Origin of the sequence: Alteromonas pelagimontana (assembly GCF_002499975.2) — a bacterium.
In the GTDB taxonomy this organism is placed as follows: Bacteria; Pseudomonadota; Gammaproteobacteria; order Enterobacterales; family Alteromonadaceae; genus Alteromonas; species Alteromonas pelagimontana.
The window spans coordinates 230,686-692,058 of sequence record NZ_CP052766.1 but is presented as its reverse complement, the minus strand read 5'-3'; the positions used below and the strand labels follow the sequence as shown (position 1 = coordinate 692,058).

Annotated in this window: 425 protein-coding genes, 16 tRNA genes and 3 pseudogenes (2 of these 444 cut by a window edge); 230 read left to right on the top strand and 214 right to left on the bottom strand. The window is 45.5% G+C overall.

Features of this window, described 5'->3' with window-relative positions; genetic code table 11:
• The 7 genes in view from CA267_RS03260 to CA267_RS03230 are tightly spaced (at most 50 nt apart) and all read right to left on the bottom strand, a layout consistent with a single transcriptional unit that may run on beyond the window.
• Positions 1-183: the beginning of a DUF885 domain-containing protein gene (locus CA267_RS03260; RefSeq protein ID WP_075608812.1), read on the bottom strand. 1,680 nt of this gene lie to the left of the window's left edge; the window shows 183 of its 1,863 coding nt (coding positions 1-183); it begins with the start codon at positions 181-183; its stop codon lies beyond the left edge, outside the window.
• A 50-nt stretch (positions 184-233) separates the two neighbouring features.
• Positions 234-1,961 (bottom strand): BatD family protein, encoded by a 1,728-nt coding sequence (locus tag CA267_RS03255; protein ID WP_232367593.1) that lies wholly within the window; start codon positions 1,959-1,961, stop codon positions 234-236.
• Positions 1,961-3,883 carry a vWA domain-containing protein gene (locus tag CA267_RS03250; protein ID WP_075608814.1) on the bottom strand — a complete coding sequence of 641 codons (1,923 nt, stop codon included), beginning with the start codon at positions 3,881-3,883 and terminating at the stop codon, positions 1,961-1,963. The genes CA267_RS03255 and CA267_RS03250 overlap by 1 nt, the downstream gene beginning before the upstream one ends.
• Entirely contained in the window at positions 3,880-4,902 is a 1,023-nt protein-coding gene (locus CA267_RS03245) for a vWA domain-containing protein (protein ID WP_075608815.1), read from the bottom strand. Before CA267_RS03245 ends, CA267_RS03250 begins: the two co-directional genes overlap by 4 nt.
• Positions 4,895-5,443 (bottom strand): DUF4381 domain-containing protein, encoded by a 549-nt coding sequence (locus CA267_RS03240; protein ID WP_083638365.1) that lies wholly within the window; start codon positions 5,441-5,443, stop codon positions 4,895-4,897. Before CA267_RS03240 ends, CA267_RS03245 begins: the two co-directional genes overlap by 8 nt.
• Positions 5,440-6,399 (bottom strand): DUF58 domain-containing protein, encoded by a 960-nt coding sequence (locus CA267_RS03235; RefSeq protein ID WP_075608816.1) that lies wholly within the window; start codon positions 6,397-6,399, stop codon positions 5,440-5,442. The genes CA267_RS03240 and CA267_RS03235 overlap by 4 nt, the downstream gene beginning before the upstream one ends.
• Positions 6,400-7,356: an AAA family ATPase gene (locus CA267_RS03230; protein ID WP_075608817.1), complete on the bottom strand. Its 957-nt coding sequence runs from the start codon at positions 7,354-7,356 to the stop codon at positions 6,400-6,402.
• Between the two features lie 431 nt (positions 7,357-7,787).
• On the opposite strand from CA267_RS03230, the gene fadI reads away from it, so the two are divergent.
• Both fadI and fadJ read left to right on the top strand, forming a co-directional pair.
• Positions 7,788-9,098 carry an acetyl-CoA C-acyltransferase FadI gene (gene fadI, locus CA267_RS03225; protein ID WP_075608818.1) on the top strand — a complete coding sequence of 437 codons (1,311 nt, stop codon included), beginning with the start codon at positions 7,788-7,790 and terminating at the stop codon, positions 9,096-9,098.
• Between the two features lies 1 nt (position 9,099).
• Positions 9,100-11,265, top strand: coding sequence for a fatty acid oxidation complex subunit alpha FadJ (fadJ, locus tag CA267_RS03220; RefSeq protein ID WP_075608819.1), 2,166 nt, complete (start codon positions 9,100-9,102; stop codon positions 11,263-11,265).
• A gap of 783 nt (positions 11,266-12,048) precedes the next feature.
• On the opposite strand, the gene CA267_RS03215 is transcribed toward fadJ, so the two are convergent.
• The 3 genes from CA267_RS03215 to CA267_RS03205 all read right to left on the bottom strand — a co-directional run bounded on the left by CA267_RS03215 (position 12,049) and on the right by CA267_RS03205 (position 19,806).
• Positions 12,049-12,222, bottom strand: a complete 174-nt coding sequence (locus CA267_RS03215; RefSeq protein WP_170669012.1) for a hypothetical protein — start codon at positions 12,220-12,222, stop codon at positions 12,049-12,051.
• A 150-nt stretch (positions 12,223-12,372) separates the two neighbouring features.
• The gene (locus CA267_RS03210; protein WP_075608820.1) at positions 12,373-16,869 is read right to left on the bottom strand and encodes an EAL domain-containing protein; all 4,497 of its coding nucleotides are present in this window, start codon (positions 16,867-16,869) and stop codon (positions 12,373-12,375) included.
• A gap of 183 nt (positions 16,870-17,052) precedes the next feature.
• The gene (locus tag CA267_RS03205; protein WP_097349164.1) at positions 17,053-19,806 is read right to left on the bottom strand and encodes an insulinase family protein; all 2,754 of its coding nucleotides are present in this window, start codon (positions 19,804-19,806) and stop codon (positions 17,053-17,055) included.
• 172 nt (positions 19,807-19,978) lie between these two features.
• On the opposite strand from CA267_RS03205, the gene sixA reads away from it, so the two are divergent.
• Positions 19,979-20,494 (top strand): phosphohistidine phosphatase SixA, encoded by a 516-nt coding sequence (sixA, locus tag CA267_RS03200; RefSeq protein ID WP_075608822.1) that lies wholly within the window; start codon positions 19,979-19,981, stop codon positions 20,492-20,494.
• A gap of 154 nt (positions 20,495-20,648) precedes the next feature.
• Positions 20,649-20,828 carry a hypothetical protein gene (locus CA267_RS03195; RefSeq protein ID WP_075608823.1) on the top strand — a complete coding sequence of 60 codons (180 nt, stop codon included), beginning with the start codon at positions 20,649-20,651 and terminating at the stop codon, positions 20,826-20,828.
• 67 nt (positions 20,829-20,895) lie between these two features.
• Here the strand turns inward: CA267_RS03195 and CA267_RS03190 are convergent, their stop codons facing one another.
• A complete protein-coding gene (locus CA267_RS03190) occupies positions 20,896-22,188 on the bottom strand; it encodes an HlyC/CorC family transporter (protein WP_075610017.1) in 1,293 nt (430 codons plus the stop codon).
• 118 nt (positions 22,189-22,306) lie between these two features.
• Positions 22,307-23,098 (bottom strand): cytochrome C assembly family protein, encoded by a 792-nt coding sequence (locus CA267_RS03185; protein ID WP_075608824.1) that lies wholly within the window; start codon positions 23,096-23,098, stop codon positions 22,307-22,309.
• 298 nt (positions 23,099-23,396) lie between these two features.
• Between CA267_RS03185 and ffh the strand changes: the two genes are divergently transcribed.
• The 9 genes from ffh to CA267_RS03140 all read left to right on the top strand — a co-directional run bounded on the left by ffh (position 23,397) and on the right by CA267_RS03140 (position 36,109).
• The gene (gene ffh, locus CA267_RS03180; RefSeq protein WP_075608825.1) at positions 23,397-24,782 is read left to right on the top strand and encodes a signal recognition particle protein; all 1,386 of its coding nucleotides are present in this window, start codon (positions 23,397-23,399) and stop codon (positions 24,780-24,782) included.
• Between the two features lie 99 nt (positions 24,783-24,881).
• Entirely contained in the window at positions 24,882-25,706 is an 825-nt protein-coding gene (locus CA267_RS03175) for a hypothetical protein (RefSeq protein ID WP_075608826.1), read from the top strand.
• 479 nt (positions 25,707-26,185) lie between these two features.
• On the top strand, positions 26,186-29,866 hold the full coding sequence (locus CA267_RS03170; RefSeq protein WP_075608827.1) for an ATP-binding protein: 3,681 nt from the start codon (positions 26,186-26,188) through the stop codon (positions 29,864-29,866).
• Positions 29,863-30,498 (top strand): condensin complex protein MksE, encoded by a 636-nt coding sequence (locus CA267_RS03165; RefSeq protein ID WP_075608828.1) that lies wholly within the window; start codon positions 29,863-29,865, stop codon positions 30,496-30,498. Before CA267_RS03170 ends, CA267_RS03165 begins: the two co-directional genes overlap by 4 nt.
• Entirely contained in the window at positions 30,498-31,718 is a 1,221-nt protein-coding gene (locus CA267_RS03160) for a phosphoenolpyruvate carboxylase (RefSeq protein WP_075608829.1), read from the top strand. Before CA267_RS03165 ends, CA267_RS03160 begins: the two co-directional genes overlap by 1 nt.
• Complete coding sequence (locus tag CA267_RS03155) at positions 31,718-32,584, top strand: DUF7281 domain-containing protein (protein ID WP_075608830.1); 867 nt, start codon at positions 31,718-31,720, stop codon at positions 32,582-32,584. Before CA267_RS03160 ends, CA267_RS03155 begins: the two co-directional genes overlap by 1 nt.
• A 206-nt stretch (positions 32,585-32,790) precedes the next feature.
• Positions 32,791-33,201 (top strand): TerB family tellurite resistance protein, encoded by a 411-nt coding sequence (locus CA267_RS03150; protein WP_075608831.1) that lies wholly within the window; start codon positions 32,791-32,793, stop codon positions 33,199-33,201.
• A 44-nt stretch (positions 33,202-33,245) separates the two neighbouring features.
• Positions 33,246-34,412 carry an alpha/beta hydrolase gene (locus tag CA267_RS03145; RefSeq protein ID WP_075608832.1) on the top strand — a complete coding sequence of 389 codons (1,167 nt, stop codon included), beginning with the start codon at positions 33,246-33,248 and terminating at the stop codon, positions 34,410-34,412.
• A 365-nt stretch (positions 34,413-34,777) separates the two neighbouring features.
• Positions 34,778-36,109: an IS4 family transposase gene (locus tag CA267_RS03140; protein ID WP_170669011.1), complete on the top strand. Its 1,332-nt coding sequence runs from the start codon at positions 34,778-34,780 to the stop codon at positions 36,107-36,109.
• A gap of 51 nt (positions 36,110-36,160) precedes the next feature.
• Here the strand turns inward: CA267_RS03140 and CA267_RS03135 are convergent, their stop codons facing one another.
• The 3 genes from CA267_RS03135 to CA267_RS03125 form a co-directional block, all read right to left on the bottom strand.
• Positions 36,161-39,277, bottom strand: a complete 3,117-nt coding sequence (locus tag CA267_RS03135; RefSeq protein ID WP_075608834.1) for an efflux RND transporter permease subunit — start codon at positions 39,275-39,277, stop codon at positions 36,161-36,163.
• Positions 39,270-40,325 carry an efflux RND transporter periplasmic adaptor subunit gene (locus tag CA267_RS03130; RefSeq protein WP_075608835.1) on the bottom strand — a complete coding sequence of 352 codons (1,056 nt, stop codon included), beginning with the start codon at positions 40,323-40,325 and terminating at the stop codon, positions 39,270-39,272. Before CA267_RS03130 ends, CA267_RS03135 begins: the two co-directional genes overlap by 8 nt.
• Positions 40,326-40,467: 142 nt before the next feature.
• Positions 40,468-42,210, bottom strand: coding sequence for an ABC transporter transmembrane domain-containing protein (locus CA267_RS03125; protein WP_075608836.1), 1,743 nt, complete (start codon positions 42,208-42,210; stop codon positions 40,468-40,470).
• A gap of 319 nt (positions 42,211-42,529) precedes the next feature.
• On the opposite strand from CA267_RS03125, the gene rpsP reads away from it, so the two are divergent.
• The 10 genes from rpsP (at position 42,530) to CA267_RS03075 (ending at position 52,677) form a co-directional block, all read left to right on the top strand.
• Positions 42,530-42,781 (top strand): 30S ribosomal protein S16, encoded by a 252-nt coding sequence (gene rpsP, locus CA267_RS03120; protein WP_075608837.1) that lies wholly within the window; start codon positions 42,530-42,532, stop codon positions 42,779-42,781.
• A 24-nt stretch (positions 42,782-42,805) separates the two neighbouring features.
• Positions 42,806-43,327 carry a ribosome maturation factor RimM gene (gene rimM / locus CA267_RS03115; RefSeq protein ID WP_075608838.1) on the top strand — a complete coding sequence of 174 codons (522 nt, stop codon included), beginning with the start codon at positions 42,806-42,808 and terminating at the stop codon, positions 43,325-43,327.
• On the top strand, positions 43,328-44,089 hold the full coding sequence (trmD, locus tag CA267_RS03110; RefSeq protein WP_075608839.1) for a tRNA (guanosine(37)-N1)-methyltransferase TrmD: 762 nt from the start codon (positions 43,328-43,330) through the stop codon (positions 44,087-44,089).
• A gap of 18 nt (positions 44,090-44,107) precedes the next feature.
• Positions 44,108-44,467 carry a 50S ribosomal protein L19 gene (gene rplS, locus CA267_RS03105; protein ID WP_075608840.1) on the top strand — a complete coding sequence of 120 codons (360 nt, stop codon included), beginning with the start codon at positions 44,108-44,110 and terminating at the stop codon, positions 44,465-44,467.
• A 106-nt stretch (positions 44,468-44,573) separates the two neighbouring features.
• Complete coding sequence (locus tag CA267_RS03100; RefSeq protein ID WP_083638367.1) at positions 44,574-45,101, top strand: maltose acetyltransferase domain-containing protein; 528 nt, start codon at positions 44,574-44,576, stop codon at positions 45,099-45,101.
• A 252-nt stretch (positions 45,102-45,353) separates the two neighbouring features.
• The gene (locus CA267_RS03095; protein ID WP_075608842.1) at positions 45,354-46,445 is read left to right on the top strand and encodes a 3-deoxy-7-phosphoheptulonate synthase; all 1,092 of its coding nucleotides are present in this window, start codon (positions 45,354-45,356) and stop codon (positions 46,443-46,445) included.
• Positions 46,446-46,473: 28 nt separating this feature from the next.
• On the top strand, positions 46,474-47,616 hold the full coding sequence (tyrA, locus tag CA267_RS03090; RefSeq protein ID WP_075608843.1) for a bifunctional chorismate mutase/prephenate dehydrogenase: 1,143 nt from the start codon (positions 46,474-46,476) through the stop codon (positions 47,614-47,616).
• Between the two features lie 265 nt (positions 47,617-47,881).
• Positions 47,882-51,124 carry an nSTAND1 domain-containing NTPase gene (locus CA267_RS03085; RefSeq protein ID WP_075608844.1) on the top strand — a complete coding sequence of 1,081 codons (3,243 nt, stop codon included), beginning with the start codon at positions 47,882-47,884 and terminating at the stop codon, positions 51,122-51,124.
• 26 nt (positions 51,125-51,150) lie between these two features.
• Positions 51,151-51,525 carry a DP-EP family protein gene (locus CA267_RS03080; RefSeq protein ID WP_075608845.1) on the top strand — a complete coding sequence of 125 codons (375 nt, stop codon included), beginning with the start codon at positions 51,151-51,153 and terminating at the stop codon, positions 51,523-51,525.
• A gap of 192 nt (positions 51,526-51,717) precedes the next feature.
• Positions 51,718-52,677 (top strand): sensor domain-containing diguanylate cyclase, encoded by a 960-nt coding sequence (locus CA267_RS03075; protein ID WP_075608846.1) that lies wholly within the window; start codon positions 51,718-51,720, stop codon positions 52,675-52,677.
• Between the two features lie 481 nt (positions 52,678-53,158).
• Here the strand turns inward: CA267_RS03075 and pheA are convergent, their stop codons facing one another.
• The 3 genes from pheA to yciH form a co-directional block, all read right to left on the bottom strand.
• Entirely contained in the window at positions 53,159-54,340 is a 1,182-nt protein-coding gene (gene pheA, locus CA267_RS03070) for a prephenate dehydratase (RefSeq protein WP_075608847.1), read from the bottom strand.
• Between the two features lie 258 nt (positions 54,341-54,598).
• Entirely contained in the window at positions 54,599-55,399 is an 801-nt protein-coding gene (locus tag CA267_RS03065; RefSeq protein ID WP_075610018.1) for a response regulator, read from the bottom strand.
• 59 nt (positions 55,400-55,458) lie between these two features.
• A complete protein-coding gene (gene yciH, locus CA267_RS03060; protein WP_075608848.1) occupies positions 55,459-55,782 on the bottom strand; it encodes a stress response translation initiation inhibitor YciH in 324 nt (107 codons plus the stop codon).
• A gap of 288 nt (positions 55,783-56,070) precedes the next feature.
• Here yciH and CA267_RS03055 point away from each other — a divergent pair, with 288 nt between their 5' ends.
• The 6 genes from CA267_RS03055 (at position 56,071) to CA267_RS03030 (ending at position 62,857) form a co-directional block, all read left to right on the top strand.
• Complete coding sequence (locus CA267_RS03055; RefSeq protein WP_075608849.1) at positions 56,071-56,511, top strand: tellurite resistance TerB family protein; 441 nt, start codon at positions 56,071-56,073, stop codon at positions 56,509-56,511.
• A 63-nt stretch (positions 56,512-56,574) separates the two neighbouring features.
• Complete coding sequence (locus CA267_RS03050; protein WP_083638369.1) at positions 56,575-58,656, top strand: putative bifunctional diguanylate cyclase/phosphodiesterase; 2,082 nt, start codon at positions 56,575-56,577, stop codon at positions 58,654-58,656.
• A 514-nt stretch (positions 58,657-59,170) separates the two neighbouring features.
• Entirely contained in the window at positions 59,171-59,434 is a 264-nt protein-coding gene (locus CA267_RS03045) for a CREC-EF hand family protein (protein WP_075608851.1), read from the top strand.
• 102 nt (positions 59,435-59,536) lie between these two features.
• Positions 59,537-60,940, top strand: a complete 1,404-nt coding sequence (locus tag CA267_RS03040) for a sensor histidine kinase (protein ID WP_075608852.1) — start codon at positions 59,537-59,539, stop codon at positions 60,938-60,940.
• Positions 60,933-61,520 carry a hypothetical protein gene (locus CA267_RS03035; RefSeq protein ID WP_075608853.1) on the top strand — a complete coding sequence of 196 codons (588 nt, stop codon included), beginning with the start codon at positions 60,933-60,935 and terminating at the stop codon, positions 61,518-61,520. Before CA267_RS03040 ends, CA267_RS03035 begins: the two co-directional genes overlap by 8 nt.
• Positions 61,517-62,857: a sigma 54-interacting transcriptional regulator gene (locus CA267_RS03030; protein WP_075608854.1), complete on the top strand. Its 1,341-nt coding sequence runs from the start codon at positions 61,517-61,519 to the stop codon at positions 62,855-62,857. The genes CA267_RS03035 and CA267_RS03030 overlap by 4 nt, the downstream gene beginning before the upstream one ends.
• Positions 62,858-62,863: 6 nt before the next feature.
• Here the strand turns inward: CA267_RS03030 and CA267_RS03025 are convergent, their stop codons facing one another.
• Positions 62,864-63,760 carry a DUF72 domain-containing protein gene (locus tag CA267_RS03025; RefSeq protein WP_075608855.1) on the bottom strand — a complete coding sequence of 299 codons (897 nt, stop codon included), beginning with the start codon at positions 63,758-63,760 and terminating at the stop codon, positions 62,864-62,866.
• Between the two features lie 190 nt (positions 63,761-63,950).
• Here CA267_RS03025 and aspS point away from each other — a divergent pair, with 190 nt between their 5' ends.
• The 12 genes from aspS to ybgF all read left to right on the top strand — a co-directional run bounded on the left by aspS (position 63,951) and on the right by ybgF (position 73,893).
• The gene (gene aspS, locus CA267_RS03020) at positions 63,951-65,714 is read left to right on the top strand and encodes an aspartate--tRNA ligase (RefSeq protein WP_075608856.1); all 1,764 of its coding nucleotides are present in this window, start codon (positions 63,951-63,953) and stop codon (positions 65,712-65,714) included.
• Positions 65,715-66,155: a dihydroneopterin triphosphate diphosphatase gene (gene nudB / locus CA267_RS03015; RefSeq protein ID WP_075608857.1), complete on the top strand. Its 441-nt coding sequence runs from the start codon at positions 65,715-65,717 to the stop codon at positions 66,153-66,155.
• Positions 66,155-66,673, top strand: a complete 519-nt coding sequence (ruvC, locus tag CA267_RS03010; protein WP_075608858.1) for a crossover junction endodeoxyribonuclease RuvC — start codon at positions 66,155-66,157, stop codon at positions 66,671-66,673. The genes nudB and ruvC overlap by 1 nt, the downstream gene beginning before the upstream one ends.
• Before the next feature lie 17 nt (positions 66,674-66,690).
• Positions 66,691-67,308: a Holliday junction branch migration protein RuvA gene (gene ruvA / locus CA267_RS03005; protein ID WP_075608859.1), complete on the top strand. Its 618-nt coding sequence runs from the start codon at positions 66,691-66,693 to the stop codon at positions 67,306-67,308.
• A 13-nt stretch (positions 67,309-67,321) separates the two neighbouring features.
• Positions 67,322-68,323, top strand: a complete 1,002-nt coding sequence (gene ruvB / locus CA267_RS03000; RefSeq protein ID WP_075608860.1) for a Holliday junction branch migration DNA helicase RuvB — start codon at positions 67,322-67,324, stop codon at positions 68,321-68,323.
• Positions 68,324-68,734: 411 nt separating this feature from the next.
• Complete coding sequence (ybgC, locus tag CA267_RS02995; protein ID WP_075610019.1) at positions 68,735-69,133, top strand: tol-pal system-associated acyl-CoA thioesterase; 399 nt, start codon at positions 68,735-68,737, stop codon at positions 69,131-69,133.
• Complete coding sequence (gene tolQ, locus CA267_RS02990) at positions 69,123-69,803, top strand: protein TolQ (RefSeq protein WP_075608861.1); 681 nt, start codon at positions 69,123-69,125, stop codon at positions 69,801-69,803. The genes ybgC and tolQ overlap by 11 nt, the downstream gene beginning before the upstream one ends.
• Before the next feature lie 39 nt (positions 69,804-69,842).
• Positions 69,843-70,268 carry a protein TolR gene (gene tolR, locus CA267_RS02985; protein WP_075608862.1) on the top strand — a complete coding sequence of 142 codons (426 nt, stop codon included), beginning with the start codon at positions 69,843-69,845 and terminating at the stop codon, positions 70,266-70,268.
• Positions 70,269-70,314: 46 nt separating this feature from the next.
• The gene (gene tolA / locus CA267_RS02980; RefSeq protein WP_075608863.1) at positions 70,315-71,106 is read left to right on the top strand and encodes a cell envelope integrity protein TolA; all 792 of its coding nucleotides are present in this window, start codon (positions 70,315-70,317) and stop codon (positions 71,104-71,106) included.
• A 5-nt stretch (positions 71,107-71,111) separates the two neighbouring features.
• A complete protein-coding gene (gene tolB, locus CA267_RS02975; RefSeq protein WP_075608864.1) occupies positions 71,112-72,467 on the top strand; it encodes a Tol-Pal system beta propeller repeat protein TolB in 1,356 nt (451 codons plus the stop codon).
• Between the two features lie 38 nt (positions 72,468-72,505).
• Positions 72,506-73,072, top strand: a complete 567-nt coding sequence (gene pal / locus CA267_RS02970) for a peptidoglycan-associated lipoprotein Pal (RefSeq protein WP_075608865.1) — start codon at positions 72,506-72,508, stop codon at positions 73,070-73,072.
• The gene (ybgF, locus tag CA267_RS02965) at positions 73,072-73,893 is read left to right on the top strand and encodes a tol-pal system protein YbgF (RefSeq protein ID WP_075608866.1); all 822 of its coding nucleotides are present in this window, start codon (positions 73,072-73,074) and stop codon (positions 73,891-73,893) included. The genes pal and ybgF overlap by 1 nt, the downstream gene beginning before the upstream one ends.
• A 12-nt stretch (positions 73,894-73,905) precedes the next feature.
• Here the strand turns inward: ybgF and CA267_RS02960 are convergent, their stop codons facing one another.
• Positions 73,906-74,280, bottom strand: coding sequence for a hypothetical protein (locus tag CA267_RS02960; RefSeq protein WP_075608867.1), 375 nt, complete (start codon positions 74,278-74,280; stop codon positions 73,906-73,908).
• 761 nt (positions 74,281-75,041) lie between these two features.
• On the opposite strand from CA267_RS02960, the gene CA267_RS02955 reads away from it, so the two are divergent.
• The 4 genes from CA267_RS02955 (at position 75,042) to CA267_RS02940 (ending at position 76,688) form a co-directional block, all read left to right on the top strand.
• Positions 75,042-75,117, top strand: a tRNA-Lys gene (locus CA267_RS02955).
• Positions 75,118-75,163: 46 nt separating this feature from the next.
• Positions 75,164-75,239, top strand: a tRNA-Lys gene (locus tag CA267_RS02950).
• 150 nt (positions 75,240-75,389) lie between these two features.
• Positions 75,390-76,454 carry a quinolinate synthase NadA gene (gene nadA, locus CA267_RS02945; protein WP_075608868.1) on the top strand — a complete coding sequence of 355 codons (1,065 nt, stop codon included), beginning with the start codon at positions 75,390-75,392 and terminating at the stop codon, positions 76,452-76,454.
• Positions 76,455-76,598: 144 nt separating this feature from the next.
• A tRNA-Ser gene (locus tag CA267_RS02940) sits at positions 76,599-76,688 on the top strand.
• 267 nt (positions 76,689-76,955) lie between these two features.
• Here CA267_RS02940 and tpx read toward each other — a convergent pair.
• The gene (gene tpx / locus CA267_RS02935) at positions 76,956-77,453 is read right to left on the bottom strand and encodes a thiol peroxidase (protein WP_075608869.1); all 498 of its coding nucleotides are present in this window, start codon (positions 77,451-77,453) and stop codon (positions 76,956-76,958) included.
• 227 nt (positions 77,454-77,680) lie between these two features.
• Here tpx and CA267_RS02930 point away from each other — a divergent pair, with 227 nt between their 5' ends.
• Positions 77,681-78,106 (top strand): CBS domain-containing protein, encoded by a 426-nt coding sequence (locus CA267_RS02930; protein ID WP_075610020.1) that lies wholly within the window; start codon positions 77,681-77,683, stop codon positions 78,104-78,106.
• Positions 78,107-78,204: 98 nt separating this feature from the next.
• Positions 78,205-78,816: a TetR/AcrR family transcriptional regulator gene (locus CA267_RS02925; RefSeq protein ID WP_075608870.1), complete on the top strand. Its 612-nt coding sequence runs from the start codon at positions 78,205-78,207 to the stop codon at positions 78,814-78,816.
• A gap of 68 nt (positions 78,817-78,884) precedes the next feature.
• Here the strand turns inward: CA267_RS02925 and CA267_RS02920 are convergent, their stop codons facing one another.
• The 8 genes from CA267_RS02920 to asnS form a co-directional block, all read right to left on the bottom strand.
• Positions 78,885-79,370, bottom strand: a complete 486-nt coding sequence (locus CA267_RS02920; RefSeq protein WP_075608871.1) for a GNAT family N-acetyltransferase — start codon at positions 79,368-79,370, stop codon at positions 78,885-78,887.
• A 118-nt stretch (positions 79,371-79,488) separates the two neighbouring features.
• Positions 79,489-82,644 carry an efflux RND transporter permease subunit gene (locus CA267_RS02915; protein WP_075608872.1) on the bottom strand — a complete coding sequence of 1,052 codons (3,156 nt, stop codon included), beginning with the start codon at positions 82,642-82,644 and terminating at the stop codon, positions 79,489-79,491.
• Between the two features lie 14 nt (positions 82,645-82,658).
• A complete protein-coding gene (locus CA267_RS02910; RefSeq protein ID WP_083638371.1) occupies positions 82,659-83,813 on the bottom strand; it encodes an efflux RND transporter periplasmic adaptor subunit in 1,155 nt (384 codons plus the stop codon).
• Between the two features lie 118 nt (positions 83,814-83,931).
• Entirely contained in the window at positions 83,932-85,032 is a 1,101-nt protein-coding gene (locus tag CA267_RS02905) for a GGDEF domain-containing protein (protein WP_075608873.1), read from the bottom strand.
• A 15-nt stretch (positions 85,033-85,047) separates the two neighbouring features.
• Complete coding sequence (locus CA267_RS02900) at positions 85,048-85,623, bottom strand: PqiC family protein (protein ID WP_075608874.1); 576 nt, start codon at positions 85,621-85,623, stop codon at positions 85,048-85,050.
• A complete protein-coding gene (pqiB, locus tag CA267_RS02895) occupies positions 85,610-87,265 on the bottom strand; it encodes an intermembrane transport protein PqiB (protein ID WP_075608875.1) in 1,656 nt (551 codons plus the stop codon). Before pqiB ends, CA267_RS02900 begins: the two co-directional genes overlap by 14 nt.
• Positions 87,258-88,349, bottom strand: a complete 1,092-nt coding sequence (locus tag CA267_RS02890; RefSeq protein ID WP_075608876.1) for a paraquat-inducible protein A — start codon at positions 88,347-88,349, stop codon at positions 87,258-87,260. Before CA267_RS02890 ends, pqiB begins: the two co-directional genes overlap by 8 nt.
• A 192-nt stretch (positions 88,350-88,541) precedes the next feature.
• Positions 88,542-89,939: an asparagine--tRNA ligase gene (asnS, locus tag CA267_RS02885; protein ID WP_075608877.1), complete on the bottom strand. Its 1,398-nt coding sequence runs from the start codon at positions 89,937-89,939 to the stop codon at positions 88,542-88,544.
• Between the two features lie 305 nt (positions 89,940-90,244).
• Here asnS and CA267_RS02880 point away from each other — a divergent pair, with 305 nt between their 5' ends.
• Positions 90,245-90,532 carry a hypothetical protein gene (locus CA267_RS02880; RefSeq protein WP_083638376.1) on the top strand — a complete coding sequence of 96 codons (288 nt, stop codon included), beginning with the start codon at positions 90,245-90,247 and terminating at the stop codon, positions 90,530-90,532.
• 95 nt (positions 90,533-90,627) lie between these two features.
• Here CA267_RS02880 and CA267_RS02875 read toward each other — a convergent pair whose 3' ends face one another.
• Positions 90,628-91,599, bottom strand: a complete 972-nt coding sequence (locus tag CA267_RS02875; RefSeq protein ID WP_075608878.1) for a calcium/sodium antiporter — start codon at positions 91,597-91,599, stop codon at positions 90,628-90,630.
• A 231-nt stretch (positions 91,600-91,830) separates the two neighbouring features.
• Between CA267_RS02875 and CA267_RS02870 the strand changes: the two genes are divergently transcribed.
• Together CA267_RS02870 and CA267_RS02865 are read left to right on the top strand one after the other, a co-directional pair.
• Positions 91,831-93,324: a RimK family protein gene (locus CA267_RS02870; protein ID WP_075608880.1), complete on the top strand. Its 1,494-nt coding sequence runs from the start codon at positions 91,831-91,833 to the stop codon at positions 93,322-93,324.
• The gene (locus CA267_RS02865; RefSeq protein ID WP_075608881.1) at positions 93,321-94,463 is read left to right on the top strand and encodes a GNAT family N-acetyltransferase/peptidase C39 family protein; all 1,143 of its coding nucleotides are present in this window, start codon (positions 93,321-93,323) and stop codon (positions 94,461-94,463) included. Before CA267_RS02870 ends, CA267_RS02865 begins: the two co-directional genes overlap by 4 nt.
• A gap of 27 nt (positions 94,464-94,490) precedes the next feature.
• Here the strand turns inward: CA267_RS02865 and CA267_RS02860 are convergent, their stop codons facing one another.
• From CA267_RS02860 to bioA, 3 genes are all read right to left on the bottom strand, one after another.
• On the bottom strand, positions 94,491-94,772 hold the full coding sequence (locus tag CA267_RS02860; RefSeq protein ID WP_075608882.1) for a hypothetical protein: 282 nt from the start codon (positions 94,770-94,772) through the stop codon (positions 94,491-94,493).
• A 310-nt stretch (positions 94,773-95,082) separates the two neighbouring features.
• Positions 95,083-95,604, bottom strand: a complete 522-nt coding sequence (locus tag CA267_RS02855; protein ID WP_083638378.1) for a DUF2937 family protein — start codon at positions 95,602-95,604, stop codon at positions 95,083-95,085.
• Between the two features lie 53 nt (positions 95,605-95,657).
• Positions 95,658-96,926 carry an adenosylmethionine--8-amino-7-oxononanoate transaminase gene (gene bioA / locus CA267_RS02850; protein ID WP_075608883.1) on the bottom strand — a complete coding sequence of 423 codons (1,269 nt, stop codon included), beginning with the start codon at positions 96,924-96,926 and terminating at the stop codon, positions 95,658-95,660.
• A 98-nt stretch (positions 96,927-97,024) separates the two neighbouring features.
• Between bioA and bioB the strand changes: the two genes are divergently transcribed.
• The 4 genes from bioB to bioD are packed head-to-tail and all read left to right on the top strand — an operon-like array spanning position 97,025 to position 100,791.
• Positions 97,025-98,131, top strand: a complete 1,107-nt coding sequence (bioB, locus tag CA267_RS02845) for a biotin synthase BioB (RefSeq protein ID WP_075608884.1) — start codon at positions 97,025-97,027, stop codon at positions 98,129-98,131.
• The gene (locus CA267_RS02840; RefSeq protein ID WP_075608885.1) at positions 98,131-99,315 is read left to right on the top strand and encodes an aminotransferase class I/II-fold pyridoxal phosphate-dependent enzyme; all 1,185 of its coding nucleotides are present in this window, start codon (positions 98,131-98,133) and stop codon (positions 99,313-99,315) included. The genes bioB and CA267_RS02840 overlap by 1 nt, the downstream gene beginning before the upstream one ends.
• Complete coding sequence (locus CA267_RS02835; RefSeq protein ID WP_083638381.1) at positions 99,306-100,118, top strand: methyltransferase domain-containing protein; 813 nt, start codon at positions 99,306-99,308, stop codon at positions 100,116-100,118. Before CA267_RS02840 ends, CA267_RS02835 begins: the two co-directional genes overlap by 10 nt.
• 1 nt (position 100,119) lies before the next feature.
• Positions 100,120-100,791, top strand: a complete 672-nt coding sequence (gene bioD, locus CA267_RS02830) for a dethiobiotin synthase (RefSeq protein ID WP_075608887.1) — start codon at positions 100,120-100,122, stop codon at positions 100,789-100,791.
• On the opposite strand, the gene pepE is transcribed toward bioD, so the two are convergent.
• Positions 100,771-101,484 carry a dipeptidase PepE gene (gene pepE, locus CA267_RS02825; protein ID WP_075608888.1) on the bottom strand — a complete coding sequence of 238 codons (714 nt, stop codon included), beginning with the start codon at positions 101,482-101,484 and terminating at the stop codon, positions 100,771-100,773. The genes bioD and pepE overlap by 21 nt on opposite strands.
• Before the next feature lie 113 nt (positions 101,485-101,597).
• Here pepE and CA267_RS02820 point away from each other — a divergent pair, with 113 nt between their 5' ends.
• The 4 genes from CA267_RS02820 to CA267_RS02805 all read left to right on the top strand — a co-directional run bounded on the left by CA267_RS02820 (position 101,598) and on the right by CA267_RS02805 (position 105,463).
• The gene (locus tag CA267_RS02820) at positions 101,598-102,059 is read left to right on the top strand and encodes a low molecular weight protein-tyrosine-phosphatase (RefSeq protein WP_075608889.1); all 462 of its coding nucleotides are present in this window, start codon (positions 101,598-101,600) and stop codon (positions 102,057-102,059) included.
• On the top strand, positions 102,056-103,024 hold the full coding sequence (locus CA267_RS02815) for a FecCD family ABC transporter permease (RefSeq protein ID WP_075608890.1): 969 nt from the start codon (positions 102,056-102,058) through the stop codon (positions 103,022-103,024). Before CA267_RS02820 ends, CA267_RS02815 begins: the two co-directional genes overlap by 4 nt.
• Positions 103,021-103,791, top strand: a complete 771-nt coding sequence (locus CA267_RS02810) for an ATP-binding cassette domain-containing protein (protein WP_075608891.1) — start codon at positions 103,021-103,023, stop codon at positions 103,789-103,791. Before CA267_RS02815 ends, CA267_RS02810 begins: the two co-directional genes overlap by 4 nt.
• A gap of 328 nt (positions 103,792-104,119) precedes the next feature.
• Positions 104,120-105,463, top strand: a complete 1,344-nt coding sequence (locus CA267_RS02805; RefSeq protein ID WP_075608893.1) for a class II 3-deoxy-7-phosphoheptulonate synthase — start codon at positions 104,120-104,122, stop codon at positions 105,461-105,463.
• Here CA267_RS02805 and CA267_RS02800 read toward each other — a convergent pair.
• Positions 105,460-105,804, bottom strand: coding sequence for a hypothetical protein (locus tag CA267_RS02800; RefSeq protein WP_075608894.1), 345 nt, complete (start codon positions 105,802-105,804; stop codon positions 105,460-105,462). The two genes, CA267_RS02805 and CA267_RS02800, sit on opposite strands and share 4 nt — an antisense overlap.
• A gap of 71 nt (positions 105,805-105,875) precedes the next feature.
• Between CA267_RS02800 and CA267_RS02795 the strand changes: the two genes are divergently transcribed.
• Positions 105,876-106,289, top strand: coding sequence for a DUF3224 domain-containing protein (locus tag CA267_RS02795; RefSeq protein ID WP_075608895.1), 414 nt, complete (start codon positions 105,876-105,878; stop codon positions 106,287-106,289).
• Here CA267_RS02795 and CA267_RS02790 read toward each other — a convergent pair whose 3' ends face one another.
• Both CA267_RS02790 and CA267_RS02785 read right to left on the bottom strand, forming a co-directional pair.
• Entirely contained in the window at positions 106,290-106,502 is a 213-nt protein-coding gene (locus CA267_RS02790; protein ID WP_075608896.1) for a DUF3820 family protein, read from the bottom strand. It abuts the gene before it with no gap.
• The gene (locus CA267_RS02785) at positions 106,492-108,324 is read right to left on the bottom strand and encodes an ABCB family ABC transporter ATP-binding protein/permease (protein ID WP_075608897.1); all 1,833 of its coding nucleotides are present in this window, start codon (positions 108,322-108,324) and stop codon (positions 106,492-106,494) included. The genes CA267_RS02790 and CA267_RS02785 overlap by 11 nt, the downstream gene beginning before the upstream one ends.
• 680 nt (positions 108,325-109,004) lie before the next feature.
• On the opposite strand from CA267_RS02785, the gene moaA reads away from it, so the two are divergent.
• Both moaA and CA267_RS02775 read left to right on the top strand, forming a co-directional pair.
• The gene (moaA, locus tag CA267_RS02780; RefSeq protein ID WP_075610023.1) at positions 109,005-109,973 is read left to right on the top strand and encodes a GTP 3',8-cyclase MoaA; all 969 of its coding nucleotides are present in this window, start codon (positions 109,005-109,007) and stop codon (positions 109,971-109,973) included.
• An 86-nt stretch (positions 109,974-110,059) separates the two neighbouring features.
• On the top strand, positions 110,060-110,599 hold the full coding sequence (locus tag CA267_RS02775) for a GNAT family N-acetyltransferase (RefSeq protein WP_075608898.1): 540 nt from the start codon (positions 110,060-110,062) through the stop codon (positions 110,597-110,599).
• A gap of 52 nt (positions 110,600-110,651) precedes the next feature.
• On the opposite strand, the gene CA267_RS02770 is transcribed toward CA267_RS02775, so the two are convergent.
• The 4 genes from CA267_RS02770 to CA267_RS02755 all read right to left on the bottom strand — a co-directional run bounded on the left by CA267_RS02770 (position 110,652) and on the right by CA267_RS02755 (position 113,463).
• On the bottom strand, positions 110,652-112,283 hold the full coding sequence (locus CA267_RS02770) for a response regulator (RefSeq protein ID WP_075608899.1): 1,632 nt from the start codon (positions 112,281-112,283) through the stop codon (positions 110,652-110,654).
• A 684-nt stretch (positions 112,284-112,967) separates the two neighbouring features.
• Positions 112,968-113,043: transfer RNA gene (locus CA267_RS02765), tRNA-Val, on the bottom strand.
• Positions 113,044-113,171: 128 nt separating this feature from the next.
• Positions 113,172-113,247, bottom strand: a tRNA-Val gene (locus CA267_RS02760).
• Between the two features lie 140 nt (positions 113,248-113,387).
• Positions 113,388-113,463 (bottom strand) — tRNA-Val (locus CA267_RS02755).
• Between the two features lie 242 nt (positions 113,464-113,705).
• On the opposite strand from CA267_RS02755, the gene gltX reads away from it, so the two are divergent.
• From gltX to CA267_RS02730, 5 genes are all read left to right on the top strand, one after another.
• Positions 113,706-115,115, top strand: a complete 1,410-nt coding sequence (gene gltX, locus CA267_RS02750; RefSeq protein WP_075608900.1) for a glutamate--tRNA ligase — start codon at positions 113,706-113,708, stop codon at positions 115,113-115,115.
• 88 nt (positions 115,116-115,203) lie between these two features.
• A tRNA-Ala gene (locus CA267_RS02745) sits at positions 115,204-115,279 on the top strand.
• A 268-nt stretch (positions 115,280-115,547) separates the two neighbouring features.
• Positions 115,548-115,623: transfer RNA gene (locus tag CA267_RS02740), tRNA-Glu, on the top strand.
• Between the two features lie 397 nt (positions 115,624-116,020).
• Positions 116,021-116,096: transfer RNA gene (locus tag CA267_RS02735), tRNA-Glu, on the top strand.
• Between the two features lie 311 nt (positions 116,097-116,407).
• Positions 116,408-116,483, top strand: a tRNA-Glu gene (locus CA267_RS02730).
• A 90-nt stretch (positions 116,484-116,573) separates the two neighbouring features.
• Here CA267_RS02730 and CA267_RS02725 read toward each other — a convergent pair.
• Positions 116,574-117,329 (bottom strand): polysaccharide deacetylase family protein, encoded by a 756-nt coding sequence (locus tag CA267_RS02725; protein WP_075608901.1) that lies wholly within the window; start codon positions 117,327-117,329, stop codon positions 116,574-116,576.
• A 160-nt stretch (positions 117,330-117,489) separates the two neighbouring features.
• Between CA267_RS02725 and CA267_RS02720 the strand changes: the two genes are divergently transcribed.
• The 6 genes from CA267_RS02720 (at position 117,490) to CA267_RS02695 (ending at position 122,754) form a co-directional block, all read left to right on the top strand.
• Positions 117,490-118,404: a M14 family metallopeptidase gene (locus CA267_RS02720; RefSeq protein WP_075608902.1), complete on the top strand. Its 915-nt coding sequence runs from the start codon at positions 117,490-117,492 to the stop codon at positions 118,402-118,404.
• 91 nt (positions 118,405-118,495) lie between these two features.
• A complete protein-coding gene (locus CA267_RS02715) occupies positions 118,496-118,651 on the top strand; it encodes a hypothetical protein (RefSeq protein WP_170669010.1) in 156 nt (51 codons plus the stop codon).
• 20 nt (positions 118,652-118,671) lie between these two features.
• The gene (locus CA267_RS02710; RefSeq protein WP_075608903.1) at positions 118,672-118,863 is read left to right on the top strand and encodes a DUF1289 domain-containing protein; all 192 of its coding nucleotides are present in this window, start codon (positions 118,672-118,674) and stop codon (positions 118,861-118,863) included.
• Positions 118,864-118,936: 73 nt separating this feature from the next.
• Positions 118,937-119,902 (top strand): tRNA dihydrouridine(16) synthase DusC, encoded by a 966-nt coding sequence (dusC, locus tag CA267_RS02705; protein ID WP_075608904.1) that lies wholly within the window; start codon positions 118,937-118,939, stop codon positions 119,900-119,902.
• 159 nt (positions 119,903-120,061) lie between these two features.
• Positions 120,062-121,480 carry an amidohydrolase gene (locus tag CA267_RS02700; protein WP_075608905.1) on the top strand — a complete coding sequence of 473 codons (1,419 nt, stop codon included), beginning with the start codon at positions 120,062-120,064 and terminating at the stop codon, positions 121,478-121,480.
• Complete coding sequence (locus CA267_RS02695; protein WP_075608906.1) at positions 121,477-122,754, top strand: amidohydrolase family protein; 1,278 nt, start codon at positions 121,477-121,479, stop codon at positions 122,752-122,754. The genes CA267_RS02700 and CA267_RS02695 overlap by 4 nt, the downstream gene beginning before the upstream one ends.
• A 579-nt stretch (positions 122,755-123,333) precedes the next feature.
• On the opposite strand, the gene CA267_RS02690 is transcribed toward CA267_RS02695, so the two are convergent.
• The 3 genes from CA267_RS02690 to CA267_RS02680 all read right to left on the bottom strand — a co-directional run bounded on the left by CA267_RS02690 (position 123,334) and on the right by CA267_RS02680 (position 127,717).
• Complete coding sequence (locus tag CA267_RS02690; protein ID WP_232367592.1) at positions 123,334-124,482, bottom strand: sensor histidine kinase; 1,149 nt, start codon at positions 124,480-124,482, stop codon at positions 123,334-123,336.
• Between the two features lie 104 nt (positions 124,483-124,586).
• A complete protein-coding gene (locus tag CA267_RS02685) occupies positions 124,587-125,300 on the bottom strand; it encodes a response regulator transcription factor (protein ID WP_456298157.1) in 714 nt (237 codons plus the stop codon).
• A 62-nt stretch (positions 125,301-125,362) separates the two neighbouring features.
• Complete coding sequence (locus CA267_RS02680) at positions 125,363-127,717, bottom strand: TonB-dependent receptor (RefSeq protein ID WP_232367591.1); 2,355 nt, start codon at positions 127,715-127,717, stop codon at positions 125,363-125,365.
• 1,080 nt (positions 127,718-128,797) lie between these two features.
• Between CA267_RS02680 and CA267_RS02675 the strand changes: the two genes are divergently transcribed.
• The 4 genes from CA267_RS02675 to CA267_RS02660 are packed head-to-tail and all read left to right on the top strand — an operon-like array spanning position 128,798 to position 136,337.
• Positions 128,798-131,266 carry a two-component system response regulator gene (locus tag CA267_RS02675; protein ID WP_075608908.1) on the top strand — a complete coding sequence of 823 codons (2,469 nt, stop codon included), beginning with the start codon at positions 128,798-128,800 and terminating at the stop codon, positions 131,264-131,266.
• Between the two features lie 58 nt (positions 131,267-131,324).
• Positions 131,325-134,831: a PAS domain-containing hybrid sensor histidine kinase/response regulator gene (locus CA267_RS02670; protein ID WP_170669009.1), complete on the top strand. Its 3,507-nt coding sequence runs from the start codon at positions 131,325-131,327 to the stop codon at positions 134,829-134,831.
• 59 nt (positions 134,832-134,890) lie between these two features.
• Positions 134,891-135,415, top strand: coding sequence for an Hpt domain-containing protein (locus CA267_RS02665; RefSeq protein WP_075608910.1), 525 nt, complete (start codon positions 134,891-134,893; stop codon positions 135,413-135,415).
• A complete protein-coding gene (locus CA267_RS02660) occupies positions 135,402-136,337 on the top strand; it encodes a GGDEF domain-containing response regulator (protein WP_075608911.1) in 936 nt (311 codons plus the stop codon). The genes CA267_RS02665 and CA267_RS02660 overlap by 14 nt, the downstream gene beginning before the upstream one ends.
• Before the next feature lie 252 nt (positions 136,338-136,589).
• Here CA267_RS02660 and CA267_RS02655 read toward each other — a convergent pair whose 3' ends face one another.
• Positions 136,590-137,258: an arylesterase gene (locus CA267_RS02655; RefSeq protein WP_097349212.1), complete on the bottom strand. Its 669-nt coding sequence runs from the start codon at positions 137,256-137,258 to the stop codon at positions 136,590-136,592.
• Between the two features lie 18 nt (positions 137,259-137,276).
• Here CA267_RS02655 and CA267_RS02650 point away from each other — a divergent pair, with 18 nt between their 5' ends.
• Both CA267_RS02650 and CA267_RS02645 read left to right on the top strand, forming a co-directional pair.
• Positions 137,277-137,975, top strand: coding sequence for an ABC transporter ATP-binding protein (locus CA267_RS02650; protein WP_075608913.1), 699 nt, complete (start codon positions 137,277-137,279; stop codon positions 137,973-137,975).
• Complete coding sequence (locus CA267_RS02645; protein WP_075608914.1) at positions 137,975-140,500, top strand: ABC transporter permease; 2,526 nt, start codon at positions 137,975-137,977, stop codon at positions 140,498-140,500. Before CA267_RS02650 ends, CA267_RS02645 begins: the two co-directional genes overlap by 1 nt.
• 434 nt (positions 140,501-140,934) lie before the next feature.
• On the opposite strand, the gene folX is transcribed toward CA267_RS02645, so the two are convergent.
• Positions 140,935-141,297 carry a dihydroneopterin triphosphate 2'-epimerase gene (gene folX, locus CA267_RS02640; RefSeq protein ID WP_075608916.1) on the bottom strand — a complete coding sequence of 121 codons (363 nt, stop codon included), beginning with the start codon at positions 141,295-141,297 and terminating at the stop codon, positions 140,935-140,937.
• A gap of 138 nt (positions 141,298-141,435) precedes the next feature.
• Between folX and CA267_RS02635 the strand changes: the two genes are divergently transcribed.
• Complete coding sequence (locus CA267_RS02635) at positions 141,436-142,476, top strand: AI-2E family transporter (protein ID WP_075608917.1); 1,041 nt, start codon at positions 141,436-141,438, stop codon at positions 142,474-142,476.
• 37 nt (positions 142,477-142,513) lie between these two features.
• Here the strand turns inward: CA267_RS02635 and CA267_RS02630 are convergent, their stop codons facing one another.
• The 4 genes from CA267_RS02630 to CA267_RS02615 form a co-directional block, all read right to left on the bottom strand.
• Positions 142,514-143,848: an ATP-binding protein gene (locus tag CA267_RS02630; protein ID WP_075608918.1), complete on the bottom strand. Its 1,335-nt coding sequence runs from the start codon at positions 143,846-143,848 to the stop codon at positions 142,514-142,516.
• Positions 143,845-144,519 carry a response regulator transcription factor gene (locus tag CA267_RS02625; protein ID WP_075608919.1) on the bottom strand — a complete coding sequence of 225 codons (675 nt, stop codon included), beginning with the start codon at positions 144,517-144,519 and terminating at the stop codon, positions 143,845-143,847. Before CA267_RS02625 ends, CA267_RS02630 begins: the two co-directional genes overlap by 4 nt.
• On the bottom strand, positions 144,519-144,806 hold the full coding sequence (locus CA267_RS02620; RefSeq protein WP_075608920.1) for a PepSY domain-containing protein: 288 nt from the start codon (positions 144,804-144,806) through the stop codon (positions 144,519-144,521). The genes CA267_RS02625 and CA267_RS02620 overlap by 1 nt, the downstream gene beginning before the upstream one ends.
• Positions 144,807-145,030: 224 nt before the next feature.
• Positions 145,031-145,774, bottom strand: a complete 744-nt coding sequence (locus tag CA267_RS02615) for an L-type lectin family protein (RefSeq protein WP_075608921.1) — start codon at positions 145,772-145,774, stop codon at positions 145,031-145,033.
• Positions 145,775-146,252: 478 nt separating this feature from the next.
• On the opposite strand from CA267_RS02615, the gene CA267_RS02610 reads away from it, so the two are divergent.
• Complete coding sequence (locus CA267_RS02610) at positions 146,253-146,717, top strand: pyridoxamine 5'-phosphate oxidase family protein (protein WP_075608922.1); 465 nt, start codon at positions 146,253-146,255, stop codon at positions 146,715-146,717.
• A gap of 55 nt (positions 146,718-146,772) precedes the next feature.
• Here the strand turns inward: CA267_RS02610 and CA267_RS02605 are convergent, their stop codons facing one another.
• The 7 genes from CA267_RS02605 to CA267_RS02575 are packed head-to-tail and all read right to left on the bottom strand — an operon-like array spanning position 146,773 to position 153,711.
• The gene (locus CA267_RS02605) at positions 146,773-147,072 is read right to left on the bottom strand and encodes a YciI family protein (protein WP_075608923.1); all 300 of its coding nucleotides are present in this window, start codon (positions 147,070-147,072) and stop codon (positions 146,773-146,775) included.
• 4 nt (positions 147,073-147,076) lie between these two features.
• A complete protein-coding gene (trpA, locus tag CA267_RS02600; RefSeq protein WP_075608924.1) occupies positions 147,077-147,886 on the bottom strand; it encodes a tryptophan synthase subunit alpha in 810 nt (269 codons plus the stop codon).
• Positions 147,879-149,066 carry a tryptophan synthase subunit beta gene (gene trpB / locus CA267_RS02595; protein ID WP_075608925.1) on the bottom strand — a complete coding sequence of 396 codons (1,188 nt, stop codon included), beginning with the start codon at positions 149,064-149,066 and terminating at the stop codon, positions 147,879-147,881. The genes trpA and trpB overlap by 8 nt, the downstream gene beginning before the upstream one ends.
• Before the next feature lie 23 nt (positions 149,067-149,089).
• Positions 149,090-150,487, bottom strand: a complete 1,398-nt coding sequence (trpCF, locus tag CA267_RS02590; protein WP_075608926.1) for a bifunctional indole-3-glycerol-phosphate synthase TrpC/phosphoribosylanthranilate isomerase TrpF — start codon at positions 150,485-150,487, stop codon at positions 149,090-149,092.
• Positions 150,480-151,511 (bottom strand): anthranilate phosphoribosyltransferase, encoded by a 1,032-nt coding sequence (trpD, locus tag CA267_RS02585; RefSeq protein WP_075608927.1) that lies wholly within the window; start codon positions 151,509-151,511, stop codon positions 150,480-150,482. The genes trpCF and trpD overlap by 8 nt, the downstream gene beginning before the upstream one ends.
• A complete protein-coding gene (locus CA267_RS02580) occupies positions 151,508-152,116 on the bottom strand; it encodes an aminodeoxychorismate/anthranilate synthase component II (protein ID WP_075608928.1) in 609 nt (202 codons plus the stop codon). The genes trpD and CA267_RS02580 overlap by 4 nt, the downstream gene beginning before the upstream one ends.
• Positions 152,116-153,711, bottom strand: a complete 1,596-nt coding sequence (locus CA267_RS02575; RefSeq protein ID WP_075608929.1) for an anthranilate synthase component 1 — start codon at positions 153,709-153,711, stop codon at positions 152,116-152,118. The genes CA267_RS02580 and CA267_RS02575 overlap by 1 nt, the downstream gene beginning before the upstream one ends.
• Positions 153,712-153,988: 277 nt before the next feature.
• Here CA267_RS02575 and CA267_RS02570 point away from each other — a divergent pair, with 277 nt between their 5' ends.
• The 5 genes from CA267_RS02570 to rluB are packed head-to-tail and all read left to right on the top strand — an operon-like array spanning position 153,989 to position 157,845.
• Positions 153,989-154,837 (top strand): PHP domain-containing protein, encoded by an 849-nt coding sequence (locus CA267_RS02570; protein WP_075610025.1) that lies wholly within the window; start codon positions 153,989-153,991, stop codon positions 154,835-154,837.
• A 14-nt stretch (positions 154,838-154,851) separates the two neighbouring features.
• Entirely contained in the window at positions 154,852-155,472 is a 621-nt protein-coding gene (locus CA267_RS02565; RefSeq protein WP_075608930.1) for an L-threonylcarbamoyladenylate synthase, read from the top strand.
• 19 nt (positions 155,473-155,491) lie between these two features.
• Positions 155,492-156,358, top strand: a complete 867-nt coding sequence (locus tag CA267_RS02560) for a segregation and condensation protein A (protein WP_075608931.1) — start codon at positions 155,492-155,494, stop codon at positions 156,356-156,358.
• Positions 156,330-156,977: an SMC-Scp complex subunit ScpB gene (scpB, locus tag CA267_RS02555; protein WP_075608932.1), complete on the top strand. Its 648-nt coding sequence runs from the start codon at positions 156,330-156,332 to the stop codon at positions 156,975-156,977. Before CA267_RS02560 ends, scpB begins: the two co-directional genes overlap by 29 nt.
• Complete coding sequence (rluB, locus tag CA267_RS02550) at positions 156,970-157,845, top strand: 23S rRNA pseudouridine(2605) synthase RluB (protein ID WP_075608933.1); 876 nt, start codon at positions 156,970-156,972, stop codon at positions 157,843-157,845. The genes scpB and rluB overlap by 8 nt, the downstream gene beginning before the upstream one ends.
• Here the strand turns inward: rluB and CA267_RS02545 are convergent.
• On the bottom strand, positions 157,842-158,609 hold the full coding sequence (locus tag CA267_RS02545) for a hypothetical protein (protein WP_075608934.1): 768 nt from the start codon (positions 158,607-158,609) through the stop codon (positions 157,842-157,844). The genes rluB and CA267_RS02545 overlap by 4 nt on opposite strands.
• Before the next feature lie 215 nt (positions 158,610-158,824).
• On the opposite strand from CA267_RS02545, the gene dkgB reads away from it, so the two are divergent.
• Positions 158,825-159,628, top strand: a complete 804-nt coding sequence (gene dkgB, locus CA267_RS02540; protein WP_075608935.1) for a 2,5-didehydrogluconate reductase DkgB — start codon at positions 158,825-158,827, stop codon at positions 159,626-159,628.
• 224 nt (positions 159,629-159,852) lie between these two features.
• Entirely contained in the window at positions 159,853-161,139 is a 1,287-nt protein-coding gene (locus CA267_RS02535; RefSeq protein WP_075608936.1) for a DUF445 domain-containing protein, read from the top strand.
• A 19-nt stretch (positions 161,140-161,158) separates the two neighbouring features.
• Here CA267_RS02535 and CA267_RS02530 read toward each other — a convergent pair whose 3' ends face one another.
• Together CA267_RS02530 and CA267_RS02525 are read right to left on the bottom strand one after the other, a co-directional pair.
• Positions 161,159-161,551, bottom strand: coding sequence for a cupin domain-containing protein (locus CA267_RS02530; protein ID WP_075608937.1), 393 nt, complete (start codon positions 161,549-161,551; stop codon positions 161,159-161,161).
• A 115-nt stretch (positions 161,552-161,666) separates the two neighbouring features.
• Entirely contained in the window at positions 161,667-162,986 is a 1,320-nt protein-coding gene (locus tag CA267_RS02525) for a glycoside hydrolase family 2 TIM barrel-domain containing protein (protein ID WP_083638383.1), read from the bottom strand.
• A gap of 228 nt (positions 162,987-163,214) precedes the next feature.
• Between CA267_RS02525 and CA267_RS02520 the strand changes: the two genes are divergently transcribed.
• Positions 163,215-163,676, top strand: coding sequence for a DUF3859 domain-containing protein (locus CA267_RS02520; protein WP_075608939.1), 462 nt, complete (start codon positions 163,215-163,217; stop codon positions 163,674-163,676).
• A gap of 271 nt (positions 163,677-163,947) precedes the next feature.
• Here CA267_RS02520 and CA267_RS02515 read toward each other — a convergent pair whose 3' ends face one another.
• The 9 genes from CA267_RS02515 to CA267_RS02475 form a co-directional block, all read right to left on the bottom strand.
• Entirely contained in the window at positions 163,948-164,229 is a 282-nt protein-coding gene (locus tag CA267_RS02515; RefSeq protein ID WP_075608940.1) for a hypothetical protein, read from the bottom strand.
• 77 nt (positions 164,230-164,306) lie between these two features.
• Positions 164,307-164,738, bottom strand: coding sequence for an energy transducer TonB (locus CA267_RS02510; RefSeq protein WP_170669008.1), 432 nt, complete (start codon positions 164,736-164,738; stop codon positions 164,307-164,309).
• A gap of 334 nt (positions 164,739-165,072) precedes the next feature.
• Entirely contained in the window at positions 165,073-165,549 is a 477-nt protein-coding gene (locus CA267_RS02505; RefSeq protein WP_075608942.1) for a hypothetical protein, read from the bottom strand.
• 183 nt (positions 165,550-165,732) lie between these two features.
• Positions 165,733-166,137, bottom strand: a complete 405-nt coding sequence (locus CA267_RS02500; protein WP_075608943.1) for a lysozyme inhibitor LprI family protein — start codon at positions 166,135-166,137, stop codon at positions 165,733-165,735.
• A gap of 87 nt (positions 166,138-166,224) precedes the next feature.
• Complete coding sequence (locus CA267_RS02495; protein ID WP_075608944.1) at positions 166,225-166,434, bottom strand: hypothetical protein; 210 nt, start codon at positions 166,432-166,434, stop codon at positions 166,225-166,227.
• 34 nt (positions 166,435-166,468) lie between these two features.
• Entirely contained in the window at positions 166,469-167,968 is a 1,500-nt protein-coding gene (gene tnpC / locus CA267_RS02490) for an IS66 family transposase (RefSeq protein WP_097349187.1), read from the bottom strand.
• 86 nt (positions 167,969-168,054) lie between these two features.
• Positions 168,055-168,405 carry an IS66 family insertion sequence element accessory protein TnpB gene (gene tnpB / locus CA267_RS02485; RefSeq protein WP_075608945.1) on the bottom strand — a complete coding sequence of 117 codons (351 nt, stop codon included), beginning with the start codon at positions 168,403-168,405 and terminating at the stop codon, positions 168,055-168,057.
• Entirely contained in the window at positions 168,402-168,719 is a 318-nt protein-coding gene (tnpA, locus tag CA267_RS02480) for an IS66 family insertion sequence element accessory protein TnpA (protein ID WP_075608946.1), read from the bottom strand. Before tnpA ends, tnpB (CA267_RS02485) begins: the two co-directional genes overlap by 4 nt.
• A 42-nt stretch (positions 168,720-168,761) precedes the next feature.
• Entirely contained in the window at positions 168,762-169,193 is a 432-nt protein-coding gene (locus tag CA267_RS02475) for an FMN-binding negative transcriptional regulator (RefSeq protein WP_075608947.1), read from the bottom strand.
• Positions 169,194-169,716: 523 nt separating this feature from the next.
• Here CA267_RS02475 and CA267_RS02470 point away from each other — a divergent pair.
• The 5 genes and pseudogenes from CA267_RS02470 to CA267_RS02450 all read left to right on the top strand — a co-directional run bounded on the left by CA267_RS02470 (position 169,717) and on the right by CA267_RS02450 (position 174,418).
• Positions 169,717-170,766 (top strand): annotated as a pseudogene (locus tag CA267_RS02470) (IS110 family RNA-guided transposase).
• Between the two features lie 819 nt (positions 170,767-171,585).
• Positions 171,586-171,951 (top strand): hypothetical protein, encoded by a 366-nt coding sequence (locus CA267_RS02465; RefSeq protein ID WP_083638386.1) that lies wholly within the window; start codon positions 171,586-171,588, stop codon positions 171,949-171,951.
• Positions 171,948-172,295: an IS66 family insertion sequence element accessory protein TnpB gene (gene tnpB, locus CA267_RS02460; protein ID WP_075608950.1), complete on the top strand. Its 348-nt coding sequence runs from the start codon at positions 171,948-171,950 to the stop codon at positions 172,293-172,295. The genes CA267_RS02465 and tnpB (CA267_RS02460) overlap by 4 nt, the downstream gene beginning before the upstream one ends.
• A gap of 61 nt (positions 172,296-172,356) precedes the next feature.
• A pseudogene (tnpC, locus tag CA267_RS02455) lies at positions 172,357-173,748 on the top strand (IS66 family transposase).
• Between the two features lie 217 nt (positions 173,749-173,965).
• Positions 173,966-174,418: a DUF3010 family protein gene (locus CA267_RS02450; protein WP_075608951.1), complete on the top strand. Its 453-nt coding sequence runs from the start codon at positions 173,966-173,968 to the stop codon at positions 174,416-174,418.
• On the opposite strand, the pseudogene CA267_RS02445 reads toward CA267_RS02450, so the two are convergent.
• From CA267_RS02445 to CA267_RS02415, 7 genes and pseudogenes are all read right to left on the bottom strand, one after another.
• Positions 174,415-175,655: pseudogene (locus CA267_RS02445) on the bottom strand (IS256 family transposase). The gene CA267_RS02450 and the pseudogene CA267_RS02445 overlap by 4 nt on opposite strands.
• A gap of 147 nt (positions 175,656-175,802) precedes the next feature.
• The gene (locus CA267_RS02440; RefSeq protein ID WP_075608952.1) at positions 175,803-176,465 is read right to left on the bottom strand and encodes a polymer-forming cytoskeletal protein; all 663 of its coding nucleotides are present in this window, start codon (positions 176,463-176,465) and stop codon (positions 175,803-175,805) included.
• A gap of 341 nt (positions 176,466-176,806) precedes the next feature.
• Positions 176,807-177,163, bottom strand: coding sequence for an outer membrane protein assembly factor BamE (locus tag CA267_RS02435; protein WP_075608953.1), 357 nt, complete (start codon positions 177,161-177,163; stop codon positions 176,807-176,809).
• 139 nt (positions 177,164-177,302) lie between these two features.
• Positions 177,303-178,988, bottom strand: a complete 1,686-nt coding sequence (gene recN, locus CA267_RS02430) for a DNA repair protein RecN (RefSeq protein ID WP_075608954.1) — start codon at positions 178,986-178,988, stop codon at positions 177,303-177,305.
• An 89-nt stretch (positions 178,989-179,077) separates the two neighbouring features.
• The gene (gene nadK, locus CA267_RS02425; RefSeq protein ID WP_075608955.1) at positions 179,078-179,953 is read right to left on the bottom strand and encodes an NAD(+) kinase; all 876 of its coding nucleotides are present in this window, start codon (positions 179,951-179,953) and stop codon (positions 179,078-179,080) included.
• A 69-nt stretch (positions 179,954-180,022) separates the two neighbouring features.
• Complete coding sequence (locus CA267_RS02420) at positions 180,023-180,790, bottom strand: 3-hydroxybutyrate dehydrogenase (RefSeq protein ID WP_075608956.1); 768 nt, start codon at positions 180,788-180,790, stop codon at positions 180,023-180,025.
• 8 nt (positions 180,791-180,798) lie between these two features.
• A complete protein-coding gene (locus tag CA267_RS02415) occupies positions 180,799-181,782 on the bottom strand; it encodes an extracellular catalytic domain type 2 short-chain-length polyhydroxyalkanoate depolymerase (protein WP_075608957.1) in 984 nt (327 codons plus the stop codon).
• 407 nt (positions 181,783-182,189) lie between these two features.
• Between CA267_RS02415 and grpE the strand changes: the two genes are divergently transcribed.
• The 4 genes from grpE to CA267_RS02395 all read left to right on the top strand — a co-directional run bounded on the left by grpE (position 182,190) and on the right by CA267_RS02395 (position 186,846).
• Positions 182,190-182,822, top strand: coding sequence for a nucleotide exchange factor GrpE (gene grpE, locus CA267_RS02410; RefSeq protein WP_075608958.1), 633 nt, complete (start codon positions 182,190-182,192; stop codon positions 182,820-182,822).
• 90 nt (positions 182,823-182,912) lie between these two features.
• The gene (gene dnaK, locus CA267_RS02405) at positions 182,913-184,835 is read left to right on the top strand and encodes a molecular chaperone DnaK (protein WP_075608959.1); all 1,923 of its coding nucleotides are present in this window, start codon (positions 182,913-182,915) and stop codon (positions 184,833-184,835) included.
• 176 nt (positions 184,836-185,011) lie between these two features.
• On the top strand, positions 185,012-186,145 hold the full coding sequence (gene dnaJ, locus CA267_RS02400) for a molecular chaperone DnaJ (RefSeq protein WP_075608960.1): 1,134 nt from the start codon (positions 185,012-185,014) through the stop codon (positions 186,143-186,145).
• 224 nt (positions 186,146-186,369) lie between these two features.
• The gene (locus CA267_RS02395; RefSeq protein WP_075608961.1) at positions 186,370-186,846 is read left to right on the top strand and encodes a c-type cytochrome; all 477 of its coding nucleotides are present in this window, start codon (positions 186,370-186,372) and stop codon (positions 186,844-186,846) included.
• A 318-nt stretch (positions 186,847-187,164) separates the two neighbouring features.
• Here CA267_RS02395 and CA267_RS02390 read toward each other — a convergent pair whose 3' ends face one another.
• Together CA267_RS02390 and CA267_RS02385 are read right to left on the bottom strand one after the other, a co-directional pair.
• Positions 187,165-187,644 (bottom strand): cupin domain-containing protein, encoded by a 480-nt coding sequence (locus CA267_RS02390; RefSeq protein ID WP_075608962.1) that lies wholly within the window; start codon positions 187,642-187,644, stop codon positions 187,165-187,167.
• 12 nt (positions 187,645-187,656) lie between these two features.
• Positions 187,657-188,382 (bottom strand): cytochrome b/b6 domain-containing protein, encoded by a 726-nt coding sequence (locus tag CA267_RS02385; protein ID WP_232367590.1) that lies wholly within the window; start codon positions 188,380-188,382, stop codon positions 187,657-187,659.
• A gap of 120 nt (positions 188,383-188,502) precedes the next feature.
• Here CA267_RS02385 and dapB point away from each other — a divergent pair, with 120 nt between their 5' ends.
• The 7 genes from dapB to CA267_RS02350 all read left to right on the top strand — a co-directional run bounded on the left by dapB (position 188,503) and on the right by CA267_RS02350 (position 196,811).
• Entirely contained in the window at positions 188,503-189,312 is an 810-nt protein-coding gene (dapB, locus tag CA267_RS02380; protein ID WP_083638536.1) for a 4-hydroxy-tetrahydrodipicolinate reductase, read from the top strand.
• 273 nt (positions 189,313-189,585) lie between these two features.
• On the top strand, positions 189,586-190,722 hold the full coding sequence (gene carA / locus CA267_RS02375; RefSeq protein ID WP_075610028.1) for a glutamine-hydrolyzing carbamoyl-phosphate synthase small subunit: 1,137 nt from the start codon (positions 189,586-189,588) through the stop codon (positions 190,720-190,722).
• A gap of 13 nt (positions 190,723-190,735) precedes the next feature.
• Positions 190,736-193,957, top strand: a complete 3,222-nt coding sequence (gene carB, locus CA267_RS02370; RefSeq protein ID WP_075608963.1) for a carbamoyl-phosphate synthase large subunit — start codon at positions 190,736-190,738, stop codon at positions 193,955-193,957.
• Positions 193,958-194,076: 119 nt separating this feature from the next.
• Positions 194,077-194,553: a transcription elongation factor GreA gene (greA, locus tag CA267_RS02365; RefSeq protein WP_075608964.1), complete on the top strand. Its 477-nt coding sequence runs from the start codon at positions 194,077-194,079 to the stop codon at positions 194,551-194,553.
• An 86-nt stretch (positions 194,554-194,639) separates the two neighbouring features.
• Positions 194,640-195,680 (top strand): alpha/beta hydrolase, encoded by a 1,041-nt coding sequence (locus CA267_RS02360; protein WP_075608965.1) that lies wholly within the window; start codon positions 194,640-194,642, stop codon positions 195,678-195,680.
• Between the two features lies 1 nt (position 195,681).
• Entirely contained in the window at positions 195,682-196,239 is a 558-nt protein-coding gene (locus CA267_RS02355) for an NUDIX domain-containing protein (protein ID WP_075608966.1), read from the top strand.
• A 101-nt stretch (positions 196,240-196,340) separates the two neighbouring features.
• Entirely contained in the window at positions 196,341-196,811 is a 471-nt protein-coding gene (locus CA267_RS02350) for an RDD family protein (RefSeq protein ID WP_075608967.1), read from the top strand.
• Positions 196,812-197,006: 195 nt separating this feature from the next.
• Here CA267_RS02350 and CA267_RS02345 read toward each other — a convergent pair whose 3' ends face one another.
• The 7 genes from CA267_RS02345 to miaB form a co-directional block, all read right to left on the bottom strand.
• A complete protein-coding gene (locus tag CA267_RS02345; protein ID WP_075608968.1) occupies positions 197,007-197,456 on the bottom strand; it encodes an Hsp20 family protein in 450 nt (149 codons plus the stop codon).
• Between the two features lie 144 nt (positions 197,457-197,600).
• Positions 197,601-198,872, bottom strand: a complete 1,272-nt coding sequence (locus CA267_RS02340; RefSeq protein WP_097349247.1) for a Xaa-Pro dipeptidase — start codon at positions 198,870-198,872, stop codon at positions 197,601-197,603.
• A 134-nt stretch (positions 198,873-199,006) separates the two neighbouring features.
• Entirely contained in the window at positions 199,007-200,500 is a 1,494-nt protein-coding gene (gene lnt, locus CA267_RS02335; protein ID WP_097349246.1) for an apolipoprotein N-acyltransferase, read from the bottom strand.
• 15 nt (positions 200,501-200,515) lie between these two features.
• Positions 200,516-201,373: a CNNM family magnesium/cobalt transport protein CorC gene (gene corC, locus CA267_RS02330; RefSeq protein WP_075608970.1), complete on the bottom strand. Its 858-nt coding sequence runs from the start codon at positions 201,371-201,373 to the stop codon at positions 200,516-200,518.
• Between the two features lie 33 nt (positions 201,374-201,406).
• Positions 201,407-201,880 carry an rRNA maturation RNase YbeY gene (ybeY, locus tag CA267_RS02325; RefSeq protein ID WP_075608971.1) on the bottom strand — a complete coding sequence of 158 codons (474 nt, stop codon included), beginning with the start codon at positions 201,878-201,880 and terminating at the stop codon, positions 201,407-201,409.
• Positions 201,877-202,953 carry a PhoH family protein gene (locus tag CA267_RS02320; protein ID WP_075608972.1) on the bottom strand — a complete coding sequence of 359 codons (1,077 nt, stop codon included), beginning with the start codon at positions 202,951-202,953 and terminating at the stop codon, positions 201,877-201,879. The genes ybeY and CA267_RS02320 overlap by 4 nt, the downstream gene beginning before the upstream one ends.
• Positions 202,954-202,977: 24 nt before the next feature.
• Complete coding sequence (gene miaB / locus CA267_RS02315) at positions 202,978-204,414, bottom strand: tRNA (N6-isopentenyl adenosine(37)-C2)-methylthiotransferase MiaB (RefSeq protein ID WP_075608973.1); 1,437 nt, start codon at positions 204,412-204,414, stop codon at positions 202,978-202,980.
• A 273-nt stretch (positions 204,415-204,687) separates the two neighbouring features.
• Here miaB and CA267_RS02310 point away from each other — a divergent pair, with 273 nt between their 5' ends.
• The gene (locus CA267_RS02310) at positions 204,688-205,923 is read left to right on the top strand and encodes an FAD-dependent monooxygenase (protein ID WP_232367589.1); all 1,236 of its coding nucleotides are present in this window, start codon (positions 204,688-204,690) and stop codon (positions 205,921-205,923) included.
• 261 nt (positions 205,924-206,184) lie between these two features.
• Here CA267_RS02310 and CA267_RS02305 read toward each other — a convergent pair whose 3' ends face one another.
• The 12 genes from CA267_RS02305 to ppnP form a co-directional block, all read right to left on the bottom strand.
• Complete coding sequence (locus CA267_RS02305) at positions 206,185-207,588, bottom strand: alanine/glycine:cation symporter family protein (RefSeq protein ID WP_075608975.1); 1,404 nt, start codon at positions 207,586-207,588, stop codon at positions 206,185-206,187.
• 119 nt (positions 207,589-207,707) lie between these two features.
• Positions 207,708-207,783 (bottom strand) — tRNA-Gln (locus CA267_RS02300).
• Positions 207,784-207,820: 37 nt separating this feature from the next.
• Positions 207,821-207,896, bottom strand: a tRNA-Gln gene (locus CA267_RS02295).
• Between the two features lie 4 nt (positions 207,897-207,900).
• A tRNA-Leu gene (locus CA267_RS02290) sits at positions 207,901-207,985 on the bottom strand.
• Positions 207,986-208,027: 42 nt separating this feature from the next.
• Positions 208,028-208,104, bottom strand: a tRNA-Met gene (locus CA267_RS02285).
• A 177-nt stretch (positions 208,105-208,281) separates the two neighbouring features.
• The gene (locus CA267_RS02280) at positions 208,282-209,169 is read right to left on the bottom strand and encodes a peptidylprolyl isomerase (RefSeq protein ID WP_075608976.1); all 888 of its coding nucleotides are present in this window, start codon (positions 209,167-209,169) and stop codon (positions 208,282-208,284) included.
• Between the two features lie 155 nt (positions 209,170-209,324).
• Positions 209,325-210,416, bottom strand: a complete 1,092-nt coding sequence (gene ychF / locus CA267_RS02275) for a redox-regulated ATPase YchF (protein ID WP_075608977.1) — start codon at positions 210,414-210,416, stop codon at positions 209,325-209,327.
• Between the two features lie 21 nt (positions 210,417-210,437).
• On the bottom strand, positions 210,438-211,031 hold the full coding sequence (gene pth, locus CA267_RS02270; protein ID WP_075608978.1) for an aminoacyl-tRNA hydrolase: 594 nt from the start codon (positions 211,029-211,031) through the stop codon (positions 210,438-210,440).
• 5 nt (positions 211,032-211,036) lie between these two features.
• Positions 211,037-211,672 (bottom strand): 50S ribosomal protein L25/general stress protein Ctc, encoded by a 636-nt coding sequence (locus CA267_RS02265; RefSeq protein WP_075608979.1) that lies wholly within the window; start codon positions 211,670-211,672, stop codon positions 211,037-211,039.
• Between the two features lie 483 nt (positions 211,673-212,155).
• On the bottom strand, positions 212,156-212,365 hold the full coding sequence (locus CA267_RS02260; protein ID WP_075608980.1) for a hypothetical protein: 210 nt from the start codon (positions 212,363-212,365) through the stop codon (positions 212,156-212,158).
• Between the two features lie 11 nt (positions 212,366-212,376).
• Positions 212,377-212,616 carry a hypothetical protein gene (locus tag CA267_RS02255; RefSeq protein ID WP_075608981.1) on the bottom strand — a complete coding sequence of 80 codons (240 nt, stop codon included), beginning with the start codon at positions 212,614-212,616 and terminating at the stop codon, positions 212,377-212,379.
• Positions 212,617-212,787: 171 nt separating this feature from the next.
• Entirely contained in the window at positions 212,788-213,072 is a 285-nt protein-coding gene (gene ppnP, locus CA267_RS02250; RefSeq protein WP_075608982.1) for a pyrimidine/purine nucleoside phosphorylase, read from the bottom strand.
• A gap of 68 nt (positions 213,073-213,140) precedes the next feature.
• Between ppnP and CA267_RS02245 the strand changes: the two genes are divergently transcribed.
• The gene (locus tag CA267_RS02245) at positions 213,141-213,278 is read left to right on the top strand and encodes a hypothetical protein (RefSeq protein ID WP_170669007.1); all 138 of its coding nucleotides are present in this window, start codon (positions 213,141-213,143) and stop codon (positions 213,276-213,278) included.
• Positions 213,279-213,348: 70 nt separating this feature from the next.
• Complete coding sequence (locus CA267_RS19105) at positions 213,349-213,471, top strand: hypothetical protein (RefSeq protein WP_269748477.1); 123 nt, start codon at positions 213,349-213,351, stop codon at positions 213,469-213,471.
• Between the two features lie 88 nt (positions 213,472-213,559).
• Here the strand turns inward: CA267_RS19105 and CA267_RS02240 are convergent, their stop codons facing one another.
• The gene (locus CA267_RS02240; RefSeq protein WP_075608983.1) at positions 213,560-213,784 is read right to left on the bottom strand and encodes a DUF2798 domain-containing protein; all 225 of its coding nucleotides are present in this window, start codon (positions 213,782-213,784) and stop codon (positions 213,560-213,562) included.
• A gap of 99 nt (positions 213,785-213,883) precedes the next feature.
• Here CA267_RS02240 and CA267_RS02235 point away from each other — a divergent pair, with 99 nt between their 5' ends.
• The 3 genes from CA267_RS02235 (at position 213,884) to CA267_RS02225 (ending at position 216,031) form a co-directional block, all read left to right on the top strand.
• Positions 213,884-214,315, top strand: a complete 432-nt coding sequence (locus tag CA267_RS02235; protein WP_075608984.1) for a LysR family transcriptional regulator — start codon at positions 213,884-213,886, stop codon at positions 214,313-214,315.
• A gap of 106 nt (positions 214,316-214,421) precedes the next feature.
• Positions 214,422-215,516: an ISAs1 family transposase gene (locus CA267_RS02230; protein WP_075607780.1), complete on the top strand. Its 1,095-nt coding sequence runs from the start codon at positions 214,422-214,424 to the stop codon at positions 215,514-215,516.
• A gap of 5 nt (positions 215,517-215,521) precedes the next feature.
• Positions 215,522-216,031 carry a LysR substrate-binding domain-containing protein gene (locus CA267_RS02225; RefSeq protein WP_170669006.1) on the top strand — a complete coding sequence of 170 codons (510 nt, stop codon included), beginning with the start codon at positions 215,522-215,524 and terminating at the stop codon, positions 216,029-216,031.
• A 386-nt stretch (positions 216,032-216,417) separates the two neighbouring features.
• On the opposite strand, the gene CA267_RS02220 is transcribed toward CA267_RS02225, so the two are convergent.
• The 5 genes from CA267_RS02220 to lolB form a co-directional block, all read right to left on the bottom strand.
• The gene (locus tag CA267_RS02220; protein WP_083638388.1) at positions 216,418-216,816 is read right to left on the bottom strand and encodes a hypothetical protein; all 399 of its coding nucleotides are present in this window, start codon (positions 216,814-216,816) and stop codon (positions 216,418-216,420) included.
• Positions 216,817-216,941: 125 nt separating this feature from the next.
• Positions 216,942-217,889: a ribose-phosphate pyrophosphokinase gene (locus CA267_RS02215; RefSeq protein WP_075608986.1), complete on the bottom strand. Its 948-nt coding sequence runs from the start codon at positions 217,887-217,889 to the stop codon at positions 216,942-216,944.
• A 31-nt stretch (positions 217,890-217,920) separates the two neighbouring features.
• Positions 217,921-217,996 (bottom strand) — tRNA-Gln (locus CA267_RS02210).
• A 5-nt stretch (positions 217,997-218,001) separates the two neighbouring features.
• A complete protein-coding gene (gene ispE, locus CA267_RS02205) occupies positions 218,002-218,889 on the bottom strand; it encodes a 4-(cytidine 5'-diphospho)-2-C-methyl-D-erythritol kinase (protein WP_075608987.1) in 888 nt (295 codons plus the stop codon).
• Positions 218,874-219,479, bottom strand: coding sequence for a lipoprotein insertase outer membrane protein LolB (lolB, locus tag CA267_RS02200; protein ID WP_075608988.1), 606 nt, complete (start codon positions 219,477-219,479; stop codon positions 218,874-218,876). The genes ispE and lolB overlap by 16 nt, the downstream gene beginning before the upstream one ends.
• 119 nt (positions 219,480-219,598) lie before the next feature.
• On the opposite strand from lolB, the gene hemA reads away from it, so the two are divergent.
• Genes hemA through kdsA form a run of 6 tightly spaced genes read left to right on the top strand, consistent with a single transcriptional unit; the run spans position 219,599 to position 225,688 of the window.
• Positions 219,599-220,870, top strand: coding sequence for a glutamyl-tRNA reductase (gene hemA / locus CA267_RS02195; protein ID WP_075608989.1), 1,272 nt, complete (start codon positions 219,599-219,601; stop codon positions 220,868-220,870).
• A gap of 15 nt (positions 220,871-220,885) precedes the next feature.
• Complete coding sequence (gene prfA, locus CA267_RS02190) at positions 220,886-221,971, top strand: peptide chain release factor 1 (protein WP_075608990.1); 1,086 nt, start codon at positions 220,886-220,888, stop codon at positions 221,969-221,971.
• The gene (prmC, locus tag CA267_RS02185; protein ID WP_075608991.1) at positions 221,964-222,806 is read left to right on the top strand and encodes a peptide chain release factor N(5)-glutamine methyltransferase; all 843 of its coding nucleotides are present in this window, start codon (positions 221,964-221,966) and stop codon (positions 222,804-222,806) included. The genes prfA and prmC overlap by 8 nt, the downstream gene beginning before the upstream one ends.
• Before the next feature lie 53 nt (positions 222,807-222,859).
• Positions 222,860-224,431 (top strand): DUF3369 domain-containing protein, encoded by a 1,572-nt coding sequence (locus tag CA267_RS02180; RefSeq protein WP_075608992.1) that lies wholly within the window; start codon positions 222,860-222,862, stop codon positions 224,429-224,431.
• A gap of 15 nt (positions 224,432-224,446) precedes the next feature.
• Positions 224,447-224,815, top strand: a complete 369-nt coding sequence (locus CA267_RS02175; RefSeq protein ID WP_408609404.1) for a SirB2 family protein — start codon at positions 224,447-224,449, stop codon at positions 224,813-224,815.
• 18 nt (positions 224,816-224,833) lie between these two features.
• Entirely contained in the window at positions 224,834-225,688 is an 855-nt protein-coding gene (kdsA, locus tag CA267_RS02170) for a 3-deoxy-8-phosphooctulonate synthase (RefSeq protein ID WP_075608994.1), read from the top strand.
• Positions 225,689-225,752: 64 nt separating this feature from the next.
• Here the strand turns inward: kdsA and CA267_RS02165 are convergent, their stop codons facing one another.
• Positions 225,753-226,040 (bottom strand): hypothetical protein, encoded by a 288-nt coding sequence (locus tag CA267_RS02165; protein WP_075608995.1) that lies wholly within the window; start codon positions 226,038-226,040, stop codon positions 225,753-225,755.
• Positions 226,041-226,256: 216 nt separating this feature from the next.
• Between CA267_RS02165 and CA267_RS02160 the strand changes: the two genes are divergently transcribed.
• The 5 genes from CA267_RS02160 to fusA all read left to right on the top strand — a co-directional run bounded on the left by CA267_RS02160 (position 226,257) and on the right by fusA (position 231,479).
• Positions 226,257-227,156, top strand: coding sequence for a transcriptional regulator GcvA (locus tag CA267_RS02160; protein WP_075608996.1), 900 nt, complete (start codon positions 226,257-226,259; stop codon positions 227,154-227,156).
• Entirely contained in the window at positions 227,149-227,784 is a 636-nt protein-coding gene (locus CA267_RS02155) for an alpha/beta fold hydrolase (protein WP_075608997.1), read from the top strand. The genes CA267_RS02160 and CA267_RS02155 overlap by 8 nt, the downstream gene beginning before the upstream one ends.
• On the top strand, positions 227,781-228,158 hold the full coding sequence (locus CA267_RS02150; RefSeq protein WP_075610032.1) for a DUF423 domain-containing protein: 378 nt from the start codon (positions 227,781-227,783) through the stop codon (positions 228,156-228,158). Before CA267_RS02155 ends, CA267_RS02150 begins: the two co-directional genes overlap by 4 nt.
• On the top strand, positions 228,151-229,227 hold the full coding sequence (gene rlmM / locus CA267_RS02145) for a 23S rRNA (cytidine(2498)-2'-O)-methyltransferase RlmM (RefSeq protein WP_075608998.1): 1,077 nt from the start codon (positions 228,151-228,153) through the stop codon (positions 229,225-229,227). The genes CA267_RS02150 and rlmM overlap by 8 nt, the downstream gene beginning before the upstream one ends.
• A gap of 164 nt (positions 229,228-229,391) precedes the next feature.
• Complete coding sequence (fusA, locus tag CA267_RS02140) at positions 229,392-231,479, top strand: elongation factor G (RefSeq protein WP_075608999.1); 2,088 nt, start codon at positions 229,392-229,394, stop codon at positions 231,477-231,479.
• A gap of 239 nt (positions 231,480-231,718) precedes the next feature.
• Here fusA and CA267_RS02135 read toward each other — a convergent pair whose 3' ends face one another.
• The 4 genes from CA267_RS02135 to CA267_RS02120 all read right to left on the bottom strand — a co-directional run bounded on the left by CA267_RS02135 (position 231,719) and on the right by CA267_RS02120 (position 236,032).
• Positions 231,719-231,871, bottom strand: coding sequence for a hypothetical protein (locus CA267_RS02135; RefSeq protein ID WP_170669005.1), 153 nt, complete (start codon positions 231,869-231,871; stop codon positions 231,719-231,721).
• A 232-nt stretch (positions 231,872-232,103) separates the two neighbouring features.
• Positions 232,104-234,134, bottom strand: a complete 2,031-nt coding sequence (locus tag CA267_RS02130; protein WP_075609000.1) for a transglutaminase family protein — start codon at positions 234,132-234,134, stop codon at positions 232,104-232,106.
• On the bottom strand, positions 234,131-235,102 hold the full coding sequence (locus CA267_RS02125) for a DUF58 domain-containing protein (protein ID WP_075609001.1): 972 nt from the start codon (positions 235,100-235,102) through the stop codon (positions 234,131-234,133). Before CA267_RS02125 ends, CA267_RS02130 begins: the two co-directional genes overlap by 4 nt.
• A 12-nt stretch (positions 235,103-235,114) precedes the next feature.
• Positions 235,115-236,032, bottom strand: a complete 918-nt coding sequence (locus CA267_RS02120) for an AAA family ATPase (protein WP_075609002.1) — start codon at positions 236,030-236,032, stop codon at positions 235,115-235,117.
• 207 nt (positions 236,033-236,239) lie between these two features.
• Here CA267_RS02120 and seqA point away from each other — a divergent pair, with 207 nt between their 5' ends.
• The 7 genes from seqA (at position 236,240) to CA267_RS02085 (ending at position 244,899) form a co-directional block, all read left to right on the top strand.
• Positions 236,240-236,839 (top strand): replication initiation negative regulator SeqA, encoded by a 600-nt coding sequence (gene seqA / locus CA267_RS02115; RefSeq protein WP_075609003.1) that lies wholly within the window; start codon positions 236,240-236,242, stop codon positions 236,837-236,839.
• A gap of 70 nt (positions 236,840-236,909) precedes the next feature.
• Entirely contained in the window at positions 236,910-238,562 is a 1,653-nt protein-coding gene (gene pgm / locus CA267_RS02110) for a phosphoglucomutase (alpha-D-glucose-1,6-bisphosphate-dependent) (RefSeq protein WP_075609004.1), read from the top strand.
• A gap of 243 nt (positions 238,563-238,805) precedes the next feature.
• Positions 238,806-241,289, top strand: coding sequence for a glycogen/starch/alpha-glucan phosphorylase (locus CA267_RS02105; protein ID WP_075609005.1), 2,484 nt, complete (start codon positions 238,806-238,808; stop codon positions 241,287-241,289).
• A gap of 420 nt (positions 241,290-241,709) precedes the next feature.
• Complete coding sequence (locus tag CA267_RS02100) at positions 241,710-243,020, top strand: putative bifunctional diguanylate cyclase/phosphodiesterase (RefSeq protein WP_075609006.1); 1,311 nt, start codon at positions 241,710-241,712, stop codon at positions 243,018-243,020.
• Between the two features lie 103 nt (positions 243,021-243,123).
• Entirely contained in the window at positions 243,124-244,164 is a 1,041-nt protein-coding gene (gene astE, locus CA267_RS02095; RefSeq protein WP_232367588.1) for a succinylglutamate desuccinylase, read from the top strand.
• Positions 244,157-244,573 carry an HIT domain-containing protein gene (locus CA267_RS02090; protein WP_075609007.1) on the top strand — a complete coding sequence of 139 codons (417 nt, stop codon included), beginning with the start codon at positions 244,157-244,159 and terminating at the stop codon, positions 244,571-244,573. Before astE ends, CA267_RS02090 begins: the two co-directional genes overlap by 8 nt.
• Complete coding sequence (locus tag CA267_RS02085) at positions 244,570-244,899, top strand: heavy metal-binding domain-containing protein (protein ID WP_075609008.1); 330 nt, start codon at positions 244,570-244,572, stop codon at positions 244,897-244,899. The genes CA267_RS02090 and CA267_RS02085 overlap by 4 nt, the downstream gene beginning before the upstream one ends.
• Positions 244,900-245,020: 121 nt before the next feature.
• Here CA267_RS02085 and CA267_RS02080 read toward each other — a convergent pair whose 3' ends face one another.
• Genes CA267_RS02080 through CA267_RS02065 form a run of 4 tightly spaced genes read right to left on the bottom strand, consistent with a single transcriptional unit; the run spans position 245,021 to position 247,345 of the window.
• Positions 245,021-245,200, bottom strand: coding sequence for a DUF2897 family protein (locus CA267_RS02080; RefSeq protein WP_075609009.1), 180 nt, complete (start codon positions 245,198-245,200; stop codon positions 245,021-245,023).
• Complete coding sequence (locus tag CA267_RS02075; RefSeq protein WP_075609010.1) at positions 245,197-245,874, bottom strand: M15 family metallopeptidase; 678 nt, start codon at positions 245,872-245,874, stop codon at positions 245,197-245,199. The genes CA267_RS02080 and CA267_RS02075 overlap by 4 nt, the downstream gene beginning before the upstream one ends.
• A complete protein-coding gene (dapE, locus tag CA267_RS02070) occupies positions 245,871-246,998 on the bottom strand; it encodes a succinyl-diaminopimelate desuccinylase (protein ID WP_075609011.1) in 1,128 nt (375 codons plus the stop codon). The genes CA267_RS02075 and dapE overlap by 4 nt, the downstream gene beginning before the upstream one ends.
• Entirely contained in the window at positions 246,995-247,345 is a 351-nt protein-coding gene (locus tag CA267_RS02065; RefSeq protein ID WP_075609012.1) for an ArsC family reductase, read from the bottom strand. The genes dapE and CA267_RS02065 overlap by 4 nt, the downstream gene beginning before the upstream one ends.
• A 449-nt stretch (positions 247,346-247,794) precedes the next feature.
• Here CA267_RS02065 and CA267_RS02060 point away from each other — a divergent pair, with 449 nt between their 5' ends.
• Positions 247,795-248,226: an OsmC family protein gene (locus CA267_RS02060; RefSeq protein ID WP_075609013.1), complete on the top strand. Its 432-nt coding sequence runs from the start codon at positions 247,795-247,797 to the stop codon at positions 248,224-248,226.
• Between the two features lie 37 nt (positions 248,227-248,263).
• Here the strand turns inward: CA267_RS02060 and CA267_RS02055 are convergent, their stop codons facing one another.
• Both CA267_RS02055 and CA267_RS02050 read right to left on the bottom strand, forming a co-directional pair.
• The gene (locus CA267_RS02055) at positions 248,264-248,773 is read right to left on the bottom strand and encodes a PTS sugar transporter subunit IIA (protein WP_075609014.1); all 510 of its coding nucleotides are present in this window, start codon (positions 248,771-248,773) and stop codon (positions 248,264-248,266) included.
• A 12-nt stretch (positions 248,774-248,785) separates the two neighbouring features.
• Positions 248,786-249,172: an ACT domain-containing protein gene (locus CA267_RS02050; RefSeq protein ID WP_075610034.1), complete on the bottom strand. Its 387-nt coding sequence runs from the start codon at positions 249,170-249,172 to the stop codon at positions 248,786-248,788.
• Positions 249,173-249,653: 481 nt separating this feature from the next.
• Here CA267_RS02050 and CA267_RS02045 point away from each other — a divergent pair, with 481 nt between their 5' ends.
• Both CA267_RS02045 and CA267_RS02040 read left to right on the top strand, forming a co-directional pair.
• Entirely contained in the window at positions 249,654-250,730 is a 1,077-nt protein-coding gene (locus CA267_RS02045; RefSeq protein WP_075609015.1) for a hypothetical protein, read from the top strand.
• A 151-nt stretch (positions 250,731-250,881) separates the two neighbouring features.
• A tRNA-Val gene (locus tag CA267_RS02040) sits at positions 250,882-250,958 on the top strand.
• Positions 250,959-251,047: 89 nt separating this feature from the next.
• Here CA267_RS02040 and CA267_RS02035 read toward each other — a convergent pair.
• The 21 genes from CA267_RS02035 to CA267_RS01935 all read right to left on the bottom strand — a co-directional run bounded on the left by CA267_RS02035 (position 251,048) and on the right by CA267_RS01935 (position 262,397).
• Complete coding sequence (locus CA267_RS02035; RefSeq protein WP_139316229.1) at positions 251,048-251,389, bottom strand: hypothetical protein; 342 nt, start codon at positions 251,387-251,389, stop codon at positions 251,048-251,050.
• Positions 251,390-251,394: 5 nt separating this feature from the next.
• Positions 251,395-252,354 (bottom strand): site-specific integrase, encoded by a 960-nt coding sequence (locus tag CA267_RS02030; RefSeq protein WP_232367587.1) that lies wholly within the window; start codon positions 252,352-252,354, stop codon positions 251,395-251,397.
• Positions 252,355-252,548: 194 nt separating this feature from the next.
• Positions 252,549-252,764, bottom strand: coding sequence for a hypothetical protein (locus tag CA267_RS02025; RefSeq protein WP_075609018.1), 216 nt, complete (start codon positions 252,762-252,764; stop codon positions 252,549-252,551).
• On the bottom strand, positions 252,764-253,507 hold the full coding sequence (locus CA267_RS02020; RefSeq protein ID WP_139316230.1) for a GIY-YIG nuclease family protein: 744 nt from the start codon (positions 253,505-253,507) through the stop codon (positions 252,764-252,766). The genes CA267_RS02025 and CA267_RS02020 overlap by 1 nt, the downstream gene beginning before the upstream one ends.
• On the bottom strand, positions 253,507-253,893 hold the full coding sequence (locus CA267_RS02015) for a YopX family protein (RefSeq protein WP_075609020.1): 387 nt from the start codon (positions 253,891-253,893) through the stop codon (positions 253,507-253,509). Before CA267_RS02015 ends, CA267_RS02020 begins: the two co-directional genes overlap by 1 nt.
• Entirely contained in the window at positions 253,890-254,261 is a 372-nt protein-coding gene (locus CA267_RS02010; protein ID WP_075609021.1) for a hypothetical protein, read from the bottom strand. The genes CA267_RS02015 and CA267_RS02010 overlap by 4 nt, the downstream gene beginning before the upstream one ends.
• Complete coding sequence (locus CA267_RS02005) at positions 254,251-254,703, bottom strand: hypothetical protein (protein WP_075609022.1); 453 nt, start codon at positions 254,701-254,703, stop codon at positions 254,251-254,253. The genes CA267_RS02010 and CA267_RS02005 overlap by 11 nt, the downstream gene beginning before the upstream one ends.
• Positions 254,696-254,968 (bottom strand): hypothetical protein, encoded by a 273-nt coding sequence (locus tag CA267_RS02000; protein ID WP_075609023.1) that lies wholly within the window; start codon positions 254,966-254,968, stop codon positions 254,696-254,698. The genes CA267_RS02005 and CA267_RS02000 overlap by 8 nt, the downstream gene beginning before the upstream one ends.
• On the bottom strand, positions 254,961-255,206 hold the full coding sequence (locus CA267_RS01995) for a hypothetical protein (protein WP_075609024.1): 246 nt from the start codon (positions 255,204-255,206) through the stop codon (positions 254,961-254,963). The genes CA267_RS02000 and CA267_RS01995 overlap by 8 nt, the downstream gene beginning before the upstream one ends.
• A gap of 196 nt (positions 255,207-255,402) precedes the next feature.
• Positions 255,403-256,059: a hypothetical protein gene (locus tag CA267_RS01990; protein ID WP_075609026.1), complete on the bottom strand. Its 657-nt coding sequence runs from the start codon at positions 256,057-256,059 to the stop codon at positions 255,403-255,405.
• A 9-nt stretch (positions 256,060-256,068) separates the two neighbouring features.
• Positions 256,069-256,860 carry an HNH endonuclease signature motif containing protein gene (locus CA267_RS01985; RefSeq protein WP_217358050.1) on the bottom strand — a complete coding sequence of 264 codons (792 nt, stop codon included), beginning with the start codon at positions 256,858-256,860 and terminating at the stop codon, positions 256,069-256,071.
• Positions 256,857-257,099: a hypothetical protein gene (locus CA267_RS01980; RefSeq protein ID WP_075609027.1), complete on the bottom strand. Its 243-nt coding sequence runs from the start codon at positions 257,097-257,099 to the stop codon at positions 256,857-256,859. Before CA267_RS01980 ends, CA267_RS01985 begins: the two co-directional genes overlap by 4 nt.
• Before the next feature lie 9 nt (positions 257,100-257,108).
• On the bottom strand, positions 257,109-257,384 hold the full coding sequence (locus tag CA267_RS01975) for a helix-turn-helix transcriptional regulator (RefSeq protein ID WP_075609028.1): 276 nt from the start codon (positions 257,382-257,384) through the stop codon (positions 257,109-257,111).
• On the bottom strand, positions 257,384-259,075 hold the full coding sequence (locus CA267_RS01970) for a YqaJ viral recombinase family protein (RefSeq protein WP_075609029.1): 1,692 nt from the start codon (positions 259,073-259,075) through the stop codon (positions 257,384-257,386). The genes CA267_RS01975 and CA267_RS01970 overlap by 1 nt, the downstream gene beginning before the upstream one ends.
• Positions 259,072-259,830: a recombinase RecT gene (locus CA267_RS01965; protein ID WP_075609030.1), complete on the bottom strand. Its 759-nt coding sequence runs from the start codon at positions 259,828-259,830 to the stop codon at positions 259,072-259,074. The genes CA267_RS01970 and CA267_RS01965 overlap by 4 nt, the downstream gene beginning before the upstream one ends.
• Positions 259,823-260,110, bottom strand: coding sequence for a hypothetical protein (locus tag CA267_RS01960; protein WP_075609031.1), 288 nt, complete (start codon positions 260,108-260,110; stop codon positions 259,823-259,825). The genes CA267_RS01965 and CA267_RS01960 overlap by 8 nt, the downstream gene beginning before the upstream one ends.
• 82 nt (positions 260,111-260,192) lie before the next feature.
• The gene (locus tag CA267_RS01955) at positions 260,193-260,375 is read right to left on the bottom strand and encodes a hypothetical protein (RefSeq protein ID WP_139316231.1); all 183 of its coding nucleotides are present in this window, start codon (positions 260,373-260,375) and stop codon (positions 260,193-260,195) included.
• Positions 260,376-260,381: 6 nt separating this feature from the next.
• The gene (locus tag CA267_RS01950; RefSeq protein WP_075609033.1) at positions 260,382-260,594 is read right to left on the bottom strand and encodes a hypothetical protein; all 213 of its coding nucleotides are present in this window, start codon (positions 260,592-260,594) and stop codon (positions 260,382-260,384) included.
• Positions 260,591-261,019 carry a hypothetical protein gene (locus CA267_RS01945; protein WP_083638393.1) on the bottom strand — a complete coding sequence of 143 codons (429 nt, stop codon included), beginning with the start codon at positions 261,017-261,019 and terminating at the stop codon, positions 260,591-260,593. The genes CA267_RS01950 and CA267_RS01945 overlap by 4 nt, the downstream gene beginning before the upstream one ends.
• A complete protein-coding gene (locus CA267_RS01940) occupies positions 261,016-262,017 on the bottom strand; it encodes a DUF7666 domain-containing protein (protein WP_170669004.1) in 1,002 nt (333 codons plus the stop codon). Before CA267_RS01940 ends, CA267_RS01945 begins: the two co-directional genes overlap by 4 nt.
• Entirely contained in the window at positions 262,017-262,397 is a 381-nt protein-coding gene (locus CA267_RS01935; protein WP_075609034.1) for a hypothetical protein, read from the bottom strand. Before CA267_RS01935 ends, CA267_RS01940 begins: the two co-directional genes overlap by 1 nt.
• A gap of 477 nt (positions 262,398-262,874) precedes the next feature.
• Here CA267_RS01935 and CA267_RS01930 point away from each other — a divergent pair, with 477 nt between their 5' ends.
• Both CA267_RS01930 and CA267_RS01925 read left to right on the top strand, forming a co-directional pair.
• Complete coding sequence (locus CA267_RS01930) at positions 262,875-263,408, top strand: hypothetical protein (protein ID WP_075609036.1); 534 nt, start codon at positions 262,875-262,877, stop codon at positions 263,406-263,408.
• Between the two features lie 6 nt (positions 263,409-263,414).
• Positions 263,415-263,711 (top strand): hypothetical protein, encoded by a 297-nt coding sequence (locus CA267_RS01925; RefSeq protein ID WP_075609037.1) that lies wholly within the window; start codon positions 263,415-263,417, stop codon positions 263,709-263,711.
• Positions 263,712-263,771: 60 nt separating this feature from the next.
• Here CA267_RS01925 and CA267_RS01920 read toward each other — a convergent pair whose 3' ends face one another.
• Both CA267_RS01920 and CA267_RS01915 read right to left on the bottom strand, forming a co-directional pair.
• Positions 263,772-264,242 (bottom strand): type II toxin-antitoxin system YhaV family toxin, encoded by a 471-nt coding sequence (locus CA267_RS01920; RefSeq protein WP_075609038.1) that lies wholly within the window; start codon positions 264,240-264,242, stop codon positions 263,772-263,774.
• 5 nt (positions 264,243-264,247) lie between these two features.
• Positions 264,248-264,439 (bottom strand): hypothetical protein, encoded by a 192-nt coding sequence (locus tag CA267_RS01915; RefSeq protein ID WP_075609039.1) that lies wholly within the window; start codon positions 264,437-264,439, stop codon positions 264,248-264,250.
• Between the two features lie 168 nt (positions 264,440-264,607).
• Between CA267_RS01915 and CA267_RS01910 the strand changes: the two genes are divergently transcribed.
• The gene (locus tag CA267_RS01910) at positions 264,608-264,817 is read left to right on the top strand and encodes a hypothetical protein (protein ID WP_097349216.1); all 210 of its coding nucleotides are present in this window, start codon (positions 264,608-264,610) and stop codon (positions 264,815-264,817) included.
• 28 nt (positions 264,818-264,845) lie between these two features.
• On the opposite strand, the gene CA267_RS01905 is transcribed toward CA267_RS01910, so the two are convergent.
• The gene (locus CA267_RS01905) at positions 264,846-265,292 is read right to left on the bottom strand and encodes a helix-turn-helix domain-containing protein (protein ID WP_075609040.1); all 447 of its coding nucleotides are present in this window, start codon (positions 265,290-265,292) and stop codon (positions 264,846-264,848) included.
• Positions 265,293-265,403: 111 nt separating this feature from the next.
• Here CA267_RS01905 and CA267_RS01900 point away from each other — a divergent pair, with 111 nt between their 5' ends.
• On the top strand, positions 265,404-265,691 hold the full coding sequence (locus tag CA267_RS01900) for a YdaS family helix-turn-helix protein (protein ID WP_075609041.1): 288 nt from the start codon (positions 265,404-265,406) through the stop codon (positions 265,689-265,691).
• 194 nt (positions 265,692-265,885) lie between these two features.
• On the opposite strand, the gene CA267_RS19275 is transcribed toward CA267_RS01900, so the two are convergent.
• A complete protein-coding gene (locus CA267_RS19275; RefSeq protein ID WP_456298156.1) occupies positions 265,886-266,089 on the bottom strand; it encodes an ECs_2282 family putative zinc-binding protein in 204 nt (67 codons plus the stop codon).
• Positions 266,090-266,142: 53 nt separating this feature from the next.
• Between CA267_RS19275 and CA267_RS01890 the strand changes: the two genes are divergently transcribed.
• The 40 genes from CA267_RS01890 (at position 266,143) to CA267_RS01695 (ending at position 295,643) form a co-directional block, all read left to right on the top strand.
• Entirely contained in the window at positions 266,143-266,490 is a 348-nt protein-coding gene (locus CA267_RS01890) for a hypothetical protein (protein ID WP_075609042.1), read from the top strand.
• 87 nt (positions 266,491-266,577) lie between these two features.
• Positions 266,578-267,015, top strand: coding sequence for a hypothetical protein (locus tag CA267_RS01885; RefSeq protein WP_075609043.1), 438 nt, complete (start codon positions 266,578-266,580; stop codon positions 267,013-267,015).
• A gap of 623 nt (positions 267,016-267,638) precedes the next feature.
• A complete protein-coding gene (locus CA267_RS01880; RefSeq protein ID WP_075609044.1) occupies positions 267,639-267,827 on the top strand; it encodes a hypothetical protein in 189 nt (62 codons plus the stop codon).
• A gap of 133 nt (positions 267,828-267,960) precedes the next feature.
• Positions 267,961-268,701: a hypothetical protein gene (locus tag CA267_RS01875; protein ID WP_139316232.1), complete on the top strand. Its 741-nt coding sequence runs from the start codon at positions 267,961-267,963 to the stop codon at positions 268,699-268,701.
• Positions 268,698-270,137 (top strand): replicative DNA helicase, encoded by a 1,440-nt coding sequence (gene dnaB, locus CA267_RS01870; protein WP_075609046.1) that lies wholly within the window; start codon positions 268,698-268,700, stop codon positions 270,135-270,137. Before CA267_RS01875 ends, dnaB begins: the two co-directional genes overlap by 4 nt.
• Positions 270,134-270,418: a hypothetical protein gene (locus tag CA267_RS01865; protein WP_075609047.1), complete on the top strand. Its 285-nt coding sequence runs from the start codon at positions 270,134-270,136 to the stop codon at positions 270,416-270,418. The genes dnaB and CA267_RS01865 overlap by 4 nt, the downstream gene beginning before the upstream one ends.
• Positions 270,415-270,978: an MT-A70 family methyltransferase gene (locus CA267_RS01860; RefSeq protein WP_217358049.1), complete on the top strand. Its 564-nt coding sequence runs from the start codon at positions 270,415-270,417 to the stop codon at positions 270,976-270,978. Before CA267_RS01865 ends, CA267_RS01860 begins: the two co-directional genes overlap by 4 nt.
• Positions 270,975-271,151: a hypothetical protein gene (locus tag CA267_RS01855; RefSeq protein ID WP_170669002.1), complete on the top strand. Its 177-nt coding sequence runs from the start codon at positions 270,975-270,977 to the stop codon at positions 271,149-271,151. Before CA267_RS01860 ends, CA267_RS01855 begins: the two co-directional genes overlap by 4 nt.
• Positions 271,148-271,825 (top strand): hypothetical protein, encoded by a 678-nt coding sequence (locus CA267_RS01850; protein ID WP_139316233.1) that lies wholly within the window; start codon positions 271,148-271,150, stop codon positions 271,823-271,825. Before CA267_RS01855 ends, CA267_RS01850 begins: the two co-directional genes overlap by 4 nt.
• A complete protein-coding gene (locus tag CA267_RS01845) occupies positions 271,798-272,253 on the top strand; it encodes a hypothetical protein (protein WP_139316234.1) in 456 nt (151 codons plus the stop codon). The genes CA267_RS01850 and CA267_RS01845 overlap by 28 nt, the downstream gene beginning before the upstream one ends.
• Positions 272,246-272,464 carry a hypothetical protein gene (locus CA267_RS01840; RefSeq protein WP_075609051.1) on the top strand — a complete coding sequence of 73 codons (219 nt, stop codon included), beginning with the start codon at positions 272,246-272,248 and terminating at the stop codon, positions 272,462-272,464. Before CA267_RS01845 ends, CA267_RS01840 begins: the two co-directional genes overlap by 8 nt.
• Positions 272,465-273,034 (top strand): recombination protein NinG, encoded by a 570-nt coding sequence (locus CA267_RS01835; RefSeq protein ID WP_075609052.1) that lies wholly within the window; start codon positions 272,465-272,467, stop codon positions 273,032-273,034.
• 15 nt (positions 273,035-273,049) lie between these two features.
• Positions 273,050-273,337 (top strand): helix-turn-helix domain-containing protein, encoded by a 288-nt coding sequence (locus CA267_RS19205; RefSeq protein WP_075609053.1) that lies wholly within the window; start codon positions 273,050-273,052, stop codon positions 273,335-273,337.
• On the top strand, positions 273,276-273,713 hold the full coding sequence (locus tag CA267_RS01825) for a hypothetical protein (RefSeq protein ID WP_139316235.1): 438 nt from the start codon (positions 273,276-273,278) through the stop codon (positions 273,711-273,713). The genes CA267_RS19205 and CA267_RS01825 overlap by 62 nt, the downstream gene beginning before the upstream one ends.
• A 19-nt stretch (positions 273,714-273,732) precedes the next feature.
• On the top strand, positions 273,733-274,374 hold the full coding sequence (locus tag CA267_RS01820; RefSeq protein ID WP_075609055.1) for a hypothetical protein: 642 nt from the start codon (positions 273,733-273,735) through the stop codon (positions 274,372-274,374).
• A gap of 441 nt (positions 274,375-274,815) precedes the next feature.
• Positions 274,816-274,992 carry a M15 family metallopeptidase domain-containing protein gene (locus CA267_RS18965; RefSeq protein WP_232367585.1) on the top strand — a complete coding sequence of 59 codons (177 nt, stop codon included), beginning with the start codon at positions 274,816-274,818 and terminating at the stop codon, positions 274,990-274,992.
• Entirely contained in the window at positions 274,989-275,225 is a 237-nt protein-coding gene (locus CA267_RS01810; protein ID WP_075609057.1) for a hypothetical protein, read from the top strand. The genes CA267_RS18965 and CA267_RS01810 overlap by 4 nt, the downstream gene beginning before the upstream one ends.
• A complete protein-coding gene (locus tag CA267_RS01805; protein ID WP_075609058.1) occupies positions 275,222-275,743 on the top strand; it encodes a hypothetical protein in 522 nt (173 codons plus the stop codon). Before CA267_RS01810 ends, CA267_RS01805 begins: the two co-directional genes overlap by 4 nt.
• 31 nt (positions 275,744-275,774) lie before the next feature.
• Positions 275,775-276,119 carry a hypothetical protein gene (locus CA267_RS01800; protein ID WP_075609059.1) on the top strand — a complete coding sequence of 115 codons (345 nt, stop codon included), beginning with the start codon at positions 275,775-275,777 and terminating at the stop codon, positions 276,117-276,119.
• Positions 276,120-276,131: 12 nt separating this feature from the next.
• The gene (locus CA267_RS01795) at positions 276,132-276,743 is read left to right on the top strand and encodes a phage tail protein (RefSeq protein ID WP_075609060.1); all 612 of its coding nucleotides are present in this window, start codon (positions 276,132-276,134) and stop codon (positions 276,741-276,743) included.
• A gap of 190 nt (positions 276,744-276,933) precedes the next feature.
• On the top strand, positions 276,934-277,449 hold the full coding sequence (locus CA267_RS01790) for a terminase small subunit (RefSeq protein WP_075609061.1): 516 nt from the start codon (positions 276,934-276,936) through the stop codon (positions 277,447-277,449).
• On the top strand, positions 277,415-279,364 hold the full coding sequence (locus CA267_RS01785) for a phage terminase large subunit family protein (RefSeq protein ID WP_083638397.1): 1,950 nt from the start codon (positions 277,415-277,417) through the stop codon (positions 279,362-279,364). The genes CA267_RS01790 and CA267_RS01785 overlap by 35 nt, the downstream gene beginning before the upstream one ends.
• On the top strand, positions 279,351-279,566 hold the full coding sequence (gene gpW, locus CA267_RS01780) for a gpW family head-tail joining protein (protein WP_075609062.1): 216 nt from the start codon (positions 279,351-279,353) through the stop codon (positions 279,564-279,566). Before CA267_RS01785 ends, gpW begins: the two co-directional genes overlap by 14 nt.
• On the top strand, positions 279,563-281,176 hold the full coding sequence (locus CA267_RS01775) for a phage portal protein (RefSeq protein ID WP_232367584.1): 1,614 nt from the start codon (positions 279,563-279,565) through the stop codon (positions 281,174-281,176). Before gpW ends, CA267_RS01775 begins: the two co-directional genes overlap by 4 nt.
• Before the next feature lie 17 nt (positions 281,177-281,193).
• Positions 281,194-282,465 carry a S49 family peptidase gene (locus CA267_RS01770; protein ID WP_075609063.1) on the top strand — a complete coding sequence of 424 codons (1,272 nt, stop codon included), beginning with the start codon at positions 281,194-281,196 and terminating at the stop codon, positions 282,463-282,465.
• On the top strand, positions 282,465-282,824 hold the full coding sequence (locus CA267_RS01765; protein ID WP_075609064.1) for a head decoration protein: 360 nt from the start codon (positions 282,465-282,467) through the stop codon (positions 282,822-282,824). The genes CA267_RS01770 and CA267_RS01765 overlap by 1 nt, the downstream gene beginning before the upstream one ends.
• An 11-nt stretch (positions 282,825-282,835) precedes the next feature.
• Positions 282,836-283,867 carry a major capsid protein gene (locus CA267_RS01760; RefSeq protein WP_075609065.1) on the top strand — a complete coding sequence of 344 codons (1,032 nt, stop codon included), beginning with the start codon at positions 282,836-282,838 and terminating at the stop codon, positions 283,865-283,867.
• A gap of 40 nt (positions 283,868-283,907) precedes the next feature.
• Positions 283,908-284,072 (top strand): hypothetical protein, encoded by a 165-nt coding sequence (locus CA267_RS01755; protein ID WP_170669001.1) that lies wholly within the window; start codon positions 283,908-283,910, stop codon positions 284,070-284,072.
• A 2-nt stretch (positions 284,073-284,074) separates the two neighbouring features.
• Positions 284,075-284,362 (top strand): head-tail joining protein, encoded by a 288-nt coding sequence (locus tag CA267_RS01750; RefSeq protein ID WP_075609066.1) that lies wholly within the window; start codon positions 284,075-284,077, stop codon positions 284,360-284,362.
• The gene (locus tag CA267_RS01745; protein WP_075609067.1) at positions 284,355-284,789 is read left to right on the top strand and encodes a hypothetical protein; all 435 of its coding nucleotides are present in this window, start codon (positions 284,355-284,357) and stop codon (positions 284,787-284,789) included. The genes CA267_RS01750 and CA267_RS01745 overlap by 8 nt, the downstream gene beginning before the upstream one ends.
• Positions 284,790-284,931: 142 nt before the next feature.
• Entirely contained in the window at positions 284,932-285,852 is a 921-nt protein-coding gene (locus CA267_RS01740; protein WP_075609068.1) for a phage tail tube protein, read from the top strand.
• 8 nt (positions 285,853-285,860) lie between these two features.
• Positions 285,861-286,157, top strand: coding sequence for a hypothetical protein (locus CA267_RS01735; protein ID WP_075609069.1), 297 nt, complete (start codon positions 285,861-285,863; stop codon positions 286,155-286,157).
• A gap of 146 nt (positions 286,158-286,303) precedes the next feature.
• Positions 286,304-286,450 carry a hypothetical protein gene (locus CA267_RS01730; protein WP_170669000.1) on the top strand — a complete coding sequence of 49 codons (147 nt, stop codon included), beginning with the start codon at positions 286,304-286,306 and terminating at the stop codon, positions 286,448-286,450.
• Positions 286,443-288,929 carry a phage tail tape measure protein gene (locus tag CA267_RS01725; RefSeq protein WP_075609070.1) on the top strand — a complete coding sequence of 829 codons (2,487 nt, stop codon included), beginning with the start codon at positions 286,443-286,445 and terminating at the stop codon, positions 288,927-288,929. Before CA267_RS01730 ends, CA267_RS01725 begins: the two co-directional genes overlap by 8 nt.
• Complete coding sequence (locus tag CA267_RS01720) at positions 288,926-289,516, top strand: hypothetical protein (RefSeq protein ID WP_075609071.1); 591 nt, start codon at positions 288,926-288,928, stop codon at positions 289,514-289,516. The genes CA267_RS01725 and CA267_RS01720 overlap by 4 nt, the downstream gene beginning before the upstream one ends.
• Complete coding sequence (locus CA267_RS01715; RefSeq protein ID WP_075609072.1) at positions 289,513-290,145, top strand: hypothetical protein; 633 nt, start codon at positions 289,513-289,515, stop codon at positions 290,143-290,145. The genes CA267_RS01720 and CA267_RS01715 overlap by 4 nt, the downstream gene beginning before the upstream one ends.
• Before the next feature lie 3 nt (positions 290,146-290,148).
• Complete coding sequence (locus CA267_RS01710) at positions 290,149-294,297, top strand: phage tail protein (RefSeq protein ID WP_075609073.1); 4,149 nt, start codon at positions 290,149-290,151, stop codon at positions 294,295-294,297.
• Between the two features lie 76 nt (positions 294,298-294,373).
• Entirely contained in the window at positions 294,374-294,682 is a 309-nt protein-coding gene (locus tag CA267_RS01705) for a hypothetical protein (protein WP_170668999.1), read from the top strand.
• Between the two features lie 194 nt (positions 294,683-294,876).
• Positions 294,877-295,152: a hypothetical protein gene (locus tag CA267_RS01700; protein WP_075609075.1), complete on the top strand. Its 276-nt coding sequence runs from the start codon at positions 294,877-294,879 to the stop codon at positions 295,150-295,152.
• A gap of 26 nt (positions 295,153-295,178) precedes the next feature.
• Positions 295,179-295,643 (top strand): type II toxin-antitoxin system death-on-curing family toxin, encoded by a 465-nt coding sequence (locus CA267_RS01695; protein WP_075609076.1) that lies wholly within the window; start codon positions 295,179-295,181, stop codon positions 295,641-295,643.
• Positions 295,644-295,728: 85 nt separating this feature from the next.
• Here CA267_RS01695 and CA267_RS01690 read toward each other — a convergent pair whose 3' ends face one another.
• Positions 295,729-296,304 carry a PEP-CTERM sorting domain-containing protein gene (locus CA267_RS01690; protein WP_075609077.1) on the bottom strand — a complete coding sequence of 192 codons (576 nt, stop codon included), beginning with the start codon at positions 296,302-296,304 and terminating at the stop codon, positions 295,729-295,731.
• 94 nt (positions 296,305-296,398) lie between these two features.
• On the opposite strand from CA267_RS01690, the gene CA267_RS01685 reads away from it, so the two are divergent.
• The 3 genes from CA267_RS01685 to CA267_RS01675 are packed head-to-tail and all read left to right on the top strand — an operon-like array spanning position 296,399 to position 299,984.
• Positions 296,399-297,310 carry a hypothetical protein gene (locus tag CA267_RS01685; RefSeq protein WP_075609078.1) on the top strand — a complete coding sequence of 304 codons (912 nt, stop codon included), beginning with the start codon at positions 296,399-296,401 and terminating at the stop codon, positions 297,308-297,310.
• A gap of 3 nt (positions 297,311-297,313) precedes the next feature.
• Positions 297,314-298,954: an immunoglobulin-like domain-containing protein gene (locus CA267_RS01680; protein WP_075609079.1), complete on the top strand. Its 1,641-nt coding sequence runs from the start codon at positions 297,314-297,316 to the stop codon at positions 298,952-298,954.
• Complete coding sequence (locus tag CA267_RS01675) at positions 298,947-299,984, top strand: immunoglobulin-like domain-containing protein (RefSeq protein WP_075609080.1); 1,038 nt, start codon at positions 298,947-298,949, stop codon at positions 299,982-299,984. Before CA267_RS01680 ends, CA267_RS01675 begins: the two co-directional genes overlap by 8 nt.
• A 45-nt stretch (positions 299,985-300,029) precedes the next feature.
• Here the strand turns inward: CA267_RS01675 and CA267_RS01670 are convergent, their stop codons facing one another.
• The 4 genes from CA267_RS01670 to CA267_RS01655 all read right to left on the bottom strand — a co-directional run bounded on the left by CA267_RS01670 (position 300,030) and on the right by CA267_RS01655 (position 303,208).
• A complete protein-coding gene (locus CA267_RS01670) occupies positions 300,030-300,647 on the bottom strand; it encodes a PEP-CTERM sorting domain-containing protein (protein ID WP_075609081.1) in 618 nt (205 codons plus the stop codon).
• 131 nt (positions 300,648-300,778) lie between these two features.
• A complete protein-coding gene (locus tag CA267_RS01665; RefSeq protein ID WP_075609082.1) occupies positions 300,779-300,973 on the bottom strand; it encodes a hypothetical protein in 195 nt (64 codons plus the stop codon).
• 615 nt (positions 300,974-301,588) lie between these two features.
• Positions 301,589-302,413 (bottom strand): hypothetical protein, encoded by an 825-nt coding sequence (locus tag CA267_RS01660; RefSeq protein WP_075609083.1) that lies wholly within the window; start codon positions 302,411-302,413, stop codon positions 301,589-301,591.
• Between the two features lie 216 nt (positions 302,414-302,629).
• On the bottom strand, positions 302,630-303,208 hold the full coding sequence (locus CA267_RS01655; RefSeq protein ID WP_075609084.1) for a pYEATS domain-containing protein: 579 nt from the start codon (positions 303,206-303,208) through the stop codon (positions 302,630-302,632).
• Positions 303,209-303,838: 630 nt separating this feature from the next.
• Here CA267_RS01655 and CA267_RS01650 point away from each other — a divergent pair.
• Positions 303,839-305,038 carry a Rossmann-fold NAD(P)-binding domain-containing protein gene (locus tag CA267_RS01650; RefSeq protein ID WP_075609085.1) on the top strand — a complete coding sequence of 400 codons (1,200 nt, stop codon included), beginning with the start codon at positions 303,839-303,841 and terminating at the stop codon, positions 305,036-305,038.
• 75 nt (positions 305,039-305,113) lie between these two features.
• Here the strand turns inward: CA267_RS01650 and CA267_RS01645 are convergent, their stop codons facing one another.
• Positions 305,114-305,335 carry a helix-turn-helix domain-containing protein gene (locus tag CA267_RS01645; RefSeq protein WP_083638399.1) on the bottom strand — a complete coding sequence of 74 codons (222 nt, stop codon included), beginning with the start codon at positions 305,333-305,335 and terminating at the stop codon, positions 305,114-305,116.
• A gap of 99 nt (positions 305,336-305,434) precedes the next feature.
• Here CA267_RS01645 and CA267_RS01640 point away from each other — a divergent pair, with 99 nt between their 5' ends.
• The 5 genes from CA267_RS01640 (at position 305,435) to CA267_RS01620 (ending at position 309,462) form a co-directional block, all read left to right on the top strand.
• Positions 305,435-305,671 (top strand): hypothetical protein, encoded by a 237-nt coding sequence (locus tag CA267_RS01640; protein WP_061485455.1) that lies wholly within the window; start codon positions 305,435-305,437, stop codon positions 305,669-305,671.
• Positions 305,664-306,884, top strand: coding sequence for a site-specific integrase (locus CA267_RS01635; RefSeq protein ID WP_075609087.1), 1,221 nt, complete (start codon positions 305,664-305,666; stop codon positions 306,882-306,884). Before CA267_RS01640 ends, CA267_RS01635 begins: the two co-directional genes overlap by 8 nt.
• Before the next feature lie 73 nt (positions 306,885-306,957).
• Positions 306,958-307,809 (top strand): HD domain-containing protein, encoded by an 852-nt coding sequence (locus CA267_RS01630; RefSeq protein WP_075609088.1) that lies wholly within the window; start codon positions 306,958-306,960, stop codon positions 307,807-307,809.
• A 75-nt stretch (positions 307,810-307,884) separates the two neighbouring features.
• Positions 307,885-308,052: a hypothetical protein gene (locus CA267_RS01625; RefSeq protein WP_170668998.1), complete on the top strand. Its 168-nt coding sequence runs from the start codon at positions 307,885-307,887 to the stop codon at positions 308,050-308,052.
• Positions 308,053-308,376: 324 nt separating this feature from the next.
• Entirely contained in the window at positions 308,377-309,462 is a 1,086-nt protein-coding gene (locus tag CA267_RS01620) for a cell division protein FtsZ (protein ID WP_075609089.1), read from the top strand.
• On the opposite strand, the gene CA267_RS01615 is transcribed toward CA267_RS01620, so the two are convergent.
• The 5 genes from CA267_RS01615 to CA267_RS01595 form a co-directional block, all read right to left on the bottom strand.
• Positions 309,459-310,499: a helix-turn-helix transcriptional regulator gene (locus CA267_RS01615; RefSeq protein ID WP_075609090.1), complete on the bottom strand. Its 1,041-nt coding sequence runs from the start codon at positions 310,497-310,499 to the stop codon at positions 309,459-309,461. The genes CA267_RS01620 and CA267_RS01615 overlap by 4 nt on opposite strands.
• Before the next feature lie 148 nt (positions 310,500-310,647).
• Positions 310,648-311,151 carry a hypothetical protein gene (locus tag CA267_RS01610; protein WP_075609091.1) on the bottom strand — a complete coding sequence of 168 codons (504 nt, stop codon included), beginning with the start codon at positions 311,149-311,151 and terminating at the stop codon, positions 310,648-310,650.
• An 88-nt stretch (positions 311,152-311,239) separates the two neighbouring features.
• Entirely contained in the window at positions 311,240-311,941 is a 702-nt protein-coding gene (locus tag CA267_RS01605) for a hypothetical protein (RefSeq protein ID WP_075609092.1), read from the bottom strand.
• A gap of 17 nt (positions 311,942-311,958) precedes the next feature.
• Complete coding sequence (locus tag CA267_RS01600) at positions 311,959-312,609, bottom strand: hypothetical protein (RefSeq protein WP_075609093.1); 651 nt, start codon at positions 312,607-312,609, stop codon at positions 311,959-311,961.
• Between the two features lie 238 nt (positions 312,610-312,847).
• Positions 312,848-313,453 (bottom strand): hypothetical protein, encoded by a 606-nt coding sequence (locus CA267_RS01595; RefSeq protein WP_075609094.1) that lies wholly within the window; start codon positions 313,451-313,453, stop codon positions 312,848-312,850.
• Between the two features lie 262 nt (positions 313,454-313,715).
• Here CA267_RS01595 and CA267_RS01590 point away from each other — a divergent pair, with 262 nt between their 5' ends.
• The 5 genes from CA267_RS01590 to CA267_RS01570 are packed head-to-tail and all read left to right on the top strand — an operon-like array spanning position 313,716 to position 323,096.
• Positions 313,716-316,940: a helicase-related protein gene (locus CA267_RS01590; RefSeq protein WP_217358048.1), complete on the top strand. Its 3,225-nt coding sequence runs from the start codon at positions 313,716-313,718 to the stop codon at positions 316,938-316,940.
• Positions 316,937-318,781: a DUF1998 domain-containing protein gene (gene drmB, locus CA267_RS01585; protein ID WP_075609096.1), complete on the top strand. Its 1,845-nt coding sequence runs from the start codon at positions 316,937-316,939 to the stop codon at positions 318,779-318,781. The genes CA267_RS01590 and drmB overlap by 4 nt, the downstream gene beginning before the upstream one ends.
• The gene (locus CA267_RS01580; RefSeq protein ID WP_075609097.1) at positions 318,781-319,986 is read left to right on the top strand and encodes a DEAD/DEAH box helicase; all 1,206 of its coding nucleotides are present in this window, start codon (positions 318,781-318,783) and stop codon (positions 319,984-319,986) included. The genes drmB and CA267_RS01580 overlap by 1 nt, the downstream gene beginning before the upstream one ends.
• On the top strand, positions 319,983-321,521 hold the full coding sequence (locus CA267_RS01575) for a hypothetical protein (RefSeq protein ID WP_075609098.1): 1,539 nt from the start codon (positions 319,983-319,985) through the stop codon (positions 321,519-321,521). Before CA267_RS01580 ends, CA267_RS01575 begins: the two co-directional genes overlap by 4 nt.
• Positions 321,522-321,524: 3 nt before the next feature.
• The gene (locus CA267_RS01570; RefSeq protein WP_075609099.1) at positions 321,525-323,096 is read left to right on the top strand and encodes a nuclease-related domain-containing DEAD/DEAH box helicase; all 1,572 of its coding nucleotides are present in this window, start codon (positions 321,525-321,527) and stop codon (positions 323,094-323,096) included.
• 97 nt (positions 323,097-323,193) lie between these two features.
• Here the strand turns inward: CA267_RS01570 and brxL are convergent, their stop codons facing one another.
• The 7 genes from brxL to CA267_RS01540 are packed head-to-tail and all read right to left on the bottom strand — an operon-like array spanning position 323,194 to position 335,845.
• Positions 323,194-325,212 (bottom strand): BREX system Lon protease-like protein BrxL, encoded by a 2,019-nt coding sequence (gene brxL / locus CA267_RS01565; RefSeq protein ID WP_217358047.1) that lies wholly within the window; start codon positions 325,210-325,212, stop codon positions 323,194-323,196.
• A 9-nt stretch (positions 325,213-325,221) separates the two neighbouring features.
• Entirely contained in the window at positions 325,222-327,774 is a 2,553-nt protein-coding gene (locus tag CA267_RS01560) for a PglZ domain-containing protein (protein ID WP_083638402.1), read from the bottom strand.
• A complete protein-coding gene (locus CA267_RS01555; RefSeq protein ID WP_075609100.1) occupies positions 327,768-329,714 on the bottom strand; it encodes a BREX-1 system adenine-specific DNA-methyltransferase PglX in 1,947 nt (648 codons plus the stop codon). The genes CA267_RS01560 and CA267_RS01555 overlap by 7 nt, the downstream gene beginning before the upstream one ends.
• Positions 329,714-331,777, bottom strand: coding sequence for an Eco57I restriction-modification methylase domain-containing protein (locus tag CA267_RS01550; protein ID WP_075609101.1), 2,064 nt, complete (start codon positions 331,775-331,777; stop codon positions 329,714-329,716). The genes CA267_RS01555 and CA267_RS01550 overlap by 1 nt, the downstream gene beginning before the upstream one ends.
• Before the next feature lie 11 nt (positions 331,778-331,788).
• Positions 331,789-332,511, bottom strand: coding sequence for a hypothetical protein (locus tag CA267_RS18915; protein ID WP_217358046.1), 723 nt, complete (start codon positions 332,509-332,511; stop codon positions 331,789-331,791).
• On the bottom strand, positions 332,486-335,341 hold the full coding sequence (brxC, locus tag CA267_RS01545; RefSeq protein WP_217358045.1) for a BREX system P-loop protein BrxC: 2,856 nt from the start codon (positions 335,339-335,341) through the stop codon (positions 332,486-332,488). The genes CA267_RS18915 and brxC overlap by 26 nt, the downstream gene beginning before the upstream one ends.
• A gap of 12 nt (positions 335,342-335,353) precedes the next feature.
• Positions 335,354-335,845 carry a BREX protein BrxB domain-containing protein gene (locus CA267_RS01540; RefSeq protein WP_075609102.1) on the bottom strand — a complete coding sequence of 164 codons (492 nt, stop codon included), beginning with the start codon at positions 335,843-335,845 and terminating at the stop codon, positions 335,354-335,356.
• Between the two features lie 8 nt (positions 335,846-335,853).
• Between CA267_RS01540 and CA267_RS01535 the strand changes: the two genes are divergently transcribed.
• Complete coding sequence (locus CA267_RS01535) at positions 335,854-336,834, top strand: IS5 family transposase (protein ID WP_075607115.1); 981 nt, start codon at positions 335,854-335,856, stop codon at positions 336,832-336,834.
• Positions 336,835-336,940: 106 nt separating this feature from the next.
• Here the strand turns inward: CA267_RS01535 and CA267_RS01530 are convergent, their stop codons facing one another.
• The 3 genes from CA267_RS01530 to CA267_RS01520 are packed head-to-tail and all read right to left on the bottom strand — an operon-like array spanning position 336,941 to position 338,407.
• Positions 336,941-337,135, bottom strand: a complete 195-nt coding sequence (locus tag CA267_RS01530) for a hypothetical protein (RefSeq protein ID WP_075609103.1) — start codon at positions 337,133-337,135, stop codon at positions 336,941-336,943.
• A complete protein-coding gene (locus CA267_RS01525; RefSeq protein ID WP_075609104.1) occupies positions 337,122-337,898 on the bottom strand; it encodes a BrxA family protein in 777 nt (258 codons plus the stop codon). The genes CA267_RS01530 and CA267_RS01525 overlap by 14 nt, the downstream gene beginning before the upstream one ends.
• A gap of 2 nt (positions 337,899-337,900) precedes the next feature.
• On the bottom strand, positions 337,901-338,407 hold the full coding sequence (locus tag CA267_RS01520) for a BrxE family protein (RefSeq protein WP_097349265.1): 507 nt from the start codon (positions 338,405-338,407) through the stop codon (positions 337,901-337,903).
• Positions 338,408-338,846: 439 nt separating this feature from the next.
• Between CA267_RS01520 and CA267_RS01515 the strand changes: the two genes are divergently transcribed.
• The 8 genes from CA267_RS01515 to CA267_RS01480 all read left to right on the top strand — a co-directional run bounded on the left by CA267_RS01515 (position 338,847) and on the right by CA267_RS01480 (position 358,275).
• Positions 338,847-341,933 (top strand): helicase-related protein, encoded by a 3,087-nt coding sequence (locus tag CA267_RS01515; RefSeq protein ID WP_075609106.1) that lies wholly within the window; start codon positions 338,847-338,849, stop codon positions 341,931-341,933.
• 33 nt (positions 341,934-341,966) lie between these two features.
• Entirely contained in the window at positions 341,967-343,616 is a 1,650-nt protein-coding gene (locus CA267_RS01510; RefSeq protein ID WP_075609107.1) for a hypothetical protein, read from the top strand.
• A gap of 6 nt (positions 343,617-343,622) precedes the next feature.
• Positions 343,623-344,615, top strand: a complete 993-nt coding sequence (locus CA267_RS01505; protein WP_075609108.1) for a competence protein CoiA family protein — start codon at positions 343,623-343,625, stop codon at positions 344,613-344,615.
• 247 nt (positions 344,616-344,862) lie between these two features.
• Positions 344,863-348,207, top strand: coding sequence for a hypothetical protein (locus CA267_RS01500; protein ID WP_075609109.1), 3,345 nt, complete (start codon positions 344,863-344,865; stop codon positions 348,205-348,207).
• A complete protein-coding gene (locus CA267_RS01495; protein WP_075609110.1) occupies positions 348,200-354,109 on the top strand; it encodes a DEAD/DEAH box helicase in 5,910 nt (1,969 codons plus the stop codon). Before CA267_RS01500 ends, CA267_RS01495 begins: the two co-directional genes overlap by 8 nt.
• 144 nt (positions 354,110-354,253) lie before the next feature.
• A complete protein-coding gene (locus tag CA267_RS01490; protein WP_075609111.1) occupies positions 354,254-354,520 on the top strand; it encodes a hypothetical protein in 267 nt (88 codons plus the stop codon).
• Positions 354,521-354,674: 154 nt separating this feature from the next.
• Complete coding sequence (locus CA267_RS01485; protein WP_075609112.1) at positions 354,675-356,240, top strand: DUF262 domain-containing protein; 1,566 nt, start codon at positions 354,675-354,677, stop codon at positions 356,238-356,240.
• The gene (locus CA267_RS01480; protein ID WP_075609113.1) at positions 356,233-358,275 is read left to right on the top strand and encodes a DUF262 domain-containing protein; all 2,043 of its coding nucleotides are present in this window, start codon (positions 356,233-356,235) and stop codon (positions 358,273-358,275) included. The genes CA267_RS01485 and CA267_RS01480 overlap by 8 nt, the downstream gene beginning before the upstream one ends.
• Positions 358,276-358,916: 641 nt before the next feature.
• Here CA267_RS01480 and CA267_RS01475 read toward each other — a convergent pair.
• Both CA267_RS01475 and CA267_RS01470 read right to left on the bottom strand, forming a co-directional pair.
• A complete protein-coding gene (locus tag CA267_RS01475; protein ID WP_075609115.1) occupies positions 358,917-362,066 on the bottom strand; it encodes a tyrosine-type recombinase/integrase in 3,150 nt (1,049 codons plus the stop codon).
• A gap of 4 nt (positions 362,067-362,070) precedes the next feature.
• Positions 362,071-363,633 (bottom strand): hypothetical protein, encoded by a 1,563-nt coding sequence (locus tag CA267_RS01470; protein ID WP_097349266.1) that lies wholly within the window; start codon positions 363,631-363,633, stop codon positions 362,071-362,073.
• A 62-nt stretch (positions 363,634-363,695) separates the two neighbouring features.
• Between CA267_RS01470 and CA267_RS01465 the strand changes: the two genes are divergently transcribed.
• Positions 363,696-364,894, top strand: a protein-coding gene (locus CA267_RS01465; RefSeq protein ID WP_232367583.1) for an IS3 family transposase whose coding sequence is annotated in 2 segments (ribosomal slippage) — positions 363,696-363,966 and positions 363,966-364,894 — 1,200 coding nt in all. Because the reading frame shifts where the segments join, the coding sequence is not laid out codon by codon here.
• Positions 364,895-366,100: 1,206 nt separating this feature from the next.
• Here the strand turns inward: CA267_RS01465 and CA267_RS01460 are convergent.
• The 11 genes from CA267_RS01460 to xdhA all read right to left on the bottom strand — a co-directional run bounded on the left by CA267_RS01460 (position 366,101) and on the right by xdhA (position 377,679).
• A protein-coding gene (locus CA267_RS01460) for an IS3 family transposase (RefSeq protein WP_097349138.1) occupies positions 366,101-367,269 on the bottom strand; the annotation gives its coding sequence in 2 pieces (ribosomal slippage) (positions 366,101-367,017 and positions 367,017-367,269; 1,170 coding nt in all).
• A 20-nt stretch (positions 367,270-367,289) separates the two neighbouring features.
• Positions 367,290-367,691, bottom strand: coding sequence for a hypothetical protein (locus CA267_RS01455; RefSeq protein ID WP_174764368.1), 402 nt, complete (start codon positions 367,689-367,691; stop codon positions 367,290-367,292).
• Positions 367,692-368,294: 603 nt separating this feature from the next.
• Positions 368,295-368,513: a hypothetical protein gene (locus CA267_RS01450; RefSeq protein ID WP_075609117.1), complete on the bottom strand. Its 219-nt coding sequence runs from the start codon at positions 368,511-368,513 to the stop codon at positions 368,295-368,297.
• A 21-nt stretch (positions 368,514-368,534) separates the two neighbouring features.
• Positions 368,535-369,386: an SPFH domain-containing protein gene (locus tag CA267_RS01445; protein ID WP_075609118.1), complete on the bottom strand. Its 852-nt coding sequence runs from the start codon at positions 369,384-369,386 to the stop codon at positions 368,535-368,537.
• Between the two features lie 259 nt (positions 369,387-369,645).
• Positions 369,646-370,950: a urate hydroxylase PuuD gene (locus CA267_RS01440; protein WP_075609119.1), complete on the bottom strand. Its 1,305-nt coding sequence runs from the start codon at positions 370,948-370,950 to the stop codon at positions 369,646-369,648.
• Entirely contained in the window at positions 370,937-372,256 is a 1,320-nt protein-coding gene (gene guaD, locus CA267_RS01435; protein ID WP_075609120.1) for a guanine deaminase, read from the bottom strand. Before guaD ends, CA267_RS01440 begins: the two co-directional genes overlap by 14 nt.
• A complete protein-coding gene (uraH, locus tag CA267_RS01430; protein WP_075609121.1) occupies positions 372,256-372,579 on the bottom strand; it encodes a hydroxyisourate hydrolase in 324 nt (107 codons plus the stop codon). The genes guaD and uraH overlap by 1 nt, the downstream gene beginning before the upstream one ends.
• On the bottom strand, positions 372,576-373,097 hold the full coding sequence (gene uraD / locus CA267_RS01425; protein WP_075609122.1) for a 2-oxo-4-hydroxy-4-carboxy-5-ureidoimidazoline decarboxylase: 522 nt from the start codon (positions 373,095-373,097) through the stop codon (positions 372,576-372,578). Before uraD ends, uraH begins: the two co-directional genes overlap by 4 nt.
• Entirely contained in the window at positions 373,084-373,920 is an 837-nt protein-coding gene (xdhC, locus tag CA267_RS01420; RefSeq protein WP_075609123.1) for a xanthine dehydrogenase accessory protein XdhC, read from the bottom strand. The genes uraD and xdhC overlap by 14 nt, the downstream gene beginning before the upstream one ends.
• Complete coding sequence (gene xdhB, locus CA267_RS01415) at positions 373,917-376,247, bottom strand: xanthine dehydrogenase molybdopterin binding subunit (protein WP_075609124.1); 2,331 nt, start codon at positions 376,245-376,247, stop codon at positions 373,917-373,919. Before xdhB ends, xdhC begins: the two co-directional genes overlap by 4 nt.
• Complete coding sequence (xdhA, locus tag CA267_RS01410; RefSeq protein WP_075609125.1) at positions 376,240-377,679, bottom strand: xanthine dehydrogenase small subunit; 1,440 nt, start codon at positions 377,677-377,679, stop codon at positions 376,240-376,242. The genes xdhB and xdhA overlap by 8 nt, the downstream gene beginning before the upstream one ends.
• Positions 377,680-377,995: 316 nt before the next feature.
• Here xdhA and CA267_RS01405 point away from each other — a divergent pair, with 316 nt between their 5' ends.
• From CA267_RS01405 to CA267_RS01395, 3 genes are read left to right on the top strand one after another with little or no spacing between them, the layout of a single operon-like run.
• Complete coding sequence (locus tag CA267_RS01405; protein ID WP_075609126.1) at positions 377,996-378,652, top strand: TetR/AcrR family transcriptional regulator; 657 nt, start codon at positions 377,996-377,998, stop codon at positions 378,650-378,652.
• Positions 378,645-379,571, top strand: a complete 927-nt coding sequence (gene puuE / locus CA267_RS01400) for an allantoinase PuuE (RefSeq protein ID WP_075609127.1) — start codon at positions 378,645-378,647, stop codon at positions 379,569-379,571. The genes CA267_RS01405 and puuE overlap by 8 nt, the downstream gene beginning before the upstream one ends.
• A 46-nt stretch (positions 379,572-379,617) precedes the next feature.
• Complete coding sequence (locus CA267_RS01395; protein WP_075609128.1) at positions 379,618-379,872, top strand: DUF3862 domain-containing protein; 255 nt, start codon at positions 379,618-379,620, stop codon at positions 379,870-379,872.
• A gap of 80 nt (positions 379,873-379,952) precedes the next feature.
• Here the strand turns inward: CA267_RS01395 and CA267_RS01390 are convergent, their stop codons facing one another.
• Positions 379,953-381,284, bottom strand: a complete 1,332-nt coding sequence (locus CA267_RS01390; RefSeq protein ID WP_075609129.1) for an NCS2 family permease — start codon at positions 381,282-381,284, stop codon at positions 379,953-379,955.
• A gap of 369 nt (positions 381,285-381,653) precedes the next feature.
• Between CA267_RS01390 and CA267_RS01385 the strand changes: the two genes are divergently transcribed.
• Entirely contained in the window at positions 381,654-382,652 is a 999-nt protein-coding gene (locus CA267_RS01385; protein ID WP_075609130.1) for an adenosine deaminase, read from the top strand.
• A 62-nt stretch (positions 382,653-382,714) separates the two neighbouring features.
• Here CA267_RS01385 and CA267_RS01380 read toward each other — a convergent pair whose 3' ends face one another.
• From CA267_RS01380 to CA267_RS01330, 11 genes are all read right to left on the bottom strand, one after another.
• A complete protein-coding gene (locus CA267_RS01380; protein ID WP_083638403.1) occupies positions 382,715-383,818 on the bottom strand; it encodes a purine nucleoside permease in 1,104 nt (367 codons plus the stop codon).
• Between the two features lie 65 nt (positions 383,819-383,883).
• The gene (locus CA267_RS01375; RefSeq protein ID WP_075609131.1) at positions 383,884-386,322 is read right to left on the bottom strand and encodes a TonB-dependent siderophore receptor; all 2,439 of its coding nucleotides are present in this window, start codon (positions 386,320-386,322) and stop codon (positions 383,884-383,886) included.
• 339 nt (positions 386,323-386,661) lie between these two features.
• The gene (locus CA267_RS01370) at positions 386,662-388,095 is read right to left on the bottom strand and encodes an adenosine deaminase family protein (protein ID WP_075609132.1); all 1,434 of its coding nucleotides are present in this window, start codon (positions 388,093-388,095) and stop codon (positions 386,662-386,664) included.
• A gap of 201 nt (positions 388,096-388,296) precedes the next feature.
• Complete coding sequence (locus tag CA267_RS01365; protein WP_075609133.1) at positions 388,297-388,689, bottom strand: cupin domain-containing protein; 393 nt, start codon at positions 388,687-388,689, stop codon at positions 388,297-388,299.
• A 24-nt stretch (positions 388,690-388,713) separates the two neighbouring features.
• Entirely contained in the window at positions 388,714-389,943 is a 1,230-nt protein-coding gene (locus CA267_RS01360) for an allantoate amidohydrolase (protein WP_075609134.1), read from the bottom strand.
• Complete coding sequence (locus CA267_RS01355; RefSeq protein WP_075609135.1) at positions 389,940-391,163, bottom strand: pyridoxal-phosphate-dependent aminotransferase family protein; 1,224 nt, start codon at positions 391,161-391,163, stop codon at positions 389,940-389,942. The genes CA267_RS01360 and CA267_RS01355 overlap by 4 nt, the downstream gene beginning before the upstream one ends.
• Positions 391,164-391,172: 9 nt before the next feature.
• Positions 391,173-391,991, bottom strand: a complete 819-nt coding sequence (locus CA267_RS01350; RefSeq protein WP_075609136.1) for a sulfite exporter TauE/SafE family protein — start codon at positions 391,989-391,991, stop codon at positions 391,173-391,175.
• An 11-nt stretch (positions 391,992-392,002) separates the two neighbouring features.
• Positions 392,003-393,592 (bottom strand): gamma-glutamyltransferase family protein, encoded by a 1,590-nt coding sequence (locus CA267_RS01345; RefSeq protein ID WP_075609137.1) that lies wholly within the window; start codon positions 393,590-393,592, stop codon positions 392,003-392,005.
• Positions 393,593-393,598: 6 nt separating this feature from the next.
• Positions 393,599-394,786: an amidase gene (locus CA267_RS01340; RefSeq protein WP_075609138.1), complete on the bottom strand. Its 1,188-nt coding sequence runs from the start codon at positions 394,784-394,786 to the stop codon at positions 393,599-393,601.
• Positions 394,787-395,216: 430 nt separating this feature from the next.
• Positions 395,217-395,780, bottom strand: coding sequence for a DUF924 family protein (locus CA267_RS01335; RefSeq protein WP_075609139.1), 564 nt, complete (start codon positions 395,778-395,780; stop codon positions 395,217-395,219).
• Positions 395,781-395,959: 179 nt separating this feature from the next.
• Positions 395,960-396,760, bottom strand: a complete 801-nt coding sequence (locus CA267_RS01330) for a MurR/RpiR family transcriptional regulator (protein ID WP_075609140.1) — start codon at positions 396,758-396,760, stop codon at positions 395,960-395,962.
• Between the two features lie 180 nt (positions 396,761-396,940).
• On the opposite strand from CA267_RS01330, the gene CA267_RS01325 reads away from it, so the two are divergent.
• Positions 396,941-397,570 (top strand): CPBP family intramembrane glutamic endopeptidase, encoded by a 630-nt coding sequence (locus tag CA267_RS01325; protein WP_083638404.1) that lies wholly within the window; start codon positions 396,941-396,943, stop codon positions 397,568-397,570.
• A gap of 220 nt (positions 397,571-397,790) precedes the next feature.
• Positions 397,791-398,885: a mechanosensitive ion channel family protein gene (locus tag CA267_RS01320; RefSeq protein WP_075609141.1), complete on the top strand. Its 1,095-nt coding sequence runs from the start codon at positions 397,791-397,793 to the stop codon at positions 398,883-398,885.
• Between the two features lie 2 nt (positions 398,886-398,887).
• Here CA267_RS01320 and CA267_RS01315 read toward each other — a convergent pair whose 3' ends face one another.
• The 3 genes from CA267_RS01315 to CA267_RS01305 are packed head-to-tail and all read right to left on the bottom strand — an operon-like array spanning position 398,888 to position 401,567.
• On the bottom strand, positions 398,888-399,937 hold the full coding sequence (locus CA267_RS01315) for a DUF3080 family protein (RefSeq protein WP_075609142.1): 1,050 nt from the start codon (positions 399,935-399,937) through the stop codon (positions 398,888-398,890).
• Positions 399,924-400,673 (bottom strand): pteridine reductase, encoded by a 750-nt coding sequence (locus tag CA267_RS01310; protein ID WP_075609143.1) that lies wholly within the window; start codon positions 400,671-400,673, stop codon positions 399,924-399,926. Before CA267_RS01310 ends, CA267_RS01315 begins: the two co-directional genes overlap by 14 nt.
• A gap of 9 nt (positions 400,674-400,682) precedes the next feature.
• Entirely contained in the window at positions 400,683-401,567 is an 885-nt protein-coding gene (locus CA267_RS01305) for a fructosamine kinase family protein (protein WP_075609144.1), read from the bottom strand.
• A 357-nt stretch (positions 401,568-401,924) separates the two neighbouring features.
• On the opposite strand from CA267_RS01305, the gene thrS reads away from it, so the two are divergent.
• The 7 genes from thrS to ihfA all read left to right on the top strand — a co-directional run bounded on the left by thrS (position 401,925) and on the right by ihfA (position 409,207).
• On the top strand, positions 401,925-403,841 hold the full coding sequence (thrS, locus tag CA267_RS01300; RefSeq protein WP_075609145.1) for a threonine--tRNA ligase: 1,917 nt from the start codon (positions 401,925-401,927) through the stop codon (positions 403,839-403,841).
• Positions 403,842-403,936: 95 nt separating this feature from the next.
• Positions 403,937-404,476: a translation initiation factor IF-3 gene (gene infC, locus CA267_RS01295; RefSeq protein ID WP_075609146.1), complete on the top strand. Its 540-nt coding sequence runs from the start codon at positions 403,937-403,939 to the stop codon at positions 404,474-404,476.
• A gap of 114 nt (positions 404,477-404,590) precedes the next feature.
• Positions 404,591-404,788 (top strand): 50S ribosomal protein L35, encoded by a 198-nt coding sequence (gene rpmI, locus CA267_RS01290; protein ID WP_075609147.1) that lies wholly within the window; start codon positions 404,591-404,593, stop codon positions 404,786-404,788.
• Positions 404,789-404,805: 17 nt separating this feature from the next.
• Entirely contained in the window at positions 404,806-405,162 is a 357-nt protein-coding gene (gene rplT / locus CA267_RS01285) for a 50S ribosomal protein L20 (RefSeq protein ID WP_075609148.1), read from the top strand.
• A 364-nt stretch (positions 405,163-405,526) separates the two neighbouring features.
• Positions 405,527-406,507: a phenylalanine--tRNA ligase subunit alpha gene (gene pheS, locus CA267_RS01280; protein ID WP_075609149.1), complete on the top strand. Its 981-nt coding sequence runs from the start codon at positions 405,527-405,529 to the stop codon at positions 406,505-406,507.
• A gap of 12 nt (positions 406,508-406,519) precedes the next feature.
• The gene (gene pheT, locus CA267_RS01275; protein ID WP_075609150.1) at positions 406,520-408,904 is read left to right on the top strand and encodes a phenylalanine--tRNA ligase subunit beta; all 2,385 of its coding nucleotides are present in this window, start codon (positions 406,520-406,522) and stop codon (positions 408,902-408,904) included.
• A 3-nt stretch (positions 408,905-408,907) separates the two neighbouring features.
• Complete coding sequence (gene ihfA, locus CA267_RS01270) at positions 408,908-409,207, top strand: integration host factor subunit alpha (protein WP_075609151.1); 300 nt, start codon at positions 408,908-408,910, stop codon at positions 409,205-409,207.
• A 165-nt stretch (positions 409,208-409,372) separates the two neighbouring features.
• Here ihfA and CA267_RS01265 read toward each other — a convergent pair whose 3' ends face one another.
• Positions 409,373-410,293, bottom strand: coding sequence for a DUF2785 domain-containing protein (locus CA267_RS01265; protein WP_075609152.1), 921 nt, complete (start codon positions 410,291-410,293; stop codon positions 409,373-409,375).
• Positions 410,294-410,476: 183 nt separating this feature from the next.
• Between CA267_RS01265 and CA267_RS01260 the strand changes: the two genes are divergently transcribed.
• The gene (locus tag CA267_RS01260; RefSeq protein ID WP_075609153.1) at positions 410,477-411,034 is read left to right on the top strand and encodes a hypothetical protein; all 558 of its coding nucleotides are present in this window, start codon (positions 410,477-410,479) and stop codon (positions 411,032-411,034) included.
• Positions 411,035-411,335: 301 nt separating this feature from the next.
• Here the strand turns inward: CA267_RS01260 and CA267_RS19100 are convergent, their stop codons facing one another.
• Complete coding sequence (locus tag CA267_RS19100; protein ID WP_269748476.1) at positions 411,336-411,461, bottom strand: hypothetical protein; 126 nt, start codon at positions 411,459-411,461, stop codon at positions 411,336-411,338.
• 54 nt (positions 411,462-411,515) lie between these two features.
• On the opposite strand from CA267_RS19100, the gene CA267_RS01255 reads away from it, so the two are divergent.
• From CA267_RS01255 to CA267_RS01240, 4 genes are all read left to right on the top strand, one after another.
• On the top strand, positions 411,516-411,776 hold the full coding sequence (locus CA267_RS01255) for a zinc ribbon domain-containing protein (RefSeq protein WP_075609154.1): 261 nt from the start codon (positions 411,516-411,518) through the stop codon (positions 411,774-411,776).
• 267 nt (positions 411,777-412,043) lie between these two features.
• Positions 412,044-413,339, top strand: coding sequence for a hypothetical protein (locus CA267_RS01250; protein ID WP_139316236.1), 1,296 nt, complete (start codon positions 412,044-412,046; stop codon positions 413,337-413,339).
• Between the two features lie 275 nt (positions 413,340-413,614).
• Positions 413,615-413,779 carry a hypothetical protein gene (locus CA267_RS01245; RefSeq protein ID WP_170668997.1) on the top strand — a complete coding sequence of 55 codons (165 nt, stop codon included), beginning with the start codon at positions 413,615-413,617 and terminating at the stop codon, positions 413,777-413,779.
• 511 nt (positions 413,780-414,290) lie between these two features.
• Complete coding sequence (locus CA267_RS01240; RefSeq protein ID WP_075609156.1) at positions 414,291-414,629, top strand: thioredoxin family protein; 339 nt, start codon at positions 414,291-414,293, stop codon at positions 414,627-414,629.
• A 323-nt stretch (positions 414,630-414,952) separates the two neighbouring features.
• Here the strand turns inward: CA267_RS01240 and CA267_RS01235 are convergent, their stop codons facing one another.
• From CA267_RS01235 to CA267_RS01200, 8 genes are all read right to left on the bottom strand, one after another.
• Entirely contained in the window at positions 414,953-416,677 is a 1,725-nt protein-coding gene (locus tag CA267_RS01235; protein ID WP_083638408.1) for a methyl-accepting chemotaxis protein, read from the bottom strand.
• An 81-nt stretch (positions 416,678-416,758) separates the two neighbouring features.
• Positions 416,759-416,941: a hypothetical protein gene (locus CA267_RS01230; protein WP_083638410.1), complete on the bottom strand. Its 183-nt coding sequence runs from the start codon at positions 416,939-416,941 to the stop codon at positions 416,759-416,761.
• Positions 416,942-417,135: 194 nt separating this feature from the next.
• A complete protein-coding gene (ybaK, locus tag CA267_RS01225; RefSeq protein WP_075609157.1) occupies positions 417,136-417,612 on the bottom strand; it encodes a Cys-tRNA(Pro) deacylase in 477 nt (158 codons plus the stop codon).
• Between the two features lie 9 nt (positions 417,613-417,621).
• On the bottom strand, positions 417,622-419,904 hold the full coding sequence (locus CA267_RS01220) for a penicillin acylase family protein (protein WP_075609158.1): 2,283 nt from the start codon (positions 419,902-419,904) through the stop codon (positions 417,622-417,624).
• Positions 419,905-420,056: 152 nt separating this feature from the next.
• On the bottom strand, positions 420,057-420,569 hold the full coding sequence (locus CA267_RS01215; protein ID WP_075609159.1) for a cob(I)yrinic acid a,c-diamide adenosyltransferase: 513 nt from the start codon (positions 420,567-420,569) through the stop codon (positions 420,057-420,059).
• A gap of 4 nt (positions 420,570-420,573) precedes the next feature.
• Complete coding sequence (locus CA267_RS01210; protein ID WP_075609160.1) at positions 420,574-421,989, bottom strand: CsiV family protein; 1,416 nt, start codon at positions 421,987-421,989, stop codon at positions 420,574-420,576.
• Complete coding sequence (gene mfd, locus CA267_RS01205; protein ID WP_075609161.1) at positions 421,986-425,483, bottom strand: transcription-repair coupling factor; 3,498 nt, start codon at positions 425,481-425,483, stop codon at positions 421,986-421,988. Before mfd ends, CA267_RS01210 begins: the two co-directional genes overlap by 4 nt.
• A gap of 66 nt (positions 425,484-425,549) precedes the next feature.
• Positions 425,550-426,143: a PilZ domain-containing protein gene (locus CA267_RS01200; RefSeq protein WP_075609162.1), complete on the bottom strand. Its 594-nt coding sequence runs from the start codon at positions 426,141-426,143 to the stop codon at positions 425,550-425,552.
• Positions 426,144-426,285: 142 nt separating this feature from the next.
• Here CA267_RS01200 and CA267_RS01195 point away from each other — a divergent pair, with 142 nt between their 5' ends.
• Entirely contained in the window at positions 426,286-427,485 is a 1,200-nt protein-coding gene (locus tag CA267_RS01195; RefSeq protein ID WP_075609163.1) for a lipoprotein-releasing ABC transporter permease subunit, read from the top strand.
• A 117-nt stretch (positions 427,486-427,602) separates the two neighbouring features.
• Complete coding sequence (locus tag CA267_RS01190) at positions 427,603-428,163, top strand: phosphoribosyltransferase (protein ID WP_075609164.1); 561 nt, start codon at positions 427,603-427,605, stop codon at positions 428,161-428,163.
• Positions 428,164-429,295: 1,132 nt separating this feature from the next.
• Here the strand turns inward: CA267_RS01190 and CA267_RS01185 are convergent.
• From CA267_RS01185 to CA267_RS01175, 3 genes are all read right to left on the bottom strand, one after another.
• Entirely contained in the window at positions 429,296-429,940 is a 645-nt protein-coding gene (locus CA267_RS01185) for an energy-coupling factor ABC transporter permease (RefSeq protein WP_075609167.1), read from the bottom strand.
• Positions 429,941-429,958: 18 nt separating this feature from the next.
• On the bottom strand, positions 429,959-430,768 hold the full coding sequence (gene xthA, locus CA267_RS01180) for an exodeoxyribonuclease III (RefSeq protein WP_075609168.1): 810 nt from the start codon (positions 430,766-430,768) through the stop codon (positions 429,959-429,961).
• Between the two features lie 78 nt (positions 430,769-430,846).
• Positions 430,847-431,443 carry a biliverdin-producing heme oxygenase gene (locus tag CA267_RS01175; RefSeq protein WP_075609169.1) on the bottom strand — a complete coding sequence of 199 codons (597 nt, stop codon included), beginning with the start codon at positions 431,441-431,443 and terminating at the stop codon, positions 430,847-430,849.
• Between the two features lie 82 nt (positions 431,444-431,525).
• Between CA267_RS01175 and CA267_RS01170 the strand changes: the two genes are divergently transcribed.
• Both CA267_RS01170 and CA267_RS01165 read left to right on the top strand, forming a co-directional pair.
• Positions 431,526-434,096, top strand: a complete 2,571-nt coding sequence (locus tag CA267_RS01170) for an HWE histidine kinase domain-containing protein (RefSeq protein WP_075609170.1) — start codon at positions 431,526-431,528, stop codon at positions 434,094-434,096.
• Positions 434,097-434,112: 16 nt separating this feature from the next.
• Positions 434,113-436,494 (top strand): two-component system response regulator, encoded by a 2,382-nt coding sequence (locus CA267_RS01165; RefSeq protein ID WP_075609171.1) that lies wholly within the window; start codon positions 434,113-434,115, stop codon positions 436,492-436,494.
• A 233-nt stretch (positions 436,495-436,727) separates the two neighbouring features.
• Here the strand turns inward: CA267_RS01165 and CA267_RS01160 are convergent, their stop codons facing one another.
• Both CA267_RS01160 and CA267_RS01155 read right to left on the bottom strand, forming a co-directional pair.
• A complete protein-coding gene (locus CA267_RS01160; RefSeq protein ID WP_075609172.1) occupies positions 436,728-437,183 on the bottom strand; it encodes a hypothetical protein in 456 nt (151 codons plus the stop codon).
• Positions 437,184-437,201: 18 nt separating this feature from the next.
• The gene (locus tag CA267_RS01155; protein ID WP_075609173.1) at positions 437,202-438,053 is read right to left on the bottom strand and encodes a hypothetical protein; all 852 of its coding nucleotides are present in this window, start codon (positions 438,051-438,053) and stop codon (positions 437,202-437,204) included.
• A 192-nt stretch (positions 438,054-438,245) separates the two neighbouring features.
• Here CA267_RS01155 and CA267_RS01150 point away from each other — a divergent pair, with 192 nt between their 5' ends.
• Positions 438,246-438,653 (top strand): DUF2750 domain-containing protein, encoded by a 408-nt coding sequence (locus tag CA267_RS01150; RefSeq protein ID WP_075609174.1) that lies wholly within the window; start codon positions 438,246-438,248, stop codon positions 438,651-438,653.
• Between the two features lie 3 nt (positions 438,654-438,656).
• Positions 438,657-439,085: a SufE family protein gene (locus tag CA267_RS01145; protein ID WP_232367582.1), complete on the top strand. Its 429-nt coding sequence runs from the start codon at positions 438,657-438,659 to the stop codon at positions 439,083-439,085.
• 87 nt (positions 439,086-439,172) lie between these two features.
• Here the strand turns inward: CA267_RS01145 and CA267_RS01140 are convergent, their stop codons facing one another.
• Positions 439,173-440,405 carry a glycosyltransferase gene (locus CA267_RS01140; RefSeq protein WP_075609176.1) on the bottom strand — a complete coding sequence of 411 codons (1,233 nt, stop codon included), beginning with the start codon at positions 440,403-440,405 and terminating at the stop codon, positions 439,173-439,175.
• A 443-nt stretch (positions 440,406-440,848) separates the two neighbouring features.
• On the opposite strand from CA267_RS01140, the gene CA267_RS01135 reads away from it, so the two are divergent.
• Positions 440,849-441,694, top strand: coding sequence for an HDOD domain-containing protein (locus CA267_RS01135; RefSeq protein ID WP_075609177.1), 846 nt, complete (start codon positions 440,849-440,851; stop codon positions 441,692-441,694).
• Between the two features lie 19 nt (positions 441,695-441,713).
• Here CA267_RS01135 and CA267_RS01130 read toward each other — a convergent pair whose 3' ends face one another.
• Entirely contained in the window at positions 441,714-442,529 is an 816-nt protein-coding gene (locus CA267_RS01130) for an acyl-CoA thioesterase (protein WP_075609178.1), read from the bottom strand.
• A gap of 261 nt (positions 442,530-442,790) precedes the next feature.
• Here CA267_RS01130 and CA267_RS01125 point away from each other — a divergent pair, with 261 nt between their 5' ends.
• Entirely contained in the window at positions 442,791-443,615 is an 825-nt protein-coding gene (locus tag CA267_RS01125) for an alpha/beta fold hydrolase (protein ID WP_075609179.1), read from the top strand.
• On the opposite strand, the gene glgC is transcribed toward CA267_RS01125, so the two are convergent.
• Positions 443,612-444,889 carry a glucose-1-phosphate adenylyltransferase gene (gene glgC / locus CA267_RS01120; protein WP_075609180.1) on the bottom strand — a complete coding sequence of 426 codons (1,278 nt, stop codon included), beginning with the start codon at positions 444,887-444,889 and terminating at the stop codon, positions 443,612-443,614. The genes CA267_RS01125 and glgC overlap by 4 nt on opposite strands.
• A gap of 772 nt (positions 444,890-445,661) precedes the next feature.
• Between glgC and CA267_RS01115 the strand changes: the two genes are divergently transcribed.
• Positions 445,662-446,195: an SRPBCC family protein gene (locus tag CA267_RS01115; protein ID WP_075609181.1), complete on the top strand. Its 534-nt coding sequence runs from the start codon at positions 445,662-445,664 to the stop codon at positions 446,193-446,195.
• Between the two features lie 62 nt (positions 446,196-446,257).
• Here CA267_RS01115 and CA267_RS01110 read toward each other — a convergent pair whose 3' ends face one another.
• From CA267_RS01110 to CA267_RS01085, 6 genes are all read right to left on the bottom strand, one after another.
• Positions 446,258-447,163 carry a hydroxymethylglutaryl-CoA lyase gene (locus CA267_RS01110; protein ID WP_075609182.1) on the bottom strand — a complete coding sequence of 302 codons (906 nt, stop codon included), beginning with the start codon at positions 447,161-447,163 and terminating at the stop codon, positions 446,258-446,260.
• Positions 447,156-449,168 carry an acetyl/propionyl/methylcrotonyl-CoA carboxylase subunit alpha gene (locus CA267_RS01105; protein ID WP_075609183.1) on the bottom strand — a complete coding sequence of 671 codons (2,013 nt, stop codon included), beginning with the start codon at positions 449,166-449,168 and terminating at the stop codon, positions 447,156-447,158. Before CA267_RS01105 ends, CA267_RS01110 begins: the two co-directional genes overlap by 8 nt.
• Entirely contained in the window at positions 449,165-449,965 is an 801-nt protein-coding gene (locus CA267_RS01100; RefSeq protein WP_075609184.1) for an enoyl-CoA hydratase/isomerase family protein, read from the bottom strand. Before CA267_RS01100 ends, CA267_RS01105 begins: the two co-directional genes overlap by 4 nt.
• 15 nt (positions 449,966-449,980) lie before the next feature.
• Positions 449,981-451,588 carry a carboxyl transferase domain-containing protein gene (locus CA267_RS01095; RefSeq protein ID WP_075609185.1) on the bottom strand — a complete coding sequence of 536 codons (1,608 nt, stop codon included), beginning with the start codon at positions 451,586-451,588 and terminating at the stop codon, positions 449,981-449,983.
• A gap of 66 nt (positions 451,589-451,654) precedes the next feature.
• Positions 451,655-452,824: an isovaleryl-CoA dehydrogenase gene (locus CA267_RS01090; protein ID WP_075609186.1), complete on the bottom strand. Its 1,170-nt coding sequence runs from the start codon at positions 452,822-452,824 to the stop codon at positions 451,655-451,657.
• Positions 452,821-453,228 carry a MerR family transcriptional regulator gene (locus CA267_RS01085; protein WP_075609187.1) on the bottom strand — a complete coding sequence of 136 codons (408 nt, stop codon included), beginning with the start codon at positions 453,226-453,228 and terminating at the stop codon, positions 452,821-452,823. The genes CA267_RS01090 and CA267_RS01085 overlap by 4 nt, the downstream gene beginning before the upstream one ends.
• A gap of 264 nt (positions 453,229-453,492) precedes the next feature.
• Here CA267_RS01085 and CA267_RS01080 point away from each other — a divergent pair, with 264 nt between their 5' ends.
• The 4 genes from CA267_RS01080 to CA267_RS01065 all read left to right on the top strand — a co-directional run bounded on the left by CA267_RS01080 (position 453,493) and on the right by CA267_RS01065 (position 460,515).
• Positions 453,493-454,668 carry a thiolase family protein gene (locus CA267_RS01080; RefSeq protein WP_075609188.1) on the top strand — a complete coding sequence of 392 codons (1,176 nt, stop codon included), beginning with the start codon at positions 453,493-453,495 and terminating at the stop codon, positions 454,666-454,668.
• Between the two features lie 420 nt (positions 454,669-455,088).
• Entirely contained in the window at positions 455,089-458,241 is a 3,153-nt protein-coding gene (locus tag CA267_RS01075) for a S8 family serine peptidase (RefSeq protein WP_075609189.1), read from the top strand.
• A gap of 57 nt (positions 458,242-458,298) precedes the next feature.
• Positions 458,299-458,817 (top strand): PEP-CTERM sorting domain-containing protein, encoded by a 519-nt coding sequence (locus CA267_RS01070; protein WP_075609190.1) that lies wholly within the window; start codon positions 458,299-458,301, stop codon positions 458,815-458,817.
• A gap of 285 nt (positions 458,818-459,102) precedes the next feature.
• Positions 459,103-460,515, top strand: coding sequence for a diguanylate cyclase (locus tag CA267_RS01065; RefSeq protein ID WP_232367581.1), 1,413 nt, complete (start codon positions 459,103-459,105; stop codon positions 460,513-460,515).
• A gap of 24 nt (positions 460,516-460,539) precedes the next feature.
• Here CA267_RS01065 and CA267_RS01060 read toward each other — a convergent pair whose 3' ends face one another.
• Positions 460,540-461,373: the 3' portion of a DUF342 domain-containing protein gene (locus tag CA267_RS01060; protein ID WP_075609191.1), read on the bottom strand. It continues 822 nt past the right edge of the window; only the last 834 of its 1,656 coding nucleotides appear in the window; its start codon lies off the right edge, out of view; its stop codon occupies positions 460,540-460,542.

Genomic DNA, 461,373 nt, shown 5'->3' with positions numbered 1-461,373 from the left:
TTCTTCAAAAGTTCGTTCAAAAAAAGCGGATAAACGTTCAGATTCGGTCAGGTTTGCTACTTTCGTATCAACTTTAGGGGGAATTTCAGTTGGATGTTGAGTCGATTCAGGCGCCGGCGAGCAAGCCATTAACGCTGTCACTACGACCGTTATTGGCGCTAAGCGAAAAGTAGTTGTTCTCATAGTGTTTCCCTCTTAGTTTGTAAACGTTCCTGACGCTCAAGATCGCATTTTTATTTTTTGCTGTCAGGATATAAACCCGCTAATGCTTTACCCCCGGCGCTGTGTTTTTTCAAATATGCCTGGCGGGTAGCCTGCAGCGCGTTTAATAGCGCTTGATTGTTCCAATCCCGTTGCCCACTACCGTAGCGGCTGGAGAGCAGATCATCAATGAACGGCTGTAGTGGCGCCGACATAGCCCAGGAATCTGGCCGTCTGACTGTCCGGCCCTCAGGATGCATTACGGTTAACCATTGTGCAAGGGTATGCTGTATAAGACCAGGATTTTCCTGGCGTACGGCATCTTCTAACTGACGATATAGCTGAGCTTCATCGGCATTGACGTTGGCTTTATTAAAACGGCTGGAATTCTTGTTTGAAACACTTGCCGGGCCAGCCTGGCGCATACGGTAATGGTAAACGGTGGCGCTCCAGCCGATTATCGTCAGCAGCCACAGGACGATCAAAATCCATGTGGTATATGAGGGGTTAGCCTGGGTGGGTTCAACCGGTGATGACTCTTTTGTCGCTACAGTATCAACAGCCGGTGACGACAACACGGCATTGTCGGCAGGCGTGGGTTGTTGAGCGCTTCCACTGGCCGCTTTCACTTCAATGCTTCGGGCGGGGAGCGTAGCGTATTCGGTTTTGCCGGTAAGCACATTAAACCAGGGTACAGTTATGTCCGGCAACACGAAGTTTCCTGCTTGGGTAGGAATTATGGCAATAGATTCGACTCTCTGTGCAATCAGTAAATTATCTTTATCAACAGTGGCAGTATTAGCCTGATCCGGATAGAGCTTGAAGTTTGGCGGATAATGTTGCGGCAGCTCCGGTAACTGCTCTTCTACGACTCCCATAGCCGTTAATGTAACGGTTCGCGTTACTGGCTCACCGACGATAAAACCTTTATCTTTTTGCCACTCCTCTTCGAGGCTGACAAACTCACTGGGTAGCCAGTGATAAACCAGACCTTGAGGTTGAGGCTTCACGGTGATGCTGATATCTGGTCCGACACGATTTATCGACTGCGTTCGGTTAAAGAAACCGAAACGCTGATTGGTGTTAGGTGCTAATACTTCGCCACTAAAAACGGGGCCTTTAACAATTAATTCGCCCGACTGCTCGGGTACAATAGCAAAATTCCTTTCGATAATTTGATAGCGTTTGCCGTTTACGATGTCAGTATATTGTTTATCTTCGCCTAACTGCCGAATTTGCGCGCTTTTTAGCTCCGGAGCCTGCAGACTGCCTCGTTCAATGTTACTGGCCAGAAACAGTTTTACCGTATAGCGAATTTGTTGTTGTAAATACACTGTACTGGTGTCTACGTCAGTGGTGACATAGTAGTCGCGTACTGGCTGGTCTCCGCTGCCAGATACAGGAATAACATTGACTTCAATAGGAGCGGTTTTCTTACCTTCTATGGTGAATGCCGGAATAGTAAATTTACCTTCAGCACGAGGAAACAGCGTCGTCGTCCAGCTTGTGGTTTGGGTGGTGTCAAAGTTCACAATGGATGTTTGGGAGCTCACCGACGTTCGGCCGACGACAAAGTCTTTGAGCAACGGAGAACTATCGAAAGCGTCCCGATCTGCATCGCCTTCTGCGCGTACAGTAAGACGAATTGCTTCATCAACCATGACAGGATTTTTATCAATTGTGGCTTCAACACGGCTGACATCTGCATAGGCTGCAGCCATAAAAAATAAGCCTGCCAGTAAGATGATAAACTGCTTCATTACCATTCACTCCGATTGGTGGGGGGACGACTGCGACGGCGTTGTTGGGCTTCCAGTTGCATTTTTCGTTTTAACAGAAAAGCGGGATCGTCAGGAATTTTACGCATTAGATTTTCCAACCGCTGTTGTTTTTCTCTTTCTTCATCAGACATTTCGGCCGGCTGCGCTGTCATGCTCTGCGCATCTTTTTCTCCCTGCTTATCTTCTTCGGTTTGGCCAGTAGTCGGTTGTTGTTCTGCGTTACCGTCTTCTTCCTTTGAATTGGACGAATCGTCTTGCTTTTGGCCCTGCTGCTCCGCATCACTATCAGAGGGTTGCTGTTCACCCTGTGACTGTTGCTGGTTATCACTGCCGCTGGACTCGCGCTGATTTTGCTGACTGTTTCCTGAGGAATCCTCTTGCTGGTTCTGCTGCTGATCACCATCGCCGTTTTGAGGCTGAGCGTTATCTTCCGATTGCTGTTCCTGCTGTTGATTTTGCTGCTGTTTTTCCTGTTGCTCTTTTAGCTTTTCTAACAGCGCTTTGTTGGCTTTGGCGTCTGCATGTTCTGGGTTAGCAGCAAGAACGTCGTTATATTTTTCAATAGCCTCGTCCAGTTCTCCTAACTGAGCCAGCGCATTACCCTGGTTATATAGTGCATCTTCAGTATTAAGCTGGGAATAAGCTTGCAGCGCTTCCTCATAATTTCCCGCCTTATAAGCCGCCGCGCCTTTCCACGCGGGATCTTCAAATTCGTCTGCTGCGTCACTATAAGCCTGTTGGTTAAAAGCGGCGAGACCTTGTTGATCTGCGTTTAGAAATGGTCGTTGCCACCACCGCGTCGGATTGACCTGCTCTTGCGGTGGCGTTGCGTCTGCTGCATCCTGCGCCATGACGGGTGGCGTCATGGGTGGGAACAATAGCGTAGCTGCTAAAACTATAACAATGCCTCGCCGAAACGCATACGCAGCAAAAGGCAGTAGCAGCAACAAGAGGTAAGGCCCAAGTTCAGCCCACTGATCACCTGTTTCATTTGCCTGTTCATCTGACTGTTCAGACTGATCGCTCAGTAGCGATCGTTGCGTCAGATATTGAACGTCTCGTTCATTAGCACTCATGGTGATAAACTTACCGTTGCCAGCTCTGCTCAAACCTTTCAAACGATCTTCGTTCATTTTGGGAATGACAATGGCACCGGTGGAATCTTTCAGCAACTCTCCGTTTATCTGCTTAATAGGAGCGCCCTCACTGGTTCCCACTCCCAGGATATTTACTGTAAACGGTATATCAGAAATATATTGTCGTAGTTCGGGCACCTGACTCATATCCACGCCGTCTGTGATCCAGTAAATTTCTCCTCGCTGGTAGCCTGTATTACTCAGTAAGTCTGCAGCCGTTTGCAGGCCAAGTAATGGATCGCTGCCTGGTGAGGGCATAATTTCCGGACTTAAAGAGGGAAGTAAAGTGGTGAGCGTGGCCGCATCTGTCGTCAGCGGACTGATAGCAAAAGCGTCGCCTGCATACGCTATCAAGCCAATTTCACCTTCATCCACGGCATTGATGAGATCAATGGCTTTATACTTGGCGCGGGCAAGTCTGTCTGGTGCGACATCTGTGGCACGCATGGAAAGAGACATGTCTATTACTATCACATGTCCGGTTTTTAGCTGGAAAACCGGTTGTGGTAAGCGCTCCCATGTTGGACCTGCTAAAGCGGTCACTGCTGTCGTCCAGCCTAGCGCTAATAGCCAATAGGGTGGCTTGGAGTTTTTGCTGACTTTGCCGGCAACCAGATGGGAATATAAGTGACTCGCTATCACGCTCTGCCAACCTGACTGACGTTGCGACCAGTAACGCAACAGCAAAAAAACCACAACAAGAGGGATTAAAGCAACAAACCACTCTGGCCGCAGAAAATGAAAATCGTGCCAGAGAGCCATCATGATTTTACTCCTGCACGCAGACGAGTCGTAAAGAAACGGCGGCCGACTATATTTAGAAGAAACCATATGGAGGGTAGGGTACTGAAAATTAACGCTCCTGCCAGTGGAATATGAAATAGTGCGGTGAGTGGACGCATTTTCCGGCTTTCTCCTTCAATAGGTTCAAGCTTGTCGAGAGTTTCGTAGATAGTTTCTAACTCACTTGCGTCTCTGGCGCGAAAGTATTTTCCACCGGTCGCATCGGCAATTCCTTTTAGCATCTCCTCGTCCAGCTCCTGAGAAGGATTGACCTGGCGGCTACCAAAAAAGCTCTGAATAAGCATCTTATCTGCGCCCACACCAATGGTGTAAACGGTAGCGCCGCTATTTACTGCTAATTCTTTGGCTTGCTCCGGCGTAATATTACCAGCAGTATTCTGACCGTCGGTAAGAAGAACAACGACTTCATTAGTTTTCTCTTTCTTCGAGAAACGTTTTACCGCCAGTCCCAAAGCATCGCCGATTGCCGTTTGTTCGCCTACTAATCCAATTACCGCTTCGTCCAGCAGTGTGGAAATTGCCTGTCTGTCATAAGTGAGGGGAGCCTGTAAATAAGCGGTGTCAGCAAACAGGATCAGGCCCAGACGGTCGCCAACCCGCCGTTCAATAAAATCATGCAGCACCGATTTTATCATCGTCAAACGGTTAACCTGATGACCGTTGATGTGCATATCATCAATTTTCATACTGCCAGACAAATCCACAGCCAGCATCATTTCTCTACCTTCATTTGGCACACTGATTGGTTCACCCAGCCATTGGGGACGAGCAGCAGCGATTATCAATGAAATCCATGCGAGCCAGGCGATGATAGAAACCCAGCTTCTCCGTCCAACCTTGGTTTGTGAGGAAGTTTGTGAAGGTAGTAACGCAGGCACTTTAAGGGCAACGTCCTGATGTTGCTTAACTGCGGGTAAAAATCTGACAACAACAGGAAGTGGTAACGCAAACAACACCCACCACCAAGCAAACTCAAACATGATTTACCTCTGAGTTAGACATCACATTGCCCGCTCGCTTTTGTTGCAGATTGGCCTTTTTCAACCATTGCAGCACCGCTTTCTGGCAGACCGGAAATTTTTCTGCCGAAGCAGGGGTAGGCTGATACAACATGGATTGCAGCGTATCCAATCCTTTCTCAATGTTGTGTTTAGCTGGTTTTTCAGAAATGCGATTTAATAAAAACTTCTGCCAACGCTGGCCATACAAGCCGCTTACGCTGTCGTTAGAAAAGTAGCTTTGTGCGGTACGTTTCAGTATACCATTCAATTTCGCTGGCCAGTCTTCTTGACGGCTATCAATATGCCGCGCTTCTTCCATCGCATAACGGCGTGCGCGATTGAGCTGGCGACGTTTTTTCCACCATACGACTACATAAACTAATAACGCTAGTATCAAAACCGCAAGCAACCACCATCCCCAGGCCAATGGCCACCAATAAACGTCCTCCGGGACATGCACATCTTTTAACTGCGCCAGCGGATTTTGCGCGGACTCTGGAGGTAACTGAGATTGCATCATCGTTTACGCCCCATCCTTGTGCCAAGTTGTTCGTCCAAAGGCATGCCTGCCGAGATAAATTGATGTTTCACTTTCGCTTGCCTAAAAATTTGTTCGACAGATTCGGTATGTTTCACCCGCCATTGTTGATATGCATGTTGTTGCGCCTGATCCCCAAGCAACCACGTTTGCCGTTGCTGCCCGTCAGTAACATCGACAGGTTGAACCAGCGGTACGTCCGGTAAAGCTTGTTCGAGGGGATCATTAACTACCATAGCCTGAACTTCACAGTGGCGGGAAAGATGATTGATATGCTGCGTGGCTGCGTAACTAACGTGATTAAAATCAGAAATCAAATAGACCAGACTTCCCGGCCGGGCCACACGACGTACTCGGGCACATGCATCGGCAAATCCCTCTATATTAGGTGTAATCCCAACGTTAGACGCTTTTTGAACGGCCAACAGTTCATGACATATTGCCAGCACAGCGGGTTTGCGAGATAACGGTTTACATTCACGGTGTAACTGATCGTTAAACACCAGTGCCCCTACCTTATCGCCGCGTTTTGCAGCAGACCAACTTATGAGTGAAGTTAAGTGCGCTGCCTGTACCGCTTTTAACAGAAGCTGCGTACCGAATTGCATAGAAGCGGTCAGATCGCAAAGTATGAATACTGGCCGTTCCCTTTCTTCACGATAAATTTTTGTGTGGGTTTTACCGGTACGCGCGGTTACCCGCCAGTCAATTGCACGAATGTCGTCGCCAGCTTGATAGTGGCGGGCCTCATCAAACTCCATCCCGCGGCCTTTCTGCTTGGCTAGATAGGCGCCGGACAATTGTGCCTGTGGGGCCGATTTTGGCGCAAGATTTACCAAAGAGGTTAATTGCTGATAGCGCAGCAGCTCCTGTACACTAAGTTCAACGCCATTGGTGTGAAGTTCGTTCAGCCACTGTGATGTAGTATTCTTTGTCACTTACGGTACCGCTACCTTACTTACGATATTATCCAGCACTTTATTAACATCTGTGCCTTCAGCTTCTGCCTGATAAGACAAGATGATCCGATGACGAAGCACATTGTGTACAACCGCCTGAATGTCATCCGGCCCGACAAAATCTCTTCCGGCGAGCCAGGCGTGGGCGCGGGCACAGCGGTCCAGGGAAATGGTGGCTCTTGGGCTGGCTCCAAAATCAATCCAGCTTGCCATTGCTGAGTCGAAGCGCTCCGGCGCGCGTGTAGCCATCACAAGTTGCACCAGATACTCTTCCAACTCCGGCGCCATATGTAAAGCAAGTGCTTCCTGTCTGGCTGCAAAGATATCTTTCTGAGATAAAGTAGGAGGAGTGTGGGGTGCCACTTTACGTTCTTCATTTCTGGTCAAACGCAAAATGTTGAGTTCGGTTTCCGCTTCTGGATAACCAATTTCAACGTGCATAAGAAAACGATCAAGCTGAGCCTCGGGCAGCGGATAAGTCCCTTCTTGCTCCAGCGGATTCTGTGTTGCCATTACCAGAAAAAGTGGTGGTAACGGATACGTTTTATTTCCTACCGTTATCTGACGTTCAGCCATAGCTTCCAGTAGCGCCGACTGCACCTTGGCTGGCGCACGATTAATTTCATCAGCTAACACTAAATTATGAAAAAGCGGCCCTTGCTGAAAAACAAATTCTCCAGTTTCGGGGCGATAGATGTCGGTGCCAGTAAGATCGGCGGGCAATAAATCCGGGGTGAACTGAACGCGGTGGAAATCACCGGCTATCCCATTCGCCAACGCATTAATCGCGCGGGTTTTTGCTAAACCAGGAGGCCCTTCCACTAACAAATGACCATCTGCCAGAAGTGCTATTAACAAACTTTTCGTCAGTTGAGATTGACCAATGATTTGGGAATCCAGATACGCGTGTAGTTGCCGAAACTGCTCTGCTGCCATAGCGATGTTTATCCAATTATTGTTCGTAAGGCGAAGTCGCCGCCATCAGTGATTGCGTAAGACTACTATTTTTTTGAAAGGTTCCCAGTAGCGCGTAGTGAAACAATAGGCACTTGTCTTATTGAACTCTCTGGTCGCTGGGGAGTAAAAACCTTAGCTCTCTGTTTTACCAAAATGTTGCTGCAGAGCGAAAGATTGGGTGTGTAAATAAATGTTTCAACCATTAGCAGAAAAGAATTATCAGTTTGATAGGAGTTTCTGTTAACAGAACGCGCAGGTTCGGCTGGTTTTTCTATACTCTTTTTGTAAATAAGACGCTTTTCCCCCGTTAGCTGCCAGCAGGGGTTTGCTATTTCGTTCAATGTTTGTAAAAATCTACACTAATTACAGGTCAGACCACTAATTTTTTGTGGCAATTAATCAGGTGCAAAATGGTCAAAAAACAATCCGTATCTACACGTTCTGGTGATCGCATTGCCATTGTCGCAGGGCTGCGAACTCCCTTTGCAAAAATGGCGACACATTTTCATGGCGTGCCTGCTGTAGATTTAGGCAAGATGGTAGTAAACGAACTGATGATTCGTCACGGCGTTTCGCCCGAATGGGTTGAGCAGGTTGTGTATGGTCAGGTTGTGCAAATGCCTGAGGCGCCAAATATTGCTCGAGAAGTCGTATTAGGTACCGGTATGAGTGTGCACACTGATGCGTATAGCGTCTCGCGAGCATGTGCTACCAGTTTCCAGTCTACTGTTAATATTGCCGAGAGTATGATGGCAGGGAATATTGAAGTAGGTATAGCCGGTGGTGCTGATTCTGCTTCGGTATCGCCAATTGGCGTATCAAAAAAGCTGGCAAGAGCGTTAGTTGATTTACAGAAGACAAAAACGCTCAGTCAAAAGTGGCAAGTGCTTAAGAAACTTAAACCCAAAGATTTATTGCCTGTGCCGCCCGCGGTTGCCGAATATTCCACGGGGATTTCGATGGGGCAGACCGCTGAGCAGATGGCAAAAACCCATAATATTTCTCGCCAGGATCAGGATAAGCTCGCGCACCGTTCTCATACGCTGGCTGCGCAAAGTTGGGAATCGGGAAAGCTTGACAATGAAGTCATGACTGCCTATCCCGAACCTTACACCCACTCAATGCATCGTGATAACAACGTGCGTTTTGATTCAAAACTGGAAAGCTACGCGAAGTTGCGCCCAGTGTTTGATAAAAAGTACGGCTCGGTTACCGCTGCCAATGCGACTCCATTGACTGACGGCGCTTCCGCCGTATTAATGATGACAGAAAGCCGTGCTAAAGCTCTGGGTTATACTCCGCTGGGCTATATAAGAAGCTATGCGTTTTCCGCTATTGATGTGTGGGAAGATATGTTGATGGGGCCTTCTTACGCCACACCTATGGCATTAGATAGAGCGGGAATGGCATTGCAGGATTTAACCTTAATTGAAATGCACGAAGCCTTTGCAGCGCAAACACTGGCGAACATCAAAATGTTTGCCAGTGAGAAATTTGCCCGTGAGAAACTAGGGCGGGATAAAGCAACGGGTGAAATTGATATGGACAAATTCAACGTAATGGGAAGCTCTATCGCTTACGGCCATCCTTTTGCGGCAACGGGAACACGAATGATTACCCAGATGCTGAACGAACTACAGCGCCGTGGTGGAGGAACCGGATTAGTAACCGCTTGCGCGGCTGGAGGTTTAGGTGCAGCAATGATTGTGGAGAGTGAATAACATGACGCAGGATCACAATACTCAAGTAAATAGCGCTAACGCGACTCCGCAAAATGGCGCCTTTACTCTGACAAAGCAGGATAGTGGCATTGCTGTTCTGACTATGGATGTACCCGGCGAATCGATGAATACGCTAAAGGCTGCATTTAAAGAAGAAATTACGGCAATGCTGGATGACATTGAGGCTGATTCTTCAATTAAAGGCGTTATTCTTACCAGCGGTAAGCCATCTTCGTTTGTTGCGGGCGCCGATATATCCATGCTTTCCAACTGCCAGACTGAGGAAGATGCACGAGCGTTGGCTGCGGGGGGCCAAGCGGTATTTGACCGAATCGAAAAAATGCGTGCTACGTTTGTGGCTGCTATTCATGGAGCGGCTCTTGGTGGCGGATTAGAGTTGGCGTTAGCCTGTCATTATCGCGTATGTACCGATTCTTCGAAAACGCAATTAGGATTGCCGGAAGTCCAACTTGGTCTGTTGCCAGGCAGTGGAGGAACTCAGCGTTTGCCTCGGCTCATTGGGATTCAGCAGGCAATGAAAATGATGCTTACCGGTGCTCCTGCTCGCCCGAAACAGGCAAAAAAGTACGGTATAGTCGATGATGTCGTGCCGCAAAGCGTATTAATGGATGTGGCTGCGCAATATGCGCTTAAAGACAAGCCTTCTCGTCAGAACCCGCAGAAAGGGATGCTTAATAAGGCATTGGAGCAAACCAGCTTTGGCCGCAATTTTCTGTTTAAAAAAGCGCGAGAACAAACTTTTTCTAAGACCAGGGGGAATTATCCAGCGCCTCCACAAATCATTAATGTTATTGAAACAGGAATGAATGAAGGTATGCGAGCGGGTCTTGCTGCTGAAGCGGATGCCTTTGGTAAACTTGTCATGACTGCTGAATCATTTCAGCTACGCCAAATCTTCTTTGCTACCACAGAAATGAAAAAAGAAGAGGGTGTTGCAGGTGTGAGTCCTGCCAAAGTGAAAAAGGTGGGAGTGCTTGGTGGTGGTTTAATGGGTGGTGGTATTGCCTATGTCACAGCGACGAAAGCGGGCGCGCCTGTGCGTATAAAAGATGTGCGACCCGAAGGAATAGCCAATGCAATGAAATACAGCTACGACCTGTTGAATAAAAAGGTCAAGCGTCGTTTTATTTCCAAAAATGAAATGCAAAAAGATATGTCTATGCTTACCGGCACTCTTGATTATCGCGGTATGGAAGACACCGAGATGGTAATTGAAGCGGTTTTCGAAGATGTCGAGCTGAAGCAACAAATGGTGGCGGATGTTGAGAGTCACTGTAAAGAAACCACGATTTTTGCTTCTAATACTTCATCCATTCCTATCACACAGATAGCGGCTAAGGCGATACGACCAGGTAATGTTATTGGTCTGCATTATTTTTCTCCTGTAGATAAAATGCCTTTGGCAGAAGTGATTGCTCACGACGCAACGTCTGATGACACAATTTCTACAACTGTGGAATTTGCTCGCAGGCAGGGAAAGACTCCAATTGTGGTAAAAGATGGCGCGGGCTTCTATGTAAATCGCATTCTTGCACCTTATATGAATGAAGCTGCTTCACTCGTATTGGCTGGTGAGCCAATTGATCATATCGATAAATCGTTAGTGAAATTTGGCTTTCCCATCGGACCAATAAAACTTTTGGATGAAGTGGGAATCGACGTAGGTACCAAAATTATTCCGATTCTTGTTGCTGAGTTTGGCGAGCGTTTTACAGCCCCTGGCGCATTTGAAAAAGTATTAGCCGACGATCGTAAGGGGAAGAAGAATAAAAAAGGCTTTTATTCTTACGAGGGGAAAAAGCCAGGTAAAGAGGTCGACGAATCAATTTATTCTTTATTAGGCGTTTCTCCCATTGCGAGTAAAAGTGAAAAAACAATTGCGGAGCGGTGCGTGCTGTTGATGCTTAATGAAGCGGCACGTTGTCTTGACGAAGGTGTTATCCGTAATGCCCGCGATGGTGATATAGGTGCAATTTTTGGAATCGGCTTTCCACCATTTTTAGGAGGTCCCTTCAGGTACATGGATACTTTAGGAATTAAAAACGTTGTAGAGCGTTTATTGCACTATGAGCAGAACGGCAGCAGGAATTTTTCGCCAGCAGAAGTTTTGGTCACTATGGCCGAAAACGAGCAAACGTTTTATTAGCTGTCGATCTTAACTAAGAAGACGCCATTCATTGCCTCAGTGCCAGTCAGTTAATTGACTGGCATTTTTCTTTATGGGGCATTGATTTGACTTTTCCTTCAAAAGAGGAGAGTGGCCTTCATTAATCATTCAATCCAGCCAGCTCGATATTCCCAGTAAAAACCCTAACGCTTTCGAAGAACATTAATTCTACGGAGTGGTAATTAAGTTCCATGCTGACGTCAAAATATTGACTCTGCACGAGAAAATAAAAGAAGCTGGCCAGTTGCAGCGATTTTTATTTCACTGAGTTTAGCCAGTAGGTAATAAAAGTGACGCAGTCGCTGGTTGATGATTAGGTCGCCGCTATTCTTATACAGGCTGTTTTCTGGCAAACAGCGTAACCACAAGACTCAAGAGAAACGTCCTAAGGGTCGCTGAAAGCCTCTTATTTAGCCTGGTCTACATGAAAATGAGCCCCACGACGCCTTGAGCTTTGCGCTTACTAAAGACCCTTGTTCTCGCGTATCAACTGGCTTTGAAAGCAGCTTGAATAATCATGATAGTGGAGGCAAGGCTAGACTGGTTAACAACGGCAGTTTTTCGCGGCTGTATTCACTTATAAATGAATGTTATGGAGAGGGATTAAAATATTGCATTGAACTGCAGCGAGGAAACAGGAACGAACGGCTGAAAGCGGATTTAATGGTGAAGGTGATATTATTATCTTTAACACACATAAACTATTATATATATTGATAAAAAAGAGAGGCGAACCTCTCTTTTTTCTAGAATTTTTTCATCTTAAAGATGAATACCGCACTTGCAACCACCGTAAATACCGCCGCTTGGCTTAATTGCTTGTGGCTGAGTCGCTGCTTCTTTTTGTGTTGCTGGTGCTTTAACACCATCTTGAGTATCAGCAACAACTGGAGTGGCTGTAGATAGAACTAGTGCAACTGCGTATGCTTTCAACATCGTTTCTTCCTCTGAGATTAAATTGAACAAACAGCCGGCTATTATTTTTTGTTGCCGGTACAGAGGAATTAGCGATTAGTGTGCCATAATTTATTTATTCATAAATTTCAGTAAGTTATAGTTGGTTTTCTATAAAGCGTCAAAAATCCGTTATAGGGAATGTTGGCCAATTAAATGATGTAACTTCTGATTTTCCCGCAGTAATTTTTCGAACCGTTCGGCATTTAAGGGTTTACTGTACAGGTACCCCTGCAGCATTTCACATTCATAACGCCTAAGGATGGTAAGCTGCTTTTCATGCTCTACACCCTCAGCGACTACCTTGAGCCCCAGGTTGTGAGCAATATTAATGATAGCGGCAGTCATATGACGGTCTACGCTGCTTTCTGCAATATCGTCAATGAAAGCTTTATCAATCTTCAATGTGTTTAAAGGGAAGCGCTTTAAGTAAGCAAGGGAGGAATAGCCGGTACCAAAATCGTCAAGCGCTAAATGAATACCGCGCTCCCGCAAGCGCTCCATCATTCGTAACCCTTGCTCAGGGTTTTCCATAAGAGTGCCTTCCGTAATTTCACACTCCAGGTGTAACGGCGATAAACCCACTTCGTTCAGTACCTTGTCAATGCGATCGTCTAAATCCGGTAGCTCAAATTGTTTTACAGAGATATTTACCGCCACTCGGCCACTGAATATACCTTCGTTTACCCATCGCTTAGTATCTGCACAGGCTTTTCGCAACACCTGTTCGCCAATTTCAATAATTTGGCCGGTTTGTTCTGCCAAAGGTATGAACTGCCCTGGGCTGACAATCCCTTTATGAGGGTGCTCAAAGCGTACCAACGCTTCCATGCTGACTAATTTGCCCGAGGCTATGTCTACCTTAGGTTGATAGTAAACCGTAAATAAATCGTCTTTAATACCTTGTCGGATCAGGTTTTCAATTTGCAACTGGCGCACTGCGTTTTGATTCATTTCACCACTAAAAAATTTATAGCTATTGCCGCCGTTATTTTTGGCAAAATACATAGCAGTGTCAGCATTTTTCAGCATTTCCTGAGGCGTTGTACCATCATCAGGATAAAACGCTATACCAATGCTGGCTCCAAGAACGAATTCCTGTTTATTAATAATAAATGGCCTTGAAAGGGTATCTAATACGTTTTGCGCGTAGTGCGTAATGGTGTGAATATCGGAATGATCTTCCATCAACACGCTGAACTCATCACCGCCTAAGCGGTAACAGGTAGCATCATTGCCTGTAATGCGCTGCAATCGCTTAGCAATTTGTTTAATTAGTACATCGCCTGTCTGATGTCCAAGAGAATCGTTAATCTTCTTAAAATTATCCATGTCTAGGCAGAGCAGGGCGTGAGGCTCAGATTTACGTACCAGATTCTGATGACTAGCCTGGAAAAAAGACCGATTGGGCAGGTCCGTTAGCGGATCGGTATTAGCGAGCTTCAATAGCTCTTTTTCGGTGCCTTTACGAGCAGTGATATCAGAAAATACTCCTACAAAATGGCTGATGCGTCCGTCCTCATCATGCACTGCATCAATATTCAGTTCCATTTCGTATCGTTCACCATTTACCCGTACCGATTCAACCTCGCCAAACCAGTTGCCTCTGGTGCGGAGCGTCTTTTTAATTTCTTCGGTAAACGCATCAGGATACTGATGGAAGTACATGTAGGTTGCTAAAGCTTGATCTCGAGTTTCGCCGGTATAGTTACAGTAGGCGTTATTAACAGAGATAAACTTGAAGTTGGTATTCGTTATAAATACCCCTTCGGAAATTGTTTCGATAGAGCGTTTGAACAGGTTGAGCTGTTCCTCTGCTTCTTTTAAGTGATGAATATCTTTTAGCGTTCCTGTCATTCGAACGGGTTGGTTATTATGATCCCGTGTGACCACTTTTCCCCGATCTAAAATCCAAATCCATTTATTATTGAAGGTTTTGGCGCGGTAGGCGAGTTCATAGTATTCCGTACGCTCTTCCAGGTGTGCTTTTAGCGCTTCCTGGACACGAAGAATATCATTCGGATGGATATTAGCATCATAGGCACTGGTGGTGCGGATGTTGTCTTGGGGAAAGTCGAGAGTTCCCCAGGTATTCGAACGGTAAACCTGACTGCGATACACATCCCAGTCCCAAAGCTCATCGCCACTACTCCACAAGGTCAGCTTCAGACGCTCTTCCGATTCTCTGATTGCAGTCTGATTGTATTTTCGTATCTGATACTGGCGTACAAGAAGAAGAAGTACTCCCGCCAAAATAAGAGTGTAAAATATCAACGCACTGCTATGTAGCCAAGGAGGACGGCCAATTTCAATGGGTATTTGTTTACTGTTGGACCACTCTTTACCGTCTTCCTTTGCCTGGACTTCAAAAGTGTACTTTCCGAAGGGGAGGTTATTATATTGTGCGGTATTCACATTTTGGGCACTAAACCACTCTTTATCATAGCCTTGCATTCTGTAACGATAATCTACAGCGCTAGGAATTAAAGGATTGATTAAGCTATAGGAAATGCTGAAGCGGGACTGGTCGTGATTAAGCGAAATCTTATCATTAAATGCGATGGCGAAGCTTTGGGGTATATTTTCATCATCACTGTTCGCTGTTACGCCAAATATTTTAAAGTCTATTAATTCCGGAGCGCGGGTTTTTTGTGTTTCAACTCTTTGCTCTATTGCATCTTTAGTGAGTATGTTAAAGCCTTCATTACCGCCGAAAACTAAGGCTCCGGTAGAGGTTTTTACGACAGCGCTTTCATTAAGTACATTGAAATTCAGCTGAGGGGATGTTAAAGATTCTGTTACTGCTAAACTTGCGAGATCTACTCTGTGAAGCCCAAGGTGGTTGGCGTACCAGATAGAATCATCCAAGCCAATAGAGGAAAAAATCATTCCTCCTTCTACAGCACTGGCCTGGCTTCGACGAAGTTCTAATGTTTTTGCATCGATTTGTAGCACGCCGTTAGAACGCGTAGTTACCCAGTAAAAATTACTCCATTCGTAAACCTGCAACGGGCGAGACCGAACGCCATCCTCAACATCAATTACCTTTACAATTTTTTCTTTTGCATAGCTGTAAATAAAAATGCCGTCTTCGCCAGATAACCATAGTCTTTTTTCCGAGTCCCAATACATAGGCACCAGATCATTTGTTTCAATTTTTAGGTCAATATTTTCTATTAGTTGGTCAGGCGATGTTCCCTGAAGGTAAAGCGTTAGTAAGGCAGTGTCTACCGCAACTAACTTTTGGTGAGCTAGGTTAAGCCAGATACGCCCCTCATTATAAAAAAAGGTATCAATGAAGGTACCTTCAAATAAGGTAGCCAATTTGACCATTTTTCCCTCTTCGAAAGAATATACCTCTAAACCGTTTGAGGTTGCTACCCAAAAGTGAGAAAACTCATCAATAGCCAAATCCCAGAATGTTTCTGACGATTCGGATAAAAAATAATTAATTTTTCCTGTTTCTAAATCGAATTTCCCAATCCCTTCATTTTGCGTCACAAACCATAAAAAGCCGTTATTGTCTTCAGCAAGCCCCCAGACGGTATTACCATCTTGCTTCTTCTGAAACTCCCTTTTGTTTCGAAATAGTTTTATAGTATTTACTTCAGGATGATAACGGAAAAGGCCGCCGTACGTACCAACCCATACTCCTTCAGTGGAATCTTCAAATATTTGTAAAATATTTTTCTCTGTCAAACCTGTAAGAACGCTACTCTCGGGGCCAAGAGTAACAAACCGGCCAGACTGCAAATCAAATATTGATAAACCTTTTTGGGTGCCTAACCAAACGGCGTTATCAACTTCTGTTATAGAAAATATTTGGTCAGAGGACAATTCGGGATAAATTTTCTGGTTAATTAGACCAGAAATTTCACCTGAATTAGTTAAGCGGAATATTCCTTTTTCTGTCGATACCCAGTATTCCCCTTCAATAATTTGTAAGTCAAAGATATTGGTAGAAGGAATACTCATTCCCCAAGGGTTCACTTTTTGAGTGGTGTAAAGGCGCTTGTCGCTTTTGTTAAATATATACATTCCATTTTGGTATGTTCCTATCCAAATCCGAGAAGGTTCATCACGTAAAACGGTAATATCAGAAGAAAAAGTTAGCTTTGAGCTTAAAATGCTGACGGTATCTTTTTCCAGATCAAGAAAGTGTAAAGACTGCCCGTTACCAATGAGAAGATTACCGTCGGAACTTTCGCCGATAAAGGAGATATTGTTAGACTGAAGACCAGAGTTACTCTTGTTAAAGACTATAAAGTTATCATTTTCAGGAACGTACTTGGCTAGACCATTAAAGGTGCCTATCCACAGCGTGCCATGACTATCGACAAAAAGCTTGCGAATAAAGCCAGACGGGATAGAATGCGGGTCCACATCAGAGGGATGATACTGTTTGAATTCGGAACCGGAATAGCGGTTTAGCCCATTTAGCGTCGCAACCCAAATATAGCCGCGGTTACCTTCAGCAATATCCAGAACTGTACTGTCAGATAAACCGTCTCTTTGATTTAGTTCAGAAAAATGTATATCCGTAATGGAAACGGCAACACTGTCTGAACAGAATAATATTCCGCACAGAATTAACGTACATAATACTGAACGAGCTATGGATGAGCGCACCAATACACCTTCGGCTTTTTAGCCTTATCATTATAATTACGTGGTTCATCGGTTGCTTCCATTCAAACCGAAACGCCAATATGCCGAATTCATTCCGGGTCTACAAGGACTTTTTCTGTCTCCCCGGACGAATGGTATAAATGTTAAACAAATGCTTATAAAATCATAAAAATAAATAAGCTTTTAGGCGGTAAAATAGGCGGTGTTGCGTTTAAATTCAGCAATGTCATTGAGCGTTGTAGATGGGTCAGTTTCCATGGGAGAAAACTTACCTGATGCAAATAATACCAGCTCACCAAAAAGTTCCCGGTTAGCCAGTTTGGTGGCATAGGCTTGTATATCTTCAAACGTGAGTTTACTTACACATTCTGCCAGCAGTGTATTGCGGTTAAACTGAAGATCGTTCATGCCCAGACTAACCCACAATCGCTGAGACTTCATAGACATGGATAGGTCTCTCTCTTCAAGCTGCTTAAGCAGATTCTGTTGGATTGTTGACCAGTAAAATCGGTAAAACTCTATTTCTTGAAGTTGTTCAAATAAGAACGTTGTCATCTCATGGAGTAGTTCTTTTGGGCCGTGGCTGGGGCTTTGAATGTAAAACGAGATACCCGGATGTTGATTATGCGGTACGTATCCGGTCCCGACGACATATCCCAGTTGTTTTTCGGTACGCAGCACATTGAAAAAGGGCGCGGCCAACATTTGCTCCAGGATCATACACATTGCTGTATCCAGCAGGTTAGTGGAAGGGGCCTGCAAATAGAGAACCACGGCGGCATCATCATGTTCGCAGCGGACTTCGTGAAATCTGCTTTCGCCTACCGGAAGCTGGGTAACGGCGCGAGACAGCGGCGCGCCGTTGGCATGAGGACAGGATTGATCAAGATGTTGACCGAAATGAATTGCTTCCTCGGAAGACCAGTTACCGTGCATAAATGATTCTAAATAGTAGCTTTTAAAGGCCTCTGTCCGGTAGCTTAGCAACTGCTCGTAAGTACAATCCTGTACGGCTTTAAGAAGATTTACTGGCGCTTGAGTATTACGCTGTATCAGTACACTTAGCCGGGAAAATAACCGGTTAGTAGGCTTGTTTAATAACGAATTCTGCAAGTTCTGAATTTGCCGGCTCTTAAGTTGTTCGAAGCTTTCCGGTTTAGGAATAAATTCATGAATTGCTGATAACAGCTGTGAAGCGAGTAACGTCTGTTGATTCGTAAAGCCGCGGGTATGCAAACTAAAACCTGCCTGATGGCCGTAAATTCTGTAATGGAGCCCTGCGATTTCAGCGCGATAATATTTCGATTGTAAATGATCGTTCAAAGCTGCAAGCCAAATCCGCTTAGCTGCCATTGCAGTAAGGCTTTCACAAAAGGGTGCCGAATCAAAAGAAATATAAATGTCGCCTTTTGGAATGTGAAACTGATGATCCTGGGCGAACCAGCAGCGCTTCCCCTCGCTGCAAAAAATTTGTTGGGGGGTATCGTAGCCATCTTCTGGTAACGTCAGATGATATTCTTCTCCAAGATAAGGATTCGGCGGCGGCAAGAAAATGTTTTTTATGTCGGGTGGCGACTGCAGTGCGTTAAGCATTTCTTCCGGCAAAGTCGACATTTGGTAGTGGGCATCATAATGAGCACAGACTTTGTCAGTGTCCATTTCCGGAGCAATTGTTTTTATGCGCATACGTCCCGGAACCATATATGATAACGAGTTTTCTATACATTCGCGATCAAAGCAGTCGATGGTGGAGCGCAACTGGGGAATCTCGTCAAACGAATAGCAAAAAAGGTATTGGGAATAGTCGCACACGACATTGAGGAGCTTAGGATTATCTTCATATTGATAGGCAAGCGCTGCTAATTGCGCTTTTTCCTCATAACGCCATGGATCATCAAGAGAGGCATAAAGAAGACGGATATAGGAAAACAGCGCTAAGAGAATTTCTGCACGATGTTCCAATCCAAGCTGTGTAAGCTGAAAGTTGACATTAAAATCTTTAAAGTCTTCGCCTTCAATTCCGCTGCCAGCGATAAGATTCGTCACCCAATTTCTTGCCTTTAAAAAGGCTAAAAGGCTCCCTTCGCCTTCATCCCCTAATAAATGACTGATGTAATTTAACGACTTGGTGCGGTAGTCGTGATGTAAACCAGGCATGGCAAAGGTGACAATCATCCGGCGCGCTGCTTGCAACGGAACAATGTTAATTTGGACGCCAAGTTGTTCTGCCTGATAGAGTTCTGGCCAATCGCTCGGGGCTTCGCTGCCGGCTTTCATGCTGCTAAATGACTGGCCGATAATTGCTTTAACCTCATCTTTTGGCAGTGAGGAAAATATACAAAGACACATATTGCTGGCGACATAATATTGCTGATGGAACTGTTGCAGCATACTGTGTAAGGTTGCCAGCGGAACACTTTTGAATATTTCGGCATTTCCCACTGAGAATTTACTAAAAGGGTGGGCGGGATTGCAGGTTTCTTTATGAATCTGATAGAGGCGCCGTAAATCGTCTTTGCGCTTAAACTGGAACTCGGCATCAATGGCTTGGATCTCTTTATCCAGCGCGTCGGGATCCATCAACGGCAAACGAAGCATGTCGGCAAATGCCGGCAATGTTTCCTTTAATGAATGGCTATAACAGTTAAAGTGGTAATTGGCGTACTCTGTGCCTGTCCATGCGTTAATCGAGCCACCACAACTTTCAATTAAGTCATTGACGCTGTTTGCTTTTGGTAGGTGCCTGCTACCGAGGAACATGACGTGTTCGAGAAGATGGGACAGGCCCTGGCAGGAGCCCGGATCATAGAAATGACCGCTTTTGACGGACATAGATACATAGCTGGTATCTATGTCGTCGATATGACATAGCATAACGCGCAGCCCATTGGCTAACGTAAAGAAAGACGAATTTTCCAGCTTCAGTGATGTTGTCAAAATGCCCTCAGTATAAGTTTAATTTCGCCGCATTTTTCGGGATTTTCCTCACAACATTCATCCCTGAATCCAAATGATTCTAAGTTGACCAAGTTAACGCTTTTTATTTCTATGCTATAGATGTGTGGTCTGCTATCGTTAGGTGGTAGTAGTTCATCATATTAGTAATATTATGTCAGGTCAAAGTAGCAACGACGACATTTTACTTTTCGTCATGCGGCACGGAGAGGCAGCTTCGCTGTGTCTGGATGACAGAAGTCGCGAGTTAACTGAAAATGGTCGCAAACAGTCTATTGCCACAGCAAGGTGGCTGGCAAAGGAATATTGCCAAGATAACGTCATCGATCTGGCACTGGTGAGCCCGTATCGTCGAACGCAGCAGACATTAGATATGATGACACTGGATTTGCGGGTAAATAGAAAAGTAATTTGTGAAGATATCATCCCTGAAGGTAATTCTCAGCTTGCTCATGATTATCTGGATGCGCTGCTTGCTAGCGGTGGCAAAGAAAAGGGTGCGTTAAAACGGGTCTTGTTGGTGAGCCACATGCCGCTGGTTAGCTATTTAGTCGATGAACTCTGTGGGTTAGAAGCGACAAGTCTGTTTTCAACAGCGTCTGTCGCAGTTATCAGCTACTCGCTGCGGCACCAGAGCGGCAAATTGTTACTGCACTACCAGGGATTGTAATACTAGCTTTACCAAGCAGAAATCCGGTATACATCAGTAGCTTCGTTATTGCGGAATCTATTTTTAAAGAACGGCCTTTAGAAATTTTGTTAGCGTCCGATAAATTCAGTAATGAGAGTAATCCGTGTATCTGTATTTCAAGGGCAGCATTTTAATGGCTTCTAAGTCGATACCCGAACTGTTACGTCATTCACTGGAATCCCATATGAAAGAGGCTGACCTGCGGGATGATGACGAGTTACGGGAAATTATAAGTAAATTATCTGATCTTTCTGCCAAAGTGGCGGCAGCTAAGGCGCAGGTACTCGCTCGTCGCACGTTAGGCAAGAAGTAGATCCTGGTTTGACCCGACGTTTACCATGAGCGCTGCCACTGCACCCAGAGTAGTCACACAGCTGTTGTCAATCCCCTGAAGACGAAGTGTTAGACACGTAATACTCCGGTAGAATTCTCACCGTCTTAATCATATTCTCGCTAATATCGACAATTTCCACCGGATAACCCGCCAATCGAACACTTACCTTATTGTCCGGAATCTCTTCAAGATACTCCAAAATCAAACCATTGAGCGTTTTTGGTCCTTCAGTAGGTAAGCGCCAGTCCATCTCTTTATTGAGATCCCGGATATTTGCACTGCCGTCCACCAGTACACTTCCGTCCTGTTGAATGTTTACTTCCTTACTATGGTCCGGCACCATACTGGTGGTGAAGTCGCCTATAATTTCTTCTAAAATATCTTCTAGCGTCACCAGGCCCATAATGTCGCCATATTCATCAACAACCAGAGCAATACGTTCTTTTTCCGCCTGAAATTTGTACATCAACGTATGAAGTGGTGTAGATTCCGGCGTAAAGTAAATTTCCCTGACGGCCCGAAGTAGGCTTGATTTAGTAAACTGATCTTTAGATAGCAGCCGCAGTGCATCTCGCACATGCACAAAGCCGACAGCGTCGTCTACACTGTCACGATACAACAGCACCCGGGTGTGTTGTGATCCGGTAAGCTGTTTCTGAATTTTCTTCCAGTCATCATTAATATCAATAGCGAAAATTTCAGCTCGGGGTACCATAATATCTTCGGCGGTTACACTTTCCAGATCCAGAATACTAATCAGCATATCCTGGTGCTTTTTCGGGATCATCGTGCCCGCTTCATATACCACCGTTCTTAGTTCTTCCCGGCTTAAAGAGTCATCGCCGCCGCTGGTGGGGTTAATGCGTAAAAGAATCAGAATGCCGTTGGTAAAGCTATTGATTAAAGCCACAAACGGGTAAAGCAAGAACAATAAAGGCAGCAGGATCAATGAGCTTGGGAAAGCGATTTTTTCCGGATACAGCGCTGCCAGAGTTTTTGGGGTAACTTCTGCAAATATGAGTAGTATTAATGTGAGACCAAATGTGGTCGCAAAAAAGCCCCAGTAATCACCAAATAAGCGAGTACAAATAATGGTAGCAATGGATGAGGCGGCAATATTTACCAGATTATTGCCGATGAGAATGAGACCAATCAGCCGGTCAGGTCTGTCGAGAAGTTTCTGCACCCGGATGGCGGCTTTATTGCCCTCTTTTTGCAGATGTTTCAGGCGATAACGGTTTATCGACATCATGCCAGTTTCAGAGCTGGAAAAATATGCCGAAAGAAAAATAAGCACACCTAAAACAATAAAAAGTGTACTGGTTGAGATGTCGTCCAACTGATTGGTTCCTATATCCTCCAGACGGACCACTGTAATAACCTACAGTGGGCGTTTCAAGGAGAAATTGAGCTTTGATACCTAACTTATCATCATTCGCATAAATCTTCAGAAAGTATTACAGCAATACTTCCCGGACCAAACGACTGCCGAAGTAGGCGAGAGTTAACAATATAACGCCGGTGACGGTCAGTGCGATAACCTGCTTGCCTCGCCAACCCCAGATTTGTTGCCCTGCCAGCAGGATTAAATACACCACAAGCGCGGCAATGGAAAGTACGGTTTTGTGAGCGTACATTTTGCTGAACATGTCATCAAGAAAGATGAATCCACTAATCAGGGACACCACCAATAAGACCGTTCCCACCAACAATAACTTAAACAGTACACCTTCCACCAACATTAACGGCGGCAGGGAAGAGTGAAGTAACGACGCGCCCTTTTGCTTAAGGCGGTGGGTGATAAATGACATCTGTAGTGCGTACAAAAATGCGATTACCAGCGTGCCATACGCAAATAAAGACAATGTGACGTGAACTACCAGCCCTGGCTGCAATTCGATATGCATGATGTGTGAAGCCGGGACCCACAACGATGCGAGAATAGTCATGGCGGAAAAACCAAACACTACCGGCAGTAAAATAATATTCGGCAGCAGGCTGGCGCTGATCAACATCGAGATAGTGATTAGACATGCCACCAATGATAACACATTGGTAATACTCATATTCTGGCCAGGCGAGAGCATGATGGCATTTGTAAGAAAAATCATGTGTGCGGCGGCGCCTAAGCAAGCCAGAGTTAGAGCCAACGTTTTATTTGGCCCTTGTTTATGCACAAATCTGCCCATCAAAACAACAGCTGCCAGTATATAAAAGCATACTCCTGTAATGGCAAAAAGCGTGGTCATTCAATTTCCTGTGAGTTTGTTTTTCAGCAACGCGAACGTGGTGAGTGGAAGGGTAACAGCCTCGTACCACCACGTTTAAAAGCAGTACCAACGGCGCAGCTCATTTTCGACGCTTTGCTATGCTTCGCAAATACGTGACGGTATTGTTACTGTAAGTGAGTGATAAATTCAACCTCCACTATTGTTTTTACTCATTTTAAGGGCATATAAATCGTAACAAAGGGTTTTGGTGGTACGTTAATGCGCCCTTTTTCTATATAATGACCTTAAACGAGCAAAAGAAAGAAGATTGCAGCGTATGTTTGAAAATTTATCTGAACGTCTTGGCCAGACACTGAGAAACGTCAGTGGGCGAGGGCGCTTAACTGAAGACAACATTAAAGAAACCTTACGTGAAGTGCGCATGGCTTTACTCGAAGCTGACGTTGCTCTTCCGGTAGTGAAAGATTTCGTCGCGCAGGTTAAGGCCAGAGCGGTAGGAACTGAGGTCACCAAAAGTTTAAAGCCAGGCCAGGTTTTCATTAAGATCGTCCAGTCCGAACTTGAAGCGGTGATGGGGGAAGCGAATGAGAAGCTTAATCTTGCTACTCAACCTCCCGCAGTTGTGCTGATGGCCGGTTTACAAGGGGCGGGTAAAACTACCAGTGTGGGGAAGCTCGCCAAATACCTGACTGAACGTGAAAAGAAAAAGGTCATGGTGGTAAGTGCTGATATATATCGTCCTGCCGCTATTAAGCAGCTGGAAACCCTGGCGACGGAAGTCAATGTTGGTTTCCATCCTTCTACTATTTTGCAGAAGCCGGTCGATATCGTACAAGGTGCAATCGAACAGGCGAGACGTCAGTTTTATGATGTGCTGCTGGTGGATACCGCCGGACGCCTGCATGTTGACAGCGACATGATGGATGAAATCAAGGCGCTTCACGCTGCGGTAAAACCTATCGAAACGCTTTTCGTCGTCGATGCTATGACCGGTCAGGATGCGGCAAATACAGCCAAAGCGTTCAATGATGCCTTGCCTCTCACCGGTGTGATTCTTACCAAAGCTGATGGTGATGCTCGCGGTGGAGCTGCATTGTCGGTTCGCCAGATTACGGGTAAGCCCATTAAGTTTATTGGTATGGGTGAAAAAATTGATGCCTTAGAACCTTTCCATCCCGAGCGTATTGCTTCGCGAATCCTTGGCATGGGTGATGTTCTTAGCTTAATTGAAGAAGTTGAGCGTAAAGTCGATAAGGACAAAGCGCAAAAGCTGGCGAAAAAAGTGCAGAAGGGCAAGGGCTTTGATCTGCAGGATTTTAAAGAACAGCTTGAACAAATGAAGAATATGGGCGGCATGATGGGTTTGCTCGACAAAATGCCTGGAATGGGCGGTATGTCGGAAAAAATTAAAGATCAGGCCAACGATAAGCAGTTTAACCAGATGGAAGCCATCATTAATTCCATGACACCGGCTGAACGTACTCGTCCTGAAATTATAAAAGGTTCGCGCAAACGCCGTATCGCAGCAGGTTCTGGCACCCAGATTCAAGATGTTAATCGCTTGCTTAAACAGTTTACGCAGATGCAAAAGATGATGAAGAAAATGTCTGGAGGCGGTATGAAAAAGATGATGCGCCAAATGAAAGGCATGATGCCGCCTGGCGGAATGGGTGGTGGCGGCGGAATGTTTCCACCAAGATAGCCGGCGAGTTTGCTAATACACGGATCGCATATACAATTGAAAGTAGGGCATAACGCAAGTTTACGAGTATTACTTTTGCTAATGAAGGTCCGTGTTAACATGATCAAACTTTCAGTTGTTGCTGTTGTGGGTTGGGTGCTGTGTTTCAGTAATGCCCAAGCGCAGCAGCAAAATAAGGATTCGTTTACCATTCATTGGACAATTAATCCTTCTCCGCCTTTTCACATTCTTAAGGGGGAATATAAAAATCTGGGCATATGCGATATCTTAATTGATAAGATTTCCAAAACGCTACCGAATATCAATCATGAAGTCAGGGTGATGCCGCAGACCCGCATCAAATACAATGCAATGCAGAACCAGAATCTCTGTTTTCCTTGTATGATAAAACGAGAACACAGCCCCTATTTCTATTATTCAGATGTAACTGTTACTCATCCTCCGCTGGGAATCATTCTGCGCGCAACGCTTGCCCAGCGATTGGCTGAAGAAAACGCCACCTATCTTTCTTTTACTGAACTGGCTTCTAACAATAAATTACGTTTTGGAAGACCCGTGGCTCGCCGATTTCCGCCAGAACTTCAGGAAGTAATTGATGAATACCAACAGACACCGCGCTTTTTTGAAATTGCTGGTGAAGATGCTACTACCCGGGTTATGAAACAAGTGAGCCGCGGAAGGCTGGACTATGCACTCGAGTATCCGACTATCCTTCGTTACTACAGTCTTTCTCACCCCGTCAATGATTTAACCTTTCTGCCTACAGAAGAACTGGGATACAAAAATGTTCCTGGCGCAGTAGGATGCACGAAAAACGAATGGGGTACAAAAGCCATTACGGAGATAAACCACGCGCTGAAAATGGTACTGCAGGATGAAGAATACCAAGCACAGCAGGCGTTCTGGCAAGATATTAGTTATTGAACTCGCGTATTAGCAACCTATCATCCCTATTTTTTAAAAGACTTTAGATGGCAGCTTGAGAGCCTTGCAGCCTGTTCGAAGGGAACGGTAAATCTGTTTAGCTCGTTGTTGCTCTGTGCCTGTTTAGCTGGCTAGGCTTAATAGTTCGCGCTGCGATCGACACAGGTTAATGTAGAACAACGGTAGAACGACAAAGGCCAGCCAGCCTTGAACCTTTCGTTTTTTTGCTCAGAAATTCCGCAATTGCACAACGATCTTCTGTCACATGCCTTGATAGACTGTCCAAAGAAAAGGTTTCGTAATAAACTGGCAGATCTATAAATCTTCAGGTGAGGCAAACGTCGGGTAACTTTCTTAAATGAAAGCCGCTACATAAGGTAGCACGTTGCTGCCGTAGCTTTTCACTTGATCCTCAGGTTTAGGCGATGGCTTGCCTCGCCACTTTCATACTCCATTGTAGTAAACAGAACAGGAAATTTATGGCTGGCTTAAAACGCATTATTCTTATTGATACCCATCTGCCAGGCGTCGTTGAGCTAAAACTTGATGGACATACCAATATATGTGGTACTAATGCTTCCGGTAAAACTACCTTGCAACGTTTGATTCCGGTTTTCTATGGTGAATACCCCAGCCGCGTAGTTCCTGCAACCCGAGACAGCTTCGAAAAATGGTACCTGCCTCGGGAATCCAGCTTTATTATTTATGAGTATATTCGCAGCCAAGGCGATTTGTGCCAGGCTGTGATGGCTTCCTCCGGCGGCGGCGTCAATTACCGCTTTATTGCCAAACCCTTTGAACTGACGGATTATCTTTACCAGAATAAGTCTAAAGAGCACGCCAGTATCAGCATGAACGAGTTAGCAAGAAACCTCAAACGCAACCATACGCTCGTCACGAACCTGCTAAATACCCGCGACTATCGCGCAATTCTCCAGAACGATCGTGCCACTTTAGGTAGTGTAGCCAATAGCCGAGAGTTGCTGGGTTATGCATCAATCTTCAGTATGACCGAATCCGGCATTCACCTTCGTCACATCGAAAAGCTGGCAAAAGCCGTTCATTCCAAAGAAGGCAAAATGGAAACCATCAAGGCCATGATTGCTGCGATTCTTGAGGAAGACGGCGTAAAACCGCCAAGTTCCAGTTTAAGTCGTAATCGGGTTGAAGACTGGATCAAGGAATGTCACCTCATTAAAGAGTTCGATTCCATTCGACCGGAATTTGCGAAACTGGAACAAGCCGATCATCAGCTTCAACAGAATGAACAACGTCTCGGCTTGCTCAAGCACCAGTTTGCAGTGGACGAATCCACGTTGAGCGCGATGCTGGTAGAAAAACAGCAACAACTGGATGATACGCTGCATACACTCAAAACAGATGAGCAGCAGTGGAGTAACACGCAGGACACCCTTAATCAGCAGCTATCAGAGGCACGGGCCGATGCTAATAAGCTTGAAAAAGAGTTGGATAATGTAGAGCGGGAATTTGAAAACTGGCAAAGTCAAGACATCGACACCCTTAAAGACAGTGTACAGAAACTGGGACAGTGGCAGAGCGAAATCAGTACCTTATCTACCCGCTATAACCTGCTTACCGAAAAACATCAGGATATTGAATCGGCGTTTAATAAACGCATGCGTGCGTTAAGTGAAAAGCACCTTATGGAGCTTGAAGCGTTCGATGAAGAGAAACAAAATGGCTACAGCAAGCTGGCGCAGCAAAAATCCGAGCAACAAGAGAGCCTGCAAGCTATTCGCGATGAATATCGTCTGCAGCTAAATGAGGTTGAGAAGGAATATAGCGCGCGGCTGAACGAATTAAAAATCCAACATGCGGAAATTGCAGCGGCGCTGAACAATATGGGCTTCACGGAATTTGAGCAAAGCCAGCTGGATTTGCTGGATGCCGAAATAAAAGAAGCCGGCATGGTTGAAGATGCAAGCAGGGATAATCATCGGCGTGCCCACCTCGAATACGAGAGCGCAGTGAAAGCAAGAGCTCAGGCGAACAGTGCGCTTGAAAAAACGTCTATTGCTTATCAGGCACAGCAGGCACAGGTAGATAAGGTAGAGGCGTTATTGTATCCAGGTAATAACAGTCTGCTTGAATATCTTCGTCGAGAAAAGGCCGGTTGGGAGTCTACGCTTGGTAAAGTCATTCATCCAGATCTGTTAGCGCGAGACGATTTGAAACCTCAGGTGGGTGACGAGCATGATAGCTTGTTTGGGCTAATGCTTGATCTTGCACCGGTTGATACACCGCCATACGCCGACTCTGAGCAGGCGCTGCAAAACAGGCTGGCACAGGCGCAGAATAAGCTGGCAGAGAAACTTTCCCAGCAGAACGATGCCGAGGCAGAGCTCGCGAAAGCCAGCGAATCAGTGCGTAATGCTGAGTTGATGCAAGCTAGATATGAAAGTGAAAACCGCAGTGCTGAAGCCAATCGTAAACGCGTTCAGCTAAATAAAGATCAGGTTCAAAAGGAATATTTACAGGCTGTAGGCGAGCGCAGAAAAGGTAATCAGGCGCGTGTAACGGCAAATGCTGCCGAGCAGGAAAAGTGCCAAGCGCAGCACAAAGAGGCGATGCAGGAAGTACGGGACCAGCAGCGTGAAGCCGAAACCGAACATCAGTTCCATTGGCAGCAGTTGATCACCGATAGCGAAGACAAGTTGCGCCAGATTGAGCGGCATATTCTAAAAGCCAAAGACAGTGCCAAAGAGGATAAACAAAAGACTGAACAATGGTTGGCAGACGAACTGGCAAATCGCGGTGTGGATATTGATGAAATCGGCAGCTTGCAAAAGGCGATTAACCAGCTTCAGCAGGATATTAATCACACAGAACGCCATCGGCATAAAGTAAGCGATTACGACCATTGGTATAAGAATGTATTTATGGGTCACAAAGTTACCTGGCAACAAGGATTGGCCAAGGCGCGTAAAGAAAGCGCAAAGGCGGAGCGGGAGCTGGAACGCCAGGGCAGCGAGTATAAAAATAAGCGTCAGCAGCTTAAGGAATTGCAGGCTCAGATTGAGCAGCATCTTAATCAGGCCAGAGAGCAGGAAAATGATGTACAACAAATAATTCGTCAGCTTGGCAAAATAAACCTGCCTGTCTCTACCGAGATGAACGAACAGAGCAAAAGCGCAGTAAGCATCGGTCAACGTATTTCTGAAGGGCTAACCCTACTTCAGGAACGCCAGCGTCTGCTGGACGATATTAAAGCCCATGTTGAGCATTTTGATCAGCTTATTGCAGCTCAGGCAGGTACTGGTTTATCTGATACCTGGGAGCGGTCACGGGAAGAATGTGCGGTAATCACGACGCAAGGGCACAAAAGTGTCGACCATCGACGCCTGGTAAGTCATCTGGCGCAGCTACTTAATGTTATTGTTCCGCAGAAGCTGCAGGGATTACGAGAGCAGGGCAGAATATTTGGTGCTGATCTGACTTCTTATTATCGGGTACTCGAAGATATCGACAAGCGAATTGTCAATCAAAGTAAGCGAATTAGCAAAGAAGTTGACGAAGAACTCTTTCTTGACGGTGTTTCTCATTCCGCAGTAAAAATTCGCTCGCGCATCAGCGAACTCGAATTCTGGCCAGAGCTTACCCAGTTTAATCTGCTTTATGAAGAGTGGCTGGCAAGCGGTAAGGTGGAATTACCGGATGATGATTATGCGTTAAGTATGCGCCGGGTGCTGGATATTCTTGGAAGGGCCGCGCTTACCGGCGGCATAAGTAAGTTGCTCGACATCGAACTTCATTTAAAAGAAGGCAATTCGGAATTGGTGATCCGCACCGACCGTCAACTGAACGAGTCATCCAGCCATGGTATGGCATATTTAATTTTATGCAAATTCCTGCTGGCTTTTACCCGGTTGTTACGAGGTAAGGCAAACACCACAATCCACTGGCCGATTGATGAATTGGGCACACTTCACCAAAATAACGTTAAGAAAATTTTCGATGCCTGCCAAAACAACAACATTTCTGTGGTAGGTGCGTTTCCCAATCCTGAATCGGAGGTGCTGTCATTGTTCGACAACCGGTATCTTATCGATAAAGCCACCCGTAAATTGCAGGTAGTGCAGCCGCGTGTCAGCGCCATTAGTGAATTGATTAAACAACGTCAGCAGGAGGCTTCTGCATGATTACCGAACACGGCCGAATTCTGGAACATTTGTTGTCGGGCGAATTTATTTGTCAAATTACTAATGAAGAAGCATGGCGCTACCTTAAAGTCAGCGGCAACAGCGATAAAATCGAGAGCCAATTAAATGTTCTAAATCGCACGCTGGCCACGGCAGCAGAAGGAGAGGTCTTCTTCGCCGCTTATCAGACTCTTGGCGAAAGTGAGCGTAAAGTGCTCGGTCAACAGCTTCAGGAAACCGCCAGCAGCTTATTGCCTCTTGTAGAATGGCTGCTGTTGGTTCAGCAGGCGAGCGGCAACGATGTTCCCATTACCCAAGGCAGCGCCATACGGCTAAATGAGCTGCAAAGCACCATCGAAGATACGCCTGCATTTAATGAGCAACTGGAAAAGATTTCTCGCTATCGGATGTTCGGCTCCACCAGTACGGCGTTGGAAGGACAGCTTAAACAGGTGTTCAAGCGACTGACTGATCTGGGCTATCTTATGAAGCCTAATCAGGAAAAGCAGATTTACCTTGCCACCGGAAAGATAGAATACCTCTACGACGTGATTAAGTTTATTGATGAAACTGAGGCGTTAAGTTTGACAGAGCAGGCGGAGCAGGCCGTGCAACAAGGGAGCTTACTGTAATGAATCCAAACCTGCATCAGGCTGGGGTAAAACTCCTTAACGCCTTGAGCAGACATGCTGATCTCATCATGGAAGTATATCTTTCAGGTACGTTGGATGAAACACAGCATAGCCCCAAAGTTATTGAAAATTTACTTCAGCTTGGGGTATTGTGGCGACCTGATGAAGAAGTTGGGATCCGCCTGAAAAATGCGGTGCGCCACCTTCTTGAAAGTGGCTTGCACGACGAACGCAATCGTCAGTTGGATGCGAATATCGGCTCTTCTTTGGCCAGTCTCAAAACCCTGGCGCAGCATTATAAAGAAGCACTTGCTCATAGCCGGTTTGCAGAAAGTGAAGTGCATCTGGCGGACGTAACCGAGCATGTCTACACGCTGACCGAATCACTTGCCAATAGCGTACGTACGCTGTTTGGCCGGATCAACAATGAATTTGGTTATGTTGCCTCTATCGACGCCAAAATACGCGAAAACGAGCTGGCGCAAAGTCAGGTATCTGAGTTGCTTAAGCAACTGGAAATGTTTCGGTTTGAAGAATTGAGCGAGTTGGCCGGTAACAATCGTGAACTACGAAACCTGTTGATTGTTACCTTACAGCATAGCTTCTCACGGGTAACTCAGGAACTATCAATAGTGCAGGCACGCCTGCTGGCGCTGCTAGGGCGTTTTCGCGAATTCAGAGGTCGTACCCGCCTGCTGAAGGGCTTTGTTTTACATATGGAGCAAAAGCCGGATTTCCAGCCGGGCAATTATTACAATTTAAGCCAGGTGCCGAAACTGTTTAATCAGGCGCAAAGACTCATAGCGCCAGCAGCTGTCGATGTAAATCGGATGGAACATGAAGCCGATTTACAGCAACTGGTGGGAATGATTAAAGCAATAAATCGTTCTCGACAAGAATTACAACCCGAACGCGCTGCACAGCAGATAGTGGTAGAACAACAAACCGCCGTTGAGTTTAAAGAAGACAAACTTAAACAGGCGGTTGAAAGGTATTTTTGTGAAGTCATTGAAAGTGGCAAGCGCATTACCGCGCTGGAGTATCTGCATGCTCGGGATCTGGATTTTGATGCTGAAGCCTGGCTTTATCAGGTGATTGGCGGATATCACGGCCTGACGCTGGAAGAGCAAACCTATTTTGCTATCGACACCACCGGGCAGCCACACCCGCAGTACACCGGTAATTTTATTATTGAAGATGTAGAGCTAGGGCTGCGTTAGTGGTGCTTAATCGACGCCAACAAAATGCGCTGCGGGATTTTTTACTTAAACCGGGGAAGCTAGTTTATACACCGTCAGACGGGTTGGCGCGGTATCTTAGCGATAACTACGGCGACTTGCTCAAATGGCGGGGCAAGCAGCTGATATTCTCAGAGCAGTCAAAACAAAAATTAAAACAGGAATTACATTTACATCAGCCAGATCTGTTTTTTATCTCGACTGCTACGCAAAACCGGGTTGCCTTCGCTGGCGTTTCTGGTGCGGAAAAGCAGGCCAGGCTTGCACCCGAAGACACTCACGTATTAGTCAATCATCATCAAGGCAATTATGCTTGCATTGGGTTAAACGCGCCTTTGCCCAAAGGAACCTCTTTGCGGGTGCCGCTCGCGCAACTTCAGCAGACCAGCATTAATAAGATAGTCGTAATAGAAAATCTGGATATCTTTGATCACTGGTATGAAGCGATGTGGGCAGGTAGAGATGAAAATACTTTGGCTGTCTATCGCGGGCATGACAAATCTCAAAGCGGAGGCGTTTCCTCGCTGTTGGAGTGTTACGCGACAAAGGCAAGAATCATTGCCTTTTGTGATTATGACCCTAAAGGCGCAGAGATTGCGTTAACGACTACACATATCCAGAGTTTGCTATTACCTGATCTAACCACTATTAATCCACAGGCTTTTTATAAAATTAATCAACCACACCTTTATCAAAAGCAAGCGCGTTCGGTAGGATTTCTGCGCAGCAATGTTTTTAGTTCAACTCATGCCAAACTGCAGGCGCTGTGTAATGAAGCAAACATGGTGGCTGTATTGCAACAACACATGCTGGCTTATGCCATTCCATTGCAAGAAATTTATCTTTAATTAAGTGCGAAAATGGCCTTGCGATTCTTTTTTAAGTCCCAATTATTTACATTTAGTTAACAAGCTGAACTTTATGTAGTAAAGGGTCGTAATACGCTTGTCACTCAAATTATGCATACTGATGCTATGGTGAAATCGCTGGTTCTGCAAGGTCGCAGAGCAGTGTTGTCGTGGTGCAGTGTATCGCACATCTATGGAGATGTTTTATGCAGTTATCCCCTCAACAGGCCTTTAATCAGGCGTTAATCCGGTTGTCGGTTTTACTTTATCAGGTAGACAAAAAAGTCACACTTTCTGAACAGGAATATCTTGAAAGCGTTTTAGAAAAATTGGATTGGCAGAGCCCCATATGTCGAGAAGCATTTTTTAATGATGCCATTTATCAGACCCGTCAGGCTTTGGATGCAGGCCAGGAAATCGATTACCTGCGTGCACTAAAAGGCGATCTGCTTTTTGATGCAGATAAGGCAATGGAAGTCGCTATAGCAATAACTGGTGTGGATGGAGAGCGCAGTGACGAAGAAACCGAACTTCTTTCGTTACTTACTCATAAATTGCTTGCTAAAGCGTTAGTAAATGGCACCCGCCCGCTAGTGGAGCCAGCGGAAACTAATTAACCGCTGCTTGATCATTGTAAGCCATAGCAGAGTATATAACGCATATGGCTAAGTTCCTCTTTACAACAACCTGTTTAGTGGCTTTTTGTCTGCTAGCCTCCCTTGTTGGATGTCAGCAGACGAAAAGCGCCCGTTTACATCCCTCTGAAAGCATACTTCCCTGGAAAATCGCGGATTTCCAGGCTTATCGCAGCGCCACACGGGAATGGCTGACCAGCAACCGAATTCCGGTAACGGACAATCTGCAACAGGAAATTGAGATGAACCTGCCGTTCGAATGCAAGCCGCAGGGCAAAGCAGTCGCTGGTGTTCTCTTTGTGCACGGGCTTGGGGATTCTCCTTATTTTTTCAATGATGTCGGTGAATACTTATGTGACAAAGGTTACTGGGTGAGGGCAATCCTGCTGCCAGGGCATGGTTCCAAACCGGGAGATATGCTCAAGGTCTCTTACAATAGCTGGCAGCAAATTGTCGATTATCAAGTAGCAGGATTTGCAAAGAAGGTGGATAGGTTGTTGCTCGCTGGCTTTTCGACGGGCGCTAATCTTGCCACTATCACAGCGTTTGAAAGAGAAGATATTGAGGCTTTATTACTGTTTTCTCCGGCCTTTGAGTCAAGCTTTGCCTATACCTGGCTCGCTCCCTATATTACTTCTGTTTATCCTTGGCCCAACGTGGAGCCTGAAGACAACCCCACTCGATATAATTCGATGGCAATGCAGGGCTTCGCCGCTTATCAGCAAAGCGTTGATGTCTTAGCAGACAAATTTGATGAAAGAGCGCTAGAAGTGCCCGCATTCATGGTAGTAGCCCAGGAAGATAGCGTCGTGGATGTAGACAGAGTCGCTGAATATTTCGAAAGGAGTATGACTTCACCGCATAAACGCCTTTATTGGCTGGGAAGTGATGCTCCGGACATTAACGGCATGGAAAAATGGCCAATGCCAATAGCAGCACAGAGAATAGGTGCAGCATCCCATATGAGCGTGATGTTTAAACCAGATAATCCATTGTACGGAGCCGACGGCAGTATTCGCATTTGCGATAACGGCCAATCAGAGGAAAAAACGCAGCAATGTGAGGATGAAGAAAAAGTATGGTACGGGCCGTGGGGTTTCACGGAAGAGGAAAAAGTATATGCCAGACTGACTTATAATCCCTATTACGATAAGATGCTGCGACGCTTAGGAAGCTTTCTTTCTACGCTGTAATCGCAGTTTACTTTGGCAAAATCCCTCTATGCCTTGCCACAGTCTAACTGCGACAAGGTAGCGCATTAATCGCAGGCCTTTTTACTTGGCCCGTCTATAAAGCCTTTGTTTCCTGACGTGAATCCGTAGAGAGCGCCAATTCGCTGTCCCCGAGCACCTTCCAATCTTGCTGATTATGTACTTCGCTATATGAAGCGAAGTCATCGGCGGAGTGACTTAATCTATTCAGGTGAAGCGTACTTTGCCATAAAAAAAACCGAGCGGGGTGCTTAATGCCGATCAGTTAAGAAATATTTTAGCGATCGGTTGACCGATCTTTTCAGGGGTTCACAATCCGATATCAGGAAACTGGTATCGGATTTTTTATGTCTCTTCTTCAAGCATTAGTTGATACATCGCAATTTTTAGATGATGTTAATTCCCTCGATAAACTAAAAGCGATTCTTGACCCTGACATACTTGAGCAAGCTTTTAAGCGTGCAGGCGTTGCAACTGTGCGGCGCAGGAGGTTACCGCTTGAAGCCGTGATGTGGTCTGTCGTTGGAATGAGCTTGTTTCGCAATGAAACAGTTTGGGATATTGCCAGTCGACTGGATATTTCTTTGCCTGGTAAAAATAAACTTGTTGCTCCCAGCGCGCTGGTCCAGGGTAGACAACGTTTAGGTTACGAGGCTGTACAACAAACATTTCAAATATTAGCGCATAGAACGTTTACCACTCAGGCATTTGAGCAATGGTGCGGACTGAACCTTCTGGCTGTCGATGGCGTGGTATATCGGACTCACGACAACGAAATTAACCGTCATGAGTTTGGTTGTGATAGCAACAATCATGGGGAAAGTAGCTACCCACAGGTACGGATGTGCAGTTTGATGGAAGTTTCCAGCCATTTGCTATTAGACAGTGCGTTTGATGGCCGGCATGCAGGTGAAATGAGTTTAGCTCAACAACTGTTACCTTCAGTTCCTAGCCACTCGTTAACCCTGTTTGACCGCGGATATTACTCACTTGGTTTACTACACAGTTGGCAAAGTGTGGGAGAAGATACCCACTGGATGATACCTGCCAGAAAGGATTTACAATATGAAGTAAAGCATACTCTAGGCAAGAACGATGCAATTGTGACGTTATCGACCACACCTCAAGCCAGAAAGAAGTTTAGCGAACTGCCAGAAAACCTAACGGCTCGACTAACCAGCTACCAGGTAAAAGGAAAAACCTACCGCGTCCTTAGCTCTCTAATCGATCCACTGCGTTTCCCCTATGACGAGGTTACAGAAGTGTATACCCAACGCTGGGAAATCGAATTAGGTTTTAGGGAAATGAAACAAGGAATGCATCAATCGAAACATACACTACGGAGTAAAAAACCTGACATGGTTCGCCAGGAGCTATGGGGATTGTTGCTGGCTTACAACCTAATAAGGATCGCTATGATAGATGCGACAAAAGACTATGATGAACTATCTCCGACAAGATTGAGCTTCAATCTCTGTATGAGGCAGGTTATTGCGTTCTTCATGTTCACTTCAGTTCAAAGCGCAAGTAAGCTTCCTGCTCACTATGAAGAGCTGCTTAATACTCTGAGACTGTTTACATTGCCCGATAAAATCCCAGACAGGCATTATCCACGAGTGATTAGACGAAAGCCCAAGAAGTATCCATACAAAAGAAAATGCCAGTCAGCTCTTAACTGACTGGCATTAGAGCGGGGTGCTCGGCTTTTTATCAGGTTAAGCGAATTTCAGCTAAATCGCCGTTTGTTGCTCATCGGCAGATGCCAATTCTCGCTCCAAACGCTGACTTTCATCGGCTCTGGGTTTGCTAAATCTCGCCAGACCCAGATATAAAACCGGAGTGAGGTAGAGAGTGAAAATTACAGCAATACCCAATCCGCCAAATACCACCCATCCGATAGCATTGCGTGATTCTGCTCCCGCTCCGGTAGATAATATCAGGGGAAGACCGCCTAGTATGGTAGAAACCAATGTCATCATAATTGGGCGCAGACGTACCTTACCTGCTTCTACGATGGCGTCGTAAACGCTATAGCCTTGGTCACGCAGCTGATCAGCAAACTCAATGAGAAGAATTGCATTTTTTGCCAGTAGTCCAATTAACATTACTAAGCCAATCTGCGAGTACACGTTGATTGTCGTGTTCGTCAGAAAGAGGGCATAAATGGCTGCGGCAATGCCGAAAGGCACGGTCAACATGACCACAACAGCGCTGTTCAAACTTTCAAACTGAGCGGCAAGAACCAGTAACACGATGATAAATGCTAACACATAGGTCAGAGCTATCTGCTTCGACGTCTCCTCGAAAGTTTGTGCTTCTCCTAAAAAGATAAGACCAATACCATCAGGAAGGTTTCCTTGTAACGCTCGAATGCGCTCTACGGCCTCATTTATCGCAATGTCGTCCGGTAGTTCCATTTCCAGTTTAATAGCGCGACGTTGGGCCTGACGCTCCAATTCGGCGGCTACACCTTCTTCGCTTATATACGCTACGCTGGAAAGCGGAACCAAATTGCCGGTATTTGATTTTACGTACAGGTTAGTTAGATCTGAAGGATCACTGGTGGTCCTGTCACTGGACTGCAACATAATAGGAATGGCTTGATCGCCAACATTCAAATCGGTAATGTCATCACCATTAACGGCTGCACGTAACGTACTGGCTATGTCATTAAGAGGAATCCCCAGTTCTTCCGCGCGGCGGCGATCTATATTTATTCGAAGTTGCGGCTGCGTGGGCTCGTAGCTGATACGCGGAGCCCCAAGCTCAGGAATATTGTCTTCTATCTGAACAGCAAAATCCTGGGCAGCACGATATATATTGTCATAGCTATCTCCTGTTAGCGCTAATTCCATGCCTCCGCCCTGGCCTCGTAAATTAAGGCTGTTATCGCCAAAAGCATTGCCTGGAGCACCAGGAATATTCTGTAAAGGAGGACCAATTTCATCCACTATCTCCTGAAGCGACTTGTCACGATCATCCCAATGTTTAAGCGGCGCCGTAATAAAAACTATATTTGGATCCCAATTACCCACTACGGTATAAATTGAATCGATGGTGCCGTTTTCGACGTAAGGCATCAACAGCTCTTCCATCTTAAACGCCTGGCGATCCATGAAATTTATACCCGCGCCATCTGGCCCGCGAGCAAAAATACGAATGGTGCCGCGGTCTTCGCTCGGAAGTAGTTCATTATCAATGTGTTGCGCCGTAAACCATGCGCCGACCCCCGCCAGGATGCTAAGACCAACGATTAACCAGGCGTATTTAAGCGACCATAAAAGTGAACGCTGATAAAGATGCAAACAGAAATTGCCAAACCGGCCGAAGGTTTTCGAGAAAAAGCTTTCTTTGCCGTTGTCGACTTTTATAGGAAGACGAGCCGTTAAGGCAGGCACTAGCGACAGAGCGACAAAAGAAGAGATAATTACCGCGCCGGCTAACACCCCGCCAAATTCTCGAAACAGCTTTCCTGCGGTAGACGGTAAAAACGCAATAGGAATAAACACAGAAGCTAATACCGCAGTGGTTGCCACTACAGCAAAGAAAACTTCTCTTGTGCCAATAACGGCAGCTGCCCGAGCGCCTAGTCCCATGCCCCGACGTCGCTGAATATTTTCTGAAACTACAATGGCATCATCGACAATCATGCCGGTTGCGAGTACCAAGGCTAAAAGAGTAAGAATATTAACAGAAAAACCCAGCGCCCAGATGATAGCCAGTGCACCCGCAAGTGATACTGGAATAGAAAGAGCGGGGACAAGCGTTGCGCGCCAGGAACCGATGAATACCAGCAAGGTAAATACTACCAGTAGGATGGTGAGACTCAATGATTCCACCACCTCGCTCACCGAATCGCGGATAAATTCTGCATCGTCTGCAGTTACTACGATATCCATGTCAGTGAAGCGCTTGTCTAAATCTTTCACCATCGCTAATACTTCGTCTGAAATTTCGATAGTATTAGAGCTGGCTTGGCGAATGATGCCAAGGCCAATAACCGCTTTGCCGTCTAGCCGGACGACGCTGGTAGAATCTGCCGGACTAAAATACACACTTGCCACATCGCCAATACGAATATTGCCGCTTAATACGATACTGGCAACATCTTCAGCGGTGACTGAGGTGGCATCGGCACGCACAATTAAAGATTGATCTTCAGACTGGATGCTGCCTGCAGGCACATCAAAAGGTGCTAACCTCAAAGCCTCTCCCACATCGGTCATAGACAATCCGTAACTGGTCAGTCGGAGAGGATCAACGGACACACGTAATACCCGTTCGCGATCGCCACTTAAAGTCACATCCGCTACACCGGGGATGCTCAAAAACAGCGGAGCAAGATCGGTATCTACACGCTGGGTGAGGGATTCCATATCCAGAATATCGCTGGAAATCGCCAGACTTACTACTGCTTGCGCATCATTATCGGCGCGAATGATAGAAACCTGCTCGACATCCTCTGGTAGTTGGCGTTGAACCCGACTCACCGACTCACGGGTTTCATTTGCTGCATCTTCTAAATTTATTCCCGGCCGAAACTCAACTCTTACCCGCGCCGATCCTTCTTCGCTTTGGGCGTAAATATCCTTCACACCACTTACCCGCGCTACCGCTCCTTCCAGCCGGCTGGTGACTTCAGCATCAACGGTTTCCGGCGATCCGCCAGGAAGTTCCGCCGTGACGGTAATGGTTGGTGTATCTACATCCGGAAGCTCACGGACTTCTAAACCTTCCAGAGCGGCAAACCCGGCAATTACAATCAGCAGGTTTAGTACCACAATTAATACCGGTCGCCGAATTGCCGTGGATGGCAAATCATTTACCTGTACATTATTTTTACTCATCAGCCGCACTCCGAGCCAGCTCGGTGGTGATATCCTGACCTTCCCGCAAACGTTGGATGCCTTCGGAAATTAGCGTATCGCCTTCTTCAAGTTCTCCAGAAACCAAAATCGTGCCACGCAGACGTTGATGGACTTTTACATCCACGCGTTTCGCTTTTCCATTTTCAGCTATCCAAACATAGGCCCCTGTGGCGCCCCATAAAAGAGCGGCTTCTGGAATGGCCGCATACTGATTACCATTAATTGACAAATTAACCCGAAAACTCATGCCCGGACGATAGCGGTCCTGACTATTATCCAACACAGCCCGCGCACGTAATGTACGGTCCACTTCGTTAATCCGAGAGTCTACTTCTGCGATTTCAGCTTTAATATCTTTGTTGCGGTTGGACCAGGGCTCCAATGTCACCATTGGAGAATTAAGCAATACCTCTAAAGACGCTTCTGGTGCTCGGAAATTAACAAACAGCTTAGAACGATCATCAAGCGTAGTAATGGCGGTTTGGTCATTAATGCGGTCACCCACTTCTATATCGGTAATTCCCACTACGCCATCGAAAGGCGCTTCAATTTGTCTGTCGTCTAAATCTGCCTGAGCTTCTTCAAGGGCGACTTTAGCCAAATCTCTGGCAGTTTGCGCTAGATCCAGCTCGCTTTCGGGAATGGCACCTTGTTTGCTGCTTTGCTGTAGGCGCTTATAAGTGCGTTCAGCATCTGTTAGTTGGAGTTTGGCTCGTTCTACCGCTACCCGCTGACGGCGATCGTCAAGCCGAACCAGCACTTTACCTGCTTCAACAAATTGTCCAGGCACAAAATTAACTTCAGTGACTTCGTCGCTTACGGGGGAATAAAGTATAATTGAACGTACCGCTTCTGCAGTGCCAACAGCTTCTACCTCCAGCGTTTCAAACTGAAACTCCAACGGTTCAGTGACCACCAGTTTGGCTTGCTTATCGCCAAAGAACTGAGCATAAGCGCTAACGCTATAAGCATTGAAAAGCAGGCACCAGCCAAACAGGCGAATACCCTTGGAAAAACTGTTTATCATTGTACGTCCACTCGATATCAAAGATAACGCAAACTGCGCGATTCATTCTTGATTCTGCACGCTTGGAATATGCCGTTTCCAGGCGCATAGTCAGGTTATTTGAGGTAGTTAATTATATTAACGTAATATCAACATAAGGAAGTTAAGTAAGCAACTGCAGCTCAGCGTACTCTCGATACAATGTATCGTTTTTCAGCAAGACTTCGTGGCTTCCGGTGGCAACAATAGTACCTTTGTCCATAACTACGATACGATCGGCGTGCTGAACCGTCGCCAGCCGATGCGCAATGACAATAGTTGTTCTGCCTTCCATCAGCGTATTTAACGCTTGCTGAACCATACGTTCGCTCATGGCGTCCAACGCGCTTGTTGCTTCATCAAGTAGCAATACGGGCCGGTCAGCGAGTATGGCTCTGGCAATAGCAATACGCTGTTTTTGGCCACCTGAAAGCCGTACGCCTCTTTCACCCAATTCCGTATGATAGCCGTTGTCGAGTCTGTCTATAAACTCATGAGCAAATGCGGCCTTCGCTGCTTTTAACACTGCATCATCCGAAGCATGAATGTTACCGTAGCGAATATTTTCCATTACAGTGGTAGCAAAAACAACAGGCTCCTGAGTCACTATAGCAATATGTGCACGCAATGCTTCTAATTTAAGAGAAGAAATGGGCTGCGTACCGATCCGAATTTGCCCTTGTTGGACATCATAAAAGCGCAGCATTAATTGAAATAATGTAGTTTTTCCAGCGCCGCTTGCACCTACTAGCGCCACTTTCTCACCAGCGCGAATTGTCAGAGATAACTGATGAAATAACGGACAGGAGCCAGGATAAGCAAAGGTAATATTATCAAAAGTAATGGCGGGAGGATGACCTTTGGTCAATACAAGAGGGACATCACCAGACTGAATGGTAGCCGGGGTAGCGAGCAGTTCCAGTAATCGCTCACTAGCTCCGACACCGCGTTGTACTTCGCCGATGACTTCGCTTATTGTCGCTATACTGCCGCCGGCCATTACCGCATAAAACAGAAATGCAGACAGTTCACCGCCTGTCATATCTCCGCTAAATACCTGACGAGCACCAATCCACGCAATAATGATAATGGCGGTAAGACTTAACAGCATAATAAAGCCGATAAGTAGTGAACGATAATGAACCCGCATTTTTGCCGTAGACATAGCATCTTCAACGCTGCGGGTAAACTGGTTCGACTCTTCTGCTTGTGCGTTAAATGCCTGAACGGTCATGATTTCATGAAGACTCTGGTCGATATGCGCGCCTAAATCGGCGATTTTATCCTGGCTGCGTCGGGCATAAATCCTAACCTGGGGCGCTAGCAGACGAATAGGCACCAGCACTGCGGGTACTGCTAATAGTACGCAAAACGTCAACATTGGGCTTGTGATCAGCATCAGCAGTAGTGCGCCGGTAAAAGTGATGGATGAGCGTAGCGCCATGGAGAGACTCATTCCAATGACGGTCTGCAATACCGCAGTATCGCTGGTAAAGCGGGAAATAACCTCGCCGGTACGGATCTTAGCAAAGAACGAAGGCGGTAGCGTCATGAGGTGACGGAAGACCTGTACACGGATATCCGCGCTGATCCGCTCGCCTAACCAGGTCATCAGGTAAAAGCGACAATAAGTGGCAAAACTTGCTACGGTGCAGATTACCAGCACCGCAATGACCGCTTGATTCAATACATCTGAATTATCTGCGACAAAACCTTTATCAATGGCGTAGCGAATACCTTGCCCTAGCACCAGCCAGGCAGACGAGGCTACAAGCAGAGCTACGACAGCGCCGGCAACGCGCCAGCGATACTGTTTAAGAAGCGATGCAAACCAGAAAAGCACATGCTTTGTTGAGACTTCAGTCATGGTTGAGAGTTTCGATGGTTGAGGGTTTAAACCAAATCAGGTGGTAATAATAGAGTGTAGATAACGAAGCCGACAGGCAATTTCGGCAGTCAGTGGAATATGCATGGCAAAGTGCAGGCGGAATATGATTTCTCGCCGCTTCATTTTTTGTAAAATCTCGTTCCTAATGCTTTTACCTTTCCATGCGCGTATCGGGCAATTAAACTTGCTTTTGCGCTGAAGATCCGTATAATTCCGCGGCCTTCTGACTGGTGGCGTACAACTGTCATCGACGAGAAGGTTAAGTTAACGGTAACGCTACAACGAGTTTGAGGCATTTATGGTTACTATTCGTTTACAGCGTGGTGGCGCGAAAAAGCGTCCATTTTATCAAGTAGTAGTGGCTGACAGCAGCCGCGCCAGAAACGGTCGTTTCATCGAAAACGTCGGTTTCTTCAATCCTACAGCACAAGGTCAGGCAGAACGTTTGCGTTTAGATCTTGACCGTGTTGAATATTGGGTTGGTGTTGGTGCAAGTTTGTCAGAGCGCGTAACTACTCTGGTTAAAGAAGCTAAAAAAACTGCAGCGTAAGCTATGCAGTACTGGTGGGTATAGATGAGTCAAGCGTCTGACAATATTGTGATTGGCAAAATCGGTGCACCTTACGGTGTGAAAGGTTGGGTCAAAATCAACAGCTATACCGATACACCAGAAGGTATTTTCGAATACTGTCCCTGGATTATCGGAGACAGCAAAGAATACCAGATTGACCAATGGCGAACGCACGGTAAAACTCTGGTTGCAAAGATAGTGGGTGTGGATAGCAGGAATGATGCAGAATGCATCAAAAATCTGGACATTCACATGCTTGCAGCCCAGTTGCCTGAATTAGGTGACGATGAATTTTACTGGCGCGAGCTGATCGGCATGCAGGTAGTAACTACGCAAGGTTACCAGCTGGGTGTTGTGAAAGATGTGTTTAATACCGGCGCGAATGACGTATTACAAGTCAAAGCAAAGGCTAATGATGCATTTGGTCAAAAAGAAAGATTACTGCCGTTTGATCTCGATTCTGTCGTGCAAACGGTGGACAAAGAAGGCAAAGCAATTACGGTAGACTGGGACCCGGGTTTTTAAGTGAACGCGGAAAAATGGTTTGGCATTGTTAGTTTGTTTCCTGACATGTTTGCCCCTTTCACTCAGCAGGGTGTAGTAGGGCGGGCAATTAAATCAGGCATTCTTAACGTCGATACATTTAATCCCAGAGAATTTACCCATGATCGTCATCGTACTGTTGATGACCGCCCTTATGGCGGCGGTCCAGGTATGTTGATGATGGTGAAGCCTTTAACTGACGCCATCTCTGCTGCCAAAACGGTGGGCGGAGAACAAAGCAAGGTGATCTACTTATCACCGCAGGGCAAACCGCTTGATCAGGCCGGTGTAAAAAAGCTGGCCCAATACGACCGCACAATTTTAATTTGCGGACGTTATGAAGGAATCGACGAGCGTGTAATCGATAATCTGGTTGACGAAGAATGGTCGATTGGAGATTACGTGTTAAGTGGTGGAGAACTACCCGCGATGGTCCTGATGGACGCAGTAGCACGGTTAGTTCCCGGCGTGTTGGGCCATCAGGCTTCAGCAGTTGAAGATTCTTTTACCGACGGGTTACTGGATTGTCCGCATTATACGCGGCCTGAAGTGCTCGACGGCGAAGCGGTGCCGCCAGTGTTGTTAAGTGGTGATCACGAAAAAATCAGGCAGTGGCGACTCATGCAATCGTTAGGTAGAACCTGGCAGCGTCGCCCTGAATTACTAAATCACCTAGCTCTGACTGAGGAGCAACAGCGTTTACTCGATACGTTTAAATTGCAGTTGCAGCAAGATGACAGTTAACTAGGACGAGAGGATATGATGAGCAAAGTCAGTCAAGATATCATCAAGAAAATCGAGCAAGCACAGCTCAAAACTGATGTCCCTGCATTTGGTCCAGGCGACACAGTTATCGTTAAAGTTCGCGTTACCGAAGGTGACAAAGAGCGTCTTCAGGCATATGAAGGTGTTGTTATTGCTAAACGTAACCGTGGCCTGCACTCAGCTTTTACAGTACGTAAAATCTCAAGCGGCGAAGGCGTTGAGCGTGTTTTCCAAACACACAGCCCGGCAATCTCTTCTATTGAAGTGAAACGTCGTGGTGCGGTTCGTCGTGCTAAGCTTTACTATCTGCGTGAGCGTTCAGGTAAATCTGCACGTATCAAAGAGAAGCTTAACTAAGATTACTAATCCTTGCGTTACTGTTAACTTCGAAAAGCCCGCTTTACAGCGGGCTTTTTTGTAGCTGTAATATCTTCATCTTCATTCTTAACTTGTTTGTGTGATCATGCCGACAGTAGACACTTCTCATCCAGAGTGGCAAAAGATGGTAAGCGGACAATGGTATCTGACCGGGGCAAAGTTGCTTAGCCAGGCAAGAGCCGCGACCAAAATCCGTTGTCAGGAAATCAATCAACTCTTACCCGATAGTGCAGAACGTCTTGCTAAGTTGCAAACTCTGCTTCCCAATGTATCGCCTTCATCATTAAGCGTCGGGAAGCAATTTTATTGTGATTATGGTGTTAACATATTCGCAGCAGAAGGGCTGAGTGTAGGGGATAATGTCGTTATGCTCGATGCGAGTAGCATCCGTTTTGACAAAAATGTCACGCTAGAAGATAGGGTAGTTATTAGTGCGCTTACTCATCATAAAGATGCAAAAAGGCGCGCGCAGGGGTGGCAACAGGCGCTACCGGTGATGGTGGGAGAAAATGTTGTTTTAGGCGCTGGAGTGACTATTTGCCCAGGTGCAATAGTTCCCGCCAACACTCACGTTCAAGCGGGAACTGTGGTAACGGCACCACGAAATTTTTAAAATTTACGTGTTCTCTTATTTAGATAAGGATTCCCAAAACCAACGCAAAAAAATAAATCTGCGTTTGAGGTTGCTTTCCATATCAATGATAGGTAAAAAGTCAATGAGGGCGAGTTATAAAGTCACTTTTTAGATGTAAATATAATTTTACAGTAGTTGTAATCGTTCTGTAGATACACGATGGTGTGGCTGCATGATAAACATTGCCTCTTTCACCCACTGGTTTTTTTGCCTTATTACCAAGAGAATTTTATGATTAAGGACACAGTTAATAACGTACATGTGAGCGCCGAAGATGTACTAGTGACGCCGGATGCGCTAGCGGCTGAATTACCCGTCTCAGATTCTGCACTTCAGGCAATCTCCGAGGCGCGTAAGACGATTTCCGATATTATCCATGGCCGGGATCATCGTTTTTTAGTGGTCTGTGGGCCTTGTTCAATTCATGATATTGATGCAGCAAAAGATTATGCGCTGCGCCTAAAAGAACTTCACGAATCCTGTAAAGATACGCTGTTTATCGTTATGCGCGTATATTTTGAAAAACCACGCACTACCACGGGCTGGAAAGGGTTAATCAACGATCCCCATATTGATGGTACTTTTGATATTGAAGCGGGCCTAAGGAAAGCGCGCGAACTTCTAATCTGGTTAGCAGAACTGCAGCTTCCTGTTGCCACCGAAGCACTGGATCCTATCAGTCCGCAATATCTCGCCGAACTTTTCAGTTGGAGTGCCATTGGAGCCAGAACCGCCGAATCACAGACGCACCGGGAAATGGCCAGCGGTTTGTCTATGCCAGTAGGCTTTAAAAATGGTACCGACGGTAGTTTAGATATTGCCATCAATGCGTTGAAGTCTGCAGCGTCTGGCCATCGCTTTATGGGAATAAATAAACAAGGGCAGGTCAGCATTATCGGTACCCGCGGGAACCCCGACGGACATATTATCTTGCGCGGTGGCAAGCAGCCTAATTATGACTCAGTCTGTGTATCTGAATGTGAGGGGGAACTCGTCAACGCAAACCTTACTGCCGGCCTGATGGTAGACTGTAGCCACGCCAATTCCAGTAAAGATTACCGTCGTCAGCCATTGGTGGCGCAAAATGTGGTGAATCAGATTTTGGAAGGTAATCAATCGATTATAGGTGTAATGCTGGAAAGTCATATCCATGCAGGGAGCCAGAAAGCAGAGGGTAAGAAGCCCGACGAACTGGAATATGGCGTGTCTATTACCGATGGCTGTATAGATTGGGCAACGACAGAAAATCTAATTTCCCAAACCAGAGATAAATTGATTACGGTGTTACCGTTACGGCAAAACAAACGCGATGCCGTGGCATAAGCGCTGAAAAGGCTAATGGCTTTACAATATGACTGATTTCTCACAGCGCCTCAATTACTTGCGAAAGGGCATTGACGAGCTGGATTCCCAGCTTGTTCAGCTTCTTGCAAAACGCGCAGAGCTCACGACTCAGGTCGGACAGGTAAAGGCAGAGACCGGTATGCCTGTCTATGTTCCTGAAAGAGAGAAGGCGTTGATCGCTAAACGACGTGCTCAAGCCGAAGAGGCTGGCGTTTCCGCTGATCTTACTGAAGATTTGTTGCGCCGGATTATGCGCGAATCCTACCACACTCAAAATAATCGATACCGGTGCGTTAATCCCGAGGCTGGCAATATTGTTATTGTGGGCGGTCGCGGGGCGCTAGGACGAGTGTTTGTCGGGTTGTTTGAAAAAAGCAGCTACAATGTGAGTGTGGTTGAAAAGGATGACTGGGAAAAACCCGCCATTGCCACCGTATTGGCCAACGCGAAACTGGTTGTTGTCGCCGTGCCTATTACGCTTACGGAGAGCGTCATCCGCAGGTTAAACAACTTACCGCGAGACTGTATTCTTGCTGATATTACCAGTGTTAAAGCAAAACCCCTTGAAGCCATGCTCGAAACTCACCAGGGGCCGGTTGTGGGTTTGCATCCAATGTTTGGGCCAGATTCACCCGGAATGATTAAACAAGTGGTAGTGGTGTGTCATGGTCGGCACGAAGCCAGCTACGAATGGCTGTTGCAACAAATGATCACCTGGGGTGCCGCCCTCCATTATAGTTCAGCGGAAGAACATGATCAGGCAATGGCTTATATTCAGGTAATGCGCCACTTCAATACCTTTGTTTACGGTGCGCATTTAAAAGGCGAAAATCCTGATTTGCGTTCGTTGACGGTATTTAGCTCGCCTATTTATCGACTGGAACTTGCCATGGTTGGCAGACTATTTGCTCAGGCACCTGAGTTGTACGCCGATATTATTTTTCACAATCCCAAGAACTTTGCGCTGTTAAGGCGGTTCCATAATCGGTTTGGCGATGCGCTTGACGTGCTGGAAAGCGGAGATAAAAAAGCGTTTATCAAACAGTTTCTTTCCATCGGTAAATGGTTTGGTGACTATGCAAAAAAATGCCTTGTGGGCAGCAAGCGCTTGTTACTAAAAGCTGACGACGACGAAATGTTGAGGAAGTAGCAGCGCAGGATCTGCGAAATTGCTTTAACTATAATACTAATCCACATTGATGCGGATTAGTATTATTTCACCACTTCCACCGGTCGCTGCAGCGGGCAGTATTTCATGTTCAGCAATGCGAAAACACGAATATTAAGATGAATTTCGTAGAATAATGCAATTTCCTTTCAGGTTTTCTGACGTTCTGCCGATGTTTCCAAGTAACTAATAGAATCATTTCCCTGCTTTGCGCTTTGTGCAAGTAGTAGTGAGCGCCTGCAAATTTATGAACCCCCAACTGATTTTTCTCGGAGAATGGAAGGTTACGCCTTCAGATAATACCCTTCGTCTAGGTAAAACCCGCCGCCATATTGAACCCAAAGTCATGGATGTGTTGGTGCTTCTTTGCGCAAAACACCCTCAGGTGGTTACTGTTGAGGAAATATTGTCATCTTGCTGGCAGAACGAAGATGTAGGTGACAATCCGGTTCATAAAGCAATTAATCAGCTACGGCGGGCATTAGGCGATAAATCTGCAAATCCTGCTTTTATCGAAACTATTCGAAAACGTGGTTATCGCGTAATCGCGCCGGTCACTTCGCCTCAGACCGCGGTAGAAACCGCCACACAAATGCAGTGGAATGAACGCTCGCCATATCCCGGTTTGACAGCGTTCAATGCCGAAGATGCTGTTGTTTTTTATGGTCGTAAAGAACAGGTATCTACGCTGCTGACGCGAATTCAGAGTCAAGTAAAGTTTGGCAGGGCCTTTTCCCTGGTCTTAGGCCCCAGCGGCACGGGCAAATCATCATTGGTTCAAGCAGGCATCTTACCAGTATTAACGTCCCCGGAAGGATATCGTGGAATAGGAGTTATATCTTCAGTCAAAATGGATTGCGCTGATGTGACAGGCGAAGCTTTATTTTTAACGCTTGCCAGCGCCATATTGGACTGGGAAATAGATAATATACCCATAATAAGGGGTGTGAGTGCACAGCATCTTGCCGCCACCCTGGAAACGGTGCCACAGGACATTGTGCGCATATGCAAAAAGGCGCTGCAGCGTCACTCCCTCTACAAGCGGCCATTCGTCTGTTTGTTCCTCGACCACCTTGAGATACTTCTTGCGGCTCCTTATTTTACACCAGCATTGCGACAGCATTTTCTTGAGTGTATTGATGTGTTCGCATTATCGGGGGTGATAATGATAATCAGCGCTTGTCGCAATGATTTTTACCCGCAAGTGGTGGCCTACCCAACGCTTATGGCAGGTAAAGCGAAGGGTGCTCATTTTGATCTGTCTGCTCCCAGCCGCGGAGAATTGATGCAAATGATCCGGTTGCCAGCTTTGGTAGCCAATGTGCAATGGGAGATTGATAACGAGAGCAAGATGCCGCTTGACGACATAATAGGTACTGATGCTGCAGAGCATCCTGACGCTCTGCCAATGTTGCAATATACCTTACAGGAACTGTACCTAAGGCGGGAGGATAAGCAAATGTCGGTGGCTGTTTATCGTGAACTTGGCGGCATCGACGGCGCTATAGGTAGAAAGGCCGAACAAGTCTTTTGTTCGCTGCCAAAGGAGCAGCAGAATGTTTTACCTGCGGTTTTTGCGTTGCTTATTACGCTGGCGGCGGACGGAAAGCGATATACCAGCCGAACGGTCTTATGGTCGCAGTTAAAGATTGAAGCTGAGATCTTGTTTGTTCAAATAATGGTGGAAAACCGCCTTTTTGTTTCGCACCTACATAATCAACAAGCGTCTTTCAGTCTCGCTCATGAAGCATTATTGCGTTGCTGGGAGCGGGCAGCATCATGGATAGAACAACATAATGAATCGTTAAAAGTGAAAGCCCATCTACGAAATTCCTCTTTACGCTGGCATCAAGAATCTCGTGCTACGGCATTTTTATTGGCAGAAGGAAAGCCATTACAGCAAGCGAGGGACTTGGTAAATAATCCACAATTTTACGTTACGCAACAAGAGCTTGCATTAATTAATGCTTCTGAAGCGAAGGTTTGCGCCAGGCGGTGGAAGAAGCGAATTGTTTTTACTGTACTTTTGGTGTTAACAATAATATCGGTTGTCATGAGTATAACTCGCTATCAAGCTCAGATTGAAGCACAGCAACGACGGCTTGACGCAGAAAACCTATTGGGTTTTATGGTGGGTGAGTTTGCCGATAAACTTCGTAGCGTTAACCGCATGGATTTACTGGATGGTATAAGCAATAAAGCGCTTGAATACTTTACCCAAGCGGGTTCAGATTCAGGAATTGTTGCAGCTTCTGAAAAAAGAAGTGAACGGGAAAAATTTCAGCTTGCGCAAACGCTGCTTGCCATGGGGGAAGTCGCCTATTCCCGGGGCAGTCAGAAGGAAGCAAAGAAGGCATTTGACGCCGCGTTTACTCTTTTTTCTGCTTTGTCGTCAGCCAATCCTGATGATCTGGAAAATCTTAAGATGGCTGGAATTTCCAGTTTTTGGCTGGGGCAGTTACGCTTTGATCTAAAAGACTATATCAGTGCCCAAGAGCACTTCGAACGCTACCGAGCCTATAGCCAACAACAGTATATTCTGGAACCGAAAAATTACGATGTTTGGAGTGAGCTATCTTACGCACATAATGCCTTGGGATCGGTATTTCTAAGACAGTACCGGTATGATGAGGCTAGTCAGGCTTTTACCACCTCTTTAACTTTAAAGAATAAGATAATTGCAGCTAATCCAGATGATAAAGTGCTGTTAGCCGATAGGGCAGATACCCTGTCCTGGCTGGCTTCTACTGAATTTAAACGGGGAAAGTTAGAGGTTGCAGTGAGCTTACAGACACAAGTGCAAAGCGAGTTGCTTGACATGCTGATGCTTCAACAAGATGATGCATATATTATCGAAAATTTAGCTCTTTCTCATTGGCAGTATGCTAGGTTATTGGACTATACCAATGCGTTAGGCGAAGCAAGGTTTCAAATAAAGCAAGCGATAGCGTTGTATGAACAGGCTCTTGATCAAGATAAATCCAATGTAAGGTGGCAAAGAGATATTGCAGAATTACGGATTTATAATGGTTTGCTGGCAGTACAAGATGGTGCCACCGTAACCGCTGATTTTGAGGAAGCTATTGAAAAGGCTGGCGCAGTAGAAGGTCTACAATGGAGCACCCAGCATAATCTGATAGCGTACTATCAGTTGCGGGGCAACTGGAAGAGCAGTGAAGCGCTTCTGCAAGCGTTAGATGTAAAAGATGAATATGTAAACTCAACCGGAGCAGCAAAAACATTTCAGCCGTTGGTTGCCAAGTTTCGATTACTTGAAGCCAAGCAGTACCAACATTATGGTCGGGTTAATGCGACTCAAGAAGCTTGTGGCGATGTAATCCAACGCCTATCTGGGGTAGTAGAAGGTTCAAAGAATGTTGAAATTTTGGTGCCTTATGTAAGAGCGCACGATTGTTCTGGGGATCTGGAAAAAGTTAAAGATAAGATTTCACTGTTACACAATATGGGCGTAACACGCCTCGAATTCTAATAAAGCAATCTTAAGGAAATGATACTATGACGGGTGATGCGCAAATGAAAGGTTTCACTGTCGCCATTAAGCAAAATGGTGACGATATAACTTTTGATATTAAAGATGAAGCGGGTAACGACGCCACCGCACCTATTCAGATTGATGCACCTGACACCACAATTGAATATTCTTTAATCAACAATAACGACGAATGGATTTTTTGCGACCCGAAAGTAGAAGGTGACGACAAACAGAATTTACAAATCACGTTGGGGAAAAATAAGCAGCAGGTGATTATTCTGGATTCTGATGCAGATAATGAGGATATTTGCTTGCGGCTTGTTGTGGCACGGCTAGCGACACCCGATGTGCAATACACCAGTCCAGATCCGCAAATTAAAAACAAACCTGAAAACTAAGATCTCTTTTCACGGGGACGATGCACTTAGGTGCATCGCGCCCTTCCTGGCAGAGAATTACCTTCATTTAAAAATACGAATTCCTTATAATTCAGCGTCTTATATCCGAAGTTTATCGGAAGGCTTTTCGGTTGAAAATTTTGTAAATTACAGGCATTGGTAGTTGCGCAAGATGCGCTCAGGAAGACGAAAATGCCTCAGCAAGACAACATCATTCATTCTGCATCAGTGCCTGATGCTCCCACCAATGAACATCTTACTGCTTTACACGCTCTTATTAACGCCACTGCTGAAGGTATATTTATTGTTAATGAAGAGGGCGTAATTGAAGTAATAAACGCTTTGGCTGCATCGTTTTTCGGTACAACCAAACACGTACTGGTTGGACAAAAATGGCTCCATTTTCTGCATGAAAATTTTCGTGACCACTATGAAAATACACAACAACAATGGAAAAACAGCAGCAGTATTCCCTTGAATATGGGGCCAAAAGAAGTCGTTATTGACTGCTTGGATGGTTCTTGTCTGGAAGCAGATTTATCATTATCACGTCTGCCGGATATGTATAGTAAATCTGGATCACTGTACATGGGCGTGTTACATGACCTTACTGAACACAAAAAAACGTATCGTGCGCTTAAAGAACAAGCTACCACTGATCATTTGACTGGTTTAGCGAACCGGCATCAGCTATCAAGGAGCTTACAGCAAATTTGGCATGATTGCCTGAGTCAGCAACAACCGGTCAGCCTTATTATGATCGATATCGATTATTTTAAGAGCTTTAATGACCACTACGGGCATATTCAGGGTGACAAGTGTTTACAGAAAATTGCCGGTGTCATCACCGATTGTTTGCCATCACGCGATAGCGTTGGCTGCCGATATGGCGGTGAAGAATTTGTGATTGTGCTGCCACGCTGTAACGCCACAAATGCGCAGGTCGTCGCCAAATGTATTCAGCGACAGGTTAAGTCGCTGATGTTTGTCGACCAAGGGTTATGTCACACCGTAAATGTGAGCGTAAGTCAAGGCATCGCGTGTGATGAAAATGGCCAGTATCGTACCTCAGAAGCGCTGTTGTGTGCTGCAGATACGGCGCTTTACCGAGCTAAGTCAGACGGCAGAGACCGTATCAATAACTCTGCGTAAAGGTCGAATGGAAAGACGGTGCTTACGGATTAAGCCTAATACCACTGCCATGCCAGAGATTCGTTATAAATTGCTAGAAACAACGCGTATTAGTAATTCTGTAGTTTCCAATCAAAATGCTGCTTTGCCTTATTTACAACCTACTACTAATCAGCAATGATGTTTGTTCACCCAGCGCGAGAATTTTCCACTTGTGACAAGTCAATTTCGTGAAGGTTTCGCGGGGCTAAATCGAACGCAGTGGGCGCAGCTCAAAGCTGAAAAAGCCGCGCCCGCCTGGCTGCGCGCTGCTGGCCGCGCCCGAATAGAGATAGAGCTCAACACTGAATGATGTTTTATGATTATACCATTTAAGGTTAGAAGCGAAGTTCTATATCATGCCCCAGAGCCGGCACCAAAGAAGACTGAGATCTTTCAATCTTCTTACAAGAACGGTGAGCCGTTGGCTACACTGAGTAATTAGCTCGAAATCTGATGCGGGTTATTCAGCTAACGCATTTGCCGCAGCCACTTTTGTGGGGCTGACTTCTTCACTTGGGTAGCATCCTAACACTTTCAGATATCGAGTCATTTTGCGTAGCCTAGCCAGCACAGTTTCCATAGGGCCATCTTGAACATTTCCTTCTACATCCAGATAGAACATTTCTTCCCAAGGGTTGCCCGTTATCGGCCGCGATTCAAGTTTGGTCATATTAATATTATTATCTTTCAGTACCATTAACGCTTCTACCAACGCACCTGGTTTTTGCACAGTAGACATAATTAAGGTAGTTTTGGCGGGCACTTGTAAAGGTACATTAACGGGATCCCTGGCAACAACAAAAAATCGACTATGATTTTCTTTTTGGTTTGCCAGGTTCGACTTAATCGCCATTAAACCATAAAGATTCCCGCCTGCCTCACTCCCAATTGCCGCTACATCATCCCGGTTCATCTGGCTTACCGTCAACATCGCGGTGGAAGTGCTGTCCATAGTTTTAACCTCTACATTTCCCAGTTCAGCAAGAAAATGACTGCATTGGGTAAATACTTGCGGGTGTGCGTAAAGCGTTTTGATATTTGCCAAAGAAGTATTTTTCGCGACTAACAGGCTGTGTCGAATTGGGTGAGTAAGCTCGCCGATAATATTCAATTGTGTATGCTGAAGCTGATCATAAACCTCATTAATGCTGCCGGAGCTGGTGTTCTCTATCGGGAGTACTGCATAGTCGGCTTCTGAATTTTCAACTTTTTGGATAATTTCGCTGAAGCTTTGGCAACCAATTTCCAACAATTCTCCTGGCCGACGGGAAAAATATTTTTGCGTAGCGAGATAGCTATAAGAACCTTTATCGCCCAAAAACGCGACCCGATTTAGCGGTAACGCGCTACCTGGATTTGCTCTTGCTGCCAGCATGGCCTGTTGATTCAATACCGAATCTTCAATAATGACATGGAAAATCTGGGTGACGTAGTGCGGATCCAGATTTACCTTTTGGCCTTCTTTGATCAAGCGAATCAACAACTGCTCTTCGCGCTTAATATCACGTACCGGAATATGATGTTTGATTTTCGTTTCAGCGACTTCATTGGTCAACTGCCTACGTTCAGACAACAAGGTAAGTAATTGGCTATCCAGATCGGTAATTCGTTTTCGTACGGCATCCAAGGCTGTTTCAGTCATAATTCCTACTCAGTGATGGCAAAAAAAAACCTCCCGCTCGGGAGGTTTTTATACACGACGCATCCTCCCTCAATTGAAGGTGGTAAATCCAAAGAAGAATGCGTAAACGTGAGATATGCTTGTGTTCATACGTTCAGACTCTATTCGTCCTCTCGAAAAGTGTCAACCGTTTTTTACATGATTGTTAGGACAGATATTGCTGCTCTCTTTAAAATGCGTACTATCTGTGATAGCAATTCTTCGATTACCTATATACTGTTACTCGCTCAACAATGCCGCCAGCATCGCACGAACTTCATTAGGTTCAAACGGCTTATCACACAGAGCATTGACACCGGTTTGTTGGATATTTGCCATATGAGCGCTATCAGCAGATTCTGAGGTCACCATAATAATGGGGATATGCGTCGTTTCTGGATTAAATCGGATAAATTCTGACAGTTCCCGACCATCCATTTCAGGCATGTTGTAATCGGTAACTACCAGATCGAATTCTTCCTCTTTAATGAATGTCAGCGCCATCGCTCCGTTTTCGGCTTCACGAATTTTCTGCAAGCCCATGCCTTCGAGAACTCGCCTGATATGATTACGGGCCAGGCGACTATCGTCTACAAGTAACACCCGAACATCCTGCACATCAAACAAATCCAGCTCTAATTCGTCATGATTAATGAGATCAAGACTGGCGTTTAGCGCGCGGGATAAATGAAGGGGCTCAAATGGCTTGGGTAAAATAGCTGCGACACCGGCTTGTTTGAACTCTTCTAGCTTACTAATCCGGTTTTCACTCGATACCAGCATAAAAGGAATGGTGCAGTAATCTTTTGATTCTTTAATAAATTTGAGTAGTTCCAGTGCAGTACCATCTTCAAAATACATGGCGCTAACGATTAAATCTGCGCCGTGGGACTTAATAGCCGCTCTAGCCTCAGCCAGGGTGCTGACGGGATCTATTTCCTTTACTTTTTCTTTTAAAAGTAAAGTAGTAATAATTTTTCTCTGCGTATCAGACGGCTCAACCAATACGATGTGCAGATCAGAGATTTGCAGCTTTTCCATAACGGGTCTCATTCGGTACTTCGTTGAATCTATGAGAATTAGTGTAGCTAAAAACAGCGTTAGCCGCCTGCAAGTTTAACGGTAAAGCCCTGGTCTTGCAGTAAGCTTTTAAGTTTTTCCCGATCATCCGTCTGTACCTCTATCGTGCCGTCTTTCACCGCGCCGCCACAGCCGCATTTCTTTTTGAGTTCTGTACACAGGACTTTTAGTGTACCGGGCTCCATGTTCAGGCCGTGAATGACAGAAACACCTTTTCCTTTTCGCCCTTTTGTTTCTCGGTGAATACGCACAATTCCGTCTTTTGATGATGACCGCGAAGGCGCAGAATGGTCAGCTTTTATCCTGCCACCGTCGGTGCTATAAACCAGATTTGAGTTCGCCACAACTTTCTCCCATTTTCAGACATACCATTCGGTAGTATAAAGAAGCGAATCATATTAAAAAAATGACCGGTCTACAAAGGCAGAGAGATTGCGAACGCTTTTTAAACAATAAGCGAAAATTTCTTAGCCCAATTTTTCGAGCAGGAAAGCTCCAGCAGAGCTATCAGGAGCAATTTTACGGCCTTACTAAGCTGGATGAGGTAATATCCCAGATAAAGCGCGTAACAAACTAAATGTAGCCGTGGTCGTAATAAATGAATAATGTCATTTTAATATAGGAAGCTGATAATGCTAAAATCCGTATTAGATTTGTTTCGTGATAAGCATGAAGAGAAAGACACCAATGGTTCTGTTGAACTTGCAACTGCGGTATTGTTAAGCGAAATTATCCGCGCTGATCGTGAATCAGATGAACGTGAGCTAAAGGCATACCGGGTAATGTTAACCAAGCAGTTCAAATTAGATGAACAGGCATTGCACACATTGATGGACGAGGGACGAGAAAGCGCCGAAGAAGCGGTTGATATGGTGCAATTTACTCAAGTGATCAATCAGCAGTGCGATAATGATCAAAAACAGGCTATTTTAAAAAGCCTCTGGGAAGTCGCTTACGCCGACAAAGATATTGCTCCTATTGAAGAACATACTATTCGGCGTATTGCAGATTTGCTGTATATCCCGCATAGTCAGTACATTAAGACCAAGCTCGCAGTCACTGACGAAAAATAAATAGAATGGGGTTGGTCGAGCAGACAATTTTTGCTTTGAAACGTTAAGGCAGGTAGTAGTATTTTGTTTAAATCGATCAGAACCCCATTAGCGGCTACGATAGTGGGCGCAGTCGTTATTACGTCTGTTATTGTTTTATGGTTAGCTATTAATGAGCATGAAAAATTGTACTATAAGTCAGTGCGGGATGATTTATCTGCACTGTCTCGCAATTTAAGTGAAGACCTTATACCGCTATTAGAAGCCACACCGGCAAACGTGGCGCAAGTCGAGAAGCTATTGGCTCGCCTTTCCTCATACCAACACATGCTTTACGCTCAGGTGTACAGTGATGATAAAAAGTTACTGGCGTCTCATACCACTAAATATGGACTGAGCCACGACGCTCCTACCGAAGAATTTCTCGCTACGGTGTTGTCCCATCCCCTCGGTATCCATCGCCTCAATCGCCAGGTTATTGCCCTGGAACGCATTGGTGATCAAGCTTTTCCCTTAGGATATCTGGTTGTTGCTGAAAATATTCAAAGTAGGGTAGAGCAAAGTCGCCAAAGTTTATTGTTGCAATCCTTCCCTTTTGTGGTGTTCGGTTTGCTTCTTACTATTGGCGTGTGTTTATTTTGGGTAAGCCGGCTGCTGAAGCCGCTGGATGCGCTTTCCCGCTTTACGCAACAGGTAGGAGAAACCAAAGATTACTCTTTGCGGTTCTTGTCACGGCGTGAGAATGAGGTATCTCGTTTAGGTGAAAACATTAATAGCCTAATGGAGATAATCGAAGTCGAGCTGACAATTAATCAGGAACAGAATCATACGCTATTTGAGCAACAGCAAACCATGACACGGTTAGCAAACTTCGACAGCTTAACCGGTTTGCCTAATCGTCAGTTTGTGATGGACAACTTACGACTGGAGCTGGCCCGCGCAAAAAGGGTAGGGGAAGACCTGGCGTTAATGTTTTTTGACTTAGATGGTTTCAAAGGCATTAACGATTCTCTTGGTCATGAAACCGGCGATTTAATTTTAATTGAAGTGGCAGACAGAGTAACCTCAATGTTGCGTGAAGGAGATCTGGTCGCTCGTCTAGGAGGAGATGAGTTCATTATCATCCCGGATCGGGATGTTAATGAAACTGCGTTAATTAACCTTGCCACCCGAGTGATCAATGCCTTCGGAGAGCCTTTCCAGTTTCGTGGACTGGCACTGACGGTAGGCGTAAGTCTTGGCATCGCTAAAGCATCAGATGCAGATTTCGAATTGAGTCAGCTAATGAGTAACGCCGATTTAGCCATGTATCGCTCGAAAGCTCGGGGAAGGGGAACATACACAATTTTTACCCCCGACATGGTGGAGTCTCATAAACGCAAGATGTCTATCGCTAACAGCATTGATCAAGCCATTATTAACGATGAAATGGTATTGTATTACCAGGCAAAGGTAGCGATAGACGGCAGAATTATGGGTTTTGAAGCCTTAATTAGGTGGCAACATCCAGAATTTGGGCTAATTATGCCGAGTGAATTTATTCCCATCGCGGAGCAAGGTGGGAAGATTTCGGCTATTACCCGCTGGGTTATTGAACGTGTGTGTATGGAGATGCCGCTCATTCAGCAACAGGTAAAATATAAATTCCGCGTCGCCATAAATTTGTCAGGTCATGATCTGCGCCACAATGGCTTGTTTGACCTCATACACGATACGTTTATTCTGCATGAGGTGAATCCTGAATGTATTGAATTTGAGGTCACCGAATCGGCCTATCTTGAAAACTTTGCGTTCGCCAACAAATTTTTTCGCCGCTTAAGTAATATGGGCTGCGCGATAGCGTTGGATGATTTCGGTACTGGCTATTCTTCATTAAGTTACCTGACGCAAATCACCATCGATACATTAAAAATTGATCGCCAGTTTATTCGAGAGCTGGAATCCTCTGAACGCAGTAGATTGGTTACCGGTACGATTATTGATTTGGCGAAGCGGTTGTCGCTGACGATTTGCGCTGAAGGTATCGAAAATTATCAGCAGTGGGAGTACCTGCTTGAACACGGCTGTGACCATCTTCAAGGATACTTGTTTAGCAAACCTATTCCCCTGTCAGAAATTGGCTCCTTACCAGAAAAATTTGAGCTTACTGAACAAGTTGCTATTTAAATAACTGTTTCTACTTCTCATATGTAGCACACTTACGAACCGCTATTGAGTGCCTGCTGAGCCTTGATATTAAGTTTGCAGCGACTACAGCTTCCTTATGTTATGTAAGACTGAGGCTGGATCTACATGATCAGTTGATATCACAGTGAAAAGAGCCTGCAAGCACTGCCTGAAGGGGTTGTTTAGAAAATTCGGCCAGCAAAGAACATCAGGCTTTAGCAGCTTAATCGTCTATCGGTTAACTACAGCAACAGGAAGTAATCGTTGTTTGTTATCCGCGACATTCATGCGCTATTGGAAAGTACCTCTTTCTACTTCCTTTTGATTATTAAGATATTTTATTTTGGCCCGATGATTGCATTTGCTTGCATTTACGCAAACGACGGTCGTAGATGATCATTCTATCTGTCAGGGCTTCGGCAGGCCATAGCTCCTGGTGACAGAAATTGTAAAACCCTACAGAAGAATACAGAGGTGTCTTCTTAATCACTTTACGGCATACATGGAGACCGTGATGAAACGTGTTGGAAAAGCTTTTTTTCTTTTATTTACCTCAGTGGCATTTGAAGGCGTAGCGATAGCGGATACGGACTCTCAATCCCGTCTGTTGAAGAAACTGGATGTTGATCAGGATGGCTCAATTTCTCTGAAAGAAGCGGTTAGCAATACCGAACTGCTGCGAAACTTTAGCAAAATTGACAAAAACAAAGATGGTTTATTGGGCGCTGACGAGTTGGCAAAAAGTGAATTTGTTAAAACCCTGGCGTCGGAATCCTGATTGCGTTTAGCGTGAAGAAGGCAAGATTCATGCTTTCTGGTCTTGCCTGGGTTTTAGGGGTGTGCCATCCTGACCGACCGTTTAATTATCAGTGATCCATTCGTGCAACTCGGTTCTTTAAGACAATTAACAGTAGGCAGTTTCGTACTGGCCTTAGTTCCTCTCATCGCATTGCTCTGGCAAAGTCAAAACGATCTGGCAAAAGTCGGTCAGATGGCAAGTGTAGAAACACGTTATGTGGTAAACGTAGTAGGATTAATGCAGCAACTTGACGGTGCGGCAATTGATTTAGAGAGAACGTTACGTCAATACGCTATTATCCAAAATGACACGGTGGCTGAGCTTACAGACAGCGCGCTTAGACAGTTTGTAGATGCAAAAGAGGATTTATGTAGTACTATCGCAGGCAGCGAGACTTGTTCTCTTTTGGATAAACAGATCGCGCAGTTAAAAAACTTTCGGAGTATTCAGGATCAGTTGCTCTTGAACGCGTATCTGGCGTCTTTAGGTTCTGGCGTTTCCGCAATGCGCGGTGATGTGGAAAAGGCGATTCAGCAGCGATTGGCGATTCAACAGGACGATCTAAACGCGATGCAGGCTAAGCAAGCCTGGTCTACTGCGATGCTGGTAAGCGTTTCATTATTGCTAATCTTACTCGGATCGCAACTAATCGTAAATCCGGTGAAAAAGCTGAAGCAAATTATTCGAATTCTTGCTCAGCAACAGGGAGAGCTTCCCCCACTTTCTACGCAAGCACCGAAAGAATTGATTGGCGTAGAACGAGACTTACACTGGCTGGCAGAGCGGTTGCAACAGCTAGAACATATTCGCACTGCGTTGTTACGTCACGCGGCGCATGAATTGAAAACACCTTTAGCCAGTATCAAAGAGGGATGTAGTTTGCTCTCGGAGAATGTAGTGGGCCACCTAAATCCGCAGCAAGCTGAGGTTTTGACCTTACTTTCTTCCAGTACCCAACGATTAAATACCCTTGTTGAAAAGCTTCTGGATTATAATCTTTTGTTACAACAGGCTCAGCCGACCTTTTCGGATGTTAATCCGCATCAGATGGTTAAAGACTGTCTTGGAGATTACGCGCTTGCCTTACAGGAACGAGAAGTCACAGTTGATATTAAGGTAGCCAGCATCTATGTGGATGAAGAATTATACCGAAGAATTTTGGATAATCTGATATCTAATGCGGTTGCCCATGGTGCCGTAGGGCGCCCAATCAATATGACTATTTATAATAAAGGAAAAAACACCATATTGGATGTAGCAAATCGAGGGAAACGCATTCCGCAGGAGAAGGTGGCAAAGTTGTTCGAACCTTTTACCCGTGGAGATGATCCCCGAAATGATAACGTCATCGGTACAGGCCTCGGCCTGTCCATTGTGTCAGACTGTGCAAGATTGATGCACGGTGATGTCGCCGTAGTCGATGTGGACTATGCGGATGTATGTTTTAGAGTAGCAATCCCGCAAAAGGAAAATTTTAATGAATAAAGTTTTGTTATTGCCCATAATTCTGTTCATGACAGGATGTGCAGCGATAGATAAAACAATCAGTTTGCCCGAGACGCCGGCCGTGTCGGACAACCCTGTGTTGGATGAAGACGATATGCCTTGTTTAGTCAGTAAAGAAACGGCTAAATTTGATCATCAATGTGAACTGAATTACTGGATTAGTTTGTGGGTGCACGCAGAAGCGACTCGCTGGCCCGAACGTAAGAAAGCAATTTCTGCGCTAGGTAGTAGCTTACCGGATATGATTAGGAAGATTGTGCTTGCCTTGCCCGTGGATACGCCTTATCAGGATAGGCTTCGGGCACAACATTGGTTAACCTCGGTAAAGGATAAGCTAACACCGCAGATGCAGCAGGTTGTGCAAACTCTGGTTATTTCACCTAACGACGAGATGCTTGAGCTTGAATCGGCAATGACGATTTTAAATCGCGTGAATTCTGATCAGACACAATCGTTGCAAGCGCTTCATGCCGAGTTGGAAGCGCAACGCAAAAAAATGCAAGAATTATTAGAAGTAGAAGCCACTTTGATGGATAAGAACAGGAGTAGTCAGCAGTGAGCGAAATTAAAGGAAATCACCCGCAACTTTTGTTGGTAGATGACGATAAAAGCTTATTGCGTTTGTTGACGATTCGCCTTGAAGGCGAAGGTTATCGTGTCACAGCAGTAGAAGATGGCCAGGCAGCGTTACGTAAAATTCGCAGTGACGACTTTGATGTGGTGCTAAGTGATTTGCGGATGCCTGGGCTTGATGGTTTGAGTCTTTTTGAAGAAATTATGGGAATCCGTAAAGATATCCCTGTAATTCTGATGACGGCTCACGGCACCATAGCGGATGCGGTAGCAGCAACGCAACGCGGGGTGTTTGGCTTTCTGCCGAAGCCGGTTGATCATGAAGAATTACGAAGTTTGTTGAAAAAGGCGTTAAGTCAATCTCAGGCTGCGCAGCCGGGTGAGTGGTGTCAGGATATCATTACCCGCTCTCCTGACATGCTGAATGTGCTGGATCAGGCCTACCGCATTGCACAGCGTGAAGTCAGTGTGTTGATAAGCGGCGCCAGCGGCACAGGTAAAGAGTTGCTGGCCAACGCCATTCATCGGGCGAGTAATCGCCACGATCAACCCTTTGTGGCTATAAACTGCGGCGCGCTGCCAGAAAATTTGCTGGAGTCAGAACTCTTTGGCCATGCTAAAGGCGCATTTACCGGTGCGGTTCAGGCGAATCAAGGGCTATTCAGAGAAGCTGACGGCGGCACGCTGTTTTTAGATGAAATTGGCGACATGCCAATGACGCTGCAGGTGAAATTACTGCGAGCGCTGCAGGAACGGCAGATTCGGCCGGTAGGAAGCAGCAAACATGTGGATATCGATGTTCGTATTATTTCTGCTACTCACAAAGATCTGCACAAAGAGATGGAAGAGGGCACATTCCGGGAAGATTTGTATTACCGACTGAATGTGGTGAATCTAAAACTGCCTTCTCTGAAAGAACGAAGCGAAGATATTCCGTTACTGGCCCGCTCATTGTTACAAATGAGTGCTCAGCGGCACGGCGTGAATGTCAGCCAGTTTTCTGATGATGCTATGCAGCTGATGGTAAAAACGGATTGGCAGGGCAATGTGCGCCAGTTGGTGAACGTGGTGGAACAATGCGTGGCACTAACGCAAACTCCGGTCATTCCGCTGCATTTGGTTGAACAAGCCCTTTCTGCCACTAAGCAAAGCTGGCCAACTTTGACCGAAGCTCGCGACGCGTTTGAACAGAAATATTTATACAAGCTGCTTAAAATGACAGACGGAAATGTGACTCGTGCTGCGGAACTCGCTGGTCGTAATCGCACCGATATGCATAAATTAATGAAAAAACACGAACTGGATGCAGGCGACTTCCGTTAGCAAACATTAAAATAGCGCCTCTTGTTGGGAAGCTGCAAAATGCAATAGGGGCAACGCCGCTTGAGGATAAGCGGCGTTATACATTTTAAGATACAGCTGGGCCAGCCAGGGTGCGTCTTTGTTGTCAGGACGATGAAAAAAGAGGTAGGGATTTCGGCCCTCCAAACGCCACTGATGGCACTTCTTCACCCATGGCTGCAAACATTGGCGATTGACGTTTTCATCATTTCCTCCCACAAATCGCAATACCGGATGCTGACCGGTAGCAATGACGTTAACGGGCACGCGAGGTTTTTTCATTCTTACGTCGGCGGTAAGAGCGCTGTCACAAGGGCCAGTAAAAAGCGCCCGGGTATCCATGATTATTCGATTGACCCCATAGCGAATAAGCAACTGATTAAACTGCCGCTCACATTCCTGTTTTGCGAAGAAGGCCGGATGACGCATTTCTACAGCGTACTGGAAAGTGTCGGGTAATATTTTTAACAGTTGCTCAAGCGCTGGTAAATCGTCCGGACCAAAGCTCGCAGGTAACTGAATGAGATAAAGCCCCAGCTTTTCTTCTAAGGGCGCAAGTAGCGTTAATTGTTGCTTTACCAGCGCTTCTACATGGCGAAGTTGATATTCGTGGGTTATGCGCTGATTAAATTTAAAAGTAAAGCGAAAAGCGGCGGGAACATCATTGCCCCACCGTTCGACAAGATCAGGGGCGGGCAGATGATAAAACGTGGTATTTCCCTCCACGCTGTTCAATTCTTTAGCATAATAATTCAGTGGGCGGTGTCGAGCGGCAATATTGCCAAACCAGTGCAGTGGCCAGGTCGTTTCCTGCCATATTGGTAGCCCGATTAAAACATCTGGCAGAACACCACTATAAAGCGTTGACGAAGTATTATTAGTCATTGGGGTTTGGAGTGCATTTGTTTATACTATGCGGCCTTAATTTACATCGCGTTGCTGATGTGACTGCTGCGCAGGCGCCGCTAGATAACTTATTCATAGTGCCGACATTGAAGCATTGCGCGCCCAAATGCGCAAGTTGCGTAAAATAGCGGATTCACATCAGCGTAGACACTACCAGAGGTCCGGGACCATGCGCACAGATTACTGTGGGAACATCGATTCATCTTTTGTTGGGCAAGAAGTTACACTTTGCGGTTGGGTAAACAAACGTCGCGACTTAGGCGGTGTCATCTTTATCGATCTTCGCGATCGTGAAGGCATTGTACAGGTCGTATTCGACCCTGATTTACCTGACGTGCTGGAAATTGCTAATACCTTGCGTAGCGAATTCTGTATCAAACTTACCGGCAAAGTGCGTCCTCGCCCTGAAGGGCAGATCAACAAACAGATGCGTACAGGTGAAATTGAAATTCTCGGCACCGGTTTGGAAATTTTTAATAAATCTGCGGTATTGCCTTTGGATTGGAATCAGGAAAACTCTGAAGAGCAACGTTTGCGTTACCGCTATTTGGATCTGCGTCGTCCGGTAATGAGTCAGCGTCTCAAGTTTCGCGCTCAAGTTACCGCTGCTGTCAGACGTTATTTGGAAAATGACGGTTTTCTGGATATTGAAACCCCTATTCTGACCAAGGCTACCCCTGAGGGCGCGCGGGATTATCTGGTGCCAAGCCGCACGCATAAAGGAGAATTCTTTGCGTTGCCGCAATCGCCGCAGTTGTTTAAGCAATTGCTGATGATGTCCGGCATGGACCGCTATTACCAAATTGTAAAATGCTTTCGCGACGAAGATTTACGGGCAGATCGTCAACCTGAATTTACTCAAATTGATATAGAAACCACGTTTTTAAATGCTGAAGGCGTAATGGAAATTACAGAAGGCATGATTCGGGATTTATTTCAGAAGATGCTGGATGTAGATCTGGGCGATTTTCCGCGTATGACATACGCTGAGGCCATGAAACGCTACGGCAGTGATAAGCCGGATTTGCGTAATCCGCTGGAATTGGTTGATGTAGCGGATCTACTGGAATCTGTTGAATTCAAAGTTTTCAGCGGCCCGGCCACCGATCCTAAAGGGCGTGTTGCTGTAGTGAAAGTACCGGGTGGGGCTAGCCTTTCCCGCAAACAAATTGATGAGTATACAAAATTTGTGGGTATCTACGGCGCGAAGGGTTTAGCCTGGATCAAAGTCAATGAACTGGCGGCGGGTCAGGAAGGGTTACAGTCGCCGGTACTCAAGTTTCTTAGCGAAGATATTACCGACGCAATTATTCAACGCACCGGCGCACAAGCCGGGGATATTCTATTATTCGGAGCTGATAACGCCACTGTGGTTACCGAAGCCATGGGCGCTTTACGGTTAAAACTAGGTGAGGATTTCGATTTACTGGAAGGAGAGTGGAAACCTCTGTGGGTAGTAGATTTCCCCATGTTCGAAGAAGTAGACGGACAACTTTATGCGCTGCATCATCCATTTACCTCGCCCCGAGAGATGTCTGCTGAAGAACTTAAAGCCAATCCGGTAGGCGCGTTATCTGATGCCTACGATATGGTTTTAAACGGCGTAGAGTTAGGCGGTGGTTCAGTGCGTATTCATGAGCAGCATATGCAATCTGCGGTATTCGCCATACTAGGTATTGATGAGGAAGAAGCCAACAACAAATTCGGCTTCTTGCTTAACGCCTTACAATTTGGTGCTCCTCCTCATGCGGGATTGGCGTTTGGGCTTGACCGTCTGGTAATGCTGATGACTGGCGCAACATCGATTCGAGACGTTATGGCATTTCCTAAAACAACCACGGCCGCTTGTCCGCTTACAAATGCCCCAAGTCCTGCTAGTCCACAACAACTAGCTGACTTAGCCATCGCGACGGTAGTGAAATCTGCGGAATAAATGCATTACAAGCGGCCTGAATCAGTATTGGTGGTGTTGTACGATCAGAACCACCGGGTACTGTTACTGCAACGTCAAGATGACCCCTTATTCTGGCAATCCGTAACGGGTTCCATGGAAGCGGGGGAACGGCCTATTGAGACCGCTTATCGAGAAGTGGCGGAAGAAACTGGCATACAGCTTTCTACAGAAGTGGCCGCCATTAAAGATTGCCAGCGAGTTAATCGTTTTGTAATTCGACCTCGTTGGCGATACCGCTATCCGCCGGATACGCTTTATAATACCGAACATGTTTTCTCTGCAAAGATCGACAGCACTACGCCTTTGCTGCTTACTGAACATTTGGCCTATGAATGGCTTCCGGCTGCTGATGCCGTAAAACGGCTGTGGTCGGCATCGAATCGGCAGGCGGTGGAAGAATTTGTGCCTGGAGCCATTTAATGATAATACTGGGTATAGATCCAGGTTCACGGATAACCGGCTACGGAGTGGTGGCACGCACGCAGGGGAAGCTGGTGTACGTGGGCAGCGGATGCATTCGGGTAAAAGGTGATGCGCTGGCAGACAAACTGGCGCAAATTTACAGCGGTGTCAGCGATATAATCCGGCAATTTCAGCCGCAGCAGTTTGCTATTGAACAGGTATTTATGGCGAAAAATGCCGATTCGGCATTAAAACTGGGGCAGGCGCGAGGGGCGGCTATTGTTGCTGCTACTCAGGCTAATTTATCGGTGGCAGAGTATTCTGCCCGACAAATTAAGCAGGCTGTAGTAGGCAAGGGAAGCGCCGAAAAAAATCAGGTACAACATATGGTGCGGCACTTGCTCAGCTTGCCCGGTACTCCCCAGGCCGATGCTGCTGATGCTCTGGCAGTTGCGCTTTGTCACGCGCATTCCGAACAAAGCCTGATAAGACTTGCCGGTCAGGCCACTAAAATTGTACGCAGACGGCTGCGATAAGAGGTAGTGTAAGCAATATGATTGGAAGAATTCAGGGTATTCTGCAGGAAAAGCAGCCCCCGGAAGTGCTAATTGATGTAGGTGGGGTGGGGTATGAAATTCATATGCCCATGACAAGTTTTTATCAATTGCCTGCAGTGGGCGAACCGGTGATGCTTTATACCCATTTCGTCGTGCGCGAAGATGCTCAATTGCTTTTTGGCTTTGTCGAAAAAATGGAGCGGGAATTATTCCGCGAGTTAATAAAGGCAAACGGCGTGGGTCCTAAATTGGGCTTAACGATATTGTCGGGAATGTCTGCCGGTCAGTTTTTGATAAATGTCCAAAACGAAGATGTATCAGCCTTGGTAAGCTTACCGGGAATAGGCAAAAAGACTGCCGAGCGGCTGGTGGTGGAATTAAAGGACCGCTTAGCTAAATTTGGTAAAAGTCAACATGTCGTACCATCAGATCAGGCTCAGCCTAAGCCTGGCAATACCATCTTTGCAGTTAATGATGCTAAAGAAGAAGCATTAAGTGCGTTGGTTGCGTTAGGTTATAAAGCTGTGCAGGCCAGCAAAATGGTTAGTGGCGTGTATGAAGATGGCATGCAGAGCGAGACGGTTATCCGCGAAGCGCTTAAAGCCGCTCTTTAATGGATAAGCAATAATGATTGAAGCCGACAGATTAATCGCTCCCAGTGCGACCGTTGATGATGAAGTTATTGATCGCGCCATTAGGCCAAAATTACTTGCCGATTACACCGGGCAAGATCACGTAAAGGAGCAGATGGAGATCTTTATCCAGGCTGCCAGAAAGCGCGATGATGCTTTGGATCACCTGTTGATATTCGGTCCGCCGGGGTTGGGAAAGACAACGCTGGCCAATATCGTTGCCAATGAAATGGATGTAAACATCAAAACAACATCTGGGCCCGTGCTCGAAAAGGCGGGTGACTTGGCGGCACTGTTGACCAATCTGGAACGCAACGATGTATTATTCATTGACGAGATTCATCGTCTGAGCCCGGTAGTAGAAGAAATCTTGTACCCGGCAATGGAAGATTACCAGCTAGACATCATGATTGGCGAAGGCCCTGCTGCCCGCTCTATCAAACTTGAATTACCGCCCTTCACGTTAATTGGCGCTACAACCCGAGCCGGCTCTTTGACGTCACCCTTGCGTGACCGGTTTGGTATTGTGCAGCGTCTGGAGTTTTATACCATGAAGGATCTCACCACCATCATTCAACGCAGCGCAAGTTATTTGAATCTGGAGATGAATCTAGAAGGTGCTCAGGAAATTGCCCGTCGTTCACGTGGCACTCCGCGTATCGCAAATCGCTTGCTTCGGCGAGTAAGAGATTATGCTGAAGTTAAGGCCGACGGGAATGTGGTGGGAAATATTGCAGCAAAAGCTTTGGACATGCTGGATATTGATAAAGAAGGTTTCGATTACATGGACCGTAAGCTGCTTACCGCAATCATTGATAAATTTGATGGTGGGCCTGTTGGGCTGGATAATCTGGCCGCTGCGATTGGTGAAGAGAAAGAAACAATTGAAGATGTTATTGAACCATTTTTAATTCAACAAGGATTTTTGCAACGAACACCCAGAGGCCGCATTGTGTCTCAACGGGCGTACTTACATTTTGGTTTCGCGCCGAAGTAGTGACGCTAAGGCGTAAAAAAATCTAAGGCTAGTCAGGTTTACAGGCAAAAAAAAGCCCGTTCAAGTGAACGGGCTAAAACAACAAGTGTTGAAGGAAATAAATCCAGGGAACTCATGTCTAACAGGAGAAAACTCTCACATGACCGTCAGCAACTTTCGTCATGACCATCATGCTCTGTACGACTTGATGATGCTAATTATAGAGATAATACCCCCTTGTACAATTGAGTTAAATTCAGATTTAAGATTAATAAAACTAATGCGTTAATCATGTGTTAATGTCTCGTCAATAAATATTTAAAAATTCCCTGTAATCATTGTCATAAAGGGGCATAACGCCTACATTAAGGGCTTGAATGACGCGAAAGAAAGGTGAGTTCTGATTATTTTAATTGCGGTGGAAGGTTAATGATGCACAAGTGGCAAGTACGTGTGTACTATGAAGACACAGATGCCGGTGGTATTGTCTACTATGCAAATTATCTTAAGTTTATGGAACGAGCGAGAACGGAATGGTTACGAGAGCTTGGCTACGAACAAGATGATTTGATGGAACAATCTATCGCCTTCGTCGTCAAACGCGTGGAGATGCATAATTTTGCGCCTGCTCGATTCAATCAGTTGTTGAGTATTGAATCGCGCATTGTAGAATTAAAGGGGGCGAGCATGACATTCAAACAATTGATAAGAAACTCGCAAGATGACCAGCTGGTCACGGCGGAAATACAAGTAGCGTGTGTGGATCCTTTAAAAATGAAAGCCAAAAGAATACCACATACATTAGCAGGGGATTTAACGGGTGGAATCTGATTTAACGTTTATTGGTCTGTTTTTACAAGCAAGTTTTGTTGTTCAATTGATTATGTTGTTACTGCTGGGCGTTTCGGTTGCTTCTTGGACGTTTATATTTCAACGCACCAAAGCGTTAAATGCGGCTCAAAAGCAGATGCGCACCTTTGAAGATAAGTTTTGGTCAGGTGCAGATCTAAATCGTCTGTATCAGGAACTGTCGGCCCGTTCGGATATCACAGGCATTGCGAATATTTTCTGTGCCGGCTTTAAGGAATTTGTGCGATTACGTAAAGGCAATACCGGCAGTACCGCTATTGTTGACGGGACTTACAGAGCGATGCGGGTAGCCATGTCACGTGAAGTAGAGGAATTGGAAAGTCGATTACCTTTTTTGGCAACAGCAGGCTCAATTAGCCCTTATATCGGCTTGTTTGGAACGGTTTGGGGCATTATGAATGCTTTCATCGCTTTAGGTGAAGTCCAACAAGCGACGCTGGCTATGGTTGCGCCGGGTATCGCAGAAGCGTTGATTGCCACAGCAATCGGTCTCTTCGCAGCTATTCCAGCAGTTATCGCCTATAACCGATTCAGTCACAAAGTGGAAAAGCTGGAGAATAGCTACGGTAACTTTATGGAAGAATTTTCCGCCATTCTTCATCGTCAAGCCCTCGCAGCCCAGCCAGCGTAACATGCTGGTTCTAGCAGTGTTTCTGTAAGGAGAGTATCGATGTATACGCGCAAACGCCGCCGGCCGGTCTCAGAAATCAATGTGGTTCCATACATTGATGTGATGCTGGTGCTGCTTATTATCTTTATGGTAACGGCACCTCTAATTTCCCAAGGGGTTAAAGTTGACTTGCCGAAAGCAAGCGCCCAACCTATTGAACAGGAAGATACCCCGCCGCTGATAGCGTCAGTTGATGTGCGCGGAGACTATTTTCTTAATGTGGGAGAAGAGCAAGAGCAATCGCTGGCCGGTGACGAACTGGCAGCCTTAGTGCAGGCGCAGCTTAAAAAGAATCCTGAGACGCCGGTCGTGGTCAAAGGTGATGGTAAAGTGGAGTACGATAAAGTGATTCAACTTATGGTGCTGTTACAAGGAGCAGGCGTACCTTCGGTAGGCTTGATGACAGATCCCGTTGAGCCCGAATAAACCAGAGTTAAAAACGTCCGCAAAGAAACCAGCGGCAGTGTCACCGATGACGGCGGCAATTTACAAGTCAGTTGGTGTGCACTTGCTAATCGCTGCGGTGTTACTCATTAGCGTCAGTTTCTCTCATGATCCTCTTCCTGCACCGGCCACCAATGCGCCTGTTATTAAGGCTACTTTTATTGATGCTCAGGCCATCGCCGATCAAAAGCGGGCAAAAGAACAGGCGGAAGCTCAAGCCAGGGCTAAGGAACAAGAGGCGGAACGACAACGTCAGGCTAAACAGGCTGCTGAGCGCCAGCGCCAAAAAGAGGCGGCTGCGAAACAAGCTGCGCAGAAACGAGCACAAGAGAAACGACAAGCTGAAGAAGCAGAAAAGCAGCGTCAGTTGGAATTAAAGGAGTTGGCGGCACAACAAGCTAAGGAAAGAAAAGAGAAAGAAGCGCAGGAAAGAGCCGCTGCAGAGAAAAGACGTAAGGAAGCACAAGAAAAAGCGGAAATGGAAAGGATTATGCAAGAGCAGCTTGCTGCAGAGCAGGCCGCTCAGCAGCAGCGTCGGGCGAAGCAGGTCATGTCTGAAGTAGAGCGCTATCAAGCATTAATACAACAGACAATAATGCGATATTTAATTGAAGATTCGAACTTTGACGGCAAGCGCTGTAGACTCAATATCAGGCTTGCGACGACGGGTTTAGTAACAAAAGTTTCTGTAGTGGATGGCGACCCTGCTTTGTGCCGTGCAGCGCAGAGCGCCGTTTTGCGGCCTGATCGGATGCCAATGTCAGAGGCACCAGACGTATATGCAGAACTAAAAAACATTAATTTGACGGTGGAACTGTAGTGACAATGAGAAAAATAGGTTTAATACTCGGCTTGACGGTGCTGATATTTAGCTCGTTAGCGCGTGCGGCACTTGAAATAGTAATCACTGAAGGTATCGATAGTGCGCGCCCCATCGGCGTGGTGCCTTTCAAGTGGAAAGGCAGTGGTCAAATGCCGGGTAATATTTCAGAAGTGGTAATGGCAGATTTAATGCGCAGTGGAAAATTTAATCCTATTGCTCCGGAAAAAATGCCGCAGCAGCCTACCACCGATAGCGAAGTTAATTATTCCGCCTGGGCATCTACAGGCGTCGACACGATATTGGTAGGAACCATTGAACAAGAGTCAGTTGACAGATACAAAGTAAAGTATGAGTTAATTGATGTGCTGCGTGCCCAGGTTACGGGCGGAAAATCACATGGTCTTCAAAATGGCGAACTGGTCACTGCTCGAGACCATGTAATAGCTTCCCGTGAGGCTGTTATTGATGGAAAAGATTTTCGCCAGTACGCGCATAGAATCAGCGATGTTGTATATGAAAAGCTAACGGGCGTGCGCGGCGCGTTTTTAACTCGTATCGCTTATGTGGTAGTGCGAGACAGGAAGGAAAACAAATTACCCTACCAGTTAGTCATTGCAGACTATGATGGCGAAAATGAAACACGCTTACTGTCTTCTCCAGAACCGCTCATGTCTCCTTCATGGTCGCCGGACGGTGAGAAGCTTACCTATGTCAGCTTTGAAAATAAGCGCCCGCAAATTTTCATCCAAGATATATATACCATGCAACGCAAGCAGATGACGGATTTCCCGGGGATTAACAGTAGCCCGGTTTTTTCTCCTGATGGCAAGCAGTTAGCGATGGTTCTATCAAAAGATGGCAATCCTGAAGTTTATATCATGGACATTGCATCAAAGAATTTGCGGCGAATTACTCACAATCGCGCAATAGATACTGAACCCGCTTGGTCTCCGGATGGTAAGACATTGATTTTTAGTTCGGAACGGGGTGGTAAACCTCAAATTTATCGCGTAAATTTAGCATCAGGAAAAGTAAGACGTCTTACTTTTGAGGGCGAGCAGAATCTTGGCGGTGCCTTTACACCTGATGGCAAGCAAGTTGTTTTGGTGAACAGGACTCGCGGGGATTATCATATTGCCAAGCAAGGTCTTGAAGACGGTGCAATTCAGGTATTGAGCCAGACCTATCTGGATGAATCTCCCAGTGTTGCACCGAACGGAAGCATGATAATTTATAGCACCTTGCATGATGGTACACAGGTATTATCCTTAGTATCACTTGACGGGCGTTTTAAAGCCAGGTTACCAGCAACCAATGGGCAGGTGAAATCACCAAGTTGGTCACCATTTTTGTTTTAATATTAGATTGTTGATAAAAAACTATAAGGATTAAGAGGATGCAACTGAATAAAATAATGAGAAGCTTCATGATCGCCTTACCCGTGGTGACCATGATGGCTTGTTCTTCAGGCCCTACTGAAGAGGAGTTGGCTGCAGAGCGCAATCGCGTAGCGCAAGAGCAGGCTGAAGCAGAACGTCAGGCTCAAGCAGCTGAAGAACAGCGTGTTCAGGCTGAATCTGCGCAACGAATGGAACGTCAACAAGAGATGGTTCAGGAGCAAATGGAAGCTCTGAAAAAAGAGCAGACCGTTTATTTTGATTTCGATCGAGCGACAATTAAGTCTGAGTTTCAAACACTGTTAGACAGACATGCCGAGTTTTTAGTACAAAATCCTGATCAGAAGGTTGTGATTGAAGGGCATACTGACCAACGTGGCACACCAGAATATAATATAGCGTTGGGCGAGCGTCGTGCGCAGGCAGTAGAAACCTATCTGCGCAATGCCGGGGTAAGTAACAGCCAGCTTTCTACTGTTTCTTACGGTGAAGAAAAACCTGCGGTTATGGGCTCTACTGAATATGCTCAGGCACAAAACCGTCGCGGCGTGGTTGTATATCAATAATGGTTTTTACCTTGCATAAACGCGTAAAACAGGGCGGGGCGACACTTCTGTCCCTGGCTATTTCTACTGCGGTGTTGGCGCAGGCTCCAGTTTACGATGTTAATAGCAGCAATAACAATGCTAGTGGCAGCGGGAATAACGGGAGCCTGGAACAGCGGATTGTTGTATTAGAGCGCATAGTCGCTAGTCGTACCGAAATGCAGCATCGACTTCAACAACAACTGGACATGATGCAAGGCGATATTGATGAACTTCGTGGAGCCGTCGAAGTTCATACTAATCAGTTGGAAAAAGTACTGGAAAGACAACGCGAATTATACCTGGAGATCGATAAGCGTGTTGAGGCACTTAAGCAGTCGGGCTTTTCCGCAGGAAGCGCAACAAGTTCTTCGACTGGTGCCTCTGACGATACGCCAGAAAATGAGCCGGAAATAACCGCGGGTAGCGCAGACGAAAGTTCGGCGTATGATGACGCTGTTAATCTTATTCTGAAGTCGCGTGAATATGATAAAGCGATACCTGCTTTTCAGTCTTTTATTAAACGTTTCCCTAATAGCCAGTACGCGCCGAATGCTCATTACTGGTTGGGGCAGTTGCTCTTCAATAAACAGCAATGGGATAAGGCTGCCGAACAATTCAACATTGTTTCAAACAAGTTTAGCAGTTCCACTAAACGTCCTGATGCTTTACTGAAACTTGGCGTTATTGAAGAACGAAAAGGTAATAACGCGAAGGCGAAGCAGTATCTGCAAGAGGTTGTTAGTAAGTATCCTAACTCTTCCGCAAGGAAGCTGGCAGAATCGAGACTCAGCGGCCTGTAGAACGTATTTAGCTTAAGAGCCTCCCTCGGTTGGGAGGCTTTTTTTTACCGTCAGATAAGCCCCAACGCGCAGCAAGCCACTTCGCTCCTTTAGGAGGGCTCGTTGCAATAGCGCATCATCAGGAAGAGAGCAAAAGTTCTCATTTATCTCAATGAAATAAACCACGCCGCTCGACAGCGCCATGTTGCGCCTACCGGTACTGTGCGTTCTAGCCATATACGAACTACTGTCTAAGAATCCCGCCTCGCCACTTTTAATAGCAGCACCAACGCGGTTGATGTCATTACAATTCATAGCGATAACGGCACACTCAGAATGCATCCATAGATTAATGAACGAGGCGACGCTATGCAGGAATGGCTGTTCCTTTTCAAATAGTGAGAACATAGAATATTAGCCGCTGGGCGTTCCCTTAGGGCAATTTCAAAAGCCCTTAGCTTAGGCGCCTGAACGAAAAGGCCGATGGTGAAAGAAATGACGCTTCGAATTCGAGCAACGCAGACTCAGGCTGCATCCGGAGTGAATCCCTGTTGCTATGGGTGAGTACGATTGGCAATCCCAACCTAGTTACTATTGATAAAGAGACAACATGGAGATTAATGATTATCAAGCGATGCCGGAAGGGTTATTTTGAGTGACTCATGCTATTGTCATTGATGGTGAGTTGTCACCCGTGCAAAGGAATTACTGAAACATTAAGAAGCAAAGCGATTTTTTACGTCAAATGCATGAAGTTTGAAAAATCTGCGGCAGAAATTCTAACGGTAGCACCCCATTATACCTGGTGGTGTTTTTATTTTTAAAGACCCACTCCTCCTGAGTTGGAGGCCATAATGCGCCCATAATCAATTATGTAGATTATTCCGCATCAGATGAAAGCATGAAATTGCGGCTGGACTTTGGGAGTGTAAGGGAAAAGGGGAAATTTTTTCCCACTAGAATTAGATGGTTTAGTGTTAATTAACGCGAACTTAACACGCATGTGAAGCGAAAAGCGCGGAAATATTGGTCGATTCGGTCTGATTTTGAACGTTTGAACGCTTTTTTCATTAAAAGTGAAAATAATTGCACATTATGGGTTGCGCCGTCGCAGAATATGGGTAATATATGCCGCCGTTGCCACCGGTACGGTAACAAAGAAAAACGATGGGTCGTTAGCTCAGTTGGTAGAGCAGTTGACTTTTAATCAATTGGTCGCTGGTTCGAATCCAGCACGACCCACCATCCTTTTATCAGCAAAATGGATAATCGTTTTTTAGCACCAGAAGATGGGTCGTTAGCTCAGTTGGTAGAGCAGTTGACTTTTAATCAATTGGTCGCTGGTTCGAATCCAGCACGACCCACCATCTTCCTCAATTTAACTACACAAGATTCTTTTTCTCGTTTGTGTAGGCCTTGATTTCTCCGTCTTCATTCATACCTTTAAATTATGTAATTTTTATGACATTCGGGTATAATTCTCGCCCTTGCTATGTCGTCAACTGAGTCAGTGAGCTATGTCAGTCGCATTTAGAGTTGAACAAATTGATTATCCGTTTCCTGCTAAACCAGAACCTTTATCTTATGAGCGTCGGGAAAGGTTAAAAGCTGAAATTAAGCAGCTTCTCAAAGATCGCAATGCAGTAATGGTGGCGCATTACTACACTGATCCGGAAATTCAGGCGCTGGCGGAAGAAACTGGCGGCTGTGTCGCTGATTCTTTGGAAATGGCGCGCTTTGGCCGGGATGCGAACGAGCAAACGCTTATTGTAGCCGGTGTACGCTTCATGGGTGAAACCGCAAAAATTCTTAGTCCCGAGAAAACAGTGCTGATGCCTACGCTAGAAGCTACGTGCTCGTTGGACTTAGGCTGCCCTGTAGATGCTTTCAGTGAATTTTGTGATCAACATCCGGATCATACCGTTGTGGTATACGCAAATACGTCTGCGGCAGTGAAAGCGCGCGCCGACTGGGTAGTTACCTCAAGTATTGCCCTTGATATCGTTGAGCATCTGGACGAGCAGGGCAAAAAGATTATTTGGGGCCCAGATCGCCATTTAGGCGCTTATATTGCCAAGCAAACAGGTGCAGATATGCTGATGTGGCAGGGCGAGTGTATTGTGCATGACGAATTTTCTGCGCAGAAGCTAAATGACATGAAAGCGTTGTATCCAGACGCTGCCATCTTAGTGCATCCTGAGTCGCCTGCCAGCGTTGTGGAAATGGCAGATGCAGTGGGCTCAACCAGCCAGCTAATAAAGGCTTCTCAAACGCTGCCTAACGATACATTTATCGTAGCAACGGATAAGGGAATATTCTATAAGATGCAACAACTGGCGCCTCACAAAACATTTATTGAGGCTCCAACAGCAGGTAATGGCGCTACGTGTAAAAGCTGTGCTCATTGTCCCTGGATGGCAATGAACGGACTACAGGCTATATATAACGCCTTGACGCAAGGCCAACAGGGTCATGAGATAACTGTTGATGAAAACCTGCGCAAAGACGCGCTGGTGCCTTTAAATCGCATGCTCAATTTTTCGGCGCAACTTAACAGCAAAGTTGCTGTAAACGCTGAATAAATCGGCAGTTACACCTTTTTTCTCGACAAGTTCTTGATTCACGGCGCAACATTACCTACTATACGCGCGCTGACAGGAAGCCCTGATATAAGCGTTTTAATTGCTGATATGAGCAAAGATAGGGCTCATATGAGATTTAAAATTGGAGAGGTGGCTGAGTGGCTGAAGGCGCACGCCTGGAAAGTGTGTTTAGGTTAATCCCTAACGAGGGTTCGAATCCCTCTCTCTCCGCCAATTAAAAAAACCCGCTACGAAGCGGGTTTTTTGTGTCTGCGCTCTTGAGAGCCAGCTGGTTTGGCGTTCAATGCCGATACCGTTGGATAAAAATCTCACCAAGCGTGTGCTTACGACTCATGGAGCTTTGGGGAAACTTGAGGGCTACATTCCCAGGAGCAGTTTAGAACAATCCGCAATAATGTGTGCTCGCTCAGCACGAGAATTTTTCTCAGCCCTGTAAATGCAAAAAAGCCCGCACAGAGGCGGGCTGAGAATAACAGAAGGTTACTGCAGTGCAGCTAAAGCGGCATCATAATCTGGCTCATCTGCGGTTTCTTTTACTTGCTCAGTGTAGACAACTTTGCCATCAGTATCTAAGACAACAACTGCACGAGATAACAAGCCCGTCAATGGGCCGGTGCTAAATTCTACCCCGTAGGCTTTACCAAAGTCAGAGCGGAACGTTGAGGCGGTTACCACATTCTCAATGCCCTCTGCACCACAAAAACGCCCAGCAGCAAAGGGAAGATCTGCAGAAACACAGACAACTTGTGTATTTTCCACAGAGCTCGCTTTTTCATTAAATTTACGTACAGACATGGCACATGTGCCCGTATCAATAGAAGGAAAAATATTTAAAATTACGCGCTTGCCTTTTAGCTCATCCAAACTGACCGTGCTTAAATCAGCTTTAACTAAAGTGAAACCTGGAGCATTGCTTCCTTTTTCCGGAAGTTCGCCTACTGTTTCCAACGGGTTACCTTTAAGTGTCACTGTTGCCATGGTTTATTCCCTTATTGTTTAAAAATGCTACTGGTATATGGGTGTTTTCTCCTGCGAATACAAGTGTAGCGAAACCTTCTTCTGCAGCTATTTCTATAAATCACGTTTTTCTTGTACGTACTTATACAACTTGATGTAGAGCAAACTGCGACTGAATCGTGCTTTTACGCTTTCTTGCCCTGAGTGAAACAGATATGCTTATAACAAGAACCGGGGAGTACGAAATCATGAGTCTTGCTGATATTATGACCACACGGGTTGTCACGGTGCACCTGGATGATAACCTTGCCACTGTTCGTGAAATTTTTCAAAGCACCGGCTTTCACCATCTACTTGTGGTTGAAAATAAGAAGCTGTTGGGAATAATTTCCGATCGTGATTTGTTAAAAGCCCTAAGCCCTTTTCTTGATGAAGTCACCGAGCGCAGCCGCGACAGAGCCACACTGGAACGCAAAGCTCACCAGATAATGAGCCGGGAGTTGATAACCTTAACAGCATCGAGTTCCATTGTAAGCGCTATAGCGCTTTTTAATCGCCATGCTATTTCCTGTATCCCAATTATCGACGATAAACATAATCCGGTAGGTATTGTCTCCTGGCGCGACATCATGCGTTATGTCGAGCAGATGGTTAAGGCAAAACGAAGTCGCTGAAAAGCGCGCATGGAAGCACGATATTTCACCGTAACTTAATTTGCTCAATAATTATTGCTGTGTAAAATGGATCGGATTGAGTTAAAGAAGTGAATACCATGGCTACGGTTACCCGAACCAGAAGCGACGTAAAACGCGAAGCTATTATTTGTGCTGCCAAGCAAGCTTTTCAAAAGTACGGTGTGGCGGGAACCAGCATGGATAGACTGGCTGAAATGGCAAATGTGTCGAAGCGTACGGTATACAACCACTTCAACGCGAAAGAAGTCATCGTCATGCATCTCATCAAAGCGCTCTGGCAAAAGAGTATGGTGAGTATTCCGGTGCAATATGACAACACTACACCACTTGAAGACCAACTTTCTGCCATTTTACTGGCTGAAATTGAACTGATTACCGGTAGTGAATATCTGGAGTTGGCGAGAGTCGCCTTTGGTCACTTTTTCTATCATCCTGATCGATTGCGAGATGAGGTGGAGCAGCTTACGGCCCAGGAAACGGTGCTGCATAAGTGGCTTAAGTCTGCGCGGGACGACGGTACCTTAACACTGCCAGACTTGGAATATAGCGTTAAGGAGCTTTCAAGTTTAATAAAAGGGCATTGTTTCTGGCCGCAGTTGATGAAAATCGAGCCACCAATCTCTTTGCAAGGCAAGAAAAAAGTGGCAACACAAACGGCTCTGCTTTTTTTAAGTCACTATCGCGCCTAAATCCCGCAGCGCCAGCATGAGAAAAAGAGGCGGAAGATCTTGAGACTACCAGACCCTGTAATTTCAGTTTACTCTGATTCTGCAAATGACGTTAAGGCTTCACCATCCAGACGATACTTTATCCACTCGCTCTGAGGCTTGGCGCCAATCGATTCATAAAACCTGATGGCGGGTTCGTTCCAGTCAAGTACGCTCCACTCGAAACGTCCGCAATCATTGGCAACCGCATGTTGGGCAAGATATTTTAGCAGTGCTTTTCCGGCTCCAGAACCGCGGTGTTGCAAAGAAACATATAAGTCTTCCAGATAAAGCCCGTTCTTTCCTTGCCAGGTGGAGTAGTTATAGAAATACACGGCAAAACCTACTGCCGCTCCACCGCGTTCACATATAACACAATGTGCGGTGGCCTCTTCACTAAAAAGTGTTCGCTTGATATCTTCCACTGAAGATTCAACTTCATGCTCGGCTTTTTCATAAATGGCTAATTCTGTAATAAATGCCAGAATTTGTTGGCTGTCGTCAGAGGTAGCAACACGAAGAGTAAAATCCGACAATTTTGTTCCCTAAATCGTTAAATAAGAACGCTATTCTAACGTGGAATAAAAACGGGAGCTATGGCAGTGACCAGTTTTCTAAAGAGCAGGGGAGACTTGGCTCCCCTGTATAGATTTATTAATGTTGTTCCGCTGAAAGGTCGCTACTCTTTCCAGACTTATTCGCTGAGTGTTTACGTAGTTTCTTTCTCACGGCTGTAAACGGAACGCCAAGATCAATGAGTATCAAATACAGGCAAGGCACCAGTACCAGCGTTACCACTGTCGCATACATAACGGCAAAACCTAGCGCCACCGCCATAGGTACAACAAAAGCAGCCTGTAGGCTACTTTCGAACATAATGGGCAGTACACCAACAAAGGTGGTAATAGAGGTGAGGGTAATGGCTCGAAACCGCGCGCTTCCCGCTTCGGCAACGGCTTCTCGCACGGAGTAACCTTGCGCCCGTCTCTGGTTAATGAAATCTGTCATTACCAGCGAATCATTGATTACAACACCGGCCGCAGCAATTAAGCCAAACGTGGACATCATGCTTAAATCCAGGTCCAACAAAAAATGGCCCCATATTGCACCCGTCAGACTAAAAGGGATGACCGACATTATGATCAGCGGCTGGCCGTAGCTTTTAAGCGGCACTGCCAGTAATACATAAACCATGAGCATAGCGGCAACAAAGAAATACACCTGCTCGCTTTGCTGTGCTTGCTGTTCTTCAATATCCCCCCCAAGTTCAGTCATTACCGAAGGAAAGGCTTCTTTAAGCTGAGGTAGTAACTTCTCATCTATTTGTTTGACGACTTCATTAGGCTCAATGGCTTCTTCATCAATATTGCCCCAAACATATACGCTTCGATAGCCTCCTTCACGGCGGATATAACTGATCCCCGGCTTTTCGATAAGATTGACCACGTCACCCAACATGACTTCTTTCCCGGAAGGCGTGGTAATGATGGTGTATTTCAATTCGGCAAAGCGTTCGCGGGTAAGTTCTGGATATCGCACCATTACTTTTACTTCTTCACCGTTACGAATAATACGTTGAGCTTCACCACCATAGAAGCTGGAGCCCACCTGATTAGCAATATTTGACAGCGTTAGCCCTAAATCATAGGCAACAGGTAGTAGCGTCATCTGTACTTCTTTGCTATCTGGATCAATTGTCGAGCTTACATCGAACAGACCCTTTTGCTGCTGCAGCATCTGTATAAATTTACGTCCGGCTGCGTTGAGCGTGCTGATATCAGAACCGTACAATAAATAGCCGAATTCACCGTCATCGCCTTCACCATTCACATCGTCATAGACAGTAAAAGATTTCATGCCGGGAATTTCGGGAATCGCTTCTCGCCAGCGTCGGGCCAGTTCAAAGGTGTCAAACGGACGCAGGTCCTCTTCTACCAACGGGGCGACGATCCTCCCTTCTGTGCGTTCTTCATTAAACGCAAGTAAGTCACGAACCATTCCCTTACCATATTCGCTTTTAATATCTTCTTCTATGTTCCTGATAGTGCTTTCGATGGTTTTCAAGGCAAAGATAGTTGCCTCATCCGACACATTTTCGTTCATTTCAATTTTCACTTGTGGAAAATCATGGGGCACTTTTGGATTGGGTACCATTCGCACAAAATTGGCGCTTATAAGGCCGACGCTCAGCATCAATAAGCCCACAAATATCATCAACACTGCCCAGCGCCATTCCAGTGCATGCTCAACCAGTCTGCGGTAGGGGCCATTAACAAAGCCACTAAAGCGGCGATTAAAACCTGCCCGCAAACTGTTTTCTTTCACAGGCGAAAAACGAGTATGGGCGATATGGGCGGGCAGGATCAGCTTGGATTCGATTAAACTGAACGCCAAACAGAGTATTACGACAACCGCAATATTATAAAAGAATGCGCCTTCGGGGCCACTGCTCAGGGTGAAAGGTGCAAATACCGCAATGGTGGTGAGTACACCGAAAGTTGCCGGCGTAGCGACCCGCTTGGCACCGCGTATTACGTTGTCTACACCGCCGCCTTTCGATTCAATTTCTGTGTAGGCACTCTCGCCGATAACAATGGCATCATCGACCACAATACCCAGCACCATGATGAACGCAAAAAGCGAGAGAATATTGATACTGAGCCCGAATAGCGGCATCAGCATCACCGCGCCTAAGAAACAGATGGGCAAGCCTAGCATTACCCAAAACGCTAAACGGAAGCGCAGAAAAATAGTTAACATTAACGCCACTAAAATCGAACCTTCCAGCAGGTTCCATAACATCATATTCAGGCGCGCATTCAGGTAGTAGGTCATGTCTACCAGAACTTCCAGTTGCACGCCTTTGGGTAGGGTTTTGTTACGTGCTTCAATATAGCTTTTTACTGTCTCGGCAACAGGAATAATGCTTTGATTCTTAGTTGCATTAACAGCAATATAAATTGCGTTTTTGCCTGAATATTTAAAATAACGCTCGCCTTCGACAAAACCATCATTGATCGTGGCTACATCAGAAAGCAATACTCTGGCACCACTTGTGCCAACTTTAACAGGAATAGAGCCAAACTCTTCGCCGCTGTAATATTGGTTTTCAACGCGGACAGAAATCACTCCCGCATTGGTTTTTAGTTGGCCTGCGGATAAATTAGCCGAATAGGCGCGGATTGCTGCACTTATGTCGTCAATCGTCAGATTATACATGCGCAACATTTCTGGTTTAATTTCTACCGAGATTTCATCATCCGGTGCTGAGACTTCAACCAGCGAAATATTGGCCAACTGGAGTAGCTCATCTTCAATTTGTTTTGCCAGGGGTTTTAGTTCTGTAAGAGGGACATCACCAACCAGCGGCATTTCAATTACGCTTTGCTGAAACTCATCCTGAGAGATATTTACCGGCTCCATTCCTGCCGGAAAGGTAGCAATACCATCTACCCGTAGTTTTATTTTATCCAGGACATCGGTAAGCTTTTCGTTTTTATCAATTTCTAAGGTAACGCGCCCCTCATTTCGAAACGCGCGGGAAATTATGCGCTTAATTTCCGTGACGTCTTTTAACGACTCCTCTATTTTCACCAGAATGCTTTCTTCAATTTCCTGCGGTGAGGCCCCGGGATATTGTGCAGAAATATTAATGTAGTTAATTTCGATGTTAGGAAACATCTGACGCTGAATGGTCATATAGCCGACAACGCCCATGATGATGACAAAAATCATCATTAAATTGGCAGCCACAGAGTTTCTTGCAAACCACGATATTATACCCGTATGCGTATCGTATTCTTCCTTCATAATGCTGGCTCCTGTTACTCTGGACGCGGACGTTGAGCGACTAAATTATCGTTTCCAGCTATCACTTTTACAGACATCCCGGTTTGTGGATATTCCGGTAAATTCATGACTACGCGGTTGCTGTCAAACTCGCCGCGAATCAAAAAGTAGCCACCATCTTCGCGGATCATATCAACAGGTTGCGAAACCAGCTTGTTCTCTTCATCAAGCGTCCACAGCTGGCCATTTGTAATAAGTTCCTGAGGCACCCGATATACGTTATCTAGCGTGCGCCCTTTGAAGGAAACCGTAGCATAAGCGCCAAATTTCAGTACTGGCTTGGTGGAATGCAAACCGTACGGATCGTCAACACGTGCAACTAAATGAGTCATTCTGGTGGTCTGATCGACGATACCGGTGTCGCGATGAATATAGGCTTCGAATTCATTGCCTCGAGGGGTATCGGCGTTCACTAATGCCTCTTTTCCCACAATATCTGCAGGTAGAAAGTTTCGATCAAACCTTGCTATGGGAAAGACAATTTCGGCGGTCTCGATGTTGTTCATTGTCGCAGCTACTGTACCCACGGCAACGAAGTCGCCTACACCGATGTTGCGAGCCACTACCAAGGCGTCGTACGGCGCTTTTACTTCACAGTTTTCCAAATCACGAGTCGCAATGCGGATCTGAGCTTCTGCATATTTTACTGCCGCCTTAGCACTTAATACCTGTGGTTTACGCAAGTACAAATCGGTAACGCGATTTGAGGGCAGGGAAGTTGCTTCGCGTGAAGCCACTTCGGCCTGCGCTTGTTCTTGAATTAATTGCGCTTGAGCCGTAGAAAGATTGGCTTCTGCTTGTAACAGCGCCGCCTCATAAGTGTCTTTTTCAATAGAAAAAAGCACATCTCCACGTTTTACCAAACCGCCAGCCACAAAACTGGGATGCCATGACACCACTTCTCCTGCGACCTGCGCCGCTAAATTGGTGCTTTCCAGCGGCGTCACTTCGCCATAAGAGGAAATTAGGACGGTATAATCCACCGGATTCAAATCTTCTATAGTGACAGTGGGACGAGTATCAACTTCTTCCTTAATCACTTCTTCAGAAGCTGAGGCTCCAATGGCTTTCATTCCTGCGTAGCCGATTAACAGAATGAGGAACGGTGCGACGACTTTCATCCATTTCATAGTTGATAACTTACTGTTGCGGATTCTTTGAGCTAATATTAACGGCATTAGATGCTACAAACTAACACCAATTGTAACGAACTATTTATGGAAATGTTTAGTGATGGTTTGAACGACGTCAGTCATCGCAGGCATTGGCGGCAACAACGCAATTTCGCCCTTCCTTTTTAGCTTGATACAATGCTTTATCCGCCTGCCGTAGCGCGCGATCTAACGTAATTTCCTTATTGATTTCGCACACACCGAAGCTGGCCGTAACTTGTATATCGTTGCCCTGAATATTAATAAAGGTTCCCTCTAAAGCGCTACGAACTTTGTCTGCTAATAGCTTTCCGTTTGTTTCAGGTGTTTCTGGTAGAACAAAAATAAACTCTTCACCGCCCCAGCGGCCCACCGAATCCTGGCGTCGAATCCATTTTCTAAAGATCTCACTAATTTTCGTCAACACCACATCTCCGTTATCGTGGCCGTAGGTATCATTGATGTTTTTAAAATGGTCTACATCAACGATAACAATACTGATTGGCCTGCCGTGGCGTGTCATCCGCGAAAGCTCTTGTTCTATCTGCTGTTGAATGCCGCGACGATTGGGTAGGTGGGTAAGAGGGTCGTGCAAAGCCTGCTGTTTAAACTGTCGGCTCAACTCTTTAGCTGTTTCATAGGTTTTCTGACGACTGTACTCATAAAACGCGGAAAGAAAGGTCACTGTCAGAAAAGAATAAATAAGACGGGTTTTAAACTCGTAGCTGTAATGCGTTAGCAGTAAATAATCATCTGGGAAAAATAACAGGATCACAATCAAAAGTGTGAAACCGGCCATTACCCCAAGGCCGCGTCGAAAGCCGCCAAAGAACATCGCTACCGGTGGAACAATATAAATCCATAATGGTCCGGTGTTGGCTCTACCACCGGTGACTACGAGAAAAGACATCAATGCCATCAAACAGCCGGTTAGTAAGTACATTGCCAATAAGCGGCCAACGCTATTACTAAAAATCGACTGAATTTTTCGTGAAACAATAAACAAAAAAGAAGCCGTAAGCAGCGAAAAGGCCAGCGGATAATTTTTGCCTACAAGTGCAACTATACCTAAAGACAGAGTAAGGCTAATTCCTACCAGCGAGAACAGGTTCACAACGAGGATTTGACGATTCGTTTCCTCATCATAGTGTTGACTGCACCCTTCCTTGAGCAGCTTATCAAGGGTCGCTGCTATCATGTGGCCTTTCCTGTATCAGTTATTTACAACATCGTCTGCAATGTCCCGGCTCAGTTTACCAATGAGCAATCGCATTTTTTCCACTGCATGTTCAAAACCATCTTCTTCTAAAGGATGGCGGAAATCAAATATACGCACTTCTGGATCTTTTTCATGTGGATATATCCAATACTGCCCTTTAAGAATGACTTCTCCCTGATAAGTGGCAATAAGATCATCAATTTGGATACTGATATTTAAAATATCATTGTCGTTGGGGTAAACATCTAATGGTACCGCTAAAACTTGAGATTCACGCCAGAGGATTTCCGTAAGTGCCTGAACCAGTCCGCTGCTTAGCGGCTCTGCCCAGATGTGCTGCGGTGAAAAAAACACATTAGTAGGGCCAGTCTGCATGGCTAGACTACGCTGCTTAAGATAGTCAGGAAGCTTTAGCTGTTGCAGGTGAATTCTTCCACGAACGCTTTTAGCTGCATGTTGCGCTTTGAAATCCGGTGAGTGTAACAGGTAATAATTCAGTGCAACGGGCTCGTTGGCGCACCCGAATAGAGTGATGGCAAACAAAAACGCAATAACATTACGGCTTCTCATCGAACACTCCTTTTGATTGCGCTTTGGGTTGTATATCTACACTACTGTTATCTGAGAAGATCAGTCCGTTAGGCTTCTGATTCAACTGCAATAACAGGGGCTGCAAATTACGTAGTGTATCCTGCATGGCGTCAACTGTTTCCTGGATTTCTGACTTGCTTAAACCGCCTTCCGAATAATTTTTAAGCAGTGAAGACATATTCGCCAGCACTTGATTAAGATTACGATTGATATCTTTAACATCAATATCTTCCATGAGTGCATCAAAATCGTTACTGGTGGTTTCTACCGAATTTGCTGCTTCCTTCAAATCAACGATAACGCTTTGAACATCGCCAATCATTGAATTCAGCGGCAGCTCGTTGAGCTTATCCAAAATGGCATCAGCCTTTTGCGTAATTTGGGTAAATTCATTGGATACCGTAGGAATTACTTCGTGCCCATTGAGGATTTGAGGCTCAATAGGCTCAACACCCGGTGCGTGTTGCAGATCAACGTATAAGCCGCCGGTGAGAACATTTCCCATGCGCAAGGTTGCCCGTAAATCTTTACCAATCCATTTGTGCATGGTGTCTTTCACAAATTGTAGGCTTTCGGGATTATCTTGCTGACGCACCTTACCAGGATAAATGTTAATAAGCACCGGAATAGGATAATTCTCATCGAGAATATTACCGTTAACTGCGCTGGTGACATTAATGGCAAGTACCTCGCCAATTTCAATGCCCCGATATTCTACTGGCGCGCCTACGGTGAGACCTCTGACGGTTTCATCAATTAACAACAAATATTCTGCAGCAAGTCGATAACGGGCATTAGAAGCCGCCGTTGCGTCTTGAAAAATACGAAAGGTGGCGTTGTCGCCGACTTGTTCGCCTGCTGGAAACCCTTCAGGGATACCAAAGGTAATTCCGTTGGTCAATAAGGTCTCAAGGCTGCCGGTTTCGATTTTCACGCCACTGGATTTCAGGTGAAGTTTTACGCCGCTGACATTCCAAAAACGGGTGTTTTCAGTAATAAGCTTGTGATAGGGCGCTTCTATAAATGCGTTGTAATACACCACACGTTCATCGATATCAAAGGAAGCATCTTCGAACTCGCCTATCTTAAAGCCTTTATAAATGATGGGGTCGCCAGGTTTATAAGCAAATCGATCATCGCTTTTTAACGCCAGGTGTAGCCCGGGCGTTCCCGGTGGCGTGACAGGCGGACGCTCAAGTGCCACAAAATGATATTGTTCACCGCCGGAATCATCGGCTGACATGGCAATATAGCTACCGGAAAGCAGCGTATTAAGACCTGAAACTTCGGAGAAACTGATACGCGGAGCTACCATCCAAAAATCGGTGTTTTCGGTTAATAAATGGCTGGCGTTCGCGTCAATGCGCGCTGTGACTATAACCCCGTTTAAGTCAGGTTTCAGCTCAATATTTTTCACCTGGCCTATATCAAGATCCCGTACTTTAATGGGCGTTTTATTTACCTCAATTCCTGCCGCCGATTTCAGTTCAATCGTAATTAATGGCCCCTGATTTTTCCATTGATAGTACACCATCCAGCCGCCCACAAGAACAGCCAGAATAGGAATTATCCAGACTTTGGAAATGCGGGTTGTCGGCTTTACTTGGGCCTGCTCATTCATTTAATTGCTTCCTGCTGTGCCAGATTAATCTTGAATCAAACGTCATTGCTGCAATCATAGTGATAAACACTACAGCACAAAACGCCAACGCGGCGGGACCTGGAAAAACGGCAATGGTACCACCTAATTGTATTAATGAGACTAATACCGCCACCACAAATACGTCAATCATCGACCAGCGCCCAATACCTTCGGTAAAACGATAATAGCGGATGCGGGTTAACTGCGAATTGTTAACTCCATACTGTACGCTATAGTTGAGCCACAGCAGAATGCCAATTTTTACTACCGGTACTATTACGCTAGCCACTAATATTACTAATGCTACAGGATAAGAGCCTGATTCCCAAAGCGAAATTATCCCTCCGATAATGGTGCTGGGTTCATCTTTACCAAATAATTGGGTATGCATGATGGGAAGCGTGTTGGCGGGAATGTAAAGCAGACAGGCGGTAAAGATCAGCGCCCAGGTACGTTGAATACTCTTTGATGCCGTTTGCTCATCAAGTGGCGGCGAAGCAGGGACATCGCCGTGATACACCCATAGCGCCATACGATGATCATCGTAATACACCAGGCAAAGCGTCATACAAAGCGTGAATGCGATAAATGCGTAGAAGGAAAGGCCAACGGTTACCTCAGCCAGTGAGGTAATTTTAATTAAACTTACCAGCGTGCCTACCAGAAATATTTCAGCCATACTCCACGGAATCAGCAGGTTAACCCAATGATGAACGTGCTTGAAGTAAGGTTTTGGGTGATTGATAAAGCGCCCCAACGACATACCTGCAATTCCGGTAAGTACCATCCCAGGCAAAATAAGCGTGGCTAAGCCGGTGATAATTGCCAACGACAGGTAGTTATTGTCGACAAGAACTGCCAATCCTTCCGGTAAATTTATGTGGTGCTGCTGTCCGCTGGTTCGAAACGTTAAAAAGTTAAAGGGCAGGGACAGTGACAGGAATATCAGCCCACTGATAGCATAGGCCAGAGTAATTTCTGCGTCATTACGGCGGTACGTGAGCAGCGTATGACCGCAACGTGGGCAAACCGCGCGTTGCCGGTGAGCTAATTGAGGTAACATAACGGCGTGCTGGCACTGCTCGCATATAATGTGGTTTTCCCCCTGTGATGTCATAAACTCCAGCCATCGATAACGTTTACACTGCTATATTCAGAATACCTTAAAATCAGGTAAGAACAAGCCGACAAAGACAAAGGGTGAAGGAACATGCATTACAGGAGCGAGAGGCGGCCTGTGGCCGCCGGCAAAAAACTAGAAACTGGCGTTACCAGGCGTACGAGGAAACGGAATAACATCTCTGACATTCTGCATGCCCGTAACATAGGCTACCAGTCTTTCAAAACCTAAACCGAACCCTGAATGAGGTACGGTGCCATAACGACGTAAATCACGATACCAGGCATAATCCTCTTTGCTCAGCCCCATTTCTTCCAGACGACGGTCAAATACGTCCAGTCGCTCTTCACGCTGCGAACCTCCAATGATTTCACCAATGCCAGGCGCTAGAATATCCATTGCGGCGACCGTTCTATTATCATCATTTATCCGCATATAAAATGCTTTGATATCTTTAGGATAATTTTGCATGATGATTGGTGCCCCGACGTGTTCTTCTGCCAGATAGCGCTCGTGCTCAGATGACAAATCTACACCCCACTCAACAGGAAACTCGAAAGTCTTGCTACTGGCTTGGAGAATACTCACGGCATCCGTGTAGTCCATGCGGACAAAATCCGAGCTGACAAGGGATTCCAACCGCTTTATAACATCTTTATTAATGCGTTCAGCGAAAAAAGCCATATCGTCAGCGCGCTCTTCCAGTACCGCTTTACATACGTATTTCAGCATATCTTCCGCTAATTGGGCAACGTCACTCAGATCCGCAAAGGCTACTTCTGGTTCAATCATCCAAAACTCTGCAAGGTGGCGTGATGTATTGCTGTTTTCTGCGCGAAAGGTCGGGCCAAAGGTATAAACTTTCGACATTGCTGTACAGTAGGTTTCTACGTTTAATTGACCAGACACCGTCAAATAGGTTTCTTTGCCAAAAAAGTCTTGACGATAATCAACGTCGCCTTGTTCAGTTTTGGGAATGTTCAACATATCAAGGGTCGAGACGCGAAACATTTCACCCGCACCTTCAGTATCGCTGGCAGTCAAAATGGGGGTGCTGATCCAGAAATAGCCGCGTTCGTGAAAGAATCGATGTATTGCCTGAGACAAACAATTACGTACTCTGGTAACGGCACCAATAACATTGGTGCGAGGGCGCAAGTGGGCGTATTCCCGCAAGTATTCAATAGAGTGACGTTTTGCAGCCATTGGATACGTATCCGGGTTTTCTACCCAACCCATTATGTCCACAGATACCGCTTCAAGTTCTACCGCCTGGCCCTGACCTTGAGACTCTTTTACTGTCCCCACAACCGCCAGTGAGCAGCCCGCGGTAAGACGCTGAACATCGTTATAATTCGGGAGAGTATTTAACGCCACTATCTGCACAGGATCGAAACAGCTGCCATCGTGCAGTGCTATGAAAGATAAGCCGGCTTTAGAATCACGGCGAGTTCTTACCCAACCTTTCACGGTTACCGTTTCGCCAACCCCGTACTTGCTACCAAGCACATCGACAACGGGCGCATGCGTCATTATATTATCTCCGTTAAAACTAATTGAAATTGCGAGTTATCTTCGCACACTCTATCGGTGGGCGCATCTCACGGGTTAAACCGCAGCGTCAATCTGCCGATAGGAGGTGAAATATGTACCTGATCGGAAAATGAGGGAAGCAGCTTTCAGTTTCTTTTTCTGTTGGGATACGCAATGATTGATGTGCCAGAACAGGCCGTTACTGCGCATTTGAAAAGCAAGTAAACGATGTGCACCTTCGCACGTATCCAGTAAGCAGCTAGTATACTCATCCAATAACCGGATACCAGAGATCATTAACTAAAATGGACAAGAAATTGGCAGTAGCAAGAAAAAATGACCGTAGAAATATCCCCCGTAGTAAGGACGGCTTTTATCGATTTGTGGTGGGTATTAATTTTTTAGGCTGGGGAGTGTTAGTTGCTGCCCTGATCATTTTTCATTTTGCGCGTCCGGATTTCGTTACTGGGTTACAAGCTTACTGGGGGATGGATGGAAGCGAACAGTGGTCGCAACGATATGTCGACGCGCTGATATTACTTCTTCAGGCGTGCCTGACGCTAAGCCTGGTGACCATGTTGCTTAGAGCCTAGCGCAATCGCCGTGAAAAAGATAATTTTGGCATTAATTTATTTATTCTTGCAGGTATTTCTATAATCAGTTTGTTTACGTTAATCGTAACCGTGGCCTAAGCTACAAACGCCGTCGAAATCAGATAACTGGTATAGCCAACATACGCTAGCAGGAACGCGCCGCCTTCCAGACGATTTAACCTGCCGGGGCCTCTTATGCCAATACAGAAAATAAATAACGCTATTGAAAAAGCTACCATTAACATGACATCGCGATAAAAGAAGCTGCTTTCAATAGTCAGGGGTTGAATAAGCCCGGCGATACCGACTACGGCTAAGGTATTGAACATATTCGAACCGATTACGTTGCCTAACGCCAAATCGTGCTCGCCTTTTCGAATCGCCATTAAGGATGAGGCAAGTTCCGGTAGCGACGTGCCGATGGCAATAATGGTCAAACCGATAATGGTGTCGCTCACGCCAAAAAAGGTAGCAACTTGTACAGCGCCCCACACCAGAATTCTGGAACTGGCAATAAGCAATACCAATCCTACTAACAGCCAAATCAAGTTTGTTTTGACTGAATTCTCTGCGCTGTTAAGTTCATTAGAATATTCCGCAGCCAGGTTATCAGCATCGCCGCGGATGCCTTGCCAGATACTCCAGCTAAGAAGCAGGATAAATAGCCCGAGGAGGGAAAAAGCGTCATCTTTTGATAAGGTAAAATCGATGAGCTGCCACGCAGCAAAGAAGGTCAAGCCCAGCATCACAGGTAGTTCCCTGCGAATAATTTCAGACCGCACCGCAATGGGGCTGATTAACGCGGTTATTCCTAGAATCAGGCCAATATTGGCGATATTTGAGCCATACGCGTTACCTAGCGCAATTCCCGAGTTGCCCTGCATTGCCGCAAATACAGAGACAATAATCTCCGGTGCCGAGGTTCCAAAACCGATGATCAACATACCGATAAGCAATGGAGATACACCAAAATGTTTGGCGATCCCGGAAGCACCACCCACAAACTTGCCAGCACTCCAAAGAAGTACCGGCAGACCTACAACAATGGCGATACTCGCTAAAACCATAAACACTCCTTGATCAGACCGCGCGCTTTAACTGCAATAGAAACATTGAAGAAAAACACATCACAAATAGTCATCGTAACGATTAAAAAAAGCCGTGCGTATTTTGCTATGCAATCTTTGCGCATGCAGTACACTTCGCATTCCTTACCTGGCGAAACATTAAACATTGCGGTTTCGTCCAAGGTTTTACTAGAATTGTAACCTACCTTTGGTTTTATAGAAGCGTTTTCAATGCACAAAACCCTTATTGTTGCTGATGATGTCAGCCATTTTAATGACACCAGCCTTACTGTTCTGACCTTTCAGGACTACCTGGCAGAATTCCCAAAATTAAACGAACCAAAAACTCGTGTAATCAACTTATGTGACACAGGCAAATATTTAAGTCAGGGCTATTACTGCTCCTTGCTGGCTCAGGCACGACGCCACCGGGTGTTACCTGCAGTTAATACTATCAACGACTTGCGGATGACCGACACCGACGAAGGCGCGGCGCGTTTGCCTTTACCTGACAAATTCAGTTGGCCAACCAAACCTTCTGAGCCAACAACGTTTTTTGTACTATTTGGTGAGACGAAAGATCAGAATTTATCACGCATTGCACAAATGGCATTTCGTCATTTTCCTTGCCCGATTTTGCAGGTTACCTTACATGTAGCCGCGCAAGATTCCGCTCAGCGTAATAGCAGGCAAAAAGACGCCAGTATCGGTTTTGTTGAGTGCGTGGCCCGGGGTTTTAATGATTTGCCGGAAACGCTGAAAGCAGATTGTATTGATCGCATTGTGTCGTTTACACAACAAGAATGGCGTAGCGACCGCAAAGGCAAAAAAATGCGCTGGGATATGGCGATTCTGGTAAATCCAGACGAACCCACTCCACCAAGTGACAGCCGCGCCATTAAGAACTTCGTGAAAGCTGCAGAGAAAATGGGCTTTAATGCTGAGGTAGTGAGCCACCTGACTCCTGAAGGAGTAGGGCATTATGATGCGTTATTTATCCGGGAGACCACAGCCATTGATCATCACACTTATCGATTGGCCAGAGCGGCTGAGCGAGAAGGTTTGGTAGTTATGGATGATACCCAGTCGATTCTGCGCTGCTGTAACAAAGTTTTCCTGCAGGATGCTTTCGCCTATCAACAAGTGCCTGCGCCCCAAAGTCAGTTTGTTTCTCAGGCAGATGATGCCACTTGCCAACAGCTAATTGAGGAATTGGGTCTGCCGCTGGTTCTGAAACTTCCGGAAAGCTCGTTTTCTCGTGGTGTTTATAAAGTCGAGAATATCGAGGCGCTGAAGCAGCGTCTGGATGAAATGTTGCAGGCATCAGCGTTGGTGTTGGTGCAGGAATATGTGTTTACTGAATTTGACTGGCGCATTGGCGTACTTGGCGGCAAACCAATTTATGCTTGCCAATATTTTATGGCCCGCAATCATTGGCAAATTTACCACCACGAAGGCGACCGCTTTAGTTCCGGCGCTTTTGCGACTATGCCTACTTTTGAAGTGCCTAAGCCAGTGCTGCAAGCGGCTATCAAATCAGCAAAAGTAGTAGGTAACGGGTTATATGGCGTGGACATCAAGCAGTCTGGCAATAAAGTTTACGTTATTGAAGTAAATGACAACCCGAGCATCGATTCGGGTGTGGAAGACAAATACCTGGGTAAGGAACTTTACCAGTTAATTATGCAGGAGTTTGCAAATCGCCTGGAGCAACGTGGTCGATGAACATAATGGCGGCAATGGCCCCAACGGTTGAAGTGACTGAAAAAATAGCAGTACGCACAGTACAAAATGAAGACATTGATGCTCTGTGTGATATTGAGCAGAAGTGCTTTGCGACTGATAAACTGAGCAAACGGCGGATGCGGTTTTACGTCACTGCCAGCCATGCCGAATTTGTAGTAGCAACAGAACAAGAACGAATCCTCGGATACGGACTATTGTTGCTGCGTCGCGGCACGCAGTTAACGCGGTTGTATTCTATTGCAGTGGTTCCAGAAGCCAGAGGTAAGGGCGTAGCCCAATCTCTGGTGGCGGAGCTGGAAAAGCGAGCCCTGCTGCGGGGAAAGCGCTTCATGCGCCTGGAAGTTTCAGAGGATAATTCAGGCGCCATAAATCTCTATCAACGTCTCGGCTTCCAGCAGTTCGGTATTTATAATGAATACTATGAAGACAAGTCTGATGCTATTCGAATGCAGAAGGTACTTAGTTTTCCCTCCGTTTCTGAGGTTGTTGATGTATATCCCTGGTATCAGCAGACAACAGAGTTTACCTGTGGCCCTGCAGCTTTGATGATGGCGCTGGCTTATCTGGATAAAAACTACCCGATGAGGCAGTTATCTGAGTTGGAGATTTGGCGCCGAGCCACCACGATTTTCATGACTTCAGGTCACGGCGGATGCCACCCAATCGGGTTAGCGCTGGCTGCGAATGATGCAGGTTTTACCGCTGAGGTGTGGGTGAATCGGGCACTTCCATTGTTTGCAGATGGTGTACGAAGCCAGCACAAAAAGGATATTATCAGCGTTGTTGAAGATGCTTTTTTACAAGAAGCTACCGGCAAAGGCGTTGCTGTTAAGCACAGCGAATGGAAAATTGAACAGGTAGAAGAGGCATTGTTACAAGGTGCGGCGGTCCTCTGTCTTATTAGTACTTATGCGTTTGATAAACAGAAAGCTCCGCACTGGGTAACAGTGACTGCTGCCGACGAAAGATGCTTCTACATTCACGATCCCGATCCTACGACATTTGAAGATCAGGCGGTGGAATATCAACATATCCCCGTGGCAAGAGAAGACTTTGGCCGTTTAGCCAGTTATGGTAAACGCAAAGTAAGGACTGTGGTCGTTATTCACCCCGTCTGATTGTCAGACGGGGGCGAGAAGTGTCAGTTAATGATGCAGCCGATTTTTATTAATTTTGAGTTCGAAATCTTTTAGCGCATTGAGCAATACTGTCAAATCACGTTGATCACCGGAGAAAACATTTGGTTTTCTGAAAGACTGACCTTTAACAGCGGAGGTGCTCAGCCTGTCTGAATCAAAACTTGCAGTCTCGGCAGCTAACCGTTCCCACTCCGTTTTCAAAGACCCAGGAATGGCATGACGTTTCGCGTGGAGTTTGTCTTTTATTTGCAACACTTGGCCAATAAGCAGGGTGTTTTCATTTAACATATATACAACCTATATTTCACGTAGTTAGATAATAAACCTTTGTAAAACAGGCTTTCTACGTTCAGTCTATCTCACCCAGCCTGTTTAAAAGGTGCACTCTTCACAATAAAGGTAGCAATTTCGATACCTAATCGGCTTCTCTTGCGTAATTTAATTGTTAAAGCACTCTAAGCCACTGGAAATAAAAGAAAAGAAGAAGGCGGAATAATGCTTGCGGGCATGTTTTGCCGATGAGCAAAACTTACAGGGAGAAGCGCCAAAATGAGGCAGCGTTTCAAACCTGTTGATATATAAATAACAGTAACAACCTCTAAGCGTAGCGCACCCGCTTTCTGCGCAGATGTCTCACTTTTCCCACGGTCCAGAAAGGTGCCCAAATTATAAGGTTCACCACGATAGCGGTAATTAAACTAAACACAATTGCAGTAGGCGAGAGTGGTACGGAAGGAGCAAAATTGTCCATTACCCGTACCAGCGTATTTTTATGTTCGGGAGAAAACATATACCATGCCTGCTGAAAATAATGGCCTTGTTGTAGGGTTTCCAGCCCATGTGAAATCTCATCAAGCTTTGCTACTGTCTGCGCTTTGTTACTTGCATCTTCCTGTATCATCCGATCGGGATTTTGGCGCAACGTGTCGATCATCGCTTCAATAGAAGGGTAATCGAACTGATCAGCCAGTGCCTGGTACTGCTGCACCTGTTCGCTGGTGGCATCATAGAAACCGGCTAAATACTGGCGATAATGATCGGCAAGAATCGGGATCTGTAGCGCACTTAAAAACAGTGCAGCAAACACAATTTTGTCAATAACTCGTACAAAAATTCCCATAGCCACTCCTCGGTTATTTTTTTACCCTACCAGCAAAGAGTGCAGAAGCTCAGTCAGGTTGCCAGTGCAGAATATATCGCGTCGGTCAGACGCAAAAGCGCATCTGGTTTTATAATATACGGTGGCATGATGTAAACAAGTTTACCGAACGGCCGGATCCACACCCCCGACTTCACAAAACTGCGCTGTAATGCGGCAACATCGACAGGATGTTTAGTTTCTACCACGCCAATTGCACCTAAAACCCGCACATCGGCCACGCATGGCAACGCTAAACATTTCGATAAGGTGTCCTTTAGTTGTCGCTCAATCTGGCGAACCTGCTCTTGCCAACGATTTTCATTAATTAAAGATAAACTGGCATTTGCTACAGCACAGGCCAGAGGATTTCCCATATAAGTGGGACCGTGCATAAAGACTCCGGGCGAGCCTTGGCAAACTCCCTGGGCAACATCTTCTGAACATAAGGTGGCTGCCAACGTCATATATCCGCCGGTCAGCGCTTTACCAACGCACATAATATCAGGGCTGATTTGCGCGTGATCACAGCCAAACAACTTTCCGGTCCGGCCGAAGCCGGTGGCAATCTCATCGCAGATTAACAATACATCATAGTTGTCGCACAACTGACGACAGCGTTTGAGATACTCAGGATGATAAATGCGCATTCCGCCAGCGCCCTGAACGACAGGTTCAATGATAAGCGCTGCCATTTCATGATGATGATGGGCGAACAGTTCTTCTAAAGGCAAAATATCATCTTCGCTGAAGGTTTGCCCGAATCGTGTTTGTGGGGCGGGAGCAAAAAGCTGCTTTGTCAGCACATTAGAAAACAGACTATGCATGCCGTTAATGGGGTCACACACTGACATGGCAGCAAAGGTATCGCCGTGATAACCATTGCGAGGAGCGACTATTTTGTGTTTGTCCGGGCGGCCCTGACAAGCCCAGTACTGCAACGCCATTTTCAGTGCCACTTCAACGGCAACGGATCCTGAATCGGCAAGAAACACTCTTTGCAAACCGTATGGAGCCATATTTAGCAGTGACTTGCAAAGTGATACCGCAGGGTCGTGGGTAAGCCCGCCGAACATCACGTGAGAAAATTTATCAATTTGTTTATGTGCAGCATCGTTTAGCAGCGGATGATTGTAACCATGAATCGCCGCCCACCAGCTTGACATGCCGTCGACGAGTGTTTCACCGGTGCTTAACGTTAAATTTACGCCTTCTGCTCCCTCTATTTCGTAACAAGGTAAGGGGTTAATAGCAGAGGTATAAGGATGCCAAATATGCTTCTTATCAAAATCAATATTGTTCAAATTTAAACCATTGGTAAAGTTTTATGAAAGGTCAGAGTTGACAACTCGGTAGCTGCGCATAGACTAAGCCAGCATTTTCATTTAGTAAAGGATAGGTCATGACCGCCGCGCCGACTTTTAGCTCCGATTCTCATGTGCGCCACAACTGGACAACCGCAGAGGTTGAAGCATTATTTACGCTCCCTTTTAACGATCTGCTTTTTAAAGCGCAAACCTTGCATCGCCAGTATTTCAACCCTAACGAAGTGCAGGTAAGTACGTTGCTTTCCATTAAAACCGGTGCCTGCCCGGAAGATTGCAAATACTGCCCACAGAGCGCCCGTTATGATACCGGACTTGAAAAAGAACGTCTGCTTGAAATCGAAAAAGTTCTGGAGCGGGCAAGAGAAGCAAAGGCCGCCGGTTCCACGCGTTTTTGTATGGGCGCCGCGTGGCGCAACCCGCGTGAAAGAGATATGCCTTATGTCACCAGCATGGTTGCAGAGGTAAAAAAGCTCGGCCTTGAAACCTGTATGACCCTTGGAATGCTCACACGGGAACAGGCGCTGGCGCTAAAGCAGGCTGGCTTAGACTATTACAATCACAATCTTGATACTTCGCCAGAATTTTACGGCGATATTATTACTACACGCACCTACGATGATCGGCTAAAAACACTGGAAAACGTTCGGGAAGCGGGAATGAACGTATGTTCTGGTGGAATAGTGGGAATGGGCGAGAGTGCTTCAGATCGTGCCAGCTTATTAGTGCAACTGGCTAATTTGCCAGAACAGCCCCAAAGCGTTCCTATTAACATGTTAGTTAAGGTAAAAGGTACGCCGTTAGAAAACGTAGAAGATCTTGATGCTTTTGAATTTATCCGTACCATCGCAGTAGCACGGATTATGATGCCAAAATCCCATGTGCGTTTATCTGCTGGCCGCGAAGCCATGAACGAGCAAATGCAGGCGCTGTGTTTTATGGCTGGGGCAAATAGTATCTTTTACGGTTGTAAGCTTCTTACCACGTCCAATCCTGATACTCATGAAGACAAAGTGCTGTTTCGCAAGCTCGGTATTAATGCTGAACGTACTCGGGATTATTCTGACGAAGCTCACGAACAGGCGCTACAAGAAGAAATTTCTCAGCAAGAAGATACCAGCAGCCTGTTTTATGATGCCACTCGTGGTAGTAATCGTTCAGCAAAAGCAGACGCTAAAGCATAATGGCTTTTGACTTCATGGCATCGGCGCTACAGCAAAAAGCACAGGCTGGTTACCTGCGCGAGCGCCAGTGTGTCGAATACGAAAAAGACGGCGTCATCAGTGTGGGCGGTCAGCACTACCTCAACTTTGCCAGTAACGATTATTTAGCAATGCGCCAGCATCAAGGCGTGCTGCAAACGTGGGTAGAGGGGCTGGCTCAATTCGGCGGGGGCAGTGGCGCATCGCCACTGGTAACAGGGTACACCCAAGCGCACCGGGCGCTGGAAGAATATCTCGCAGAAAAGCTTAATCGTGAAGCTGTGCTGTTGTTTAATTCTGGTTTTGCCGCCAATCAGGCGCTATGCCAGGCATTGTTCGCAGCCAGTTCCGGTAGTAATAGCCTTATTCTGGCCGATAAATTTATGCATGCTTCGTTTATCGACGGAGCCATGGGCAGTGCAGCAACATTAAAGCGTTTTAAACATAATGATATACCGCACTTGAAAACGCTTATCGCTGATTCGTATCATCAGGATTGTCTTGTGGCATCCGAAGGTATTTTTAGTATGGATGGCGACAGCGCGCCCGTTTCTGACCTGGTTGCGTTGTGTGAGCAGCATTCTGCGTGGTTGATGCTGGACGACGCCCATGGCTTTGGCGTGTTAGGAAAAAATGGTATGGGAACCTGTGAGCAATATGATTTGTCGGTAGATCAGGTACCTGTGTTAATGGCTACGTTTGGAAAAGCAGTTGGTACCGCCGGAGCCTTTATCGCAGGAAGCCGGGAACTGGTGGAATACCTGGTAAATTTCGCTCGTCATTATATTTTTTCCACAGCTATGCCCGCGGCTCAGGCGCTGGCAACGCTGTATTCGCTAACAGAGATTGAAAAGCCGGAACGTCGGCTAGCGTTGCAAAAAAACATTGCGATATTTAGAGATCTGGCGACAGATGCTGGGTTAAGCCTTACCGAATCAACTAGTGCTATTCAACCTGTTATTCTTGGCTGCCCCAAAGATGCGCTGGCGGTAAGCGAGGGGCTGCGTCAGCGCGGCATATGGGTTCCTGCCATCCGCCATCCTACCGTGCCGAAAAACAGCGACAGATTACGAATAACGCTCAATAGTGAACATTCCCAAAATGACATTCAAGCGCTGGTTGATGCGTTGCAATTAACAATGCGAGACGCCATCCCATGCAATTGATGTCATCGCATAACAGCAGTTCATCTACATCTGAGGGTCAAGTCAAAACTGTAGCGCGACAGTTTTCTCAGGCCGCTTCTCGCTACAACCAAATTGCGGAAATTCAACAGGTTATTGCTCAACACGCCCTTAAAAAATTGCGATTTTGCGCCAGCGGAAAACTATTGGATATAGGCTGCGGAACTGGCAGGCATACGGCTGAATTAGTCGCGAAGGGAATAAGTGCTGTCGGTGTAGATATTGCTCCTGGCATGATTGATTACGCACGCACACAATATCCTCATATTCATTTTTTCGTTGCCGATGCTTGTACGCTGCCCTTCGCAGATGGGTCTTTTTCACAGGTTTTTTCCTCAATGGCCTTACAGTGGAGCCACTCCCCAACGCAAGCATTAGCAGAAATTTATCGCGTGTTACAGCCGGCAGGCAGGGCGGTACTGGCAATAATGGTTGATGGTTCTTTCGCTGAACTGGATGATGCCAGAGCACGTTGTGGCCTGCCCATCACCACTAACCCGCAGCTCTCTCAAGGTTGCTGGATAACGGCAGCAAAAACGGCTGGCTTTACTCAGGTGCATTCGCGGCAGCAGGCATTTACTGATCATTTCGATCACATATTACCGCTACTTCGGTCTATAAAGAGCGTTGGGGCGGGTGCGTTAACCCACAAGGTAAACGGTAACAAAAGTTTGTCCCGGCAGGACCTTGCTGCGCTTAACGGCAACTACCACCGCATTTCTTTTAAAGACGAAGAGGTGTTGCCTTTGACATATCAAGTACTACAGTTGAGATTGGAAAAGTAACATGCAAAGCTATTTTATTACTGGCACAGATACGGAAGTGGGAAAAACCTTTGTCACCGAACGCCTGCTTAAGGCAGCAGCATCAACAGGGTTGTCGACGCTGGGATATAAGCCCGTATCTGCAGGATGCTTTGTGCAAGACGAACGCTTGGTTAATGAAGATGCCTTGGCTATTCAAGGAGCAAGTAGCATTGCCGTACCTATCGAGCAAATAAATCCTATTGCTTTTGCGCCGCCCATCGCGCCGCATATTGCTGCCAAAGAAGAAGGCAAAGTGATAGAGCTGCAAGAAATTGTAGACGGCTATCATCGTTTGGCAGCGTACCGACCTGACGTACTGCTGATGGAAGGTGCCGGCGGATGGCGCTTGCCGTTAGGTGAAAGCAGCTGGATGTCGCAAGTGGTCTCTACGTTAGAGCTCGATGTGATTATGGTTGTAGGCATGCGCTTAGGGTGCATCAACCATGCTATGTTAACGGCGGAGATAATTGCTAAAGACGGATTAACAGTAAAAGGGTGGGTAGCAAACCAGCTCTCTGCGTCTATGCCTTACTATTCAGAAAATCTGGAAACGCTAAAGCGAAGCTTGCCCGCTCCACTTTTAGCCGAAGTTCCTTTTAATTGCAGGGTCGATAGCGAGATCCTGATACCACTACGCCAGATATTTGCTTAAATCTTCACCCACGCGCAGGATTGTTCTGGTAGTGCCTTTAAAAACGACGCCGTCTTTGTCACCCAGCAACGTCATCTGGCCAGAAGATAATCGTAGCGCAGTGCCTTCACGAATAGCCAGTACCGGAATGTCAGGATGGAGTGTGGTAAATTCGGCCAGTCGCTGATCCCGGGACTCGCCGTTATGATTGGGCGGCTGGTAATCTGTGTAATGAGGGTTAAGTTGGCAGGGTAGAATTCCCAGCGCATTAAAACTTGGCGGCTCGATAATAGGCATATCGTTTGTGGTGCGAATGGTGGCACCACAAATGTTAGCGCCGGCGCTCCAACCAATATAAGGGGTACCGCAGTCAATCGCCTGCTGAATAGGAGATATCAGGTTGTTCTGATAAAGCGTGTTAAGCAGATGAAAAGTATTACCACCACCGACTACGATAGTTTGCCCGTTAGCATCTGCCTGAGCAACAGCGGCCGCAGGGTCGGTGAACTGATGAATACCTTTTACCTGACATTCAGGTAAAGCACTTTGCACTGCACCGACATAATCGTCCCACGAGGTAGTCACACCCGCATAGGGCATAAACAGTAACTCGCGCCGCTTGCCTAAATGTGTAAGAATATGAGGCTTGGCGTGAGCCAGATAATCCTCGGTGCCCTGACGGGAACTGCTTAACATAAGAACATGTGCTGTCATAAAGACTCCTGGTTTTTCTGGAGCTTATGATACGCGATAATAGTAACAATTTTTAGTTATCAAGATATCGCATTAAAGCGCTAACTCGGTATTACGAAGAAAAAGGTTTTATTATGCGTCAATCGCCCTCGGTTTTATTTGTTTGTCTGGGCAATATTTGCCGTTCACCTACTGCTGAGGCCGTGTTTCGACAAAAGGCCGAGAAGGCCGGACTTAAAGTCACTATCGATTCAGCCGGAACGCACGGATATCACATTGGTAGCCCGCCAGATAAACGGTCGCAAGCGACTGCCGTTGCAAGAGGCTATAACTTCAAGGGAATTTCCTGCCGCAAGGTTGATCCGTTGGACTTTGAAAAATTTGATTATATTCTCGCCATGGATCACAGTAATTTAACCCATCTGCAGTCGATGAGTGACAGTCAATATTATCCTAAAATTAAGTTATTTCTGGAGTTTGCTGAATCTCATTATGAAGAAGTGCCGGACCCCTATTACGGGGGAAAGCAGGGATTTGAATTAGTGCTCGATTTAATAGAACAGGCTTCTGACGGTCTGATCGCTAAGCTTAAATGACAATGCAACTGCCAGCGCGTTACTTGAAGTTGGCGTTGGTTATCGCAATTATAGTGGTTATCGCAGCTATTTTTTTAGAAAGCTGGCAAATTTCAGATAACACCTCAGTCCGCTGGCATATTCTGTGGCAGTTGCAACTGCCTTTGTTACTGACCGCGATAACGGTAGGGGCAGCCCTGGCAGTCAGTTCAGGTACGCTGCAGGTTGTCTTACACAATCCACTGGCTGATCCGGGAATCATCGGTATTACCAGTGGCGCAAGCCTCATTGCTGCTGTGCTCCTTTTGGCATTACCGGCCGTAGCACAAAATTATTTTCATTATATTTTGCCGGCGGCCTGTTTTGCCGGAGCGTTACTGTCTACCTGGCTTATTTACCGGATTGCTCACTACTTACAAGGGGCGGCGGTTGCAGTAATATTGGCGGGCATAGCCATCTCCACAGTGTCGGGAGCCATTATGGCCTGGCTGTTTTTATTTGCCGATGCTCAGTCTCTACGAAATTTAACGTTCTGGCTTATGGGTAGCTTATATCAGGCTGATTGGTGGGTAATCGGTATTAGTGGCCCGATAATGATAGTGAGCGTTGTTTATCAGTTGCGCCAGGCACGCCAGTTAAATTGGTTATATGCTGGCGAACTGCAGGCAGCATCTGCTGGCGTTGCACCTCAGGCACTTACCCGAAGAAGCTTAATTGCCGCCGCATTAGGAGTTGGCGCCGCCGTTTCTGTCGCTGGCTCTATTGCTTTTTTAGGATTGCTGGTGCCGCATTTTCTACGTTTATTGATTGGATTTGATAACCGTCAGGTGCTGCCAGCCAGCGCATTACTGGGAGCGCTAATTTTACTGCTGGTGGTATTATTAACCGAAACCTTTCGTCTTATCACTTTGCCAGTTTCCATGGTGACCGCCACCTTGGGAGGTCCACTGTTGCTGCTGGCCCTGTTTAAGGGGCGTTGGCAATGAGCTATGCGATGGCGTTGTCAGACATTACGTTAGCGACCAGGTTACGTGGTATTTCTCTTCACCTTCACGCTGGCGTCTGTACCCATATTTTGGGAGCAAACGGTGCCGGAAAGTCTTCACTTTTGCTTATACTGGCCGGGTTATGTAAGGCGGATTCCGGGGCTTTTCTATTAGATGGAAAAACAATTGCTGAATTCGGTTTGGCTGAACTTGCGGGGTTCCGCGGCTTTCATCAACAGCAAACCCACATCCTTTTTGAACTGACAGCAAGAGAGCTGTTCCAGTTTTATGCTAACCGCAATGCAGGCGATGACTATTTACCCGCAGAGCTTGAACAAGCATTGGAGGTCAGCCATTTACTCCCCCGACCGCTCAATCAGTTATCTGGTGGCGAGCAGCAGCGGGTAAATTTATGTCGCGCGTTTCTACAGGTGTGGTCAGCAGTGGAAAGGGGTAGAGCGGTACTTATTTTTGATGAGCCGTTACAGGGGCTGGATATACGTCATCAGCATGCGTTGCTAATACTTTGCCGCCGTTTATCCGCTGCGGGAAATACCATAGTGTTGTCTTGCCATGATCTGCAGTTGTCAGCCCAGTATGCAGATCAGGTGGTGCTGTTAAAAAAAGGAAAAGTTGTATCAGCGGGGGCGCCATTATCAGTGATGACATCTGCAATGCTGCAACAGGTATTTGACTTTCCTTTTGAAGTGAAGAAGTACCAGGGAATCATGCATATCAGCGCTGGCACGCGCAAAGAAACAACGTAATTGCACCCTATGACTTACCTTGTGCGTGCATGCTTTGCGTCGCGGCAGCACGGAGCGTTAAAAAGCTGCACACACTTTACAAATTATGTTAGGCTCAATCGCCTTGGAACCGGTCAATGGTGGGCGCAAGGGTCACTTTTACTGAAGGTGTGTGAACCAAAATTGCAGCACAACGAAAATTCGCTGCAGATTATTTTTTTGGTAGATATTTCGTATCGATTTAGCACCGCATTTTTTGTTCCGGATGCAAAGCAGACACTGACGGGTAATATTCATTATCCGCAGAAACATCACCGATATCAGGTCATCATTTTTTAAAGGAGCTTCCGTGAGTAACTGGCAACCGGATAGCTGGAGAAGCAAACCTATTCTTCAGCAGCCTGAATACGACGATAAGGCGCAAGTGGCGCACGTTGAACAAACCCTTAGCAAGTATCCGCCTCTGGTTTTTGCCGAAGAAGCCCGCGAGCTGCGTCGTCAATTAAGCGATGTTTGCAATGGTAAGGGTTTTTTACTTCAGGGCGGGGATTGCGCAGAATCTTTTGCGGAGTTTAACGCGCCGAAAATTCGGGATACCTTTAAAGTTATCCTGCAAATGGCAATTGTTCTGACATTTGCAGGTCGTTGTCCGGTAACGAAAGTGGCAAGAATGGCGGGGCAGTACGCGAAACCTCGTTCTTCTGACATGGAAACTATTGACGGCGTCACATTACCCAGTTATCGCGGCGATATCATCAACAGTTTCGAATTCACCGAAGCTGCCCGGCGGCCTGATCCCAATCGTCTGCTTGACGCTTATCATCGCAGCGCTGCGACGTTGAATTTGCTGCGCGCATTTGCCCAGGGCGGCCTGGCTGATTTGCATCAGGTGAATCGCTGGAACATGGCGTTTGTGGAAAATAATCCCTTAAAAGAACGCTATCAGGATATGGCGCGGCGTATTCAGGACACCTTAGAATTTATGAACACGATTGGCATTAACTCGTCCAATAGTTCTACATTGCATGAAACCTCTCTTTTTACCTCTCATGAAGCGCTACTGCTAAATTATGAACAGGCGCTTACTCGCATCGACACGCTTACGGGCAAGCCTTACAACTGTTCAGCGCACATGGTATGGATTGGCGAGCGTACTCGTCAGCTTGACCACGCGCACATTGAGTTTTTCCGCGGCATTCATAATCCCATAGGCGTGAAAGTGGGTCCGTCCATGAAAGAAGATGAACTTATTGAGTTAATAGATGTGCTGAGCCCGGAAAACGATCCTGGCCGTCTAACGTTAATCACCCGTATGGGCGCTGACAAACTAGAAGATAACTTGCCCCGCTTGCTGCGTCGAGTGAAAGCAGAAGGACGCAATGTGGTATGGAGTTCTGATCCTATGCATGGAAATACGTTTAGTGCATCTAGCGGCTACAAAACCCGAAGCTTCGACGCCATCTTAAGTGAAATTCGCCAGTTCTTTGCCGCTCATGAAGCGGAAGGTACCCATGCTGGTGGCATCCATCTGGAAATGACCGGCCAACATGTAACCGAATGTACTGGCGGCGCTTACCAGATTAGCGATGAAGATTTAAAAGAGGCATATAAGACACAGTGCGATCCGCGACTCAATGCTGATCAAGTGTTAGAAATGGCATTTCTGGTAGCGGATCACTTACGTTCTGCTTAACTCAATTCGCTGGCGATATATTTCTCCAGCGCATTTTCCCGCTCCTGCTCGGTTAAAATACCTGTAAGAATAGTTCGTCTGCGCAAGGCATTTGTGCGGCTGTCTGAGGCCAAAAGCAACGACAAAAAGAGTGAAGGATCTTGCTGTTGTTCAAGTATTCCATGCCACAATAAATAGCTGCCATAACTTATCGTGCCAGCTTGGTAACGGTGCTCCAGAGTGTGAAGCGCCGCGGTAAAATACCGCGGTTCCCTTAGCATTTTATCACCTATTGCCTGGTGAATACTGCGGATTTGTCTATCAATGAGCACTTGTTTTTGTTTCTTTGGGCGTGAAAACATACTATCTTAGTTGAATTAGGTCTGTATGATTATACAGGTGCCTTGGTGCTTTGGCTAATGGAAGGGTCACTATGAAAATCACTGGTATATTTAACGTCACTATGTCTCCGCTACAAGCTTATGCAGAAGGTAAAGATGAGATAAGCCTTGGCCGCATGGGGTTAGATAAAATTTATCAGGGCGAACTGGATGCTGTAGGGCAGGGCGAAATGCTAAGTGCAATGACAGCGGTGAAAGGTTCGGCAGGATATGTTGCGATTGAGCAAATTACCGGGGTGTTGTGCGGAAAGAAAGGTGCGTTTGTGGTTCAGCACTATGGGCAAATGCATCAAGGTGACCAGTCGCTGGTAATCGATATTGTGCCTGATTCCGGTTCTGGAGAATTAACCGGTATCGCAGGAACAATGTCGATTACTGTAAATGAAGGGCAACACATTTACGAATTGGAATTTAGCTTTCCACAGGCAACCAGCGGAAGCTGTTAGTCAATCCTCTACCAGCGGCAGTACTAACGGCTCAAGGCCATTGAGTTTGACTTCGTAGATCAGCGCCAATTGCTGCCCGAGCGCACCTGAGGGAAAACCCTGTTTATGAAACCAAACCAGATAAGGTTCGGGCAGGTGAATAAGTTTACGCCCGGCGTATTTACCAAAAGGCATAGTTTGATTAACAGCAATGCGTATATTTTCAGATTCCATCGATCTTGCGCTCCTCCCTATTCTCTAAAGCATTAATATTTTTTGACTGTTGTTGAGTATGCCATAAATGCGCATAACGCCCGTTATTTCTGAGTAGTTGAAAGTGAGTTCCCTGCTCAACCACTTCGCCATTTTCCATGACAATAATTTTATCTGCATCAATGACAGTGGACAATCGATGCGCAATGACAAGACTGGTATGGTTCACGGCAATCGTTTTTATTGCCTGCAGAATAGCGCGTTCAGAATGACTGTCCAGGGAAGATGTTGCCTCATCAAACACCAAAATAGGTGGATTTTTAAGCAGAGCCCGCGCTATCGCTACGCGCTGCTTTTCTCCGCCGGATAATTTTAGCCCGCGTTCACCTACCTGCGTTTTTGGCCCTTCGGGCAAGCTGTTAATAAAGTGGGCAAGATGCGCTAGCCGGATAACCTCATCCACTTCTTCGTCAGTTGCCTCTGGTCGGCCATATCGAATATTTTCCTGCAAGGTATCGTTAAATAGCACCGTATCTTGCGGCACAATGCCAATAGTTTGACGAAGCGAGGCTTGAGAAACATCACTGATATTTTGTCCATCAATGGTAATACGTCCTGCAGTCGGATTGTAAAAGCGAAATAACAATTTTACTAAAGTGGATTTGCCTGCACCGCTGGCTCCGACTACCGCAACTTTTTGGCCTGAGGCAATCTCAAACGAGATATTTTTAAGGATTTGACGGTCGGGATGGTAAGCAAAATCGACATTTTCGAAACGAATATGGCTATTTTTTACAACTAGCTCTCTGGCTTTAGGCTTATCCTCTACCGTCGGTACTTCATCGAGTAAGGTAAACAGGTTATCAATATTGGCAAGTGATCCGCGTATTTCGCGGTAGACAAAGCCGAGAAAATTTAGTGGCATAAATATTTGCATGGTAAAGGCATTAATTAAAACGAAGTCGCCAATTGTCATATCGCCTTTTGCGACACCCATTGCAGCGTTCGCCATCATTGCAGTCATGGCGAACGCGATAATAAATGCCTGTCCACCGTTAAGAGCAAACAGTGAGAGCCGGTTTTTTCGTCTAGCTGTTTCCCAGCTCGCTAAGTCTTTATCGTAACGCTTGGCTTCGTATTTTTCATTATTAAAATATTTTACGGTTTCAAAGTTTAGCAAACTATCGACGGCGCGCGAGTTGGTACTGGAGTCGGCCTGGTTAACGGCGTGTACATAGCGCGTGCGCCAATCGGTGGCCTTCATAGAAAATAGTACATAAGTAATTACCGACAGCAGAATAATCGACGCGAAGGAGATGCCGTATTGGGTGAGCAGCAGTCCAACCACAATGCCAATTTCCAGTAACGTAGGAGCGATGTTAAAAATCATAAAGCGCATCAAAAAGCTGATGCCACTTGTGCCTCTTTCAATATCCCGCGAAAGACCGCCGGTCTGGCGATTTAAATGGAAATCCAAATCCAATTGATGTAAGTGCTCAAACACTTGTAAACCTAATCTGCGCATGGCGCGTTCAGTGACGCGGCCAAACAGCGTATCCCGAATTTCTCCCAATATAACGTTGAGTAGGCGCAACACGCCGTATGCAACAATCAATGCAATAGGCGCAGCCACCGCAGCTTGTGTAACGCTTTCGCCGTTAAGGCTGTCTACCGTGTATTTGAGTACGTAGGGTAGGCCAATGCTGGCCAGCTTGGCTGCTACTAAACACAGCAGCGCGGCTGCCACACGACCGCGAAATTCAAGCAGATAAGGCCATAGCTGGTGAAAAACCCGCCAGCGCACTGGCGTATCGGGCGAAACAAATGTACGAGATTTGGGCATGGCGTGGTGGTGCCTGGGAAAGACTCTTTGGTGACCGTATCCTACCGTTAACTAATCCTATCGCAACTCTTTTACCACTAAAGGATTGTCAAATCGTTCTACGCATTCGGAGCAAAAAAAGAAATGCTTATGCGTAGCCCCCATTTCCTGATCGCGCTGGAAAGTCGAGCAGGCGCACAGTGAAAAAATGCGTCAAAATAGATAAAAAGTTAGGTCTTACGCTAATCCGTACCAATATGAGCTCACTCAGCGCAAGAATCTTTCAACTTTTGACCAGCCAATTTCGTGAAGGAATGCTTTTACTCTGTTACATTGGTTTGAAAGGCCTGGGTATTCCCTTAGGCCGACCGAGTGAGTGAGCACAAAACGATCAGCTGTGAGAATATGTAAAAGTTTCTTATCCGAAACGCAGTAAAATCATCCTTAATGGCTCTGCTGGAGCATTCATGCTCCAGAAGTTCGGCTAAGAAACTTTCACTTATTGTTTAAAAAATATTCACGATCTCGCCTTGGGTATTCCCTCTCCAATGTGCTTTGGTTAATTGGACCCTCTATCTATGAGCTGATCACACATCAATGTAAATTAGGAATAAATGAATGGGAACTAGAGATTCAGGTTTATAGTTGGGGTTATCTATGGCATGGTTAAAGACGTATTTACTCTTGTTTCAGGAATATTGTTGCTAGAAGATAATTTTGGTCGCCGCTTTCACTATTTGCGATTATCCATTACAGAAGCGTGTAATTTCAGATGTCAGTACTGCTTACCAGATGGCTACGCAGGGCCGTCTGATGCCCATTTTCTCTCGCTGAAAGAAATTGAAACACTGGTAACGGGTTTTGCCGGTTTAGGAACGTCCAAAATTCGAATTACTGGTGGAGAACCCAGTTTGCGAAGAGATTTTTCTGAGATAATACAGCTGTGTAAATCTACACCTGGTATCAGGCGCATCGCTACCACCACTCATGGTGGGCGCTTGGCTAAATATGCTGGAAAATGGAAAGATGCCGGGCTTGATCAGGTAAATGTAAGCATCGACAGTCTCGATCCTCACCAATTTGCTGCAATTACCGGTCAAGATAAGCTACAGGACGTGTTAAAAGGGCTAGATGTTGCTGTTGAGCAGGGGCTTGATGTTAAAGTTAACACTGTGTTGCTGCAGGATTTTTCACCGAATCGGTTACAGCGCTTTCTCACCTGGCTGAAAGACACGCCGGTAACGCTTCGATTTATAGAATTAATGCAAACCGGCGATCACGCCCGGTTTTTTGAGGCACAGCATCTTTCTGGCGAGCCTCTAAAGCAGCAACTTATTGAAGCGGGTTGGCAACCTCTGCTCCGGCGCAAAGATGCAGGCCCTGCGCAGGAGTTTTATCATCCTGATTATGCAGGGCGAATCGGGCTTATCATGCCGTATAGCAAAGATTTCTGCAAAAGCTGCAATCGTCTTCGAGTGGCAGCAAATGGTAGGCTCCATTTATGTCTTTTCAGTGAACAAGGTATTGATGTACGCTCATATCTACAGAAACAAGACGTGAAGGGTTTACAAGCTTTTCTCCACGAAGCGCTTGCGGGTAAACATGCAACGCATTATTTGAAAGAAGGCCAAACTGGTGCCACCAGACATTTGGCTATGCTTGGGGGATAGCAGTGCCTTGAATTTTTGCTGCCAGCGCTGCAAAAATTTTTATATCTACAATTAAAATAATTACCACTGGAGAAAGGATTGCTACTGTGGACTTTGCTAACACGCCAAGATTATCGTTTGATTATATAACCCATAATGATGCCGACTTTTTGTATTCGTTGGATCAAGATGAAGCGGTAATGCGTTATATCAATGGAGGCCGGAAAACCTCGCGCGCCGATATTGATAACGTGTTTCTGCCACGGCTGAACGCTTATGCTAACCGGCTGCTAGGGTGGGGATTATGGAAGGTGAGTCTGCTGGAATCGCCGCGCCCAGCAATAGGCTGGGTGCTGGTGCGGCCAATGGGATTTTTCACTCAAAATCCCGATAACAGCACGCTGGAGCTAGGCTGGCGATTTATGCGCACCCACTGGGGGCAAGGATATGCTACAGAAGCCGCTACTGCTATTCGCAATGAACTTCGACGTACTGGTGTAAACCGGTTTGCGGCCATTGCTCTACCAGATAATGTCGCATCCATTGCAATTATGAAAAAGCTGGGAATGACGTTCAGTCATACATTGGCTTATAAAGATGAAGTCTTTGATGATAACGTGGTTGTCTATCACCAAAAATTCGCCTAAAGCGATTGTGTCTCAGACCACAGTTGTTGCTGATTTGCTATTATCGCTATGCTCAGGTGAAATCCTTTAGCGTACTCCTTATACGCTCATAGCGCTTTTCCTGCTCCAAATTCAGTTTACCCGCTTCGACGGCCTTTACACAATGATAAATTGTGCGCTGAACGGTTACATCCTCAAGTGAGCGCTTTTTGTCCCTAAGCATTATTGCGGTGGCTTGAAGCAAATTTAAAGCAATCGCTGCATTTTTAGGCATAATGATAAAGGCATGGCGGAAGGTTTCCAACGCCTGGCTTAGATCCCCTTGATGATACTGCTCGACTGCGGTGCTATTTAATGTTTTAGGGCTAAGCAGAATTTCTGCTTTCTCGGTTTTTTCCTGCTGAATATAATGTAAGAAGAGATCATTGATTGCGGGGTCGCTGATGCAGCGCTTTTCAATTACATCTAGAATGCTTAGCGCATGTTCATGTAACCCAACTTCATGAAAGGCTTTGGCTTTGTCTAACAGCCCCTCAACGCCATCTGATTCCCACCTCTGGGAACTAAGCTGACCAAGCAACGCTTTGGCATTATCTGATTCATCTTGCAGATAAAGCAAACGAGCGTTTATTACTTTCATTTGATCGTCAACATCCGCTTTCGGGAACATTGTTTTGAGCTGACGCAAATAATCGTTCGCCTGTTTAATAAGTGCAGAGGTTTGAGCTTCATCTGCAGTCATCGCAAAATCAATGCCCGCACGAGCGACATTCAGGTAATTCTCTGGTTTATCGTGAACCGAATTCTTGGCAAATTTAACAATTCTTTTTGCTGCTTCAAACTGCGAGGCGTAATCGTGGGTGATGCGAGATAAAGTCATTGCTATACGATGGCGGCGCAGGTTACGTGGCGACATTTCGCTGGCAATTGTGACGCTTTCCAGAGCATCTTCAAATTCCTGTAGCTTTACTTGAAGTGCAGAGAGCAAATCATATGCAGTTAACATGGAGTCTGGTTGAAACGCAAGGCGCAGCACCCGCTTTTCAGCTTCATCATTTTCTCCCAGATGAATAAGGCAACGCACCAGCCCTAACTGCGCCCACGTGAAATTTTGCACATTAATAATAGCCTGATAAAACTCCTTTCCTTGATCGTAAAAATCACACGCGAGTAAAAGTTCGCCTTTTGTTTTTAAAGCTAGCGGAAAAAATTCGGCATTTTTAGGCTCTGTAAGGAAAGACTCCAGCTCGTCCAGCGCATTTTCAGGTTGGTTCTTTTCAATGAGCTGATAAACCGGCTTTAACGCATGTTTACGTAGCAGTACTCGCGACAGTCTTTTATCCAGTTCCCGTACTGTAAAGGGTTTAGCTAGAAATTCGTCAGGTTGTAATTCAACAATTGAATGAACGATATCGGCAGTAGTATCGGCAGAAACAAAGACAAAGGCGGTACTGGGCGGCAGGGCTTTATGCTCTTTTAATTGATCGTAAAGAAAATAACCTTCCTGTTCATGCTTAAGATCGTAAGCACAAATTATTAGATCGTAGTAATGATTGCTGAGAGCAGTGAGAGCCTGACTGGTTTTGTCGACATAGTGAATATCTTCAAATCCCAATTCTTCCATGGAATATTTCAGATACCCTTTGGCGAGTACGTGGTCATCAACAATCAGCACTTTTGCTTGACGCGCCAATTTTTTATTCATGGACTACCTATTCGTTGCGAGAAGCATAATAAAGAGCTATCGGCGTTTTTGCCCAATTATTTAGAAATCAGCCTGCTTCCTCCGGCTTGGGCGTCCCACTTACTGAAGCCGCATCATCTAGCCACCAAAGTGCCGTACCCCTCTTCGTCAACAAATGGGAGAGCTCACCTTGAGTGAGTACTTGTCCACAGTGAGCGGAATAACATATCACGAAAGTTTTAAATCAAAAAAGTTTTGCTAAAAATAACCGTGAAGTTAAGCAGTTAACATGAATGAACGCCAGCGTTATTCCTAACAGAAAAAGCAGCGGTACGTTACATCGCTTAATGAAAGAAGTAATGTTGAACCGAAAAATTAAAAGAGACCTGCTGCGGCTCGTTCCGAAGGAATTGAACCAGAATTTGGTGGACGTCTGCTGTGGCTCGTTCCGAAGGAATTGAACCAGAATTTGGTGGACGTCTACTGCGGCTCGCTCCGAAGGAGTTGAACCAGAATTTGGGGGACGCCTGCTGTGGCTCGTTGCGAAGGAATTGAATCAGAATTTGGTGGACGTCTGCTGTGGTTCGCTCCGAAGGAGTTGAACCAGAATTTGGTGGACGTCTGCTGTGGCTCGCTCCGAAGGAGTTGAACCAGAATTTGGTGGACGTCTGCTGTGGCTCGCTCCGAAGGAGTTGAACCAGAATTTGGTGGACGCTACTGGGCTTGAACCAGTGACCCTCGCCTTGTAAGGGCGATGCTCTCCCAACTGAGCTAAGCGTCCATTAAAACTATTTTCATTTTACGTATGACGTACGTCTACTGTGGCTCGCTTCGAAGGAGTTGAACCAGAATTTGGTGGACGTCTGCTGTGGTTCGTTCCGAAGGAATTGAACCTGTGTCACCAAAAATTGGTGGACGCTACTGGGCTTGAACCAGTGACCCCCGCCTTGTAAGGGCGATGCTCTCCCAACTGAGCTAAGCGTCCAATATAAATCTTTTACAAAAACACGATAGAAAAAGACATCAACAAAGTCTATCCCGAAGGAGTAAATCCAGTGTCACCAAGATTTGGTGGACGTCTGCTGCGGTTCGTTCCAAAGGAGTTGAACCAGTGTCACCAAAAATTGGTGGACGCTACTGGGCTTGAACCAGTGACCCCCGCCTTGTAAGGGCGATGCTCTCCCAACTGAGCTAAGCGTCCGCGTGTTTCATAACTTACCGTAATGGGCAAGTGGGGCGGTATTATAGAGTCGCAAAACAGAGTGTCAATAACTAAATAAAATAAAAAGTGCGTTTGAACGAAAACCCATCATTTTCTTGTTTTTTGTAGAAATAGCCAGCAACTACCCACGATAATCATCAAATACGTGAACAACTTTGTCCTGATGCAATAGGCTGGTAGAATGCGCACATTTTCACGTTCATTAAATACAGAGAGTTTTCATGTCGGCTGTTACCAGATTCGCTCCAAGCCCTACAGGTTATCTTCATGTCGGAGGCGCTCGTACTGCGCTTTATTCCTGGCTTTTCGCCAAAAGCCAAGGCGGGGAATTTATTCTTCGCATTGAAGATACTGATATTGAACGTTCAACGAATGAAGCTAAGCAAGCCATTTTAGACGGAATGTTGTGGTTGGGTCTGACTTGGGATAAAGGTCCAATTTATCAAACGGATCGCTTTGATCGCTATCGCGAGCTTATTCAAAAGTTAGAGGATGAAGGGCTGGCGTATAAATGCTTTATGTCATCAGAAGAGCTTGATGCTATTCGAGAGGAGCAAAAGTTAAAAGGGGAAAAGCCGCGGTATCCAGGTACGTGGAGAGATCGTAAGGATCATCCAGAAGGAAAGCCGTTTGTTATTCGCTTTAAAAATCCTCAAGAAGGGAAAGTTGTCATAAACGATCATATACGCGGGAAAATTGAGATCAATAACAGTGAACTGGATGATCTGATTATTCAACGAAGTGATGGCACGCCAACTTATAATTTTTGCGTGGTGGTAGATGACTGGGATATGGGAATAACCCATGTGGTGCGCGGTGAAGATCATATCAACAACACGCCTCGACAGATCAATATCCTACAAGCGTTAGGGGCCCCCGTCCCTGAATATGCTCACGTATCGATGATTTTAGGTGATGACGGCAAGAAGTTGTCAAAGCGTCACGGTGCAGTGAGTGTAATGCAATATCGGGACGACGGCTATTTGCCGCAAGCCTTGCTAAACTACCTGGTACGTTTGGGCTGGGCTCATGGCGATCAGGAAATTTTTTCAGTTAATGAGATGATAGAGTTGTTTAACCTGGATGCGATAGGGCAATCTGCTTCCGCATTTAACACGGAAAAGCTGGTATGGTTAAACCAACACTATATTAAAACGCTACCTGCGAGTGAAGTTGCAGCACACGCCAAATGGCATTTTGAGCAACTGCATATTGATCTGGCGAACGGCCCAGCGCTTGAATCTGTTATTGCTATTCAAGCAGATCGGGTAAAAACCTTAAAAGAGCTCGCGGAAATCAGTGCTTATTTCTATCAGGATTTTGATGAATTTGATGCTAATGCAGCGAAAAAGCATCTTCGTCCCGTTGCTAAAGAGCCTTTAGTGGCTGTTAAAGCAAAGCTACTTGCTGTAGAAATGTGGAATCCGGAAAACATTCAGGCGGCCATCAATAGTGCCGCTGAAGAACTGGAGGTTGGAATGGGAAAAGTGGGAATGCCTCTACGGGTGGCTGTTACAGGAAGTGGTAATTCTCCGTCACTGGATATCACTTTAAATTTGCTGTCAAAAGAGAAGGTTGCTGAGAGAATAGACAAAGCGCTTACTTTTATAGCAAACAGAGAAAATTCCTAAAAAAACCGTTGACAGAAAAGTTGGTGATGCCTAGAATGCGCCCCGCTGTCACGGAACAGTCACTGATTGTGATGAACCGGATGATGTTGGGGCCATAGCTCAGCTGGGAGAGCGCTTGCATGGCATGCAAGAGGTCGGCGGTTCGATCCCGCCTGGCTCCACCAAATATTTTGACAGTGTAGTTCTAGGTTTTGAGGTCGTTCATTTCGTTAAAACGAAATTCACCTTACAAACTACAGGTATTACTTGTAGTAGATTGAAATGTTTTGGTTAGGAAAAGGTCGCTCAGTTCGCTGGCTCACTTCGCCTAACTGAAAATTTCGAAAGCGTGGCTTTCGAAACACAGTTCTAGGTTTTAAGGTCGCTCATTTCGATAGAACGAAATTCGCCTTACAAAATTTTATCGACGTGTACGTCGATAGCAAAAATTTTGTCCCCTTCGTCTAGAGGCCTAGGACACCGCCCTTTCACGGCGGTAACAGGGGTTCGAATCCCCTAGGGGACGCCATTTTTACGGTGTCGCAGTCCGCAACTGCGAAACTTTAAGCTAGTTTATTTAGTTTTAAAAAGTTCTAGGTTTTAAGGTCGCTCATTTCGTTAAAAAACGAAATTCACCTTACAAACTACAGGTATTACTTGTAGTAGATTGAAATGTTTTGGTTAGGAAAAGGTCGCTCAGTTCGCTGGCTCACTTCGCCTAACTGAAAATTTCGAAAGTATTGCTTTCGAAACACAGTTCTAGGTTTTAAGGTCGTTCATTTCATTGAAATGAAATTCGCCTTACAAACTACAGGTATTACTTGTAGTAGATTGAAATGTTTTAGTTAGGAAAAGGTCGCTCAGTTCGCTGGCTCACTTCGCCTAACTGAAAATTTCGAAAGCTCAGCTTTCGAAGCCAATTTTCAGTCCCCTTCGTCTAGAGGCCTAGGACACCGCCCTTTCACGGCGGTAACAGGGGTTCGAATCCCCTAGGGGACGCCATTTTTACGGTGTCGCAGTCCGTAACTGCGAAACTTTAAGCTAGTTTATTTAGCTTTGAAAAGTTCTAGGTTTAAGGTCGCTCATTTCGTTAAAACGAAATTCGCCTTACAAACTACAGGTATTACTTGTAGTAGATTGAAATGTTTTGGTTAGGAAAAGGTCGCTCAGTTCGCTGGCTCACTTCGCCTAACTGAAAATTTCGAAAGCATTGCTTTCGAAACACAGTTCTAGGTTTTAAGGTCGTTCATTTCGTTAAAACGAAATTCACCTTACAAAATTTTATCGACGTGTACGTCGATAGCAAAAATTTTGTCCCCTTCGTCTAGAGGCCTAGGACACCGCCCTTTCACGGCGGTAACAGGGGTTCGAATCCCCTAGGGGACGCCAATTAAAAAACCAGCCATTTGGCTGGTTTTTTATTTTAGAGTCTCATAGAATTTTATTATCTTCAATTCCCATTGCTTACATAACGGCAAGCTACAGCGGCTTTTCCTGTAACTGCTGTCTAGCATCATAATAAGTTTTTACCGCATACTTTTTTCTGTTTGCATTTAAAAAAGCCAATAGCTTTTCATGAGCTTCTGTTGAAACAGTAAGATAATCTGCGCCAATGCCGTGAAAAGTGAAATTTATTAGTCTTACGTTTTCGGGTTGTTCAGTGATAAAAGCGATAAGATCATCGCCGCTGGCGTCAACCGGCGCCCACCCGACCTCTACGCTATGAGGCAGTTCCAGCCCTTTAATTGCTGAAAACAGATCTTTTATTAGCGGAATATAGTTTTTATTATTGGCAAGTACATCACCACAAGGCGGTGTAAAAGTATGTGGTTTTTGACCTGTTAAATCGGTAAGTATGGAATTCGCCTTTTTGACCTGGATAGCCATATCAGCCGCTGAAATTCTGTCAAGGTCACGTTCGGGTGGTACCCATTCTCTATCAGGTAAGCTACTGCGGCAGGGATGAGTCATGCTGTGGTTGCCAATTTCGTGTCCTGCGGTGGGTAACCTGGCCCATTCCTCTTTTCTGGCAACAAAAGCATCAGATGTCGGCACCAGGTAAAAACTGCCGGTAAGCTTATATTGAGCCAGCGCAGGAACAGCATGGTCAAGCTGGGAATCCAGTGCGTCATCATAACTCAGCGTTACTACCGGTAAGGCGGCAGAATTATTTTCTGCGAATGTCAGGTTTGCTATCACTAAACTGGATAAAACAAGCAGGGTGGGAGCTTTCATATGATCAATCCTTTTCTTTTACATTATATTAACGACATTCCATTTTAATGCCACTGCAAAAGCTAGCCTGTGGAAGGAATATGAAATTCTCTTCAGCCATTGCTGCACTAAAATTCATGTTAGCATTACTATCAAGAGAAAATAAAAAAGGAACATAACGATGCAGCAATACCCTATTGGAACCCCCGATAAGCCATGGACCGAAGAAGATAAAGCTGAGTGGAAAGCGCAACAACAGATTCAGCGAAGATATAAGGACGAAGTGTTGGCTAAGCTTCCCGATGAACTGCCGGGTTTCTCAATTGTGAAATACGGCGCACTCCCTTATGACGAAACACGTTACCCGCTATTTGCAGTGGTATCAGAAACACTAGATGAAAATAAACCTACAGTGTTGATAACCGGCGGTGTCCACGGGTACGAAACCAGTGGCGTTCAGGGGGCGCTCCAGTTTATTAATGGCACGTTATCGAGTTATCAGCAGGACTTTAATTTTGTGGTGGTGCCATGCGTAAGCCCCTGGGGATACGAAACCATTAATCGCTGGAACCCTTTGGCCATAGATCCAAACCGATCCTTTCAACCAAATTCACTGGCTCCTGAATCGGCTCAATTAATGGCATTTATAGCTTCCCTGAATGCTCCCATTGCCATGCATATCGATTTACATGAAACCACTGATACTGACAACAGTGAGTTCCGGCCAGCGCTGGCAGCCCGCAATGGAACGGTAAATGAAAACTGGAATATTCCCGATGGCTTTTATCTGGTGACGGATTCAGAGAATCCCCAGTTATCTTTTCAGGAAGCTGTTATTGCTGCGGTACGCGAAGTGACTCATATTGCTCCTGCCGATGAAAACAATAAGCTAATTGGTGCAGCTGTGTTGTCAGAAGGCGTGATTGGATACAATAAAAAAGCGCTTTACCTGTGTGGGGGCATGACGGATGCGAAGTACGTCACCACTACGGAGGTATATCCTGATAGCCCAAGCGCGACAGCGGAAGGTTGCAACAAGGCACAAATAGCTGCGATTGAGGGCGGGTTAGCGTATTTAAAGAAGCAAATTTCTTGAGAAGCAAAAATTTGCGATAAGATGTATAGACGTTTGAAAGTATAGACGTCTAAATGTATATTAGCCTTCTTTGGTGAAGGAGGCTTTTCTTGTGTTCGAATACACTGCGCTAATTTATAATGGCATTGCTCAGCGACTAATTAAGGTCGAGGCAGGTAGTGATGCTGATTTATTTAATTTTCTCTCCCAGCACTATGGCGTCTATATTTGTATTTGGTACGAGAAGTACGCCATTAGCTCCCAGTAAAGAATCTTTAGGATGCTTCGATGATTGTCTCTACTCCCTCTCCTTGTGTTCGTCGCTGCTGCCTTAACCAACAGGATGTGTGCATGGGATGTTTTCGCACATTGGAAGAGATACTTATCTGGTCATCGGCCAGCGATAGCATACGTACAGAAATACTCCAAAGGTGTGCTGTTAGAAAGCACCAAGATCACTGCCAAACGCCGGGAATATAGTTGGTGAAAATGTTGGCGTTTGCTACACTTCGCCGCCTTTTCCAACCACAAACTCAAGAGAATACGGTCAATAATGAAAGTAATGCTGGCCCCGATGGAAGGTGTTGTTGACCATCTGATGCGGGATATGCTTACCCAAGTCGGCGGGTTTGATATCTGTGTCACCGAGTTCATTCGAATCGTCGATCAGCGCTTACCCCATAAAACCTTCTATCGCTACTGCCCGGAACTACACCAAGGAAGTAAGACTCCGGCAGGCGTTCCGGTTCGCATTCAGCTGCTTGGGCAGCATCCGCAATGGCTGGCTGAAAATGCTCAGGTTGCAGTGGAACTTGGCTCCCCCGGCGTAGATCTTAACTTTGGATGCCCAGCTAAAACTGTGAATAAGAGTAAAGGCGGCGCAGTGTTACTCAAAGAAACCCAAACGCTTTATGACATTGTCAAAGCGGTAAGGGAAGCCGTTCCAGCTGATTTACCGGTTACCGCAAAAATTCGTTTGGGGTTTGAAGATAAAACCTTAGCTGTCGATAATGCTTGTGCAATTGCTGAGGCGGGAGCCACTGAGCTGGTTGTGCACGCGCGTACCAAAACAGAAGGCTACAAACCTCCGGCATATTGGGAATGGATTGCAAAAATAAAGGCGAAAACGTCTTTGCCAGTCATCGCTAACGGTGAGATATGGAACAGTCAGGATGCTAAACAATGTCAGCAGCAATCCGGATGCGAAGACCTCATGCTGGGGCGCGGCGCTCTGGCGATGCCCAATTTAGCCAATGCTATTAAAAGTGGCGCTACACCTATGCGCTGGGACGAAGTGGCAGATTTGCTGATACGGTATTCCGGATATGAAATCTATGGTGACAAAGGTCGCTATTACCCTAATCGTATTAAACAGTGGTGCGGATATTTACGCCGACAGTATCCGCAAGCAGGCGTATTATTTGAAGATATCAGACGTTTAAACCACGCCCAGGACATTGTAAAAATACTTGCCAGTCAATCCTCGCAGGATCGTGTCTGTTATACTAACCCACCTTGATATGTGCTCTTAGCTCATCACACATCAAGGCGGATTAGCATTAATCCGGATTTCACTTGTTAGACTTTAAAAATTTCGTTAGCTTAACGGAGTAAAATAATAAAAGGGAACGGCAGCACTCACTGCCATCATTCACCACTCTAACAAGATGGAAAACTAATGAAACACACGCACTCACGTTTAACGCTTGCGTTCGCGTGCTTGTTTTCTGTAATGGTGGCCGGTTGCGGCGATAATTCAGCAGATAAGCAGGCACAAGATGCCAAAGTGGAAATAGACTCCAATCCCTATCCCAGTACTTATAAACCGATTTCCGGTGAAGCAACTGTGATCACTAATGTCACCATTCTTGATGGAGTGGGTAAAAGAATTGACAACGGTATGGTTTATTTTGCCGATGGTAAAATTGCTGCCGTCGGTGAAACTGTAGAGTATCCAGAAGGTACTCAAGTGATTGATGGTCAGGGCAAATGGGTGACTCCAGGCATCATTGATAATCATAGCCATTTAGGCGTTTATCCTTCACCTTCTGTGGGGTCGACGTCAGATGGTAATGAGATGGTAAAGCCGGTGACACCTGGTGTATGGGCAGAACATTCTGTCTGGGCACAAGATTCAGGATTTGGCCGCGCTCTCGCGGGTGGCGTTACCGCATTACAAATATTACCGGGCTCAGGTAACCTGATTGGCGGCCGTTCAGTGGTACTGAAAAACGTACCTAACCGCACCATGCAAGACATGAAATTCCCAGACGCACCATACGGTATGAAAATGGCGTGCGGAGAAAATCCTAAACGCGTGTATGGAGATAAAGGCGGCCCGATGACGCGAATGGGCAATGTGCGAGGCTATCGTCAGGCGTGGGCAGATGCACAGGATTATCTGCGCCAGTGGGAACGCTATGATAAGGAGTACGCCGACGGCAAAAACCCGAAAGCACCTAAAAGAGATTTAGACCTTGAAACGCTGGCTGGAGTGTTAAAAGGCGATATTCTTGTCCATATGCATTGCTATCGTGCAGATGAAATGACAACTATGATTGATCTCATGCAAGAGTTTGACTACAAGATAGCGTCTTTTCATCACGCCGTTGAAGCTTACAAAATTGCCGATAAGTTAAAGGAAAACAATATCTGTGCAGCGTTATGGGCTGATTGGTGGGGCTTCAAGCTGGAAGCTTACGATGGCATTCGAGAAAACATTCCCCTTGTACATACGGCCGGAGCATGCGCCATTGTGCACTCTGATGATGAATTAGGTATTCAGCGCCTCAACCAGGAAGCTGCTAAAGCCTGGTCTGATGGCAAGCGGGCAGGGATGAATATTCCAATGGAAGACGCCTGGACGTGGTTATCCGCTAATCCAGCTAAATCCTTGGGGATTTTCGATAAAACGGGTTCATTGGAAACAGGAAAAAATGCCGATTTGGTATTGTGGAATGGCAATCCCTTTTCTACTTATACAAAAGCAGAAAGAGTTTACATTGACGGCGGTTTAGCTTATTCGCTGGACGATAAAATGAGCTGGCCAGTGAGCGATTTTGAATTAGGTCAAGTAGGTGAAGGAGACGCCAAATGAAAAAGCTTCTTGCAGTTATCGTTGCAGTTGCAATGAGCGCGTCAGCGTCGGCAGAGAATACCGCTATAGTAGGGGGTAAAGTTTTTACCCAGACTAACCAAGGTATACTTGAAAGCGCCACTGTACTGATCAAAGACGGAAAAATTGAGAGAATAACCGAAGGTAATACGGTACCGGATGGTTACACGAAGGTAGATGCTACAGGTAAAGTGGTGACGCCAGGTTTGGTGGGCGCGCTTACTTCATTAGGGCTGGTAGAGGTGTCTTCGTGGGCGGGATTAGTTGATGCTTCTGTCGAGACAACGCCTATTTCTTCTACTGGCGCAGCAATGGATGTCAGCTATGCGATAAATCCAGATTCGACGCTAATCGGTGTCTCTCGCCTGGAAGGCGTGACATCGGCAGCCACTACTATGGAAAGCACCGAACAGCTATTTCATGGCCTGGGGGCAGTAATAAGCCTTAACGACAACACTGATATTTTGAAGTCGAAAGCGTTTATGGTTGTCAATGTCGGTGGTGATGGTGCTGAAGAAACGGGGGGTTCCCGCGCGGCACTATGGGTGACGCTTGAGCAGGTACTAAGTGAAGTTACGTCGGTAAAAAATATTCCCGGCCCTGGGTCTGAATGGCATGGACTAACCACAAGAGCAGATTTGGCAGCGCTGAAAGGTGTTGTTGCCGGCGATATTCCGTTATTTATGCAAGCCGATCGCGCTGCTGATATTCGTCAGATAATTGCGTTTAAAAAGCGCCATCCCAGCATTAATATTGTGTTGCTTCATGGTGTTGAAGCATGGCGGGTTGCAGATGAATTGGCAGCAAATGATATTCCGGTAATCATCGACCCTCAGCTTAACTTGCCAGGTAACTTTGAACAACTGGGTGCAACCTTGGCTAACGCTGGCCGTCTGGAAGCCGCTGGGGTTACCATTGCAATTGGTATGGAAACCCACAATATTCGCCTGGCAACGCAGCACGCGGGAAATGCCGTTGCTAACGGACTTTCTCATGAAGCTGGTATTGCTAGCTTGACCTCAGGTCCTGCAAAAATTTTAGGGCTTGAAAAGCAGGTAGGAACGTTGGCACCAGGTAAACGTGCTGATGTTGTTATCTGGAGCGGCGACCCACTGGAAGTAACAGAAGTGGCGGAACAGGTTTATATCAATGGTAAAGCTATCGATATGACATCGCGACAGACAAAACTGCGGGAACGTTACCAAACTTTGCAGATGCAGGGTGGAAGTATGCCATCTCATTACATTCGAAAATAGAATGATGAAGTAGTAGATTAAAAACGCCACCAATTCGTTGTGGCGTTTTTTTTGTTTGTTCGCTAAAGATAAGATTTTGAAAACCACTTTTGTAGCCGACAGAACAATGCAGCAAAAATTTTCTATTGTAATAAACAGATTTGATCTGACAATTCTTTGATTATGGTTTGAACGGGACTGGCAGGCGCCTAGGCGCGAAGCGGTGATCCGATGAATGTCTAATGACCACTCCAATTACTGCGAATGCGGGCAGTGGAAGCGTTAATAACTTTAATTTACTAAAGTGCGTCATTTCTTCGGCTTGTTCCACAGTTATCAATGTTAATATTTTCGTTTGTGTGCGATTTCATAAACCTCATGTTTATATGTATAACCTTCATCATTTACAAGAAAAGCCTGAATAGTGCTTGAAGCGAGCCTGAGTTACGTAATTTTATTTACCCAACAATTAGCCGTAATGCTAAAAAGATAATACGACCTCTCATGTACTTTGCGATACGGGGACGAGATCACCCTTTTTCGCCTCTCCATGATTATTCATGTCTTGAACAATCATGCTGTGATGATGGTCTGCCATCGTCACCACGAAAGACGGGCCACTACACTTTTCTCATCGGCGAGCAGCGAAAATGACCAGCCATTGCGCTCACACAACCGTTGCACGATACCCAGGCCCAAACCATACCCGTGTGACGATGCTTCGTTCGGCGTGTGCTGCTCATCTGCGTCACCGTTTACCTGATTGGTGACTAAGAGCTCGTGCTCTTTAATACGAATCGTTATCGGCCCCTGCCCGTCGAGCGTGTGCTCGAACGCATTTCTCACCAGGTTATTCACCGCGATAGAAAAAGCCTGTGGGTGTCCGCTAACTTTGGGTGTTGCGAGTTCGTCGATATCAACATCAACGAGTTTACGGCTCAGCAGGTAGCGTTGCTGATCTATCGCTTTGCTCACCAGCGGCATCACTAAAAACTGCTCGTCATACAACCCGTCATCGGTTTCGCGAGCGAGGCACAAGAACATTTCAATTGTGGTTTTCATGTCGAGCGTCGCACGCCTCACCCGATCCAGCGCCTTCACATCGGTCTCTAACAACTTGCTTTGTTCCAGCAGCTCAAGTGCGCCGGTTATCACCGTGATGGGCGTGCGCAATTCATGACTGGCTGAATCGGTAAAGTATCGCTCCCTTTCAACAAATGCGCTGATGCGCTCAAGAGTCTTCTCAATAGTTTCAGCGAGTACGCCAACCTCATCATCGCCGAACCGGCCAGACTCTATGCGTTTATAATCTTCGGCCGATAGATGTTCCAGGTCAATGGCCGCGACCGCTTTGGCGAGTTGCGCCACAGGGGCGACAGCTTTGCGCATCACAACAACGCCAAGCGCGAAACCAAAAGTACCGAGAGTCCCCACGACACCGCTGATAACGAGCAGCAACCACCAATCCTCTGACGATGCAGCCTCAATCCCGGCAACATCGAACACCACAAAAGCGTGTCGCTGATCTTTACCGGCAGGTGGCTTTTCATTCTCGATAGATAGCACTGCAACATGCAACTCTTCGGATTCGAATTCGTACAATCCCTCATCAGGGTTGGTTTGCGCCCATTCCCTGAGTGATTCCGGCAAACTACTAACGTTATTGTACGCGCGAAGGTTGCTTGCCAGAAAGGGATAGCTATCGGCGGCACGCTGCAACTGCTGCGTCAGCACTCGGTCTTCGCTCAACCTGATTGCAGCGAAGAAAGCGATTCCCCAGGCCACGCTGAGTACAGCAACGCACATTGCAAAAGCAAATGCGACACGCTTGCGCAAACTGTGCCGGTACATTACTAAGCATCCTCTGAAATTCGGTACCCGATGCGATGCACCGTATGAATTAGCGGACTTTCGAACGGCCTGTCGACAGCCTGCCGTAGCTTATACATGTGCGAACGGAGCGCATCACCGTCGGGGGGCTCGTCAGCCCACAACAAGGTTTCAAGAGCATCGCGAGCCACAACAGACGGCGCCTCTTCCATCAAGCGTTGCAGTAGCTTCATACCAGTAGGGTTGAGATCGACTCGCCGCCCCGAACGATGGACTTGCAAGGTCGACTTGTTCAGCGTCAGATCACCAACAGTTAACAGGTTGTCGGTTTTCCCGTGACTGCGTTTGTAGAGCGCTTGCAGTCGCGCGTGCAGCTCTTGTAACGCGAATGGCTTGACTAAATAGTCATCGGCTCCCGCCTCGAACCCTTTGAGTTTATCGTCAAGCGTGTCTCTCGCCGTTAGCATAAGTACAGGCGTTTGTACTTTGGCGTCAACTCGCAGCTTTTGCCAAAAACTTAAGCCATCCATCCTCGGCAGCATCAGGTCCAGAACAATAACGTCAAACGGATTCGTCAATACCAGATGCATCGCGCTTATACCGTCATAGGCAAAATCAAGAATATAACTATGCTTTTCTAGATATGCGGCAATGTTCTCGCAAATGTCGCGGTTGTCTTCCACAATCAGCGCCCTTATGGGCGCTGTGCTAAGTGCGTGTAACATCTTTGCTGCCATCCCTTATCAGACCCTTGCCAAGCCCCTTACCAAGCCCCTTACCAAGCCCCTTACCAAGCCCCTTACCAAGCATAATCCAGCCGCAGACCAATCAGAGGCTCCGCTTCGCTTTCGTCTTTCACTTCAACGCCCCGGCGGTAGTCAAACTCGGTGTCGTCGCTTGAAGACGCTGCCGTTACGTTAATCACATCAAGAAAAGCTGTGACATCTATAGGGCCAAACGCACGCCGATAGTCAACGACGTTCACTATGCTGGAACTGCCTTTGCGACCAACATTACGCTCAGTGATCTCTTTCGAGTAGCGTAACGGTTCTCCCGGACCCAATACATCTGTGTGAATAATAAAGACGTCATCTGGTCTGCCGGAAAGATATTTGTAGCGCCCGGCGACTTTCCAGCGGTCACTGATCTCCCAGGTCAGGCCGAGGGTAGCCACATGCTCGCGGTTAAATTCAGCGGCTACGTCACCGCGCCCGTCTTTGCGGTCAATTTCAGCATCGTTGTATGAATAGGTTACGGTAGCGTAAAGGCCTTCGCGGATTGTACCGTTGATCACAACATCGACGCCGTATGATGAGCCGTCACCAATGTTGGCAAAGGTTCCGCTTGTCCGATCAAGGTCTACCACCAGGTCGTCGAGTTTTTGGTAATAAGCCTCCGTTAACACCGACCAGTTGTTGTTCACAAAATACTTAAACCCGACACTACCATGGGTGATTTTTTCATTCTTTAGGTCGTTTTCCTCGTTAGCGGCCAGCTCTAAAAACCGTGGTGACTGATGAAAAAGCCCTGCGGTGGCAAAATATCTGACCGTTGTACCCGGCTGCCAGTTAACGCTGAACCTCGGCGAAGCAAAGCTTTCGTCGGCAAAACCGTCCCGTTCAACCCGTAAGCCAGTGCCAATATTCCAGTCACCGAGCTCAAAAATCTGATCGACGTAGCCCGCATAGCTGGTTTCTTTCTGATTCACAGAAGAGTTGATGTTCTGAGGGGTCAGCACAATAAAACGCTGGTCCGGGTCTGGTCTGAAATCATCGTTATCAAAGACAAATCGAGTCCAGTCGCCATCTAACACGGTGTTGTAGTCCAGTTCAATTTGCGTTACCCGAACACCGGCACTGAAGATACCCCATTGATTCCCCGTTTCATAATCGCTTCGCCAGCCGATCTCGGTTTCATCTTCACCAATGGTTATAATGTCCTCCCGCACCGGGAAATCAGACGCGGGCGTGCCCTCTGGTACGAGATCTGGAAATGCTTCACCCTCTGAACTGATCTTGTCGCTTGCGCGGTAGTAAATCTTGTTGGTCCAGGTAGCTGTTTCACCGACTAACGATCGCAATGTAAGACCATACAAATCACTATCTTGTTCAGAATTCTGAAGCGCAGCATCTTCGAAATTTGGCGATTCGAAGACGTGCGATACGCCGCGGGTATAGTCTTCGTGTGTATCCATCAGGAGAATTTCGAACGTGTGGTTCTGGTTGACGGGGATGACCGATTTTACGATGACGTCTCTTAAGACTGGCTCCCCAATATCCAGTTCTTCAATAGTTTCAAACAAAGCACCGAAGTCCAGTCGCCGGGCAGAAACGAGCATGGTTGCGTCTTCGGTTATACCGACAGGGCCGTCGTAGCCAACTTCATAACCCGCAAGGTCGAGGCGCAGACTTGCTGATGGGCTGGGATTACCATCGGCGACTTCCAGTTTTAGCAGCGATGCAGCACGGCCGCCATAAGCCGGCCCCCATCCACCCGGTGAGAACTCTGCTCCGCTGATAACGTTAGGTGCAAAAATCGAGAAACGGCCACCACCACCGACATCTTCCTCTTCACCCAGCGTTGCATCAAAGTGCACAGCTTTATCAAAGGGAAAGTCATCAACAAATAACAAATTATCTCTTGGGCCACGGCCGCGTACACTAAAGCTTGCGAATTCACTGGCGGATGCCAGACCAGGTAATCCGTCCAGCGAGAGGAGCGGATCTGCGCCGCCGCCCACGGCGCTTCGCAACGCTTCTCTGTCCAGATAGATGCTGGAAGCTGATGCAAATGCATCAGTTTGCCTACCCAGAACCACCATTTTCTCAATTTCGAGCTCTTTAAGTTTGAAGGCTATCCTGATATTTTTGCGCGTAACCACGCGAATGCTAGGCTCATACAACGAGGCGAACCCGCTTTTGGCTACGTTCACCGAGTAGAGACCCGGGTCGAGCCGGTCAACAACGATGCGACCTTGTTCGTCGGTTTCTAACGTTTGCGTGGAAGAGGTTTCCCGTTCCTTTATCGTGATCTGCACGCTTGAGAGTGGCCGGTCAGTATTCTGATCTTTGACTATGACAGTCAGCGCACTAGGCGCCTCTGCTGCGTGGTAAAAAGTGGAAAGCAGATCAGGAGCGCCCACAGAGTTAACCACGATATCTGTCTTATGTGCCTGCTCATATTGCTATCCTCCGATGAACGACCATATTATTTAATGGAAACACTGGGAGGTTAGCAAAGCCAATGTGACTAAAACGTCGCTGCAATGTGAGCGCTACATCAGAGCGAGGATTTGCAGCCGCGTCAACTCACAAAAAAACCATACTATCTAACGCGGCGAAAATTTGCTTCGGTAGCAATGTATACGCCACACATTATTCTACATTTCAATCGACATCAATTACTTAGATGCCGAATGATGCGGTGTGCAGCACCTAAAGGAAAAGTAACCAAGAATCTAATGAACTCCGCCGAGCAACTTCCGTCGCAGACATATTAATAATATTTAATCCACATCTGAGATACGTCATACCTGTTTCCATTCTGTCAGTTCATCAGATTTACAGTGGGAGAGTAATAAAGCTTCATATTGAGCGTTAGAAAGTCATGTAAAAAGAGTGTAATCGAGTGGCTTGCTGAATGAAGTCGTTAGTTGCAAAGACATTATGGGCATTTCGGTTTTTACACAGAGTGCGTTGCCACTATTTCACCAGATACTTAATAGCTGCTTTTCCAAAGTGGTTCTCATACTCAACTGGTGAAAGCGGATCATCTAAACCACGCCGGCACCTTACGTTTTAAAAACTTTCCTATACCAAAGGTACCGCTGGCCTCCGATTTACTTGCAACTCATGGTAATACTCGTTCTGACAGGCTACTTAAGAGTATCATCAAAAGGCAATTGTTCTCTTATCATTGCTTAACCAGGAGTGATGCGATTACTATCTTAGATGGACATTTAGATCGATTGTAACTGAAAATCGAACACGAACTGGTTCGCTTTTTCGTCAGTCAGTATGGGCAAGACCAATCTCGACAACTAAAAAGGCGCTTTGAAATTTTCTATAGTGTTCGGCTATGGGTAATATCGCAACTTCAAGCTCAGTCGGTTTGGTTTTTGCAATTAGTCGCCTAATATTTATATAAATGGCTGAGTGCTAAGGGAATGCAGCGATGTCTCGCGGTTCGGATGGAGTATACTGTTAGCATAGCTAAACCGTAAGGATGTGTATGCATGTTTTTGGAAGATCAAGCTTTACCCAAAATATTATTGGTTGATGATCAACCTACTGTGATTCATCAATTAAATAATATTGTAAAGGATTTTGGGAAAACTTACTTTGCAACCAATGGGCGTTCTGCTCTGGAAATGGTTCACCAGCATAAACCAGATCTAGTACTACTAGATATCGAAATGCCTGATTTCAATGGTTATGATGTTTGTCGAGCTATCAAAGCAATCGATGAATTCGCAAATATCTCCATCATCTTTATCACCAGTCGTGTTGATCCAGCTTCAGAAGTTATTGCACTTGAGTTGGGGGGTATAGACTTTATTTCTAAACCCATAGTGCCGGAAGTGGTGCGTGCACGGATCAAAAATCATCTTTCGTTAGCTCGTCAGCGTCAAGAATTACAACGAGTATCCGGTGAATTGGGGTTTTTAGTATCCTCTCTTCCCGTCTTTGTTGCTTACTGGGATGCGCAGCTAAACAATTTGTTCTGTAATGATTCTAAAGGGAGCTGGTTTGGTATAGAAGCATTACAAATGCGAAATATGGCTTTGCGATCGGTAGTGGGAGGCCAGATTTATCATCAAATTATACAATCATTAGATCAATCTGTTTTACAGGATATTCCCTCGTTCGATATTAACATTGTAGCTGCAGATGGTCGCAGTGTGGTAGGGCAAGTAGCGTTGGCCGGATGGAATTTTGATCCCGGCGCGTCGGGATATCTCATGGTAATTACCGATATTAGCGAACGTAAACAAGCTGAACAATGTCTTGAGGAGGAAAAGGAGCGTATTCGTACCACCTTGAATTCTATTGGTGATGCGGTCATCGCAACAGATACCCAAGGGCGCATCACCCTGCTAAATCCTGTTGCCGAGGAACTAACAGGCTGGAGTGCGGCCCGTGCAATTGGTAAGCCTATCGAAGCGATTATGCAGCTAACTGATGGTGAAGCTGGCCCACCTGTCCAAAATCCTATCCGCTTGGCGCTGGAAGAAGAGCGACCGGTGGGTATGGCGTTAAACACTTTTTTATCTAACCGACTAACTAAGAGCATCGGCGATGACGTCACCGCTGCGCCCATTGTGGATCAAGATGGCAATATCACAGGGACAATTATTGTTTTTCATAATGTGAGTGAAGCGAGGGCCATGGCGACAAAAATGACGCATTTGGCTCACCACGACCCATTGACCAATTTACCCAATCGCACTTTGCTGTATGACCGTATACAGCAAGCGCTTAATAGCTGCCACCGAGAGGGAAGTGTCGTAGCGCTATTTCTTCTGGATATAGACCACTTTAAGGCAATAAATGATGTGCATGGCCATGTGGTGGGCGATAACCTGATAAAGCAAGTTGCGTTAGCGTTAGCGGAAAAGCTTCGCGATGGCGATACCTTATGTCGTCAAGGCGGCGATGAATTTATCATGCTCTTTCCCCGTATAGAGTCCACAACCTGTGTCACGCAGGTGGCGGAACGCTTATTAGACGTATTTGATCGAACCTGGACCGTCGACGAAAATGCGTTTCGCTTAACCGCGAGTATTGGGATAAGCCTGGTACCAGATGATGCCGAAGACGTAGAATCTCTTTACCGCCACGCTGATGCGGCCATGTATTCCGCAAAAAGTGCAGGCCGAAAGCAGTTTTTGTTTTATAGTGCGGATATCGAATCCAAATTGCAGTTACACCGAATGCTGGAAGCAAATTTAGTGGATGCTTTAGCAAACAAGGCATTCGAAGTTTTTTACCAGCCCAAAATTAATGTGCTTGATGGCAAAATAGTCGGTACTGAAGCTTTAGTTCGGTGGCGTCAGCCAGATGGCTCCTTAACCAATCCTGCATCCTTTATTCCGCTTGCCGAGGAAACGGGTTTGATTATTCCTCTCGGGAAGCTGGTTCTAGCGCAAGCATTTAAACAAGCGTCAGTCTGGCAGCAGCAAGGCTTTGATCTGCGTGTTGCGGTTAACATCTCAGTCGTGCAATTTGAAGATGACAACTTTCTGGCAATGTTGGATGAAATAGTTCGCGAGACGGGCGTTACTGCCTCTTTAATAGAAATGGAAATTACGGAAAGTCTATTGGTTAAAGATGTAGAGCGGGTAAACAGCATTTTCGCTGCATTAAATACACGAGGATTTAGAATCGCTTTGGACGATTTTGGCACTGGCTATTCCAACCTTTCTTACATTAAGAACTTTCCTTTTGATGTGCTAAAAATTGATCAGAGCTTTGTGCGTAATATGTTGGGCAGTCAAGTAGATCAAAATATAATTCAAGCAATTATCCAGCTCGCGCAAGGTATGAATTTACGTTTGATAGCTGAAGGCGTGGAAACCATTGAACATGTGCAAGCGCTTCAAGCAATGGGGTGTGAAGTAATGCAAGGTTTTTATTACAGTCCTCCCTTGCCGTTAGCCGATTTCAACCGTTTGCTCACTCGGCGTATCTCACTGCCTGAATGAATGGATAGAGATGAATGAAAAAAAGATAACAAGACTATCCATTTACCTTTGGATATTTGTGAGCGTATTAATACCGATTCTATTTGCGTCGGTCGTCACTTGGCGGGTGGTTGAAAGCAAAAAATCAAATTTGAACAGCATAGTCAGCGGACAGGCTGACCAGTTAATGGCAAAAATGGTAGAGCGCGTCACGCTTTATCAATATGGTTTACGTGGAGCGCGAGCGTTTGTACTTTCGCAGGAAACAAGCGTTGGATTGACCAGATCCGGTTTTTATAATTATTCTGTTACCCGGGATAATGCCATAGAATTTCCTGGCGCTCGCGGCTTTGGGTTCGTTCGCCGGGTTCCGTCAACGGAAGTAGCTCAATTTCTCCAGCGCGCGCAAGCAGACAATTTCCCGGATTTTGCCATCCGCCAGTTGCAGCCGTACGACGAAGAGCATTACATCATTCAATACATTGAACCTGTTGATGATAATCGAGCTGCCGTAGGATTGGACATCGCATCCGAACATCATCGTCGTACCGCAGCGCAGCGGGCGATAGAGACCGGGGAAGCACAGCTAACTGCGCCTATCACACTGGTACAGGCCACCGGAAGCCCTCAACAATCATTTTTATTATTAATGCCAGTTTATCGAAGTTGGGTTACTCCTTTGGCGCCAGCCGACCGCTGGCAAGAAGCGATAGGTTGGACTTACGCGCCCTTGTTAATGAAAGAAATTCTAGGTAGCGTAAAAGTGAACTCTGAGCACTTTCGTTTGCAATTAAGCGACACAACGGATTCTACCAATGTAGATGTATTCTATGCATTAAATGAAGGGAGTAGTTTTGTCGGGGAGCAGCGTCGCTCAGCAACCGTTTTTGGTCGCACCTGGACATTGGAGCTAAGTGGGACGCCACAGCTGAGCAAGAGCTTATATGCGCTTCACCCCGCGATGGTCTTTGCTATTAGCGTGGGCGCAGGTGCTGTTGTCTGTGTCTTGATTATTATGCTGCTAAGTTATTGGCGCGCACGCAGTGTTTTATTCCAGCAAAGATCGCGCTTGGCATCGTTTGTCGAGGGTTCTAGTGATGCAATCATAGGTATAGATTCTAACGGTAGTATTCGCTCATGGAACAGAGGCGCAAAAGAGACTTTCGGTTTTGATGTCGAGGAAGTGCTGGGAAAACAGGTAGCCGGTTTACTTGTACCCATAAGATTGGAAACAGAAGATCTACGCCTGCTCCAACAGCTGCGGGAAGGTAAGCGCGTAGTAAACTTTGTCACTCATCGCCAGCGAAAAGATGGTGATGAGTTTGATGCACTGATTAGTGTCGAGCCCGTTTGTGATGATAAACAGCAGGTCATCGGGGGCTCGTTAACAGTAAGAGATATTTCGCCGATAAAGCGCGCTGAGCAGGATTTAGCGGCGCTTAATTCTAAACTGGAAGAGCAGGTTGAATCGCGTACGCAAGAGCTATCAAGTTCCTTAGCGCAAAATCAATCCCTGCTAGAGATTCGAAATTCGATACTAACTAGCTCACCTTTAGCTATTATTGCTACAGATAATGAAGGGTTAATAACTCTCTTCAACCCAGCAGCGGAGCAAATGCTCGGTTATAGCGCTGAAGAAACGGTCGGGTTGCATACGTTAGCAATATTTCATGATGTTAACGAAGTGATTAGTCGAGCTAAAGAATTTTCAGAAGAGCTTGGCGAAAACATCGCACCCGGTTTCGATGTTTTCGTGGTCAAGTCACATTATAATTTGCCCAATGAGAATGAGTGGACTTATATTCATAAAAATCAGTCACGCATACCTGTTTTACTTTCAGTCTCGACATTGTCCGATTCGCAGGGAAAAATTAATGGGTACCTCTGCATGGCCGCTAATATTTCGCAACAACAATTAGACAAGAAAAACCTGATTGACGCGAGAAACGCTGCTGATACTGCAAATAATGCTAAGTCCCAGTTTTTAGCCAATATGAGCCATGAAATTCGCACACCGATGAATGGCGTATTGGGAATGTTGAGTTTGATCAAGCGAACCCCACTTAGCAATCAGCAGTCAGATTATCTCGCTAAGGCTGATTCTGCAGCCAGATCTTTGTTGGAGATCTTAAATGATATCTTAGATTTTTCTAAAATTTCCGCCGGGCAAATGGTTCTGGATCCTACCGAGTTCGACTTAGAAAGTCTGCTAGCCGAGCTCGGGGTTATTCTTGCTGGAAACCTGAATGAAAAGCCGGTAGAGGTGGTGTTAGATCTTGATTGGCAGTTACCCCATTTGGTGATAGCAGATCGGTTGCGCTTGTTGCAGGTACTAATTAATCTTGCAGGTAACGCATTAAAATTCACAGAAATTGGTCACGTTATTGTGCGTTTGTCACTACTACAAAAAAGCATTGACAGTATTGATATGCGCGTCGAGGTAGAAGATACCGGCATAGGTATGTCTGAACAACAGCAGGCACAATTGTTTCAGAGCTTTGCGCAAGCAGAAGCATCCACCACCCGTCGCTACGGCGGAACCGGGTTAGGTCTTGTTATCAGTAAACGGTTGCTGGAGTTGATGGGCAGTGAGCTAAAGTTAATAAGCGCCCTTAATACCGGGAGTCGATTTTGGTTTGACTTAACCTTGCCGTACCAGGCTAATTACGTTAACGCCGCTTCTGATCTTGTTGAAACTATTTCTCGCTACAAAGTGTTAGTGGTGGATGATAGTCTGCTCATGGCTGATCTTTTACATGAAGGTTTAACACAAAAAGGCTGGCGTGTGGTTAAAGTTTATTCCGTAACTGCTGCGCTTGAGGCAATAGAGAATTCATATCAGTCAGGCGAGCCATTTGATGTGGTATTGATGGACTGGAATATGCCTTTTATTAATGGTACTGAGGCTTGTAGAAGAATTCGGCTTCCAGAATTGCCCCTAATAATTATGATTACCGCACATGAAAGAGAAATGCTTAGCGAAGTGGAGCAAAAGGACCATCAACTTTTTGATGAACTAATCGTCAAGCCTGCCACTATTACTAAAGTCCATAAACAGCTTTTGACATGTTTGCTCGGCGAAGAACCCGTATCGACTTTAGACAATACACAAGCTTCTGCGGCAGTTCCCCTGCTTGAGGGGGTGAAAATTCTGGTAGTCGAGGATAACGAACTCAATCAACAGGTCGCATTGGAATTATTAACGCAGGCCGGCGCTATTGTTAGTCTGGCATCCTGTGGATTGGAAGGGGTGGAAAAAGCCATGAGCCAAAATCACTCTTTTGATCTGGTGTTAATGGATATCCAGATGCCTGACATAGACGGTCTTGAAGCAACTAGGCGTATTCGTGCTCATAGAAGCTTGGCTCAACTCCCAATCGTAGCCATTACTGCCAACGCCAGTGATAGTGACCGTGCAGCTTGTATCGAGGCCGGAATGAATGACCATATCGGCAAGCCGTTTGATATGCATAAGCTGGTGCCATTAATTAGGCATTACACTGGGTTGGAGCGTGCAGGTGAACTATCTCGTGAATCAATGTTGCATAACAACCGGAAGAAACTCGACTCACTAACGTTGAATTAACAGAGCCCGTTGCCACCATACTCTTTCGCTTTAATTATAACCGCGAGCTGGCTGCAAGAATGCGTGACCGCTTTGGTAAAGAAGTAAATGAATTGATAGGAAAAATGGAAGCATCTATTCAGGCTAAGAATCAAATAGAGTTAACGTCTGTGTTTCATTCGATAAAAGGTGTAGCTGCAACACTAGGTGCTGTTCGTTTAGCTGCTCTCGCAGCCGATTTGGAAGCCCAGGGCCGTAAGGGTGAGTGGATACCAGAAGAAACTATTTACTTATTACGCGGTGTAGTTAATCAAAGCGTATCAGCATTAGAGCAACTGGACTTCAATGCAGAAAGAGTGAAGGTCAAGGTAACGTTGACGTCAGAACAATTGCAATCTTTACTGGACCAAATTGACTCCTATTTAGCAGAGGACAATATGAGTGCCGTTACACTCGCAGAAAACTTGGTCGCAGTGCATGGAGATTGTGTCGAAGTTAATACATTTTATGAACAAGTAGAATCGTTAGATTTTCCCACCGCGCGACGCACTCTAAAAATAGTCAAAGAAACTTTACTTAATGGGAACAGTCATGAGACTAGATGAAGCCGAACAAGGTGAGGTGCTTACACCAAAGAGGGAGAAGCCAAGATTGTTGGTGGTAGATGACCAGGCGGTAAACGTTCGTTTAATTTACGATTTGTTTCAATCTGAGTTCTCCGTCTTCATGGCTACAAACGGTGAGATGGGGCTTGCCAAATCAAGAGAAATAATGCCTGACATTATTCTATTGGATGTTGTAATGGACGGATTAAACGGATACGACCTATGCCGCCAATTAAAAGCTGATGAAACTTTAAAGCATATTCCAGTCATCTTCATAACCGGCCAATTTAACGAAGAGGATGAGGTGTACGGATTTAAAATGGGGGCCGTTGATTTCATTCATAAACCAATTAATCCTGTTATCACCAGAGCTAGAGTGATGACTCACATGCAGCACAAACTACAAGCAGATATATTGCGTAATATTTCGATGCTGGATGGGTTAACTAACATCGCCAATCGACGCCATTTTAACGCAGAAATTGAGCGCATGTGGCGTAATTGTGCGCGAGAGCAGCAGACTCTTTCGCTGATTATAATCGATATCGATTATTTCAAACAGTATAACGACCATTATGGGCACTTAGCGGGGGACTCGGTTTTGCGAAAAGTAGCCGAATCTGTGACAGCGGCGATTAAACGCCCGCAAGATTTGGCTGCCAGGGTAGGGGGTGAGGAATTTGCACTTTTATTACCCAACACTCCGGAGGAAAACCTATGCGCAGTCCTTGAACGTCTTTTCACAAATATCCGCGTGTGTGATATTGCACATGACAAATCGCCTTTGGGAAAACTATCCGTTAGTGCGGGCTGTTCGAGCGTCATACCAAAAAACACAGAAGACACAAGTACACTTTATAAACGTGCTGATACTGCACTCTACCGTGCCAAACAACAGGGTAAAAATCAATACGTTTTTTAAGGAGTGGGTATACAGAACATTAAAATAGCAACGGTTATTCTGATTATCTTGATTATGTCATTTTCGCCGTAGCTAAATGTTAGCCCAAATACTGCAGCCGGCTTTATTTAACTATATGTATACGGTTACTTGTGGTTAGTAGAGACAGATTGCCTTAGCAACGGTAAATATAGCAGCATCCTGCCGAACCGCTTTGAATCTTTGCTGCACGTACGGCTCAACTCTCTACAGTGCAGCAAAGTGTATCGGTTTTTAATCAGTAATAAGCGGCGACAGTTTCATGTGCATATATTCTGCAATAAGGGTTTGCGCTTCGGCATTCGGATGAATACCGTCTTTTTGCATTAGCTTTTTATTCAGGGCAATATCTTCAAGAAAGAACGGAATGATGGCAACTTCCTCTTCTTCTGCTATCTCATCAAAACTGTCAGCAAACATGCGAGTATAGCGTTTGCCATAATTAGGCGGAATTTCCATATCCTGAAGAATGACTTCAGCACCTGCCTCTTTTGCCATAGTCACCATTTCCCGCAGGTTTTTTTTCATACCAGCAATCTGGTTTCCTCTTAACCCATCGTTACCTCCCAGTTCAATGAATACATGAGAAGGCTGGTGTTGATCGAGTAATCGGGGTAAACGGGACAGAGCACCGTCTGTCGTCTCGCCGCTTATCGCAGCATTTACTATTTCAATCTTACGCTGCTCGTCGTACCACATATTTTGTAACAAACTAACCCAACCTTCTTGTTGCTGTAACCGATAAGCTGCACTTAGGCTGTCACCTACAACTAAGAGTTTGAATTTTGAAGAAGTTTGCGTTGGTGTCTCGGCGGCGTAGAGTTGATCTGAAACTATTCCCACCTGTAAAACTAGTAAGAGTAAAATTCTTTGAATATGGCGACGACTTTGAAAAACAATCACAAGCGTGAACACTCCTTTATGATTAAAACCAAGCAACTCAGCAAAATTGTTACTACGAGTGAAGGTGAACTGCAGATCCTTCAGCCAATCTCTTTTGAAGTCAAGGCGGGTGAGTCGATTGCGATTGTGGGTGCGTCAGGTTCCGGAAAATCTACGCTGCTCGGTTTGCTGGCTGGTCTTGATGAAGTTTCCGATGGAGAAATCTGGCTCGATGGTGAACCGCTTCACACGATGAACGAAGAGGCAAGAGCGCAGCTTCGGGGGGCAAAAGTTGGATTTATTTTTCAAAGTTTTATGTTGGTGCAAAGTTTAACTGCCATCGAAAATGTAATGCTGCCCGCGGAGATTGCCGGTATGAAAGATGCGCGGCAAAAGGCAAAAACAATTTTGGAGCAGGTTGGCTTAGGGCATCGCGCTCATCATTTTCCAAACCAGCTATCAGGCGGCGAACAACAACGTGTGGCCATTGCTCGCGCTTTCATCGGGCAACCAAAAATTTTATTCGCAGATGAGCCCACAGGAAACCTGGATGCGGTCAATAGTGAGAAAATTGAGAAGCTGTTGTTTCAATTAAATCAGGATATCGGCACCACTTTAGTACTGGTAACTCATGACAGTAATCTGGCAAAGGAGTGTGAGCGTCAATTAACTATGCAAGCGGGTTCATTATCAGAAACCACAACGGCGGTGTCGTCACCTGAACAAGAGGTAGTCTGATGTCGACATCGTTTAACCTTGCCTGGCGATTGTTTCGTCACGAGGCGCGCCGCGGTGAACTGACGATTATTTTGGTGGCTATTGTGCTATCGGTAGCGGCAGTGTTGTCGCTGTCACTTTTTAGTGAACGCCTTCAGGGGGCATTAACAGAACGATCTGCCAGTTTCCTTGCTGCCGATAGCCAGTTACGTTCAAGCCAGCCGATAGATGAAAACTGGCTGACGGCGGCAAATTCGCAACGGTTGAAAACCGCGCAACAAATTGCTACCCGCTCAATGGCATTTGGCGGTCAAAATATGTCGCTCATTGATTTACGAGCAGTAAACGCCGCTTACCCCTTGAAGGGAAAAATTCAGGTTGCAGATGCCCCGTTTGGTGATGAGCAGGCGGTGACTGAGGTACCTGAGCCGGGCAGCGCATGGATTGACTCGCGTCTATTTCAGTTGCTGGATGTCAAAATTGGTGACGCCATTGAAGTGGGCGACGCCACACTTACCGTTAGTCGGGTGCTGTCTGAAATTCCGGATGCGGGATTCAGTATTTTTACTACCGATCCTATTGTGCTGATGCGAATGGAGGATATCGCTGCTACACATGTCACCGGCCCTGGAAGTCGAGTTACTTACAAGTCATATTTCACCGGCGACCCTGCTGATATAGAAGCTTTTTATGAGACGATACGCCCGCAGTTGGATGACGAAATTCATGACTGGCGATCGGTTGCAGATGATGATTCACCAGTAGGACGTTCCGTTGCTCGTGCTGAACGATATTTTTTGTTGGCAAGCTTACTGGCAATTGTTCTGGCGGCAGTATCTATTGCCGTTGCAGCGCAGAGATACAGTCAGCGGCATTACGACCCCGTCGCCATTATGAAAACCTTGGGGGCAAGCCGAACTATGATCCGCCGCATTTATACATTCCAGATTCTGCTTATCTCCACGTTAGGAATCATACTGGGAATCGTCGCGGGCTTCGCTATTCAACAGCTTGTGGTTTGGGCTCTGGCGGATCGCGTTGATGTCTCTTTTTCAGTATGGCATTGGCGCCCAGTCATCATCGCCATATTTACCGGAGCGGTGTGCGCTATATTGTTTTCTCTTTACCCGTTACTTCGTTTGTTCTCGGTCCCCCCCCTTCGGGTATTGCGCCGGAGCATGGATGCTGGACTGCGCTCGCGCACTCTGCAATTTGGTGTGGCAGGGGGCGCTGTGTTGTTGTTGATGTGGGCCTACAGCCGGGATATCGAGATAAGCTTGATACTGTTTTTATCAGGTATTGCTTTAGTTCTGGGGTTACTGGCAGTGACATTCGGCCTGATTTCGCTTGGCAGGAAACTAGGCGCAGGAAGAATGGGGGCGTGGCAACTGGCATGGGCGAGAATACAACGCCGCGCGATGGACAACAGCGTGCAGCTGATCAGTTTTTCCATCACCATCATGTTGCTGCTGGTGGTATTAGTAATGCGTAACGATATGGTTGAGCAGTGGCGCGCTCAGTTACCTGAAGGTACACCGAATTACTTTCTAATTAACATTACGGGCGCCCAAAAAGATTCGCTGGCCGATCATTTTGCGCAAAACGATGTTGCTATCAATCATTTTTACCCTGTAGTGCGGGGGCGTTTTGTTGCTGTCAATGAAGAGCGAGTAAATACAGAAGTATCCAAGGAAGAAGAAGGTGGCTCCCGGGAAGGACGAGATGGCCTTGGTCGGGAAGCCAATTTAACCTGGAGCGATTCATTGGAGCGGGGCAATAAGCTTGTCGCAGGAGAGTGGCATGGCGATGCTGCCAACAATCCTGAGGACGGAATTTATCCGGTCTCTGTGGAATCAGAAGTTGCTGATCGGCTAGATATTGAATTAGGCGATATTCTTACCTTCAATATCGGCAGCGAAATCGTCAATGCGAAAGTCACCAGCCTGAGGGAAGTCAACTGGCAAACGATGCAGCCAAACTTTTTCTTTGTACTCTCGCCCGAGGCCATGCAGGCGTTTAGCCCTACCTATATTACCAGTTTCTTTTTACCGCAGGAGCGCAAATCTGAACTTACAGGCTTACTGCAACCCTTTGCATCAGTCACGCTGTTTGATGTGGATGCACGAATCAACCAGTTGAGAGGAGTTGTCGACCAAGTGTCGCTGGCCGTGGAATTTATTCTGGTGCTGGTGCTGGCGGCGGGAAGTTTAGTACTTATTGCTCAAGTTCAGGCGAGTATGGATGAACGGCAGCAGGAACTTGCGATCCTGCGAACTTTGGGTGCCAAAGGGCGACTTATCCGTTTAAGCGTAATATATGAATTTATCATCATCGGAGTGGTAGCCGGTTTTATGGCGGCGCTGGCAAATGAGCTAACCTTGTATATGTTGCAAACTCAGGTATTCGATATGGAAGCCGCGTTACATTTACGTTATTGGGTAATTGCACCGTTAGCGGGTGCTATAGTTGTCGGCATACTTGGTGCTATTGGCTGCTGGCGTTTGTTGGCACTTAATACAACGGAACTTTTGCGCCGCATGGTCTAAAGAGATTGAAAACAGGCAAAGGACGTTAACCTTGAAGTAGCGGTAGCCGGTGAGGCTATTGCTACCGATGTTTTTCGTTAACTGCTTTCTTAAGATGGTTTATCCTCAGGATTAAAAAGAATAGCGCCGCTCAGATTATGCTTGTGTATGGGAAAAACATTATCTGCAGATGTGTCTAAATAACGGTTGCGCACTATGAGTTATGACGAGGACACCATATTTGAATACGCTGTAAACTTGTTCTTGGGGCTGCTGTGCAGCATCCATGCTGCTGCACAGCGCCTGCTGCACAGCGCCTGCTGCACAGCGCCTGCTGCACAGCGCCTGCTGCACAGCGCCTGCGGAGGGTTTTGTCTGACATCCTCGCTTTTGCCTTTTCATGTGTAACACACTTACGAAAAGCTATTTAATATAACAGCGCGTGTTTGCTCTGCTTATTTATTGCAGGATAACGTCAGTGAGACGGAATCTGAAAACCGCAATGCATGGGGTTTATCCACTTCTACTTGTGCATACGTTACCCAAGCATGTTCAGCCGCAATAGCAAGTACATCGGCGGTAAGTTTTTCCAACAACGAAAACCGGTTATCTTCAACCAGTTTAATGATGCTTTTGGTAATGACTTTGTAATTCAGCGCATCGCCCATGTCGTCTGTGCTGGTAGCCTGATGAGCGTCGTAATGGATGGTGACATTTACCACAACATCCTGTTTATTTCTGACTTCTTCTTCATTAATTCCGATATACGTGCGCAGCCTCAGATTTTTAATTTTTATTGTAGCCTGGTTCAGATTCATAGTTTTCTCTTTTCGGTCTGAAATCTTACAAATACCTTTCTTATTATAGAAGTGAAGATCCAAATATAAGTTGGAACAGGTATCTCTCTTAGCATAAATTTGATAGTTTGTTTTCTGGAATTATTTAACTAAAAGTTTATGGAATTAAAATCTCCTACTGCCAAAACGCTCATCGTTCTTGCCTGCTTAGTTGTTGTTCTGGCGGGAATTAAGGCTGCCAGCGACATCATGGTGCCATTTTTCCTTTCTGGATTTATTGCTATTGCTTGTAGCCCTATTATCAACCGTGCCACTCGACATAAAATACCACGATGGATATCTGTGACTCTAGTCATACTGCTTATTTTGGTGTTTGGCTTTTTACTTGCCGGTTTGGTAGGGCAGTCAATGGCAGAGTTTCAGGAAAACCTGCCACAGTATCGGCAAACGCTGGATTCGGAATTTTCGTGGGTAATTCAAAAGCTTGCTTTAATGAACATCCACATTAACCGGGATTTTGTCATTTCTTATTTTGATCCCGGAATGGCCATGTCTGTCGCCACCAACTTTATTAGTGGCATGGGAGGGGTGCTATCTAACCTTTTTCTAATTTTACTCACTGTAATTTTTATGCTGTTTGAAGCAGACAGCATTCCGGCACGTTTGCATATTGCGTTGTCCGATCCCGAAATGAAAATACAGCATATTGATAAATTTATGCGCTCCGTTAACAACTATCTGGCAATTAAAACTGTAGTTAGCTTAGCGACGGGGCTTTTCATCGGTGTCTGGCTGTATTTCATGCAAATTGACCACTTTCTGCTGTGGGCAGTCCTGGCTTTTATGCTCAATTACATTCCGAATATTGGTTCCATACTTGCGGCTGTTCCGGCAATACTCATAGGGTTTGTTCAGTATGGTCTTGCTTCTGCCGGGCTAGTCGCATTGGCCTTTTTGCTGGTAAATACCATAATGGGAAATATGGTAGAGCCTCGTTTGTTGGGGCGCGGAATGGGACTTTCTACGTTGGTTGTTTTTCTGTCACTGATATTCTGGGGGTGGCTGCTGGGAAGCGTGGGTATGCTGTTGTCTGTGCCTTTGACGATGGTAGTTAAAATTGCTCTGGAATCCAGAGAAGAAAGTCGTTGGTTAGCCATTTTACTTTCCAGCGCTGGAGAAAAAGAGCATAGAATACTGTAATCACAGGTTTCCTTGTCTAATAAATCAAGCGCGCCCGCTAGTGCTCTTGAAAAGGAAATTGGATGACAATTTTCGCCCCGCCAAGGGGCGAATCCTGGATAGTAAGCCGGCCTTCATAAATACTCACCAGATCACTGACCACCGCCAGACCTATGCCTTGTCCTTCAGTATAAGTGTCTAATCTTTCACCACGTTTAAGTAGCAAGGTTTTCTGATGCTGAGGAATACCGGGTCCATCGTCTTCTACAGCGAAACCGGCCCAGCGGCCCTGTCTAAAAAGTGAAACGTGAATACGTTGTCTGGCGGCTTTACTGGCATTGTCCATAACGTTACCCAGTATTTCCATCAGATCTGTTTCATCACCTTTAAATAACACCGGCACTCTTTGCTCGATGGTGATTTGCAAATGCTTATGACGATACACTTTTTGCATGGCCGACTTAAGTTTCTCGACGCTGGGAAGCACCGCAATGGGAGGCTGCCAACCGGTATTTCCCGCCGTAGCACGCTTAAGTTGTCTTTGTACAAGCTGATTAATCTGGAAAAGCGCGTCTTTGGCTTCTTCGGGAAGTGAATTGGCTCCCAGCGCTACGGCGAGCGGAGTTTTAAGGCTGTGTGCTAAATCTCCTAAGCTGTTTTTGTAGCGACTGCGTTGCTCGGCCTCAGCATGTAGCAACTGATTGATACTGGTTTTAAGGCCATTGAACTCCACCGGATAATTGTGAGTTAACTGCTTTTGTTCGCCATTAGCCGTGTGACGAATTTCCTTGATTAACACCCGAACTGGCGCAAGCACCACATTCGTGCCAATAATCAATAACGCGAGCAGGCTGACTGCCAGCAGTAGCATCCACCGCCATACCGCGCTAAGAAAAGCGTCGCGCTCCGTGTTGAACTCGGTTTTATCGTTAAATATATAAAAATGTACGGGTTCAAAATCACTTTCTGCAGCAAATTCGGCAGTAAAAGCGTAGGCGAAATAGGCGCGGGATTCATCAAATGGCGCGTGAAAAAATTCTAAAAAATAGTCGTCTCCGACGGCCGGTGGCGGGGGAGGCTTTTCAATACTATAATGCAGGGCGGAAGCAGATTGCCACACTACATTATTGCGGAAGATAATAAGCCCAACATAACCTGAATCTGGTAGGTTAAGCTGCTCTTCGTAAAGTAAATCCGGCATGGAAGGAATGGCACCGTCCAGCTCGAAGGCAGAGACCAGCGCCAGATTCATGAGCTTTAATTCGCTTAGTTTTGCTTGGGTTAAACTTGTGGTGTACGCTTTGTCCAACGTAAGAACCGTAACAGGAATAAACACAGCCAGCGCCAGGATCGCCAGCATAATACTGCGAACGCGAAGGGACAGTCCCTTCATAATTGGCGATTGATCCTGTATCCACGTCCCCGCAGCGTTTCAATGGGTTTGAGTGTGCCGTCAGGATCAATTTTTCTGCGCAGACGACCAATGAACACCTCAATCACATTGCTGTCCAAATCAAAGTCCTGGTCGTAAATATGTTCAGTAAGTTCAGTTTTCGATACAACCTTTTGCGGATTCAGCATCAGGTACTCCATTACCTTGTACTCATAGGCAGTAAGATCTAATCGTGACTCGTGCAGCAGCAGCTCTTCACTTACGGTATCTAAGGAGAGCGGTCCAAACTGAATAACAGGGTTCGCCTGGCCAGAGGCGCGGCGAATTAAGGCCTTTACCCGGGCAAGTAATTCTTCGTTATGAAAGGGTTTGGTTAAATAATCATCGGCGCCCGCGTCCAATCCTTCAACTTTTTCCTGCCATCTATCCCGGGCAGTAAGAATTAAAACCGGACATTTGACATCATGTTGCCTGGCCTGACGAATGACGTCGAAGCCATCGAGTTTAGGTAAACCAATATCAATAATCGCGAGATCATAGGAGTATTCTTTTAGTTGGAATAATGCATGTTCGCCGTTATCCGCTAAATCGACGCTATAACCATGTTGTTGCATTAATGTATCTAACTGGGTGAGGAGACGACTATCATCCTCGGCAACTAATATTCGCATTACCGATCTGAATCCTTGTCTTGAGGTGATTGTACTTGGCCGGAACGTTTATCCACATCCACTGAAACCACGCGGCCAGATTTTTTTAACACTTTCACGCGGTATTTATTGCGCGACTGATCAACCCGTAGCACGCGGCCATTTTCTTTTTGTTTCGCCCGTTCTGCAGCTTGGGCTTTGTCAACGCGAGCAGACTGAGCGTCCTGATTTTGCTGCGCCATTACAGGTAAAGCCGGTAAACTTATCAAGCTTATTAATAGAACTAGTCGCGACAATACCTTATACATACTTCCTCTTTTGCAATGCAACTGCTACGTGGTTTCTGAGAGATAACCGGTTAGCATGTAAACCAGCATAACCTACGCAAATGAACATTGCCTGAACCTAAGTAAAGTTTGTTTTCATTATTCGATGATTTTACGGCAATGCCAGGAAATGCACAGAATTTTTTCAATAAAGCAGGAGCAAAGGGGAAAGGAAAGCGGCAACATGATGCTGCCGCTAAACGATATTATTTTTTATAGTGACGGCGGGTAATTAAACCGGCAAGGCCGCAAAGCACCAATGCGAATGTGGCGGGAGCGGGTACGGTTGTGGTTTCGATATGTAGATTATCTACCACTTGTAAACTGGATGCACCACCAGTACGCGCAGCAAAATAAAAGTTTCCTGCATATGGCTGCCAGCCGCTGATGGACAAATCATTCACAATAGCCTCATCATTTAGCGACAAATTGAAAATGCCATTGTTAAAGGTCATCAAGCTGGTGTAGGTGGTGCCGTCTTGTAATTCAAAAAGGTTGTCTAAATCAACAGTGGTAATAATGTTGTCATCGAAACGTACGCTGACGTGATTGGCGGAAATCTCGCCATTATTATAAGTATCAAAACCAATTGCCAATCCGGCTGTGGCACCTTCTTCACCAAGAAATCCGTGCAAATTTAAGCTGTCGCCTTCACGCACCAGGCCGAAGGAAATGCCGTCTGCACCACCGCCTTTATTATCTGAAATGGTAAATTCAAAAGATGCTGACCACTGCGCTAGCAACTTTCCTTCGTCAATGGAGTTGAAAAGGAAACCTCCTCGAAGGTCACTGGAAGAAGGAGTTAACACACCTTTGCCGTCAATTACTGAGGCAGAGCCCAGCTCAGCCATGCCGGTATTTGACGAAAAATTGCTAGTGAGAATGCCTGCATTTGCCAAAGTTGCTGCACCAAACAGTGTAGTGGCTAAAGCGAATTTAAATAGTTTCATTACTGCGAACCTCAATGAATGCTACAGATGTAGTGTGGCAAACCAAAGCCAAAGATGTGCCAACATTTTTTTACTTATATTTCAGAAAGCTATCAGCCATAGCTGCAATAGATGTAAATAAATCCGACAGGGGTTGCTTGCTAGTTGGGGCGCATTTTAAGAGCCGCCTGCGGTGTTGTAAAACAAATTTGCTGGGAGCAGCTTACGATAATGCGAGGGAGCCTGTAAAAGATTGTCAGTGGGTATGCAGACTTTTCCCGCACTTTTTGCCACAGAGGGCCAGGATATTTAGTAAAGCCAGCGCGAACCCTTTTCACGCGAGGGCTGGCGGCGACGAGAGCAGGTTTTACATACTGGCATATCATCTGCAACTTCATAGCCAATCGCTACTGTTCGTTTTGTCAATGTTGTGGGTTTTTGGTTTCTGCACCGTAATAAAAGCGAAAGTAGTACTCACGGAATATAAGGAGCAAATCTTATGTCAACTGATATCCGAACCAAGATGTGGAAAGCCATGGCAGACAGTCCGAATGTGATGTTAAGCCTGACAGGAAGTGACGAGCCATCCGAACCTATGCACGCGCAATTGGATAAAGACGCGCACGGCGAATTCTGGTTCTATACCACCAAGAGCAATCGCGTGGCACAAGGCGGTAAGGCAATGGCACATTTTGTTAGTAAAGATCATGAAATCTTTGCATGTATTCGTGGCCGTCTCATTCACGAGACGCGGCAGGAAATCATAGATAAATACTGGTCTAAACATGTAGCTGCCTGGTACGACAAAGGTAAAGACGATCCTTCTCTGCAAATGATGCGGTTAGAGCTGGACGACGCAGAAATTTGGACAGCAGATCCCGGGATTAAAGGAATGTTTAAAATGATGACGGGCAAATCCATTGAACCGGACGAAATGGGTGAACATAAAAAAGTGACGCTATAACATCTTCTACCAGGTGTCACTAAAACGGCGAGTAAATCGCCGTTTTATTTTCCGCCTAAGGAAGCACCTTTTTATAAGGTTTCACCACAACGTCAGCATAAACTCCTGCTTGAAGATAGGGATCTGCTTCAGCCCAGGTGCGCGCTTCATCCAATGATGCAAACTCTGCCACTATTAAGGAGCCGGTAAATCCAGCCGGGCCGGGGTCAGGGCTGTCAATAGCGGGGAATGGCCCCGCCGTTAATAATCGACCTTCTGCCTTTAGTTTTTCCAGCCGCGCCAGGTGATCAGGACGCACGCGTAAGCGAGATTCCAAACTGTTTTCCTCATCTCTGGCACAAATCATATAAAACATGCTGTTAATCCTTATGCGTAGCGGCCTTCATGTTGCTAACAAAGTTGCCAAGCTCCGTGAGCATTTTCTCTTTGTCCGCAAGATTGGCGGCAATAATGTTAACAGTGGCAGAGCCACTAATTGCCCCGGCAGCGCCGGCACCGATAGCATTTTTAACCTGCGCAGGCGAAGAAATACCAAAACCCAGTAAGGGTGGCGCACAGTTGACGTCTTTTAGTTTACTAAGCAACGAAGCCGCGGGAATATCTGCTGCAGTTTCTGCCCCTGTTACACCAGCACGACCGAGTAAGTAGGTATAACCTTTTGAGTAATCGCCGATTTGCTTGAGCGTTTCTGCAGTAGCATTAGGAGGGGCTATCAGTATCTGACAAATCGCCGTTTTGTCTGCTGCGTCTAAAAAGGGTTTTGCTTCACGAAAAGGTACATCTGCAATCAGTATTGAATCTACACCCGCCGCTGCAGCGTCTGTATAAAACTGCTCTATTCCTTTTGCCATTACCAGGTTGCTGTATAACAGTAAGCCGATAGGAGTATCCGGATATTTTTCCCGCACACGGGTTAACAGGGCAAAGCATTTGCCCGTAGTGACATGGTTATCAAGTGCACGAATTGCTGCTGCCTGAATTGTCGGACCATCGGCGATAGGATCGGAGTAGGGAATACCCAATTCCAACGCGTCCGCGCCGCTGTCAATCAGCTGACAAATAATCGCTTCCGAGATTTCAATGTCGGGGTCACCAATCATAACGAAGGGTACAAAGGCACCAGCGTTATCCGCTTCCAGACGTGTAAACATGGTGTCATATCTATTCATGTAGGTCTTCTCCCAAAATCTTAGTGACGTGGGCTAAATCTTTGTCGCCGCGGCCTGACAAATTCACCACAATAATGGTTTCTGACTCTGCTTCGTCAGCCATATTTAATGCATGAGCCAAAGCATGGGACGATTCCAGGGCAGGAATGATGCCTTCTTTGCGGGCAAGTAATTTAAAGGCGTTAAGCGCTTCTTCGTCTGTGACTGCCACATATTCTGCGCGACCTATGTCTGCTAAATGAGCATGCTGAGGCCCTACGCCCGGATAATCCAAACCCGCTGAGACAGAGTAGCTTTCTTCAATCTGGCCTTCTTCATCTTGCATGATGTAAGTAAAGGCGCCATGTAATATACCTTTAGAACCTGTACAAATTGTGGCTCCGTGCGCTTTTGTGTGCAATCCTTTGCCAGCAGGTTCAACACCCACCAAGCGCACTGAAGGTTCATCGATAAAATCGGCGAACATGCCAATTGCGTTTGAGCCACCGCCTACGCAAGCGACAACGGCATCGGGTAAACGTCCTTCTTTTTCCATTATTTGCGTACGGGTTTCTTCACCAATCATACGGTGAAACTCGCGCACGATTGTCGGAAAAGGGTGAGGTCCTGCTGCCGTACCTAATAGATAATGCGCGGTATCGTAATTTGCAGACCAATCTCGTAATGCTTCGTTTACTGCATCTTTAAGCGTACCCGACCCGGCACTGACGGGAATGACTTCAGTGCCCATTAACCGCATGCGAAAAACGTTGGGAGCTTGACGTTCTACATCTTTCGCACCCATATAAACGCGGGCTTTTAAGCCAAGTAAGGCACATGCCAACGCAGTGGCGGTGCCATGTTGTCCGGCACCGGTTTCGGCAATAATTTCGGTTTTGCCCATACGTTTTGCCAGCAATACCTGACCAAGTACCTGATTGGTTTTATGGGCGCCGCCGTGTAGTAAGTCTTCACGTTTTAAGTAAAGCTTAACTTTTGGATTGCTCACCAGGTTACGCGTCAGCGTCATTGCGGTGGGACGACCGGCATAGTCCTTTAACAATGACTGAAATTCCCGGTTAAATTCTGCGTCGTCTTTGGCTTCAAGAAAAGCCTGTTCCAGCTGATCCAGCGCAGGAATTAACAGTTCAGGCACATACATGCCACCGTAATCGCCGAATTTTGCGTCGAGTTGATTCATGGTTTGTCCTGTATTTAGTAAATTTAATATTGTCGGCAGCGAGTAAACAAGTCGCTGAGCATTGCCGATGACTTTTTGCCGGGTGCCGTCTCTACACCAGAATTGACATCCACAATGGCTACACCAGTGGCTTTTGCCTGCTGAATATTTTCGGCATTGAGCCCGCCTGCCAGCACCAGTTTTTCTTTTTGATTAACGTTGTTCAAAAGAGACCAATCGAACGTTTGACCGGTACCACCTTTACTGCTACCTACCTGGCAATCCAGCACTATTTTTGCAACTGTGGAATCTTCCAGCAAAGAAAGAAACGCGGCCGGCAACGACTGCTCTACACCGAGCGCCTGCCAGATAGCGCATCCTTTCGGGAGCTGCGCTTGGAGTATTGAGCGATATCGGGCGTCTTCATCTCCGTGTAATTGAACGGCTGTCAGGTTAAGTTCTCGGGCATATTCCGCCACCTGAGCAATTGGCGCATTAACAAAAACCCCTACATATTGGCCTGGTACTGATTCCACGATGGTTTTTGCTGTGGGCATATTAATAAAACGCAGCGATTTTTCGGCAAAGATTAAACCGCCGTAAGAGGCACCTGCAGCAAAGGCAGTTTTGGCATCGTTGGCGCTGGTGAGGCCGCATATTTTTACTGCGCCATACACCAAAGATTTTACTGCTTGTGGAAGATTTGTTTCAGCCATCAGCGCGCTCCCCACCAAAAACCCATTACACAACGGCGCTAAACGTAGTACATCCTGATGGGTATAAATACCAGATTCAGAAATTACCACATAGTTATGAGTGGCATCTTTTAACATGGGCACCAGTTTTTCAGTGGCGCCTAAATCCGTAGAGAGATCACGTAAGTCGCGGTTATTAATACCAATAATACTGGCTTTAAGGTCAATTGCCCGCTGCATTTCTTGTTCGTTGCTGACTTCAGTTAAAACATCCAGAGAAAGTGAATCTGCTACATCTGCAAGCTGTCGATATTCCTCATCGCTTAATACACTTAACATCAGCAAAATAGCATCAGCACTATAGTACCTTGCCAAATGCACTTGATATTCGCTGATAAAAAAATCTTTATTCAGCACTGGTTGCGACACCCGTTCAGTTACGTAGGCTAAATAGTCATAACTGCCCTGAAAATATTTTTCGTCGGTGAGCACCGAAATTCCGGCGGCAAATGGCGTATAGGCGCTAAGAATTTCATCAAGATCGAAAACGGGACGAATGAGTCCTTTAGAGGGTGAGGCTTTCTTACATTCCAGAATGTAACCGGCATTGAATGCGCTGAGCGCATCAAACAAACTTTTTGTAGAGGGAAGAAGGTTCGCTTTCACTTTTTCATGGGGAAGCGTGGCCATCCGTGCTTTCACTTCTTCACGTTTATCCGCAACAATTTTTTCCAGTACGTTATTCATTACCGCTATCCTCCTGGCTGATTTGTGCGACCTGAGTCAATGTAGCTAAAGATTTCGCATTGAGCATCGTTTCCATTGCCAGCTCTGCACCCTCCTTAAAGGTTGTTACTGTCCCCGTTAGTTTCAACAGTGCACCGCAATTCATTGCAATTGCTGCGCGATGCGCTTCGCTACCTTCACCGGCTAATGCTGCCTCCACCATCTTGCGATTTTCTTCCGGATCCCCGCCTTCTATCGCGCTTAACGGATAAGTAGGTAAACCAAAATTTTCCGGCGTCACTGTAAGCTGGCGTATGTCACCGTGTTCCAAATCAAAGATGTGGGATTCCCCGTGCAGCGCAAGTTCATCTAAGCCATCGCCGTGCACTATCATGGCACGATGCTGGCCTAACAACATTAAGGTTTGGGCGTACGGCTCTAAGAGATCTGGAGAATATACACCGAACAAGCCATGAGTCGGTCCAGCAGGGTTTGCCAGTGGCCCCAAAATATTGAATACAGTACGCGTTTTCAGCGCTGCCCGCACAGGCGCTGCGTGTCGCATGCCCGCATGATATACCGGTGCATAAAGAAAGCAGAAGTTGGCGTCGTCCAAACACTGTCTGGCGGTCGATGGTGAAACGTCAAGTTTAATACCAAATTGACGGAACAAATCTGCTGAGCCTGAGCGGCTCGACACGCTTCTGTTGCCATGTTTAGCCACTTTAACTCCGCACGTAGCAGCGACAATAGCCGCTGCGCTGGAAATATTAATAGTATTGTGGCCATCACCGCCGGTGCCAACAATGTCAGCAAACGGATAGTCTGGCGTAGGGAAGGGAAGCGTATTAGAGACCATGGCGCTGGCTGCACCGGCAATTTCCTGCGGTGACTCGCCGTTAATTTTAAGCGCAGTCAGTAAACTGGCCACTACGGCTTCTGGTTGCTCGCCGTGCATAATGCTGTTAAATAGCCCAAAAGATTGAGCCTGACTTAAATGTTCTTTACGAAATAATGTGTCCAATAGTTGGGTAGCGTCAATCATGCTGCACTCCCCAGCGTTAAATAGTGAATACTTTGCATCAGTAATGTGCTGCCATCAGCTGTCAGAATAGATTCAGGGTGAAACTGGAAACCTAACATTTTATCTTCGGGGTGAAATACTGCCATCGTGGTGTCTCCAAAATTGGCAATAGAGCGCAGACTCGGTGGTAAGGACGTTGCCACCAGAGAATGATAACGCGCGACATGCAGGGGCTGTGGCAGGTTCTGAAACATGGCTTCTGCGCTATGGCTGATAGCCGACGATTTACCGTGCATCACCTCTACCGCCCGGCCTACTTCGCCACCGTAATGCGCGACAATCGCCTGATGACCTAAACAAATCCCCAATACAGGATATTTACCTTGCACAAGTTCAAGTAAGGCGGGCATGCACCCGGCCTCGTGAGGCGCACCGGGACCAGGTGATAACAGCAGTAACACAGGGTTAGTTACTGCTTCTGTTTCCATTCTGTTAAACAGAGTGTCGGCGCTGACGGTGTTGCGGTAGACAATAATATGTAAATCCATCGCACGCAGCTCATCTACCAGGTTATAAGTAAAAGAATCCACATTATCCAGTAAAAAAACGGTAATTCGCTTGTTCATTAGTCTTGCTCCTGCACGTGTTGAGAGGCGCGTACGGCATTAATTACTGCTTGAGCTTTGGTGCGTGTTTCCTGTGCTTCTGCTTGAGGGTCGGAATCATAAACGACTCCCGCGCCAGCTTGAATATAAGCTCGCCCGTTTTTAACAAAAGCTGATCGAATCACAATACAGGTGTCCATATCTCCCTGCCCATTGATGTAGCCCACGGCGCCGCCATAACTTCCCCGGCGTTTCTTTTCTACTTCACGAATAAGTGTTGCTGCGCTTACTTTTGGTGCACCTACCAATGTGCCCATATTCATGCAGGCCTGATACGCATGAAGCGCATCTAAATCGTTGCGCAGTTGCCCCACAACCCGCGATACCAGATGCATAACGTGGGAATAACGATCTACCTTTAATAAGTCTTTTACATGCCGGGTGCCGGGTTGGCTGACTTTTGCCACATCATTGCGCGCCAAATCCACCAGCATAATATGTTCCGCTTTTTCTTTGTTGTCTTCTCGCAGGTTTAATTCGATGCGGCTGTCCAAATCGGCATCAATTTCACCATTGGCACGCTTGCCTCTGGCTCGTGTGCCAGCGATAGGATATATCTCTACCTGATTGGTATCAGTCGCATATTTGAGCGCGGATTCCGGCGACGCACCAAAAATAGTGAAGTCAGCGTCCTGCATATAAAACATATAAGGGCTGGGATTCTGCTGCTTAAGCTTGGCATAGGCGGCGACAGGAGCGGGACAAGCAAGGGAAAATGTGCGAGAGGGCACAACCTGAAAAATATCGCCCGAAAGAATATGCGCTTTAAGATCGGTCACGTTGCGCATAAATGCTTCATCATCTTTATCCACATCTACATCGATGTCGTCTTTCACTGTTGCAGTAGCAAGGGGCGTAGCTGGAGGAATGTGAGTTAACTGACTCTGTAAGTTTTCAAGCCGCTGGGCAATTGCAAAATAGTTCTGCGCGACATTGTGGCCACTGAATACGCTACCGATAAGCTGAGTTTGTTTCGTTTTATGATCTACCGTTAACAAGGTTTCGGCGAGATAAAAAACAAAGTCCGGGCAGTCATTTTCGCCATTGGTGACCTCTGGTAACGATTCAAACGTCGCGAGTAAATCGTAGGCAAAAACCCCGCCGAGAAAAACCGCATGCGGATGCTGGCGAATGGGTTTGATTTGCTGAACAATTAATCGTAGCGCGTCGAACACGCTGGCTGCTTTTAGACGGCTGTCTTCATCTAATGATTCGTCTGCTGAACTACAGACAAGCACCGCGGTGTCTGGGGTTAACTCACAAGTCATGCCAGCAGGGCAGAAAGTCTGGAACAGCGGCAGAACGGCATGGCCGTTCGCGGTCAACGCTTTGCATGTCACAGTGTTGCCATTGCATTCCAGTCTCACCGCGGCATCTATCATCAACAGACTTTGCAGCTCATCCTTACTGTCAATTTCTGCTGATTCCAGCAGCAGGGTGTGTGGCCGCTTTGCGCAAAGATGGGCAAAGGCTGCCAGGGGATCGGTAATGTAGTGTCCTGTCTGCTCAATTGTTTCGACTTTTCCTGGATGTGTGCCCAGTTCGGCTAAACTCATTGTCGCATTTCTCCAGCTGCGATTTTTAAAAAAAAAGGCCCGTTAAACGGGCCTTTTATGTGTTTTTTGCGCACCAACGCGTACACCGCCCATTAAGTCAGGGAGTGCCACCACCAGTTTGCGCTCATCATGGCGCTGTTCAGAGGTAAATTACGCATTGGTCGATTCTCTTATTCGTTTAAAACTTCGATAGGCATCGAAGCGCTTAGTACGTATACTGTGCCCTATAGAAGAAAACAAAATTGAAGTTGTGTCAACCGAAACTTTAAATAAGCCATTGAAAATCGATCTCCATAGTCATACTCGCTACTCTGACGGCCACCTGACGCCGCAGGAATTAATACTACGTGCTCACAATATGCAAGTGGATGTACTTGCCATCACGGATCACGATACCGTAGCTGCTCTGGACGAAGCACACGCTTGTCAGGCTCAGCAAAAACGGCCAATGGTAATTATTGATGGTATCGAGATTTCCACTATGTGGCAGGGTTTTGATATCCATATTGTTGGCTTGAATGTTAACCGCACGCTACCGGCATTCTGTGAGAAGTTGGATCAGCAAGCAGCAATTCGTTTTGAGCGAGCACAAACCATTGCCGGAAAACTGGAAAGGTGTGGTTTCGATGGCGTAATGGAAAAAGCCATGGCCTTGGCAGGATTAGGGCAAGTGACCCGCGCGCATTTTGCTCGCGTATTGGTTAACAATTATGGCGTTGCATCAATGGATGCAGCGTTTAAGAAATATCTTGGGAAAGGCAAAAGAGCGCATGTGAAAGCACAGTGGCCGGATATGGCATCGGCAATTTCCTGGATCCACCTTGCAGGCGGCCAGGCCGTATTGGCCCATCCTGCTCATTACGACATGACCACAAAGTGGCTGCGTCGTTTAGTAGCAGAGTTTGCTGAAGCAAAAGGCGATGGCATCGAAACGTCATTTCCCGGTATTTCTGCTGACAAGCAGCAAATAATCAACCATTTAGCGCTTGAGCATAAGTTACTTGCTTCTGCTGGATCCGATTTTCATTTTCCATCCCGCTGGACTGAGTTAGGAAAAAATCAGTTTATTTCCGAAGATCTTACGCCTATTTGGCATAACTGGTCGATAACTCAGCTGCGTAATTAAGGATTTTGGACACCATGAGTCAATTTTTTCAGATACATCCGGAAAACCCACAACAACGTCTTATTAATCAAGCGTGCGACTTAATTCGCCAGGGGGAAGTGGTGGTATATCCTACTGACTCCGGTTATGCCATTGGCTGCCAGCTAGAAAACAAAAAGGCGCTGGACCAGCTGTGTATGGTCCGTCAGATAGATAAAGATCATAACTTTACGCTGATGTGTCGCGATATGTCAGAATTGTCACTGTACGCAAAAGTCGATAATGTGGCCTTCAGACAGATTAAAAACAATACGCCCGGCCCCTATACTTTTATTTTGAAAGCGACCCGTGAGGTTCCGCGTCGGCTACAAAATCCGAAGCGTAAAACCATTGGCATACGAGTGCCGGATAACGCGATTGCACTTAAGTTGCTGGAAACGCTAAACGAGCCATTAATGTCAGCATCTCTTATTTTGCCGGGTGCGCGAATGGCAGAATCCGATCCGGATGTCATTCGCGATAAACTGGAAAAGCGAGTGGGGCTTATCATTGACGGCGGTACGCTGGGCGAACAACCTACTACCATAGTCGATTTTTCCGAAGGCTTGCCGGTAATCTTACGTGAAGGAAGCGGTGATATTACGCCGTTCTCTTAAGCGATTGGCGAGATGGTAAATGACGAACGTTGATGAACTACAGCAGAACCCCGACGTTCAGCTTGCGCCAGATCCTGTTCAGCAGCCGTTGCCGCTGGCGTTTATTAATGGCGAAGCCCTTATAGAAAAACCTCAGGATTTATATATTCCCCCGGATGCTCTTGAAGTTATTCTGGAAACCTTTGAAGGCCCGCTGGATTTACTTTTATATTTAATTCGTAAGCAGAAATTTGATATTACCACCTTACCTGTTGCCATGATAACTGCCCAATACATGGAATATGTTGAGGTGATGAAAACGCTGAAACTGGAGCTGGCTGCAGAATATTTATTGATGGCAGCCATACTGGCAGAGATAAAATCGAGGTTGTTGTTGCCCCGGCGCGCAGAAGATGAGGATGACGAAGAGGATCCCCGAGCTGAGCTTATTCGGCGCTTGCGTGAGTACGAAGTGGTAAAGCAGGCAGCCGAAGATCTTGATCTTCAACCGCGGCTGGAAAGGGATGTCTTTCCCGTAAATGTATCACTAAGTGATCAGGTGCAACCTATTCGTATAGAGCCGGATGTGAGCTTGCAGGAACTGGTGTTAGCGTTTAGTCATGCCATGAAACGAGCAGCGGCCTTTGAACATCACACCATAGAACGAGAAGTATTGAGTACCCGCGAGCGGATGACGCTGATACTGGCCGCAGTTGGTGCCAACAGTTATACACCGATGGAAGCGCTTTTCACCGTAGAAGAAGGAAGAGCGGGGGTGGTGGTAACATTTCTGGCAATTCTGGAGCTGGTGAAAGAGCAAATGCTGATGTTGATACAAGCGGGACCTTACGCCCGAATTCATGTAAAATTAGGTGCGCATGAAGAAGATCAACAGCACCCAGCTTAAACAACTGGTAGAAGCCACGTTTTTCGTAGCAGATAAACCCGTGACGAAAAGTCAGTTGCGTGAAACTGTGCTGGCAGAATTTGCCGTTAGTGAAAAGATGTTGAATGAGACAATTCAAGCATTGATTCTGGATTATCAACCGCGTGGAATTCAACTGGTGGAAATCGCCAGCGGCTATCGCTTTCAATCGCTGGATGCGTTAAGCCCATGGTTAAGCGTATTATGGCAGGAATCTGCACCACGTTATTCTCGAGCCATGCTGGAAATACTCGCATTAATCGCCTATCGCCAACCGATCACCCGTGGAGAAATTGAGCAGGTTCGTGGTGTGGCGGTAAGCAGTAATATTATTAAAACGCTGACGGAAAGAGAGTGGATCCGCGTGGTTGGACATAAAGAAGTGCCGGGACGCCCGGCGCTGTATGCTACCACTAAAGCATTTTTGGATTATTTCTCTCTGCGTTCGCTGAGCGAGCTTCCCAGCGCCGAGGCTTTTGCTGAAATGGTGCAGGAAGATGATCACGAGCCCGGCGTCACCGTACAAAAAGAGGCACCGTCCGTAGTTATGGACCGTGCGAATGTAATTGCTGAAGACAAGAGCATATCGACTAATGAGTGAAAAGTTGCAAAAGGTGCTAGCCAATCAAGGGCTTGGTTCACGACGTGAAATGGAAAAATGGATTGAACAGGGGCGAGTCTCTGTCGATGGTAAGGTTGCTACATTGGGCGATCGGGTTGAACCAAGTGCGCAAATTCGTGTAGATGGTCATCTGCTATCGCGACAGACGGAAAAACCTGTGTGCAGAGTTCTGATGTACAACAAGCCCGAAGGGGAGTTGTGTAGCAGACAGGACCCGGAAGGCCGTCCGACAGTGTTTGATCGCTTACCGACCATTCGATTAGGGCGGTGGATAGCAGTGGGTCGTCTTGATATCAATACCAGCGGCTTGTTGTTATTCTCCAATGATGGAGAGCTGGCAAACCGGCTGATGCATCCTAAATGCGAAGTGGAGCGTGAATACGCTGTTCGGGTTTTCGGAGAGGTGTCTTCTCAAACCATCAACACGTTAAAAAAGGGTGTTGAGCTAGAGGACGGCGTAGCGAAATTTACTGACATCCATGTTCGACCTAACGATGAAGAAAGCATGAACCACTGGTTTAACGTCACTCTTTCTGAAGGACGAAACCGGGAAGTGCGTCGGTTATGGGAATCGCAAAACGTACAGGTAAGTCGGCTAATGCGCGTGCGCTACGGGCCGATTGAACTACAAAAGCGGTTGCCGCAAGGAGCGTGGGTTGAGCTTGGTTTAGAAGAGGTGAATGCGCTACGTAATTTGGTGCAGCTACCTGAAGAAACGTCAAGCATGGTGGACGTCAGACAAAGCAAACTGGACCATGTTCGCCTGACACGTATGCGTCGTTCGGTGAAAAAACATCGAGCGAGAAAAGAGGGAACACCTGCTAAAGGTCGTGCAGGTAAACGTTAGTCCGGAATAATATCGCTACATTTTCGCCCGTTATAATATCCATAAGAACGGGCAAGTTCTCTGTTTTGTTCCTTATGGGTTTTTAAATAGGTATCAAATTTTGCCAGCAGTTCAGGATGTTCAATAGTCGACATTCTATAACTTAACGTAGAGACCGGAATTTTCTTCGCCAGCGTCACCGTGTCAGGCGGTAAGTTCATCAACTCTAATTCATGGCGTATGGTGCTGATGTCGACATCCAGCCCCTGTACCATATTGTGAAGTAACATCTGTGTAAGAACCTTTAATGACGTGTCAGTAACAATGGTCAGTCGTTCTTCGGCAATGCGTGTTTTCCACCTTTCTGAGGCGGTAAAACCGTGCATCATGCCTATTATGTTAAAAAAATCCACAGGTTTATCTGCATGTTCAGCCAATACAATGGTGGCCTCACAAAGGGTAACGACAGGATCACTGTAGGTTAACGCAAGCGCCTTCGCATCATCCCAGGTTGGGTGATCCGGAATCCGAAAATCAATAGCCCGCTCTTGATACCAAGTAGCAAATCTCGTAATAGGTAAAGGAATGAACTCTACTTTAATGTGCGTTTCTTCAGCAAAAGCACTTACAATATCTTGCAATATACCTGTACCGGGCGTAGCAGAAAAATCCTGAATAGGGTAATAGGCGATATTCTCCACTCCTACATGATAAGTCGTTCCAACCTCCGAAGAGGCACAACAGCTGGAAAAACAGAGCAACATGAAATAGCTCAAAAAGCGCATATGCTCCCTCATCATCGTACAGAATAAACCCTAATGGCGAAAATAGAGGATAATGTTAAACGGGATTATTTACCAGCGTTAACATCAGCCTACCCTTAACATAATTCGATCTTATCTATCAGGTAAGCCGTAGCCATGGTGTCTCGCCAAGCACGCTTTACCCTCTCTGGAAAAAGCGAGCTGGCACGTTTGTTAAACGATTAAGGAGCCACTGAATGACTGTAATGCCACAACTCGGTGTGGGAACGTTTCGTCTTGAAGGCAATACTGCCATAAAGTCTGTTTTAGACGCACTGGAAATTGGATTTCGCCATATTGATACAGCGCAAGCTTATAATAACGAGGAACAAGTAGGAGACGCCATTAAAACCAGTGGACTGGAACGGGAATCGCTGTTCTTAACCACTAAGGTATGGATGGAAAATCTAGGAAAAGATAAATTTATTCCTTCCGTTCACGAAAGCTTGGCAAAGCTGAAGACCGACTACGTTGACTTGTTACTTATCCACTGGCCGTCGGCTGATGAAAATGTGCGTATGGAAGAATACTTACAGTGTCTTGCGCAAGCGAAGGAAGAAGGTTTAACACGGCATATCGGCGTGTCGAACTTTACCATTTCACAAATTGAAAAAGCTCAGGCTATTCTTGGTAAAGATGAAATTCTTACGAACCAGATCGAGCTTCATCCTTTCATGCAGAATCGTCAGGTAGTCAAAACCTGCAAAGAGCGTGGCATAGGCATCACGGCGTATATGCCTTTTGCGGTTGGCAAGGTGATGGATGATGACACATTAAACGAGATAGCCGGAAGATATAATGCTACGCCTGCACAAGTGGTACTTGCCTGGATGGAAGTTAATGATATTCAAACTATTCCGTCGTCAACTAACAAAGACCATTTGCAAAGTAATTATAATTACGGAAAAGTAAATTTGTCAGCAGATGATCTGGCGTTGATTGATAATCTTGATAACGGCGAGCGGATAGTAAATCCTGATTTTGCCCCTGACTGGGATTAAGTTAGTGAAAAGGCTCCTTACCGGGAGCTTTTTGCTTTAAGCCGCAAATGTGTAGAAAAAGACTCGGCGTCGGCTGTAATCGTGATTAGAACTTGCTTTTAAACAAAAGCGACAACGGCCGAAAATTTTGAGGGCTTAGACAGAATCCCAAGGATTTGCTATTGGGCACCAACAAAACATTCGACAAACCTGCGGATAGGGCAAAAGGAAGAGAGCGAGCATGAATGAATAAGGTCTTGCAGTTGCAGCGCGCTAAGCGGCAGGCGTTGTTTTGGTTATGCGGCGCGGCGGCAATATTTCTCGTAGCCATTATCTTGCAAGTGAGATTTCCTGCTCTGGGAAACCCTAAGCTGATCGAATTTATTAAAATGGCCTCTGAAGCAGCCCTGGTGGGTGGGTTAGCTGACTGGTTTGCAGTTACAGCGCTATTTAAGCCAATTCCGCCGAAGTGGCCAATTCCGCATACCAATATTGTTGCCAGTAATAAGTCAGCAATAGCTAATAATCTTTCCGAGTTTGTAAAAGATAAGTTTTTCCATCCTCAGGCGATCGAGTCACTAATTAAGCAAAGTCAGCCTGCGCAAGGGATTGGGCGCTGGTTATCTAAGGTGGAAAACGCAAGACGAGTAAGCGTTTACGCCGGCGACTTTTTGGTAGGTATTGTTAATGTCATCGATGACAATCCTGTTCACGACATGATGATTAACGGCCTGAAGCGCGGCATTCGCAAACTCGATTTGGCTCCTATAGCTGCTGGAACCCTTGCGGTTTTCACTAAAGAAAAGCGGCATCAAGAGATTCTTGATCAACTGATCGGAAAACTGGCAGAGTTAACCGCCAAGCAGGAAACTCAGGGTTTTATTGCTGAGAAACTTAGTTTGTGGTTAAAAACCGAACATCGGCGGCTGGAGAAAATTCTGCCGTCTGCCTGGCTAAGTGAGCAGGGCGCGCAAATAGCGGTACAGGCGATTGCCAGTATTATTCAGGATATTCATGAAGATCCTGCGCATCCGGTAAGAGAGGCTTTTGATCGCTACATCGAAGACTACGTTGAGCGTATTCAGCATGATGAAGCGATGACAGCAAAGCTCAATGGAATTAGAGAGAATATTCTTAACAATGATGTGCTTTTGCGCTACCTGACGCAAATATGGGGGGACGTTAAACAGTGGCTAATCACTGATATGGAAAAGGACAATGGCAAGTTTGTGAGCCATCTTTCTTCTGCTTTCTCGGAAATAGGGCAGAAGCTTACCGGCAATGGCGAACTGGCAAATGCGCTTAATCTGCACCTGGCAGAAGCAGGTCGTTACATGGCGCCGGATCTTTCGGACTTTCTGACCCGCCATATCCGCAATACCATTGAAAATTGGGACGAGCAAGATATGGCGCTTCAAATCGAGCTAAACATCGGTAAGGATTTACAGAAAGTACGGATTAATGGCACGTTAGTAGGAGGACTGATCGGCGCATTACTGTACCTAATTCAGCAGGGAATTGTGTGGCTATAACGATCAGGCGCTACGCTTTTCAAACTGGCTGATGCTGGGTACCTTCACCTGGTGTTACGAACAGCAGCGCAGCCTGGTTTGGCACTTCGGCCGTATGCCAGGTGTTGCGCGGTACAAGCACATAATCCCCGGGTTTTGATAACGTAAAGATATGTTCGGTGTTATTGATTTTTAGCCGCAGCGTTGCCTCTCCAGTAATGAGAAGCACCACTTCATCCCCTTTTGGATGAATTTCCCAATTGGCCCAGTCTTCTGTGAATATATGTGCGGATAGGAGCTGGTGGCTCTTGAACTTATCGTATCTCGCATCAATCCTGGTATATAAGTCAGCATTATTTTCTTCGGGCGTGGCGTGATTATCAGGATCCAGAACGACAAATGTATCGTGTAGATTAAAAGAACCAATGTCCATGACACGTACTACCTTAATGGGAACTATTCTACATTATAGGCTGAGGCGGTAGAAAAGCACCCCAAGCGCCTAAGAAGGAGGGGCAATATCTACAGCCCCTCAGCTATTTTCGCGTTCAGTCTACATAAAATGGGATGTTGGCATTGGCCACTTTGTCGTTGCTGTCTGTAATGTAAACAAAGAGCCGATAGGCACCGGGTTGTTGCGGCGTCTTAAACGTGATGTTGTCTCGACTATCATCACCTACAATTAAGCCCTTCTCGGGCTGGGGTCTTTTTTCAGGATCGCCTCCCGCTTTAATGTCGGTACTTTCTGGCAATATTTCCCAACGAAAATCAGGATGTTTGTCGAAATGGGATGTAAATTTTAAACTAGCCTGGTTATGTTGCCCCCTTTGTACATGAACACTCTCGTCAGCCCGTTTGCCATTAATTGTTAATTCCTTAATAGAAGGAGCGCGCGCTGACGGCCATTCCCCACGCCACAGGTAATGCAGTGAATCAACAACTTCTGTTGGTTGGCTCGCCTCGGTAAAAACACCATACCAGGTCGGCGTGGTTTCTTGCTTTTGTCCCCAAAGAAATGCGTAAGAGCCTAGAGCCCGGTCAGGTGCCCCTAAAATACCGCTTACATAGCGGCTTCGGTAAGAGGCGGCTTTTTGCGTACTGATTTGTTCAATGGGAGCGTCCCAATCCGTGCGATCCACTTGCCAATGACCGGTCGGCCCCCATTCAGTTACCACATAGGCGCCGGAATAACCAATGTCCAGCAAGTGTTGGGGCAAGTCTTCCAGGCCGCCATAAATATTGACACTAAGGTAATCAATACTGGGTACACGTTCTTTAATAAGGTTTGCTTTAGCAGCGTCAATACCTGCTGTCACTGTAGTCACTAAATGATTAGGATCCAGCTCTTGAATCATTTGAGCAATATCTTCCACGGCGTACCAGACATTGGTATTGGTGTAGAAGAGATCCACTTCGTTCCCGATACCCCATGCAAGCAGTGCAGGATGATCTTTGAATTTCATTACTTGCTGTCTTACTGCTTCTTTTTGTGCTGCTATGGCCGCCGAATCATCGTAATCGAAGCCGTGTCTTTCATGTCCAATACGCAAACCCAACATAACGGTTAAACCATTTTTCTGCGCGTTATCCAAAATTTCCTGCGCGTTGTCTGTGCTCCACGTTCGTACAGAATTAGCACCAGATGCCGCCAGCAGCTTCAAATTCCCGCTACCTCCTGCACCGCGAATGAAGTAGGGCGCGCCATTACGCATAATCTGGTATTTGCCATTCACTACGGTTAGCTCTGATTTAGTGGGGCCTGCGGTTGCGTCCTCAGCCTTTGAACCAGAGCGTGCCAGGGGTTGTGTTTGACAGGCGAAAAGCATGAAAATTGAGGCCAAAATACCTATTGTTAATAATCGGGGCATAGTAAAAGAAAATCCTATAAAAGTTATGATAGCGCTTACATTTTCATTTAACGATATTGCAACGTTTTCTTCAACTCTTTATTTCAACACGTAAAAATTATGGGTTTCTCTATGGGAACAAAATTGCCTTCGTAGATTGATTAGGCGGAATTGGCAAACCAAAATTTTATGAGAAAAGTTTCAGCAATGTTAATATTGTTCCAGTTATTACTAAAGAAAGGGGGCGACATGGCGAAGCCAAAAATTCTTATCGAAATTGAAAGCTACGGTATTTATACGCAATGGGATTCGCAGGATAAAGCGTTGCCTAAAGTGCGACAATTCACCACTACTGTCCCGGCCAAGGTTGATATCGAATTTGGTTTGATTATTAGTATAAAAAAAGCTAAGAATAAGAAAATTCGCTACTGTATTTACCATCCAGATATACCGGATAAAAACGGCGAGCCTATGCCACCTTTCGATGGCGAAGAATATATTCGTTCGAACGATTGGAATTTCTATTTGGGTGATACGTTATGGGAGCCGTTGCATGACAAGGTAGGGGACTGGCGAATGACATTGGAACTAGAAGGAGAAGTTATCGCGGAAAAAACCTTTTCTGTAGAGGAAGAATTGCCATACGAAGGCGCGGATTTCTGGTATAGAAACCGTCGCGAAGGCATTAAGGGGAAGGCTGCACCACGCTAATGGATGAACATTAGCTTCATCAGTTTTTTTAAATTAGATTAGTATTACAAGCAAGTATGGTGGGCGAGGCCTTATCCGGCATAGATGACCCTGACGCCTTACCGAGATTACACTACAGCTGTTGAGAAAATTTACCACTGATTCCGCTTTTGACTTTGAAAGAAGGCTATATAACTGGCGATGTGGGGCTGCAAACACAGTGCTACACTTTTGAAGCGGCGTTTTAACCCCTGTGGGCGTAGGGGTTCACCTATAGCGATTCGTTGTGTAACTATTCTGCCGGCTCATCGCTGAACAGTCTAAATGACAAAAGCACTGGAAGAATCCCTGAAAGAGCAGCTAACCCATTGCCGCTAAAGCCCATAGCAATTGCGGATGGTTTTAGAATAAAAAAATGAAAAATGATGCCCAGAGGAATTAGTAATAGCAGTAGCTTCCAACTCTGTTTCATTTTGATTCGCTTATTGCAATGAGGGCAACGACGTTCTTTACCAAACTTATTTAATGTTCTAGAAAAGAAACTTATATCGTCTTTGCAGTGAGGGCACTTCATTAACCTTCCTTAGCTAATTAGCTTCCCAGCAGGGAATTGGATTCTGTGAGAGCGAACAGAATATCCGCTTACTTCGCTTATGTGGTGCCTTTTACTAAGCATTCTGGAACATTCCTAATTCGGTTTATAATAAATTCTAGTTGTAAAGTGGTAACAACAGGTTGATGTGTTGAATTATTTTCTGTTGGTTCCCATCTGAATTTTTTCAAAGATTCAGTTGCAGATGGTATGAAAGCTCTATGTGGAATAGCTTTGATAACTTGAATGTTCGTTGCTCTTCCTTCGCGATCAATAATAAATCTAAAGTCAACGCAACCACTAATGTTATCTCTTGCTGCGTTGACTGGATATTTAGGATAATCCTGGTGAGACAGAACCCAAAAGTCCTCGACTGATATATTGTTTTGTGTAGTGTCAACGGCGTTCTTAATTTCTAACGTTTTCTCATCCTTAGTAGCACTACACCCATTTAAAAAAGTTAAAATTATAATGCAAATAATTATTTTCATGTTCATCCTTAACTGCTATCCCGGTGATCCGTACATTCAATTCTTAAAGTTGCTGCGTGGCAGTTTTCTCAGAGCAAAACATCACGCATCTTTTATTCGTAGGCTATTTTCTAAAAATACTTAGCCTCTGATGCCCCTGAATTGATTCAATTGTTCGTTTCTAAAATATTTTCAATTCTAATTAATTCATGCATGTTTACCTGAAAACCTAATATCAAGCAATGAGGCGCAGAGGTGTGAACTATCCTGCAAAGCGGCCCTGGCTTTTTGTTCCAGTGACCGCAGGAAACGACTACAACGAATCGTTATGGGCAACTGATGGTATTTTTAGCAACTAGACAGATCCTTGTTCGCACTGCTGTCTACGTAAATAATTATCTACCAAAAGTGGCTGTTTCAGTTGCGACTTGCTCACCTTTGATACTTGTAGCCCACTATCAACCTCTTGAATCCAGATAGATATCTGATCGCCTTCTACTGTTCGGTTAAGCATGTAACTTTTGCCTGGATCTAAATCGACTTTGAAGTTTGCGTAAGCCTCCTTCGTACTGTTGGGGATCCCGCGTTGTGAAATATTTGCTTTTACCCATAAATTTTGTGGACCACTCTGAAATTGTTTGGGTTCGGTCCAACCTGTCGGCTGTTGGTGAAAGCACATTAAATGAACTAATTCTATGGTAGGGCCTTTATCTCTTTTGAAGTTTTCAAACCTGAAATGGTCTTTTTCTATTTCACTTGAGAGAGGAAGTACACTGCAACTAAATGTTGTGAGGCTTAATATTAAAATGCCTAATAAACGGGGATTTTTCATGTGAGCTCCTTGCTACTACAATTAAATGAAAAAATTATACGCAAAACCTATTCATATACCTCGAAGTAAGTTAGCACAAACAGGTAAACATGTTTAAGCTGAACTGTAACTGAATATTGTGCGTTTTTTTATGTAGAAGATGACAGCGGAAACCAGGCCGGTGTAGCCACTTGATAAGTGATATCACGTGGGCTCCGGCAACAACGGGGAAGCAGAACCCATTTCAGCTAGAAAATCTTCCCATATCTTATGGGTGCGTTGTTTAGTTAACTGCAACATACAGCCTCCGAACATAACGCCACGTATTGTGCCACCAGACCACATTTCATAAATTGCATCGCAATGTGCCTCTCGATACAATAGCCATGCATTCTGAGACTTGTCCAAAGACTGAATGATAGCTGCTTCATCAGAATATTTCTCTTTGGCTTTAGCTAGATACTTTTCTAGTTCGGCATCTGCAGATTTTATTTCTCTGCGGGCACATATATTCATAGCGTAAGTAGTCATTGCATTCTCGCAGTCTACTTCATCAGCCAGAACAAATGTTGAGAAAGTTGCAATAAAGATTGCGATGTATTTTTTCATATTTTGATTCTTTTAACGGTTAACTTTGAGGCGACTGGATCGCAGCGTAAGCAGTCCCAGCCGCGCTAGCGGCAACAATAGCGCGTGTTAGCTGCCGATGCCTAGCCCTCGTTTTTGCATATAATCAGCAAGTTCCTTTGATTCTGAGCTGGGACTGGTATGCAAAGCGTGGAAAACACCATGCTGATCGTCTGGATTTTTATGTTGGCCAAGCTTTTCTTTTGCATGAATTTCGGACACCACAACCTTAAATCCTACGACAGCTTTTAACAGTTTATCGATATAGTCGGAGGGCATTAGCTCTTCTTTGGTATCCGTCCGGTGATCCCACCTAACGTTTAGCAAACTGCCATGGTAGCAGTAACTCGCCATCGGCTTCAGGTTGACTCAGCAACTCCAGACTGCCCATCACGTAATCGAACACATTGAGGTTGTTGGCCTTGGCGGTTTCGATGATGCTGTAGAGAATGGCACTGGCATTAGCACCGGTTGCTGTTTGACTGAACAACCAATTTTTCCGTCCGATCACGAACGGCTTTATTGCTCGCTCAGCGCGGTTATTATCGATGCTGAGCTGGCCATCCAGTGTGTAGCGTTCCAGTTTATGCCATTGGTTGAGGCAGTATTGTATCGCTTCGCCCAGCTTGGTTTTGGGTAGCACTTGTTGTGCAGATTTGGCTAGCCAGGTATGTAGTTGATTCAGAAGCGGCAGGCTCTTTTCCTGCCGGTGGGTGTATCTTTCTTCTGCCGTTTTGTCTTTTATCTGTGTTTCTATCCGATAGAGCTTCTGGATATGATTCAAGACCCAGTCAGCTTTGCCACTGCCTTTATTACCGGCACCTTTTTTCGCTTCCATAAACTTACGGCGCGCATGGGCCCAACAACCGACTAAGGTGGCTTGCGTTTGCTCATAACCCGCGTAGCCATCCACTTGCAGATAGCCGCTGTAACCTGTAAGGAAGCCCACAGCACATTGCCCGGCCCGACTATTGTGGTAGTCGTACAACACAATATTAGGTATATCACAGCCTGGTACCTTACCCTCAGGCGAGTCTGCCCCTGTGGCATACAGCCACATATAGCTGGTCGCTTTGTCGGAGTCGATGACCTTCAGTGTGGTTTCATCTGCCTGGATAACTGACTGCTGTAGCAGATGTAGATGAAGCTGGTCGTATAATGGTTTAAACAGCTCGGCGCAGCGGATTATCCAGTCAGCCATGGTCTTACGACTGAGTTCGATGTCATGTTGTTTGAACATCGCCTCTTGTCGGTACAGCGGCAAGCCGTATTGATATTTACTGGTGATTATCTGACTTAGTAAGCTGGGCGTTGCGTAACCTTTGGGGATTACGCTATGTGGCACCGGCGCTTGTTTTACTGTGTTGTTGACACTCTCTTTGTCACAGGTGCGGCACGCATATTTAGGACGCACATGCTCAATCACTTTAACCTGAGCAGGGATAAACTGTAACTTCTCTGCTTTATCCTCGCCGATGCAGTGCAGTTCACCGGCACAACAGCCACAGATTTTTTCTTCATCGCTAATGTCGTGAACGATGACTTCACGAGGCAGGTCTTTGGGTAAGGGCTTTCGCTTGGCTTTATTGCGCGTGTAACTAATCGCTTCTTGCTCTGGCGTTCCATCCCCGGCAACAAGTTCCTCGACCTCATTAAACAATTCACCCTGACTAGGGTGACCTTCGGTGCTTTTACCAAACTGCTTATGCTGGGCAATACGGAACTGCTCTTCCAGATATTGATACCGGTTATTCAGTTCCTGAAGCTGCTTCTCCAGCTCAGCGATGCGACGTTGATAATCTTCTTCGTTCATAAGATTATTATCGCCGATTAAGTCACTGATTACCCAGCATTATTCAGACGATTTCGTGATCGATAATCGCTGCTTATGATCACCGGTTATAAGCCGGAAGCGGTGTAATGCAGTGGCTGGTGACCTACCACATCGTAGCCGGATAACAACCATTGTAACTGCTGTTCATCCAACAATATGTGCTGAATCTGGTCGTCTTTAGGCCACTTGAACCGGTGTTTTTCCAGGCGCTTGTACCACAGGACAAAGCCGGTCTTATCCCAATAGAGGATTTTCAGCTTATCCCGCTTCTTATTACAGAAGACAAACAACGCATCACGGAATGGATTCAGTTGCATCTGTTGTTCAACCACCACAATCAAACCATTGATGGACTTGCGGAAGTCGACGATATCCATGTACAAATAAATATCAGCAGGCTCAACGAACATCTTCATTCGTTCAGCGCCTTCATTAAAGTGGCAACCCAATGAGGGTTGGTGTTTACTGGCACACTCAATTGCGAGCCGCCATGTTTCAGCGTAAGTGCATGAGGCACGTCTTCCATACGTGACTCTACGGTTGTCACGTCGCGCTTAACCCGGATAAAGTTGCTATGGCACTGATGCAACTGAATATCCCGTCGACGCGTATAGTAAGTCTGCAAGTTAATACATTCTTGGCGGCAAAACTCGACAGCTGTCAGGCCGCTTTGCTCTTGTTGTTTAAATATTGATCGCCATTCATCTTTGCTGCGTCGAGGCTGTCGCATAGTGTTGTCCTTCTGAAAAAGGAATACGATGCCGGAGTAACTTCAGGATTTAAATGTGGTGATCACCGGACGCTCACCTTCTTTGTCCATGAGCTCGGGCTCATACTTTCGAATAAGTGCGTAAATGGCACTAAGTGTTTCAATGCTATTTAGCTCTTGGAATATACCAAAGCACTGGACGGAGGCGTAGTTCCAGGTTGGTACGGCTGGTTTTGATACGTACCACCTAGGGGAAATATATGAGTGGGGACCGTTAAAAACGACCGACACTCTTTTGCCGCTTAGATCCCTCCATTGTGGATTGGCTCTTGCCATATGTCCAAGTATTGACGAACTTTCAGTACCAGATTCGTATAACAACGGGAGGCGCGTTGTTTCCATATCAGGAGAAATCAATAGGCCGAAGCCGTAGCCAGAAATGAGAGAAGTAATTGCATCTGAATTTGATAATTCCATATTTTTGGGAACGTACATATAATCCTTGTCCTTTTGGCAGCTAGCTTTTAAGAAAGGGCAAAAACATAGCGCCCCGCGCGCGTTTTAATTCTTTTTATGTGCGTCGTTAATGCAACTAGTTGCTATTGCCGACTAGCAATAAGCCAATAATTAACATAGCCAGGTAAAAATTACTGAATTTTGTACTGCGACAAGCTGAAAGTATTGTAATTATATTCTCCTTGAACAAGTTCGCAGGTAGCGGTAATGATGCAACTGCCAAGCAAATGAACCCGATAGTTTGTATAAAATTATTGTCTTGAGAAGAGAGTATAGGTTTCAGAGCTGAAACTGTAGCGACGAGTATCATTGCCGTACTTGGCCAATGGATTCTTGCTTTTATTGTTGGATGAGCCACTTATATTCCTTTAATTTTCTGAGCAAATAAATTCCAACGAGCGGCAGCGAGTGCCTACAGTGGCTTGATACTCATTGAGCCTCCTCCCTATCAGCATAAACAGAGTTTATCCTAATAGGCGACCAAACCGAGGGAGAAAACTCAATGAACTTTTATACTAATACACATCCTTACTATTGTGGAATCGATCTTCATACACGGTTACTGTATGTCTGCATTATCGATAATGAAAACAATATCTTAGTCCACGAGAAAATCGGTGACTCACCTGAAAAGTTACTGGCGCTGTTAACTCCCTATTTGGGCAATATCGTAGTTGGTGTGGAATGCATGCACTGCTGGTACTGGGTGTCAGATTTCTGTGAACAGCACAATATCGATTTTATTCTCGGCCACGCGCTTTAGATGAAAGCCATTCATGCCGGGAAAACCAAGAATGATAAAATTGATGCACTAAAGATTGCCAAGCTTATTCGCGGCGGCAACTTCCCCTTAGCTCACGCGTATTCAAAAGAGCACCGTTCCATTCGTGATGCGCTGCGTCGTCGAACGCATATTATGAGAATGAGTGCACAACTTAAAGCACATGTAGCCAGTACGATTAGCCAATATAACCTACCCGCACTCGAAACCCGGTTAAATCTGCAAAACTCACCCGATCGCCAGAAAATGCATCACTTTTTCCCGGATGAAGCTGTGCAGAAAAGTATGGATTTAAATCTCAATATCATCAGTACCATGGTGCATGAACTGTATAAAATTGAACACTATGTAAAAACTCAGGCGCAAACGCATAATGCTCGTGACCTGCATATTCTTAAGTCGTTTCCAGGTGTTGGTAAAATCCTTGCACTCACGATTTTATATGAGGTTGGCGATATTCAACGCTTTCCCTCTGTTCAGAAATTCGCATCCTATTCACGGTTAGTAAAATGCAAAGCGGAATCTGCGGGTAAGTCGTATGGCACACAGGGGAACAAAATCGGCAATGCTCATTTGAAATGGGCCTTCAGTGAAGCGGCAGTGTTGTACCTGAAAGGCAATGACAACGCTAAACGCTACCTGGCTAACCTGCAAAAACGCATGAGCAAAGCTAAAGCCTTATCAGCTTTAGCTCATAAAATTGGGCGATGTATCTACTTTATGCTGAAAAACCAACAGGTGTTTGATGAAGAGCGCTTTTTAAACGGGTAAGTCGCACAGTGGCATGAGCTTTAGCGTCTAACTGGTTAAACGACGAGTATCGTCTTATCGCACAACACTCTGCAATCAGCAGCTTCGATAAGTATACCAACAGCTCATAACCCGTTGCGTTTGATTAGACATGCCACTGTTGCGCATCATTTCCTTTTTCAGAATTTGCTTACACCTTCACTGAGCCCGGTACTAACTGGCGTAAAGCAGCCACTTAGTTTTGAATAGGACAGAGAAAGGTTAACCGATGAATGTCTAGTGCCGTTGCCAGTCAGATGGAATTGAAAAGTGCAACATTAAGAGCCTCTATATGTGTTTGACGTAGGCAATACGCCTAACATCGACCATGACAGACGAAGTAAACGGGTTCTATAAAGGGCTAAGTATTGATCTTGAAATAGTGGTCAAAGGGCTATCTTTTTTCATTGACAGCCCGGAGGCTCATATGTGTTAGGCGCGCAGAAATAAACCTACGCGGCTATGCCGCCACCGCCTGCTAATATAGCACACTGTTTTAAAATAATTAATCTGACTGTAAACAACCCTGTGCGAAAGCTAGATGTTGATGCTGAGCCGGAAATTGCCGCTAGTGTAGAAAACGGGAGATGCTGAGTACAGGTGTTGCCGACAGGAATAATGCGCGATGATAAAGTTGCGAAAACAGCCACAGGCGGTGGGCGTATAAACTTTCTAGTGAAAAAAAGCTGACGAAGCCGAAATGGTAAGCGTACGGGCAACACATCTTCAGTCCTGCGTTAGATCGGGCATGCTATTGAAATAGCCAATCTATAACAGGATATTAATCGTTGGATATGAAAGTTGACGCAGCCGGTCGGCGAACGTTCAGTCCCCAATGGAAGATGGATATCGTCAACCAAGCCACCATTTCCTTTTCGTTCAGTGTCGCTGATTGCCAGAGATAATAACATCAATACTAACCAGGTGTTCCGCTGGATACGAGAAGTTAAAAAGGGGCAGTCTCGCTGGGTGCGCGTTGCAATGGGTATGCAGTCGCTGATGCACAAAGAGGAACCTGCTGCGTTTTTACCGGTTATCACGTCGCCGCCTAAACAACCTGTACCCGCTCCCTCTTCGATTACCGTGGAGCTTACCACGGGTCATCGTGTGACAGTGGATCATGCCGACGAGCAACTAGTACGTATATTGTTGTCGGCGTTATTATGATTACGTTATCTCACGACCTTCGCATCTGGCTGTGTGCCGGCCATACTGATATGCGTAAAGGCTTCGATGGTTTAACGGCGTTAGTGCAACATGTGTTGAACAAAGATCCGTTTGCAGGCCAGGTGTTTGTGTTTCGGGGACGTCGTGGCGACAGGGTAAAATTACTCTGGTGGGATGGCCAGGGATTGTGCATGTACTATAAGCGATTAGAGCAAGGTAAGTTCGTTTGGCCTGCTTCCCAATCCGGTGCAGTGCACTTAACACACGCCCAATTATCCTTACTGCTTGAAGGGGTTGACTGGCGACCACCTGCACATCGCTACGTCCCGAAGAATGCAGGATAAAAGGTAATAAAATCACATTAAATCAGTGTGTTAACCTGGGCTTGATGGTATAATGCCCGGCATGAAAACGACGACAAACACCTTGCCCGACGACCCGCAAACACTCCAACAGATGGTGGTGCAAATGCAAGCGAAACTGGCTCAAAAGGAGACACTGATCCTCACCTTACAACAGGCGTTGTTGGTGTTGCGTCGTCGTCAGTTTGGTCGTTCTTCTGAACAAGTAGAAAAGCAAATTCACCAAATAGAATTACAGCTTGAAGAGTTAGAAACACAAGCAGCGCAAACCGCCGATGCGACCTTACCCGGCAGAGACAAAACTGCTATACCTAAACGCAGAATCTCATTACCAGAGCACTTGCCGCGCGAAGAACGGCGTGTGGAATCCCCTCAGAGCTGCCCTGACTGTGCCGGTGAACTAAAGCACATCGGTGATGATGTCTCTGAGGTGTTAGATGTGGTACCAGTGTCTTACCGCGTGATAAAAATCGTGCGGCCTAAATATAGTTGTGCATGCTGCCATACTCTCATCCAGGGTGAGGCACCACAACGTGTGATCCCCAAAGGCTTAGCCAGTAGCGCGTTACTGACTCAGGTGATGGTCGATAAATACCAGGACCATCAACCGCATCTACGCAGATGATACCACGGCCCCTACCTTAAAACCGGGCAAAGGCAAAACGCAAACGGGTCGTTACTGGACCTATGTACGTGATGGGCGTGACTGGAATGAAAACGCCCCACCTGCGGTATGGCTACACTACAGTGAAGACAGAAAAAGTCTCCATCCCACCTCGCACCTGAAAGGCTATGCAGGCTCTCTGCAAACGGATGCGTATGCCGGATATAACGCGTTTATCATAAAGGCGTGATCTTCACTGGCTGTTGGGCACCCGTCAGGCGCAAGTTCTACGATATAATCCAAGCCGGCCCTTCGCCGATTGCGGAACAGGCCATCACCACTATCCAACAGCTTTATGCCATCGAAAAGACCATTAAAAACACACCGCCCGATGTACGGCAACAAGTGAGACAACAACAGTCCATCCCGATACTGGATGAACTGTATACCTGGTTGCAAGCGACATTACGTACCTTATCGAAAGGCTCTGGCCTGTCGAAGGCGGTGCGCTATGCCTTGAACCAATGGGAAGGCCTGGTAGCGTATATCCAGAATGGGCGGGCATTTGTCGATAACAATACCGCAGAGCGTTCACTGCGCCCGATAGCATCAGGCCGCAAGAATTACTTGTTTGCAGGCTCCGTTGCTGGCGGTCAGCGTGCCGCTGCGCTATATAGCTTGCTCAGCACAGCCAAGCTCAATGGTCTCAATCCAAGTCAGTACCTCACTGCTGTACTGAAGCGTATTGGCCAACATCCTATCAACCGGATCGATGAACTGTTGCCGTGGAACATCGACCTGACTCACACGCAAGCGACTGACGCACTCTAAAAATAGGTGTCCACTTAAAAATGAGTGGACACTTAAAATAAGATCAAGATGTTATGGCCGAACGGTTACTGATGAAGTATGGTAGAAAGCAACATTATATGTACGTAAATACAGCACTATGGAGTACGGAATTAACGGGACGGCTGTGGTCTCTATAGAGCAGTAACTTTGTAGCGAAACACGTTATAATGGCAGGCAAATGTAAATAGGAACTAATATGAAAGTTTGTGGTGTAGATTTAAAAGGTAACGAAGCAACGGTATGTCTGTTGTCACTGATAGATGGTTTGTTTCATGTTCCCGACTGCCGTACACGACGGTTAACGTTAGCCGATACTAGTGCCAAAGGGCTAAAAAGCTTTCAAAGTACTTTCGCTAAACTCGTCGCCGACTACAAAATTGATGCTGTGATAATCCGCCAGCGCCAAAGTAAGGGTAAATTTGCAGGCAGTGCCATTGGCTTTAAACTAGAAGCGGCTATTGAATTAATCGAAGGGTTAGAGGTTGTTGTATTTAACCCAACTGATATTAAAGAATCCTTACGCAGAAACCCAATCACAGTACCTTTTTCAGACACTGGTTTAAAACAGTTTCAAGAGACTGCCTTTACTACCGCTTATGCATGGTTAATAAAACGTGACAGCCTATCGCAAACACCAACTAACCTCTAGCAAATATGGTCTGTTAATAATGAGGCAGAGCATAGTGATACGCGGTCACTATACATAATCATAAACTGGCTCATGGCCGCTTTCCAATCTCTTATTGGCATTGTCCACTTCTTCGATATCTGGTGTAGCGCCAGATAAAGTATCTTCAATACTGAGTCATCGGTCGGGAATGACCGTCTGGTTTTAGTGATTTTCCGCAGGCTGGCATTCAGAGATTCAATCGCATTGGTGGTATAGATTACCTTGCGGATTTCTGGTGGATAATCGAAGAATACGCTCAAGCGGGCCCAGTTGTTGCGCCATGACATACTGATTGTCGGATGCTGTTCATCCCATTTCTCAGCGAACTCAGTCAGCGCCATTTCAGCCTCTGCCAATGTAGCAGCGCCGTAGATACGTTTCAGGTCAGCGGCAATTACCTTGCGCTGCTTCCAGTTCACGTAGCGAAGAGAGTGGCGAATTTGATGCACGATACACAGTTGCACTTGTGTTTTCGGATAAACCGCTTCAATGGCTTCCGGAAAGCCTTTCAGACCATCGCAACAGGCGATAAAGATATCCTGAACCCCACGGTTTTTCAGTTCGTTCATCACTGACAGCCAAAACTTAGCGCCTTCGGTCTGAGCCATCCACAGGCCCAGCAGTTCCTTTTCACCTTCCGTGTTGATGCCAAGCGCCAGGTATACGGATTTATTTTGTACTGCACCGGAATCACGGCTGCGTACCACCAGGCAATCCAGATACACCACAGGATACACCGCATCTAACGGACGCTGTTGCCATTGTTTAACCTCATCCAGCACCTCATTGGTGACCTGAGAGATAAGGGTGGCTGAGACCTCTACACCATAAGATTCTTCAAAGTGGGCCTGAATGTCGCGAGTCGTCATACCTCTGGCATAGAGTGAAACGATTCGATCATCGAATCCATGAAGCTGCTTGTCGCCCTTTTTAACCAGCTTTGGCTCAAAGCTGCCGTTGCGATCACGCGGCACGTCCAGGTCAATCTCACCATGAACGGAACGGATCTTTTTACTGGATTTTCCGTTACGGGAATTGCCCGAGTTCTTACCCTCGGGAGCATGTTTGGCATAACCAAGATGTTGTTCCCAGCGCTCAAGGCCCGCTCAGCCACCTTCTTGGTCAACTGCTTAAGCAGCCCGGCTTCGCCGAGGATATCGTCTGGGGAGTTGCAGCCATCTAGTAGCTGATCGATAAGTTTGTCTGATATTGGCATTCTGTATTCCTTTCAACAAATTAAGAATGCCACTTACACAGATCTTTTTACAGTCTCGGAAATTTGCTTTTTTTGTTTAACAACACAGGTTCTGAAAATAATATTATTTTGACCCTAATTACCTGATGTTGCACCGTTAACGTTAGTCTAGCGTCTTATTACTTTCGCTTCTTGGGCCGCCGTAGCCAAATGCAGCTCCACGTCCTGGTGTAAAACGATATTTCCCGCCACAGTTACATTTTCCCCGAGGGTTAGGACGGGAATCCGACTATTTTTGTTCCAGTCGTTGTCACTGCGTTTTTCGTAGACAATATCTCCGCGAATGTGGGAACTCCCGTCGATGGTGATGTTACCGTTAACGGTAGATATATTGCCTTTAATTGTGCTGCTAACTATATCAATATCACCGTTGACAGTGATCAGGTTTTTTTCTATTGAGGAGCTTTTTCCAAAATGGATATCGCCGTTCACTGTTTCAACGCTTCCAGACACAACAAGACCACTTTCTGCTTCAATGTCTCCATTAACTACTTCAATGTCAGTTATGGTCACATTAGTGCCCAGTGCTACGCCCCCATTGACAACGCTGAGGCTTTTGGCAGTAACATCATCTTCTAATTCGATACCGCCGTTAACAGTAGATAAATTCCCAACGCGGTGCCCCGCATCAATGTTAATGCCGCCAAGTATACTACTTACAGAGGTGCCAGGCCGGTTTTTGTAATCACCGCCCACATGAATAACACAGCCAGACGTGAGAGCAGTCGAGAGCAGCACAGTGGCCGAAAGCGTAGATAAACGTAATAACATAGAATCGTCCTTAAATTCATCCGCACAGATAAGTACTCACTCAATCTGAGCTTTCCCACTTCCTGACAAAGAGCCGATGCCGTTTAAGGGGGCAACTGTGACTGATGCCGCCTCAGGAAACCGGAGGTCCACGCGTGGGGAAGAAAGCTTTTATCTGTGCGAATCGAAATTGTTCATAAAATGGTAAAGTCGTTAAACATGAAATTTAAGACTTAGCACAGGACGTGCCATTTAGGAAAGTCATTTAATTCAAAAGCTTAGAGTTAAGCGGAGATAAAAAAGGAAGGAAAGTGGTTCAATTCACGAAAATATAGCGACTTGAACCACAAGAACTGGAAAAACTATTCATCCAACGGCGTGTTGAAATCTTCTGATAACTCAAAGTCACCTTCCACTTTTGCAACTTTGTTTTCCTCAAAGGAAATTACCATTTGCTTTTGAAAATCTTTGCCACGTTTACTCATTCCGCGTTTCATATCGTAAACGTAGTACCAGGTATCATGATCAAATGAGTCTTTAACAACAGGCCGACCCAACACATAAATTACCTGCTCCTTGCTCATGCCGATGCGCAGCTTTTTAACATCCCGATCGTCAAGAAAATTTCCTTGGGGAACGTCTATTCGATAAATCCAGTTGGAACATGCCGTTGAACTTAATACAACAGCGAATAATAAGAAAATTTGATACAACTTCATGTGAGAGCTAATCCAGTCAATGCTTTGGTCTTGGCGCCAGGGCGGCGATGTTTTTTCGTTTTTGTATCATGCCCTGCGCTCATTCGGTTACAGCGCGAGGGCATGCTACCCCAGTCAACTATGACCAATCAACCGCTTATTAGTTCGATTCCACACTTTTCAGTAGTTCTTTGGCGTTTGCCAACGCTGATTCAGTAATTTTATCCCCTGCAAGCAAACGTGCCAGCTCATCTATCCGGTCTTGCTGAGTGAGTGCCAACATACGGGTTTCAGTGCTGGTACCATCAGTAAGCTTAGTGACAAACAGCTGATTATGCGCTTGTGCAGCAACTTGCGGCAAATGCGTTACACACATTACCTGGCTTTGCTTACCCAAACGCCGTAACAGGCTACCTACAATAGAAGCAGTTGGCCCACTAATACCGGTATCCACTTCATCAAAAACCATTGTGGGAGTGGCATGTTGATCACTGGCAATAACTTGAATTGCCAGGCCAATGCGAGAAAGCTCGCCACCTGATACTACTCTATCCAGCTTATCCTGGGCTTGACCAGGATTAGTGGAGACCAGCATCAGTACGTCGTCTTGCCCTTTAGCGGTAGGCGTTCTTTCTTCACCGTGAGTAACCTGAATAGCAAGTTTGGCGTGAGGCATGTTCATTTGCCGTATTTGTGCTTCAATGGCTCCAGAGAGTTTTTCCGCAGCTTTAACGCGGGAAGCCGATAGGGCTTGAGACGCATCTAAGTAGTCTGACTTACAAGTGTTAACCTCTTCCGCGAGAGATTCGAGGCGTGACTCTTCATCAGATAGCAGCGCAAACTCCGCAGACAATGCCTGATGATGTTGATACAGCGATTCTGGCGCAATGCCATGCTTTCTGGCAAGCTCCATCGCTTTACTGTAGCGACCTTCAACCTGTTGTAAACGAAGTGGATCAATCTCTAACTGATCACAATAGCTGCGAAGTTCATGAGCAGCTTCTTCAACTTGTATTGCTGCATCGTTAAGAAGTTGCAAAATAGGCGATAAACTGGCGTCGTGGGCCTCCAGTTCGCTTAAACGTTCAACTCCATTTTGAATGATAGAAAGTGCGTTGCCTTCGTCATTTTCGTATAGGTGATAGAAGCTGGTTTGCGCCTGCTCCAGTAGATCCTGACCATTACTGAGCCTGCGATGTTCAATTTCCAGTTCTGAAAACTCGCCATCGAAGAGGGCAAAATCATCCAGCTCTTCAACCTGATAGGCCAACAACTGCTGTCTGTCAGCACGCTGTTGGGCTTCATCTTGAAGCCGTGTTAACTCTGCTTGTTTAGCCCTCCAATCGCGATAGCACGCTTCTACATTGGCTAGCAGTTTAGGATGAGCTGCATAGCTATCTACCAACTGACGTTGATAATCTTCTTTTAATAGCTGCAAATGCGTGTTCTGTCCATGAATAGCAATAAGATGCTGGCCAAACATTTTTAATTGCTGCAGAGAGACGGGAGAACCATTAATAAAGGCTTTGGAGCGGCCCTCTTTGGATATTACTCTGCGAATAAAACAAGTGGCGCCTTCATCTTCCGCCATCAGCTCTTGTTCATCAAGCCACTTAAGCGCACCTTTATTGCCGTCTAAATTAAAATGAGCCACAATTTCGGCTTTAGCTGCATCATGTCGAACGGCTCCAGCATCTGCACGTTCGCCTAAACAAAGACTTAATGCATCAATCGCAATAGATTTACCAGCGCCGGTTTCACCTGTAATGGCAGTTAAACCTTGCTCCAGATTGATGGCCAGTTGTTTAACTACGGCAAAATTTTTTATCGACAAATGGGATAGCATACAAATACTCAATATTCATACAGTACGTGTAAATATATACAGTATTTCGTGGTTGTAAAGAGTGAGAATAAAATTTTCTTTAAGTACGCTTAATAAAGCTTGCTTCCCCAACCCAATTTGTTTCTTAAAACATTAAAATAGTTATACCCTTTTGGATGTACCAACGATAACTTCTCTGCACTTTTCTGAACACGAATTTCGTCCCCAGGTAACACAGGCAAGACGATATGGCTGTCACAGCTGATCTGCAGGCTATCGCTATTAACCTTCGATACGCGCATAGAAATAGTGCTGTTGGCGTCAACCACAATTGGGCGGCTGCTTAAGGTATGAGGAAACATGGGCACGAGAGTTAATGCATCTAAACGGGGCACAATAATAGGGCCACCTGCCGATAATGAGTAAGCGGTAGAACCCGTTGGCGTGGCGACAATCAGCCCGTCCGAGCGCTGGCTAAAAACAAATTGCTCGTCAATGTAAATTTCAAATTCCATCATATGGGCAACCTTTCCGTGATGAAGTACCACTTCATTAACAGCGGCGTTATTGCTTTTCAGTTTTTCATGACGAAATACGCCAACTTCCAACAGAAATCGCTGCTCAACAAGGGAATGTCCGGCGAAAATTAGATCTAGCTGCTCTACAATGTCATCGGGATTAATGTCGGTTAAGAAACCAAGATTGCCTCGGTTAACGCCTACTACATGGATATCGAAGCGAGAAAGCACACGAGCTGCCCCCAGCATACTGCCATCACCACCCACTACCACGGCAAGGTCGGCTTGCTTTCCTATATTTACCAGGTCGCAGGGGGTCACATTTTGAGCGTTAATTTCCCGGGCAATATTCTCTTCTATCAGAATTTCACAACCGCGATTGGTTAAATAGGTAATTAGCAGGTTTAAGCTATCATGAGCGCCAGAATGATCGGGTTTGCCGATCAGGCCCACAGTTTGATATGACATGAGAACGCTAACGTCCGTAAATAAATCAATGTTTGGACATTAGCATAGATGAAACAGGGAAATAAAGCGTTACCGGACGGTCCAGCCGCCATCAAGAATTATGGTTTGGCCGGTAATATTGCGCGCATTTTTGCTGATAAGGAACGAGGCGGTAGCGGCAAGTTCTTCCACAGAAATAAAAGCCTTTTTCGGCATCGGCTGCAACATTATGTTATTGATAACTTCTTCTTCACTAATCTGATTTTCTTTTGCTTGCGCAGCAATCTGCTTTTCGACTAAAGGCGTTTTCACATAAGCAGGGCAAAGTGTATTGATAGTGACATCGCAGTCGCCGGTTTCAAGCGCTACCGTTTTTGCAAAGCCAAGCAATCCGTGTTTGGCAGCAACATACGCAGATTTGTATGGAGAGGCTACAATCGAATGAATAGAACCTACGTTAATTATTCTGCCAAAGTTGTTTTGGCGCATATTAGGTAAAAAGGCCTGGGTGAGCAGAGCCGGCCCCACCAGCATAATGTTGATAAGTTGCTGCCATTTTTCTGCAGGAAAATCTTCAAGTTTTGATACGTGCTGAATGCCTGCATTGTTAATTAATACATCGACTTGCGTAGCGCCAAGGTCTCTGGGAAGCGCGGCTACTTTGGCGGCATCGCAAACATCGAGTTCCACAGCCTGAGCGCTACCACCTCGGGTTGATAAACTGTTAGCGGCAGCCTGAGCAGCAGACAGGTTGATATCAGCAATAATAATGTGATGGCCCTCGGCGGCCAGTGCTTCCGCAATGCCCAGCCCAATTCCACTGGCACCGCCGGTAATAAACACATTGTACGATGTCATAAGCAATCCTAGTTAGAGGCTAAACGATGAATAATGGCGCGTACAGCTTTTATCTGAACTCCATCGCGGGTGGCATAATTTTCATTTGTATATCCCCACCAGTCCCAGCAGCCCTGCGGATTCAAAGGCATAAACAGAGACTTACGCGTCTGTGGATAAATTACCACCAGTTGATTGTCATCTGCCCAGCGATTAAGCCCAACTTTATCGACATAATCAGTACCTATGGCTTCGGCGTATTGATTACAGCCGTGAAAGCTCACATGTACTTTGCAAGCATGTCCTGTCGCACAATCGGCAGGCACATAGGCATAACCTGTTTTCGCCATAGTACCGGCATCTTCGCCTGCAATGTCGGTCTGACTAAAAGAAATGACCTGGCCCGAAAGCGTATCATCTGGCACTTTTAGATCATCCAGTAAAAAAGACAGCATTTCGCCGGCTGCATCATAATCACAGTTGCCGATAAATGGGCTTTCAGAGAGAGTACAGACCGAGCCTTTATCTTTAGTAGGAAACACATGAGCAAACGGCTTATTTTTACTATAGTAGATGCTGGATTCAGGCACCCAGGTTTTATATTGCTCAGCCAGTAAATCGCTTATTGCTTCGGCTACGCGACCGTCCCGATTGCCATGCAGTAACCACACTTTGCTGTCTTTTAATCCTGAAAGCGGGGCTATTTTTCCTTCACTTTCCCATTGCGATGCCTGTTGGTTCAGAGTGGCTATATCAACCGGTGCTTCCATTTTGTCTACACATTGGCTCAGCGCCTGAGTAATATCGTTTCGGGCGCAGTAGTAAGGTCCGGCGGCAATAACCGCTGCACCTTTCACCCAATCGCTGTTGGCGATGTGAAACTGCGTGGCCATATAACCGCCGGAGGACAAACCTGAAACTGTAACGTCTTGCGTATCCAGATTCAGTTCGGGAATATCGGCTGTAGCCACGGAGGTAACTCCCATCAGCACCGCGGTTAGCAAAATCTTCATGTTGTCTCCTTTATTATTCTGCATTTTCACGCTTTGTACCGCATAGAAGGCTTCTTCTTAGTCGTATGACTTTAACAGAAGGTTGTTGTGCGCAGGTACATTAAATTTTGCCAATACACGTTGATTCAGCTCACCTGTGTAAGTAAGTGACGCTTATAATTTGATAGGCGTTTAAATTTACTCCCGACAATAATTTTTCCCAGAATCCGTAAAAAAAATGTGGATTCACTTGAAGCCTGCTAAAGCAACCCCATTAATAGCCCCACTGACTGGTATCAATAACGGTTTCGCGGCTTCAGCAAAAAAATTTTTTATGTTTCATTGATGAGACTTTAAAAATTCGCAACCGCCCCTATTGATGGATTTTCAATTTTTGCCCCAATTTATGACACCGTTTGGAGGTAGGCATGAGCGAAGAGCGTGACGTGCAGGCTCAACAGAAAAATCAAAACGCTGACGCGGTTGAACAGCGCGCAGAAGACATTCAGTCTGATGCACCCGATCAACCAGAAGATGTATCTCCTATGGATGAAAGCGCCCAGCGAATTTATGAGTTGGAGATAGCCTTATCTGAAGCATCTAGCCAGATTAAAGAGCAACAGGAAGGGGTGTTACGCGCCCGAGCTGAAATGGAAAACGCACGCCGCAGAGCTGACGCGGAAGTAGAAAAGGCACGTAAGTTTGCTTTGGAACGTTTTGCTGGTGAACTGTTGCCTGTAATTGACAATCTTGAGCGGGCGTTAGACGCAGGCGATAGCAGCAATGAAGCAGTCAAACCCTTACTTGAAGGGGTGGAAATGACGCAAAAATCCTTCATCAGCACTATTGAAAAGTTTGGTATGACACCTATTGATCCTCAGGGAGAAGCCTTTAACCCTGAGCTGCATCAGGCGATGTCGATGCAGGAAAGTGCAGACCACGAGCCTAATACGGTTATCGCGGTAATGCAAAAAGGCTACGCATTAAACGGGCGGTTGCTACGTCCGGCAATGGTGATGGTATCCCGTGCGCCAAGTAGTGGTGTAGATACACAGGCATAGCATCAGCATAAAATTTTCTGAACACTATTGAAATAGACGGGGAATAACCCCACTAAAATTGCAGTTAAAAAGACTTTTTGGAGACACGTAATGGGTAGAATCATTGGTATCGACTTAGGTACAACGAATTCATGTGTCGCGGTTCTAGACGGCGACAAACCTCGCGTTATTGAAAACGCTGAAGGCGATCGTACTACGCCTTCCATCATTGCTTATGCGAACGATGGAGAAACACTGGTTGGTCAACCTGCGAAACGTCAGGCTGTTACCAATCCTGCAAATACCTTATTTGCAATCAAACGCCTTATAGGCCGCCGCTTTGAAGACAAAGAAGTACAGCGCGATATTGATATCATGCCGTACAAAATTGTGAAAGCAGACAATGGCGATGCATGGGTAGAAGCAAAAAATTCAAAAATGGCACCTCCTCAGATTTCTGCTGAAGTTCTGAAGAAAATGAAGAAAACGGCAGAAGATTATCTGGGCGAGGAAGTGACAGCGGCTGTTATTACTGTACCTGCTTACTTTAACGATTCTCAGCGTCAGGCGACAAAAGATGCCGGTAGAATTGCAGGCCTTGAGGTTAAACGTATCATCAACGAGCCAACTGCTGCGGCACTGGCCTATGGTATGGATAAGAAGAAAGGCGATAACGTCATCGCGGTATACGATTTAGGTGGTGGTACTTTTGATATCTCAATTATTGAAATTGATGAAGTTGATGGTGAGCATACCTTCGAAGTACTTGCTACTAACGGTGACACCCATTTAGGTGGTGAAGATTTTGATAACCGCATTATCACTTATCTGGTTGATGAATTTAAGAAAGACCAGGGTATGGATTTGCGCAAAGATCCGCTTGCAATGCAACGTCTGAAAGAAGCGGGTGAAAAAGCGAAAATCGAGTTGTCTTCAGCGCAACAAACGGAAGTGAATTTACCGTATATTACCGCAGACGCTTCTGGCCCTAAACACCTTGCTATCAAAGTGACTCGCGCCAAGCTTGAGTCCTTGGTTGAAGATATGGTGAAAGAAACCCTTGAGCCAGTGAAAAAAGCGCTTGCTGATGCGGATCTTTCTGTTAGCGACATTCAGGATATTATTCTGGTTGGCGGTCAAACGCGTATGCCTCTGGTACAAAAGTATGTTACCGAATTCTTTGGCAAAGAACCGCGTAAAGACGTAAACCCTGATGAAGCGGTGGCGGTTGGCGCTGCTATTCAAGGTGGTGTTTTGGCTGGTGACGTGAAAGATGTGCTGTTACTGGATGTTTCCCCGTTGTCTCTGGGTATCGAGACCATGGGAGGTGTAATGACTGTGTTGATCGAGAAAAACACTACTATTCCGACCAAGAAGTCGCAAACCTTCTCAACAGCGGAAGATAACCAGTCAGCAGTAACGGTTCACGTGTTACAGGGTGAACGTAAGCAGGCGCAAGGCAACAAGTCGCTGGGTCAGTTTAACCTCGAAGGCATTCGTCCTGCCGCGCGCGGTGTGCCGCAAATCGAAGTGACATTCGATATTGATGCTGACGGTATTTTGCATGTATCTGCAAAAGATAAAGATACCGGTAAAGAGCAGAAAATTACCATTAAAGCCTCTTCAGGTCTGAGCGATGAAGAAGTGGAAAAAATGGTAGCTGATGCCGAAGCCAATAAAGACTCAGACAAGAAGTTTGAGGAACTGGTGCAAACCCGTAACCAGGCTGACGGTATGATTCACGCCACTCGCAAGCAGTTAACTGAAGTCGGTGATGCGTTAAGTGCTGACGACAGAGCGCCTATCGAGTCTGCTTTGAGCGCGCTTGAAACTGCGGTAAAAGGTGAAGATAAAGCCGAAATTGAAGCGAAAACTCAGGAGCTTGTTCAAGCGTCCAGTAAGTTGATGGAAGCCGCGCAGGCGAAGAGCGGACAAGCAGGTGGTGCCGAAGGCCAGCCTCAAGACGGCGGCAAAGCAGGCGATGACGTTGTTGACGCTGAGTTTGAAGAAGTCAAAGACGACGAGAAAAAGTAAGCTGTAGTCAGCATAACCCGGCGGTCGGCCGCCGGGGTTGTTCAACAGTGCAGGCGCAGCAGGAAATCTTGTTGCGCCTTTGTTGTGTTAACGTACGGTGCACAACAGTATTCAGGAAAGTGTAGAGTGTGTGATACGTCAGGCACTTGAAGTAAAAAGTAGGAAAAGCAAGCGATATGTCGAAACGTGACTACTACGAAGTGCTAGGAATTGATAGAAGTGCCAGTGAAAAGGACGTCAAAAAGGCGTATAAAAAACTGGCAATGAAATATCATCCTGACCGCACTCAAGGTGATAAAGCCTTGGAAGAAAAATTCAAGGAAATCCAGGAAGCATATGAAGTCCTGACAGATTCGCAGAAGCGCGCGGCGTATGATCAGTATGGTCATGCCGGCGTTGATCCCAATCGTGGTGGCGGTTTTGGTGGAGGAAATGCGGATTTCGGAGATATCTTCGGTGACGTTTTTGGCGATATTTTTGGTGGCGGCGGTGGTCGCGGTAGGCAATCAAGAGGCAGACAGGGTGCCGATTTACGCTATAACCTTGAGCTAAGTCTCGAAGAAGCTGTACGCGGTAAAGATGTCGAAATTCGTGTACCCACTTTAGTGGAATGTGACGAATGCCACGGCTCCGGAGCCAAGAAGGGAACCTCTCCCACAACCTGTCCGACTTGTCATGGCAATGGTCAGGTACAGATGCGTCAGGGCTTTTTTGCTGTACAGCAAACCTGTCCGACCTGTTCGGGGCGTGGAAAAATTATCAGCGACCCTTGTACGAAGTGCCGGGGACATGGGCGTACCGAAAAAACCAAAACATTATCAGTCAAGATTCCAGCGGGTGTGGATACCGGCGACAGGATCCGCTTAAGCGGAGAAGGGGAAGCCGGAGAAGCTGGCGCACCGGCGGGCGATTTGTATGTTCAGGTGCATGTGCGTGAACATAAAATTTTCACCCGAGACGGGAATAACCTTTATTGTGAGGTTCCGCTCAGTTTCACCACTGCGGCGTTAGGTGGCGAATTGCAGGTTCCTACACTTGACGGTAAGGTGAAACTTAAAGTCAGTCCGGAAACGCAAACCGGGCGTATGTTTAGGTTGCGCGGTAAAGGTGTCAAATCTGTCCGCACCGGGGCAACAGGCGACCTGATGTGTAAAGTCGTTGTGGAAACTCCCGTCAATCTTTCCACTCGGCAAAAGGAGCTGCTCAGAGAGCTTGATGACTCCATGGGCGGAGAGACGGCTAAACATCGTCCCAAGGAACAAGGTTTCTTTGACGGGGTCAAAAAGTTTTTTGACGACCTGACGAATTAGAATTTAAGCCCTCCTTTTGGAGGGCTTGTCGTTTATAAAGTTATAATGCAGGATAAAATCAAGCTGAATAACGAGTTGAACGATAGGCATCGTCTATCAGTATTAAATCACACGAGTAAAATTTAAAACTAGAGCGAAAAATTCCGGCCCGCCGCTCATGAGAATAATTGTGGGCGCCAAGGGCATAAACGTCGGTATTTAACTATTTTAAGGAAAAAATTAAGATGAAGTATATGCTCAAAAGTGCAGTAGTGGCGGTTTCCTTGTTAAGTTCTTTAGCAATGGGGAACGCCATTGCGGAAGAAGCTTCTTCGCAAAAGCACGCCGAGGCAATGGTGACTTATCGTCAGTCTTTGTTCCAGTTATTGAAAAGCAACATGGGACCGCTGGGTGGCATGGCAAAAGGTGCGCTTCCTTATGATACTGAAGTAATGAAGACAAACGGAATGCGTCTTGAGCAACTTGCCGCCATGATGTCTGATTATGTGCAAGTAGATACTCGCAAGTTCGACGTTGAAACTGAAGCAAAACCCGTAATATGGGAAAAATATTCAGCATTTGAAGATAAAATTGAAGGTTTGAAGACTGCCTCAGTTAATTTACAAAAAGTTGCTGGAGAAGGGGATGAGAGCGCCTATCGTGCTGCGATTGGAAAGGTAGGTGCCGCTTGTAAAGCTTGCCATGACGATTTTAAAGAGTAATTAGCTCGCGGCGTTACCCTCACCGGGTAACACCGCAGGTAGATATCGCGAATACTTTTCAAATAATTCGAGAAGATTCTGTGAACCTATGGAGCAGGGAAGCTCCGGCAGGGCCCTCGGTTATGATTTTTACGGCGTTTCTGATAGATGATTTCTCTTTATTCGGCTTATTTGAAGCCGCAGTAACTAACCTGCCGAAAATGAAAAAGCGGCGCTTGGGCAACGCGTTTTCGTTACCTTCACGCCCCTGCGCTTAACTGATTCCATAGCCGGTTAAATTTCAAGAACATGAATACAACATTAATCTCGCTGCTCTATCTATTTTGGAGGAAGACGCGGGTCAATAATCTTATCGCTATCGACTAAATCCATAGAAAGCGCCGGATTGCGATAAAGCCGCTTTTTTAAATTGGGATAATCACAGACATCATGCTGCAATCTTTCTCCAACTACCAAGCAGCGTAATGTATTAGCGCCAGAATTCATTATGGTATGTGCCTGACCGCCCGCACGATACCCCAAAAAATCGCCCGCTTTCACTGCCAGTCTTTCATCACCCACGAGAGCTGTGGCTTCACCTTCAAGTATATACACACACTCGTCTTCAAAATGATGGACATGATACTCGGTAGTTTCGTAGCCTGGCTCAATGGCAATAATGTGAACGCCGAGTCCGGTTAGTCCCGTCAATTCGCCCAATGATTTGTTTTCTCGTACGGCTTTTGGGTTAAGGTAGTGGGTTTTCTTTTCGCCCTGAAATGTTTCAATTTCTTCTTTGGTAACAAGATATTTTTCCATTTCTTTTCCTACCTAATAATATGCGCCATCATCAACAGGGGCCGGTGGAGCAATTTCTACGGCGTAGTACACTGTTGCCGCAGAAAGAGCAATTAACAACGCTGCTAAAAGCAGTTTAGATGAAGAAATAGCTTTATCTTCAGTGGCTTTTTTCCCGTGGATCATTGAGGGTGCCAGACGTTGTTTTTTGTAGATAGCGTAAAAAATGATTGCTGCAATATGTAGAGCGATTAATGCCAACAACACATTGAATACGTTGTGATGAAGGAAGTTCATTGTGTCCTGGGTTGCCTCACTTACCGCTGAACGATAGGGGCCATCCAGAAAGACATCATCAGTTAGAAAAAGCCCGCTTACTGCCTGAGTGGCGATAAGAGCCAGCATCAAAATCACCATCCAGCCGCCTAAAGGGTTGTGTCCGGTGTGCGCCGGGGAATCTCTGTTAAACAGGTTGCACGCGTAGCGGAGCACTGTGACTGGCCCTTTTACAAAATGGCTGAAACGAGCGTAATCGGTACCAGCCAGACCCCAAAGAATACGAAAAAGAATCAACCCTAACGCGAAGTAGCCCGCGTAGAAATGCCATTGCATAGCGTCATCAAGCACTTCAGCGGTGACATATTGTACAATTAGCGTAATGACTAACAACCAGTGAAACAATCGTGTGGGGAGGTCCCAAATAAGCCGCTTTTCCATTTTTTCTGCGCTTAAAGTTAAGATACGGAATAGCGTTATCATACCGGAGTTACCTGAAGGCTCAATGTGAAAAAGAGCAAGCATGATAATTAGTCTTAGAGGTTTTCATGGCAACCAGCATCAGGCACAATGCGAGAAAATTTTCTGACGAAACAATTGAATATGAAAGTAGGTATCTTTGGTGCAAATGGCCGAATGGGACGCGTGTTAATCGAGGCGCTGCAAGAACATGAACAGGCTCAACTCACTGTGGCAACAGTGCGCGACGATTCGCCCTGGGTAGGCATGAATGTTGGTGAATTGGCGGGCATCGGTTCATTGCCAATTAAGTGCACTGCGGTATCAGAAATCAATCCTACGCAAGTGGATGTCATGATTGATTTCACATTGCCAGCGGCCTTCGACAGCAACCTCGCCTGGTGCGTCTCTCACAATATACCGGTAGTTATTGGCACAACCGGCCTTTCCGATGAACAACTATCATCGCTTAAAAATGCGGCGACGCAGATTCCCGTGGTGTTCGCTGCTAACTACAGCGTCGGTGTAAACGTCATGTTGTCACTGGTAAAGCAGGCAGCCAGAGCATTAGGGGAAACTGCCGATATAGAAATTTTAGAAGCGCATCACCGCTACAAACAGGACGCGCCATCCGGTACGGCAGTGGCTATTGGCAATGCGATTGCTGATGAACTAGGAAGAAATCTTAAGGAGTGTGCAGTTTACGGAAGAGAAGGTAAGGAGCCCCCGAGGGATCAAAAAACTATTGGCTTTGCAACTGTGAGAGGGGGAGATATTGTGGGTGAACACACCGCATTGTTTGCGGATATAGGTGAGAGGCTGGAGATAACGCACAAGGCGTCAAGCCGACTCACCTTTGGCCGCGGAGCTGTTCACGCCGCGAAGTGGCTGCATGGGAAGAAAGCCGCTTTGTATGGCATGGATAACGTTATCGGCCTTAAGCTGCAAGATTAAGCGTCATAAACAGCAGTTTCACGCTGTTTTGCAGTAAATTAGCTTGAATGAGGCGTTTTACGTATTTATCTAAATTCCAATTAGACCTTCTCTGAGGATTCCTATATACTCATTGGAATTTGCCAAAATTTCGCGTTGTTTGACTAGACAACGCTATTTTATTAGCTGCAAAGATCTGTAAACGGAGCGGAAAATTCGCGTTATATCCGTTTTTTGTGGGGTTTGAGCAGAAACCTGCTTAAACACTCGGTTATCCTTAATCTGGAGGTTGACTTGGCTAATTCTGCCCTTTTGGTGTTAGAGGATGGTTCTGTTTTTAAAGGCACTGCAATTGGTGCGCAAGGTATTGCTGTTGGAGAAGTTGTTTTTAACACTTCGATGACTGGCTACCAGGAAATTCTTACTGACCCTTCTTACGCTGAACAAATCATCACCCTTACTTATCCTCATATCGGAAATACCGGCATAAATGTAGAAGACGTTGAAGCAGACACTATTTGGTCGAAAGGCCTGGTGATCCGCGAGCTGCCTTTGATCGCCAGTAACTTTCGCCAGCAACAGTCTCTTTCTGATTACCTTAAGGCGAAAGGAGTTGTGGGAATTGCGGATATTGATACCCGTCGGCTGACGCGTATATTGCGTGATAAAGGGGCACAGAACGGCTGTATAATGTGCGTCGACGAGCTGGATGAAGCGCTAGCACTGCAAAAAGCAAAAAGTTTTCCAGGGCTGAAAGGAATGGACCTGGCGAAAGAAGTTTGTACTACAGAAATTCGCGAATGGAATGGCGGCGTCTGGAAGCTCGGCGAAGGCTATCAGACTACCCCTGATGTACCGGCCAAGTATCATGTCGTCGCGTATGATTACGGTGTTAAACATAATATTCTGCGTATGCTTGTAGCCAGGGGTTGCAAAATTACGTTAGTACCTGCGCAAACGTCTGCTCAGGACGTTATGGCGATGAACCCAGATGGGGTATTCCTGTCAAACGGACCTGGTGATCCGGAACCATGTACCTATGCTGTAGATGCGATCAAAACGCTGGTTGAGGCAAACGTACCTGTGTTTGGAATTTGCTTAGGACATCAGTTGCTCGCTTTAGCCAGTGGCGCGAAAACAGTAAAAATGAAGTTTGGTCATCATGGTGGTAATCACCCGGTCAAAGATCTAAAGAAAAACGTCGTTATGATTACTAGCCAGAACCATGGGTTCGCGGTAGATGAAACTTCGCTGCCTGATAATCTGGAAATTACCCATATTTCTCTGTTCGATAAATCGTTACAAGGTATTCATCGTAAAGACAAACCGGCGTTTAGTTTTCAGGGACACCCAGAGGCAAGTCCCGGACCACACGAAGCGGCGGATCTCTTCGATCACTTCATTGAACTTATCGACCAATCAAAGCAGTAGGAACTAGCCTTTTATGCCAAAACGTACCGACCTAAAAAGTATTCTTATCCTGGGTGCTGGCCCTATCGTGATTGGTCAGGCCTGTGAGTTCGACTATTCCGGCGCGCAGGCGTGTAAGGCGCTGCGGGAGGAAGGGTATCGCGTCATTCTGGTAAATTCAAACCCAGCGACTATCATGACCGATCCGGAGATGGCGGATGCCACCTACATCGAGCCAATCCACTGGGAAGCGGTTCGTAAAATTATTGAAAAAGAACGCCCTGATGCTATTTTGCCTACCATGGGCGGACAAACCGCGTTGAACTGTGCGCTGGATCTGAACCGGGAAGGCGTGCTCGATGAATTCGGCGTGGAACTTATTGGCGCCACTGCGGATGCCATTGATAAAGCGGAAGATCGCGAGCGCTTTGACAAAGCGATGAAATCGATTGGGCTGGAATGTCCACGTGCTGAAATCGCTCACAGTATGGAGCAGGCACACGACGTACTTAGTCGTATTGGTTTTCCCTGTATTATTCGTCCTTCCTTCACCATGGGCGGAAGCGGCGGAGGTATCGCCTATAACATAGATGAATTCAACGAGATATGTCACCGCGGACTCGATCTTTCTCCTACCAACGAGTTGTTAATAGATGAATCGTTAATTGGCTGGAAAGAGTACGAAATGGAAGTGGTTCGCGATAAAGCGGACAACTGCATTATTGTGTGTACCATAGAAAACTTTGATCCTATGGGCGTGCACACCGGCGATTCTATTACCGTAGCGCCCGCGCAAACTCTCACCGATAAAGAATTCCAGATTATGCGAAATGCGGCGATGGCCGTATTGCGGGAAATTGGAGTGGAAACCGGCGGTTCGAACGTACAGTTTGGTGTCGATCCCGATACAGGCCGCATGGTAATTATCGAGATGAACCCGCGTGTGTCGCGTTCTTCAGCACTGGCATCAAAAGCTACAGGCTTCCCGATTGCGAAAGTTGCGGCTAAACTGGCTATTGGCTACACCTTAGATGAACTGGCTAACGACATTACCGGGGGCTTAACTCCGGCTTCCTTCGAACCGTCTATCGACTATGTGGTTACCAAAATACCACGCTTCAACTTTGAAAAATTTGCTGGCGCAAACGATCGGCTCACCACGCAGATGAAATCTGTAGGTGAAGTGATGGCAATAGGCCGTAATCAGCAGGAATCGTTACAAAAAGCGTTACGTGGTTTAGAGGTTAACGCAACGGGCTTAAATCCGCTGGTGAACCTGGAAGATAGCGAAGCGCGCAATAAAATAGTTTATGAACTTCGGCAACCGGGTGCTGAGCGTATCTGGTATATTGCTGATGCCTTTAGACTAGGCATGACAGTAGACGAAATTTTCTCTCTTACCAACATTGACCGCTGGTACCTTGTACAAATTGAAGAACTGGTGCAACTTGAAGAACAGGTAGCGCACGAGGGAATAAGTAGTCTTGATGCTGAGATGATGCGCAAGTTGAAGCGTAAAGGGTTCTCTGACGCCCGGCTGGCAGAATTGACGAAAGTCGCAGAAAGCGATGTGCGGGACGTCCGACGTAAGTTTGGCATTCACCCAGTGTATAAACGGGTTGATACCTGTGCCGCTGAATTTTCGACCAGTACCGCATATATGTATTCCACCTACGATGAAGAATGTGAAGCTGAACCTTCAGATCGCGATAAAATTATGGTGTTAGGTGGCGGGCCAAACCGGATCGGGCAAGGAATCGAATTTGATTATTGCTGCGTTCACGCTGCACTTTCCATGCGCGAAGATGGTTACGAAACTATTATGGTTAACTGTAACCCTGAGACAGTTTCTACCGACTATGATACGTCTGACCGGCTGTATTTTGAACCTGTCACACTGGAAGACGTGCTGGAAATCTGCGAAAAAGAAAAGCCTAAAGGTGTCATTGTTCAATATGGTGGGCAAACGCCGCTGAAGCTGGCGCGAGCGTTGGAAGCGAATGGGGTGCCGATTATCGGTACATCACCTGATGCCATTGACCGCGCTGAAGACCGCGAACGCTTTCAGCAAATGGTTACCAAGCTTAATCTTAAACAGCCTGCTAATGCCACTGTAACGAATATGGATCAAGCGCTGGCGAAGGCGGAAGGCATCGGGTTTCCGTTAGTGGTTCGCCCTTCTTATGTTCTTGGCGGGCGGGCAATGGAGATTGTCTACGACTTAAAAGACTTAAAACGTTATTTGACAGAAGCCGTAAAAGTTTCTAACGATGCGCCGGTGCTGCTAGACCGCTTCTTGGACGATGCTATCGAGGTTGACATTGATGCTATCTGTGACGGCAAAGATGTGCTGATTGGCGGGATCATGGAGCATATTGAGCAAGCTGGCGTGCATTCCGGCGATTCAGCCTGTTCTTTACCACCGCATTCTCTGTCTAAAGCCATACAAGATAAAATGCGTGAGCAGGTTCGGGCCATGGCATTGGAGCTTGGTGTAGTCGGCCTGATGAATACGCAGTTCGCTATAAAAGATGGCGAAGTGTATTTGATTGAGGTCAACCCGCGCGCTGCCAGAACTGTGCCTTTTGTGTCTAAAGCGACAGGTGTACAACTTGCCAAAGTTGCCGCACGAGTTATGGCTGGAGTTAGCCTGAAAGAGCAGGGCATTACTGAAGAAGTCATTCCACCCTTTTTCTCAGTAAAAGAAGTAGTACTTCCTTTTGCCAAGTTTCAAGGTGTCGATCCATTGCTTGGTCCTGAGATGCGTTCGACGGGCGAAGTGATGGGTGTGGGTGATACCTTTGAAGAAGCCTATGCGAAAGCTAACCTGGGCGCTGGTGCTCCATTGCCGAAGTCCGGTAAGGCGCTGCTATCTGTCAGACAAACCGATAAAAACCGCATAATTGAGTTAGCAAAAACTTTGGTCGATAATGGCTTCACTATTGAGTGTACGCGCGGTACGGCAACAACATTGTACGATGCAGGCATTGCCAGTTCGGTGGTGAACAAGCTGTCTGAAGGGCGTCCTAACATTGTTGATGCTATTAAAAATGGTGAGTACAACTACATTATTAATACCACTGAAGGCCGTCAGGCGATTACCGATTCAGTTTATATACGCCGGGAAGCGCTGTTAAACAAGGTAACTTATACCACAACCATGAACGCCGCCTTTGCCACGGTTAGAGCGAAATCTGCCGATGATCGTAACAAAGTGACGTCTGTTCAGGAGCTTCACGCTCGTATTAAACAATGATGACAATAGACAGGATACGAGGTATCCTGTCTGCAACCATGTCAAAAATGTGCGCCTGATTGGCGCACTTTTTTTGAGCATTTCAAGAGCCAAATTTTAGAGTAAGTGAGACGACATTCATGAGTCAGTACCCAATGACAGCTCGTGGTGCGGAGTTATTGCGCGCTGAGCTAAATGAACTCAAATCTGTAACACGCCCGCGAATTATTCAGGCCATTGCTGAAGCCCGTGAACACGGTGATCTAAAAGAAAATGCGGAGTATCATGCTGCCCGGGAACAACAAAGTTTTTGTGAAGGGCGCATTCAGGATATTGAAGGCAAACTATCCAACGCACAAATTATCGATGTCACCAAGATGGACAACACAGGTAAGGTCATTTTTGGCACCACGGTTACCATTATGAACCTGGAAAACGAAAAAGAAACGACATACCGAATTGTGGGTGATGATGAAGCGGATATTAAAAGTAATCTGATTTCAGTGAATTCACCTATTGCCCGTGGTTTGATTGGAAAAGAGATAGACGATATTGTAAATATTCAAACGCCATCAGGTCCGGTTGAATACGAAATTACTGAGGTTGAATATATTTGACCTCGTCGGGTGAGCATCAGTCTCACCCTTCATTTTATTTGTTACGAACTTCAGATTTACCACCTATCTCGCCACAGGAGTAGGGCATGGCTCACCGAATCGCAATTGTGTTGGCCACATTATTCACACTGGCATCGTGCGCTACCTTCGTGGCTCGGGAAATTGAATCTTCTTCAAACCCCTATACTTTTTCTACCAGCGAATCTTTTGAAAAATTAGCCGAAACCCTTCTTACTTTTGATAAGCAGTATTGCAGCGACACGTGGTTATATTGCTTTTCCTATTTTTATGGGGCCCCACAGCCCCTTAGCGAAAGCGACTTATCCTTTAGCGTAAGTCTGACTAACCCCGCTACCATGACATTTGATAAGTCGTTAACGTTAATATCTTCTGCCGTCCCCCGGTTTGAGGGAACGGTGATGTTATTGCATGGGTTTGGCGCGGATAAAGAAGAAATGCGTTATGCGGCAACATATTTCCAGTTACTTGGCTTTCACGTTCTTGTACCCGGCTTGTTTGGCCGGGACGCAGCTTCGCCGCCGCTGAGTTACGGAGTGAAGGATGCCGAACTTCTTACTGAATTTCTTGATAATCAGCGTGATACGGTCACTCAACCTCTGATAGTCGTCGGACATTCGATGGGCGCGCTGGCAGCGGTTAAAACCGCTACCTTGAGTAACCAAATCAGCGGGCTGATTCTGCTTTCTCCTATGAATCGATTTGACATAGCCACGGTAGGTGTGGCGATGTCTTTTCGGCCATGGACAAGCTTATTGATACCTGATTTCTCATTAAAAGAGGGGGCAAAAATTGCTTTGTCTAATGCAGGTGTGGACATAGAACAAACCGACATGTTCGACGACCTGTCCTCACTAACGTTGCCAATTCTTGTCTACGGTGGCCGCAAAGATACCATCAGTAATATTAATGAGGCTGCTCAATGGAATATGCCCAATGTAACGCGACATGTGGTAAAAAGTGAGAATCACATGTCCACGCCGGTAATAGATAATCTTGAGCACCGGGCTATTAGCACCTGGATTTCAGCCAATATTGAACCCGCCGTGTACCTCAATACCGGAGATATCAGTGAGTATAACCAAACAGACTCTTTCGAGGAGAAGTGAAATGACAGACGTACCTCAGCAACGGGAAATAGAAACTGTCACTACACGGAAGGTTTACCAAAATAAATGGATGACCTTGCGGGAGGATGAAATTAGGCGGCAGAGCGGTGCGAAAGGCTTGTATTCGGTAGTTGAGAAGCCCGATTTCACCATTATTATTCCGATAGAGAGAAACGACATTTATATGGTAGAGCAATACCGCTACCCAATAAATGAACGTCAGCTGGAATTTCCTCAAGGTGCTTGGGAAGAGAAGCCGGATGCCTCGCCGGAAGCTTTAGCTGCTGGTGAATTGCGCGAAGAAACCGGTTTTATTGCCGATGAGCTTATTCACGTCGGATACCAGTATTTAGCGTACGGGTTCTGTAATCAGGGGTATCATATCTGGGTGGCGCGGGGTCTGACGATGACGCAAAGAAATCTGGATCCCGAAGAAGAAGGATTAGTTACGCATAAGCTGTCAATTCAGCAATTGGAACAGCGAATAAAAGCGGGTGAAATAAAAGATGCTACGTCATGCAATGCATTTGGGTTAGCGCGTCTGAAAGGGCTTATCTAACCGCACATTGAAAAATTGTTCTTATTCAGGCAAACGCATCTCACCTGCGCGTGAAACCTGTAAAAGTAGCTTAATGGCGATTGAAGTGGAAAGACATTATCATGGTAAATAAAGAATATGCGGGCTTCTGGATCCGCTTTACCGCGGTCTGCATAGATATGCTACTGCTTTCTGTTTTCACAGCTCTACCTCTTACACTTATTTACGGCACTCGCTATTGGAGCGGGGAAGCCGCTTATTATGGTGTGTGGGATGGCATTATTTCTTATGTTGTTCCCGTTCTGCTAACGCTATGGTTTTGGCAACGTTTTCTCGGCACTCCAGGAAAAATGATATTAAAGTTAAAGATTGTGGATGAAAAAACCGGTAAGAAAATGACCCTGCGCCAGTCAATAGGCCGCTACTTCGCTTACATTCCAGCAACCGTTCCCTTGTTCTTGGGATTCTTTTGGATTGGGTGGGACAAGAAGAAGCAGGGACTTCATGATCATCTCGCTGGTACCGCTGTGATTCGAGAACACCATCCTCGAAAATCTGTTCTGGAATCTCCTTCTATTAAGCATTTACCTTAGTGTTCGCAACGGTTCTGAGCCCGGGATAAGCCGCGCCTTTACTGTCATCATTGTAGTGTCTACGTTGTAGCTCTTTCAAGCCGTAGACCCCTACGTAGGTAATCGCGCAATATACTAAAATAGCTGACTGAGGTAGTTAGAAGCTAAGAATAAACAAACGGCGCCCAAGGCGCCGTTTGTAATGCGTATGGACTATTATTTGTTTTCTAATAGTCGGCTGCTACCAATTTCAATTTGGCGAGGCTTTTTGGCCTCAGGGATAACGCGCTCCAGATCAATGTGAAGTAAACCGTTTTCCATATCTGCGGCTAACACTTTCACGTGATCACCCAACTGGAATTTACGTTCGAAGTTACGTTCGGAAATACCTTTGTGAAGAAACTTACGTTCGTCAGCTTTCTTCTCCTCACCGTTTTTCGTACCTGTGATATTAAGTGTATTTTCCTGAACTTCAATCGTTACATCATCTTTGCTGAAACCCGCAATCGCCATAGTAATTCGGTATTTATCATCGGCTAATAACTCGATATTGTAAGGCGGATAAGTGCTTTGCTTTTCCGCGCGAGTTGCTGCATCAATTAACGATGCAAGATGATCAGAACCGATAAATGAACGATAAAGGGGAGAAAGATCGATAGTACGCATAGTCATATCCTCAAAATATTAAGCAACATGTTATAAAATGGCCCCGACGAACGGCGGCATTGTTGTCGGCCTTGCTATGAAGCACCGACAATCCATATATAGGTATTGCTTAAATGTCTTTCAAGAGAAAAAACTGATTTTTTTTCACATAGCGAGAGATTTTATAATCCGGCCTTTTTTCATCACCATACCTACGTTTTCCATCAACGACATATCTTCCATCGGATTACCTTTTACCGCTACAATATCGGCTAACTTTCCGGGCTTCACACTGCCTAGCGAATCCTGTTGTTTCAGTAAGGTGGCCGAGTTGATGGTTGCTGCTTGAATTGCTTGCATGGGTGTCATGCCAAATTTCACCATTCGTGCAAATTGTTTAGGGTTATCGCCATGAGGATAAACACCTGCATCAGAGCCAAATACCAGCTTTATACCAGCGTCGACAGCCTTACGAAAGTTCTCTCGTTGCTGAGAGCCGACAAGGCGTTCTTTCGCCAGACTTTCTTCTAAAATGCCCGCCTTTTCTCCTTCGTTGAGTATATATTCAGTAACATAGACATCCATAGAGAAGTACGTTCCTTTGTCTAATGCCATCTTAATGGCTTCATCATCCAACAAACTTACATGTTCCACCGAATCAACCCCTGCACGAATAGCATCTTTAATTCCCGACGTGCCGTGTGCATGGGTTGCCACCGTTAAGCCGCGCAAGTGTGCTTCTTCTACAAGTGCTTTCATTTCCTCCAGAGAATATTGTTGTGCACCTACCTTTGTACCCTTAGAAAGTACGCCACCTGTGGCGCAAAACTTTATGACGGTTGCCCCATATTTAATATTCCTGCGCACCATTTTTCTGATTTCCCACGGTCCGTCTGCTACACCTTCGCCGGTATCGTGGAACTCGTAAGGCAGCAGGTTATTATCGCAGTGACCGCCGGTAACTCCCAAAGCGGGGCCGGATACGAACATTCTGGGCCCGGCAATATCGTTATTATTAATGGCATCGCGAAGCGCAACGTCGGCGAAGCCTGGGGCGCCTACATTGCGTACCGTGGTAAAACCTGCCATTAAGGTTAGCTGAGCATTTTTGACGCCGTTAATCGTGGCGCGAGGAAGTGAAACTGCCAAACTTCTGTAGCCGTGATCGGTGGCGTTACTGGTTAAATGAACGTGCATATCCATGAGGCCCGGCATAAGCGTATGATCGCCAAGCGCGATTAATTCGGCGTTTGGGGGAATTACGACCTCCTTTGCGGTTCCTGCAGCAATAATTTTATCATCTTCTACGATGACCACTGCGTTCTTCACAAGGTTACCGCCTTCCACATCCACCAAACGATCGGCGGTGAGAACTGTGGTTTTAGCTAAGGCGCTTGAAGTTACGCCGAGGAAGAGTAGCATCATTAACCGCTTCATTGGTTTTCCTTTCTTCATCAGTAATTAGAGGGGAAATTTTTTCGTACTTTAACAACGCATTTTCACTGCGGTACAGTGCATATGCGGTAAGTGTAAGGATCTCTCGGGTTAAGCTAATAGTACTTAGGGCCGTTTCAGCTTGCGCGTCTTTTTAAGTAAAGCGCAATGAGAGCAAGCATTGAAGTCAACATCACGACAGCGTAGTCGCCCCAGTAGCGGTAAGGGGTGAAACCGCGTGTAGTTATCACTGGTGAACGAAGGCTACCGGCTTCAAACTGCGGTAAGCGAGACGTAATGTTACCGCGAAAATCTATAAATGCGGTAATGCCGTTATTGGTGGCGCGCAGTACCGGTCGGCCAAACTCCTTCGCGCGCATTCGAGCGATTTCAAGATGCTGGGCAGGGCCATGTGAATGCCCGAACCACGCATCATTGCTCACCGTCAATATCATATCGGTGTTCTCATGTAAGTTGGCAGCAACCTGGTGGGGAAAAGCAATTTCAAAACAGATAGCAGGGGCCAGATAAATTCCATTGGCTATTAGATTGGTTTGTTGATATCCGCCCCGCGAAAACGACGACATAGGAAGGTCGAATAACGGCGCCAGTGGTCTGAGCAAATCTTCAAAAGGTACAAATTCACCGATAGGCAGAAGATGATGCTTAGAATAACGGTTATTGTGAAAATAAGAATAATCGCCGAATTCATCACTACGATGTTTTTTGCCCAGGACAATCAGGTTGTTCCAAGCCTCACTGGACTCCCAGTTGAAATTTACAATACCAGTAATTAAAGCGGTATTATGCTCTACCGCTTGCTCGTTCAGGTCGGTAAGAAAAGGCGTCGCTAGATTTTCAAGCTTGGGTACCGCGGCTTCTGGCCACAGGATCAGATCGGCATCCCATAACGGAGCGGTGAGGTTCTGATATTTCTGCATTGTGGGTTCATCATGTTCAGGAACCCAGCGTAAAGACTGCTGAATGTTTCCTTGTACCATTGCCACCTGGTACTGCTTATCACGGACAACCCAATTGTATTGATTAACTGCCCAACCGCTGCTAAACGCAATAAAGTAAATGGCAACTAACGCAGGCCAGCGTTGAAACAGAGGCAAAACAGCGACGGCGCTGGCAAGCAAAATTACCAGCGCGGTCACGCCGGTCTCTCCAATAACGGGCAACCAGCCATTTAGCGGGCTGTCAATTTGACTATATCCTAAAGACAACCATGGAAAACCGCTTAACATCCAGCTTCTTACCCATTCCAGAAGCATCCAGAAGAAAGGCATAGCCAACGGCCAAAGCCGGCTGGGGAAAAAACGTTTTGTAAAATAGAAAGCAAGTGCTGGATAAATGGACAAATAAGCGCAAAGCAATGCCATTGCGCCCACCGATGCAATTAATGGCAGGCCTCCAAAATCGGCAATACTGACGTGGACCCAGGAAATGCCTGCGCCAAACCAGCCAAGGCCAAAAAGCCAGCCGCAAAGAAAACCCTTGCCCGGCGTTCGCAATAACTGCCGCACGGCAACTGCCACTGCAAGAAAGGTTACAGGCCACGCAGAAAAGGGAGCAAAAGCAAATGTGAGGCTGGCGCCACTTAACAGCACCAACAAATACGGGATCATGCCTTTCAGCGCCAGTTACTCCAAAGAAGGAATGGTGACTTTGAGCTGCAACAACCGACGCTTATCCGAATTTGAGATTTTAAAATGGATGTCGCCAATAACGATTTCATCATTTGTTGAAGGCATATGACCAAACGCTTTTAACACAATGCCGCCAATGGTATCTGCTTCTTCTTCACTAAACTGGGTTTCAAAGAAGGTATTGAAATCTTCCACTGGGGTTAACGCTTTAACCGAATAGGTATATTTATTTAGTGGGCGGATATCGTCGGTGCCGTCGTCTTCGGTATCGTATTCATCTTCAATTTCACCAACAATCAACTCTAATATATCTTCAATTGTAACCAGTCCTGACACACCGCCATATTCGTCAACTACGATAGCCATATGATAACGCTGTTGCCGGAATTCTTTTAAAAGGACATCCACACGTTTACTTTCAGGCACAATCACTGCGGGGCGAATAACCTGCCGTAGCTGAAAATCGGTATCAGAATTAAACATGAAGTTGAGCAAATCTTTGGCAAGCAGAATGCCTTCAATATGATCTTTATCTTCACTGATGACAGGAAAACGGGAGTGAGCGGTTTCGAGCATCATTGGCAGAAATTCTTCGAGCTTCTGGTTAATGTCGATAGTCGTCATTTGCGCTCGCGGGATCATAATATCCCTGACCCGCATTTCATTGACTCCAATAACCCCTTCAATCATTTCTCGGGTTTGGGGATCAATGACCTCTCTTAATTCGGCGTCAGTAATGACATCGACCAAATCTTCTTTACTTCTCGGCTCTCCAGAAAAAGTCAGGCGCATTTTTTCAAACCAACTTTTGCTCGAAGAGCCGTTGGTAGAGTGGGGGTTATCGTCGCTCATAGTATCCGTTTAATTATTCGTTCAACAGCAACGTTAATGCTCTTGATAAGGGTCGTCAATCCCTAATTGTGACAAAATAGCAATTTCCAAAGCTTCCATTTCCTCGGCATCGGCATCTTCAATATGATCATAGCCCAGTAAATGTAACAGGCCGTGGATTATCATATGTGCATAATGATTGTCGGTGTCCTTGTTTTGCTCCTGCGCTTCTCTCAAAATAACCGGCGCGCAAACTACTAGATCGCCCAGTAGGTTTAATTCAACACCCGGCGGGCATTCAAAAGGAAACGACAATACATTCGTCGATTTATCTTTATTGCGGTATTGAAAGTTAAGCGACTGCGACTCTTCTTCATCAACAATGCGAACAGTAAACTCCAGATCTTGCAGATTAAGGGCCGCAAACGCGCAGTCGGCCCAGGTTTGTAAATCATCGAAAGCGGGTACGGCAGCAAGCGCTTCATCTGGCTGTTCATACGCCTGCTGCAGATCAATAATGGCGGTCACGAACTGGAGTTGTTCTTATTTTCGTCGTTATTCGATTGGTTGGCCTGTGCATTTTCGCGCAGTGCTTCCTCTTTCTTCGCAAGGCGGAGCTTTTCCTGTTCAGCATCGTAGGCTTCATACGCTTGAACGATTCGCGCCACAACCGGGTGACGAACCACATCGTTAGCCGTAAAGAAATTAAAAGAGATATCCGGCACCTTATTCAGCACATCAATACTGTGACGTAAGCCCGAGCGCACACCGCGAGGTAAATCTACCTGAGTAATGTCGCCGGTGATGACCGCTTTTGAATTAAAGCCAATACGGGTAAGGAACATCTTCATCTGCTCTACCGTTGTATTCTGACTTTCATCCAGAATAATGAAGGCATCGTTAAGCGTACGCCCACGCATATAAGCAAGTGGTGCCACTTCGATAACATTCCGCTCGATAAGCTTTTCAACTTTCTCAAATCCGAGCATTTCAAATAATGCATCGTAAAGAGGGCGTAAATACGGGTCGACTTTCTGCGAAAGATCTCCAGGTAGAAACCCCAGCTTTTCGCCTGCTTCAACTGCCGGACGGGTTAGGAGAATTCTGCGAATTTCCTGTCTTTCAAGAGCATCTACTGCGCAGGCAACAGCCAAATACGTTTTACCGGTTCCGGCGGGGCCGATACCAAAGCTGATATCATGATTTACAATGTTCGCAACATACTGGCCCTGATTGGGATTGCGAGGCTTGATGACACCACGTTTGGTTTTTATCGTGACTTCTTTTGCGTAGGGAGAGGATTCCTCTCTTTCCAGGCACCTGGCTTCTTGAATAGCCAAATGCACCTGCTCGGAACTTAAGCTGGGAATCACTCCTTTAACGGGCTGAGTTTCAATGTACAATAGCTTGAGTAGTTCCGCCGCGCCGTTGGCTTGTTGTGCATCGCCCAATACTTTAAAAGCGTTGTTGCGGTAGGTAATCTCCACCCCCAAACGGCGTTCAATTTGCTTGATATTATCATCAAACGGGCCGCACAGGCTGGATAAACGTTTATTGTCTTCAGGTTCTAGGGCTATTTCGTTGCTGACCAATGTACTCAAGTTTCTACTATCCTCGCAAAAAAATTAGGCGGTGGGAAGGAACTGGTTAACACCTAATGTGTTTGCCTGCTCCATCTTATGCTTTGCCATAATAGATTGGGGCGAAACTGCCACACGCAACCCCATTTCACTTTCCCGGCGAACTACGTCACCGCGCAGGGAATTGGCAAATACATCTGTAATTCTGACATCGAGGAATTCCCCAATCATATCGGGAGTGCCTTCGAAATTTACCACACGATTATTTTCAGTACGACCAGACAGCTCCATTGGGTTCTTTTTAGAAGGGCCTTCAACCAGAATTCGTTGCTCAGTGCCGACCATGTTGCGGGCAATGCGAAGTGCCTGTTGGTTAATCCTTTGCTGTAATAAATACAGACGCTGCTTTTTCGTGTCTTCAGTAACATCATCTACTGCATCGGCAGCCGGCGTACCCGGGCGCGCACTATAGATGAAACTAAAGCTGAGATCATAGTCAATCGCTTGAATCAAATCCATGGTGGCTTCAAAATCGGTATCGGTTTCACCGGGAAAGCCAATAATAAAGTCGGAAGACATACTGATATTTGGACGCACTTTTCGCAACTTGCGAATCTTTGATTTATATTCAAGTGCGGTATGGCCGCGCTTCATCAGGTTCAATATACGATCGGATCCGCTTTGTACCGGTAGATGAAGATGATCTACCAGTTCGGGAATACTGGCATACGCATCAATAATATCGTCCGTGAACTCTACCGGATGCGATGTGGTATAACGAATGCGATCGATGCCATCAATAGCGGATACAAGTTCGAGTAATTCTGCAAAACGGCAAATGGTACCGTCGTAGTGTTCACCACGAAAGGCGTTTACGTTTTGCCCTAACAGATTCACTTCACGCACGCCCTGCTCGGCGAGCTGGGCAATTTCTAACAGTACGTCATCTACGGGCCGGCTGACTTCTTCACCCCGCGTGTAAGGTACTACGCAGAAACTACAGTATTTTGAGCAGCCTTCCATAATCGAAACAAATGCAGTGGGTCCTTCAGCGCGAGGACTAGGTAAACGATCAAACTTCTCGATTTCCGGGAAGCTGATATCAACCACTGCTTTCTCACCATTTTTGATCTGATTGATCATTTCCGGTAGACGATGCAATGTTTGCGGTCCAAAAACCAAATCGACAAAGGGCGCGCGCTGACGGATAACGTCACCTTCCTGTGATGCAACACAGCCGCCGACACCAATAATAAGATCAGGTTTATTCTTTTTGAGATTTTTCCAGCGCCCTAATTGGTGAAATACCTTTTCCTGTGCCTTTTCACGAATGGAACAGGTGTTCAGTAGAATCACATCTGCGTCTTCCGGCTCTTGGGCCAGCGCGTATCCATGCGTGGAATCCAGCAGGTCAGCCATTTTTTCCGAGTCATACTCGTTCATTTGACAGCCCCAGGTCTTGATATACAGCTTCTTAGTCATAGCAGCGACATTATTACCCTAGTAAGCCAGCACCGGGAAAAGGACGTAAGACAGCGTCCGGACGAAACCCTGGTTTCGAAAAGGTTGAGCACGTGCTGGTCGATGTTCAAAATAGCTGCATATTTTACCTGTTCTCGCACGCTTTGCCCAGCGATTACTTGTGCCATTCAGCAGCGTTTGAACCATAACTATGATGGGTACCGGCGGCTTAGCGGCCCAAAGGCTTAGCCAACGGTGCTAAAGTGATCTATCACAAAAGAAGTAACGGTATTCATGACAGCGCAATCAGCTTTGCGTCATAATGACGCATTACGCGCGGGAGAAGCTATGTACGATTTTTGTATTAACGGTGGGGGAATGGTCGGTGCTGCATTAGCAGCGGGATTAGTCCAGCAGGGGTATCACGTGGCGGTGATTGAGAAGGCGATGCCGCAGGGGCATTCTCCTGAGCAACCGCCAGATCTGCGTGTTTCTGCTATCAATATGGCCTCGGTAAAATTATTACGGGAAGTCGGTGCCTGGACACATATTCAGCAAACGCGGCTGCGCGCATACGATAAATTGTCGGTGTGGGAGTCGCCTGAGAGCCGAACCGATTTTTCCGCCGCATCGGTAAATGAACCTCAGTTAGGCTATTTTGTCGAAAATCGTCTCATCCAGCTAGGTTGTTATCAAGCCGCAAAACACGCAGAGAATCTCAGTTGGATCACCGGCGCAAAGATAGACGGGTGCCGCGTTGTTCCTCATTCGCACTGCGAGATTACCCTGGATAACGGACATTCCCTTACGGCCAAATGGTTAGTTGGGGCCGACGGTGCCCGTTCGCTGGTCAGACAGCAAGCAGCAATTGGTCATTCCGGGTGGCAGTATTCGCAGCAGGCACTAGGCATTACTATTGAGTTGGCTGATAAAGTTGAAAATTGGACGTGGCAAGAGTTTCATTCTAGCGGACCCAGAGCGTTCCTGCCAATGTATGATAATTTCGGCTCGCTGGTATGGTACGACGATGCCGCTACAATAACGAAGCTCAAAATGTTGGCGCCAGAGGCGCTAAAACAGGAAATTATTCGGGCATTTCCTGATGTTCTTCCTGATTTTTCCGTCATAGCCAAAGCCCCCTTTGCACTTACGCGCTCCCATGCCTCGGAATATATCAGGCCCAATGTCATCTTGGTAGGTGATGCGGCTCATACTATTAACCCGCTCGCCGGGCAGGGCGTCAATCTCGGTTTTAAAGACGTAAATGTATTGTTGAAGCTGACTGCAAAAATGGCAGGTACTGGCGCCGAAGCTGATTTTCAGCTTCTTAAGAAAGAGTATGAGAAGCCCAGACAGCGCGACAACTTACTAATGATGTCAGCAATGGACGGATTTTATCTCTTGTTTAGCAACGATATACCCCCAGTTAAATGGTTGAGAAAAGCCATGTTGAAATTTACCCAACATGCCACGCCTGCCAAAAAGCAGATTTTACGTTACGCATTGGGGATGAATGAATGGAAGTCCTGATACTGTTAGGTATACTTTTTCTGGCACTGATTATTGTTATTCCTCTTTTAGAGCGTTCAAAGCTTCGGGTGAGCAGCGAGACAGCATCTAAGATCTCCCGCTGGATTTGGCCGTTAATAATGATAATGCTGGTTCTTCAACTTATTATGATGATGTTCAGAGGGTAAGCGCGGTAGAACGATGAGTGGCAGAGATCGTAGTTAGAGAAGAGACATGTAAATGAAAAACGGCAGATAGTTATCTGCCGTTTTTCATTAAGTATTACCAGATGCCTTTTTCCGATTCTCCCTGAATCTCGCAATCACCGGTTTTATACTCAGGTTTTTCACCTTTAGCATGTTTGCCAAAGTAGTCCTTACTGATAGATACAATGGTCGGCGTCATCCATACAATGGCGATAATATTGATGACGGTCATAAGACCCAGAGCCATATCCGCCATTGCCCATACCTGTGGTAAGGCAGCCACAGAGCCCCAGAGGATCATGCCGAGATAGCCAATTGTGTATGCTATTCGTCCGAGCTTATTATCCAGTTTAAACATGTGCAGATTACTTTCGCCATAAGCATAGTTGGCCACGACAGAAGTAAAAGCAAAAAAGCAAATCGCCGCAGAAACAAAAGCCGTTCCGCTATCGCCAATATGTGCGCTCATCGCTGCCTGGGTCATGCCAATACCTTCCATCTGACCGGAAGCCGAACCGCCAGCCAAAAGAATAATAAATGCTGTGGCAGTACATAGAACCATGGTGTCTAAAAAGACTCCAAGCATTTGCACATATCCTTGGGAAACTGGATGGTTAGGGAAGGGGGCAGCACTGGCAGCAGCATGAGGTACACTTCCCGACCCCGCCTCATTGGAATACAAGCCGCGTTGGATGCCGTTCTTTATTGCCGCGGCTAATGCTCCGGCACCCGCTTCCTGTAGCCCAAAAGCAGAGGTCACAATGTTATAGAGCACATCCGGAACCAATGATAAGTTCATGAAGGTGATAATCAGCGCCGCCGCAACATAGCTGATCCCCATAAAGGGCACTACCCATTCTGCGAAGCGCGCAATACCGCGCAAACCGCCCACAACGATCAGTGACGCTAAGAGAATAATAGCAATTCCAGAGTAAAGCGTAGGGATGTCGTACGCGTTGTTTAAAGCATCAGTAATGGTGTTGGCTTGAACCGCACTAAAGACAAAGCCGTAGCCAAAGAACAAACAGAGAGAAAATGCCACCGCCAGCCAGGTTTTATTTAATCCTTGTTTAATGTAATAAGCAGGCCCACCGCGAAATTCACCATTTTCATCCTTAACTTTATAAAGCTGACCCAGAACGCTTTCAGCAAAGCCAGTGGCCATTCCTAACAAGGCAATTACCCACATCCAGAAAATGGCGCCTGCGCCTCCTAACGAAATGGCTACTGCTACACCTGCAAGGTTGCCGGTACCCACCCGAGCAGACAAACTGGTACATAAGGCTTGAAATGAGCTAATGCCTTCTTTGGTGGAAGTAGTACTTCCTCGCAGCAAAGTAAACATGTGACCAAAGTGACGGATTTGAACGCCACCCAAACGCAAGGTAAACCAGATGCCACAACCCAGCAGCATGACGATGAGAACCTGACCATCGCCCCACAATACATTGTTCACCGCAGAGACTATCTCGTTTATCACGTATAATTCCCGTTTAATTGATGATTTTTATAAAATTTTGGAAGTTAGTCTGCCGACCTTTGCTATGCCTGTAAAGCAAAAACAAAAACGCCGATCGAAAGACCGGCGTTTTGAAAATATGGCTGGGGTAGCTGGACTCGAACCAACGAATCGCGGGATCAAAACCCGCTGCCTTACCAACTTGGCTATACCCCAGAAGATAACTGTAGATATTACAATTATGCAGGAAAAATGGCTGGGGTAGCTGGACTCGAACCAACGAATCGCGGGATCAAAACCCGCTGCCTTACCAACTTGGCTATACCCCAACACTGGTGCGGAAGGAGAGACTTGAACTCTCACGCCGTGAAGCACTGGAACCTAAATCCAGCGTGTCTACCAATTCCACCACTTCCGCATAACATCACACAATAAAAAACCCAATGAATGGGTTGTGTGTTGGTGGCTACGGCGAGATTCGAACTTGCGACCCCATCATTATGAGTGATGTGCTCTAACCAACTGAGCTACGTAGCCTCCGTGTTGTTCACTCCCCTTGAGGAGTGGCGCGTATTATGCTGATATGACCCAGGGTCGTCAACCCCTTTTTTGACAACTTTTTTTAACTGCCTAATATGTGAGCTTGCGGGGCGAAAAATTAAACGCTTTGCAGAATAAATCACCTGTAAAGCCGGTGCAGTAACAGTATTTTGACTATTTGGGGCTGTAAACTTCCTCAACATCTGTTTGATAGTAGCAGATATCTATAGGGCGAGGAGCGAGTTGCTTATCCACAAAGAAAGGATTATCCAGTTCTTTGGCCGTCGCGATTTTCTTCTGGTATTGAGGATGGCTGGGTAGCTGTATACGGAAGTGGCGTTGCTCAGACTTCGGTAAATCTTCACCGAGCCTGACGTAGAGGATTTCACTTTTTTCTGAAAAATCTTTTATTACCCCCGCGTTTTCAGCTTCTCCCCGAGGCAATTTCTGCAGTGCTGCCATCCCATCCATCACTCGCCCAAATACCGACATATTCCGGTCCAAATGACGAGGTGCCTGACCAATCACAATATAAAATTCAGTGTCAGCGGAATCCTTCTTATTGTCACGGGCCATAGCCAGGGCGCCAGGACAGTTTGCCAGCCAATAAGATTCTCGGGTTACTGTGGTGGCTGCGGGGAAACCGTTTATAAAACCGCTAACGGGAGCAAATGGAGCAGGGCGCTCTACTTCGTAAAAGCCTTCTACTGAAGATGCTGAAAATTCCGCAGCAATACGATTGGTATATTCTGTGGGATCATGAGTACCGTTGGTTCCTGCCTGAGCAACAAACCCTTCAATTACCCGATAAAAGTAGCGGTTGTCATAAAACCGGTGTCGAATCAGCGTTTTAAACTGAGATACATGGTGCGGGGCAATGGCATCGGTCAGCGCCACCACAACCGCGCCCTGGTTAGTTTGCATATACACCAAATCTGATTGCGGAACGGTGTACCAGTGTTCCTCATTCTCGGCGAAACTTTGATGTTGAAAAAACAGTCCTCCGGCAATCGTACTTGTCTTTAGTAAGAGAGAGAGATATCTGATTACGCGACGCGTCATGAAAATGTGCCCTTGCAGTAAATGGAAAACCTTCTTTTATAACCGTTTTATGGGAATACAGGAAAAAGGAAATATGCGTTGAGAAATGTACTACGATTTGGACTAACAAAAAAGCCCCGACTAAGGCAGGCGGGGCTTTCTCTTTAATTACTCAATTAGACATTGAATCGGAAATGAATAACATCACCGTCTTTAACAATATATTCTTTACCTTCTAAGCGCCATTTTCCTGCATCCTTGGCACCCTGCTCGCCATTATATTGAACGAAGTTATCGTAGCCGATAACTTCCGCTCGAATAAACCCTTTCTCAAAGTCAGTATGGATTTTTCCCGCTGCTTGCGGAGCAGTCGAGCCTTCAGGAAAGGTCCAGGCTCGCACTTCTTTTACACCGGCAGTGAAATAAGTTTGCAAAGATAGCAAATTGTAGCCTGCGCGGATCACGCGATTCAAACCAGGCTCTTCCAAGCCCATGTCTTCCATAAACTCGGCTCTTTCATCGTCATCAAGTTCAGCTATCTCTGATTCTATAGCAGCACAAACAGCAACAACGACTGCGTTTTCTGTTTCAGCAATGGCGCGAACCTGATCCAGATAAGGATTGTTTTCGAATCCTTCCTCGCTTACGTTAGCCACATACATGGTAGGCTTTAATGTGAGCAGATTCATGTAACTGATAGCAGCGTACTCTTCTTTGGTTAACTCCAAAGACCGTAACAATTTACCTTCGTCTAAGTGAGGCTTAATTTTTTCCAGTACTTTAATTTCATACTTCGCTTCGGAATCGCCACCCTTTGCGCGTTTAGCAACTCGCAACAGAGCCTTTTCAGTGGCTTCCAAATCAGCTAAGGCCAGTTCGGTGTTGATAATATCGATATCATCTATTGGACTGACTTTACCGGCAACGTGAACAATATTGTCATCATCAAAACATCTTACAACATGACCAATAGCATCAGTTTCACGAATGTTAGCCAAAAATTTGTTACCTAGCCCTTCACCCTTGGACGCGCCTTCTACTAGTCCGGCAATGTCTACAAATTCCATAGTTGTAGGAACAACCCGTTGTGGTTTTACAATAGCAGCCAGTTTATCTAAACGAAGATCCGGCACAGGAACCACGCCAGTGTTTGGCTCAATTGTACAAAACGGGAAATTTGCCGCTTCGATACCGGCTTTGGTCAGCGCATTAAAAAGTGTCGATTTACCCACATTTGGCAGGCCGACAATGCCACATTTAAAACCCATGATGGATCCTTAATTCGTTATTTATTTGGAAACTTCGGCTTTGAAGGAGTGAAGCCTGTTTTGTGCGGGTGTGAGACCGTCACTAAGAAGAATATCAGTACAACGTATTGCTTCATCAACTACGCTGTTGATAGCTTCTTTTTCATTACCGGGCGGCTTACCTAACACGTGGCCGGTGACCTTACTTTTATGTCCAGGATGTCCAATGCCGATCCGTAAACGCAGAAAGTCTTTATTATTAGCCATTTTTGAGACAATATCGCGAATACCATTCTGACTAGAACTACCACCTATCTTAAATTTCGCCACACCAGGAGGAAGGTCAAGCTCATCAAAAGCAACCATTATCTGTTCTGGCTCAATACGATAGAAGTTTGCTATGGCGGCAACGGCCTGACCACTTCGATTCATAAAGGTAGTAGGGTAGAGAAGACGAACATCTTGACCGGCTATAGAGATACGCCCGGTTTTTCCAAAGAATTTGCTTTCTGGGATTAATGAAGTATGAAAATGGTTCGCCAACTGGTGCACATACCATGCGCCGGCATTGTGTCGAGTATTTTCATATTCGGGGCCTGGATTTCCCAGGCCCACGATAAGACGAATATCAGGCAAGCTGATTATTCCTCAGTACCTTCTTCAGCTTCGTCTTCATCAGCAGCAGGTGCTTTAGGAGCAGGCTTAACAGTTACTACAGCTAGGTTATGCGCTTCATCGTTTTTACCCAGTTCTACAGAAGTAATACCTGCAGGCAGAGTCAGATCAGAAAGGTGAAGCGTTTGACCCATTTCTACACCAGCCATGTCAACTTCGATGAACTCCGGCAGGTCTTTAGGTAGACAAGTGATTTCAATTTCATTGACATGATGTTCAGCGATACCGCCTTCTTCTTTAACAGCTTTACATTTGCTTTCGTTAACGAAGTGTAGAGGTACGTTAGTGTGTACGTTCTGACCAGCAATTACACGTTGAAAGTCAATATGGGTAATTTTTGGCTTGTACGGGTGACGCTGCATATCTTTAACCAGCGCTTCAACACTTTTCCCATCAATGTTCAGAGTCAGAACGTGAGAGTAAAATGCTTCAAAGTCAGCAGCATTATTTACTTTGTTATGGTCCAAAGTAATAGCAAGTGGCGCTTCATCGCCGCCATAGATAATAGCAGGTACTTTGTCAGTATGACGTAGGCGGCGGCTCGCACCTTTCCCCAGGTCAGTACGGACTTGAGCATCCAGTTTAAAAATTGCATCAGACATGGAATGTCTCCAATAATATAATTAAGTGTAGTATGGATTTTTGCGACCAAAATCCATCTGGACAGCTGGTAACGCATTACGCAACTGTGCCTTCGAATTTCGAGGGCGGCGAATTCTACCACCACTGGTGGGGATATACAATTTTCTGTGTTACGTGGTTAACATTCTGATTGTTAGCTTAAATAGCGCTATAAATTAATCCATCTGAAAATTTGCACGGCTGTACGACCAAATCCTTCATTCATCTTTGCTTGTCAATTTTCCAGCCGAATCCCAATAATAAAATGATGAAGGCTAATGCAATGGCTTTAATCATTATGTTTTCAGTCAGTAAATTGACTGTTCCAGGAATGATGCAAATGAAGCAGACTAATGAACTGGGCCGAAAAAGTTTTTTATCAGTCATCTCCCGTACCTTAATTACGTTGTAGACGGGCAAAGTACGCCCGCCTATATACGAACTTGAAAAATGAGCGGAAGTGACTAGTGGAAACTGACGTAGACGCCGCCAATAGTGCCAAGCATCCCGCCAATCATACCACCTACTAATGCTCCCGCTGGACCGCCAACAAAACCTACCGAGGCGCCGAGGGTAAATCCGCCGGCGAAACCGTCTAACCCGCCCATTGCCGCCTTAGACGCCATTGAGCCCGCGGATACTTCTTCAACTTCATGATGCGACAGTGTTCTCATTTGTTCACTCCTTAATAGTAGGCGTAAACTATAAGGCCGACTGCCGCGCCGACAAACGCACCTGCACCGCCACCAATCATGCCCCATCGGGCACCGTTCGCCGCGGCCATCAATGCGCCGCCTGTTCCCAGAGCACCTCCAACACCAGCGCCAGTCATGCCGCCCTTTATTCCTGCAGCAAGAGCGCTCCCACCTGTGACCAACTGCATTTCTTCGCCAGTCAGCTCAAATAAATCTGTCTGATTTGTCATAGTATGTCCTTAGTTTCTAAAACCGTGACTTCCTGTCACTCAGGCACTATAGCGAAATCCGAATCCGGTGGACACTGTATGAGAGTAGGGGGTTTTAGGCGAAAAATAATGGCCGGACAGGTTTTATTTAAGTTAGCGCCAACGACCATTGCGAAGGCGCCGATAATTCCGTTAGCTATAAAAGCAAAGATATGCAGTGGGGGTGGACACCTTTACATCAAAAGATAGGTTGGCATCTACAGCAAACTGGGTACCAGCAGGAAAAGATTGCCACTCATCGCTTTGCGGAAGACGAACCACCAGCTCTCCTTCCATGACTTTCATTACTTCGTGGGTATTGGTAGAAAATGTATATTGGCCGGGTGCCATCACGCCTGATGTACACGGGCCGCTGACCGATTCAAAAGCAATTGAGCGTACGTTGTCGTCGAAATAACTATTTACAGTAAATGCCATGGAAGTCTCCTGATTATAAAATTACCATTCTGAAGCAAATTAAGGCGCAATGGTAGGGGCAAAGCGCTGTGACTACCATTGTCAGTCATATCAGTGATACGGTGAATTACCAAGAGCAGCGTTCTGATGCCAACGGTGGTGTGATCCCAGAAGTCACAGAGAAAATATTGGCTTATGGCCTATCGATTAACCCCCGACCACTATAATTTGATCTCTACAATGAGTCTAAACGGCTGCTTCGAGATTATATCGTGTAGTGGCAGGACAAGAGCATGAATGGGTGAAATTTCAGCAGCTCGAGAAATAAGTAAAAATTTCTCATCCAAAACCCTGAAAGAAAATCGTAAAAACATCTTTAATGGCTCTGCTGGAGCATCCTTGCATCAAAAGTTCGGCTAAGAAATCTTCACTTATTGTAAAAATATTTGCAACCTATCCCTACGTACATTCGCGTCTGGCCGCGAAGGGAATAACTTCCGAACTGCTTCTACTCATTTTGATTCATGTTAATTAGCTGATGTGCAAGTGAGTGAAGCCTTGGGGCACAGACAAAGGAGATAATCCCTGCTGCTGGCCACGCTAAAAACCAAGCATGCATCCAAAGTTCAAAGAAATTCTCGATAATACCTACATTTAAAAATGTTACCCATGCTGACATAAAAAACGTCAGTATTAGGGATATCATTACTGCAAAAACCACACGATGCTTCATTTCTTTCTCTCCTCTTATTATAGAAGGGCGATGTTACGCGTTTACATATTTCTCCGGTATGGTTCATAATGAAAAGCCCGTTTGCAAATATGAGAAGCAATGCTGGATAATCTGCGAATTTTTATTACTGCTGCTGAAAAAGGGAGTTTTTCGGGAGCCGCCAAATGTCTTAGCATGACAATAGCGACAGTGTCGCGAAGGATTGCTGAGTTAGAAAAAAGTTTGGGAGTTGAGCTGTTCCATCGCAGTAATAAAGGCTTAATGCTGACATCTAGCGGCAATGATTACTATCGTGAGTGTGCAGACACTGTAAACGATTTAAGCCAAAAATTAATCAATCTTGATGCCACAATAAATGACCCTGAAGGTCCATTAAAAGTGGTGGCACCTATTAATATTGGAAGTGGGCCGTTAAATAATTTTTGGCAAACCTTTTCTGCGGCATATCCGCAGATAGCGTTGAATATTATACTAGCTGATCCCAATGAAAGTGTGCTGTCGAAGAGTTCTGATATCAGGGCGGGATCCTAACTTTTTGGTATAGCAACCGCTTTATTGATCAGCTATTGGTATAAGCACCATGGAACTCTGGTTGATTTGTACGATCAGATCAGTTTTCATTTCATTAAAGACTGACATGAGCTTATTAAAACACTTGGAAATCATCACCGACCACCGCAACGATATCAATAAAAAGCATGACCTGATTGATGTCATTTTCCTCACTCTAGCTGCCGTGCTCAGCGGTGCTGATGGATGGAAGTCTATTCAGCAATTTGGCGACTTACAGCTTGAATGGCTGCGTCAACATCGTGGATTTGCTAATGGTATTCCAAGACGGCACTGTATCGCTACCATTATCAAGGCGCTGGATACTCAAGTGTTGCTGAAAGCTGTATTTGGCTGGATTAACGACCAGCGTAAGCAACAAGGGAAACAAGTTATTGCGTTGGACGGTAAGACGATGCGCGGAGCCTGGCGCGACGATGCCAGCAAAGCCCTACATGTGGTGAGTGCATTTGATGTAGGTAATGGCGTTGCGCTTTATCAAGGGAGCTCAGACAGTAAAGGACATGAGGGGGACGTGGCGCGTCAGGTTATTGCCGCACTCACACTGGACAATGCGGTGGTCACACTGGATGCATTACACTGCCAGGCCGACACCATGAAAGCGGTGATTAAAGGTAAAGGCGATTTTGTGATCCAGTTAAAGGGAAATCAGCCTACTTTAAGTCAGCATGTAAAAACTTGTTTCGCCGAACAGTATGAAAATCCGGAACTGGCCACTTTCGAGCAGATTAACCGCGGGCACGGACGTGAGGAAAAGCGTACTGTGATGCAAATGAAGGCCAAATTACCCAAAGAACTCAAGCAAAAATGGCCGCATGTCCAGACTTTCATTGAGGTCGCTAGCGAACGGTGTGTGAAAAACACCACTGCTTGCTCATCACGCTGGTACGCAAGCTCATTGCCCGTTAATGCCGAGCAGGCTGCCGGTATCGTGCGGGATCATTGGGCTGTGGAGAATCAACTGCATTGGGTTTTGGATGTGGTGTTTCGAGAAGACGAGCTTAAGATCGGTGACCCAACAGGTGCTACACACCTGGCGTTATTCAACCGGGCATGTCTTAGCTTAATACGGCAACATATGGGCAAGAAGGATAGCATCGCAGGGAAACGACGAGCTGCTCTGTGGAGTCCGGAATTCAGAACAGAGTTGCTTTTTGGTTAAATAATGTGCGAAGTAGAATCCCGCCCTGTTCTGATATTGCTTTATGTTCAGGGCAACAGGAAGATTCTTCACTCATTCAAACCGGCCTTGGTAGTATTACTCCCATACTTGTGGGAAATATTCGTGACGAAGAAAGCTTTCCTCAAACACCCCAGGAACTGATTTTTTCAAAAACAATTGCAGCTGATATTTTCAGTGACTGGACTCTTCAAAATATAAACGATGAGACAGTTCAGTTTAAGGTGCTGAAAACTCATACGCATTTTTGCAATGATATGAATGTAAATTTCAATCTTGCTAAAGCGGGGGCAGGTATCGCGTTATTACCCTTGAGCATGGTGTATGAGGCTATAGAAAAGCGTGAATTGACACATGTGCTGCCTGAGTGGCAAGGGCCTGCCAGAAAGCTTTATCTGGTATGGCCTTATCAAAAAACTATATCTGCCAGAGCTAAAGCATTCCGCACAGCATTGACTGATTTTTTACATCAACAGCCATGGTTTGAGCCCCTTTAACAGTCTTCGTTGTCCTTAAGCGAATGTTGGAATAGCCTGATTTTTCGCTGCTCAATAGGCTTACATGTATACAAGCGCTAGGCGGGTTTAAATCCAGCGCTTGCCAAACCATACTTGGTGTTCCATCACAAGAATCTCTGAAACCTAGACTTTAAAAAAAATACCTGTACTCAGGATTTTTCTTGGTTATATTCAAATTCCCATCGGGCGTCGGATAGCGGAAGGTATCGGGACAACGGGAAAACTCTAATTTAGAACTGTGTCATTGAAGGGAAAGTGGACAGGGGCAATTGGCGCAGTGGTATTTTCATACAGCGTAATGTCTGTATCTTGAGCTCGTAATCTAAGTACAGGACGACAAAACAACTGCAAATATCACCGCAATCTTACCGGACCTGATTGATAGGTTTAACTTGGGAGTCATCAAGTACCGTTATTTCACTTACTTTAAATACAGTACCAAATTGCGTAAACGTCATTACATCTTTTAACGGTATGCCTTTAACTGCGACTTTCAGTCCATTTTTACGATATTCTGCAGTTAATCCTTGCAGCGTAAAATGTTCACCAGAATCACTGATAAATGCATAAAAGCCGCCTTCCATGCTCTTGTAAACAATTGTCCCTTTCATGCTGCTGGTTTTCTTCACTGTATTTTCCTTTTTTACCTCAACGAGTGTATTTTGCTGGGACTGTTCAGCAGAAACTTGGTGTCGCTCCTGCTGTGCACAGCCGGTTACGCAATAGCCGCCTAGCACCGCGGTAAGCATCATACGTGTCATCATTCTTTATAATCCTTTCGGAAAAAGGTCGAAATACTGGTGGAATAATAATGCAAGAAAGAAACTGAACGGCTTATGAACTACGAAGAGGCGGCACCGCGTAGAGGACTGCAGTGCCATAACTATGACTAATATTCAAACATAGCCGAAATAGATTCTTCGTTACTGATACGGCGGATGGTTTCGGCCAGCATTTCTGAAAGGGTCAGCTGTTTGACTTTATCAATCGTCTTCATTTCCTCACTTAGCGGAATGCTGTCAGTGACAATAATTTCATCAATGACCGAATTCTTCAGGATATTAGCCGCATTCCCAGAGAAGATGGCGTGAGTCGCATAAGCGTATACTTTACGCGCGCCATGGGCTTTTAGTGCTTCAGCCGCTTTCGCCAGGGTGCCGCCAGTATCAATCATGTCATCCACAATAATACAATCACGGCCTTTTACGTCACCAATGATGTTCATTACCTGAGCAACGTTGGCTTTAGGGCGGCGCTTGTCGATAATTGCTAAGTCAGTGTCGTTCATTAACTTAGCCGTTGCCCGCGCGCGAACAACACCGCCAATATCCGGTGAAACGACTACAGGATCCACAAAATCCCGTTGCATCATATCTGCCAGCAGAATGGGTGTACCGAAGGCATTATCGACAGGAACATCAAAAAAGCCCTGGATCTGTTCCGCGTGCAGGTCAATGGTAAGAACGCGATCGACGCCTACGTTAGATAGAAAATCAGCCACTACCTTTGCGGTAATGGGCACCCGTGCTGAGCGTACCCGCCGATCCTGACGGGCATAGCCGAAATAGGGAATGACAGCGGTTATGCGTCCTGCAGAGGCACGGCGCAGAGCGTCTATCATTACAATTAGCTCCATCAGATTATCGTTGGTAGGAGCGCATGTCGACTGGATAATAAAAACGTCCGAACCACGGACGTTTTCATGAATTTCTACGCAAATTTCACCGTCACTGAAGCGGCCGACACTGGCGTTTCCAAGCTTGGTATAAAGCCGTTCGGCGACTTTCTGGGCAAGTTCTGGTACAGCATTACCTGCAAAGAGCTTCATATCTGGCACAAGTGTTTCCTCAGTGCATTGATAAAAGAGGTGGCTGGGGTAGCTGGACTCGAACCAACGAATCGCGGGATCAAAACCCGCTGCCTTACCAACTTGGCTATACCCCAATAAACTAATTAGTGTCTGATGTGGCGTTCACTTCATATAGTTTTTGTTTTAGAGGCGACTGGTTGACACCTTTTGCCAAAAAACTTTTCCATGGCGCGGGCACAAAAGATTGCACTTGCCTGGCTAATTTTTCATCAGAAAAGGTGGCGAACACACACGCTCCCGTGCCCGTCATTCGCGACGGTGCGTAGTGTACCAACCACTGTAATAATTTTGCAACTTCCGGATAGCGATCGCAGACAATTTGCTGACAATCGTTATGCGAGTCAGCAAAGGAATAATCTTTCCATTCCATCGGCAGCGTATTCCGTGGCAGGTTCGGCTCGCGGAAGACGTCCGCTGTACTAATATGTATTCCCGGATTAACCACAAGATACCACCGCGTTGGCAGCGAAACGGGAGAAATCTCTTCCCCAACACCGCCCGCGAAGGCGGTTTGCCCTCTGATAAAAATGGGAACATCTGCGCCAAGTTGCAGGCCGAGGGTGGCCAGTTCGTTTTCATCTAATCCACACTGCCACAAGTCATTCAACGCCACCAATGTCGTGGCAGCATTAGATGAACCGCCACCAATTCCGCCGCCCATGGGAAGCTGTTTATCTAAATGGATGGTAACGCCGTGACTACACCATTGCCCCTGTTGTTGTAGCAGCTTTGCAGCACGCACAATGAGATTGTCTTTGTGGGCGACGCCAGGGATAGCCGTAGCAAGTAAAACCTTTCCCGAATTATTAATAGAAAAGTGTAGACGATCACCCGTATCCAGCATCTGAAAAAGTGTTTGTAGCTGGTGATAACCGTTTTCATAACGCCCGAGAATATGCAAAAACAAATTCAATTTAGCCGGGCTGGGCCACCACTGGTGGTGAGGAAATTTCAGTTCAGTGTCCATCTATCGATACGTATTTTTATAAAAGTGTCGGGATTATCGGTTTGAGTGAGAGTAAGGGAATGCGGCAACCAGACTCCTTCAACATCACCATAGTTGTCATAATTAACCTGCCAGTTAGTGCAATCTGCGCAATTTGGCGTCAACCTATCCACCAGCCCTTGTTCGGTAAAGGAATATTTATCCCCTTTTCCCGGCAGGCCTTTCATCCAATTAAGCAACTGGGCAACCGGAATCTCCCAGCCGGTTGTGCGACTGATCAATTCTGCAGGATCGGTATCTGTATAGGTTTTATCGTTACTTTTCAACGTCGAGAGCTGCTCGGTTACCTGTAAATCAACCAACGTTATTCCAAGTAAGTTTGTCATGCGGAAATGAAATTCAGGCTGTTGCGTGCGCCATATTAAGTTAGCACTAAGAGCTTGAGTACTATCTCGAAACGCGATTTTTCCCTGCGCCTTCCAATGTGTAACCCGTTCAAGTGCTTGTAATTGCGCAGGCAAATTCACTGCGGTGTCAGGGCCAGAGGGCAGAGTCGAGCAAGCTGAAAGCAGCAGCAATCCTAAAGTGAGAAAAATCCATCTTAGCTGCATAAGTGGGCTAACATCTTATTCAAATTTATCAGCATATATAGGAACACATATTCAGCAACACTTTCAATCATTTTGGCTTTTTCGTACAATGCCGCTCCGAAGTCGCCACATGAAACTTAATGACCCTAACTGCCGTCGGAATTAATCATAAAACAGCACCAGTTGCACTACGAGAAAAGGTGGCTTTCACACCGGATTCGCTGGTGGCGGCTCTGGCGTCGCTGAAAAAATTAGACGGCGTGGATGAATCGGTAATTGTATCTACCTGTAATCGAACTGAAATCTACGTCAACGGAGAGCAGGAAGAATCGGAACAGCTGCTCAAATGGCTGGCGGATTTTCACCGCCTGGATATCGCTCTCATACGGCAAAACAGCTATATGCTGGAGCAAAGCGAGGCGGTACGCCACATAATGCGTGTAGCCAGCGGTTTAGACTCTTTGATTCTGGGTGAACCGCAGATATTAGGGCAAATAAAACAAGCCTACAGTGACGCTAAACATTCTGGCACAGTGAGCACGCAATTCGAAAAACTGTTTCAGCATACTTTTTCTGTTGCCAAGCGGGTGCGCAGCGAGACAGAAATTGGTGCCAATGCTGTTTCTGTTGCTTATGCGGCCGTGCAGTTGGCCAAGCATATCTTTTCAGCACTTCCCAAGCGATCCGTTCTTTTAGTGGGGGCGGGTGAAACCATAGAACTGGTCGCTCAGCATCTGAAAGAACAGGGCGTGGGTCGTTTAGCGGTTGCCAATCGTACGGTTGCTCGAGCTCAGGCCTTAGCAGAAAAACTTGATGCAGATGTACTTACTCTGTCGCAACTTCCCGAGCACTTGAAAGATTTTGATATCGTCATCAGTTCTACTGCAAGTCAGCTACCCTTAATAGGAAAAGGGATGGTAGAAGAAGCCTTGCGTCAGCGCCGTAACTTACCTATGTTTTTGGTGGATTTAGCGGTACCACGAGATATTGAAGCACAGGTTAATGAGCTGGGCGACGCTTACTTATATACCGTTGATGATTTACAGCACATTGTTGAGCAAAATTTGGCTTCAAGAGAAATGGCCGCTCAGGAAGCAGAAAAGATCATTCAGGATCAGGTAGACGTTTATCTGAACTGGAAGCAGGCGCAACGCTCAATTAATCTGGTACGACAATACCGGCACAAAGGGATGCAGCAAAGAGATGAATGGGTTGAGCGGGCCAAAAATCAATTGGCAGATGGCAAAACTGCCGATGATGTTATCGATGAATTGGCTTATAAGCTCACGAATGCTCTGATGCATGGCCCCACTCGCGTCCTGCGTGAAGCAGCGGCGGAAAATAACGCGGCACTGACCCAATGGCTGGGGCAGGCTCTGGATCTTGATGATAACAGTCAGCAAGACGAATAAGGTAAATAAACATTTATGAAAGAATCGGTTGTCAGGAAGCTCGAAAATCTGGTTGAGCGTTTTGAGGAATTACAAGCACTGCTTGGCGATCCTGCGGTCATCGGAAACCAGGATAAGTTTCGCAATCTATCCAAAGAATATAGCCAGCTAGAAGATGTTGTCGCCGGTTTTAATGCTTATCAGCGCGCCGAGAATAATCTTGCCTCTGCGCAGGAAATGCTTGAAGAAGATGATGCGGAAATGCGTGAAATGGCGCAAGAAGAAATAAAGGCTGCCAAAGCAGAGCTGGAACGGTTGGAAAATGAATTGCAGCTATTGCTGCTACCGCGCGATCCCAATGACGATCATAATTGCTTTTTGGAAATTCGCGCAGGAGCTGGCGGTGATGAAGCCGCTATTTTTGCTGGCGATTTATTCCGTATGTACAGCCGTTACGCCGAGACGCAGCGCTGGCGAGTAGAAGTGGTAAGTGCCAACGAAGGTGAACATGGCGGATTCAAAGAAGTCATTGCCAATGTTTCCGGCGACGGCGCATATGGCGTACTGAAGTTCGAGTCAGGCGGTCATCGTGTTCAGCGGGTGCCCGAAACTGAATCTCAGGGAAGAATTCATACTTCAGCCTGTACCGTTGCTGTTTTACCTGAAGTGCCAGAATCAGAGGCTATTGAAATTAACGCGGGCGACTTACGTATCGACACCTTTCGTGCTTCTGGCGCGGGCGGCCAACACGTAAACAAAACCGATTCGGCGATACGAATTACCCATATTCCCACTGGCCTGGTAGTTGAATGTCAGGACGAACGTTCACAGCATAAAAATCGTGCAAAAGCGATGTCGGTACTGCAGGCGCGTTTAAATCGTATTGAAGAAGAAAAACGTGCTGCGGAAGAGGCCACAACCCGGCGCAATCTGGTAGGAAGTGGTGACCGTTCAGAACGTATCCGAACCTATAATTTTCCTCAGGGCCGGGTGACAGATCATCGCATCAATCTCACTCTATACCGTCTGGACGAGGTAGTGGAAGGGGATTTAAACGCTTTACTTGAGCCTATTCGTCAGGAGCATCAAGCTGATTTGTTAGCTTCACTTGCCGATGACTAAAACGGTCACCGAGGCGCTTCAGTGGGCGAAAGCCGAGCTTGCGCAAGGTGAATCGCCGCTTCTGGATGCCCGTATTTTACTGGCACGTAGCATAAACCAATCGCTGACGTATTTGTTTACCTGGCCTGAGGCCATTTTAACAGATGCGCAGTGGCGCACCTTTTGTGCTTTTATCGAGCGCCGGCAGAAGGGCGAACCGATTGCGTATATTTCGGGCGAGCGGGACTTCTGGTCGTTGTCTCTTGCAGTAAATCCAGCCACACTGATCCCTCGACCGGAAACAGAATTGCTGGTTGAACTGGCGTTGGCGCGGCTGCCCTCAAGCCGCCCGACCGTCTGTGATTTGGGCACCGGAACAGGGGCTGTTGCATTAGCTATCGCCACCGAGCGGCCTGATGCGCTCATAACGGGCGTTGATGTTGTTCCCGCTGCCGTTTCGCTGGCTAAGGAAAACGCTAAGCGCAACAAGCTTGAACATGTCTGCTTTGTTCACAGCGAATGGTTTTCAGCCCTTTCAGATAAACGTTTTGACATGATTGTCAGCAATCCACCGTACGTGGAGGAAACGAGCGCCTTTTTACAAGAAGGGGACGTCCGTTTTGAACCCAAATCGGCGCTTACTTCCGGTCCTGATGGTTTAAAGGATATTAAGATAATTATTGAGCAGGCGCCAGACTGGCTTCATCATCAAGGTTGGCTTTTGTTAGAACATGGCTATCAGCAAGGGCAAGCGGTACATACCTTTTTCAACCAACGAGGTTTTCATCAGGTAACTACGGTCAAGGACGGAAGCGGACACGATCGTATCACCATGGGATTATGGCGAACTTGCTAATAATTATTCTTAAAGTATGCTGTTTCTGTGTAGTGATAACAGGATAAGTTAGCATGAACGACGACTTACTATTTGTGGATGAAGTTGAAGAGGTCGAGATCGAGGAATTAGGGTATTGGAAAGTACTCATTGTTGATGATGAACCCGAAGTTCACGCTGTCACTAAACTTGCCCTAAGCGATTTTGTGCTTAATGATAAACGCTTGGTGTTTATCAGTGCCTATAGCGGCGCCGAAGCCAAAAAGATGTTTCGGGAAAATAACGATATAGCCGTGGTGTTGCTGGATGTCGTCATGGAAACAGACGATGCAGGTTTGCAAGTAGCTGATTATGTCAGAAATGATTTAGATAACCACTTTACCCGTATCATTTTGCGTACCGGCCAACCCGGCCAGGCCCCCGAAAAAGATGTAATCATTAATTATGATATTAATGATTACAAATCCAAAACGGAACTGACAGCGCAGAAGCTGTTTACTGTCATTATTGCAGCGCTGCGTTCCTATCGCGACATTATTGTAATAGAAGAAAATCGCGCTGGTTTAGAAAAAATTATAGATGCTTCGGCTGATCTCTTTTCTACGCGATCGCTGGAAAAGTTTATGCAGGGGATCATTCAACAATTAGCATCAATTCTGGGCTGTTCTCAAGATGCTGCCTATATCACCACTGCCGTTGCTGCGCCACAACCCATTCATCAACTCGATCCCGCGGAATTGTACGTGTTTGCGGGAAATGGCGAATATGCAGATAAAGAGGGCGTTAAACTAAAAGAGGCAGTTTCTGATGAGGAATTTCGGCTATGTAAGCAAGCACTACAAGAGAAGACTATCGTTTACGCAGAAGATCATCTTGTAGCGTACTGCAACAGTAAGGCTCACAATGGTTCACTGCTCTATCTGTCAGGGTTGCCCAGGCGCATTGGCGAAACTGATAAGCGACTGGTGAAGCTGTTTTCTGACAATGTGCAGATAGCTTTTGAAAATCTCCTTTTGAATAACGAAATTGAATGTACGCAAAGAGAAATTATTGAACGCCTTGGTAAAGCTATGGAAAGCGATGTCAAAAACAGTCAACATATTGCACGTATGGTTGCCATGTCTGAAATTTTGGCCCGCGGTATTCAGATGGACGAAAGCCAAATCACCACGTTGCGTCTTGCTATCCCCCTGCATGATGTAGGCAATTCTCATGTTTCTTCGTATGTGTTTCGTAAAACGGCTCCACTCACAGCAGAAGAAATTTTTGATATTCGCCAGCATGCTGAGTTTGGATACCAAATATTAAAAGATTCCGACCGTCCTACGATCCAACTGGCAGCAATTCTGGCTAAACAACATCATGAACGCTGGGACGGTAGCGGCTACCCGGAGGGGCTGAAAGAGGAGGAAATAGCGTTAGAAAGTCGTATTGCAGCGTTGGTTGATGTCTTTGATGCGTTACTGAATAAGCGCCCTTATAAAGAAGCCTGGCCAGCCGACCAAGTGGCCGCTACGCTACGCACCGAACGTGGTAGTCATTTCGATCCACAACTTGTGGACTATCTTCTGCAAAATTTTGATAGTTTTCTGGCGGTACAAAAGCTGCTGCCCGATCTTGAAGAACAAGAAAATAACAACAACTAGGAAGTCACTATGTATATGATGGCCAAACACCTCCACCTGACGGCCGTAGGGCTCAGCATATTTTTATTCGTGCTGCGTTTTATGTGGGCGCAATTTAACCCTGCTATATTGCAAAAAAAATGGGCAAAAGTTGTTCCCCACATTATTGATACTGTTTTATTGGCCAGCGCAATCTGGTTATGTTTTCTCCTTTCTCAGTACCCACTGGTCACCGGCTGGCTGACATTTAAATTAATTGGTGTGGTGCTGTATATTGTATTGGGATTGTTTGCGCTAAAAAAAGCAAAAACAGCACAGGGTCGGTGGCTGTGTTTTATTGCTGCACTGGTAGTGCTGGCTTCTACAGCGCATGTAGCTTTCACCAAACAACCTTTGTTTTTCTGAACCAATAGGTAAGATTTTATGAGTGTATCGCAACAAGTATTATCGGTCGGTAATATTTCAGTAGGGAACGAATTACCCTTTGTGTTGTTTGGCGGAATGAACGTGCTGGAATCTCGTGATCTGGCAATGCGCATCGCTGAACACTATGTCGAAGTCACTGAAAAGTTAGGCATTCCTTATGTCTTTAAAGCATCGTTTGATAAAGCTAATCGCTCTTCCGTATCTTCCTATCGTGGTCCGGGAATGGAAGAAGGATTGAAGATTTTCAGCGAGATTAAGAGCACGTTCAATATCCCGTTGGTTACAGACGTACACGAGCCTCATCAAGCCGCGCCAGTAGCAGAGGTTGTAGATATTATCCAACTGCCTGCTTTTCTTGCTCGTCAGACAGATTTGGTAGTTGCCATGGCAAAAACCGGCGCGGTGATCAATGTGAAGAAGCCGCAGTTTCTGGCGCCCCATGAGATGCGCCATATCATTGGCAAGCTTGGCGAAGCGGGAAACGACAAGGTTATCCTATGCGAACGCGGCAGCTGCTTTGGCTACAATAATTTAGTGGTAGATATGCTGGGAATGGACGCGATGAAAGCCTATGCCCCGGTTATTTTCGATGCCACTCACGCGTTACAAATGCCAGGAGGCAGGGCAACTTCCGCTGATGGACGGCGAGCTCAGGCTGCACAACTAGCCAGAAGCGGTATGGCGTTAGGCCTTGCAGGTTTATTTATTGAAGCTCATCCGAATCCAGACGAAGCAAAGTGTGATGGTCCTTGTGCATTGCCATTGGCAAAGCTCGAACCCTATTTAGCACAGATGAAAGCGCTGGATGAACTGGTGAAGGGTTTTGATGCGCTGGATACCAGCAATATGTAAAACTCATCTGGAGACGAATGCTGGCGGCGATGCCGCCAGCATGCGAATCAGGTGTGTAGAGTAATTATTCGCTGCGTGAAAGTGCTTCGGCTTTCTGATCAGCGTTTTTATTCAGTACCAGTAAGCCTTTTCCCAGCACTTTTTGGCTTTCTTCTGCCAGCGTAGTGAGTGCTTGTGCCTGGATGCTTTCATTAAAGAAAATCTCAGGTTTTGCAATTTGCTCCTTAAGGTGAGCGTGGGCGGTTGCTGATAAGTTAGCAAGCGGGTCGGTACTAAGAGGTTGTTCAGCTGCGTGAACAGAGCCAGTGGTGGCTACCACTGCAAAAATAGTAGAAAAAAGAAATTTATTCATATCACACCTAATTAATTTAATTTAAAATACGTTTAAAGCTTGTTAATCGCGTTAACATTTTGCATCCGTAAGCATCTGATTAAAAAAGATGTTTTTAGGGTGCGGATAAATAATAAGCAAATTAGCGTAAAAGATAAAACGAGTAAAAGTAGGGTATCTTCATTAGGAAAACTAATGTAAAATTCGAATCGATTTCAATCGGGATTTTGATAGGTTATGCAACGACGGCTGCCACCATTAAATGCGCTCAAAGCCTTTGAAGCCGCGGCGCGACACCTTAGTTTTACCCGTGCAGCCGACGAATTGTTTGTTACTCAGGCCGCGGTGAGTCATCAAATTAAGGCGCTGGAAGATTTCTTATCCATGAAGCTCTTTATTCGCCGCAATCGAACATTGCTGCTTACAGAAGAAGGACAGGCTTATTTTCTCGAACTTAAGGATATCTTCAAAAGTCTTCAGGATGCCACGGAACGTTTGCTGGCCAGAGGCAGTAAAGGCGCAATTACGGTGGCCATGCCGCCGAGTTTTGCCAGTCAGTGGCTAGTTCCCAGAATTAGTAAATTCAGTAATGCTCATCCTGACATTGATGTACGCATTAAAGCCGTTGATTACGATGAAGGCTTTTTACAAGACGATGTAGACGTAGCTATTTACTACGGAAAGGGCCGCTGGTCCGGCGTTCAGGCAGATAAACTGCATACCGAGTTCCTGACTCCGTTATGTTCGCCGTTGTTGTTTAATGGCCCAAAGCCTCTTTTAAGCCTGAACGATTTAAAGCATCATGTGCTGTTGCACGATTCCAGCCGCTCAGCGTGGAAGGACTGGCTAAAACAAGTGGGCGTGCACGGCGTGAATGTGAATCAGGGGCCGGTATTCAGTCATTCGATGTTAGTCTTACAAGCCGCAGCTTTGGGTCAGGGTATAGCATTGGGAAATACGATTTTGGCTCGTCCGGAGTTAGATGCGGGAAGGCTGATTATTCCTTTTCCCGATAAAGTAGAAAGTCGTGATGCTTTTTATCTGGTGTGTGATCAGTCGCAAGCGGATTTAGGAAAAATTGCTGCATTCAGAGAGTGGATCCTGGCGCTGGTCGAGGAAGAGCAGGACGATGTTTAGCTATATCCGAGAGGACGCTGAAGCGTCACAGGCGCTTTTGCTGTTGGCGCACGGTGCCGGAGCTGGAAAATCTTCGGCTTTTATTGAGGAAATAGCATCCTTACTTGTAGCGCGACGCATTGCGGTGATTCGGTTCGACTTCCCTTACATGCAACAGATGACTGACACGGGAAAGCGTCGCCCTCCCGATAGCAGTGAGAAGCTTCAGGCGCACTTTGTTGCTTTGTGCGAGCAAATGAAGCGAGAATTCCCAATGCTACCTGTTTTTCTGGGTGGTAAATCTATGGGTGGGCGTATTGCTACTACGATATTGGGAAACACTACGACTGAAGGTGCTGTGGTGTTTGGCTATCCTTTTCATCCTCCCGGTAAACCTGAAAAGTTACGGACGGCTCATCTGGAAACTTTGACGAAGCCGGTAAAAATTATTCAGGGCAGTCGTGATACATTCGGTTCGCAAGAGGAATGCAAAAAATACGACTTATCGCCCGCAGTTTCTGTTAATTTTTTGACGGACGGCGATCACAGTCTAAAGCCAAGAAAAGCCAGTGGCTTTACTCATCAGCAACACTTAGAGCAAGCGGCAGATTTGACTGCTGAATTCATTCTTTCATGGTGCAAAAAATGAAACATTTTATACTTATCGGGGCGAGTGGCGCGCTTCTGGCTGTCGTGCTTGGCGCGTTTGGCTCTCATGGTTTAAAACAGATACTTGATGCTGGGGCGCTTCAAACGTTCGAAATTGGAGTGCGGTACCAAATGTATCATTCGCTGGCGCTATTACTTTTGGTCGCACTCGCGCCACATTTTCGTCCCCGCACGGTAACCATTGCAGGGTGGGCGTTTGTTGCAGGCACTCTGCTTTTTAGCGGGAGCTTATATTTATTGGCTATTGCAGATATGAAGTTTTTAGGACCTATCACTCCTCTGGGTGGTTTATTTTTAATGGCCGGATGGATGGGTGTGGTTGCCGCAGCAATTCAAGGAAGTGGCAATGACTAGCATTCTCGCCTATTGCCGTCCCGGCTACGAAGCTGACACCGCTCAGGAGATAACTGAGCGAGCAGCAATTTTAGGTATTTACGGCTATTGTACTTTTGATTCCGGGCAGGGATTTATAAATTTTAAAGTACAAAATCATACCGATGCTGATCGACTTGGGCTTGAATTACGTGTATCCAGCACCATCTTTGCGCGACAATTGATTGTAGCAGTTGCTGAATTAGAAGATTTGGATACCGCTGATCGCATATCTCCTATTGTTGAAGCGGTGGCGTCCTTTCGCAGCGATCACTGGCAGAACGGCCTGCTTTTCGTCGAACATGCCGATACTGAAGAAGGAAAGGACCTGGCGAAGTTTTGCCGCAAATTTGCTGTGCCTCTACGTCAATCATTACGAAAGCATCGCTTACTGACATTTAAAGAAAAGCCTGAATTGCGGGCGGTCCACGTTTTTTTTTGTCGGACTGATAAAGCTTTAGTTGGTTATAGTTATCCCGATTGCCGTTCGGAGTTTGCCAATGGGATCTGCAGGTTAAAATTTCCCTCATCTGCGCCTAGCCGATCAACGTTAAAATTAGAAGAAGCCATTCTTACTATGCTGACTGCGGCGCAGCAACAATCGGTGTTTAGAGCTGGCGGAAGGGCTGTGGATTTGGGCGCGTGTCCGGGCGGATGGACCTATCAACTGGTTCAGCGCGGGCAATTTGTTGAAGCTGTGGACAATGGCAGCATTGATGATGCGCTAATGGCTTCCGGCCAGGTTGAACATTTCGCCGCAGACGGATTCACTTATCGTCCACAATTTGGCCGTGTAGATTTGCTGGTATGTGATATGATAGAGCAACCTGAGAGGGTAGCTAAATTAATGGGTGACTGGCTGGTAAAAGGCTGGGCGGAGCATGCAATTTTTAATTTGAAGCTGCCCATGAAACGTCGCTATGAAACCGTAACGACAGCAATAGATGGCTTGCAAAAGCGATTACAAAATATCAGTGGTAATTTTAACCTGAATCACAGGCATCTTTACCATGATAGGGATGAAATCACGGTAACTGTGATTAGACAATAATTTCATTCTATTGCTTAATTGATTGAATTATATATAAAAAAATAAATGGTGGCGCGGATCCGCTGCGTAAGTTTTATACTTTCTGCGGAAAAAGGTGTAAAAGTGATACCAAAATCCTTTATAATCCCGCCGTTTTTTTACTCTGAACCAACGAAAGTGAACTAATGGCAGACTTATCTCATTACAGAAACATTGGTATTTTCGCCCACGTAGACGCGGGTAAGACTACCACTACAGAACGTATTTTGAAGCTAACCGGTAGAATCCACAAAAGTGGTGATACCCATGACGGTTCGACAACCACAGATTTTATGGAACAGGAAGCTGAGCGAGGTATTACCATTCAGTCAGCTGCGACTACCTGTTTCTGGAAAGATCATCGCCTAAATGTTATCGATACTCCGGGACACGTTGACTTTACTATCGAAGTGTATCGTTCACTAAAAGTACTTGATGGTGGTATCGGCGTATTTTGTGGCTCTGGCGGTGTTGAACCACAATCTGAAACTAACTGGCGTTATGCTAACGATTCAGAAGTTGCCCGTATCATCTTCGTAAATAAACTGGACCGTATGGGTGCAGATTTTTACCGTGTAGTTGGACAGGTTAAGAAAGTTCTGGGCGCTAACCCACTGGTTATGACATTGCCAATCGGTATTGAAGATGACTTCGTCGGCGTTGTTGATGTACTTGAACAAAAAGCCTACGTTTGGGACGATTCTGGCTTGCCAGAAAACTACGAAATTCAAGATGTCCCAGAAGACATGAAAGAGAAAGTAGCTCAGTATCGCGAACAGTTAATTGAAAGTGCTGTTGAGATAGATGACGATTTGATGATGGCGTATATGGATGGTGAAGAACCTTCTATTGCTGACATTAAGCGTTGTATCCGTAAAGGTACGCGGGATCTTACCTTCTTCCCAACCTATTGTGGTTCAGCATATAAGAATAAAGGCGTACAGAACGTACTGGACGCAGTTGTTGATTATCTGCCAAGCCCGACAGAAGTTGATCCGCAGGATCTGACTGATCCTGAAACCGGTGAACCTACTGGTGAAGTAGCGAAAGTATCAGTAGATGAGCCGTTCCGTGCTTTAGCATTTAAAATCATGGACGACCGTTTCGGTGCGCTTACCTTTATTCGTATTTACTCCGGTAAGTTGAAGAAAGGCGATACCATCTTAAACTCTGCTACGGGCAAAACTGAACGTATCGGCCGAATGGTTGAAATGCATGCAAATGATCGTACAGAATTAGCGGGTGCTCATGCCGGTGACATTCTTGCTATCGTAGGTATGAAGAACGTTCAGACTGGTCACACGCTGTGCGATCCAGACCATGAATGTACACTTGAGCCAATGATTTTCCCAGAGCCAGTAATCTCGATTGCTGTTGCGCCAAAGGATAAAGGTTCAACTGAAAAAATGGGCGTAGCTATTGGTAAAATGGTTGCAGAAGATCCATCTTTCCAGGTTGAAACTGATGAAGATTCTGGTGAAACTATTCTTAAAGGGATGGGCGAACTTCACTTGGATATCAAAGTCGATATCCTGAAACGTACTTATGGTGTTGAGCTGGTCGTGGGGCAGCCTCAGGTTGCTTATCGTGAAACTATCACCAAAGAAATTGAAGATAGCTACACGCATAAGAAACAATCTGGTGGTTCTGGTCAGTTTGGTAAAATTGATTACCGCATCAGACCTGGCGAGCAAAACTCTGGTTTCACCTTTAAGTCAACGGTTGTGGGCGGTAACGTTCCGAAGGAATTCTTCCCAGCAATTGAAAAAGGCTTTAAAGGCATGATGGGCGAAGGCCCGGTGGCAGGATATCCGGTACTGGACGTTGAAGTTGAACTTTACGATGGTGGCTTCCACGCCGTTGACTCTTCGGCTATCGCGTTTGAAATTGCAGCCAAAGGTGCATTCCGTCAGTCAATGCCTAAAGCTGGTCCTCAGTTACTTGAGCCAGTGATGAAAGTGGACGTGTTTACGCCAGATGATCACGTTGGTGATGTAATTGGTGATTTGAACCGTCGTCGCGGTATGATCAAAGATCAGGAAGCTGGCGCCACAGGTGTTCGCGTTAAAGCTGACGTACCGCTTTCTGAGATGTTCGGTTACATTGGTCAATTGCGTACGATGACGTCAGGTCGTGGTCAGTTCTCTATGGAGTTCAGTCACTACTCTCCAACGCCAGCAAACGTTGCTGAAAAAGTAATCGAAGAAGCTAAAGCGCGTAAAGCGAAGAAATAATTTCGTTTGCGCTAGCCGCTTTATAAAGGATCCCCTGCCATTTTTGATGACAGGGGATTTTTTATATTTTTTCCGTTAATCCTTTCATTTCAGTAAAAACTGTCCGAAACCTGATCTTGTAAATTGGGCCACAGCATTTAAAGTAGTGTCAGTTATGTCTTGTCCCTACTACTTATGTCCGAGGTCTATTTCATCTTCTTCAATTTTTTTATGTTGCCACTTACATTAGCTGTAATTTGCTATCTGGTATGGGGGCGTTCGGGGGTAATTAACGGGATGCTGGTGTCCACATCATTGAAAGGAAGCGCGATAGTTATCGTCCGGCCAACGGTCTCCTCTGTGTTGCGATTGGACAGATGCGTAATACTACCGGCAAAAATGATTACCACCATACAGTGTTCTCCAAGATGTATTTGCCTGCTGGCGGGACCTTTCCTAATGGCAGAAATCTGGTTATCTCCACGTCTTGTACCTCGAGTGGCAAGTCGAGCTAAGCGGCTTTTTCCTGTTGCGCAAATTAGTCATGTGGAATGCTATCAGGAACACACACTTACGCCCCAGCTGTTATAACGATAAACACGACGACTGGTTAAGATTGCCCGGGTGTAATACCTATTGTAAAAGTTATCTTTTATTCTGTTGTAGCGATTTTTTCAGTAACCGTAGCGTTACTTTCATCCGGATCATTTCCTTACTGACTCTGTCGCCGGTAGCCGGATGATACTCAATAATCTCGAATTTCTGAGTTAAGCTGCTAAATTGCATTGCCGCAGGTAGAGGCAAACAAGGCCGCACTTTTTCCATATACTGGCGGGGAGCAAGATGCATTCTGGGTATACCAGAAAAACGAGCTACAAGCGTCACTCCTTTATGGTAAATTGCGAAATGTTCAGGAGGTGGATTTCTGCGCCACTTGGGGAGGAAGTAGAGTGCGAGTAGCCCCGCAATGACGGCCATAATAGCGAGAAACAAAACGGTGAGGCGAAGCGGCGTTATTTTGCCCAAAATCAGCGTTAATAAGTTTTGCTGCATGTTAGCGTTGAACCCCAGAACCCAGCGGCTCCACAAGTAATCCATATTGGCAAACAGATGACGTAGGTTCGCCAGCACCGGTAACTGTCTTAATCCGGAAAACGGGTTGTTATCTAATAGTTCACCTGATTCTTCAATGGCTTCCTGTAAGCCAAATTGCAAGCGGGCAGGTGCTACCACGCTGGTGGGATCAAAACGTACCCAGCCTTGTTCACCTAGCATCGCTTCTACCCAAGCGTGGGCATCGTACTGATGTACACTAAGAACATTGGCCGCTAATGTTTCGCCGCCCTGGTAACCTGTTACCATTCTTGCGGGGATCCCTGCAAGCCTTAAAGCATAAGCCATGGCACTCGCGTAGTGCGAGCAAAAACCTGCCTGATGGTCAAAGAGAAATGCATCTACAGGATTCAAAGGCATAGGCGTAGGCGTTAACGTATAGCGGAAAACCGGTTGTGCAAAGTGCGCCATAATGGCATTAATAAAACGACTATCGTCAGAAAATGTCTGTCGCAACTGTTTTACCCATTGCGCCGTTCGCGGATTTCCCGATTGAGGTAATTGCAGATTGATGCGACGGTCTACACTAAGCAATGACTGGTTTAACGGTGTAGCGGGGTAGGAAGAGACATCGTACGCCCATTTGCTTCTCAGCGGTTGCGATGCAATAAGCTGATAGTCGGCGCTCTGCCAGATGTAATCTCTGCTACTAAAATTGTTCGCTAAGGCAACATCAATTGCGTAAAGCCATGTCTCACCGGTAGGTTCAGCTATTACCTGATAATGGTATGCAGCACCAACGACTTCCGGCGAAAATTCAGCGCCTGAAGACTGGTACTGCTTGCGTGTTTGTTTGCGCAGTTCACTTACCTGCCAGCTTTTGCCGTCGAAATGTTCAAGTGTAATGGCTCTCCAGTAGCGTTCATTTTTATCAGGAACTGCACCTGTAAAAGTGGCATTGAAAACTAAGTCAGTAGATAAGGTGAGTTTGGCGATATCGCCAGGAGTCACTTTTTCGGTTAGCCCGGAAGTGGTGGAACTGCCGGTTGGCATTTTCCAGAGTGGAGGCAACTGGGGAATAATGAGGAAAAGCAGCAAGGCAATAGGAATAGCCTGAACTGAAACAACAGTTAAACTTCTGATTTGACGGGGTAAGGCTTGCCCGGGAGCATAGACGGCAGACAACGCAACAAGACAGACCAGCAGTAAAAGCAAATGAAAGGCAGCGCTGAAAACAGACTGATTAAAGATATACCCGCATCCAATGAGGAAAAGCCCACACCCGAATAAATGTAAAAAGTCTCTGCGTCGCGTTAACAGCATCAATTTCAGCGCGCAGGCCATTACCAATAAATTGACCATAGCGAGGAGCAAACCTAATTGGGGCGTAAACCAGGCGAGGGTGATTGCACAAAGTACTGCTAACAGGTTAACAGTGAGGCTTTTCGGCGCGTGCCGATATTTGCCGATGTACAGAGAAATACGCACCATGACCGCGCATAGCATAAGTAACAACACCCAGAGCATCAATGATGAAAAAAGGCCGAGACTGACAGCTGCAAAAAACAGCGCAATGATCAAGCTCGCACGGTGTCCGGCAATGGGAAGGCGGCCCGCTGTCATTTTACTTTTTCCTGCCTATTAAACTGGGCGAGAGCAGTTAAACATTGGTGCTTATGTCGCTCTCCTTTTGCAACAGGTATTTCAATGTTCTGCAGTTGCATACCGAATTCAATTTTTTTATCAGTGAGTTTAATTACCTGATAAGCCAGCTTACCCAGCTCGGTTTCTAAATCAGTATAGGTAGACGGGAGTACGAGATAACCCGTTGCAGATTGTTGTTCACTAAACGACTTACTTACCCAATCACCTCCTTTTGCTACATTTTTCCAGGCTACTCTGTGTAAAGGCTCCCCCGCTTGATAATTTTTCAGGCCATTGAAATCATCATGGCCTGCATGTTCAGTGGCGATATTCCCAGTGTCAGCCTGGTTATGTTGCAGGTCAATTGCGCAAGGCACCGGCGCTGGATAGATGTTTAAGGTCTGTGAAAAATCGAGATGGGTCCAGCATTTATATAACCCCAACGGATATTCGGTGTAACAGGTAATGCGGGGAAGGGGGATTACACCTCGCTGCTGAGTCGCGAAAGGCAGAACAATATGCGGCAAATCTGTATCCAGATCTATCGTGATCCTGCTTTTTTCTTGCCACCAGCTAGCATGCAATAACCCATGCGCAGACGGCTCGTTGTCAGTTGTTATTCGTAGGCAGATAACGGCAATATCACCAGCAAAAACCGGCGTAACAGTTTCAGCTTTTATTTGAATACGAGCGAAGTTTAAATAGCTGGAAAACAGGTTCAACAGAAAAAGCGCAAGCAAAAAGTAACATAGGAAAAGCATGAGATTGTTCTGATAGTTGGTACCTAATACAAACAGGCAGATGCACATCACCAGATACCCGAGGCCAAACCAGCCGGGAAAGATAAAAATAGAACGCAGATCAAGCTGATGCTGTTGACTGGCGGGAATACGCTTGTCCAGCCATTGCAACAGCCGTTGCCGCCAGTGTTTAGCAATTAACTGCATGTAGCTTTCCTGTCACGCAGCAAGAGGGTCTACGCTTTCCAGTAGCTGGTCACTGAGGATCCCTTCATTGTGGTATGCGTCAGCGGTTGGACGCAAACGATGCTCGGCAACTGCAGTAAATGTAGCTTGCACATCTTCGGGAACGACATAACGTCTATCATGTAGAAATGCCCATGCTTTAGCGGCCTGCATTAGTGCTTTGGACGCACGGGGCGAAAGGGGGTGAGGGTAAGTGCTGTCATCCCGGCTCAAATTTACCAGTCGAAGAATATAGTTAATAACAGCATCACTACAATGAAGCTGTGAGACCTGTTGCTGCATATCTAGGAGCGTTTCTTTAGCAACCACAGTCTCAAGACTAGAATGATTGCGCTGGCTACCGGCGTTCAACATAGCTTTTTCCGCCTCCCAGGAAGGATACCCTAAAGAAATTCGCATTAGAAACCGATCTAACTGCGATTCTGGCAGTGGGTAGGTTCCCGCCTGATGACTGGGATTCTGCGTACCAATGACAAAAAACGGAGTGGGCAGGGCATAAGTTACACCATCAATACTAACTTGTTGTTCTTCCATAGCTTCTAATAAGGCGCTCTGGGTTTTGGGACTGGCGCGGTTTATCTCATCAGCCAGCACCAACTGATTAAATACTGGCCCTGGCTGAAATTGAAACGCTTGTTTCTGCGCATTAAAGATATTGACCCCCAGCATATCTGCGGGTAGTAAATCGGAGGTAAACTGAATGCGGGAAAACTCCAGACCAAATACACTGGCCAAGGCATGCGACAGTGTTGTTTTCCCCATACCTGGCAGATCTTCAATTAATAAATGGCCGTTGGCTAGCAGACAGGTGATTGCCAGTTTTATTTGTTCGGGTTTACCAATGATATGTTGGCTTAGTGCATTTATGGCACTGTGAAACTCTGCTTTCATAGTAAGCCTTGGATTGAATTCGACTTTGGTCATTAAGCATGTTACCAAGTCGCGAAGACTGATAGATAATTTGATTGATACGTAAGTATAGTTAGCTCACCCTCTATTGCCCAAAACAAAGATAAAGGCGTTAAAATTGCCCTGATTAAGTGCTGCGATAGCGTGAGGGGTTGATTATAATGGCGCAGTTAACTAAGGAAGCATTTTATGAAAAGAATTGATATTGATGAAGATTTATATGGTTTTATCGCCAGCCAGACCAAGCATATTGGTGAAAGTGCGTCAGATATTCTTAGACGGCTATTAATGCCGGAAACACCGGCACCAGCGAAGAAAGTTCAGAATTCTGGCGCTGTGGGTAGCGCACGAACAGATATACCAGCAACCCCAGCCAAAACGTCGCAAGCGAAAAAGCCATCGGCTCCACCGCCTTCGGATGAAGCCGCGCCGTCGGTGGTGCATGGTAAAGGCGATATTCTTGCACGCCTTACTGATAAAGCCCTGGCCGCCTACACCAAAAGGGTGGATCAGTTTGTTTTCATTCTTTCTGAATTGCATCATCTGCATCCCGATGCTTTTGCCAAGGTTGAACAGATTAAGGGAAAAAATCGTACTTATTTTGCAACCTCAAAAGAGGAGTTACTGGAAAACGGTAGCAGCACAAATCCCAAAGCAATTCCCGACAGCCCGTATTGGGTAGTAACCAATAATAACACAGCGAAAAAAGTCGCTATGTTGGAGCATGTCTTGCAAATTCTTGGGTATGACGAAGACATTACCCGCGCAGTGGTGGCTAAATTCGATTAAGCATCCATGGGCCGCGCTGCTGGCGTAAATGAAACGAATTTCAAATTAAAAACACGTAGAAGGACATCACATGGCATTACATCCACAGGCAGGTAAACCTGCCGCGCCGGAACAGCTGATTAACGTTGCGCAACTGGTCAGTCAATATTATGCGTATGTGCCCGATCCGAAAGAGGCAAGTGAGGCTGTGAGCTTTGGCACTTCCGGGCACCGTGGCACAGCCATGTCTGTAACCTTTACAGATACGCATATCGCGGCAATTTGCCAGGCATTAGCTGAATATCGAACACATCAACAAATCACCGGCCCTATTTTTATTGGTAAAGATACTCATGCGTTATCCGAGCCTGCAATGTTAACGGCTATTGAGGTACTGGTTGCCAATAACATCAACGTAGTCATCCAACGTAGCGACAACGCCAGCCGCGGCTATACACCCACCCCGGTAATTTCCCGAACTATTATTCGTTATAATCGCGATAGAAAGGAAGAATTTGCTGATGGTATTGTGATTACCCCTTCGCACAATCCTCCCGCAGACGGTGGCTTTAAGTATAACCCGCCGCATGGAGGCCCTGCCGACAGCGATGTAACGAAAGTTATCGAAGAGCGCGCCAATCTGTTAATCGCGGGCGGAAATAAAGATGTAAAGCGAATACATTTGCGCCAGGCGATGGATAGCGATTTGGTAAAAGAAGATGATTTTATGGAAGCTTATATTGATGACCTCGACCAGGTAATTGATATGGAAGCGATTGCAGGTGCTAACCTGACGCTGGGCACGGATCCTCTTGGCGGTGCAGGGGTTGGGTACTGGGATAGAATCGCTGAAAAATACAATCTCAATATTACTGTGGTCAATGAGCGGGTTGATCCACAGTTTGGATTTATGCGCAGAGATAAAGACGGCAAACTGCGCATGGATTGTTCTTCGGCCTACGCCATGGCGGGTCTTATTGAGCTAAAGGACAAATTCGACCTCGCGTGGGGTAATGATCCTGACTTTGATCGTCATGGTATCGTGTGCAAAAGTTCCGGCTTAATGAATCCAAACCATTATTTAGCCGTGGTGATAAATTACCTTTATCAACATCGCCCCGAGTGGTCACAAAAACTCAAAGTAGGCAAAACCCTCGTTTCCAGTTCCATGATTGATCGCGTCGCCATGTCGTTAGAGCGTGAAATTGCTGAAATGCCTGTGGGCTTTAAATGGTTTGTTCAAGGTTTGGCAGATTGTGACATTGGCTTTGCGGGTGAAGAAAGTGCTGGCGGTATTTTCCTGCAAAGAGACGGCAATACCTGGGCCACGGACAAAGACGGTTTTATTCTGTGTCTTTTAGCCGCGGAGATTCTTGCAGTCACGGGCAAAGATCCCGGCGAGCATTATAATGAGCTTACACAAAAATTCGGCTCCCCGTACTACCTTCGGGTTGATGTTGCTGCCTCGCTAGAAGAAAAGAAAAAGCTGTCAGCAATGGACGTATCTGTAATAACCAACGATACCCTTGCGGGAGAACCTATCCTTTCGATACAGACTCAGGCACCGGGTAACAATGCTGCGATCGGCGGTGTGAAGGTTTCGACAAAGAATGGCTGGTTTGCAGCAAGACCTTCAGGTACAGAACAAATTTATAAAATCTACGCTGAGAGCTTTAACGGTGAAAATCATTTACAAGAACTCATTCAGGAAGCTGAAGATTTAGTGGGGAAAATTATTAAATAATCTCTATTTGTAAGTAGGTTACAAAAATATTGCTGATAATTTGTTAAAAAACGGGTGAATGCATACGTTTTCATCCGTTTTTTACGGGAATTCACAATAGTTTTACACAAAAACATTTTAAACGCTGCTATATTGCTGTTATTACTGCTTATTCATTTGTAATTTTATTACGATTTCGCGTGATTTTGTTCCCAAGGAGCAAGCTCTTTTATTCACGCCCAATCTTAACAGTGAGAAACCGCTATGAACGCAAAAGTGATTAAAGCCAAAGCTCAGTCAGACGGTCAGAGTTATAAATCAGATTTTAAATCGTCCATTATTCGCCATTTACACTGTACATTGGGAACCGATGAAAATAAGGCGAATAACCATGCTTGGTGGAAAGCCACATGTGCAGCCATGCAGGAACGTGTATTGGAAGGGTTAAGAAAGACCCAAAAAACCCATTACCTCAATGACACCCGTGCAGTACATTATTTCTCCGCAGAGTTCCTAATGGGCCGTTTATTGTCAAATAACCTGCAAAACTTCGGTTTATACGATGCAGCTGCGGAAGCATTAAAAGAATTAGGCGTTGAGCTTGCCGATATCATGGAAGAAGAGCCAGATATGGCATTAGGTAATGGCGGCTTGGGTCGCCTGGCAGCGTGCTTTATTGATTCTTTAGCCACCATGGAATTACCAGCAATAGGTTACGGAATCCATTATGAGCATGGACTGTTTCGACAGGAAATTAAAAGCGGCGCGCAAATTGAGCGACCAGATAGCTGGCGTGACTTCGGTAATCCGTGGGAAATCTGCCGCCCAGAATCGATCCAGGAAGTATCGTTGTTCGGGTACGTGGAAACAAAATACGGAGACAACGGACGAATTCAGAAAGAATGGCATCCGGGTTCTATTGTAAAAGGTGTGCCGTGGGATATTCCTGTTGTTGGCTACGGCGGTAAAACCGTAAACGTTCTTCGTTTATGGAAAAGCGAGTCGTCAGGATATTTTAACTGGGACGTATTTAATGCGGGCGGTTACGTCGATGCGCAACGGGAAAATGTTCAAGCTGAAACCATATCAAAAGTGCTGTATCCCAATGATGAAACTGAAGCGGGTAAAGAGCTGCGACTCATTCAGCAATATTTCTTTTGCTCTTGCTCACTAAAAGATATTATTCGCCGGTATAAACGCGCCCATGGCGACGATTGGAGCCGCTTTACCGATCAGGTAGTTATTCAGTTAAATGATACCCATCCGGCTATTTCCATTCCTGAGCTCATGCGAATTTTAGTGGATCGTGCAGCACTGGATTGGGATAAAGCCTGGGGAATTTGTACAAAAGTATTTGCTTATACAAACCACACGCTGCTACCGGAAGCCCTGGAAAAATGGCCCGCTCGAATGTTGGAAAAAATTCTGCCACGGCATCTGGAGATTATCTATGAAATCAACCACCGCTTTATGGCTGAAGTAGATAAAAAATGGCCAGGTGATACCAGTAAAAAGACTAAGCTTTCTATTATTGAAGAGGGCAGCGAAAAGATGGTGCGCATGGGCCACCTTTCTGTGATCGGTTCCTTTAAAGTAAACGGTGTAGCTGAAATCCATTCCCGTTTGGTAAAACAAAACCTGTTCCCCGAGTTCAACGAATTGTGGCCTGATAAACTTACCAATGTGACCAATGGCATTACGCCCAGACGTTGGTTAAAAGCGTGTAATCCGCCGCTGTCCAGATTAATTGATAAGAAGATTGGGGAAAACTGGCCACTAGACCTGAAAAAGTTGGAAGGCCTGCTGGAGTACGCCGATAATAAAACATTCCAGAAACAGTTCATGCAGGTTAAGCAGCAGAATAAGCAGCTGTTGGCAGATGAAATAAAAAATACCTTAAATATTGATGTCGATGTAAACGCTATTTTTGATGTGCAAATTAAGCGGATGCATGAGTATAAGCGTCAGCACCTAAATTTACTCCATATTATGGCGCTTTATCGCCGGATTTTGGAAAATCCGGATTATGATATGCATCCACGCGTATTTATTTTTGGCGCAAAAGCCGCACCAGGATACAAACTTGCTAAAGATATTATCTTTGCCATCAACAAAGTGGCAGATAAAATTAATCAGGACCCACGGGTAAAAAACAAGCTGAAGGTTGCGTTTTTACCTAACTATCGTGTTTCCCTGGCAGAAAAAATGATCCCGGCTTCTGATGTATCAGAACAGATTAGTACCGCAGGAAAAGAAGCTTCGGGTACAGGCAATATGAAACTTGCTCTTAACGGCGCTCTGACAATAGGCACATTAGATGGCGCTAATATTGAAATAGCTGAAGAAGTCGGTGAAGACAATATCTTTATCTTTGGCTTAAACGTTGATGAAGTGCACGAACTGCAGGAAAAAGGGTACAACCCCCACGATTATTACTATCGTGATCCAGAAATTAAAGCTGTGCTGGATTGGCTGGAAACCGATTATTTCACGCCAGGTAAACCCGGTGCGTTAGTGTCAATCAAGCAAAGTTTGTTAGATTATGGCGACCCTTATTTTGTACTGGCAGATTTCCGCGCCTACGCCGATGCGCAGGAAAAGGTAGACAAAGCATATCGGGATAAGGACCGCTGGGCACGCATGGCTATTATTAACACTGCCAAAATGGGTAAATTTACTTCAGATCGTTCAATTCAAGATTATGTCGAACGGATTTGGAAACTGCAGCCTTGTACTGTAGATAAGTAAAGCAGTTAACACGCTTCTTAAAAAGCCTGACGATGTCAGGCTTTTTTGCGTCAAGCAAGTGGTCAGGACTAACACTGCTTTATTTTTCCATTCTCGCAGGTCTGGCTTCAAAGATGAGGTTGATGCCGATCCGCATGGGCAAGTCTTCACACAGCCGTAAAGCTAGCCGACGGGAGAAAGTAGCGCTTCCCATCTCCGCGCTAAAGCGTTTTTCAGTTCAACGTGCCTTCAATGATGCACGTTGAAACGAAAAAAGTGCGTTCTTTAAGCTGATCACATATCTATGCAGTAGGTATAATAACCAGGTATTTGAGGTGATACGAATTTCCGGTTGCGTCGGCCTCTCCGCCGTGCTCTTATAGCGCTAAGAATTTTATAATAACAATAACTTAGCTTGTTTATAGGCGAGGAAGCGTCCGAATGAGCCGATTGCACCAATCTTTGGCGACAATCCCGAATCGCTATGCGTTTATCGATACAATTGACAAGTGCGCGCAACAACATGATCAGTTTTCTCTTATGTTGGTGGACGTGGTACGTTTTTCAGATGTAACAACCAGTCTGGGCATTACCGTAGGAGACCAGTTCCTGCTGGAGATCGCCAATCGAATTATCTTGCTATTTAACGAAGACATCAGCTTTGGCCGAATAAGCGGTGATGTATTTGGTATTATTTTTCCAAAAAGAACAGGCCGAACGCAGATGCTTTGCCGTTTTGAAAAGCTGGTTGAGCATTTTAAAGTTCCCATGCAATACGATAATCATGCATTTATTGCCGACTTCAATGTGGGTGTGGTATCTACCGGCAAACATGATTTTGATCTTACGCTTTTTGTTTCGCGGGCAGAAACAGCGCTGAAGCAGGCGAAAGAAAACAAATATGAAAATTTTTACCTGTTAACCCATGAAGAAAAAGCAGATACCGGCCGAAGTCTTGCACTCAAAGCAGATTTAAAACGCGCGCTTTTACAGAATGAGCTGGAGTTGTATTTTCAGCCACAAGTAAATCTACAAACTTTGGAGATTATCGGTGCCGAGTGTTTATTAAGATGGAATCATCCACTTGACGGGGTGTTATTTCCCGGCCCGCTAATTGAAGCCGCTGAATCCTACAATATGATGAATGAGCTAGCGTACTGGACGTTTGAGCAGGCATTCGTAAGTATGGCGACGCTTGATAGTGCTGGTCTGCGAATTTCTCTTTCTATTAATATTTCTCCTACGCAACTCTATGACAGCAAACTGATACCCACATTACTTAACTTAAGTAAACGGCACGGTATTCAGCTTTCACGATTTGAGTTAGAGCTTACTGAAGATGTGGCGCTTTCTAATTCTTTAATGGTTAAAAGACAATTATCTCAGCTTCGAGAGCAAAAAGTGGCGATTGCCGTAGATGATTTTGGCAAAGGTTACTCCAATTTAGCTTATATTCGTGAGCTTAATCTTAACGCTCTTAAGATAGACAAAACCTTTGTCATGGAGCTTTCTAATAATCCGGTTAATCGAGCCATTATTGAAGCAGCAAAAATTATTGGTAAGGCGAAAAGTTGTGATGTTATTGCTGAGGGCGTTGAGACACTGGAACAGCTGCATATATTGCGCGAGATAGGCATCACGATGGGGCAGGGGTATCTTTTCTCTCGAGCAGTGCCAATAAACGAATTTATTACTTTGGCAAGTGCCGATATTATTGTGGGAAGTTCGCCATTGCGCAGAGTGATTGTGTAGAACCCGCGATCGAAACCGCGCAACACCTGCTTGGCTTTTGATCGAGGAAATCGGTAAACTGTGGCCTTTACTTTATTTCAACATAATTGGTGACAGCATGCCGATGGAACGTCGACTCTTAGATGAGGGAGAGTTTCTAGCACTTTCTCGTTTCGAACCTCAATCCGTAGCCACACCAAAAAGCTATCTTCTTTCGAACGGCACTACTGTATCTGTTTTTGCACCTGGTATCATCTGTTTCGAACCAGCTAAACGTTTGAAGGTAAACAAGCATATCGTCATTTCCTGCGGCATTCATGGCAATGAAACCGCGCCTATTGAAATTTGCGATTCAATAGTAAAGGAATTACTCACCGAATCGTTGAGAAGCGCGCATCGCGTACTTTTTCTGTTCGGCAACTTACCTGCCATGGATGTAGCTGAACGTTTTATCAGCGAAAATATGAATCGGCTGTTTAGTGGTGCGCATTCTCAGGGTGCCGGGCTGTGTAACGAAGAAAGACGCAGAGCAAAAATACTTGAAGATGCGGTAACGGCATTTTTCGCGGAGGCCCCGGCAGGTGACAGTCGTCATCACTATGACTTGCACACGGCCATTCGTGAATCCAAAAATGAAAAATTTGCTGTCTATCCTTTTTTGCATAGCAAACCTCATAGTCGCTCGCAACTGGCTTTTCTTGCCGCATGTGGCGTAAAAACTATTTTGCTTTCGGAAAGCCCCACTACTACATTTAGCTACTATTCGTCATTTCATCATGGCGCCCACGCGTTTACTGTAGAGTTAGGAAAAGTTCGGCCATTCGGTCACAATGATATGTCGCGCTTCGCGGACGCGCAGTTCGCCCTGACGGCGTTGCTGACAGAAGAAGATTATGCGCCTACAGTTAAACTTGAAGAGCTGGAAATTTTTAGGGTGAATCAGGTTATTAATCGTCAGCAAGACGATTTTGTACTACATTTTGCTGATGATTTACCAAATTTCACAGCCTTTAGCAAAGGCGCGGTATTAGCTACAGAATCGGGAGCAACATATTCTGCTGAACAAGATGGCGAAGCTATTGTTTTTCCTAATGCCAACGTAGCCATTGGTCAGCGAGCACTACTTACCGTAGTGCCTGCAAGGTTGGAGACGTCAGATGTTTGAACTCGACAGCCGCTTGGCAGCAGACACCTACGTGGTTGGCGAGCTGCCCCTTAGCCGCGTGTTGTTAATGAATGACCGCCAGTTCCCGTGGATTATTCTGGTGCCGAAACGCGCCGGGGTTCAGGATACAATTGATCTGACAGAAGCGGATCAACTGCAACTGTTAGCGGAATCCCGCCAGGTGTGTCTGGCGCTAAAATCGTTGTACGCACCTGATAAACTGAATGTGGCTGCTCTGGGCAATATTGTGAAGCAGTTGCACGTACATCATATTGCACGGTATCGCGACGATATAGCCTGGCCGCAGCCGATATGGGGCAGGCAACCTGCAATACCCTATGATAGCCAGTCTGCGCAGCTTAGATGTCAGCAGCTCAAAACCTTTCTTAACATGGAGGATAAGCGATGATTATTTCAACCACTCCCACGCTGGAAGGTAAGCGTATCGAACAGTACTACGGTATCGTTATCGGCGAAGCGGTTATGGGCGCCAATTTGTTTAAAGACATGTTTGCGTCTATTCGGGATATTGTTGGCGGCCGTTCTGGAGCCTACGAAGATGAACTTACCAAAGCACGCAAACTCGCGTTCGCTGAGCTTGAACAAGAAGCGCGAAATATGGGCGCTAACGCTGTCGTTGGCATTGATATCGACTATGAAGTTATTGGTGAAAAGGGCAGCATGCTTATGGTGAGTATTAGTGGTACAGCAGTAAAGGTGGTGGATAACGCTTAGTATTGAACTAACCTATATCCTTTACTATTGTACTAGGTGGGGAGGCGATGCCCCTTTACGACTTTATCAACAAAAAGAAAAAGCAGCGAAGCGAATAATCATTGCTGTTCCTTAGCAATGATCAGAAGAATGAGGATGGTTTATCTTTTTCCTTTTTTTCAATTTCTGCCTTTTCTTCTTTGCTTGGAGGAACATAGTCTTTGGGAAGTTTAAATCTGGCGCTGGATTTTAGCAGCATCACGTTTCCCACTACTACGCCAAGTACCAGCAGCACAATTAACACTATCCACAAAGTACTCATACACTTCCTCTATTTAAAATGTAACGGTGAAACAGTTCATCAATTCGACTCAGAACGGCATCTTTACCCAATATGTCGGCCCCATCAATGGTCGCAACTAACGAATCTATCGAACGTGCAGCTTCAAACGGGTGAGCTTGTTCAGTGTGGCTTAAATGCCATAATTCGCAAGCGACGCCGCCATTGTATTTTAAAAACGGGCGGTGGAACCCGTACTTCGCAGCATTAATGTCCAGCCATTTTGCTAAGGCAAAACAGGGTCCTCCTTGGCGATATTCGCTGTCAATCAGTTCAAATTTTTGAGAAGCCTTTTCTACGGCGCATTTGTCGTATACATCAATGTCGGTTCCCCAATGATGCCGACTTGTGCCGGGCAATGCAGACCAGGTAAGAATGGCATCAATTTTTTCATTATCGTTTAGCGTAGTGAAGTCCAACAACTGTCCGGTTGCGTTGTAAAGTGGCATCTCACCTTGCCATTTACGATTCCAGATAAGCCGTTGACGCTCAAAGTCGCGATAGCTGCTAACCAGCTGGCAATCAATTCCGGCTTCTTGCGCCGCGTCCTTCAGCGCCATATACGCAGGAAGGACATCCTGATGTAACCGATGCCCGTTGCCTGCATCAGCAAGAAATGGATTCTCAACGCCTAACCATACGGTTGAGGGGATCACGCTAGTAACCTCACCAGCATGGAATAGTAAATTTCGCTCAAGATATTGAGATCTTCCATTTTCACGCACTCATCGACTTTATGAATAGTGGCATTGACGGGGCCAATTTCAATCACTTCGGCTCCAGTAGGAGCAATGAACCGGCCATCCGACGTGCCGCCAGCCGTCGATAGCTGTGTAGGGACGCCGGTGACATCAGCAATGGCAAATTGCGTTGCTTCGAGTAGCTTTCCCGAATCTGTTAAAAAAGGCTGACCGTTAAATGTCCATTTGATTTCATAATTTAAATTATGTTGATCAAGAATAGTGGTAACGCGCTTAATCAATTCTTTATCAGTGACTTGTGTGGAAAAGCGAAAGTTAAAACAGACATGACATTCACCCGGAATGACGTTTCCCGCACCAGTTCCTGCATGCATATTGGAAATCTGAAAGCTGGTAGGAGGAAAAAAAGAATTACCATCATCCCAGTGAGTGTTTGCTAACTCGGCTAACGCAGGAGTAGCATCATGTATCGGATTTTTAGCCAGGTGAGGATAGGCTACATGCCCCTGTACACCTTTAATCACTAAATCACCGGTAAGCGAGCCACGTCGGCCATTTTTAACAATATCTCCAACGCGGCTGGTGCTGGAGGGTTCGCCCACCACACACCAGGTGATTTTTTCGTTGCGGGCTTCTAACGTATCAATGACCCGAGTGGTTCCGTTGATAAAAGGGCCTTCTTCGTCACTGGTGATGAGAAAAGCAATGCTGCCTCTGTGATCAGGATGGTGATTCACAAATTTACGGGTGGCGATCAGCATGGCAGCAAGACTGCCTTTCATATCTGCCGCACCTCTGCCGAAAAGGTAACCTTCTTTTTCAGTAGCAACGAATGGCGGGGTTTGCCACGCTTCCTCAGGGCCACTGGGAACAACGTCAGTGTGCCCGGCAAAACAAAATACCGGACCATCAATGCCCCTGCGCGACCACAAGTTGGTGGTATCTTCAAACATCAAGGTTTCGTTGTTAAATCCGGCAGCGTCTAGATACTCTTTTATCAGTTCCTGGCATCCTGCATCTTCAGGAGTGACTGATTGCCGGTTGATCAGGTTTTTTGCCAGCGCGATCACGTCACTCATTTTGCAAAAAACTCCGTATAATCCTGAGGTTTAAAGCCCAACGCATAGTTGCCGTTGTCAATGAGAATGGGGCGCTTAATCATAGCGGGCTGCTTAAGCATCAGCTCCAGCGCACTGTCTTTGTCGAGATTGGCTTTTTGCGCGTCGTCAAGCTGTCTAAAAGTCGTGCCTCGCTTATTAAGCATTTGCTCCCAACCCAGCCGCTTTTCTGTTTCTTCCAGCCAGTTCTTATCGATACCTTCTTTACGGTAATCGTGAAAAACGTAATGTATGTCTTTTTCATTTAACCATTTGCGCGCTTTTTTGATGGTATCGCAGTTGCTAATACCAAAAAGTGTTGTTGTCATAGTGCATGTAACTATAGGAAAGGGTAACGCCAGTCTATCCCGACCTTGCAATGGATGCAAAAGGTACAGCCGAGTTGAAACTCTTACATGTTGAAGAGCGTATCGACTTCATTATCCCCTGAGAAAAGCGCCAGCCATAATAGTTGCTGCTCCGACGCAAAGCCGTGCCGTCACCTTTGCCGACAGAATCATTCTCGACTCTTCTATCTCCCTTCAGGCGTGGCTTTTTCAGCTTCTAAGCTGCGCCCATTGCGTTTGATCTAGCGCCACCAAACCTACAGAAATTGGTTTGTCAAAAGTTGAAAATTCTCGCGCTGAGTGAGCACGCGTTAGTGCGGATTGGTATAAATAACGGTTGGGCACGCGTTGTGCAACACTCGTGAAGAAAATGTGGCTCGGTAGAATTTCCGAGCCAAAATCGTTCCGATTAATCTATCTAAGGAGAAGCTATGTCAATTGTAAAAACAGCATCAGCCCATTACCAGCCTCTGGGAAAAGGCGGGCAAGGACATGTTAGCCTTGCAAGCGGAGCAATGTCTGAACAACCTTACGGCTTTAATACCCGATTCGAAGATAAATCGGGTACCAATCCGGAAGAGCTGATTGCTGGCGCTCATGCCAGTTGTTACGCCATGGCGTTATCTTTCGCTTTGGCTGATGCTGGCTATGATACTGGCGAATTAAAAGTAGACGCCGCTGTAACGTTAGAAAAAGACGGAGACGGTTTTACTGTGACGCAGTCAGCGCTGACGCTGGAAGCTAAAGTTTCGGGAATTGATGAAGATGAGTTCTCGTCTATCGCCAAAGATGCAAAAGAAAATTGCCCAATTTCCAAGTTGTTAAAAGCGGAAATTACTCTGGATTACTCATTCCACAATTAAAATATTAAGCTGATTTCTTAATCAAAATTCAGGTTACTTACAGATAGACAGTGAAAAGATTATCTTCCATGGCTCGGCACTGCCGGCCATGCGAGGGTACCAAAGCCTTAATTTTACCCAGGTTCCTGATTGTTACTACACCAATAGGTTCAACCTGCTGGAGTTTCAGCCAGCGTTTGTCAAAAGACATCAGTGGCGTACCTTGCGTGACAGCATTGCGTACTTTTACCAGGCGCTCACATCTCTCGCCCAACAATCTTTCTGTGCCCACACCGATTTTTATCCATAACCTTAACCCGGCAGGAGACACCAGTTGTACCTCATATCCCATTGCCGGAATAGCTTCAACTACGCCATCAAAGGGAGCAAAAACCTGATTGCCTGACAGTGAAACCGCCATCCCTTTGCCCCACATGCCAGCTCGAATTAATTCATTAGGAATAGCGTGTGAAGCAATGCGGGTTCCGCTTACAGGGGAAAGAATCGGAATATGATGAACGTAAGATGCAGGCGCGTTTTCAGCAATTAGCGAATCAAAATAATGCATGGTAAGTGATATTTATTCCTGTACTACAGAATAATCTGCCTTTTCAAGAGCAACAATAGCGTCTTTAAGTTTGTTGTTTTTTATCAGAAAAAAATCGGTTTCAAAAGTGGATACAACAAAAATACTTACCTTAGCTTTCGCGAGAATTGCGCCTATTCGCGCCATAATACCTACCATAGAGAGTTCAAGCGGACCAATAAGCTCAAGTGCGCGCCAGTGGGTGTCAGATTCCAGCGACTCAATTGCAATATCTGAAGGAACGACAATAGACAGTTCTTCCTTCGTCCTTCCAATAAAATAAATCTCACTTTCCAAAACCATTGTGGGGATCCCTTTTTCTATTTCTACACTGTGGATAGAAAATTGCTGCGGTAAAACGGCGAGAGTCTGTAGAGGCATTCCGAATTCATGATAAAAGGGTGAGGCACCTATTAAATCATTATAAATAAACAAGTACCACGTGTTATCCACTTTATCTGTGGATAAGTTTGTTGAGTAGTTTGGGGCTGAATCATAACTTACTGAATTATATGGTTTATCTTTGTTGGTTAAACATTGTTCAGTGGATAACATTTATCTATTCACAAGCATTTTCCACAGCCCGTGTCTACACCTTGCTATAGAAATACCGTAAAAAAAGCGGGTGTATCTGCTAACTTATCGCTTGACATCAGGTTCATAGATAGGAAGAAAATCTCTGGATTGTGAGGCTGGGAAGAGAGCTTTTAGTCAATAAAAAGAAATTGATCAACCTTTCGAATATGAAGGATCATCTTTTGATGATCGCCAGAAGAGAATGAAAAAAACCATAGGCGTTTTCAAGTGAAGAGTGACCTGTTAAATTACGGAAATATTCAGCAATCGTTAAGGAAAACAGGCATTGGCGGCGCCACTTGATATTTATGCCGGGCCAGGCGCGCTGGCTACATTGCGGCAACATGGTTTTTATCCATTACTGTTTAACTATTTTTTAGGAGCTTCGGGTGGACCAAAGTGGTTTGTGCTGGCAGGGCTGGATAGGGTGTTGTTTCCAGAATATTTTCAGCGCCGCGGCGGGCAAATCCAGATTATTGGTTCATCTGCTGGTGCATTTCGCGCGGCATGTATGGTGCAGCAAGATCCTTTACGTGCGATAAATCGCCTGGCTGATGTGTACGCCCACACCGTATATTCGCGTAAACCTACTTCTAAAGAAATTACTGATAGCGCCAAGCATCTGGTTAACCATCTTCTGGGTGAAGACGGTATTATGGATTTGCTGACAAACGAACGTTTTAAAGCGCATATTTTTGCGGCTCGCTGCCACGGAATTATGGAAAGTGCAGGGCGAATGTCGCAATTGTCAGGCCTGGCAATGAGCGGTGCAGCTAACGCGCTTCATCGAAAGCATTTGCAGCGTTACTATTCCCGCAGCGTGTTTTCTGCGCCTGATAGTCGCTTAAGTATTGATGATCCGTATCATCTTAAGACTGAACTGCTGGAGCTGGGATATAACAATGTCAAAGATGCGTTATTGGCATCAGGCGCTATCCCGGTTGTTATAGATGGCGTCGAAAAGATTGTCGCAGCGCCGCCCGGCGTTTATCGGGATGGTGGAATTATCGATTACCACTTTGATTTGAAGTTTGGTCCGGAGCCGGGCTTGGTGTTATATCCGCATTTTTATCCCCATGCCGTTCCCGGATGGTTTGATAAAGGGTTGAAGAAGCGACTGCCACACGCTTCCAGTTACGATAATGTTGTAATGCTGGTACCGTCGGCGGAATTTGTGGCTTCATTGCCCTACAGTAAAATTCCCGACAGAAAGGATTTTGACAAGCTTAACGAAAAGGCGCGCATTCGCTATTGGGAACAGGTGCTGCAAGAATCTGATCGTCTTGGCGAATACTTTATGAAAATTACCGCCGATGGCACAGTGATGGATAAAATTAAGCCGTTGCCGTTTACCTGTCAGTAATACCGTTAGCTTAAGCAAAGTTTTGATCCGACTTGCTTATTTCGCGAGCGGTTAACATCAACAATAGAAAAATCTGCTTGCACCTTCCCCTTTGCATGGCTATTATACGCGCCGACTTCACCAAACGGTGTTTGTCGGCATCATCATTTATGCGTCTATAGCTCAGTTGGTTAGAGCGCTACCTTGACATGGTAGAGGTCACAAGTTCGACTCTTGTTAGACGCACCATCTTTAAAGGGCTGCAGCCCGATCACTCAAAGCTCATTCCAAGTGTAACCTTTCTGTACCCTTTCTGTAACCTAATACAGCATCCAAAATTAAGCTGCAGATAGGTTCATTCGGTATTTATAACTGGAGATTTCTCGCATCAATTCATCACGCTCAATTTCTGCTTCGTGCTGAGCGTCCATCAGCTTTACAAGGTTTCTTTTGCTGTTCGTAAATGCCCTCTTTTCCCTTTTAGCTAAAGGCTCGATAAGTTTAAGCTTTTCATCAGCCGAAAGATCTCCAGAGAGTATTTCATGTGCTTTTTTTCTAACTTCGATGATTTCAGATGCGGCACTCATTGTTTCATCGCACTTTCTTTTTGCGGTCTCGGCTTTCTTAACTAGCTTTTTTAATTCCGACTCCATTGCCCTAAGAACTGTTTTACTTGTCATAATTTTCATCCAATCTGCAATTCGCCAGCGGGCACTCGCACCCACTCGACATGGTTTTCTTGGTAAACTTTGGTTGATTTTGCATCCGCATGAGCTGCCCTTGCCTGTGGGTCATAACCTGCCTGGGTAAATAAATGGATCGACAATGCGCGGATCTCGTGGAAAGTTGGTCGTTCGGCTTTATTCATCTTTTCGAATAGCTTTAATTCGTCCCGCAATGCACTGAATGCTTTGCTTATGTACTCACTGGTGATCTGAGTAGGATGATCGCATTCTTTCGGTACAACACGGCTACTGCTGATCCGGTGAACAACGTAAGGGCTTAACACCTTGTCTGCTCGACTTTGCTCAATGATGGATTTCAGCGCCTGAGTGATAGGGATCTCCACTCTCGACGATTCTTTCTTCTGCACCTTTTGTCGGTGGATCCTCACGTAGCCGAAAACCATCATCCCTTCAATAACCTCAGGTGTTGGCAAAAACCGGCAGTGGCTGTATTTCAGGCGGCTAACTTCCAGCACGGCATGAGTCGTTTGAATAGCCAACTCCATTGCTGTTTTGAGATAGTGTGGCGCCGCAGCATGGATGGCTTGAAAATCAGCAAGCTTTAATCGCTTACGCTTCTTCGCCGCTACAGGGCGCAATTTCTTCTTGCGCGCTACGTTTTCATCCATTGCCGACATGTCGACCATATAATCAAAAATCTTGTTCAAGAAGATGATCTTTCTGTTCTGTACTTCAACACTTTTATCGCCAGCATGTTCTTGAACAAAATCATTAACTGTCTCTAGTGTGATTGATTTCGATAACACATCGCCATGTGACTGCTTTAGCTTTTCGCAATTACTGAGGAACGTTTTCATCACCTGAGGGCTTAGCTTTTCATCAGTCTTCACCCGCTTTATGATTTTAGGTAGCCAATCAGACAAAGGGCGATTGTATTTATCGTTGTGAGTTAAGGTCATTTTATGGGGGTTGCGCAGCTCCGCATTGAACCGCCTCGCAACCTCACATGCCTCATGCCTCGCTGTGCTATCTGGGAACCAAACGTCTTTACCTTCTGGCGTACGGTATCTCCACTTCAACTTACCCCTATGCTTCACTAGAGATAATCCAATAGGTAAATCGGAGTTGCCATGTTGCCTTCGTCGTGGCGCCATTACGCTACCTTCCTTTTCATTTGCTCAAAGAGGGCGTCAATGTTTGATTTAACCTCTTCCTTCATAAATAAAACATACCTGCCTGTAGGGGTAGTTTCCACTCTATCCACACCCTTGAGCGGGATCCCTTTGTTAATCCAGTTCCGAATTGTTTTATCTGTCACTGAGCCGCCCCATACTTCTTCGGCATATTCAGTCGGGGATAATGCTTTCATCACGCCACCTTATCGACAGTGATGCCGAATGCTTCGTTTATAGCACTCATAGATAGAGGAGCGCGTATTCTATCCATGTTTCTTCCAATTCTGCCGTTATGCTTGGGCGCGAAAAGATGAATATATACACTCTCTAGTAAATTCATGCTTTCTGGTTCGCACTCAATGAAGCAGTATCCGTTAAATTCCTTTTCGGGATCGGCTATATGGTTGCCGATACGCGTAAGAACGCTTGTACCCTGGCCAACATACACCACCTCATCATCTTGAAGTAAAAAGTAAACCCCGCTTTTAGGAATACTTCTGCTGGCAGATTTAGCTAAAGCTTCTTGCGAAAGCAGCGCGAAGCCTAATTTGCAGTCCGCAGCCTGGGCTAGCTCTAGGCTACTCAATTTGCTTTTCAGCTCATCGATACTGGTTTCCAGCTGCTGTTCTATAGCACGCAAATCAGCAATGCGATTTTCAGCGTTCTCCCTTTCTTCAAATCCAGCTATAGGAGGGGTAATTTTTTTAGCTGAAGCCTTAGCCGCGGCAATGACGTCTGACACTTTAAATAACCTGTGTCCATTGCTGTTAATATTTGCGCGAACAGGACGGCCTTCAATTTTACGTCTATTGATGAAGTTCACTGGAGCAGTGCCAGAAATAAAGAATATCTTTGCCATGCCCCCTGCTGTCAGGTGGCTGCGATATTCCTCAACGCTAAGGAACTCCGGCTTTAATGTGTACCACAAACTTTTCATCAGCTCTTATCTCCCAACAACTCAGCATTCTCATAAATATTCCCGATCACTTTCGAAGCATCGATGCCGTATATGTGGTCGCAGTAAAACTCTTTGTCCGGGTCGTTAGCTTGGTAGCAACTAAACGAAGCCGACTCGCTATTCCATGCTACAACAGCGTTGAACTGAGGGAGATTTTTATCAATTTCGATAATATCGCCTTCGTAGATTTCTTTACCGTTGGTATCATTGAGGCCGGTGTATTGCATCATATCAAGATGAATCAGCTTCCCTGATTTATCGAACCCCTCACAATACACTTTCCCAGTGTAATCGCTGCGTTTCAGTATTGGCGTCAGAGTCATACCCTTTTCAGGGCGCCAAGCTCTAAATTTAATCTCTCTCACGATTTACCCTCCAGGCTGTCGGCGTATTCTTCTGCATAGTCATCAAGCCATTGATTATCTGACCACGAGAATTGTCCGGTTTCAGTGACGTTTGATAAAAAGTCCTTTACTGCTCTTTCTTTAATTCTCTCCTCAGCGGGGCGGTTTTCAAGCTCTAACACTCTGTTAGTCAGTCTTTCATTTGTTTGTCGAAGTGAGTTTATTTCGTCCTGATTAACCATTAAGAGAAGACCTGTCAGCTCAGTAATTTTTCTACTCATAGCTGACTTCGTAGACTCAAGAGATTTAATCATCCTCCTCATTGAGTTGAATTGCTTCAGCAAACCACCGTAATCACTGCATGGAGTTGGGTTAAATTCATTGTTCATCAGTGCGCTCCTGTGGTGGTTGCGTCTTGTCCTTCATCCAATCTGCAAAAACATAATAATCATCACCGGGTTCGCTACCGTATTGGCATTCGCCGTGTTTTTCTGGATCGTATGGCTCCACTACTAAAGCTCCTATATCTAGCAAGCAGTCATAAATATTCTCGCCGTCCATTGAGCCACCCTCGAATGAAATACTTGCAGCTTCGCGAACAAACGCTTTGATCTTCTGCTCACGCTCGTACTGGGCGATTAAGAGGTTGATGTCTGAGAGGGAGCGGTAATATTCTAGCGAGCAATCAGAGCATCCTTCCGGTAATAGGTACAGGGTTCCTGAGCGGGTCTTGTAAGCCCAGTTATTTACTCCTATGGTTCCATCAGGCGCACCATCCCGAATAGCTATGTCGCGTTCGTATTCTTCGCGGGTGTATGTTGGGTTAGTCATTGTGGGAGTCCTTCATCTGGTCGCCTCTAACGCAACTTAAACTCATTGCGCACAAAATTGCATTCCTCATGCTTTCGGGATTGGCCTCAACACATTTAGTAGGGAGCATTACGTGGGCGTTGCTTTGCTCAGTAGATGCGAGATAGTCGAGTAGTCGTTTATCCTCCTCAAGCCTTTCTATATATCGCAATAAATGTTCGGGCCATTCTTCTGGCAGTTTATCAATTTGAGCTTGAACAACAGGCGGTCTGGTAAATTCAAACATATATTAACTTCCTTTCCATTCTTGACTTGAAGCCGTAGAGTGTTCGCAAATCTTGCTCTTTCAGTCCGGACGCCTTGCATGACCTTATTTCACTATTTATTTCAGAAATAATAAGGAGAACTAATTCATTTGAATCGGACTTTAATTTTTTCCTGTAGTTTGAGCGAGCCTTCCATCCGCCACCTCGCATTGAAACAACATCCTCAATCTGTTCTTTTGTAAAGATTTCTACAATCACAATCACCCCTCCTTCTGTTGCTGTTGAATCCAGGAATCAAGCGAATCCCTAGCAGCTTTAGCCACTTCGACACTTCCTATTATTGTACCTCTGGACTGATAACCGTTATTGCAAATCATTAAGTGGGTGTCATTAGGCCCACTAACTTCAATCCACGCACTCTGTTTATCGTCCACAACGTTTTTAAAAAGCTCCATCACTGAACCCCCTTCTGTTGCTGGCGTAGTTGTTGGATGCGCTCTTTTATCGAACTGTGAGAAACTATTTCAACTTTTACAGGGCCGCATGATGAGAGTGGTATTTCAAGTAGCGACTCAAGCGCCTTAATCTGCGTCTCCAAATCACGGGCGGCGAGTGCTCTCCCAAACTCTTCAACTACATGTTCTTTACTCTTAGCGCCCCAAACACTAACAGCGCTTTCCATTGCATCATCTATTGGACTCTTTTTTACAAAATGAGCGTTGATAACTGCGTGAAGATATCCAGAAAATCGATGCGCATTTGATACACAAATTGATAGTGTTCCAAGATTTCTAGCCTTCTCTCCTATTCCATGTATTACGCAAAGCTGATTAACCCCTTCGCGCAAATTATTTCGCTCCCCCTTTAACTCATCAGCCCGTTTCTCTGCGGCTTCGGCACGTATTTCTAACCGTCGCATATCGTGAGTAACATCTTTCGCGTTCTCATATTCAGCTTCTAAGTCGCTCCTCAAACGCTCAACCTCTGCTATCAGACGCTCCACTTCTGCATGCGACTCAACAGTAGGGATTTCATAAGCTTCAAGGAACTGCGATAAATCAGCGGCATCTTCTGCGCTTAATTCACTTGTTTTGATAACGATGTGTGTCATTGGAAATCCTTAGGCAGCTTTCAGCTTCATAGTTAAATCGGCGAACAAGATAGTCGTGTCCTTCATTTCTGCTGGCGAATTAGCTAAGCCAAACCTGTTAATCATTGCCAGCTGAGCGCGACTGATGAGCATCAGATTTTCAATGTCACAGTTGGTCTTGTCGTTGTCTCTGAACGCCACTGTCATGCCTTTAGGGATGGGGCCATGATGTTGTTCCCATAAGTAGCGTTGCTTAAGGCGGTAGCGGGTAGGGTGGCCAGTGTGAGGGTTACGTTCTGCCACTTTTATGTAGATGTACCCGTCCTTTTTGCAGATGCGCTCAGATCCTATTGGCTTCCGGTTTGGCGGGGTAGATCCCTTTTTAAACCGAGTTTCCTCACCACCAATCTGCAAGCCTTTCATGCCTTTGTTCCAGCTTTCTTGGCCCTTCTTGAAGTGTCCGGTTCTACCAGAAGTGATGCCGTGGTTCTTCAAAAATGCCTTTACCTGGTTAACGGATTCAGAGAGGTCAAATTTGCTATTGAATAGCGGTGTTAATTCTTTGACCGACATTTTCTTGAACGAACGCTTAAGCCACGTTATTTGCTCATCGGAATACTTAAGCTCCCGCTCCCCAGGCTGCAGTCCGGGATCGCGTCCGGATGTAATTTTGTGATTATTCAGGCAAGCTTTGATTTGGTTCTGCGTCTTTTCTGTGCCAAACCACTTGTTGAACTCCTCGGTCAGCCTTGGCAGGCGCCAAAGCTTAAAGCCCACTTCTAGGAATGCGAGCATCTCAACGGAATAGACAAATCGGCTCATGATTTATCTTCCAACATAATGCCATCGATGTGGCGCTTCGCATTTTGGCTCATTTCGTCATACTTCATTGCTGCATCGAAGCGAAGTTTGGTGTTGCTGACAATCTCCTTGGCAACAGATGCCATAGCCTTGCCGCGATCAATCTCGGATTTAAGATCTTCACCCTTAATATCCTCATCGCCTAAGCGCTCAAGCTGGGCAAAAAGATGGTTGTTTAAATCTGATAATCTGTTTTTCATCTCAGTTCCTTAAGCAGCTTTAAGTTTTGTAGGGTAGTGCGGTGTAATAGCGGCGTTGATTCTGTCTTTACCGCCAGGTAACCATTGGCCGCCATAATCGCGATACTGAACAATGACAAGCTCCAGGCGATTAGCGACGCCAACTTTCGGATAAATGCTCTCCATGTGCCATTTAACGGTTCTCTTTGTCATAAAAAGACGCTCGGCAATTACGGAGAAAGGCGCACCATCAAGAGACGTGTTCCACACATCAATTTCGCGGGGGCGTAACTTAATCTCCTTCATCACGCCACCTCACGCTGTTCGATATACTGCTGATAGAGGGCATCAAGCTTGTCAGCAAGGGCGGCGTCTTCATGCTTGGCCCAGGCTACAAAACTGACCACGGCATTAACTTCCATCATGCCTAGCTTGCGGGTTGTGGTTCCTGTTGAACCAACTTGTGATAGCTCCACACGCTGCGGAGTTGACGCTGTTTGCGTTTGAGTTTCTTGAGCTTCTGGCTCATTGGCTTCTTCCTTAACTGAGCTTGATTGCTGCTGGCGCTGCGCGGTTTCCTCGGCTTCGCGTTGTTGCTGTTCTGCGCGTTGCTGGGCTTCCAGTTCGGCCTTTTCCTTGGCGGCTTTAGCTTCCGCTTCACGTCTAGCTTTAGCTTCTTCCTCGGCACGAATGCGAGCGCGCTGTTCTTCTTCACGCTTCGCTTCACGTTCTTTGTGTTCTGCGATACGAGCAGTTACCAGGGCTTTGAAATCATCAGCGGCTTTAAATGCAATCTGCGCCCAGTCGTTAAATAGGAAGTCGAATTCGCGGTTGTCAGCGATAACGAGCATGTTTTGCATAGCGGCATCACGGTAGTTAGCAATTTCAATCTTGGCTTTCGCCACTTCACCGTCGGCTGCGTCTTTGAGAGAATCAATGGTGCGCTTGCCTTTCATGGCGCCAACAACATCAATAGAAAGACGAGGGAGAATGGCGTTTACTTTCCGGCCTGCCTCTTGCTCCGCATCGCCGATTTCATTCATGGCGGCGTAGTAAATTTCTTTGCGGATTTCTTCTTTACGGGCTTTTACTTGCTTACCTTCTGATAAACGGGCTTGGCGAATCTGCTCACTGATGAAGCGTAAATCTTTTACGAAAGCGTCAATACTGCCAACTTCACCGAGCACCCGATCACAAATATCTGAAATGTCTTTTTCGGCCTTGGTGAAAACCTTCTGCCGAGCTTCGGCGTTGGCAAAGTCCTGATCGGATTCCAGTGGCTGCTTAGAGATTTCAACCAGCTCATTCGCCGCGGCTTTGTATGCGTCGAGATTAGAAGATAGGGCAAGACCATTCATTTCATACCGGATAGCAGGTAGGTCACGCACCGGCTCAGCCGCTACTTTCTCGGATTTGGCTTCAGGCACGTGGTTTTCCAGATCGTCGGCAAACTGCATCCAGCCTTTGATAAGCTGCTCGCGGCGCTCAGGAACGGATTCATAGTACATTTCTTGCCATCTATTCTCTGTACCGTCACTTGTCACAAAGAAAACTTTGTCTGCGCCAGAAACCAATAGTTGCTGCTCTAACTGCCAATAGTAGTGAGGCTCAAGAACGTCATTGAGGACGTTTTCAGCAAGCGTCTTATTGAAGATCTTGTGTTCAAAACAGACTTCTTCCAGAAGCGTGATACCGTCAAAACTAGCCAGCAGAGGTAAGCCTTCTACTTCCGCCGAGCCTGTAACTGGATAAAGCTCTTCGAAAAGCTTTTTCTCTGCAATCGGTCTCGCCGCCTCTTCCGCTGCATGCCCAGCATCGAATAATTTTTGCAGGTAATCATCAACGATTGTTGTCCAACCCTTCTTTGCATCAAGAAGTTGGTTCCGGCTAATGTTTTTGTGTGCGCCCATCATCATTGGCGCTTCAGATGCGGTGAAAAAGTCTTTTCTGAGAGCCAACCATTCCGCTGAACCCTGAATAACATTGATATGCTTCATGCTGGTTCTCCTGCTTCAATAGATTCAATCGCCTCAATCATGCCCTGGGTAAGATCACCTTTGGTGCTTACCATCGAAATGATTTGCTCAGATGTTTTCTTTCCAGATTCAACTGCAGCTTTCCACTTAGGGAAGTTCTCGTTAAAGTCCGACTCGCTGTATTGGGTGCGGGATTGTTTTTGGCCTATGCGCTTCGACTGTGCTTGCGGAGCTGGAGTCGGGTTGATTTCTTTCTCCATATCCTCCGCTTCTTCTCTGGTAACTAAACCAGCAAGGGCGTCAGCAAATTGATTACGCACAGCAAACCCACGGGCGCGCATTGCCAGCATGCGTTTTGGATGCTGCTTCCACGGGCCTTGCTTTCCCCATAAGCCAGCGGTATCCGCATCATCCTTGCTATAGTGTTGGGTGTGTTTTTCACCTCCTTTTCGCCATACGGTGCAGGTAGCAGTCATGGTGTCTTCATCGAAACTTTCCTGAATGCCGCCAAAAGCCGGAGAATTCTGAACTAGTGCTAACAGAGCATCCCCGTAAATTGATGGACGACCGTTAATAACAGCAATGTTTTGTATCGATTGAAGTGGATTAAGACCAAGTTCGTGCCCCATCATCATTGCAACAAGCGTGTCTTCTGGCTTACCTTTATAGTTGTTGGGAGCAAGCTGGCTATTGCAAATCATGGTTGCGAGCTGCATAGCCTGCTCTAGGTTCTGGGGCGCTAAAGCAAACCCTGTTGTCTTGGTTAAATTACCCATTTGCCACCTCCGAAGAAGAAGAGCTTCCATGCTCAAGAGGGACGACGATGTAACTGCGAAGTTCTTTGTTGAGCTTGCTCATGCGTTCAATGCTTTCCGTTGTATCGAGAAAGAAAGCGTCGTTGTAGTCATAACCGCCAAGTACACCGGTGACGAACACACAGTTATTACCTGTATGCTGTACGCCGATATCGCGGCCTTGCGCCTGTAACGCTTCGATTGTGTCTTTCAAAGCTGTTGCTTGACTCTCTGCGAGTCGCTTGATTTGTAATGTATCCATCGTCTATCATCCTCGTTGATCGTCTGGTTGCCGTCCAAAGTTCCCAGCCGATTGTTGTGTTGCGCCCCGAAAGGGGCGTGGTTTACTTAATCTTTCTGTAGATAGCTCCTGGAGCCACAACGAATTCATCATCTCGCAGCTGACTCAAAGAAATTCCGCCGTTCTTATCTTCAAGAGCTTCGCGATCAAACTTGTATGAGCCGTCTTCTTCTTCTCTGATAACTGCAATCTCACGACCTCTACATAAAACTGTTTCGCTCATCATCCTCTCCTATGCGCTATGCGCGGTTAATTGCATTACTGGCTGAATCTCTTCAACCCCATCAATAACGTGGCCGTTAACTTTCCACGTGCACGCTTCAGTAATTCCCGCAAGCTTCTGCACTGCTGTTGGCTCGAACGGACAAGCCTTTGCAGTAGCAGTCCATTTCACTGAGCCGTAGTAGCCAGTCACGTTGTATTCTGTGCCGAGGGTAGGGGTCATGCTGCCTTTCTCCCCGCAGTAGCAGTAAACAACCGAGGTGTGCCGTTGATTAACCGTATCCAGTGATTTTCGCCTGCTTTATCCGCGATAAACTTGAGGATTGTATGTCTGCTACAGTTGAGTAAATCAGCTAACTGAGACTGATTGCCGCGAGTGCCGATAAGCGCATCAGGAATTGTCTGGTACTCTCTGCCAATCCGCTCACGCAGCTTCTCATCAGCACTAGGCTCGATGATTTCGTATTCGCCTCCGCTAAAGTGCCAGGCCTCAAAACCGTCGAGATAAGATTCGTCAGCACCTACAGCGATTAACTCAGGTGCGGATACAAAAAGGTGACCAAACGATTCATATAAAGCATCAACTTCAACAGGAAAGCTCACGCCACGGAATCCGCGAAGCGTAGTTTTCAGTAATCGGGCTTTCATGCTGCCACCTCGATAAACTCGCCATCAGAATCCAGCTTGTACCAAGTATCAGCTTTAACCTCTTTACCCGCTATCGCCGCTCGGATATGTAGCAAGTCGCCTTCGTCATTGCGATACACCAAAACGATTGCGCTGCCTTCCGCTGCCTTTGCTTTTGATTGGTAGCCGCTTGCCATAGCGACAGAATGCTTGCCTTCAACACTTGCAGCAGAGTAGTCGCCCGTGTTGCTTGCAGCAGAGTAGTTGCCCGTGTTGCTTGCAGCAGAGCGGTAGCCCGTGTTGCTTGCAGCAGAGTAGTCGCCCGTGTTGCTTGCAGCAGAGCGGTAGCCCGTGTTGCTTGCAGCAGAGTAGTCGCCCGTGTTGCTTGCAGCAGAGCAGTTGCCCGTGTTGCTTGCAGCAGAGCGGTAGCCCGTGTTGCTTGCAGCAGAGTAGTTGCCCGTGTTGCTTGCAGCAGAGTAGTTGCCCGTGTTGCTTGCAGCAGAGTAGTCGCCCGTGTTGCTTGCAGCAGAGTAGTCGCCCGTGTTGCTTGCAGCAGAGTAGTCGCCCGTGTTGCTTGCAGCAGAGTAGTTGCCCGTGTTGCTTGCAGCAGAGCAGTTGCCCGTGTTGCTTGCAGCAGAGCGGTAGCCCGTGTTGCTTGCATGGCTCCTATCTTCGGTAGAATGCTTTTCGCCCTGCGTGGCTTTAGAAATGATCCACTCAACGCCTTTTTTCACAACTTCTGGAATGGAAATTTCCGCTTTAATTGTTATTTCAGCGCTGGCAATTTTTGTGTCATCACCATCCCTGTCGATATGGCCCGCGACTTCAACAGTGTGAAAAACGCTTTCAGCAGGGCCGTAGTAGCCGAAAATATCCAAAGGGTTTTCACAGCTATGGAAACCTCCTTTAGCACAGCGAACAACTTCACCTTCGTGCTTATAGGTTTTGCCCACTTCGTACTGAAAACCTCTGCATGTCAGGTCTTTATTGAATCCCTTGTAAGCTATTAACTTTTCCATTACGCCACTCTCTCCAAATTAAGTTCAAACCCATCAGGCAAACGGTGCCACTTGTTCAACTGCTCGATGATGATGTTCGCTGCATGACGTATCGTGATGCGCGCATAAGCACTCACAGCCTCGTCAGCGTCTTTATCTTCGAGTAGCTGACAGATAGTGTCGTATTCGTCTGACTGCGCTAAATCGCCGCGTACGTCGTCATGCCAATTGATTGAAACGTTAGTTTCAGCATCGCTCCACGTTAGCGTCTCGCCGTTGCGCAGCTGACCGATTAGGAACGGCACATAGCCGCGCAGCATCTCGAAGCCGTACTCGACAGGCTCAACTAAACGTGCCGCTTCTTCGGCTATTTCGTTGCTTATGGGGCAGGGTAAAGGCATGTCGTTTCTCCTTGTTCGCAACTCGCTGTTGCAATGGCGCAATCAAAGTAGTAATTTCGGGTGAGATTTGTCGCTACTAACTAACAATCTGTACCACAACTAAAAATACAACTGATTACAACTAATGTATGTAATTTAGGTACAAATTAACTTGTTGTCAAGAGATTGTTTGGTATAATTGATGGTGAAAATTTACTAAAAGATTATTTTTCTTTGCCGATAAAGAATATGCAGGTGTTATACTGTTTTTTTATACAGCTCATATTCAAGGATTAATAAAGCATGAAAAAATCTAGTAAATTGGCTTTTGTTTTGGCGGCTTGTCTAGGTGTAGCTGGTGCGGCTTACGCATCAGATGACAAGGAAGATAACGGCTCAGACCTAGCTTGTAAGTTATTCCCCATGTTGTGCGGTGTTAGCACTCAAGGTGGTAATGGCGGAGGTGTTGAGCCCCCAAAGTAAATTAACGGAATGTAGATGTTTGGACTTTCAGAACAATCAATACTGGATATAAAATACTTTATTGAAGATTATTCGCTGGCGCTGATGGCGCTGGCGTTTATCTCTTACACAGTATCAGTGGGGAAGGTGACGGCTTTTAATTTGACGTTGTTTTTTGCGGTGGTACTGCATTTACTTCACCAATATATTGCGAGAACTCTTCTTCCGCTTTATGACGAGGTTGATTTCAAGCAGTTCCTTTATTATTTCTGGTATCTTTCTTTCGCAGTTACAGACGTCGTATTTGTGCTCGCAAGCTTGGCATGTATCCGGAAATTTAAGTTGCTGCGAGACAGGGTGAGTAACTTCCTGCTCATTTGTTACTTGGGTATGGCTGCGATACAAGTCCTAAGACTTATCGATCGGGAGCTTGACATAGACGCTCTCGGAGCTGTATATAGTAACAGTATTATCCTCACTAACATTGTGGTCACCATTGCTGTAATATTGATGGCAGTGCGTGTGCTGTTGGTTAGAAGTGGCCGCGTTCTCATACCAGCGAAGGAGTAGGTATTGATGTTAACGATTTTTGAAGTTCTGACATTAACTGCTGCATTTATTGTATTTGGCTGGGTGATCATCGCTCACTGCAGAATAGAGAATGTAGAGGTAGAAAAAGAAATTCCTGATAATGTCATACCGTTTGGTATCGGCAAGACAAAGCGTCTGGAAGAAAACCTTCACCTGTTCTTGCAGGCCGATCAAGCTCTTGCAGATGAACAGCATGAGCGCTATATGGCTTTGTACATGCAGGCCACGAGTTCCGCAAAAGAGCTGCTGAGAGACAGGGTGGTTGAGAGAAAAACTGGATAAAGCTGCCGAGACATTCCGCCACAAACACAAAAACCGCCTACTGGCGGTTAGTTTTGGGAGCTAGCTACTCTTCTGAATTTGTGCGGCGGTGCATTCCTTCAAAAGATCATTAAAAGAGTTAGGGATCTCTCCGCTAGCTACTTTCTTCTTAAACACTGTATATACATCAGTTTTAGCGTTATGCTTTCTAAGAGTGCTGTGATCATTTAGCCATGCTAATAATATCGCGCCCTCTCCAGAGTTGTACTGGAAAAATAATCGAAATCGATACGGCATGCCTTTTTTCACTCGGCGCCAATGCTTCATGTTCCTTTCGCGAAATGTATCGCCCAGGTTAAATTGCTTATGAGCTGGATCGGGAGCGACACGATGAAATATGCAATTATTCACTGACTCGTAAAGCTTAAAGGTGGGATGTTGATCAAAGTGGTCTGGATCTTTTTCTGATAGTTTTACAACTTCAGACAGTAAGTTGGAATAAATGATTTGGAAGGCTTTGTGCCAGTAAAATGTCCATCCGTGAACTTTCATATTAACTAACCTTCCAATAGTTCTCTTTTTTCTCTCGCAGCCTGAGCCCTTGCCTCTATGAGAGATATAGTATCAAAAATACTATCAGGTATGGGCTCGATATTTACACCGTTCTCAATGTCACTTGCGATAGCCTTAAGAAGCCGCTCTTCACTATCCCGCTCCGACATCATTTCCTTGAAATTCAAAATATTCATGGATGCCTCCTTGGTTTGAAACGAGGTCGCGAATTATACGCGCCTACACAAACTGTGCAATACTTAGTATGCATTCATTGTGAAAAAGTTCAAGTTATATTGCTTCACTGTGTATACTTAGAGGGGTAGTGGCAAAAAACTTAAGAAGCGACACGATGATGTATTTAGATGGCTGGTATGACTTATAGCAAGCAATTGTTCAAAGGGCTAAAGATGAAAACGAATGAAGAGAACTTACTTGCCAAAGAGGATGCGAACCTTGAGGTTGCGCCGGATAGAGTGGAGCCAAAATTTAAAGCGACCCGAGCTAACTTGGAAAGAATTGCGCGATTAAATAATGCCAACACGGAAACCGGCTCGGATTTTGTCGAAGTTTAATCTGCTTCGGCATTAGCAGAAGGCAATCTTATGCCTTCTTTAGGTTGTTGATTGACAATGATGCAGTTACGTAGTCACCGGTAAGCTTTCCTTTAATCGAAATTTCAAAAGCTCTCCTAAGTAAATCAAAATCGACGTTTTCATAACCCTTGCCGTTTTGAATTCTGATTGACTTATAGCTCTTGATTGCCTGATCCAGCGCCTCTGTGGCCGCATGAACGTAAAATTCCGGATCAGTTAGCTGCTCACCTTCCTCAACTTTCCTTTCCCCTTTTAAAAGCCAAGCTCTACTTACGCCTAGTGCTTCGCATATAGGGTCAAAGTACTTACTTGTCCTTGTAACATTAGCTTCCATTCTGGCTATGTTTTGCTGCGACGTTCCCACCGCTGCGGCGAGATCATCCTGCGACCAGCCTTTCGCATTCCTTGCTTCAGTAATTCTGCTTCCGATTGTAGACAAGATAAATAATCTCATTGTTTCTTTTCCGTGAAATATACAAATTCGCTTGTAGTTTAACAAACAAACTTGCTTGTTGTCGAGAAAACAACTAAAGTATGTAAAAACAACTACGGCAATTGTGTAGAAATGGATGAGATGACCGCGCTAAAAAAGGCGATTGAGATAATTTCAGGCGGGAGCCAGAAGAGGTTCGCTGAACTTGTGACTGAGCAGGTCGAGTTATCGAATTCCTGCGCTTTATCTTTGAGCCGGAAAATACCTTCTTTGAGCCAGCAACTTGTGAACTACTGGATCAAGAATGACAAACCTTGCTCACCTCACTATGCGCCAATCATATCAAACCTGACTAAAGGCGAAGTCAAGATGCACGAACTGCGCCCAGACGTTTATCCGGTAGAGGACAAAGCGGCGTGAGCAATGGCGGCTACACATCATATATCGAAGGGTTGACCGTGAAGCAACCTGATCAATACGGCCTTTACGCACTATTACCAAAGAATGAAAAGGGCAAGGAAAGTATGAGTAACGGCGACGCAGCTACCCACACACTAAAACTCGAAGTTGAGAATGCCGAGCAAATTGCGGCGCAGTTGGAGCAACTTACTGAGTCAGAACTTCTTAAAAGCCTTTCCGAGGGATCGCGAAATTTCCTTCTTCATAGCCTCGATAGAGGCCTTCTGGACTTCGCTGTGTCTACCGATAGCTCCGCACCGGGAGCAGGTGATCTTGTCATGCGGTTTGGGATTGTCCGGCTGCTCGAACTTTTGGCTACCGCACTTGGCACATTTGAGAGTGAGTTCAATGCTGGGCATAACGATTCCTTGTCTATTGATTCCAAATCTAACCATACCAGAGGTACTGAGTAATGAGCAAGATTAACCAACTGAAGTTAGCGCTTGAAGTGCTGGATTTATTAGAAGAGTACCATGACATCACAGTAAAAATTCAGGACTTCCAAGATGCGCATTTTAGACCAGTAGAAGATGTATGGGCTGGCACATTGCATCTTTCTCTGAGTGGAATCTTGGTGGCAAGCCCTGAGGTATTCGCAGACTTCCTTTCCAAGATTAATGCTTCAAAGGAAATCAAAGCCCTCATCACTGACAAAAATGGCTACCCAGTAGACAAAACTGTCATTGAGCAAGCTATTCAGAATGAACGGATAGACGCGATTGAAAAGCGTCTGGACAAGAAAGAGTACCGCTATGTGTAAGCCAGCAGGAGAAATCCGCATGAGCAAGGTAATCCCACTACCACGCAAAGAGCGTGATGACGAACAGCAAGATGATAAGGAAGCAGCATGAGTGACTTACAGCAAGAAGTAGCAAAGCTAATTGAAAAGGCAAATAACGGCATTGATTCAGCCGGTAGTTTTCTGCAAGCGGAATTGCCGGAGTATATCAACCAGCTGCTTCTGTGGCACTCAATTCACAGCTTAGTCTTGGCAGTTATTGGAATGGCTTTAATGGCTTCGCCGATACTCATTTTAAGAAAAACGCGCTCACTAATGCCCAAGCCTCCACAGAATAGAGAGGAAACGTCTTGGGCTTACGAGTGGTGGTCCTTTGATAAAGCACCAGAGCTGAATCATCTTGGGGTAATGGTGTGGATCTCTTCTGGCCTACTGTCCCTCTGCATGCTTTGTGTAGGTGCTGGCCTAATCAATCTTGACTGGCTTCAAATCTGGCTAGCTCCCAAGGTATGGCTAGTTGAATACGCAGCGAAGCTAACATCATGAGCCGCATCACTCAGCTATTTGACGACATTTACAAAGACTCACAAGAGGTTTTAACAATGGATAAGCGTGTAACTGACAGAACGTTTAGCAAATGGCTGAAACGGCACTCGCAGAAGATTCAAGTGGCAATGGCAACAGCATTTTGCCTGATAACACTACCGTGTTCGATTTGGCTCTATGCGGTTTACACAGTGCCCGGGTTTTATCTGTAACCAAGTAAGTTTCGTCGTCGAATGCGGCTGTTTAATCAGTCATAAGTGCAAACGATGACGTTTATATGGCGCAAGCAGCTTAACTGCCAGCTACGCCCGAGGGGTGTGTCTCCCTTGTAACCGAAAAGACCGTGGTTGCCCTCCCCACGATTACAAAATGAGGGCGTTTTGGGAAGCCCTTGGGAAACGGAGTCAGTTGAAATACTCCATCAAATACACCTAGATAAATCCGAGATGGCCTAACAAGGGCTTCACCAAAGCGTTACGCGGGTTGTAGTGCGTTTCTCGATAGGCGCTTTCGGCTAGCCCACGTACGGGCTACCGCAAACAAACGCGGGTACTACAGATATGAAAAAGCCCCGATCATGGCGCACTAACGCTACGGGGCTCATCAAACAAACAGGAGAGATTATGAGCGATTTAACAAAGTTTGACAACCCTAAATACACCATAGCGGCCTCTGGTCATCAGATAGCGCTGAGGGTTAACCAGGTCGGCAAGGTCATTACGCTGACAGCTATGGAAGCGGTAGAGCTGATTAGCCAGCTTGAAGCGGTTATCACTCAACAAGCAGCTAAAGAGGTTAAGCGTCATGGGTAGTCAGGCGACAGTTCACCAATTACACGAGGGGCAACAGCAAATGCCCAGCCAGAACGGTTACGTTAACTTATGGCGTGACATCAACAAGCAAAAATGGGCATCTGATGCGCTCCTGTACGGCTTTTTCACCAAGATGCTTACCTTGGTTCAGCATAAGCCTTATACGGCCGAATTTAAGGGTATACAGGTTGCGTTGCAGCCTGGTGAATACGCGCTTGATTATGCCGATGCTGCAAATATGTTTACCGCTTTCAGAGATAAACGCCATGCTCGCCAGGTAATCGAAAAGTTCGTGAAAATGAACCAAATGTATACTCGCGAAATCATGAATGGTAAGCGATTTGTTGGCATTATTTTGGGCTTTTCAGGGTGGAAAAAGTGGCAAAAAGTTGGCACACCAGTTGGCACACCAGTTGGCACACCGAACATCACGGATTTAGCGGCCTACAAGGATGGTGTTGGCACACCCTCTGGCACACCCGTTGGCACACATATAAACAATAATGATCTTAAACAAGATATATATGCAGGGTCAGAGACCCAGCAGAGGCATACAGAGCTTCGCAAGAAAGCCTTTGAACATTTTTGGAAAACCTGGTCAAAGTGCAAAGAAACCGTAGAGCTAAAAAACACAGCACCAAAAGCCAAAACCTACACAGACAATTTTGTAAAAGCATTTCCAGACAAGTACATCGAACGGGTAGGCAAGAAGGCATTCGTGGAGGAAATCAACAAGCTTTGTGAGTTTGCTTCCATAGCGCATCAGGACATTGCTGACAAGAAAGGCACTAACGAAGAATCACCATATTTCAATCACTTGAAAATGTATCCGGCTAAGTTCCTGAGCAACAAGCAGTGGAGGGACGAAGCGTGATCTCCAATAACGCCAATCCTCACAACGTTGAGCAACTGCGTGTTCCCCCACACAGTCTCGCCGCCGAAGAGTCAGTCCTTGCAGCCATCATGGTGAAAAACGAAAACCTTGATGTCGTTGCCTCCATACTCAGCGAGAACGATTTCTACAGCCGTGCTAACCGGACAATTTACGGAGCAATCTGCGAAATCATGGGGAACGCTCAGGTAGCTGATATCGCAACCATCCCTGATTACCTTCGGGCAAAAGGGAAATTAGAAGACGCTGGCGGTGATACGTACATCTACGGCTTGGCAAGATCTGTTGCATCTGCCGCCGGACTAACTACCTACGCTCAAACCGTTCGGCAACGCGCCATGCTGCGTGAAGCCATTGCTGCGGCAAACGATATTCAGGAGCAGTGCTATAACTCAACCGGCCATGATGCCATCGAAATATTGGGTAGTGCCGAGAGCCGGATAGGGGAAGTGTCTGAACGGCTACTCACCAAGGTGCAGGATTACTCTATCGATGAAGCTATGCGCGCCACCGTCACTGAAATAGAGCAGCGGCTCAAATCCGGAAAGGAAATCGCAGGAATTTCTACGGGCTTGCCGGATCTTGATGCTCGCTTAAACGGTCTTGAGGCAGCGGATATGATAGTTGTTGCTGCTCGTCCTTCCATGGGCAAAACCACTCTTGCCATGAACATGGTAACTACCGAAGCCTTGCGTGACGGCGGGCGACCCATTGTTTTCAGCATGGAAATGCCTAAGCAGCAGCTGATGTACAAAATGCTGTCCAGCCTAGGGCAGATACCTATTAGCGCACTACAGCAGCCAAACAAAGAAACTGGCGGCATGAACGATATTCTTTGGTCGAAAACGTCTGGTGTGATGGCTAAATTACGGCAGAAGAACATGGAAATTATCGACGATGCCTACATGACCATACCGCGCATGAGGCTAGAAATCCGCCGCTTCAAAAAACGCTTTGGGAACCCGACGCTTATCATGGCTGATTACCTTCAGCTAATTCGCGGCACCACCAAGACCGACAATCGCACCAATGAGATAAGTGAAATCAGCCGTGGAATAAAAGCATTGGCCAAGGAATTCAATTGTCCGTTCGTCGTTTTGTCCCAGCTATCGAGGAATGTTGAAAGCCGCAACAACAAGCGCCCTGTGAACTCAGACTTGCGTGAATCCGGCCAGATAGAGCAGGACGCAGACAAAATTATATTCATCTACCGCGATGACGTTTACAACCCAAATTCTAGCGACAGAGGGTTAGCGGAACTTAACGTTACTAAGTGCCGGATGGGGCAGATTGGCATGGTTGGTTCAGCGTTCAGAGGCGAGTTCAGTCAGTTTTGCCCGTTGGCACACGGGCAACAGATTGTTGGTGAAGAAGGCAAGCCAAAAGCTTATTCAGACAAGTTCGAGGTGGGCGAATGAAACCTCACTTAGAAGCAATCATAGATTTCTCCAACGGCCGATGGGTAAGCGTTGAAGATGCAAAGCAGCATCTGAGCCACCGCAAAGCACTTAGTCAAACAATCCAGCAAATGGGCTACGGTGACGAATGCATCGTTGAGTTGAGCATGTCCAAGGGCCTAATTACCAGATACCGCGCGTTTCGCACTAAGGGCATGACAGTGATTGAGATAGCGAAATACAGAAAGAGCCTGGGCATTGTCACTGCGCCCGAGTCATATCCATGGAGGAAGTCGGCATGAGCAAATACGAAATTATCTACGCAGATCCACCTTGGTCATTCAATAACAAGAAAACCGGCGGCTCTATGACGTCAGGCGCAGCAAGTCAATACGATGTAATGACACTTGAGCAAATGAAGCAGCTCCCGGTGCCTGATTTATGCGCTGACAACTGCGTGCTCATCATGTGGTGGGTAGGTAGTCAGCCGCAAGAAGCGTTAGATCTCTGCAACGCATGGGGCTTCACGCTGAAAAACATGAATGGTTTTGTGTGGAACAAATTAACCAGAAATCAGAACCCGCATTTTGGGATGGGTTTCTGGACTCGCGCGGGTAGTGAGTCGGCCATCATCGCCACTCGCGGAAAGCCAAAGCCTGTGAGCCATTCAGTTAGGGCAGTTCATAGCGCAGTAGTCGGAAAGCATTCAGAAAAACCCTCGGCATTCCGCAATAAAGCCGTTGAGCTATGCGGCGACGTTCCGCGACTCGAAATGTTTGCCCGTACTCAAACCCCCGGCTGGGATGTATTCGGCAACCAGGTAGATAACAGCATTGAGATAAACAGCAAGGAGGCAGCATGACAAAACAAGAAATGATGGACGAGCGTGTACGTCAAGACATGCGAGCAAGTCAGAGTGATTTTCTGAAACGACAGAAGGAAGTTCGTGACGCAATTGAAGATCGGGAGCTCACTAAGCACATTCCCATGAATGACGATGACTACTATGAGCAGATGTTTAAGGAGATAGCGTGATGGATATTGATTGGTCGAAAGCGCCTGAGTGGGCGGATGTCTGGATGCAAAAAGATATTTTGGAAGAGGGGCGGCAGGCCGTCTACTGCTTCGCAAGAATACAAGGCGGCAGGATGTATAGCGAACCTTCCGCTCCTATTGATATGACGGAGTGGAAAACCATAGCAACAAGACCACAAGAGGAGAGCGAGGTGGAAGAAATGCCATTGTGGACTCATGTAGGCGTAGAGTCAGGAGATAAATACTACATAGAGTATGATCATGTTAACGCCCAAGCGTCAGCATTAAGCGAAAATGGAGATTTAGTTTCTACTTACACAGGTGGCGTCGGAGGCGAACTATTAAGACCAATCTTTGCCAGCGCGACTGACAGTCACGAAGTCGTTCGAGATATTAATGCCATGCCAGATCTAATTGAAGGCGACAAGCTGACTTTTGATAATGGCGTTTTAAATTTTTATGACCCTGAATCTATAAGCTCTGTTTGCTGCTCAAAACCAGCAATTGACAGGATTGTAAGCATCCACCGCGCCGGAAAACTTATTTGGGAGCGCAAGAAGCCTTTCACTGATGAGCAGATTGAAGCTGTTAGGGAGTATGACGCCTGGTTAGTAAGCGCGGCATGCAGAGAGCAAACCGTGGATGAATGGCTAGATCAGCGAGGTCAGTGGTGAACGGCCAGTTCTTCGTCGTTAATTCTGAGCACTCACTAAAATGTGCTCAGAATTATTTATTAAAGCAGTGGAATGAAAAAAAGTGGCTGGAAATGCGACTTAACTTCGACAAGACACGGAGCATTCCACAGAACTCATCGCTCCATAAGTACTGCCAGCAGCTAGCCGATGCGCTCAATGATGCCGGACACCATTTCGTCATCACTATTAACGGAGTTGAGACAGACTGTAACTGGAATATGGAGCGCGTTAAGGATTTTCTATGGCGCCCAATTCAGCAAGCTATAACAAAAGAAAAATCAACAACGCGCATTAGTACCAAAGAAACCACGATTATCTATGAGACGCTGAATCGGCATACGACGAGCAAATTAGGCGTCTACGTGCCGTGGCCATGCAAAGAAAACATGGGGGGGAGGGGTGAGTAACTTTACATTAGAACTGGAGGCTATGGCGGGGACTTCGATAGAAGACGTTATCTCTGAGGCAAAGGACTTAGCCGGAAGGTTGGGGATTGCGTATGTGAAATTTGATTTTAATGGCGTCAGCATGAGCATTCGGCAGAGGAGCGATGTTAAAGAGGCTGCTGATAAATTCAGAGAGGCGCTACGTAAGTCTCATAAGTTTGTGGTGGCTTAAATGAAATCCCGCCGCTGCTCGCAATGCAGAAAAAAAGGCCCTCAGGAAGAAATGCTAATCAGGAATTTGAAAGCGTTCTGTAACGTTGAGTGCTTTGCAGAGTTTGCGGCATCGAACATTACTAAGCTAGCAGAGCAGGGGCGTAAAGTTGAAAGGGCGCGAGTCCAGAAGAAAAAGCAGGCATTGAAAACGAAATCTGAGCACTTGAAAGAATGCCAGGTAGCGTTTAACCGCTTTATCAGGCTTCGAGACGAGGGTGAGCCTTGCATAAGCTGCGGAAGATATCACCAAGGCCAGTACCACGCGGGCCACTACAGAAGCGTAGGCAGCGCGCCGGAATTGCGGTTTGAAGAGCTAAATTGCCATTTGCAATGCACCCCCTGCAATAACCATTTATCCGGCAACCTAATCAAGTACCGGGTAAACCTGATTAAGAAGCTAGGAATCGAAAAAGTAGAATGGCTGGAAGGCAATCACCCGCCAAAACATTACCAAGTGTCCGAAATAATCGAATTAAAAGCACATTATCGCAAGCTTTGCCGCGATATCGAAAAACAGCAAGCGGCATAACGCCCGGGAAGCAGTATGAGTCAATCAGTAGAATTTAACTATCAAACACCATACATCCCGCGCGGCGGCTTAATCATAAGATACGCCAGGACCGAAAGAGGCTACAGCATGATAGAATATGCAGCTAAATTCGGAATAGCAGTGAACACGCTTGGCAGGTATGAGCGGGGCGAGACAGAGCCTAGCTTTTTCACGGTAATGTCAATATTAAAAGACTTGCAGATCGACTTAGTAGAGGCTTATGAAAATGTTAGACAGCAAAGCAAGCCGGACGATAAAAGAAACCCGCGCAGAGCTGCGTGAATGGGGTAGATTTTGGCAGCGGTATGGTACTGAAATAAGTTCCGGAGGAAGTTTGTTTGCTGCTTTCGTAACGCGGATGCAAAAGAGCAACCCGAAGTTTCACCGACGCGCGAGGGTCGGGCAGAAAGATTTTAGGGCGCAAAAGCTGGAAGGCGTAGAGCGTCCGGTCACTGCTACATGCTCGCCTACTCATTCGCCAATACTGCCACAGAACAAAGAAGTATTTGTTCCCTGGAGTCTGCAAGGTATTGATGACTTTATCGAATCAATGCAAACTGAATGTTCAGAGGCACTTAAGCAGCGATACATAAAAGATGACCGTAATTTTCGTAGTATCTGGCTGGATAGGGCTGAGAAGTTGGTAATGTACAGATAAAACCGAAAAGGAAACTCACTTGAAGAACGGACTATATAAATTACTAGCACTTATAGGAATTCCCGCAGCCTTTGTTCTCGGCTACCACGTAGGGAGGGTGGACAGGTTTTCGTGGGTAACACTGTCTGATTTATCTGACCTTGGTGGTTTACTGGCGGGGCTTGCGGGCGTTGCTTTGGCGATTTTTGGTTTTGATGGGATCGACGCTTGGAAGAAATCCCTGAAAGCAGGCCAAATCACAAGGGTAGTGGATGAAGCAAGTAAGTTACTGGAAGAGGTTGTGGGTTCTGGGTTCGCAGAGTTCATATCTGAAGCTACATACCATAAGACACCTCTCAATCCTAAGGATGGCATGAGGGCAACTATACTTGAACAAAAAGAACGTGCTAGGTCACATTGGAAAAATGTTAAGTATCAGTACGACCAGCAGCGCAGCCAATACAATTTATTGACCAGTCGCCTCTCTGCTTTAACCGGGGAAAGCCTTCCTGAAAAGGCAGCATCTGAGAGTGTAGCAGCAAGTATTAGTGAGGTTAAAAAAAGAGCGCTTGCGAGAAATATGAATGACGCATTAGCGCCCCTAAACTTGCAAGAAGAGCAAAAGAAAATAATTGCTGATGCGGGAGAAGGGCTCTTCTATTTTTATCCGTTTAACCGTTAATTAATTCAAACACCAGATATGGGTTTTTTATATCCCTTAAATTACCGTAAAATATTCTAAAGTCGCAGAAATTGCGTAGAGCCCTGACCTGACCGTCGGGGCTTTTTTGTTGGCTCTCCGTGCTTACCCAAAGCACATTCCACACCTCGCCCTGCACAGGGGCACCTAATTAGAATATTTATGTATCCATATAGCAAAACATCACAAAGCAGGCTCGAAACCTGCCATGCCGATATCCAATTGATATGGGCTGAGTTAGCCAAATACATAAATTGCTCAGTGTTCTGTGGCCACCGAAATGAAGCCGACCAGAACAGGGCGTATAGAGATGGGAAAAGCCAACTCAAGTGGCCTGACTCAAAGCACAACACATTACCCAGTTTGGCAATCGATAGCGGCCCGTACTTCCCGGACAAGAAAAACACTGACTGGGATGATCACATGGCGTTCGCGGTATTCGCTGGATTTGTGCAGTGTGTCGCAAGACAGCTTTACGCGGAAGGAAAGATAACGCACCTGGTACGGTGGGGCGGTGATTGGGATATGGACGGACAAACGTTAGATCAGAAGTTCAATGATCTTCCTCACTTCGAATTGTATAAGCCGAGTAAGTCATGAATCTTCTAAAGCGATTTATCGATATCGTCGTTCCTAGATTCATTGAAGAATGGGTGGCGCTCAAAGAAGTAAACGAACATCTGGTGCCAGTATGTTGTATCGATGACGTTAAAGAGCATGAGTACTTCAAGTGGATGGCTAAATCCCGAGGGTTTAATTTATTCGGCGCAATGCTCTTCCCTCAATTTGGTGAGCCCGTTCCATTTGTCAAAAGCGCGAAGGTTAAATCATGAATTGGTCAGACGTTGGCGGATGGTTAAAAGAGAATGCTGGCTCAAGTGCTACGCTTGTCGGTTCACTTCTAACAGGTAACGCACCTGCCGCTATTGCTGCTGGCGTTGCAATGGTAAAGAGCGCTACGGGTTCAGATACCCCAGATGACGTACTCGCATCATTTCAGAACAACCCGCAAACAGTTGTAGAACTAAAGCGTATTGCTCACGAAGAACAGAAAAGCATTCGCGACCACTTAGCAGAAATGGAGCGGCTAAAGCTCAATGATGCGCAAGCAGCTCACGCCACAACACAAGCAACTATTCAGAACGGCGATAACTCAGACAAATGGTATGTCGCTGCAACTCGGCCTGGCCAATCGTGGGTATCGCTCATAGCTGCTATCGTCTACGTATTCTACGATAAGTCGCCTGACGCAACTATCCTCATTCTGCTACTAACACTACCGTGGACATACGCAGGACTCAGACAGGTCGGTAAGGGTATTAATGCCGTTGTTACAAAAGCAAAAACCTAATCATCCGCATTCAAAGTTCAAAGGCTAAACGATGGACAAAATGACATTAACAATAGTGCTATCCATCGTCACGCTGCTTGTGAGTATTATTCAAGCCGCTTTCTGGTTTTGGGTAAACAGCATTAAAGAGCAAAACAAGTTACTGAACTCATCGGTAACGGAGCTAACCAGATCGCTCAACAAGACTTCAATGGAGTTTGACCGCGCATTAGCTGAGTACCAACTGTATGTAGCAAACAACTTCGTTAAACAGATACAGCTCGATGCCCACATGGACAGGATAGATAAGAACCTGGACGAGATTAAGAAAATGATTGAGCGCCTGCACGACAGAAACAACAACACTCACATCGTTACTCCTTTGGGTAGAGACTGATACTTCACTATTATGCAGGTCTCATTCAAGCACGACATCGCATCGCTCACGCAAGACCTTAAACGAATCAAAGAAAGCGCGATACCCAAGGCAACAGTTCAAGCACTCAACAGAACGGCTACCGGTGTAAGGACGGATGCTGGTAAGGCGATAAGTAAAGAGACAGGAATCAAAGTCTCAGATGTAAGGAAAGAGCTTAAAGTCTGGAAGGCCACCAAAGCCAAACTCAAGGCAGAGGTCAATGCCCGTACAGGTAGTGCCACTAACTTAATCAAGTTTGTTACCGCAGCCAATCAAAAGCCTAACCACTTCAATAGCCGCCGCAAACTCAAAAGCGGTAAGCGTGGTAAGTACAAAGCCAAGGGCGTGAAAGCAAAAGCCTGGGGTAAGTCCAAGACCTACGAGGGCACGTTCATAGGTAAGGGCAGAACAAGCGGTAAGCTCCTAGTGTTCACCCGCACATCAGATAAGAGAACACCACTTAAGTCTGTGTTAGGCCCGTCGATTAGAAACACATTCGATAGTCAGCCAATGCAGAAGCTACTACAGAAGTCAGCGTCCATACGATTCAATAAAGACATGGCAGCGGCTGTGAAGAATCAGATTCGACTTGCAACAAAGTGACGGGGCGCACCGAAATGGCGCGGGTTGTCAGCTTTCTTTGCAGTGTCAATATTCTTTACAAGAAAAAGGTACTTCCCAGCAAATCAAGGGCTTACGGGTACGCAGCAGCGCAAGGTTTGGCTATTTATGAGTCATTTTGAGTCGAAGTTGTTTTGTTATCCACTCTGAAACACACAAATAGAACACCGTTATGGAAACTTATTTACTGAACAAAAAGACCATGGCGGAGTCTTGCGGCATCTCAACGCAAGCCTTTGATAAATGGGGCGTGAAGCCATATCGTAAAGATGGAAGACAGCAGCTTTATCGGGTTCAAGATGTCATTGAAAACAGGATAGAAAAAGAGCTTAAGAAAAACAACAACCGAGTTAACCACGGCGGCGAAACTATCGATGTTGAGCTAGAGCGAGCCTTACTCACTCAACAGCAGCGCATCACGCAAGAAATCAAAAACGAGATTTTAGAAGGTCGGGCAATTCCTGTTGAAGCGGCCAGGGACATTTTAGCCAAAATTTTATCGCAGGTTGGTGCAACGCTGGACTCACTGGCACCAAACATTAAGCGACGTCATCCCGAGATAGAACAGCGCATTATCGACTTTATCAAATCAGAGACGATCAAGCATCAGAATGAGGCGGCTAACCTCGACAATCACTTAGACGAAATCATTGATGAAGTTATCACCCAGGCAGAGGCGAAAATTTAAAAAAGCGCTTTGCGAGGGTGCCCGTGTACTTTATCGAGAGCCACCGCTTACTGGTGTTGAATGGGCTGATGCTCATTACTACATGTCTCCAGAATCTTCATACATTGAAGGCCCTTGGAAGACGGCTCCAAGTCAGATTGCCATTCTCAACTCGATGTGCAATGACGACATCAGAGAAGTCAACTGGTTAAAGTCGGCGCGGGTTGGTTATACCAAACTTATCTGCGCCGCCATTGCTTACTTCATTGAGCATAAAAAAAGAAACGTCGGAGTCTGGCAACCCGATGATGGTGCAAGGGATGGTTTCAGTAAAAAGCATATCGACCCGATGCTTCGGGATGTTGACCCACTACGAGCCATATTTCCTTACCTAAACAAAAAGAGCAAACAAAACACCATCGAGAACAAAGCCTTCGTCAATAGGCGCGAATTGTTCTTGATGGGCGGCAAGGCTGCGAAGAACTACCGCGAAAAATCACTGGACGTCTCTATCTACGACGAGCTGTCGAAGTTTGATCGGGATGTAGAAGGTGAAGGCTCGCCAACGTTCTTAGGTGATAAGCGCCTTGAAGGTTCAGCTTTTGGTAAATCAATTCGGGGATCCAGCCCCACAGTAAAAGGCGAATGCCAAATTACCGAAGCGGCCGACGAATCAGAGCAGGAATTTCGGCGTCACATCCCTTGCTGTAAATGCGGGGCACACCAAGAGCTTATTTTTGGCGGTAAGGATGCCAGTCACGGTCTTGAGTGGAATAAAGAACTTGAAGGTTCAGAACGAGCCAGATCAGCAAGATATCGCTGCGTAAGTTGTGATGACACATTCACATACGCCGATTTTATCGAAGCGGATAAGCAAGGGTATTGGCTGAGTAATAACGGTTTGGCCACTATTGATGGCATTACCTATTACCACCGTGACGATTTCCCTGAGAAAAAGCGGATAGCGCCCACGCCAGAATCAGTGACGTGGATCCTTAATTCACTTTACTCAAACTTCTCGCCTTGGTCTCGCATTATCACCGATTGGTACAAGGCGCAGGGCAACCCGATGAAGCTCAAGTCGTTTATCAACACGACATTGGGTGAAGCATTTGAAGAACTAGAGCGGGTGAAAACAGAGCCTGAGCATCTTCTTGCTCGCCGCGAACACTACAATGCGGAAGTGCCAGACCGAGTAGGATTTATCACCGTGGGTGGTGATATGCAAGATCACTGGGCTGAATTTACCGTTAAAGGCTGGGCTGCTGGCGAAGAAAGTTTTGTTATCGACCAGTTTGAGGTTCACGGCGATCCATCCACGCCGGACTTCTGGGACATGTTAGAAAAGCCGCTACGAAAATCGTACACCAAAGCGAACGGGCAAGTAATGAATTGGGCGACGGGAGTATTTGACTCCGGTGGCCACTATACCGATGAGGTTTATAAATTCACCAAGCGCTTTGGTGTGATGCGACTATTCCCCGGCAAGGGCGCGAGTGAATACGGCAAGCCTATCGCGACGAAACCTAAAAAGAAAAATTCACACGGCGTCTACCTGGTAATGGTCGGCACCGACAATGCCAAAGATATGATTTACGACAGGGTGTGTATCGTTCCTAGCGATCCCACTGTTCCTCACCCTGGCAGCATGCACTTTCCGATGAAAGAGTGGTGCGACATTTCATTCTTCAACCAACTTCTAGCTGAAGTGAAGAAGCCCCTGATTGTGAAGGGGCAAAAAACGTATCGATGGGTTAACCCGCCAGGCAAGCGGAACGAGAAGTTGGATTGCGAAGTTTACAACCTTGCAGCGCTTCGTATCGCGCAACAGTATTTTGGGCTAAATCTTGACACCCTAATTCCTCAATATGAAGAAAGCGCAAGCAAATCACCCAGTATTTCAGATATAGGCAGATTACTAAATGGCAACAGTTGAACAGACACAGCAGTTGGCTGAAGCCAGAGCTGCGCGTCATAAGCTCATGACAGGCACCGCTGTCGTTCGAGTAAACAAGGATGGTATGTCCGTCGAATATACTCGTGCAACGCTAACGCAACTCAACGAATACATAGATGCGTTAGCACGGGTAGTTGAAGGAACTGGCCGTCGCATGCCTCCGGCAGGGGTCAGATTTTGAAAGATGTTAAAATACTAGATCAGAACGGCCAGCCTATGGCGTCTGCGTTTCGTGGTGCGTCAGGTGGGTTTGGCAATCAACTCTCCGATTGGATGCCTACGCTAAAAACAGCTGACGCCGGTATACTTCCCGACCTGCAAATGGGAAGTGCCCGCGCTGATGATCTGGTAAAGAATCATGGCTATGCGAGCGGGGCAGTACAGCTGCATGTTGATAATATTGTTGGTTCGCATTTCCGATTGAGCTACAAGCCTAACTGGCGGTCTTTAGGAATATCCGAACAAGACTCACGCGCAATGGCCGCTGATGTTGAATCTGCATGGAAAGAGCATGCGGAAGATCCGGTTGGCTGCTATCTGGATGCAGAAAGAAAGCGCACGTTCACTATGATGGCGCGGGAAGTTGTAGCCACACACGTCAACTTAGGTGAAGCGATGGCCTCGGCAGAATGGATATCCAGATCCGGAAGCCTCTTTAAAACTGCAATTAAGATGGTCTCCCCCAAGCGAGTATCCAACCCTCTTGGTGTACCAGACTCTGAACGGCTGCGTGGTGGCGTAGAGCAAGATCGCTACAGCTCAGCTATCGCATATCACGTTTTAAATCCTCGGTACGGTATCGGTGAATCCTTGAACGGGTTTAACTCTGGCGGCTGGCGTCGGGTACCGCGCGAAACACGCTGGGGAAGACAGCAGTTTATCCATATTTTTGAGCCTCGCGAAGACGGCCAAACCCGAGCGGCCACACAATTTATGGCAGTCATGGAGCAATTATTCATGATTGATAAATTGCAGATGACCAAACTGCAGAATGCTGTTGTTAGTGCTATGTATGCCGCTGTCATTGAATCTGAACTAGATTCTCAGACTGCTCACGACATGATCCTTGGTGCTTCTACTGGCGGGGGGAATGTTCAGCAGGGTTTAACTAACATGCTGGCGTTCTCTGGGCAATTCCATCAGGGCGCTAACGTAAAAATGAACGGGGTTAAAATTCCGCATCTGTTCCCTGGCGAATCCCTGAATCTTAAAACGCCCGGTAATGCCGACAATGGCTTTGCTGATTTGGAATCCGCTATCCTTCGCTACACCGCAGCCGGAATGAATATGAGTTACGAGCAGCTCGCCCGTGACTACTCCAAAGTGAATTATTCCAGTGCCCGCGCTTCAATGATGGAGTCATGGCGCTATTTTATTGGTCGTCGGAAGGTCATTCCTGCGCGATTTGGGGCGTCCGTTTTTTCACTGTGGTTTGAAGAAGCGATACAGCGTGGATACCTCACATTGCCGCGTAAGGCAAAATATAACTTCTACGAACGTAAATCTGCCTGGTGTAACACGGAATGGATCGGTACTGGACGTCTTGCTATCGATGGCCTTAAAGAAGTCAAGGAAGCGGTGCTTCGCATTGAGTCTGGTTTATCTACCTATGAAAAAGAACTAGCCACCATGGGTGAAGATTATCAGGAGGTGTTTAGCCAACAGGTCAGGGAAGCTGAAGAGCGAAAAACCGCTGGGTTACCCCCGCCAAGCTGGGCTCAGGTTACACGGTTCAATGAAACCGTAGAACCAGAAGAGCAAAACCCCCAAACACAGGGAAAGGCCGCGTAAAGTGGTCTTTTATATCTATGCTTGAAACACTATTAAACCAGTCTCTGGCGATGGACGCGAAATCAGCGCGCCTGTTGCTCGCCTCCTTAGCAGTAAAACAAAAAGGCGGCTTAAGTCTTTTTGATGAAAAAGGCGTTGTTGATACAGAGGGTAAACCTCGCGTTTCACAAACGCCCAGCGCTTACCATTCCAGTCATGGGGGTTACGCCAACAAGCCCTATTACTTGGTAGACGGCGTAGCGGTAATTCCGGTATCTGGCGCATTGATTCATAAGTTGGGATTTGTCAGTTCCTACATCTCCGGATACGACGCCATAGTCGCTATGTTCGATGCAGCCAATCAGGATCCAGACGTCAAAGGTATCCTGTTATCCATTAACTCACCTGGCGGCACTGTCGCGGGTTGCTTCGACGCTTGCGACCACATCTTTGAAAATAAGCAAAAACCGTTATGGGCCATCTATGACGATATGGCCTGCAGCGCAGCAATGTGTATCGGTAGCGCAGCAGATAAACGCTTTACGACCCAGACCGCAATAAGTGGCTCTATCGGCGTGGTGCAAATCCATTCCAGTTACGAAGGAATGCTGAGCGAATACGGCATGGAAATTACCATGATTTATTCGGGCTCTCATAAAGTTGACGGCAACCCTTACAAAAATTTACCCGACGATGTTTATCAGCAATTCAAATCCTCATGCGATGAGTTGCGCGAACAGTTTGCTGGAAAAGTTTCTCGCAATATCGGCCTTTCGCTCGATGAAGTTTTAGCAACGGAAGCGCTTTCCTATACCGGCCAAGCTGCTGTCGATGCTGGCTTGGCTGATGAGGTGATTAATTCCCACAACATTCTTACCCATTTCACACAACACCTGTCCGGCACGGACAGTCAACAACAGCGGAGCATCACAATGAGTGAGCAAGCAACCCCAGCGGCAGACGAGACGGTAAGTGCCGGACCTGAAGCCCAACAGCAAGCAAGCCCGGCAGCGTCAGCCCCAGCGGTTGACCAAAAACAGCGTTGCGCTGCCATCCTTAAAGCCCCTGAAGCCGAAGGCCGTTCTGATTTAGCTCAGCATCTCGCTTTTAACACCGATTTATCTGCAGAAGATGCAGTCGCGGTAATGAAGGCATCGCCTGAAAGCAAATCCGCCGCCCAAGGCAACGCGCTTGATATCGCAATGAGCGCCACAGAACAGCCTGGCATTGGCGCAATTGCAGAAGCCGAAGAGGAATCCGAGGCCGCCAAATATATTGCAGCCTATAACAAATCTGTTGGAGTTAAGTAATGTTTACCGAAACCTATGATTATGAAGATGTCACAAGTGGCAGCGATCAGATTGCCACTACCTCAGTTACCATCGCGTCTGGCCAAAACCTTGCGGCTTTCACGCCTATTGGGCAGGTTACCTCGTCAGGTAAATATGTCGAAACCGATACTGCCGCCACTAACGGAAGCCAGAAGGCTGTATACATTACGCCCCAGGCAATCGATGCAAGCGCGGGTGACGTGACTTGTCAAGTTTTTAAAGCTGGCACGTTTGATCCTTCCATGCTCGCTTGGCATGCAAGCTTTACCGACACAACCAAGTCGCTGGCATTTGTCGGCACCCCGATCAGCTTGCAGACCAAAGCTGCTAAACTTTAAGGAGCAAACACATGTTTAATGCAGTTAGCACTAGCACTATGCTAGAAATCGTACAGACGGTAGGCAAGTTTGAGTCATTCTTCTTGTCTCTGTTTTTCCCAAGCGTGATCACGTTTGATGATGAATATATCCATTTCGACAAAGTTTCCGAAGACGTTGTTATGGCGCCGTTCGTTTCTCCTGTCGTTGCCGGCAAAGTTCACAAAGAGCGTGGTGGAGAGCTTAAAACCTTTAAACCCGCCTACTTAAAGCCCAAGCATGCCATTAAGCCCGGTCAGTTGCTCAAGCGTCGGCCTGGTGAAGCCTTTCTTGGCTCCATGTCTCCAGCGCAACGTAAAATGGCGGCACTGACCGACAATCTTGTTCGCCAAGACAAAGCGATCACCTATCGTGAAGAGTGGATGGCGGCGCAAGCCGTATTAACTGGAAAGGTCCTTGTGAAGGGTGAAGACTACCCAGATCAGGAAGTTGACTTTGGTCGCTCCGCTGGCAACAACATTGCCCTTTCTGGCGCTGCAAAGTGGGATACTGTGGACCCTGCCACTTACGACCCTACCGATGACATCACTAACTGGGCGGAGAATGCGACAGGCTCTGTCGGTCTTATCGTGATGGGTAAGGGCGCATGGACTAAATTTAGTTCATTTAAATCAGTAAAAGAGAAGTTGGATACGCTTCGTGGTAGCTCTTCTCAAATGGAAACAGCCACAAAAGACTTAGGCATGGTAACAAGCTTTAAGGGTTACTTTGGTGACGTAGAAATCTGGGTTTATACCGGTCAATACACCGACCCAGAAACGAATGAGAAAGAATACTACATGCCTGCCAACAAGATATTGATGGGCAATGCTGCTTATTCTGGCGTCCGGGCGTATGGCGCCATTCACGATGTGAAAGCGAATGACGAAGGCGTTGTTGCCGCGTCTCGCTGGCCGAAAACGTGGGCGCAGGACGATCCCTCGGTTGAATACGTGATGACGCAATCAGCACCGCTGATGATCACGCCAGACCCAGATGCTTTCGTGTCTGTTACTGTCTTTTAATCTGAGGGGCTAACGCCCCTCTTTATTTTTAGGAGTCACCATGTCCAGTGCAAAGCCTCAGACAGAGAAAAAAGCATCTGCCAAAAAGGTAGAGCTACTATTTACTGTGCAAGTTAAACCCGGTGAAGATCCATTGACGCCAGGCGAGCACAATCTTGATGCAGATTTAGCTGACGCCCTTATCAAAGATAAATTGGCTAAATAGCCATGTCGTTTGAAAGTATTCTCAACCAAGCAGCGCAAGACTGCATTGATTGCCTAGGTGAAGAAGAAAACATCATCGTTAGCGGCGTAACGGTGCAGGCTATCTTTAGCGATACCGAGTTTGAAGGCGAAACCGGCGTTGAGCGAATGACAGTGATTACAGTGAAAAACGCCGATGCTAAATTCTTCCGCCGTGGCGATACGCTGCTGGTGAGAGATCGAAATTACACTATCGAGCGAATACCCACCACAGCAGAGCCGCTAATCGATATTGAGGTGAAAAGTGCATAGAGCCGGTGAGATTGTCACAACGATTTTTGATGCCCTTCAACCACTTTTGGAAGATGGCCCCACACTCGATGTGCAGCGCAACTCTTCACGCCTACCGTATGACCATCCGGCTGTTGTTGTGCGCATGGGGCAGGACTTGCCAGATTCAGTCGGTACCCATTTCATCGATTGGGACCTGGTTGTGCATACCGATATCCTAACCCGAAGTAACACGACCAGCCTGGATGAAGAAGCGTTAAATATTCGCAACCAAATTCACGTGCTACTTATGGCTAATCCCGACCTGAATCTTGCTTACGTGCAAAGCATTACGCCGTTGGGTCAGTCAGAACCTGAATATTCTGGTGATGGCGATAAATACACGATGGCCGTTCGCCAGTCGTGGCAAGTGAAGTACCGCACTAGCATTAACGACCCTTCGCAGTAAGGTCGAACAGAATTTAAACACAAACCCGCTTCGGCGGGTTTTTTATTGCCCGGTGAAAAATTATGAACGCAAGAAAGAAAGTCGTCACCCGCAAAGGCGGAAGCAGAACCACCGAATCACCTAAGAAAAAAGAGGAAAAGTAATGCTGACTACTCGAGAAGCGATTGCTTTAAAAATTGAAAGTACGCCGGGTACTGAGTCAGCGCCTGATCCACTGGTTGACTCAATATTGGTATCTGCCGTTTCGATTTCTAATGAAGGGCTTCGGATGATAGAACGCCCGAACATCAAGCCTTCTATTGCCACTGATCAACAAATTTTCGGCGGCACAATGAAGAAGTTGAGCTTTACCGCTGAGTTAAAAGGGTCGGGGACGGCTGGCACTGCACCGGAAATAGGACAATCCCTTCGTGCCTGCGGACTATCTGAAACAATAGGTGCTGGCACAGTTACGTACGCCCCTGTTTCTGATGGCCATGAATCAGCCACGATTTATTACTACCAGGACGGACGCCTGTACAAGCTGTTGGGGTGCAAAGGTAATGTCACGTTGAATGCTGAGGCAGGCGCACTTGGCACTGCACAATTCGAATTTACCGGACACGATGGTGGTTTAGCTGACGCTTTATTCCCTACATTGGCCTACAACAGCACGGTGCCTAAACCTTTCATCAAAGTGGCGTTCAAAATTGATGAGTATGGCGCCATCATCAACTCCCTTTCTCTGAATGCTGGCAATAACATCGTTATCAATGGCGATGTATCTAGCGATTGGGGGTTCGGTGATGTGGAAATTACGAAGCGAGATCCCAACGGCACCATCGACCCTCGCGCAGTCAGCCTTGCTACCAAAAATTTCTATACAGCATTCAAAGACGGTACCCGACTGGCACTGAGCACTGGTCCTGTGGGCAGCACAACCGGTAATCGCTATCAAATCGATGCCTCCATCGCTATCCGAGAACTCGCCCACGGTGAACGTGAGCAGATCCGCACAGACGATTTGACGTTCGGTTGTCATGAGACAAACGGCGATGACGACTGGTCCATCACATTTAGTTAAGGAATCCCATGCAAGCACTAGCTAACGAAGTTTTTACACCCAAGGATCAAGAGGGCGCGCAGACGCCCAAAACCTACACCATTAAGGCATTGAAACCGCTTCAGTTAACCGAGGCGGTAACCGCTGGCATGGACTACACGCTGGGACGGTTCACCTTTTCGTTCCCTGCCATCATTACGCTGCTTAAATACGGTCTTGAAGATCAGAAGCTTATAGAGAGCATGCCAGCCGCACATCACGCGGTTGTTGCCAAAGCTATCTACGAGAAATCCAGTCTCGCGGATGAAGAAAGAAAAAACTCATAATCGCAGTTGAAGTCACTAAACACGCTAAAGACTACAACTGCGAAAGGTGCGCTTTTGGTCGGTATTGCAATGATTCCAACCCGGCACCTTACGAAAAATGGGAAATCCCCGAAATAGGTCTGTCGTCAAAGACCTGCCTACTTCCCATGATCACACATCAAAGCAACGAGCTCATCAAGCTTTACCACTTTTATCGCAAAGGCGTAATGGCAGTGGCGGGCGGTATTTACGATCAGCCAGTGAAGTACGTTGATGCAATGCAAATAATAGAAGCGCAGGTTAATAGTGAATAAATACGAATTTATCATTTCCGCTAAAGACAAAACTGCGCAAGCGTTTCAATCGATCCATTCTGGATTGTCTGGCGTCACGAATGCCGCCAAGGCTTCAGCTGCGGCGGTGGCTGGCGTGGCCGTATCATTTGGCGCACTGACCGTGAACGCTGTGCGAAACGCGAAAGAGCTTGACGCATTATCGAAAGTGGCGGGCTATGGCGTTGAAGAATTTCAGGCGCTTAGCTACGCGTTTGACCAGTTCAACATCAGTCAAGAAAAATTCGCTGATATTTCCAAGGACGTTCAGGACAAGCTAGGTGACTTTTTAGCAACTGGCGGCGGTGAATTCGCGGATTTCTTTGAAAAAGTAGCGCCTCAAGTCGGTTTAACCGCTGACGCTCTGAAAGACTTGTCCGGTACCGATGTGCTTATTGCTGTTAAAAAGGCAATGGACGATGCGAACGTAAGCGCGAAAGAGCAAGTCTTCTACATGGAGTCGATCGCTAACGACGCTACGTTGCTACTTCCTGCGCTGAAAAACAATGGAGAGGCAGTCCGCCGTTACGCTGAGGAGTTCCGCGGACTTAATGCCGCCATGAGCCAGTCTGAACTCAACACCATGAAAGAAGTGGCAAACGATTTTGCTCGGGTTGAGGCGTCTCTAACTGGCGTTGGAAACAAAATTGCCTTTGAATTTTCACCGTACATACAAGCCGCAACGGATCTTCTGGTTGATGCAACAAAAGAATCGAACGGATTTGCCAAGGAGATAAAGGAAGGTTTCGAAGCTGCCGAGGATATTATAATTACCACGGCGGGAGCTATTTCGATTGTCACTAGCATAATGGGTGATGCTTATGATGGCTATCGTACCCTTCCGGGATGGATGCAAGAGATTGGACTAGCTGGTGCGTTCATCGGAGGCAAGAAAGGCCTGGCGGTTATTGCTGCAACAGGTAAAGCATTAGATGGCGTAAAAAACACAGCAGAGTGGCTTGCTGCATACACGACGGGGCAAATTTCGTTCGCTGAATGGATATCTGCTGACAACGAGGAAGCTGCTCAGAAGCTTGATGAGCTAAAAGAAAGTCTGGCAGGTTTTGGCGAGCAAGCTAGCAATATGCCTGACGTCTCCTTCGGTGATACTGATTCTTGGTTTAATAATTTCTCTGCGCGAGTAGATAAATATAAGCAAAAGCGGAATGAAGTTTCTGGCGGCCCGGAAGATGAAAAAAAACCTGCCCTTATCAATGTAACGAGAGCGGAAAGAGAAGCTAAACAGTTTTTAACTATCGTTGATCTCCTGAATGAAGTAAACGGCAATCCCATTCAGATCGATACTGAATTTTCCGGATTGGATAGCGCTTCAGATTGGTTGCCGAAAGACCTTAATATCAACCTGCCTGTTTCGGGTAGATTCGATTTTGACGACACATTTAAATCATCAGCAGAGAATTATTGGGGGGATATTAACGACAACGGCTTCCTGAATTTGAAGCCCACCGTCGATTTAACAGAAGCATCCGCTGCCAACCAGTCACTTATTGACTCTGCCGCATCAACGTTTGAACAAATTCACGAAGAGCGCCTTCGCTTTGCTGGGCTTGATGAACAAATAGAAGAGGAACGTTATCAGCGCCAACTGACGCGGATGCAAGATGAAATAGCGCTGATAGAAAAGAAAGGGTTACTGACTCAGGAATTAGAAGAGGAATATCGTCAGGCTCAACTCGATGCAGAAGAAAATCATGCGTCGCGTATGCAGGAAATTAAAGGCGGGTTTTGGGAAAAGTGGCTAGAAGCGGCTGAAGAAAACCTGACAAATTTTGATGAGTTGTCGCAAGCCACGATAGAGACATTTTCGGGGCAGATGGGTAGTGCTCTGGAATCCGTGATGTTTGACTCTGAATCTACAGGCGACGCCATAAAAGGCATAATTGAAGGTATGGCCAGAAGCACAGTTAGCGCGCTCGGAGCAATGGCCGCGCAATGGCTTGCCTATAAAGCCGTACAACTTTTAGTTGGAAAATCCACTGCGGTGGCAGGGGCTTCAGGTCTTGCGCTGAACGCGCAGGCATCTTCTTTGATGGCAGGCCTCAATGCGTTTACCAGCACTGCCGCCATCCCAATCGTAGGTCCATTTGCAGCCCCGGCAGCAATGGGTGCGGCACTCGCTGTAACTCAGCCAATGGCAGCAGCGATAGGGGGATTAGCCGCCTCTGCTGCGGTAGCGTCTTACGACGGCGGTGGCTATACCGGAGATGGGATACGCGCGGGCGGGCTTGATGGTAAAGGAGGTATGCTGGCAATGGTTCACCCCCAGGAGTACGTCACTGATTTCACAAAAGGTCAGCGACTAGGTGCAACTTCAGGAATGTCCATTAGCGTTACTAATCACCTCGCAGGATCTTCCGACGATATCTACGCTGCACTTGAGCGCCAGCCAAAGCGGTTGAAGCGCATGCTCAACAAAATCAGCAACAGGCCCATAGCATGACGTTCCCCGTTGATAAATTTTCTGATGCGTCGTTTGAGTTGGTTCCGGATACACGATTGCCCTCAGCGCGTCTTTTCCGGTACCGCTCAAAGGGCAGTAAAGATCCTTACTACATGATCTCATTAACCAGCTCTATGTTGGACTACGCCGAAGGTATGGGCGTGGCCGCAGTGATAGATAGTTACATGGGGGGCGAAGCTATCTTCCCGCTACCTAATCCATTTCCCGAAATAGCAAGTCACACAGGGCTAACTTTAGCCCAGGTAGTGCAGCGGGGTGCTCGTCAGATCGTTATTGCAGGATTGCCAACAAATCGCTCCAACGCAGTTCCAGCTGGTGATTTTATCCAGATTTCAGGTTCTGAAAAGGCTTACCAGATTGCTATCGGAGATGACTCTGATTCGACTGGCCGTGCATTGGTGACGCTATCACAACCTGTCATACAAGCCTATTCCGCAAGTGCGCAAATTGCCTATGGCAAGCACGTAGAGTTTCAGGTCTGTGTTGAAGACCGCTCAAGCTGTGAAGTCAGCGCCAAGAATTCCAAATTTATCGTTCACGATGTCGAGCTAATAGAGCAACTATGATCCCGCTTTCAACTTCTCAATTGGACCGCTTAAAGCGCCGCGCCAATCAGGGGCGCACGTCCATTTACCTGATAAAAATGAAGATAGCCGGCACTTGGTATCGCCTGACCGATGCAGACATGCCAATCACCTACAACTTTGAGGTGTATCACCCGGGTTACCTGAACGGCGATGATATTGATGATTTTGAGACCACGTCGGACCCCAAAACGAACGACATTACTATACCGCTTGATGCTAATGAAAAAACGTTCGTGGCCTTATTTCTCGGCAGTGGTTGGATGAACGGTGAAGTGATTGTTTATGAGCATCACCGCGACGATGAAGGGGAAATATTTACCAAGAATGTTTATCAGGGGTTGTTAGATGATTTCTCTATCAGCGAGGAAAAGCGCCAGATAGACGTCAATGCGGCGTCCATTTGGTCTGACTTCGAAAAAACTTCAGGAATTCGGACGAATACGGCCTCACAACAACGTTTCTATCCCGATGACACTGGCTTCAGGCACGTATCAAAAGCCCAACGAAAAATCTACTGGGGCAAAGAAGCGCCTATATCTCGAACCACGTATACCGGCGGGCGAGTCGACAAGCCTGTTGGTGCCAATCTACATTTTGCGGAAAAGTAAATAATGGGTCTTTTATCGGGTATTGGCGATTTTCTCTTCGGCTGGATGGCGCCAGACGTTGAGCAAGCTGGCCCCCCAGGCACTGAACTAAACTCAGCCTCAACTGAAGCGAATATCCCTAAGATTTTCGGTAAGGTGAAAAAGCAAAGCGCCCTGGTCGCATTCAAACAAACGAATGACAACGACAGTGACGATATTAAGAATGATCTTCTGCACATCATCGTCGTTTGGGGCTACGGTGTCGAGTCCATCGACGAGCTTTACATTGATGATATTGCTTACTCAAGCAACAGCACTGCGTTTGAGCACGATGGGGGCGGAAGGGCGGTTTATGCGGTCAATTTTATCAACGGCATGGATGGGTATGTCGACTCAAATCTAACTCGGGCTGGGTGGGGAACGAGCGATAAACTTACCGGCTTGGCTTGCACATACTTTCGGTTTGAGTATCACGGCGGCGAAAATGCCATTACTTCTGAGCCAAAGCTAACCGCAGATTTAACCGGCACGGCAGAAACCAACCCAGGCTACGCACTCAAGGATTTGTTGAAGTCTCCGATTTACGGAAAAGGCTTGAACGACAGCTTTATTAATCTGCCCGCGGTTTCAGCTTGCAATAGCCTTTCCAGTCAATTAGTCGAAACCTATATTGGCTCAGGTGTCTATCGCCCGTTATTTACGTGCAACACTGCGCTTGACACTGAAAACTCGGTGTTCGATAACGTCAATACTATTCTCAAGTCAATGCGGGCCATCATGCCCATATTGAACGGGAAACTCACGCCGATTATTGAACAGGACCAGGCACCGGTTCCGATAATTATCACGCAAGACGATATTATTGAAATGGACGACGTTAAAAACTCGTCCAAATCTAACAGGTACAACCGTGTAATCGTAAAGTATTACGACCCAGATGCAGATGGCACCGCGCAGGAAGCGGTGTATCCCATTCCAGATTCTGACGAAGATGTGGCGTGGCTGGCTGAGGATAATGGCTTCCGCCTTGAAAAATCGTTCGATCGTAAAACGTGCGACAACTACTACGAAGCATTAGAGCACGCAAAAACCTTGGCTCGCATATCGAGAGAGCAGCTTCATACAACCATCACATTGCCTAAGTGGGCAACGGTATTTGAAGTGGGTGATATTGTGCCTGTGCAGCACGACTACTACGAGTGGAACGAAGAAGCGTTTCCCGATTATGGGGGAAAGTTATTCAGGATCACATCAAGCAACGAAAACCGCCGAGAAGTCACGCTCTCTATTCGTGAACACCAACCTTATCTCTATGACTTTTTCGGGCAGGGCAATAAACCTGCGTTAGCCGATTCAGGCATAAACAACGCCCCTCCTTCTGTTCCAACGGGTGTTACTGTCACGCCTATCTATGACGGCAATAGGCAGCTTCGCATCAGTTGGAGCGGCGACGCATCCCGATTCGATTACCAGGTGCTTTCAGTAGGTGGCGATGTTGTCGAAACGAGTCGCATTGCACGCTCTTATGTGGAGTTGGCCAGCTACTCCCTTGGCTCTTACACTTTTCGCGTTCGCGCCGTGGGCGGCATGGCTGAGCTATCGGCATGGTCTACACCGAAAGATTTGGAAGTGTCTGGCCTCGATTATTTCACCTGGAAAATTTATGCCGACGACATCAACGGTGCAAGCCCCAGCAAGACGGATGCGACGAAACCTTTCATTGGCTATCTATACGGGCAATTGAAAGAAACTTTTGATATTAACGCTATTGATATTAGTCAGTTCGGTTTCTTCCCAAACACGGCATCACAGTGGCTCTTTGGTGAGGGCACACCCCCTGCAGCGATGGGTAATGTCGGTGATACATATCTCGAACAAACTACCGGCGATATTTATAAAAAAACCAGCTCTGGCTGGGGCTCTCCTGTTGGAAATATTAGCGGTTCAGATGGTGATAAGTGGCTTTCTGGAACAAGTGCGCCAGCCGCTGGCACCGGCTCTAATGGTGATATGTATCTTAACACCACGAACTACGCGTTATATCAAAAGGTAAACGGCACGTGGGAGCCTCGCGGCACAATCAAGGGTGAGCAAGGCATTAAAGGTGATACCGGCGATAAAGGAGACGACGGCGAAGACGGTAAATCAGCACCTAACGTCATCGCTCATCGCTTAATGAAGTGGGATTTCCGAACGAGTATCTACGGCTGGACCCCGCTTAATTATTCGTCTGCAAATATCGTTAATAAAACGCTGAGAGTCATTTCTAACGGCGGAGGCTCAGTAGGCATGAGTCGTCTGAATTTGCAAAGCGTTTCGGGTAGCGATTATCACGTCGTATTGCTCAAAGTTAAGTGCATTTCTGCATCATTAAACACCACAGCCAGGTTGTATTACATCAGGCAAAGCCAAGCGGGAACTGGCTACACGTCAACGCAGCGCGTCGATTTACCAGTGAAATATAAGCAGGGAGAGTGGACTTATTTAGAATTCGATATGCGCGCTGTATCGTTGTGGACGTCAAACAATTTGTACGGCGTTCGTGTTGACGTCGGACCGGCTGCTAACTATGAAATCGATTCAATCTACATAGGCTACTACGGCAATGCTGACGAGACTGATTATGACGACGGCCGGATATCGAATGATAGAATCCAGGCTAATTCAGACGGCACAATTTCCTACCAGCTCAGTAACGGCAGTTGGGTAAATCTCGGTAAGGTCACGCGTGCTGGATTGGGCGCAATTTCTGACTCAGAAGCGCAAGCCATGGCGGATGACGCACGTGATGCGGCTTTTCAAAATGCGTTAGCGTCTGCGTTACTGCGGAATCCTTCCGGCGAAGGGCTCAACTTCATGAACCCGCTATACCAGAATCCTGTAGATGGCGTACCTGTTTCGACGGGAAGTGGCGGTGAGTTCTCGATTAATACATGGTCTGGGCACCCGAACCCTTCCCGTGGCAGCATGCTTCAATTGACCGCAAACGCTTCTGGCGCTTACATGTATCTCGGCAAGACAGTTAGTGAATACAACATTAAGTTGATGCCGAACAGAAAATGGATTGTCAGCTTCTGGATAAAAACCGGGGAGGGGTATAGCTTCACGAACCAGGTGCACTTTGCTTATATAAATGGCAGTGGACAGCGGGTTCATTTATCCCAAAACTACACAACACCAGGTAGGTACAACGCCTCTCGCGTCTCAGTAGTTATGGATATGACGCAGAGCAACAACAGCGCAGTGACTGATGTAATATTGCGGCTTGATTGCGATACGTCAGGCTATTGGCTCCTGTTCGATCAGATAATGATTGAGCCGGTGAGAGAAAGCGACACGAATGGCACGGAGCCTTCGCCCTACGTAAAACCTTTTTTGCAGCCCCCAATCCTGAAAAGCCAAATACTCCCTATGACCGCGCTGGGCGGGGCAAGAACGGCGTCGGTAACGTCATCGTCAAGCGAGCAGTTATTAACGTCCACTGTTGATCCTAGCTCATCATCGAAAGCACGGATTACGATAGCTTCACACACTCTGCAAACTGGTGACGGACCAATTAACTACGGCGCTAAAAATATTGATGGTAAAGAGCAAGACAAATGGCACTACGTTTACATCGACGACCCTTATTTCGTAGGCGGAACAACTTACGGCGCAACAACGAGTGTCGGTGATTTAACCGCTAACAATTATCGCTACTACATAGATGCCATTCAGACCTATGTGTCTGGCGGCGGCACAACGTACCCGCCAATGCCTTACTGCCCGCACGCGGAAACGTGGCTCACTGAAACGCTGCAAGCGAAAGATGCTCAGGTTGGTGACACTATCGACGCAGTAACGAATGGCGAAATTCATAAAGCTGAAATTATCTCTATTTGCGCCCATCGTTCTGACTGCGTGCGGATAACGAGTGCCAGCGGTTGTGTGAAAACAGTGTCTGTCTGGACACCAATTGATTTACGCGACGGCTCCACGATTCGCGCTATCAATCTCTGGGGGCATCAGATACTGGCGGAAGTCGATGGAAAGCTGGTTTGGGAAGATATCGTTAATCTCGAATTTATCGAAGACCAGCCGGTAATGCATTTATCGCTGGGCGGTATGAATTTCCTTGGCGGCAAAACCCCGCACAACCGTCTTGTAACCCACAACATACAACAAAAAAGGTAAAACCGTGGAATTAGATTTTTCGATACTCACAGACCAAGACGTCTCATGGAAGCAGCCGAAAGAGCGTGTATTCCGCATGAACAACACGCCGCTGGCGGGGCAAATAGTTGTCGTTACCATCAATCGCGTGGACAAAGACACGAACTTGGATGGCGTGGTAGATACCGTTTACTGCGAGATATTCACGCGAGTAGCAGATGAAACCACAGGCGAAGTAGTGAACCTAAACGGGCCTCTCAGCACGTTCTTTGAAAACTCAAAGCAGTTAGATGGATTAGAAGCAGCTGAAAATGTGATAGGCCCGTGGATTGCGGTCATGATTGACGAGGCATTGTACAGACAGTTGCGACGCTACCAGATTCAGCAATCGCTCAACCTAATATAAAACTAACGCCGGTATATAACCCGCGCTTGAAGGTTTAGCTGATTACCGTGGATTGCGTGGATAACGCAGCATTTTCGCCGCTTTATGGGGTTTAGCGCGAGTTAGTGGTACAATAGCACTTGTAAGCCGTCTTACAAAGATGTTGAACTTTTCTGCAGAACGCGCATACTAACCTGGTGCAACGGATTTATTACATGCAACAGATTTTATGCGGTTTGGAGCTAAATAAGAGTTTCAAACAGATGTTGCGAGTTAGTTGCGAACGCACAAAAGTATCAATTCATTTTATAGGAGGCATCATGGCCGCAGCACAGCAAAAACAAACAGGTTTCTGTTTGCACGCTCGCACTGCTAATGACGTTGTAAGACCTCGACCTTATAGCGGTAACCACAAAGACGTCGTTAACAAAGCGATTAATGAGTGCAGCTCTCGAAGTGCGCAAATTTTGAAAGAGTTGGCAAAGGTTTAACAAATTAACGTTAGTAGTATCTATCCATGGAAGAAGTAGAGGGAATTAGGTATCTAGACGTAGATGACATTATCGAGTGTAACAAGAAGGCTCTAGCGGTAACTCCGCTGGAGTCTTTTGCTATATTAGATAGAGGAAAGTTAGAATCTGCACAAGCCCGGCCGAGCAGGCTCAGATATTATGAACAGTGTGAAGATGTGTTTTATCTGGCAGCAGCGGTTTTTATTAGCATTAACAAAGCGCATGCTTTCGAGAATGCGAATAAGAGAACCGGCTTTCTGGCAAGTCAAATATTCTTACAGATTAACGGCTATCACTTCCAGCCCATGATAGAAGACGCTATTGATATCGCGGTAAAGGTAGCCAGCGGCGATGAAGAGCACAATAACGAGTTTCTACTATCAAGCTGGTTCAAAGCGTTCAGTAACCTCAATGAGGATTATGAAAGTAGCGAACAGCAAGGTGTACGCACACTCACAGTACCCAAATAAAACTGCAATAAATTGCCAGCAACAAAATCAGCTTAAAAAGAAGGCCTCATTCGAGGCCTTTTTCAATTCCATTACTTTTAACTACTCAAGCACTGAGCTTTTGCTGCCGGCGAAGGCAAAGAGCAATTGCGCCAAAGGCGAATAGGCCGAATGTGGCGGGGGTGGGGACGAAAGATAAAACGGTGTCATCAGAAAAATAAAACGCAGTCGAATTCGGGTAAAAGCTAATAACTCCTTTTGCTGGATTTCCGTTCCCAGCATAAGGCTCAACCACGACATGTATAAAGCCTTGGATATCAAAGGGGGTAGTGTTGTAAAAACTACCTGTGTACACATCTGCGCCAGTGTCTTCAATGATTTCTGAGTGAAATACATGTCCGTTGGACATCAAGCTTATTTGAAAGTCGCCCACTATAGCATCGTTAAACTCGGTAACTATATCGGCATCAAGCCAAGTGAAAGTGTCGGTAAATTGGTATTCGAAACCAACGTATTTATATGCTGAGTTACTTAACAATAAGTTCGTATCGCCAACTATCGTAGGGTATCCAAATCCAATTTTACCAAAAGAACTGAACGGGTCAGATATCTTCGTGAAGCTAGCGTTGGCGGATAGTGAGGTAAATACGCTTAATAAAATAGCGGCTGTTAATAGTTTCATGGTCAATTCCATTTGCTGGTTGGCTAAGTCCATAACTATGTATCAAAAAATATAATTTAACAAGTAGGCAGCTTTAAGTAACAGGATAAATTCTATGGCTCAAGCACCAAGCGAAATTGTTTATATTGGGGACAGGTTTAAATTTATAGATTTCACATCAAGGTGGGCACCCGCACCATTTCACAGGTTAATAACATTTCAAGATGGCGCTGTAGGTGATGGAGTGCAAGGAATGCCTGATGGGTTTGATGGCGATGCTGGGCAGAGTACCTATTCTGATGAGGTCTTATATAAGGGGCGGCAGGTTTGTAAATGTTTTTTGCCGCAAGGCTCTGTGGGGCAGCTTTCTTTTGGCGGGGCTGTCACGTCAGGGGTTAGAGTAGAAAGAGGGCAGACGGTCTGGATACGCTCTATTATATACTTGCCCTCGTCCTTTGACCTCAATGAATCTATGGCGGGGGGTGGTGCTATGAAGTATATGCGCCAGAAAGTTACCAACGACTCTTATTCAGTAGGGCATGCTGATTTATATATACCCGCACCAGATTTAGGTTTGCCTGGGCCATTCAAGCTAGTTATGGAGGCTCACACTTCACAAAGCCAAGGCCATGCAACTCACAACAGTAATATAAATGTTGGAAATCTTGACGACTACCAGCTTCCGAGGGATGAGTTTGTGGAAGTGCAATATGCAGTCACACACGATATCGGCCACTATGAAGAAAGCCGTTGCGTAGCCAGAGTTTGGGTTGGCGACACGCTTCTTGCGGAGAAAAGGGATTTTCACACGATGATAGGTGATACGGATTATTGCGACGTTATCAGGCTGTTTGGTTACTTTAATGCTAATTACAACCCTCCCAATAGTCCTGATTACGATCCTAACGGCGGTGAGCATGGAGTCACTAAAGATATGCACTGCTATTGCGCAGAGTTTGAATGCACAACGGTAGAGCCTACTTATACTGATGCGTTCGGCAATCCTAAACTACCAACGAGACTATAAACGATGCCAAATATTAATTACGGTTGGTTTTTCACTCTTAGCGAAAGCGCCCCTATACCAACACCAATTACAGGGCTGTCAGGCAGTGACTGGGAGGTGGGATTTACTGCGATTAAGGCGTCTCAAGACGACGGCGCAAAAATATATTTCTCAGGTGGGCAAGGCGATGAGTACCGCTCAGTTGATAGGGATGTTTCTTTTAGAAAAGCTGCAACGCAGATTGCTATATGGCGGCATCCTCATTGGAAAAACATCCCTTACCACACGACCCTAAGGGGAGAGGCGGCATCTATTCGATTAGATGCGGAAGGTCACTCCGGGTTGTTTTCAGAGAGCAACGGCGGCACAAACGTCTTTTTTGATATACGCCAACTGGGTATTATATCTGGAAATACTAACCCCTTCCAGATGTCAAAGCTCAAAGCTAGAACGGTATCTACTGATACTATAAAAGCCGACTGGGACGGCAATAAAGTATTAAACGCAGCTGGGACAGATTTCATTTTAAGAACGGAGGCGAATGCAAATCCCACGTTAGCAGATTCTGGCTACGAGCTAAAGCTGTACGATGTATCAGGCAATAATAACCATGTAACACTACCTGCGAGCACCACTTGGCAGTTCATATCGTCCGTAACATTGCCAACCGAGGTGGTTGCTGGCTCCACCGGTAATGTTTTTGAAGCTCCCGTAGGATTCACAGTTGAAGATGTGACTATAGGTGGCTATTCCGTACCATTCACTTTCAATCAGGCGGATGGGACAGGTACTTTTGACGCGCCGGATATGGGTGATACTGTTGCAGGGTTTCCTCTATTTGGTGAAACAACACAAATTCAATTGATTGATAACACTAACGGAAACACTGCTGAAGTTTTGACGCGATGGATCCCACCCTCGCCATATAGCTACGCGACGTTTATATCCAATCCAGATAATACAAAAGTAAACAACGCTTATTATCAGTGGTCAGATCCTCCATTGGCAGGGCATCAAGCTATATTTGATGCCAGTAAGTATACGATTAACAGCTATGGTAGCTTGTCAGTAGTGACAACAGAACCATCATTTGAAGTTACTGAATACTTAAATGATGGAGATCTCAAGGCGTTTCAAAGGTCGTCTAGTAAATCTGGAGAAGCCCCCTTTGACACCACGAAACCTCAGATAAGCATCCCGGGCGAAAATCCGCTGACTATCCAGCAGAATTCGACGTTTACTGCGCCAACTGCGACTGTCACTGATAATGGTGCGCAAATTGGCGCGGTTGAGGGTACGGGAACTGTAGATACCGCAACACCAGGTGAATACACGATAACGTACCCCGGTGCAGAGTTCGTAGACTCCGCTGGTAATGTGGCTGACGACGCGACGCTGACGGTTATTGTAGAAGAGGCCGCTGCTATGGCAAAAATCGATATCACTTCCGGCACAGGCTTAGAGGACGGCGATTATCGCGTGATGCTCTGGTCTGGTCATACTACGAACGACCCGGTCATCTACGACAATGTGCTACCGTTTGTTGATGGAGTTGCGAGCGTCACTGGACTGGATGCAGCTCTAGTCGGACAGACGATTTACGGCGTTGCTCAGCACCCTACGCTCGGGGGCATTCAAATCAAGAAGGTGGCCGTCAATGAGTAACTATAACCAGGCTCAGGCGTTCAATGAATATGGTGGGGCGGTAAATACGCCTCCCCAGTTCAACGATGTAGGCACCATCACCGCTGTAATAGGCGCTGTCGTTTCGCTAGGCGCAGACATCACTATTACTGATGACGGCACAGTGGTTACGCTGGCATGGACACAAGTCGGCGGTAACGATGCGACGATTAATAATCCGGGTGTCAAGAACGCGAACATCGATACCAGCGCGTTAAGTGAGGGCACTCGCACTTTCAGGCTGACGGCAACAGACGACGAGGGCGCTACCTCTTACATCGAACGTGACTTAGTGCTTGCGTTGCCTGCTGATGTTACGCCGCCTGTTATCAGTCTCAACGGGCCGGAATCAGTAACTTTAAGAGTGGGCGAGACATATACGCCTCCGCCAGCAACGGCACTCGATGAACGCGACGGAGATGTGACTGAGCGTATAACGATTAACAATCCGGTCGATATGGAGCAGGCAGGAACCTACACTGTTACGTTTAACGCAACCGACTTAAGCGACAATGCAGCAGAGCCAGTCACGCAGACTGTTATTGTGGAAGTTTACGTTGCAACTGCTGAAGAAGTTCTGGAAATTCTCTCTCTGCTCGAATTCGAAATCGTTAACGATGGCAATGTCACGGCGTATTACGGGCGAGCTAACCGAGAGCGGTTTAGACTGAAACCGACCGCAACTGCTGAAGTAGATTTAACTAAACTTGCGCTTATTGATGAGTTCCTCGACTTCTCGAAAAACCACGTCACGAAAGTAGAGCTACTCAGCAACAAAAAAACAATTTCGTCTGAAACTAATGCGGTAATGATAAAAAAAGAGTCTTTGCTTGTAAGGCTGGGAGATTTAACGACGCCTGGCGTAAGCGGAAGAGACTTGGTTGTTACCTTTATCGTGTACGTGGGAGATGATACAAGGGGTATTGTAATGTCAGGTCGGAATAGTTCAAAAGTAGTAAAAATGGAATTCTACGAAGAAGCCTCTGCAATTGATAAGCTTCCGGCAGCTTAGGCGTATGATGCAGTATTAAAAAAGGCCGGCTAACCGGCCAATCATTTATTTTTTAGACCTTCTGAATCCAGCAAAAGCCAACCCTAAGCCAAAGAGTGCAGCCGTGGCAGGCTCTGGAACAAAGAAATACGGTTCGTCAGCTAGCGTAAACTTATTTCCATCAAGAAACGCAAGCGTGATGGCGCCGTCTTGCTCAAAGTCATATCGCCAATCATCCGTAAATGCGGCTAAGCCAAAACTGAAACCATCGTTTAACTGTTCTGCATACGCCAATCCGGACCACGGATTAGGCTCATCGTAAATAAAGTTTTCAAGTGTGCCTAGGTCAAGAGAGCCAACAGCGGTGCGTTTACCGCTAAAAGCGTGATCTATACGCATTACAAAGCCGAAGAAACCGTTAAGCATGCCTATCAAGTAAAAAGGCTTCTCATAATGGGAATTATCCATATCGATGTTTAATTCCCATTTATAATAGAGTGGGTTGTCAAATGCGAATTCGAATTCATTGTCTCCAACTGCTATATGGCCCAAGTAAGGAGATTCGTCCCAGTCAGAAGAAGTGTGAGTTGTATTGTCTAAGTGATGTTGGTCATAGGTGTACATGAGAGCCGCATTAGCAGCAACAGGCATTAAAAAGGCGAGTGCAAGGATCAGTCGTTTCATGGTCAATTCCTTTTGTTGGTTATTTATTCAAATACTAATGTATACACAAATATAACAGCGCGCAACTTTTAGATCTGATTGTTGAGCGCAGGGGAATTTTAATACTAAACTTACTGATGTTTACGTTCTGCTCAGTCAAGTGATGTGGGTGCGTGGGTTTTATTTCTCATCCACCATGCGATTGCCTCAAGTTCGTCTACAGAAAAATCTGCATCAAGCTGAATGCTGTCGTCACCAGTCCAATCAACCCAATCTGTGCTGTCATGAAGGCTGTTATCTGGCTGTATTCTCTCCCCCAGTATCGCTCTCGCTTTCTCTTCGTTCATAGCTATTCCCAGTCAAATTACTTGTAATTGATTTCCTAACTTAATCATACCGAAAAACGGCAAAACAAACACTTAAATAGCGCAAGTCGTTAGGAACGCATAGCCTTAACTCACCGGAACTGCCGAATAGTTCAAAGGGATTTGAATCCCTTTTGTGGGCCAATTCGGTGTAACCTTATACAGTGGTTTCAAAAACCTAAGTTATTGATTCCAAAAGGTGCGCCATTTCCGGAAATAGCTTTTTTGCCGCCCCCTTAAACAGTCGATTTTCATGGGTTAAGATGCTGAAATAAAAGGATTTTGCACTACCTTTCGCCGCCAACTTGACATGGTAGAGGTCGCCTGTTCGAATCAGGCTAGACGCACCATCTATTTTACTTCCAGAAATTCGTTCCGACGTTATTTTAAAAATATTTGAATTTCTTAACTCATTGACGGCATTGAATTAATCGGTTTTAAGCAGTTTTTTCAGAATCTCTGTTTCTTTTCGTTTTTCCTCTGAAAACTGATGAATACTGTCAGGATGGTCACGAGTGGTCACAATTCGTGACCATCCGTGACCAAATCTAGACTTTACTCCCTCGTTATTTGCCGTTAAAAAGCCATAGAGATTTCCTATTGCTGCATTTTGTATTTAACAAAGTCACCCAAAAAAATTTCCCAATTCTGCTTCGCACAACCACGTATTAAATTGTGCAATGCTGTTTTTTCATGAGTTTTTAGCGAAGTGGCGTTACGAAATAATATGCTGTTTGAAAATATGCCGTAACCGTTTGTCGCGCAGTTAACATTAAACAACGTGACCCCTTCAATCGATGCAAATGCAATATATTCATTATCTCCAGTATTTCTGAAGAATAAATGCAGGCGCACTTGATTATCTAAAAGTATGTAGTGGCCATCAGAGGAGAATAAATTGTCTTTTAACCGTAAATTTGGATGAGCGCACAAAAGTAATATGGATTCTGCGGAAATAGACATTTCTGATTCAAAGGCGTATTTTTTCACTTTTAAGAGCTTTAAGCAGCCGCTTTTTAATGTCGAGCGATGCATGCCTTTTTCAGCAGAAGCTTTTTTTAAGCTGCTAAATGTGCGCCCTTCTGAATCTGTGACCATTAAGGCATTGCTATGTCGAGTAGGGGAGTGACTGGGCAAATCAAGCCACTCTCTAATGCGTCTTCGCCTTAAAGATAAACGTTTACCTACGCTACCTGCTTTAATTTTCTCTTGAGCCGCAAATTGTTCTATACGGTCTTGATAGTTCATCGTTGGCAGTTTTCGCTCTACAATTTCAAGCGCTTCATAAATATTCCATCCGCAGCGGACTCGTTCGAGCACTTTATCGCTATTTAATCCAAAGGTTCTGGCTGCAGCAGACAAGCTGTCATAAACCTGACCTTGTACTTCAACTTGCTTATTATTAGATACATGAGATGTCATGGAATTACTCCTTTCAGTTAAATTCCACAACAGTGTGTTAATTTTTGAGCTTTTCAAAAACTATCGAACCGAGAAACTAAAAGTGGGCCTATAGAAAGAATAAGTGAAGTGAGAAAAATTAAACGCCCCCGGCACTGTTAAAAAAACTCGAAGGCACTCGAAGATGAACGAATAGTGAGCATCGGCGCGTAACTGAGGCCCGACGCGAGTGTGTTCTTAAGTTCTGATATAGTTTTTATCTAGTGACAAAGTAATATATCTCTGTAATAGGAAAGGCTCTTGTCTGTCTCGTAAGTATACCTTAGCTTGAAGTACATACTCACCGTTTGCCAATTCTTTTAAAAGGAATCTATTTTGTTTTTGCGATCTAGTTTGTATGGGTTCTTCGTAACTTTTATGCAAGAAATACTCAACGTATTTGACTCTATCCAATGCTCCTTTGTAGTAAGAATCTACAACAACTCTAATATCGTAATGCGGGATTCCGGTTAAACCAGTTCTTGCTTGAAATTCTGATTGCTTCTCCTCTCGCAGAAAAGAAATGTGGTTCAGAAAGACGTAGTCTGCAGGAATTTTTTCTGCTTCAATTAGCTCAGTCTGCGCTGGCTGCCCTGCTCCTATGGCAACACTTGCTGGCTCGACAGATAGCTCTACATACTCACTAACTTTTAGAGAAAAACCACCCCCTGAATTTTTTGAGTGCATAAAAAGGTTCCATGCGAAGAAAAGCGCAAACCCTATTAAGCAAAATTCAATGATCTTAAAAACGACTTCAATCACCTGGCTAATTTCCATTGTTTACCCTCCGTCCGTGACATAAATGGTCTTACTTATTAAATGTGGACATCCATGTTGAACGTATGCCACTTCGTATTTATATGGCTTGCATAGCACAGTGTTTTTTTACAGGGGTGCGTTACAACAAAATTTTATTTCTTAAAGTGAGTTGAATTTCTCTCCGAAAATCAGTTTGATTTCTATGAGATTAGTCAATTATTCCACCACGATATTGTCTCAGCAATTGGATCTTCTATCCATGCTGAAAGTTTCACCGATACTTATTGCTAGGTCGTGGTATTGTATGAAACTAAATTACATAGATCTGTTATTATGAACTATTAACTCAAGTTATACACTCCGATGATTAAACGCGCTATTGAGATATCGCACAAGTAGACTATTTAATCATATGTGGCAATGAAATCCCTGTTCACAATAGTTCTTGAGTATAAACCCGTGACCGTGGTTAAATAATATCCAATCAGTTTCACTTACGTTTCAGCTCCCACAGAGACCCCCTCAGACAACGTCGATCTGTCTTATAAATTAGTTAGTAATAATTGTAATTAGCAATTGTAATTATTATGTATTTGAGGTTACTTTGCGATAACAATAGTTGAAATTAAGTTAGTACAAGGATGTTAAATGAAATTAACGACAATCGAACAATCAGCAAAACGCCTATTTGATGCTCGTGTTAGGCACGTTAAATATCGTGGTCTCGAAGAATTGCACAACATTCTTGAAGAGTCTTATAAACTTCACGAAAGGCTAAAAATTGTTCCGGGAAAAAAGGAAGGGCTTCAAAATATAGATGAATTTTTATTGCTTAAAGCGCTACGTAACTACTCAGTTCATACAGGAGATTTCTTCGGTGGTGTTTATACATATGATCTCGAAAAGCTTGCTCCGGAGTTTTTGCGTTTCCATATAAGTCTTTACCAACTATGTCTAATAAATAAAAACGAAGTGAAGCGAGCGATCAATTCTGAGAAGCCGCTGCTAAACTACGCACAGGAGCAGGCTAAACTTGAAGCTATTAATCGTCAGTTAATACCTTATGGAGATTACTATGATCTAGAGCCAGTTGTTTTTAATTTCATTGCAAAACTCTATGAAGAGCTACTTCCGTTGAGACTATCTATATCAGGGGAAGGTTATTCCACCATACAAGATTCCTACAATGAAGAAACCCGTGCTGGCATGAGCCATTATGTACCAGTAGAGCCTATCCCTTTTCCTTTTGAAAAGGACAAATTTATGGAGAATCTAGTTCCACTTGGTAGTGGAAAACTGGAAACCAGGGATGAATTCGAAAATATAACTACAACCGGCCTAAACTATTTAGGCTACACGTTGCTTCAAACTGAAGTTCCCCCAGGTTTTGAGTATCTGGTAGATGCGCATAAAACAATGGCTATGGAGCTTATTGGCAGTAAAAATGAATTTATAGAACTCGCTGCCTCTTTGCCGCACTATATGGGTGCTGCAGTCATCCTAGATGATGAAATGAAAGATATTAATGTACGGCAATTCAACATTAAGCAAGAGTTGGCGGCCTTACAGCAGCACGCCATCCAAATAAATGAAAAGCTATTACCTACACACGATGGAGAATTATTTATACTTGTTTGCGTATCAGGTAAAGCACGCCAGATCACTCCAAACCTTGTTTATAAGGACGAGCTATTCTCATTTTGTGAAGAATTGTCATCTCACCAGAATGAGAAAAAAAGCAATCAAAAAAATATAAAATTACGCGAATCAACTTCAACCAAAGAAAATCACAAGAAAGCGCAAAGCAGGAAAAGAAAAGCTGCTTCAAAAGCTAGAAAAAGAAATTGAAAATAGCAAGGTTGTACACCTTCTTACCGAATAATAGTGAGACACCTATATAGCTTTCAATTAAAAGAGGAAAGTCTAATCCGGCACATACTCAATCACATCCTCAATTTTACAATCAAAGAATTTACATAAAGCTTCTAGCGTGGTGATGCTGGTGTGATAGCCAGTGTTATTGGCTATTTTACTCATGGCTGAGCTTTGAATACCCACCTCATTTGCTAGAAACGACAGTGTTATTTTTCTGCCTTCTTGCTCGGATTTCTGTTTTACCAGCTCTCTTATCTTGTACTTGATCAAAATACGTTTACCAAAAAATACACAAAATTGTCTTGATAAGACGAAAAATGACTTGTATATTTGTCTTGTGAAGACGAAAACAGGTCAAAGGAGGCCTTTATGAAACAAACGTTACTCACAGCAAAAGAGCTCTCAGCCCGAATTAAATTTAGTGCCAACTACATCAATGCGGAGCTGCGAGACTCAATTTTCATCGAAGGTAAGCATTACATTCGACCATTCAATGGTAGAAAAATTCTATACATTTGGGAAGAGGTAGAAGCGTATTTGTATGAAAGTGCAGTTCGCAACGCCACATACATTCCCATGGCATCGGGGAGAGTGTGTCATGGGTAGCATAAATGTTCGTGAATCCAAGCTCTATCTTGATTTCAGGTACTTAAATACGCGATGTAGAGAGCAAACTGCATTGCCAGATACGCGGGCTAACAGGAAGAAATTAGAAAAGCTACTTAAGCAAATTGAGTCAGATATCCGCTTAAAATGCTTTGTGTACAGCGATTATTTTCCCGATTCTAAAAAGGCTTCGAACTTTGTTAAAGATGATGAACAGGCAAGCCGCATAAAGCGAGCGATGCTGGCTACGTATCAAAAGACGTCCAACGCTCTTCAAGGGCACAATAATAGGGCGTTTGAGGACTTCGCTCAAGAATGGTTTTCTGAAAACGAAGTACGTTGGAAACAGAGCTACGTCAACAGCATGAGAATTTATGTGTTTTCGTATCTCACTAAAGAGTTTGCGGGTTTTGATGTTAGCGAAATAGATCGCCCGACTATTTTGAAGTACCGAGCCAAACTGATGCAGCCAAAAGCTGATGGTACTCAACTTTCGACCGACTTTGTAAATCACATCATGACACCCCTTCGAATGATTTTACGCGAGGCTGCTGACAGGTTTGGTTTCCGCTGCCAATTTGAAAATATTGCGCCGCTTCGCGTAGACCGGCGAGATGTTAATCCATTTTCACTAGAACAAGTGCTAACGTTTTTGAAAACAGTGCGTGTCGACTTTCGGAATTACTACACAGTGCGCTTTTTTACTGGCATGAGGACAGCTGAAATTGATGGCTTGATGTGGAAGTACGTTGACTTTGACTTGGGCACGATAAGTATCAGAGAGACATTTGTGCAAGGTCGAATGGATTCAACCAAAACTCGCGGCTCTATGCGCGACATTCAAATGTCGACATTAGTGAAAGAAGCGCTTCAAAATCAGTTGGAAGTTTCTGGTGATGGGAAGTTTGTTTTTCCGAACTCCCAAGGCAACCCCCTAGATCATGGCAATGTAAGAGACCGCGTTTGGAAACCAACATTGAAAAAAATCGGAATGGAATACCGTAGGCCTTATGAAACTCGTCATACCGCTGCAACCTTGTGGCTAGCATCAGGCGAGGCGCCCGAATGGATAGCGCGTCAAATGGGTCACGCAAATACAAAAATGCTATTTGAGATTTACAGCCGCTACGTACCAAACCTCACTCGAAGAGATGGTTCTGCGTTCGAGCAACTACTTTCAAACGTTCTATGTGAGGACAGCCAACACTTATAGTTTTAGCACTTAGTACACTATGAAGGTGAAATAGGTCGGGGCTTATACTGGTATCAACAGAGAGGGCAGAACGATGAAAATTAATTCATTGCAGCCAGAGCTTTCAGAAGCGAAAAAGCTTGCTCGTTTTAAAGGTTTTTACTGCATGGCTGGTTTCGTAGTTAGATTTAACGAGCATGGTAAACCGTATTGGGTGATTACGTTAATGGATGCATTTACCCAGTTTGAGATAGTAGCCACGCAGATTGATTGCAATACAAAACACTTTTCTCACTTTGGCTTTGTTCACGTTGAAGCGACGAAAGTTAAAACAACCGTTGGCGATATATATGTTGCTGACTTTATCTATGCTGTTGATGAAATTCCAGAAAAGTACAGACATATACGCTTAATTCCTAGAGATGCTTCGGCGAATCATGAAGATGTAACGCGCCTGGTTAAAATAGTAGAGTGCGTTGAGTATGAAGCGTTAAGATGCTTTGTCGCGCACACTTTGATTCAAAGCCGAATAATGGTGCCATTTCTTCGAAACCCAGCAAGCTTAAATTATCATCATAACTATATTGGTGGCTTGTTAAGACACAGCATACGAGTGGCTGAGTTATTTGCGAAAAACATGGTTGGTAGAAAAGAAGAAAAGGCTTTAGGTATTGTTGGAGCGCTTCTTCACGATATAGGTAAATCCGTCACATTATCTGAATCTATGATCTACACAGCTACAGGAACAATGGTAAACCATGACTCGTTAACGTTAGAGCTTTGTGCTTCAGCGCTGAAATTACTTTCCAAAACAAACCCTAGGTATGCTGATATTTTGCGCCATATCTGGACTTGTGAGAAAGAACAGTTTAGGTATTCCACCAAGCTAAATATCGCTTCTCAGATTCAACGATTCGATAGAGAAGACTCAAAGGAACATTCATAAAGTAGCGAGTTTATGAAATAGCATTATCGTAGCTCTAAAAGAGGCAAATAGGGCCTTCCAACAGGAGTAACAGTTATGACGGACAAAGATAAAGAGCATGTCGTCGACTTGCAGCATATTGAGTTTGATAAAAACGGCATTGTGCGACTTGCTCTGTACCGAAAAGAAACCCAGAGGGCGTTGTGGAAATCTATGCAGCAGTTTAAAGACATCAAACCCACCGTGCCTAAAAACAAGAAATAGCTTCCTAATCAAAACTAAATCCACCAAGAGCGAGAATGTCGAGGAAGCTTGTAGCTCAATCAAAACTTACTATTTGAGGTTCTATTATGGATTATCTTACCCAAATTCTTGAATCTGGCTTAATGATTCCTTTCGCCTTTCTCACCGCGGTTATCATTTTAGGTATTGGCATTCTATTAAAAAAAGACTCTGATGATGAGGAGTAGGTTTGCTGTCTAAAACGCCTATGGAACTTATCGAATAGGCAGTCATCAACCCTATGCGTCATTTTTTGCCGCATAGTTGTTTCATGCTTACAAAACATTAGTTTTCAAAAGTAAGCACATGCAAAACATTCGAACCGAAAATATTAATATTCACGTTATTGGTGTGGGAGGCTGTGGTGGCAATGCGGTAAGCAACATGGCCAGTCTTTGCTCACATGAAAATATCAGGTTTAGCTCTGTTAATACTGATATCGCTGCTTTGCATAGGTGTACAAATCATGAAGTGGTATTGATAGGTGAGGCGACAACAAAGGGATATGGAGCCGGTGCTGACCCGGATGTAGCTAGTAACGCCGCCATTCAGAGTAAAGATGCCTTAGTCACATTAATAAAAGATGCTGACCTTATTATCATTATCGCTGGCCTGGGAGGTGGCACTGGAAGCGGTGCAACGCCAATCTTGATTGATTTAGCCAAAGAGAGTGATATCGATGTGATGTGCTTTGTTACGCTTCCTTTCAAAGCTGAGGGAGGCAAGCGAAGCGACATTGCTAGAAACGCGCTTGAGACAATACAAAGCAAAGCTAACGCAACTCTCGTTATGTCTAACGATTCATTGCTTTCTGCACTAGATGAAACCGTAGGGCTTCTCTCTGCATTTCGTCATTGTGACACTCAGATGCACAGAATTGTAGAAGCCATTATCGTAATGCTCACGAACACGGGTTATATCAACGTCGACATTAACGATTTCAGTCACATTCTTTCTTTAGAAGGGGATACTGCGCTAGGTGTGGGTATAGCTGAAGACGACAGTTCATTAAGCGCAGCATTAAAACATGCTTTGGAAAACCCGTTAGTCGACAAGCAAAACATAATTGGGGCGCAGGGTGTTATTGCGCAGCTTACGTGTAGAGAAGAGCCCAGCTTAGCAATGTATGAAGAAATGCTAGCGACACTCCAATCTTTAGTCGATGGCCCTCAAACTCTTATTATTACAGGCGTAACCTTATCTCCAGAATTACCACACTTTGGTGAAGTCTTAGTTATCGCCACAGGTGTGCCTTCTAAGGCTCAAAACTTCGAACAAGAGAAAAATGTGATACCCATGAAGCAAGCATCTGTGCCGGGCTCATCAAAAAAAGATGCGGCATACTTGGATATACCTGCCTTTGTTAGGCTGCAGGGTAGGGAGTTATCTTAGTCTGAAGGCAATCGTCTATCTTGTACTACTTCTTGTTGGTAAGCGAAGAATAACCTTTCAGAAAGCTCAACAAAATACTGACGCAGTTTTTGAGGGGCGATGACCTCTATGTTGTCGCCCAAGCCCCTCAAAAACGCTCGTAATTTATTAGTATCTTTAACTGTCGCAGTCAGCAGAGATTTATCAGCCTGAATAGATTGCGTAATTACCTGATCGTCACTCAGTCTGTAGCCGTGAAGTAAAAATAGAGATTTATTTTTAACCAATAGCTGAAGCTTAATGTCTTCTTTGTTGTTCGCTGACAAGGTTTGGATATTTTCCTGTTCACCAAACTCTTGTTGGCAGTCTTCATCTGTTACGGTAACGTTTCTAATAAACTGTAACGGCAACGCATAGCGTCTTTTGTGCAGCGAACCAAAAGTGCAGACAAAGAGTTGCCGGCCATCTTGTTTAACCAGCCCCATAGGATTAACTCTGTCGTAGTGCTTCCAAACCATTTCGTTTCCCCCACTAAAAATACGCTTAATATCGGCAGAAATTTGTTTTTTAAAGAAAATTGCACTTTTTAATCGTTCAAACGAAGTCGCATCTATTTCTGGAGGGATAAGCGGCTGGGAAACTTGCGAATCCGCCACTGATCTTAGCCAGTTTGTAAGTAAAGAGTCACTATCTTGCTCTAAGACCTGACTCGCTTTTGCAAAGTAAGGCTGCATTTCTTTAAGTGTAGAATTTGGCAGCGTGGCACCGGACTGTTCAAGCACTTTAAATGCTAGAGCGGTATTTCCATCCATCAAGCTTAAATTGAGCTTCTTAAAATAAGCGTTTATAAACCAGCCGTAGGGTTTCGAACGCTTATCAACGTCTAACCCAAATAGCCCAATATTTTCTAGGCTGACTAAGTCCCGCTGCACCGTGCGCATATCGATATTGTGATGGCCACAGTTTTGTAGATTTTCAAAAATTTGGCGGCTTGAAACTTTTCTAGGAGCAGAAGGCACAAATTGAAGAATGTCGAGCTTGCGTTGAAATGCACTCATTAGGGAGAACTGGCTTTTGCAATTATGACTTCACCATAGCATAGGGACGGTATGCGACAAAAATTGTCGCATACTGAAAAGCTTTTTGATTTATCGTCGATGTTACAAACCAAGGTTTAAAATCTAAACGTTGATTGATGGGAAAGGCTCAATCATCATTTTTAAGAGCGGATAAGATGGACGCTGGGAACTGTGAGCCAAGCGCATTACTAAGATAAAAAGCAGCGGCAATGGGCATTTCATACAGGTATGACTGTGTGACGTTATTTTCTTTGTTAAATAGTAGTGGGGTACACTGTTTGTTGTAATTGAGGATAAAGTCGTCTTTAAATTCTTCCGTGCTTACAGGCGTCTGCAATAAACGAATATTTATATCAATCTTGTTGCCCAAATAATTAGGGTTGGTTGGTTTACGCGTTCCTGGGATTTCACTGTCATACATCGCGGATGTCGCAGTTGCTACGCCTACAATGTGCTGTTTGCGGTGCATAAAGACAATATCACCGGGAGAGACTTTTTTAAGCTGCTCCCATCCTGGTCTTTTAAAAGTAATCCCATCTTTACGCACACCGAGTTTTGGTGCCCATAAAAAGCTTCCGTCTACGACTTCCTTGTAGCTGCTGTTTACGTTAACCCAAAACACTCTTTTCATCACATTACCTGCTTACTTAAAATCAAAGTTCGATTAGCCGACACACGCGGCGATTAATGACAGTTAGTCGGTTCTTTACTGTCTGTTTTTAAAAGCCGTCAAAGTCGCTAACGCGGGCCAAACTATGGCAAAAGTTTGACAATCTGGATGATTCAGATTGAGTCAAATCTGCGGGCAATGCAATGTCAATGGGTGTTTGCGCGTCTAAATAAAACGTTAAATCAATTTCGTCTGCGCTCAATTCATCTGGTTCATCGTCTTCAGACATAACCGCAGAGTTTATTAAGTCAGAAAGTCTTCTTGCTTGCGATTCGGTAAATTTAAAAGGCAACTCGATATTGAAATCATAGTGACGCCTTAAAAGGAGAGAATGGCTGTACCAGTCGTTGTCATGCACATCGTCGGTTTCAACAGTCGGCTCTGGTGATGTTTCGGCTTGCACGTCACGATACGAATCTTCTTGGCTTTGGTTGTCGGGGTAAAGTGCTATCTCAGCTAAATCCAGCATGTCGTAAAAAAACTTAAATCTTGCTACATTGCTCCGCGAGCCTTTAATGCGTTTACCGCAGTTGCATCCTTCTAGTTTGCCAAGCGCTTTCCAAAGTGAGCGGTTAGTGGGCTCATTGTAAAGTCCTCTGGCATTCATGTATTTGGCAATATTCTTTAGCGTGATTTCAGAGCGATTCGTTTGGTATTGCTCTGATAGCGTTGTAAAAAAGTTATGCAAAATAGATTCTTCTGCGACGATACACTGTAAAAGTTCTTTGTTTAGATTGGGATAATCTGACATGGTTGTCTCCAACTTAATTAATCTTCAGCGCTAACGAAATTTCTTAATGCATCCAACCCATCGTCGTTGTTTTCATCAACGGTGAGTTCGTCAGTAATTAACTTAACATCGTAGATCTCGCATAAGAATTGGTGCCAAGTACTTGCTGTGTAAGCTTCGAACTTCTCGGGTACATCTTCATCTGCATTTATTTCATTTGCATAGGCATTAATAACCTCATCTACCCAAAATGGAACACGTACAATAGTCTCAAAGCTATCTTTGAAAATCGTGGCCATAGGAGCAATCTCTAACTTGCTTGTTTGCTTGTTGAGTGCGCCAACTCGATTGGATATTTGACGTTCGTTGATTTTGAGTTTCTTTTCCTCATACCAGTGTTTGATATCTGAAAAGCTTGCATAGGAATACACATCCTCACGTTGAGCGTACTCTTTGGCTGTACTCAAAACCGCGACAATTAGCAAAATTCCATGCTGATTAAATTGTTTCATCGCGTTCACGATTTTTTGCTTTTTCTTATCGTCATCAATATTGAGACTCACTGAAGTAGCTTGCGATACAGAGTTCTCTGCTGGTAAAGCCGATGTATTGAAAACTTTCTGATAAAAGAGGGCGACCTCATCAGCATCGCCAGTGACTTCGATAGTCATTTTTGCGGTTATTGCCACGTAATTAGACTCCTTTGTTCCACGTATTTGTTTAACGAAGTTTACGTAGGTGAATATACACTAAAAGCACAATTTTTGATACATATTTGAATTCAATTTTGGATGTTTTATTGTGTTTAGTTTCGCTGTGTGAAATTATAAACCAAACTGGTAGGTGGGCTGCGACCTTTAAACTGGTGGTTACACAAAGGTGTGTCAATTGAGTTGGTAATTGAGTTGCATTTTGAAAGCGGCTGTTCTATAAAACTCTAAACTCACCAAGCCATTTTTTTCTGATTACGAAAATATCTTCTGACGTAAAGTTATACGGTTTCGATGGCCCAGGGTTTCTAGAGCTGTCAATAGTAAGCTCGTAAAGTGGAATGATACTTTTTTCGTTATCGGAATCGAGCATATGTAAGCCTTTGTCAGAAACGTTCTTAACAACTGACCAATGGCCCCCTGTCTGATGGTCGTAGCCGACAATGCAAACACAGTTTTTTGCGTTATCGGCTTGAGCTATCTGCTCAAGTACTTGTTTTCTATTGCGCGACGTGTCGTTTAACCAATATGGAATAGAAAAGTCAAATTCATAGAGTTCTTGAGTTTTATCATGGTACATATCGAAATGGGAATTAAGGTAGTCTAGCACTCGGCTTAGCGTATTCTTTATGGTCCCTCGTCTAGTACCATTAAAATAACTCATATAATCGCCATCTCTTAGGAATGCGGCCAGTACTTGACTAAAAAGTTCAGGCTTATCAAGGCTGGGCTCAAGTGCGTGGATAGCGTTAACAATGGCATAGAAGCCGCAGGCACCATCTAGCTCTCCTTGCTTGGCTGGTTTTATTCTTTGTAAGCTCATAAGTAATATCCTTATTTCGACAGAAAACTGGTTTTAATTGTATAGGCCTCTTCAAGGCTATAACTATAACCATCATTGCCATATTGTACTTTTATATATAGCTCAGAGACTTAACGCTTTAATGCTATACTTTAGTCTAGTATAAAAATGGCTGTCCAATTATAATTTAGTTAAATCAAAGAAATTGAACACTTAATTTTTCAACAGTATTCAAATCTTATCGAGTCATTCTGCAAGTGCGTGAAACCAGGGATGGAGTTGTATGACGGACTATAGTAAAGCGAGACAGAGCTTAGTTAGCTGGGTAAAAGATACACTAACGGGCAATGTTTTGAAGGATAACACCTTATGGGAGTCTAATCCTTTTAATTGCTATACAACCGGAATTCTCTACCCAGTGGGTACAGTTTATGAATCAGATGACGATGAGCAGTCTGAAGATGAAGACAGTGAAGCCTCAATGGCAAGCGGTGCTAAAAGAGTCCGCTATCAACCCCCATCTTCTATGGGCTTTTCTTTTTATGTAGATCAAACAACTCAATCAATCCGTGTTTTTTATAGCGGTTTCTCCTTTACTAAAGCTGGAAAACAAAACAACCGTCAGGCGTGGGAGAAAAATTCACTGGTCCCTGATGAGGGAGAAGAAATAGAGATAGCCCTAGCTGAATCTTCACGCTTCACTGTAATGAACTCAAGAGCCCTTGTAAATGTAAAGATAAGGCCCCACGGAACAGGAAAAATAGTCACTGTTTCATTGAGCAATATCAGCTCCCAACCAAAGGAAGAAAAAGAATCGGAAAGAGATGCGACAGCGAAAAATTCGATTTTTCAAGCTGAGCTTAAGTGTTTCATAAGTAGTGATTCTCTCAAAGATTACCCTAGGGTTAGCCATGCATTACTGAGTGAAGAAGAGCAAGAGTTAGAGCTACGTTATAAAGATGAACGCGTATATGCAATTGGTCATGGTGTTGCAGTAGATTGGCGAGTAGGGGAGAAAACGACAGAGTTTTTTAGTGACTTCATGCCAACCGTCGAAGTTCCACAGGTTACTGCCAACGCAGGTAAAGCTAACAAAGTACTAAGCTTTTCATTCTTAGAGTCTATCGAGTCTGATAGGTCGGTTTTTAACCAGTTGAGCGACTTTATCGATAACTACGAAGACTGGATAGATAGTCAAATTGAATCAGCAGAAACAGGAACAAGTGAAGAGGTAAAGGTCGCTAAGCGCATTGTTGAGCGTATGGAAGAAGCTAAACAGCGTATGAGAAGCGGTGTATCGAGATTACGTAACGATGACTACGCTCAAAAAGCATTTGCGCAAGCAAATAAAGCAATGCTTATGCAAATGGAGCTAAATGGCCCACCAAAGAATGGCGAACCTTATTCGTGGCGGCCATTCCAGTTAGCATTTGTTTTGTTAGCGCTTGAGTCCTCCATTGATGAAGATAATGACTTTAGAGACTGTGTTGACTTGATATGGTTTCCAACCGGTGGGGGAAAGACTGAAGCATACTTAGGCGTCATGGCGTTGGTTTTTGTTTACCGTCGTCTCAGGTACAAAAATAGCGGTGGAGGCACTGCCGCTATTATGCGCTACACGTTGCGATTACTAACATCACAACAATTCATTCGCGCATGTAAAGTAGTATCTGCTTTAGAAATTATGCGAACAGAGTCAGGTGAGTTAGGCGAAGAGCCTTTTAGTGTAGGTCTTTGGCTTGGCAGTGCTTCATCACCGAATACCTTCAAGCAATCTTTAGAAGTTCTAGATAATCGGAACTATATCAAGTTTGTTCTACAGGAATGCCCGTGGTGCTCTACACCATTCTCACATGATAATTTCAGCATTTCAGAAAGCAGCTTCTCATTTAAGTGTCACCACAAAGGTTGCGAATTAGCCAACGCTACAGGAAATACTCTTCCTTTCAAAGTGGTCGATGAAGCGCTGTATGCTTCACCGCCAACCCTCCTTATTGCAACGGTAGACAAGTTTGCTCGACTACCTTGGGAAGACAGAGCTGTTTCCTTTTTTGGCGGAGCAATAAATAGGCCGCCAGAATTAGTAATTCAGGATGAGCTACATCTTATTTCTGGGGCGCTCGGGTCTATAGTAGGTTTATATGAAGTTGGTTTTGAAACCATCTTGGTATCGCGAGGTGTTTATCCAAAATTCATAGCCTCTACAGCGACAATCAGACAAGCCAAAGAACAGGTGCAAGCCTTATTCGGAAGGGAGAAGTCGGCTGTGTTTCCTCCTGTAGGAATTAGGCAGAAGGATTCTTATTTTGCAAAAGAAGTTCCCATAGCAGAAAAGCCTGGAAGGCTTTACGTGGGATATATGGCATTCGGGCAAACGCGCACTAGCTGTCTTGAGCATCTGGCTGCTGCACTTGTATCAGCACCTAACGCCTGCTTTGAAGATCCTGAACTTAAAGACGCATGGTGGACCCAAATGGTCTATCACGGCAGCTTAAAAGGCGTGGGAAACAGCAGGACGAACTTTCAAAGTGGTGTACCAAAAGTTCAAAGTAGCATGTTGTTCAACGAATTTATGAAGCAACTTGAGCAAACAGATCTCTCTGCTGCGAATAGCTTAAGACATGATAAGGGCGCCAGAAGTAGCGCGTTTTTTAACGGTGTAGTTCCAAAAACTTTGCTAGGCAATAAAGACAATGTGGAGCTCTTTCAACGATTCTTTCCCGCTAGGCAGTTGAGGGTGAAGTCGTTGACTAGCAACCAAACAGCAGAAGAGAATGCTCAAGTTTTCCAAGATCTCAAAGCAAGTTATGAAAACAAAGCACATTCTATAGATTCTGTATTAGCTACAAATATGGTGTCGGTAGGCTTAGATGAACCAAGGCTAGCGTTAATGGTAATAAATGGCCAGCCTTTGACGACAGCCGAATATATTCAGGCCAGCAGTCGCGTAGGTAGAGGCAATACACCAGGAATTGTTTTCACAAACTATTATAAAACCCAAGCCCGAAGTCTCTCTCATTATGAAAATTTTAGGGCTTACCATAAGTCGTTTTATCGTTATGTAGAGCCATCAAGCATTACTCCTTTTACACATCAAGTTAGAAAAAGAGCACTTCATGCGTCTTTAGTATCGGCATTTCGACATGCCGAAGGTGGCTTACTAAAAAACTCTGATGCGCAAGAACTTACTTATGATAACCCCTTAACACAAAAAATTATTCGATTGATGAAAACTAGAATTAAAAGTGCATTAGTGGGGGATAAAACCGAAACAAAACTATTGTTGGAAGAGTGCGAGGAGCACATCGCTCGTCTTATTCGCGAATGGGATAAAGAGGCATCTTCAGCAACGAACTTAAGATACCTCGCTAAGGACAAGTCTGCTGAAAGTTTATTGGTGTCTTTTGATGATGCTAAAACCAAAACTGGGCTTTGGGAGACGTTAAACTCCATGAGAAATGTAGAAAAAACAGGTCTCTTTGAGGTGGATGGGGGGCTTGATTTTTGAAAAGCAAACAATGGTTTACGCCTGTAAGGTTTTCTCACCTGACAGGGCACGCTGGTGTAGGTTCAATTGTAAGAGATCAAAATGACTATCTACTGTTTGTTAAAGACACATCGACTTGGCCTATAAAAAATTTAACCAAACTTCACGCGGTTGAAAGAGTAAAACGACATCTGGAAGTATCCAGCAATTTAGTGTTGCCGCCTGAGGCATCGATTGATGAGACCGCCAACCTAAGGATCTCTGGTGGCGCGATTCCTACAGTACGTTTTCCGAACTGGGCTTTATGTAATTTATGCAACACATTGCATCTCGCACCTTGGAAGAATAGCAGTGTTGAAATAAGCCAAAAGCTGAAATGCCCGACGTGTAACAAAGGAACACTGAGTCAGGTGACATGGTGTGCTGTAAGTAGTTATGGTGATTTAATTGATGTTCCTTGGCATAAACTCAGTCACCGTAATCCAAAAAACGATGCTCAAACACATTGTCGTTCCAGCTCGAACGAGAGTTACCTAAAGCTAGAGCTTAATGAAAGAGGGCGATGGGAAGTTCAGTGCAAGAAGTGTGGTGCCAAGAATTCGTTAGAGATGACGGATTTTCAAAGAAATGTACACAAACAGCCTGGTTATCGTGAACGAAAATCGTTAAATGGCGAGGTGGTTACGTATACCGTTATGGAAGTAAACGATCCACGAGTATTTTCGTCAGTTAGCGAAAGGGCGTTAGTAATACCGCCAGAGTCAAATATTGACAAAACGTCGTTATTTTTTAGATTAACTCAGCAATCACAGCTGGTTGCTGGCATTAAAGACGCAAAAAGGCCATTGCAGAAAAAACGAGAAGTTAAGAAAGCGATGAGGGAGCTTAAGTGTTCAGAGGAAGAGCTATTTAGTGCATTGGAAGAAATCGACAGAGGTGATTTAAAGGATGCAGTAGATTTTAGCAACATTACACCCGATGACATGATGTTTGATGAATTCGAGGCGCTAACTACAATCCAAAAATTCAATAGAAACGCTGACTTTATAACCTCTCATTTAACTAGCGAATGGTCTGACTATCTAGGTTCACTGAGTGAAAGCGGTGATATCAGGCCAGAGATAAACGTTATCGACAAGTTAATTGCCGTAAACCGCCTTAGGGTTATTGAGGTTTATAAAGGTTTTCAACGAGCAGCTAGCGACGCAGAAGATTTTGACCCCACACCAATAGTAGCTCCAGATTTTACCGGTAACCTTGACTGGCTACCGGCGATAGAGCTTTTTGGCGAGGGCATGTTTTTCACGCTTAATAATGAAATTATTGAAAAGTGGGAGCAACACCCTCTCATCAGACAGCGAGCTTTAGAAATAGAAACAAGATATCAAGATTCTGAAATAATATTGCCGGATGAGGCTATCCCCACCCCTAGGTTCATTCTTCTGCATACGCTAGCACATGCACTTGTAAGAGAGCTAGAGTCCATAGCGGGCTACCCTGCAGCGTCTTTACAAGAACGAGTTTATAGTTCTGCAGAGAAAAAAATGGCCGGGGTCCTTATCTACACTGCCGTACCTGACATTGCTGGGTCGCTTGGAGGCATAATCGAGCAGGCAAAACCACGTCGATTTATCAAATTATTGGATTCTGCATTCAAGCAGCTTGAATGGTGCTCGATGGACCCTGTGTGTGGAGACATGGAAGGGCAAGGGCCTTCTTGGTTAAATCGCGCAGCCTGTCATGGCTGTGTCCTTTTACCTGACACTTCATGTAGTTACAACAATGTATTTCTAGATAGAGTTTTCATTAAAGGTAAGCCAGATGAAGGTATACCGTCACTGAAGGAGTTTGTGAAAAAATAATGGCAGCACGTGTTTTTGAGTTACCCAAAGAGCATGAATTAACAAAAGACCAGAGAATGGCTATTCGACTACCTGCAGATGGGCAATATTTGATTGTTGGTGCTCCTGGTACAGGAAAGTCTGTTGTCGCACTTATGCGCCTTAAAAAATACGCGGCAACAAATGAAACGCTATTCTTGTCGTACAACCATGTACTCAATCATGCAAATAAAGTACTAGCCGGGCCTGATGAAAACTTTCATATGAATACTGCGATGTCTTGGCTTTATGATTTTCAATACAAAGCAGCGGGTGGCTCGCAGGCAAATTTTGAACAAGCCAAGATGCCTGAAATTGAAAATCGCAAACCTGATTATGATGCGTTGATTAATCGTTTTGAAGAGCTAGGCGCATCGTGCACATCAACGAACTTTATTATTGATGAAGGTCAGGATTTACCGCCAGAATGGTACGAAGCAGTCGAGGCACTTAATGTTGAAAATTTCTTTATTGTTGCCGATCAAAATCAGCAGATTACCGAACAGAACTCATCGCAGTCAGATTTACTTGATGCTTTGGGTCTAGAAAAAGACGACGTAATTCACCTAAAAGAAAATTGGCGAAACACCACGCCAATTTCTGCCTTTGCTAATTATTTTTATACTGACAAATCAAGTGAAAAGCCAGCGCTTCCGAAAAAACCATCGGCTCACGTTCCTATCTTGTATGAATACAAGATGCTAGGTAGCGCAAAAGAGCTAATTTTAAGTTCCTATGATAACGACCCCTCAAAGCTGATAGGTTTATTTGTTGCTAACGAAGGTAAAAGAGAACATTGGGCAAAATATCTTAAAAATGATAACAAACAAAGACGGGAAGCATCTCCCGTAGTAAGTACCTATTACTCTAATCAAAAAGGTTCGGTAAACATCGATTTCTCTCAAGGGGGGATTGTTGTTTTAAATGATAAGTCTGTGAAAGGTATAGAGTTTGATGAAGTGTTTATTATCATTGACGGTTTTAAAGCAATAGGTAGTGACATCGAGTCGTTAATGAAGCGAATGTATGTCATGGCGTCGCGTGCTCGCGACAGGTTGTTTTTACTAAAAAGTGAAGTCCAAGAAAGTTTATTTGAAGACATTCTTCCACCCGTAGGCGAAACAATTGAAATTGAGCGAAATGGCCACGTTGAAAAACATGAACTCCTCAAGAGAATTAAAATATGAGCGCTAACAAATGGTTTTTGGTAACCAATACAGAGAATCTTAAATATTACTTCGACTGTAATATGATGGTCGAGAGACAGGCGTTTGAAGGTAATGCGTATCTTAGAGATATTCAGGCAGAAAGACCTAAAGGATACATTACCCTTAATGATCAAACCAATCTAACAGACGCGCTTGAGCTCTCTATTTCGGAAGATCCTAATCTTGAAAGTTGTATAGTTGAAGTAGACCTTAGTGGGCTAGAGTCAGCGAGCGTCTATGGTAGGGTTTCTGAAAAGCAATATGAGTTCGGTAGCCTTGACCAGATATTACGTTCTGATGTTGACGAAATTTTAATACCAGCGCCTTTACCTATTGGCATAATAAAAACTGTTTTTCTGAAAAATGCTAAAGCAAGCGATTTATTAAAAAGCGAGCTTACGCGCCTATATGGCGTACTTCCTCCTAAATACATTACGCAAAATGCCAAACTATTTAAATCTGGGAAGCAAGGTAGTTTGCCTTCTGAACTAGACATAGACTCATCAGTAAGCTGCATTAGTTTGAATGAAATTGCTGACATTGCACTAGATTATAAAAAAGCTGAGGCACTTGGTGGTGCTTTAGCACTGGCATATTACCAAACAAAAAACGGCAGCCTTTCATGTGAACTATTCAAGAAATTTGTAGAACGTTCTGATGAGCCTATCAGTGACACTATCATCGCTTTTCAGAACTGGCTAGTTGATGCCAACCATACAAGCGAACTCGATTCTTTCTATAAGAGAGTGCTAGACATAGCCTCTAGTGAATCTGACTTTGGCACTATTCAGCACGATTTGCTTAATTCGTTTGAAAATAAAGATGGCATACCAGACGCTTATACCAAAGTCGCTGGCCTTGCTAAGCGGTTAAGGCAACTCGTGGATAGAACATATGAGGGGGACCTAGACACTTACTTCTCCAAGCTTATAAATCATTATGAGAGTGAAGAAGAGGGCGGCTCAAAACCCTTTTTATTGATATCAATGATTTTTGTACGTGACCACACAGAAACTGCTTTAAAGTTCTATCATGAAAGTTTTACTGAAGAAGATTACTTTCTAATAGCCGCTTTCTATGGACTTTTTCAGGGTATAAAGCGAGTGCCTGAACGAGTTCGCAGTGTGAGTGGTCTTCGAAATTGGGTGTCGCATCACATGGTCGTTTTGTTACATAAAACGACGGGGGCTCGCGTTACTATTCAGAAAGCGCCAGTTCAACCGCCACTGATTTACCAAAAATACATTAAGGATACACCCAACTCTAAGTTACAAGATAATTTACAGAAGTTTGTTTTATTTATGGGAATGAATGAACAAGAGGTACTTTCTTGGGAGCTAAACACTAAAGAAGAGTATCGGGTTAAAGGAAGCGCTATTACTTTTTCTACTCGCCCTAAGCTTGTAGCAAAGGTATTGTCTTCAAACTTTGAAAAGTCGATGCGCCATAAAACAATAAAAGACGCTGATGAATTGTTCGATATGAACGAAGCGCTAGATATATTCAAGGCGTAAAATGTGAAGTTAATACCAGGAAAGCCTCATAACACCACAAGCAAAGCCGAGTTTAAAGTTTTTGAAAAACTTGCAGACTCTGAATTTGCGGATCATCATCCGATAGGCTTCCATTCACTAATTCTCACTAAACATGATTACAAAAGGGTTGGCGAGGCTGACTTTGTAATTGTTTCTATTTACGGACTATTTGTCTTAGAAGTTAAAGGCGGCAAGATCTCTTATGTAGATGGTAAGTGGTCTACAGAGGGAAGAAATGGCAAAGACCAAATTCAAGACCCTTTCCATCAGGCAAATACTGCCGTACATGCAATAGTTAAGAAAATTGATGATTATTTAGGGGCGCACAAAGTTCGATTTCCGATTGGGTATGGGGTGGTTTGCCCAGACACGCTCTGGCCTTGTGAGGGTGGAGAGTGGGACAGAGAAATGGTATGCGACAGCCGTGATTTTAGAAATTTCAATCATTGGCTTAAAGCGTTATTTGACTATTGGACATTAGAAAGACCTAATAACGATCAATTACTCAGCCAAGCTGATGTTGACGCCATTGCCGCCTACCTGCGCCCCGATTTTGAAACTATTCAACCGCTTTTTGACCATGTAAAACAAGTAGAGCAGTCATCGGTAAGATTAACCGAAGAACAGTATAAATTTGTCGACATTGCTGAGATTAATAAACGCGTAATTTGCCATGGGGGGGCAGGTACAGGTAAAACATTCCTAGCCGCTGAACTATCCAGAAGGTTTATCGCAAAGGGGCTTAATACGCTTTTCGTCTGCAAATCTTCATGGCTTAGGCATTACTTAACAACGCGCATTCAAAACGACCGTCTAGTGATAGCAACCATATCATCCGTGGGTAACGCATTACGCCGCTCTGGTCTCGATGCTTTCGACGCACTCATCGTTGATGAGGGGCAAGATTTGCTGAATTTTCAAGACTTGCAACTTCTAGACTCATTAATAGCTGGTGGTTTTGATAATGGACAGTGGTATTTTTTTCACGATGCTAATAACCAAGCTAATTTGTTAGATAAATTAGACACAGAAGCCTTCAGCTGGTTAAAAAGCAGGAACAACCCAACCCTTCTTCCACTTAGCGTAAATTGCAGAAACACTTCTAATATTCTTAAGTCGGTTCAAAAAGAACTTACGTGTGATGTGGGTATGCCAACCCTTGCCGATGGCCCCGAAGTTATTGAATATCAGGGTAATGAAAGTGAGCTGGTGGGCAGTCTAGAAAAACTCATTACTGAACTAGCAAATTCAGAGCTGATGCCGGGCTCAGTTACAATACTCTCACCAATAAGCAAACGAAAGTCGATTATCAAAAAGCTACCTGCCTCAACACTAGAGCTCATATCAGAACTTGATGACTATGTAGTAAGGAAGTTGCCGTTTGAGGGGATCACCTTTTCGAAAATCCAAGACTTTAAAGGGTTAGAGAATGATGTGATTATTTTGGTAGATTTAGTACACCCCTCAAAATTAAGTGATGATGAAAGTAAAGCATTGCACTATGTGGGTATGACCAGAGCTAGGGCAATGCTCTACTGTTTGTGGAGTGAGTGACAACAGCAATTTAATTTTAAATCGCACTCGAAGGGTTTGACGTTAGTCTTGTTTGAATATATCTACATTCGTTTCTAAACACTTACGTAAGCTTAAATCATTTACACCTACACCCTACACCGAACCAGCTATCTGGTTTTTGATAAAAATCTAAGCCTCTCCCAATCTTAATTGTCCAGCCATTATCTATACGGATTTCACGGTCATGGAGGTTTTCATTGACTTTGACATCCAAATTAACATCCATTTCCAACAAACTCTGTTTTAGCCCATCAAGTGCTTCTGCCATTTCTTGAATATTGGTATTGTCATCATACGACGTTATCAAAGTAATACTTTCAACAGAGGGCTGCTTAATTACGGCTTCACAAAACCGAACAAAATTAGTGAGTTGATGTTTTGCTCTTATGTAAGGGTCTTCAATTACAAGAGATTTAGCTTCTAGCAAATATGGTAGGACGATACTTTCGTAACTATAACCAGTGGCGCCGTAATTAATTTTGAAGTGCTGTTCCTTTAAGTTTTGGTTGTCGTCAACGGCAACGTCATCCTGATTTGCTATCACTTTCTCAGCTGGTGTAACTACTTTGGTAGTAGGCTTCTCTGTATCGGCTTCACCATCATCAGTGATACTTGTTTTTGATGGTTCTAATGTGGCTAAAGCGCCTATAGATTCCGGACAGCGGACAATAATCTCTTCACCTGCTGCATTGATGTACGACAAATCAATATTAGCAAATTCATCATCAGGTTTGCGCTTATTCATCTGTTCTTTTACACGGCGACGACATTCAACCGCATACTCAACATATTGGTCAAATTCGTCGTTTGAACACTCACCATGTGGGTGAAGCATTTTTATGAAAGCACAAACTGTTTTCTTTATTCCTTTCTCGTCACGCCCCTCAATCGCCCTACCAAGTTTTATGCGCTTATTCACCATTTCATAAACGTTTACCGATTTTAATTGATGGTGGAAAGCTTCAGCCAAATAGTCAGTGATGAATCCATAGTTGTCAGTCAGGTAGTCACTTGAGTTTTTGGGCATTTCCCAACCCGGCAAATATGCATAAAACCGGTCCATAATTGCTAAATCAAACTCTTTTGGGAGGGGTTGAAATAGGTCGTATTCAGTAGAGTTGACAACTTGACGAACAGATAGGTCTAAGTTGCCAACAAATGCAGTACTTGCATCCGCGATAACTTCTTTCCCTCGTGAAAAGCGGCCGTTTGCCATAAAGTCTTTCAAAATCTGGATAACATCTGGGTCTTTCACCTTCATGTTACCAACTTCATCAAAAGCAATGGTGTCCCAATGCCCAACAAGCCCCGTTTCTTTACGATTTTTGTTATAAAACAAGGAGGCTACAGTAGCTTGGCCACCAGAAATTAGTGTGGAGTAAGGCGAGAACTCACTGTAAAAGTAAGATTTACCTGTCCCGCGCGGGCCCAGCTCAACAAAATTGAAGTTAGCTTCAACAAGCGGCGCTAATCTAAGTAGAAAATGAAACTTTACGCGTCGTTCAAGCTTAGTCGGCTCAAGTCCGACAGAACGAAGGATGATGTCCATCCATTCGTCTCGAGTCATCTTGCTACGCCCAGACTTGTAATCGTCAAAACTAAATCGACTTAGTTGAATAGGGCGTAGTTCTTCGATGTAGAAAGCATAGTCATCTTCTTCTACTTCATTGTATGCAAGTTTCACCTCTGCCCAAATACCGCCTTCAAGTAGTCTCTTATTCTCCTTGTAGAATTTGTCGCCAACCGCTATTTTTTGCGAATTGAAGTTTTCTAAAGAGGCCCAGTGACGCTTTTTGGTTTCAACATAACGAACATGAACTTTATCTATAAATTTGTGACGTCCTTTTGTGGCAACCTTTGATTGGGCAATATTGGATTCGTCAGGACGAACGTAATTGTCTGAAAGCGTTTCAAGCACAGCTTCTAAACCGGCTTGAATTTCATCTTCGTCGTCACTGGCACAATACCGAGCAAGCAAAAACTCCAGCACAAACGTAGGAACATTTGTGCCTTTCTTAATTCGCTGAAGCAGGTCTTTTCTAACTAGTTTGCCGTCGAAGATTTCTATTAATTTATCATCTAGCTTGTCCATCATATCGCTTCCTTAAACGGCGTAGTCTGTTTCTAATTCAAGTGCATCGCCTAGTGTTGTGCTAGTTACTGGGTCGATAGCTTTTACCTTAAATTTGCCTTCAAACTCTGGGTCCATTTTCAGTGTAACTTTAATAGTCTTGTTTGGCTCAAGCGTTACCGTACCTGTGGCTGCGTTAACGTGCTCTCCGGGGCGAGCTTCACCAACTACTTTGAGGTTTTTACCTGTTCCCGTATGTGCTTCGATTAACACTTCTGTTGCCTCTAAATCGTCAGAATCACCAAACAAGTCTGCACTTAACGACTCTAATTTCAGTTCGATTACTGCAAATCGAGTGGTAATACGCGTTGCGCCTTTTTTGTAATCTAAGATAACAGATGCTGTTTGGCCCGCTCTCACGGCATTTGGTTTTAACGTTATTTCGATAACAGGTACCAGGCATTCTTGCAGTGAAAGACCGCCATGATAATACAGCATACCTTTGCGGTAAGGTGCTAGAGAGCGAGGGCCTGCAAACATTTTTATGTCAGAGTTTATACCTAACTTATCACTTGAAAGGCAGTAGTGGTGGTCGTCAATATTTCCTGAGCCAAGCAATATTCTTTGATGCTCTATCTTCCAGTTACTATCTGGTGATAACACTTTATCGCCAGCTTCTTGAGCATTGTTCATGTGGAAGCCGTGATCAGTCACTACAAATACCTTCTGAAAGCCTTGCTCTTGAAGTTTATTTACCGCTTGGCGAATCTGCTTTAACTCCCTTTGCATCATTGCAGGCGCATCTTCGGGATGGTTCTCAAAAAAGCTATCTATTTCAGTACTTCGTAGAACTAATAAGTCTGTAGTACTGGCAACAGGTTTTGTCTTGGGCAGCTTTATAAAATCTTTTAAGGGCATTTCACTGAATCGATCGCCATACAACGTTCTGAAAACACCCATACGCTGTTCTACCGAACCAACAGGCTTTCCGTTATAAAGTGCTTTAGTTTTACCATCATCCAAGCTTACCGAAAGGTTTGTGTGGGCGCCGGGTAGCAAGCTGGCCATGCCAACAGGCGTAATGGATGGCAATGTTGAAAAGGCGACGGACAGCTGAGAGTCAACATCCTCTTTGATTTGTTTATTAAGCTCGTACCCAAGCTCATAACGCAATGCGTCAATCATAAGGTAAGCAATGCGATTAGTTCCACTTTTTAAAAGAGGTGCAACTTTGCTATCAAATAGTTGAGTGTTAGCTAATACTTCAGCTGGTGGCCACCCTGATTCATTGACGAAATGCGTAAAAGGTAGTTGGACAGATTCAACTAACTTCCGATAATTTTTACGAACCAAGTCGACAACACCTGGCATTAAATTATCAGACTCTGGGCAGTCATTTACTGCTTGCTCAAATTCACGATGAAACTGGTCGGCTCTGCGTAGTGAAGATTGATAAAACTCAACCAAATCGCTTTGCTTCTTAATAAAATTTGGCAGTTCTCTGGCTAAGTCTTCACATGTTTCCAAAAGGCGTTGTGACGATTTAACCAGCTCCCAATTTAACTGACTGTCACTGTTAGAGGACCAAACAGAGTTTGAGTGTTCCGCAACTATCTGTCGGGTTATATGCCCTTCGTCATTAAGAAGGGCAGTGATAGCTTGTTTGAGGTAACACTTCTCTTCAAATGGGAAAGTATCGCGGTGACCTAGTTTCGTAATGTTGGCACACACGCTATTAAGGTTTAGTTCTTGCTCAATCTCCGTGGCGCGCTCAATGTAAAGGCTCTGGTAGTCGGTGTGCTTTCTTAAGCTATCTCCAAGTTCTTCAACAATAGGTTGAGCTGAAGTTTTAGCGACGGGAACGTCAGATAAGCTACTGGGAATGGGCTCATTCAAGTCGAATGCAAACTCACTGAATAAAACAAATCGCCATAGTTCATCTGCGATGGCAGTCCAATTTGATTGCTTAGTGCGTAAGCTTAAACCTAAAGTTGAACTAAAGAGGCTTTGCACTTCGTTATACCAACTGGTTTCTGCCGCTAACTTATTTTGGACGGCTTTATTTGCAGTCATAAATTTAAATAATAAGTTAGCCGCTCCTTCGGTATTCAATGCTGCTTGTAGGGTAGGCCAATTAACACCCCCGCCAATTGCATTGATTACTTCAAAACTAGGATTGTTGTTCTTCTCAAACAGCTCGCGTATCGCAGTAGATTGGTCCGGCTTAGCTTTTAAACATATGTCGACATACTTATCACCAGAGCGCTCAGGATCGGGAAAAACACTTCCTGCTGCTGCATACAGCGCAAAAGGGTCTTTTTGTTTGTCTTCATCTTCGATGGGGGCTGTCTTCGGCACGTATACCAACAACTGTTTACTAGACTTTAAGTTTGACAGGATATTTATTGCATGTAAGCGTGTAGCCAAGCTGCCTTCAGTAACGTCAATGACATTACAGTTTTCATTTGCCATTTCTTTGGCCAGCTGGTGATAGCGCCCCTCGCCATCGTAAATAATCAGCACACTGTTATTGGATAGGCGACTTTGAAGAATATCCGTTTTTATATACTGTCCTATACTCACCATGCACCTCCTTTTGCATTGTTAGATTGATTCGAACGATACAGTTTCAATCTGTCATCCGTGGCTATTTTTTCTTTGATGTAAGTGCGTAGTTCTGTCTCCGAAAGTGGTTTTGGTTGCCATTCCCAAACAAGCTCTTTTTTCTTACCTTTAATCACCTCTACTTCATGCCACAAATCGTCTTCAACATCGTGAGCTATTGCTAAACTTCTATCTGCATGGCATTTATTAAGCACTCTTTCAGGCCAAATAGAAAAGGCTAAGTGCGCCCAGTCATATTCGCCTTCTTGAAGCTTCTCCCAAGTTTGTTTAAGCTTCTTTTGCCATGGTCTGTTCTTAAAAAGCCGCCAAAAGGGTGATGCGTTTAATTGTATTCCATCGGCATTATTAGGGGCCCAAAACTTATTGATGGTTAAAAGCTGTTGCTTGAAGTCTTCTAACTCGCTGCTTAAGTTAATTAAAGTATCTAATGTCTTCTCATCTTTAACAGACCGACTCCTATTTGATTTCAGGCTCGAGAGCTCTAAGTTCAATTGTTCCTGTAGAGGTTCTATTTTGTCGTTTACACAGCTTACTAGTGATTGATTATCAAGGCCGTGAAAGTATAGCCAAAATGAAAAGTTATTATCATAAGAGCTCAACTGCCAATACAAAGGGGCTTGTCTTCTGCTGTCCGTGTACTTTTTAAGGTGAAGGGCAAAAAAATCATTCCTCAAGAATTTGGCTATATCAAGTCTAATATCTAGGTTTCTCTCTTCAACCTTCTGAGAAATTAATTCGGAAAGTTTATTCTCAGATATAAAAGAAACTAGATTTTTGCTTGAAATCTCTGTAGGGGCGATAGTACTAAATGGATCAACATCCTTACTACTGAACGCTCTTGACTCAACAAACCGACCAAATGAAACACCCACAAGCCAACTCAATACGTCTCTTTGCTTTTGTTCGTCGTTTGTTTTTCCATGCTTCATCGCTGTTGCTTTTTGAGCTTTAATGACCTTTCTGTCTGATTCGGTTACCTCAAACAATTCAAAGCAATAATCATCAATCTCCTGCTGTATATGGTTTAATTCTTCTAATATTTTCTCTTTACAGTAGTCACTATTCTGTTTCAATAATGAATCGGGAAGTATAAATTGTCCTGAAGTCTCATCTGTCAGATCTAAAAGCCTTACATTGTTGTAAGCTTGTGTTGCAAGGTGAGATAATTTAGTTTTGGCGTCATTACTGAGAGCTGGAATAGGTATTTTTTGAATTATGCCAACTTCATAATGTTTGCGAGTATCAGCTAATCCGAGTGACATCGAAATAAGAAATTTGAAAACTCTTGAATTCATTATTGCTAGGAATGGTGACAAATCCTCCCATGAGTCATTTTCGATAAAGAGTGTTGGTGCCATGTGGCTTATGATGCAGTTGCTGGGCAATACTCGTGCAGATAAATCACTGGTTGTTGCGTTTGGCCAAGTTAATCCAGGTTTTTTATAAAAATCTATTGCATTTATCCATCTGCTCCATTGATTTGGTTTACCGATTTTGTGATCAAGAAATGCTTTTAATTCCTTCCCATCATTAAACCAATTAATCTTTAGCTTTAGGTCTGCATAATAAGGCGAAAAGTCTCCTCCTTTTGCTAATGGGAGCCATTCTTCTGAAAGAGTTTCCCACTTCGTTCTGATAAACCGAAAATCGTCTGTAGTAGCTAGCCCTTTAGTGGCGGTTAACATAGAGTTTTCATGAGTAAGTTTTTTATAATGCGTAAACTTATTTCGTATGTGATCACTTACCCAATATGAAAAAGGAGCACTCGGCACAACTTCAAACATCGTTGGGTTAACCAGAAATGTAGACGGATTATTTTTACCGTTTCGAACGCTTTTTATATTATCTTTTAAGTGTTGCTGTTTGTCGCTTTCAAATATCAGTCGGAAAAATGTAGCCACTATTTCTTCTCCATTATATATGCAGCGGCTTCTACCATTGCATCATCCATTACTCCTAAACCCAAGTCCACGAAGTTTTCTGTCTTTGCTTGTTTCAGGACAACTTCTTCTCGCCATCCTTTAAAGCTAGCAAGAAAAAAGCAAGTTCTTGAGGTAATGGCTCCTAATTTGGCTTTTGTATTGGTTAAATCTAAGCCTCTTTCTACAAATGCGGCCAAGATGTCATTGTAGCTTAAAGGATAATTTCGTTTAGCCTCGTCTTTCCAGGTAATCGAAAACTCACCAAAAGGAGGGTTCATCAGCACAACGTCAAACCACTTTTTGCATAAGTCTATAAATGCAAAACCTTTAGCAGCATCCGAGGCAAAGAGACGCCTCTGCTCACTCATACCTGAAGAGCTATAGTTAGCATATGAAGCCAGTGCATCGAGGATTTTTTGCTCTACTTGTAACCAAAAACCTTCTTCATCAATATCAGATACATCGAAGTCATCTTCACCACGTTGTTTAGCCATTACAACAAGATCTGGGAATTGGCTTAATGCTTGGTTTTGTCGTTGCCAAACAGCTTTCGCGCTAGCAATGGCGTCTTCAATTTCTTTTTCTATTTTAAGTAGAGTCCCAGCATCACCTGCTAACTGCATTTTTTCAAAAATCACTTCAACCAATTGTCCAAGTACCGTCGGTTTCAACTGTGAAGTGAACTCTTGTAGTAACTCTTTTTCACCGGGCATTGGCTCAGCACAAACAATATTTGATTTAGTGATTTGAGGGCGGAGTTGAGGTTTTACGCTTGCTTTTTGCCAACTGTTGTGGGCACGTTGCCATAGTGACATACCCGCGACTTGTGCTGCGCGCGGGTCGATATCGACGCCATGTATGTTGTTTTCAATAATCAACCTAGGAACATGCTTCAAGAACTCCGCTTTATCTGAATAAGTTTGAGTTAGTGGCGCATGGTTGGATTCACGCTCAAATGCCTCTGCTCCTTGTTTTAATTCAATGTCCCAAGCTTCACTATATATTAGTTCGAATAAGTCAAAACAATATAAGCCAAAGTGCATTGAACCGCAGGCAGGGTCAAGCATTCTGATATCACGAGGGTCTTTTAAATCTCGATGTTCAATATAAACCGTTTGTTTTAATAGTTCTTCTTGGCTTAAACCTTCGGTTGATTCCTGTTCAGGAGCTTCTTCACCTTGTTTTAAGAAGATTTCATAGGGGCGTCTAACTAAATACTCACATGCTTTGACTAATTTAGTCTGGCCTTTAGTCATTTCATACCAAATACGACCAAGCGTATTGTCGGTCAAGAACTCAACAACATAGCGCGGCGTAAAAAACTGGTTACGAACAGCGAGTTCACGGCTATTACGTGGTGCTTGTGAAGCATCACGCATCTTTTTACGTTCTTCCTGCGAGTTAAAGTATTGATATATCCAGCCAATGGTTTCATCTTCAGCCCATAATGATGCGATTTCTTCTTGGTTGATGAGGCCCAGTAGCTCTAGCAACACAGGTGAAGAGGGGAACAAGCGACCTTGAGCTGAGAAACGATCAAAAAGAACAGAAAGGTCTAGCGCGAATTCGTCAAATATACTGAATAAGTAATGAACATAAGACTCGCCTGTTTCACCTAGGCTGTTGCCCGCTAAGCGATGAAACAGTTGAAAACCTTTTGAGTCGTAGCCTTTGCTCAGTGACTCGGTTAAAAAACCTCGAGCCTCGCTCATTCTGAGGGCAGCTAAGCGGTTTAGTACTGTAAATGCTTGCTCACGAACAATTCTATCTAGCGCTGCGATGCGGTTTTGCTTTTCCTTGCTCTTACCGTTTTCATGATCGTTTGCTGCCAAATAGTGTTCGAAAGTGTCACGTAATAATCGAGCAGTTTCTTGCTGATGTGGTGACAGCCCAGATAAGGCGTCTAAATCAGCCACCTCGCCGCTAATAGGGTTCATCCCATATATTGATTGCAGCTGGCGAGTAAACTCATCTGATAAGAGAGCTCTTGAATCAGCCACGAAGCGGTTCAGCCTGTTCCGTGTAGTTTGGTCAAATGCCATGTTCTATCCCTCTAACTCTCAAAATTCAGGTTAATTTCAATTTCACTATTAAGCTCTAGGTCACCCTTAAGCTGCTGCAATTTTTGAATTAACTGCTCTAATTCCGCTTTTTGAGTCACTCGTTTGGGTATAGTCACATTACGTTCAATCTTTTGGTTAGCTTTACCCTCTGCCTCGTATTTTGCCTTTTCTTCAGCGATGCGCTGCACTCGCTTTTCTTGAGCTTTGCGAGAAACTGATACATTAACATCTTTTAGTTTCTGACCTATGTTGAATTCTTGAGCAACCAGCGCGTTTAACCCCGATATATCGTAACTAACGGTTAATGCCATTGAGTCAAATTGACCTAGCTCTTGGTCTTTTTCTTCAATTGTCAGTTCGTTCCAGTCAATATGGTTTGTTACTTCTATTTGCGCTTGCTTAATACTTTTTTCTTGTTGTAATTGTAGTTCTTTAACGCTGTTTGAAATTAGCGTTTGAAGGCTTGTTAGTGATGAGTTGAAGTCAGCGCTATATTGATAGAAGTCCTGCCTTTGTAGTTTTTCCTGATATGTCGATATTTCCTCAGCGGCGTTATGACGTAATTGGCCTGGGATCCCAGAAGTTGGCAGCGAATCTATAGAGGCAATTAATTCATCCAAGCTTTTTAACGTTTTGTCCAACCCTTGCTTAAAGGCTAGTTGGACTGCCGATGCCCACTGCAATGAGCTAAAAACTTTTCGCTTTATCTTCACCAGGAATGTTTAAGTTTTTGAGGTCCGACGCTAATGAACCAAACTCATGCTGTGCTTTGTTGAAATATTTAACAGCCGCTTTACTAATATCATCCTCTAGTGGAAAGACAGTATCGCCCGTTAGTTCCGTAAGTCGCTCAGAAGCTAACAAACACATCTCCTGTGATGGTCTGTCGTCGCGTAAATTCACACCAACGGTTTTAAAGGTATTGTTGGTTTTTATTGCTTCAATTGCTTTTTGACCTGAGCTGGTTAGTTCTTGCCCAGCAACTTTGAATTTCACTAAACCACCAACAAACATAGCAGAAACTAAATAGCGAAGCGTATCTTGCGACCAACCGAAGCGAGGACGAGAAAAATAGTCTGAAAGTGTTTTACCGTCGATGCCACCGCGGCTGTCGATATAGTCTTTTATGCTAATAATTGCCTGGTGGCTTTCATTTATTGAATAGCTTCCTCCGTCTTTGACCACAAGCGATAGTGGATCAACTTCGGACGTAATAAGAGACAAGTTATCAGCTCGCATAAATTTTTCGGCGATATTAGTGTTAACTTGCACAGGTGCTTCTTGATAGCGGTCAAATACTTTTTTTGCGGCACCAGTAAGGTGTTTCTTACACGCTTCTAGTAGCTTTTGGTCGTAACTTTCGACTGCTGTAGCATTGCCCGCAAAAATAAATTCTCCATTAACAAGGCTACGTGTAAGCTTGGTTTCTATTTGCCCAATAAGGTTTGCTGCTCTGTCTTGCTGTGTTTTGCAGTAATCTTTTATTTCTTTTTCTGTTTCTTGGCGATACCTGTGTGCTATTTCATCACAGCGATATGCTTCATTAACTAATTCATCGATATCCTGTGACGTTCTGGCAACCAGATAAATCTCGTTAGGGGTGTAGCGAGATGCATCAACTAAACGTGTTCTTGCAACATCAAACTCAGTAGCGGCTACAAATTCAATAACTGTCTGAATGGGATTTTTATCACCATTTAGCGATGATGTGTGCCCAGACTCATTCGTATACTTTATACCTGTCTGAACTGCTCTAGAGCCATTTAGGCTTACGCTTGGAAGTGGGCTCATTACTTCTTTTATAGCGTTACTCATAATTTTACGAAGTTCTATCGATGGCAAGCGTAACTGATGACGTTCTTGTTCAATATCGTTCAACTTTTCGCTAAAGAAGGTTAGCTCTCCGTCTTTTTCTGCCAAGGGAACTTTCGGGTCGCTAATAAGATCTTCTATTGCCTGGTTTATGGCATCTTTTCGAGATTGTGCCGTTACTTCTCCATGCATTAGTGCTGCAACGTTGTGTCGTGTTATCGGCAAATTGTTTAGTATTTCAAGCAGAGCCACCGTTTTTGCGACGCCTTGATGATCTTTCGAGTCGTACCAATTTGACTGATATAATCTACCAACCGCTTTGTGTTTAGTGGCAAAAGCTGCACCAATATCTTTTTCCAGAGCATCGTAAAGGGTAACCGATGTGGCCAACCAACCTACATTTTGATCGGCTATTGGGGCCTGGTCTTCATTGCCTTCTACTAAAACATCATGAATAACTTTAATTGCCGAGCGAAGACCTATACCACCAGTAGATTTGGCTAGAACGCCAAGTAAGTTGAGCAGCAACTCAAAGTGCGCAGGTAAAAACGGATACAAATTAACAAAAGACTTTTCGTCTACATCAGCTTCGTAGAACTTATTGCCCTCAAGCTTGGTAGCATGACGTAAAGATTGTCCGTTGCTTTCAAATAGTGCGCGTAAGTTGCTTTCACCTTCCGAGGATTTACCGAGCAACCTGAGATAACAAATCTCTTTGATGTCGCTAGATTTTAAGCGGATATCAATTGGGAATCTGTCTATCAGTTTGTAAAGCTCTGGTGAGTTGAGCGCAGCACTCTTGTCATCTTCTGCAAGTGTTTGTTGTGCTGTACCGAAAATCCAGACTTTGCCTTTACCCAACTGTTTAGTAATTTGCGCAAATCCTTGCAGCTTAAAAATAAGCTTTTCACGAGGGCCAACATAGTTACCAATCTCATCAAAGATGAAAATACAGTACTCTTTGCTGCTGGTTTCACGCACTATATCTATTATTTCTTGTGCTTGTTGTTCTACGGTAAAGACGATTTCTTCATGGTCTGTCTTGAAGCTGTCAGAATGTGGCCAGAATTTAGGGTACATCTGATGAGCAAGCTCGGGAATGATAAAATCTACAACAGACGGATCGTCTTGATATGATTGCCAGGTTTCTCCCTCTAACATTTCTGAGAAGAGCTTTTCGAATTCTTCGTAACGTCCGTCTTTTTTGAGCCTTCTTTCGAAAGAGGCTACTTTTAAATTACGAGAATAGCCTGCCCACTTTAGAACCTTGTTGTACAGTACAGTAGCGACATCTTCCATAGATGCACCAGCCGACTGTTCACTGGCTAAATCGACCATAACGACAGAAGCAGGAAATTTTTTTGCCACTGTGTTAAGTAGTGCCTTTGTTCTGGCGTCGCGAATTCGATCAGAGAAGTGTTGTAGAAATGGTGTGCCATCAATTGTGATGCGGTCGTCTAATGCCATTCCTATGTATTTCGAAAGCGATGATTTACCTGAGCCATAGAAACCGGAAACCCAAACACCAATTTCGTTTTCATCGTTTGAGTTCATTGCTGTTTGCATTCGCTCTAGCAATTCGTGCATGCTTTCACAAAGATGGTCTGTAACTACATATTCTGAAATCTCTGCCTTCAGATTCTTTTCTTCATTACTGCCGTAGGTAATTACTTTTTCAATTCGGCGATCTAACCCTTTTGTTCCGTCAAATAGTGATCTTATGTTTGTCATGATTTACTCCTGTTAACCGCCAACATGTAATGAACGATAATTTCCATCTTCTGGATAAAAACCTAAAAACTTTAGTCTAGTTTTCCCCGTTCTTACGCCGGGGTACAAAAATACAGTAGGCACATTGAATTTACCTTGAAGCCCAGATTCGATAGATCCTATTCTCATGTAAGGATGAAGTGCTTCTAAGTCAGTTACTAAGATAAGCGAGTTAGGGTCTTTTTCCGCTTCTAAAAGGAAACTCTCGAATACTTCTTTTAAGCCTTCGCCCTCTTTTGTTAAGTTATTTGTTATTGACTGTGTAACCTTGTTGAAGTTGAGAGGGTCTTTTTTGTCAGCAGTTTCCCACATTTTCCTAACTACTGGATTTATCTTGTTTAAGAGCACGCTTATTTGTTGTGCTATAGAGAATTCTTTTACATTCCAGCCTTCGGACTTTAATTTAGGGAAGATGCGAATAAGTCCTGAATGTGAGATCATAGCTGCATAGTAAATCACAGCCATTACCGCCCATGAGCCAACAGTTAACTTTTGCCGATAGTGAGTTTTCCAGCAAACGTCGCCAGACGAGAAAAGAGATTTTCTTATCCAGAATGGATAACCTGCTGCCGTGGTCTCAACTGCTGGAAGTGATTGAACCCTTTTATCCTAAAGCAGGCAATGGCAGACGTCCGTATGCGCTTGAGACCATGTTTCGCATTCATTGTATGCAGCAATGGTATAGCCTCGGTGATGAAGCGATGGAAGATGCGTTATATGAAATTGCTTCGATGCGTCAATTTGCGCAACTATCACTGGATAAAGCCATTCCTGACCGCACAACCATTATGAACTTCCGGCACTTGCTGGAAAAACACAAGCTGACTCGCCAATTATTCAAAACGGTCAATCAATGGCTGTCTGACTGCGGTGTGATGATGACGCAGGGCACACTGGTGGATGCCACGATTATTGAAGCCCCCAGCTCCACTAAAAACAAAAAGAATGAACGTGACTCGGATATGCATCAGACCAAGAAAGGTAATGAGTGGCACTTCGGTATGAAAGCCCATATCGGTGTGGATGCCAAGAGCGGTCTGACTCATACGCTGGTGACCACCGCCGCCAACGAACATGACCTGAATCAGATGAAGAACCTGTTGCATGGCGATGAGGAATTCATCTCTGGCGATGCTGGATATCAAGGCGCAGAGAAGCGTGAAGAACTTAAAGAAAAGGATGTGGAATGGCTGATTGCTGAGCGTCCCGGAAAAGTTCGGGCACTGAAAAAGCATCCCCGCAAAAACAAAACTGCCATCAACATCGAATATTTAAAAGCCAGCATTCGGGCGAAGGTGGAACACCCGTTTCGCATCATCAAATGCCAATTTGGTTTTATCAAAGCTCGCTATAAGGGATTGATAAAGAATGACTCACAGTTAGCCATGCTATTCACCTTGGCGAACCTGTTTAAAGTAGACCAGATGTTACGACGACAGCCAAGATCTGTCTAAAATCCGAGAATAGCCCGGAATAAGGCCAAAATCCTGCCTAAAACAACGGCATATTGGCCTAAATTGCAAAATTAGAGTTTAAAAATTAGGCAGGTGATGCTGCGGCTTAACTAAGCGTTAAACTGCGGGACTTATTCGCAGTTTCCTTAGCAAGCCATGCTGTTTTCTGTCGTTTAACTGCAACAATCTCTTCAGGCGAAAAGACCAAGTAGTAGATGGGCTCAAAGCTTGCGTGGGTAAATTCTCTACCTTGTTTAATCTTTGCTACTAATTCATCAAAATTCGATTTAAGCAATGACATCTATAACTTCCTCCATGTTGTTATAAGCCCAACTTATCTGGACCACATCCCCGGCTGCTTGAATTATCCAGTATCTATTTACCGCTAGAGCTTTTAACTCCTCCCTTACATCATCATTTGTTAAACCAAATAATTGCCAATCTGGGTGATTTATAACAGCGTTGTCACCCAGTCCAGAAAAGTGTAGTTCGTATGCCAAGTAAACTTTTATTTTGTCAGAAACGCGTGGTGGCGTTAATTTTCTCTCTTTTCTTGTTGTGCCTTCCAAAAAGCCATAATCGGCTAAGCACCCAAGAATGTAAGAAGACACTCTTTTAATAGTGGTTTCAGACCAAGGCTTTTTCATCTTGCCTTCTTGTAAGCCTTGCTCTATGAATTCCTTAGCGTGTTCAATATCAATACTCTGGTAGCCAGAAGCGTATTTTTGCCAATAAACAGCTTTCACAAATTCCGACAATATATAGTTAGAGCGTGATGTATAGAGGTAAAATATTTGACTAAGTTCGGTTGATGAAAGCACATCAAGCAATGATTTTACCCGATGAGCTACTTCTTCGTTTCTTAAGTACCTTGGGTAGAAGCACTCTGCGACGATGTTTCGAAGCCTACGCGCTGTTACGTTAGGAAATGAGCCTGATTCAAGTGCGACATCGCAAAGTTGCTGTGTGTTCATACCTGGAGCCCATAGCTCGAACAAACCTTTTGTCTCTTCTTTTAAGCCAAGTCCAGCCTGTAATTGAGTTGTATAATACTGCTCGGGCATTGTTAGATATTACTCTGGAAATATGGGAATGCTTTGTTATTTTCACTGAAAGCTTGCGAATAAGCACAGGCTACTTTCGCCGCTACGCGGTCAAGTTTATCAATTTGTGTTTCACCAATATTGATAGGTCCTTCACCTGATATGCTTGCGCCACCTGAAAGTTCTGTTAGTCGGTCTGTTGCGCTAGCCTTTGAGGATAAATGTGTTTCAGTTATATCTTTACCAAGCATTTTGAACTCTTCGAGCATCGCTTTTTCAATGTGCTCTGGTAATCGAAATAAATGAAACGACTTGCCTATACCTATTGCTTCGTCATGAACTTTTGCCGCAGCCGCCGAGAAAGCCATATATTGAGAAACTTGCGCCGTTCGGGGAAAAGTAAATTCAAGCATTTTTTGCGTTGTAGGGGCTAGAAAATTGGATGGCCACCAGTTGTATTGCGATTTCTCACCTAGGTAGCCAACTATGATTCTCAGTTCGACAAGTGTTTTTATAATCAGTTTGTCCATTAACATAACGTCCTGTTTAAATTTGCTCGTAGTTGCCTAGCATTATGTTGAATCTTTACTATCAATCTACTGTTATTTCAATAAACTTGCGCTTAAACACTCAGTAACAAAGAGTATTGGTTTCAAGAATTAATGCTGGGCGGGCAAAACCGATTTTGTAAGTCGTGTCTTTTTTAGCCTTGTTCATTGAAGCCTTTGATAACAAGAAGATGAATGTTTAGCGTATTGTTTTTATAACACGATAATATATCACGCCCTCACATGAACTACTAAAAAGTGTGAATGATTGGCTAGCGATTAACCATAGGCTCGTTCCTTTAAATTTCTTATCGAAAAATAAGTAAATAGAACTATAAGGTGCTTGCAAAGTTGACCGCACGGTATAATCTTGTTTACTGTGCAAGAATATCTAATAGGTTAAGTAAATCTGAGGTTTAGCATGTCAAATGGATTTGAAGCCGGCGTCCAGGTTCGATTAATTAGCGATCCTGGCCGGGAGGGTATTCTCTCTGGCCAAACGCGTGATAGGCGTGGTGTTAAGATGCACTTTGTGCACTTTCCTGATTCACCAACGTGGTTACGCGAAGAAGCGCTTGAACTACTGGATAGTGCTACTAATAATACCGTGTCCATGCTTGAAAAAAAGCAATTTGGCAGGTTAGCTGATTACCGCAGAAACCTTACCTCTATTCAATTGTCAGGCAAGCTGGCAAATCTTATTTATTCCATGAATACAACGAATACGGAGTTTTATGCTTACCAGTATAAACCTGTTTTGTCGTTCCTAGACTCTCCATCAAAAGGTATTTTAATTGCTGACGAAGTGGGGTTGGGTAAGACCATAGAGGCTGGCTTGATATGGACCGAGCTTAGGGCAAGGTATGACACACGGCGACTTCTGATTGTCTGCCCTGCCATGTTACGCGAAAAGTGGAAAGATGAGCTAGCGTACCGTTTCGGCATAGAGGCTAAACTATTAAACGCTGATGAGTTAGCAAAAGAACTCTCAAGAGACAGACATTCAATACCACCTGGCCAGGCGATTGTGTGTAGCTACGATGGTATTCGACCTCCTCGCGCAAGTGGGAAAGCACAAGGCGTTGAAAGGGGCGCAAACAAGCTTTCGACATTACTGGAAACAATGAGCGGTGAAGAGCCTCTTATCGATTTAGTAATATTTGATGAAGCCCATAAAATGCGAAACCCAGAAAGCGCGACAGCCAAGCTAGGGCGGCTACTTCGGGATGTGAGTGATAAATTAATATTACTTTCTGCTACGCCCATAAATTTGCATAGCAACGACCTTTATCATCTTCTGAATATCGCAGATGAAGACACCTTTAGCGATGAAAATATATTCCCAGCAGTGTTAGACGCTAACGAACCTCTTATTCGTGCTCGTAATACAATATTAGATAGGCGTAAGCCATGGCGCGAGACACAAGAAATTCTGATGGGCGCGCAATTTGATCCGTTGCTAAGTGAAAGTCAGCAGTTAGCAAATTTGGTGAGTGAAAAGATTAATGAAGATTCATTGGACGATGCTGAGCGTATTAGAATTGCTGACAAGATTGAGCGTTGTAATCTCTTATCAAAGGTAGTGACTAGAACAAGAAAAAGAGATGTAAAAGAGCTCAGGGTTATTCGTGAAGCCGTAGCCCCACAAATTGACATGACCGAGCAGGAACAAGACCTGTATTTGAAAGTGACTAATGTTGTAAGGCAGCACGCGCAAGATTTAGATATCAGTGAAGGCTTCTTGCTTGCCACACCTCAACGACAATTATCTAGCTCAATGTATGCTGCTGTAAGATCTTGGCAAAAACGTTCGATGTCTTTCAAAGAGTCTGCGTACGAAGACTTAGGTATTGAGGTAGAGGAAGAAGAACGTGGCACTTTGTTAGAAACGATTATTGAAGAAGTGTTGCCAGAGGTGGATTCAAAGTTACTTCGTGATAATGACAGTAAATTTGATGCCTTTTTGAATGTGGTTTCGCAATACTTTAATGATTTTCCATCCGAAAAAATTATCGTTTTTTCTTATTTCCGGGAAACTCTTAGGTATCTTTCAGATCGATTGAGCGAGTTAGGTTTTTGCAATGAAGTTTTAATGGGGGGAATGAAAGAATCGAAGCAAAGCATTTTAAATCGCTTTAAAGAGAACCCTGAGTGTAAAATTTTGCTCGCCTCCGAGGTTGCCAGTGAAGGTGTCGATCTTCAGTTTTGCCAAATGTTGATCAACTACGATTTACCTTGGAACCCCATGAAGATAGAGCAGCGAATTGGTCGTATTGACCGTCATGGGCAAAAAGCAGAAAAGATAAAGATATTCAACTTTTGCTACGACAATACCATTGACCAAAGAATTTATGAGCGGCTGTTTCAGCGACTCGATATCTTTCAACGAGCCCTTGGTGATATGGAAGCCATACTGGGTGAACAAATATCACAGTTAACCAGAGAACTCTTCTCATTTAAGTTAACGCCTGAGCAAGAAGAGGCGAGAATAGAGCAGACCTCACAAGCTATTGAAAGGCTTCGCGCTGAAGAAAATGCATTGGAAGAACAGGCTTCGAATCTTATTGCACACAGTGGTCATATATTAAATACGGTTAAAGCAGCACATGAATTTAGTAAGCGGATCACCGAGGCAGACCTTGTCATTTACGTTAAGGACTACTTGGAAAAGCATGTAAAGGGCTTTCAGTTTATCTGCGAAGACGAGAACACCAACGAATACAAAATTAAATTACCTGGTGATGTAAGTGCAGAATTAGAGCAGTTTATTCAAAAACGCAAATTACATGGTTTAACAAACTTGAGTAGCGGCCATGTGGTCACCTGCGTTTTTAATAATAACGTTGTAGCACCTACGGGCAAAAAAGAAGGTATTAACCAAACTCACCCCTTTATTCAATTTATTAGCTTCAAACTTAAAGAGCTCAAAGAGTCGTTTGTGCCTTTAGTTGCGCTTCGTGTTGATGCTGAAGAATTACCTGGAGTACCGGTAGGTGAGTATGTTGCTTCGATAAAGCGTTTCAATTTTGAAGGGTTGCGAATAGAAGAGTCTTTAGTTTCTCGAATTGTTAGGGTTGAAGACGAAAAGCTGCTTAATTCAGAACAATCACAAGAAATTACTAACTTACTGCGTTTTAAAGGTAAAGACTGGCTTGAAGCAAGAGCTGAAATTGATGTCGCGCATTTCCAACAGGCTTTTGACTTATGCGATGAGTTGCTAGACGACGACTTTGAACGCGAAGAAAAGGCTAAAACCGCAGAGAACGAAGACAGAGTTAACTTACAAATAACGACCGCTAAAAAACACTTTGAAAGACAAATTGCCAGTTTAAAAGAAGTGCTTTCGCGACATGAATACAATAACCGTATAGGGCTAGTTAAAGCGACCGAGGGGCGTATTAAGAAGGCGCAAGAGAGGTATGACAAGCGGCTTTCTGAGTTAAAAGCGAATAAGTCGTTAAACACTTATCATGAAGACGTATGCCACATAGCTTTGAGCGTGATTTAGAAAATTAGTTTTACAGTTATACAAGGAAGTAACATGAAAAAGACATGGCAAGATGACCTGGAAGAGTGGAAAAAAAGCGGTGTGTTTCCAAGTGTCAAAAAAGATAGCGTTGAGGTTAAAGTTAAGAAGCGGAAAACGTTGGATTCTTCAAGTGAAGCTAACGTAGTTAAAAACAAAGATAGAGCTAGCCGCATCAGCACCAAAGAGCCTAATAGACAAGCGCGACGCAGGAAGCAGCATCCAAAAAGGAAAAAGCAAAAGGCGCAATACAAAAACGAGCCTCTTGACCTGATCGGTCCAGCTGTCTCTGCAGTTAAGTCTGGTACTGTTTTAAAAGTCACACCTAAAAAGATTGAAGTAGCTGAATTTAGTGAACAACATAAGCCCGATAGAAATGGCTTAGAGCGCTTTGAAATTAATGAGGCGAGCATAGAATCTGTAAATTGGGTCGCTGATGACAAGTTTACAGGAAGAGACGCTGACTTCTTTATTGGGCTAGACTTTGGTACCGCTTTTACAAAAGTTGTGATAGGCGTTGAAGGCACCTCTTACGTAATCAAACTATCTCCGAACGACGGGTTACAACCCTCATCTATTTTTATCGCTTCTGATGGAAGGTGTTCACTTCGTCAGAAGACTGGGTACACTTTATACACAGATTTAAAACTACCCATTCTTACCAAAAACGCAGCAGAAGAAGACTACGGTTTGGTAATAGCATTTCTTGCGTTGATCTTTATTGAATGCAGGCAGTGGTATTCAACATCCCACCTTACAGACTTAATCCCTGACTGGTTTGTAAATGCGGGACTACCTACACAATCTTATGAAGATGAGCGATTGAAGGCTGAATATTGCAGACTCATCAAGGCTGCATGGGCGCTGAGTTATTGCGACGTCGTTTCGTATCAGGCGGCTATTATTCTTTTCCGTTCAATAAGTGGAAAGTACGTTCCTGAATACGCATATTTCGATGAAGAACGAATCAACTGTTTTCCTGAATTTGTAGCTCAAATAACTGGGTATGTGCGTTCGCCTAGACGCCGCATGCACTCACATCTTATTGCTGATGTTGGAGCAGGGACATTAGATGTTTCCTTATTTACTGTTAAAGAGAATTCTGGCGATTGGCTTTTCAGAGTGCATGACAGAAGTGTTGAAACCTTAGGTGCTGACTTTTTAAATAAGCATCGCGGCCTACATATTGAGGCCGCGAAGAATATTGAAACGTATAAATTTACGACGCCAGGTACATTAGCCAACTCGCTCAAAATCCCTCTAGAAAAGTTAATTAGCGTTGATGAACCTTTTGAAGCAAAAGTAAACAATTCCTATGCAACAAGGATTGGTGCACTTGGCGTGCCTGCAAGCAAAATAGCAGAAAATATCGTTATTTTTGTTTGCGGGGGAGGAAGTTCAGATTACCTTTACAGCAAAGCGATGGAGCCAATACAGGGACACTATAAAACTGAAATCGTCCAAATTCCTAAACCAGACAGGTTGATGAGCGACTTTAACTTAGATGAAGATTACCATCGCTACTCCGTTGCTTATGGTTTATCTCATGATCACTTTGATATTGGTGCGTGCATTCAACAACATATTGAATCACTAGAGCCTGCCAATATTAGCAAAATCGAAACACAAGGTAGAAAAAATAGGGAGGAGCTCTATAAGAGCTAATAGGGTATGGAAAGTAAATTAAAAGTGCCCTATGGATTAGATACTTCCGGCCAACTAGTTTCTGCAGATCTAGCTGAGAAAGATAAAACCTACTTTTGTCCTAACTGTAATTCACAGTTAGTGCGACGGGCTGGCGAAGTAAAAGTAAAGCACTTTGCGCATCCGTCGACAGCGAACTGCAGTCAGGAGTCTATCCTGCATATCACGGCTAAGAATCTTATAGAGTCTGTCATACGCTCAAATTCATTATCGCAGATAGAAATTACTCTTCATAGCGACTGTTATCAGTGTGGTGTTGAATTCAATACTACTCTGCCTTTTGGAACCTTCACCAGTGCCGCACAGGAAGTTACGGTCGCAAGCTATGTTTGTGATGTTGTTGGATATCGAATTGGAGGAAACTCGCTTGGTATTGAAATTTTTCATACTCATGAAGTCGACGGTGAGAAGGCTGCTAATTTGCCTATACCATGGATAGAGCTAAAAGCAGAAGACGTTATTAACGATCCTCATCACTGGAAACCGACGCAAAGGAAGCTTAAACCGTCATTTTGTTCGAAGTGCAGAAGTAACATAAAGCTTGTTCAATCTGTAGCTAATAGGTGGAATATCGATAGCACTCTCTATACTCCTATAAAAAACGCATTTTTAGCAAACTACGTCGCCGACGTTGAAACTTGTTTCAGGTGCAAGGAAGTTGTGCCGGTATTTTGGTGGATGGGCGTACCTTTTTGCGAACAAGAACCACCGCACCCTAGGCCTAAAACTATCAAGTACCGCAACTCTAAAAAGTACGGCGGCTCATACTGGGCAAATACATGTGCAAACTGCAATATGATTCAGGGCGACAATTATCTCTTTTTGTTTGACGATGCGCCTTTCAAAAATATGCCGGTATCGGAGAGTGAGAGAGAACAGGACGGTGGGCTTGTTAAAGTTGCTACTGGAGATGAAGCGATATCAGAGATGATGAAGGTTATTAAGCGTAACTTCTCGTGATACTAACGATCCTCATGCGAATTGCCTTAACTGATTCCCAGGCTCTACGCACTTTACAAAATACTGTCAGTATTGCCTGATAGAGATAGGATGTTAAATGTTTGTGACTGTTTTCATGGATTGGTGATGAGTATAGGGTAGTTCACTAGCAGATATAAAATTAATAAAAACAACTGAAAAGATGGAAATGAAGTTTGCAACACTGCGTGTGCGAGCAAAATAAGATTTAAGATTTGGAGAGTCATGCATGAGTGACCTAAGCCCCTTTGCTAACTACGAGAGCAAAGTGAAATCAGCTATTGAAAATTCTGATGTACCTTACGTTGGACTAATCGATGAGGTATTGATTACCGATGAAATGCATTTCGTAGAAAAAAGTATCACTATGTATGGAGGGCAACTTCAAAAATTTGAAAGAGGTCTAAGATTAGCGCCAGCTCTTTTCGTTACTTATCTATCAACTTCAATAAGAAAAAATTTAGGTGCTAATACGTCAGCCATCTATGGCTGTATCAATATGGCAGTTGGGAAGCCAGTGGAAGCAAAGCAGACAAGCGATGAACGCAGTCGGCTTTGGAAGGCCTTTAGAGTCGCTTGTAAAAAACTAGGGCTGCCTATTTCAAACAGGTGTTTCGGTCCAAACTTCATGGTAGACGCTTATTTAGAGCAGGCTGGAATACCAGAAGCAAACTTACCTGAACTCGAAAAAAGAATGGAACTTTATGCAAAAAAGCACGGCTTGCCTGAGGTTGACGACGTTACTGCCGAGCAAGCGTGGTATTCATCCTTCAAAAAGTCGTTAAAGCCACCATTCAGTAAGAGGTCGATTAGAGCTCTTGAGAACGATACGACGGGCTACTATCTAAATCATTTTCTTGAAGAAAAAAGGAAAATTACCGATTTAGGAAGTGAGCAATATACAATCGCTTATTCAGTGAATTTGATGTTTGTTGAAGATGAATTAAAGATTGTAATTCCAGCGCTTTCAGTAGAAAAGGCTTGGACAATAAACGTTGACGGAACCATTGAAACGGTAAACGTCCAAGAGGCAGATTTTCAATTTCTAATCGAAGATGTTGGCTCCAGAAATATTATCGTAGAATGCGATGAGCAAAGGTTCGAGTACCACTTATGGAATTCAGAAAAAGACAATCAGCTGGCGATATTTAGAGCTGATAATGGTCATTTTGTATCTTCCCACTCCCTCACAGAAGAGGGAGAAGCCTTTCCTCCCGGTAAATATATCATCATCAGTAGGTTCGAATTCACTTCAAATGAAATTGAGTTAACTGAATATTTCCAAGATGGCTTTTATATTGGAGATTTCGAGATAAAGCCTGACACACAAATTATTATCAAGCGAGGGCCCGTTAACTTTGCAATTCTTTCACATGCAGAACCAAGTATTTCTTTCGAAGGAACGCTGATAAAGCCCCATACGGGAAAAGATTTCTACTGTTCAAAAGGTATTGAGCTTATTACTAATCTTCCTAAAGAATGGCTTTCCAGTGAGCATAGCTTCGAGTTAGAGATAAGTTCAAACAGTGATACTCCTAATATAGTAATCAACCTCAAATCTGATGAGATGAATCAGGTTAGTTGTTTTGATTACCGTGCTGCTTGTTGGGCTCCTGGATTAAAGCGAATCGTAGTTAAGTTGAAAAGGGTTGGTAGTTCAAGAGTATTGTCGAGATTGAGTGCACTGGTATGGTGTGGGCTAGATGCTATTACTGACGGCTATAAATTTCATATTTCTGAACTACCAGCTGAAGATAACTTCAATATTGATAAGTCATCAAATGTTCGGCGAGATGTTACGAACAACAACCTTGTTGCTATTGATAATGATCTACCCCATATGGACATCTGTTTTAATTTTACGGCAAAAAATTCACAAGTCTTTCGTTTTGCGCTTCAGGGAACCTTTTTATACATCAGCGATTTAAAAGATGGTTTTCGTCAAGAAAAAATCTTGAGCTTAGGCGCGACATTAGCATCAAATTATAATGATTCAAGACGAGTTCGTATCTACTCTTCAGAAGATCCAACTTTAGAAATTGGCGCAAACACTTTACACGATTTTGCTAAGAAACGTTGGTATAAGACAAGCATCGCATCATTATTAGATAAGGTTGATAGGAGTAACAACGAGTTAGTTGCAAACTATGGGGGTGCCAAACAAGTGCTTCTGAAGCTTGTCTCACCACACTACATAGAAAATTGGACAATAGAACAGCAAGCTCAAACAGTTGAAGTAATATTTGAAACTCCTGTAGGGGTTTCCGAAATGGAAATAGTAGCCACAAACTTACTAACCTTAGCTGAAGAGAAAATTTATGTTAGCTCGCTCAATGGCCAGTCAAATTATCGTCAAAAGGGACTGTCTGCAACCCTTTTCCACCACGACACGATTTCAAAAAAGCAAATACTGTCAGTGGATGTTTCTGAAGGTGAAGATGGTCCGTGGCTATTAGAATTCACTGCGTCAGTAGATGGTAAGTGGGGCCGATTCTCAAACAAGAGGAAGGACCACTTTTCGGTGGGCTTTGTATGTGCAAGCGGGCATCTTATCAATTTAGGAAACGATTACTTCACGAAATTAAGGGAGTTTAGTTCGGAACACTTGATAGATTTGTTTGCTTTGTTGACTAAGAAGCTAAACAGATGCTTTGAGGTGAATTCTTGGAATTCTCTGGAGTGGATTAAAGGTATCTGGATGTTCATGCTCAATTACATTGGGGGTATCGAAAGCAGCAACAGGGTGATTCGTCTTACTGCCTACCAAGCTTCCGAAGAAGATTCACAAAGTTGGGTACCACAAGTTAGTCTTGGTGCATATTCTAACAATATCTATTCTGGTTGCTTTAATAACTATCGAAAACTGGACGCGCAGAACAGTACTCGGCTAAAGACCTTGAAGTTGGCGGGCGAGGTAAATCAGTCTTTATTAAATGCCATAAAGACCGAGAAGTTAGCTCTAGCAATAACCGTCTTTTTTGCAAATAAAAGCGAATATGCAGATCCAAATTCACAGGTTGAACCTGTAGAATTTAATTACGAGCAGTACATCCAATCTATCCCATATCTGTTTTCCGAAAGTGATTTCGACAAATTGAAGCGTGGCGATATTAAGCCAGCGTATGGGGACTTACTGGGTGGAAATCACTATGCTTACAGCCAACTGAAATTTATAGAAAACGAAAAATCAGCTCAAGAGGGGAATGATTACATTAGACCTCATTTTAATACGCTTGTAATAAAGGTTGCGCGTGAGCTTGGCGAATCTGTACCCATTCTTTTACCGGATCATTACTTTGGTAATCACGATTATCTCATAGAGCTTCTCGATGCTGTTTGTAAATTCAGCTCCTATCTGACGAAGTCTTACCGCGCAGCTCACTGGGAAAAAACGGATATAGTAAAAGTTTTAGACCGCTTACAGCAACAAGCAGGAGCGACTGCTGATATTAAGTCGTTGCTTAGCTATTTCTTTAATGTATGCGGTGATATTTTTCACTTTTACCTCTTACTCTGGGAAGTTTACTTTGTATCGGAATCAAACAACGAAAAAGGAAGTTTAGCTAATGTCTGAAGCCAATCCATTAGTTCTTAAAAATACACTAGAAGAAACGCTCCGACGTTATATAGCGACTACAGTTCCGATACATTCTCGATACTCACAGTTGTATAGCTCGTTTTGGAATTCGTTAAATAAAGAGTCACTGGTCGAAGGCCCATATATCGAGACAGTACCTGACTTTGAAAAAGGGCGTGCTCTAAGTGAATTTTTGAACGTCAACGGTGGTCCACTAAACGATGCTTTCACACAGCTTGGTGATGACTTAATTAACAGACGACTGCACCTACATCAAGATAAAGCTCTAACGAAAGCTTGTACTGAGAAAAAAAATCTAGTTGTTGCAACTGGCACCGGTTCGGGAAAAACAGAGACCTTTCTTTATCCTATTGTTAACGAAATATTGAATGACCCGGAGTTTGACAAGCCTGGTGTTAGAGTCATTTTAATTTATCCGATGAATGCGTTGGCTAACGACCAACTCAATTTTCGAATAGCCCCACTATTAGGCAAACAGCTTAGAGACCAAAACATAACGTTTGGACGCTACACAGGCCAAACTAAAAAAGCTGCAAGTCGTTCAGAAGTAGTAGCAGAAATGCTAAATAACGTTAAGTTAGATGAAGAATTTGACGGCGAGATCCCGGATAATTGGCTCGTAACACGTGAAGAAATGTTAAAAACACCACCAAAAATCTTGGTGACGAACTATGCAATGTTAGAGCATCTTCTCTTACTCCCTGTTAATGCTCCCTTATTTGAAAACTGCAAATTGAAGTCACTGGTTCTCGACGAAGTTCATACCTACAACGGGTCGCAGGCGACCGAAGTTGCGATGCTTCTTAGGAAACTAAAAAATCGACTTGGTGTCGACTACCCAGTGCAGTACTTCGCTACAAGCGCTAGTTTAGGTGACTCTGAGGAGTCTGAGTTGAAACTGAAAGCTTTTGCTTCACATTTATTCGGCGAAGCAGAACCTGAAATAGTTCGCGGAAAACGCATTACTCACAGCGATATTTTGAGGAACCAGGGAGCGAGCTTTACTCTAGGCGCAAATCATTGGAAGGTAGTATCTTCCGTTTTTGATGTTTTTTTAAGCGACAACTCCGATGCAGATGATCAAGATGGTCTCAACTTTATCTGTACTTGTGAAGACCATGGACTTTCGTTAAATGCGCTATTGACGAAAGAAGAACTAGAGTTAATAGATGGGGCAGAAAACCAGCAAGAGCTATCGCAAGCGCTGTTTACCGCATTCTCACGAAACTTAGAGGTTCAAACCGCTTCCGAACATTTACATAATGGGGTAACACACTTTACTGAGCTCGCAAATTTGGTTTTTGCCAATAGTGATAATGATGATCTAGAAGAAGCTTTAACGGGTCTTGTAAAGATTGGAATATATGCGAAATCTTCGACAGATTCTTTCCCACTATTACCGTGTAAACATCACTTAATTGCATCAGCTATCGAAGGGTCTTGTGTCTCACTGGATAATTCGGAAGAAGGCTTTAATAATTTAGAGTTACGTTCTCACCATCAGACAAAAGATGAAATCTTCTATCCATTACTCACCTGTCGTCAATGTGGACAGCCTTACATTGAAGGTTATCTTCATAACTCCACTTTGCATAATAGATACCCTTCATCAAATTCTAATGCTCAACGCAAAATATTTTGGCTGGGAAAGCCTGCATCGTATGAGAACTTTGATGAGGAAGATGAAGCAGAATGTGGGGGGACCAAAAAGTGGACCGCGCTCAATATTAACCCAGTTAATGGCGACAAGGTCAACAATGGTGGAGTAAAGCTTTACGAATTAAAAACTGAAGACGATGAGTTTGATAAAACTAGTTATCTCAAGCATTGTGCGGCATGTAATTCGAAGGCATCTGGTTCGAATGCTGAGATTATTACTCGCTTCTACCCAGGCAATGAGTCCCTCTCTAGTGTTGTAACTCAGAAGGTACTAGAAGCACTTCCAGCAAAGAAAAATAATCAAAGACCTGCCGCTGGAAGAAAGCTACTTACGTTCTCTGATAATAGGCAAGATGCAGCTTTTTTTGCTCCCTATTTTGAGCGAACCGCTAATGATTTCGCTCACAGAGGGGCTATTGTTGAAGCGCTCCAAGATGTTGAACATTCAATACCGTTCGATACTCTGGCTAATAAAATCCGCGTAAACTGGGATAAAAGAAATAGCTTTTCATATCCCGATGCAAACGGCCAGCTGAGGGAATACTTCGAGGACGTTAAAGATATTCTTACTGGAAAACTGGCTGCAGAGTTCTGCACACCTCCAGGGAGGCGTACCTCATTAGAGTCCCTTGGGCTTGTGGATGTTTCTTATGATCAGAAATCTATGGATCGCCTCGTCAGGGCTCTTGCAAAAGAGTTTGAAGAATTGGATAAGCAAGAGATAGAGACCCTTTGCTTAATAATGTTAGAGCATATCCGGCGTAGTAAAGCAGTTATAAACATTCCAAATAGCCCTGACATGAACAGCGCTACCATATGGGGAGAGCGTTACAGAGGGATAAAAACTTTTGAGCTTGAACGAGCAGGTGGTGAAGCAACTCACTCTTTTATCACTCAATTGGGCTCATCGAGAAATAATCGCAGAACGTGGTACCTTGTCAATCAACTTGGTTGGGATCAAGATTTTAGCAGGCGGTTTTTGAGCGCTGTTTGGGAATGTTTAACCAAGAAAAGTCCCAAGTTCTTAATCAATAGTGGAAAGGGTTATGCCCTTGATGCAAGTTTAATTCAGTTGAAAAGAGGTCGTAGCGAGGCTCTAAAAGAGTGCAACGTTTGCGGGTTGAGGCAGAAGTTATTCATACGAAACAAATGCACAGCATTTGGTTGTCATGGCGAAGTAGGGGAGCCAGCTACCGATAAATTAAGCTCTGACGTTAATCACTATATTCACTCATATACCGAAGTGACCTCGCAAATTGTTCGAGCAAGAGAGCATACTGCATCTTTGTCTACCGGATTGAGAGAAGAGATTGAATCTGAGTTTTTTGATTCCAAAGTAAACGTATTGAGCTGCACCACGACAATGGAAGTAGGTGTTGATTTAGGGGATCTAGAAGCGATAGTTAACCTAAACGTGCCACCTGGCGTCGCCAATTATCAACAACGAACTGGGCGCGCTGGGCGTAGAGCACAAGCTGCGCCATTTTGCGTAACTGTTGCGCGAAATTCTAAACATGACCGAGTTGTTTTCGGCGACTTTAAAGAATATCTAAAGCGTACGCCCCCCGAGCCATTTGTCAATTTAACGAATAAAACACTTATACAGCGTCATCAATTATCAGTATTGCTCTCCAAATTTCTTGCAAATAAGTTATCCTCTGATGAGCTAAAAGCTCCAAAACTTATTGATTTATTTGGGGTTGAAATCACTTCAGGATTTAGTAAAGAATTTAGAAACGAACTACTGGCCTGGTTAGAAACAGAGAACGGAAAAGTTGCAACGGATGAAGCAAATCGAATTTTAGAAAGGCTACCTTGTAAGCAACGCGCGATTGTGGAATCACAAATAGACGATATAAAAGTGTTGTTCGTAAGCGAATTGGAAAATTTTGCTCAACTAGTTGAGCAACGATGTGTGACATATCTAGGTAAAATAGAAGATGCACGACAAAAAATAATCGATGGAGACAACGATGCTAGCAAAGAGTTAGCCCGTTGGATACATCAGAGAGATAGCTACTTAGGCCAGTTTTTAGTCAACAAGCTTTCTGAAAATGGCTTAATACCAACATATAGTTTTCCAATTCATTCTCTTACGTTGGAGGTTACTCAGAAAGAGAAGGAGTACAAAAACCAGTTTTTGAAATCTGATGTTGAATTGGTTCGTGATGCTTCTTTGGGGATATCTGAATATGCTCCTGGTTCTGAAGTTATTGCAAATGGTCGTATATGGCGAAGTGCCGGGCTGGCATATTCGCCTAGAGACTTTATGCCGACCAATGTAGTTACGATTTGCAGAACTTGTAATCATGCGAATGTCGCTGAATGCGAAGAGGACAAACAAACAGTATGCGAGAACTGTAAAAGTCCACTCAATGAAACTCCTTTGCCGTTCATCAAACCAAAAGGTTTTATTACCGCTTTCAAAGATTCTAAAGGTAAAGATCCTTCCTCTACTCGCAAGCGTTCAGTTCAGGCTGAGGAGGCAAAGCTTATTGTAGTGCCTTCTCCAGAGCAGTACGAGCAAAGTGATCATTCAGCTGTGTTTAAAATGTTTATGCCGGCATATTCGAAGAGTGATATCAGTGGTCGACTCTTTATCTTGAATAAAGGGTTTAAAAAAGCAGGCTATTGGAGGTGTCCATATTGTAACTTCATGACCTCTGCTGAATCGAGAACGCCTCCCAGATCTCACGAAATGCCAGAAACCGGTAAAAAGTGCCTTAATAAGCAGTTTAAGAAAACCTCCTTGGCTCATGAGTTTCATACCGATGTAGCTATCTATAAAGTCACTATACCTATTTCGGTGGACGACAGTTCACTCAGCGATGAACAGAAAGCCGAGCGTAAAAACAATATTGCGGTTACGCTTTCCGAAGCTCTGCGTTTGGCTTTTGTTGAAATGATCGAGGTTCCGATATCAGAAATTCGCGGCTTATTTCGATTTGAAAATGGGGCGTTGATACTCATAGCTTACGACGGCGTACCAGGAGGAGCGGGTTATGTAAGCCGTATTTTTGAGACGATATCAACTAAAGAGATATTGCAAAAGGTAATACAAATTTTAGATTGCCAAAATGATTGCGAAACAGGATGTATCAACTGTATTTGTGATTATTCGAATCAAAAGTACTGGGACTCTTTTTTAAGGAAAGAAGCTAGCCTTTACGTAAAAGGTTTGATTGACGACTTTCAGTATTCACACCCGATTCAAAAGCTGGGTGCAGTCAAACAGAAGTCTACAAGTTTTCAAGGATTAATTGAGCAGTTCGAAAAATTTGAAGAAGTTATCTTTACTATGCCGCACCTTGTAGATAGTAGTTCTTTTGACAAAAGAGACTTGGACTGGCTCATCAACCTTCTCTCCAAAATAAAGGTAAAGATATTACTTCTTAACGAACTACCGAATAAGTTTGAAAATACGCCTGCGTCTCTCAGGGCTGCTATAGATTATCTGAAACCTTATATTTCTGACGGTGTGTTAGACGTTTCGCATATTTCAACTAAACTCACTGACGAGCAATTGATGTGTATTCCATTTGCTATTGGCCTGGGAAAAGACGAGGAGGCTGACTCTCTTTGGTTCGGTAATGCTACCCTCAACTTCAATTCGAACAATAAAGTATGTGGCGAAATTTATCAGTTAGCGAAAAAAGACTATGCGCCAGTTGTAGCTTTGCTGTTATCTAATCTTGAGAAAAATAGATATTCACCGGACTATTTTTCCAGTAGATCGCCTTTTGGCGTGTTTCCTTATCGCTCAAACGAGACTCGAAATCTAGAGACTGTTTTTGATTATGTAGAGGGCAAGCATATAAAGTGTCTTCATATAAGAGATCCTTATTTAGCTAGCGACAATTCTATTAAATACCTTGGGCAGCTTTTGTCGACATTTTGCAAATTAACTAATGAAGTAGAAAGAATAAAACTTGATTGTCGAATGATGGACAACAGTGATGATTATAGAGATTACGAGTCGAAGGTTGCTAATACCCTCATCAACGAATGTAATTTCGACATGAATGCATTCGATATTTCTGTTTTCCCAGCGAATCATAGGAGAGGGTTCCATGATCGCAGAGTGTCTTTTGAGATCATTAATTCTGACGGCGCTAGCGAAACTGTGGTGTATGAGCTAAGTGGGGGAGTGTCACATCTTCTTAATAGTAATTATGAAACATGCGTAACTATGTATAGGGTAGAGGACTATGGAAGTTAAAGGACCTCATTTATCTTTTGCCCGGTGCATTTTTGGAGTCCGACAATAAAATCAATCATCACCTGACGCCAGTGACAAATCGCAATAGCCTTTTTGTTACTGGTGTTCAAAGATGAGTATATAAGGTAATCAGGCCAGTCTAAGATGGAAGAAAAAGTTCAAAAAATCATTAAGTACTTAAACACAGTCAAAACCCGTTGTACTTATGGTGTTGTAGCTGAGATTCTTGGCGTAAACTCGCGTTCTGTGGGCATGTATTTGGGAAAGCGTCGCCCTGAGGTATCTTGGATTGTGAACGCAAAAACAGGTGACCCTACGGACTACGAGGAATCAGAAAAGCATCCAGAGCTATATCGGACTGAGCGTATTATCAAGTCAGCTGAGGTACTTCGAAGAAATATTGGTGTTTGAGCGTTTCAGAATGATTGTATGATTTATTTTCTTTTTTAATCTTGAACCGACAAAGTTAGCAAGATTTTTTAAAAAATAATCACAAACATAACGGTAGCGGTCAAAACTAACATGCTAGATTTTAGATGCGGAATTTATATGGCAAGGAAGGTGTATGTCGGTTGAAGTTGCGAGTTGTACCTTAGCGCAGTTGTTCAGTAGTCAACGTATCGTTTGTGCTAATAATACGGAAATTGTTGGAGAGTTAGCAATACCTGAATACCAGCGCCCTTATCGTTGGGGCGAAGTGCAAATTAAAAAACTGTTGAGTGATTATCAGCTTTTCTTGGATGATTTGTTACAAAACCAAACTCTTTACGGGTATTACCTAGGCAGCGTGATTTTGCATCAGTCAGCGGAGAACGGTCAGTTAAATATTATTGATGGTCAGCAGCGCTTAACCACCTTAGCATTAATTATTTATGTACAGCATTTATCTCGTATTACTAAAGCTACAAACACTTTTGATGATAATAAATTTAATTGCAGCGCTTTCGAATTGTCGCTTAGTTATGATTCGCCAGAGTCACAACAACAAATCGTCAAAAACCTTGCTTGGTTAAACGAGCAAATAAAAGGTGATTATGCCAGCCAAATTGCTACATTTGATGCCCATAAAATCAATTTAACATTGGTTGTTACTCGCTCAGAAGATGATGCATACCGTTTTTTTGAAACCCAAAATACAGGAGGCGTTAGACTAAGTGGACCAGACATTATTAAAGCGCATCATCTTAGGGCTGTTGAAAGACAAAGCCAGAATGAGTTTGCCGCTAAATGGGAAGCTTTAGGCGATCTAAACCCCGTTGTTAGCTCCATAATTAAGGGGCGCTACTGGCAAAAATTGTACAATAGAATTGTACCTTCCCATCGGCAGCCTCATCTGGTGAGAAGTGCTGTAGTAAATGAGCTTGGAGAAAGTACGGGGAAAGGTGAGGATATAGCGTTTGGCCGCTTTGAACGTGCTTATTTGCCTGATGGCAGTCAAATAGATAAACAAGCACAGCAGGGTTATGAGCTAAGGCAGCCATTGAACAGTGGTGTTAATACCATTCATTATTTGAGCTATTTTGAACAGTTAAGAGACAAATATTTAAAGAGTGGATTAAAACAAAAAAAGATAAATGTTAATACTTCTGATATTAGTGGGAGTACACTTTCGCGCTTTTTCCATTTTTATCGAAACCTCATCTGCCAGCTTGATGGCTGCAGCTATTTGAAAGGGCTATATGATACGGCTTTGATTATTTATATTAGCCAATTTGGTGAGCAACAATTAGACATTGCGGCGAAGAAATTGTTTCGCGTCATTTACTCGCCTCGCGTAAGCAATCAAAAAGCGGTGAGAGAGAGTTCTATCTCCGCATTTGTTCGCGATACCCCTGTATTGGATTGGATTACAGCCAGCTACACTCCAAAAATGTGCTTCGATTACCTTGATCGCTTTAGCTTTATGGCAGACCCCGCCAATTTAGCAGTTGATAAAAACAGCGTTAAAAAACGTTTTGTATTTAACGTATTGCAGCACTTAGGTATAGAGCTTGTTAAAGACGACTCAGCCCAAGCAATTGCCGACAATTATACAGCACAGTTGGATGCTTATATTCTTCCTTTAAGTGCTGAAGCAGAGCCTTCGAATCAGGTGCTTACGCGCAAGAGTAGTGGAGGACTGCATGGTTAATATAGTTACGAGTGAAGCCAATGGAAAAGGAAAACGATTGATACAGCATCAAGTTGAAACGCAAGTGCTAACGTTAAGTTACATTCAAATGAATGAATATCAATTTAGCATACCTAGTTATCAGCGCCCTTATATTTGGCCTGATGAAGCCGTGCTAAAGCTGTTTAAAGATATTAACGATGCGCGCGTGGCGAAAGAGCCCAATTATTTTATTGGTACGGTGCTAACGTCTCTAGAGCAAGACGAAGATGGAAATGGTATTTATGAGCTGATTGATGGACAGCAACGCACCACCACATTAATGCTTATTGCACTTGCTTTTAAAATGGCAAAAGTCGATTCAGCTATTGCTGATATCGCCGCTTTCAACAAGCAACCTAGACTGCAATTTAAAATTCGTGACCAAGTGCAGCACTTGTTGGGTAGTTTAGCAGGCCTAGATGATTATGTATTTCCTGGATTGGAAGCTATCGATGAAAATCCCTATTTGAATCGCATATACGCAGCATTGCAAGTATTAGAGCAACAAGTAAATGCGCTGGAAAATCAAGACCGTGTTTTACTAGGCGATTACATTTTCAAAAATGTGCAATGGGTGAATAATATTGTACCTCCACAAATGGATTTAAATCGTTTATTCGCAACAATGAATACTGCCGGCATACAGCTTGAGCAGTCCGATATATTGAAGTCAAAGTTGCTTAAACAAATCTCAACTGATAAGCCATTATTCGATGCTATGTGGTTAGCTTGCGAACATATGGAAAACTACTTCGAACGTAACGTACGCAAAGTTTTTCCTAATGCCCCGTGGAACGATATTGAGCCTGAGCATTTAGCCTCCTTTAATGAAACGTTATTTGTAAAGAGCTATGGTGGGAATACGCACAAGCAGGGCTTGACCATCATGCAACTGGCAGAGCAGTTAGAAGCAGCTGCAGAGAGTGATAACAAAAATAGTGAAGATAACAAATTGGACAATGAACAGGATGCTGGCTCCTACGATTTAGAAACCGAAACAGTATACTGTCGTCCTATCATTAGTTTCCCACTACTACTCATCCACGCTTACCGAATATATTTAGCCAACCGTGCTGTTGAGTTTGATGATACAGACGATGTAGTCCCTCGTGTGCATGCAGATAAATTATTAGAAACCTTTGAGCCGCTGACAAAGGCCAGTGAAGAAGAAGTAAAAGACTTCATCAAAACCTTGTGGCGAGTACGTTATCAATTTGATCGATGGGTGGTTAAGTGGGTTGAGCGAGACGATAGTGATGATGAACAACTACGATTAACTTATCTAACAAAAAGCGAATCAGGTGGTAAACGGTACATTAATCGTACCCAAAAAGAACTAAATAAACTAGTGATGCTCCAAAGCGTGCGAAACTTTACCGGTGAGCGCAGCGCTCAGTATTGGCTCACGCCCTTTATCGCGGGTTTGATAAGAGAAAATACTACTGAAGATGCACAAGCCATCGCTTTGCTCGAGAAAATTGATAACGATTTGTCATTAGCTGCTGATTCAGAGACTCAAAAAACTGCCAGTTTTAAGCAAGCTAAACAACAGCAACCTGTAATCGACTCTTGGCAAAAAATCGTTGATTACTTTGCAGAGCCTCGAGGAACCAGCTTTGAACATTATTGGTTCCAAAAGCTGGAATACATATTGTGGAAAAAAGAAACAAATAGGCATCTCAAACAATTTAGCAATTACCGTATCACGGCGAAAAACTCGGTCGAGCATGTATATCCTCAGCGTGAAGAATACCAAAATATAATAGAGCGTGACTTTTTGGATGCTTTTGGAAATCTAGTTTTATTGAGTCCAGGTGAAAATTCGTCATATAGCAATCAAGCGGTTAAAAAGAAATTAGTTGATTTTGAGGCAAAGCCTCAATATGAGTCGTTAAAGTTAAAAGCCATGTTCAAAATATTGAAAGAACAGGGTGACTGGCAGAAAACGCAAATACAACTTCACCAAAAAGAGATGTTAAATGCGTTAGCAGCCCACTATGGGTTAACTAAATGATCGCAATCCAGTAAACGGATATCAGAAGCAGCGAATAAACATAGCTTAGATAAGACGCGTTAAAAAGACTCAAAAAACCAGAAGTGAAACAAGAGGTTTTGGCTGAAATATCATCAATATCCGGACTGAAGATGTTTTACGCGGGACAAAATTTGGCACTAAAGAAAATAACTACTTACATCAAAGCCGAACTCACTATTTATAGCGGAGGGAATTTCTTTTTCTCGCAGCTCCAATGTGGAGAAACTGTCCACAGAATATCGTTCTAAACGATTACCCCTTAAAAACAAAAACGCGTTTCCAACTATTAGCGAAAAACGAAGACTTGTTGAAAAGGGGTATTCAATGCCGGACGTGTAGCGGGAATTTATTTGCTCTTGAATCTCAGCTTCAGATTTAGGTGTGACGTTTATTTCCATCTGAAGACTTTCTTTACCTTGCCTTTGGTGAAATATGCGAACCGCTTTTATAAGCTTTTATATCCTGAATATATAATTATATATTTCTGATATGAAAGTGCTGGAGCTCTTTAATCTACGAGAATTATCTGTATCGATCTAAACTAACTCTCTGGCAATACTTGCAATGACTGTACTCGCGAAGTGTTCATGCCTCGCTGAAAGCTCCTGCGTTTTTATTCATCATTCATGGTGCAAGGTCACCCAAGTAAACAACAGTCTTAGAAAGCAAACATAAGCTCTACTTCGTCTTGATAGAGGTGGAGTACTTGATTCAGACTTATCAGCTACTAGGGGGCGTTCAAGCAAATGTACACTAACGGTGCCATGCTTCTCATAACTGAGAAAACGGCCCTCGTCACTTGTTATTGTTTTAACGCCGGGTACGTGTCTAATATTTTGCGCGTAGTTGTGAGGTACTATCACTTCTATTGTGAGTTCAGGAAAAAGTTTCATAACGACATTTTGTATCCAAAAACGAAGGTCCGCTCGATACTGTTGCCTTTTACTGCCATCAAATTGTGAAGGTGAGGGGAAATACCATCGAAGGCGCAAGTGTTCTTCTGTAAACCCGAGTAGTTTTAAGAGTATCAGCAGAGAAAGTGTGGCTTCACAATCATATGAGCGGATTAAAAAGTCTTTTGCTTTGACGAGGTGTTTTTCTAGCTTTGCGATTTTCTGTAAGTCCACCCGGTTATCGATTTCATCAAATGTGCCGAGGGCATCGAGTTGTTCGGCTAGTTCGCTTGTTATTTCATGCTGACGGGCCGTCATGTTTTTGTACAGAGTATGTATATGGCTGCTGTTGCTCGGTTGGTTGTGAACTCGTTCATCAGATACGGGATCTAACTCAACGATATCTGCAACTTGTTGTCGCGTGATAGGCAACTCTCGGGCAATTTCTTCTGGAGAATGGCCCTCAAAGTGCATTTCGAAGCATGTACGTACCAGCGAGAGTGTAATTTCGCTTGTCTCATCTTTTTTAACGAGCTTGCTCTCAAGCCACTGCGTAATATTTTGTTCTTGCTGCTTCTCGCCTATTGCTTCATACGTTATCTGCTTGGGAAGCGCTGTTAAAAGGTGGGCTTTGGATGTTGGGTAATTGTCTATTCTACCGTAGTCATCTATCGAGATATTCTGCCCCCAAAACTTACGTAGTAAACGAGGTGAGGGACTGTGGTTTGTAAATTTTAGGCGGTGTAAAAATTCGCTGGTATGTATGTAAGACGCCATGGTGACTGCGGGCGAACTGTGACCAAGAAGAATAGATACCGCCCACAATTTCTTCCGCGAATACTCTACCAGCGCCAAGCGCTTCATTATTCTCTGCCTATTGGACACGTCGAAATAACCGTGACGAGTAAACGGGTAAAAGTTTACCTTATGTTTCTCTGGTAATGAAAGCAGCAAGTATAGCCAGTTGGCAAATGAATGGCGGCAATGATGAAAGCGCATTGTGGGTTCGGCTGTGATTAATTTCATTGCCTCGGTAGCAAGTAAAAATGCCTCATTCAAGGGGGCTTCATCGCCAAATATTTTGGACTTCTTTTTCTTAGACTTGGTTTTTGAGGTGCGTAAATACTGCTTAAGCTTTACAAGCTCCTCTTCTGGCCAAAGCACATCCAGTGGAATATTTCTGGCACTTTGAGGGGATTTTAGTTCACGGTATTTGTTTGGCCTTACGTGCAAATTAATATAGTCATCACCCAGAGAGTGAAAATCGGCATATTGCAAACCGGCAATTTCACCTCGTCGTAAACCGCTGTAAAAGCTAAGGCAAAAGCATAACTGTGCCAAGTGCGAGGCTTTGGTATCTAGCCGGTTAAGCGTACTAATGACGCACTCGGCTTCGTTTTGCGTAAGAATGTTGGCATTTACACTGCCACGGGAAGACGAGATATCAAGGTCAGACAAACAGAGGTCGGGTACTAAATCGTTCATTACAACAAAGTCAGCAAAGTACAAAATATAGTCTCGGTTATTTGAGTTTATATTTTCTGCTGCCAAGTTTAGTTTTTCAGCCCACGTGTGCCCATCCATTCGCTCAGCTTTACAATCAATAAACTCTTGGAGCACAGGTGCCGCCACACTGTTTATATATTTCTTTATGGTTCTTGGCCTTAAGCGTTTTTTACGCATGCCTCCATGCGCTAGTAGGTGATACAGCCAAGATAATAAAAGCCAACAAAAGGGCGTTGTCGTTGCATTTTCTCTTTCTTGAAGCCACAGCCTAAGATGCTCTTTTACCTGTGTATAATTTCGGGCGCTTTCTTGTCGAGACAGTATTTTTATTTGATCGGAAAACTGCTTGACGATTTCGACTTGCTCTAAAGTGCTTAACCCGTCCTCAATGTTCCTTGCTTCTGTAGTCTCGGTCTTATCGTTTCTAAGGCTAGATAGCCAAAGTCCACGTTGGTTTTGGGTTATAGATATTATTTGGTGAGCCGTTGTCTCATGGATTACGCACATACCTGTCATGACCCTATACAGTGTTTTAATAGACAGAGGCGTCGACGGCATCAATTGCTTTTTTTGGGCGTAATTAGAGGCGCTAGTTTTAAATATGTATTCGGTGCGAAGCATGGCACGCAATGCACCTATTTGAACGCGAGTGGATGAAGGAATGATGCGTTCAGCAATCAGGGTATTGTTTATTTCCGTAAGGCAATTTTTTGGTTTGCCAACATAGCTGTTCCACAATGCCCGCAAAAACAGTTCTGCAGTCGAAGATAGCCATATTCTTTCCTTCCCCTGATAAAACCAATGTCGAGATAGGGTTTTGACATTATTGGGCTGATATACAATAGCCGTTAACGCGGCGGTACTATCAATACCTTCTTTAAGAAATAACCACAGAAGGAGAAAGCCAGTCTGTGTTTCTGGTGAGGCTAAATAGCTTAGCTGTTTTGCTTCGTTTTCTAATAGATCATATAACTCTGTTTGCAGCCTTGATGTTAAGAAGTCATCAGGTTTAAGAAGAGGGGCATTCTGCTTTATTTGATAGTTTCGGTCTATTTGAACCGATGTAATACCAAAGCTCTGTTGTGCCATTCTCAACAGTAAATGAAGCAGCATGAGCTGAAAATTGTGTAGCTGAAAGTCTTTACTCAGTTTTTTTATTACTGCAGACACACTGTTTGAAACGATTTTTTCATTGTTTAGCGTAACAAGCTGTTGGGTAAGCGTTAGGACCTTATCAATATTATTATTAATATCGCTTGATGCGAGCTGTAGGTTTTCAGCAATGACTAAATAAGCACCAGACTCTTCTAAAGCTTTAGTTTTATATTGGTTTAGGAACTCAGGTGTAAAAATGGTCTTTATTGCTGTCAAACGATTACGCCCTTTTCCGTGTTAGCAGTGAAGGGATATCACGCCAACCAAGTTCATCCATCATGCTATTTAATGTCGGTAGCAGTGCCTGAATTGCCTCCACATGATTTAATTCTGAAAATTTTTCTAACGCTGTCTCACCTGTCATCCAATGCCCCAGTTGAAACTTTATAAGCTCTTGGTGAATGTTGTTCTTTTGTAGGTAACGGCGCATATAGTGTCGGCCGAAGTTTAGGGGAAATGGAAAATACGTGTTCAAAAATGTGGGTGAGCTGTTCTGTACTACTTTTTTGATATGACTGGCATGCTCGTCACTTTCGGTAAAAAATAAAAACATACCGTCAGTACCGCTAGAATTCTTAATCGCCAAAAATTGCTCGAGCCGCTCAGTCTTTGAAGTGAGCTTAAGGTGCTGTAAGTGAGATGAATGGGTGAAATATTGTTGCGCAAAGTAAGAGAAATTCACGGCTATTAAATTAGCAAACGCTTCGAAATGTGCTTGGTAATGCAAAATCTGTGATTTTAATATGTCGGGGCAGGCAACAACCCTTGTATGATTGAAAAGTGTTTTGGAGTCTTTGTCAGATATACAAATACTTTGATATCGCAAAAGCGCTAAGTCTAGGCTTGGTAAGGGGTTATATACGGCGCGATAGCCTGTGCCGCTCTTGAGCATGATAATGGTATAAAGCGTGTAGGCATTGTGATAATTCACGAGCCCTTCCAAAGTAGATGACACCGCAAAAGGTTTATTTGAAAGGAGTATTGAAGCCTTTTCACTTATCCATGCTGATAGCGCATCGGCTTTTGGTGTGAACGCAGAGCCAACACCTCGTTCCATTTTTAATTCACTGCTAATAGTTGGCGTCAAAGAATCACTATTTTCAGCTTGTTGATGAGCAGCCTCAGTGAATAATGCATTCCATAGCTCATGAAGTTCATCATTGATTTCTGTTTCTGTGTAGTAGGCATAGTGCTTTGCCGAGCGACTTTGATAGCGTGTTTTTTCTGCAAGTATGTCGAGTAAGACAGGGTCGTAACTTTCATGTGCTGAAACCCAATTTATTAAATGGTGCTCAATCCTGGTGAGACTTATTTGAATACTGAATTTTCGATTCAGAACTTTCAAATAGCGTTGGATTGCATCCTGCCATTCAAGAGGTTTCTTTTGTTGTATAGGCTCAATAAACGTATCAGAAAAGTAGGGTGATACGTGCGTAACTAAGTGTTTGGGCAGCGTGATAGAAATAACGCTCGAAACAGGTAGCAATAATTCGTTATGGACAGGGGACAATGTTGTAGGTTCTGGCGCGACATTCAATAAAATATCACTACCATCAAAATGAAAGCCGACTTCTTTTTGTGTCGACGCTTGTTTGATGCTGAGAACCGATTGTAAGTCTCGCGCTGTTATTAACACTATTAGTAATACCGCTCTGATTAGCTTTTTGTCGATTCCCCCGATAGCGCCGCTTGACGTGTTTGTTAATGAACGTATTAAGAGTTTTAGTTCATGAGGTTGCAGGATAGTGCGGCTGGTAGGAAGTAGGTTGTGATGTAGTGGCATAGTGAATTTGGCCACCTAATTAGAGCTGCTATGATAGCAGCATAACAACATTAGGTGACAAAATGGCTAAGAAGAAAGGCCCGAATTTCAGTCCTGAGTTCAGACTCGAAACAGCACAGTTGGTGGTTGATCAAGGTTACTCCCATAAAGAAGCAGCCGATGCGATGGGTGTCGGTTATTCCACGATTGGTAAATGGGTGCGCCAATTGCACGAAGAGCGTCAGGGTAAAACACCGCAGGCGACACCGATGACCGACGAGCAGCGTGAGATCAGGGAGCTTAAGAAGCAGGTTGAACGTCTTGAATTAGAAAAGGAAATTTTAAAAAAGGCTTCAGCTCTGTTGATGTCGGACTCCATGAAACACTCGCGTTAATCGAGAGACTGAGTCAGAGCAATAAACGCCGTTATTCGATTAACCATCTGTGCGCGATACTGGATGTCCATCGCAGCACGTTTAAATATTGGCAACAGCGTGACAAGCGTCCATCGCCGGAAGCCATCAGGCTTCGCAGCCTTGTTCGTGAAGCGTATCGTCTGAGCGGCAGTTCAGCAGGGGCCAGAACCATTGCTGATATCATCACGAACGATGAATCGCACGATATTACCCTGACGCGTTATCGCGCAGGACGCTTTATGAAGGCAATGAATCTAGTCAGCTGTCAGCTTCCCAAACATGCATACCGGAAAGCAGCACAAGAACATGTTGCTATCCCAAACCTGCTGGACAGGCAGTTCGTGGTAACCGAGCCGAATCAGGTTTGGTGTGGTGATGTTAGCTTTATCTGGACAGGCAATAGGTGGGCTTACCTAGCAGTCGTTATGGATTTGTTCGCGCGTAAACCAATAGGCTGGGCGATGAGCTATTCACCTGATAGCAGCCTGACCTGTCAGGCACTGACAATGGCGTTTGAGTATCGCGGACAGCCAAAGAACGTAATGTTCCATAGCGACCAAGGTACTCACTATACCAGTCGTAAATTCCGTCAGTTAATCTGGCGATATCGTTTAACACAAAGCCTTAGTCGGCGCGGTAACTGCTGGGATAATAGCCCAATGGAGCGCTTCTTCAGAAGCCTTAAAACAGAATGGGTTCCAACCACAGGCTATCGAAGTTTTACCGAAGCCAAACGAAAGGTTGGTGATTATATTCTTGGCTATTACAGCCGACTGAGACCGCATTCATACAACGGTGGTTTAACCCCGAATGAATCGGAGAAGCGTTACTGGAATAGCTACAACGGTGTGGCCAAAATAACTTGACCACTACATGACAGCGCCTAATGTCTATATTAACTTTCTTTGTATTGAACCAGTGAAGAGCACTATCTTTTACAACTGATATTGATGCCTGCTCATATGGCTGGAGTAGAGGAGGGGGCGACGACGATTTGATGATCGTAACGTCGGGTAAGTCCTCGCTTTTTGTTACACCCGCTTCTTCGTAAATACGTGGTAGCTTTTGCGTATTTAGCGATGGCGTCATTAAGTCATCGGAACCCGTTATTCGCTCGTATCTTTTTTTTGAGTAGTGCCCACGTATTTGTTTGGCTGTTCTTCTCTCATGTCTTCCTCTTGTAACCCAGTCTAACCTGTAAAAGTGTTCAAGTTGATAGAGGTAGCCCAACTGCGCTCGGGGTAGATAATTGTCGTCATCGTCACTTTTTAAACGCTCCTTCAGGGCAAAAATATTTTCTACAGTTCTATCGAGACTGCTCTCCCGGAAGCATTCATCTCTGGTTGACTCATCGGTATATAACATCCTGAACGCACGGACTGACTCTTCAGCTCTATTTTGGCCGACAATTTTAGTTTCGTTGTTTAAGTAGTGCTCTAGAAATAGAAGAAGCGCTGCTGCAGCGTGGGAGGTTCTATTATCACTGAAAATAAATAGCAGAGAATAAATTGGTCGTTCACTCTTCCATCCCCGACCGTGCGACTCTTTCCAAAACGCTGAAGAGTTTTTATGTTGATAAGAGTGAATGATTAATAATGAAGCCTTTAATGAATTATGGTCTATGCCAAACAAAGTCGTCACGCGAGAAGGGTAAAGAGAGAATAGATATTCGACAGTGGCTATCGCTTTGCGCAACCCTCTTAAATCGGACGGGCAATCAATCATTTCAAGCAACTTCGCCATTGTGTTCAATTGCTCTTCATCAATGAGATTAAAAATATCAGAAAGTGTCTGTTCAGATAAATCTGCCATATTCCTAATTAACGCCTAAACAGTTCAGTTTTGCTAATTGATAAATGGCTCGCCAATTTTTCTGCGGTATCTATATGTGGAAATAGTGCGCTCCACTCAGCAGATTGAAACAGACTTTTTTTACCTTCGTCTTTAGAAAACCATGCTCGAAGATAAAATCCGATTTTCTTAGCATCGCTGATAAAGCACTTTGATAGTAAGTCGTTTGTAAGTGAAAAAAGGGCGATAGTGACGTGGTCAACCAAATTCACACAACCCAGTTAAGCAGCTTTTCCTAAGTTAGCCATTTCAGCCTCATATTGACTTGGACTTCTGTAATCCAGATATGAGTGCATTCTTTGACTGTTATAAAACATTGTGATGTATTGCAGGATATCCTGCTGAGCAGCGTGGCGGCTCTGGTAGTGGCGCCATTGCACACGCTCTTGCTTTAACGTGCCGAAAAAGCTTTCCACAACGGCATTATCCCAACAGTCACCTTTTCGACTCATGCTGCCTGTAACCTTGTACTGTGCCAGTAATTTCCTAAATTGACGGCTCGCGTATTGCGAACCACGATCCGAATGATGTATCAGGCCCGCTTTGGGTTTACGTTGCCATAGAGCCATTGTTAACGCATCAAACACAAGCTGAGCATTCATCCGCGAAGACATACTCCAGCCCACGACTTTTCGTGAGAACAGATCAATTACAACGGCCAGATACAGCCAGCCTTCTTGCGTCCAGATATAGGTAATGTCCGAGACATACGCCTGATCCGGTTTTTGCGCATCAAAGTCGCGTGACAGCACGTTCTCGAATACAGGTTGCTGATGGTCGCTGTTAGTCGTTACTTTGTATTTTCTGCGCCTTCTAACGCTAACACCGGCCTCCTTCATCAAGGTGCGCGTTCGTTGTTTTCCAACCGGATAACCCAGTGAATTCAGCGCTCGTTTCATACGCCTTACGCCATAGGTAAAGTCACTGGTATCTGCAATTTTCTGTACCCACTCAATTAGCTCATCATGCTGTGGATCTGGTTCAAGTTGTTCGTTACGTCGCATGGCGCTGTAGTAATTATGACGACTAACTTCCAGAACCTGGCACATCAGGCTAATCGGCCAGGTCTTCTTATGTTGGGTGATGAAACCGTATTTCACTTGGTTTCTTTGGCAAAGAAGACCGTCGCCTTTTTTAGGATCTCTTTCTCCATTTTCAGGCGCTTATTCTCTTCTCTGAGCCGACGGATTTCTTCCTGTTCCGGCGTCAACTTACCATTACCACGAAATGCATGGTCACCTTCTGACTCCTGCTCTTTAAGCCAACGCCCCAACATATTTGCGCTAATACCAAGGCTACGAGCTGCCTCAGTAATCTTGTAATTTTGTTCTGTAACCAGACTCACAGCATCTAGTTTGAATTCTTTTGAATAGCTTTTTCGGGTTTTCATATACACTCCAGTTGAGTTAATTATCTCTTAACTGGGTGTGTGAATCTATTGGAGCACGTCATAGCTTTCTTAACTGACTCACTAGGTTTCTTTTCTAGAATGAAGACAGGTATCTTGGCATCTTCTTGTAACCGCAGTTTAACTTGAGCATGTTGCAATGAGGCGAGTGTAAAGGTACCAGTTAGCGCGCGATAATTTTTTCTGAAGCGGTAACAAATTATAGGTGATTGCAACGCGAGCAGATTATAAAGCGTTGCTTCTTTGTCGTTATTGTCCGATGTCGTTCGTATACCTGCAACAGGATTGGCTGAAGCAAAAAGCGAATGGATGACGTCATCAAAAGCTATTTCAGAAATTAAAATTTTTCTGAAATCTAAACCGTCCAAAATTTTTTCGTTGAACTTATCTAATTCACTGTCCAATCCGTGGTCCTCATTTGTGTCAAATTTGCGCAAGTTTTGCGTAATTTTGTGATCAAAGTTGAGCTAGTTTTGGTGACAATTCTGCGTCACTTTTACGCCGAAAATGTATACTTTCTAGCGACTTATATGCGCTACATTGAGTACTTTTCGACGCTTTTTCTGCGACCTAAATGCCATGAGATGAGTTCTCTTTGAGCGCATATAGCCGATATTCGAGTACCAAAGTTCTCTTTATATAGCGAAAGTTTGATGATTTTTATGCGTTTTAAGTACTTTTAGATTGTGGCTAATTTGTGACCAAATTCAAGTAAAAAGTAGGCTAAATAGATTGGGGTAAAGGTCTTTTAGTTGATTTTGTTGGGAATTATGTGATACAACGATTATCAACCCTTTTGATTCATGTCTTGACATGGTAGAGGTCGCCTGTTCGAATCAGGCTAGACGCACCATTCTCAAAGGCTTCACGCCGGTAGTGTTATTCGATATTCAATTATCTTTGTTACCTTATCTTCTCTTTTTATTTAGCAGTTAGTTAAGCTTTGAACGGCGCAATCATGATTTAACACATGTTTGCGCCTCAGACAGTTTATCTTGCCCCTGACCTTAAGAATCAGGTATATCTTTAGCTGAAGGATTTACTTCTTCTACTTCAAGCACCACTTTTTCCACCAGTTTAATACGATGTTGCTTTAGCAGTGCTTCCCGCAGCACATATTCAATTTGTCCGTTTACACTACGCAGCTCATCATCAGCCCAGCGTTGCATTGCAGCCAACACATTGGCATTAATTCTAAGGGGATAAGCCTTTTTTTTATCGGTCATCCGTTTGCCTGTAAGTCATAATTAATAGAGACTGCCGCTGTTTATAATGGGTTGAGCCGCTTTATCTCCACATAGCACCACCAGTAAATTGCTCACCATATGCGCTTTACGCTCTTCATCAAGCTCAACTATTTGTTGTTCGCTTAGTTTGGCTAGCGCCATTTCTACCATTCCTACCGCACCTTCGACAATTTTGCTTCTGGCAGCAATAATAGCAGCGGCTTGTTGACGTTGAAGCATAGCGCTGGCAATTTCCTGAGCGTAAGCGAGGTGACTGATTCGCGCTTCGTGAACGGTAATTCCGGCGCGGGACAAACGGTCCTGGATCTCTTGCTGAAGTCGGGAAGAAATCTCAATAGGATGACTACGTAATGCCACTTCTGCTTCTTCATCATCGCGAGGATCATAGGGGAAACTGCTGGCCATATTTCGAATTGCAGACTCGCTTTGAATAGTAACGTAGCTTTCGTAGTCGTCAACTTCAAACACGGCTTCAGCTGTATCACTGACAGACCAGACGATAATCGCTGCAATTTCTATCGGGTTGCCCTGATTATCGTTTACCTTCATTTTTGCACTTTCAAAATTTCGAATTCGTAATGACACTGTTCGACGCAGGAACAGCGGTATGGTCCAACGCAGGCCGGTGTTCCGCTCAGTTCCGACATAGCTGCCGAATAACGTAAATACCTTGCCTTGATTGGGCTGCACCATAAAAAAGCCGCACCACAACAGGGTTATAATAATTACGGCAATAGCAGGCGCTACGCCACCAGATTGCAGCAGCCAGTAAACAGTCGCAAGCTGAGCAACAGGTAGTAGCACCAGCGCCATAATGTATCCGTTAATGGAAAATCCTTGCTTTTCGTTCATAAATAAACTCCTTGTGATATCATTTTGATATCACTATGGCTGTAATTTCATTGTTGTCAACGCCTCCCTCAGGAATGTCTCTGGAGTAAATAAATGACGAATAAGTTGTAGCTGGCGAGCGAAGCCAAAAAAGATGAAGATGCTGACCACAGGTTCGGCGCGGGCTTCCCTTACCACCATGCGAACTATTCGAGCAGCGTTTGCCTATTTCGTTTTAGAAGGAGCGAGCCTTTACTAAAGAAGCAGAATGCGCAAAGGCTTAATAAGCCTTTGCATTGCTAGCTGTTTTCTTTTTGTATTGATTGGGAAATTGCGATTTGTCGCTGAAGCTGGCGTACCAGTTGGCTAACTGTTGTCGCTCTTCCTGCGTCATGCCGGTTTTGTTCATAAATGGCATATCTTTGGTGACAGTGGCGCGGCGTATAATTTGCGGTGCATAACGCTCAACGTCCTCCCACGTATCAAGCCTTACCCCTAGCGGTGCCACTTTGAATATATTATCGGTGGGGGATGCAGAATGACAGCTTTGACAGTGTTGTGTAATTAGAGCAAACGCCTGTTCATCGGTGGGTGCTGATGGATTTTTTTTCCGACCGCTACTGAGTGTTGTCTGGCCGTCACTATCTACCACCACCGAAGATGTTGAAGTCTCTTGCACCGCTTTTTGCGGCCACGAAACCCAAAGCGTTAGTGCCAGCATTGCCACTGCGCCTGAAATTAAAATGCCGGGTTTAACAATACCTAGATGACGCAAATTAAAAAAGTGACGGATCCAGGCTGAAATAGCCATGATTAGCAGTAGCACCAGCCAGTTCCATTCATGCTGGTACGTCATAGGATAGTGATTGCTGATCATGATAAACAGAACCGGCAGGGTAAAATAATTATTGTGCACGGAACGTAATTTAGCGCCCGCGCCCCAGGTAGGATCGATTTCCCGTTTCTCGGCTACGGCCGCTACCATTTTACGCTGGTTTGGCATGATGTTTAAAAATACGTTTCCCACCATGATAGTGCCAATTAGCGCGCCCACATGAATGTAGGCTCCGCGACCACTAAACCAATGTGCTGCCAGCCAGCTTGCAAGGGCAATCATTGCAATAAGAACGACGGCAAACGCTTTAGGATAACGTGCTAACGGGCTACGACACGCGCCTTCATATAATGCCAGGCCACCGAAGATAAGGACTAGGCCCAAAGTCACCGCCTGACCCTCGTCCATGGCGTTTACTCGTGGATCAATGAGATACGCAGACGCGCCGAAATAATAAACGATTATCAGCAGGAAAAAGCCGCTTAGCCAGGTAGAATACGCTTCCCATTTAAACCAATGAAGTGTTTCCGGCATTTTCTCTGGGCCATAGGCGTATTTTCCGACCTCGTAGAAACCGCCGCCGTGAATGGCCCATAAGTCCCCTTTAATGCCTTTTTTCTGTTTCCATTCAGGCGGCGAGCGCAAGCTGTTATCTAACCAGATAAAATAAAAAGAGGCGCCAATCCATGCTACCCCGGCAACAACATGAAACCAGCGGACAAACAGCGACAGCCAGTCAAGCCATGGCATCAGCAAACTCCTTTTCTTTAGAATAGCGTTTTGTGCCGGCAACCCAGGTTTCGAATGTGGCGCGATCGTCTGCCAGCATACTCATGGCAAACACCATGTCTTCAGCAGAACACGAACGGTTCAGGCGCAAACGGGTGAGTTCATCGAATTGAGGTTCCAGTACCACGAAATCGGCATGAGTTCCGGGGTTAAGATTGCCCACGGAGGTCTCCAGTTTATGCGCAACTGCTGCGCCTTGTGTCATCATGTACAGTCCTTCCATGGGGGCGAGAGGATAATTTTTAAGTTGGCAGACTTTGTAGGCTTCACCATAGGTGCGCAACATGTTAAAGCCGGTGCCGCCGCCGACATCGGTGCCTAAAGTAACGTGAATTTTTTCCTGTTTAGCCCGGGCCATGTCAAAGAGGCCGCTGCCTAAAAATAAATTGGAGGTAGGGCAAAACGCAATAGTGGCCTTGGCTTGCGCCATGCGCTGCCACTCCTCATCGGTCAGGTGCAGACAGTGCCCAAAAGTCGCGCGCTCCCGCACCAGATTATATTTGTCATATACATCCAGATAGCCTTTCGCGTGGGGAAAAAGAGATTTTACCCACTCAACTTCTTCAAGGTTTTCAGATAAGTGAGTTTGTATAAACACATCAGGAAATTGTGCTGCCAGTTCTGCCAGTGCTCCCAGTTGATGATCACTGCTGGTAGGGGCAAAGCGGGGGGTTAGCGCATAATAATTACGGCCTTTACCATGCCACTTTTCAATCAGTTGGGCGCTTTCCTGATGCGCAGAGTCTGCTGTATCACGCAAAAATTCCGGGCAGTTTCTGTCCATGCAGACTTTTCCTGTTACCAAAGCCATCTTCATTTCATTAGCAACGTCAAACAAAATATCTGTGGCAGATTTGTGAACGCTGGAAAACACCAATCCGGTGGTGGTGCCGTTTTTTAGTAACTGGTTAAGAAAAACCTCTGCAATTTTTCTGGCATAATCGTCATCAGCAAACTTCTGTTCTGTAGGAAAAGTAAAGTTTTCTAACCAGGTAAGCAGCTGACTGCCATAACACCCAATCATTTCTGTTTGCGGATAATGTAAGTGACTGTCAATAAACCCAGGGACAATCCACTTCCCTCGATAGTCATTCACCTGTGCAGTTGAGTATTGCTGATGTACGGAGGCGAAATCTCCCGTAGCCAATATCCTTTCCCCTTCAATGACCAACGCACCATCTTCAATGTACTCCACCTCGTTTTTTGGGTCTGTGGTGGCGTGGGGAAAATGTAAAATGGATGCGCGAAATAATTGTTGTTTGAGCACTAGCTACCCCGGTAACTACTAAAACCAAAAGGGGAAATCAGCAAGGGAACATGATAATGCCCACCGTCTTCCTCTAAAATAAAATGAATATCCACAAACGGATAAAAGCTCTTACCATGGTGGAAGAGCAGGTATTCTTCGCAATGAAAACGGAGGCTGTAAGTGCCGGCAGCAAGGCGTTCTACCCCCCAGGTTTTGCAACGCCCATCTTCGTCAGTTTCGCCTTCGTAGCGTTTGCCGTTGGGCGAAGTTAATGTAATGGCAATACCTGAAGCCGGTGCACCGGCAGTAGTATCTAGCACATGGCTGGACAGTGTATTCATAGAACCCCCTGTTGATTGGCTAAGCCTTTAACAATTCGAAGTTGTGTTATCTTGAGTTGCTCTACTGCAGCGTTTTGTATTTCAGTATTGGTACTATTGTTAATGCGGGTTTTCAATGCGTTTAACATGGTGTCGGCATCCAGACCTGAGGCAAAGATAATAAATATAAATCCGTGTTTTTCCTGATACGTTAAATTATGATCGCGCAGGCTGCTAAGCGTCTGTTCGTCGGCAACACTTGCACCCTGTTGTTCATTGGCGGCCATGCTACGGGTGTTGGCAAATTTGCTGCGTAGACTATTTATGTCTCCTATCATCGGATGCGCAGCGAAAGCTTCCAGAAAGTCTTCTTTTTCCATTGTTGCCCAATGGCGTTGCGCGGCGTCGTTAACGGCTTCCAAACTGTTGTAAGGCCGTCCGTTTGTCATTTTCTCACTCCAGCGACGTGCAGCGCAGGTTTGGGTAAACCAATCGTTGGCGGTTTGCCAGGACACGTTATTTAGTTCATCTAAGGTCATGTACATCTACCTGATCATTTTTTTGTTTTAGCAATCCTGGTTCTGACTCGCAATCGTGAAGCCGGCGAATAATTTGCGCACCTATTGAAATTGCCACTTCAATAGGACGTTTACCACCAATTGAGGGATCGCCGATAGGGCTGACCAGCCGATGAAGCGCCTTTTTGCTGTAGCCCTTATTGAGAAGCCGGGTTCTAAAGCGTCTGGCCTTGGTATCAGAACCAATCATGCCGATGTATTCAAATCGATTCGCTTTAAGCGCGGCGTCTACCAGGGCATAATCCAACTGATGGTCATGAGTCAGAATAATGAGCCAGCAGTTTTCTGGCAGTGCTGTGATTTCGCCCACCGGATCATCATCAATGATAATGCGAACATTAGCCGGGCAGTTCATGTCCTGAAATTCTGCAGCGCGACTGTCAATCCACAGGATTTGCAACGGTAACTGCGCCAGCAGTGGCACCAGCGCTTTGGCTACATGCCCCGCACCAAACACCGCGACGTGCTGGCAGTGTTGCACTTTCACTTCAAACAATAGTTTGACTGCGCCACCACAACATTGCCCCAACTTGGCACTGAGCGGAAATGACTCAATATGCTGTTGTTCCTGATTCGCTGCCAGCAATGTTCGCGCCTGATCAATAGCGATATATTCTAAATGGCCGCCTCCAATAGTGTCGTACTGCGTCGCTGCCGTAACCACCATCTTGGTGCCAGCTTCTCTTGGCGCCGAACCTGCCACGGTCAACACGGTGACAAGCACGTAGCTTTCTCCGCGTTGATGGGATTGATGGAGGGCGTCAAACCAGGTTGTCGGCTTCATGAAGACAATGCCGTGACCGCGTTCACCGCACGCAGCACTTTTTCTGGTGTGGCAGGGGTATCTAATTGAGGATCAACCGCATAACCACTGATGCTGGAAATGGCGTCTTTAATTGCGCACCACACCGAAATCGCTAACATGAAAGGTGGTTCACCCACGGCTTTAGAATGATAAATACTGTCTTCTTCATTAGGGCGCTGGTACAGCGTGATTTGCATGTGTTTCGGCGTATCTCCTATTGCCGGGATTTTGTAAGTGGCCATGTTTTCGCTTATCAGTTTGCCTTTATCGTTCCACAATAATTCTTCGGTTGTGAGCCATCCCATACCTTGAATAAATGCGCCTTCAATTTGTCCTAAATCAATGGCGGGATTTAAACTACAACCCACATCATGCAGAACGTCGACGCGATCCACTTTGTATTCGCCGGTAAGGGTGTCCACGCTTACCTCTGATGCAGCCACACCGTACGAAAAGTAGAAAAAAGGTCTGCCGTTGCCCGTGTCACGATTATAGTGAATTTTAGGCGTTTTGTAGTATCCGGTAGACGAAAGTGACACTCTGGCAAAATATGCCTCCTGAATCAGAGCGCCCCAGGAAATGCTCTTTTCACCCAGGGTAAGCATGTGATCAGCGAACACGGCGTCTTCAGCGTTCCCTTTTACTTTCTGAGCATAAAATTCTGCAAGACGTGTTTTAATAATCAAACACGCATTTTGCGCAGCTTTACCATTGAGATCGGTACCGCTTGATGCCGCTGTCGGTGAAGTATTCGGCACTTTGTCAGTGCGGGTAGAGGTAACCTCAACCTGAGCGAGATCCACACCGAACTCATGGGCAACAATTTGTGCTATTTTGGTGTGTAAACCCTGGCCCATTTCAGTACCGCCATGGCTTATCTGGATACTGCCATCGGTATAAATGTGTACCAGTGCGCCGGCTTGGTTTAAATGTTTGGCAGTAAATGAAATGCCAAATTTTACGGGGGTGAGTGCAAGGCCCTTCTTGATAACGGGACTGTTCTGGTTGAACTGAAGGAGCGCTTCACGGCGCTGCCAGTAGTCGCTGGATGATTCTAACGCGGCAATCATTTCTGGCAGCAAATTATTCCCCACATCCATACCATAATGGGTGGTATTGCCGGTGGAGGGGCCGTAGAGATTTAGCTTTCTTACCGTCAGCGGATCCTGACGGGTTTTGCGGGCAATGGCATCCATCATTGCTTCGGCCATAATCATACCCTGGGGGCCGCCAAACCCGCGAAATGCGGTGTGAGAAACGAAGCTGGTTTTGGCTCTATGGCCTATAACGTCGCTGGCACCAAGATAATAACCGTTATCAACATGAAACATGGCGCGATCGACAATGGCTTCTGAAAGGTCAGCCGAGTGTCCACAATTGCCATTCACCACCACGTGAGTAGCAAGCAGACGCCCAGCTTCGTCGAAACCGACTTTATAGCTGTTTTCAAACGGGTGACGCTTACCTGTTACGGTCATGTCTTGTTGGCGAGGTAACCGCAGCTTTACTGCACAACGGTTACGCTGCGCTAATACAGCAGCAATGCAAGCCCATTGAGCTGCTTGTGTTTCTTTACCGCCAAACCCGCCGCCCATACGTCGCATGTCTACCGTAACTTTATGGAGTTTTACGTCCAGTACTTCAGCCACCAGTTTCTGTACTTCGCTGGGATGCTGACTGGATGTGCATACCAGCATTCTGTCTTCTTCTTCGGGTATGGCAAGGGCAACCTGACCTTCCAGGTACATATGCTCCTGCCCGCCGATGTTCAGTTGCCCCGTTAGTTTTAACGGCGCCTTTTTGTAGGCCGCGCTAAACTGCCCTTGCTTCATCTGGTGAGTGGGACGGACAAAGTGCTGGCTGTCCACGGCTTCCTGAACGCTGAACATGGGCTGCTCTGGTTGAATATCGTATTTTGCCAGTAATGCGGCGCGACGCGCTTCAACCATTGTCTTTGCTAATACCGCAAACGCAGGTTGTCCCAGAAATTTAATCTGATCATCAACGAATACAGGATCGCCGTCAAAAACTGGCGCAATGTCTTTGTGACCGGGTATATCGGCTAGCGTGATCACATCAACTACACCAGGACTGGCTTTAACCGCTGATAAATCCAGGTGCCGAAGCTGACCTGCGGCAACAGGACAGGTACCAATAGCGGTATAACAAGTGCCTATAGGTTCGGGTATATCGTCAACATAACGGGCTGCTCCTGCTACCTGACGAATGGCGCTTTCATGTGGAGAAGATTGATGTATTGGGCTGGAAATGACACTTGGCAGCCCTTGGTCGATAAGCTTACGCATAAGTCACCACCCGCGTTTCTATGTGATTATCTTGCTGGTTCTCCAGCCAAAACCGATGCCACAGGTTACCTAATAACTGATTTCGATATTCAGCTGTGGCTCTGACATCATCAATAGGGGAAAATGCCTGCATTAAAATTTCTTTGCCAATAGCAATACACTCTGCGCTACTCCAGCGTTTGCCTACCAGTGCCTGATGCAAGGCTTCGCAGGAGACAGGAGTAACAGCAACGCCACCGAAACCGCTAGCGACCTTTTTAATTACTCCGTCTTCCACGTAAAGATGAAATACCGCACACACGGCTGAAATATCGTCTTCGAACCGTTTTGACACTTTATAAGCCCTTAGCAGATAAGGCGCTGCAGGTTTCGGTATTAAAATGCGGCTGATCCATTCGTTGCTGCAAAGCACCGTTTGCCGATAGCTGGTAAACAGCTTACTTACCGGAATGTTGCGACTTTTCTCACCGTTATCTACGACAACTATGGCACCCAGCGCCAGTAAAACCGGCGGCATATCTCCAATGGGAGAGGCATTTGCTAAATTTCCGCCTAAAGTGGCTTGATTGCGAATAGGTAAAGAAGCAAATCGCTCCAGAATCTCTTTCAATTGCGGGTACACCGCAAGTAAGTGCGGCTCGATATCGCTTAAGGAACACGCAGCACCAAGAGAAATACAATCGTCGTCTTCTCTGCACTCTTTAAGTTCTGCCACCTGCGATAAACTGATAAGACAATCATACTGCTTTAGCTTCTGCGTAACTTCCAGGCCAAGGTCCGTGTTACCGGCAACAAGTGGCGCTTCAGGATGCTCTTTGATAAACCTCGCCAGCTGTTCACGATTTTGCGGTAACAGCAAACCGCGCTCCGGCGTTTCTGCTTTACTCTGCAATTCTTTTAGCGCAGCTATAGTCTGTTGTTCATTCCTTTTAAACTTATCGGCAGGAGAATGAGTACACACTGCTGTTGCCGCATCAATGATGGGGCGGTATCCGGTACACCGGCAAAGATTTCCGGAAAGGGCGTAACTGACTTGTTCCCTATGGGGTTGAATATCTTTATGGTAAAGCGCAAACATTGACATCACTAATCCCGGCGTACAAAAGCCACACTGGGAACCGTGATAATCCACCAGTGCCTGCTGAACCGGGTGTAACGTTGCGCCTTCACAAAGATGCTCTACAGTAATAAGCTGCTTACCATCAACGGCAGACATCAGCGCAATGCAGCTGTTAATAGTACGATAATGGAGTGAATTTTTAGCAGGTGTCAGTTCGGCCAGAGCAACGGTGCAGGCACCGCAATCTCCTGCTGCACATCCTTCTTTGGAACCTTTCATCTTCCGATGTTCGCGTAAGTAGTTGAGCACAGTTAAACCGGCGTCAAATTCTGCCAGTTCGACTACCTCGTGATTAAGAAGAAATCGGATCATACCGAGCTCCAAAGAAATTATAGACGTATACAGGCACTACTATATCTGTCTTTTGTGATAAAAAGTAGACCATATGGTCAAATGACAAAGTTTTAAAAAATGTCCCCACCGTGGGGCAGCGGATGAGCCAATATGGTGCAACTAGCGGAAGATTCGCTATGGTTTGCCGACAAGTGATTAAATCAGCAAAATGCGTGCTCATTTCGCTAATGTGTAAAGGAATGAAACCAGAGGAACTTTGACTTGAGACATTTGTTAACTATGGCACTATTATCACAGCTCAGGTATGACCTCAAACAAGGAAAACGTAAAGAGCATGACACTGAATAAAGTGACCGAGGCGGGTATTGGGGCAAGAAATAAAGTCAATATACTGGCCGCCGCAGAGAAAGTATTTGCACAGAATGGATTAAAAGGAACCTCTGTCCAGCAGATTGCTGACCAGGCAGGTATTCCTAAAACCAACGTATTGTATTACTTTAAGTCTAAACAAGAACTCTATCTTGCCGTGTTAAAACAAACATTGTCCTTATGGAATTCGCGGTTCGATTTAGCCACGGCGCAAGATGATCCTGCTGAAACACTGGCCGAATATATCGCAGAAAAAATGGAGATGTCGCGCACGCATCCTACGGCATCAAAAATTTTTGCGCTGGAAATTATTAACGGCGCCCCTAATCTGAACCGCTACTTCGATGAGGAACATGCGCAATGGATGCGGGGCAGGGTAGCCATTATTAATGCATGGATAGCGCAGGGAAAAATGTCCAATGTTGATCCGCATTATCTGCTTTTTCATATCTGGTCAAGCACGCAGCATTACGCCGACTTTTCGGCGCAGGTTACCCGCTTACGCGGTAGCAAAATGAAAAAAGCGGATTTTGAAAATGCTACCTCTCATCTTATTTCTACCATTTTAAGTGGCTGCGGTTTAACCGTTCCAGCCCAATATCGGGCGGCATCGAATGGATAATTCTCTGGATAACACTAATTACCCTCGTGATCTCATTGGCTATGGAAAACATCCTGTTCATCCGCAATGGCCTGGAGGCGCACGTATCGCGGTGCAATTTGTCATTAACTATGAGGAAGGTGGTGAGAACTGCGTCTTGCATGGCGACGAGCACTCGGAAATCTTCTTATCAGAAATCATTGGCGCCCAGCCATACACCGACCGCCATTTGAGCATGGAATCCATATACGAATACGGTAGCCGTGCCGGATTTTGGCGTTTACACCGTTTATTTACCCACTATGGTATTCCGGTTACTGTGTTTGGGGTAACTATGGCGATGGCGCGTAATCCCGAAGCGGTAAAAGCCATGCTGGATGCGAACTGGGAGATTGCCAGCCACGCGATGCGATGGATTCACTTTCAGGATATGAACATCAATACTGAACGTAAATTGATTGCGGATGCCATACAATTGCATGAACAGCTTACCGGAAAAAAACCAGTAGGATGGTATACGGGCAGGACCAGCCCGAATACGTTGAAACTGATTGCTGAAAGAGACGATATTTTATATTGCGCTGATTCTTATGCAGACGATTTACCTTACTACGATCGCCACTACAGCAAACCGTTATTGATGGTGCCGTATACACTGGATACCAATGACATGCGCTTTGCGACTCCGCAAGGCTTTAATAGTGGCGAGCAGTTCTTTCAGTACCTTAAGGATGCCTTTGACGTACTCTTTGAGGAAGGAGAAAACCATCCAAAAATGCTATCGATTGGTTTGCACTGCCGCATTGTCGGCCGTCCTGCACGGTTGGCGGGACTTAGGCGCTTTATTGAGTATATCAACTCCCACGATAAAGTATGGTTGGCGACTCGGGAAGAGATTGCCCGCCACTGGGTTTCCCATTTCCCTGCCAAAGCAAAATGAGACATTCCGACCCCGGATACAGAAAACGTTCATACAGGAGTTAGTGATGAAATGTAAAGTGTTAGGATGCGTGCTAATGGCATTGCTTGTCACCGCATGCAGTAAAGTATCAAAAGAAAATTATGAGAAACTGGATGCAGGTATGACGCAGCAGCAAGTAGAAGATGTGCTGGGCTCGGCGGACAACTGCAAAAAAACGCTGGGCACGCTTAGTTGTGTTTGGGGGCAGGAGAGCGAAAAGCATATAAAAGTCATGTTTATGGCTGATAAAGCTGTAACCTTCTCTTATGAAGGCTTGTAATCAGACTTTACTTCTTTTCGAAAGAAAAATGTTAGCCCGTGACAAGCGGGCTTTTTACGTTTAACGCGGATTAGTACTATTTATTTTAGATCGAACAAGTACCTGAGCACAAACACCAGCGCTAGCAGATAAGTAATTGCGCTTACCTGCCGGGCTTTGCCTGTAGATAAACTAATACCTACGTAGGTGATAAAGCCCAGGGCAATACCTTCGCTAATACTGAACGTCAGCGGCATAGCGATCAAGGCTATGAATGCAGTCGCCAGTCCTCCTGTGTCATCGAAATCCAGATGGCGAATAGAGTCCATCATAAATATTCCCACCATTAACAATGCGGGCGTGGTGGCCATTAAGGGAATAACCTTCATTAATGGAGTGAAGAACAGCGCAAGAAGAAAACATCCTGCTACCACTACTGCGGTTAAGCCTGTGCGTCCGCCTGCGGATACACCTGCGGCAGATTCAACGTAGCTGGTAACCGGTGATGTTCCTAGTGCTGCACCGGCAACGCTCGCTGTGGCATCAGCAGTCATTGCACTGCCTATTTTGGGCAGTTTGTCCTCGTCCGTTAACAAGTTGGCTCGTCGCGACACCCCGATGAGAGTGCCAATGGTATCGAACATGTTGACAAACATTAGCGCAAATATTAAGTCCCAGGTGGCTGAGAAATGTTCGATGGGATACCAGATATCCATAGCAAACAAAGTATCAGTAACGGGTTCAGGTAAGCCAACGAAATGATCCGGATGAGAAGTCAGGTAACCCTCGCCGGCAGGCACGATAAGCCCGATGAGAGATAAAATCACAATCGACAGCAGGATGCCGCCCGATACTTTTTTAATGACAAAAACAATTGTCATAATGATGCCAGCAAAAGCTAATAACACCGCCGGTTCAGAAAGATCGCCAATGGTTACAAAGGTGGCAGGATGCTCTACTACCAACCCGGCATTTTTCAGGCCGATAAAAGCAATAAATAATCCGATACCGCATTGCACTCCTATTTTTAATGCCGACGGTATGGCTTCAGCAATTTTCGTTCTTATTCCTGTTAAAGTAAGCAACAAAAACAGAATTCCGTTCCAAAAAACGATTCCTAATGCCGCTTCCCACGGCACTTCTCGTGAAATACAGATTGTAAATGCAAAAAAGGCGTTCAACCCCATGCCGGGAGCAAGTGCAACCGGATAATTTGTCATTGCCGCCATCAAGAGAGTACCGAAGCAAGCGGCCAGCGCTGTCACCGTAATTAATCCCGTCACTGGCATACCGCTTAAGGCAAGAATGCTGGGGTTCACTATCAATATGTAAGACATGGCGGCAAAGGTTGTTAAACCCGCAATGCATTCAGTCTTAACGTTTGTTCCGTTGGCCTGAAGCTTAAAGATTCGTTCCAGAAAGGTGGTGATCATAGGTACTCTCAGATTGGGCGAATATAGTTATTGATTATTATATGCCATGGCCTAAAGCAAAAACTTGACCATATAGTCGGTTTTGTGTTGATCTTGTTGTGGATTAGCATAACAGCCACCAGGGAAAATCGACCGGATGCTACTGAACAACTTTGCGTTGATGCTTCCTGTTAACGGAACTATTTATTGATATAGTCGCGACATATCATAACGAAAAATAGCGTTAGTGCACAATACTGGTGAGCTGGACCTAATTCGCTGCACCGTCACGGCGCGTTTTCAGAAATTTCTTTACCCTAGCGTTTCTGCTAGCCCAGAGAAGACGCTATAAGTGTGCTTACAATTTGCTTCAATGAGTGAGAAAAAATTATGTCTCTGACCCAACTAATTAAAAATCTACCAAAAGCAGAGCTACATTTGCACATTGAAGGGAGCCTTGAGCCAAGGTTACTGTGGGAATTAGCGCAAAAGCACCAGGTTAAGCTGCCCTACCAGAATGTGCGGGAGATAGAGCAGGCTTACCAATTTTCCAGTTTACAAAGTTTTCTGGATATTTACTACGCTGGCGCCAATGTGCTTAGGGACGAAGACGATTTTTACCAGTTAATGTGGTCTTATCTTTGCCGCTGCCGTGAAGAAAATATTGTTCACAGCGAAATCATGTTCGACCCGCAAACTCATACGCAAAGAGATGTTCCGTTTAGCGTTTTCATGAGCGGCTTTGAACGCGCAATCAGACGAGCCGAAAAGGAGTGGGGCATGAGTGTTTTGTTAATCATGTCGTTCCTGCGCCACTTAAGCGAAGCTGATGCAATTGATACCTTGCTACTCGCTAAACCTTATTATGACAAAATTCACGCCATTGGCCTGGACAGTTCTGAACTTGGGCATCCGCCGGAAAAGTTTGAGCGGGTGTTTGCTAAAGCCAGTGCATTGGGTTTCAAGCTTGTCGCGCACGCTGGCGAAGAGGGACCATCTGAATATATCTGGCAGGCAATCAACCTGCTGAATATCGATCGCATTGATCATGGCGTGCGTTGTGAAGAAGATGATGCGCTGTTAGCGCTGGTGCGTGAGCGCCAAATCCCTCTGACGGTGTGCCCGCTAAGCAACTTAAAACTCTGTGTAGTTGATGACATAAACCAGCATAATATCTTACGCTTGCTGGACGCGGGCCTGTTAGTAACAGTCAACTCTGACGATCCTACCTATTTTGGTGGTTATCTCAATCGCAATTACGAGGTGCTTGAAGCGTCTCTTGGTATGAATGAAAAGCAGTTGCGAGAATTGGTGACGAACAGTTTTAAAGCCAGCTTTTTAGAAGAGGGCGCCAAAGCGCATTGGGTTGAGAAAATAGCTGCTGCCTGAAGGGTGCTGTGCGAGGAAAAGGGGCCGCGGCCCCTTGCCACACTTCCTGTAACGCAGGAGCGTTATTTGTCGCTTTGTGGAGGCTGAGTTTGGTATTTGCTCCATTTATTTACCAGTTCATCAACCACTGCACTACCCACAACATAGGCTGCCTCCAGCGCCGGCTGCATACCGGCGTAACCGGCTTGTGAACTCTCCATCTCAAGGTTCTCAGCTGCCGTCAGCCCCGGAGGTTGCATAGTGAAATTACTCGCTGTTCGCAGTACCATAAACCTTGTCTTATCTGCTTTTCCTGCCGCATCAAGATATTGCATGGCCTGATAGCTGCCGGTGTCTTCCATGCCTGACGTGACAAAATTGCCTTCACCATCCGTCCAAAACGCCGTCCAGTCGTTGGCCCACTGGTTTAATAATTTGCCGTGCCAGAAAGTGGAAGCGGCCAAGTGATCACCTTGCATCACTTTCGGTGCTGCCATTGCTGCGGGGTGTTCGCTATACTGGTTTCTCAGCTCGACCATAGCATCAGTATCCTGTAATACAATTCCCTTGGTGAGATTGAACGCCCATTGACTCAAGCTGGCGTTGAGCTTGTAGACTTCCCCAGCAGGCTTGTGGTGAGTTTTTGATGAATTTACATCAGCAGGATAAGGCGCATTTGCAAATAACGGAAAATAGCCGGTGGACCATTGCTCAGGAATTTCTCTTGCATCAATTTGATGGGCAAGATCGCCGTCTATTAAATAATCTGCCCACACTGCCGAACCAATGGTCCCGTCAGCCGGATCGATTCCGGCGATTCCCGCTACTAGCCAGTAAGCCTGGGTTAAATCAAAGCGAGGATCCAAACCCAACGCCATGATCGCTGCCGTTGCCTTTGCGGTACCCATGCCGGTCACAATTCCAATGACACCGGTATCCTTGTTGGCGAAGATATCGTGGTGGGACTGGGGAAATGGATAGCGCTTTGTCAGTTGCTGGCGCTCTTTCCACAGCTGGAATTCGCCAGGTTTATCGCCCTCGTCTTCACCAATTTCAAACATTGTGACCACAACTGCCTTTACTTTAAGTGGTTGAGGTTCGGATTGTGAAGTGTTCTGCTGAACATCCTGCGGCTGGCAGGCAAATAGCAACGCCGCGCCCAAGACTATTATCATTCTTTTTAACATCGTAACTCCTTATTAGCGAGGCGCAGCTTCTAACCGTGTTGAAACTGCGCCGGGTTCTGACATATTTAAAAGTTGTAGGTAAATTTCGCATTGAGGTGGCGCGGTAACTCAGGCAGAACCACTTGGCTACCAAACAAGTCAGGAAAGTTGGCGCGAAAGTAGGTTTCGTCGGTCAGGTTTTTTACAGTGAAGTTGAGCGCCCACTCTTCAGTTTGATAAGAAAGTCCTGCGTTCACTAAGGTGTAAGAGGGCAGCGTTACGGCACCGGAGAAACCAGATGCAGTTTCGTCAACGTCAATCACGCTAAGGCTGGTTGCATATCCGTTCTGAAAATCGTAGGTGGCAGTGAGCGAATATATATTTTCCGGAATACCGGCTTTACGGCCATCAGGATTGCTGGTGCCGGGGCCTACCAGATTCAGTCCCACCACATTGCCACCAAATATTAAAGCAGGATCTGTTAAGTTGACCAAATCTTCGGCGCCGAGAAAACCAAACTGTGAACCATTTTCCAGGGCGGTTAGGTTAACGACTTCAGTTTTCGAATAGCCGGCAGAGACCACCAGATTGTCGTTGACTACCCATCTGACCTCAACTTCCATTCCTTCGTTTTGTGTGGTGTTGTTAGTCACAGTGTTTTGGGAGTTATAATCGGAGCGCTCCTGATCATAAACAGATACTGCCACATACAAACTGTCGTCAAGAAACGATCCTTTCACGCCGTATTCAAACAGTTCCGAGGTATCAAAAGCGCCGCTTCCATCAGGATTATTCATTTGGCTGATGTTGATTTCAGCACCCTGACCGGCGACCAAAGTGGCCTGCTCAGCAGCAGTAATATAGGGGATGATCCCTAGTGGCGTTTTATAGGAAACGCTAACGTTCCACGACGTGCCGTCCACCGTCTCTTTCTCTGTTATTATTTCGGTGTTTCCCAAAACGGGTAAAAGCAAATCACCGCGTGATGTGCTTTCAATATCAATGGTGTCGTAACGTACACCTAAAACCACGTCCAGTCCCCAGTCCCAGGTAATATCTGTCATTGCCGCTATGCCAACGTCAAGATAATTTCCTGCATCATAGTTGTCGTAGTTATAGCCAATGCGGGTAGCCAGTTCCCGCTTATCTAACGCCGTTGAGGGGCCGGTAAGATCGCGGCGGTTAAAGTATTCGTAATTAAAATCGTCGCCATGGGTAAAATCGGTGTAGCGAACCGACGGCGAGAGCTGCACTTGCGCAAGCATTCCTTCTCTTTCATATTCGGTTGCAAATATGATTTTATCCTCAACTACCCAGCTATCGTGAAATTGGGAATATCCATAAGCGTTTTCATTGATGTTATCGTAGGCGTCATAAAATAGCTGATTCTTTATTTCCCAATCGCCTGCGTAATAAATGGCATCAAAATAGAGCGTTGTGGCTTTGTTTTCCAGCCGATCATCTGCAGCAACTAACACCTGAGAACCGGACAAAATGGTAGTGCCAGAATTGTCCAGTTGCATTAGCTCAGTGGCATCGGCATCTGTAAAGGCGGCCGCTGGTACATAAAATCCTGCTGCACCAGCCAGATCGACACCCTCTGCGCCATATTCGTCATGGGAAATTGAGCCGTCGCCGTTGGTATCGAGAGGCTTGGCGGTACCCGTAATATAGGTGCCATTGTCAACCAGTTCCTGAGTCAGGCGATTCCAACCCGCAACTTGATTGCCATCAAATTTATGGTACATGCCACCAAATTCGAACCGCAGATTTTGCGAAATATCAACATTGAAAGACGTTTGTAAAATGGTTTGGTCAGTAGCGGAATTTTGATAGTAGCTGCCGGAATTTTCCACTTCGCCATACACGTAGTAGCCCATTTCTTTACCCGCTACACTTGTCGGGCCGCCGACTTCTGCGGCGAGAATGCTTTTATCCCAGGTGCCGTGGGTATAAGAAAAAGCACCAGTCGGCGCATCTAAATATTGTCCGGAAGAGGCACGCGCGGATTTCGGGTTAAAGTTCAGGTAGCCGCCGATTTTCGAGGGCCCGTAAATTGGCGATGCAGGCCCCCGAACAATGTCTATCCGGCTTGATGCACCAATAGGGACAGGATAGTTACCCGGATTATCCAAACGCTTCATGCCGCGAAAATAATTTTCTCCAGGATTCCCCCGCACGTCCAGAGAACCGGCGACACCAAAGAATGATTGGGTGAAGGTTCCTGGGGCAAAGGCGACCAGTTCATCAATATCGGAAACGTTAAACCGTGCCATCTGTTCATCAGAAATGGTTGATGCAGAACGGGGTGTTTCTAGTATCGATTTACCGAAACCAAATACAGATTGCACGTCTTGGCCCGGTAAAGATCCTAATGAGCCAGTCACCTGAATTTTCTCTACGTCTTTTTCGTTAGCGGCTTTCTCGTCTGTTTCTTGCGCCAGTGCCGTTGCGGGAATTGTCACCAACACTCCCAGAGCGACAGCCTTGGAAAGTGCTGAAAAAGATAAATGTGTGTGTTTCATGTGGTTCCTCTGTTTTTGTTTTATATTTCTGAAGTGCAGACAGCGCAGCGGACCTTGACTGTCTCTTGCTGTGCGAATTGCACGTTAGATGCCAGTTTTGGTCCAGCTGGTCAGGTTTTTAAGTCGCTGTATCTTTTTGAAAAATAAAGAAATAACCATCCTGCGACGGCGGTGTCCAGGTTACGAAAATGTTAAGGAGTAGTGGCTGGCGTAAGGCCGCACCACGGTAGGGAAAGAGCAGGGTTTACCTGCACCAATACACACCTGGCAAAACGCCAACAGCTATAGTGATTGGTGTAATAGAAAAAGGAAGGCGCGCGTTAGGAACGGCCTATATATTTAACGACACACCGCTGGTTCATAACGACAGATAAAACGGCGTTTTTCAGAAGCTGGTGGCAGAGGCTGGTTTTGTTGTCGTGCCAGCGCAAACGCCATGAGTCGTGAATCAAGCTCAGCTAACTGCTTTTGCTTTTCCGTATCGGGGAGAAAGCTATAAAGAATACTATTACGGGTGATAGCGACAATTTCGTCCCAGGACAAATTGAATTCATTGACAGCGACAAAGTATTCGTCAGTTAACGTACTGTCCCACATGCCTCTGTCGTCTGTAGATAGCGCAACAGGAATGCCAGTTCTCAGGTACTCGGCAAAGGGATGCTGGCTAAAATCCTGCACATATTCCAGCAAAAGATTAGAGATAAGGTTAATTTCAATCAGATAAGGGCCATGCTGCATAAGCAGGAGCGTATCAGCATCGGTAATGGTATTTATACCATGGCCGATGCGCGTAGCGCCTAGCAGCAGGGTATCTCTCACATGAAAATTCGGTTCATCAACTTCCCCGGCGTGAATAGCTAAGTTTATCGCGGGATATTTCTGCCGCATTTCCCTCATTATAGGAAGGAAGCGCAATGGGTGACCTTTGTCATTGTCTTCGCGGCCCACCATATTAATGCCCACGTAAATGTCTCTGTGATTATCGACATAACCGTAAATCCAGCGCAGTTGCTCCTCTGCGTTAGGTAAAAAGCGCAGCAGGGCGTACTGGAATTTTACTTTCACGCCAGTTTCCTGAGCCGCTTCACTTTCAAGCATCTGGCGGTAAACCATAAGTGCTTCGTCTTCGGTATATAGTGTGCCGTCAGGTTTCAAGTTTCGCTGCACGTTGACCTGAGTTTCCAAATATTGCAGTCCTTCAAGGGAAAATGCCCGCATATTTTTGAGGAGTATTTGCGCAACCAGCGTCGGATTTTGCGGCAATTCGTTCAATCGTTGCCAATGGGTTTCAAAAAATTCGTTTCGGCCTTCGTGTGACTTGTCTAAGCGGATGCTTTCTAAAAACCCTTGTTTTTCCTCAGGCGATAGCATTTGTAGTTTTTCGTATTCTTGTTGTTCGCAGCTTGACAGTTTTTCAAAGGTGGACGCCTGAATGGTGCGAAACATAAGGTACTGCGGATTGCTGCCAAACTCGTTGCTGCCGTATCCTCGACAGCTTTTAATCGCCGTGCGCGTGTAGTACTGATAGCCGCCGTTGGTATTGATATCGCTAGCAAGCTCATACCACCACTCACTAAATCCTGCTCCACTTAAGTGATGATGAAGATCACCGCCTTTTGGCAAGCTCCATAGAAAACGATAAAGGGCTGCGGGGTCAGCGGTCTTTTTGAAGTCGCGAAACCAGGCGTTCATAGAAGGTTGAGAAAGTGAACTGGCCAGAGACGAAGCGGTCCACAGGCAAAGAAACAACATTACTGCAATGCGATGAAGCATACTAATTTAACCTATTCAAACAATAGGAGGACGAAAAGCAATTTTCTGACCAAAGGCGCAAGAGCATTGCCAACACCTAAGGTATTGAAAATAAGGGTAAAATCTAACCTGTTCCAGAGAAAAGTAATTTCGTCTCACCGTCCTTGCCCTGGCGGAGGGAGAGACGCCCAATGATGGTGAAAGCAAACGAAGCAACGCTGTTTAGCGCTCAGTCTCGTTGTCCGCATTTTCGAAAATGACGTCATCAGGTAAGGTCACGAAAATGGAATGTCGTACTTCATTGAACATGGCTTTGCTACAGTGGCCTTCTCCCGTAGTGTCTTCCAGCAAAAGCACATCACCTGCGCCGAATATGTGTCGCTCGCCGCTGGAAACTTTAAATTCTGCTCTGCCTTTAATGATGAAAAGAAGCTGGCGAGCAGGGGCAGGGTGCCACTCAAAATTGTAATCGGCAGGCGTTTCACGAAACAGTATATTACCGGCAGGAAATCTCTCAGATAACAGCCCGATAGGGCCACCGTCAGACAACGGTATTTCCACCTCGCCAAAATGACTTTTTCCTTTGTCATCGCTATAAATTCTGGGGATTTTCATGATTACTCCTGTAAAAGCTGAATACTATGAACTGAGATTGCAAAGCATGTGATGCATTACCGCTAAACTTGTTGCCACATCTTCTTGCATAATCGCTTCTGCGGGATGGTGGCTTATCCCACGGTCGCATCGGGTAAAGAGCATTGCCACCGGACAAATATCAGCCATTGCCATTGCGTCATGGCCGGCCCCGGATGCCAGCGTATAAGGGCGGTATCCGCAGGCTTTAATTGCTTTTTCCAGCCGTTCCTGTAGCAGAGCATCACATCTTACCGCCGGTGCATTGTGCGTTTGTGTGCTTGATAAAGCGACACCACGTTGCGCCGCAATTTGTTCAAGCTTAAGCATGATTTGTTCCAGAACAGTATCGCGGTGCCGGTCGTCTTCACTACGAATATCCAGAGAAAACGTGGTGCTTCCAGAAATTACATTTACCCCGTTTGGGCGGTTGACGATTTTGCCCACGGTAGCAACCAGATTTTGTTCCCTTGCCATTTTTTCAATCGCAAGAATCATCTCGCTGGTGGCGCACAGCGCATCCTGGCGCATTGACATGGGAACGGTGCCAGCATGACCGGCACTGCCGGTAACCGCGATTTCCAGGCGACGGGCTCCTGCAATGGCACTCACTACGCCTACCGCCAGACCCTCACCTTCAAGCACCGGGCCTTGCTCGATATGCAACTCTACGTATCCAAGAAGTTCAGTGGCAGACAACGCCGCGTCGGAGACCAAATCAAAATCAAGTCCAAAATTTTTCATCGCCTGGGCCAGGGTTACGCCATCCTGATCTTTTAGCTCGCCCCATGACGCAAGCCACTTGCCGGAAAGGGCTCTGCTGCCTAATAATGTCGTACCAAATCGCGTGCCTTCTTCATCACCGAAGCCCACGATGTCCAGATGAAACGGAAACGTATGCTGGACTTGTGCCAACAATGAAACCAATGTTATCGGTGCTATTACTCCCAGCATGCCGTCATATTTGCCGCCATTGGGAACGGTGTCCAGGTGGCTGCCGATAATAAAACGTGGAGCGTTGGACGTTGATGAAGGATATCGCCCCCACAGATTACCGGCGGCATCCTGCCAGGTGTGCATGCTGGCTTCAGCCATCCATTTTGCCACCAGTTGATTAGTCCGCATGTGTTCGTCAGTCAGGTAACGCCTGTCCAGATACTGCTCCGATTGACTGATACGGCCGAGTTTTTCAAGGCGGCCCATAATTTGACTGGCGGCAGCGGTAAAGTCAGTCATTCGCCGCCACCATAAATGTGCATGGCCGCATCAACGCCGGCCCCGGCCTCTGCCAGATTGAAACCTGCACGCCGCAGCACCGTCTCTAGTGACTGAAGTGTATGCAGCACCGTATCTTGACGCGCGTTATATCCCATAGTACCAATTCGCCATATTTTCCCTTTCAGCGGGCCAAAACTGGTACCAATTTCAATATTAAAGTTAAGTAGCAATTCTTGACGAATAGCTTCGCCATTCACGTTGTCAGGAATGACGACTCCCACCACATTGCTCATTTTGTGCTCTATATTGCCAAACGGCTTCAGCGACATTGCCTGAATTCCGGCTAACATTGCTGCTCCTGCAGTTTGGTGGCGGGCGATGACCCGGTGTGGCCCTTCATCAAGTAAATTGATGGCGCATTCTCTCGCACAATACAACATAGTGGCTGCTTCAGTGTGGTGATTCAGACGCTCTTTACCCCAATAATCCAGGATCATTGGTATATCAAAATAGTTAGAGCGAATTTTGCTGCCTCTAGCCTGCTGATGGTGAGGGTCGCGAATTCCCGCTTCAATATGATGACGCTTCATGACTCTGTCAACATAACGAGGGCTTAAGGTAATTGGGGCGCTACCAGAAGGACCGCCCAAACATTTTTGCAGCCCTACTGAAACGGCATCTAACTGCCATTCATCTGTCAGCAGCGGATTACCGCCAATAGAGGCAGTGGCATCGCAGTAGAACAGTACGTCAAGGCGGCGGCAAATTTCGCCAATTTCGTCCAATGGCTGTAACATTGTGGTAGACGTATCGCCTTGCACCATTGCCAGCACCTTCGGTTTTACGCGTTTGATGGCATCTTCAATTTGCTGCGGATCAAAAACTTCGCCCCATGGCACTTCAATAGTTTGCACGTCGGCACCTGCGCGCTCGGCAATTTCCGCCAGCAAATAGCCGAACCTACCGAAGATGGGCACCAGTACTTTATCGTCAGGTTCAATACATGAAACCAGAACCGCCTCGATGCCTGCTCGGGAAGTGCCGTCTATCAGCACTGTATGCTCATTTTGAGTATTGAATACCTGACGATACAGCGCCATCACCTCATTCATATATCCAGTCATAACCGGATCGTATTGCCCCACTAATTGTGTCGACATCGCAGCCAGAACACGGGGATAACAATTAATCGGGCCGGGGCCCATAAGCAGTCGTGGCGGGGGAGATAGCACCTTCATGAAAGATTCCTAAAAGAAAAATTGAGCCAGCATCCGCAGGCCTGTAATAATAAGAACAACGGCAAAAACCTTTTTGAGGACGCCAGCATCCAGTCGGTTAGCAAGTTTGGCACCTAATGGTGCAAACAATACAGTCAGCGGAACAATACAGACAAAACCCAGCAAATTGACGAGACCGATAGTGCCAAAGGGGGCATCTTCAGGGCGTTGGCCCAGAAGTAACATGGTGATAGCCGCAGGTAGAGAAATAATCAATCCCACTGCTGCGGCTGTACCAACGGCTCTGTGCGCAGGATAATTGCAGAAGGTCAGGGTAGGTACGGTGAGCGTCCCACCGCCTATTCCTACCATGGAACTAAAAAAACCAATACAGATCGCCATCATGCTCTGACCGGCTCTTCCTGGTAACGAAGAGAAAAACGCGTCTTTGCGTCCGATGAGCATGTTCGCCGCTGAAAGCGTCGCTATAACGCCAAATAACAGCGTAAGCCATTCCCCATTGATCATGGTGACAACGAAGCTACCCGCTAATACGCCAAGCAAAATAAATAGTGCCCAGGCTTTCAACAAAGAAAAATCCACATTGCCTTTGGCATGATGTGCGCGAATAGAGCTGACAGAAGTGGGGACAATAGTTGCCAATGAGGTTGCGGTGGCGATAAGCATGGAAGATTCAGCCGACACTCCCAGCGCCTGAAATAGGAAGAACAGAACAGGAACGATGACAATGCCGCCGCCAACACCTAACAATCCAGCTAACAAACCTGCAAATATACCCGTTCCCATCATGGCTAAAATGGTACTGAGGTGTTCTACAATAAACTGCATGGTGTTGGCTCCTAATGCTTATCAGCAATTTCTTGCGCAAAGCTTTTGCCGTCGCTGCGCGGATCGGTGGCCGCCTCAACGCGTCCGCCTTCATGTCTCACCACTGCGCCAGCGTGGCCCATAAGTTCATTGCAAGCTTCCACCACAGCCATATCGTGCCCCCGGGCTTTCAATTCTTCACCAACATATTCAGCCAGATCGCGCTCTACTTTAAGGTTATGACATTCATCTCCCCAGGTGCGGCCCAATAACCAGCGGCCTAACGTAATGGCTTTGTCTAACGGTTGATTGTGATAGACATAACGGCTGAATATGGCTGCCTGCGTTTGAGGCTGGCCTTCGCCGCCCATCGTACCGTAGCTTAGCCGACGGCCATCTTTAAGTTCTGCAAATGCTGGATTAAGTGTATGAAAAGGCTTCAGCCCAGGTTTTAGAAACTGCTGACTTGCTGAATCCAATGAAAATGACGTACCACGGTTGTTCCACAATATCCCGGTAGAAGGACTTACCACGCCACTGCCAAACTCCCAGTAAAGGCTTTGAATATAGCTAACCATTCGTCCTTCACTGTCGCACGCTCCCATCCACACCGTATCTCCTGGGGCGGCCTCATGGGGCCAGGGTTGCGCGGAATCAGTTCGGATATATTGCTGCATTGCGTTAAGGCTGTCGCCGGTCAGCAAAGAGGAAAGATCGATGTCTAACCGCGATGGGTCAGTGACATAGTGGTTTCTGGCAATGAACGCCTGTTTAGTCGATTCAATCAGCAAATGCACCATGTCAGCGTCGCTGTGGCCTTGCTGCCAGACTCTGTCGTATAGCGCCAAAATCAAAAGTGATGCAATGCCCTGAGTGGGCGCCGGCAAGTTGTACAAAGTGCCTTTTTGCGTAGTCACCGACAACGGCTCAACTTGTTTAGCTTCGTAGCTTTTAAAATCCTCTAAGCGAATTGGAGAGCCAGCAGCTTCTAAATCGGCAGCGAGCTTTTGTGCTACTTCACCGTGGTAAAAATCTTCCAACCCGGCTTCGGCTAATCGCTGCAATGTGGCTGATAACGCCGTTAATTTAAGAATTTTTCCTTTTTTAAGCGCTTTCCCTTTAATGAGAAAGGGAGAAAAAGCCGGGTCCTGGCTTAGCTCGTCAAAGGTTTTAAAACTGGCATCTGAGAAGCTTTGGGTTACTTCCACTCCCCAGTTTGCCTGGCTGATCGCAGTATCCAGCAGCGTTTTTAACGCGATAGGTTGTTGCCAGCCAGCGCTGATTTCCAGCGCCTTTTTCCAGCCTGCTACCGCTCCTGCCATGGTTAATGCCGCTTCGCCGCCGCGAGCAGGGATTGTTTTTGCACTACCGTAGAAATCAGCATTTGCCAGTTTCGCAGCGACGCCAGAGGCATCAATTCCTATGGGCTTTTTACCGGGTTCGCTGATAAGCCAAAAGCCATCACCACCCAAACCGTTCATGTGAGGATATTCTACGGCGATAGAAGCGGCTGCAGCCACCATGGCCTCGATTGCCGTGCCGCCGCGTTCCAAAATTTGATTCCCCACTTGTGCTGCAGCATAGTGGGGCGCGGTAAAGCCGATCTGTTTTTTCTCGTTCATAATACGTTATTCCGTTAAACGTTGTGCCATGGCAAGCAGCGAAAGATCACTGTTTTTTATACCTACCAAAGATAAGCCACAGGGAGCGCCGTCAATTAAGCAGGCGGGAATATGAAGCTGGGGCAAACCACCAAGTCCTGCAATTGCAGTAAAATCAAGCAACTGATTTCGATAACTGTTAAGGGCATCTTCAGGTGTATCTAGTAACGGCGCCCGCCCTGGTGTGGTAGGTATTACCAGCACATCGTAATGTTTAAAAAGAGTTGCAAGGCCGCCGGCTATTTTATCTCGCTGCTTCTGAGCCCTTACCACATCGCTTTCGGTGATTGTTCTGCACCAGTCTAACCGCGTTTGGATATCAGATGCGATGGCGGGCTTAACCCGTGACAACCATTCGCCGTGCTCACCAATAATTGCGTGACCTTGCAAAATGCGGAAAGTCTGACCTGGCTTCCATGCTTCCATTGGTAAAGAGAGACCCTTAAGGTCAATAGCCTTACTGAACGTGTGCTCCCGTAGCCACTGTAATATCTCGCTGCCATGTTCAGATTCTTCGAGTAAATTGTCGGCAACACCCAGAGTAAAGCGTGTACGTTGGGGAAGCGCTGCATGAAAATAAATGTTCGCTACCTTAGCCATTGTGTCCAAATCCCGGGTCATCCACCCGACGGTATCAAAGGGTGGGGCAAGCGGAACCGTGCTGTCCATAGCAATCACACCATGAGTAGGCCGAAGACCATATAAACCATTATAGCTGGCTGGTACACGAATGGATCCTCCGGTATCTGTACCCAAACCAATATCTGCCAATTTGCTGGCTACAGCGACTGCAGATCCGGATGACGAGCCTCCCGAAAGCCGTAACGGTGTTTGAGGGTTGATGAGGGTACCAAAATGAATATTTCGTCCTTCTAAACTGTAGGCAAGTTCATCGGTAAGGGTTTTGCCGACAAATTCGGCACCGGCGTCCAGCAATTTTTGCACGGCTGAGCTGGTCTGTTCTGGAATAGGATGGCTGGAGGCCCATGCAGGATTGCCAGCCGTGGTAGGAATGCCTTGTATATGAAAGAGATCTTTTACTGCCAGACGCAGGTTGCTTAGCTGCCCTGTGGCTCTGCGATGTGCAGCCGAAAACAGCTTTACCTGCTGCTGGGAGCCTGGCATGAAAGGCGTGGAGGATTGGTGATGATTCATAAAGGTCCTTCTGTCATTGCCGTTATGAAACAATCGTTTCACATGTATGTCAACTGAAACGGTGCCGGTTTCTATCTAAATTATTGGCACTGTGGGGTAAAAGCTCTTCCCTGATTTCCTGAGCGTTGCGGCTATCAGCGGACTGGCGTCGTGACTGAATATTAATCCGCATTGATGCGCGCTCCCTCAGCGCGAGAATCTTTCAACTTTTGACAAGCCAATATCGTGAAGATTTAGTAGGGTTAAATTGAACGCCATTGGCGCAGCTCAAAAGCTGATAAAACCGCGCCCGGCGGGACATAGAGGAATCCGCCAACGCGGATTAGTATAACAGTCTGAAATGTCTCAGAAAATAATCGATTAGAGAATGAAAGAAAAATTGCAGAATATTAAAAAAAGCCCCTTATACAGGCGCTTGGCCGAGTTGGTTTTAAAAAGAAGTGCCTGGGAGTTTTAAAAAAGCTTCTTCATCTTCTGTCGTATCTCTACCTAAAATAGCGTTTCTATGAGGATAGCGCCCGAATTGTAACAGAATATCGCGGTGCTTTTGTTCCGCTGCGAAATGAGAGGCCAAACTTTCATCATTAAAAAGTTCCATTGCAACATTATGGACTTCAAGAGACTCACTATGCATAAACGGCATATAAAGGAACGCTTTTTCCTGAGGCGTGAGCGCTTTGTCCGCTCCCACACTCACCGCTTCTTGCGCCAGCGCCAGCGCGAGAGGATCGGTGGCAAACGCCTCGGGCTGGTCGCGAAAAATATTACGAGAGAATTGATCAAGCAAAATAATTTCCGCCAGGCGACCATAAGGTGTAGCGCGCCACGGCCATAATTCGCAGCGAGCAGCAGCGTGATGCACAGAGGCGAATCGGGAGCGGATCAAGTTATCCAGCCCTTCGTCTTTCTTAAACCACTGGTCAGGCTCAAGTTCCTCAAACCAGAAAGCAAGAATGCCTGATACATCTTCTACCGAAATTAGCGCTGCTTCCATAATTTTTCCGAAAGTTTTTAATTCTCTGAATATACGACCTGAGACAGTGAAAAAGATTGCATTATTTTACCAATGGCACGTAATCATCAAAAAAGCAACTTGTCAGATATTGATGATTCCGTAAGGTAATTTATGTGGTTAGTTCCTTTTTACTATTTTTCAAGAAATTAGTTCATTTATTAGATTTCCAGCTCATCAAGTTGAGCATAAAGTTGTGATATTCTTCTCGTTCGCTTCCCTGCTTTGTCTCCCAAAGCAGCATAAACCTGATTGCAGAGTTGCGAAATCAGGCTCATCGGCGCGGCGTAACTGTCAAAGGGGGAGTCCTGCCCCAGATGACAGACAAGTAAATGGTCAACCGACTGGTTATAGATCTGGCCAGTGGGGTCGGTGATAAGTACGGTGGTGTGATTAGCCAGAGCTTCAATTATCTTTTTAAATATACGGGTTCGACGGCGAAAACCCACTAACACTACCACTTCATCGTCCACCATATCGGTTAAATCTTCTGCCAGTGTTTGTCCAGGTTGAGGTAGCACCCGAACAGTGCTGCGAACTTGCTTTAGCTGCTGGCGAAAGTGCAGCGCCAAAGGATATGCGTTGCGAAAGCCAATCAGCGAAATTCTGCTGGATGTAGCGAGCAACGTGGCGACCGACTGCAGCGTTTGCGCATTCAGGCCCTCAAACGTTAACGAAAGATTCTTTTGCTCCTGTTCAATATGACTCGAAAGCGAAGATGATTTTGTATTTAGCGGGAATCCGCTTTCTCGTAGTGCGAGTAGTGCTTGTTTGGCATCTTGATGAGAAGCGAATCCCAGCTGACGAAAAAAGCGGCTGACAGTGGCTTTGGACGTTTTAGTATTAGTCGCAATCTCTGCAATCGACTGGCTGATCAACGCTAACGGCTGTTGTTGCAGATAATTAGCGATACTGCGGGCTGATGGGGATAAAGAAGGGTAAGACTGCTCAATTAACGTCATCACGTTTGGGGTTTGTGGCACGCTAGTCACCGGTAACGCTTAAAACTTTCACTAAAGTAATGGAATCTTTAATGAAAGCCAACCGCTACTTAAAGTCGCGGGGACAAATTTTTATCAATCTATTTGCTCTTTATCCGTTTATAAAGGAGTGGACATTAATTAGGTGATAGAGGTGAAACCGTGACCAGGTTATGGGCAGAATTAATTGGTGTTTTTGTAATCCTTCCCGTGATCATCATGAGCTCCCTGCGTCATGTCGCGCCCTGGCTAATGGCGCTGCTGGGAGGAATGGCGCTCGTGTGTCTGCTTATTCTGTTAAATGACAGGCAGTTTAAACGCGTTAAATTATGGCATTGGCAGGATTTTTCTGTGCATCTTGCTGACAGCGTTTTATTTTTTCTGCCGTGGGCGAGTGTAGTTACCGTCGGCGTTTATCTAATAAAGCCAGAGCTATTTTTACAGTGGCCGCTTCAGAAGCCCATGGTTTGGCTGTTAACGTTACTCATTTATCCGTTGATATCGGTAATTCCTCAGGAAATCATCTTCCGCACCTATTTTTTTCATCGTTACAAGAAAATTCTGCCATCGAAGAACTGGCGATGGACAGTAAGTACGTTCGTATTTGGATTGGCCCACGCAGTGTACGGTAACTGGGTGGCGGTAGTGCTCTCCTGGTGCGGTGGCGCGTTGTTTGGTTACCGCTATATTCGCACCCAATCCACGCCAGTTGTGGTAATTGAGCATGCATTGTGGGGAAGTTTTATTTTTACCGTTGGTCTTGGATCCTATCTGGTTATTTCACCATCCTAAGGCGGTGCAGTTTGCCGCCGCCATTTGTCCGGGCATCCATTCAAAATATCGGTAAATCATCGCCTGTCCAGAGCAGTGTGATTTCCGTTTTCCGCGTTGACTGATGAACCTGCTATTGCCTTTAGCTGTACAAAGGAAAAAACCAGCAACAGGCATGAGGATGGATTTCACTAAAACATACCTTTGCAATGCGAAGACACTGAACTGAAGGGAAAATCAGATGGATATGGCACTGGTAAATCTTGCCGTTCAGGAAGGAGCTGCAACGTTGTCTACTGATATAAACAGTATTAGCACTTCGGCATTTATTATGTGGCAGAACTTTTTAGCTAAGTTACCCAGTATTGGCCTTGGGGCTGCGCTATTTCTTATAACAATACTGCTGGCCGGCCCGGTTGCTCGGCTGGTGTTGAGCCCATTTAATTATTTAACAAAAAGCGATCTCATTCGCTCAGTGTCTCGCCGTGCAGTAAGCATGTTTGTTATTTTGTTAGGCTGCTATTTATTTTTGAAGCTGGCTGGTTTGACGGAATTCGCCGTTGCTATTATCAGCGGCACCGGCGTCGTGGGTTTAATTCTAGGCTTTGCCTTTCGTGATATTGCGGAAAATTTCATTTCCAGCTTATTGTTAACGGTGCAGCGGCCATTTAGCTTAGGTGATGTGGTAGAGATTAATGCATTTACAGGGGTGGTGCAAAAAGTCACGGCAAGAGCTACCACGCTGGTAGACTTTGATGGCAATCATATTCAGATTCCCAACGCCTCTATCTATAAAGGGGTAATTAAAAATCTGACAGCAAATCCCAAAATGCGAGGTAACTTCTCAATCGGCATCGGCTATGACACCGACGCGAAACAAGCCCAGCAATTAGCTGTGGGACTACTGACTTCCCATCCTCATGTGCTTAACGATCCTGAACCCCAGGTACTGGTAGATAATCTTGGCTCTGCCACTATCAACCTGAAAATTTACTTTTGGATTGATGTAGAAGCTACCAGCGTGTTGAAAATGGGGTCGGTATTGATGCGCAAAATGGTCGTGTTATTTAATTCCCATAATATCAGTATGCCAGATGACGCTCGTGAAGTTATTTTTCCTCAAGGCATTAATGTGCACACCCAGGCCAGTAACGAAGCTAATATTGCCGCTCCTGAGCAGCTGGAAGGGAACGTTGTGGTTGCTAAAGAGAGCCGCATATCTGCTGCTAAACTGGCACATCGTGAACATCATGAAGATGTGTCTAGTGAAAATGACAATATTCGAAAACAGGCAACGCAAGCTCGGGATCCAGAAACTGGCGGAAATATTCTTTAATACTAACCCGCACTGATGGGGGCAACGGGGGATAGATTACAGCGCTTAAGTAGCTGCTGCCAAAGTTTTACGTGAACATCGATTGCATGTTGATAAGCCGCGAAGCCCTCGACGCTGTGCGTGCGAATGTAATTTTTGAATGCGGGATGAAGTGCGTCATCGGTGAGCCAGCTTTCCCACGTGGGATTCAGCAGGTAATGATACCGATTAAGTTGACTGCCCACAGGCTGCACCTTTTCAATAAAATAGCGATAAAATACATTGCGCAGAATCGTTACTTGCTCGCTCGCTTTGCCTTCGGGGCATGGTAAAGTAGCAGAATGAGCAGCAATTGCCGAGGTCAGGGCGTTGAGCTGTTGGGCAATGAGTGCCTGAGTTCGCCAGATTTTGGCAGGAAGACGAGAAGACTGTAACACTTGCAACTGCGGCTCAATATTGGCGGAATCGGATAACGAGCTGTTTCGCAACTGAGTAAGAAACGCTAGCGCCGCAATGGACGCGCCGGCATCCTGATTGTGCTGCGCATCGAGAAATTCCGGGCTTAAGGAAAGAGCCAGGCGCATTTCCTCGCTCGTCTGAATCATGTTCGCCCACACGTGGGGACGTTGTTGTACTTTTACATGTTTCCACTGTTGGAGTTGCTCAGCCAATGCCGGGTGTGTGGTATGAATGCTATTAATACAAGCGTCAAGCGTATTAACCAGCGCCATTTCGTAGCGCAGTCTTTGCGACGGCAGCGCTGTTTTTCCAATCGCTGTATTTTGCTGTGCAACCAGAGAGCCCAGTTCGCAGTGCTGAATAGCATAAAAATCCCGCATGGGTAGGATAAAGGCGGGAATATCCGTGCGCAGCTGCCCCGCAGCGGGTAAAGGTAATTCAGTGATAGCAGAATGTTGAGGTATTTGAATATCTAATACTCTTGCCAGCCGAACCCGATATTCATCAAGATCTTTTTTAATGTCATCGGAGCCAAAGCAACCGGTTAATCCCATAAGTCCCACGCCTATGCAAAGCAGGCGAAGAGCTGTAGCCACAAAATCAGGCGCTGGCATTAGACATGATACTGCGACCGCCATCAACGTAGAGAACTTGTCCGGTCACATAGTCCGCCTCAACTAAAAAGGTTAAGGCATGAGCGATATTATCTGGTGAACCGAGTCTATTAAGCGGAATACTTGCCAGCATCTGATTTTTTTCATCTTCACAAAGCGTCTTTTCCGGCCACAAAATAGCACCGGGTGCAATACCGTTTACCCGTATGGCTGGGGCAAGTTCGTTTGCCAATGAGCGAGTAACAGACACCAGCGCCGATTTTGCCAGACAATAAATAGCATGCTGAGGAAGTGGCCTGTCTACATGCATGTCTATCATGTTAACTACACTGCCATTTTGTGCTCGAAGTGACGCAGCTAACGCTTGCGTTAAAAACAGCGCCCCTTGTACGTTACTACCGACGAGTATGTCCCAATCCTGTTTGGTCATACTACCCATGGGAGTGGGATAAAAGGCCGAGGCATTGTTAACCAGTAAATCAATTCGCCCAAACGCGTCTTGAGCATCAGACGCAAGTTGGTTAACCGCGTCTAAATCGCAAAGATCAGCTTGTAACGTGATTGCCGAATTATCCCGGCGTTGGTTCAGCGAATGCGCAAGTGCTTCGGCGGCAGTTTGGGAGTGATGGTAGTGGATGATAACGCAGAAGCCTTTGCTATGGAGCTGTTCGGCGAGAACAGCGCCTATACGTTTCGCTGCCCCGGTAATAAGAGCGACGGGTGCGGATGACGTCATTAAAAATCCTTAACGTGATGCGTGTTGCTGAAACGCAATAATGGCAGATTTCGCCGAAGACAGGTAGTGATCGCCAAAAATCAGCGCATGGTTAAGAAGGTGATAGAGCTGATAAAGCGACATGCGCTCTTTGTAATCCTCCGGTAAAGGCCATTGCTCTTGGTATCCGAGATAAAATGTCGAGGGAAATCGGCCAAACAGCGTGGTCATGGCAATGTCGGTTTCACGATCGCCATAGTAAACGGCTGGATCGTAAACAATAGGCCCTCGTTTACAAAAGCCGACGTTTCCATGCCAGAGATCGCCGTGTAAAAGCGAGGCGGGGGGATTATGATCTTTTAAAAAACCGACAACTTGCGTGACCAACGCATCGATATTGGTAAAAGGGGGGACTACTCTGGCTAACCTTTCCAACATGCTTCCAATGCGTTGCTCGGCAAAAAAGGCTGCCCAGTTTTGTTGTTGCCGATTGGTTTGAATTGACCTACCAATGACGTTGTTTTGATGCCACCCGTGTTGCCCCGCCGCAGGTTGTTGATGCAGCGTAGCCACCTGTTGGCCAAGTAATCTCCAGTCTTCAGGCTGTCCATCAATGAATTTTACATGATTGAGTACCAGAAATTCTGTCTGATGACTGTGATTTTCTACGATTCCATGACAAATGATATTCGGGGTGAGTAGTGTCTTTGTTGCTCCAATTGCCTCTAAACCTTCTACTTCAAAACAAAGCTTCGCATGCGTCTGCAAAGGGCAGACTTTGACAAAAAATCGCCGGTGATCGTCACGGATAATATAGCAGGCATGGGTGTCGCCGCCAGAAACCCGGGTTCGGTGCTGACAGACAAATAAGGCGCTGGTTGCCTCGCTGATGTGCTCACAGATAAAATGCCACATACATACCGGTGTTTAAGGAACTCACTTTCAGTATGGCAAAAAAAAATTCCATTGCTAGCGGAGGTTGATTTTTGTCATCTTTATTGTATTTCAATATGAACCTGCTTTTTCAGTGAAAAAATTGAGATATCGGCAGTCCCATTAACTTAGTGAATAGCTCAGTTTTTATACGCATTTTGCCGAATTAGACGCGGGCGTTAGGGAAGTCATTGCATGCCTCAGTTAAGCCGTTATAATCCGTAAACTTTATGGGAAGCAGGTTAGTTTCCCGCGATTTGCTCCACCACATTCCGGTGATAAATTTGTTAAATAAGACAAGTGGCGCAGAGTAGGCGTCACCACTGTAAAGGAAATAAAATGCCTGTAATTACACTTCCCGATGGAAGCCAGCGTGCTTTCGACCATCCCGTTTCTGTGCTTGATGTCGCAAAAGACATTGGTCCTGGTCTGGCTAAGGCAACCATAGCCGGAAGAATTAACGGTGAGCTTGCTGATGCGGTAGATATGATTGAGCAAGACGCTCAACTACAGATTATTACTGCAAAAGATGAAGCAGGTTTGGAAATCATTCGCCACAGCTGCGCCCATTTAACGGGCCACGCTATTAAGCAACTGTGGCCTGATGCAAAAATGGCAATTGGTCCTACTATCGATAATGGCTTTTATTACGATATTGATATGGACCACAGCCTGAGTCAGGAAGACTTGCAGAAGCTGGAAAAGCGGATGCTGGAACTGGCGAAAACCGACTATGACGTGGTTAAGAAAAAAGTCAGCTGGCAAGAAGCGCGGGACGTATTTGAACAGCGCGGTGAAAACTATAAGATGCAAATTCTGGATGAGAACATCAGTCATGATGATCGCCCCGGGCTTTACCATCATGAAGAATATGTAGATATGTGTCGCGGCCCTCATGTGCCGAACATGAAATTTTGTCACCATTTCAAGTTAATGAAAGTGGCTGGGGCCTATTGGCGCGGCGACAGCGACAATAAAATGTTGCAACGAGTTTATGGCACTGCATGGGCTGACAAAAAGCAGCTTAAATCTTATCTTACTCGTCTGGAAGAAGCAGAAAAGCGCGATCACCGTAAAATCGGTAAAGCCCTGGATCTCTTTCATTGGCAGGAAGAAGCGCCGGGCATGGTATTCTGGCACAACGATGGCTGGACAATTTACACCGAGCTTGAACAGTTTGTGCGTAAAAAACTGCGCCAATTCAGCTATGGTGAAGTAAAGGGCCCGTTAATGATGGACCGGTCTCTGTGGGAGAAGTCTGGCCACTGGGACAAGTTTGGCGATGCCATGTTCACAACCGAGTCGGAAAAGCGTGAATACGCTATCAAACCGATGAACTGCCCGGGTCACGTGCAGATTTTTAACCAGGGGTTGAAATCTTACCGCGATCTTCCGCTACGCATGGCTGAATTCGGTTGTTGTCACCGAAATGAACCTTCTGGTGCATTACACGGCCTTATGCGCGTTCGCGGTTTTACGCAAGACGATGCACATATTTTCTGTACTGAAGATCAAATTTTCGATGAAGTCAGTAGTTGTATAGACATGATTTACGAAACTTACCAAACTTTCGGGTTTGATAAGATAGTAGTAAAACTGTCTACTCGTCCGGAAAACCGGGTAGGATCCGACGAAATTTGGGACAAAGCGGAAAAAGAACTGGCTGATGTACTGACACAAAAAGGCATTGAGTTTCATTATTTGCCTGGTGAAGGCGCTTTTTACGGCCCGAAAATCGAATTTACATTACATGATTGTTTGGATCGTGCCTGGCAGTGTGGAACGGTGCAGTTGGACTTTTCCATGCCGGGGCGTTTAGGTTCCACTTATGTAGCTGAAGATGGCGAACGTAGAGTGCCGGTAATGATTCACCGCGCCATACTTGGTTCGCTGGAACGGTTTATCGGTATTTTGACAGAAGAATATGCCGGTTTCTTTCCATTATGGTTAGCGCCGTTACAAGTTTCTGTCATGAATATTACCGATAATCAGGCGGATTATGTCAACAAATGTGTGCAAAAACTGCAAGAAAATGGGATTAGAGCAAAGTCTGACTTGAGAAATGAGAAGATTGGCTTTAAAATCCGCGAGCACACATTAAAGCGTGTTCCGTATATGTTGGTTGTTGGCGATAAAGAAGTAGAGGCTGGCGAGGTAGCAGTACGGTCACGTCGCGGTGACGATTTAGGCAAAATGAGCTTGGATTCGTTTATTTCCCTGGCTAATCAGGAAATCGCGGAAAAAACGATTAAATAATCATATTGATATTTAGTTGACCAATTAAGGTGCTTGTTACGACATATCGAAGAATCGTAACAGGCGTAAGAATTAAGTTTTTGGAGGAATAGCACATTAAAGGCGCTAACAATAAGGCTCAAGGCGATAAAGCCCGCATTAACGATGAAATCACCGCAAGAGAAGTTAGACTGATCGGTGCGGAAGGTGAACAGGTAGGAGTGGTAACGTTAAGTGAAGCGTTACAGTCAGCAGAAGCTGCAACCCTGGATCTGGTTGAAATTAGTCCGAATGCTGAGCCGCCAGTCTGCAAAATAATGGATTATGGCAAGTTCCTCTTCGAGAAAAGTAAAGCTCAGAAAGAGCAGAAGAAAAAACAGAAGCAAATTCAGGTCAAGGAGATTAAATTTCGCCCTGGCACTGATGAAGGCGATTACCAGGTAAAACTGCGCAACCTGCGTCGCTTTCTGGAAAGTGGGGATAAAGCCAAAGTCACGATCCGTTTTCGCGGACGTGAAATGGCTCACCAAGAGATCGGCATTGAACTTTTAAATCGCGTTAAAGGTGATTTGGAGGACATTGCCAACTGTGAGTCTTTCCCTAGACGGGTAGAAGGCAGACAGATGATCATGGTGCTTGCCCCAATTAAGAAGTAGTTAAGGTTTAAAGTTTTCGGGAATCTGCAACCCGCAACACCTTGCTGCAAATATCAACAGACATCAAGATGACTGCACATTCTATGTCTATTTAACCAATGCGGAGTTTTAGCAATGCCTAAAATGAAATCTAACAGTGGTGCAGCCAAACGTTTTAAGAAAACGGGCTCTGGCCGCTTTAAAAGCAAGCAGTCTCACTTGCGTCACATTCTGACCAAGAAGAGTAGTAAGCGTAAACGTCACTTACGTGGCAAAAAACTGGTTCATGACTCTGATACCAAATTGGTTCAGCGCATGTTGCCATACGTTTAAGACGAGGAGACTGAATAATGGCTAGAGTAAAACGCGGTACAGTTGCACGTGCTCGTCACAAGAAAGTTTTAAAACAGGCTAAAGGTTATTACGGTGCTCGTTCACGCGTCTATCGCGTAGCGGTACAAGCTGTAACTAAAGCTGGTCAATACGCCTATCGTGACCGTCGTCAGCGTAAACGTCAATTCCGTCAGTTGTGGATTGCGCGTATTAACGCAGCAGCGCGTCAAAATGGTATGTCATACAGCCGTTTCATTAACGGTCTGAAAAAAGCGTCTGTTGAAATCGATCGTAAGATCCTTGCCGACATCGCAGTACATGACAAAGCAGCTTTTACTGCATTAGTTGATGCAGCTAAAGGTGCGTTAGCTTAATTTTTTAACTAAATTAAGTTTAAGTTCTTTCGGAAAACGGCGAGCAGGATGCTCGCCGTTTTTCGTTTTATTTCTATGTTTTCCCTCTGCTAAATTGCTATACCCTCACCACGCTCATCCCATCGACGAAAATTTAGCTTCGCCATTTTCTTATCAGGCTACCCCTGCCAAAAAGGAAAAAGCTGCTCGCCCCGGCCTTTAATACAGTTCTTTTGCTCTTTTTATTAGAAAATACGGATTATTCAGCTTGTTAGGGTAGCCCGATGTTTTGTCTGTCGTGTAAACTATCGCTTTTACACTCAGGCTTACTGCTTTGCTTATGTGCAAAGGCAGTCACTTTATTACATGCCAAGTTGGGGAAAACATGGAGCTTGAAGCGATAATTCATCAGGCACAAGACCAGATTGATGCTGCGTTAGATGCAGCGACACTCGACCAGGTTCGGGTTGAGTTTATGGGTAAGAAAGGTAAATTAACTGAACAGTTAAAGAGCTTGGGAAAGCTGTCAGCGGAAGAGCGCCCGGCAGCTGGTCAGAAAATCAATCAGGCTAAACAACACATCCAGCAGGCAATTGCGGCCAAAGGCGAGGCACTGCGCACAGAAGAACTCAATAAAAAACTGGCGGAAGAAGCTATCGATGTCACTTTGCCGGGAAGGGTGGAGTTACCGGGTAATCTGCATCCCGTCAGCCGCACGATTGCACGAATCGAGCAGTTTTTCTCTGAACTGGGCTTTGCGGTAAAAACCGGCCCGGAAGTGGAAGATAGCTTCCACAACTTTGACGCGTTGAATATTCCGGCGAATCATCCTGCCCGTGCAGATCATGATACCTTTTATTTTAATCCAGATGTGATGTTGAGAACACAAACCTCTGGTGTACAAATTCGCACCATGGAGGTAGAGAAGCCGCCTTTGCGGATAATTTCACCTGGGCGAGTGTATCGTAACGATTATGATCAAACCCATACACCCATGTTCCACCAGGTTGAAGGGTTGATGATTGACAAAAACGTAAGCTTTACTGAGCTGAAGGGTATTCTTCACGATTTCCTGCATCACTTTTTTGAAGAGTCGTTGCAAATCCGGTTTCGCCCCTCTTATTTTCCCTTCACGGAGCCTTCTGCCGAAGTAGATGTAATGGGTAAAAATGGTCAGTGGCTGGAAGTGCTCGGTTGCGGCATGGTTCACCCGAACGTGTTAAAAGCGGTAAATATTGATCCTGAAGAATATACTGGTTTTGCCTTTGGTATGGGTGTTGAGCGCCTGACAATGTTGCGTTACGGCGTAACAGATCTGCGCGCATTCTTTGAAAACGATTTACGTTTTCTTAAGCAGTTCAACTAAGGCGAGCGTAGTATGAAAATTAGTGAAAGATGGTTAAGAGAGTGGGTAAATCCACAATTGTCTACAACCGAGCTGTCAGAGCAGTTAAGTATGGCTGGTTTGGAAGTTGATGGTGTAGATGCCGTGGCTGGCGATTTCAGCGGAGTGGTGGTAGGCGAGGTTGTAGAATGCGGCCAACACCCTAACGCGGATAAACTACGGGTGACGAAAGTTAATGTAGGCGAAGACGCGTTAGTTGATATCGTTTGCGGTGCGCCTAATTGTCGTCAAGGCATTAAAGTGGCAGTGGCAAAAGTTGGAGCCGTATTGCCCGGCGATTTTAAGATTAAAAAAGCTAAATTACGCGGCGAGCCTTCTATGGGTATGCTGTGCAGTTTTTCCGAGCTGGGTATTAGCGACGATCATGACGGCATAATTGAACTCCCGCAAGATGCGCCTGTCGGAAAAGATATTCGCGATTACCTACAATTGGATGATGCTACGATTGAAGTGGATCTGACGCCGAATCGGGCAGATTGTCTGGGAATTCGAGGTATTGCCCGCGAAGTAGGCGTACTGAACAATATTGATGTCAATGAGCCTGCTATTGAGCCTGTACCGGCCAACATCGACGATAAGCTAACAATTTCTTTGCATGCTGCTGATGCTTGTCCGCGGTATATAGGGCGGGTGCTGTGTAATGTAGACGTTAAAGCTAAATCTCCGCTATGGCTGACGGAAAAACTGCGGCGCTGTGGTATTCGCAGTATCGATCCTATCGTTGATGTCACTAATTTCGTGCTGCTGGAGCTTGGCCAGCCTATGCACGCATTTAATCTGGACAGTATTGACGGCAACATCAATGTTCGTCTTGCTCATGCCGGTGAATCGCTGACGTTATTGGATGAATCAGTGGTTGAGTTAAAAGATAACACCCTTGTTATTGCTGATGATCATAAAGCGTTGGCAATGGCTGGCATTTTTGGCGGGCTGGATTCAGGGGTGAATGAAAGTACTCGCCATATTTTGCTGGAAAGTGCTTTTTTTGCGCGTGACGCAATAATGGGACGGGCACGCCAGTATGGTCTTCATACTGACGCCTCCCACCGCTATGAGCGGGGCGTTGATCCTCAACTCCAAAGAAAGGCAATGGAACGGGCGACAGCCCTTATCTTACACATATGCGGCGGCCAGCCCGGCCCTGTGGTTGAGGCGGTTTCTGATGAACATATTCCGGCCTCCACTACAGTAACGTTACGTCGCAGCCGCTTAAAGCGTGTACTGGGCATTGATATAGAAGTTGCTAAAGTTACCGAGATGCTCACCCGTTTGGGACTAACGGTAACGCAATTAGAAGATAGCTGGCAGGCGCAAGTTCCCAGCTATCGGTTTGACATTGCCATTGAAGAAGATTTAATTGAAGAAGTGGCTCGGGTGTATGGATATAACAATATTCTCAATGTTGCTCCAACCGCTCAGTTAAATATGCTGGATGCTCAGGAGAGCCAGTTATCAGTCAATACGTTAAAAGCGGTGCTGACAAATCGTGGTTACGATGAGGCCATTACCTATTCATTCGTCGACCCAAAAGTGCAAAATGCGTTGTTTCCTGACGAAAAAGGAATGGTGTTGCCGCATCCTATTTCATCAGACATGTCAGTAATGCGGGTGAGCGTATGGCCTGGGTTGCTGGCTGCTGCGGCTTACAACCAGAAGCGGCAACAGTCTCGCATTCGGTTGTTCGAGTCCGGTCTTCGTTTCTTACCACGCGAAGGTGAGCCTAACGGTGTCCTGCAGCAGCCCGTATTAGGCGGTGTTATTGCAGGTCGGCGGCATGTTGAAAGCTGGAGTGGTAGCGACGAAGCTGTAGACTTTTTCGATGTAAAGGGCGATGTTGAAGCGTTATTTGCTCTTACTGGAAAAGCTGGTCTATCTTTCGTTGCCACGACCCATCCGGCGTTACATCCGGGAATGAGCGCTGAAATATTACTCGATGGAGAATCCGCCGGGGTAGTTGGGGCAATCCACCCTCAATTTACTAAGCTGCTAGGTGTCAATGGGCGTCCGTTTGTCTTTGAGATTAACCTTAACGCTTTGATTGGACGTAATTTGCCGCAAGCGAAAGCGATCTCGAAGTACCCTGCAAACCGTAGAGATATAGCGATAACGGTTAAAGATGAGATCACGGTAGGATCGATTCTTTCTTTTATAGAAAAAATTGGCGTAAATCAACTAGTTGGCCTAAACTTGTTCGACGTGTATAAAGGCAAGGGCATTGAACCCGGCTATAAGAGCCTGGCTTTGTCTCTGGTATTACAAGATCCGGATAAAACACTTGAAGAAGCTGAAATTCAGCAAGCGGTCGAGACAGTGGTTAATGGTCTGGAATCCGAGTTTGGGGCAGCGTTAAGAGAGTAAACTATGGCATTGACCAAAGCCGAGATGGCTGAACACTTATTCGAAAAACTGGGTATTAACAAAAAGGACGCGAAGGATTTGGTGGAGTCTTTCTTTGAAGAAGTCAAAGAAGCATTAGAATCCGGTGAACAAGTGAAACTATCAGGTTTTGGTAATTTTGACCTGCGGGATAAGAATGAACGACCCGGCCGTAATCCTAAAACGGGAGAGGACATTCCCATTAAGGCTCGGCGGGTGGTGACTTTTCGTCCCGGGCAGAAATTGAAAAGCCGGGTTGAAAACACAAAACCTACGGATGAATAGGTAGTTTTTCTTCATAAGAAAGCTATCCCTGTGGATGTATAACGAAGTTATCGTTGACGCTTAGGGGGTTAAAGCGAGTTGTTTTTCTGACAGCTCGCTTTTTAGTATCCGTGCCAATGATGAGGAATAAGCTGATATTTTCCGTTGAACGATAAATCATTAGTGTTATTTAATGGAACGAGCAATTTCGGCAACTTCTGGTGCCAACGTGGTTAGTCGTTCGTTATTTTGGTATGCAACGAAGGCCAATAATTCGTTATAGAAGCTGCGGATGTTATGTTGCCTACTTAAACTTTCCATTGAATGATACGTCTGCTGCCAGCTATCAAGCGGGGCAGGAGACGCAGCTTGACGAAGTTGCTCCGACCAATAAGAGACCGGCACCTCTTCTCTTAGTATTACATATCCCATTGCCCGCGCCAGTCGCATAGGTTCCCCATAGATAAACATATGGGTGGCGTCATTCGGCGTTATTGCAGTTAGAATGACATGACTTATCTGCTTGAGCTGCTCTGGTGTTGTCGCCCGGTTCAGTGCCAACTGGAGTAAAGCATCGGCGCTATGGGCGATGCCATGTCGCCAGCCAATTTTGCTGTCAAAACCGCGGTAGTCCTGGAGCGTATTTATATAATCGTCAATGGTATCGATAGCGTGTTGGCGTTGAGAAGAATCCAAACCGGGTCGAATGCGATCTGCTCGAAGCACTTCGCTTAACGCAAGGACCGCGAAAGGTAGGTATACGCCACTTTCATTGTTGTTATTTTTCTTTATATCTTCGATAAATTTCTGAAACAGAGCTTCTCTTTTTAACCGGGAGAGCTTTTCTTCCCGCAGTAAAACGCTCAATCCCGTAAAACCAATACCATCGCGAACTGATGGCTCACTTGCGGATAAACAGTTGACTAATTGATTGCTGATGGTACCGAGTGATACTGGCGCATCTGCAAAACCATTGACCAAGAGCTGATGCCAACGCTGTGAGGTGATGCCGTTTTCGAAGCACAACGTCAAGGTTTTAGCCGTTCCAGGCATCGCTGCGCTTGTTGCCAGTAAAGCCAAAAGCAGCAAGGAGTAGGATATTTTCATTATAGCGTTCTGTTTTCTCTTTTTATTGAATGAATTTATCATCAATGAGGCTAAGAAATCGACAATTTGCGGATTCTTCGCTGATTTTGGTGCAACAGAATAGCTTTCAAAAGTGGCTATGATAGGCTTACATGTTAGTTAGCAGATATATCTATAGCGTAAATATAAGCAGATGGAGAAGTAATGAAAAAACTGGTTGTAGCAATTGTTCTGGTTTTAGTGGCAGCAGGAGGTTGGCTAACCTATCTCTCGCACACCTCTGCGGTAGATGAATCGGCTAATGTTCCTGTAATTACAGTAATGGATATTCTGCACGCCAGTGATCTGTCTGAAGGGATAAAACATGCCGTTAAAGCCAACGATGACGAAGCACTGACACAGTGGCTCAAAAAAGCCAGAGAAGTCGGCAAGGCGGCTGACTTACCGGAAAAACAACTTGATTATTTAACTTCGCAGCAGGCGAAAAACTATGTCACTTTTAATGCGAAAAGAGACTTATTTAACGAGAGCTTCGAAAAGCGCTTTTATCAACTGAAGGGAATTGAAGATTTGAAAAAACAATATCCCGAGGCCAAAGATCTTTTCCCCAATGCAGAAGCATTATTAAACAAAAGAGACACCATTGTAAAAAGCATTGCCACTACGCTTTCCAACGGCAGTGCGCCAAGTGAGGCTGAAATGGAAGAAGCGCGCAAGCTGTGGCAAGAGCGTTATGTTCAGCAAAGCGCGGATACGGAGTAGAGTGCTACGATCACGTAAAGCTAACTTGCTTAGTGGCTAACAACGCTGTTGTGCTTTTGGTATAAAAGCAATTAATCAGGCAGATTCGCTGAGCCTGCTTGTTTACATGACGAGGTTCTATCTTCAAACATCACTGTGAATAATGATTCACTCCCAAAGATTCATGACAGGGAAAGTCAAAATTTGTAGCGTGCGAATAGGAGGAGTTCGAAGCAAGGATCCATAAAAACAAAGGGGAAATTTAGTATTGGTGGATTTTTCCCTCAAAATACATTCATTACCTTGGAAAAAAGCTCTATGCTTATTCCAAATTCGTGACTAACAAACCCAGAGCTTGAGAAGCTTGAGCAGTATGTGACACGTACCAACTTACATCCTCGCAGGCTCGCTGGGAAAATAACACGTAGGCTCTGTCGTTTTGCTCCATGTTAGCCTCCGTGTTACGGCCCTTTATGCGGGGGAATACACTAAAGGAAGTTTTATGTCTTTTTTCAAAACGCTAAGGAAAGGTTTAAAAGGCGCTATATCTGCCGCCAATGCAGATAGGTATCAAATAAATCAAGTCCAAATAAAGTGCGTCCACTGTGGCCACGATCACTTTGATGCAGGAGAGGCTCAATTAAACACAGCAGGAGCGACATTTGTCGGGTTTGATTGGGCAAATAGAAGTGCATCTGTTTTTGTGTGTAAGCAATGCTCATACATAATGTGGTTTGCTAACTCTGCAAAAAAAATTATTTAGCCTTTGTGTGTGTTTAAGCCCGGGACTGCCGCTACACCTCGCCCATCTTCACGATAAGCTACTTCATAAAAATCTTTACGTGTATCCTATTTTGGAAATATCATGCTATGTTTATGCATGTTAGCCTCCAAATGATTTAATCTTGTACAAGCAAATTATGGCTTCGGCCGGCGCTCCGGTGGCTTAGAAAAGCTAACTCGCGAAATTGCGCAAGAGTACGCTGGCACTTTCACAGGAAGTCATTATATATATTGCAAAGGAAGCAACGTGATACTTCGAACAATAATGTTATGTCTAATTTTATCTTCATGTTCAACGGTCCCAACTTCTGGAAATAAACGCCCCGTACATTACGACTCTCGTTCTTTCTCTGACGAAGATCACCATACGTATCTGATTGAAACAGATAGCGAGGATGTCATTAGTTTCGAAATACGTATTTCAAATGCAGCGAATGACACCAGTTGTGAAAAGAGGTCTATCTATAGTACGAATTCGGTATCTGCGAAAGATGCTGTCATTAGGCATTTTGGCTTTAGTCGAAAAGGGTCTCCAAACATTGCTTTGTACGAATGGCATATGTGTTTCATTCACGATGGTATAACGTACAAAGCTTGGCGAGGATTTGACCCTGGGCCAAATACTTCTTTAAATGTGAATTGTTTTATCACCGCTGAGCAGTTAGTCGCCGAAGAAACAGACAAATACTTGTGTAAAACCGATAGTGTTATTCATTCAAAGGAAAATTATTCTGAAGTTGCCCAACACTGCTGGTCAAAAGGCGTGTGCCGTCGTTTTGAGTCTGCGTTTGAGTACAATATCTTCCGAAAGCGCGGTGCCGATAACGTAGCTCTCCATCAAATAGTACCTTCTAAAAAGATTCGCGAATTAACTGTTAATTATGAGTATCTTGATGAGAAGAAAGCGGAAAAGTTTCGTTCCTCCTGGATAAGTGAGGAACAAAAATACTGTTCTGAGACAGATGAGAAGTATAGGAAATTGTGCCTGGAAGGGGTGTCTAACTTGAAGGCGTCCCTTGCAGGTGATGGAGAATGGAGATACCGATTAACAGAGAAGGCATTGACTGGCTCTTTTCCTGAGCTGAAACCTCAGAGTTTACTGTTGCACGGCATCAGGGAATTAGTCTATGCAACTACATTCACATTTACTCCCCACAAAATTAAAGGAAGCTCAGTATTTTTTTACTTCGTTACATGCCCAATTGAAAAAAGGCAGGCCAAGAAGGCAGTTTGCATTTTATCCATTAATCAGGCCTTCTACAGCGATAACCCGAATGAATACATTTACATAGAACAAACATCGGATTTGAGTACGGCTTTGTGGGCTTACTCCGCACACAAGGGAGTAGAGGTGGATCCCGCAGATGAGCGGATGGCAACATGGTTGGAAAAACCCTCTTCAGTTTCTTCGATTGAGATCGATGGCATGATAGCAAAGTTTACATATCATGTAGGCGGGTGCACGTATCAGACATGGTATCGTATTGTCGGCGACAATGAGGAGCTTGAATTTATGAAGGTAAGCGGTGGACTTTGTATTTAGTGGTGTATACGGAATTTGGAAGCGATATATTTCTAATCTCGCCTCACAACACGCTGCGAGTGCTACCAAAGGGCGTTTCATTTAACCTGGTGGAGCGCAACTTAGCCTCCACGCATTGAATAATGCCTGTTAGATTTTACGTTTTTCAGGTTAATTTTTGGCGAAATGAATTGGAGCAAATCGCCTCATGCTTGAGTTTATAATAAAATCCCCTTTAATTTATGTGGGGGGAGTGACAGCTTAACGTTAGCTGTCAATAAAAATGGAGATGTACAATGGAATTGCTTGAAATGCTTGGGTTTGCCTTAATTATCGATCCACTCAAAGATTTACTAGAGTCAATGCGAAAGTCGAAGACGCTTACGCTAATGGTGGTGACGGGGTTCGTTTTTTTGATTGCCTTCGCTCTTTTTCTAGTAAAAATGGCTGGCTCACAGTAAAGCCATATAAATAAAAGGTATCAGAGAGAAACCGCAAAATACGACAGCTATCAGGCTGATTACCGCATTCGTTCCGTCATTTGAGCAGTAGCCGTCACTAACTGATTGAGATTATTGGGTTTTGCATATGGCCAAACCCCTGCAAGTTGTTGCTTCCTTGTCTTTTTTGTCTGTACCATAGGGTATCCCAGTCTTAATCTTTCAACTCATCCACTAGCTTTTTCAGCAAAGATAGGCACTGCGCCGAATTATGCTTGCCACAAACGATGCTCATGGATTGTATTCACAGTTTGGTTTTAAAGCTGTCGAAAACCCCGTTATCGTCATGCAAATATGGAAGCCTGATGTTTACGAATTAGCACGGGTATAACAAACCGCGTACACGTGGTGCATGCACTGGAAAACATACAAGCAAATTGATTCGCGTTTAGTCTCTTTATTTCGTATCTTTAAATGAGCGTTTACAGCTCTTCAGTGAGCATTCTTAGAATTTAATTGCGGGGGTAACGGAATGAAAACCAATGATATTGAGTCCGACGCTGATTATGCAGAAGAAGCATTTACCTTTGAACAAGTTAGCGAGTTATCCGGTGACGTTGTACTTGAGTTTGGCGCGCCCTGGTGCGGACACTGTCAGGCTGCAAGTTCTGCGATAAAAGAAGTAGTAACTGAAAATTCGGGACTGCGTCATATTAAAATCTACGACGGAAAAGGCAAACCGCTTGGGCGAGCGTTCAAGGTAAAGCTTTGGCCGACTCTGATACTCCTGCACGATGGGAATGAAGTGGCTCGTCTAGTGAGGCCAACAAACTCTGACGAGGTTCGCCGATTAATTTCACAAATCAACTGAAGGCGGTGAAGTGCAGTGGGCCTGTATGAACAGTTGATAACGCAATGAAAGTGCCTGTAAGCGCTACTGGAGGCTTCGTCCTAACTTGTCTTGCTCATTGCTGTTTAGTATTCGCTTAGCAGACCTTTTTTGCCGAGAGGGAGCTCCATAATTCGCGCCGCGATTAAGACAGAATTATTTAAAGCAAAATGCGGATCGCAAAGATCGAAGCCTTAACCTAAAATAGCTAACAGTACTGGTGAACTCGTTTGGGTTCGCAGGCCCATTGGAAACATACGGCTCTTAGCTGCGCCCTAGCGACGTGTCTACCGCTACTGCTCGAATTACTGCTGGTGCGTCAAATTATACAAACGGGCTGCCAATTCCGCAGTAGACTGGCTGAGTTCAGTTAGCTCACCAGCATCACGGTTATTCATTTCATTGCTTTCCCGCATACTTTCAGCAAGCTCATTAATCTGTGTGCTAACGTTAGCCTGTTCATTTGCAGCAACGGCAATTTGTGAAGTACGTTCTGTAACGTTGGCAAACATATTCGTCATTTCATTAAAAGTATCAATTACTTTTTGTGAGCGAGTAAGAGATTCTGAGGATAGGTTCTGGGAACTGAGAATAATATCCACCCCTTGCTTTGCAGAAGTTTGTAACTGCACAATCAGGTTTTCTATTTCGCCAGCGGAGGTCTGTGAACGGCCTGCGAGGGTTCTTACCTCATCGGCTACTACTGCAAATCCGCGACCTTGTTCACCAGCTCTTGCTGCTTCAATGGCTGCATTTAGTGCCAGTAAATTGGTTTGTTCGGCAATACTTTTGATAACTTCCAGCATTGTACCCATAGATTGGGCGTTCGACGATAACTGACTAATAACGTCGGCCGTTTGCTCAAGTACCTCTGAAAGTTGGCGATTCGCTTCACTGTTTGCCTTCACATCGGTCATGCGTCTTCTAACCAGGCCGTTTGATTCATCTACCGACTCTGCCGTACTGCGCGTGTTACTGGCAACCTCATCAGCGCTGGATGCCATTTGGGTAATAGCAGCAGCCAGCGTAAGGTTCTGTTGTAGCTGTTGTTCCGCTCGCTGTTTTAGCGAGCTTGCCATTGTACTCAATTCTTCTGAGCGACTTTTTGCTTCTTTAGCTTCGACAGTGATCATTTTCAGTAGGCCTTGTAAATGATCACTGTACTCGTTAACCGACTGCTTTAACTGCCCGATCTCATCCATCCGGTCGATACGTAATTTGCCGGTACTGCCTCCGGTAGAAAGCTTGCGGATCTGATCAGAGGTTTCATCTATCCATCTCATCACGCTGTTGGCGTTAATAATCAAAATTGCCGAGAAAAGAATCAAAAGTGGAATAATGGTCAAGTACAGTGACCATCCCAATTTACTGACCGGAGACAGGTAGGTAGATTCAGGTAATACAACCCCAAAGGTAATGTTTTGTTTAGGGAGGTTCTGCAATAACACTATCGACTTGCTTTTTTCAATTACTCCTTTTGGTAGTTGCGTAATGGGATCGCCGGAATTAACTGCTGCTAATAGTGGCGCCATCTTCTTATCTCGTTCAACAACTGTTTCCAGAGAAAGCATATCAATGGGTTGATTTCTAATATCTGGAAAGCTGATAACTTGCGCATTCTGCCCTAACAAAAATGCATAGCCACCCGACTCATCGTTTTGAGACTGAAGTAATGTATCCAAGCTGTCCAACATCATATCAATGGTGGCCACGCCCCAGAAATTCCCCCTTTTGTAAACAGGAACCGTACAGGTCACCATAGCTGTTTTTGTGGTGGGATCTTCGTAGGCTTGCGACCAGCCGCATTCGCCGGGACCCAGCTTTTTACCCACTAAGTACCAAGCTTCTGTATGGTAACCCGGGCCGGAGGGAAGGTTGTAGTCATTAGAATAGACCATCTGGCCAGACGAACTTCTTGACCAGAAGAACGCGTTGCGGATGTTTGCTGAATCGAAAGCATTGGGTTCTGGCCAAATGCCGCCACCGACAATACTTTTATCATCATAGTGGCTGATTATCTGGGCAAACACTGCTCTATAGCTAACCCCATCCGAAGGTAACGTTTCTGAAAGCGCTGCGAGACTTTTAGCCAGAACTTCACCTTTTACAAGTTATGCTTTGATGCTATTTGCACCGGCGGATACGCGTTGTAGCTCCTTTTGTTCCACCTGATGCTGAATAATGGGCAAGGCAAGAAATTGCAAAACCAGATAAATAACTATCACCGCTGCGATCATCAGCACAAGGCCAAGATATTTTGCTTTTGTGCGCAGCATAGTGGGATTGGATGCCATTTGTGCAGGTTCCTTATGTGAGCCTGAATCATAATGTGGAACATTATCGTCAAGGTAGCAGCAAGTGATACTCCTATTCAAACTATAGGGCAAAAATTGCAGAATGGGGGCAGCATCAGAAAAAATCCGTTTAGAGTCAGATGAACTCGGTGGGGATTACGGTCGTTAATTCCACTGACCTATACAGTGAAAATCTAATCTTCAGGTTGCGTGAGTGGGGCGAATTTGCCTCTGGTAAGCGCCAACATATCTTGAGGAGATAGAGACACTTCAAGCCCGCGGCGCCCGGCACTGACAAAAATGACAGAAAGCAATTCGGCACTCGAATCCAGCCGCGTGATCAATGCTTTCTTCTGGCCCAAAGGGCTTACGCCACCTAACACGTAACCAGTACTTCTAGCGACATCATCAGGGGCAGCCATAGCGGCTTTTTTGCTGCCACAGGCTTTCGCCATACTCTTTAAATTTAACCTTTTATCTACCGGTAAAATGGCAACAGCCAGTTCTTTATTATCTAATTCAACGACCAGTGTTTTGAACACTTGCGCGTAGGGCAGCGCCAACTTGTTGGCAGCTTCCAGTCCGTAGGACGTTGCGTCCGGATCATGCTCGTATTTATGAACGTTAAAAGGAAGCTTCCTTTTCTTAAGTAAATTTATAGCCGGAGTCACCGATTATCCTCACTTTGGTAGCCAGATGCGTTTATGTATTGAAGATCCGGGTAATAATGGAGTGGGCTTTTGCGCTGCGTAATCCTCAAAACCAGTTTTGTAATATTGCGAAAGTGGATGACCTGACTGGCCCCCTGGCAGCACCATAACCGCTTCTTCGAGATGCCCTGGCTGCACAAAAAAACGTTCTGAAGCACCAAATGCTTCAGCCTGTACGGCTGGCATAAAGGTATCTCCGAAAGCTGGTATTTCTGCCATATTAAGTAAGCTCCCGATTAATGGGATCTGTTTGGCAAAAGGGTGCTCGACCCGCAAAGCATTTACCTTGCCCCATGCAAGATCAGAAAAATTGTTATTGTTACTGTATCTTTCGAAAAGTTCATCTCTGGCTTGGATATAAGCATTTACCAGAAATTGCTGCCAGTCCCGTTCTCCTGCGGGTAACCAACCTAAGGGTTGTTGCTCCAGCAGTTGCCATAAAGCGGGCTCAACCTGGCGAAGCAACTGAGACGTTTGAAAACCTTTATCCTCCAGCGGTTGAAAAACTGGGCTAAGCAACCGGTTCATGACTTCCTGGCGAAACTTTTTCACGAGCGTATAACCCACAGCGTCCGCGCAGGCGCAGGCTTGCCATTTAGATAACTGCTGAAGATCTGCAGCAAATTGGGAGGTATTGGCGTTAAGCGACTGGATCAGCAGAGTGTGCCAAGGCATCAGAAAGCGCGCTTCGTTGTCTAGTTGAATAGCGTAGAAACGGGCTTCGTCAAAATTATCATAGTCATACAACCTGTCGCGAATTTGTTGGCTTCTTGCACCTAACGCGTAGCCACCGTCGCCAAAACGTGGCATGTCTTCTTTAGATACCACCCGGGCGTTTGCTGTCCATAATCGTTGAGAAGGCGGATTTTTGAACCGCGGAAGTTCATTTTCTTTTTGTTGCCACAAAGAAGAGTATTGGGATTCAGGAATGGCATAATTACTGGGGGTAGGGCGTGCGGTTACTGCTCCGGCGGGTGTCCAGGCGGCATTCCCTGATTTATCCACCACCACCATATTTTGCGTGGGAATACCGATAGTACTAGCCAGCGACAATGCTTCATCAACATTGGTGACTACATCCAGATCAGTTATAGCCAGATTGACTGCATAGGGTTGATGAGCGACCCAGGCAAGTGCATATTGAACGTCATCGACAACTTTAACCGGTCCGTAGGGGCTATTTAAGAACGTATAGGATTCTTCTCCTTCAGTCGTGGCGATGTTGGTTTGTACCGGGGTAACATTGGTTGATTTATCAAGTTCAATCCACTCAACGTTATCCAGGTTGGCGTTTGTGAAACCCCAGGCGATATGGTTATTGGTGCCTACTACCACGCCGGGTACGCCAGGTAAACTTACGCCGGTAAGTTGCACGCTCTGATCATCACGGCTGTAATTAAGTTGGGTGCGATACCAGATAATGGGCACCCGAAGCCCTAAATGCATGTCGTTTGCCAGCATTGCTGCGCCATTGTCAGTAAGTTGGCCAGTTACCGCCCAACTGTTACTGCCGATATCCAGCGGTTCTGGTTGGCGATATTGTGCAGTCGTTATTTTGGGTAAAGACGGAATTTCAGTTTTGCCGCTGGCAATAATGCTGCCGTCAAGCGCTGCCTGGTAACTGCTGGGCGGGTTTAGAAATGCCAGCATATCGTTGCCAAAATATTTCACCAGGCCCGTTCTCGCCATGTCCAGCGCAACTTGCCCCTGCTGCAAATCCAGATACATACTGAAAATAACCAGTATACTATCTTCAGGCTGCCACGGCTGCATCTCGTAGCCGGTCAGGAGGTATTCCATCGGCCGTACTTGATATTCGGCTAATGTATTATTTACTGCCTTGGCGTAAGTTTGCAGAAGCGCTTTTTGTGTTTTGGGCAGTGAGGCGTAAATCTGCTCGGCGCGGGCTCTAAACTGATGGAAGCGCGCTTTTTTATCTGCGTCTAACGCCACTTTACCCAACCATACAGATAGTTCGCCGGCTGCGACTCTGCGCTGCAAGTCCATTTGGAAAAAACGGTCTTGGGTGTGAGCCACGCCTAAGGCATAAGCAGCGTCGATTCGATCTGCGGCATGGATGACCGCTTGACCCAAGCCGTCCCGTTCAAGGGAAAGTGGTGCTGATACTGCGGGGCTAGTTTCCTCCCCATCTAATGCAGGAATGCTAAGATGTAGAGTTGCGTATATCGCTATACCAGCAATAAAAACTATTACTACCAGACCTGTTATTAATCGAGTTAGCCAGTTACGCAAAATCCCTGCTCCATTTTTTTCTCTATCCTAAACTATTATCCTAACGCAAGAGAAGGGGAGGGAAGAACCTTTGCAAGTATTTATAGAAAAAAGGAAAGTAAGCGCAGGCGCCTCTTCTTGTTGGCTACCTGCGTGCCCTGCATATTAGAATGTTATATCTTAATGTCGGCTTCGCCACGGGGGTGGTTAAGGTAACGAGCAAGGGTGAAAAAGTAATCAGACAACCGGTTGAGGTAGGCCAAGGTGCTATCGGCAACGTCGTGTTCATGGCTTACTTTCACCAATGTTCTTTCGGCGCGTCGGCACACCGCCCGGCAAATATGGCTTTGGCTAGCCTCAATACAGCCACCCGGTAAAATGAAACTTGTCTGGGCAGCAAGTGATTCGGTAAGACGATCAATTTCCTGTTCAATGTCGGTTATATCATCGATGGTAAGTGTCGACGTTGCCGATATAGCAAAGCCAACCTGAAACAGATTCTTCTGGATAGCGGTTAGTCTATCCCGATGCTCAGGAACCTGACAAGCCAGTAAGCCCACATGGCTGTTAAGTTCGTCTATATCGCCATAACATTGCAACACCGCATCGTCTTTCGTCACTCGCACGGCTTTATCGACATAAATTTGGGTGTTACCTTTATCCCCCCCGCGCGTATACACCTTCATTATGTTATTCCTGTTCGCCGGGGCGTTTGTAGCGTCTTATTTCAACTACCATACCGAACAATGGATGATCGAAATAATGTAACTGCTTGCTGATGACTCTGCGCACCTGTTTAAAAGGCACTGAAGCTAAACGGTAGGTCGGAGCTTCATTCGGGTTCACTGTATCGCCTTCAATGGGAACGGGTTGTCGGTAAAATAACTCGGTATCGATATGTAAATAGGGAACCCGATTGATGTATTTCAGAAATACCTTCAGTTCACCGTCAATTTGCCAGATGGGAGTATCAGGCTGTGCAACAGTTGACCGCACAGGTATTAGTGGCTGCATTTTATTCTGTTTAACAGCGGCCATCATGGAGGCAAAGGAAACTGTTTCGGCTTTATCCAGATCATTTTGTAAAATAGAGAAAAAATCATCCTGGGAAGCGGTAAGGGAAATTTCCTCTTTCTTTTTAAGCTCAATAATTGAAGAGTCATTAAGGTCTTCAGGCTTGATTTGCTCACCGGTAAGCGTAAAGGAATCTGCAAAGTTTTTACCGGCGAACAGGCGTACGCTTGCCGCTTTTTCCTCTCCAAATTTTACTGGCTGACGCCATACGATATGCAAAAGGCGATTGAGCCCGCCAGCTTGTCTAATCTGTTGCGACAATTTAGTGAGATGAAGTTGATTAGGGGATAACACATGGGGGCGAGAAGATTCCGGCCAGTCTTGTCCATCTAGTGTAATTGGAATATGGTCGGGGTAAGGTAGATGATTATCTGGTTTGGACCGACGCCAGGAGCCATTTTGCCAGCTTAACCATAACGTCTGCGGCTCACAAAAGCGAAAGCGTGGAACGGTAACTGGATTGAAGTTGTTGATGCCACTAAACTCTAACCAGTAATCCGCGATTTCCCGCACAGTAACGTCGCGCTGAGGCGCAATGCTTTCCAGTGAGTTCTGCGCAGCACCGGGTTCGACAACTGATGCGTTCGTTGGCGTCAAGGGGCTGCCGAAGTATTCCTGTCTCGCACTGTCAGGTATTTTATTCGCCGTTGATAAACCTGTATCGTTATTTATGTTAACAGCTTCCCCGACAGAGGCACCAGAGCGCGCCGTCTGCCACTGTTCGTAATCGCTGATAATGGATTCAATTGAAGGTTTAGGAAGCCATAATGGCGAGTTACCGGTGTCACACGTTGCCAATCCTTGCTTCAGCCATGAAATATCAGGACGAAGATATTCACCAATCAAATCCCAGTCGGCGTGATAAGGAGAAAGTTCATCGGCTTCTTCGAACTGCTCCGCGAGTTCTGTCAGCGCTACGTTGCGGTCAAAAATAATGACTTCCACATCAAACCACCAGTCATCGGCAGCGAGCGCAGGCGCGGTAACAACACTTAACAGTAGCAGGGAAAAAACACTGCGGACATACATCATGATTGGCGCGACTCCTTAGCAAAATCGGCGAGAATATTTTCAACCAAATCCAGACGTTCTTTGGCCGTTTCGGTGTATTTTACAATGCGCAGTTTTTGACTGCCCTCGAATTTGAAAGTTTGAGGCTTAGTTTGTACTAGCTGAATAATATAACCCGGATCCACTGACGTGTGCTCCTTAAATTCAACGGTCCCGCCCTGGGCGCTTAAGTCGATTTTCAAAATTCCCAGAGCTTTGGCTGCTAGTTTAAGCTGTGCCACCTGAACGAGGTTTTTCGCCTGCACCGGCAATAAACCGAATCGGTCGATACACTCAATCTGGAAATCATCTATGTCTGCTTTGGTTTTACATCCGGCCAGGTGCTTGTATAGCGAAAGCCGCGTGTTCACATCAGCGATATAATCTTCTGGCAACAGCGCTGGTATTCGCAGTTCGACTTCGGTCTGGCTTGCCATGGCTTCATCCAGTGAGGGCTCTTTACCTTCTTTTAAGGCAGTGACCGCTTGATCCAGCATATCCATATACAAGCTAAAGCCGATACTGGCGATTTGCCCAGATTGATCAGCTCCTAATAATTCACCCGCGCCTCGTATTTCCAAATCATGGGTTGCCAAAGCAAATCCTGCGCCCAAATCTTCTAGCGCTGCGATAGCATCCAGGCGTTTAGCCGCATCTCTGGTCATTCGCTTAGGGTGTGGAGTAAGTAAATAAGCGTATGCCTGATGATGTGAGCGTCCCACGCGCCCGCGCAGTTGGTGAAGCTGAGCCAGACCAAGATGATCTGCGCGATCCATAATAATGGTGTTGGCTGTGGGTACGTCAATGCCGGTTTCAATGATAGTTGTACACACCAGCACGTTGTAGCGCTGGTGGTAAAAATCGCTCATAACCGATTCTAAATCGCGTTCGCGCATTTGCCCATGGCCAACGGCAACGCGAGCCTCTGGGACAATTTCTGTAATTTCCTGCGCCGTTTTCTCAATGGTTTCTACTTCATTGTGCAGGAAATAAATTTGACCGCCGCGCAAAATCTCACGCATTATCGCCTCTCGGATGATGGCACTGTTACGCTGCTGCACAAAGGTTTTAATTGATAACCGGCGGGCAGGTGCGGTAGCAATAATGGAGAGGTCGCGCATACCCGAGAGGGCCATGTTCAGCGTTCGAGGAATAGGCGTTGCGGTCAAAGTAAGGATATCTACGTCGGCACGCATAGACTTAAACTTATCTTTCTGGCGTACACCAAATCGATGTTCTTCATCGATAATGACCAAGCCCAGATCATGAAATTTAACATCGTCACTTAGCAGTTTATGCGTTCCGACTACAATATCGACCAATCCGGATTTTAATCCTGCTGTTGCAGTTTTGGTGTCTTTACTACTAACGAAGCGGCTCATTACCTGAATATTGAATGGCCAGTTGGCAAAGCGGTCTTTAAAGTTTTCGTAATGTTGCTGGGCCAGCAAAGTGGTCGGCACCAGAATCGCAACCTGCTTACCGTGATTCGCAGCCAGAAACGCCGCGCGCATAGCCACTTCGGTTTTGCCAAAACCTACGTCGCCACATACCAGTCGGTCCATTGCATTTGGGCTACCCATATCTTGAATAACAGCATTGATCGCTTGAAGCTGATCCGGCGTTTCTTCAAAAGGAAAGCTATCAGCAAAGGCTTGATAATCTTCCCAGTTGATATTGTAGGCAAAGCCGGGTTTAGCGGCTCGTTTAGCGTACACGTTCAACAGCTCGGCTGCTACATCTCGAACTTTTTCTGCTGCTTTTTGTTTGGCTTTGCTCCAGGCGTCAGAGCCCAACGCGTTGACGGGCGCATGGTCGGCGTCACCACCGGTATACCGGGAAATAAGATGCAGCGACGCTACCGGTACGTAAAGCTTTGCCTGTTTGGCGTATTCAATGCACAGATATTCTGTCATTACGCCACCGGCATCAAGGGTTTGCAAGCCCAAATAGCGACCAATACCATGATCAAGATGCACAACCGGTTGCCCAGTGGTGAGTTCGGCCAAATTGCGAATAATCGCGTTTTCATCGGTAGCGGCACGCTTGTCCCGCAAACGTCGCTGGCTGACTTTATGGCCAAGCAGCTCCGTTTCAGTAATAATATGCAGTTCGCGTTCAGCATGTTGCCAGGTAAAGCTGTGTTCTACTAAACCCACGGCAATACCGACATTCTCGTCGCTCTTAAGAAAATCACTGAAGTGTTCAAAGAGGGTCGGGCGAATGCCAGCTTTGCGTAACAGAGCAAGCAGATTTTCTCTGCGTCCTTGCGATTCCGCACAAAAAAGCACCTTCGCCCCGCGAGTCACGGCGTCTGATAGCGTTTTTTGCAACATCTCGGCAGGTTGCTTTTTTTGCGGATTAAATGCGATATCCTGTAATTTTGGGCAGCCCAGATTGTGCTGGCCCGCTTTTTCATCAAGCGCATCTGCTACTAAGGAAACCCGTGGCCACTGCTTAATATTCTCAAACAGGTTGTTAATAGGAATAAATAAGTCTTCGGGAGGGAGCAGGGGGCGAGCCAGATTATACCTGTGCTGTTCGTACCGTTCAGTGACATCTGCCCAGAAAAATTCACTCGCCTGATGCAAGTTTCCGTGCAATAACAGCAAGGAACTCGGGTGCAGGTAATCAAATAATGTAGCCGTTTTTTCGAAAAACAGCGGTAGATAATATTCCACACCACTTGGCATGGTACCTTTGCTCACCTGCGAAAATACCGATTCCTGCGCTTTATTGGCATCAAATTTATCCAAAAATTGCTGCCTAAACAGGGAAATGCCTTCTTTATCGGTAGGAAATTCCCGCGCGGGAAGTAAGCGAATCTCTTTTACTTTATCAGAGGAGCGTTGAGTCTCGGGATCAAACAGTCGAATGGTATCGATTTCATCATCAAACAGATCAATACGAAAAGGCTGCGTGCTGCCCATGGGAAACAGGTCAATGATCGAGCCGCGAACGGAAAATTCACTGTGGCTCATTACCTGATTAACATGAAGATAACCGGCTTTTTCCAAATTACGGCGAAACTGGTCGCGATCCAGTGACTGCCCCTGATTTAGCATCAGCAGATATTTATTAAGATAATCGACCGGAGCTAATCGCTGCATCAGCGTATTAATAGGGACAATAAAAATGCCTTCTTTTTGATTGGTCAACCGATAAAGCGTTTCCATCCGCTGAGACACAATATCCTGATGCGGCGAAAACATATCATAAGGTAACGTCTCCCAATCGGGGAACAGCGTAGTGGGGGCAGAGTCGCCATCCATAAAAAAGCTAAGTTCACGCTGGAGTTTTAGTGCCGAGGGAGTATCGGCGGTAACTAAAATTATCGGCCCTTTATGCTGATGATACGCCTGACTGATGGCGAGCGCTTGGCTGCTGCCTTGTAATTGCCCCCATTGCTGGTGATCCTGAGACGAGCTGATTTTTTTGGGTTTAGGAAGCGGCAAGGAAGTGATGGTAGCTGTCATAACACCCTGTTTTCGTTAATTGATGACTGGCAAATTAAAATGCTGGAGGCGCAATACAACCCTGCGTTAATGGTCTTTCCCCTGCGCTCGTTTACGTAATTGCTGGGTTTGCAGGTGTAAGCTGGCGCGGACCAGCAATTCCTGATCCTCTTCACGGATCCGGTTAAAAATAAAAGCTATATGGTAGTCATCCGCTTCTTTCTGGCAAGCAATTACTTCACCAAAGCAAAAAATAGCGGCCGCTTCTTCAGTAAGAAATAGTTTTAATTCTGCGCTGGCACCGATATCTATTGCGTCAGTACTGCGTACTATTACACCGCCGCCGCCGAACTTCGTAGCCCGTAATCGATACCGTTGCTCGTCTTGTTGATGCAAAATATAAGACATCATCAAGTCAATTTTGCGCGCCTGATGATTCAGATAATCGGCCAAACCGGACGCTTGTTCACCGAGGTTTCGCAGGGGGCGAAGTGCCTGAGCCTCTATGGCAGACATTTCGCTGGCAATTCGAAAGGCATAGGGCATCGCCTCCTCCAGTTCTGACATGGAGGGCAGCGTGCTACCGACAGGCAAGGGTTTTATATTGACGTTAATTTCATGGGCAATCATGAAGAACTCATCGAATTGAGCCTGTTTTTCCGCCAGAGTGAGTGTATCCATTTCCTTTCCTGCCACCTAATTCTTGTACGCCTGTAAGCTTACACGTAGTATACCAACTTTACTAATTCACTGGTGAGTCAGGTTTTTTTGCTCACAGCCAGAGTATAAGTGATCGAGCGCCCGTTCGATCAATAGAGGAATTATGTTTCATCCGATTTCCGCGTTCATCGCTTTGCGCTACTCCACTGCAGGAAAACATAATAGTTTTGTATCCTTTATCAATTTCTTTTCGGTTGCCGGTATAGCATTGGGATTAATGGCATTGATTGTGGTGCTCTCAGTAATGAACGGTTTTGAAGACCAGCTTAAGCAGCGAATTTTAGGTATTGTGCCCCATATTGTAGTGTTGGCGGATGCTGATGATATTCCTGAGTTGGCGACACTGCCGGGCGTCACTAAAACGATGGCATACACTGAAACAGAAGGCGTTGTTCAAGCAAAAACCGGATTGCGTGGCGTTCAGATACAAGGTATTGAGCCGGAAAAAATGGAGCAATCTATTGTTGCGCGGCATTTGAGTATTGGTCGCTTTACCGATTTAAAGTCAGGCGACTTCCGCGTGATTGTTGGCCGCGCGCTAGCGCTACAGCTTGATATTCATCCGGGCGACACCTTACGCCTGTTAATCACAGGGGCCAGTGTTTACACGCCTTTTGGAAGATTACCCAGCCAAAGATTAGTGACGGTTTCAGGTATCTATAACGTTGGCTCACAAATGGACGACAAAGTCCTGTTTATGCATTTAGATGACCTAACACGACTTCTTCGCCAAGCTCCTGACTCCGCTGTCCATACTCGGCTGTTCTTAGCCGATGCTTTTGACTATCAGCTTACCCTGGACGCGTTGCCCCTTAGTGAGCAGCAGGTTGAAAACTGGCGTGAAAGACAGGGGCCATTGTTCGATGCGGTTAAAATGGAAAAGAACATGATGTTTATGATGTTGCTGCTGATTATTGCTGTGGCAGCATTTAATATCGTTTCTGCATTAGTAATGGTAGTGACGGAAAAGCAAGGTGATATTGCTATATTACAAACCCAAGGGATGAACGGCCGAAAAATAATGTCAATATTCATCCTAAATGGTCTATTTAACGGCTTGAAAGGGGCGGGCATCGGTTTAGTGCTTGGCGTTGTCGTGGCTTCTCAGCTTAACCTGTTACTATCAATTATGGAATTGCCATTGGCGCTTAGCGCTGACGGACAGGGGGTGCCGGTAGATTTAAGATGGACACAGGTACTTGGGGTCACGTTCTTTTCGCTGTTATTGTGTGTCGTGGCCAGTCTTTACCCCGCGAGTCGGGCAATGCGCGTCAATCCCGCTACGGCGCTGCAAAATGATTGAGACTCGTTAGTCTGCATTGAGCTGCTACTGGCGGGTTGACCAGTCGGTAGGATTTGCCGTGCAAAATGAAATGATATTCACTATACTCGCCGTCTTTTCTATTCTGGGCCGGTAGACATGAACAAAAATTTTATTACTTCTCAATCGCTGTTAGAAGACTCTTTTCGCCTTGCGGCCAAAGTATACGATGATGGCTTCCGCCCTGATTTTATCATAGGTATATGGCGGGGCGGGGCTCCGATAGGTATAGCAGTACAGGAATTTTTTGAATTTAAAAACACCTCCACCGATCATATTGCTGTACGCACCTCTTCTTACTACGGCATCAATAAACAAGCGAAAGAAATTCGTGTACATGGTTTGCACTATCTTGTGGAAAACGCCAATGCGGAAGATAAGTTGTTAATTGTTGATGACGTTTTCGATTCAGGACGCAGCGTTGATGCATTAATCAAGCAAATCGGTATTTTAATGCGACTGAATATGCCTAAAGATATTCGTATTGCGTGTCCCTGGTATAAACCAGCGAATAATAAAACCCATTTAGTGCCGGATTATTTCGTTAACAAAAGCGAAGAGTGGCTGGTATTTCCTCACGAGATTGCAGGCTTAAGCGAAGAAGAAATTCGCGAAGGTAAAAAGGAACTAACCGGCGTAATGGATGTACTTTTTAAATAATTAGTCGAATACACTGATTAAATTTTAGCTGCTCCATACACTTTTAATTGATGTGCAGTTGCTCTGGGTTATGAGCTAACGCGTAGAGGGTGATAACAAATTGCATGACACGATTAACGTAGCTGCACATCACTAAAAAAAACGCTCAAGACGGTCCAATCTGCCAGCAGCTAGACAAGGCCTGCCACTGAAGCAGGTCATTTACAGAATTTCTTTTTCGTAAGCCGACGATACCTTTGGTAAATAAGCATGCCTAGAAAAAATAAAAGCGCAAACGCCGAAATGTCTATAAGAAACGTAAGTAAACGAAAGTGACTGCCAAATATATCGTTAGAAAATCCAACAATGTAAAATATTGCACGAGAAGAAAGATAGGCGAACAAAAAAGCGAAAAGATATTTCATAGATTGACCATAATTTTGCTTATAAATGCGAATTCACACTTCATAGTAGAAGAAAAGGCTCAGGGCAAGAGCATGAATAAAAATTCAGCAGCCTTGAGAAATAAGCAAAAATTTCTTAGCCGAAACGCCGTAAAATCATCCCTGATGGCTCTGCTGGAGCATCCCTGCTCCAGAAGTTCGGCTAAGAAATCTTCACTTATGGTTAAAACTATTCGCGATCTTTCTCTGAGAAAAAACTGCGTAGCGGTTTAAATGCGCAATGTTCATAGTAACGATTTCTTTGGTTATTTAACCTGCATTTTGGTCTAGGTCTTGGTTATTTCTGGGTAAATAAGCGAGGGGCTCTTCGCAGGGCAACCGCATGAGTGGGCGAAAAACCATCAGCTGAGAAAATATGTAAAAGGTTCTTAGCCGAAATGCCGTAAAATCATCACTGATGGCTCTGCTGGAGCATCCATGCTCCAGAAGCTCGGCTAAGAAACTTCCACGTATTATTTAAAGATCTCGCCCTCGGCTATTCGTCGAACTGCTGGAACAGGATTGCTCCAACTGAGCTATCAAGGTGGAATAGGCGTTTCGGTTAAGAGAACTCTTAATAATTTTTATCTTCGCTGGTTGATTGTTTGAAAGTGCTCTTGTCGTGGACTGAGCGGGCTAATTTAAACCAGGAGTTAGCCCAAATTGTCTGTGACAAATAAAATTCCTGCTGGCCCTGGCTTACCAAAGCCCTACTGCTTGTCGAGATAAAACTTGTCGTGAAACGTGTAAACCCAATCCGGTTTGTAGATAATCAATAAAGTCATAGTCATTCCGTTAAGAAGTGCTTCGGGGAACAGCAATAAGGGAATAAGTATGACATAGTTGTCCTTTACCACATCCCAGGTATAGATATCATCAAACGCATAATACCCGCCTAACAGTGCCATTTTTAACGCAATTAGCAGGGCACCGGGTAAAAACGCGCATAGAAAGACATAGATAAAAAAGTGTCTGGGGATCCTGTGAAACGAGAGCATAAATATAAGGTAGCTCACGCTGATGGGCGCAAGTACTCCCAGCAAGCCGTTGACTCCGAGCATTTCCCATTGTTCTTTGCCAATTGCGGTGGTACCCAATAACGCGGCGGTAGCGGCAAAGACTGCCCAGCGGAACCCCAATGTTAATGTCAAAGCTGATAGCCACAGAAAGTGCACGTTCAACCCAGGAAAAATACCCGCGCGAAATATCCACAGAAAAAATAACGAAGCGGTTGCGCCAAATACGATGTGCTGGCGCTTCTTATCTGCCATTAACTCAGTAAAAGGCAACCGCTTAGCCAAGTAAAGCAAAATGACAGCGAAAGCGGCAAGACTCAGTCCTTGTATAGTGGTCACTTTTACCTCAAATTCAGTTTATAAATTATATTTAGCCCAGATAGGCGCATGATCAGAAGGCTTCTCCATTCCTCGGAGCTCGTAGTCTATTCCCGATTCCTGCAACGTCTGGTGAACCGGCTGTGTACTCAATATTAAATCAATGCGTAAGCCACGGTTGTCGTTAAAGCCTTTGGAACGATAGTCAAACCAGCTGTATTTATCTGTGGTTTGAGGATGCATTTCGCGAAAACTGTCTTTCATTCCCCAGCCGAAAAGGCGGTTAATCCATTCCCTTTCTTCTGGTAAAAAGCTACATTTACCGGTGCGTAACCAACGTTTTTTGTTTTCCTCGCCAATGCCGATATCTAAATCAGTCGCGGAAATATTCATGTCACCCATTATGATCACATTGTCCTCAGGAGCATGATACTCGTCCAAATATCCCATTAAGTCTGAATAAAACTTACGCTTTGCCGGGTATTTGGTTTCATGCTTCTCGTTTTCGCCCTGCGGAAAATAGCCATTTAACACGGTTACCGGCTTGCCATTATCGCCGCGTAACGTCACCATAATCATTCGGCGCTGCGCATCTTCGTCATCAGTAGGAAAACCCATCTGAACCCGTTCTGGTAGGTGCTTGCACAACATTGCGACACCATAATGGCTTTTTTGACCATGGAAATAGACGTGGTATCCCAGCGCTTCAACATCAGCTACTGGAAACTGATCGTTATGAACTTTAATTTCCTGTAGCCCTATTACGTCTGGCTGATGTTTTTCAATTAGCGCAGATAACTGATGCAGACGCGCTCGAATACCGTTGATGTTGAAAGAGATTACCTTCATGATTTTACTCTATATCCTCTTTAGATTACGCTATGGTAACAGATGTACAGCTCTGTGAAATAACCGTGCCGGAGTGTCTCACGCAGTAGTCGTGAGACTGGGAGAAAGCGTGCCGGCGGTCTCTTGTAATCCTTTAAACAGGCGATTGGCGACACGCACTATTTCCTGCGTATCCAGCTGTTGCTTTTGTGCAAACAACGCTGCCTCTGATTTAAATTGCTCCCAGTTCGCCCCCACGTCCTTCATGGTGTCGTAGTAGTGAACTGGCAGCGAATTCCAGCTCTTTTGGTGCAGCCATTTTGAAATAATTCGAGCGCCCATGGATGAGCCCATCCACACGTAACTGGCCGCCACCACGAATTCATCTGAAGGATTGGTCGGTGTATCGTTCAAAAGTTGAAAAGGAACGATTGATCCTCCTAATATGCTAAGATCGCTATGGATTGCTTTAGCCACTTGATGGACGTTAAGGTTACCCAAAAAAGGATAGTCTTTCTCTGAATCAATGTTTTTTGCTACAAAGTCGTGAAAACCTGCCAATAGAGCAAGATTTTGTTGATAGGCATGACTATCAAATCCTTTTGGTCGCATCAAGGTATTAAAAGGATAAGTCGCTTCTAAATCCTGGTGGGCCGAGCCAGTCAAAATACGTAGCTGGGAAAATAAGCTATTCATATTTATTCTACGTCACATTTGATAAAGTGGGCACATAATACGTGATTAACCTTAGAATTCGTAGCGAGTAAGTGCATTCATCATGGAAACTGCTGAAAATCGTAACTATCCACAGTCGGTTGATTTAACCAACTGCGACAAAGAACCTATTCATTTACTAGGAAATGTGCAGCAATTTGGCTGCTTTATTGCCTTACGCGCCGATTGGTTAATCGCTTATTGTTCTGCAAACACAGAAGAATATTTTGGCTGTATTCCTGATGAGTTAATCGGCGATGGTATTAAAAACTGGCTCGATAAAGAGACACTTCACCACGTTCGCTCTGGTTTACAATCTTCAATGATAACGGGCAGAAATGAACGTCTTTTTAATCTTCGGATCGCAAAAACCAGTATTCCGGTAGAAGTATCGATTCACCACAACGGTGAATTTATTATTCTGGAATTTGAAAAAATCGACAAGCAAAATGACAGTTCTGAGCATTTCGTGCGCTCATTGCTTTCCCAGTTTTACCGCGCAACAGACAGCGCCGACCTGATTGATATGGTGGCCCAACAGCTGCGACTAATTACTCACTATGACCGGGTAATGGTGTATCGATTTTTGCCTGATGGTGCTGGCGAAGTAATTGCTGAATCCCGTGAACCCGATTTAGAAGCATTTCTGGGATTGCGCTACCCAGCTTCCGATATACCTAAACAGGCGCGCGCGCTTTACGTAAAAAATCTGCTCCGGGTTATCGGCAATGTTAATGAAGACGTTATTCCGATTGTTCCTGCCATGGGGAAACGCGCACAGCCCCTTGATCTGTCTTTTTCGACCTTGCGAGCGGTTTCTCCCATCCATATTGAATACCTGAAAAATATGGGCGTAGATGCCTCGATGTCGGTGTCCATTATTATTAACGGAAAGCTATGGGGGTTATTCGCCTGTCACCATTACTCACCAAAAGTGCCTTCATACTTTCAGCGCACTGAACTGGAACTTTTTGCTGAAGTATTTGCGTTGGAGCTTTCCTCGCGCTTAATTGCAGAGCAGGATAAGGAAAAAAATCGGGTGCGCGGCGTACATAACCGCATGATGGCGACGATGAGTTCACAGGGTTCGCTAATAGACAGCATCGTGCAACAATTTGACACCCTGCAGGATCTTATTTCCAGTGAAGGTATTGCGGTGCTGGTGGATGGACAATATCAGGGACATGGCACCACGCTTCCTACCGATATCCTTTCCCGACTTACTCGCTACTTAAATACTCAGGCTCCAAGTGAAGTCATTGCCCTTGATTCAATAGGCGACGTGATGGCCGAATATGATACCGCCGTTCACAATATTGCGGGTGTGCTGGCAATACCGATTTCCAAAAGTCCAAGAGACTATTTACTGTTTTATCGTCAGGCTCAAACTCAGACAATTAAATGGGCGGGAAATCCTGAAAAGCCGGTGAAACTTGGCCCCAGCGGATCGCGGCTGTTACCAAGAACCAGCTTTGAAATCTGGCGGGAAACTCATAACGACCGTTGTCATGAATGGAGCGAGCAGGATTTAAGGGATGGCGAATCGATTCGGGTTACATTGCTGGAAGTGATGATCAGGCACGTTCAGGAGCGTGATGATATTCGCCAGCAGGCAAGCCGCAAGCATGAAATTCTTATTTCCGAACTGAATCACCGGGTACGAAATATACTGAATCTCGTGAACGCGATTGTAATGCAAACGGAGCAAAGCAATCGCTCTATTCAGGAGTTCGTAAGTGTTCTGACGGGGCGTTTAGTCGCACTGGCTTCAGCGCATGATCAGCTTACCGCCTCTCAATGGTCTGACATTTCTTTTACCCAACTGATTAACACCGAAATTCAAGCCTACATTGACGTAGATGCTCGCGTGCATCTTGAAGGCGAAGAGGTAATGATTAAGCCGGAAGCCGCTACCTCTATTGTACTGGTGATGCATGAGCTTTTCACTAATGCGGCCAAATATGGTGCGTTATCCACCAGTTTGAAAAAAGGAGAGGTACATATTCAATGGCACCAGGATCCATCGGCTGGCCTGATAATTGAATGGAAAGAACAAGGTGGACCGCCCGTTGTACCCTCTAATCGAGAAGGATTTGGCATGACGTTAATACGCAGTGTAATCCCTCACGAACTTGATGGACAGGTCGATGTAGAATTTGCGCCACACGGTGTGCAGGCAAAAATGGTAGTACCGCAAAGACACATCAGTGATTGTCAAAAGCTACCGCATGTAGAAGAGGCGCTTTCTGTTGATTTAACCGCGAGCACGCCTTCACTCCCTCGCGAAGCGTTGGTGGTGGAAGATAGTCTGGTGATTGCACTGGATATGCAAAAAAAACTAAAGGATATAGGAATAGAACAGGTTTCCGTGGCGGGAAATATCCGTTCTGCTGAGCAATTAATAGCGAAGCGGCAACCAGGGCTGGTAGTATTTGATGTACATTTGGGGCGAGAAACCACCTTTGGATTGTTACAAAATGTTCTGGGACAAGGCATCCCATGTATTATTATTAGCGGTTATGGTGAGGAATTGACTCTTCCCGCAGAATTTACTGCTGTTCCTGTACTAACCAAGCCAGTTGCAACGCAAGCTGTAATTGAGGTGATTTATACATTGTTTGGTACTGCGAATTAACCTGATTGGAAACTGAATGAGTTTACTTAAGAATAAGCGTGTCCTTGTAGTGGAAGATACCACCATTGCTGCCACTTATCTCGCTCGCGAACTGTCTAACATGGGAGCAAATGTGGTGGGGCTGGCCCGTTCGGAAGAGCAGGCTTTACAAATGGTTGAAAAGACGCGCCCCGAACTAATTTTAATGGATATTCATCTGGCTGAGGGCGGAAGCGGTATCGACGCAGCAAAAGTTATTGCCAGAAATTACAGCGTTCCTTTAATTTATACCACATCTTTTTCAGACGATAGCACCTTAAGTCGCGCATTAGAGACATCGCCTTACGGTTATGTCGTTAAACCGTTTGATGCCAAAACTATCAAAGTCACCTGCGAAACCGCCTTAAGCAGATTTGCGTTGGAACAAAAAATTGCTTCTTCCGAAAAGCGGTTCCGAGTCGCTGCAGAAGCCGCGCAATTTGGTGTATTGGAATTGGATGAGAGTGGCAAAGCCTTCACTTTTAAAGGAGCGAAAAGTTTAAAAAATCGCTTTGGTGCGGGTACCGAAATGTCACGAGAAGATTTTCTCGGTTTATTTCCCGCCAATGAACGTCAAGCCGTTGTTGATACACTTGAAAAGCGCAGCAGTCTACGCAAAACCATTCAATTTACGGATCAGGAAACTGAAGGTTGGGTGGATATCGTATTCACCGAAGTGGATCTAAAAGAAGATAATGTGGTTATTGGTGCGGTTATTGACGTAACCGATAAGCAGCGCCAAATAAAAAAACTACAGTTGTCCAACGTTATTTTAGATCAGCTTGTTGAAGGCGTCGCGGTCCTCGATGAGGCGTTTTGTGTTATTGATGTGAATACTGCATTACTCGGGTTGCTACGTATTGAGCAATCGGCTCTGATGGGAACCAATATTTTCGAATTTGGGTTTGATCAGCAGATTCTAAATAAAGTGCATCAGTTAAAGCCGCCTAAACCCATCCTTCGGGAGAAAACAATGCTGCTGCGTTCTGACGGTATTGAATTTCCCGCTTTTGTTACGTTTAGTGAACTGGAAAGTAAGCACGAAAAAGTCCAGTACGTGGTTACAATTTCGGATATTACCGATTTGTCCCGCGCAGAGAAAAAGCTGGAAGCTCTCGCCTTTACCGATCAGCTCACTGGTGCAGGAAACCGGAATTACCTTAAACTCATTCTGAATGAAAATGTTTACGCGGGCAGCGTTAAGGCGCTCCTTTTTATTGACATAGATGGCTTTAAGCTGGTTAACGATAGCTATGGACATGATGTGGGCGATGATTTATTGGCAGAATGTGCCGCTCGAATCAAAGCGGTTATTCGTCAAAATGATACCTTTATCCGCCACGGTGGAGACGAATTCATTATTCTTGTTCAGGAGACAAGTGATCTGGCGCAGCTTAGTGAAAGGCTGTTGGCGGTTTTTGAGAAGCAGTTTTCCATCAATAATAAGACGCTAAAAATCGGCGCCAGCATTGGCGTGGCAGAGTCATCTCCTGGCATTACCCCAAGCGAAATGCTTAAACATGCTGATATTGCCATGTATGAAGCGAAGAAGCGGGGTAAAAATCAGGTGGTGTTTTTTTCCTCTCAACAGAACGAATCCATCGAATACCGCTTATTCGTTGAGCAGGGGCTGTATAATGCGATTGTTAATCAAGACTTATATGCCAGTTTTCAGCCAATAGTGGACTCTGAGGAAAACATCGTAGCGTTGGAAGCGCTATGCCGGTGGAACAATATTGATATTGGCCACATTCATCCTGAATCTTTCATTCCAATTGCAGAAGAAACCGGCTTGATTAATGCGTTAGGTTTAAAAATGTTGCGCGAAGTCTGTATTGCCAACGTGCTTTTGCGGGAAGCGGGCATGTCTCACATCAAACTGCATGTGAATGTTTCCATATTGCAGCTAAATTCGCAGGTGTTGGTGGATCAGTTTCTTGCTTATTTGAAAGACTTTGATGTTTCACCTAAAGATATTGTTTTGGAAGTCACTGAAACTGCTATGCACGACAACAGTACAAAAAGAATCTTGCGAGAACTGGCTAAATCAGGATTTGGTATCGCAATTGATGACTTTGGAGCTGGCTTCGCTTCAGTTTCGGAACTGACAGAACCCTATACCACAATGGTAAAATTAGATAAGTCGTTAGCGCCCACTGGGGATGTCACTAATACCCGCAACGTCATTGCAGAGTCACTGATCCAATTATGTCAGAAGCTGGGTAAAACGGTTTTGCTGGAAGGTATTGAAAAGGAAATTCAGGCCGATTTTGCGCGCCAGGCAGGCTGCCATTATATGCAAGGTTTTCTGTTTGCCAAGCCGATGAGCTTAACCGAAGCTATGCAGCGAATTACACAAAAAGAAGCACAGGCAGTATAGCCTGAGCTTCTTTTGCAATACTTAGAATTTTTCACCCTTTCGTAGTCATCATAGATTACTCTCCCCCAAAGGGATGCCTCAGCGGTTAATGTTTTATAGCATCGCCTGGTTTACAAACTGCTGATTGCTTTCTAGGTGAATCGGTACCACTATGACAAGATCAATTACAGATCTCTCGGATTTTGCATTTTCTATATAAACGAGCGGACATGCGTTGGGAAATCAGCGAGTGGCTAATACGCTAATAATACCTCGCTTTTATTTTGTAAATAGCCTTTAGGCGCAGTTTCCAGAATACTGAAACTTGGCACAGCGAAGCTGTCCGGACAATGAAGATTTTGTAATACCTTAAGCACTATTTGTGGAACAGGAGTGATAATTGCTACGTTGCAGTATTCTTTGTTAGCTTCGCAAAAGACAGCTTGCGACTGCTGAGACCGCAATTCATTTTGCACTAATGTAAAAAGTTCCAGTGCTCTTAACGGTAAAACATTTAGCCGGTTTACTCTATTTTCTTCCTTCGCTGAGTCGTTCCAGGGAAACTGGATCTCGACGACGCCCCCTTCTAACGCTTCCCACAAAGGTTCCCGCAACCAAATTGCAAAGTGACGAAAATTGATACTGATAATATCGAAACTTTGAAAATTGTCCGGTATCGGAAATACAGGCTCTTTGGGGGCAATCTTCATTTACGGCAGCTCGCTTTTTCAAACATATTCTTTCTCCATGTTATGGTTATTGACGTACATGGAAATCGGAAATCGGTCGTAAACCTTATCATTGAACCCACTAATTTTATGTACCACAAACAGATTATTGTGTTCGTGCCCGTGTTCTCCAACGAAAACGTTGATAAACTCTGAAATGAGATGTTGAGAATCTATGGCTACGTCATTGGTAAGCTGTAAAGCAAGATCGTGTAAGCGCTGCAGACCGACATTCGCGCTTTCCAATAACACCATCAGGTTGATGCGATCTGGAGTTTCTTCAAGTACAGAGGCGCGAAAATCCGCAGGCCCGCCTATAAAATCCCTTTCAATGTATGCTTTAAACCGGTATTCCCTTTCCAGAGAGCCATTGGCAAGCTCCCGCAGCCGTGAATTCAATCTCATGGAATGAATGCTAAGCCCGAAGTAGGAAACATAATCGTACAGACTATCTATAAAGCGGTAGGCATAAGATCGCTGGTATTCTTTTTCCATTTTTTCAGTAAGAATATTTACCACCTGGCGATCATGGGGTAAACATCCTTGCACATGCCGTTTTAGATGACTGGTGAAAATTCTGGCACTGAGCACGTAATTATTTACAAAGGCATTAAGTCGGGGTTTGGTACGCTCTAACTCTTCAGCGCATTGTTGTTGAATATACAATTGCCCGAGCGTCGCCATGGTTTCTTTAACCATTTCAAAATTGGAGAGCACCAATCTGAACTTATGGCTGATAGCGTAGCATGCAGATAAGCGTTTTCTTGCTCTTTTTAAATCCCGAAACTGCTCTTCTGTTAGCGATAGAAGCGCTTCGTGCTTTCTGGATGTAATGTAAAATTCAGATTCCATTTAAGGTGCGGCTGCTATGACAAATTTTTATACGTAAGACTAACACGCCAAAAAAGGCGCGTTAACTTAAATCAATGCGGATTAGTATAAGGTGCGATGTTATCTTCATAAAGTCTCATTTGCTAGTGACGCTGGTAAGACGGTAATAGTCGTTTTATACTTCGCGCAGAACCTCGTTCCACCGGAGCCATCGTGTTTCCTGATACGCTTTTGAACTCGTTACCCGAACCTGTCCTTAACCAAATTAAACAGTTAGATGCAGAAGAAAGACTTGAGCTGTTTCTTCAGTATACCGTCAAAGCAAAGGAAGTCTGGGTCCTCATCGGAGAAAGCGGCTATGTGATGCTTGAATCCACTGACACCATCAGCCTGCCTGTATGGCTGCACAAAGACACGGTTACACTGTGGGAACGGGCCGATATGCAACCCGCCACCGCACAGGCGGTATCTTTAGAAAGCTTTTTAACCACCTGGCTACCGGGGCTGCAAAATAATGAGACAACGCTGGTCATTGCGCCTGCAGGCAGCGATCAGCCAGGTATGGTGTTAACGGCAAACGAACTTCGAGACAGCCTGCGTGAAGCGGGTGCGCCGTGGTAATCCATGATGACTGATAAATATTCGGCTGCTGAAGACGTATTGCCTGTTGCGCGCACTCTTTTGCAGGCGACGGGGTGGGACGGCGTTACACGCGCACTCATGTTGGCGGGCAAACAGCTGCCGGTTCTTGCTGAGTCAAAAAGGCAACCAGAAAACCTGGTTCCAGGATGTGACAGTGAAGTGTGGATTGATAGCAAGTGTTGTGAAGGCAAACAACTCTACTGCGCCTATTCGCCGTCAAAAATAATCCGGGGCGTCCTGAGTGTATTGTTGGAAAAGGCAAATACGATGTCAGAAGAAGAGGTAGCTACCTTTAAATTTGACGACTATTTAACGCGTCTGGGCCTGCAGCAACACCTAAGCCAATCCCGCGCCTATGGGATAAGAAAGGTTATTGCACGGCTTCACGCGCTTGCGGCGGTTCAGTGTTAAATCGTATAAAAGATTGACTCCTGCGACAAGGCAAGCAACTTTGTAGGCAATACAGGCAGTCAAAATTGTAAAAACCAGATATTTTGTTCAGCTATTTTTATTCTTTTCTTCAATCCATTGTGACATGTACTGACAGCTTCGTAATGTGTGATGCCAAAGCATGGCTTGCAAAAAGAGCGAACCGCGATGAGCAGAGAGCTGTGAATATACGCATTCCACTGCGGCGACTAGATGATGCTGATTTGACGTTAAATTGAACTGTTTGTGGATTAAAGAAAAGCCACGCTGTTGGCAAGCTTGCCAATGACTTTCATCGGTATATAACGTTAACGCCGCCTGCGCAAACCGAGTAGTATCGCTATCTATTATCAGCCCCGGCCACTGTTCAGCGGTACCAATTCCTTCGGCTCCAATGGATGTGGTAACGCTGGGCGTGCCTAACGCCATCGCCTGAATAAGCTTACCTTTTACCCCCGCGCCGTATCGTAACGGCGCAAGCATAATTCGGGCGTTGGAAATGGCTTCTGCAGCACTATCTGTCCAGCCTTTGACCAGGAATCCGCTTTTTTCATCGTGCAGCGCCGTGGCTTTTTTGGGTGGATAGGCACCAAAGATAGAAAGCGTCGCTTCAGGCAGCATTTTGCGGATCAGCGGCCAAATGTGCTGCTTTAGCTGCAGTACAGCATCCCAGTTGGGGCCGTGGCGAAAGTTACCTATAGTCATAAATCCTTTACGAGCTGCAAAATCAGGAACCTCCCGCTGCGGAATATCCATTAGTAAAGGCAGCTGTAACAATTGATGCGAGGGCACCTGATAATGATTAATCAGCAAATCATACTCAATGGGGGAGATAATTAAACTCAAATCGCTGCGTAGTACTGCCGCTATCTCACGTTGTGCAAGGGGCGTATTAAGTGATGCATGACAAGCAGGTTTTCCGGCTTTTACTGCTTCATATCGAGCCTGGCGCAGACTATGTAAATCTTCAGTATTAAGTACCAGCATGGCGTCAGGACAATTTTCGCGCACCCGCCAGGAAAACTGCTCTTCGGTCATAAAGCGGTCAAAAATCACTACATTCGGTTGTAAAGAAGCGATAGTTACATCAAACGAAGAACAATTAAGATTCACTGAAAGAAACGTAATATCAGCATCTGTTGGAGTGGTGTGAATGCTTTCGTTGGCGGCACACAAGAAAGTTACGCGCCAGCCTTGCTCCACAAACGCGCCTAGTAAACCTTGCATGTTCTGCCCTGCAGCGGATGAATTTGGCTCTGGCCAGACAGCCCCTATAATGACCAGGTTTTTTGTGTCAGACATAATAGTTGAATGCGTTGACCTTTCATGAATGTTTGCAACTGCGAGTAAATTAGTGATACAAGGCAGAATGAAAATAGCGGCGCTATTCTACATGAATGGGCAAAAGTGCAGTAGTTCTATCTTATTCGACCCATTCTTCGCCGTGATATCTTTATTTATGCGACGATAGATGTGGTGGCAATTATTTGCTTTCTCACAAATTCTTGGACGTCAATAGCAAATTAACGAAGTGTGCATTAAGAAAGCTAAGAGCGCGTTATCGACAGGGAAGTAGACTGCACTATCATATAACCTTGACCGCGCGAGCTTTTTCAGGAAAATGCGCGTTATTAACTGGCAGTTGTCTGACAAATAGCCTATATCTAAATCAGGGACGAAGTTCAACGCAGGGAGGAGGCGTATGTGATCCGTTGAGGGGTAGGATTACTTCAGGAGTTTTGATAATGAACGTGCAAGAGCTAGCCGAAAAGGCATGTGAACTATTTGTATTACCCGAGGCGGTCACACGCTTAAAAGAATGTCTGGATGACAATGCAGCAAGCATGGATGACATAGCCGAAATTATTGCTTTCGATCCCGCGCTTGCTGCACAGATATTAAAAGTCGCAAACAGCGCGCTTTATCGATTTCCCAACAGAATCGAAACTATCAGTAAAGCGCTACAGGTTATCGGTACCCGATCAGCCTACGATCTTGCGCTTGCCTACGGTGTCACTCATGCATTTAGTGAAGTGGAAGGGAAGGTGATTGATCTTGATAAGTTTTGGGAACAAAGTGTAAGTTGTGGCCTTCTTGCAAAGTATTTTGCCGAACAGATGCGTGTTCGCGAACCTGAACGGCTTTTTGTGGCTGGACTGCTTCATAATGTGGGCGAATTAATTATGGTTTCGGTGGCACCGGAAAAAGCGAAGCGTTGCCAGGCATTCAATACCCGGGTCAGCCCCGCCGATCTGCAAAAGGCTATAGTAGGTTTTACCTATGCAGACCTTTCTGCAGCGATGATAAGAAAATGGCAGATTCCGGAGTGCATTGCTGCACCCATTGCGAACATACACAATACCCACGAACCCGCGCAAGAGGTTGAATCACAGATATTACAACTAAGTTACGTATTGGCACTGGACAATGTAAATCCGGAAGTTTATCCAGGCTATAATAATCTCAAACCACATTTACATGAGTCGCTATCATTGGAACGCGACGATTTGGAAGATGCGCTGGATATCACTAATTTGCAATGCATCAGCGTGATCTCTCTGTTTAATCCCAGCGCCTTTATGTTGTATTAATACCAAGATTCTACTCACGCTAATCAAATACCGCCACGGTTTGTCGACTTAGCGCAATTACTTCATTATTTTTATCCCAAATGGTCGCCTCTGTGTGACCATATCCATCTGCTGCTTGTCGAGTATGGGCCTGGTAGGCAAACCAGTCAGTTCCTTCAAATACTCGGTGAGGATAAATGAATTCCAAATTCCAGCTAACCGTGCTGGCTGGCGCAGGCCAACGTAGTAGTTGCAGTATAGCGGGAGGCCAGGCATCAATCATGGTAATGACGTGGGCATCCGTGATGGCGGCAGGCGGTTTGGTGAAGCGCATAAAACCGTGATAGTGAGTGTCTTTTTTGCCGGTAAAGGGAATGCCACCCGACTGAATACAAAGATCAAAATGCTGCAAAAATTTAGGGGTAACCTTAGGAATTTGGGGAATAAAGCGGGCTTTTTCTGGTAGCGGCATTTGATGAGTATCGGTATTAGAAACCTTGATTTTTGATTGGCGAACCTGCCCAAAACAGGCTTGGCAAAAGACGCAGACTTTGCCGTTCTGGATGGCTTCACCCGTTATCTGAGTGACATTTTTGCCTTGGCGGAGCAGAGTTACCGTTATTGAAAAACTGACTTCGGGTAATAGGGGACCGATGAAATTAGTCGTTAAGGAGCGCAGTAGCCGATCTTCATCTACCTGTTGACGAATAGCGCTGTACACCATACCTGCTGAAATTCCGCCGAAAATGGTGCGTCCCTGAGTCCAGCTTTTAGGAAGGACAAGATCATTCACTCGCCATTGCGCATCAGTTACCTGTTCGGCCTGAGGGAGAGTTAAAAGTTCATCAACGGTCATTGTCGTTTTTCTTCTGGTCAGATGAGTTGGTAAAAGGTATCCTACCTTACTTATTCTGGCGCGCCAACATTGATATTTTATTAATCCTGCTGAGATCTTCGCCAAACTGATGACTTATTGGCCTCAGACGTGTCTAGCGTTTGGCAGACACTCCTCTGCTCCTTGACTGGAATTTTGGGACGGGAAATAGCAGCATTAAAATTACGATACACGTTTTACGCTCAACTCTTGTTAACCATGCTCAGGATTTGCCCACTACCAATGAATCATGAACAACCGCTGACTCTACATTTTGCTCATGCAAACGGCTTTCCGGCAGCCAGTTACCAAACCCTGTTTCAACAACTTCCCAAAGAGTGGAAGATACTGAGTGTGCCGCAATTTGGTCATTCTTCCCGTTTTCCTGTTGCTGCGAACTGGCAACATCAGGTTACCGAGCTTATTGATTATGTGGCGAACCACGCCGACGATAGTGAACCGGTTTTTGCTGTGGGACATTCATTTGGTGCAGTCATTTCTTTCATGGCTGCGTGTGAAGCGCCATCATTGTTTAAAGGGGTAATTATGCTCGATCCGCCCCTTGTTACAGGAGCATACAGCTGGCTACTAAAACTACTAAAACACACACCGTTAATCGACAAGATAACGCCCGCGGCGCTGAGTCAAAACCGTCGCAGAAAGTGGCAGAAGGATACAGACTTAGTCGCATACTTCCAGGCCAAAGGATTGTTTAAGAACATGGACAGACGATGTGTGGAAGACTACGTTCAGGGTGTGATGAAAGAAAGGAATGGACACTGGGAACTTGGTTTCAATGTTGATGTGGAAACCGCTATTTTTCGGCATGTGCCGCATAATCTGAAACGCTATGCGGGTAAATTGCAGTGTCCTGCCTTATTAGTCACCGGACAAGACACTGCTGTTTGTGTTCCCCCGCAGCGTAATTCATTTATTCGAGCAAATAAACTTACGCATCAAGAGGTGCAGGGCGGTCATATGTTTCCCTTAGAATACCCTGATATTGTGGCCAGTGTAATTTCTTCTACGCTTGGCGAATGGCAATATGAACAGCGTAAAAAATGTTAACCCGTAGTACTTAGTCCTCCCACTGGCTGCCCTAACATCTCTCGGGTAACCAGCACTACACCTTTATCAGATACCCTGAATCCTCTGGCGCGGTCGTCATCATGATTGTGACCGATTACCATGCCTTCGGGGACGGTGCATCCGCGGTCAATAATTACCTTGCGGAGTTTACAATGACGCATAATTTCCACATCCGGTAAAATGACGGCTTCTTCAATTGTGCCATAGGAATGTACCCGGACGTTGGAAAAGCACAAGCTGCGCCGCAACGTTGAACCAGAAATAATGCAGCCGCCGGAAACCACCGAGTTAATGGCTTCGCCCCGTCTGTCGTGATCTTCCCAGACAAACTTAGCTGGCGGTAATTGTTCCTGATATGTCCAGATGGGCCACTTCTGATCGTAAAGATTCAGTTGGGGAACGGGTGAAACCATTTCCATGTTGGCTTCCCAAAAAGAATCGATGGTGCCGACATCTCGCCAGTAAGCGTTTCCGCCAGTGCTATGTTCAAACGGAAACGCGTATACCTCGTGATCCTGAATAATAGAAGGAATAATGTCTTTGCCGAAATCCCGTTGCGATCCGCTTGTTTCAGCATCTTTACACAACTGATCGAACAGAAACTGCGTATCAAAAACGTAATTGCCCATAGAAGCCAGACAACGGGTAGCATCATTGGGTAAGGGCGTTGGATTCGCTGGCTTTTCTTCAAAACCAAGAATTCGATAATCTTCATTAACCGACATTACACCAAAAGCGCCGGCAGCTTCTTCAATAGGCACAGACATGCACGACACCGTCATTTTTGCACCAGTCTCAACATGATGCGCCAACATGTTACCGTAATCCATCCGGTAGATATGGTCGCCCGATAAAATCATGACGTACTTGGGTAGCTCATCCCGAATAATGTCAATATTCTGAAATACAGCATCGGCGGTACCTTCATACCAGTTATCTGAAAATCGCTGAGAGGCCGGCAGTATTTCGATCGACTCACCTAACTCCTTTTTGAAATGCCCCCAGCCACGAACCAGATGGCGAATTAACGAGTGGGACTTATATTGCGTGACAACGCCTATCCGGCGGATGCCGGAATTGATACAATTTGAAAGCGGGAAATCGATGATACGAAACTTGCCACCAAAATAAAGCGCAGGTTTGGCACGCCAGTTCGTCAGTTCATGCAAACGTGACCCTTTACCTCCCGCCAAAATTAACGCGTAGGTATCGCGGGTCAGATTACTGATATAGCGTGAACTGTTGTCTGCCATACAATTGTTCTCCATGTGATAAGACACGATACGGCTGTGCCGGAAAGATAATCCTGATACGCTTCAACTGATGACAAAGTTCGTTACAAACGTATAACTTCATATTACACAAGAAAAAATTTTAAGCTAGATAAGGATGTTATATCACCAGGCGCTCAAGGTGAGAGCATGAGTGAGTAAAACTTTATCGACAGTAGAAATAAATAACAGTTTATTAGCCGAAACGCTTTAAAATCATCCGTGCTGGCTCTGCTGGTTCATCCCTGCTCCAGCTAAGAATTATTCACTTATTGATCAATAACTATTCGTAATTTTACCTTGACCAGACGCTACTTCACCGGGAAGGTAATATATTTGGCGGCATTCAGGAGCCGTTGTAAAAAGCGCTGTTCTAAACATACAAGCCTGTTGCGTTATGGTTTAAAGACGCAATCAACAGGAGCGGTAACAACTTCCCTTACCAACAAACACCAAATCAAATCAGGGATCTAAATATTGTTCCAAAATAGGAGTCACAACGAGGACACCATTCAGAGCATGCTGTAAATCGTTCCTTGAGCGCTCAGCCGCAGCCTCCATGCTGTTGCACAGCGCCTGTTGCACAGCGCCAGCAAAGGGTTATGAATGATACCTTCGTTTTGGCTGTTCATGTGTAGCACACTTACGAACAGCTATTTAGCGTGTTTTAAAATTATTTCGTTCATTGCTGCTAATTGTTAATTAAATGTTATATTTACAGGGTCTTCTTACATCTTTATCTATGGGGTCGGGCATGAGAATGCTAAAAAAGCTAATCTATGGGCTGCTTGGGCTATTCGTTATTTTTCTCGTTATCGGTTTAATGTTGCCAACTCAGTACGAAGTTCAACGCAGTATTATAATTGATGCAGAGCCTGAAGCCATTTATCCCAATGTGGTGAATTTACGGGCCTGGCCGCAGTGGGGGGTATGGTTTATCAGAGACCCTAATATGCAAATCACATATAGTGGCCCTGATCGCGCCATTGGCATGCAATCAACATGGCTAAGTGAAGTTCAGGGGAACGGTGAAGTTGAAATTGTGCAACTTGAACATAATAAACGGGTTGTTTATCAATTACGGTTTGTTAAAAAGAATATCGGGTCTACTGGACAAGTAACCCTGGAATTGAAACCCGAAGGCACCCGCGTGACCTGGACCGACAGTGGCAAAGTTAGCGATAATCCTATGGATCGTTACGCAGCTCTCATGATGGACGATATATTAGGGCCAGACATTGAAATGGGGCTGGAAAATCTTAAAACGGTGGTAGAAAATAGTGGCTAGGAGCCGCCACCAGAAAGGTTAAGTGTGCCAATTTACTACCTCATTTGCCTTTCCAGCTTATGTTATTTTGCTAACAGTGCTTGTGCTGCCTTAGACGCAGGTGGGCGGCCAATGATGCTACTGATAGTTTTACTGGCTTCAAGAAGCTTGGACAATTTTATGCCAGTACGGATTCCCATGCCATCTAACATATACACCACATCTTCAGTGGCAACATTGCCACTGGCTCCTTTAGCATAGGGGCAGCCGCCAAGACCTGCAATAGCCGAATCGATGTTACGGATACCGTAGCGAAGCGCTATTACCAGATTCGCTAAGGCCTGACCGTAGGTGTCATGAAAATGTGCAGCTACAACATCGACAGGTATACGATGTAAAACAGCGTCCAACATCTTGGCTGTTTTCACCGGCGTACCTTTGCCAATTGTGTCGCCTAAAGAAACCTCATAGCAGCCCATTTCCATTAAGGCATGGCTGACTTCAGCGACTGCCGCAGGGGAGATCTCTCCTTCGTACGGGCAGCCCAATACACAGGATACATAACCTCTAACCGGAATGTTAGCGCGGTTTGCGGCTTCCATAACCGGCTCAAACCGCTGTAAACTCTCTGCAATAGAACAATTTATGTTCTTTTGCGAAAAAGTCTCCGATGCAGCGCCAAACACGGCAACTTCGTCTGCGCCAGCTTCCATAGCTGCTTCAAATCCTTTCAGGTTCGGCGTCAGCGCAGAATAGGTAACGCCTGGCTGACGATGTAGGCGGGCAAAAACAGTGCCTGAGTCGGCCATTTGTGGCACCCACCGTGGGGACACAAAACTGCCGGTTTCAACACGTTTTATACCGGCGGTGGTAAGCTGATGTACAAGATTCACTTTCTGCGCAGTGGTGACTTTAGCCTTCTCGTTTTGCAGACCATCTCGCGGCCCCACTTCTATAATACTGACAGCATCAGGATAAGCGTTATTCATCTGCTTTAAACTCCAATAATGCGGCACCGCCATCTACCAGTTCTCCGGCGGTGAAAAAGAATTCTACAACTCTACCGTCTTTTGGTGCAGTAATATTGTGCTCCATTTTCATTGCTTCCATCACCATCAACGCCGTACCTTTTTTAACTGGTTCGCCGACTGCTACCATTAACTGAACTATGGTGCCATTCATGGGCGCTGAAAAGTCTGCCGGGCCGGTCTCTTGATTGTCCTGACCATAATCGGGCAAAACATGGGTAAAACGGCAGGTTCCCTGCTCGTTATAAAGCGCAAAATGTTGCTCCTGCTGTGACCAGTGAAATTGCTGTTTGTGACCATCTATAGAAGCATACAGACCGTGTGCGTCTACATCGCCGCTCACTTTCCATGTGTGGTTTTGGTAACGAACTTCCCAGCTAGGGACAATGGCCGGCGAAAAATACCGGTTCTCTCGGTTTACTGTTAAAACAAAATTTTCGCCAGCGTATAACAAGGTTAATTGCTGGTGATGCAATTCGTTCGCCCGCCACGAGGAGGGAATGGCCCAGGGAGAAGCTGGATCTCCGGCATTTAAGCGACAAACTTGCTGTTGCTTTAACAACAAGAGCAACGCCATGGCTGGTAAAATGTTCTCAGGCTCTGGTCGGTCAGAAACAAACAGCTCATCCTGATGTTTTTCAATAAAAGTGGTGATCAGCTTCGCCTCATGGAAGGCGCGATTGGAAGCCAAAGTATAAAGAAATTCGATATTGGTGGTGACACCGTCTATATGGTAACTGCGAAGGGCGCGGCGTAATCTCGCTAACGCTTTATCTCGATCGGTGTCCCATACCACCAACTTGGCAATCATAGGATCGTAGTAAACAGAAACGCTATCGCCTTCGAGTACACCGGTATCTACACGAACGTGGCGGTTTTCTGCAGGCGGCTGCAACAAATTGAGCTTACCCGTAGCGGGGAGAAAGTCATTTTCCGGATCTTCAGCATAGATCCGTGCTTCAAATGCATGACCGGAATACGAAAGATCGTCTTGGAGTTTAGGCAAGGGTTCGCCGTTGGCGACCTGTATCTGCCAGGCAACCAAATCTTCCCCGGTGATCATTTCGGTAACGGGATGTTCAACCTGCAAGCGGGTGTTCATTTCCATAAAATAGAAACTGCCGTCGCGGTCCAGTAGAAATTCGACTGTTCCCGCACCCACATAGTTTATGGCCTGAGCCGCCTTCAATGCGGCTTCACCCATCGTTTTCCGCAGATTATCACCCATGCCCGGGGCAGGGGCTTCTTCAATGACTTTCTGGTGACGTCGCTGCACCGAGCAGTCCCGCTCAAACAGATATACGCCGTTGCCGAGACTATCGCAGAAGATCTGGAATTCTACGTGCCGGGGCTGGGTAAGATACTTTTCTACCAGCATCACATCATCGCCAAAGCTTGCGATAGCTTCTCGCTTGGCGGCAGCAAGAGCGGCAGAAAAGTCCTCGGCTTTCCATACTTGTCTCATGCCTTTACCACCACCACCGGCAGCAGCTTTAAGTAACACCGGATAACCCATTTCATCTGCTGCTGCTTTAAGCACCCTTTCTGCTTGTTCATCGCCATGATAACCCGGTACCAAAGGTACGCCTGCAGATGCCATTATTTGTTTCGCTGCCGATTTAGAGCCCATTGCGGTAATAGCCGCGGGAGGAGGGCCAATAAAAATAATATTATTATCAGCACATGCGGTCGCAAAAGCGGCATTTTCTGAGAGGAAGCCATAACCCGGATGTATGGCATCGACATTAAGTTTTTTGGCAGCATTAATAATGCGATCAGCAACAAGATAACTGTCTTTTGATGCTGACCCGCCAATATGAATGGCTTCATCAGCCATGGAAACATGTAGTGCGTGGCTATCCGCATCGGAATATACCGCGACCGTTAAAATGCCAAGTTTACGCGCAGTTTTGATGACCCGACAGGCAATTTCTCCGCGGTTGGCTATCAGAATTTTGCGGATCATGATTTCTCCTGCCAAGCCGCTGGCCGCTTGTCAAAAAAGGCGTGTAAGCCTTCCTGGCCTTCTTCTGACACACGGATTTTTGCAATCATTTTGCTGGTGCGCTGCATTAGTTCCGGTTTCACCGTTTGGTGGGCCACCTGACGCACAAGATCTTTTGCTTTTGCCACGGCAACTGGTCCGTTGGATAGCAAGTGGCTGAGCAATCCCTCTATTGTTGAATCAAGCTCTTCTTCGGTCACAGCTTCACTTAACAGCCCCAGCCGCCGGGCTCTTATGGCGGAAAAAACTTCTGCCGTCTGGAAATAGCGTCGGCAAATGCGCGAACCCATGGCTTCTACTACATAAGGACTGATGGTGGCAGGTATAAGCCCGATTTTAACTTCGCTCAAACAAAACTTGCTGAGCTTACTACCCACAGCCATATCACAACATGCGATCAGGCCTACCGCTCCGCCAAAAGCGGCACCTTGTACGCGTGCTATGGTCGGCTTAGGCAGCGTATTGAGCGTTTGCAGCATAATCGCCAGGGCCATGGCATCGCGTTCATTTTCTTCAACGCTGTAATTCGCCATACGCTGCATCCAGCGTAAATCGCCGCCGGCGCTAAAACTTTTGCCGTTAGCTTTTAGCACTACCGCACGTACAGCGTTATCTTCTGCCGCCTGAGTAAAAAGTGTAGTCAGGGTGGCAATCATGGTGTCGTCAAAGGCGTTATGTTTGTCTGGCCGGTTAAGGGTGATAGATGCCACACCCCGCGAATCGACGTGATAAAGAATGTCCTGATTGTCTGATGTCATAGTAATTTTTGCCCCTTACATTCTAAAGATGCCAAACTGTGTATCTTCTATGGGTTTATTTAACGCTGCTGACAATGACAGCCCTAACACCATACGCGTGTCAGCCGGATCGATAACGCCATCGTCCCAAAGCCGGGCGGAGGCGTAATACGGATGCCCCTGTGCTTCGTAAGTGTCAATGATCGGCTGCTTGAAAGATTTTTCCTCCTCCTGTGACCAACTTTCGTTAGCACGCTCCTTTTGATCCCGCTTTACCTGAGCGAGCACGCCGGCGGCTTGTTCGCCCCCCATTACCGAAATTCGGGCATTGGGCCACATGAATAAGAAGCGGGGATCGTAGGCGCGCCCACACATGCCATAATTACCGGCACCGAAACTACCACCAATTAATACTGTCAGCTTAGGCACTTTTGCACAGGCAACGGCGGTCACCATTTTGGCACCATGTTTGGCGATACCGCTGGCTTCGTACTGTTTGCCTACCATGAAACCGGTGATATTCTGCAGGAAGACAAGAGGGATTTTTCGCTTAGCGCACAGTTCAATAAAGTGTGCGCCCTTTAATGCGCTTTCACCAAAAAGAATCCCATTATTGGCAATAATGCCTACTGGATATCCAAAAATTCGAGCGAAACCGCAAATCAATGTGGTGCCGTACAGCGGTTTGAATTCATCCAGCTCAGAGCCATCAACAATGCGAGCGATGATTTCTCTTACATCAAATGATTGGCGGCTATCTTTGGGAATAATCCCGTAAATTTCCCTCGGATCATACAGCGGCTCCACTGGCGCCTTGCAGTCAAGATAAATACTTTTAGTACGGTTCAGCCTGGCTACCGCATTTCGCGCCATCTTCAGAGCGTGGTGATCATTATTAGCCAGCTGATCCGCCACGCCTGAAGTTCGGGTATGAACATCGCCGCCGCCTAGTTCTTCGGCACTGACAACTTCGCCGGTTGCAGCTTTCACCAGCGGTGGGCCGCCCAGAAAAATAGTTCCTTGTTCTTTTACGATTATACTTTCGTCAGCCATGGCGGGTACATAAGCGCCCCCTGCGGTACAGGAGCCCATTACCACCGCTATCTGTGGAATATTTTTAGCCGACATGTTGGCTTGATTGAAAAAGATACGGCCGAAGTGCTCTTTGTCTGGAAAAACATCGTCCTGGCGGGGAAGGTTAGCGCCTCCAGAATCGACCAGGTAAATGCAGGGCAGGTGATTTTCATCAGCAATGGTTTGTGCCCGCAGGTGCTTTTTAACCGTAAGCGGGTAGTAGGTACCGCCTTTTACTGTGGCATCGTTTGCCACAATCATACATTCTACGTCTGCAACTCTGCCGATACCCGCTATAACACCAGCGCTAGGTACATAATCGTCGTAAACCTCCCAGGCAGCTAGCTGGCTGATCTCCAGAAACGGAGAACCGTCATCAAGTAAGGCGTTAATGCGATCTCTGGGCAGCAGTTTTCCTCTGGCGACATGTCGTTCTGCGGCTTTTTCTCCACCGCCTGACTTAATCTGGTTAATTTTTTCCAGCAGATCATCCACCTGCTTTTGCATATGTTCGGCATTAGTAGCGAAGCTATCAGACTTGGTATTAACTGAAGTACGTAGAACGGGCACGGCCCCTCCTTATATGGCGAATAAAGTTGCCAGTCTTTACCGGCAACGTCAGTGTAAGAGGTGGAGTTATTCTGATTCTTTAAATAACTCGCGGCCAATAAGCATACGGCGGATTTCTGATGTTCCTGCGCCAATTTCATATAGCTTGGCATCGCGCAGCAACCTCCCGGTAGGATACTCATTAATATAGCCGTTGCCGCCAAGCAACTGAATAGCGTCCAGGGCCATTTTAGTGGCCAGTTCGGCAGAATAGAGAATGGCGCCGGCGGCATCTTTGCGTGTTGTTTCGCCGCGGTCGCACGCTTTTGCGACAGTGTAGACATAAGCGCGAGCGGCGTTCATCTGCGTATACATATCTGCTACTTTCCCTTGCACCAGCTGGAACTGTCCGATTGATTGACCGAATTGTTCCCGATCATGGATATAAGGAATGACGGCATCCATGCAGGCTTGCATAATGCCAAGCGGGCCGCCTGAAAGCACCAGACGCTCATAGTCCAGACCACTCATTAACACTTTTACGCCATCCCCCTCTTTGCCCAAGATGTTTTCAGCAGGAACTTCACAGTTTTCAAAAACCAGTTCGCAAGTATTGGAAGAGCGCATACCTAGCTTATCCAGCTTTTGCGCATGGCTGAATCCAGGAGAGTCTTTTTCTACAATAAAGGCGGTGATGCCTTTATGTCCCGCTGAAGGAGCGGTCTTGGCATAAATAACAAACGTGTGAGCATCAGGACCATTGGTGATCCACATTTTATTGCCGTTAAGAATGTACTTGTCGCCGCGCTTATCGGCTTTTAATTTCATACTTACAACGTCTGAGCCAGCGTTGGGCTCGCTCATCGCCAGTGCACCGATATGCTCACCAGAGACCAGCTTAGGCAGGTACTTCTCTTTTTGCGCGTCATTGCCGTTGCGATGAATTTGATTCACACATAAGTTGGAATGTGCACCATAACTAAGACCAATGCCAGCTGACGCCCGGCTGACTTCTTCCATCGCCACTGTATGGGCGAGATATCCCATTGCTGCACCCCCATACTGCTCTGCAACAGTCACGCCAAGCAACCCCATTTCGCCCAGCTTAGGCCACAGTTCATTGGGAAAGCTGTTGGCATCATCTGCCTTTTCGGCCAAGGGAGCAATTTCGCTTTTTGCGAACTGGTAAACATGGTCGCGAAGCATATCAATGTCTTCGCCCAGATTAAAATTAAGTGTAGGGTAGCGGGTGTTCATGCAATGTTTCCTCTTTTAATTTCTGCCAACTCTTCCCGACAGCGCGCTTCCACCTCATCCAGCTCACTCATTAACATTTGGATATCTTCCAATTGCTGCTTAAGAATGGCGCGTTTGTGCTGGGTCAATTCGAGCATAGTTTCAAGTTGCACGGCAGAATTTGGATTTATGTCATACAGTTTAAACAGGTTTTTCACTTCAGCCAGTGAGAAGCCTAACCTCTTACCACGCAAAATTAGCTTTAACCTGACGCGGTCTTTGTTAAAGTAAATCCTGTTCTGTCCCGTACGTTTAGGGCAGAGTAGACCTTGTTCTTCATAAAACCTGATAGAGCGTGGCGTAATATCGTAATCGCGCGAAAGTTCGCCGATGGTATAGGTTTGTTCTTGGTTGTGGTCATTCATTACACAATACCTTGTCTTTACACCTGTAGTTACCTGAGCCGTTCCCCGAACTGGCGAAGTTGCTTTAAGCCAAATAGGTGCGCATAGCCACGAAAATAGAACGGGTTTACGTTAACGTAAATATAGATTAACGTTAAGGTAAGGTAACGCCTTGCTAACGTCAAGCCTCCGTTATCTATCCGTTAAAAAATTGTGGCGTAATTGTTGGGCGCGCAGTAAAAATTACGCGGTGTAAATGAAATTTCAATTATAGAGGCAACAAACATGAGCAATGAATCAGTAGTAATTGTAGCGGCAAAGCGCACGCCTATGGGCGGATTCAACGGTAGTCTCGCCGCGCTTTCAGCCACAGACCTTGGCGCCGAAGCAATTAAAGCCACCTGTGCCAACTTTGATGTAACCCATATCGACGAAGTGATTATGGGTTGCGTTTTACCTGCGGGACTAGGACAGGCACCAGCGCGCCAGGCAGCGTTAAAGGCGGAGTTACCATTAAGTGCAGGTGTAACATCCATTAATAAGGTCTGCGGTTCGGGTCTTAAAGCAGTAATGTTAGCTCATGATTTGATCAAAGCCGGAAGCGCAGATGTGGTTGTCGCAGGTGGAATGGAAAGTATGAGCAACGCGCCATATCTTCTACCGAAAGCACGCACTGGTTATCGCATGGGCCATGGGCAGGTGCTGGACCACATGATGCTGGATGGGTTGGAAAACGCGTATGACGGTAAAGCGATGGGGTGTTTTGCGCAAGCTACGGCTGATGATGAAGGCATTACACGAGGGCAGATGGATGAATTTGCCATGTCTTCATTATCAAAAGCAAATGAAGCAATTAATTCAGGAAAATTTAAAGACGAAATAGTGGCGGTGAAAATTACGGATCGAAAAGGCGAGGTAGTGGTGGATACCGATGAAGGTCCCCGCTCAGCCAAACCAGAAAAAATCCCATCGTTACGGCCGGCATTTAAAAAAGATGGTACTGTCACTGCGGCTAACTCCAGTTCCATATCTGATGGCGCAGCAGCGTTATTGGTGATGAGCGAAGCCAAAGCAAAGAAATTGGGGTTAACACCGTTAGCCAAAGTGGTAGCACATGCTACCAATGCCATTAAGCCTGAAGATTTCACAGTGGCGCCAGTTGGAGCAATGGAAAAAGTGTTCCAAAAAGCGGGGTGGACTAAAGATGAGGTGGATTTATTTGAAATTAATGAAGCCTTTGCCATGGTAACCATGCTAGCTATTCGTAAGCTGGGTCTTGATGATAAGAAAGTGAACATTAAAGGCGGAGCTTGTGCATTAGGGCACCCAATTGGTGCATCCGGCGCACGCATTCTGGTGACTTTACTTTATGCTTTGAAACAACAAGGACTGAAAAAGGGAATTGCGTCTTTATGTATCGGTGGCGGTGAAGGGGTCGCCCTTGCTATAGAAATGCTTTAGCGGCCATAAATGCCTGCGGACATGAGTTTGCAGGCGCTTTTTCTGTTAGTTGGCGGTACCATTTTCACTGCAGCAGTTTTTCCTCTTTTCTCGTTTTTTACTGTCAAAATAATTTACAACTCTTCAATAAGTTGATCTCTCCTCCAGCTACTCCTGCTGTTAAAACAAATGGTTGCATGCGTGGATTAAATCTTGCTAGATTGGATTCTTAGTAGTGATGTATATCATTTCATTAACTTCACTGCTAACCATCAAAGGTCAACAGGCCCTTGTTATTAATAATAAGAAAGTAAATAAATCCGCAAAGCGAATTCCACATTAAAAGTTTCAGTATTTTAATGTCGAAAACAGGTGGGAAAAAGCCACAAATCGAGGTTTTTGAAAGCCGACTACTATAAAAAGTGTCAATGGGAGACGCAAATGACATTTAAGAAAAATCTCTTGGGAACCATGGTCTCTATGGCTGTTGCAGCCACTTTTGTACCTTCAACGGTTTCTGCACAGCAAGTTAGTGTACAGAATCCTGACAGTTTGAAAGTTGTTGGACCTGTAGCTCCTGCTAAAAAAGGAAGCGGTGTTTACATCGTGCAACTTAAGCAGGCCCCAGGTGTTACCTACGCAGAAAAAATCGGTGAATTGATTCCTAGCAACCAACAAGTTGCTAATAAAGGAAATCAATATCAAGCAAGCTCAAAGAAAATGCGCGAATATGTTGCGCAATTAAAAAAACGTCAAAAGGAAGTTGCGAATACCATCGGGCAGGTGGATGTTCTTCACAATTATGTTCATGCGTTCAACGGTTTCTCGGCCAAAATGTCCAAGAAACAGGCGGAAAAGTTGCGGTCTAATTCTGCAGTTATTGGGGTGTGGGAAGATGAGGCGGTACAGGTAAACACCGCTAATACTCCGGAATTTCTTGGTCTGACAGGCCCCAACGGTCAGCACACCTTAGGTATCAAAGGCGATGATGTCATTGTCGGTGTTCTGGATACGGGCATTACTCCGGAAAATCCGAGTTTTGCCGACGACGGTACTTATAGCGATCCCAGTGAGTTGGGCTGGAATGGTGCCTGCGACGCTGGTGTAGAAGAAGATGAAGGTACGTTTGAATGTAACAACAAACTTATCGGCGCTCGCTACTTTAACGAAACATTTAAATCAGTCTATGACCTTCAACTGGAACTAGGCGAAATCGAATCACCGCGAGATTCCGATGGCCATGGTAGCCATACTGCCAGCACCGCGGCGGGTAACGAAGATGTTACAGCGGTTATGAACGGCACTGAAATAGCCACTATTACTGGCATTGCTCCACGCGCACGTATCGCCATGTATAAGGTGTGCTGGAATTCAGATTACACCACGCCTGAAGGTGCAGAGGAAAGAGGCTGCTTCTACGGTGACAGCATGGCTGCTATCGATCAGGCTGTTGAAGATGGCGTGGACGTACTTAACTATTCTATTGGCGGCAGTTTAACTGACCTGACCGTGCCTTCTACCTCAGCTATGCTGCGTGCAGCGCAAGCCGGAGTATTTGTATCGGTTTCTGCAGGTAACGATGGCCCAGCAACCCAGACGATTGGCACACCTGCGCCGTGGGTAACCACTGTCGCTGCGTCTACCTATGAAGGCACCAGTGTTACCAATGCACTGGAGGTTACTTCACGTGAACCTAAAGATCGGTACGCTTTTGTAGAAGGTTCGATTACCGAGCCGTTATTAGAAACCGGTCCGGTAGAAGGTGAACTGGTAATTGCCGAGCCTCTTCGAGCATGTTACGAAGAAGCGGGCGCTCCTACTCCACTTGATAACGCTGAGGAAATTGAAGGTAAAATTGCGCTCATTCAACGGGGTGACTGTGATTTCACCGAAAAGGTCACCCGTGCACTGGAATCGGGTGCAGAAGCGGTAGTTATCTACACCGTTGAAGGCAATCCTGTTACTTCTCTGGGCGGAACCTTCGTGGGTGGTATTCCTGGTGGGATGATTTCAGACGTTGCGGGTGATGCGTTGTATGCAGCAATCACTGGTGGCGAAGAAGTCACTGTTAGATTAAGTGCTTCTATTTTCATTCCGCAGCAGGAAAACGGCAATATTATGGCTGATTTTTCATCTCGTGGACCTAATGCGTCTACCACAGATTTAATTAAGCCTGATATTACTGCACCTGGTGTGCGCATTCTTGCTGCAACGTCATCAACGCCGATGTTTGGGGTTGACGGTGAGCAGGTAGCGTATCTAAGTGGTACATCAATGTCTTCTCCGCATATTGCGGGTTTGGGCGCTTTGTTGATTGATCAACATCCAGATTGGACACCCGCACAGGTTCGCTCTGCCTTAATGACCACTGCGTATCAGGGTGTAACTAAAGAAGACAGTACCACACCAGCAGATCCGTTTGATTTTGGTGCAGGTCATGCGGCGCCTGTTTCCGCTATGTCTCCTGGCCTGACATATAATGCCGGATACTTTGATTATATGGCGTTTATGTGTGGTCTGGGTGAAAGCGATTTTGTGCTAGCGGAGTCCAGTTTCAGTTGTTCTGATTACGAGAGTTCAGGTTTCTCACTTGATCCTACTCAATTGAATTATCCGTCTATTTCCATTGGCGAATTACAGTCTGAGGAAACGGTTTTCCGTACACTTACAGATGTATCAGGCGCTGGTGGTGACTACGCGGTAACGCTGGAAGGTCTTGATACTTTAGATGTCACTGTTAATACCTATGATGGTGAAGGTGCGTTGACTGAATCAGACAGTCTGGTTGTCTCTCCGGGTGGTACAGCGTCGTTCGGTATCACGTTTAATAAAATGGATGCAACCGTTACTGGAGAGTGGATATTCGGTGCCATCACCTTAACTAACACTGATGGCACTGTTGTGCGCAGTCCTATTGCCGTAATGCCAGTAGCTGATGTGAAGATGGATGTGCCTGAGTCGTTGTCACTTGATCTTACTCGTGGGCGTGCTGTCTTCCCGGTGCAAATGTTGTACTCGGGCCGTACCAGCCTTGATTACACCGGCTTGGTAGCGCCGTTTGTCGAGTCGGATACCGTTAGCAATCCTACTACATCATTTGAATTCCTCGGGCAGGGAACTACCTATTCTGCGTTCCTTGTTCCTGAAGGAACAAAGGTGGCGCGCTTTAGCTTAAGGGATTCATTAGTGTCGGTACCAGGAGCGGATCTGGATCTGTACGTGTATCGCTGTATTGCATCATCATGTACCCAGGTTGGCACTTCCTTGAACGGTGGTTCAAATGAAGATGTTATTTTAACCAATCCGGCACCCGCTGCTAACGGTCCAGCAGGTAACTTTTATATCGCTATGACTCATGCCTATTCAATACCAGGTGCTGAGTCTATCGATTTTGATATGCCAGTATGGATTGCAGATCAAGCCCAATCCACTACTCGCATTTCTATGTCCAGCCGTGCAATCGAAGGTCGTTACAATGATGTTCGCATTATCACGAACGGGCTGCAGGAAGATACGCTGTATATGGGTGCAGTGACTTTCTATGATGAAAATGGTGTTGCTCAAGGTACAACAGTACTGGAAGTACAACCGTAAAACAAAAACTAGGGGCGCTGAGCGCCCCGTCTTGAAATACACATTAAGGGAAAATAAATGAAATCGTTAAAGCGTCTATGTAGTGCAGCAGTATTAATGAGTTGTTCTTTATTATTTGCAACTTCTTCCAACGCCGCAATTATCAACCAATCCATTATTGTTGAAGGCAGCGTGAAGGTGGGCCAGATTACAATGAATTTGGATGATTCGTTGTTAAATACTGGTCTAGTCAGTAGCTATGATACTGACGACTTCTCGCTGGTAGGGTTATCGATTCTGGGAAATTCGCTTTTAGAATTTTTCGATTTTGAAGCCATTATCGATACTGCTAATGTTGCAGCAGGTTTGGAGTTTCTATATTTTGATGTATTGGAAACTATTTATGATGACAACTGGAGTTACCAGTTAACGTATGACAAGTATAACCCAGAGTCCAATTTCCTGGATGTTTTTGACTCCTTTAATCTTCCGATGATTGTTTCTAACGATATCCAGTTAGTAGTGCCTGAACCTTCTGTTTTCGCATTATTTGTAGTGGCGATGGGCTTTATGGTATCTCGCCGTCGTAGTGCATAAGAGATGTTAACCTTTTGGTAATTCCCGGTAAGCCCCTCCTCCAAAGAGGGGCTTTTTTATGAGTAAGGCGTAATCTATCCTTAAATTAATACGGATTAGTATCAATCATGTGCTTGTCGTAAACGCCGGCCCGTGAAGGAATTTTTTCTAAAGGTTTCCTTTATCTGTATAACAAACGGTTCAATTAAAACCTATACCTGTGCAAGCGGGTCTTAGTTTGCATTTACTTACTGTAAAAGAGATACTGCTACATCGTAATTAGTGTGGGTAATCAGGAATTTGCGTTTGTTATTGTGTAAGTCGAAAGACGTCTTCACATTCTTTTTAATTCTGCTTGGAACAGCGATATCGTCGCCCAGAGTATTAGCAGAAGATGTTACATATTGCGTAGATCCCAACTGGATGCCTTACGAAGCTGTTCGTAATGGCAAGCACATTGGAATATCGGCAGATTATCTAAAGCTTGTTGCCGAAATAACAGGCTATAATTTTGTTTTGGTGCCTACAGAGAACTGGGACCAAACCCTTGCCTATGTAGAATCTGGTACTTGTATGGTCGCTGCCATGATGAATAGCAGCCCGTCTCGCCGCCGTTTTCTTGTTTTTTCACAACCCTATTTTGAAGCGCCCAACGTATTGGTCGCTCGTGATGATACTTCTATTTTGCAAGGATACGCGGGAATAGGCGATCGTTTACTTGGGGTAGTGAGCGGCTATCGCCATGCTGAATATCTAGCCCGTTATTATCCTGGTATCAATGTCGAATACGTGGAATCGGAAAGTGATGGATTAAACAAACTTGCCAGCGGTGAGATAGACGTAATGGTGGGTGCTTTACTTAGCATTAATGCCGCTATTATCAGTAGAGATTATAAAAAATTTGCTATTGTTGGTTATGCAGAACCTTACGACTCTCTTCGCTTCGGCGTGAATAAGCAGTATGCGTTTCTGATCCCCAAGCTCAACAGCGCAATTAGCGCCATTCCGGAATCTCGGCAAGTAGATATTTATAAACGCTGGAATAATGTCCGTGTTATCTCAAAAAGTGATTACAGCCTGCTAATAGCGGTATTAATTATCAGTATCATGTTTATAGGTATGCTGATATGGCGAAGACGGATAGCAGAGCAGTGTCGTCGCCAAATTATTCAAAAAAACGAAGAAATTGAAACGCTGCAGTTATCATTGCTGGACAAAAACCGCACGCTCGAATTTCTCTCTACCCATGATTTAGTCACCGGCCTCTACAACCGTAACTATATCATGCACAAAGCAGAAGAAGAGATATCCCGATTCCAGCGCTTTCATTCGCCGGCTAGTTTAATAGTCGTTGAATTGGTAAGCTCTGCCTCGCCAGCTCGCGCGCAGGCGCGTCATGATAAAGATGAAGTATTAAAAGCAGTTGCATCAGCATGTCTGAATTCAGTGCGAGAAGTAGATATTGCGGCCCGGTTGGTTTCAGAACAATTTATTATTTTATGCCCTCAAACCGAAATAAATGCGGCCAAAGTGCTTGCTGACAGGCTATTGGCTGCAATTCCCAAGCAGGTAGAAGCGCTCGATACTACCTTGCAGGTAGCAATAGGCATTGCTGCACTTAAAGAAAGCCAACACTTTCCTGAATGGTATGATGATGCCTGCAGAGCGCTGTACCAGGCTCGACGACACGGTTGTCATAAAGCCTGCACATCGGGGTAACCGGGCTACACAACCAGACAGCACCTACACAATAGGCTGGTAGTGCCATTGGTGCCCTTCATATTTTACTGCTGAGCGGTCGTACTCTCGCTCCGAGCGCCAGCTGCGATTGTTCAGTTTGACGGACACACCTGCGTATAAACGCTTATTCGCGACCAATTTAATGTCTCTTTGATAACTGTCTTTTGCTTGCTTCATTTCCAACGCTTTCATTTCTATCCAGTGGAGTAGCGCGGTTTCGTTTTTATATAGCTCCAGTGCGTCTTCTACTTTCTGGTGTAATTCTGACGGCACTAATTTCTGCTTAATCAAGTCTATTTTTTCTTTATGACGGATATTATTTTCCCGTAGATGGCGAAGCAACTCATCAAGGGTGTCTTTTCGTTCAAGAAGCAAATTAAAACCGGGGCTAAAATCTATTTTCAGGGTACTGCCTGATACGGCGCCTAAAGTACCTGCTGTAACAGCGGCTTGACTGACAATATCACAGGCAAACAAATTGCCCTGAGGATTATCAATTTGCCCTACAGTCACAGAACCGCCGCAACGTAACCGACTGTAAGCGAGCTGCCTGCCGATAGTAATGTTGCCTGAACATTGAATATCGATTCCCTGACCGTGTTGAACATGGATGCTCCCTGTCGCAATGAGTTGGCAACTATAATTTGATGCGTTGTCATTCACTTTTCCCATTGCGCCCTCGGTAATAATAATATCACCCCCGGATTCAATACGAGCAGATTCAACAAAGCCGTTTATCGTTACGTCGCCGCTGGCCTTTATCAACATTTTTTCAGTGACATCGCCATTTACCAATACCGCTCCATCGTAGGTTACATGGCCAGTGCCGACATTTAC

Bases quoted from the DNA above. Each gene is read 5' to 3' on its own strand.
- CA267_RS01175 (WP_075609169.1), bottom strand. From the start codon at position 431,443: ATGAATAGCTTATTTTCCCAGCTACGTATTTTGACTGGCTCGGCCCAC.
- CA267_RS02230 (WP_075607780.1), top strand. From the start codon at position 214,422: ATGAGCTTATTAAAACACTTGGAAATCATCACCGACCACCGCAACGAT.
- CA267_RS02710 (WP_075608903.1), top strand. From the start codon at position 118,672: ATGATTGTCTCTACTCCCTCTCCTTGTGTTCGTCGCTGCTGCCTTAAC.
- aspS (WP_075608856.1), top strand. From the start codon at position 63,951: ATGCGCACAGATTACTGTGGGAACATCGATTCATCTTTTGTTGGGCAA.
- fadJ (WP_075608819.1), top strand. From the start codon at position 9,100: ATGACGCAGGATCACAATACTCAAGTAAATAGCGCTAACGCGACTCCG.
- CA267_RS02235 (WP_075608984.1), top strand. From the start codon at position 213,884: ATGCTGGATAATCTGCGAATTTTTATTACTGCTGCTGAAAAAGGGAGT.
- CA267_RS02395 (WP_075608961.1), top strand. From the start codon at position 186,370: ATGAAGTATATGCTCAAAAGTGCAGTAGTGGCGGTTTCCTTGTTAAGT.
- rpmI (WP_075609147.1), top strand. From the start codon at position 404,591: ATGCCTAAAATGAAATCTAACAGTGGTGCAGCCAAACGTTTTAAGAAA.
- CA267_RS01580 (WP_075609097.1), top strand. From the start codon at position 318,781: ATGGCAGCACGTGTTTTTGAGTTACCCAAAGAGCATGAATTAACAAAA.
- CA267_RS01925 (WP_075609037.1), top strand. From the start codon at position 263,415: ATGTTAACGATTTTTGAAGTTCTGACATTAACTGCTGCATTTATTGTA.
- nadK (WP_075608955.1), bottom strand. From the start codon at position 179,953: ATGTCATATCAAACTGTGGGCCTGATCGGCAAACCCGATCATTCTGGC.
- CA267_RS01865 (WP_075609047.1), top strand. From the start codon at position 270,134: ATGAAACCTCACTTAGAAGCAATCATAGATTTCTCCAACGGCCGATGG.
- CA267_RS01075 (WP_075609189.1), top strand. From the start codon at position 455,089: ATGACATTTAAGAAAAATCTCTTGGGAACCATGGTCTCTATGGCTGTT.
- CA267_RS02770 (WP_075608899.1), bottom strand. From the start codon at position 112,283: ATGAATAAAAAATTGGCGCGTCAAGCAAAAGTGCTGATTGTTGATGAC.
- CA267_RS01715 (WP_075609072.1), top strand. From the start codon at position 289,513: ATGATCCCGCTTTCAACTTCTCAATTGGACCGCTTAAAGCGCCGCGCC.
- CA267_RS01900 (WP_075609041.1), top strand. From the start codon at position 265,404: ATGGATGAGATGACCGCGCTAAAAAAGGCGATTGAGATAATTTCAGGC.
- CA267_RS02220 (WP_083638388.1), bottom strand. From the start codon at position 216,816: ATGATGACACGTATGATGCTTACCGCGGTGCTAGGCGGCTATTGCGTA.
- sixA (WP_075608822.1), top strand. From the start codon at position 19,979: ATGTCAGGTCAAAGTAGCAACGACGACATTTTACTTTTCGTCATGCGG.
- CA267_RS02050 (WP_075610034.1), bottom strand. From the start codon at position 249,172: ATGCCTCTACAGACTCTCGCCGTTTTACCGCAGCAATTTTCTATCCAC.
- CA267_RS03175 (WP_075608826.1), top strand. From the start codon at position 24,882: ATGATCAAACTTTCAGTTGTTGCTGTTGTGGGTTGGGTGCTGTGTTTC.
- CA267_RS01975 (WP_075609028.1), bottom strand. From the start codon at position 257,384: ATGAAGGAGATTAAGTTACGCCCCCGCGAAATTGATGTGTGGAACACG.
- CA267_RS03075 (WP_075608846.1), top strand. From the start codon at position 51,718: ATGCCTCAGCAAGACAACATCATTCATTCTGCATCAGTGCCTGATGCT.
- CA267_RS02450 (WP_075608951.1), top strand. From the start codon at position 173,966: ATGAAAGTTTGTGGTGTAGATTTAAAAGGTAACGAAGCAACGGTATGT.
- ybgF (WP_075608866.1), top strand. From the start codon at position 73,072: ATGGTTTTTACCTTGCATAAACGCGTAAAACAGGGCGGGGCGACACTT.
- CA267_RS02545 (WP_075608934.1), bottom strand. From the start codon at position 158,609: ATGCGCTTTTTGAGCTATTTCATGTTGCTCTGTTTTTCCAGCTGTTGT.
- CA267_RS01915 (WP_075609039.1), bottom strand. From the start codon at position 264,439: ATGAATATTTTGAATTTCAAGGAAATGATGTCGGAGCGGGATAGTGAA.
- CA267_RS01385 (WP_075609130.1), top strand. From the start codon at position 381,654: ATGTCTCTGACCCAACTAATTAAAAATCTACCAAAAGCAGAGCTACAT.
- CA267_RS01520 (WP_097349265.1), bottom strand. From the start codon at position 338,407: ATGGACAAACTGATTATAAAAACACTTGTCGAACTGAGAATCATAGTT.
- xdhA (WP_075609125.1), bottom strand. From the start codon at position 377,679: ATGATCCGATTTCTTCTTAATCACGAGGTAGTCGAACTGGCAGAATTT.
- brxL (WP_217358047.1), bottom strand. From the start codon at position 325,212: ATGATGGACAAGCTAGATGATAAATTAATAGAAATCTTCGACGGCAAA.
- CA267_RS01380 (WP_083638403.1), bottom strand. From the start codon at position 383,818: ATGTTAAAAAGAATGATAATAGTCTTGGGCGCGGCGTTGCTATTTGCC.
- ppnP (WP_075608982.1), bottom strand. From the start codon at position 213,072: ATGGCATTTACTGTAAATAGTTATTTCGACGACAACGTACGCTCAATT.
- CA267_RS03215 (WP_170669012.1), bottom strand. From the start codon at position 12,222: ATGTTGAAAGCATACGCAGTTGCACTAGTTCTATCTACAGCCACTCCA.
- CA267_RS02785 (WP_075608897.1), bottom strand. From the start codon at position 108,324: ATGCCCAAATCTCGTACATTTGTTTCGCCCGATACGCCAGTGCGCTGG.
- CA267_RS02415 (WP_075608957.1), bottom strand. From the start codon at position 181,782: ATGAAGATTTTGCTAACCGCGGTGCTGATGGGAGTTACCTCCGTGGCT.
- CA267_RS01655 (WP_075609084.1), bottom strand. From the start codon at position 303,208: ATGGAAATTAGCCAGGTGATTGAAGTCGTTTTTAAGATCATTGAATTT.
- CA267_RS01165 (WP_075609171.1), top strand. From the start codon at position 434,113: ATGAGTTTACTTAAGAATAAGCGTGTCCTTGTAGTGGAAGATACCACC.
- fusA (WP_075608999.1), top strand. From the start codon at position 229,392: ATGGCAGACTTATCTCATTACAGAAACATTGGTATTTTCGCCCACGTA.
- tnpA (WP_075608946.1), bottom strand. From the start codon at position 168,719: ATGCGACAGCCTCGACGCAGCAAAGATGAATGGCGATCAATATTTAAA.
- CA267_RS01155 (WP_075609173.1), bottom strand. From the start codon at position 438,053: ATGGAATCTGAATTTTACATTACATCCAGAAAGCACGAAGCGCTTCTA.
- CA267_RS01990 (WP_075609026.1), bottom strand. From the start codon at position 256,059: ATGACACACATCGTTATCAAAACAAGTGAATTAAGCGCAGAAGATGCC.
- CA267_RS01550 (WP_075609101.1), bottom strand. From the start codon at position 331,777: ATGGCATTTGACCAAACTACACGGAACAGGCTGAACCGCTTCGTGGCT.
- CA267_RS01335 (WP_075609139.1), bottom strand. From the start codon at position 395,780: ATGGAAGCAGCGCTAATTTCGGTAGAAGATGTATCAGGCATTCTTGCT.
- CA267_RS03245 (WP_075608815.1), bottom strand. From the start codon at position 4,902: ATGTTTGAGTTTGCTTGGTGGTGGGTGTTGTTTGCGTTACCACTTCCT.
- CA267_RS02475 (WP_075608947.1), bottom strand. From the start codon at position 169,193: ATGTACGTTCCCAAAAATATGGAATTATCAAATTCAGATGCAATTACT.
- pheT (WP_075609150.1), top strand. From the start codon at position 406,520: ATGAAAATTAGTGAAAGATGGTTAAGAGAGTGGGTAAATCCACAATTG.
- CA267_RS01440 (WP_075609119.1), bottom strand. From the start codon at position 370,950: ATGCCATGGCTTGACTGGCTGTCGCTGTTTGTCCGCTGGTTTCATGTT.
- CA267_RS02085 (WP_075609008.1), top strand. From the start codon at position 244,570: ATGATTATTTCAACCACTCCCACGCTGGAAGGTAAGCGTATCGAACAG.
- CA267_RS02900 (WP_075608874.1), bottom strand. From the start codon at position 85,623: ATGAGAAGCCGTAATGTTATTGCGTTTTTGTTTGCCATCACTCTATTC.
- CA267_RS03100 (WP_083638367.1), top strand. From the start codon at position 44,574: ATGCCGACAGTAGACACTTCTCATCCAGAGTGGCAAAAGATGGTAAGC.
- CA267_RS03145 (WP_075608832.1), top strand. From the start codon at position 33,246: ATGGCTAAGTTCCTCTTTACAACAACCTGTTTAGTGGCTTTTTGTCTG.
- CA267_RS03165 (WP_075608828.1), top strand. From the start codon at position 29,863: ATGATTACCGAACACGGCCGAATTCTGGAACATTTGTTGTCGGGCGAA.
- CA267_RS01485 (WP_075609112.1), top strand. From the start codon at position 354,675: ATGTCGGTTGAAGTTGCGAGTTGTACCTTAGCGCAGTTGTTCAGTAGT.
- CA267_RS02515 (WP_075608940.1), bottom strand. From the start codon at position 164,229: ATGAAGTGCCCTCACTGCAAAGACGATATAAGTTTCTTTTCTAGAACA.
- trpA (WP_075608924.1), bottom strand. From the start codon at position 147,886: ATGAATAGATATGACACCATGTTTACACGTCTGGAAGCGGATAACGCT.
- prmC (WP_075608991.1), top strand. From the start codon at position 221,964: ATGACTAAAACGGTCACCGAGGCGCTTCAGTGGGCGAAAGCCGAGCTT.
- CA267_RS02925 (WP_075608870.1), top strand. From the start codon at position 78,205: ATGGCTACGGTTACCCGAACCAGAAGCGACGTAAAACGCGAAGCTATT.
- CA267_RS01890 (WP_075609042.1), top strand. From the start codon at position 266,143: ATGAGCAAGATTAACCAACTGAAGTTAGCGCTTGAAGTGCTGGATTTA.
- CA267_RS01115 (WP_075609181.1), top strand. From the start codon at position 445,662: ATGAGAATGCTAAAAAAGCTAATCTATGGGCTGCTTGGGCTATTCGTT.
- CA267_RS01770 (WP_075609063.1), top strand. From the start codon at position 281,194: ATGCTTGAAACACTATTAAACCAGTCTCTGGCGATGGACGCGAAATCA.
- CA267_RS01650 (WP_075609085.1), top strand. From the start codon at position 303,839: ATGAAATTAACGACAATCGAACAATCAGCAAAACGCCTATTTGATGCT.
- CA267_RS02620 (WP_075608920.1), bottom strand. From the start codon at position 144,806: ATGTATAAGGTATTGTCGCGACTAGTTCTATTAATAAGCTTGATAAGT.
- CA267_RS01510 (WP_075609107.1), top strand. From the start codon at position 341,967: ATGAAAAAGACATGGCAAGATGACCTGGAAGAGTGGAAAAAAAGCGGT.
- CA267_RS01085 (WP_075609187.1), bottom strand. From the start codon at position 453,228: ATGAATGACCACAACCAAGAACAAACCTATACCATCGGCGAACTTTCG.
- CA267_RS01590 (WP_217358048.1), top strand. From the start codon at position 313,716: ATGACGGACTATAGTAAAGCGAGACAGAGCTTAGTTAGCTGGGTAAAA.
- CA267_RS01305 (WP_075609144.1), bottom strand. From the start codon at position 401,567: ATGTGGCATTTTATCTGTGAGCACATCAGCGAGGCAACCAGCGCCTTA.
- CA267_RS02150 (WP_075610032.1), top strand. From the start codon at position 227,781: ATGAAACATTTTATACTTATCGGGGCGAGTGGCGCGCTTCTGGCTGTC.
- CA267_RS02800 (WP_075608894.1), bottom strand. From the start codon at position 105,804: ATGTTTTCACGCCCAAAGAAACAAAAACAAGTGCTCATTGATAGACAA.
- CA267_RS03195 (WP_075608823.1), top strand. From the start codon at position 20,649: ATGGCTTCTAAGTCGATACCCGAACTGTTACGTCATTCACTGGAATCC.
- CA267_RS02100 (WP_075609006.1), top strand. From the start codon at position 241,710: ATGAGCCGATTGCACCAATCTTTGGCGACAATCCCGAATCGCTATGCG.
- CA267_RS02675 (WP_075608908.1), top strand. From the start codon at position 128,798: ATGTTTTTGGAAGATCAAGCTTTACCCAAAATATTATTGGTTGATGAT.
- CA267_RS02790 (WP_075608896.1), bottom strand. From the start codon at position 106,502: ATGGAATCTGAAAATATACGCATTGCTGTTAATCAAACTATGCCTTTT.
- CA267_RS02025 (WP_075609018.1), bottom strand. From the start codon at position 252,764: ATGAAAGCATTATCCCCGACTGAATATGCCGAAGAAGTATGGGGCGGC.
- CA267_RS01640 (WP_061485455.1), top strand. From the start codon at position 305,435: ATGAAACAAACGTTACTCACAGCAAAAGAGCTCTCAGCCCGAATTAAA.
- CA267_RS01560 (WP_083638402.1), bottom strand. From the start codon at position 327,774: ATGGTGAGTATAGGACAGTATATAAAAACGGATATTCTTCAAAGTCGC.
- rplS (WP_075608840.1), top strand. From the start codon at position 44,108: ATGAGCAAAGTCAGTCAAGATATCATCAAGAAAATCGAGCAAGCACAG.
- CA267_RS02005 (WP_075609022.1), bottom strand. From the start codon at position 254,703: ATGACTAACCCAACATACACCCGCGAAGAATACGAACGCGACATAGCT.
- CA267_RS01845 (WP_139316234.1), top strand. From the start codon at position 271,798: ATGGCTAGATCAGCGAGGTCAGTGGTGAACGGCCAGTTCTTCGTCGTT.
- bioD (WP_075608887.1), top strand. From the start codon at position 100,120: ATGCAAAGCTATTTTATTACTGGCACAGATACGGAAGTGGGAAAAACC.
- CA267_RS01945 (WP_083638393.1), bottom strand. From the start codon at position 261,019: ATGAAAGCCCGATTACTGAAAACTACGCTTCGCGGATTCCGTGGCGTG.
- CA267_RS02610 (WP_075608922.1), top strand. From the start codon at position 146,253: ATGTCAACTGATATCCGAACCAAGATGTGGAAAGCCATGGCAGACAGT.
- CA267_RS02055 (WP_075609014.1), bottom strand. From the start codon at position 248,773: ATGCATTATTTTGATTCGCTAATTGCTGAAAACGCGCCTGCATCTTAC.
- CA267_RS01090 (WP_075609186.1), bottom strand. From the start codon at position 452,824: ATGAACACCCGCTACCCTACACTTAATTTTAATCTGGGCGAAGACATT.
- CA267_RS02580 (WP_075608928.1), bottom strand. From the start codon at position 152,116: ATGAACAAGCGAATTACCGTTTTTTTACTGGATAATGTGGATTCTTTT.
- CA267_RS02720 (WP_075608902.1), top strand. From the start codon at position 117,490: ATGCAGCAATACCCTATTGGAACCCCCGATAAGCCATGGACCGAAGAA.
- thrS (WP_075609145.1), top strand. From the start codon at position 401,925: ATGCCTGTAATTACACTTCCCGATGGAAGCCAGCGTGCTTTCGACCAT.
- CA267_RS02835 (WP_083638381.1), top strand. From the start codon at position 99,306: ATGCAATTGATGTCATCGCATAACAGCAGTTCATCTACATCTGAGGGT.
- CA267_RS01530 (WP_075609103.1), bottom strand. From the start codon at position 337,135: ATGTCATTGCTTAAATCGAATTTTGATGAATTAGTAGCAAAGATTAAA.
- CA267_RS02420 (WP_075608956.1), bottom strand. From the start codon at position 180,790: ATGACATCGTACAATGTGTTTATTACCGGCGGTGCCAGTGGAATTGGG.
- CA267_RS01965 (WP_075609030.1), bottom strand. From the start codon at position 259,830: ATGGGTAATTTAACCAAGACAACAGGGTTTGCTTTAGCGCCCCAGAAC.
- tyrA (WP_075608843.1), top strand. From the start codon at position 46,474: ATGACTGATTTCTCACAGCGCCTCAATTACTTGCGAAAGGGCATTGAC.
- recN (WP_075608954.1), bottom strand. From the start codon at position 178,988: ATGCTATCCCATTTGTCGATAAAAAATTTTGCCGTAGTTAAACAACTG.
- CA267_RS01630 (WP_075609088.1), top strand. From the start codon at position 306,958: ATGAAAATTAATTCATTGCAGCCAGAGCTTTCAGAAGCGAAAAAGCTT.
- CA267_RS02345 (WP_075608968.1), bottom strand. From the start codon at position 197,456: ATGCGTACTATCGATCTTTCTCCCCTTTATCGTTCATTTATCGGTTCT.
- CA267_RS01710 (WP_075609073.1), top strand. From the start codon at position 290,149: ATGGGTCTTTTATCGGGTATTGGCGATTTTCTCTTCGGCTGGATGGCG.
- CA267_RS03055 (WP_075608849.1), top strand. From the start codon at position 56,071: ATGCTAAAATCCGTATTAGATTTGTTTCGTGATAAGCATGAAGAGAAA.
- mfd (WP_075609161.1), bottom strand. From the start codon at position 425,483: ATGACAGCTACCATCACTTCCTTGCCGCTTCCTAAACCCAAAAAAATC.
- prfA (WP_075608990.1), top strand. From the start codon at position 220,886: ATGAAAGAATCGGTTGTCAGGAAGCTCGAAAATCTGGTTGAGCGTTTT.
- CA267_RS02120 (WP_075609002.1), bottom strand. From the start codon at position 236,032: ATGAAAGCAGAGTTTCACAGTGCCATAAATGCACTAAGCCAACATATC.
- CA267_RS02255 (WP_075608981.1), bottom strand. From the start codon at position 212,616: ATGACAAATCAGACAGATTTATTTGAGCTGACTGGCGAAGAAATGCAG.
- CA267_RS01515 (WP_075609106.1), top strand. From the start codon at position 338,847: ATGTCAAATGGATTTGAAGCCGGCGTCCAGGTTCGATTAATTAGCGAT.
- ruvA (WP_075608859.1), top strand. From the start codon at position 66,691: ATGATTGGAAGAATTCAGGGTATTCTGCAGGAAAAGCAGCCCCCGGAA.
- CA267_RS02265 (WP_075608979.1), bottom strand. From the start codon at position 211,672: ATGTCTGATGCAATTTTTAAACTGGATGCTCAAGTCCGTACTGACCTG.
- CA267_RS01735 (WP_075609069.1), top strand. From the start codon at position 285,861: ATGCAAGCACTAGCTAACGAAGTTTTTACACCCAAGGATCAAGAGGGC.
- CA267_RS02840 (WP_075608885.1), top strand. From the start codon at position 98,131: ATGGCTTTTGACTTCATGGCATCGGCGCTACAGCAAAAAGCACAGGCT.
- xdhB (WP_075609124.1), bottom strand. From the start codon at position 376,247: ATGCGTAAGCTTATCGACCAAGGGCTGCCAAGTGTCATTTCCAGCCCA.
- CA267_RS01390 (WP_075609129.1), bottom strand. From the start codon at position 381,284: ATGATCACCACCTTTCTGGAACGAATCTTTAAGCTTCAGGCCAACGGA.
- tnpC (WP_097349187.1), bottom strand. From the start codon at position 167,968: ATGAACGAAGAAGATTATCAACGTCGCATCGCTGAGCTGGAGAAGCAG.
- CA267_RS19105 (WP_269748477.1), top strand. From the start codon at position 213,349: ATGGGTGAAATTTCAGCAGCTCGAGAAATAAGTAAAAATTTCTCATCC.
- CA267_RS02280 (WP_075608976.1), bottom strand. From the start codon at position 209,169: ATGACGCGTCGCGTAATCAGATATCTCTCTCTCTTACTAAAGACAAGT.
- CA267_RS01080 (WP_075609188.1), top strand. From the start codon at position 453,493: ATGAGCAATGAATCAGTAGTAATTGTAGCGGCAAAGCGCACGCCTATG.
- tolB (WP_075608864.1), top strand. From the start codon at position 71,112: ATGAGAAAAATAGGTTTAATACTCGGCTTGACGGTGCTGATATTTAGC.
- CA267_RS01350 (WP_075609136.1), bottom strand. From the start codon at position 391,991: ATGCAGTTTATTGTAGAACACCTCAGTACCATTTTAGCCATGATGGGA.
- CA267_RS01755 (WP_170669001.1), top strand. From the start codon at position 283,908: ATGTCCAGTGCAAAGCCTCAGACAGAGAAAAAAGCATCTGCCAAAAAG.
- ruvB (WP_075608860.1), top strand. From the start codon at position 67,322: ATGATTGAAGCCGACAGATTAATCGCTCCCAGTGCGACCGTTGATGAT.
- CA267_RS02565 (WP_075608930.1), top strand. From the start codon at position 154,852: ATGAGTCAATTTTTTCAGATACATCCGGAAAACCCACAACAACGTCTT.
- CA267_RS01500 (WP_075609109.1), top strand. From the start codon at position 344,863: ATGAGTGACCTAAGCCCCTTTGCTAACTACGAGAGCAAAGTGAAATCA.
- CA267_RS02260 (WP_075608980.1), bottom strand. From the start codon at position 212,365: ATGAGAACACTGTCGCATCATGAAGTTGAAGAAGTATCCGCGGGCTCA.
- CA267_RS01200 (WP_075609162.1), bottom strand. From the start codon at position 426,143: ATGGATACACTCACTCTGGCGGAAAAACAGGCTCAATTCGATGAGTTC.
- CA267_RS01575 (WP_075609098.1), top strand. From the start codon at position 319,983: ATGAGCGCTAACAAATGGTTTTTGGTAACCAATACAGAGAATCTTAAA.
- CA267_RS02890 (WP_075608876.1), bottom strand. From the start codon at position 88,349: ATGTTACCTCAATTAGCTCACCGGCAACGCGCGGTTTGCCCACGTTGC.
- CA267_RS01805 (WP_075609058.1), top strand. From the start codon at position 275,222: ATGAATTGGTCAGACGTTGGCGGATGGTTAAAAGAGAATGCTGGCTCA.
- CA267_RS01810 (WP_075609057.1), top strand. From the start codon at position 274,989: ATGAATCTTCTAAAGCGATTTATCGATATCGTCGTTCCTAGATTCATT.
- ybgC (WP_075610019.1), top strand. From the start codon at position 68,735: ATGCACAAGTGGCAAGTACGTGTGTACTATGAAGACACAGATGCCGGT.
- dnaK (WP_075608959.1), top strand. From the start codon at position 182,913: ATGGGTAGAATCATTGGTATCGACTTAGGTACAACGAATTCATGTGTC.
- trpB (WP_075608925.1), bottom strand. From the start codon at position 149,066: ATGAATCAACTCGACGCAAAATTCGGCGATTACGGTGGCATGTATGTG.
- CA267_RS02035 (WP_139316229.1), bottom strand. From the start codon at position 251,389: ATGACAAGTAAAACAGTTCTTAGGGCAATGGAGTCGGAATTAAAAAAG.
- ruvC (WP_075608858.1), top strand. From the start codon at position 66,155: ATGATAATACTGGGTATAGATCCAGGTTCACGGATAACCGGCTACGGA.
- CA267_RS01595 (WP_075609094.1), bottom strand. From the start codon at position 313,453: ATGAGCTTACAAAGAATAAAACCAGCCAAGCAAGGAGAGCTAGATGGT.
- CA267_RS01210 (WP_075609160.1), bottom strand. From the start codon at position 421,989: ATGATGTATGTCCGCAGTGTTTTTTCCCTGCTACTGTTAAGTGTTGTT.
- CA267_RS03085 (WP_075608844.1), top strand. From the start codon at position 47,882: ATGAACCCCCAACTGATTTTTCTCGGAGAATGGAAGGTTACGCCTTCA.
- CA267_RS01070 (WP_075609190.1), top strand. From the start codon at position 458,299: ATGAAATCGTTAAAGCGTCTATGTAGTGCAGCAGTATTAATGAGTTGT.
- CA267_RS01130 (WP_075609178.1), bottom strand. From the start codon at position 442,529: ATGACCGTTGATGAACTTTTAACTCTCCCTCAGGCCGAACAGGTAACT.
- CA267_RS03230 (WP_075608817.1), bottom strand. From the start codon at position 7,356: ATGGCAGCAGAGCAGTTTCGGCAACTACACGCGTATCTGGATTCCCAA.
- CA267_RS02930 (WP_075610020.1), top strand. From the start codon at position 77,681: ATGAGTCTTGCTGATATTATGACCACACGGGTTGTCACGGTGCACCTG.
- CA267_RS02905 (WP_075608873.1), bottom strand. From the start codon at position 85,032: ATGATAGCAGCGACCCTTGATAAGCTGCTCAAGGAAGGGTGCAGTCAA.
- CA267_RS01620 (WP_075609089.1), top strand. From the start codon at position 308,377: ATGCAAAACATTCGAACCGAAAATATTAATATTCACGTTATTGGTGTG.
- CA267_RS02240 (WP_075608983.1), bottom strand. From the start codon at position 213,784: ATGAAGCATCGTGTGGTTTTTGCAGTAATGATATCCCTAATACTGACG.
- CA267_RS02660 (WP_075608911.1), top strand. From the start codon at position 135,402: ATGAGACTAGATGAAGCCGAACAAGGTGAGGTGCTTACACCAAAGAGG.
- CA267_RS03170 (WP_075608827.1), top strand. From the start codon at position 26,186: ATGGCTGGCTTAAAACGCATTATTCTTATTGATACCCATCTGCCAGGC.
- CA267_RS01960 (WP_075609031.1), bottom strand. From the start codon at position 260,110: ATGGATACATTACAAATCAAGCGACTCGCAGAGAGTCAAGCAACAGCT.
- CA267_RS03140 (WP_170669011.1), top strand. From the start codon at position 34,778: ATGTCTCTTCTTCAAGCATTAGTTGATACATCGCAATTTTTAGATGAT.
- bioB (WP_075608884.1), top strand. From the start codon at position 97,025: ATGACCGCCGCGCCGACTTTTAGCTCCGATTCTCATGTGCGCCACAAC.
- CA267_RS02495 (WP_075608944.1), bottom strand. From the start codon at position 166,434: ATGCCCTCCGACTATATCGATAAACTGTTAAAAGCTGTCGTAGGATTT.
- pheA (WP_075608847.1), bottom strand. From the start codon at position 54,340: ATGACTGAAACAGCCTTGGATGCCGTACGAAAACGAATTACCGATCTG.
- CA267_RS02910 (WP_083638371.1), bottom strand. From the start codon at position 83,813: ATGAAATGGATGAAAGTCGTCGCACCGTTCCTCATTCTGTTAATCGGC.
- CA267_RS01610 (WP_075609091.1), bottom strand. From the start codon at position 311,151: ATGAAAAGAGTGTTTTGGGTTAACGTAAACAGCAGCTACAAGGAAGTC.
- CA267_RS02605 (WP_075608923.1), bottom strand. From the start codon at position 147,072: ATGTTTTATATGATTTGTGCCAGAGATGAGGAAAACAGTTTGGAATCT.
- CA267_RS02000 (WP_075609023.1), bottom strand. From the start codon at position 254,968: ATGTTTGAATTTACCAGACCGCCTGTTGTTCAAGCTCAAATTGATAAA.
- CA267_RS01360 (WP_075609134.1), bottom strand. From the start codon at position 389,943: ATGACTGACTTTACCGCTGCCGCCAGTCAAATTATGGGCCGCCTTGAA.
- CA267_RS01100 (WP_075609184.1), bottom strand. From the start codon at position 449,965: ATGACATCAGACAATCAGGACATTCTTTATCACGTCGATTCGCGGGGT.
- CA267_RS02505 (WP_075608942.1), bottom strand. From the start codon at position 165,549: ATGAAAAATCCCCGTTTATTAGGCATTTTAATATTAAGCCTCACAACA.
- folX (WP_075608916.1), bottom strand. From the start codon at position 141,297: ATGAATCTGAACCAGGCTACAATAAAAATTAAAAATCTGAGGCTGCGC.
- dusC (WP_075608904.1), top strand. From the start codon at position 118,937: ATGAAAGTAATGCTGGCCCCGATGGAAGGTGTTGTTGACCATCTGATG.
- CA267_RS02530 (WP_075608937.1), bottom strand. From the start codon at position 161,551: ATGGACATTGGTTCTTTTAATCTACACGATACATTTGTCGTTCTGGAT.
- CA267_RS02130 (WP_075609000.1), bottom strand. From the start codon at position 234,134: ATGACAGCGGGCCGCCTTCCCATTGCCGGACACCGTGCGAGCTTGATC.
- CA267_RS02815 (WP_075608890.1), top strand. From the start codon at position 102,056: ATGACAATGCAACTGCCAGCGCGTTACTTGAAGTTGGCGTTGGTTATC.
- CA267_RS03185 (WP_075608824.1), bottom strand. From the start codon at position 23,098: ATGACCACGCTTTTTGCCATTACAGGAGTATGCTTTTATATACTGGCA.
- CA267_RS01190 (WP_075609164.1), top strand. From the start codon at position 427,603: ATGAACAAAAATTTTATTACTTCTCAATCGCTGTTAGAAGACTCTTTT.
- CA267_RS02700 (WP_075608905.1), top strand. From the start codon at position 120,062: ATGAAACACACGCACTCACGTTTAACGCTTGCGTTCGCGTGCTTGTTT.
- puuE (WP_075609127.1), top strand. From the start codon at position 378,645: ATGGATAATTCTCTGGATAACACTAATTACCCTCGTGATCTCATTGGC.
- CA267_RS02820 (WP_075608889.1), top strand. From the start codon at position 101,598: ATGCGTCAATCGCCCTCGGTTTTATTTGTTTGTCTGGGCAATATTTGC.
- CA267_RS01835 (WP_075609052.1), top strand. From the start codon at position 272,465: ATGAAATCCCGCCGCTGCTCGCAATGCAGAAAAAAAGGCCCTCAGGAA.
- CA267_RS02795 (WP_075608895.1), top strand. From the start codon at position 105,876: ATGAAAATCACTGGTATATTTAACGTCACTATGTCTCCGCTACAAGCT.
- CA267_RS01760 (WP_075609065.1), top strand. From the start codon at position 282,836: ATGTTTAATGCAGTTAGCACTAGCACTATGCTAGAAATCGTACAGACG.
- CA267_RS03150 (WP_075608831.1), top strand. From the start codon at position 32,791: ATGCAGTTATCCCCTCAACAGGCCTTTAATCAGGCGTTAATCCGGTTG.
- seqA (WP_075609003.1), top strand. From the start codon at position 236,240: ATGAAAAGAATTGATATTGATGAAGATTTATATGGTTTTATCGCCAGC.
- CA267_RS02645 (WP_075608914.1), top strand. From the start codon at position 137,975: ATGTCGACATCGTTTAACCTTGCCTGGCGATTGTTTCGTCACGAGGCG.
- CA267_RS01955 (WP_139316231.1), bottom strand. From the start codon at position 260,375: ATGATGAGCGAAACAGTTTTATGTAGAGGTCGTGAGATTGCAGTTATC.
- pqiB (WP_075608875.1), bottom strand. From the start codon at position 87,265: ATGAATGAGCAGGCCCAAGTAAAGCCGACAACCCGCATTTCCAAAGTC.
- CA267_RS01320 (WP_075609141.1), top strand. From the start codon at position 397,791: ATGGATATGGCACTGGTAAATCTTGCCGTTCAGGAAGGAGCTGCAACG.
- CA267_RS02065 (WP_075609012.1), bottom strand. From the start codon at position 247,345: ATGACAACAACACTTTTTGGTATTAGCAACTGCGATACCATCAAAAAA.
- lolB (WP_075608988.1), bottom strand. From the start codon at position 219,479: ATGCAGCTAAGATGGATTTTTCTCACTTTAGGATTGCTGCTGCTTTCA.
- CA267_RS02385 (WP_232367590.1), bottom strand. From the start codon at position 188,382: ATGATAACGCTATTCCGTATCTTAACTTTAAGCGCAGAAAAAATGGAA.
- CA267_RS01135 (WP_075609177.1), top strand. From the start codon at position 440,849: ATGAACGTGCAAGAGCTAGCCGAAAAGGCATGTGAACTATTTGTATTA.
- CA267_RS01720 (WP_075609071.1), top strand. From the start codon at position 288,926: ATGACGTTCCCCGTTGATAAATTTTCTGATGCGTCGTTTGAGTTGGTT.
- CA267_RS01790 (WP_075609061.1), top strand. From the start codon at position 276,934: ATGGAAACTTATTTACTGAACAAAAAGACCATGGCGGAGTCTTGCGGC.
- CA267_RS02340 (WP_097349247.1), bottom strand. From the start codon at position 198,872: ATGAAGCGGTTAATGATGCTACTCTTCCTCGGCGTAACTTCAAGCGCC.
- hemA (WP_075608989.1), top strand. From the start codon at position 219,599: ATGACCCTAACTGCCGTCGGAATTAATCATAAAACAGCACCAGTTGCA.
- CA267_RS01140 (WP_075609176.1), bottom strand. From the start codon at position 440,405: ATGTCTGACACAAAAAACCTGGTCATTATAGGGGCTGTCTGGCCAGAG.
- rimM (WP_075608838.1), top strand. From the start codon at position 42,806: ATGAGTCAAGCGTCTGACAATATTGTGATTGGCAAAATCGGTGCACCT.
- rluB (WP_075608933.1), top strand. From the start codon at position 156,970: ATGAGTGAAAAGTTGCAAAAGGTGCTAGCCAATCAAGGGCTTGGTTCA.
- CA267_RS01170 (WP_075609170.1), top strand. From the start codon at position 431,526: ATGGAAACTGCTGAAAATCGTAACTATCCACAGTCGGTTGATTTAACC.
- tnpB (WP_075608945.1), bottom strand. From the start codon at position 168,405: ATGAAGATGTTCGTTGAGCCTGCTGATATTTATTTGTACATGGATATC.
- CA267_RS01855 (WP_170669002.1), top strand. From the start codon at position 270,975: ATGACAAAACAAGAAATGATGGACGAGCGTGTACGTCAAGACATGCGA.
- CA267_RS01910 (WP_097349216.1), top strand. From the start codon at position 264,608: ATGGCTGGTATGACTTATAGCAAGCAATTGTTCAAAGGGCTAAAGATG.
- CA267_RS02440 (WP_075608952.1), bottom strand. From the start codon at position 176,465: ATGTTATTACGTTTATCTACGCTTTCGGCCACTGTGCTGCTCTCGACT.
- CA267_RS01265 (WP_075609152.1), bottom strand. From the start codon at position 410,293: ATGAAAATATCCTACTCCTTGCTGCTTTTGGCTTTACTGGCAACAAGC.
- CA267_RS01375 (WP_075609131.1), bottom strand. From the start codon at position 386,322: ATGAAACACACACATTTATCTTTTTCAGCACTTTCCAAGGCTGTCGCT.
- dkgB (WP_075608935.1), top strand. From the start codon at position 158,825: ATGACTGTAATGCCACAACTCGGTGTGGGAACGTTTCGTCTTGAAGGC.
- CA267_RS01240 (WP_075609156.1), top strand. From the start codon at position 414,291: ATGAAAACCAATGATATTGAGTCCGACGCTGATTATGCAGAAGAAGCA.
- uraD (WP_075609122.1), bottom strand. From the start codon at position 373,097: ATGACCTTAGATGAACTAAATAACGTGTCCTGGCAAACCGCCAACGAT.
- CA267_RS03130 (WP_075608835.1), bottom strand. From the start codon at position 40,325: ATGATAAACAGTTTTTCCAAGGGTATTCGCCTGTTTGGCTGGTGCCTG.
- CA267_RS03240 (WP_083638365.1), bottom strand. From the start codon at position 5,443: ATGATGCAATCTCAGTTACCTCCAGAGTCCGCGCAAAATCCGCTGGCG.
- CA267_RS01330 (WP_075609140.1), bottom strand. From the start codon at position 396,760: ATGACGTTAATTGAGCAGTCTTACCCTTCTTTATCCCCATCAGCCCGC.
- CA267_RS02155 (WP_075608997.1), top strand. From the start codon at position 227,149: ATGTTTAGCTATATCCGAGAGGACGCTGAAGCGTCACAGGCGCTTTTG.
- gltX (WP_075608900.1), top strand. From the start codon at position 113,706: ATGTCGGCTGTTACCAGATTCGCTCCAAGCCCTACAGGTTATCTTCAT.
- CA267_RS02685 (WP_456298157.1), bottom strand. From the start codon at position 125,300: ATGGCAGCAAAGATGTTACACGCACTTAGCACAGCGCCCATAAGGGCG.
- CA267_RS02725 (WP_075608901.1), bottom strand. From the start codon at position 117,329: ATGAAAGCTCCCACCCTGCTTGTTTTATCCAGTTTAGTGATAGCAAAC.
- CA267_RS01785 (WP_083638397.1), top strand. From the start codon at position 277,415: ATGAAGTTATCACCCAGGCAGAGGCGAAAATTTAAAAAAGCGCTTTGC.
- astE (WP_232367588.1), top strand. From the start codon at position 243,124: ATGGAACGTCGACTCTTAGATGAGGGAGAGTTTCTAGCACTTTCTCGT.
- CA267_RS01370 (WP_075609132.1), bottom strand. From the start codon at position 388,095: ATGCTTCATCGCATTGCAGTAATGTTGTTTCTTTGCCTGTGGACCGCT.
- corC (WP_075608970.1), bottom strand. From the start codon at position 201,373: ATGAGCGACGATAACCCCCACTCTACCAACGGCTCTTCGAGCAAAAGT.
- CA267_RS02650 (WP_075608913.1), top strand. From the start codon at position 137,277: ATGATTAAAACCAAGCAACTCAGCAAAATTGTTACTACGAGTGAAGGT.
- CA267_RS01880 (WP_075609044.1), top strand. From the start codon at position 267,639: ATGAGCGATTTAACAAAGTTTGACAACCCTAAATACACCATAGCGGCC.
- CA267_RS01260 (WP_075609153.1), top strand. From the start codon at position 410,477: ATGAAAAAACTGGTTGTAGCAATTGTTCTGGTTTTAGTGGCAGCAGGA.
- CA267_RS02435 (WP_075608953.1), bottom strand. From the start codon at position 177,163: ATGAAGTTGTATCAAATTTTCTTATTATTCGCTGTTGTATTAAGTTCA.
- CA267_RS02535 (WP_075608936.1), top strand. From the start codon at position 159,853: ATGAATAAGGTCTTGCAGTTGCAGCGCGCTAAGCGGCAGGCGTTGTTT.
- trpCF (WP_075608926.1), bottom strand. From the start codon at position 150,487: ATGAATAACGTACTGGAAAAAATTGTTGCGGATAAACGTGAAGAAGTG.
- CA267_RS01795 (WP_075609060.1), top strand. From the start codon at position 276,132: ATGCAGGTCTCATTCAAGCACGACATCGCATCGCTCACGCAAGACCTT.
- ispE (WP_075608987.1), bottom strand. From the start codon at position 218,889: ATGGACACTGAACTGAAATTTCCTCACCACCAGTGGTGGCCCAGCCCG.
- tolA (WP_075608863.1), top strand. From the start codon at position 70,315: ATGACGGCGGCAATTTACAAGTCAGTTGGTGTGCACTTGCTAATCGCT.
- CA267_RS02010 (WP_075609021.1), bottom strand. From the start codon at position 254,261: ATGAACAATGAATTTAACCCAACTCCATGCAGTGATTACGGTGGTTTG.
- CA267_RS01480 (WP_075609113.1), top strand. From the start codon at position 356,233: ATGGTTAATATAGTTACGAGTGAAGCCAATGGAAAAGGAAAACGATTG.
- CA267_RS01445 (WP_075609118.1), bottom strand. From the start codon at position 369,386: ATGAACGAAAAGCAAGGATTTTCCATTAACGGATACATTATGGCGCTG.
- CA267_RS02915 (WP_075608872.1), bottom strand. From the start codon at position 82,644: ATGAAGGAAGAATACGATACGCATACGGGTATAATATCGTGGTTTGCA.
- CA267_RS01690 (WP_075609077.1), bottom strand. From the start codon at position 296,304: ATGAAACTATTAACAGCCGCTATTTTATTAAGCGTATTTACCTCACTA.
- CA267_RS03125 (WP_075608836.1), bottom strand. From the start codon at position 42,210: ATGACTGAAGTCTCAACAAAGCATGTGCTTTTCTGGTTTGCATCGCTT.
- CA267_RS02630 (WP_075608918.1), bottom strand. From the start codon at position 143,848: ATGAAGGGACTGTCCCTTCGCGTTCGCAGTATTATGCTGGCGATCCTG.
- carB (WP_075608963.1), top strand. From the start codon at position 190,736: ATGCCAAAACGTACCGACCTAAAAAGTATTCTTATCCTGGGTGCTGGC.
- CA267_RS01885 (WP_075609043.1), top strand. From the start codon at position 266,578: ATGAGTGACTTACAGCAAGAAGTAGCAAAGCTAATTGAAAAGGCAAAT.
- brxC (WP_217358045.1), bottom strand. From the start codon at position 335,341: ATGACAAACATAAGATCACTATTTGACGGAACAAAAGGGTTAGATCGC.
- pal (WP_075608865.1), top strand. From the start codon at position 72,506: ATGCAACTGAATAAAATAATGAGAAGCTTCATGATCGCCTTACCCGTG.
- CA267_RS01605 (WP_075609092.1), bottom strand. From the start codon at position 311,941: ATGTCAGATTATCCCAATCTAAACAAAGAACTTTTACAGTGTATCGTC.
- kdsA (WP_075608994.1), top strand. From the start codon at position 224,834: ATGAGTGTATCGCAACAAGTATTATCGGTCGGTAATATTTCAGTAGGG.
- CA267_RS19275 (WP_456298156.1), bottom strand. From the start codon at position 266,089: ATGCCCAGCATTGAACTCACTCTCAAATGTGCCAAGTGCGGTAGCCAA.
- CA267_RS01145 (WP_232367582.1), top strand. From the start codon at position 438,657: ATGATGACTGATAAATATTCGGCTGCTGAAGACGTATTGCCTGTTGCG.
- CA267_RS01800 (WP_075609059.1), top strand. From the start codon at position 275,775: ATGGACAAAATGACATTAACAATAGTGCTATCCATCGTCACGCTGCTT.
- CA267_RS19205 (WP_075609053.1), top strand. From the start codon at position 273,050: ATGAGTCAATCAGTAGAATTTAACTATCAAACACCATACATCCCGCGC.
- CA267_RS02125 (WP_075609001.1), bottom strand. From the start codon at position 235,102: ATGCAGTTAATTGCTAAACACTGGCGGCAACGGCTGTTGCAATGGCTG.
- CA267_RS03250 (WP_075608814.1), bottom strand. From the start codon at position 3,883: ATGATGGCTCTCTGGCACGATTTTCATTTTCTGCGGCCAGAGTGGTTT.
- CA267_RS01935 (WP_075609034.1), bottom strand. From the start codon at position 262,397: ATGCCTTTACCCTGCCCCATAAGCAACGAAATAGCCGAAGAAGCGGCA.
- CA267_RS18965 (WP_232367585.1), top strand. From the start codon at position 274,816: ATGGCGTTCGCGGTATTCGCTGGATTTGTGCAGTGTGTCGCAAGACAG.
- xdhC (WP_075609123.1), bottom strand. From the start codon at position 373,920: ATGAAGCCGACAACCTGGTTTGACGCCCTCCATCAATCCCATCAACGC.
- CA267_RS01315 (WP_075609142.1), bottom strand. From the start codon at position 399,937: ATGCCAGCGCCTGATTTTGTGGCTACAGCTCTTCGCCTGCTTTGCATA.
- rlmM (WP_075608998.1), top strand. From the start codon at position 228,151: ATGACTAGCATTCTCGCCTATTGCCGTCCCGGCTACGAAGCTGACACC.
- uraH (WP_075609121.1), bottom strand. From the start codon at position 372,579: ATGAATACACTGTCCAGCCATGTGCTAGATACTACTGCCGGTGCACCG.
- CA267_RS01740 (WP_075609068.1), top strand. From the start codon at position 284,932: ATGCTGACTACTCGAGAAGCGATTGCTTTAAAAATTGAAAGTACGCCG.
- CA267_RS02870 (WP_075608880.1), top strand. From the start codon at position 91,831: ATGCACAAAACCCTTATTGTTGCTGATGATGTCAGCCATTTTAATGAC.
- dapB (WP_083638536.1), top strand. From the start codon at position 188,503: ATGAAAGTAGGTATCTTTGGTGCAAATGGCCGAATGGGACGCGTGTTA.
- CA267_RS01860 (WP_217358049.1), top strand. From the start codon at position 270,415: ATGAGCAAATACGAAATTATCTACGCAGATCCACCTTGGTCATTCAAT.
- CA267_RS02810 (WP_075608891.1), top strand. From the start codon at position 103,021: ATGAGCTATGCGATGGCGTTGTCAGACATTACGTTAGCGACCAGGTTA.
- CA267_RS01365 (WP_075609133.1), bottom strand. From the start codon at position 388,689: ATGAAAATCCCCAGAATTTATAGCGATGACAAAGGAAAAAGTCATTTT.
- scpB (WP_075608932.1), top strand. From the start codon at position 156,330: ATGAAGAAGATCAACAGCACCCAGCTTAAACAACTGGTAGAAGCCACG.
- CA267_RS01340 (WP_075609138.1), bottom strand. From the start codon at position 394,786: ATGAATCATCACCAATCCTCCACGCCTTTCATGCCAGGCTCCCAGCAG.
- CA267_RS02560 (WP_075608931.1), top strand. From the start codon at position 155,492: ATGACGAACGTTGATGAACTACAGCAGAACCCCGACGTTCAGCTTGCG.
- dapE (WP_075609011.1), bottom strand. From the start codon at position 246,998: ATGAGTGACGTGATCGCGCTGGCAAAAAACCTGATCAACCGGCAATCA.
- CA267_RS01395 (WP_075609128.1), top strand. From the start codon at position 379,618: ATGAAATGTAAAGTGTTAGGATGCGTGCTAATGGCATTGCTTGTCACC.
- CA267_RS02310 (WP_232367589.1), top strand. From the start codon at position 204,688: ATGACAGCGCAATCAGCTTTGCGTCATAATGACGCATTACGCGCGGGA.
- CA267_RS01615 (WP_075609090.1), bottom strand. From the start codon at position 310,499: ATGAGTGCATTTCAACGCAAGCTCGACATTCTTCAATTTGTGCCTTCT.
- CA267_RS02860 (WP_075608882.1), bottom strand. From the start codon at position 94,772: ATGTTAAATGAAAACACCCTGCTTATTGGCCAAGTGTTGCAAATAAAA.
- CA267_RS02855 (WP_083638378.1), bottom strand. From the start codon at position 95,604: ATGGGAATTTTTGTACGAGTTATTGACAAAATTGTGTTTGCTGCACTG.
- CA267_RS02160 (WP_075608996.1), top strand. From the start codon at position 226,257: ATGCAACGACGGCTGCCACCATTAAATGCGCTCAAAGCCTTTGAAGCC.
- CA267_RS01670 (WP_075609081.1), bottom strand. From the start codon at position 300,647: ATGAAACGACTGATCCTTGCACTCGCCTTTTTAATGCCTGTTGCTGCT.
- CA267_RS01970 (WP_075609029.1), bottom strand. From the start codon at position 259,075: ATGAAGCATATCAATGTTATTCAGGGTTCAGCGGAATGGTTGGCTCTC.
- miaB (WP_075608973.1), bottom strand. From the start codon at position 204,414: ATGACTAAGAAGCTGTATATCAAGACCTGGGGCTGTCAAATGAACGAG.
- CA267_RS02880 (WP_083638376.1), top strand. From the start codon at position 90,245: ATGGACAAGAAATTGGCAGTAGCAAGAAAAAATGACCGTAGAAATATC.
- CA267_RS02175 (WP_408609404.1), top strand. From the start codon at position 224,447: ATGATGGCCAAACACCTCCACCTGACGGCCGTAGGGCTCAGCATATTT.
- tpx (WP_075608869.1), bottom strand. From the start codon at position 77,453: ATGGCAACAGTGACACTTAAAGGTAACCCGTTGGAAACAGTAGGCGAA.
- CA267_RS02865 (WP_075608881.1), top strand. From the start codon at position 93,321: ATGAACATAATGGCGGCAATGGCCCCAACGGTTGAAGTGACTGAAAAA.
- ihfA (WP_075609151.1), top strand. From the start codon at position 408,908: ATGGCATTGACCAAAGCCGAGATGGCTGAACACTTATTCGAAAAACTG.
- CA267_RS02635 (WP_075608917.1), top strand. From the start codon at position 141,436: ATGGAATTAAAATCTCCTACTGCCAAAACGCTCATCGTTCTTGCCTGC.
- CA267_RS02500 (WP_075608943.1), bottom strand. From the start codon at position 166,137: ATGAAAAAATACATCGCAATCTTTATTGCAACTTTCTCAACATTTGTT.
- fadI (WP_075608818.1), top strand. From the start codon at position 7,788: ATGGTCAAAAAACAATCCGTATCTACACGTTCTGGTGATCGCATTGCC.
- CA267_RS01825 (WP_139316235.1), top strand. From the start codon at position 273,276: ATGAAAATGTTAGACAGCAAAGCAAGCCGGACGATAAAAGAAACCCGC.
- CA267_RS01930 (WP_075609036.1), top strand. From the start codon at position 262,875: ATGTTTGGACTTTCAGAACAATCAATACTGGATATAAAATACTTTATT.
- CA267_RS01980 (WP_075609027.1), bottom strand. From the start codon at position 257,099: ATGAAAAACAGATTATCAGATTTAAACAACCATCTTTTTGCCCAGCTT.
- CA267_RS02510 (WP_170669008.1), bottom strand. From the start codon at position 164,738: ATGAAAATAATTATTTGCATTATAATTTTAACTTTTTTAAATGGGTGT.
- CA267_RS03035 (WP_075608853.1), top strand. From the start codon at position 60,933: ATGAATAAAGTTTTGTTATTGCCCATAATTCTGTTCATGACAGGATGT.
- CA267_RS01750 (WP_075609066.1), top strand. From the start codon at position 284,075: ATGTCGTTTGAAAGTATTCTCAACCAAGCAGCGCAAGACTGCATTGAT.
- CA267_RS01195 (WP_075609163.1), top strand. From the start codon at position 426,286: ATGTTTCATCCGATTTCCGCGTTCATCGCTTTGCGCTACTCCACTGCA.
- CA267_RS01255 (WP_075609154.1), top strand. From the start codon at position 411,516: ATGTCTTTTTTCAAAACGCTAAGGAAAGGTTTAAAAGGCGCTATATCT.
- ffh (WP_075608825.1), top strand. From the start codon at position 23,397: ATGTTTGAAAATTTATCTGAACGTCTTGGCCAGACACTGAGAAACGTC.
- CA267_RS01675 (WP_075609080.1), top strand. From the start codon at position 298,947: ATGAGTAACTATAACCAGGCTCAGGCGTTCAATGAATATGGTGGGGCG.
- CA267_RS01625 (WP_170668998.1), top strand. From the start codon at position 307,885: ATGACGGACAAAGATAAAGAGCATGTCGTCGACTTGCAGCATATTGAG.
- CA267_RS01695 (WP_075609076.1), top strand. From the start codon at position 295,179: ATGGAAGAAGTAGAGGGAATTAGGTATCTAGACGTAGATGACATTATC.
- CA267_RS01215 (WP_075609159.1), bottom strand. From the start codon at position 420,569: ATGAAGGTGTATACGCGCGGGGGGGATAAAGGTAACACCCAAATTTAT.
- tolR (WP_075608862.1), top strand. From the start codon at position 69,843: ATGTATACGCGCAAACGCCGCCGGCCGGTCTCAGAAATCAATGTGGTT.
- CA267_RS02875 (WP_075608878.1), bottom strand. From the start codon at position 91,599: ATGGTTTTAGCGAGTATCGCCATTGTTGTAGGTCTGCCGGTACTTCTT.
- trpD (WP_075608927.1), bottom strand. From the start codon at position 151,511: ATGATTGACGCTACCCAACTATTGGACACATTATTTCGTAAAGAACAT.
- CA267_RS01405 (WP_075609126.1), top strand. From the start codon at position 377,996: ATGACACTGAATAAAGTGACCGAGGCGGGTATTGGGGCAAGAAATAAA.
- nudB (WP_075608857.1), top strand. From the start codon at position 65,715: ATGCATTACAAGCGGCCTGAATCAGTATTGGTGGTGTTGTACGATCAG.
- CA267_RS02360 (WP_075608965.1), top strand. From the start codon at position 194,640: ATGGCTCACCGAATCGCAATTGTGTTGGCCACATTATTCACACTGGCA.
- CA267_RS01705 (WP_170668999.1), top strand. From the start codon at position 294,374: ATGAACAACACGCCGCTGGCGGGGCAAATAGTTGTCGTTACCATCAAT.
- CA267_RS01110 (WP_075609182.1), bottom strand. From the start codon at position 447,163: ATGAATAACGCTTATCCTGATGCTGTCAGTATTATAGAAGTGGGGCCG.
- CA267_RS01700 (WP_075609075.1), top strand. From the start codon at position 294,877: ATGCAACAGATTTTATGCGGTTTGGAGCTAAATAAGAGTTTCAAACAG.
- CA267_RS01470 (WP_097349266.1), bottom strand. From the start codon at position 363,633: ATGCCACTACATCACAACCTACTTCCTACCAGCCGCACTATCCTGCAA.
- CA267_RS01920 (WP_075609038.1), bottom strand. From the start codon at position 264,242: ATGAAAGTTCACGGATGGACATTTTACTGGCACAAAGCCTTCCAAATC.
- CA267_RS01680 (WP_075609079.1), top strand. From the start codon at position 297,314: ATGCCAAATATTAATTACGGTTGGTTTTTCACTCTTAGCGAAAGCGCC.
- CA267_RS02625 (WP_075608919.1), bottom strand. From the start codon at position 144,519: ATGCGAATATTAGTTGCCGAGGATGATAGTCGTCTCCTCACCCAGTTA.
- CA267_RS01905 (WP_075609040.1), bottom strand. From the start codon at position 265,292: ATGAGATTATTTATCTTGTCTACAATCGGAAGCAGAATTACTGAAGCA.
- CA267_RS01535 (WP_075607115.1), top strand. From the start codon at position 335,854: ATGAGCCAACAGTTAACTTTTGCCGATAGTGAGTTTTCCAGCAAACGT.
- CA267_RS01950 (WP_075609033.1), bottom strand. From the start codon at position 260,594: ATGACCCCTACCCTCGGCACAGAATACAACGTGACTGGCTACTACGGC.
- CA267_RS02060 (WP_075609013.1), top strand. From the start codon at position 247,795: ATGTCAATTGTAAAAACAGCATCAGCCCATTACCAGCCTCTGGGAAAA.
- CA267_RS01540 (WP_075609102.1), bottom strand. From the start codon at position 335,845: ATGGCTGTGATTTACTATGCAGCTATGATCTCACATTCAGGACTTATT.
- rplT (WP_075609148.1), top strand. From the start codon at position 404,806: ATGGCTAGAGTAAAACGCGGTACAGTTGCACGTGCTCGTCACAAGAAA.
- pheS (WP_075609149.1), top strand. From the start codon at position 405,527: ATGGAGCTTGAAGCGATAATTCATCAGGCACAAGACCAGATTGATGCT.
- CA267_RS02665 (WP_075608910.1), top strand. From the start codon at position 134,891: ATGCGTGACCGCTTTGGTAAAGAAGTAAATGAATTGATAGGAAAAATG.
- CA267_RS03160 (WP_075608829.1), top strand. From the start codon at position 30,498: ATGAATCCAAACCTGCATCAGGCTGGGGTAAAACTCCTTAACGCCTTG.
- CA267_RS03135 (WP_075608834.1), bottom strand. From the start codon at position 39,277: ATGAGTAAAAATAATGTACAGGTAAATGATTTGCCATCCACGGCAATT.
- greA (WP_075608964.1), top strand. From the start codon at position 194,077: ATGAGTCAGTACCCAATGACAGCTCGTGGTGCGGAGTTATTGCGCGCT.
- CA267_RS01310 (WP_075609143.1), bottom strand. From the start codon at position 400,673: ATGACGTCATCCGCACCCGTCGCTCTTATTACCGGGGCAGCGAAACGT.
- CA267_RS01160 (WP_075609172.1), bottom strand. From the start codon at position 437,183: ATGAAGATTGCCCCCAAAGAGCCTGTATTTCCGATACCGGACAATTTT.
- CA267_RS01245 (WP_170668997.1), top strand. From the start codon at position 413,615: ATGGAATTGCTTGAAATGCTTGGGTTTGCCTTAATTATCGATCCACTC.
- CA267_RS02575 (WP_075608929.1), bottom strand. From the start codon at position 153,711: ATGAGTTTAGCCGAACTGGGCACACATCCAGGAAAAGTCGAAACAATT.
- CA267_RS02030 (WP_232367587.1), bottom strand. From the start codon at position 252,354: ATGACCTTAACTCACAACGATAAATACAATCGCCCTTTGTCTGATTGG.
- CA267_RS01765 (WP_075609064.1), top strand. From the start codon at position 282,465: ATGTTTACCGAAACCTATGATTATGAAGATGTCACAAGTGGCAGCGAT.
- dnaJ (WP_075608960.1), top strand. From the start codon at position 185,012: ATGTCGAAACGTGACTACTACGAAGTGCTAGGAATTGATAGAAGTGCC.
- CA267_RS03080 (WP_075608845.1), top strand. From the start codon at position 51,151: ATGACGGGTGATGCGCAAATGAAAGGTTTCACTGTCGCCATTAAGCAA.
- CA267_RS01525 (WP_075609104.1), bottom strand. From the start codon at position 337,898: ATGCCCGAGCAGTATTATACAACTCAATTACAGGCTGGACTTGGCTTA.
- CA267_RS02520 (WP_075608939.1), top strand. From the start codon at position 163,215: ATGGCGAAGCCAAAAATTCTTATCGAAATTGAAAGCTACGGTATTTAT.
- nadA (WP_075608868.1), top strand. From the start codon at position 75,390: ATGTCAGTCGCATTTAGAGTTGAACAAATTGATTATCCGTTTCCTGCT.
- CA267_RS02090 (WP_075609007.1), top strand. From the start codon at position 244,157: ATGTTTGAACTCGACAGCCGCTTGGCAGCAGACACCTACGTGGTTGGC.
- asnS (WP_075608877.1), bottom strand. From the start codon at position 89,939: ATGACGCATGCGCCCGTTGTCGATGTGCTTGGTAGCAAGTACGGGGTT.
- pepE (WP_075608888.1), bottom strand. From the start codon at position 101,484: ATGACAGCACATGTTCTTATGTTAAGCAGTTCCCGTCAGGGCACCGAG.
- grpE (WP_075608958.1), top strand. From the start codon at position 182,190: ATGAGCGAAGAGCGTGACGTGCAGGCTCAACAGAAAAATCAAAACGCT.
- CA267_RS02020 (WP_139316230.1), bottom strand. From the start codon at position 253,507: ATGAAAAGTTTGTGGTACACATTAAAGCCGGAGTTCCTTAGCGTTGAG.
- CA267_RS02525 (WP_083638383.1), bottom strand. From the start codon at position 162,986: ATGCCCCGATTATTAACAATAGGTATTTTGGCCTCAATTTTCATGCTT.
- rpsP (WP_075608837.1), top strand. From the start codon at position 42,530: ATGGTTACTATTCGTTTACAGCGTGGTGGCGCGAAAAAGCGTCCATTT.
- CA267_RS01505 (WP_075609108.1), top strand. From the start codon at position 343,623: ATGGAAAGTAAATTAAAAGTGCCCTATGGATTAGATACTTCCGGCCAA.
- CA267_RS01105 (WP_075609183.1), bottom strand. From the start codon at position 449,168: ATGATCCGCAAAATTCTGATAGCCAACCGCGGAGAAATTGCCTGTCGG.
- CA267_RS03045 (WP_075608851.1), top strand. From the start codon at position 59,171: ATGAAACGTGTTGGAAAAGCTTTTTTTCTTTTATTTACCTCAGTGGCA.
- CA267_RS03025 (WP_075608855.1), bottom strand. From the start codon at position 63,760: ATGACTAATAATACTTCGTCAACGCTTTATAGTGGTGTTCTGCCAGAT.
- CA267_RS01730 (WP_170669000.1), top strand. From the start codon at position 286,304: ATGATCACACATCAAAGCAACGAGCTCATCAAGCTTTACCACTTTTAT.
- CA267_RS02180 (WP_075608992.1), top strand. From the start codon at position 222,860: ATGAACGACGACTTACTATTTGTGGATGAAGTTGAAGAGGTCGAGATC.
- CA267_RS01940 (WP_170669004.1), bottom strand. From the start codon at position 262,017: ATGGAAAAGTTAATAGCTTACAAGGGATTCAATAAAGACCTGACATGC.
- CA267_RS01495 (WP_075609110.1), top strand. From the start codon at position 348,200: ATGTCTGAAGCCAATCCATTAGTTCTTAAAAATACACTAGAAGAAACG.
- CA267_RS01665 (WP_075609082.1), bottom strand. From the start codon at position 300,973: ATGAACGAAGAGAAAGCGAGAGCGATACTGGGGGAGAGAATACAGCCA.
- CA267_RS02105 (WP_075609005.1), top strand. From the start codon at position 238,806: ATGAACGCAAAAGTGATTAAAGCCAAAGCTCAGTCAGACGGTCAGAGT.
- gpW (WP_075609062.1), top strand. From the start codon at position 279,351: ATGGCAACAGTTGAACAGACACAGCAGTTGGCTGAAGCCAGAGCTGCG.
- CA267_RS03065 (WP_075610018.1), bottom strand. From the start codon at position 55,399: ATGGAAAAGCTGCAAATCTCTGATCTGCACATCGTATTGGTTGAGCCG.
- CA267_RS03255 (WP_232367593.1), bottom strand. From the start codon at position 1,961: ATGAAGCAGTTTATCATCTTACTGGCAGGCTTATTTTTTATGGCTGCA.
- CA267_RS02135 (WP_170669005.1), bottom strand. From the start codon at position 231,871: ATGGTGGTAATCATTTTTGCCGGTAGTATTACGCATCTGTCCAATCGC.
- CA267_RS02350 (WP_075608967.1), top strand. From the start codon at position 196,341: ATGGTAAATAAAGAATATGCGGGCTTCTGGATCCGCTTTACCGCGGTC.
- CA267_RS01490 (WP_075609111.1), top strand. From the start codon at position 354,254: ATGGAAGAAAAAGTTCAAAAAATCATTAAGTACTTAAACACAGTCAAA.
- xthA (WP_075609168.1), bottom strand. From the start codon at position 430,768: ATGAAGGTAATCTCTTTCAACATCAACGGTATTCGAGCGCGTCTGCAT.
- CA267_RS02355 (WP_075608966.1), top strand. From the start codon at position 195,682: ATGACAGACGTACCTCAGCAACGGGAAATAGAAACTGTCACTACACGG.
- CA267_RS01635 (WP_075609087.1), top strand. From the start codon at position 305,664: ATGGGTAGCATAAATGTTCGTGAATCCAAGCTCTATCTTGATTTCAGG.
- CA267_RS01875 (WP_139316232.1), top strand. From the start codon at position 267,961: ATGCTTACCTTGGTTCAGCATAAGCCTTATACGGCCGAATTTAAGGGT.
- CA267_RS01125 (WP_075609179.1), top strand. From the start codon at position 442,791: ATGAATCATGAACAACCGCTGACTCTACATTTTGCTCATGCAAACGGC.
- CA267_RS01345 (WP_075609137.1), bottom strand. From the start codon at position 393,592: ATGAACGAGAAAAAACAGATCGGCTTTACCGCGCCCCACTATGCTGCA.
- CA267_RS03095 (WP_075608842.1), top strand. From the start codon at position 45,354: ATGATTAAGGACACAGTTAATAACGTACATGTGAGCGCCGAAGATGTA.
- CA267_RS01355 (WP_075609135.1), bottom strand. From the start codon at position 391,163: ATGAAGGTGCTATCTCCCCCGCCACGACTGCTTATGGGCCCCGGCCCG.
- CA267_RS02165 (WP_075608995.1), bottom strand. From the start codon at position 226,040: ATGAATAAATTTCTTTTTTCTACTATTTTTGCAGTGGTAGCCACCACT.
- CA267_RS02615 (WP_075608921.1), bottom strand. From the start codon at position 145,774: ATGAAACTATTTAAATTCGCTTTAGCCACTACACTGTTTGGTGCAGCA.
- CA267_RS01985 (WP_217358050.1), bottom strand. From the start codon at position 256,860: ATGAGCCGATTTGTCTATTCCGTTGAGATGCTCGCATTCCTAGAAGTG.
- CA267_RS01685 (WP_075609078.1), top strand. From the start codon at position 296,399: ATGGCTCAAGCACCAAGCGAAATTGTTTATATTGGGGACAGGTTTAAA.
- glgC (WP_075609180.1), bottom strand. From the start codon at position 444,889: ATGGCAGACAACAGTTCACGCTATATCAGTAATCTGACCCGCGATACC.
- CA267_RS01660 (WP_075609083.1), bottom strand. From the start codon at position 302,413: ATGACATCTCATGTATCTAATAATAAGCAAGTTGAAGTACAAGGTCAG.
- CA267_RS01450 (WP_075609117.1), bottom strand. From the start codon at position 368,513: ATGACCGATAAAAAAAAGGCTTATCCCCTTAGAATTAATGCCAATGTG.
- CA267_RS02960 (WP_075608867.1), bottom strand. From the start codon at position 74,280: ATGTTCTCACTATTTGAAAAGGAACAGCCATTCCTGCATAGCGTCGCC.
- ychF (WP_075608977.1), bottom strand. From the start codon at position 210,416: ATGGGTTTTAAATGTGGCATTGTCGGCCTGCCAAATGTGGGTAAATCG.
- CA267_RS02695 (WP_075608906.1), top strand. From the start codon at position 121,477: ATGAAAAAGCTTCTTGCAGTTATCGTTGCAGTTGCAATGAGCGCGTCA.
- CA267_RS02390 (WP_075608962.1), bottom strand. From the start codon at position 187,644: ATGGAAAAATATCTTGTTACCAAAGAAGAAATTGAAACATTTCAGGGC.
- lnt (WP_097349246.1), bottom strand. From the start codon at position 200,500: ATGATCCCGTATTTGTTGGTGCTGTTAAGTGGCGCCAGCCTCACATTT.
- pgm (WP_075609004.1), top strand. From the start codon at position 236,910: ATGGCATTACATCCACAGGCAGGTAAACCTGCCGCGCCGGAACAGCTG.
- CA267_RS02080 (WP_075609009.1), bottom strand. From the start codon at position 245,200: ATGAGTACTTTGTGGATAGTGTTAATTGTGCTGCTGGTACTTGGCGTA.
- CA267_RS19100 (WP_269748476.1), bottom strand. From the start codon at position 411,461: ATGGAGCAAAACGACAGAGCCTACGTGTTATTTTCCCAGCGAGCCTGC.
- tnpB (WP_075608950.1), top strand. From the start codon at position 171,948: ATGATTACGTTATCTCACGACCTTCGCATCTGGCTGTGTGCCGGCCAT.
- CA267_RS01230 (WP_083638410.1), bottom strand. From the start codon at position 416,941: ATGGCATCCAATCCCACTATGCTGCGCACAAAAGCAAAATATCTTGGC.